Genomic DNA, 461,373 nt, shown 5'->3' with positions numbered 1-461,373 from the left:
AGGCGACCGCCGAGGAAGTCGTCGCGGACGCCCGGGCCGAGGCCGAGAAGATCGTCGCCGAGGCGTCCGAGAAGGCGCGCAGCATCACCGCGGAGGAATCCGCCTCCCAGCTCGCCAAGACGGCGAAGACCGCCGAGGACGTCCTCAACAAGGCGTCGGAGGACGCCAGGAACACCACCAAGGCGGCCTCCGAGGAGGCCGAGCGGATCCGCCGGGAGGCCGAGACCGAGGCGGACCGGCTGCGGTCCGAGGCGCTCGACCTCGCCGAGCAGCTCAAGGGCGCGGCGAAGGACGACACCGAGGAGTACCGCGCCAAGACGGTCGAGTTGCAGGAGGAGGCACGTCGGCTGCGCGGCGAGGCCGAGCAGCTGCGGGCCGACGGGGTCGCCGAGGGCGAGCGCATCCGCGCCGAGGCCCGCCGCGAGGCCGTCCAGCAGATCGAGGAAGCGGCCAGGACCGCCGAAGAGCTGCTCGCCAAGGCGAAGGCGGACGCGGACGAGCTGCGGGCGTCGGCGACGACGGACAGCGAGAAGGTCCGTACGGAGGCCATCGAGCGCGCCTCGACGCTGCGCCGCCAGGCCGAGGACACCCTGGACCGGACCCGCAAGGAGGCCGAGCGGCACCGTGCCGAGGCCGTCGAGCAGTCCGAGGCCACCAAGGAGGAGGCCGAGCGCGCGGCCCGTGAGCTGCGTGAGGAGACCGAGCGGGCGGTCGCGTCCCGCGAGGCGGAGGCCGCCGACGAGCTGAGCCGGCTGCACTCCGAGGCCGAACAGCGGCTCACATCGGCGGAGCAGGCGCTCAGCGACGCCCGCGCGGAGGCGGAGCGGATCCGCCGTGAGGCCGCCGAGGAGATCGACCGGCTCCGTTCCGAGGCCGCCGAGCGGATTCGTACGCTCCAGGCGCAGGCCGAGGCCGAGGCCGAGCGGGTGCGCGACGAGGCCGCCTCCGACGCGTCCGCGTCCCGGGCCGAGGGCGAGAGCATCGCCGTACGCCTGCGGTCGGAGGCCGCGGCCGAGGCGGAGCGGCTGAAGTCGGAGGCGCAGGACACCGCCGACCGGGTACGGGCCGAGGCGCTGGCCGCGGCCGAGCGGCTGGCGACCGAGAGCGCCGAGGCGCTGGCCGCCGCACAGGAGGAGGCCGCCCGGCGCCGCCGCGAGGCGGAGGAACTCCTCGGCGCCGCCCGGCAGGAGGCCGACCAGGAGCGCGAGCGGGCCCGTGAGCAGAGCGAGGAGCTGCTGGCCTCGGCGCGCAAGCGCGTGGAGGAGGCCGAGGCCGAGGCGCTGCGGCTGATCGAGGAGGCCGACCGGCGCGCCACCGAGATGGTGTCGGCCGCCGAGCAGCACGCCCAGCAGGTGCGTGACTCCGTGGTCGGGCTGCACGAGCAGGCCCAGGAGGAGATCGCCGGGCTGCGCAACGCCGCCGAGCATGTGGCGGACCGTATGCGGCGGGAGGCCGAGGAGGAGTCGGACCGGGTCCGCGGCGACGCGTACGCCGAGCGGGAGCGGGCCAGCGAGGACGCGGCCCGGATCCGGCGCGAGGCGGCGGCGGAGTCGGATGCCGCCAAGTCGCTCGCGGACCGCACGGTTTCGGAGGCGATCGCGGAGGCCGAGCGGCTGCGCGCCGACGCGGCCGAGCACGCCCAGCGCGTACGCACCGAGGCGTCGGACACCATCGCGGCCGCCGAGCAGGAGGCTTCACGCGCCCGGGCGGAGGCCCGCGAGGACGCGAACCGGATCCGCTCGGACGCGGCCACCCAGGCCGACACGCTCATCACCGAGGTGACGGCCGAGGCGGAGCGGCTCACCAACGAGACGGCCGCGGAGGTCGAGCGGCGGCGCGCCGAGTCCGTCGCCAAGGCCGACAAGCTCCTCTCGGACGCGACCGGCGAGGCCGAGCGGCTGCGTGCCGAGGCGGCCGAGACGGTCGGTTCCGCGCAGCAGCACGCCGAGCGTGTGCGCGCCGAGGCCGAGCGCGTCAGGGCCGACGCGGAGGCCGAGGCCGAGCGGCTCACCACGGCCGGACGCGATGAGGCCGACCGGCTGCTGGACGAGACCCGCAGGGACGCCAACAAGCGGCGTTCCGAGGCGGCCGAGCAGGTCGACAAGCTGATCACGGAGACGGCCGCCGAGGCCGACAAGCTGATCTCCGAGGCGCAGGCGACCGCGCACAAGACCACCGCGGACGCCGAGGCGCAGGCCGACACCATGGTCGGCGCGGCGCGTACGGAGGCCGAACGCCTGGTCTCGCAGGCGACCCGGGAGGGCAACTCGCGGGTGGAGCGGGCCCGTACGGACGCGGACGAACTGCTGGTGGGCGCGCGCCGGGACGCCACCGCGATAAGAGAGCGCGCGGAGGAACTGCGCGACCGCATCACGGGCGAGATCGAGGCACTGCACGAGCGGGCCCGCCGCGAGTCGGCCGAGACGATGAGGACTGCGGGCGACCGGTGCGACGCGCTCATCAAGGCCGCCGAGGAGCAGTTGGAGAAGGCCCGGGCGAAGGCCAAGGAACTGGTCTCGGAGGCCAACTCCGAGGCGGGCAAGGTGCGGATCGCCGCCGTCAAGAAGGCCGAGGGGCTCCTGAAGGAGGCCGAGCAGAAGAAGAACACGCTCGTCCGGGAGGCCGAGGAGCTCAAGGCCGAGGCGATCCGCGAGGCGCGGGCCACCGTCGAGGAGGGCAAGCGCGAGCTGGAGGTCCTGGTGCGGCGCCGCGAGGACATCAATGCGGAGATCTCCCGTGTCCAGGACGTCCTGGAGGCGTTGGAGTCTTTTGAGGCCCCGTCGAGCGGCAAGGACGGCGGCGTCAAGGCAGGCGCCGCGGTGGGCGCACCCCGATCGGGTGGCAAGGTGTCAGACAACTAGCCAGAGGCGCCGATCCGTGCTTGTCGGAGCGTGCCGGAGCCCTCTACGCAGGGTCTCTGGTGAGTAATCTGCTGGTTCGCCACTCAAAAGGGGTGTCATTCTCCAGATCAAACGGTGCATCTGCTCGATGACACGCCGCTTCGCCCCCTAGGATTCCACCTATCACCTCACCGGTCTCATTCGACAGGAACCCCATGAGCGACACTTCCCCCTACGGCTTCGAGCTTGTGCGGCGTGGGTACGACCGCGCTCAGGTGGACGAACGCATCTCTAAGCTCGTCTCCGACCGCGACAGCGCTCTGGCTCGCATCACAGCTCTGGAAAAGCGCATCGAGGAACTGCACCTCGAAACGCAGAACGCCCAGGCCCAGGTCACCGACGCCGAGCCGTCGTACGCCGGTCTCGGCGCGCGCGTCGAGAAGATCCTCCGTCTCGCCGAGGAAGAGGCGAAGGACCTGCGCGAGGAGGCCCGCCGCGCCGCCGAGCAGCACCGCGAGCTCGCCGAGTCGGCGGCCCAGCAGGTGCGCAACGACGCAGAATCGTTCGCTGCGGAGCGCAAGGCCAAGGCCGAGGACGAGGGCGTCCGGATCGTCGAGAAGGCCAAGGGCGAGGCCTCCCAGCTGCGGTCCGAGGCGCAGAAGGACGCGCAGTCCAAGCGTGAGGAGGCGGACGCCCTCTTCGAGGAGACGCGCGCCAAGGCCGCTCAGGCCGCCGCGGACTTCGAGACGAACCTCGCCAAGCGCCGCGAGCAGTCCGAGCGCGACCTGGCCTCCCGTCAGGCCAAGGCCGAGAAGCGCCTCGCCGAGATCGAGCACCGCGCCGAGCAGCTCCGTCTGGAGGCCGAGAAGCTGCGCACGGACGCCGAGCGCCGCGCCCGCCAGACGGTGGAGACGGCCCAGCGCCAGGCCGAGGACATCGTGGCCGACGCCAACGCCAAGGCCGACCGCATCCGTTCGGAATCCGAGCGCGAGCTGGCCGCCCTCACCAACCGCCGCGACAGCATCAACGCCCAGCTGACGAACGTCCGCGAGATGCTCGCGACGCTCACGGGCGCCGCGGTGGCCGCCGCCGGTTCGCCGGCCGAGGACGAGCCGATCACCCGTGGGGTTCCGGCGCAGCAGTCCCGGTAACCAGTAGCGACAGCACAGGCCCGCACCGTCCCCGGACGGTGCGGGCCTGTGGCGTTGTGCGGCGTCCTGTGGCATGCGCGTGCTGCTGCCCGCCGGCAACGGATTCAAGTGGCGGCCCCCGGACCGCCGTCTTAGCGTGAGCCCATGATCGAGCTTGAGGCGCTGACCAAGCGCTACGGCGAGAAAGTCGCGGTCAACAACCTCACCTTCACCGTCCGGCCCGGCATCGTGACCGGGTTCCTCGGGCCGAACGGGGCCGGCAAGTCGACGACGATGCGGATGATGCTCGGGCTCGACCGGCCGACCGTGGGTGACGTGCGGATCGACGGCAAGCGCTACGACCAGCTCAAGGACCCGCTGACGTACATCGGCGCGCTCCTCGACGCGAAGGCCGTGCACGGCGGCCGCAGTGCCTACAACCACCTCCTGTGCCTCGCACAGAGCAACGGCATCCCCAGGAGCCGCGTGGGCGAGGTCCTCGACGCCGTCGGCCTCACGGCGGTGGCCCGGAAGAAGGCCAAGGGATTCTCGTACGGCATGGGGCAGCGGCTCGGTATCGCGGGCGCGCTCCTCGGCGATCCCCGGATCCTGATGTTCGACGAGCCGGTCAACGGGCTCGACCCCGAGGGCATCCACTGGATCCGCACCCTGATGAAATCCCTCGCCTCCCAGGGCCGTACCGTCTTCGTCTCCTCACACCTGATGAGCGAGATGGCGCTGACCGCCGACCATCTCGTCGTCATCGGTCAGGGCAGGCTGCTCGCCGACACCTCCATGGCGGACTTCATCGAGCGGAACTCCCGGTCGTACGTCCGCATCCGTACCCCGCAACGCGAGCGGTTGCTGGACGTGCTGGGCGGGGCGGGGATCACGGCGGTCGAGGCGGACGGCGGGGCGCTGGAGGTGGACGGCGGCAAGGCCGAATGGATCGGTGAGCTGGCCGCACAGCACGAGGTCGTGCTGCATGAGCTGAGCCCGCAGCAGGCCTCCTTGGAGGAGGCGTTCATGCGGCTGACGGCGGAGTCGGTGGAGTACCACGCGCACACGGGCGCCGTCCCGGCCTCCGGCGAGGCGCTGTCGGCGTCCGCGCGGCAGGCGTGGGGCAGCGACTGGCAGAAGAAGGGGGCCTGAACGTGGCGTCGGTACAGGTCGTCCGTTCCGAGTGGACCAAGATCCGTTCGGTGGCGTCCACGGTGTGGACACTCGGAATCGCCGCGGTCGTCACGATCGCGCTCGGCATGCTGATCTCGGCGCTGCTGAGCCGCGACTGGGACCACCTGCCCGCGGAGGAGAGGGTCGCCTTCGACCCGACGTACGTGAGCTTCGCGGGGATGAGTCTCGGTCAGCTCGCGATGATCGTGTTCGGTGTGCTGGTGGTGTCGAACGAGTACAGCACCGGCATGATCCGCACCTCGCTGGCCGCCGTCCCGCAGCGCGGCACACTCCTCTTCAGCAAGATCACGGTGGCGACCGTGCTCGCCTTCGCCGTCGGCCTCGCGACCAGCTTCGTCGCCTTCCTCCTCGGGCAGTCGATGCTCGGCGAGCACCGTACGTCGCTCGACGAGCCCGGCGTCCTGCGCGCGGTCGTCGGGGGCGGGCTCTACATGACGCTCATCGCCGTGTTCTCCATGGGCGTGGCCGCGATGCTGCGCAGCCCGATGCCGGCGCTGGGCGTCCTGATGCCGTTCTTCTTCCTGGTGTCCAACATCCTCAGCAATGTGTCGGCGACCAAGAAGGTCGCCCGCTACCTCCCCGACCAGGCCGGGAGCAAGATCATGCAGGTCGTCCCACGGGCCGGCGAGGCCGCGCCGTACGGGCCGTGGGGTGGCCTGGGGATCATGGTGCTGTGGGTGCTCGCGGCGCTGGCGGGCGGGTATGTGCTGCTTCGGCGACGCGATGCGTGAGCGCTGCGCCGGCTGGGTGGGGGCGCGTCTGCCGGGTTCTGCCGGTGGCCTTGTGCGGGTTGTATGTGGCTTGTCGCGCAGTTCCCCGCGCCCCTTGAAAGCGCAGGGTGCGCCCGAGGCTTTTAGGGGCGCGGGGAACTGCGCGATCAACCACGACGGACCCGCAGCCGCTCACGGACAGAACCCGGCAGACGAGACCGACCGGCCACACCCCCCGGGGGGGGACCCGGCAGACGCTGAGCCACTCCACCCCCGGAGGGAACCGTCAGCACCCCGATATGCTTCATAACCCTTACGGGGGGCGTGCGCCCCGACGTCCTGAACCTTGTGATGGGTGCGGAGCATGATCGAGGCAGTCGGCCTGACGAAGCGCTACGGCGACAAGACCGCCGTGTACAACCTTTCCTTCCAGGTGCGGCCGGGTACCGTCACCGGCTTCCTCGGGCCGAACGGCTCGGGCAAGTCGACGACCATGCGGATGATCCTGGGCCTGGACAACCCCACCTCGGGGCAGGTGACGATCGGCGGCCACCCGTACCGGAAGCTGCAGAACGCCGCCCGCCAGGTGGGCGCCCTGCTGGACGCCAAGGCCGTGCACGGCGGGCGCAGTGCCCGCAGTCACCTGCTGTGCCTCGCGCAGCTGTCCGGCATCCCGGCGCGCCGGGTGGACGAGGTGCTGGGCGTCGTGGGTCTGCAGGACGTGGCCAAAAAGCGGTCCAAGGGGTTCTCGCTGGGCATGGGGCAGCGGCTGGGGATCGCCGCCGCGCTGCTCGGTGATCCCCAGGTGCTGCTCTTCGACGAGCCGGTCAACGGGCTCGACCCCGAGGGCATCCTGTGGGTGCGGAACCTGATGAAGTCGCTCGCGGCGGAGGGACGGACCGTCTTCGTCTCGTCCCACCTCATGAGCGAGATGGCGCTGACCGCCGAGCACCTGATCGTGATCGGGCGCGGCCAGCTGCTCTCGGACATGAGCGTCAAGGACTTCATCGCGCAGAACTCGGCCGGCTTCGCACGGGTCCGCACGCCCGACACCGAGCCGCAGCAGCGGGAGAAACTGACGGCCGCCCTGACCGAGGCGGGCGGCCAGGTGCTGCCCGAGGCGGACGGTGGGCTGCGCGTGACCGGCCTGCCGCTGCCGCGCATCAGCGATCTCGCGCACGGCGCCGACGTACGGCTGTGGGAGCTGTCACCGCACCAGGCCTCGCTGGAGGAGGCGTACATGCGGATGACGCAGGGCGCCGTCGACTACCGGTCGACCATCGACCAGAAGGAAGGGCTGATGCAGCCGCTGCCGCCCGGTGCGCAGCCGCCGGCGCCGGTGCCGGGTCAGGGCCAGCCGGGGTGGTACGCCCCGCCGCCGCCCCAGCAGGGCGGCCAGCCGTTCGCGATGCCGCCGGGCATGCCCCAGGGGCAGCCGCCCGCAGGGCCGTACGGTGCCCCGCCCGCGCCCGGTGCGCCGGCCCCGGGACAGCCCAACCCGTACGCCACCGGGGCCCCCGCGGGCCCGCAGCCGCCCGCACAGCCCTCCGCGCCCGCACACGCCCCCGCCCCCTCCCCGCCGACCCGAACAAGCCCGAGGACGCCCGATGAGCACGCCCCAGCCTCCCGCGCCCCAGCAGCCCGCTCCGCACTGGCAGGGGGCGCCCGGAGTGTCGTACACATCGCCGATCCCCGTCGTGCGCACCCACCTCGGGCACGCGCTCGCCTCCGAGTGGACGAAGATCAAGTCGGTGCGCTCGACGATGTGGACGCTGGGCATCTTCCTGCTGCTCGTCGTCGGCATCGGCTTCCTGGTGGCGACGCAGACGGAGGACGAGGCCTTCACGGACGTCCCGTTCACCGTCCCGGCCTTCTTCGGTCTGGTGCTGGGGCAGATCTGCCTCATCACACTGGGCGTGCTGGTGGTCTCGTCGGAGTACGGCACGGGCATGGTCCGTACGACGTTCACAGCCTCGCCGCAGCGGCACCGGGTGCTCACCGCCAAGCTGCTGATCTTCTTCGCGGTGGCGTTCGTCGTGTCGGCCGTCGCCATCGGGGCGGTCGGCCTGTTCACGCAGAGCCTGCACGGCGACTCCACGGGCAACGAGTGGGGCGGTACGGTCCTCAAGGGCGCCCTGTACGTCTCGCTGCTGGGCGTCCTCTCGCTCGCGGTGGGCTCGATGCTGCGGCACTCCGCGGGTGCGATCACCGCGATGCTCGGCGTCGTGCTGGTGCCCGCGATCCTGCCCGCGTTCCTGCTGTTCTCCGACAGCATGCGCAAGATCGGCGAGAAGATGCTGGACTACAACGCCCCCAACGCCCTCGCCAAGATCTTCGGGCTGGACAACGAGGCGGGCGGAGGCAACGCCCAACTGGGCCTCCTCGTGGGTGTGACGGCGGCCGCGATCGTGGGAGCGTACGTGCTGCTGGAGCGGCGGGACGTCTAACCGCGGCGATGTACCGGTGAAGTACCGAGGAAACGCACCGGACTTCGCCGGACCGCCCTAGAAGCGTGGCGCGTTACGGGACCGCTGCACCCTTGAGGTGCGGCGGTCCTTCGCGTTCCAGCAGGCCTTGTGCCAGTGGCGGCGATCGTCGACGCCGGCGTGCTGCGGCCAGGCCACCACGTGCGGGACTCCGGAGGAGATCATCTGGTCGCAGCCCGGGCAGCGGTACGTCTTTCCCTCGGAGCTCGCCCCGGCCACATGGCGCACGCTCCAGTCCTCGCCCTGCCAGTTCTCGCTCGACTGCCAGCCGCCGTAACGGTCGGCCCGGTCCTCGTCGGCGCTCCGGCCGGACGAGCCGGCACCCTTGGGTCGATTGCGACGCGGGGACACAGAACACCTCACGGGGCTATACAAGGGGGACGGGGTCGCGTCCAGCCTACGCGCGCCGACCACGGGTACGCGTACTCCACGAACCGTCACAGACTCCCCTCCGCACGACGCATTCTGCAGACAATCCGCAAATCTCGCCGACAAGCCGTGTCCTCGTCACGTGTCAGGGGGTTATGCCGGGTGGGGGAGCTCCGGGTCGGAGCGCCGAGAAAGCAGGAAACGCGATGCACGTTGGGACATTTGTACTTGCGGCCCAGTTCCCTGGACAGGGCCAGGGGGAGGCGCTCCACCGCGCCGTCCGGACGGCCGAGGTGACCGAGGAGGCCGGCCTCGACGCGGTCTGGCTGGCCGAACACCACTTCGTGCCGTACGGGACGTGTCCGTCGGCGGTCACGTTCGCCGCGCTCCTGCTCGGGCGCACCCGGCGGATCCGCGTCGGCACAGCGGTCAGCGTGCTCCCCACCGTCCACCCGGTGGCCCTCGGCGAGCAGGCCGCGCTGCTACACGTGACGTCCGGCGGCCGCTTCTCGCTGGGGGTGGGACGCGGGGGGCCGTGGGTGGACCTGGAGGTCTTCGGGGCGGGGATCGAGGCGTACGAGAAGGGGTTCCCCGAATCACTCGATCTGCTGGTGCGCTGGCTGCGCCACCCCTCGGTGGAGGCATCGGGGGAACGATTCGCCTTCCGTGAGGTCCCGGTCGTCCCCAGGCCCTCGGAGGTGCTGAGCGGCGTCCCGGGCCCGGAGGTCGTCGTCGCCTGCACCTCACCGTCGAGCGTCCGGCTCGCGGCCGAGCACGGCCTGCCGATGCTCCTCGGGATGCACGTAGGGGACGAGGAGAAGGCGGAGATGGTCGCACTGTGGCGCAATTACGCGCGTGCGGCGGGCCGTTCGGCGGACGAGATCGCCGTTGCCGGCCACGTGTCGGCCGGTGTCTGCCAGATCGCGGACCGGCGGACGGACGCCGTAGAGGCGCTCACGAAGGCGATGCCGGGCTGGCTGAAGCACGGCCTGGACGCCCATGTGACGGTGGACGGCCGCGCCCGCGCGATGCGCGACCCCCTGGCGTACACCGAACTGCTCTGCGGGCTGCACCCGGTGGGCACCCCGCGCCTGTGCGCGGACCGGCTTGCCGCGACGTCGGAGCGGACGGGCATCTCGCGCTTCGCGCTGCTCGTCGAGGGTTCGGGCGACCTGGCGGCCACCGAGGAGACCGTCCGGCGGCTGGGCGCCGAGGTGCTCCCCCACCTCGGCTGAGCGGACGCGCTGGGGCCTGTTCTGAGTTCCCCGTCGTCCGCGCGAAGCGCGGGCGCAGCGCCCGCGGCGGAGCCGCTGACGTCCGCAGCCGGTGCGTGCCCTCGGCGTGTGGCGTCGCAGGTCATGTGGCGGAGCCAGCTGTCCTGTGGCGTCGTGCGGTGAGTGGGGGTACCTCCCACGCCCTTGAGGCAGTGGGGGAGCGTGCCGGTTGTCGGGGCGCAGGCGGGGAACTCAGAACAGGCCCTAGGGCCGCGTCTGGCGGGGAGCTTGCCGCCCCGGTACGAATGCACCTCCCGCGTACGGAGCGGCAAGCAGTGCGGCAAGCCCGCCTCAGCAGTCCCGGAGCTCCGGTGACTGGTTCAGCAGCTGGTTGCGCACGGAGGTGAAGCGAGCCAGCGTGTCGTCCACTGAGGGGTCCAGCGGAAACACGGCCACCCGGTGGCAGTTCTGGAAGGCCAATCGCACACCGAAGTGCCGTTGCAGCGCGCCGCGTATCGCGTCGCTCGCGAGCGCACGCAGCAGCTGGCCACGTGCCTGCTCGTCCGGCGGGGGCGTCTGGTTGTCGGCGAACTCGCCGCCGTCGACCTTCAGCTGGGCCACCAGGGAACTGATCATCTCCCATGCGTAGGGCAGGGAGGTCCGGACGCAGTCGACGAAGGCGGCTTCGTCGACCTCGCCTCGCTCGGCCTGTTCGAGTAGGGCCGGTGAGACGTCGAGCGACATGGGTTCTCCTCTCGCACCCCCGCCGGGCGGGGGTTGACGGACAGGGAGGGAGTTCGCGATATCAAACACGCTGCGTACACGCACCGCGACCTCCCGTTTATACGTTAAGCACCGGGCGGTGGCCGCACCAGGAGAATGGGGATACGGGGAACTCCCACTACGACCACAATCAGCCATTGCCGCAAACGTGTTGCCTCTGGCACATGCCGATCGACGGCACGCTCCGGGCGCGGGAGGCGCACGCCGGGCGGCATGGGGGTTGACCTGCACTTCCCCGGGGTCACTCAGGTCACTCAAGCGGCTCTGAGGAGGCCGAATCGCGTACGGCGGCGGATGTCGAGTAGCGTTTCCGACCATGCGTCTCGTCATTGCCCGCTGCTCCGTGGACTACGCCGGGCGGCTCACGGCCCATCTCCCCTCAGCCCCCCGTCTGATCCTGGTGAAGGCGGACGGCAGCGTCTCGATCCACGCGGACGACCGGGCCTACAAGCCCCTCAACTGGATGTCCCCGCCCTGCGCGCTGAAGGAGGGCGAGGGAGACGGTGAAGGCAAGGCGGGCGTCTGGACCGTCACCAACAAGGCGGGCGAGAAGCTCATCATCACCATGGAGGAGGTCCTCCACGACTCCTCGCACGATCTGGGCGTGGACCCGGGCCTGATCAAGGACGGCGTGGAAGCGCACCTCCAGGAGCTGCTCGCCGACCGTATCGAGACCCTGGGCGAGGGCTACACGCTCATCCGCCGCGAGTACATGACCGCCATCGGCCCCGTCGACATCCTGTGCCGGGACGCCGACGGGCAGACCGTGGCCGTGGAGATCAAGCGGCGCGGCGAGATCGACGGCGTGGAGCAACTCACGCGGTACCTGGAGCTGTTGAACCGCGACCCGCATCTCGCTCCCGTACGCGGCATCTTCGCGGCCCAGGAGATCAAGCCCCAGGCCCGGGTCCTCGCCACCGACCGCGGCATCGGCTGCACGGTCCTGGACTACAACGCGCTCCGCGGCATCGAGGACGACAAGCTGCGGCTGTTCTGAGCGGCGACGCACCTCGGGGCCTTCTGACGGGTCTCCGTGGAAGAAGGAGCGGCGTTCGGTGCGTGCTCTCGGCGTGCGGCGCCGAGGGTCATGTGGCGAAGCCACCCGTCCCTGCGCGCCGTGCGGCGAATGGGGGTACCTCCCACGCCCTCAAGGCAGTGGGGGAGCGTGCCGGGCGTCGCGACGCCGCGGAGATCCGTCAGAAGCCCCCGAGGGCCGGGTCCGCTGTCGGACCCGGCCCTCGGTCGTTCGTCAGATCACCGACGCGTCGCTCTCCGTTCCGCCCGGCGAGCCGGGGGCGCTGCTGTCCGGGGCGCTCGCGGAGCTGCTGGTCTCCGCCGGCCGGCTGGACGCGGGGCCGCTGGCCGAGGTGCTGGTCTGCGGCGGGGGGTCCGACGACTCCGACTGGCTGGGCGTCGGGCCCGGTGACGTCGGAGAGCCGCTGGGCGACTCCGACTCCGGCTCCGATTCGGACGGCGTGGGCGACGGCGGCTTGGTCGGCGACTTCGTGGGCGACTTGGACGGGGACTTCGTCGGCTTGTCCGGCCCGCCCGTCTCACTCGGTTCGTCCGACGGCGAGCCGCTCCGCGTGGGCGTCGGGTCGTCCGCTGTGCCGAGGGTCCCGTCCGGGCCCGGGTCCGTGGGCTCGGACACGGCGCCCGGGTCGTCGCCCGAACCCTTCCTCACGCGGTCCGCGCCCAGCTCGCCGTCGTCGACGCCGGTGCCGGCCGACGGGTTGACGCCGACCTGCTCGGCCGGGGGATCGTCGCTGTTGCCGGAGGTCGCCCCCAGGGTCACCACCGTGCCGAGCACGGCCGCGAGCAGCGCGCCCGCGCCGGCGGCCACCAGGTTGCGCCGGGCACCGCTGACCAGGCGGCCCTTGACGCCGCCCTTGCCGGCGGGACCGGCTCCCGCCTGGTTCGTGACCAGTGTCGAGGTGTCGCCGGGTGTCCGGGGCGGGCCGCCGTACCCGGAGACGAAGCCGGAGGGCACGCCGCCAGGAGGCGCCGCCGACTCCTCGTGCCGGGCGTCCGGCACCTCCTCCCCCGCCGCCGTACGCCCCCCGGGCGGGGTCGCCCCGGAGCGGTCGGCGACCAGCGCCAGCGCGCGCCGGCCTGCGACCGTGCCGCGCTTGTCGGCGAGGGCACCGCGCAGCCCGATGGACGCCTCCAGCTCGGCGCGGGCCCGGTCGAGCTGCCCGGAGCAGAGCGCGAGGACGCCCAACTCATGGTGGAAGTAGGCCTGATCGCCGACCTCGCCGGTGAGCCGGGCCGCCTCGGCGCCAGACCGCAGCGCCCGCTCCCAGACGCCCCACTGCAAGGCGGCGGCGAACGCGGGCGCGGCCTGCCGGGCCAGCCGTACGGCGGCGCTCTCCTCGTCCTCGCCGGGGGGTGAGGTCGAGAGCCGCGGGGAGAGCGGTACGACGGCGGTCAGCGCGGCGAGCACGGCGTCCGCCTCTGCCGCGACCCGCTCGGGCGTGACCGAGGGGTGCCCGGCCCACCAGGCGTAGTGCTGGGCGGCGGTCTCGGCCCGCTCACCCGCGTCGTCCGCGTACCCGGCGACCTCCAGCTGGGTCTGCACCCCGGCCGCGAGCCGGTAGCGCGAGCCGACCGGGGTCACCAGGGCGCAGCCCACCAGTTCGGCGAGGGCGGCGTCCGCGTGGGTGTCCCCCACCAGCGCGGGCAGATGGGCCTGGTGCGGCACCTCGCCGCCGAGCGCGACCGCGAACCGCAGCGTGGCGCGCGCCGACTCGCTCAGCCGGGACGCGAGCAGAGCGGCGGGTGCGGCGCCCTCGGCGAGGGACGGCAGCGGTACGTCGTGGCCGTCCCCGGCGTCGAAGGGCGCGTCGACCGGGGCCTCCTGGAAGACACCGAACTCGTCGAAGGCGTCCGCGTCGCCGCGCAGCCGGTCCCGCTGCCGCAGCAGCGCACCGGACTGCATGAACCGCAGCGGCAGGCCCTCGGACTCGAACCAGAGGTCGCCCGCCCAGTTCGACTCCTCCTCGGTGAGGACGCGGCCGACGGCGCGCTCCAGCAGCTCCAGGCCGCCGGCACGGTCGAGCCCGCCCAGGAACATCTCTTCGAGGGGTGAGTCGGCGGACGGCGCGGGGACGTCGGGAGTGACGGCGAGCAGGAAGGCGCACTCGGGGGTCGCGTCGAGCAGCTCGTCGAGCGCGCTGCCGCCGAACTCCAGGTCGTCGAGGACGACGACCGCGCCGATCTCCCGGACGAGGTCCAGGAGTTGCTCCTGGTCCGGGCGGTGCAGCGGCGCCTTGTAGACGGTGGTGAACAGGTCGTGGAGCAGCTCGCCGCTCGTGCGCCGGTATCCGGAGAGGCGGACGACACCGTCCGGGGCGAGGTCCCCGCAGTCCTCGGCGACGAGGTCGAGGAGCGCCGTGCGGCCCGAACCGGAGTGACCGGTGAGGCGGACGGACCGGCCGCGTGCGAGGAGCCGTACGAGCCGTTCACGCTCGGTGTCGCGCTCCAGGAGCGGCGGCCGGGGCGGTGGGGGTCCCCGCTCGTGGGGGGACCCCCGCTCGAGCGAAGTCGAGAGTGGGGGAGAAGCCGAGAGTGGGGGAGGGTCCCGGCGGGACGGGCGGCCGTGCGGCGCGATCGATCTCGGCCCGCTCGGCCGCCGGGTGCTTCTCGGGCCGGCCGGGGCGCTCCCGCGGCGGGCAGTTCTCCACCTCGCTGCCGTCGATGGGATTGACGGTGAGCAGACAGTCGCCCGAGACGAGCTGGACGGTGCGGGCGAGCGCCGGAGCAGGCTGGCCGAAATCCGGCGTCAGGGAGTCGCGTGGCGGCCGCGGACGCGGCGCCCGGTCTCCGTCGTCATGGCGGTGCTCTTCGGGTCCCCGGTTCATCGGGTCCATCGGTCTTTGCCCCCCAAGAAGCGTGGTGTGCCTGGGTCCTGTCCCCGGACTCCCGCGCACCGCGCTGTCGCTTCTGGTCCGGTGCCCGCTCCGGGGTCGTCAGGGCGGCGGGCAGCCGAACCCTAAACCTTTGCACAGTATCCACGGAATGCCAGGGTCCCGTGCTGTCCGAGACGTCACAGTCTCGTGAGGATTGCGCGTGTGGCGCCTTTCGCCCCGGGGACGTCCGGGTGCTGCCCGTCCACCGGGTCACACATGAGTCCGTACGCGCATTCCCGCACGTCCGTTCACTTCCGAGCCGTCCTGTTCAGTGGCGTACCGATTCGCCCCGGTCGTGGTCCGGTGTCACACGCGGGGCAGCGACTCCACTCCGATGCCGCCCTCGATGGCCAGGATCCGGTGCAGCCGGGTGGCCACCAGCAGGCGTTGCATTTGCGGAGGCACCTCACGCAGCACCAGCCGCCGTCCACACCGCCCCGCGCGCCGGTGGACCCCCATGATCACGCCGAGTCCCGTGGCGTCCCACGAGTCCAGCCCTGACAGGTCGAGCACCAGATCACCGACTCCGTCGTCGATGGCCGAGTGCAGGACCGTACGGGCGTCCGCCGCGCTGCGTACGTCGAGGCGGCCCCCGACGACCAGCTCGGCGTGGTCGCCCCTGATGTACATATGCGCTCCCCGAGAGTGCGTCTTTCGTACGCCGGTCGTTTCTGATTGATGCAACTTCTGACGGTTCGGGAACCCCGGAAGTTGCCGTCTGTAAGCGAACCGATACCGAATTCACCCCAACGGGTGATACCCGTGGGGCTCGTGCGGTTCCCGTGACGTCAGTGTGTGTAGAACCCCTGCCCGCTCTTCCGGCCGATGTCACCCGCGTCAACCATCCGGCGCATCAACTCGGGCGGAGCGAACTTCTCGTCCTGGGACTCGGTGTAGATGTTGCTGGTCGCGTGCAGCAGGATGTCGACTCCGGTGAGGTCGGCCGTGGCGAGGGGTCCCATCGCGTGGCCGAAGCCCAACTTGCAGGCGAGGTCGATGTCCTCGGCGGTGGCCACGCCCGACTCGTACAGCTTCGCGGCCTCGACGACGAGGGCCGAGATGAGCCGGGTGGTGACAAAACCGGCCACGTCGCGGTTGACGACGATGCACGTCTTGCCGACGGACTCGGCGAACTCCCGTGCGGTGGCGAGGGTCTCGTCGCTGGTCTTGTAGCCGCGGACGAGTTCGCAGAGCTGCATCATCGGGACCGGCGAGAAGAAGTGCGCACCGACGACCCGTTCGGGGCGCTCGGTCACCGCCGCGATCTTGGTGATCGGGATGGCGGAGGTGTTGGAGGCGAGCACGGCCCCGTCACGCACGAGCTTGTCGAGCGCGCGGAAGATCTCGTGCTTGACCTCCAGCTTCTCGAAGACGGCCTCGACGACGATGTCGGCGTCACCGACGGCGTCCAGGTCGGTGGTCGCGGTGATACGGCCCAGGGCGGCCTCGGCGTCCGCGGCGTCCAGCTTCCCCTTGCTCACGAACTTGTCGTACGACGCCTTGATGCCGTCGGTGCCACGGGTGAGCGCCTCGTCGGTGACGTCACGCAGGACGACGTCCCAGCCCGCCTGGGCGGAGACCTGGGCGATACCGGACCCCATGAGACCGGCTCCGATGACGGCGAGCTTCCGTGTCACTGCGCGACTCCCCTGCTGACCCTGACTGACACGCTTTTATGTTTGCCTCTCGGGCGGACACTAGCGCTCGTGAGGCGCTGTGTGACCGGTTAGTAACGCGTGTCACTGTCTCAGGGGGTGAGATGGCTGTCACGATTCGGCCGACGGGTCCCGCCGAGGCGGCCCGAGTGCCGATTCCTCCCGAATTCAGGGCCAGTCGAGGGCCGTACGGCGTCGGCGAACGCCATAGGGTCACCCCGCGCCCCGTACCGCATAGTTGAGCACCTTCTCGCTCAACAGGCCCTCCATGTCGTCCGGAAGCCCGAGCACCTCGCGGGACACTTCGTCCGGTTTGCGCCCCGTGCCGTGACCATCTCGCCTGCGGTACTCGCCGGCGATGGTGGTCGCCGCACCCCAGCAGTTCGGTGCGACGATCAATGCCGTCGCCATGCCGTCCGTGCTCCTGCGACGCGGGACGCGTACGTGGGCCCGTACACGACGGCGTCCATGCTGTACGGGGTGCCGGTCGCCCTGGGGCTCACGGCGCCGGCCGTGACGGTGGGGACACGGGTGTTCCGGACGGCCGGGCCTGATTAGGCTGGTCACATGGTCAATCTGACGCGCATCTACACGAGGACCGGCGACCAGGGCACCACGAACCTCGGTGACATGAGCCGGGTGCCCAAGACCGACCTGCGCATCGCCGCCTACGCCGACGCCAACGAGGCGAACGCGGCGATCGGCACGGCGATCGCGCTGGGCGGCCTGGCCGAGGAGGTCGTCAAGGTCCTGACCCGCGTGCAGAACGATCTCTTCGACGTCGGTGCCGACCTGTCCACCCCCGTCGCCGAGAACCCGAAGTTTCCGCCGCTGCGGGTCGAGCAGTTCTACATCGACAAGCTGGAGGCGGACTGCGACCGCTTCCTCGCCGAGCTGGAGAAGCTCCGCTCCTTCATCCTCCCCGGCGGCACACCCGGCGCGGCCCTGCTGCACCAGGCGTGCACGGTGGTACGGCGGGCCGAGCGCTCGACGTGGGCGGCGCTGGAGGTTCACGGGGACACCATGAACCCGCTCACCGCGACCTACCTCAACCGCCTCTCGGACCTGCTGTTCATCCTGGCCAGGACGGCGAACAAGGAGGTCGGGGACGTGCTGTGGGTGCCGGGCGGGGAGCGCTGAGGCGCTAACGGCCCCCGGCAGGCGCGCGCACCGACTGGTACAGGCCCATCACCACCTGCGCGCCCCCGACGCACATCATCACCACTCCGACCTTCGTCAAGGTGACGACCGGAACCTCCACGTCCTCCGTGAACAGCCACAGCGCCAAACCGACGACGCCGGTGACGACCCCCTCCAGCAGGTTCTTCGACGCCCTGGTCATGAACGGGCACTCTCCTTTTCCGCCGTGAGCCGGTGCGCCTCGCCGGTCCCGCCCCCCGGGTCCTTCCTCGGCCAGATCGTGTACGACAGGGCGATCAGTCCATAGATGACGACCGTGCGTACCGCCACCCCCTGGAAGGCGCGCAGCGAGCTGACGTCGCCGGAGTCGCCGACGTACCAGACGGCGAGTTCGAGGAGCGCCAGCGCCACCGCGCCCCCGAGCACCGCCCTCAGCCACAGCTTCGCCTCGTGGCGGGCGCGGGCACGGCCGTAGCGCGGCGGCTTGGGCGGGGGCGGGCCGCCGCCCAGGCGATGGGCCGCGTGGCCGTCGAGCCAGCGGATCGTGTAGTGGCCGAACGCCACCGTGTAGCCGATGTAGAGCGCCGCCAGGCCGTGCTCCCAGCTCGGCTCGGCACCGTTCTTCAGGTCGATCGCCGTCGCGACGAACAGGACCAGCTCCAGCACGGGCTCGCACAACAGCAACACCACGCTCGTACGGCGCCACTTCAGCAGATAGCGCACGGCCAGGCCCAGGGCCAGCAGCGCCCAGAAGCCCACCTCGCAGGCGATGATCAACGCGACGACCACGGTTCGCTCCCTCCTGTCTCCCTTCAAGGCTCCCGGCGGGCCGCGCGGCATTCGTCGTCGGCGATGAGGAAGTCGCGGTACATCGAAAGATGCAGCCCGGGACCCTCCCCCGGGGTCAGGCGCCGGGTCCGTACGCCGTGTTGGATGGGGCCATGGCCGTACGACTCCCCCGCCCGCACCGCTTCGACGTGTACATCGCGGTGTCCGGTCTGCTCGGCGGACTCGCGCTGCTGGCGATCGGACTGGCCATCCGGACGGCCCAGGACCCGGTCGTGCAGTGGGCGGGACCCTGGCCCATCCTGGTACCGCTCGTCGTCATGGCGGGCTGCGAGGTGCTGCGCCGGGCCGCCCCGCGTACGGCGCTGCTGACCGGCACGGCCGCGATCACCCTGGACGCCCTCACCCAGGGCAGCCTGGTCACGGTCCTGATGTTCACCGACCTCATGTACGCGGCCGTCCTGTACGGTCCGCCCGCCTCGGCCCGCCGTATCCCGCGGATCACGGGGCTGCTCGCCGTGATCGGCACCGTGATGCCGTTCGCGATGTGGCGGGTCCCTGAGGCCCTGCTGATCGGCGTGGTCATCGGCATCGTGTCGTTCAGTCCCGCTGCCACCGGCCTGATCGTCCGCAACCACCGTGACGCCGCCGAGGCCGCCCGGCTGCGCGCCGAGCAGACCGCGCTGCTCGCCGAACTGGACCGCGGCCAGGCCGTGGCCTCCGAACGGGCCCGCATGGCACGGGAGTTGCACGACATGGTGGCCAACCACCTGTCCGCGATCGCCATCCACTCCACGGCCGCGCTCTCCCTCGACGACCCGGACACCTCCCGGCAGGCCCTCGGCGTCATCCGCGAGAACAGCGTCGCGGGCCTCGCGGAGATGCGGCGGCTGATCGGGATCCTGCGGGACTCCAGCGGCGACACCGAGCCCTCCGCCGCGCCCACGCTCGACGGGCTCGGCGCGCTCGTCGAGGGCGCCCGTGTCAACGGGCTCGACGTCACGCTCGACGCCGCCCCCGCCCAGGTCCCCGCCCCGGTGGAACTCGCGGCGTACCGCATCGTCCAGGAGTCCCTGACCAACGCCCTCAAACACGCCTGCCCCGGCCGGGTCACCGTGACGCTGGCCCGGTTGGACGGTTCCCTCACCGTCGCGGTCACCAGCCCCTTCGGCGACCGCGACAGCCCCCGCGCCCCCGGATCGGGCGCCGGACTGGTCGGCATGCGGGAGCGGACCGCTCTGCTGGGCGGCACCTTCGAGGCCGGCCCCGAGGACTCCCCCGACGGCAAGATCTGGGCCGTGCGGGCCACACTCCCCGTGACCGAAGGAGACCCCCCATGATCCGCGTGCTCGTCGCCGAGGACCAGTCCGCCGTACGTGCCGGGCTCGTGCTCATCCTGCGCAGCGCGTCCGACATCGAGGTGGTCGGCGAGGCCGCCGACGGCGAGCGTGCGGTGGCGCTCGCCCGTGAACTCCGGCCGGATCTGGTGCTGATGGACGTGCAGATGCCGCGCCTCGACGGGGTGTCCGCGACCCGGCAGGTCGTCGCGGAGGGGCTGGCCGACGTGCTCGTGCTGACCACCTTCGACCTCGACGAGTACGTGTTCGGGGCGCTGCGGGCCGGGGCGTCCGGGTTCCTGCTCAAGAACACGGAGGCGAGGGACCTGCTGGAGGCGGTCCGGGCGGTGGGCCGGGGTGAGGGGCTGATCGCCCCGGCGGTCACCCGGCGCCTGATCGCCGAGTTCGCCGCCAAGCCGGTACGGGAGCCCGCGGCCGATCCGTCCGTCCTGAACACGCTCACCCGCCGCGAACGCGAGGTCCTCTCCTGCCTCGGGGAAGGGCTGTCGAACGCCGAGGCGGCGGTACGGCTCGGCATGGCGGAAGCCACCGTGAAAACCCACGTCAGCCGACTGCTCGGGAAGCTGAACCTGCGCAGCCGGGTGCAAGCGGCCGTGCTGGCACAGGAGTTGGGCGTTTAGGGCCCAGGGGCACATCGAGCGGCATACTGGTCCAGACCTCTTGACCGCTGGTCCAGACCTTTCTATTCTCACCGCACTGCGCCACGTCATGCACATGCCCGAAACACCCCACACCCCACACCCCAAGGGGCGCGACGTGACGAGACCGCGAGTGCGCTGAGGCCCGAAGGGTCGAACGCGGTCGCGGTCCCGGCACCGGCTCGGGCGCCCCGCCCACAGGACAAGGAGGCGCGCATGCGCTTCAGGCACAGAGTTGCGGCCGGCTTCGCCACCCTGCTGCTCCCCCTCGCGGGTCTGGTCGGCCTCGCCGCACCGGCCCACGCGGCGGGCGAGGCCACCGCCGGCTACACCAAGACCCAGGACTGGGGCACCGGCTTCGAAGGCAAGTGGACCGTCAAGAACACCGGTACGACCACGATCAGCTCCTGGACCGTCGAGTGGGACTTCCCCTCCGGTACGTCCGTGACCTCGGCCTGGGACGCCGATGTCACCTCCTCCGGCACTCACTGGACCGCCAAGAACAAGTCCTGGAACGGCACCCTCGCTCCAGGCGCCGCCGTCTCCTTCGGTTTCAACGGGAGCGGCTCAGGCTCCCCGGCCAACTGCAAGCTGAACACCGGCAGTTGTGACGGCGGCGGCAGCGTCCCCGGTGACGCGGGACCCTCCGCGCCCGGCACCCCCACCGCCTCGGACGTCACCAACACCTCGGTCAAGCTGTCCTGGTCGGCCGCCACCGACGACAACGGCATCAAGAACTACGACGTCCTGCGCGGCGGCACCAAGGTCGCGACCGTGACCACGACCTCGTACACGGACACCGGCCTCACCGCCGGCACCGACTACTCGTACACCGTGCAGGCCCGCGACACCGCCGACCAGACCGGCCCGGTGAGCGGCGCCGTCGCCGTACGGACCACCGGCGGCACCGATCCCGGCCCCGGCGCCGGCTCGAAGGTCAACCTCGGCTACTTCACCGAGTGGGGCGTCTACGGGCGCAACTACCACGTCAAGAACCTGGTGACCTCGGGCTCCGCCTCGAAGATCACACACATCAACTACGCGTTCGGCAACGTCAAGAACGGCCAGTGCGTCGTCGACGACACCTTCGCCGCCTACGAGAAGGCCTACACCGCCGACCAGTCCGTCAGCGGCACGGCGGACACCTGGGACCAGCCGCTGCGCGGCAACTTCAACCAGCTGCGCCAGTTGAAGGCCAAGTACCCGCACATCAAGGTGCTGTACTCGTTCGGCGGCTGGACCTACTCGGGTGGCTTCGGGCAGGCCGCGCAGAACCCGGCCGCGTTCGCCAAGTCCTGCAAGGCCGTCGTCGAGGACCCGCGCTGGGCCGACGTCTTCGACGGCATCGACATCGACTGGGAGTACCCGAACGCCTGCGGTCTCACCTGCGACACCTCAGGTCCCGCCGCCTTCAAGAACCTCATGCAGGCCCTGCGCACCGAGTTCGGCTCGAACTCCCTGGTCACCGCCGCGATCACCGCGGACGGCTCCTCCGGCGGCAAGATCGACGCGGCCGACTACGGCGGCGCGTCACAGCACCTCGACTGGTACAACGTGATGACGTACGACTACTTCGGCGCCTGGGCGAACACGGGCCCGACCGCCCCGCACTCGCCGCTCACCTCGTACTCCGGCATCCCGACCGTCGGCTTCAACTCCGCCGACGCGATCGCCAAGCTGAAGTCGAAGGGCGTCCCCGCGGCCAAGCTGCTGCTCGGCATCGGCTTCTACGGCCGCGGCTGGACCGGCGTCACCCAGTCCGCGCCCGGCGGCACGGCGACCGGCGCGGCCACAGGAACGTACGAGGCGGGCATCGAGGACTACAAGGTGCTCAAGAACTCCTGCCCGGCCACCGGCACCATCGCGGGCACGGCCTACGCCCACTGCGGCAGCAACTGGTGGAGCTACGACACCCCCGCCACCATCGGCACGAAGATGACCTGGGCCAAGAACCAGGGCCTGGGCGGCGCCTTCTTCTGGGAGTTCAGCGGAGACACCAGCAACGGAGAGCTGGTGAGCGCCATCAACAATGGCCTGAAGTAGTGACCGTAGAGATCACGCAACGTTGACGCTCCCCCGGACTTCGTCCGGGGGAACCCCCACCCAACGAGTCACTGTGGCTTTTCAAGCCACATTGACTCGTTGTCCGGGCGGGGCCGCTTCCAGCCACGCGAGGAAACCGGTCAGCGCGTCCTCGCTCATCGCCAGCTCGAGCCTGGCCCCCCGGTGAAGGCAGGCGAGGATCACGGCGTCGGAGAGCAGAGCGAGTTCCTCCTCGCCCTCGGGAGTGCGGCGCCCGGCCACCTCGATCGCCGAGCGCTCCAGCGTGCGGCGCGGGCGCGGGGAGTACGAGAAGACACGGAACCACTCGATGCGGTCGCCGTTGTAGCGGGCGATGCCGTAGCCCCAGCCCTTGCCGTTCTCCTCGCCCTTCTCGGGTTTCTCCGGAGCGTCCCACCGCAGGCTGCAGTCGAAGGTGCCGCCGGAGCGCTGGATCAGCCGTCGCCTCAGACCGAAGACGAACAGCCCCACCACCACGATCGCGACCACCAGCCCGCACACAGTCAGAGCGAGGACCATCGGCACCGACCTCCTCGTCTCCTAGGTAACGGAACGGAAAAAACTCCCACATTCGCCTCAGCCGCGGCTGGGTCCGGATTGGATGAATCCGGTCCCAGCCGCGGCTGAGGTACAGCATCACATGCGGCGCTTGATCAGCGCGCACCCACCGCACGCAGTCGGACGTCCGCAGCGCGCTCGGCGGAGGTGTCGCCCTCCGCCTTCGCACGCTCGAGCTCCCGCTCCACGTGCTGGACGTCGATCTCGTCCGACAGCTCGGCGATCTCGGCCAGCAGCGACAACTTGTTGTCCGCGTACGAGATGAAACCGCCGTGCACCGCGGCGACGACCGTTCCACCATCACTCGTACGGATGGTCACCGGGCCCGACTCCAGCACACCGAGCAGCGGCTGGTGACCGGGCATGACGCCGATGTCGCCGGACGTGGTGCGCGCGACGACCAGGGTGGCCTCGCCGGACCAGACCTCTCGGTCGGCCGCGACCATCGCGACGTGCAGCTCAGCAGCCAAGGTGGCTCCTCGGGTCACCACCCGGCGGTTCTGCCGGGTGTTGGGTCAATTCTAGATGGCGTACGGAGGGGGACGGGACGCACCCCATGAGGTACGGTCCGTCCCCCTCACGCACAGAGGTACTGCTCGTCGGAGCCCGGCGTCAGGAAACGCCGAGTTCCTTCGCGTTCTTCTTCAGGTCCTCGATACCACCGCACATGAAGAACGCCTGCTCCGGGAAGTGGTCGTACTCACCGTCGATGATCGCGTTGAACGCGGTGATCGACTCGTCCAGCGGCACGTCCGACCCGTCGACGCCGGTGAACTGCTTGGCGACGTGGGTGTTCTGGGACAGGAAGCGCTCCACGCGACGGGCACGGTGGACGACGAGCTTGTCCTCCTCGCCGAGCTCGTCGATACCGAGGATCGCGATGATGTCCTGCAGGTCCTTGTACTTCTGCAGGACGTTCTTCACGCGCATCGCGGCGTTGTAGTGGTCCGCCGCGATGTACCGCGGGTCGAGGATGCGGGACGTCGAGTCCAGCGGGTCCACGGCCGGGTAGATGCCCTTCTCGGAGATCGGACGGGACAGCACCGTCGTCGCGTCGAGGTGGGCGAAGGTGGTGGCCGGGGCCGGGTCGGTCAGGTCGTCCGCGGGGACGTAGATCGCCTGCATCGAGGTGATCGAGTGACCACGGGTCGAGGTGATGCGCTCCTGGAGGAGACCCATCTCGTCGGCCAGGTTCGGCTGGTAGCCCACCGCGGAGGGCATACGGCCGAGCAGGGTCGACACCTCGGAACCGGCCTGGGTGAAGCGGAAGATGTTGTCGATGAAGAACAGCACGTCCTGCTTCTGCACATCGCGGAAGTACTCCGCCATGGTCAGACCGGCGAGGGCGACGCGCAGACGGGTGCCCGGCGGCTCGTCCATCTGACCGAAGACCAGCGCGGTCTTGTCGATGACGCCGGACTCGCTCATCTCGTCGATGAGGTCGTTGCCCTCACGGGTGCGCTCACCGACACCGGCGAACACCGACACACCGTCGTGGTTGTTGGCGACGCGGTAGATCATCTCCTGGATGAGCACCGTCTTGCCGACGCCGGCGCCGCCGAACAGACCGATCTTGCCGCCCTTGACGTACGGGGTCAGCAGGTCGATGACCTTGACGCCGGTCTCGAACATCTCGGTCTTCGACTCGAGCTCGTCGAAGTTCGGGGCCTTGCGGTGGATGGTCCAGCGCTCGCCCTCGTAGGTCTCGTCGACGTTCAGTACCTCACCGAGGGTGTTGAACACCTTGCCCTTGGTGAAGTCGCCGACCGGGACGGTGATGCCCGTACCGGTGTCGACGACCGGGGCCTGGCGGACCAGACCGTCGGTGGGCTGCATGGAGATCGTGCGGACCAGGCCGTCACCCAGGTGCTGGGCGACCTCCAGGGTCAGCGTCTTCTTCGCACCGTCCTGCGCCGGGTCGTTGACCTCGACGTGCAGGGCGTTGTAGATGTCGGGCATCGCGTCGACGGGGAACTCCACGTCGACGACCGGGCCGATGACCCGGGCGACGCGGCCCGTAGCCGTGGCCGTCTCAACTGTGGTCGTCATTACTTGTCACTCCCCGCGGTCGCGTCGGCCAGGGCTGCGGAGCCTCCGACGATCTCGCTGATTTCCTGGGTGATTTCGGCCTGGCGGGCCGCGTTGGCAAGGCGGGAGAGCGTGTTGATCAGCTCGCCCGCGTTGTCGGTGGCCGACTTCATCGCACGACGGGTGGCGGCGTGCTTGGAAGCGGCCGACTGCAGCAGCGCGTTGTAGATCCGGCTCTCGACGTAGCGCGGCAGCAGGGCGTCGAGGACGTCCTCCGCCGACGGCTCGAAGTCGTACAGCGGCAGGATCTCGCCCTTGGCGGTCGACTCCTGCGCGACCTCGTCGAGGCTGAGCGGAAGCAGTCGGGCCTCGACCGCGTTCTGCGTCATCATCGAGACGAACTCGGTGTAGACGATGTGGAGTTCGTCCACGCCGCCGTCCGCCGTCTCCTGCTCGATGGCCTCGATCAGCGGCGCCGCGACCTTCTTGGCGTCCGCGTACGCAGGCTCGTCGGTGAAGCCGGTCCACTGGTCCGTGATCTTGCGCTCACGGAAGTTGTAGTGGGCCACACCACGCCGGCCGACGATGTACACGTCGACCTGCTTGCCCTCGGCCTCCAGGCGCGCCGTCAGCTTCTCCGCCGCCTTGATGGCGTTGGAGTTGAAGGCGCCGGCCAGGCCGCGGTCGCTCGTCAGGAGCAGCACCGCGGACCGGGTGACCGTCTCGGCCTGGGTGGTCAGCGGGTGCTTGGTGTTCGAACCGGTGCCGACCGCCGTGACCGCGCGGGTCAGTTCCTGCGCGTACGGGGTGGAGGCCGCCACCTTGCGCTGCGCCTTGACGACGCGCGAGGCGGCGATCATCTCCATCGCCTTGGTGATCTTCTTGGTCGCGGTGACGGATCGGATGCGACGCTTGTAGACCCGGAGCTGGGCTCCCATGAGTCAGGTCCTTCCTTACGTCACTTGGCGGCGGCCGGGGCGTCCTCGCCGAGCAGCTTGCCGTCCGAGGTCTCGAACTGCTTCTTGAACTCGACGATCGCGTCGCCGACAGCGGTGAGGGTGTCGTCCGACATCTTGCCGCCCTCCTTGATGGAGGTCATGAGTCCCTGCTCCTTGCGGTGCAGGAACTCCAGCAGCTCCTTCTCGAAGCGGCGGATGTCGGCGACCGGCACCTCGTCCATCTTGCCGGTGGTGCCGGCCCACACGGAGACGACCTGGTCCTCGGTGGCCATCGGCTCGTACTGGTTCTGCTTCAGCAGCTCGACCATGCGCTGACCGCGCTCCAGCTGCGCCTTGGACGCGGCGTCCAGGTCGGAACCGAAGGCGGCGAACGCCTCCAGCTCACGGAACTGGGCGAGGTCCACGCGCAGACGGCCGGAGACCTGCTTCATCGCCTTGTGCTGGGCGGAACCACCGACTCGGGAGACGGAGATACCGACGTTCAGCGCGGGACGCTGACCGGCGTTGAAGAGGTCCGACTCCAGGAAGCACTGGCCGTCGGTGATGGAGATGACGTTGGTCGGGATGAACGCCGAGACGTCGTTGGCCTTGGTCTCGACGATCGGCAGACCCGTCATCGAGCCCTTGCCCATGTCGTCGGAGAGCTTCGCGCAGCGCTCCAGCAGCCGGGAGTGCAGGTAGAAGACGTCACCGGGGTAGGCCTCGCGGCCCGGCGGGCGGCGCAGCAGCAGGGACACGGCGCGGTAGGCGTCGGCCTGCTTCGAGAGGTCGTCGAAGATGATGAGGACGTGCTTGCCCTCGTACATCCACTGCTGGCCGATGGCCGAGCCGGTGTACGGCGCGAGGTACTTGAAGCCGGCCGGGTCGGACGCCGGGGCGGCGACGATGGTCGTGTACTCCAGCGCGCCGTTCTCCTCCAGCGCGCGGCGGACCGACGCGATGGTCGAGCCCTTCTGGCCGACGGCGACGTAGATGCAGCGGACCTGCTTGTTCACGTCGCCCGAGCGCCAGTTGTCGCGCTGGTTGATGATCGTGTCGACGGCCAGGGCGGTCTTGCCGGTCTGACGGTCACCGATGATCAGCTGGCGCTGACCACGGCCGATCGGGGTCATCGCGTCGACGGCCTTGTAGCCGGTCTCCATCGGCTCGTGCACCGACTTGCGCTGCATGACCGTGGGGGCCTGCAGCTCAAGGGCGCGACGGCCGGTGGTCTCGATCTCGCCGAGGCCGTCGATCGCGTTGCCGAGGGGGTCGACCACGCGGCCGAGGTAGCCGTCGCCGACCGGGACGGACAGCACCTCGCCGGTACGGGAGACCGGCTGCCCCTCCTCGATGCCGCTGAACTCACCGAGGACGATGGCGCCGATCTCGCGCTCTTCCAGGTTCAGCGCGAGGCCGAGGGTGCCGTCCTCGAACTTCAGCAGTTCGTTGGCCATGGCCGAGGGAAGACCCTCGACCTTCGCGATGCCGTCGCCGGCAAGGGTGACCGTACCGACCTCCTCGCGCGAGGCCGCGTCCGGCTTGTACGACTGGACGAAGTTCTCCAGCGCGTCCCGGATCTCCTCCGGCCGGATCGTGAGCTCCGCCATCTGGGTTCCCTGCTCTCCTTGTTGGGCCCGAAGTTTCACTTTGGGGGTCTGGGGGCGACCCCCAGGATTCTTCTGCACGGCCCAACCAGGGCCGTAATAAGTACGTACTGCTCTTGAGTTGCCGCGTTGCCGCTAGCTCGCCATGCGGCGGCCGGCGTCATCCAGCCGGTCCGCGATGGAGCCGTTGATGACCTCGTCACCGACCTGCACCCGGATTCCGCCGAGGACCTCGGGGTCCACGTCGATGTTCAGGTGCATCTGGCGGCCGTAGAGCTTCGCGAGGGCGGCGCCCAGGCGCTGCTTCTGCGGGTCGCTCAGCGGAACCGCGGAGGTGACGGTGGCCACCAGTCGGTCCCGGCGCTCGGCGGCGAGCTTGGACAGGGATTCGAGTCCCGCCTCCAGGCTACGTCCACGCGGAGCGGTCACCAGGCGCGTCACCAGACGCTCGGTCGCCACGTTGGCGCGACCACCGAGCAGGCTGCGCAGCAGCTCGCTCTTGGCCTGAGCGTTCGCGGACCGGTTGGTCAGGGCGGCCCGCAGCTCGGTGCTCGAAGAGACGATCCGGCCGAACCGGAACAGCTCGTCCTCGACATCGTCGAGCGCGCCCGCCTTCTGGGCCGCGGTGAGATCGGCCGTGTCGGCCAGCTCCTCCAGCGCGTCCACCAGGTCACGCGACTGCGACCAGCGGGAGCGCACGGTGCCGGCCACCAGGTCGGACGTGGCGCCGCTGACCTGACCGCTGAAGATGCGTCCGGACAGGTCGGCCTTGGCGTCAGCGGCCTGCGCCGGGTCGGTGAGGACCCGACGCAAGCTGACCTCGCGGTCGAGCAGCGCGGTGACGGCGGCCAGCTCGTCGGCGAGCTGCGCCGCGTCCACGGACGTGGAGTCCGTCAGCGCGTCGAGACGCTCACGTGCGGCTGCCAGTGCCTCGCGGCTCGCTCCGTTCATCGCGCGGCCTCGGCCTTCGAAGCGGCGTCGTCCAGCCCGTCGAGGAAGCGGTCGATCACACGGCTCTGCCGGGCGTGGTCCTCAAGGGACTCGCCGACGAGCTTGCCGGCCAGTTCGGTGGCGAGCTTGCCGACGTCCTGGCGCAGCGCGGACGCGGCGGCCTTGCGGTCGGCCTCGATCTGGGAGTGGCCGGCGGCGATGATCTCCTCACGCTGCCGCTGGCCTTCCGCGCGCATCTCGGCGATGAGCGTGGCGCCCTGCTCCTGCGCCTCCTGGCGCAGACGCGCGGCCTCGTGCCGGGCCTCGGCGAGCTGAGCCTTGTACTGCTCAAGCACGCTCTGGGCCTCGACCTTCATGGCGTCGGCCTCTTCGATACCGCCCTCGATCGCCGCGCGGCGCTCTTCCAGAACCTTGTTGATGTTCGGGAGCAGCTTCTTCCAGAAGAAGAAGAACACGATGGCGAAGGCGATGGTGCCCACGAGCAGCTCGGGGCCCGGCGGGACAAGCGGGTTCTGCTTCTCCTCGGCCGCCAGCTGTACCAGGTTGGCGATCACATCAGTGCCTTCCGTTGAAAGGTTCGCTCATCACTGTCCGTAGACGAACGGCATGACGATGCCGATGAGGGCGAGCGCCTCACAGAACGCGAAGCCCAGGATCTGGTTGGCGCGGATCAGACCGGCGGCCTCGGGCTGGCGGGCCAGGGCCTGGGTGCCGTTACCGAAGATGATGCCGACGCCGACGCCGGGGCCGATGGCGGCGAGGCCGTAGCCGATGGAGCCGAGCGAGCCGGAGACGGCGGCGAGGGTCTCAGTGGCAGCCATGCTGAATCTTCCTTCTCTTTACGGACCGGTGGGAGTTGGCCACCGGACGATCAGGGGGTGGGTGGGGTGCTCAGTGGTGCTCGGCGAGAGCGCCCTGAATGTACGAGCAGGCGAGGAGCACGAAGACGTACGCCTGGACGGCCTGCACGAAAAGCTCGAAGACGATCATGACCATGGTCATGATGAAGGAGACACCGGCGGCCGGGATCAGCCAGCTGTTCAGCAGGTACCAGGAGGCGACCGTGAACATCACCAGCATCAGGTGACCGGCGAACATGTTCGCGAAGAGCCGGACCGCGTGCGTGAAGGGGCGGACCAGCAGGTTCGAGAAGAACTCGATGAACATCACGAGCGGGAGAACCCCGCCGAGTTCCTTGTCGTAGCCGGTGACGTTCTTGAAGAAGCCGACGAAACCGTGCCGCTTGAAGGTCACCGTGACCCACACCACGTACACGATGCCGGCCAGCACAAACGGGTACGCGATGATCGAGGACACCGGGAACTGGGCCAGCGGGATCACGGACCAGATGTTCATGATCCAGATGAAGAAGAACAGCGAGACCATCAGGGGGACGAACTTCTCGCCCTCCTTCTTGCCGAGGGTCTCGTAGACGATGCCGCGGCGTACGAAGTCGTAGCCGGCCTCGCCGATCATCTGGAGCTTGCCCGGCACCACCTTCGCCTTGCCGAAGGCGAGGGTGAAGAAGGTGACCACCAGGAGGGTCGTGATGAGCGCGAGCAGCATCACCTTGTTGAACTCGAAGCCACCGACTGTGGCGATCGGCTTGAAGAGGAACGAGTGCAGGCCCGGAGCCGGGAAGCCGCAGCCGTTGTCGGACATGACCCGGCAGCTCCAGTCAAAGGCGAGCTGGGTCTGGTCAGCACTCACCGCGGACTCCTTCGACGTGACGCATGGGTACGGCAACCTCGTTGTGTCGGCGCGGCGCGCAGCCGCGGATCGGCACCGGACTGGTGTTACGGATGTGGGGGCGGCTGGGGGGCATCAAGCCTCGCGATTGAGCAGGCGTCAGCTCAGATGCCCGCGCCCGCGATGCCGCAGTTGGCACCGGACGATAGCAGGACTTCGCACACACACTTATACCGGCCCTACCTCTCACGACGAGTGCCCCGATTTTTCGGGCTTGCTGCCCGCGGAGGAATCGGGTTCGACGTAGAGGATCTTGGCCTTCATATGAGCCCGCGTCTGGGCGGCGATCCACACGAGGGTGGTGCCGATGAGCGTGAACGCGAAGGCCCTGGGATGGAACAGCGTGGTGTTCTTGAACACCGACAGGAAAATGAACAGCAGCAGGATCTGGGCCGCGTAGAGCATCAGACCCATCATCTGGAACAGCTGCGGAAGCGATTTGGCAGTGCGCTGCAGAACGTAGAGCCCGATTCCCATGAAGAGCATCGTGAGCACCGCCGCCACGACGGCCCCGATCGCGCCCTTGCCGCCGACGACCACACCGCTGACGACGGCAGCGATCGCGCCCGCGGCAGCCGTGGGTACGGCGGCCTGCAGCAGGATCCGGACGTCATTGGACGGCATGGCGGCAACTCCGCTCAGTAAAGGGGGGCAGGTGTCGTCATGGACGAGCGTAGTCCCGGGGCGAGAGGGAGAATCCCCCGCCTGGGACCGTCGCACTGCGGCCCCGCGGCTGTGTCCCCGGTTCTCGTGAACCGTATCACAAACTATTTGATGAGGTCTTTACCTGGTGGGTGGGCCAGCTGTCACACATGAGAGTGAAGCTGCGCGTCTGTGCAAAAACCGCGCCCACTTGTCTGGTATTAGGGCGCTTTGCGCCCAGGGCGCTGAGTCAAGAGTTAGTCAGATTCTTACCTTCGCGTCAGCGCGAGGTTTGAGCCTTACCTCGGTCCAGCAGGCGCGAACGAGCGCCGAGTGCGGTGGCACCGTTGACGCCGGAGACGCCCACGGCCACCGGAGTGCGCTGGTCGGCCGCCTCCGCGGAGTCCGCGGCCGCGCCGTACGCGGCACTCGACGCGGCCGGTGCCACCGCCGCGGCCTCCTCAGGGCGCCGGCGGCGGTACCGCGGAGGCACGAAGGCCTCGGCCCAGCGCGGGGCGCGCGGCGTGAAGCGGGGCAGCAGGAGCAGCACCAGCCCGACGAAGCTGAGCGCGACCACGCCGAGGACGATCCACATCGAGGCCGAGTTCACCGAGTACGCCAGCGCGCCGAAGGCGATCAGCGCGGACCAGAAGTACATGATCAGCACGGCCCGGCTGTGCGAGTGGCCGATCTCCAGGAGGCGGTGGTGCAGGTGGCCGCGGTCGGCGGCGAACGGGGACTGGCCGCGCCAGGTGCGCCGCACGATCGCCAGCACCAGGTCGGCGGCGGGGATCGCGATGATCGTCAGGGGCAGCAGCAGCGGGATGTAGACGGGGACCGTCTGGTGGACCGTCTCGCGCTCCGAACCCGAGAACAGGTTCATGGCGTCGGGGTCGATCTGCCCGGTGACGGAGATGGCACCCGCGGCCAGGACGAGCCCGATGAGCATGGAGCCGGAGTCGCCCATGAAGATCCGCGCGGGATGCATGTTGTGCGGGAGGAAGCCCAGACACATGCCCATGAGGATGGCCGCGAAGAGGGTGGCCGGGGCGGCGGCCTCGATGCCGTAGCTGTACCAGATGCGGTACGCGTACATGAAGAACGCCGCGGACGCGATGCACACCATGCCCGCGGCGAGCCCGTCGAGGCCGTCCACGAAGTTCACGGCGTTGATCGTGATGACGACGAGGGCGACCGTGAGCAGAGTGCTCTGCCACTGGGTCAGCGCGACGTTGCCGACGCCGGGGATGGGCAGCCACAGGATCGTCAGACCCTGCATGACCATGACGCCAGCGGCGATCATCTGGCCACCCAGTTTGATCAGCGCGTCGATCTCGAACTTGTCGTCCAGGACGCCGATGAGCCAGATCAGCGCGGCACCGGAGAGCAGGGCGCGCGGTTCGTTCGAGTTGGAGAAGACCTCGCTGAGGTTGGTCAGGTGGTCGGCGACCAGCAGGCCCGCGCACAGCCCGAAGAACATGGCGATACCGCCGAGCCGGGGCGTGGGTTCTCGGTGGACGTCGCGCGCGCGGATCTCCGGCATGGCACCCGCCACGATCGCGAACTTCCGTACCGGCCCTGTCAGCAGGTACGTCACCGCGGCCGTGATGCAGAGTGTCAGCAGGTATTCACGCACAGGCTTCCCCACAGGTCTCGCTGGCCATGTCAGCCCCACACCCTAGCGACGCATGCATATGGTTGGGGACTTCCGGGTAGCGACGATGGTTGCACGTGTGGCTGTCCACGGTGGTGCGCCTACCCCACCTCGGCCGGTATACGAGGGGGACCTTTCAGGACATACCGGCCCCTCTCGTGCGCATTCTCACTCGGGGTACGGCGGAAATCTCCCGGTCAGCTCCCGCACTTCTTCACGCGCCTGCCTGCCGGCGGTGCCCTCGCGGTCCTCGCGCAGCACCGCCGCGAACAGAACGGCGATCCGGGCCATCTCCGCCTCGCCCATGCCCTGCGTGGTCAGTGCCGCCGTGCCGAGCCGCAGACCACGGGCGTCGCCGTGGGGCAGAGCACACGTGTCGAGGACCATACCGGCCGCGGCCAGCCGCCCCCGTGCGGTGCGCCCGTCGATGCCGAGCGGCGCGGGATCGGCGATCACCATGTGGGTGTCGGTGCCGCCGGTGGTGACGACGAGCCCCGCGTCGGCCAGCCCCTGGGCGAGCACCCTGGCGTTGGCGACGACCTGATGGGCGTACGCCGCGAAACCCGGCGTCGCCGCCTCACCGAACGCGACGGCCTTGGCGGCGATGGTGTGCATCTGAGCGCCGCCCTGCGTGAACGGGAAGACCGCCCGGTCGACGCGCTCCGCGAGATCGCTGCCGCAAAGGATCATGCCGCCGCGCGGGCCGCGCAGCACCTTGTGCGTGGTGGCGCAGACAATGTCGGCGTACGGCACCGGGGAGGGAGCCGCTCCCCCGGCGACGAGTCCCATGGGGTGGGCGGCGTCGGCGATGAGATACGCGCCGGTCTCGTCGGCGACCTCGCGGAAGAAGGCGTAGTCCATGTGGCGCGGATAGGAGATGGACCCGCACACGATGGCCTTGGGGCGGTGGGTACGGGCCAGGGTGCGCACCTGGTCGTGGTCGATGAGCCCCGACTCGGCCTCGACGCCGTACCCGACGAAGTCGAACCAGCGCCCGGAGAAGTTGGCAGGGGACCCGTGCGTCAGATGCCCCCCGAAGGGCAGCCCCATGGCGAGAACGGTGTCCCCGGGCCGCAGCAGCGCCGCGTACGCGGCGAGGACGGCCGACGATCCCGAGTGCGACTGCACATTGGCGTGCTCGGCACCGAACAGTGCCTTCGCGCGCTCGACGGCGATCCGCTCGGCCACGTCGACGATCTCGCACCCGCCGTGATAGCGCGCCCCCGGATAGCCCTCCGCGTACTTGTTGGCGAGCGGCGACCCGAGGGCCGCGAGCACGGCCGGCGAGGTGAAGTTCTCGGCGGCGATGAGTTGCAGCGTCGTCGACTGCCGGGTCAGTTCGCCGAGCAGGATCTCGGCGAGTTCCGGGTCCTGACGGCGCAGGACGTCCGCTTCGAGCGTGGGTGTGACCGACATGGTGGACTCCGGGCGTCAGCGCTCCACTGGGTACGGCACCGGCCTTCGACAGGGCCGCTGAGAACCAATGTAGAGCTGTGAGCCCTGGGGCGCCCGGTGCCACGTCCAACCAGATACACCCGCGGACGGCGGCCTCAGGCCCGCGCGGGGACCCCCGTCAGCGCCGTCACCACCGGATCGAGCGCCTGGTGTATCTCGTCCCCCACCGACTGGAAGAACGGCAACGGCGCCCCGTACGGGTCGTACACCTCGTCCGCCTCCGCCGTCGGCGCGAGCAGCCACCCGCGTAGAGCCGCACCGGCCCGCACCAGCGCCCGCGCACGCGCGACCAGGCCGTCCTCCAGCGGGGGCAGCGTGGCGGGGTCTATCGCGCGGACGAGGCGGGTGAACTCCTTCAGGGTGAAGGTACGCAGGCCCGCCGAGTGGCCCATGGAGATGACCTGGGCGCGGTGGTCCCGGGTCGCGGTGAGGACCAGGTCGGCGCGGATGACGTGCTCGTCCAGGAGCTCGCGGCCCACGAAGCCGGTGGCGTCCGCACCGAAGTCCGCGAGGACCGCCTCGGCGTTGGCCTCCATGGGAGCGCCCTCGTGGCCCCAGGTGCCGGCGCTCTCGACGATCAGCGCGCCGCCCAGGACGCCGAGCCGCTGGCTCACGTAATGGCGGGTCAGCCGCTCGGTGATCGGCGAGCGGCACACGTTGCCGGTGCTGACGTGGAGGATGCGGAAGCGGTCACGCGGAAGCCCGACAAATGTCGTCGTGATCTCCGCCGCACGTTCCCCGTTCCATATGCCACGCCCCGCGTCAGGGGCCGCCGTCAATTCGCCACCTCAAGGTCGGGTACGACCTTGCGCAGTTCGTCCGCCGACAGTGCGCCCGCACGCAGCAGCACCGGCACCTTGCCCGTGACGTCGACGATCGAGGACGGCACGTTGCCCGGGGTCGGGCCGCCGTCCAGGTAGACGGAGATGGAGTCGCCGAGCATCTCCTGCGCGGCGTCACAGTCCTCCGGTGCCGGATGCCCGGTCAGGTTCGCCGAGGACACCGCCATGGGGCCGACCTCCGTCAGCAGCTCGATCGCGACCGGGTGCAGTGGCATGCGTACGGCGACCGTGCCACGGGTGTCCCCGAGGTCCCACTGGAGCGACGGCTGGTGCTTGGCGACCAGCGTGAGCGCGCCCGGCCAGAAGGCGTCGACGAGCTCCCAGGCCATCTCGGAGAAGTCCGTGACGAGGCCGTGCAGCGTGTTCGGGGAGCCGATGAGGACGGGGGTGGGCATGTTGCGGCCGCGCCCCTTGGCCTCCAGCAGATCGGCCACGGCCTCCGAGGAGAACGCGTCGGCGCCCACGCCGTACACGGTGTCGGTGGGGAGGACCACCAGCTCGCCACGGCGGACTGCGGAGGCGGCCTCGCGCAGACCCGTCGCGCGGTCGGTCGCATCGTTGGTGTCGTATCGCCGTGCCATCTAGCGAGCCTCCTCGTACACGTACTGCTGGACTGAAGTCGGTGGCGTGCTCACGGCATCGCCTTGCGTGCGGTCGCGAAGCGCGGCCGGTTGTTGAGGTCGGGGTGGTCGGCCGCGTCGGCCCAGCCCCGCTCCTCGGTGAAGATCCACGGCACCTGGCCGCCCTGGGTGTCCGCGTGCTCGATCACGACGACACCGCCGGGACGCAGCAGGCGGTGTGCGGTGCGCTCGATGCCCCGGATCAGATCCAGGCCGTCCTCACCGGAGAACAGGGCGAGCTGAGGATCGTAGTCCCGCGCCTCCGGAGCGACGTACTCCCATTCCGTCAGCGGGATGTACGGCGGATTGGAGATGACCAGGTCGACCTGGCCGTCGAGGTCGCGGAAGGCGTCCAGGGCGTTGCCCTGACGCAGGTCGACCCTTGATCCGGTCATGTTCTTGCGGGTCCACACCAGGGCGTCCTCGGACAGCTCCACGGCGTGCACCCGGGAACGCGGCACCTCCTGCGCGAGCGCCAGCGCGATGGCGCCGGAGCCGGTGCACAGGTCGACGATGCACGGCTCGACGACATCCATGGCCCGTACGGCGTCTATCGCCCAGCCGACCACGGACTCGGTCTCGGGGCGAGGCACGAACACACCTGGCCCGACCTGGAGTTCCAGGTACCGGAAGAAGGCCCGCCCGGTGATGTGCTGCAAGGGCTCCCGCTGCTCACGGCGCGCGATGACCTCCCAGTACCGGGCGTCGAAGTCCGAGTCCTTCACGGAGTGCAACGCGCCCCGCTTCACGCCGTGTACGAACGCGGCGAGTTCCTCCGCGTCGGTGCGCGGCGAGGGCACGCCGGCGTCGGCCAGCCGCTGGGTGGCCTGGGCCACCTCTGCGAGCAGCAGGTTCACGCAAGTCCTCCGTCTGGTACTCGTACGTGCCTTAAGGGGTCCTTACGCCGCTGCCAGCTTCGCGGCCGAGTCCGCGTCCACGCACGCCTGGATCACCGCGTCGAGGTCGCCGTCCAGGACCTGGTCCAGGTTGTACGCCTTGAAGCCGACGCGGTGGTCCGAGATGCGGTTCTCCGGGAAGTTGTACGTGCGGATCTTCTCGGAGCGGTCGACGGTACGGACCTGGCTGCGGCGGGCGTCGGCGGCTTCCTTCTCCGCTTCCTCCTGCGCCGCTGCGAGCAGCCTGGAGCGCAGGATACGCATCGCCTGCTCCTTGTTCTGCAGCTGGCTCTTCTCGTTCTGGCAGGAGGCGACGACTCCGGTGGGAAGGTGCGTGATGCGCACCGCGGAGTCGGTCGTGTTGACGGACTGTCCGCCGGGGCCGGAGGACCGGTAGACGTCGATCCGAAGGTCGTTCGGGTTGATCTCGACGTCGATCTCCTCCGCCTCGGGCGTGACCAGCACACCGGCCGCGGAGGTGTGGATACGGCCCTGGGACTCGGTCGCCGGCACCCGCTGCACACGGTGCACCCCGCCCTCGTACTTCAGCCGGGCCCACACGCCCTGTCCGGGCTCGGGGGTCTGGCCGCCCTTGGTCTTCACGGCGACCTGGACGTCCTTGTAGCCGCCGAGTTCGGACTCGGTGGAGTCGATGATCTCGGTCTTCCAGCCGGCGCGCTCGGCGTACCGCAGGTACATGCGCAGCAGATCACCGGCGAACAGGGCCGACTCGTCGCCGCCCGCGCCCGCCTTGATCTCCAGGATGACGTCCTTGTCGTCGCTGGGGTCGCGCGGGATCAGCAGGAAGCGCAGCTTGTCCGTCAGCTCCTCGCGCAGCTTCTCCAGCTCCTTGACCTCGGAGATGAAGTCCGGGTCGTCGGCGGCGAGTTCGCGGGCCGTGTCGATGTCGCCGTTGGTCGACTTCCAGAAGCGGTACGTGGCGATGATCGGGCTCAGCTCGGCGTAACGCTTGTTCAGCTTGCGCGCGGTCGCCTGGTCCGCGTGGACCGACGGATCGGCGAGCTTCTTCTCCAGGTCGGCGTGCTCGCCGACCAGTTCCTCGACCGCCTCGAACATCTCCGGCTCCCTGGACTGTCCCCCGCTCCCATCTTGAGCCCGGGGACGTGCGTACGACGAATAGGTGGGCTGCTGTTACCGCAAAACGCCGGTCCCGGAGCCCCCGGAGGGGCACCAAGGACCGGCGCTGTGAGGTCGCTACTTCTTGGCAGCGGCAGCCTTGCCGAAGCGGGCCTCGAAGCGGGCCACGCGGCCACCGGTGTCGAGGATCTTCTGCTTGCCCGTGTAGAACGGGTGGCACTCGGAGCAGACGTCCGCACGGATGGTGCCGGCGGGGATCGTGCTACGGGTGGTGAACGACGCGCCACAGGTGCAGCTGACCTGCGTCTCGACGTACTCGGGGTGGATGTCGCGCTTCAAGGGTGTCTCCTAGTTCAGGGAGGGCGCCGGGTCGCCGCCGCGGGATGCGGGAGCGTGAACCGGAGCCGACGGTCCAGTCTGCCAGGACTGGGTCCATACGCCCAAACCGGGGGTTGCCGTGGTCTATTCCCCTGCGCCCTGTAGGGGGCGCCTCAGGGGGTGCCACGTTGTCACCGTGGGCGTGTGCGGGTCGTATGTGGCTGGTCGCGCCCACGCGGCGGAGCCGCAAATCGACACAGCCCCGCGCCCCTGAAAAGCCCGGGCGCGCCCTACAAGCCGGGGCGCACGCTCTCAGGACGACTCCACCACTCCGCTCGCCCCGCCGTGGGCCGTGCCCTCGGTTGCCGACTTCGGGATCGGCTGGTCGGCCTTCAGGGCCTTCCATACGAGGTCGGCCTTGGTCTTGGCCATCAGGACGCGGTTGGGGTCCGCGGGGTCGTACTGGACCGGCATCGTGACCATGGTCATCTGCGACGCGCTGATGCCCTTGAGGCCGCTCGCGAAGGACGCCAGGCCCGTGACGGAGCCGAGCTCGGAGTCGGTGGTGACGGTCCTGGTGGCGGTGTCGGCGAGGTCGTACAGCCGCTTCGGGCTGGACAGGACGCCGATGTCCTGGACCTGCTTGACCAGGGCCTTGATGAACGCCTGCTGGAGCTGGATGCGGCCGAGGTCCGAGCCGTCGCCGACGCCGTGCCGGGTGCGTACGAGGCCGAGGGCCTGCTTGCCGTTCAGCGTGTGCGTGCCGGCGTTCAGGTTCAGGCGGCTGTTCGGGTCCTCGATGTTCTGGGTCGTGGTGACCTCGACACCGCCGAGCTCGTCGATGAGCTTCTGGAAGCCGGCGAAGTCGACCTCGATGTAGTGGTCCATACGGATGCCGGTCATGGACTCGACGGTCTTCACCGCGCAGGCCGCGCCGCCGGTCGAGTACGCGGAGTTGAACATGACGTTCTTGGCGGCCGGATACGCCGTGCCGCGGGTGTCGGTGCACTCGGGGCGCTCGACCAGGGTGTCACGCGGTATGGAGACCACGCCGGCCTTCTTGTGGCCCTCGTATATGTGCACGATCATCGCCGTGTCCGAGCGGGCGCTGCCGTCGTCGACGCCGCCGCCCAGCTTCTCGTTGCCGCCCGAGCGGCTGTCGGAGCCGAGGACGAGGATGTCCTGCGAGCCGTTGTCGACGTTCTGGGGCCGGTCGGTGCCGAGGGCCTGGTTGATGTCGACGCTCTTGATGTTGCCGTTGAGCTTGAAGTACACGTAGCCGAAGCCGGTGCCACCGAGTACGACGATGCCCGCGGCGGTCCAGGCGGCGGCCCGGAGCGCCTTGCTCCCCTTGCTCCTGGGCCCGCGGTGGCCGCCCTCGCCGCGGCGGCGGGCGCCCGTGGTGCCGGTCGTGCCTGGGGTGCCGGGTTCCGGCGTGCTCTCGGCGGACATGTGCTCCTCGGTCCTCTTGCGGGTCGGTTGCCCCCTGCTGTCTGGCTCGGGCCTGGTCCGTACCGTCAGACGGCAGACCGGGAGAAAGGGTTGCACATGGCACTGTGGCCACCGGGTGGACGAACCGGCACAGTGTGTGATCGGCCGTTCCGGTGAGGGCGGGTTCACCTGCGGTTTCACCCGAACAGGTCGTACTGGTCGTAACCGGTGCCGATCGAGATCCCTGTGGCAAAGGTCTCGCGCACAACGCCGCTGGGGGCGCCCTCGTGGCGAGGGCACCCCCAGTGGTTCGGTCCGCGAAGCGATCAGTCGCCGTTGCCCGGCATCGGCGTCGTCTTCTGGATCTGGAGCAGGAACTCGGCGTTCGACTTGGTCTGCTTCATCTTGTCGAGCAGCAGCTCGATCGCCTGCTGCTGGTCGAGCGCGTGCAGCACCCGGCGCAGCTTCCAGACGATGGCGAGCTCCTCGTTGCCGAGCAGGATCTCTTCCTTACGGGTACCGGACGCGTCGACGTCCACCGCCGGGAAGATGCGCTTGTCGGCAAGCTTGCGGTCGAGCTTGAGCTCGGCGTTACCCGTGCCCTTGAACTCCTCGAAGATCACCTCGTCCATACGGGACCCGGTGTCCACCAGGGCGGTGGCGAGGATGGTGAGCGAGCCGCCGTCCTCGATGTTCCGCGCCGCACCGAAGAAGCGCTTCGGCGGGTACAGCGCGGTCGAGTCGACACCACCGGACAGGATGCGGCCGGAGGCGGGCGCGGCCAGGTTGTACGCACGGCCCAGACGGGTGATCGAGTCGAGCAGGACGACGACGTCGTGGCCCAGCTCCACCAGACGCTTGGCGCGCTCGATTGCGAGCTCGGCGACCGTGGTGTGGTCCTCGGCCGGGCGGTCGAAGGTCGAGGAGATGACCTCGCCCTTGACCGACCGCTGCATGTCGGTGACCTCTTCCGGACGCTCGTCGACGAGGACGACCATCAGGTGGCACTCGGGGTTGTTGTGCGTGATGGCGTTGGCGATCGCCTGCATGATCATGGTCTTGCCGGTCTTCGGCGGGGCCACGATCAGACCGCGCTGGCCCTTGCCGATGGGCGCGACGAGGTCGATGATGCGGGTGGTCAGGACGCCGGGGTCCGTCTCCAGGCGGAGGCGATCCTGCGGGTAAAGGGGCGTCAGCTTGGTGAACTCCGGGCGGCCACGGCCGTGTTCGGGCGCCATGCCGTTGACGGAGTCCAGGCGGACCAGCGCGTTGAACTTCTCGCGGCGCTCGCCGTCCTTCGGCTGACGGACCGCACCGGTGACGTGGTCGCCCTTGCGCAGGCCGTTCTTGCGGACCTGGGCGAGAGAGACGTACACGTCGTTCGGGCCCGGCAGGTAGCCCGAGGTACGGATGAAGGCGTAGTTGTCGAGGATGTCCAGGATGCCCGCGACCGGGATCAGGACGTCGTCCTCGGCGACCTGCGGCTCGGCGATGTCGTCGCGGCCACGGCGGCCACGGCGGTCGCGGTAGCGCCCGCGACGGCCCCGGCGGCCGTCGAAGTCGTCCCCGTCCTCGTCGCCGCGCTGCTGACGGCCGCCGCCCTGCTGGCCCTGCTGCTGGCCGCGCTGCTGCTGGCCGCCCTGCTGGTCGTCGCCCTTGCCACGGCGGTCCCGGTCGCGGTCCCTGCCGCGCTCGCGGCGGTCACGGCGGCCCTGACGACCGTCGCCGCCCTGGTCACCGGCGTCGCCCCTGGCCTCGCCCTGCGGCTGGGCCGGGGTCTCGGCCTTCGGCTCGCTCTTGGCCTCGGCGGCGATGCCGGTCCCCGGATCGGGGCTGCCGGCCTCGGCGGTGGCGCGACGGCGGCGGCGCTCGGTGGGCGCGTCCTCGCTCGTCGGCTGCGGCTGGCCGGGGATCTCGATCTGCTGCTGGGCCACGGCCTGCTCGGCGGGCGCCTCGGCCGTGGCGGCCTTCGTGGCCTTGACGGCCTTCTTGTCGGCGGGAGCCTCGACATCGGCGGAGGCGGTCTCGCCCGTACGCGTCTTCGAGGTGGCGCGGCGCTTCGGCTTGGTCTCGGTGGCTGCGTCGGCCTTCGCCGGGGCGCCCCCGGCCGCCTGCGCCTCCTTGATGACCTCGATCAGCTGGCTCTTGCGCATACGCGCGGTGCCCCTGATGCCGAGGCCGGATGCGACCTGCTGCAGCTCGGCCAGCACCATGCCCTCAAGGCCGGTACCGCGGCGCCGCCGGGAGCCGGCACCGCTGGCAGGCGCGGAGGCGTCCGTGGCGGGCGCGGCAGCGGTCTCCTCGACACGTGCGCCCATCAGATCGGTGGTGTCGCTCACGAAGGGTCCTTCCCTGGAGCGGACGTCGGCCTGTCTGGCTCGGCGACCGGTTGTGCTGTCCGGCTTCGGTCCTTGCTGTGTGGACCGTGCCGGGGCGGTGGTCCGCCAAAGGCGGCGGAGGTGATCTCTGATGATTCGGCGCTTCCCTGAGCCATGGCACGGGGTGTCTGTGTCACATGGCTTGGTCACGCCGATTCCGGAGCGTGCTCAGCAGATCGCTCAGTGCCTGCGTACGACATACTGCGTGACGGACGAGACACGGTGCGATTTGGGAAGCTCCCGGAAGAAAAGTCGTCCCGGACGGGGACACGAAGCACCTCGCCATGGTGGGGTCGGGTGCAGACTTGAGGTTAACACTACCGGATCCAACAAACATTCCCCCTCTCGAAATCCGGCAACCGTGTGTCAGGTGGCAAGCGGAAGCACGCTCGCTCCCTGTGCGTCGAGCTCCAGCCGGTTGGCGGCCCAGCCCGCGCCGGCCAGGTGTGCCACCTTGTCGGCGCTGTCACCGTCGGCCAGCGCGAGGACCGTGGGTCCGGCGCCGGAGATCACCGCGGGTACTCCGTCGGCGCGCAGCCGCTCCACGAGTGCGGCGCTGTCCGGCATGGCCGGGGCGCGGTACTCCTGGTGCAGCCTGTCCTCGGTAGCGGGCAACAGCAACTCGGGGCGCCTTGTCAGCGCCTCGACGAGCAGTGCCGCACGGCCCGCGTTGGTGGCGGCGTCGACGTGCGGGACGGTGCGCGGGAGCAGTCCGCGGGCCGTCTCCGTCAGTACCGGCTTCCCCGGTACGAAAACCACCGGAACGATGGAATCGGCGGGCTCCATCCTGATGGCCCGCGCGGCGCCGCCCTCCATCCAGGAGAGCGTGAAGCCGCCCAGCAGACAGGCCGCGACGTTGTCCGGGTGCCCCTCGATCTCGGTGGCCAGTTCGAGCAGCGCGGTGTCGTCGAGCCGGGAGTCGCCGCCTATCGTCACGGCGCGCGCGGCGACGATGCCGGCGCAGATGGCCGCCGAGGAGGAACCGAGGCCGCGTCCGTGCGGAATGCGGTTGGCGCAGACGATTTCGAGGCCGCGGGGCTGTCCGCCGAGCAGGTCGAAGGCGGTACGCAGGGAACGGACGAGGAGGTGACCCTCGTCACGCGGGAGGGTCTCGCTGCCCTCACCCGCGATGTCGATGTGCAGGCCGGAGTCGGCCACCCGGACGACCACGTCGTCGTAGAGGCCCAGCGACAGGCCGAGGGCGTCGAAGCCCGGGCCGAGGTTGGCGCTGGTGGCGGGGACGCGCACCCGGACGGCGGCGGCGCGGAACGCTGGACCGGCCATCGCTCGATGACTCTCCTTGAGCTTGAGCTGCGACTTTGTCGAAGGTCGAAGACATTCGATGCGTACGGAAGACCCTTGAGGCCACTGTCGACGGGATCCGGGGATCACTGTCGACGACGCGGCACCGCGGCATATGCGGCGGGCGGGTTCAGTACAGCCTATCGAAGGAAGGTTCTGTGGCGACATAGGGCGCACGGGAGGCGCACGATGCGTGTCGTAAGCCCCCTGTGCCCCCCTTGTCGGGTGCCATGCGGGGTTATCCCCCGGGAGTGCCCTCCTTACGCCAGAGCGTGGTGTCCTGCGCGGTTCTGCGCGGCGCGCATGGGCACCATGCGCGCCGCGCAGGGCCGACGCCCTCCCGGGGCCCGGCGTCCTACGCGAGACCGAGGCGCTCGGCCGCCGTAGCCGCGTCCACGGGGACCGTGACCGGCTGGGGGGCGCCGGCGACGGCCCAGTCGGGGTCCTTGAGGCCGTTCCCGGTGACCGTGCACACGATGGTCTGGCCGGGGTCGACCTTGCCCTGCTCGGCGGCCTTCAGCAGACCGGCCACCGACGCGGCGGACGCGGGCTCGACGAAGACGCCCTCCTGCGCGGCCAACAGCCGGTAGGCGCGCAGGATCTCACGGTCCGTCACCTCGTCGATGAAGCCGCCCGACTCGTCCCTCGCCGCCAGCGCGTACTGCCAGGAGGCGGGGTTGCCGATGCGGATCGCGGTGGCGATGGTCGACGGGTCCTTGACGACCTCGCCGCGCACGATCGGGGCGGAGCCGGAGGCCTGGAAGCCCCACATGCGCGGGGTCCGCCCGGCGATCCCGTCGGCCGCGTACTCCGTGTAGCCCTTCCAGTAGGCCGTGATGTTGCCCGCGTTGCCCACCGGCAGCACATGGATGTCGGGGGCGTCGCCGAGCATGTCCACGATCTCGAACGCGGCCGTCTTCTGGCCCTCGATACGCACTGGGTTGACCGAATTGACCAGTGCCACCGGGTAGTTGTCGGACAGCTCACGCGCGAGGGTGAGGCAGTCGTCGAAGTTGCCGTCGACCTGGAGGATCTTCGCGCCGTGCACGAGGGCCTGGCCCATCTTGCCGAGCGCGATCTTGCCCTGCGGCACGAGCACGGCGGACACCATCTGGGCCCGTACTGCATACGCGGCGGCGGAGGCGGAGGTGTTGCCGGTCGACGCGCAGATGACGGCCTTCGCACCCTCCTCCTTGGCCCGGGTGATGGCCATCGTCATCCCGCGGTCCTTGAAGGAACCCGTCGGGTTCGCGCCCTCCACCTTGAGATGAACGTCACAGCCCGTGCGCTCGGAGAGCACCTGTGCGGGCACGAGAGGCGTACCGCCCTCGCGGAGCGTCACGACCTGCGTGGTGTCCGAGACCGGCAGCCTGTCCCGGTACTCCTCGATGATTCCGCGCCACTGGTGGGTCATTGCTGGTTACTCTCCTTCAACCCGCATGATGCTGGCGACACCCCGCACGGTGTCGAGCTTGCGCAGCGCCTCGACGGTTCCGCTCAGGGCGGCGTCGGACGCGCGGTGGGTGACGACGACGAGAGAGGCCTCGCCGTCCTTTCCCTGCTGGCGAACCGTATCGATAGAGACACCGTGCTCAGCGAAAACGGTGGCGACCTGGGCGAGAACGCCCGGTTTGTCGGCGACGTCGAGGCTGATGTGGTACCGCGTGACGACGTCACCCATGCCCGACACCGGCAGGGCGGCGTACGCCGACTCACCGGGTCCGGTGGCACCGTTCAGCCGGTTGCGGCACACGGCGACCAGGTCACCGAGGACGGCGGACGCGGTGGGGGCGCCGCCCGCGCCCGGTCCGTAGAACATGAGCTGCCCGGAGGCGTCCGACTCGACGAACACGGCGTTGTACGCGCCGCGCACGGAGGCGAGCGGGTGGGTGAGCGGAATCATCGCGGGGTGCACACGGGCGGTCACGGAGGCACCGTCCTCGGCCCGCTCACAGATGGCGAGCAGCTTGATGGTGCAGCCCATCTCCTTGGCGGAGGCGAAGTCGGCGGCGGTGACCTCGGTCATGCCCTCGCGGTAGACGTCGTCGAGCCGTACGCGCGTGTGGAAGGCGATCCCGGCCAGGATGGCGGCCTTGGCGGCGGCGTCGAACCCCTCGACGTCGGCGGTGGGGTCGGCTTCCGCGTACCCGAGCGCGGTGGCCTCGTCGAGGGCCTCCTGATAGCCGGCCCCGGTCGAGTCCATCTTGTCGAGGATGAAGTTCGTCGTCCCGTTGACGATGCCGAGCACGCGGTTGACCTTGTCGCCGGCGAGCGACTCGCGCAGCGGGCGGATCAGCGGGATGGCACCGGCGACGGCGGCCTCGTAGTAGAGGTCCGCGTCGTGGTCCTCGGCGGCGGCGTGCAGCGCGGCACCGTCCTGGGCGAGCAGCGCCTTGTTGGCGGACACGACGGAGGCGCCGTACTCGAAGGCGGTGGTGATGAGGGAGCGCGCGGGCTCGATGCCGCCGATCACCTCGACGACGACGTCGATGTCCCCGCGTTTGACGAGCGCGGTGGCGTCGGTGGTGACGAGCTCGGCGGGAATGCCCTCACGCACCTTGGAGGGCCGCCGTACCGCCACCCCGGCGAGCTCCACCGGGGCGCCGATCCTGGCGGCGAGGTCGTCGGCGTGCGTCGTCATGATGCGCGCCACCTCTGAGCCGACAACCCCACAGCCCAGCAGCGCCACCTTCAGCGGACGCGTACGCATCATCCGACCTCGTTTCCTCACATACCGAATACGGTGGAACCAGTCTCACGCACCGGACGGGAGTTTCTGTCTCCCGTCCGGATCGTGAGACATTGATTTCATTTTCTTGGCGGGGGAAGACAGGAGATCTTCCACCCGGTCACGGCGCAGGTCGTGCAGCTAGTTCAGCTTCGTTCAGCTCGCTCAGCCGACATCGAGGCGCAGGAGGTCCTCCTCCGTCTCGCGGCGGACGATCACCCGGGCCTCGCCCTCGTTGACGGCGACGACGGGCGGGCGGAGCGCGTGGTTGTAGTTGCTGGCCATGGAACGGCAGTACGCACCGGTCGCGGGCACGGCGATGAGGTCACCCGGTGCCAGGTCGGCGGGCAGGAACGCGTCCTTCACCACGATGTCCCCGCTCTCGCAGTGCTTGCCGACGACGCGGACGAGCATGGGGTCGGCGTCACTTGTGCGGGAGACCAGGGCGACGCTGTACTCGGCGTCGTAGAGCGCGGTCCGGATGTTGTCGGACATGCCGCCGTCGACGGAGACGTACGTACGGAGCCCGTCGAGCGGCTTGATGGTGCCGACCTCGTAGAGCGTGAAGGCGGTCGGCCCGACGATGGCGCGCCCCGGCTCGACGGAGATACGGGGAGTGCGCAACTGGGCCCGCTCGCACTCGCGGCCGACGATCTCGGTCAGCGCCTTGGCGATCTCGTGCGGCTCACGGGGATCGTCGTCACTCGTGTACGCGATGCCGAGCCCGCCGCCGAGGTCGATCTCGGGAAGCTCGACGCCGCGCTCGTCCCGTACCGCCTTCAGCAGCCCGACGACGCGGTGGGCGGCCACCTCGAACCCGGACGTGTCGAAGATCTGCGACCCGATGTGGCTGTGGATGCCGATGAGTTCGAGCCCGTCGAGCTGCAGGGCGCGCCGTACGGCCTCGGCGGCCTGCCCCCCGGCGAGCGGAATGCCGAACTTCTGGTCCTCGTGGGCGGTGGCGATGAACTCGTGCGTGTGCGCCTCCACTCCGACCGTGACGCGGATCTGCACCCGCTGCCGCGTCCCGAGCTCCTGGGCCACATGCGCGACCCGCACGATCTCCTGGAAGGAGTCGAGCACGATCCGCCCGACACCGGCCTCGATGGCCGTACGGATCTCGGCCGTGGACTTGTTGTTGCCGTGGAAGGCGATGCGGTCGGCGGGCATGCCGGCGGAGAGTGCGGTGGCGAGCTCGCCGCCGGAACAGACGTCGAGGTTGAGCCCCTCTTCGTGCAACCAGCGCACGACGGCGCGGGAGAGGAAGGCCTTGCCGGCGTAGAAGACATCGGCGTCGTGCCCGAAGGCGGTACGCCAGGCCCGTGCCCGGGCCCGGAAGTCGGCCTCGTCGACGAAGTAGGCGGGCGTGCCGAACTCCTCGGCCAGCGTCTTCACATCGATCCCGCCGACGCTGACGACGCCTTCGGGGGTACGGGTCACGGTCTGTGCCCACACCTTGGGGTCGAGGGTGTTGAGGTCGGCGGGCGGGGCGGAGTAATGGCCATCGGGGAGGACGTCGGCGTGACGGGGCCCTGCGGGGTGTGCGGAACGGCTCATGACGTGTCGGGCTCTCTTGGCTCTCTGGACTCTCTGAGCCCTCTGGACTCTCTGAACCCTCTTGGCTCTCGAGTCCTCTTGGCTCTCTGGGGCTCTCTGAGTTCTCTGTGGGCGTTCTCAGAGGTGGTCGGGTGCGTCGATGCCGAGCAGGGACAGGCCGCCGGCCAGCACCGTCCCGGCGGCTTCGGCGAGGGCCAGCCGGGCACGGTGGGCGGCCGAGGGTTTCTCCTCACCGCGTGGGAGCACCGTGTGCTGGAAGGCGAGCAGGGCGTCGGCGACGGCGACGAGGTGCCGGGCCAGCCGGTCGGGGGCGCGGTGTGCGGCTGCGTGGGCGAGGGCGTGGGGGTATTCGGCCAGGGCGGTGACGAGGGGGTGTCCTCGCGGGGGTTCTCTGAGGGGTGGTGGTGCACGTCTCGTATGTCACCTGGGGTGCTGGTGAAGCCGAGGGCAGTGGCGTTGCGGTGGAGGGCTCGGGCGCGGGCGTGGGCGTAACGGACCCGGAAGAGGGGGTTGCTCGCGCGCTGCACGAGGTGATCGGCGGTGATCCGGGGCCGGTCGTGGGCGGCGGGGTACAGCAACGCCCACCGGGCGGCGTCTGGCCCGAGCGGTGCGGGGTCCTCCGGCGCCGGGACGGGCCGCAGATTCACGGGCTCGGTGTGCTCGACCTCGACGCGGCCGCCCTGACTGCCGATGATCCGCACGAGGGCGTCGGCGACGACTTCGGCGCGGATGTCGTACGGGATGCGCAGGGCGATGACTTCTCCGCGCAGGTCGTCACTGTGCCCGTACGCCCCCTGGAACTCTTGCTGGGCGCCTTGCTGAGCCCCGTGCTGGGTGCGTTGCTGGATGCTGCGGACCAGTGCCGTGGTCGCGGCCCCGTCGAGATGGATGTTGAGGAAACCGGGCCCGGTGATCTCGACGTCGGAGACGCCTTCCGTACGGCTGATGTGGGGGCGCAGGATCTCTGCGACCTGCCGGGGTGGCCGGCCGGCGGGCCGGGCCAGCTGCAACGCGATGTTCGTCGCGTAGTCCCCCCGCCCACCGGGCCCCGGCGGCGTCACGACGGCCCGTTCCGGCACCGCCACGCTCAGTTCCCCGTCATCCACAGCACGACGCACCGCGCGCAGCACGGTACGGGAGAGCTCGACGGGGGTCACGGGACAAGCGTATGGGAGGAGGGGGTGGGTAGGCGAGCCGGTTTGGCGGAGGTCCGGCATATGGACGGGGGAGGGAAGCACTCCGCGTACGCCGCCGGTCCCGCTGACGATCCCGCCGACGATCCGACGGTCAGGCCAGGTACGGCATCGCACCCGGCTCACCGAAGTGCCGGCTCAGCCCGCGGACCCGCCGACGGACGTGGTCGTACCACCACCGAGGCCGAACTGGGAGTCGTCGTCCTGCCCGCCCACGTCCCCGGCGCCACCACTCGCCTCGCCCCGCTTGCCTCGGGCACGCCGCTCGATCAACTCCCGCACGATCCGCACGAGTTCAACGGGCTCGAACGGCTTCGCGAGAAAGACGTCGACACCGACATCGAGCCCGGCCTCGACCTCGTACTGGCTACAGGCGCTGACGATGGCGATGGGCAGGTTCCGGGTGCGGGGGTCGCTGCGGAGCCGAGCGGCGGTACGCAAGCCGTCGAGCCGTGGCATGACCACATCGAGGGTGATGACATCCGGCCGAACCTGGTGAACGACATCCAGACACTCGGCACCATCGGCCGCGGTCACCACCTCAAGCCCCTCAAGCTCAAGATTGACCCTGATCAGCTGCCGGATGACCTTGTTGTCGTCCACAACAAGCACTCGGCCGAACGCGCCTGGCACAACTTGAGAGTAGGTCGACACCCACCGCCGCGTCCGGGTTTTCCCCACTTCCACCCCGTCCGTGCGCCCTCCCCCAGGTCAGCCCCACCCTCCACCGGAAACCCGTTCCTGACCTCCCCTCCGAAGCTGGTAGGGTTCTACCCGTCGCCGCGCACACCGCGCCACCGACACCGCCCCCGTAGCTCAGGGGATAGAGCAACGGCCTCCGGAGCCGTGTGCGCAGGTTCGAATCCTGCCGGGGGCACCGGAAATTTAGGCCCTGAACTGCAGAAACGCAGTTCAGGGCCTTTCTTGTGCACGCCAGAACGCACACGATTGCCCCGGCGACGACTGCTCAGCCCCAACAGGGCTGCGACCTGCGATTTTACGGTGCTGAACGAACGAAATCCCAAATGTCCGATCCCGCGAAGTCGCCGCACGCGGGACATACGCGGGACGGGAAAGGGCACAAGGCGGAGTCGTCACCCTAGGACACCTGCCGTGAACTGCGCGTTTGCCAACACCGACGGTCCGGAAACACACGGAGAAACAGGCCGTTTCATTTCGCGGTCAGGTCCGCGCACCGGCGCGGCGAGCGACGCCTCCTGCGGTACCACCCAGTCGGCCGCCACGGCCGCGTCCCGCGCCGCCGACCGGGTCTCGCCCGCCGCGCAGTGGAGTGCCACCGGATCGCCCAGGACCTCGCCCTCGAAAGGGAGCGGGTCAGCCGCAGCGTGGCACTGCGGACAAAAAAGGGCGTTAAGCTGAGCCTACGCCAACCTTGTACAGGTCAACCTGAACAGAACGGTAAGGCCATGGATGAACAGATCGAGAAGCCGGGGCGACTGCTGGACCGTGATCACGAGTGGTCCCTCCTGAACGATTTTCTCGCCGATCCGGCCACCGAGCTTCGGCTGGCGATCGTCTCGGGGCGTCGGCGCAACGGGAAGTCGTTCCTGTTGGAGGCGCTGACGGAGGCCGTCGGCGGGCTGTATCTGACCGCGGTGCAGGAGGAGGGTCGGGTGCCCGCGCTGCACCGGTTCACCGAGGCGGTCGCCGCGCACGCGGGGGTGCGGCCCGGGGCGATGCGGCTGGACGACTGGCGGGATGTGCTCACGGCCGCGCTGGAGGTGGTGAACCGGGCTTCGGGGGCACCGCTGATCGTCATCGACGAGCTGCCCTATCTGATGCAGCACTCCCCTGAGATTCCCGGGTTCCTGCAACTGCTGTACGACCAGTCGCAGTCCGGCAAGGCACCCGGCGGCCGAATCGTACTGTGCGGCTCCGCGATGAGCGTGATGTCCGAACTGCTGTCCGGCACCAAGCCACTGCGCGGCCGAGCCGTGCTGGACCTGCGCCTGCCGGCCTTCGACTACCGCACCGCCCGTACCCACTGGGGGATCGAGGACCCGGCGGTGGCGCTGCAGGTCGACGCCGTGCTGGGTGGTGCGCCCGGCTACCGGCCGCTGGCCGCTGGGCCGACGCCGCAGAGCGGGAGGGAGTTCGGTCCCTGGGTGGAACGCACCCTGCTGGACCCGGGACGGGCCCTGTACTCCAGGGTGGAGGCGGAGTTCCTGCTGCGCGAGGACCCACGGATCACCCACCGCACGCTGTACTACGACGTGCTGTCCGCGGTCGCCCGGGGCGCCTCGACCCCGGCGAAGGTCGGCTCGATGCTGGAACGGTCCCGCTCCGCCATGGTCGCCCCGCTGGAGGTGCTCGAATCCACCGGCTACGTCCGCAAGGAGCAGGACTTGCTCAAGGCGCGGCACCCGGCCATCAGCGTGGCGGACCCGGTGATCCGATTCAACCAGCTGATCACACTGCCCATGGTGGACCTGGTGGAACGGCGGCGCGGCGCCCAGGTGTGGCAGTCGTCCCGACCGACATACCACTCGAAGATCCTTGGCCCGCATTTCGAGGAGACCGCGCGCGAATGGGCCCGCTCCTTCGCCATCGACGAGACGGGGCTGGCGCTCGGCGCGGTGGGCACGGCGGAGATCGCCGACCCTACCGCCAGGACCAAGCACGAGGTCGACCTACTCGCCATGGCCCCCGGCGAGCGCCCTCAGAACCCGCGAGCCGCCATCGCACTTATCGGTGAGGCCAAGGCCACCGTCCAACCACGGGGACTCAAGGACCTCGAGCGCCTCGAGCACATCCGGACCCTCCTCGCCGGCCAGGGGCACCGGCCCGATGACGCGACCCTGGCCCTGTTCTCCCTGCACGGTTTCCATCCCGATGTGATCGACGCGGCCGGACACCGCCGCGATGTCCTCCTGGTCGACATCGCCGCACTGTACGGCGACGGGCCCGTCCACGGCCTGACATGACATGAGCCAGGGTTGCGCGACTCACGGGAGCACCATGGGTCCAGCCCTCGAGGCCGACCGGGGCGGGGATGGGCACCAGTCGGCACGCGAAGGCTCGCCTGCCGTTCCAACTGGGACATATCATTGCTGCGGGACATGCGCGGGACGGCGGGACCAACAGTCCGTCAGGTAGCCCGTCGGCCTGCAAAAAACGTTTGCGAACCGGCCGGCCTCCGGAGCCGCGTGCGCAGGTTCGAATCCTGCCGAGGGCACCGGAATCAAGGCTCTGAACTGCAGAAACGCAGTTCAGAGCCTTTCTTGTGCATGCCAAAACGCACACCCGGCTCTGCGAAGACCGGTGCAGCAGCGTCTCGTTCGGCCGCCGCGGCACCGGGTACGGCTTCACACGGCGAACGCGGCCGACGCCTCGCTCCGCTCACGCCGGGTCGGGGCAAACCGACCGACCCAGTGCGTCTGCGCAGAGTTCACGACGAGGGCGTACCAGCTGATTCACCTGCTTCCGGGACCCGCAGCGAGATCAACACCCCGGATCGGGATGATCCGGGCGGCCCGCACACCCGCACCGCCTACTCGCCGTCCCGCGGCACGCCGGTCTGCCTGCTCTCCGACCCTCCAATCCTTCGGCCCGCTGGTCCGTCCGTCGGTCACAGGGCCGGGCCGACAATCCGCGCCGCCTCGCCGCGGAGGTCCTCGATTGCCGTCAGCGCCGCCTCACGCTCGGCGTTGATCCTCGCACCCCGCTCCGTGAGACCGCCGAGCGACTGCTCCACCAGGGCGATCCACGCGCTCAGGTACCGCGTGCCGGCGTCGGTGAGGGCCTCCCGCTGTGTGCGTGCCTGCTCGGCGAAGTGGTCCCTGATCTCCTGCCGCCGCTTGTTGACCGCCATCCACTCGCCCTGCTCCTGCGCGATGCCCGCCAGGTCCGTCAGCGGCCCCATGACCGCCAGCGCCCACTGCACCTTGCCCGCCGCACCCGCCACCCTTCCGGCCGCCTTGGTCTTGCCCCACGGCTTGAACTTCCCCGCCCCGTCGGTGACTTTGCCACCGGCGTCGAGGATCTTCCGTCCCACCCCATGCTTGCTGAGCTTGTCCACGACGGCGGCGGCCGCGCTTCCCGGCCCGTGGCCGCCGTCCTTGACCTTGCCGAGCCACTCCCCCGCCTTCGCGGCGCCCGCCTTCGCGCCCTTCCTGGCCGCCTCCTTGACCCCCTGAGCCAGCGGGGACGCTTCCTTCGGCGCCGCGACGGGCGTCGTCCCGAGAGCTTCGAGGTCGTTCGCCCAGAGATCCGGCTCCGGCACATGGGTTCCGTACTCGGCGACCAGCGCGTCGAACGCCGTCCGCACCGACGAGGAGAACCTCGCGTCGAAATCTCCTCCCGTGTCCTCCAGTTCGTCCCGCACGGCACGGGCGACGCGGTCGGGGACGGCGCCGTCCTTGTCCGAGACCCCGGCGGCGGCCCTGCCTCCGGCCGCCGTGATCCTGTCGGCGACGACGCCGCTCTCCCTGTCCAGGGCGCTCAGCACGAGCTCTCTGGCGGCGGTGACCGCTTCCCCGGCCTTTCGCGCGGTCCGCGCGGCATCGAGATCCTCACCGTCCAGCTCCCACCGCCGCTCGGCGTCCGCCAGCACACGGAGGAGTTCGAACGCCTGGGCCCGGGGGCGGACACCGCCGACGCCGGGCGCGACGACGCGCCTCAGTTCGGCCGCGAGGGCGTCGATGCCGCTTTCGGTGACGAGTGCCGCACGGTCGGCCGCCGACAGGGATGGGTCGTTGACGGCGTCGACATAGTCGCGTGCGTCGGTCGGGACGATCGGGACGCGGTCGGCGAAGGGCCCGAGCCGTGCCCGGATCTCGTCGAGGACGACGTCGCGGTCGCTGTTCTCCGCGTTCATCTTGTTGACGACGACGACACTCCGGTCGGCGAACCCGTCGGGGCCGAGCGCCTCCAGCATCGCCGCGGTCTCCGCCTCGCCGGGCAGTTCGCTCGTCGTCACGATCATGAGCGCGTCCGCGCCGCGTACGCCGCGCCGGGCCGCCTCGGAGTGTTCTTCGTCGCCCGACAGAGTCCCGGGCAGGTCGACGAGGGTCGCTCCGTCCCACTCGTACGGCGTCGCCTCATGCGTCTTGGGAGCCGCGTCGACGAGTGCGCCGACATCGGCCGCGGGAAGCCGGAGGAGCGCCGCGACGAGCGTGGACTTCCCCGCGCTGTACGGGCCCAGCAGGGCGATGCGCAGCGGGCTCGCGTCCGCACGGGGCAGGTCCGCGGATAGCGGGCGGGTGCGCGGGTGGGCGTCCAGGACGTCCTCCGCTCGGGCACACAGCGCGAGCACCCGCGCGCTCGGGCGGTCCTCGCTCCCGGAGGTGTCGACCAGTGCCGTGTCAGTCCTCATGCGGTCCCTCGTCCCTCTCGTCCCGGTCGCCATGTGGCACCTCGCCCTTCTCGTCCATGGAGTCCGGGCGGATCTCGATCCGCTCGGTGAGTACGTCCACGGAGCAATCACGCAGGCGCGCCCGTACGTCGTCGGTGCGGGACGGGTCGGTCCAGAGCCGGAGTTCGGCCCCAGGCGTCCGGCGTGCCCGGCGGACGGCCGCCGGGGCACCGCCCGCGAGGGCGAGGAGCCGGCGTGCCAGGACGAGGTCGATCCCGTCGAGGGCGGACCGCAGGGCCGGCCGCAGTCGGTCGAGCCGTTCGCGCCTCTCCCGCGCGGCGGCGATGTCCGCGGACCGCGCTTCGAACCGGGCCTCGGCCTGGTCCGTCACCGCCTCCGTGAACCGATCCGACCACGCCGTCAGCTCGTCGAACAGCTCGTCGAGGCGGGCCGCGGCCTCGGTCGTGCTCGCGCCCGCCCACCGGTCCTGCGCCCGCCGTACCCGGAGGATCTCGCCGCTCACCGCCTTCGCCGCTCCGGCCAGTGCCCCCGCCGCGTGAACCACCGCCGTCGCGGGAGGGGGAAGGGCGGACTTGGGGACTCCCTTGGTGACCACGGACCCCAGGAGGGCCGTCGCCGCCCCCTTGGCAGCCGCCGTGCCGAGAGTCGCGGCCTGCGTCTTGAGGTCGGGACGCGGCCGTACCCGCGGTCGCGCGGCGTCTGCGTGATCCGGGACGTCCGCCGCCGTGCGCAGGAGGACGCCCCGTTTCAGCGCCTCCCGCTCACACGCGTCGGCGAGGCCGGAGAGGAGTTCCTCCAGTTCCAGGCCGGTGAGGAAGTCGCTCCACGTGCGCGCGGCGTCCGCGCCGCCCAGGCCCCCGACCACGTCCGGCAACCGCTCCCTGGCTCGGTGCCGCGCGGCTTCGAGCCGGTCGCGCGTGTCCCAGCCCGCCGCCCGGAAGACCGTGAACACCGCGGTCCGGTCGTCGTCCGTCGAGCGTTCGAGCGCGTCGAGCGCGAGACCGATCCCCCGGAGTTCACGGGCGAGCCGGTCGTGGAGAGCGGCGACCGGTGCCCGGACCGCGTCGGCCAGCCGGACGGCGCGCAGCGGAAGCGCCCGCTCGGCCAGCAGCCGGGTGAGGGACTGCTCCAGCTCGGGCAGCCGGCTGGCCCGAAGGGCCCGGTCGCCCAACTCACGGTCCGGCGTGGACAGCGCTTCGTGCGCGGCGCCGGAGTGGACCGGGAGAGCGGCGGGCGGGGCGGACCCGGCGGCACGGCAGACCTGCTCGATCCGGGCGGTGTGCCCCGCGACCTGCTCGAACTCCCTGGCCGGGTCGTCGGCGAAACGCCTCAGGCGGTGCGGTTCGACGACCCGGCTCTTCACGTTGACGACGACGAGCAGCGGTTTCCCCGAGCGGAGCAGCCGCAGGAGTTCGGCGGACTCCTCGTCGCGCAGAGTGTCGGCGTAGTTCCATATGACCGCGTCGGCGTCGTCGCAGGCGGCCCGGGCGCGCGTGGCGTCGTGGTCGTCGTCCTTGGCCGCGACACCGGGCGTGTCGAGGTACGTGACGCAACCGACCCGGAACGCGGCGGTCTCCCGCGTGGTGCGGTGTGCTCCTCGCCCGATGCCGTCCCGGTCCGTGTCGCGGATCAGGGCCTTGCGGAGCGTGGTCTTCCCGGACTTGGTCCGTCCGGCGACGGCGACCCGCAGCCTGCCTCCGGCGGCGGGCATGACCCGTACGGCGTCGCGCAGTGCGCGTTCGAGTGCTCCGACGCGGCGCATCACCTCCACGAGTCTCCCGCTCTCGACGGCGTGCGGTGAGTACGGCGTCGGCGGCGAAGCACCCCCGGCCTCGGCCCCTGCCCCGGCCCGCAGGGCAGCCTGGATGTCGCGGTAGGCAGGCCGGCTCGGGTCCACCGCCCCGGACGACGACGCGAGCCGGGCGACCAGGGGCGCGAGGGCCTCGCGGAGAGCCGGTTCGGTCCGCCACAGGTCCATGGCCGCGGCGACGCGGTCGAAGGACGCGAGGTTCCTCGTGTACCAGGACTCGAAGGCGCGCAGCTCGTCGATGCCGGTCCGGGAGGCGGATGCCAGGAGCCCTTCCGTGATCCGCGCGGCCGAAGCCGAGCCGGGCGCCGCCCACCCCGAGCCGGGCGCCGCCCACCCCGCGCCGGGCGCGGCCCACCCCGGGCCGGGCGCGGCCGAACCCGGGGCAGGCGCGGTCGAACCCGGGGCAGGGGCGGTCGGATCGGCGGCCCGGCTCACCGACGCCGCGGCTGGCCCGCGCCCGAGCACCGCCCGCACGTCGGCGTCCGCGAGCATGTCCAGGGCGCTCGCGGAGACGGCGCCGGTGTCCCGGGCCTCGATGGCCCAGCGCAGGGCGTCACACCGCTCCGTGTCGAATCCGGTGCGCGCGTCCGGCGCGAGCCAGCGCCACCACCGCGGCCGTCCCGACAGGAGCGTCTCGTACGCCTCCTCCGCCACGACCAGGTCGCGCACCTTCTCCAGGAGTGGCACCAGTTCCCGGTTGCGCAGCTCCCGGAGTGTGGCGGCACCGTGCCCCAGCACCAACTCGCGTGCCCTGGCCGCCCGTCGGCTGCCCCGTGGCAGGCTCAGCTCGGCCGTCGCGGACTCGACGTCGATCTCACGGATCGAGGGCCAGACCTCCGCTGGCCACTCCCGCTCCGCGCGACGGCACGGCTCCAGTGCTCCGGGCAGCTCCCGTTCCGCGACCGCCAGTGCCGCGACGTCCGCCCGGAGTGCCTCCACCGGCACGCCCTCCAGGGCCGGCAGACGGCTCCGCAGTCCGTCGAGCCGTCTCAGCTCCCCGAGGTGTCCGTCGCCGTCCGGCGCCGGGATCCGTCCCCGGGCCGTCGTCAGGCGGATCAGTTCGTGTGCCTCGGCGCAGGTCGCCACCGCGTCGGACACCGGTGGGAGAGTGCTCCCGGACGCCGGCAGATCTGGGCACCCCCACGCCTGGGCAACCGCGGCCACGTCCTCGGCGAAGCGCTGGAGTGCGGCCGGGCCCGCCACGGCGTCCACCCCCAGCGGTTCGAGCAGGAGGGCCAGCGTCCCGGCTCTGAGACCCGTTCCGTCGTGCACTGTCCTGCCGTTCGCCGCACCGTCGTTCGGCACGTCGTCTTTCAGCATGCCGCTGTTCACCGTCCCGTCGTTCCCCTTCCGCGCTTCCCCGCGCTCGCCCGCGCCTCGTGCGGTCCCTCGTCCTTCGTGGGAGCCGTACGCGCACGCCACCGGGCGGGTGCCGACGGCGCGGTCACGGCCTCCTCCGCCGGGCGGCGGTCTTCTTGGCCCTTCTGGCCGGCCCGGTCCCGGTCGCGGACCCGGAGTCCGTCGGCTCCGCGTCCAGGACCTGGGAGGCGAGCGCGAGCCAGGCCCGGGCATCCGCGCCGTCGAGGTCGTCGGTCCACATCAGGGTGCCGTTGGGACCGCCGCCCTTGTGCCATGGCTCGATGCCGTTCCTCGCGTACCACTCCTTCTTGCGCTCCCACTTGCGCGCGTAGTCGGGGAGGTCGAGCATGCCGGCGTGTTCCCAGAAAACCGTGCGACCGTCCTCGGCGGTGACGGTGAAGTCGGGGCGGACGACGCGGCCGTCGGCGCCCGTGAGCGGCTCCTCGTAGAGCCATCGTCCCGGCGCCAGGCGATCGAGGAGACCTGCGATGATGACCTCGTTCTTCGAGGCCATCGGCGTCCCGTCGGCGGACACGTGCATCAGCTTGCGGTCGAAGCGGCGGGTCTGCCCCCGTACGTCGAGGGCGAACGGCTGTGGTGCCTCGAAGAGGTCGGTCAGCCTGCGGGCGGTCTCGGAGTTACTCGGGTGGGCGAAGGCGCGCAGGTCCGCCAGGGTGCCCTCGTGGAGGATGACGACTCTGTCCTTCTGCCGGGTCAGCGCCGTGTACAGGAGTTCCCTGGGCAGGTTGGCCCTGGCGGGCAGGACCAGGAACGTCGTGCCGAACTCGGAGCCCTGCGCCTTGTGCACGGTGACGGCCCAGGCCAGCTCCAGTGGGGCATCGTCCCTGTCAGACGGCTGGTAGCTGTACGCGTGGCCGGGCTGGGAGGAGAACTCCACACCGAGCTTCAGGGTGTGCTTCTTCCGCTTGGCGGAGGGCGTGGGCCAGGCGAGGGCGACACCGATCTCCCCGTTGGCGACGTAGTCCATCGCGTTCTCGCGCGGCCACGCCTTCATGCGTTTGTTGGTCGTCTGCATGACCTTGTCGCCGCGCACGATCTCCTCGGGCCCGATCGGGAAGGGGATGTTCGCACCCCGGTACCGTTTCGCCCACTCGGTGTCGGCGGCCCGGTACACGCGTTTGATGTGGCGGTTCAGCTCGACCGTCCCGAAGGCACGGGACCGGGTGGGCGAGAGGATCTGCCACGCCTCCGCGCGGATACCGGCGCCGCGCTGCCAGTTGAGGTAGTCGCCGTTGACGCTGCCGCCGTAGGTGAGGGCGAACGCCCGCACGGGATCCTCCGCATCACCGAGACCGAGGACCTGGCCGAGGGCGTCGGTGAGGGCCTGCACGGCGGTGCGCCCGCCCCAGGGGACGTACTGGAGCGTGGGAAGGTCGGGGTTGGTCGCCAGTTCGTCCCAGATGGCCTCGTCGCCGGCGCCGCGCGTGCCCCCGCCGAACCAGGCGGCGAGTTCGAGGTCGTGGCGGGTGCCGTGGCTGCCGTCCGGCAACTGGCGCCGGGGCACCTGCAACTCGACGTATCCGGCGGCGACCCGCACCGCGGTCGGGAAGTCGTCCGGGCGCAGTTTGTCCACCAGGTCGACAAACGGCCGTCCGGCTCCGATCGGGGGCAGTTGGCGGGGGTCGCCCACCAGGATCAGCCGTTTGACGCCGGTGAACGAGTCCAGGGTCGCGGCGAGCATCTCCTCCGTCAGCATGGACGCCTCGTCGATCACGACGAGGCCGTAGCCGCGCCGGGGGCGGTCGGCGCCCCGCACCAGGTACCGGCCGCTCTCGGCGTCGTAGCGGCCGGTGGCGCTCAGGTGGGAGGCGAGGGTCTTCGCCGGGCGCCCGACCTTGGTCTCCAGCTGCACCTTCGCCTTGCCCGTGGGAGCGAGGAGCAGGACGTCCCCCGCGGCCACGCCGGGGTAGTCGACGAGGGCCCGCAGCAGCGTCGTCTTGCCGGTGCCCGCCGGTCCGACCAGGACGGACAGGCGTGCGTCGTGCAGGGCGGCGAGCCCCGCGGCCTTCTCCGTGCGGGCCCGCTCCTCCAACTCGGCGGCGTGCACGGCGTCCCCGGCGCCGTCCCGGTCCCGGTCACTGTCCTGGTCCCGGTCGAGTACGGCGTCGAGTACGGCGCGGGCGTCACCGATCCCGCCCAGCGGCGGGCGCGCCTGCTGCGCCGCCACCCAGTCCCGGACGACGTTCGCCGTCTCCTCCAGCCTGTCGAGTTTGTAGGCGGGCGTGCCGTCGGCAAGGCGGACGGTGGTCAGCGGCGACCAGTCCGGGCAGTCGACGACCCCGTCGTGGTCCAGGCCGAGCCCTGTGAGGATGTCGTGGTTCAGGGCCGGGAGTCCCGTGGGTGTCATGAGCCGGATGTACTCCAGGGCCTCGCCGACGGGGATCAGGGTGTCTCCCTGGTCGCACTGCCGCTCCAGCACCTCGGTGAGGAGTGCCTCGACCCGCCGGCGGTCCAGGGGGTCGCCGAGGCCCACCTCGTCCGGGACCGGCGGTCGCCAGGTGACGTGCGCCGGGGGGAACACCGCGCGGTCGACGGCGGTGAACGGGACGTGGAGGGGTTGGCCGTACGTGCAGGTCGCGGCGTAGTACGGGTTCTCCAGGAGTTCCTCGGCGGTCATCTCGACCTCGGTGTCGCCGTCGAGCAGCATGCGCACCTGGTCCGGGCCGATGTCGAACCCGGACAGCAGGCGCAGAACCGCCCGGCGCTCGGCCGGGATCCTGTTCCAGACCCGTGCCTGGATGGGGCCGACATGAGCCCGCAGGGCCCGCGGGGCGCGCGCGGGATCGGCGAAGACGCCGTGCAGCAGGTCCCACGGGTCGGTGGCCTCACCGGCCTCCGTGAGCACCGCTCGCGCGGCCACGTGGGGCTGCTGGACCCCGATGAGGGCGAGGACGCCGGGCAGGCCGGGGACCGGACCGCGCAGCTGCCAGAGCCGTTCGGTCTGCTCGGTCAGCCAGGTCGTGGCGGACTCGGGGACGTCGAGGCCCAGTTCACGCATGCCCTCGGCGGCCGACATCAGTGAGGCCAGGGACTCGATGGCAGCGTCGTCGGAGAGGTGTTCCGTGACGTAGGAGAACTCGACGTCACGGCCCTCGGGCGCCCAGGCCAGTGCCCTGTCGATGTCGGTGCCCCCGTCCAGGAGCGGCACGAGCTCCTGGTAGGGCAGCAGCGCGCCCTCGGTCATGCCGGGGCGCAGGGAGTGCTGCACGATCGTCTCCCACATGGAGGAGTCGAACGGCGGTTTCCCGGCCTGGTTCCACATCGGCGGCCGGGTCAGGCCCGTGACGTGTGCGGCGCCCACCAGGAGGCGGTCGGTGCGCTGCTCCTGGAGCGGGGAGTGCTTGAGGTAGACGAACACCAGGCTGTCACGTGGCGCGACCGGCTCGAAGAAGGCATCGATGACCGCCTGTTGGTTGCCGCCGTCCATCACCCAGGCGGCACGGGAGTTCAGGACGCGGTCGGTGCGGTCCTCGGCGAGCTGTTCGAAGGCGGGCACCCTTGAGTGACCGATCTCGTCGTTCAGGGAGGCCCGGTTCAGCCAGCGGAAGGGGATGGCCTCGAACGCGTACCCGGGAACGCTGAGGGACGTGGGGAGCAGACTGCCGCGCAGCGCCTGGTTGTGGCTGTAGGGGTGCTCCTTGACGACGGTGTATCCGACGGGCGACATGAAGGTGGCCCGCTCGCTCAGGCAGGGGAGCCTGTCAGGGTCCAGGCTGCCGACGGGGGCGCCCGCGTGTTCCGCCTCGAACTCGTCGTCGCGGCCCTTGCCGATCGCCGCGAGCAGGGTGCACGACGAGTTGCCCTTCGGGTCGTCGCAGAGGAACTGGTCCCAGGGGCGGTCCCGCCACGGGATCCTCATCGACAGATGCTTCACGCCGCTCATGCTGATGTCCTGTCGGCCGGGTTCGTACGGTTTCGGGTCGCGGAGTTCTCCGCGTGCGGTCGTGCCGGGTGGCCGCCGCCGGTCCGAGGCGCCGTCACGTGTCGCCCGTCCAGCCGGTCTGCCTCAGCGTCGGCATGAGGCGGGTGAGCACGTAGGCGACGACGGGTGTCTCCCGGTCCTCGTCCTCGAACACGATCGCGTGCTGGAAGCGCTCGGTGTCCTGCGGGTCAGCAGGATCGAAGGACGGGCTGAGTGACACGCCGGGGCGGGCCACCAGCCGGCACAGGAGCGGCGCCCCACAGCCCTGTGCCAACTGCGCCGTGGTCAGGGCCCGCTTCTGCTTCGGCCGTCCGTCCGGCTGGGGCAGGGAGAGGAAGGCCGTGATCCGTCGGCGCTCCTCGGACACCTCGGTGATCCCGGCCCGGTGCCGGCCATGCAGGTTGGCCAGTCCGGCCGGCATCTCCGGTAACAGTGCGCCCTGTTGCAGGACCACATCCCGTTCGCCGCCGTCCCACCGCGTGTCGTGGATCGTCAGCCGCGGACGGCCGGTGGCCTCCAGGTGCCATTCGGTGGCGAACCCCGTGTCCTGGGCACCGGAGGTCGTGGTGCCCTGCTTGGGGACGTAGTCGCGGGCGTGTTTCAGGGTGAGGGTGGAGCCGAGTGCGGTCAAAGTGCCTTCTCCTGTGCGGAACCGAGGACCTGGGGACATCGCGGACCTGAGGACGTTCAAGGGATGTGACGCTCGGAGTCTGTGATGCGCAATGCCCTGGGCCCCCGCCTTCGGGACGGAGTGACCGGTGACCACATCCGTTCATCCTGCATCGGATATAGCACCTGATGCACGGAGTTGGCGGGGGAAGTGATGATCCCGTCGACGAAGCGTGACACGGTCAGGGTGGTGTGCCGTCGACGTGTGCGGCTCGACGAGGTGCGGCGCGGGGCCGGCCGTACGGTGCGGGGACGAAGGTACGGCGACTCGCCATGACCGTTACGGAACGCCCTACGCGGCGATGCCGGTCGGTATCCCGTCGCGGGACGCCGCCAGGCAGTTGGCCGTCACCCTGGCAGATGAGCGGTACGGCATCCACGCCTGCGAGATCGGCCGGGACATCCCGGCAGGGGTTGACGCCGTACGCTTCGGCACGCTGCACGGCTTCAAGGGTCTGGAGTTCCAACGGGTTTTCCTCGCCGAGGTGAGCGAGGGCCTAATTCCGCATCAGTGGCTCGAAACCTACCGGCACGAACAAGTGGAACGCTACCGGCAGGAAGAACAGCGGTCCCGTTCGCTGCCCTTCGTGGCGGCCACGCGGGCCCGCGACGAACTGGTGGGCCGGGACGCCTTCGCCACCCACTGCAGCACCAGCCGGTCCTCCGTCGGCATCTCCCCCTGCCCCGGCCCGGGCACGACGAACGCCCAGTGCCGCAGGGCACGGCGCAGCAGCTTGCCGTTCGGCCGGCCTGGAAGGTCCCACAGCATCGCCACCGTGACGGTAGTCAGCGCCTCGCTGACCTCGTCCCGCGTCTTCGCCGCCCGCCCGGGCCAGTGCGCCCGCGCGTACTCGGCCGCGAAGGCATACCAGCTCAGCTGCGACGGCCCCCGCGCCCCGTGACCGGAGCTGCTCCCCTCGGCCAGGCCCACGCGAATGGCCCGCACCAGCTCCGCACCGAACTCGCCCGCCAAGCCCGCGAGCGCGCTGCCGCCGCCGTCCGTCCGCCCATCACCATGCGGCTGCGCCGGGGATCGGTCCGCAGGCTGCTCGGACTCCGGTGCGGCGCCGTGGTGCTCGTTCGGGTCCATACCCGCCTCCTTCTGATCGGCGGGAGCATGACTGCCCGGCGCATCCACTCCAACATCTCCCCGCAGGAGGGCACTAGCGCGGCGCCCGGTTGACGAGCGCGGATTGTCGGATGTCCGGTTCGGCTTCTATCGCCACTGGTCATACTCGGTCCCGGTGTGGCCAGTTGTAGTCCTTGGCGCACCATGCGCACTTGCACGCGCCCCAATGTCCCGAACTACCGTTCCCGGCCAGCCAGAGCACGCGGACCGTGGGGCATGCATGGCGAGAACCGCGCGACAGATCCTGAACGCACTCAGCCCCTCGACAAACGTTCACGTCCACTCGACGACAGAACTGGCAGCGCACGTGGACTCCGCCGCGGCAACCATCGACAAGAAGCGCCGAGAAAAGGGCCAGGAAGCAGCACGCAGGAAGCCCGACCTGCGGCCGGTCCCGCTGGCCGAGCACGGCCGGTCCATCGACCTGGCGCCGTGGCAGGTCCTGCACGCCGTCGCACGCGGCTACGTGCTGGCCGGCCAGGGAATGGGGCGCGGATTGGCGGAACACTGGCTCAGCCTGAAGTTCTGCGAGGCACTGGACGGCAACCGCGCCGGTTCCATGGATCTCACCGACAAGGGCCGCTCTTCCGAGAGCTGGTACAAGGGCATGCAGGCCCGAGAGCTGGCCGTCGGCTTCGGGCTCGCCATGGCGGAACACATCGTGCAGCAGCGCTACCCCGACCACATCGTGTCGGTCGTGGACACGAACACGGTGCTGCGAGCTGGCTGGCCCCTGAGCGTCTCTCAACGGAACAAGGGCTCACGCCCCCGGCCCGACTACACTTGGCGTAGCGGCTCAGCAGGACTTCGACGCTGTTGCCAGCGCATTCGGCGACGTCGGTCGGGCTGTTGCCGCGGGCATCGGGGTCGCCAGGTGGAGCGCGCCACTGTACGAACGACCTGGTGGCGGCGGACTGGAAGGTGTCCCGGCCCACGGCTGCGCGGTCGTTGGAGGCTGTCCGGACGCGGTCGACACCGTCAGGCGATCGGCCTCCTCGACCTACCGCTGCCCGAACCCGCGCCTGAGGGGTGGGCCTGGGTGGAGGCCTGCCGTACTGGGCATCCTGAGCCACGTACCCCATGCCTCACCGTCTCTCCGCTACTGCCAGGCGCGGACCAGGTCTTCAGGCCCCCAGTGGGCCGCAAGCGGCAGGCTGCCGACGACACCGCTGCGGGACACGGCGACCAGCGGGGTGTCCCGCCCGGCACCGGGCACCGCGACCAGGTCCCGAGCCAGGGCGTCGTATTCGCGCCGGCCGAACGGCTGGGACTCCAGCCACTTGATGGAGCCGACAAAGTGCACCGCGCCCGCCACGGGTTCACGGTCGGTGCCGACCAGGTCGATCTCGGGGTTGTTCTGCCGGTTCCACCAGCCGCCGACAGCCTCTGTCTCCGGCCATCGCTCGTCGGGCAGCAGCCGCAGCAGCGACTCGCGGACGAGCGGCTCGACCGCACGCCCCCGCCAGGTGGTCCAGGACCGCTCGATCCGCTCCAGGGCAAGATCGCCCCGGCCGCGCTCGATGAGCGGGATACCCCGCTGCAGGAAGGCCAGCCAGAACCGGAGATACGGATCCGCGATGCGGTAGCGCTTGTTCTTGGTGTCGGCCTTCGCGGAGAGCGGCAGGTCGGCCGCCAGAACCCGCTTGGCCTGCAGGGTGTTCAGCAGCGGGGACAGCGTGCCCGATGGCAGGGCACCTGTTCCCCCGGCCTGTGCCGCGATGGTGGAGAAGGTCCGCTCGCCGCTGCCCACCGCCTCCAGCACCGCCCGCGAGTGCGACGCCTCGGGGAACTCCCCCAGCAGCGACAGCTCGCCCGCCACCAGCAGCGGAGACAGCGGATTCGCCACCGCCTCGCGCAGGAAGTCCGCCCGGCCCACCCTTGGCCGCCACGACTGAACGATTTCCGGAAAGCCTCCCGTGATCAGCAGCGCGTCCACCGCGTCCGCCGCATCCAGCCCGGTCATGGCCTGCACATCGCCCAGGTGCAGCGGCCGTACGGTCATCTTCGCCGCCCGCCCGAAGAACGGGCGGCCATACGACTGCAACGCGTCCATCACCGACATGTCGCTGCCGACCAGGATGAGCAGGACCGGCTTGGCGGACAGGTGACGGTCCCAGACGGTCTGCAGAGCCCCCTCGAACTCCGCGTCCTGCTCAACCAGCCACGGCACCTCGTCGATCACCGCGATGCTCGGGGCGTCGTCCGGAACCGCGACGGCCAGTGAGCGCAGCGCCTGATTCCAGTCCGCGGCCTGCAGCCCGGCCACCAGCTCCGCCCCTGGCAGGGCGGACTGGGCGAGCGCCCCGGTGAAGTCCGCCCGCTCGGCCACGGCGTTGCGGCCCCGGGTCGCCTGGAAGACCACGTACGGAACCCGGGACCGGTCACAGAACTCCTGGACCAGGCGAGACTTCCCCACCCGGCGCCGCCCGGTCATGATCACGGCCCGCCCACGGGTGGCGCCCGCGCCCTCGATCACCAGGCCCAGCTGTCGAGCCAGCAGATCCAGGTCAGCCGCCCTCCCTTTGAATTCCACAGGCGGCTCCTCTCGGCCAAAACGCAGTTTCGATATTACGTAGATTGAATCTTACTTAGATGTTAGCTCGCTTCCTGTGCCGGCGTGGACCCGTTGGAAGCATGGACGGGCGCGCCACGCGCCACACCATTTCGGGCTGGGGCAGATGGCCTCAGCTGCCCGCCCTCGCCCAGCGGCTCACCCGGCCCCGCCCTCTCTCGTTGCCTCTCGGCGGCCCGCGGAAGGCAGGTCACTTCCCCGTTGACTGGGCGTAGAACTCCGCGGGGTCCGCCGCGAGCGAAGCCTTCACGTAGCGGCTCGCGTCGTCGACCAGTACCTCGATCGCGCCGGACTCCACGCCGTCGAGGCTGGCTCGGGCGACGTCCGCCGGGTCGATCTTCGGGACGTCGTGGCCGGCCATGATGTCGGTGTCGGCTGCTCCGAGGTGCACGCCCTGCACCAGGGTCTTCTGGTCGGCGAGTTCGAGGCGGAGGCCGTTCGTCATGTTCCACTCGGCGGCCTTGGCCACGGAGTAGGCACCCGCTTCGTCGGAGGCGAACCAGGACAGGACCGAGAGGATGTTCACGATCCCTCCCCCGCCGTTCGACGCGAGAACCGGTGCGAACGCGCGGATCACGCCGAGGGTTCCGAAGAAGTGGGTGTCCAACTCCAGGCGGATCGTGTCGAGATCGCCGGTCAGGAGGTTCGCGCGCGTGGCGATACCGGCGTTGTTGACGAGCAGGGTGACATCGGGGGCTGCGGCAGCCGCGTCCGTTACCGACTGCGCGTCGAGGAGGTCCAGGCGCAGCACCTCGACCCGCGGGTCGGAGACCTCTATCAGCTCGGGGCGGCGGGCCGTGGCGTAGACCTTGGCGGCGCCGCGTGCGAGCAGTTCGTCGACGAAGCGACGGCCTATGCCGCGGTTCGCTCCGGTGACGAGTGCGATCGAGCCAGTTACATCCATGGTGATTCCTCTTGATTCATTACATAAGCGGTCACAACCGCCCTTCGTTGGCTACGGTAGAACTTGACGTTGACGTCAGAGGCAAATCGTGTGCGCCGACGGCCGCCGGTGATCGGGACGAAAGTGGAGTAGGCACACCATGCGAATCGGTGAACTGGCCAGCAGGGCCAAGGTGAGCACGCGCGCCCTCCGCTACTACGAGGAGCAGGGCATCCTCAGCTCCGAGCGCACGCCGAGTGGCCAGCGGCACTACCCGGAGTCAGCGGTCGACCGGGTGCGGCTCATCCAGCAGCTCTACGCCGCCGGGCTCGGCAGCCGCATGATCGCGTCCTTCCTGCCCTGCATCGACGCCAAGCAGGCGGGGCCCGAGATGATCGAGCGCTTGCGCGCCGAACGTGCTCGCATCACCGCGAGTGCTGCCGAGCTTGAGGAGGCGGGGCGGAAGCTGGATCTGTTGATTGAGCTCGCCGCGCATCCAGGGAAGAGGCACTGCCCTGCATCGCTCGACGCGCAGTCGGCTGGCGGAGACGTTGCACCGGCGTGAGTGGGTGCTGTCTGGCGGGGGACGTGGCTTTACCGGAGCAGGAGGTCCGGCCTCCTTGCAGTGGTCGCTGCGTGATCTCGCTCCACGCCGTCACGTCGCTCCCGGCTGCCCGGAGCGCCGCTTCGCGGTGATCGGTGCGGCGAGCATCCCGAGGAAGGCCGCCGCCCACACCACCAGCGCCGCCCACGCCTCGTCGGCGCCGACCGAGGTCATCCAGCCCCACCCTGCTGCCTCTCCCAGTGCCCGGGACGCCACCCCGTACATGGCCACGGGGAAGACCAGGCTCCACAAGCTCGTCTCGTACCGCAGCGGAACGCGGCGCAACACGTGCCGCCACACACCCAGCGCGAGCAGGAGCGGGATCAGCCAGGTGGAGAACATCCACAGCACTACGGACGCACCCGCCACGAACGTCCCGGGCACAAGCGCGCCTCCGTACGGGAGCTGAAGGAGCCGCACGCCGGCCAGCACGCTGATCGCGGGGGCACCCATGAACACCCAGTAGGGCGGGGTCATATCCGCCGGCTCGACGGGTTCCAGCAGGAGCCGGCCCAGTACCAGCGCGGCCACCAGCAGGAACTGCAGCAGTCCGATGGCCCAGCAGGCCGAGGCCAGGTCGCCCAGGGCCCGGCTTCCGGTGTGCTGGGCGAGGTCTGCGGTGGCGACCGCGAGGGACTGCGTGGCCAGCGCCCAGATCAACCACGTACCGTTGGCCGCACGCAGTGACAGTGTGTGACCGGAGCAGATCAAGAAGAGCGGCACACCGTAACCGAGCACCAGCCACCCGGCCGCGCCAATGACGGCCAGCGTGATGGCGGCGCCGTAGTGCTGGTCGAGGGCCAGCCGGGCGGCCAGCACCTCGGACGCGGCGACGACGGTGAGGAAGGCGAAGCCGCGCGGACCTGCGAGTTCGGCGCGGAAACGCTGCCACCGGTACGCCAGGCGCCACAGGTAGCCCACCCACAACACCACGTATCCCACGATCGCGATCCACAGCAGGATCGCCGAGCCGGCCGTCGCACCGCCTTCGGCCAGCAGGGTGGACACCGCGGCCGTAGCCATGACGAACGCGAACGCCCCCGGATTGAGGTCCTCCGCCACGCCGACCACCGCACGCCGCGTGCTGGGTGGCCCGGCGGGCACCGCGGCATTCGTCACAGCCTTCACCTCCGCCTTCACCGGGCTTCACCGGGACGGCAGGTCACACACGCCGGACGTCGTCATCGACCAGCGCGCCAGGCCCACCATGGGTCCTTAGGCGAGGTCTCCTCGTGGACTCGCCGGTACGTGATCTGTTTCGCCATTGCGGCACCTTCCAGATCCGTCGGTCACCTCGGAGCCCGCTGAGGGCTGTGCGGTCCGCCGCGTAGCAGGCGCGTCCGAGGGTGTCCGATTTTCGCCCATTTTATCGGTGGACGGTCACGTGAGCCGCTCAAGCACCTGTCGGGAGCCTCCCGCGACCGCTCGGTACGTCCGACACGTCACACTTGGTCTCACGGTCGGCTCGCCCTCGGCGGGGCGTCGCCATCAGTCCTCGGCGAGGCGTCGCCATCAGTCCTCGTCCGGGACGGCCTCCGCGCCGTTCCGGCCGTGCATGCGGACGAAGGCCGGGTTGGCCGCCGCGGTGGCCGTGTTCAGGGTCTCGGCCTCCTCGGTGCGGCCGTCGGACCGTAGGGTGCGGACGAGGTCGTGGACCACGGCCGCCTCGTTCCACTCGTAGTCACCCGACCGGTAGACGGTGAGGGCCGCTTCGAAGTCTGCGTACGCCTCCGGGTAGTGGCCGAGGTCGCGGTGGGCGACTCCGCGCAAGTGGTGGGCCATGGCGCCGGCGTAGGCGTCTCCCGCGCGGCCGGTCACGTCGACGGCGTGGGTCAGCGGTTCGAGGGCTTCGGCGGGCCTGCCCGCCTTCAGGTGCAGCCAGCCCACGTCCCGCTGGGTGTGGGCGGACCACATCTCGTCGCCGAGCTGCTGGAAGATACCGAGCGCCGTACTCGCCGTGGCGGCGGCCTCGTCCAGGTTGCCCATGCCGGCCAGGACACGGATCTTCGCGTTGGTGACCCGCCCGACCCAGTGGCGCTCACCCATCGGTCCGAAGATCTCCTCCGCCCGCCGGTAGCAGTCGAGAGCGTCGTCACGGCGGCCGAGGAGACGGTAGATCTTGCCGAGGGCGTAGAAGCAGGCGCCTTCCCATCTGCGGTCGTTCAGTACCCGGAAGTCGTGGACGGCCGATTCCAGCAGCGGCGCCGCCTCCTCGGGTCGGCGCAGGTAGCCGAGGGTTTCGGCCAAGGTCCGCTGAAGCCGGGCCCGTGCTCGGAGGTCACCGGCGTGCTCGGCCAGCCGCAGCGCCTCCCGCTGGCTCTGTTCGGCGAGCTCCGGCTTGCCCCGCCATCTCTGGAACTCGCCCAGTTTTTCGAGGGAGTTGAGGACGTGCCAGGAGTCCTGGCCGGTCCGCAGTCGGTCCATCGCCGCGGTCATGTGGCGCAGGGCCTCCCGGAAGTCGTTCTTCGCGGCGTGAGCGCGGGCGACGACCATCTCGTCCCTCGCCCGGTCGACCGGGTCCGTCACCGTCGTCTCCGGGGCGTCTGATTCGCCTGTTGCCAGCAGCGTCAGTGCCCTGTCCGGCGCGCCCTCGGCCAGCGCCGCCGCCGCGCGGGCGCGGCGCAGGCTGCCCCGTACCCGCGGCCTTGCCCCGGACGGCGTGCTGAACAGCCAGTCCGCGGCGCCGGCCGGGAGGGTGATGTCGTCGAGGAAGTAGGAAAGGGCCTCGCCGATCTCGGCCGCCTCCGTGTCCATGCCGAGGCTCCGGCCCCGGGCGATGGCCCACTGGAGCCGCTCCTGCTCGTCCGAGACCCAGGCGGCGGCCGACAACCGGTCCAGGTCGTCGACCTGATCCGGGGACACCTCCGCCGCGAGTTCCGGGGCACGCTGTGCGGCCAGATGGACGACGGCGTTCCGGAAGGCCCGCACCAGACGGGCTTCCCACCGCTGCTGCTCGTCGGGCGGCAGGTGCGCGTACTGCTCGGCCGCGTAGACGCGGATCAGGTCGTGGACGTGGTAGCGGGTGTCCGCTCCGTCGTCGTCCTGGGCCTCCATCAGGCTGACCTCGATCAGCTCGTCGCAGGCCGCGACCCCTGCTCGCCGGGCTCCCACGACGGATGCGAAGTGCCAGTCCGTGAGCCGTCCGACCGGCAGCGTCGCGATCAGTCCGAAGGCCGTACGGGTGGACTCCTCCAACTCCCGGTGGGTGAAGCCCAGGCAGGCCTCCAGGCTCTTGTCGTCGTGGACGAGTTCTCGCAGCCGATGCCGCTCGTCCTCCAGGCGTGCCTGCATCCGCGCCAGGCTCAGGTCCGGCCGGTGCTTCAGCTTGGAGCCGACGATGCGCAGCGCCAGGGGAAGCCGGCCGCAGAACCGGGTGATCTGCAAGGCGACGGCCGGGTCGGCGGCGATACGGTCCTGGCCGGCGTAGTGCGCGAGGACGTCCAGCGCCTCGTTCTCGTCCGGAAGGAAGACCTGCACAGGGGGGCGCGTGACGTCTCCGGCGGAGAGCGCCTTGCGGCTGGTGATCAGCACCGCGCACCCCGAACCCACCGGGAGCAGCGGCCGTACCTGTTCGGTGCTGTGCGCGTTGTCGAGCACGAACAGCAGCCGCCGGTCGTTGGTCACGGTGCGCAGCAGCGCGGCTCGGTCCTCGACGTCGGCCGGGATGTCCTCGCGTGCGACATCGAGTCGCAGCAGGAGCCGCTCCAGGGCATCGGCGCTGGTCCGGGGCTCGTCGCCGTCGCCCCGCAGTTCGAGGTACAACTGGCCGTCGGGGTATTCGTCCCCACCCGGTGCGCCGCGTTGAGGGCGAGCGTGGTCTTTCCCGTCCCCGGTGCCCCGTGGACGACGAAGATCTTCGACTGGCTGTCCATGGGACGGACGGCCAGTGCCCCGCCTGTCGGTGCCGGAACGTCCCGGAGCAGGGCGAGTAACCCGTCGAGCAGGACCTCTCGCCCCACCCAGGGCTCGGCGCCCGGCAGATCGTGCCGCGGCACGCTCCGCGGAGCTGCGGCTGCGGCTGCGGGTGCGGCTGCGGCTGCGGGTGCGACCGTCTGTTGCTGGGTGCGCACCATGAGGTACCAGGCGAGGCCGCCTACCAGTACGGCCACCCCGCCGCACACGGCGATGGCCGTCGGGCCGTTGAAGACGTTGAAAATGATGTCACCGGTCATGCTCAGCGCGGCCACCGTGCCGCTGACGGCGCCGGCACCGGCGACCCAGTACGGCGCGCGACGTGAACTGACCTGCTCCGCCATGGAATTCCCCCGTGAAGTCAGCGTGGCGTGAGCCGATGATGCCACGACCACGCGGCCTGCGGACAGCGGGCTTCACCCGGCCTCCGCGCTCGGGGGTGTGCGCCCACGACCGCGTTCAGCAGCGTCAGCACGATGAGCACAACAGCCGTACCCCCCTGGGCGATCAGCAGCGACACCACCACGGCCGCGACCAGGACGATCTGCATGTAGCTGCGGTACTGGCGCAGGAACCACCGCCATGCCGGCTCCGGTTTCTCCTCCGGCAGGGCGTTCGGCCCTTTCCCGGCCAGCAGTTCCGCGGCCAGGACCGCGGAGAGGCCGGCCGCCGGGTCGACCCCGGGAGCGGTCGCGACCTGCTCCGGGGAGCGTGCGTACCAGGCGCCGGGGCCGAGGGACCGTTCCGCCTCGTGATTCCACTCTGCCGTCATGGCCGGACCCGCGGATGCGCGCCTACCTGCCGCGCTTCCCCACGTGTGGATGCGCGGCCGCATAGGGGTCGGCGGCGGCGCCCTTGGGGGCCTCGGCCTCCAGGTCGCGCCGTGTCGCCTGGAGGGCCTTGCGGGCCTCCTTGCTCACCGTCGGGTACTGGGGGTCGATGTCCATCAGCACGTGTGCCAGCACGGCGGCGGTACAGATGCGAGCGAACCATTTCCGGTCGGCGGGCACGACGTACCAGGGTGCCCAGGCCGTACTGGTCGCCGAGAGCATCTCGGAGAACGCGCGCTGGTAGTCGTCCCAGTACCGGCGCTCGCGGGCGTCGGCGGCGGAGAACTTCCAGTTCTTCTCCGGCCGGTCGATGCGCTTCATGAAGCGCACGCGCTGCTCCTCCTTGGAGAGGTTCAGGAAGACCTTCACCACCTTGAACCCGTTGTCCGTGAGATAGCGCTCCCAGTCGTTGATCTCCCGGTACCGGCGGTCCCAGATGTCGGGGCCGCGTGAGTGCTCCGGCAGTTTCTGTCGTTCGAGGTTCTCCGGGTGGACGCGTACGACCAGGACCTCCTCGTAGTGGGAGCGGTTGAAGATGGCGATCTCACCGCGCGAGGGCAGCCGGGCGGCATAGCGCCACAGGTAGTCGTGGTCCAGTTCCTCGGCGGAGGGCACCTTGAAGCTGCTCACCTTCACGCCCTGCGGATTCACCCCGCTCATGACGTGCCGGATCGTGCCGTCCTTGCCCCCGGCGTCGAGTCCCTGAAGACAGAGCAGGACGCCGTAGGTGTCCTGGGCCGCGAGCCGTTCCTGGTACTCGGCGAGCAACTCCACGCCCGTGCCCAGCAGATCGACTCCGCGGCTCTTCTTCAGGCCGCCCTTGTAGCGCGGGGCGAAGTCCCCGCTCAGGTCCACCCGCGATCCGGGTGTCACCCGCAGCGGCTCGATCAGGCTTGCGATCCGCTGGGCCCTCGGGTCCGCCATCTCACGCCCGCCCTTCCTGCTCCCGACCCTTTCCCGGGCCTGTGGCCTCCGGCGCACGTCGTGTCCGGTGTTTGTGGGCGCGGTGTTCGCGGTGTTCGACCGGGAGCCGCCAGGCTCCTCCTCAAGGATCACCCCGGGAACGCCGCCCCGCCACAGCGGGCCGCGGGGCCGCGTCGCCCGCGGAGAGCGGTCGGCGCAGCCAGGTCGCCCGCGGAGAGCGGTCGGCGCAGCCAGGTCGCCCGCGGAGAGCGGTCGGCGCAGCCAGGTCGCCCGCGGAGAGCGGTCGGCGGGCGGTTGTCAGTGGCGGGTGCCACGCTGGGCACACACGTGATGGCACACAGAGGATCCACGGAAGGACATGATCAGCATGATCACCACGGACTTCGTCCCCGGCTCCCCCTGTTGGCTCGACCTCGGCGCTCCCGACGTCCGCGCCGCGGCGGCCTTCTACAGCGCCGTGCTCGGGTGGGACTACGAATCCATGGGTGAGGGAGAGGACATGGAGGGCGGCATGTTCCGGAAGGACGGCAAGATCGTCGCCGGGCTCGGCAAACTCACCGAGGAAGGCGCCCGTCCGGCTTGGATGATCTACTACAGCGTCACCGACGCGGACGCCACGACCCAGGCCGTGGAGCGCGCCGGCGGCACCGTACGGGTGGCCCCGGCGGACCTCGGCGACTGGGGCCGGATGGCGCAGTACAGCGACCCGCTTCAAGGTCAGTTCGCCGTCTGGCAGCCGGGCACGGACAAGGGTGTCGAGCTGGTGGACAAGCCCGGCTCGCTGTGCTGGACCGAGTTGTACACCACCGACGCAGCGGCCGCGAAGGAGTTCTACGGCGGTATCTTCGGCTGGCAGTTCAGCGATACGGAGCTGCCCGGTGGCGGGGGCACGTACTCCCTCATCACCCCCGCCGGGCTTCCCCCGGAGCGCATGCACGGCGGCCTCATGGAGCTCCCCAAGGAGCACCTCGCCCTGGCGAACGGGCGGCCTTACTGGCACCCGGTCTTCGCCGTCACCGACTGCGACGCCACGGTCGCCAAGGTCACCGAGAACGGCGGCAGCGTGCAGATGGGGCCCGTGGACGCGGAGGGCGTCGGCCGGCTCGCCGTCTGCCTCGACCCGTCGAACGCGGACTTCGTGGTGCTCACCTCGGCCGAGAGCTGAACCCCGACGCGGAGGCGGTTCTCGGGCTCCAAGTGCCAATGGGCCAGATCCTCTGCCCGCCCTCGAGTCGTGGCTGTTATCGCGTCGGCCAGTCCGGTCGGCCGACGTCCTGTCCTGTCAGCAGTTCCGCCGCCTGGTGCTGGGTGTGTTCTGCCGCGACCCGGGCTTCCGCTACGACGTCTCCACGTTCGCGTACCAGGTCTTCATAGATCGGCAGGTGATCGCTTTCAGCGTGCATGCCTGAGATCGTTTCCGCGAGCTCGCTCCTGTTATGCCGTCAGACCCGGTTGAGCCGAGCGGCGATCCCGTGACCGATCAGCAAATACACACCGGCCGGAAGACCATAATTAAGGGCAACGCGTAGACCTTCTGTGTCCATCGTGAAGATGTCCCGTGCCCACCCGGACAGCCAGTCCGCCGTTCCGTGCACGAAATCGACGAATGCATTCGCCTGGTTCGCGTCAAGCAGGTAGAGCACGATCCACAGACCCAGCAAGCCGGCCGCGACGTCGGCGATCGTGCAGATCGCGAGAGCTGTCCGCCGTGCGGCGACCTGATTGCGCATGGACCGATCGGGCGTGGAGGAGTGGTCGTACGTCTGGTATCCAGGAGCCGGGTCGATGTTGCTCACAAGAAATCCAATCCGAGGCGCTGTTGTGTCGAAAGGTCGCCCGGTGCCGAGATTTCAGCCCCGCGAGCAACCCACTTCTTTCTGCCTCAGCGTCACGCGTGCGCGACCGTGTTACACCCCGTCCGTTATGGCCCAAATATGGTTTCCTATTCTGGCACTTACCAAAATGTTTACGCGGGAGGGCATATTGCGGGTATGTCAGTCCGTGCCGAGTTCCATCGCGGCGCGGTCGAGGAGTTCGTCGTCACCGGAGACCTCGCCGCGGGAGGCGATGGCCTCGGCGCCGCCCTCCGGGAGGGTGCCGATCAGGCCGGTCGCGGCCGCCTGGGCGGCGCCGATGGCGGGGCTCCCGGTACCGATCAGGCCGAGCCCGGCGTACTGCTCCAGCTTGGCGCGCGAGTCGGCGATGTCGAGGTTGCGCATGGTGAGCTGGCCGATCCGGTCCACCGGGCCGAACGCCGAGTCCTCGGTGCGCTCCATGGACAGCTTGTCCGGGTGGTAGCTGAACGCCGGGCCCGTGGTGTCGAGGATCGAGTAGTCCTCACCGCGCCGCAGCCGCAGCGTGACCTCGCCGGTGACCGCCGAGCCGACCCAGCGCTGCAGCGACTCGCGGATCATCAGCGACTGCGGGTCGAGCCAGCGACCCTCGTACATCAGCCGGCCGAGGCGCCGCCCCTCGGTGTGGTACTGGGCGAGGGTGTCCTCGTTGTGGATCGCGTTGACCAGGCGCTCGTACGCCGCGTGCAGCAGGGCCATGCCGGGGGCCTCGTAGATGCCGCGGCTCTTGGCCTCGATGATCCGGTTCTCGATCTGGTCCGACATGCCGAGGCCGTGGCGGCCGCCGATGGCGTTGGCCTCCATGACCAGGTCGACCGGGGAGACGAACTCCTTGCCGTTGATCTTCACCGGGCGGCCCTGGTCGAAGCCGATCGTCACGTCCTCGGTGAGGATCTCGACCTCGGGGTCCCAGAACCGCACGCCCATGATGGGCTCCACGGTCTCCACGCCGGTGTCCAGGTGCTCCAGGGTCTTGGCCTCGTGCGTGGCGCCCCAGATGTTGGCGTCGGTGGAGTACGCCTTCTCCGTGCTGTCCCGGTAGGGCAGGTCGTGGGCGAGCAGCCACTCCGACATTTCCTTGCGGCCGCCCAGCTCGGTCACGAAGTCCGCGTCCAGCCAGGGCTTGTAGATCCGCAGGTGGGGGTTGGCGAGCAGGCCGTACCGGTAGAACCGCTCGATGTCGTTGCCCTTGAAGGTCGAGCCGTCGCCCCAGATCTGCACGTCGTCCTCAAGCATCGCCCTGACCAGGAGCGTGCCGGTGACGGCGCGGCCCAGCGGCGTGGTGTTGAAGTAGGCACGCCCGCCCGAGCGGATGTGGAACGCCCCGCAGGTGAGCGCGGCCAGCCCCTCCTCGACCAGCGCCGCGCGACAGTCGACCAGGCGCGCGATCTCGGCGCCGTAGGTCTTCGCGCGGCCGGGCACCGAGGCGATGTCGGGCTCGTCGTACTGGCCGATGTCGGCGGTGTAGGTGCACGGGACGGCGCCCTTGTCGCGCATCCACGCGACCGCGACCGAGGTGTCGAGGCCGCCCGAGAAGGCGATGCCGACGCGCTCGCCGGTGGGAAGGGAGGTGAGGACCTTGGACATGGGAAGAGTATGCATGCTTTCGCATGATCATGCAAAGCCCGAGTTCCTGGCTCTGCACCCGGATCCAGGGCCCTGGGCTCAGGGCTCTGGACTCTGGGCTCTGGACTCCGGCATCGGCCGACGCGGCACTACGGGCCACGCGCGCACCAAGGGTGCCAACAGATCCACGACGAAACCGCGCCACACCTCCACCGTTGATCCGTTATCGTTTCGTGATCGGTTCGGTCTGATCCGATCACTTCCTCATCACACTCTGAAAGAACATGAGCGCGCACAACACCAAGCCTTCCAACGCCCGCCGCCGTCAGAGCGGTCGCGTGTACGCCTCCAGGCGCCGAGGGAACCGGGGAAACCGAGGAAACCCAAGGAAGGGCCCCTGGTTGGGAGGCCTGGCGGTGGTGGCCGTGCTCGGGGCCGCCGGATTCGCCGCCATGGGGTGGGCATCGGGAGGCACGGGAGAGTTACCGGACAACGCCGGGTCCACCGAGCAAGCCAGGCCCACGTCCGGCCCGTCCCGGCCCGCCCCCGGCCCCAACGGCACCAGCAGCCCCTCAGCCTCGACGAGTCCGTCCCCCAGTAGCTCCCCCAGCACGTCGTCCAGCCCCTCCCCGATCGACATCCCCTCCACCGGGCCGGGCACGTTCACCACGGCCTCCGGTGGAAGCGACAAGGTGGGCAAGGGCAGCACCCTGCGCTACCGGGTCGACGTCGAGAAAGGCATAACGCTGTCCGCCGAGGACGTCGCCGAAGAGGTGGAACGCATCCTCGGCGACGCTCGCGGCTGGACGGCGGACGGGCGGTCGGCGTTCCAGCGGGTCTCCGGGGGCGCCACCGACTTCGTCGTCCGGGTCGCGACTCCCGGCACCGTCGACACCATCTGCGGCAGGTCCGGGCTGAACACGAGGGGTGAGGTCAACTGCCGCGTCGGCGACGACGTCATGGTCAACCTCAAGCGCTGGCAACTGGCAACACCCGTGTACGCCAAGGACGTCACTGCCTATCGCGCACTCATAATCAACCACGAGGTCGGTCACTTCCTCGGCCACGGCCATGTCGGCTGCCCGGGCCGGGGCAAACCGGCACCGGCGATGATGCAGCAGATCAAGGGCATGAACGGCTGCGTTCCGAACGTCTGGCCGTACGACGAGGAAGGGCAGCTCGTCACCGGGCCCGCCGTCCCCTGAGCCGGAGCGCATCGGGGCGCGGTTCGCGGTTCGGCCGCGCGGGCTTCGATGCGCGAATGTCGAATGCCGACTTCGGCATGCCGCATGCCGCAGTCGAGCATCGAAAGTCGACATTTTGCCCGCCGGGGAGATGGTTAACATTGCGACAAGGGACGTAGGCAGGGTGCCAAGGCAGCAGGGCAAGCAGGGCACAAGCAGGGCAGGAGTCATGAGCGACCAAGGCAAGGTGGCCCCCGCGCGTCGCCGGGGACTGGCCGACGAGGTGGCCGACAGCATCCGGGAGGCCATCTTCAGCGGGGCCTACGCCCCCGGCGCACAGTTGCGCGAGGTCGAGCTCTCCGGCGCCCTGGACGTCAGCCGCGGCCCGGTGCGCGAGGCGCTGCTGAAGCTGGAGCGCGAGGGCCTGGTACGCAGTGCGTGGCACCGCGGGGCCACCGTGACGACACTGTCCCCCGACGACGTGGCCGAGTTGGACAGCCTGCGGGGCGTGCTGGAACAACTCGCCGTACGGGAGGTCGTCGCCCGTGCCTCGGACGAGGACATCGCGGCCGTCGAGAAGGTGGTCGACACCATGGACCGTGCGGCGGACGAGCACGAGATGGTGCGCTGCGACATCGCCTTCCACGACGCCGTCTACGCGGCCGCCCGGCACCGTCGCCTCGAAGAGGCGTGGCAGGCCATCCGCTGCCAGGTCCACCTCTTCCTGCTCACCCGGATCGGCCGCAGCACGGACGGCTACCTCACCCACATCCCGGCCGAACACCGCGAACTCGCCGCCGCCCTGCGGGCCCGCGACGCGGAGGCCGCCCTGGCCCTCTTCGCCGCACACCGCCGCGACGCCTTCACTGTGCTCACCGGCACGACGGACGCGGACTGACCCACCCCACGCGCCACCGGCCCGCCCCCGACTCCTCAGCCTTACCGGTCCCGGTGAGGAGCGGCCTAGCCGGACGGGTTCAGGCGGATCAGGGTGATGCCGTACGTGACGATCCAGACGACCCAGGCCAGCCGGCCGACGAGGCCGAGCAGTCCCAAGGGTCCCTCCTCGGCGATGACCATCGGGGCGAGGGTGGCGGAACCGAACATCAGCGCCGCCGCCAGCAACCCCAGCGCCCCGTGCCAGGGCCGGATAAGACCGGCGCGCAGACCTCCGACGGACAGCCCGGTGAGCGCGGTGGCCAGAAAGGTGCCGTTGAGAGTGAACAGCGCGTCGTGCACGCCCACAGCCCCGCGGTCGCCGAGGTGTCGTGGGCGGCCGTCGTGGCCGTGAGCGGGGCGACGAGACCCGGGTACGGGTGTTCTCCTCCTGGCCCGCGGACGTCCTGAGGGAGGGTCTGGACGTGCGGACCGCCGTCGACGTCTACGCCGCCCTCTGCACCGTCGACGTCTACGCCGCGCTCACCACGGAACGCGGCTGGTCACCCGAGCAGGTCGAACGGTGGTGGAGCGAGGCGCCGGCCCGCGAGCTCCTGAGGTGACCCGTCCTCCTGAGGTGCCCCGTCCGCGCGGGACCGACCCGGCTGACCAGGGCGCACGGCACGGCTCACCGGACTGCACGGCACGGATCGCCGCCGCCCGGTCCGGTGAAGCCGGGCGGCGGGTCCCGCGCGGCTCGTCAGGCCGCGGTCGCTGCCACAGTCACGGCCACCAGTCGGGGCTCTTCCGTCTCGTACAGCGACTCGATCAGTGAGCGGCGTGCGCGGGCCACGCGGGAACGGACCGTGCCCACCGGGCAGCCACTGACGAGCGCCGCCTCCGCATAGGGCAGGCCCAGCAGTTGGGTCAGCACGAACGCCTCACGGCGGTCGTCGGGCAGCGCGGCCAGCAGTTCCGCGAGCGCGATGCCGTCGTCGAAGCCCGGCAGACCGCGCGGCTGGGCGCGTTCGGCCGCCGACTGCCAGTCGTCGGTGTCCGACAGGCGGGGCCGGGCGGCGGCGTACCGGATGCTGTCGATCACCGCACGACGCGCGATGGACAGCAGCCAACTGCGCGCCGAGGAGCGGCCTTCGAAGCGGTGCAGGCTGCCGAGGGCCCGCAGGAAGGTGTCCTGGGTCAGGTCGTCGGCGGACTGCGGGTCGGCGCCGAGGTAGGTGACGTAGCGGCTGACGTCCCGGTGCAGGGCGCGGACGAACTTCTCCACGGCGTCGGCGTCGCCGCCGCGCGCGGCGAGCGCCCAGGCGGTTATCGACTCGTCGCGCGACGTGGGCGGGGCAGTCGGCAGGGCAGCCGACCGGGCTGTCGGCGCTGCACCGGGCAAGGCAGCGGGCAGGGCAGTGGGCAGGGCAGGAGTGAACACCTGGTGTCCTTCTCGGGAGTCCGGGAACCGGACCGGCGCAACGGGCACGGCGGTTCCGGTGGTTGATGACGTACGGCCGCGCGGACGTGCGCGACCGATGCCCGAGGCAGGAGCGGAGTGTCGGCGAAGAGGGAAAAGACGGAGGAGTCGGCGACACCTCCGGGTACGGCCCCGGGGAACCGGCTGTCGTCAGAGGACAGCGGTCCCGGCGGGCGGACCCCGAGAGGTGATGGCGTGGACGAGAAGGAGCCGGCGCGGGGTGCGGTCCGAGTAACCCCGACGGGCGCGGACGCGTGGGCGGTGCGGCGGCGCGGGCAGCCGCAGCAACAGGCGCAGGGGGGCGACGAGCCATCCGGCGAGAGCCCGCAGGATACGGAAGGCGGCGCGTTCGCCATGGGCGAGCCACAGGCCGCCCAGCAGGGCGGCGATCAGGTGGACCGTGAGCATGCCCGTCGAGGACATGCCGCCCATGGCATGGCCCGCGGGACCCACCATGTCGATGCCGCCCGCGCCGTCCATGCCGCTCACCGGGATCACCGACCCCGACGCATCCAGGAGCGACGCATCCATGCCCAACGCGTCCTCATGGCTCATGGAGTGCGCGAGCGTCGTCGCGGCGCCCGAACCCCCGTCGGCCTCCGGCGGTGAGCACAGCACATATCGCACCCACCGCTGGGCGAGGGACGCCCCGCCGGGTTCCGGCCGCTCGACCGCCTGCGCGAGCGCGAACAACGAGTGGAGCACCACCTGGGTGGCGACCGCGACGGAACCGACCGCTAGAAGTCCGCGTTCGCGGTGGGCGAGGCACCACACCGTCCCGCCCGTCGCCAGAGCTCCGGCGACCAGTGCCCACCAGGGCACCTCGACACCGGACGTCATCACGTGTCCCTGCACGGCGAACAGCACGCAGACGGCCGCGAACACCGCAGCCCTCAGCGCGCGAGAACACCGTCCAGCAGTCATGGCGGTTCATCCTTGCACCGGCACCTCGGCTGTCACAGCTTGGTACGGAAATCCACCGGGTAAACCGCTCAGTCCCGCAAGCGTGATCCACACCACAACAATGTGTCGTAAACCGAGGGAGGTTCGGGCCGCGCCGATCACGAACTCGCGATGGCCGCCGCACTCCCGCCGTATGCGCCCCGCCTAATGCACCCCCCCCACCGCGTACACCCTCACCGCGCTAGCGCCCCGACACCGCACTGCCCTGCTCGGCATGGGCCGCTCCCTGTCCCGAAACGCACTCCTTCGGAGCGCTGCGTCCAGGCAGTCGTCGTAGCGCCCCAAGGCCGAGTCCCCGGCCCCTGAAGAGCTCGCGCGGCGTCCGGCCTCCGGCCAGGCACCACAGGGCGATGACCGGGTCGCAGATCGCGCAGCCGAGCGAGGAGTCGGCGAAGAAGGGGATGATCGGGTTGCCCTTGATGTGGTGGACGACGTCCCAGGCGGTGTGCAGCAGCCAGCCGATGCCGATGAAGGTCCACGACTCCAGCCCGCGGTAGGCGACGTACGTGACGACCGCGGCGAAGGCGAACTCCCAGCCGCCCAGGCCGCCGCCGCTCAGGTACGCGGCGCCCGCTCCGGCGACCATGACCGCGTTGAAGGGCCTGCGGTGCGGTTCGCGGATGAGGGACATCAGCAGTGCGTAAAGGATGCCGATGACGACGGGCATGACGTACTGCATGGAGGCGCCTTTTCCTGGGGCGGGTGCGGGAACGGTTCACGACCGTACGTCCGCGCCAGTACGCCCCCCAGAGGCATAATCGACAGGTTCCAACGGGTTACCGCCACGCCGGTGTCACCGCCACACCGGTGTTGACGCCCTCGATTCCTTAGCCGTCCCCCAGATGACCCCGAGCCATCCCTGATTCATCCCTGAGCCATCCCCGAGCTATCCCCCAGATGTGTCAGAAATCTTTGACAGGTGTGCGGGGCGGCCGTCAGCCTTTTCTGACAGGTACGACGGAAAGGGCTCGCGATGCCCGAGGTCCCGCCTCCGGCACCGACCGGTGACGAGTTGCTGAAGGTGCTCTCCGCTCTCGGCAATCCGCACCGCATGCGGATCATCGCGGCGCTCACGGAGAACCGGAACTACGTCAGCGCGCTGGCTCGCGAGATCGGCATGGGCCGCCCGCTGCTGCACATGCATCTGCAGCGGCTGGAGGCAGCCGGACTCGTCGTCGGCACGCTTGAGCTCGCGGAGGACGGCAAGACGATGAAGTACTTCGAAGTCTCCCCCTTCTTCTACGAGTTGACGCCCCACATCATCACCCGGGCGGCCGCGACGATCACCGAGAAGGCTGATCCCGCCGAGGAAACCGACCGGACCGCGAGAGAGGAGGCGAAGTGAATCAGGAACAGGTGACGCTCGCCGCCGGAGCCGACGAGCTGGGAGTTCTGGTCGGCGCCGTCGGCGCGGCCGGCTTCTTCAGCCTGCTGATCGTGATCGTCTGGCAGGTCGCCGCCACCTGGCGGGCCCGGATGCTGGCCGCGCGCGAGCAGCAGTACAAGGAGTTGGCGGCGAGGTACGCACAACTCCTGGAGGACACCGTGGAGTTGCAGCGCCGCACGGTCGAGGAGCAACGGCAGACCCTCGACGAGCTGACGCAGACACGGCTCGCGGTCGGCTCGATGGAGAAGATGATGCGCGAGATCGAATAGGTCAGGACAGGACAGGACAGGAGTCGCAGGGCCTGCGGCGCGACCCCAGGGGATGCGCGCCCCTCAGTCCGCCGCGTCCCGCCTCACCGTCCTCTCAGGACGTCGTCCGGGCGAAACGGAGGGACGCCGTGACCGTGGTGCGGCCGCGCATCATGCCCAACTGGTTCCAGTCCATGCCGAACTGCTCCCGGTCCACGCTGAACTCCGCCGTCAGCGTGACCGCGTCGGCGCTCACCTCCGCGAGGCGTGCGGTGAGGGACTGCGGACGGCTGATGCCGCGCACGCTCAGCTGACCGGCGACCTGAACGGCCCCGTCACTCGCGGGCGCCGCGCTGCGCACGACGAAGGTGAGCTCGGGGTGCCGGTCCGCGTCGAAGAAGTCGGCGGACCGCAGGTGCGTGTCGCGCTTGGCGTTCTTGGTGTCCAGGGACGTGGCATCCAGGGTGATCGAACCGGTGGCGGCCCCGTCGGCCCCCACCTCGCCCTCGCCCGTGAGCCCGGTGAAGGTGCCCTTCACGGTGACCAGCCCCCACATCGTCTTGTGCTGGACACCGACGGTGGAACGGGTGGGGTCGAGCTGCCAGGTCCCGGTTTCGACTGCGACGGACATGAGGTTCTCCTGAGAAGGGCGGGGTGGAGGTGGACACGACGACTCAGCGACGAACGACCCGCCAGTCGTCCAAATTTGGATGACCTCAGGCTAGTCGATGCTCCAAATTTGGACAACAGATAGACTGGGACCTCATGGCCGACTCCCCGCCCCCGCCGACCCGCCCGGACACGACCCGACCGGCGGGGCCGCCCTGCTGCCCCCGAACTACGGGCCTGGATGGGACTGCTGGCCGCCGCGGGCGCGATCGAGCAGCAACTTCGCCCCCTGGTGAAGGAGACGCTCGACATCTCCCACGACGAGTTCCTGGTGCTGTGCCTGCTCGCCGACGGCCCCGCCACCGGCCTGCGCATGACGCAGATCGCCGAGCGTCTCGGCCGCCCCAAGACCCGGCTCACCTATCAGGTCGCCTGCCTCCAGCACGCCGGACTGATCACCCGCAACACCGCGTGCGGCGACCGGCGCGGCATCCAGGTGGCGCTCACCGACAAGGCGCGCCGGCTCCTGAGCGAGGCCTCCGCCTCACTCGCCGGCGCCGTCACCCGGGCGGTCGAGGGCCTGGAGGGGCAGCACGACTGCACGGTGATGCGCGCCCTGCTGCCCAAGCCGGCGGACACCGAGAACGACATGTAGGCCTCCCGGGACCCCGAGGTCCCAGAAGGCCTACATGACCGGAGCGGACTCGGCCCTCAACGGGCCTGTGGAAACGAAGGACCCCGCCCGGCAAGACTCGCGGCAAGACCCGCCGCAAGCCCGTGGCAGGACCCTCAAGCCGACGCAGAAGCCCCTCCCCCGCCTCAGAACCCGGGGAAGACCCTCCGCAGATCGTCCAGCGTCAGGACGTCCCCGGTGAGGGTCACGCTCGCCGGCGTGTACGCGGGCGCGTGGCGGCCGGTCGTGAGGCGCAGCCACCACTCGGCGGGTGCGCCCAGGACCGCGTCGGGCTCGGCCGGTTCGTCGCCGAGTCCGACCGCCTCGCCGAGGTCGAGACCGAAGGACCGCTCGGGCGCGGTGGTGCGTACCGCGAGACGGACCGCGCGACTCTCCAGGGCATCGGCCTTGCCGAGGAAGCCGATGAGCATCCCGGCCTGGTCGAGCAGCGGTCCGGTCGCGTCGGACGCCAGGACGGCCGCCGGATCGAAGGCGACCTCGACGTCCCAGGTGTGGAAGGTGAACTCGCTGAGCCGCAGGCCCGCCGCCGTGGCCACGTCCACGGGCGTCGGCAGGAAACCGAGGTTGATCCTCAGATCCTCGCGCGCCCGCGCGTCCAGGCTCTCGTAGCGTGCGACCAGCGCCTCGTTGGCGGGCACGAAGGCCTCGGCCCGCTCGCCGGGGGACATCGCGTCCCAGCGCGCCCATACCGACTTGTTGAAGTCCGCGTCCTTGGGCCCAGTGCCCTCCAGGGCGCCTTCGAGGGTGGCCAGGCCGATCTCCGCACCGCTGCCCAGGTGGCTGAGCACCTGCGACACGTCCCACTCCGCCGCCCCGGACGCCCGGGTGAGGTCGTCGGCGCCCCAGCCGCCCGCCAGTGAGGCGAGGTGGTCGTGTCCGCTGCGCAGGGCGGCGATGATCCGGTCGGCGCGTTCACTCATGAATGTCTCCAAAAACGGTAGGCGGTTTCCAGCGGTCACGGTCACGGTCGTCCTCGTGCCCGGGGTGGATCTCATGTCCGCGCTCGCCCCTGGTGACTTGACGCTTCAACCGCAACCTAAAACAGCTTCACTTGAACAGTCAATCAAATCCTTCGTCCCGTAAGTGGCCGGAAACACGCGGTTCCTCGACGTTCCGCGCCCGCGCAGAGAGGGGAGCTTGAACGAGGAACCCATCACGCCACAGGGGACTGGGCCGACCCACGGGAGTCGCCGGATTGGGGCACGAGATGAGTCGTACGCCGCACACCGTCACCGTCGCCGAACTCGTCCCCGGGGATCTGCTCGCCCTCTCGGCGCGGGACGCCGACGTGGACCGCTGGTACGTCGTGATGCACACCCTTCCGGTGCGTCCCGAGGCGATCCGGGTGACGCTGCGGCCGCCGCTCGGCGGCGCCGACCGCGACGAGGAGCTCGACCGGACCCGGACCGTGACCGTCGGCGACCACCGCGTGGACACCGCCGGGATTCCTCTCCTCACCTCCGCCAACCTGAGAGCCGTGGACTTCCGGGACGGCGACCGCGTCGACTTCCTGCGCACGGTCGATCCGCACGCGGTCGAGGACACGTACGTACGGCGACGGGGCGGCTGGAGCCACGACACACCGGGCGACCGCGCGGACAGCCGCGCAGACCACCGTGCGGGAAACCATGCGGACCACCGTCCCGAACCACCGCTCTCGGACGCGGAGTTGAGGAAGCGGGCGGCCGAGGCCGTCGACCACGTCGTACGGCACCACCCGCGCCGCGCCCGGCCGGCGACGAGCCGGACCGGCGGACCGCGACGGGTGGTGGTCACCGGGCTGGGCGCCGTGACCCCACTCGGTGTCGGCGTCGACGAGCTGTGGGCGGGGCTGCTCGAAGGGCGCTGCGGGATACGGGAACTCGACGGGGAGGAGTTCGCCGGCCTGCCCGTACGCATCGCGGGGACCGTACCCGTGGACCCGGCCGCGCTGCTGCCCCGGCCGCAGGCCCGGCGGATGAACCGGGCCGCCCAGTTCGCGGTGCTGGCCGCACGGGAGGCGTGGCAGGACGCCGGGTTCGACCCCGCGGGCACGGCCGAGAGCGGGCCGGCCCCCGAGCGGGTCGGGGTCTCGGCGGGGGCCATCCTCGGCGACGCGTCCGTCCTCGTCGGCGGTGACCGGCGGCTGCGAGAGAAGGGCCCCAGGGGCGTGTCCCCTCTGACCACCCCCATGACCGTGCCCTCGCAGGCCGCGTCCCAGGTGTCCCTGGCGCTGCGGATCACCGGCGAGGCCCGCACGGTGACCAGCGCGTGCGCCTCCGGCACCGAGGCGATCGGAGAAGCCGTGGACCGCATACGGTACGGGCGGATCGACGTGGCCCTCGCCGGCGGGGCCGAAGCCGTCGTCACCCCGGCGATCATGGCGTCCTTCGCTGCCATGCGGGCGCTGTCGACCCACGGGCTCGGGGACGGTGAGAGCCCCTCGCGCCCCTTCGCCAGGGACCGCGACGGGTTCGTGAACGGGGAGGGCGCCGGGTTCCTGTTGCTGGAGGCGGAGGAGCACGCACGGGCCCGTGGCGCGCGGATCTACTGCGAGGCCGCGGGCTGGGGACTCTCCGCCGACGCCCACCACATGGCCGCGCCCGACCCGACCGGCACGGGGGTCGCGCTCGCGCTGCGGCGGGCGCTGGCCGACGCGGGGGCCGAGGCCGCGGACGTCGTACACGTCAACGCCCACGCCACGGCCACCGCCGACGGCGACCTCGCCGAGGCGCGGGCGCTGAAGTCCGTACTGGGGGGCTGCCGGGTGCCGGTCACCGCGCTCAAGGGGCACCTCGGGCATCTGCAGGGTGCGGCGGGCGGAGTCGAGGCCGTCGCCACGGTCCTCACCCTCCATCACGGGATCGTCCCGCCCACGATCGGTTGCGCCGAGCAGGACCCCGCGATCGAGCTGGACGTGGTGACCAAGGCCCCGCGGCCACTGCCCGCGCGGGGGGACGTGGCGTTGAGCAACTCGTTCGGGTTCGGGGGCCACAACGCGGTGCTCGCGCTGCGGCGGGTGCGGGGGTGAGGGGGCGGTTGCTGTCGGCCCCGTTGCGCTCGGTGCCCTCAGCGGGCGCCCGTGCCGAGCCGTGGCGGCTCAGGCCGACGCGCGCTTCTTCGTCGTCTTCTTGGCCGCCGTCTTCTTCGCACCTGTCGTGGACTTGGCGGCAGTCTTCTTCGTCGCCGCCGTCGACGTGGCCGCGGACGTGGACGTGGACCTCTTCGCCGTTGATGTCGACTTCCTCGCCCCCGTCGTGGTCCGGGTGGTCTTCTTCGCCGCCGCCGTCTTCTTCGCACCCGCCGTGGACTTCTTGCCGGCCCTCTCCTTGGAGGCAGCGCCGGACGGCCTGCGCGAGGGCGTCTTGCCCTTGAGGGGGGTCACCTCGGCGACCTCCTCGCCGCGGGACTCCTTGGCCGCGCGGACGCTGCTCTCCAGGGCGGACATGAGGTCGAGGACCTTGCCGGCCCGCGGCTCGGCGGGGGCGACCGGTGGTGCCTCGCCGGAGGCCTTCGCGGCGATGAGTTCCTCGACGGCCTCGCGGTAGTCGTCGTGGAGGTCGGCGAGGTCGACCTCGCCAAGGGTGTCCATGAGGGCGTCGGCGAGGTCGAGTTCCTTCTCCTGCACGGTGACGTTCGTGTCGGGGGCGACCTCGTCGGTCGCGCGGATCTCGTCCGGCCACAGCAGTCCGTGCATGGCGATCACGTCGTCCACGACACGGAGCATGCCGAGCCGTTCCCGCCCGCGCAGCGCGAACTTGCAGATGGCGACCTTCTGGCTGCGTCTGAGCGCCTCTCTGAGCAGCGCGTACGGCTTCGCGGCGGGCACGCCGTTCGCGGAGAGGTAGTACGCCGCGTCCATCTGGAGCGGATCGATGCGGTCGGCCGGGACGAACGCCTCGATCTCGATGGTCTTGGCGGTGGGGATCGGCAGCGAGGCCAGGTCCTCGTCGGTGATGGGGATGATCGAGCCGTCCGCGGCCTCGTACCCCTTGCTGATCTCGTCCTGCGTCAGCTCGCGGTCCTCGAGCTCGCAGATCTTGCGGTAGCGGACTCGGCCGCCGTCCTTCAGATGGATCTGGCGGAAGGAGATCGAGTGGCTCTCGGTGGCGTTCACCAGCTTGATCGGGATGCTGACCAGGCCGAAGGAGATGGCCCCGTTCCAAATGGATCGCACGAACCTCACGCTATCCCCGACCGGCTGGGAGCGCCTGCCGAGCGCGTGGGCACTGCCGCCTTCGCGTGCGCTGGGCCTGCGCGTGCGCTGGGCCTGCGTGGGCACGCAGGCCCAGCGATCGGCACACTCGGCGAAGTTTGCCCGCTTTTCTTGGTATTTTCATGGGATTCTCGTCGTATGACGCCGATCACGGAGGTGGAGGGCCGGAGGGTGGCCCTCTCCAACCTGGAGAAGGTCCTGTATCCCGCGACCGGCTTCACCAAGGCCGAGGTGCTGCACTACTACGCGACGACCGCGGAGCCGCTGCTGGCGCACCTCCGGGACCGGCCACTGTCGTTCCTGCGCTACCCGGACGGGCCCGACGGCCAGCTCTTCTTCGCCAAGAACGTGCCACCGGGCACGCCCGACTGGGTCACGACCGCCGAGGTGCCGCGCTCCGAGGGGCCGGCCCGGATGGTGCTCGTGCAGGACCTGGCGAGCCTGATGTGGGCGGCGAACCTGGTGACCGAGTTCCACACTCCCCAGTGGCTCATCGGCGCGCCGGGCGAGGCCGACCGCCTGGTCTTCGATCTCGATCCCGGCCCGCCCGCGACGATCGTCGAGTGCTGCCGGGTCGCACTGTGGCTGCGGGACCGGCTCGCGGCGGACGGGATCAAGGCGCACGCGAAGACGTCCGGGGCGAAGGGGCTGCACCTGCTGGCGGCTGTGCGGCCGACTCCCTCCCGGCGGGTGACGGAGTACGCCAAGGAGCTGGCCGTGGGGGCGGAGAGGGCGATGCCTCGGCTCGTCGTGCACCGGATGACGCGGAGCCTGCGGCCCAGGAAGGTGTTCGTCGACTGGAGCCAGAACGCCGCGCGCAAGACCACGGCGGCTCCGTACACCTTGCGGGCGCGGCCCGAGCCGAGCGTGTCCACGCCGGTGACCTGGGAAGAAGTCGCGGACTGCACGGATCCGGGGCAGCTCGTCTTCTGCGCGCCCGATCTTGAGTCCCGGCTGCAGGCGTACGGGGATCTTCTGGCGCCGTTGCTGGATCCCGCGGGGGCCGGGGCGTTGCCTTGAGCGGGGGCGGTCCGGGGTGCGCCGGGCTTTCCTCGCCCTCGCCGCCCCTACCCGTCCCATCACCAGGGGCTCTGCCCTTCAACCCCGCCAGGGGGCTCCGCCCCCTTCAACCCCCGCTCCTCAACCCCCGCTCCTCAAACGCCGGAGGGGCTGGATCGAAACGCCGGAGGGGCTGGATCGGCCGGCTCACACCCTCGACCACGTGTGCCGGTCCCGCGCCATCGCGTGGAGTGCCTCCACGTCCGCCGGTTTGAGGATTCCGCCCGAGCGGGCGAGCTCCGCGAGGTCCGTGTCCCGCAGGACGCGGGCCTCGCGCAGGGCTGCGATCACCTCGACGCCGGACGGACCGACGGGGGCCAGCACCGGGTACACCTCCGCCGTGAGCGCGTACGAGGCGCGGGCCGCGTCCGCGCGGACCTGCCGGAGCAGCGGGCTCGGCTCGCGGCGGCCGACCGTGACCATGGGGTCGGCGACCAGCACGCGCTGTTTACGGGCGTACAGGGCGCGGACGCAGAACAGACCTCCCGGCCCGATCACCAGGTGATGGATACGGTCGCCGCCCGGCAGCGGGATCGAGTGCAGGGTGCGCCAGCCCGCGCCCTCCAGGAGGTCCAGGGCCTCGCCGACCGTCTGCTCCGCGGTCAGGGCCCGGCGACGCGGGTCCGGGCGCAGGCGCCGGGACGGGCCCGGATCGCGGTCGAGAGCGATCAGGAGCGCCTCACCCGGGCGGTTCGGGGCCAGGTCGTCGTCCGGCGGCAGGGTGAGCCGGGCGAGCTCCGCGGGGGTCGGCACCGGGGGCGGGCCCACCGTGACCGGGCCGGTCAGGAAGGGGCCGAGCACGTGCAGCACGTCCTCCCGCCGGTCCTCACCGAGCAGGTTGACCCGGCCCGTCTCCCTGTCGTACCAGGCGATGTTCCGCCCGTCCGTGAGGCAGACGTAGAGCCGGTCCTGTCCGTGCCGCCGGCTCGGTACGACCCGCAGTCCGCTCATGCGGCATCACCCCCGACCATGGGAACAGGCGGGGTGCTCCAGGGGCAAGGACCCGGTTACCTTTGGGATGAGTTGGGGGAGGTGCCGTTGCGGACCAGCAGGATGCAACCCGATGTCCCGGCCCCGGACCGCCCGTGGAGCGAGATCGTGCCCGGCCTGTGGATGGGCGGTCACGAGTTCGCCGGGCGTTCCGGCGAGCGGGAGTTCGCCGTCGTGCACGACGAGTTCGATCTTGTCCTGACCCTGCTGAGGCTCCCGGGACACGGGCCGGACGACGGCGTCGAGCACCATGTGTGGCCCATCCCGGACGGGCCGCTGGACGGGACCCAGCTCGCGGGCGTGATGCGGCTCGCGCAGACCGCGTCCGAGGCGCTGCAGGAGGGGCGCAGCGTGCTCGTGCGCTGTTACCACGGGTACAACCGCTCCGGGCTCGTCGTGGCCCAGTCCCTGATCCGGGAGGGCCGCTCCCCCGACGACGCGATCCACCTCATCCGCTCGCGCCGCTCACCGTGGGCCCTGCACAACGAACTGTTCGTGGACTACCTGCGCACCGGCCTGGCCACGGCACGCCTCCTGGAGGAGCTGGCGGAGGAGGTCGCCGAGTAGCGTGAGCTCGGGGTCCCGCGTGATCTTCCGCATGATCTCGCCTGCTCATGACGCCCGACAGGCCGGTCACCAAGTGCACAATTATGGCTGACTGTCACGACATAACGGGACATCAGCCATCTCGCTTGCTACGTTCCGGGCATGACCAAGGCCGGAACGACCGTGGCGGCGGACCCGTCCCCTCCGGCGCTACGCCTGCCCCGGCGCCGTGGCGTGGAACTCGCCCTCATCGTCGTCGCCGTCCTGCTCTCCGTGTACGGCTACTGCGCTGTCGGTCTCGCGCACAGCGGCACCGTCCCGCCCGGCGCCGCCCGTTACGGAGCCGGGCTCGGCGTACTCGCCCTGCTCGCGCACTGCGCGGTGCGGTTCCGGGCGCCGTACGCCGATCCGCTGCTGCTGCCGATCGCCGTCCTGCTCAACGGCCTGGGCCTGGTACTGATCTACCGTCTCGACCTGGAGACCCCGCACGACCAGGCGGCGCCCGCGCAGCTCAACTGGTCCACGCTGGGTGTCGCGCTGTTCATCGCGGCCGTGGTGCGGTTGCGGGACCACCGGGTGCTCCAGCGCTACGCGTACGTGTCCGTCGCCGGTGCGCTGGGCCTGCTGGCACTGCCGATCCTCTTCCCCGCGGTGAACGGCGCCCGCATCTGGATCAGGGTCTTCGGATTCTCCATCCAGCCGGGCGAGTTCGCGAAGGTGCTGCTGGCCGTCTTCTTCGCCAGCTATCTGGCGGCGAACAGGAACGCGCTCGCGTACAGCGGCCGCCGTGTCTGGCGGTTCCACCGGCTCCAGCTGCCCACCGGGCGGATCCTCGGCCCGGTCGTCGCCGTCTGGCTGCTCAGTGTGGGCGTCCTGGTCCTGGAGCGGGACCTGGGGACGTCGCTGCTGTTCTTCGGGCTGTTCGTGATCCTGCTGTACGTCGCCACCGGCCGCACCGGCTGGATCGCGGTGGGGCTGCTGCTGGCGGTCGTGGGCGCCGTCGCGGTGGGCCGGCTGGAGCCGCATGTGCACAGCAGGGTCGAGGACTGGCTGCACCCCTTCGCGTCGATCGAGGCGGGCCTGGGGCCCAACCAGCTTGCCCAGGCCCTCTTCTCGTTCGCCGCGGGCGGTGTGCTCGGCACCGGCCTCGGTCTCGGCCACTCGATCCTGATCGGGTTCGCGGCCAAGTCGGACTTCATCCTGGCGACGGCGGGCGAGGAGCTCGGCCTCGCGGGTCTGTCGGCGATCTTCCTGCTGTACGCGCTGCTGGTGGAGCGCGGCTACCGGGCGGGCCTCGCCCTGCGGGACCCCTTCGGCAGGCTCCTGGCGATCGGCCTCGCCTCGATCGTCGCCCTGCAGGTGTTCGTCATCGCGGGCGGGGTGACCGGGCTGATCCCGCTGACCGGCATGGCGATGCCGTTCCTCGCGCAGGGCGGCTCCTCGGTCATCACCAACTGGCTCATCGTGGCGCTGCTGATCCGGATCAGCGACTCGGCCCGCAGTCAGTACGACGGGAGAGGGGCGCCGTGAGCGGCACAGGTCCCAGGCGCACGGGAGGTCCGCTCATGGCGAAGTACATCCGCCGGGCCGCCTTTCTCTCCGCGTTCCTCTTCCTCGCCCTCCTCGTGAACGCCGCCCGCGTCCAGGTCTTCCAGGCAGGCACGTACGACGACAACCCCGCCAACCGCCGGACGGCGATCGCCCGCTGGAGCAAGCCGCGCGGGGACATCGTCGTCGGTGACCACGCGGTCACCGGCTCCCGCGACACCGGCGAGCAGCTCCGCCACGAGCGGACGTACCGCGACGGCCCGCTGTACGCGCACGTCACCGGCTTCGCCTCGCAGTTGTACGGGTCGAGTCTCCTGGAGGACGCGGAGGACGGCGTGCTGGCGGGCACCGATCCGATGCTGTCCCTGCTGCCGGTCTGGAACGACGTGACGCGGTCCCGGACCCCGGGCGGTCGGGTCGTCACGACCATCGACCCGGCGGCACAGCGGGCGGCCTTCGACGGGCTGAAGAACCGGCGGGGCGCGGTCGCGGCGCTCGAACCGGCCACCGGACGCGTCCTGGCGCTGGTGTCCACACCGTCGTACGACCCGGGAGAGCTGTCCGGGAACGGCCCAGCGGTGGCGGGGGCATGGGCGCGGCTGAACGGGGACCCGGCCAAGCCGATGCTCAACCGGGCGATCCGGCAGACCTATCCGCCGGGTTCGACGTTCAAGGTGGTGACGGCGGCGGCGGCGCTGGACTCGGGAGTGATCACGGACGTGGACGCGCCGACGGGGTCCCCGGACCCGTTCACCCTGCCCGGCACGCGGACCTCGCTGTCGAACGAGGCCGAAGGCTGCGAGGACGCGTCCCTGCGCCGTGCCTTCGAGTGGTCGTGCAACACGGTCTTCGCCAAGCTGGGCACGGACGTGGGGCTGAGCCGGATGACGAGCACGGCACGGAACTTCGGTTTCAACGACCGCAGGCTGCAGATCCCGTTCGCGGTCGCGCCGAGCAGTTTCGACACCACGATGGACTCGGCCCAGCTCGCGCTCTCCTCCATCGGGCAGTACAACACGCGGGCCACCCCGCTGCAGATGGCCATGGTCACGGCGGCCGTCGCGAACGGCGGCTCGGTCATGGCGCCCCATCTGGTGGAACGCACGACCACGAGCATCGGGGCCACGCTCAAGGCGAGGGGCCCGCATACGCGGCGTCTGGCGATGAACCCGGCGACGGCCGCGGAGCTGCGCGAGCTGATGACCGGCGTGGTGAAGGAGGGCACCGGCGCGAACGCCGCGATCCCCGGCGCGACGGTCGGCGGGAAGACCGGCACCGCCCAGCACGGCATCGGCAACTCCGGCACCCCGTACGCCTGGTTCATCTCCTGGGCCCGCGCGGACGACGCGATCGACCCGGCCGTCGCGGTCGCCGTCGTCGTCGAGGACGCGAACGCCGACCGCAGCGACATCAGCGGTGGCGGCGACGCGGCCCCCATCGCCCGCGCGGTGATGGAGGCCGTACTGAAGACGGCGGCAGCGGACCAGCCGGGGAAGTGGGCGGGGCGGGGCCACAGGTGACCCGAAGGCCTGGGACACCCCGTCCAGTTGGACGGCTCGTCAACAAGTGGTGTCCCAAGCATTGACGGGCTTGCTGACAAGCGGTCTCATAACCGGTGACCGCCGGCAGCCCTAGGGGGACAGCGACGATGACGACGGTGACCGAGGCCGAGGTGCTGCGCGACGCGCTCGGTCTGCTCAAGGACCGGGAGCAGGTGGCCGAGCGGCTCCTCGCCTCCTCCGCCAAACACTCCTTCGACCCGGACGAGGAACTCGACTGGGACGCCCCCTTCGAGGACGGCAAGTGGTTCTGGCCTCCGGAGCTGGTCTCCCTGTACGGCACGCCGATGTGGCGGCGGATGGGCGAGGAGCAGCGGATCCTGCTGTCGCAGCACGAGGCGGCGGCGCTCGCCTCGCTCGGGATCTGGTTCGAGATCATCCTGATGCAGCTGCTGGTGCGGCACATCTACGACAAAGCGGCGACGAGCGCGCACGTCCGCTACGCGCTGACCGAGATCGAGGACGAGTGCCGGCACTCGAAGATGTTCGCGCGCCTGATCGCGCGGGGCGGCACACCCTGGTACCCGGTGAGCCGGGTCCACCGGAACATGGGCCGCCTCTTCAAGACGGTCTCCACGACTCCGGGCTCCTTCACCGCGACGCTGCTGGGTGAGGAGGTGCTGGACTGGATGCAGCGCCTGACGTTCCCCGACGAACGCGTCCAGCCCCTCATCCGCGGCGTGACCCGCATCCACGTGGTGGAGGAGGCCCGCCACGTCCGGTACGCCCGTGAGGAACTCCGCCGCCAGATGCTGACGGCCCCGCGCTGGTCCCAGGAGTTCACCCGCGTCACGTCGGGCGAGTTCGCTCGGATCTTCTCGGTGGCCTTCGTCAACCCCGAGGTCTACACGAACACGGGCCTGGACCGAGGCGAGGCCGTGGCCCAGGTGAGGGCCAGCGCCCACCGCCGGGAGGTCATGCAGACCGGAGCGAAGCGGCTGACGGACTTCCTGGACGACATCGGGGTGCTGCGGGGAGTGGGGCGCCGGCTGTGGCGGTCGTCAGGGCTGCTGGCGTAAGAACATCCGCCGGCAGAAGCCCGACAGAAGCCCGACAGAGGCCCGGCAGCAGCCCGGCGGAGGCAACGGACCGGCCGCACCATTACGCTGCGAGGTCATGACCCCCCAGGCCCCCACCCCCGCCTACCGGCGCCTCAGCGTCGAGCAGCGGCGCAGCCAGTTGCTGAAGGCGGCCCTCGAACTGTTCGCCCACCGGGCACCCGAGGAGGTCTCCCTCGACGACGTGGCGGAGGCGGCCGGTGTGTCACGGCCGCTGGTCTACCGCTACTTCCCCGGCGGCAAGCAGCAGTTGTACGAGGCCGCCCTGCGTTCCGCCGCCGAGGAGCTGGAGCAGTGCTTCGACGAGCCAGCGGAGGGCCCGCTCACCCAGCGGCTGTCGCACGCGCTCGACCGCTACCTCGCCTTCGTCGACGAGCACGACGCCGGGTTCAGCGCACTGTTGCGGGGCGGCAGCGTCGTGGAGACCTCCCGGACCACCGCCATCGTGGACGGCGTACGGCGGGCCGCCGCCGAACACGTCCTCGGCCATCTGCGGGTCACGGAACCCGGCGCCCGGCTCCGTATGACCGTGCGGATGTGGATCGGGTCCGTCGAGGCCACGTCGCTGATCTGGCTGGACGAGGGCAAGGAGCCGCCGGTGGACGAGCTGCGGGACTGGCTCGTCGAGCAGTTCGTGGCATGTCTCGTGACCACCGCGGGGCGCGATCCGCAGACGGCCGACGTGGTGCGTGCCGCGCTCGCGACGGAGCGTGCTGAGGGGGCCGTCGGCGGGCTCGTACGGCGGGTGCTGCCCGTGGTCGGCGACGCCGGGCATCTGTGGTGACGCATCTGTGGTGACACTGGTGCCGTGAAGAGCGAAGACACCCCCTTCGTGGGCGGCCCCCTGGACGGGCGTGTCCTGCCCGTGCTGCTGGGCATCACCGGACATCCGCCCAAGACGTACCGGGTCCCGGTCCCGGACGCCGCCGGCGGACCCCCGACCGTGCTGGTCTACCGGCGTGTGCCGAGGCCGCACGGCGGACGGTTCGCCCTCGGCCACAAGTGGCAGTACGAGTTCGACCCCCAGGGCCGTGCGGGCGGGCCCCACTGGCCGTGGTCCAGGCCCGCCCCGAAGCCGGACGCCGCGCCGGGCGGGAAGGACGAGACCACGGACGGGTGACGTGGTTGGGCCGATCCGACCTCTCGGGATGCGGCCCCGCCGTACTCGTCTCAACCTGCCGGTGCGCGGGTGGAGGGTCCACCCCCGCAGCGGAGGTGATGACGTGTCAGGAAGGCTGCTGCGCCTGGTCTGTACGGCGGCGGTCGCGGCCGGCGCGGCCCTCGGGCCCGCCCCGGCACTCGCCGCACCCGAGCCGGTGGGGCCGCCCGCCGCCAACGAGCGCTCCGTCGCCGAACTGCTCACGGATCTCCAGCGCCTGTACCGCGAGGCCGAGAAGGCCACCGAGGCCTACAACGCCACCGAGGAGAAGCTGAGGAAGCTGCGGACCGTGGCCGAGCGGATCGAGTGGCGGCTGGCGCGGGCCCGGCTGTCCCTGAACGACAGCCGGGGTGCCGTCGGCCGGCTCGCGCGGCAGGAGTACCAGAGCCGCACCGACATCTCCCCGTACGTACGGCTGCTGCTGGCCCGCGATCCGCAGCGCGCCCTGGACCAGAGCCATGTGATCCGGCAGGTGGCGCTGGAGCGGGCGGAGACGGTGGAGCGGCTGGCGGGGAACGAGCTGCAGGCCGACGCCCTGGCGCGGAAGGCACGGGGAGCCCTCGACGAGCAGCTCTCGCTCGCCGAGCGCCGGAAGAAGGAGCGGGACGACGTCCAGGGCCGCCTCAAGGAGGTCGAAGCACTGCTCGCCTCCCTCACGTCCCAACAGCTCGGCGACATCAGCGCGTTGGAGCGGGAGAAGGAGGCCGGGGCGCAGAAGGAGTTCGTGGCCTCGGGGGCGCTGAGCAGCGTACGGCCGCCGACCGAGGAGGGTGAGCGGGCGCTGAGGTACGCCGTCGAGCAGCTCGGCAAACCGTACGAGTGGGGAGCCGAGGGGCCCGAGTCGTACGACTGCTCGGGGCTCACCTCTCAGGCCTGGGCGCACGCGGGGCTGCCGATCCCCCGGACCAGTCAGGAGCAGTGGGCCGAGCTCGAACGGGTGCCCATGGAGCGGCTGCGGCCCGGGGATCTCGTCGTGTACTTCCCGGAGGCCACGCACGTCGCCCTCTACCTGGGGAACGGTCTGGTCGTGCAGGCGCCGCGGCCCGGGTCGCGGGTCAAGGTGTCGCCCATCGCTGCGAACCCGGTGCTGGGGGCCGTGCGGCCCGACCCCCTCGGGGAGCCCCTGGCGCGGTACACGCCGCCGGAGCTCCCCGACGGGGCGTCGGACGGGTCCGACGAGGGTTACGCGTCGACAGTGGCGCCGGTGACGGAGGCGAGATAGGCCTCGGTCTTCGCCGGGTCGTAGAAGAAGTGCTCGAAGTCGGCCGGGTCGTCGAAGCCATTGGCGAAACGGTTCGCCACCGAGGGCAGGGCGCCCGCGGCGCCGATCAGGTTGAGGACGTGCTCCGGCGGCACGCCGAGCATGGCGTTCGTCCACTTGGTGACGTGCCGGCCCGTGGCCCAGTAGCGGTCGAAGGCCGACCGCATCCAGGTTTCGTCGAACTCCTTCTCACCGTGCTCCAGGATCGCGTCCAGGTAGGCGGCCGCGCACTTCGACGCCGAGTTGGAGCCCTGGCCCGTGATCGGGTCGTTCGCGACGACCACGTCGGCCACGCCCAGGGCCAGGCCGCCGCCGGGGAGGTGGGCGACGGGGTTGCGCACGGTGGGGGTGTAGCGGCCGCTCAGCGTGCCGCCCGCGTCGGTCAGTTCGACCTCGGCGGTCCGTGCGTGCTCCCAGGGCGTGAACCGCTCCATGAGATCCAGGGTCAGGGAGAGGTGCTTCGCCGGGTCCTTGATGCCGTCGAAGGCGTCGAGCGGGCCGCCGGGTATGCCCTCCCAGAACAGGATGTCGGCGGGACCGGAGGTGGTGAGGGTCGGCATGACGAAGAGTTCGCCGACGCCGGGGACGAGGTTGCAGCGGACCGCGTGGTAGTCCGGGTGCTCGGGGCGCGGGGCCAGACCGTGGACGTACGCGACGGCGAGGGCGCGCTGCGGCTCGGTGAAGGTCGAGCGGGAGGCGTCGCGGCCGAACATCGACACCAGCTCGCCCTTGCCGGCCGAGACGAGGACGAGGTCGTAGAGGCGGGAGAAGTAGTCGAGGTCGGAGACCGCGGCGCCGTGGATGACCAGCTGGCCGCCGCGCTGCGCGAAGGTGTCCATCCAGCCGGCCATCTTCACCCGCTGGTCCACGGACTGGGCGTACCCGTCGAGCCTGCCCACCCAGTCGATCACGCGCTCCGACTCCGGTCCGGCGACGGAGACGCCGAGCCCTTCGATCTTCGGGGCCTGGGACTCCCAGAAGTTCAGTTTGAGATCGCGCTCGTGCTGCAGTGCCGTGTGGAACATGCACTGTGTCGACATGACCCGCCCGGTGCGGATCTCGTCCGCCGTCCGGTTGGACATCAGGGTGACCTCGTACCCGTGGGACTGAAGCCCGAGGGCGAGCTGGAGTCCGGACTGGCCGGCTCCGACGACGAGTATCTTCCGCATGCGGGGGCTGTCTCTCCTGGTCGTGCTAGTCGGGCAGAACGGATATCGCGTGGGCGCACAGCGCCAGCAGGGTCTCGGTCACCGACAGCCGGTCCCGCGCGTCCATGATCATGACAGGTACGTGTGCGGGGACGGTGAGGGCCTCACGCACGTCGTCGGGTTCGAACTGCTCGCTGCCGTCGAAGTGGTTGACCGCGACGACGTACGGCACATCGCAGCTCTCGAAGTAGTCGAGGGCGGCGAAGCAGTCGGTCAGACGGCGGGTGTCGGCGAGGACGACCGCGCCGATCGCGCCGCGCGCCAGGTCGTCCCACATGAACCAGAACCGCTGCTGGCCGGGCGTGCCGAACAGGTAGAGCACCAAGTCGTCGTCGAGCGTGATGCGGCCGTAGTCCATGGCCACCGTGGTGGTGGCCTTTTCCGGGGTGGACGTCAGGTCGTCGGTGCCCACGCTGGCCTCGGTCATCAGCGCCTCCGTCTGGAGGGGCGTGATCTCCGAGACGGCGCCGACGAGCGTGGTCTTGCCGACGCCGAATCCGCCCGCGATCACGATCTTCGTCGCGATGGGGGCGCGGGTGACGTCCTTCTGCCAGGGTTTCAGCTCTTCTTCGGGCTCGACGGCCGGGACGAGCCCCCGGGAGCCACGAGGAGAGACAGGATTGTGCGTGACACCCCGCACGGCGGGGTCTCGGGTGACGCCGACCAAGGCGTCGGTGCCGCCGACGGACGCGGCAGCGGGGGTGACGCCCGGGGAGGAGGCGTCAGAGGCGACGGAGTCCACTCAGCACCCTTTCCAGCAGGGCGCGGTCCGGCTGGCCCGGTCCGTGCCCTGTTCCGTACACACGGATCTTTCCCTGGTCCGCGAGATCGCTGAGGAGGACACGGACCACACCGAGCGGCATTCTCAGCAGCGCGGCGATCTCCGCCACCGTTCGCATGCGGCGGCAGAGCTCGACGATGGCCCGCAGCTCGGGCATCAGCTTGGTGCTGAGTGAGCCATTCGTCAATTCCGGTCGCTCATCGGGGGCTTCGAGAGCGGCGGGACTGCTCACGACGAACGTCTCGACGAGCAGGACATGGCCGAAGCGGGTGCGGCCGCCGGTGAGGGAGTACGGCCGGACCCGGGCGGGTTTGCGGTCCCCGCCGCGGACCGGAAGCTTCGTCCTGGTGCTCGGCTCGGGCATGTCCCGCCCGGCGGAGGCACGCTGTTCGGGCATCGACGCCTTCGAATCGCTCACCGCGCGCTCCCGGCCGTCTCCGTCTCCAGTGACTTTCGTAGTTCACTGCGGAGTTCGGGGGTCAGGACGTGTCCGGCGCGGCCGACGAAGAGCGCCATGTGGTACGCGACCACGCTCATGTCGCAGTCCGGGGAGCCGTGCACACCGAGCAGCGAGCCGTCGCTGATCGACATGACGAAGAGGCTGCCCTCGGCCATCGCGACCATCGTCTGTTTGACCCTGCCGTAGTCCATCAGCTTGGCGGCGCCGATGGTGAGGCTGCCGATGCCGGAGATGATGGTGGCCAGGTCGGCGGACGATCCCCGGGGGCCGGCGGATCCAGCGGTGTCCGCCTCCCGTGCCTCGGCGTTCCTCCCGGGGTCGGAGGAGAGCAGGAGCAGGCCGTCGGAGGAGACCACCGCGACCGACAGCAGGCCCGGCACCTCCTCGACGAGGTTGGTGAGCAGCCAGTGCAGGTTGCGGGCTTCGTTGCTCAGTCCGAACTTACTGGGGCCGGTCAACTGCTTGCCTCCTCGGATGTGCCCCCCGATGTGTCGACTGCGTCGTGCTCGTCGTGCCGTCGCCCCGCGGGCGCCTTGGTCTCCCCCGTCTTCTCGGTCTTCTCGGCGATCTCCGCCGCGACGTCGCGGTGGCCGTCCTTGGCCCCCTGGTGGAACCCTCCCAGCCGGCGGCGCAGTTCCTCGGCGTTCACGCCCCCGGCGCGGGGCCTGGGGGCCGCCGTGGGCGCGGTGATCCTGGGCGTGCGCTTGGGAAGGCCCTTGTCGGTGAGCCTCGGGGCCTCGCTCTGCGCGGTGGCGGAGGTGTGGGGGTCCTCCTCCGGGTGCGCCGCTCCTCCCTCGTCGGCGGCACGCTCGTGCGCATCGGGCCCGATGGCGTACGGGTCGGTGGTGGGCGCGGGGTCCGGGTCCGTCGGCGGTACCGGGGCGAACAGCTCCATCGTGGTCTCGGAGACCGTCTCGGGCGCCGGTTCGGCCTCGGCGGGTTCGTCCGCCCGTACGGCGTCGTCGCCCCGTACGGGCTCGTCCTGTACGGGCTCGTCCTGTACGGGTTCGTCCCGGCCGGTGTCCTCGGCGGTCTCGCGGTCCCTCAGTACGCGCTCGGCCGCTTCGATCAGCGGGTCGTTGTCGCCGTCCGGCTCGTGGACGACGACGGCCGAACGGCCGGGCAGGACATTGGAGTTGGCCTCGGCGTCGGCACCCGGCAGGGAGGTGGCGCCGGCCGTCGGCCCCGGCGTGGCGGCGGCCGTGGACGTGGTGGCCAGCACCGGCTTCGGGACGACCACGACGGCCGCGATGCCGCCCTCCTTCTGCTCGCGCAGCCGGACGCGGATACCGTGCCGGTGCGCGAGGCGGGCCACCACGTACAGGCCGAGCCCGAGCCCGTCGCCGTCCTCCTGGTCGTACGGCTCTTCCGGGTCGAACTTCTTGAGGCGGGTGTTGAGCCGCTCCAGCCGGTCGGCCGTGATGCCGAGGCCGTCGTCCTGCACGGAGAGCATGACCTCGCCGCTCTCCAGCAGCCAGGCGGAGATCTCGACGGACAGCTCCGGCGGGGTGGCCGAGGTGGCGTTCTCCAGGAGTTCGGCGATCAGATGACTGAGGTCGTCGGCGGCGAACCCGGCGATGTGCTCGTGCGGCGGCAGAGCGGCGATGCGGACGCGGTCGTAGCGCTCGATCTCGCTGACGGCGGCCCGGACGACGTCGACGAGCGGGACCGGGCTCGCGTGCTGCTGGCCGTGCTCGGCGCCGGCGAGGACGAGGAGGTTCTCGCTGTGGCGGCGCATGACGGTCGCGAAGTGGTCGAGCTTGAAGAGCGTGGCGAGCCGGTCGGGGTCCTGCTCGCGCTCCTCCATGCCCTCGATGACGGCGAGCTGCCGCTCGACGAGGCCGAGGGTGCGCAGCGCGAGGTTGACGAAGGTGCCGTGGATGCTGTGCCGGACCTGCTCCAGGTGGCCGGAGGCGTCGGCGAGTTCGGCGCGCAGCCGGTCGCGTTCGTCGGCCATCGTCTGGCGCTGGCCGATGAGGTGCTTGCGGTCGCCCTCCAGCGGCGAGAGCCGCTCGTGGAGCGCGAGGGCGTGCGCGTGGAGCGCGTTGACGGAGCGGACGACCTGGGCGAACTCGTCGTTGCGGCCGGTGAACTTGACCGGTTCCTCGGCCGCCGGGTCGGCGGCGACGCGGGCCGAGCCGATGCGCAGCACGGCCAGCGGGCGGGTGAGGGTGCGGGCCATGGCGGTGGCGATACCGATGGCGACGAGGATGAGGGCGCCGAGGACCGCGATACGGATCTCCAGCGCGGTGACGTCGTCGTCGCGGAGCTGGGCGAGGTCCTTGGTGCGCTGGTCGTTGAGGGAGGCCTCGACGCCGCGCATCAGCTCGACGCGGGCGGACAGCGCCGCGTTCAGCTTCGTTGTGCTGGTGCTCAGCTCGGAGTTGGTCAGCGTGGGCTGGTCGGTGAGCCGGTTGAGGTGGCCGTCGGCGGAGGTGACCTCGGGGCCGGTGACCGTGGAGTCGTAGGAGGTGCGGGCGCTCGCGGGTGCCGTTTCGCGGAAGTCGGCGAGGGCCGCGTCGGAGCGGACGCGGGCCAGCTGGGCGGCGGCGGTGAGCTCGTCGCGCTGCTTCTTGTCCGCGGCCGAGCCGGGGGGCGTGGTCGGCAGCCCGGTCACCGGGTCGATGATCGTCTGCGTGGACCTCGGCACGCTCAGCGCGGCGAGCAGCAGTCCGCGGGCGGCGGCCGACTGCTGGACGGCGGTGTCGAGATCGGCGAGCGCGTGCGAGCCGCCGCCCGCGCGGGGCGGCAGCTTCTCGGCCAGCTCCTCGGCGAGGGCGTGCAGGTCGGCGATGGTCGCGGAGTAGGCCTCGTGGGCTTCGAGAGCGGTGCTCTTGCCGGTGAGCGCCGCTCGCCGGACGGAGGCGATCTCGTTCAGATCCCCGCCGAGACCCGCGGGCGGATCGGCCTTGAGCTCATCGACCCGCCGGTCGACGCGGGCGCTGCGCTCCTCGCTGGGGGCCCGGGACTCGGGGCGCCCGGCGGCGACGTACGCGGTGACCTCGTCCCGCTCGTCGGCCAGGGCATGGGCGAGGGTGAGCGCGTGCTGGGTCTGCTCGGCGAGCGTCACCAGGTTCTGCGCGTCGTTCAGCTGACCGGACGCGGCGAGAATCGAGGGCGTGCCGGCGCCGGCGATGGCGGCGGCGACCACGGCGACGGCGCCGATGAGCCGGTTGCGGACGTGCGCCCGGCGTCCGGTGCCGACCGCGGGCTCGTCCCCCGTCTGCCCGCCCGGGTTCGGAGCGGCCTTGGAGGCCGTCTGCTTGCCTGTGCGCCGAGGCCGCTTCTTCTGCACCGGTGCTCGCATTCCTGACTCGTTATTCCCCTATGGGCCCGGGTGACGTTCCGTCAACCTGTGCGTCTTCCCGGTACGGCTCCCGACCCTCCCAGTGCCGGTGGACGGTGATCCCGCATCATCAGACCCACCACCCGAAGGAGTGAACCCCGGACGGGAGTTGGCGGGCAAGTTCCACTGGCGTACGCGAGGCACCTGCACGGCGGGCCCATTGGACGTGGACGGCGGCCTTTGACAGTATTCGCCACCACGCTCCACCGGACCCGATCATTCCACGCCAAAACCGGCGCCTGACCTGCCGCGTCAAGGGAGTCCGGCAACCAATGCCAGCCTTTCGTGGCCCTCGTGAAGGGCTCGTGCAGACTGGCCGAATGCGTACGGAACTCGTCTCGGAGCCCGGTGACCCGGCCCGCCCCAACGAGGACTTCGCCGCGGTCGCGCTTCCCGCTTCGGGACAGGGCGGTTCGCTGGTCGTCCTGGACGGCGTGACGCCGCCGCGGGGTGAATACGGCTGTCGACATTCGGTCGCCTGGTTCTCCTCCCGCCTCGGCGGCGCCCTGACCGAACTGTCCGTTTCAGAACGGCATTGGGCGTTGTCCGAAGTTCTCGCGCAGGCCATCTCTCGTACCGCCGCGTCCCACGATCAAACCTGTGACCTTTCTCACCCGCGTACCCCGCAGGCCACAGTGGTCCTCGCCCGCTGGTCCGCCGACACCGTCGAGTACCTGGTGCTGTCGGACTCGGCGCTCCTGCTCACGGCCCCGGACGGCGCGGTGACGCCGGTCCTCGACGACCGTCTGTCCCGCGTTCCGCGCGCCACTCTCACCTCGGTCGCGCTCACCGACGCCACGCTGCGGAACAGGGAGGGCGGCTTCTTCACCGCCGCGGCCGACCCGTCGGTCGCGTCCCGCGCCGTGACCGGGACGCTCCCCCGCTCCTCGGTCCACAGCCTCGCCGCCCTGACGGACGGCGCCACCCGCTGGGTGGAGAAGTTCCACGAGGGCGACTGGACCGAACTGCTCTCCGTCGTACGGAAGGAGGGGGCGGGGGCGCTGGTGGAGCGGGTACGGGCCCTGGAGGCGGCCGACACCGAGCGGACGTACCTGGGGCGGAGCAAACGGCACGACGACGCGACGGTGGTGTACGCCGAGTTGTGACCGGTCCCCCGACGGGGGTCACCGGCGGGGAACCCCCGTCAGCTTTCGCTGGTCTGGTTCAGGTGATGGAGCAGACGGGCGAGTTCGGCGACCTCCTCACGGTCCCAGCCGGTCATCTGCCGTACGTACCGCTCCCGCCGCGCGTCGCGTACCTGGCGGAACCGGGACCGGCCCTCGTCCGTGAGGTGGACGAGCCAGGCGCGGCCGTCGGCGGGGTCGGGTTCGCGGGCCACGAGACCGAGGTGTTCCAGGGCGCGGAGCTGGCGGGACATCGTGGCCTTGCCGACGCCGATGTAGGCGGCGAGGTCCGTGGCACGCAGCGGGCCCGTCTCGTCCAGACGGGCCAGCAGCCCGTACGCGGCGGACTCCAGATCGGGGTGGACGGCACGGGCCATCTCGCCGGACTTGGCGCGGGCGCGCCGCAGGAAGACGGTCAGTTCGCGCTCCAGCTCCAGGAAGGCGTGGTCCATGCCTGCCTGGGGCACGCCGGATTCGACCCGATGCCCCTCACCGTTTCCGCCCTCGTGCACGTCAGCGCTCCTGATCCCGTCTCGCGTTACCTGGCCTCAGGTATTTTCCTCATCGTCCCGCAAGGGATCGATTGGGGCTGGACCGCAACCCTCGGGTTGGAAGCCCCCCTCCTTCAGGTGGGGGAGCGGCGTCACTGCCGCAGCTCCGTCAGGCAGCGGCGTTCCGTGCTCGGCGCACGGACTCCCCCATGGGCCGCAGGACTCCCCATGGGCGTACGGAAGGCCCGGGTCCCTTCCGGGAACCCGGGCCTCCTTCACCGGTCGCGTCCCTCACAGCGCGACCGGAACCGGCCGGAGCCGCTCCGAGCGACCGGGACCGTCGGGACCGGTCCGGGTCAGGCTGCGGCCGGGAGCTTCACCTCCGCCGGGGAGAGGGCCAGTTCGAGGACCTGACGGACGTCCGTGACGGCGTGGACGTCGAGCTTGTCCAGGACCTCGGAGGGCACGTCGTCCAGGTCGGGCTCGTTGCGCTTCGGGATGATCACCGTGGTGACCCCGGCCCGGTGCGCGGCGAGCAGCTTCTGCTTGACGCCGCCGATGGGCAGGACCCGGCCGGTCAGCGAGACCTCGCCGGTCATCGCCACATCCGTACGGACCAGCCGGCCGGACAGCAGCGAGGCAAGCGCCGTCGTCATGGTGACGCCCGCGCTCGGACCGTCCTTGGGCACGGCCCCCGCCGGGAAGTGGATGTGCGCACCCCGGTCCTTGAGGTCGCCCACGGGCAGCTCCAGTTCGGCGCCGTGCGAACGGAGGAAGCTGAGTGCGATCTGCGCGGACTCCTTCATGACGTCCCCGAGCTGACCGGTGAGGGTCAGTCCGGCCGCGCCCGTCTCCGGGTCGGCCAGTGACGCCTCCACGTACAGCACGTCGCCGCCCGCGCCGGTCACGGCGAGACCGGTCGCGACCCCGGGCACGGCCGTGCGCCGCTCCGCCGGGTCCTGGGCCGACTCGGGCACGTGGTGCGGCCGCCCGATCAGCCCGCGCAGGTCCTCCTCGGTGACCGTGAACGGCAGCTCCCGCTCACCGAGTTCGTGCTGGGCCGCGACCTTGCGCAGCAGCCGGGCGATGGACCGCTCCAGGTTCCGTACGCCGGCCTCGCGCGTGTACTCACCGGCGAGCTTGCGCAACGCGCCCTCGTCCAGGGTGACTTCATCGCTCGCCAGCCCGGCCCGCTCCAACTGCCGCGGCAGCAGGTGGTCCCGGGCGATGACGACCTTCTCGTCCTCGGTGTACCCGTCGAGCCGGACCAGCTCCATACGGTCGAGCAGCGCCTCCGGGATGGCCTCCAGCACGTTCGCGGTGGCCAGGAAGACGACGTCCGACAGGTCCAGCTCCACCTCCAGGTAGTGGTCCCGGAAGGTGTGGTTCTGCGCCGGGTCGAGGACTTCGAGCAGCGCGGCGGCGGGGTCGCCCCGGAAGTCGGAGCCGACCTTGTCGATCTCGTCGAGCAGCACGACCGGGTTCATGGACCCGGCTTCCTTGATGGCACGGACGACACGGCCGGGCAGGGCGCCCACGTAGGTCCGCCGGTGGCCGCGGATCTCGGCCTCGTCCCGCACACCGCCGAGCGCGACGCGCACGAACTTCCGCCCCATGGCGTGCGCCACGGACTCGCCGAGGCTGGTCTTGCCGACACCGGGCGGGCCTACGAGTGCGAGCACGGCACCGCCGCGCCGTCCGCCGACGACACCCAGTCCCCGGTCGGAGCGCCGCTTGCGCACCGCGAGGTACTCGGTGATGCGCTCCTTCACGTCGTCGAGCCCGGAGTGCTCGGCGTCCAGCACGGCCCTGGCGCCCCGGATGTCGTACTCGTCCTCGGTCCGCTCGTTCCAGGGCAGCTCCAGCACGGTGTCCAGCCAGGTCCGGATCCAGGACCCTTCCGGTGACTGGTCACTGGACCGCTCCAGCTTGTCGACCTCCTTCAGCGCGGCCTCCCGCACCTTCTCGGGGAGGTCGGCGGCCTCGACGCGCGCACGGTAGTCGTCGGACTCCTCGCCGTCCTTCTCGCCGTTCAGCTCGCGCAGTTCCTTGCGGACGGCTTCGAGCTGGCGCCGCAGCAGGAACTCGCGCTGCTGCTTGTCGACGCCTTCCTGCACGTCCTTGGCGATGGACTCGGCGACGTCCTGCTCGGCGAGGTGCTCACGCAGTTGCTCGGTAGCGAGCTTCAGCCGGACGACGGGGTCGGCCGTCTCCAGCAGTTCCACCTTCTGATCGGTGGAGAGGAAGGGCGAGTACCCGGAGTTGTCGGCGAGCGCGGAGACGTCGTCGATCTGCTGCACCCGGTCCACGACCTGCCAGGCACCGCGCTTCCTCAGCCAGCTGGTGGCGAGCGCCTTGTACTCCTTCACGAGTTCGGCGACCTGCCCGGGCAGCGGCTCGGGCACGGTTTCGTCCACCCGGGTCCCCTCGACCCACAGCGCGGCACCCGGCCCGGTGGTCCCGGCGCCGATCTTCACGCGCCCGCGCCCGCGGATGAGCGCCCCGGGGTCTCCGTCGGCCAGCCGTCCCACCTGCTCGACGGTCCCGAGCACACCCGTACGGGCGTACGTCCCGTCGATGCGGGGCACGAGCAGCACTCTCGGCTTCCCCGGCTCCGAGCGCGCGGCGGCCTGCGCGGCCTCCACCGCGGCCCGTACATCGGCGTCGTTCAGATCCAGCGGCACCACCATCCCCGGCAGCACGACCTCGTCGTCGAGCGGCAGCACGGGCAGGGTGAGCGGTGTGGACGTCGACGTCATGATCTCTCCCTAGGCAGTCAAGTTGAGCTATGCCGACTCAATGCATATGAGCCTGCAAATGTTCCCCGAGCAACGTTCGCTGTGAGCGATCAGGTGGCTGACCTGGGAGGGTGGGACGGAAGGGTGGGTGGGGCGAGTGAATGTGATCAGCCCCCGGCTTCGAAGACCCGCGGGGTCCGGGGCGTCCGGGGCGACCGGGGTTCGACCGGGGCGTCCGGGGTTCGACCGGGGCGTCCGGCGTTATACGGCGGTATCCGGCCGCCGCCGTACCGGGCGCCGTACCAGCGGCCACGCCGCGACTCCGATCACGAGCGCCAGCAGATGGCCCCAGTTCGTCAGCGGGTCCGTGAACTCGATCAGTTCGGCGACGAGCACCCCGCCGAACGCGAGCAGAACCGTCCACCGGAACCACGACGGCAGCAGCCCCGCCAACGCACCCACGCTCGCCGCCACGCCGAAGCTGATGCCGTAGTCGAGGCGGTGGAGCGAGCTCTCGGGGAGGTGTCCGGCCAGGACGGAGAGGCCGACCGGGATCTCGGTGCCCAGGGTGGCGACCACATGGCCCAGCAGGAACACACCTGCCGTTCGCATGCCGCCGACACGGCGCTCCAGCGCGGTCAGCGCCAGCAGGAAACCGATCCCGTACGGCGACATCACACCGCCCACGACCCAGAGCGCACTCGCGACCAGCGCCAGCACCGGGTTCTGCACGAGGTGTGCCACGTCCGTGCTGGAGCTCTGGTGGAGGGCGTGGACGAGGGACGGGTCGGCGTGATCGGCGATCAACGAGGTGACCAGCAGGACGGTCACGTACGAGAACGTGAAAGGGGTGCCCGTGGGGGTGGGGAGCAGCCGCCAGGGGTGCCAGGCCCGCCAGGACTGCCAAGGCTGCGAGGACTGCCAGGATCGCCAGGGCGGCCAAGGCTGCGAGGTAGCCGTGGTGCCCGGCCGTCGGGTCGGCTCCGTCGTCGCTCCCCGCTGCTGCGGGATCCCGTCCGGGAGGGCCTCGCCACTCGCCCCACCACTCACGCCGGCGCGCGCGCCGGTCTCCGCCGGCTCGCCTGTCGGCGCAGCCGCCGTCGCGGTCCGGTCCACGGTCGTGTCCACGGTGAGGCGCTCCTTCCGTTCCCTCCACCTTGGACATATCGGGCGGCGCTGTCTATGACCGCCGCCACGCAGCCATGTGGGTGCGCAGCCGCGCGGGTCCGCCTTTCGCCGTGAACGGTCCGGCGCCGTAATTCGCTCGGGGCCGTCCCGGAGAACTGCCAGGATGGGCCCATGAGCACCTCGTACGACATCCCGGAAGTCATCGATCGCCGCGAGGGTCCGTACGGCGAGGTCGTGTTGCGACGCCACGGGGAGCTGCTCCAGATCATCGCGAACGGGTGCTTCCTGATGGACACGTCCGACGGGCGCTCGGAGCGGCTGCTCGTCGACGCGGCCCTCGACGCCCTGGACGAACGGCCGGACCCGAGCGTGCTGATCGGCGGCCTGGGCGTCGGGTTCTCGCTCGCACACGCGGCGGCGAACCCGCGGTGGGGGCGCATCACCGTGGTGGAACGCGAGCCGGCCATCATCGAGTGGCACCGGCGCGGACCGCTCGCCGAACTGTCCTCCGATGCGCTCGCGGACCCCCGTACGCGGATCGCGGAAGCCGATCTCGTCGAATTCGTCAATGAGATCTCCGACACGTACGACGCTCTGTGCCTGGACATCGACAACGGACCCGACTGGACTGTCACCGAGGACAACGACAGCCTGTATTCACCACCCGGACTCGCAAGCTGTGCAAGGGTGTTGAGGCCGGGCGGGGTACTCGCGGTGTGGTCGGCCCAGCCGTCTGCGGAATTCGAGGAAACCTTGGCGAATGCCGGTTTCCGACAGGTGCGTACCGAAGAGATCCCGGTTGCCCGAGGCGTTCCGGACGTCGTGCACCTCGGGATCCGCCCTGGATAGCCGCGGCACGGTAACTGCCCGTACGCTGCTCCTCTGGCGCCGATCATTCATGCGGCAACCGCAGTCATGCGCAGTCAAGGGATCACCCCACGGATTCCGGAAAGCAATACAGGGGCGGGCGATGGAGCAGACACACACCTCCCACAACGGCACGGCGGCGACGCCGGGCGCGCAGCGCCGGGTGCTGGTGGTCGAGGACGACCCGACGATCGTCGACGCCATCGCGACCCGACTGCGTGCCGAAGGGTTCCTCGTGCAGACCGCGGGCGACGGTCCGGCCGCTGTCGACACCGCCGAGGCCTGGCAGCCCGACCTGCTGATCCTCGACATCATGCTGCCGGGCTTCGACGGCCTGGAAGTGTGCCGGCGGGTGCAGGCGCAGCGGCCGGTTCCGGTGCTGATGCTCACCGCGCGGGACGACGAGACGGACATGCTGGTCGGGCTCGGCGTGGGCGCCGACGACTACATGACGAAGCCCTTCTCCATGCGGGAGCTGGCCGCGCGCGTGCACGTCCTGCTGCGCCGGGTGGAGCGCGCCGCGCTGGCCGCCTCGACGCCGCGCTCGGGCATCCTGCGCCTCGGCGAACTGGAGATCGACCACGCGCAGCGGCGGGTGCGGGTGCGCAGCGAGGACGTGCACCTCACGCCGACCGAGTTCGACCTGCTGGTGTGCCTCGCGAACACCCCGCGTGCCGTACTCTCGCGCGAGCAGCTGCTCGCCGAGGTGTGGGACTGGGCGGACGCGTCCGGGACGCGGACCGTGGACAGCCACATCAAGGCGCTGCGGCGGAAGATCGGGGCGGAGCGGATCCGCACCGTGCACGGTGTGGGGTACGCGCTGGAGACCCCGACACCCTGAGCCGGTGATTCCGGTGATCCCGTGATTCGGTGATCATCCGGTGAGCCGATGGTCGTGTGTAGGGGGCTGATGGCGGTATGAGCGGTCTCGGTGAGTCACGCAAGGATGAGGAGCCCTGGGGCAGGGTTCGCCCGTTCTCGGTCAAGACGAAACTGGGGACGCTCGTCGTCGTTTCGGTCCTGATCACCACGGGTCTGTCGATGATCGCGGTGCACACCAAGACCGAGCTGCGGTTCATCACGGTGTTCTCGATGATCGCCACGCTTCTCATCACGCAGTTCGTGGCGCACTCCCTCACCTCACCGCTGGACGAGATGAACGCGGTGGCCCGGCACATCTCGCTCGGCGACTACACGCGCCGGGTGAACGACAGCCGGCGGGACGAGCTGGGCGACCTGGCCCACACGATCAACCTCATGGCCGACGAGCTGGAGGCCCAGGACCGCCAGCGCAAGGAGCTCGTGGCGAACGTCTCGCACGAGTTGCGCACACCCATCGCGGGCCTGCGCGCGGTCCTGGAGAACGTGGTGGACGGCGTCTCCGCCGCCGACACCGAAACGATGCGCACGGCCCTGAGGCAGACGGAACGCCTCGGCCGCCTGGTGGAGACCCTGCTGGACCTCTCCCGTCTGGACAACGGTGTCGTCCCCCTCCGTACGCGCCGCTTCGAGGTGTGGCCGTACCTGTCGGGTGTCCTCAAGGAGGCCAACATGGTCGCCTCCGCGCGCGGCGGCATCGCCTCGGACTCCGGCAAGCACACACGCAAGGACGTCCATCTGCACCTGGACGTGCATCCTCCGGAGCTCACGGCCCACGCCGACCCGGAGCGCATCCACCAGGTCGTGGCCAACCTGATCGACAACGCGGTCAAGCACAGCCCGCCGCACGGCCGCGTGACGGTGAAGGCGCGGCGCGGCAGCACACCCGAGTCCCTGGACCTGGAGGTGCTGGACGAGGGGCCGGGCATCCCCGAATCCGAACGGCACCGTGTCTTCGAACGCTTCAACCGGGGCGCCGTCAGCTCCCCCCACGGCCCCGGCAGCGACGGCGGCACCGGCCTGGGCCTCGCCATCGCCCGCTGGGCCGTCGACCTCCACGGCGGCCGCATCGGCGTGGCCGAGTCCCAGCGAGGCTGCCGCATCCAGGTCGGCCTCCCTGGCCTCCCCGGCCAACGCACAGCCCAGTAGACGGCCCAGTACACGGCCCAGTAGCCGGACCGGTCACCGGACCAGTCGCCGGACCAGTCGCCGGTTGCCGCGCGGCTTTCCCACCATGGTGGCCGGCGCCCGCCACGTCGCCCTCCCGGGCCTCCCCAGGCCGCCGCACGGCCCAGCAGCCGGTACCGGCCGCCGCGCGGCTTTCCCACCATGGTGGCTCGGGCGCCCGCGGTTTCGTCGTGGGTCGGGGGCGCGCCGGGAGGTCTCCGTCCTCGGTCCGGCGGGTCTGTGGGGAAGTCAGGTGCTCGGCGGCGGACGCCGGCCGCTGCGGGCGGACACCTCCCGGCACACCCCCTTACGTGCGTACGCGGCTGCCGGGCGCGTCGGGGTGCGGGCTCGGCTGGCAGCGCGCGGACGGGTACTGGCCGCCGGTGCGGGTGGTGCGGTGCGGTGGGGCCGGAGTATGAGTGGTGCTGGCGTGGCTGCCGGTGCGTGGCCGGTGCGGTCGAGGTGCGCCGCGGGTTCGGGCTCGGGTGCGCCCGTGCTTTTAGGGGCGCGGGGCTGTGCTGAATATGCGGCTCCGCCGCGTGTGCGCGACCAGCCACATACGACCCGCAGCCGCCCACCAACAGAAACCCGGCAGACGAGCCACCCCCACCCGACCGCCGGAGGCACGCGGCTGGAACCGAGTCACTCTTCCGGGACTTCCATCTTTGCCAAGTTGACGTAAAGTTCAACGTGGAGCCACAAGATCCGTGTGCGTCCGCACTGGCGGACACGTGTGATCAGGCCGCCGTCAGGCACAGGGCCGCGCGCACAGCGCCACAGGCCCCCGCCGCGGCATGCATTCCAAACCGGAACCTCGCTTGTTTCCCGCCATTTCCAGCCCCGAAACACGCTTTCCGATGTGACTTACACGACGATGGACCAGCCCGACCTGACCTTCCCGGCCACGGAGGCGTAGCCTTTATTCCCGCTGTCCATCACCTTGTGAAGCGGAAGAGGGCGGTTGCCGCCGTGTCGCCACAGTCCCCCAGTAACTCCAGCATCTCGACCGACGCCGACCGGGCGGGCGAGAACCCCGCCGCGGCCTTCGGGCCCAACGAGTGGCTCGTCGACGAGATCTATCAGCAGTACCTCCAGGACCCGAATTCGGTAGACCGTGCCTGGTGGGACTTCTTCGCCGACTACAAGCCAGGGGCGGCCGCCGCCCCGGCTCCGGCGGGTACCGCGGCCGCGGGGCCGCGGGCACCACCACCCCGCAGGCTCCGGCCGCTCCCGCCGCCCCGGCCACGCCGGCGGCCCCCGCGGCTCCGGCCCGCGCCGCCGCGCCGGCGCCCGCGGCCCCGAAGCCCGCCGCCGCCCCGGCCGCTCCCAAGCCCGCCGCTGCCGCCCCCGCGAAGCCGGCGAAGAAGGCCGAGCCCGCAGCCGCGCCCGCCGAGGGCCCCGAGCTGGTGACGCTGCGCGGCCCGTCCGCCGCCGTCGCGAAGAACATGAACGCCTCCCTGGAGCTGCCCACGGCCACGTCCGTGCGCGCGGTCCCGGTGAAGCTGCTGTTCGACAACCGCATCGTCATCAACAACCACCTCAAGCGCGCCCGGGGCGGGAAGATCTCCTTCACGCACCTCATCGGGTACGCGATGGTGCAGGCCATCAAGGCCATGCCGTCGATGAACTGGTCGTTCGGCGAGAAGGACGGCAAGCCGACCCTCGTCAAGCCGGCACACGTCAACCTCGGCCTGGCCATCGACCTGGTGAAGCCGAACGGCGACCGCCAGCTGGTCGTCGCGGCCATCAAGAAGGCCGAGACGCTGAACTTCTTCGAGTTCTGGCAGGCCTACGAGGACATCGTCCGTCGCGCCCGCGACAACAAGCTGACGATGGACGACTTCACCGGTGTCACCGTCTCGCTGACCAACCCCGGCGGACTCGGCACCGTCCACTCGGTCCCGCGTCTGATGCCCGGCCAGTCGGTGATCATGGGCGTCGGCTCCATGGACTACCCCGCGGAGTTCCAGGGGACCAGCCAGGACACCCTCAACAAGCTCGGCATCTCCAAGGTCATGACGCTCACGTCGACGTATGACCACCGGGTGATCCAGGGCGCGGCCTCCGGCGAGTTCCTGCGCGCCGTCGCGAACCTGCTCCTCGGCGAGAGCGGCTTCTACGACGAGATCTTCGAGGCGCTGCGCATCCCCTACGAGCCGGTCCGCTGGCTCAAGGACATCGACGCCTCGCACGACGACGACGTCACGAAGGCCGCCCGCGTCTTCGAGCTGATCCACTCCTACCGGGTCCGCGGCCACGTCATGGCCGACACCGACCCGCTGGAGTACCGCCAGCGCAAGCACCCCGACCTGGACATCACCGAGCACGGCCTCACCCTGTGGGACCTGGAGCGCGAGTTCGCGGTCGGCGGCTTCTCCGGCAAGTCGATGATGAAGCTGCGCGACATCCTCGGCGTGCTGCGCGACTCGTACTGCCGCACCACCGGCGTCGAGTTCATGCACATCCAGGACCCGAAGCAGCGCAAGTGGATCCAGGACCGCATCGAGCGCGGGCACACCAAGCCTGAGCGCGAGGAGCAGTTGCGCATCCTGCGCCGCCTGAACGCCGCGGAGGCCTTCGAGACCTTCCTGCAGACGAAGTACGTCGGCCAGAAGCGCTTCTCCCTGGAGGGCGGCGAGTCCGTCATCCCGCTGCTCGACGCGGTGCTGGACAGCGCGGCGGAGTCCCGCCTGGACGAGGTCGTCATCGGCATGGCCCACCGCGGCCGTCTGAACGTCCTGGCGAACATCGTCGGCAAGTCGTACGCGCAGATCTTCCGCGAGTTCGAGGGCAACCTCGACCCCAAGTCGATGCACGGCTCCGGCGACGTGAAGTACCACCTGGGCGCCCAGGGCACCTTCACCGGTCTCGACGGCGAGCAGATCACGGTCTCGCTGGCCGCCAACCCCTCCCACCTGGAGGCGGTCGACCCGGTCCTGGAGGGCATCGCCCGCGCCAAGCAGGACATCATCAACAAGGGCGGCACGGACTTCACCGTCCTGCCGGTGGCCCTGCACGGCGACGCGGCCTTCGCCGGCCAGGGCGTGGTGGCCGAGACCCTGAACATGTCGCAGCTGCGCGGCTACCGCACCGGCGGCACGGTCCACGTGGTCATCAACAACCAGGTCGGCTTCACCGCCGCCCCGGAGTCCTCCCGCTCGTCCATGTACGCCACCGACGTGGCCCGCATGATCGAGGCCCCGATCTTCCACGTGAACGGCGACGACCCGGAGGCTGTCGTCCGCGTCGCCCGTCTGGCCTTCGAGTTCCGCCAGGCGTTCAACAAGGACGTGGTGATCGACCTCATCTGCTACCGCCGCCGCGGTCACAACGAGTCGGACAACCCGGCCTTCACCCAGCCGCTGATGTACGACCTGATCGACAAGAAGCGCTCGGTGCGCAAGCTGTACACCGAGTCCCTGATCGGTCGCGGCGACATCACCCTGGAAGAGGCCGAGCAGGCCCTCCAGGACTACCAGGGCCAGCTGGAGAAGGTCTTCACGGAGGTCCGCGAGGCCACCTCGCAGGCGGTGTCGACGGAGTCCCACGACCCGCAGGACGGCTTCCCGGTCGCGGTGAACACGGCCGTCTCCGCCGAGGTCGTCAAGCGCATCGCCGAGTCCCAGGTCAACATCCCCGACCACATCACCGTCCACCCGCGTCTGCTCCCGCAGCTGCAGCGCCGGGCGGCGATGATCGAGGACGGCTCGATCGACTGGGGCATGGGCGAGACGCTGGCGATCGGCTCCCTGCTCCTGGAGGGCACCCCGGTGCGCCTCTCGGGCCAGGACTCCCGCCGTGGCACGTTCGGCCAGCGCCACGCCGTCCTGATCGACCGCGAGACGGGCGAGGACTTCACCCCGCTGCTGTACCTGTCGGACGACCAGGCCCGCTACAACGTCTACGACTCCCTCCTCTCCGAGTACGCGGCCATGGGCTTCGAGTACGGCTACTCGCTCGCCCGGCCGGAGTCCCTGGTCATGTGGGAGGCCCAGTTCGGCGACTTCGTCAACGGTGCCCAGACGGTCGTGGACGAGTTCATCTCGTCGGCGGAGCAGAAGTGGGGCCAGACGTCCGGCGTCACCCTCCTGCTGCCCCACGGCTACGAGGGCCAGGGCCCGGACCACTCCTCGGCCCGCCCGGAGCGGTTCCTCCAGATCTGCGCCCAGAACAACATGACGGTCGCGATGCCGACCCTGCCGTCGAACTACTTCCACCTCCTGCGCTGGCAGGTGCACAACCCGCACCACAAGCCGCTCGTCGTCTTCACTCCGAAGTCGATGCTGCGTCTGAAGGCGGCGGCGTCGAAGGCGGACGAGTTCACCTCGGGCCAGTTCCGCCCGGTCATCGGCGACAGCTCGGTGGACCCGGCGGCGGTCAAGAAGGTCGTCTTCACCGCGGGCAAGGTGTTCTACGACCTCGACGCCGAGCGGAGGAAGCGCGGTGTCACGGACACCGCGATCATCCGCCTGGAGCGGCTGTACCCGCTCCCGGGTGCCGAGGTCCAGGCGGAGATCGCCAAGTACCCGAACGCCGAGAAGTACCTGTGGGCCCAGGAGGAGCCGGCCAACCAGGGCGCCTGGCCGTTCATCGCCCTGAACCTGATCGACCACCTGGACCTGGCGGTCGGCGCGGACGTACCGCACGGCGAGCGCCTGCGCCGCATCTCCCGCCCGCACAGCTCGTCCCCCGCGGTGGGCTCCGCCAAGCGCCACCAGGCCGAGCAGGAGCAGCTGGTACGCGAGGTGTTCGAGGCGTGAGCCGCTGAGCCCGTCGAGTTGACGAAAGGGCCCGGTCCCGGAGAGTTTCCGGGGCCGGGCCCTTCGGCGTTTCCCGCCGCATTCGGACTCGACGGGGCTCTCTCACGTCGTCTGTGGCTCGAAGTCCCAGGAGGGTCGGGTGCGGGAACGGGCGGAGACGGTGTGGAAGTGCTGGGACCCCAGGGTCATGGCAAGAGCCTGCACGGCCTCCTCCTCCACCACGTCCGCCTCTCGGCGTTCCCCCAGCACACGCAGGTCGGCGGCCAGGGCGACACGGGCGGACAGGGTCAGCGGATGGGTGGCGCCGACTGCCACGGCGGCCCGGGCTGCCGTGTCCCGGCTGAGGGCGACGGCGGACTCCGGGTCACCGACGAGGTCGCGCAGGGCCGAGGCGTTGATGGCGCAGCCGAGGGTCCAGGGGTGGTCGGGTCCGACCGCTCGGGTCATGCCGGTGAGGGACTGCTCCGCGAGGGCGTACGCCTGTCGTCGCTCGCCGACGTCGCGCAGGATGAGGGCGTGGTTGGTACGGGCCCCGGCGGTGTAGGGGTGTGCCGGGCCGAGCAACTGTTCGTAGCGCGCGATGACGGATTCGCTGAGCTCACGTGCCTCGTCTATGTCTCCGTACGCCCGGGCGAAGCAGCTTCTGCTCGCCGCGAGTATCAGCGTGAGCGGGTCCGCCTCGCCGAGAACGCGCTCGCAGCGTTCCAGAGCGCGGCCGAAGAGAGGGACGGCCCTGTCGCGGTGGCCCGAGCGGTAGAGGCACAGCGCGAGGTTGTGCTCGGCGCGCAGCGTCTGCGGATGGTGGGCGCCCACCACGTTGAGATGCTCGCGCGCGCTGCGTTCCTGGAGGGAGGCCGCTTCGGCGTAGTGGCCCAGGAGGCGGAGGTCGGTGGCGCGGAAGATCTCCGAGTAGAGGGTCCACACGTCACCGGCCCCCAGGAATCGCCGACGGTCGTCGAGCGTCCGCCGGTCGACGTCCAGGGCGTCCTGGTAGCGGCCGAGCAGCCGCAGCGAGACGGCCATGTTGTTGCGCGCCGCCAGGGTGCGGGGGTTCGCCTCCCCCAGCCGTTCCCGGTAGCCGTCGTAGACCTCCTGGGAGAGGAACAGGGCCTCGTCGTAGCGGGCCAGCGCCCTCAGGTCCGCGGCGAGACCGCCGACGGCACGCAGATACCCGGTACTGCGGTTCCCGCCCGCGGCACGGTACTGCTCGACGGCCGCACGGCTCACTGCCTCGCTGTGTCGGTACTCACCGCACGCACGGAGCAGGTTCGCGTAGTGGTGGCCGAGGTCCCACAGCAGGTCGTCAGGTCTGCCCGGACGGTCCTGCCATGCGGGCAGCACCTGTTCGGCCAGCCGTACGCCGGCGCCGTACTCGCCGGAGAGATAGAGGAAGCGCAGGCAGTGGAGAACCAGCGCGTGGACGGCCGGATCTGTGTCGCGCAGGGTGTCCGCGTACTCCAGGTGCGGGACGATCTCGGCGTAGCGGGGCCACGTGTCCGTGTCGGCGGGTCTTCCCGGGTCGGCGGCGATGAGCGCCCGGCGGACCACGCCCGCGAGCTCCTGGCGGTCCTCGTCGGACATGTCGTTGCGGACGATCTGGTGCACCATGCGGTGGAGATAGACGTATCCCCTCGACGCGTTGTCCCCGCCGGACTCCGGACGGACCACGGAGTACTGGCGCAGCTGGTCGATCGCCCTGTGCCACACTTGCGGGTCGTTCAGCAGCCGGGCCACGCGCTCCGGCAGCTCTTCGGCCGCGGTCTCCCTGAGGAGGTGCACGGGAACGAAGCCGGGCGCGAAGAAGGTGCACATCCTCAGCAGGTCGACGGATTCCGAGGAGCTCTCGCGCAGCTTGTTCAGCAGGACCGACCAGGCCGTGCGGAACGCGAGCGGGAATTCGGACGGCACTGTGACGGAGGTCTGGTCTCCGCGCAGGAGTTCCAGGTACTCCTCGACGGAGGTGCCGGAATCGTTGAGCCAGCCCGCCATCTGGTCCAGCAGCAGCGGCAGGTCCTCCAGCGCCTCCGCCAGCCGGTCCGCCTCCGCGTCCGTCAGCCGCGGTGCGCGGCGCCGGATGAGCGCCACCGACTCGTGGCGGTCGTAGACGGGCACCTCCAGCAGCGTGCTGTTGTGCGCGGCCCGTGCGGAGTTGCGCGTGGTGATCAGGAGGTGGCCCGGCCCTGTGGGCAGGAGGTCGGTGATCTGGTCCGGCTCGTCGGCGCCGTCCAGGATCAGCAGCCAGCGCGCGTACGGATCGCCGTGGTGCAGCGAGTCCTGTACCGCGCGCAGCCGTTCTCCGTACTCGGCGCCTGTGGACAGCTCCAGCCGTGGGGCGAGTTCGGCCAGTCCCTGCCGGAACGTCGTCCGTTTGCCGGCGTTGACCCACCACACCACGTCGTATTCGGACCCGAACCGGTGCGCGTATTCGGCCGCGAGCTGTGTCTTGCCCACCCCCGGCATGCCGTACAGAGTGACCACGCCTGCGTCCAGCAACTGTTCGTAGACGGTGCTGAGCAGCTGCTCACGCCCCGTGAATCGGGTGTTCCGCCGTGGTATCCCGCCCCATACGCGCGGGGCGTCGCTCGGGAAACGAGAAGCGCTCAGCACACGCTCCTCGGACTCCGCCACGGGGGCGGCAGGAAGACCTAGCCGGGCCATGAGGAGGCGCTCGGCCTCGGTCGCGTCCACGCCGGTCAGGTCGGCCGGGGCGAGCACCGCCATCGTGGTGGGCAGCGCGGACGTCGTGACGGAAACGGCGGCGAAGCGGTCCTGGTGGGGGGTGACGACCTCACGCAGCGCGTTGTCCCACTCGTCGCGGCTGCGCGGTCCCAGCTGGAGGTACGAGTCGCTGATGACGAGCAGGACCGGGCCCGGCGCCAGCAGGAGATCGCGCAGTGACTCGTCCAGACGGGCACCGGGCAGCGGATTCCATCGCTGGTACACGACCCGATGGCCGTGCTGCTCCAGTCGGCCCGCGATCCAAGCCGCCCAGGCCCGGTTGAATCCGGCGAAGCTGATCGTGACGGTCTGTCGTCCGGCGCGGGCCGCAGGGCTTTCCGCTGCCGGTTCCAGGCTGCTGGTCCGCCGGGTGTCCGCGGTGCGGCCCGACGGCCGTTCCCAGGGTCTCGGGACGCGGGCGGGGCGCTCAGGCGCCCGGGGCGTGGGCAGCACCGCCGAGGCGGACGCCCGCTCCCGCACCACCTCCGCCAGCTTCGCCGCCGGCGTCCGTCCCGGCTCCAGTCGCCGGATCTCCGACCGGAGTTCCGCCTTGCGGACGGGCACACCCCACTGGTTGCTGACCGTCAGCCAGAGGGAGGCGTCCCCCGTCTCCCTGCCGGTCGACACGCGAAAGCGCGCCGCCCCGTACGTTCCGCCGAAGCGGTGGAGGACGACGCTCGGTTCGTCGAGCGCCGTGCAGACGAAGAACGGGGAGCCGTCGAGTGCGATGGTGAAGATGAACTCCTCGTCCGGGTAGGGCCAGGCTGCCGGGGCGCCGTCCTGGGCCGGAAGCGGACCCCGCAGATCGACGGTGACGAGGTAGTCGCACTCCGTCTCGGCCTGTCTCGGCCAGGCGACGACGGGTTCGATGACAAGGGGGTGCTCGTCACCGCTCACCACCCATCCCCTCCTCCGACGCTCCGCTCGTCGCCTGCGGCGAGGCGCAGGGTGGTGAGCGGGTGCCCGTAGTAGTGGAACATGAAGGCGTACAGGAGCCGTAGGACTCGTTTCTGGCCAACCCGGTCGACCTGCCCGTCATCGTTGCGCGTTGTCGGGATGACCGCCAGGGAGCCGAACTCCTCGACCGCGCGTGCGCGGAAGGCCCGCAGGGTCTCGGTGACGGGACGCTCCGGATGGGCTGCGACCTCGCCGACGAGGCGTCGTACCAGAGCGCGGGCCTCCTGGTCCCCGACCTTGCCGGCGGTGACGATGCATCCGCCCGCGCCCTTGCGCAGGAAGAGTTCGGCGAAGCCCCGCAGCACGTGCTCCCCCTGCGCGCTGTTGTCGACGAAGCGGCCCGAGTGACAGGCGTTGAGGCAGACCAGGGACCGGTCCGTGCGCAGTCCGTGCATGGTCTCCGCGTTGAACTCGGCCCAGGTGCGGTCGCCGAGCGAAAGGCGGGGGACGGTGTCGCCGTAGGTGCCGTGGCAGCCCATGTAGACCAGGCCGGTGCGGTCGGCCGGGTTGTCCAGCGCCTGGAGGAAGGGCGTCATCTCCAGGTGCAGTTGGTGCTCGTACGGCGCGAAGACCCGGCTGTCGTCGGCCATGTCCTTGTGGAGGTAGCCGAGGATCCGGCCCCGGCAGTCGCCCGTCTCGCGCGGCAGGTCCTGGCCGACGTCGTGCACGGTCGTCCAGCGGGTCGTGACGATGAGGGCGCCCAACAGGCCGCCTTCCAGGCCGTCTTGAGGGTCCGGGGGTACCCAGAAGAGTTCCCATGGGAGCTCGTATCCGGTGTCGTCCCACACGATGAGACGGAGTGCGCCGCCGTGCCGGGCGCGGATCTGGTTGATCCAGTGGGCGAGTTCGGTCTGGTTGACGGACCAGAGGCGGGTGCCGCGCAGGATCTCTGACGGGTACTCCCCCTCACCGCTGGCGTTTCCCAGGCTGACGGCGGGTGCGGCGAGCCGGGTCGGTCCGGCCGAACAGGTCACGGTGAGGTCGCCGCACCAGCCGTGCAGCCGATAGGCGTCCTGGCTGCCGGGCCCCTCGGCCCGGACGGCCCGGAGCACAGCGACTCCCTCGTCCAGGCGGGCGTAGGGCAGGGCAGCCGATCCGCCCAGTCCGAAAGGGCGTCCGTGCGTGGGGCGCAGTTGCCGTACGGGGGCGGGTTCCCGGCGGATCGCGGCCTTCAGACCGGGCACGGTCGCGCGGCGCATCATGGTGCCGGCCCCAGTCAGCCAGCGGGCGCCGCGCTGCGGCTCACCGCTCAACGGTTCCTCCTTCCCCGTTCGGCCCTCGACCGCGCGCGGCACGCCCCTCGACCACGGAGCCACCGAGCCGGTCGGCGAGCGCGAACGGCAGGTCCCCGTACGGCTCCCGGGCCGCGTCGACGACGGTGACATGCAGCCTCGTCCGGTCCATGGCGCTGATGCGGGCCGCTGCCTTGAACGCGTCCTCGACGCCCTCTGCGGCCACCGGGCCGCTCACACGGCCGGTGTGGCTGACGCGCAGGGGTACGTTGCCGCGGCCGTCGGTGACGACGACCAGCCACGCCTCCGCCAGGCCGTTCCCCTGCTGCCGGAAGGCACGGCGCAAGGCCTGTGCCGCCTGCTCGATGCCGTGAGCGAGGGGGGTGGCATGCCCCGCCGGGCGGTACAGCGCGGCGAGAACACGCGGGTCGAGGACACTGCGAGCGGCGAACGACTCCGCCCGCAACTCGTCCGCCGGCTCCGCGACACCGACCTCGACCACCTGCGTCGCGGCCCGGCCGGTGTACGCCCACTGCAGGAACGGTGTGAGGGCGTCCTGCCAGTCCCAGTCATCGCCCCGGCACGTGTGGTCCAGGACCAGCACGAGCATGCGCTCGGGGGCGCTGGCCCGGACATGGCTGTGCAGATCGACGGGCGAGATCGTGAACCGCTCGGTGCGGCGGAGGCGTTGGTGCACAGCCGCCTCTCGGACCGTACGCACGTACGCGAGGTCGTGGAGGTCCCGTGCCCGCCGGGTGCCGATCACGACGCCACGTGCCGCGGCGGGGCCAGCCGTGCGCTGCCAGGGACTGCTCAGGGGCGCGAAGTCGCGCAGTACCGCCGCACCGTCCTCGGGGAACGGGCCGGCGAGGGCTTCGGGGGCTCCGCCGGGGAAGGTCCCGATTCCCTCGGCGGGCTCGGTCTCCAGCAGTGGCTCACCGGGTTCGCGGCGGGGTCGCGCGTCCTCGTCGGCGCGGCCGCCTCGGTCCCTGTGGCCGTCATCCGGGAGCGGGCCGCGGCGCGGCAGCAGTGGCGGTGAGGTCTCGGGGCCGACAGCTGTCTCGGCGGGCTGCGCCGACTCGGCCACGGCCAGGCCGATGAGCCGGGCCGCCGCGTCGCAGTGGCGGCCCGTGGCCGTACCCTCGCCGTCCAGCGCGGCGAGGGTACGGGCGAGCCGTGCCAGTGCGAGTTCCCTGCGGATGCCCGGGGCGCTCGTATCGCGGCCAAGAAGTTCCTGCACGCGCTCAAGGGCGTCGTCGGTGACGGTCGCGACGGGGACGCCCTGAGTGGCAGCCGTGAGCCAGGCCGGTGGCAGCCTGCCGAGCAGCCGGTGGGCCGGCGGGAGGTTCAGACCGGCGGCCGACAGCCGTACGGCGAACCGGTCCAGCAGATGCGGGCTGAGCCGGCCCGCGTCGGACGAGCGGCAGGCGGCCAGCCAGCGCGTCCGGGGCCTGGCAGCATGGCTCAGCCCGGTGTGCTCGACCACGACGAGGTCGGCGCCCACGAGTTGCACGGCCGCGCGCATCCCGGCAACGCTCAGTCGGGTCAGGTCCGGGACAACAGCCAGGGGCGGCGCTCCGGGGCGGCCGTCGGCCCGGATGAGCGGGCCGGGCTCGATCCGGAACGACAGGCCGTCCGGCCCCTGCCGGAGGCGGGGCCGGGTCCACAGGTCTTCGTCGCGGCTGGTGGCTCCCAGCACGAGCGGGGTGTCGGCCGGCTGCCCCTCGCCGGTCAGGATGCCGGCGAACAGACGCGCCACCGGATCGATCAGCCGGGGTTCCAGGTCGAAGAGCAGGACGCCGCCCAGGGCGGGTTCGACGGCCGCGCAGACCAGGGCGCGGACCAGTCGCAGCGCGAGGTCGTCCGGCTCCTCGGGCACGGTGCCCACGGCGGACGTATCGGAGCCACTCGCCGGGTCGGCGGGCACGATGCCACTCATACGGTGTCGAAGAGGTCCTTGACCCGGGCCTCGTCGTCCGGCCCCCAGTCGAACATGCCGCCGTGGGCCGTCTCCGGTCGACGGTGCCGAAGGGCCATGGGCAGCACCCGCAGCAGGTGCTCGGGCTGAACCTGGTCCGCCCCCTCAAGGGCGGCCAGCGCCCGAGCCGCCAGTGTGGCGACGATCTCGCCGCGCTGTCCGACGGCGTCCACCCGCTCGGCCGCCTCGGCGCACAACCGAACGATCCCGTCGGGGACCTGGGTCTCCGGCACCCGTCTCCGGGCGGTGTCCAGTCGGCTGCGGTTCGCCACGTCGTCGCGATCGGCGGCGGCCAGCCAGTCGGAGTGCTCCTTGCCGAGTTCCTCCTCGAAGTCCAGAACCGTACGGATCATACGGTGACGGGCCCCGACATCCAGCTGTGCCGTGGTGACCATCAGCCCGAACCGGTCGAGCAACTGCGGCCGCAGCCCGCCCTCTTCGGGATTCATGGTGCCGACGAGCCCGAAGGAGATGTGCTTGGCGGCGGCGAGGCCCTCCCGCTGCACGGACAGGACGCCTGTCGAGACGACGTCGAGGATGATGTTGACGAGGTGGTCGTCGAGGAGGTTCACCTCGTCTATGTAGAGCAGTCCCTTTTCGTCCGCCTCCTCCAGGAGGCCGGGCTGCGGTCGGGCCTCGCCTCGGATCAGGGCGTCGAGTTCCCAGCCGCCGAGGACCCGGTCGTCGGTGGCGTTGATGGGGAGGGTGACAGGCAGCTCGGCGTGGGCCATGAGGGCGAAGGCCCGCACGAGGGTCGACTTGGCGGTGCCCCGTGCCCCTGCCATCAGCACCCCGCCGATGCGGGGCACCACGTGGTTGAGCTCCAGCGCCAGCTTCAGGTCGTCCTGCTCCACGACTCGGCTGTAGGGCAGGATGCGTACGTCCCCCGTTGTCCGGTTCACGAGGCGGCTCCCTCCGGGGACTCGGCCGGCTCGCCCCGCGTGGTGGCCGTCTGCCAGCGGAACGTGATCTGAAGCTGCGCCTCGGCCCCGCTCTTCACCAAGGCCGCCACCCCGGCGTCGACCTTGATGGAGAGCTGCATCTCTATCTCGTCGGGCCGGACGCCCTCATTGAGTTCCGCGAACCGCCGCACCGCCTGTGCCGCGCACCGACGGGCCAGGTCCAGCCCGTCGGTATAGGCGTCACGGGCGACCTGCACGACACGCTGGGCGGCTCCGTCCCGGGTGTCCTCGTCGCCGTAGACGAGGTCGAGGCCGTCCGCGGCGGCCGGCTGGAGGACGGTCTCGACTTCGATGGGAATGGGCCCGTCCGCTCCCGCCGGGACAGGCCCAACCAAGATCACCACACAGGGCCCCCGTTCAACTCCCGTGTATTTCAGGCAAGTTAAGAGACCTGGGTCATTCCCCGGTGCGCGAAGGGTTATGCGCACCGGTGCCCCCAGCCTGTCAGCTCGCCTGTGGTTCGAAGTCCCAGTACGGCCGGTTGCGGGCACGGGCCGAGATGGTGTGGACGTGCTGCTTGCCCAGCGTCGCGGCGAGATCCGACAAGGCTTCCTGTTCGATCTTCTCGGCCTGCTGCCGGTCCCTCAGGCCGCGCAAATCGGCCGCGAGGGCGACGCGGGCGGACAGGGTCATGGGGTGGGTGCGCCCGAGTGACTCGGTGGCCCTGGTGACCGTGTCCCTGCTGAGCGAGGCCGCCGACTCCGGATCGCCCACCAGGTTGCGCAGGGCGGCCGCGTTGATAGCACAACCCAAGGTCCACGGGTGGTTCTCGCCCACCGCAGGGCCCATCTCTGCCAGCGACTGCTCGATCAGCGCGTAGGCGTGCTCCCGTTCACCCACGCTTCGCAGAATCAGTGCATGGTTGGCGCGGGCTCCGGCGATGAACGGGTGACCTTCGGCGAGCATCACTTCGTAGCGGGCGATGATGGATTCACTGATCTCGCGTGCCTGGTCGATATCGCCGTGCTCACGTGCGAAACAGCTCTGGCTGACGGCGAACATCAGCGTGTCCGGATCCGTTTCGCCGCTCACTCGCTCTCCGCGCTCCAACACGCGGGCAAAGAGGGGTCCGGCCTTGTCCCGGTCGCCACTTCGGTACTGGCACAGTGCGAGATTGTGCTCGGCACGCAGGGTCCGCGGATTGTCGGCGCCCATCACGATGCGGTACTCCCGCACGTTCTTCGCCTGCACCGACTCCGCCTCGGCGTAACGGCCCAGCAGGCGCAGATCGATCGCGTAGGAGGTCTCGGAGAAGAGGGTCCATGGATGCCGGCCCCTCAGCAGCATCCGACGCGCCTCAAGCGTGCGCCGGTCGATGTCCAGGGTCTCCTCGTAGCGGCCGAGCAGTCGGAGCGAGAATCCCAGGTTATTCAGCGCATTGAGGGTCCGCGAGTCCTGTTCGCCAAGCTGGTCGCGGTAGGTGGCGTGCAGCCGCTGGGACAGCTCCAGCGCCTCCTCGTAGCGGCCGAGCCCGCGCAGGTCCCCGGCGAGACCGCTGGCCATGCGCAGGTAGTCCAGGTCCTGCTCGCCGTGCTCCTCCCGCAGATGTTCCGCGGCGGCCCGGTCGATGGTCTCCGTGCTCTGGTAGTCACCGGCAGAGCGCAGCGAGTTGGCGTAGTGGTAGGTCAGCTCCCAGATCTGAGGATGGGTCTCGCCGAGCAGGGACCGCCAGGCCTCCAGGGCACGCTCGCCCAGTCTGATGCCCGACGTGTACTCGCCGGTGAACCACATGTAGCGAAGGCAGTTGAGGACAAGTCGCTGCACGTCCCGGTCCTTGCTCTGCAGGGCGTCCGCGTACTCCAGGTGCGGGACGATCTCCGCGTACCGGTCCCACAGGCGGGTGTCGGTGGGCCGTCCGGGATCCGCGGCTGCCAGCGCCCGCCGCACCACGTCGATGAACTCGCGCCGGTCATCCTCCGGCATGTCCTTGCGCACGATCTGGTGCACCATCCGGTGCAGGTACAGCGATTCCCCGGCGGAGGCAGCCTCGTCGGTGGCGGCCTCATGGGACTCCAGGCGGACCACGGAGTACTGGCGCAGCTGGTTGACCGCCTTGTTCCACAGCAGCGGGTCGTTGAGCAGCCCGGCGATCTGCTCGGGCAGCTCGTCGAGCGGCATCTCCTTGAGCAGCCGTACAGGGACGGAGCCCGGGGCGAAGAAGGTGCACAGCCTGAGCAGGGCGACGGACTCCGGGACGGTCTCGCGGAGCTTGTTCAGCAGTATCGACCAGGCCGTCTGGAACGCGAGCGGGAAGTCCGCGGAGACCTTGACCACGTCCTGGTCGATGCCGCCGTCCAGCAGCTGGAGGTACTCCTCGACGGACAGGTCGGAGTCGTTGAGCCAGCCCGCCGTCTGGTCGAGCAGGAGTGGCAGGTCCTCCAGCGCCTCGGCCAACTGGTCGGCCTCCGTCTCCGTCAGCCGCGGCGCGCGGCGCCGGATGAACGCCACCGATTCGTCCCGGTCGTACACCGGCACCTCCAGGAGTTGGCTGTTGTGCTCACTCCACTCCGGATTGCGGGTGGTGATCAGGACGTGGCCGGGGCCTGTGGGCACCAGGTCCCAGATCTGCTTCGGTTCGTCGGCGCCGTCCAGGATCAGCAGCCAGCGCGCGTACGGATCGCCCCGGCGCAGCGAGTCCCGTACGGCGCGCAGTCGCTCGCCGTACTCCGGGCCCGTGGACAGGTCCAGTCTCGGGGCGAGTTCGGCGAGGAAGCGCCGATAGGTGACACGACTCTCGGCGTTGACCCACCACACCACGTCGTACTCGGACCCGAACCGGTACACGTACTCTGCGGCAAGCTGTGTCTTGCCCACTCCCGACATGCCGTGCAGGGCCACCACGCCGGCGCCCCGTTCGGCGCCCTGCAACTGGTGGTAGGCCTCGTTGAGCAGCCTCTCGCGGCCCGTGAAGCGGGTGTTGCGGCGCGGCACCCCGCCCCAGACCTCGGGCATGGCCGCGGGGAAGCGCGGCCCGCGTCGCTCACCGTCCGCGGAGTCCGGCAACGGATCGCCCGGCAGGTCGAGCCTGTCCAGCAGGCGCCGCTCGGCCTCGTCGGCGCCCATGTTGGTCAGGTCGGTCGGTGCCAGCACCGCCGTGGCCGTGGGGACCGGGGCCGTGGTGACCGAGACGGCCGCGAAGTGCGAGGGGTCGGGCGCCACGACCTCGCGCAGGGCCGCGTTCCACTCCTCATGGGTACGGGGACCCAGCTGGAAGTACCGCTCGCTGACGACGATGAGGATCCGGCCCTCGGCGAGCTTCAGATCACGCAGCAGGTCCACCAGGGGAATCTCCGCCGGGGAGTCGTACCGCAGGTACACGACACGCAGACCGCGCCGCTCCAGTCGGTCTCCGATCCAGACCGCCCAAGCTCGGTTGAACCCGGCGAAGCTGATGGTGACGGTCTGCTTCGCGGCCCCCCTCCCGGTTGGCCTGACAGGCGTGCGAGCTTCAGACATGCAAGCGGCCTCCCCGTTCGTAAATTCCTGATTCTAGAACTGCGACGCCGCGATGGGATAGCCGCTGACGACAGCCAAGGCGGCACTTCCGATCGCCTCCCGTGGCGACGATCTTCGCGTACGACACCGCCGACCACCAGGACCCCCCTCTCACTTGAACCCATTCTGTCGACTTCGATCTACTCCAATCGCACTATCGCTTAAACGATCTGAATTGATCACACTCGATCACAAGTGCAAGAGAGCATCACGGACGAGTGGGAGCGTGACGCTGCGTCCACAGGGCGCGGGTGGCCTCCACATAGGCCCGCGCACGCGCGACATGGCCTCGGGGCGGGCGGTGCTCCGTCATCCGCTCGTACACGGCGACCATCTGATCGACGAACCGGCGCCCCCGCGCGGTGAGGTCGGGCGAACCGACCAGGGCCGGCAGCGCCGCCCCCACCTGCTCGCGATAGCGCGCGTGCTGCGCCCACGCGGGCTCCCGGTGTGCCGGGTGTGGGGTGTCGAGCGCACAGCGCTGGAAGAAGTCCGCGAGCGCCAAGTGGGAGTAGGCACCCTGCAGCAACCCGTCGTACGGCCGTGGGTCGGGCCGCCATGGCGCGAAGTACCGTTCGCTCGGACCGGCCCGGTGGAGCGTCACGGCCTCACTGAGCGCCGACAGCTTGGTGTGCTGCAGTTCGTGGACGAGCGTCGCCGCGAACACCGCCGACGTGGGCGGTGTACTGCTCAGCAACGCCCCGAACGCCTCCCGCCGGGTCCCGCTGCAACTGCCGCTGCCATGTCCGTCCGCTCCGGGCGGTGTCGCCAGCGGGACCAGGCACCGCAGCAGAGCCACGGCCTCCGCGACCCGGTGCTCCCCGCCGAGCCGCAGCGCCGCCGCCGTCCCCGACCACGCCTGGAGCCACCGCTTGCGCTCGGCGTCGTCGAGGGTGACGGGGCCGCTCAGGTCCTCGTACCGGGGGCCGCCGCGGACGGTGCGGTACGGGTCGAGGTCGTCCAGCGGCATCGGCGCGGAACCGGGCAGCAGGCCGGGCAGCGCGTGGGCGGGCGACCAGGCGGGGGCGGGGGACCAGGCACCGAAGCCGGTCTCCAGGTGCACTGTGACGTCGTCGGCCCCACGCTGACGCAGCGTCAAGTGACCCTGCCGGTGCACTGCCTCGACTTCGGCATCCCCGGTCTCGGCCGTGTGCAGTGCTCCCAGCGAGGGCAGTGTGAGCACCCCGTCCCAGGCGGTGAGCCGTACCGTGAAGGAGATTCCCGCACGGGCGGCGGCCACGGCCGCCAGGGCGCTGAAGTGGGACAGGTCGTGCCTGAGGTCTCGTATCCCTTGCTCCGTACATCCGCCGGACACCGGGTCCAGGGCGCGCAGACAGCGCCGGGCCCATGGGCCGATCAACGGGGAGAGGAGCAGTGCGCGGGCGGGTGAAAGCGGCTTCACGGACGGCAATGCGTCTGCCATTCCGGCAGGAACAGACGGCATTGTGGCGGCCGTTCCGGCAAGAGGGGCCGTGCGGACCCCATCCGCCTCCTCCAGAAGCGCCCAGTCCTCCCGCACCCGCCTCCGCACCCTCACGGAGCAGACCGCCGCATCGGCCCCCTCCACGGCGTCCAGTACCGCCCGCAGCATCAGCAACCGCCGCGTGTCCTGGTCGCGGATCAGGAGCGCGAGCGTGTCGGGGCCGCCCTCGGTGCGGCCAAGTTCTAGGAGGGCCCGGTCCGGGACCGCCGGGAGTATCACGGGGTGCCCCCTTCGCACGAGGCGGACGACGTTGCGGACGGCATTGCGGGTGACGGGCCGGGGGCCGCGGCGGCCGGGGCCGTGTCCTCGGCCAGTCGCCGCGCCACGTGGCGGATGAAGCGCTGGAGGTCCGCGCAGTAGACCGACGGGTTGGCGAAGCCGTGTCCGGCCCGGTAGCGGTGGGCGTAGTGGCCGCCGCCGCAGACGGAGAGCAGCGGGCACGACCGGCACTCCTCCGCCAGCGCGGACACGCCTGCCTGGCGCGCCGCCACGCCCGGGTGGTGGAGCGCCGCGTCGAAGCCGTGATGGAAGACGTCCAGGCCCGTCTCCGCCGCCCCCTCGTAGCAGGACTTCAGGGAGTCGACCTGCTCGATGGAGCCGTCCGTCTCCACGACGAGCGCGTCGAAAGGCGCGAGGCCCAGGGACTCCGTGGCCGCCGGCAGGCCCAGCAGCAGCGCGACGCACTCCTCGAAGAGCCGTACCCGGGTCTCCCGCCGCCCGGCCCGCCACCAGCGGTCGAAGACGGCGCACAGCCACGCCCCGTGGGCGGCGTCCGCCAGGTGGGGTGGCGGGGCCGACCAGTTGCCGTGGGGCAGCAGGAGGTCCAGGGCGGGTGGGCGCAGGGCGAGGAGCGAGTCGTATGTGTCGATCGGGTCCAGGGTCGGGTCCACGACCGTGAGGATTCCGGCGTACGACGACGGGAAGCGGTCCGCGAGCAGGCGGGCCCCGCGCACGGCCGCCGGCCAGGACGGGCGCCCGGCGTGGTCGACGCGCCGTGCGTTGTGGGCGGGCAGGCCGCCGTCGAGGCTGATGCCGACGCGGATACCGTGGTCGGCCAGAACCGCCACCCGCTGCTCGGTGAGGAGCGTGGCGTTGGTCTGGACGGTGGCGTGCACCGTGCAGTCGGGCGGGACCCGGTCGCGTACGAGACCGGTGAAGCGGGCAAGCGTGTCCGCGCCCGCCAGCAGGGGTTCGCCGCCGTGCAGCACGAGCGACAGCGCCCTCAGGGCGTGGGCCCGCGCGTGTTCCGCGATACGGGTCGCCGTGCGGTCCAGTACGGCCGGCGGGGCGGCCGCGGGGCGGGTGCGCCAGGAGTGGTCGGGGCCCTCGTAGAGGTAGCAGTAGCGACAGGCGAGGTTGCAGCGGCCGTGCATCTTGACGATGAACTGCCTGAACGGGGTGGGGTTTTGGGATGCCGGGTGGGGAGCGACCTGTGCAGACACTCCGGCACCCCCATGCTGTACGGCCCGCACCAGCGCGCCACGGCCCCCTACCCGTGCCCGGGCGTATTCCCTGACCGGGAACCGACAAACGCCGGCCGACTCCCGGCTGGCCGGATGGGCGAATATTTCGACCTGAAGTGACGCCTTGTGAGGTGCGCGTCCCGGTCCCTCCCGCCTTCAGAACGCGTTGTTGAACCCCCACAGCATCTCGCTCGGCCGCGCCGCCCGCTCCCGCAGATCCTCCAGCACCTCACGCAGCACCGGATGCTGGATCGTCCTCAGCTCCGCCAGGTCCAGCTCCAGCAGGTCCGGGAGCGGAGCCTGCGGCCGGCCCGGGTCCGTGGCCTCGGCGGACAGCTGCTCCTCCGGCTCAGGTGCGGGCTCGTCCCGTACGTCCATCCTCAGCCCCTCTTCCCTCTCCCCCGTCACTCCAGCTCCGCCAGCCGCTGTGCCGTCTGCCGTGCCGTCGGCTCGCTGGTGCTCACCATGTCGTCCGGCAGTCGCGCCCACTCCGCACGGGCGGACCGATAGGCATCCCTGGCCGCGCGTGGGCGGGCGGCCGCCTCGAAGGACATACCCCGCCAGTGGTGTGCCTGCGCACCCAGCTCCACGGCTTCCTGGCGCCGCCGGTCGATCTCGGCCATCTCCTCCGCCTCACGGGCCGACTCCGCGGCGCTGCGGAACGCGTCCACCGCCTCGTCGAGGCGGGCCGGACGGTCCAGGCTCTGGTACGCCTCGAACTGGGCCTGGCCCAGTTCGAGCCAGCAGCGGGCCGCCAGTAGCGCATCGGCCGCGTCGGCCGCCGCGAGCCCGAAGAGGTACTCGGCCTCGCGCAGGTCGACACGGTCGCCCCGGCCGCGGTACCGGAGCATCAGGGCGCGGCCGAGCTGGAGGATGCGGTGGGCCAGCCGGTCACTGCCCACCGGGGTCTCCGTGCGGCAGTCGCGCAGGACGCGGATCGCGCGGGACAGGTGGTCCTGGGAGCGGGCGCCGGTCTCCAGCTGCGCCCGGCGCAGCAGCACGTCGCCCCATTCGGCGAGCACATCGGCGTGGGCGGGGGCGTCCCGTGGCATGCGGTGGGCGGCATCGCCGAAGCGGGCGGCCGCGTCCTGGAGTTCGAGCGGGTCGCCCGAGTCGGCGTACCGGGCCACGTGGATGCGCCCGGCGCGCACCAGGAGCGCGGCGCGCAGGCCCTGTTCACGGGTGACGGCGAGCGCCTCGTCGACGCGGGACGCGACGTCGTCCAGATCGCCGCCCGCCCTGAGGAGCGCGTCGACCAGGTCGAGGAGGATACGGACGCGTTCGCGTGCCGTCTCCGGGGCGGCCGTTCCGTCCTCCGGGGCGGCCTCCAGCGCCGCGCGCAGCGACTGGGCGCTCTGTTCCGCGTACCCGCGGGCCTGCTCGGGGTCGGTCGTGGCGCCGGACAGGCGGAGCAGGATCCGGCCGTGGGCGAGCGGGAGCTCGGGCGGACGCTCACCGCGGTCGGGCCAGGCGTCGGCGAACGCCTCCAGCATGCCGACCGCGCTCTGGAGCAGCGCGCTGTCCCCGCCGAGGCACGCCTGGGTCTCCAGGGCGCCGACTCGTTCGAGGGTGAGCCGCAGCGCCTCCTTGTCGTCGTCCAGGTGGGGATCGGCGCAGGCCACCGCGTACTCCCGGTCGGCGCGCCGCAGCAGGTCGAGCGCGCCCCGCCGGTCGCCGTGGCGCCTGCGGTCGGCGGCGGCCGAGCGCAGCACCCTGGCCAGGACGGCTCGTTCGCGTACGGCGCCGGGGTGCGCCACGGCCCGTTCGGCCGCCGACTCCGCCTCACGCAGCAGGTCGGTGCCGCCCTGCACCTCCCACAGCCGCAGCAGGCAGTGGGCGTACTCGGCCCACAGTTCGGGGTCCCGGTCCGTGGGCTGCTCATGTTCGGTGGCGCCGCGCAGGAACTGCACCGCGTCGATCAGGTCCTGCACCATGCCCTCGCGGTCGAAGCGGGAGAGCAGGTCGCGGGCCCGGTTCACCGCCTGGTGCGTGGGCCGCTCCTCGGCCGGTCCGGTGCGCTCCCGGCTGCCGTACAGGGCCAGCTGCCGGGGCAACGGCATGAAGCGCTCCAGGACTCGCGCGGCCACCTCCGCGAAGGGCTGAGGGACCAGGTTCGCCGCGCCGTTGAACCCGTTCTCGCCGGTCCCGCCGGGGTAGCCGGCTCCGGGCCCGTACGGGCGTCCGGCGGCCTCGCTCCGGTCGCCGCCGCCGTCGCCGCCGCCGAGCTGGGCGAGGGCGAGGGCCGGGAAGTTGGGCCCGCCCTTGCCGAAGCGCTGTTCGATGTACTCCGAGCAGTGCTTGAGGACCAGCATGGCCTCGTCCCGGCCCAACGGGGACAGCAGCGACTCCTGCACGCCCGGCGCGAACTCGTACCACTGGGCGCCGTCCGTGCCGTACTCCTGCCTGGCGCGGGTGAGCAGGCCGCTGAGCAGGACCTCTGCGAGTTCGGACGGGCCGGAGCCGGGCAGCATCGTGCGTTGCACGAGCTGCATCACCGGCAGGCAGAGCGGGGCAGCCGCCAGGTAGACGGCGAGGCGGCCCGCGGCCGGGGAGGCGGTGGCGCGGAACCGGCTGACCAGTTCGAGCGGGGAGGGGCGGCGCCCGGCGCGCGCCGCCGGGGCGGGCGGCTGGTCCGCGCGCACCCAGCCGACCGCACCGGCCACCGGACCCGCGCCGGCCCCGGACAGCAGCCGCGCCCACGCGCCTAGCGCCACCGGCTCGGGCGGCAGCACGGGCACGGGGAGCGCGCCCTTGCGGTTCTCCGCAGTCCGTCCGGTGGCCGTGCGCACGCGCAGCGCGGCGGCACCGCCGAGCGCCTCGCCCCGGGTCAGCTCGCCGTAGGTGACGGGCAGCCGGGTGCGGTTCCACATGCGTTGCGGCAGCGGCTGGAGTACGGCGGCGGGGGCCTGCCGGGACAGCTGGTGCAGCAGCCGGTGGGCCTGGCCGCTGTGCCAGAGCGGGCCCGCGCAGTCGCTGACGAGGAGAGTGATCCGGCGTCCGGTGGGGTCGCTCAGCCGGTCCGTGGAGTGCAGTGGCGCCGCGTACGCCTCCGGGCTGCGGCTGACGGCCGGCGCGCCGTCCGGACCCTGGTGGAGATGACTGACCTGGATGTCCCAGAAGGCGCCCAACTGGCCGAACACCTGCTCCAGTTCGGCGAACATCCGGCCCCATACGCGCATCGACGACGAGGCGTCCATGACGAGTTGCAGCCGTGCGTCGGCGCGGGTCACCGCCCGGTGGACCGGCAGGATCAGCCCTCCGGCCCGCGCGCTCAGCTCGGCCGTGGCGGTCTCGTCGAGCACCTTGCGCAGGGGCGGCGCGGCACTCCGGTAACCCTGCAAGGGCCTCAGTGCGCGCTGGAGTTCGAGTGTGGCGGGGAAGGCGGGGGCCGCCGGCACCCCCACCGGCAGCGCCGTCGCCCGGCCCGACCCGCCGGTACGGGTCGCACCGTGCTGCGGCACCGGGTCCGCCATGAACAGCGCCACGCGCCGGTCACCCTCACCGTCGTACGGCTGGGGCCGCACGGGCGCGGGAGGGGGCGGGATGTCCGGTTCACCGGAGGTCGTGACGGGGCCGCCGGGCGTCGGCGTACCGCGCGACACGGGCCCCACGCCCGGGTGGGCGGGCGGCTCGGTCTGCTCGTGGCTGTTCGCAGGCCGCGTCCAGCGGGCGAGCCACACGGCGTCGCACAGCGCCTCGGCGTCGGGGTCGAGGCCGATCTCCCTGAGTCGGGCGATGAGTTCGGCGATCGGGTCGCCGCCGGGCGTGGCGGATGCTCCGCCGTTCCCGGGCACGTCGGACGCTCCGTCGTCCCCAGGCATGACGGATGCTCCATCGCTACCGGGCACGTCGGACGCTCCGCCGTTCCCGGGCACATCGGACGCTCCATCGCCCCCGGACACATCGGACGCTCCACCGCCCCCAGGCACGACGGACGCTCCATCGCCCCCGGACACATCGGACGCTCCACCGCCCCCAGGCACGACGGACGCTCCATCGCCCCCGGACACATCGGACGCTCCACCGCCCCCAGGCACGACGGACGCTCCATCGCCCCCGGGGATGGCGGACGGTCCATCGCCTACAGGCATGACGGAGTGTCCGGCGTCGGGGCCCTCGCCGGGTGTCCCGGCGGAGGAACCCGGGCCGTGGGGCGCCGCAGCGTCGGGCATCAGCGCCTCACCTCGGGCGGTCGAGTCGCTGGATGAGCAGGTCGGCGAGTCGGTCGCGGCTGGTCGGGGCGGCCGCGTCGGTGAGGTAGATCGCGTTCAGCAGCTGGTCGGTGGCGAGGAGTTCGCTGCGGGAACGTTCCAGGAAATGGGCGATCAGATCGTCGCCGCGGCGTGCGGCCTCGTCGCCCAGGTGGGCGCGTACGAAGGTGGCGAGCCGTTTGTGGTCCGGCCGGCCGAGCTCCAGGTGGATGCAGCGGCGCATCAGGGGGGCCGGGAAGTCGCGCTCCCCGTTGCTGGTGAGGACCACGAAGGGGAAGGCGCGGCAGCGCACCCGGCCGTCGCGCACCCGCACCTTGGCGCCGTCGGCGGTGAGCACCTCGGCCTCCCCGTCCGGCAGCCGGTCGGCGACACGCTCCAGTTCGGGGATGGCGAACTCGCCTTCCTCCAGCACGTTGAGCAGGTCGTTCGGCAGGTCGATGTCGCTCTTGTCGAGCTCGTCGATGAGCAGTACGCGCGGTGTGTCGGACGGCAGCAGGGCGGTACCGAGGGGCCCGAGGCGGATGTAGCTGCCGATTCCCTCAACGGCTCCCGGGCTGCCGGGCGCGCTTCCGAACCCTCCCTGCGCGGCGATCTGCACGTCCTGGAGCCGGGCGATGGCGTCGTAGTGGTAGAGGCCGTCCTGAAGCGTGGAGCGGCTGACGACGGACCACTTGAGGACATTGCCCAGGCCGAGTTCGTACGCGACGGAGTGGGCCAGCGTGCTCTTGCCGGCTCCGGGGCTGCCGGTGACCAGGAGGGGGCGGCGCAGATAGAGCGCCGCATTGATCATCTCCAGTTCCTCGGCGCCGGGGCGGTGCAGTTCGGCGAGGTGCCGGTGCGCGCCGAGACGGCGGTTCTGGGAGCCGCCCGCACCGGGTCCGGCGGTCTCCCGGCTCGCGAAGTCGCGCCACGGCGGGGGTGGGGGCAGCCGGTCCATGCCCTCGTGGGGTTCCCCGGCGCCTCGGTAGATGAGCCACTCGCTGGATTCGGTCCTGGATTCGGTCATGGTCCGGTCCTCGTCGTCACTCGTCCGCCCCTGGCAGCCGTCGAACATGCGTTGCGGTCCGTAGAACGTGCATCACCGTATCGATACACAGGAAGCCTGGTAAGTGTCCGGCGGACTCCGGGACTTGGCCGGATCATGGGGCCTCCAGCAGGTCACCACCAGTACCGGGCAGGGGCTGGTGCGGATCGTCGTAGAGCAGCGCGATACCGTCCGCCCAGAACGTCTCCGTGCGCCCCGCGCGTACGCCGGCGCGCAGCGTGCGCACCAGCTCCGGGAGCCGGTCGGCGCCGCCCGCGACCGCGACGGTGTCGCCCGCTCTCCGGTGGAACTCACCGCACACGGCGTCCCGTCCGCCACTCCAGCGCCGCCACAGGGCCACGCCGAAGCCGCCGTGCACGATCCGGGCGAGGGCCATCGTGTCGTCCTCGAAGCGCTGGTCGCCGTGGCGGCACAGCACCGGCACGGCGCCGGGATGCAGGCCACGCAGTCGGTTCACGGTCGGTACGGGTATCCGTAATCCGTCGTCGCAGTCCAGGACTTCCGCCTTGGCGGCTTGCGCGTGCACCCAGCGCCAGCGGGACTCGCGCTCGTCGTGGGTGTGACTGGTGTGAGGGGTGTGAGGCGGGTCGTGGGGGGCAAGTGTGTCGTGCGTGACATGTGGGGCATGTGGGGCACGTGTGCGGCGCGCAGCGTATGCGTCGTGTTCGGTGTGTGTGCCAGGCGCATCACGTGGGTCGTGCGCGTCGCCTGCGCCGTAGGCCCGGTCGCGCTCGAAGGGCCAGAGCTCTCCCTCGTCGAACGGCTGCTCGCGGTCGGCACTGCGTACCACGACGGGACGGTACGTGCCCAGCGGGGGCTCGCCGGGTGCCAACTGCCAGTCGTCCACGGCGACTCCGAGCAGCGCGTGCGGCAGCGCCACCTGGAGGACGGCGGGCCGTTCGTCCTCGTCGCACTGGCGGAACGCCTCGTCCAGAGCTCCGGCGAGGTGTTCGGGGAGCCTGTCCAAGGGGGCCTGTTCGGCCTCGTCGAGGCGCTCGATCTCCCCGCCGGGGTGCATCACGGAGACCCTCCAGTCGCAGTGGTCACGCTGCCAGCCGCGCTCCAGGAGTTCGAGCAGCGCGGTCCGGCGCAGCGCACCGCCGGCGGGCGCCTCCTCGTGCTCCACGCGCGCCGGGTCGGGAACCTCCACCGGTTGCCCGGGCTGCCCGTGCCGCCGTCCTGAGGACGGCGGCCCCGGAGCCTGCGATCGCTGCTGGATCCATTCCGTCCGCAGCCGCGCGAACCTGCTCCGGTGCTTCGAGGAGAGGCCCAGCGCGGCCTGGTGCACCCATTCCCACAGGGCACGCTCGGCGTCCTGGGTACCGGGCGTGGAGAACGGGCGCTCGGCGAACAGGACCCCCACCACGTAGTCGAGGAGGAGCTTCAACGCACCGTCCTGGCGCGCATTCGCGTACAGCGCGCCGAGACCGTCACGCCAGCCGCGCGGCGCCGGTGCCGGAACCGCGGCCTCGTGGTCCGGAAGGGAGTCGAGGATGTCGAGCAGGCTGCGGGTACTGACCGGAGGCGGGAGATCCGCGAGCCGGCCGAGCAGCTCGACGCGCTCGACCGGGCTGAGAGTGCGCCCGGGGCGCGCGCGGAGCTGGCCCTGCGCGTCGGCCCAGGTGGGGCGGACGGAGTCGGCGTGCCGCTGCCTGTCCCGGTGGTAGCGGTCATGGGCGTGCAGGACCGCCTGGTACAGATCGTCGTGCTCGGCGCGCATCTCGCCCCGCGGCACGGGCAGCGTCCGTAACTGCTCGACCCCCATGGAGGTGCCCCCGCTGCCACGGTCCGACCGCGACTTCAATATGCCGACGACCTCGCCGCGCTCCGGGTCGACCACCGGTCCTCCGGAGACACCGAGGGGCAGGTCGTTGTCGCCCAGCCGCATCTGCACCCCCGCCGACGCTCCGCGCACGCCGCCGTGCACCGAGAGCGGCCCGTCCAGGAGCACCAGCTGCCCGCCCAGCACGGTCCAGCCGGCGTAGAACACCTTGCTCTCGCTGTAATAAGCGGCGGGCCGCTCGGAGAGGTACACGCACTCGTGGTCGACGGGCTCGCGGAGCCGTACGAGGGCGAGGTCCGGAGCCGGCCAGGCGCCCTGTGAGGGAAGCCCGGCGTACTCCGGGAGGGTGGCCGCCACTTCCCCGGCGACAGCGGTCGCACCGCGGCCCGGATCGGTCTCATAGACCACGGTGACCTCGCCCCCCTTCCCGCTCCTCGGCACGTGCGCGCAGGTCAGAACCCAGTTCGGCGCGACGAAGAAGCCGCTTCCGAGGAACGTCCCGGGCTCGTCGAGGGCATACCCGAACCCCGCCCGATGGATGCGCACTGTCGCGGCCATGACGAGTTCACGGAGCGCACTGTGGGCGTCACCGAACCCGTCCGATGCGCCCGGGGCGTACCCGCCCATCACGCCCCGCTCCTGGTGACCGGGTCGCCCGCGCCTCCATGCACCGAAGCGCCGGGAGACGCGCCCGCGCGCGCATCACCGGGCCGGCCCTCCTGGCCCGAGCGGGGAGCGGCTGGATCATGAGGAGACAAGCCGTGGGCAGAGGAGCCCTGAACGGACGAGCCTCGAATGGATGGGTCGTGATCGGACGAGCCGGACGCGGCTGGGGCGAGACCGGACGTGTCAGACGCGGACGAGTCCGGATCGGGCGGCCCGCCGTTCCAGGTCAGCGTGACCTTGATGCCCGCCTTGGCCTCCCCGTCCGCGAGCAGACCGACGACCTTTCCCGCCTTCGCCGTCAGCTCGATCCCGAACTCGACGCTGACCTCGTCCGGGCGGACCGCGCGCAGCGGTGCGGCCAGCGAGCGCGCGACGCTCGTGACGACCGACTGCAGGCTCTCGACCTGCGCCTCCACCCGGTCGGTGAACCCGGTGTCCGTGTACGACAACTCCCCGGACGGCACGGCCAGCTCCTCGGCCCCCGATATCCGTGCCCACACGGGCGTCCCGTCCGGCATCTCGATGCGCGCGACGCGCGTCACGTCCCCCATGGCATCCCCGTTCCCCCGTTCCCCTGAACCCCCCATGATCCCGCCTGCCCGGTGCGCAGGCTAGTGGCGTGGGGCCGGCCCGCGAGGGCCCCTCAAGCGCCCCACTGAGCCGCCTATCCTTTTCCTTGGCTTCCCTCCCAGGAAGTCCTCGCCCTTTCTTCCCGTAAGGGAAGAGTTCTTCCCGCGAGGGAGGATTCCCACCCCTCACAGAACCAACGGAGCACCATCCATGTACTTCACCGACCGCGGTATCGAGGAGCTGGAGAAGCGGCGCGGCGAGGAAGAGGTCACCTTCGAGTGGCTCGCCGAGCAACTGCGGACGTTCGTCGACCTGAACCCGGACTTCGAGGTTCCGGTGGAGCGCCTCGCGACGTGGCTGGCCCGGCTGGACGACGAGGACGACGAGGAGTAGAACGGCGCTTCCTGGGCGCCGACAGCAGGGGGCTTTGCCGTTCGCCCCCCTTAACAGGCGGTGTGGCCGCAGCGCGGGCAGCGCTGCGAGGCGCTGCCCGCGCTCACCTCAAGGAAGCCCCCGCCGGGCCGCCACGGGCGACGGGCTCACCCTCCGCCCGGCAGAGCAAGAGCGCGCCGGGAACAGAGAGGGACCGGGAGCCTCGGCCTCCGGGAGCTTGCCCTGACGCACTCCCGCATCAGGGCATTTTGCCCGCATACATCCCCACGGGATCACCGGAACGGGCGCCTTGACTTTCCGTGACCGCGATATATCGTGAATAGCGGAAGACGCGATATGGCGCGTTGCGTCCGGTCGAGGAGGTCGACACCATGCCCGAGTGGTCAGTCACCGAGCCACGGAACCTCACGTTCAACGACCCCGTGACGGCACTCCATGTGCGCATCGTCAATGGAACGGTGAACGTCGTGGGCACGGACGAGGGTTCCCCGCGCCTGGAGGTGTCCGACATCGAGGGGCCGCCTCTGACGGTGACACAGGAGGACGGCACGCTGACGGTGGCGTACGACGACCTCCCCTGGAAGGGCTTCCTGAAGTGGCTCGACCGCAAGGGATGGCGCAGAAATGCGCTGATCTCCCTGACGGTTCCGGCCCGGACACGCGTCGAGGTGGGCGTCATAGGCGCGACGGCCGTCGTCTCCGGCCTCGACGGACGTACGGAGGTAAAGGGCGTCTCGGGCGACGCGACCCTGGTCGGCCTGTCGGGCCCGGTGCGCGCAACGACAGTCTCCGGGAACGTGGAGGCCCAAGCCGTCACCGGCGACCTCCGGTTGAACTCCGTCTCCGGTGACCTCACGGTCATCGAGGGCTCCTGCCCGGCCGTGAAGGCCGACTCGGTGAGCGGCTCGATCATCCTCGACCTCGACCCCACGAGCAGCCCCACAGACGTCGGCCTCACCAGCGTCTCCGGCGAGATCGCGATCCGGCTCCCCCACCCCGCGGACGCGGAGGTCGAGGCGAACACGGCGAGCGGCACGATCGCCAACGCCTTCGACGACCTCCGGGTCAGCGGCCCCTGGGGCGCCCACAAGATCACGGGCCGTCTGGGCGAGGGCAAGGGCAAGTTGAGGGCGACCACGATCTCGGGCTCGATCGCCCTGCTCCGCAGGCCCCCGTCGGAGGACGATTCGCCGACCACCCCGACTTCTGCGACCTCCGCGAACTCCCCAACCTTCCAGGCCGCTGCGAATTCCCCGACCCCTTCACCCTCTTCAACCCCTTCGCCCCCTTCAACCCCTTCGAACTCGTCGAACCTCCCGGAACCGGAGGATCCGAAACCGGCCGGCACCGGATCCGACGAGAATGCGTCCGACGGCACGACTGACAAGAAGGTTCTCTGACATGCCCCCCGTCTTCGCTCACGGACGCCTCCGCCTCTACCTGCTGAAGCTGCTGGACGAGGCCCCGCGCCACGGCTACGAGGTGATCCGCCTCCTGGAGGAGCGCTTCCAGGGCCTCTACGCGCCTTCGGCGGGCACGGTCTACCCGCGCCTGGCCAAGCTGGAGGCCGAGGGCCTGGTCACGCACACCACCGAGGGCGGCCGCAAGGTGTACGCGATCACGGACGCGGGCCGTGCCGAACTGGCCGACCGCCGAGGCGAGTTGGCCGACCTGGAGCTGGAGATCCGCGAGTCGGTGGCGGAGCTGGCCGCGGAGATCCGTGCCGACGTCCGGGGCGCGGCCGGTGACCTGCGCCGCGAGATGCGCGCGGCGGCCTCCGAGGCACGCAAGGGCACCAGGAGCGGGGCCCGGGAGCAGGGCCCGCTCGGCGACTTCGGTGACTACACCGACAAGGAGGCCTGGCGCGCCGCGAAGGAGGAGATGCGCCGCGTCAAGCAGGAGTGGAAGGAGCAGGCCCGCCGCGCGAAGGACGAGAGCCGCCGGGCCCGCGAGGAGGCCCAGCGAGCCCGCCGCCAGGCCAAGGAGGCCCAGGAGCACGCCCATACGCAGGCGCAGGAGGAGTTCCAGCGCCTCGCCAAGCGCGTTCAGGAACAGGTCCAGGACCACTTCGCGCGGGGCGACTGGCCGACCGGGGTACGTGAGGGCCTCTCCGAACTGGCAAAGGAATTCGGCGATTTCGGAAAGGACTGGGGCAAGGACTTCGGCTTCGGCCGCCCGGGAGCGACGCCCGACAAGGGCACGGATACGGACACGGGGACGGGGACAGGCCCGGGCACGGGCACGAGGACGTCGGGGACATCCAACACCGCCACACCCTCCCCGGAGCACACGACCTCCCCGGACTACACGACCACTCCGGACGAGTTCCCCGCCGAGTACGAGCCTGTCTGGGCCCACGAGGCCTCCACGGGCAATGCCGCCCGCGACCTCGACCGACTCCTCGACCGCTTCCGTGACGGCATCCGCGACGCGGCCCGCGACCACGGCGTCACAGAGGACCAACTCCGCGAGGCCCGCCGCCACTTGTCCACGGCGGCGGCCCACATCGGAGCGACGTTGCGGACGCCCAAGGGGTGAGGTGAAGCGGGTGGCGTGCCGGGTGGTATGCGGACGGTGACGTGTTGCGGGTGCCGACGAGGCGGCGAGCGTCAGGCCCTCATCCGGCCTTCGCCTGTCCCTGGCCACCCCACAGCACACGCTCCACCGCCGCATACGTCACTCCGTGATCCGCGAGGACCTCGGCGGCGACCCCCGGGCGGGCCGTGAGGGCCAGGAGGAGGTGCTCGTCTCCGATGTGACGGTCGCGATGAGCCAGGGCGACCCGGAGGGACTGAGTGAGCAGTTCCTTGGCGCCGGAGGCGAAGGGTCGACGACCGGCCCACCGGCCACCCCTCCCCTTCTTCCCATTCCCGTTCCCGTCCTCCCTCCCGTTCTTCCTTCTGGACTCCAAAGCCCCCACCCCATGGGCCTCTTCGACGCGGGAAACGATCTCCGTCAGGTCGATACCGAGCCCGGAGAGAGCATCCGCGTCGGCGCGGGACAGGCCGCCACGGCGGCGGGCCTCGGCGAGCGCGCGCTCCACGGAGCTCCGCCGCTCGGCCAGCCCCAGGGCGTCCAGGGCGAACGCGGCGCGGCTGGCCTCCCGGTCGAGCAGCGCGAGCAGCGCGAGCAGCAGGTGCTCCTCGTCGACCATGGCCGCGCGTGACCGTTCGGCGTGGTCGACCGCGCCGAGGACGACAGCGCGGGCGTCCTTCGTGAACCGTTCGAACATCACTGCCTCCCGTACTTCTTGTGCACGGCCTGCCTGCTCACCCCGAGTTCCGCGGCGATCTCCTGCCACGACCACCCCTGATTGCGCGCACTGCGCACCTGAACCGCTTCCAGCTGCTCCAGCAGCCTCCGCAGCGCGGCGACCGCCCGCAATCCGACCCGCGGATCACGGTCACCCGCACGCGCTGCGAGATCCGTTGCTTCGGTCATAGCGTCAACCTACATTGACACCCTGACGACGTCAACCCCGGTTGACATGACACGGACCCCCGGCCCCTCAGGGGACCGTCAGTACGACCTTCCCGAACAGATCACCGGCCTCCAGCCGCTCGAACCCTTCCCGCGCACGGTCGAGCGGCAGTACCTCGTCAATCACGGGCCGCACACCGGTCGCCGCACAGAAGGACAGCAGATCCTCCAACTCGTCCTTCGTGCCCATCGTGGAGCCGACCACCTTCAGCTCCAAGAAGAAGATGCGGGTCAGTTCGGCGTGGGAGGGCCGGTCGCCGCTGGTGGCACCGGAGATGACGAGCGTGCCACCGGGCTTCAGGGACTTCACGGAGTGGGACCAGGTCGCGGCGCCCACGGTCTCGATGACGGCGTCGACGCGCTCCGGCAGCCGCGCCCCCGACTCCAGCGCCTCCACCGCGCCCAGCTCCACGGCCCGCTTGCGCTTCGACTCGTGCCGGCTGGTGGCGAACACCCGCAGGCCGGCGGCCTTGCCCAGCACGATGGCCGCAGTGGCGACACCGCCACCCGCGCCCTGGACAAGGACCGAGTCACCCGGCCGCACTCCGGCGTTCGTGAAGAGCATGCGATACGCCGTCAGCCACGCCGTGGGCAGACAGGCGGCTTCCTCGAACGACAGTTCCTTGGGCTTCGGCAGAACGTTCCACGTGGGTACGGCGACAAGTTCGGCGAACGTCCCCTGGTAGCGCTCAGTGAGGATGGAGCGGGGCTCGTCGGGTCCCACCCCATGACCGCTCTGTCCGATCACCGAGTGCAGTACGACCTCATTGCCGTCCTCGTCCACACCCGCCGCGTCACACCCGAGGATCATCGGCAGCTTGTCCTCGCCCAGCCCGACGCCCTTCAGGGACCACAGGTCATGGTGGTTCAGCGAGGCCGCCTTCACCCTCACGGTCGTCCAGCCCGGCCTCGGTTCGGGAGCCGGGCGCTCCCCCAACTCCAGCCCGTGAAGGGGCTGGTCACGGTCAATCCGAGCAGCGTAAGCAGCGAACATGGCCCCGACCCTAGGGCTCCGCCCCGACCGAGGGAACCAACCCCGCCTGTGACATGCCCCTCCGGGACACATCCGGATGCGTCCCGTCTGCCGGGTTCTTGTCGGTGAGCGGCTGCGGGTTCATCGTGGCTGGTCGCGCCCACGCGGCGGAGCCGCTAATTCAACACAGTCCCGCGCCCCTTGAAAGCACGGGCGCACCCGCCGCCACAACACACCGCGAGTTCCGTACGCATCGCCGCAACGCACCGTGCGTTCCGTACGCATCGCCGCGCCAAACACGACATGGACAGCGCCCGCACCCCCGACGCGCCCGGCAGCCGCGTACGCACGTAAGGGGGCGTGCCGGGAGGTGTCCGCCCGCAGCGGCCGGCGTCCGCCGCCGAGCACATCGCACCCCCACAGACCCGCCGGACCGAGGACGGAGACCTCCCGGCGCGCCCCCGACCCACGACGAAACCGCAGGCGCCCAAGCCACGACGGCGGGAAAGCCCCGCAACACCCGGCCTCAAATCATGCACCGGCCCAACGCATTGGGCTCCGCCCAACCGGACGGAGCCCAATCCCAAAAACGAACCCGACCCCGAACCCGCAGAACGACCCCGCAGAACGACCCCGACCCCGCGGAGCGTCCCCACGCCTAGCGGCGTGCAACCCCCTCCGCCCGAGCCGCCGCAGCAACCGCCGCGGTGACCGCCGGCGCGACCCGCTCGTCGAAGGGCGACGGGATGACGTAGTCGGGCGCGAGATCGTCACCGACGACCGAGGCCAGCGCCTCCGCCGCCGCGATCTTCATACCCTCGGTGATCCGGGAGGCCCGCACCTGCAGCGCCCCGGCGAAGATGCCGGGGAACGCCAGCACGTTGTTGATCTGGTTCGGGAAGTCGGACCGCCCGGTGGCGACCACCGCCGCGTACTTGTGGGCGACGTCCGGGTGCACCTCGGGGTTCGGGTTGGCCATGGCGAACACGAACGCCCCCTCGGCCATCGACGCCACGGCCGGCTCCGGCACCGTACCGCCGGACACCCCGATGAACACGTCCGCACCCGCCAGCGCCGCCTCCAGCGACCCCGACAGCCCGGACTTGTTCGTGATCTCCGCGAGCTCCCGCTTGACCGGAGTCAGGTCGTCCCGGTCCGAGGAGACAACGCCCTTGCGGTCCGCGACCGAGACGTCCCCGATCCCGGCCCCCAGGAGCATCTTCGCGATGGCGACCCCGGCCGCACCCGCGCCCGAGATCACAGCCCGCAGATCACCCAGCTCCCGCCCCGACAGCCGCGCGGCGTTCCGCAGGGCCGCCAGTGTCACGACCGCCGTGCCGTGCTGATCGTCGTGGAAGACCGGAATGTCCAGCCGCTCCTCCAGCCGCCGCTCGATCTCGAAGCACCGCGGCGCCGAGATGTCCTCCAGGTTCACGCCGCCGAACGAGGGAGCGAGCCGGACCACGGTCTCGACGATCTCGTCCACATCCGTGCAGTCCAGCGCGATCGGCACGGCGTCGACGCCCCCGAACTGCTTGAACAGGATCGCCTTGCCCTCCATCACGGGGAGGGAGGCCTCGGGCCCGATGTCCCCGAGCCCCAGCACGGCCGTACCGTCGGTCACCACGGCGACCACGGACGACTTCCACGTGTACTCGTGGACGAGGGCCGGCTGCTCGGCGATGGCGGTGCACACGCGGGCGACGCCGGGTGTGTAGGCGAGGGACAGGTCGTCCTTGTCACGGACCGGCACGGTGGCCTGCACGGCCATCTTGCCGCCGCGGTGCAGTGCGAAAGCGGGGTCGAAGGAATCGAGGGGCTCGCCTCCGCCTTCCTGGTCCGCACTGCCGCCGTTGCTCTCAGTAGGAGGATTCACGATCTCCGCTGCCACTTCTTTTACCCCTTAAGTCTTCTTTGCCTGAGGGTTGTCCACTCCCGGTCGGGGGGTGGGTGGGCACCACGCACGGTCCCGATGGGCCATACGCACGGACGGATGGCCGAATGGCCGATACGTACGGGCGGATGGCCGGATACGCACGGGCAATGCGTGACGGACGCGCCGCACACGCGCCCTGGGCCCCGGATGAGGGGTGTAAGGAACCTTCTTACCCGACCCACGGCTTCGGCGACGAGTCCATCACGTGTAGGTCACACACCGGAGACGTGACATACAGGTGGATTCATTCAGCCGCCGACCGCGCCCGTGACATGTCACACAGCTGCTCGCACAGCCGCCGCCGGCCGCCGCACACATACGAAGTCCGTGTCCGACCGCACCCTGAGATGCACCGAAGATCTTCCGGCCGGAGGGAGAGATTCCCGCACAGCATCCGGCCCTGGCGGACCGTCCCACGGCGGTTCGGGGGTCACCCGTTATCCGATTTTGACATATCGAGTCACCTGAGTGCCCAAGTCCGAATGGCAAGATGCCGTAATCACACGAGGTCGCCACACCCAATGACGTGTGTTGTCGTCGACCCAACGGCACAACCGTTGCATCTCTCATCCACCCCCGCCGGAGGACACCACCATGACCGCAGGCAAGACCCGTCGCACCACCGCCCTGCGCACCCGGACTACCGCGGTCGGCGCGATCGCGGTAGCGGGCGCCCTGCTGCTCACCGGCTGCGGTGACCAGACCAAGGACAACGGCAGCGGTAGCGGCAACGACTCGGACAAGACGAACACGAACTCCGCGCCCCTGGCCGACAAGCTGCCCGCGGACATCCGCAAGGCGGGTGTCATCAAGGTCGGCTCGGACATCTCGTACGCGCCGGTCGAGTTCAAGGACGACTCCGGCAAGACGGTCGGAATCGACCCCGACCTGGCCGACGCGATGGGCAAGCAGCTCGGAGTGAAGTTCGAGTTCGAGAACGGCACCTTCGACACGCTGCTCGGCGGTCTGCGCTCCAAGCGCTACGACATAGCCATGTCGGCCATGACGGACACCAAGGCCCGCCAGGAAGGTATCGACTCCGACACCGGCAAGAAGGTCGGCGAGGGCGTCGACTTCGTCGACTACTTCACCGCGGGTGTGTCGATCTACACCAAGAAGGGCGACACCCAGAACATCACGACCTGGTCCGACCTGTGCGGCAAGAAGCTGGCCGTCCAGCGCGGCACGGTCTCGCACGACCTGGCCAAGGCCGAGGCGAAGAAGTGTCCCAAGGACAAGACGATGTCCATCGAGGCCTTCGACAACGACCAGCAGGCCCAGACCCGGCTGCGCTCCGGCGGCGCGGACGCCGGATCCTCCGACTTCCCGGTCGCCGCGTACGCGGTGGCGAAATCGGGCGGCGGCAAGGACTTCGAGCTCGTCGGCGAGCAGGTCGAGGCGGCGCCGTACGGTATCGCGATCGCCAAGTCGAACACCGAGCTGCGCGACGCGGTCAAGGCGGCGCTGGACGCGGTCATCGCGAACGGCGAGTACGGCAAGATCATCGAGAAGTGGGGCGTCACGGACGGCGCGGTCAAGGAAGCCACCATCAACGGCGGCAAGTGAGCGCGTTCCCGTCATCGCGTCGCTGAAAGGCAACATCCGTGACTGACATCAAGAAGACGGACAGGCCGGCGGAGACCCCGCCGGCCGGGCCGGAGGCCATCAGGGCCGTCCCGGTCCGGCACTACGGACGGTACGTCGCCGCGGTCGTGGCCCTCGGCATCCTGGGACTGCTGATCTGGGCTTTCGCAGGCGGCGACATCAACTGGGGTGCCATCCCCGACTACTTCTTCAACGACCGCATCCTCACGGGGGTCCGCGAGACCCTGCTGCTGACGGTCCTGTCGATGCTCATCGGCATCGTCGGCGGCGTCGTCCTCGCCGTGATGCGGCTGTCGAAGAACCCGGTGACCTCGTCGATCGCCTGGTTCTACATCTGGTTCTTCCGCGGTACCCCGGTCCTGGTCCAGCTGTTCGTCTGGTTCAACCTCGGCTTCGTCTTCGAGTACATCAACCTCGGGCCGATCTACAAGGACGAGTGGTCCGACTTCATGACGCCGTTCCTGACGGCGCTGCTCGGCCTCGGCCTGAACGAGGCCGCGTACATGGCGGAGATCTGCCGCGCCGGTCTGCTGGCCGTCGACGAGGGCCAGACCGAGGCCGCGCACGCGCTCGGCATGAGCCACTCCAAGACGCTGCGCCGGATCGTCATCCCGCAGGCCATGCGTGTGATCGTGCCGCCCACGGGCAACGAGGTCATCAACATGCTGAAGACGACCTCGCTGGTGGCCGCGGTCCAGTACTACGAGCTGCTGCGGTTCGCGCAGGACATCGGCACGACGTCCGGCGCCACGGTCGAGATGCTCTTCCTGGCCGCCGCCTGGTACCTGATCCTCACGTCGATCCTGAGCGTGGGCCAGTACTACATCGAGCGGTACTACGCACGCGGCTCCAGCCGCCAGCTGCCGCCGACTCCGTGGCAGCGGGTCCGGACCCACCTCACGTCCCTCTCCAGCCGAAAGGGGGTCGCGGCATGACGACCGCCATGGTGAAGGCCGAGGCCGTCCACAAGTCGTTCGGCCATGTGCAGGTCCTCAAGGGGATCGACCTGGAGGTGAAGTCCGGCGAGGTGTTCTGCCTCATCGGACCCTCGGGCTCCGGCAAGTCGACCTTCCTGCGGTGCATCAACCACCTGGAGAAGGTCAACGCCGGCCGCCTGTACGTGGACGGGGAGCTGGTCGGCTACCGCCAGAAGGGCGACAAGCTGTACGAGCTCAAGGACAGCGAGGTCGCCCTGAAGCGCCGTGACATCGGCATGGTCTTCCAGCGCTTCAACCTGTTCCCGCACATGACGGCCCTGGAGAACGTCATCGAGGCGCCCGTCCAGGTCAAGGGCGTCAGCAAGGCCCAGGCCAGGGAGCGGGCGATGCAGCTGCTGGACCGCGTCGGCCTCGCCGACAAGGCGGGCAGCTACCCGTCCCAGCTCTCCGGCGGCCAGCAGCAGCGCGTGGCCATCGCCCGGGCGCTGGCGATGGACCCGAAGCTGATGCTCTTCGACGAGCCGACCTCGGCGCTCGACCCCGAGCTGGTCGGTGACGTGCTCGACGTCATGCGCGACCTCGCCGAGTCCGGGATGACGATGGTCGTCGTGACCCACGAGATGGGTTTCGCCCGCGAGGTCGGCGACAGCCTCGTCTTCATGGACGGCGGTGTGGTCGTCGAGTCCGGCAACCCCCGTGAGGTCCTGACGAACCCGCAGCACGAGCGCACCCAGTCGTTCCTGTCGAAGGTGCTCTGACCCGTCGAAGGTGCTCTGACGCTCCGCTGAGAGCGAGTGCGAGAAGGGCGGTACGCGTCGGCGTACCGCCCTTCTCCCATTGCGTTCTCCCGTGCCCCGGCCCGTGTCACCTGAGCGCCAGCACCAGCGCGTCCGACGGCGAACGCCACACGGGCCGAACCTCCGCGAAGCCGCTCTCCCGCAGCGTCCGCGTGTGCCACTCGACGGACGGGGTGTCACCCTCGGCGTGCTCGCCGTAGATCTCGAAGCGGCGGGCGGTGGGCTCGGCGAGGACGGGGTCCTGGGCGGCCAGCTGCCACCATTCGGACCAGTCGACCGCGCCGTTCTCCTTGGCCTGATCCATGTGGGCGTGCCGGTGTGCGCGCTCGGCCGCGTTGATCCTGGGCGTGCTCTCGTCGATCATGTGATCCGCGTTCATGAAGACACCGCCGTCGCGGACGAGCTCCGCGACCTGACCGTAGAGGGCCGCGAGGGGTTCGGTGGGCAGCCAGTGCAGGGCGGTGGCCGTCAGCACGGCGTCGAAGGTGCCGTACGGCAGCCGCGTCACCCATTCGGGGTCTTTCAGGTCGGCCGTCACGAGCGTGACCCGGTCGTCGCCGGCGAAGGTGCCCTCGGCGATGGCGAGGAGGGCCGGGTCGAGGTCGACGCCGACGCTGGTGGCCTCCGGGAACCGGGTGAGCAGCCTGGCCGTGATACTTCCCGTGCCGCAGGCGAGATCCAGAACGCGGGGTGCCGGGCCGACGAGAGCCTCGACCATGTCCAGCATCACGCGGAACCGCTCCTCACGGTCCGGCATGTACCACTCCTGCTGCCGGTCCCAGCTCTCCTGCCAGGCGTGCCAGTCGGTTCCGGTGGTGGTGGTCATGGGAGCCCCTTTCAGCACTGCGTCTCCGCCGCACGTAATACCCTGAAAGCACAGTCAGTCATTACTTCTCCGCCCGTACGACAATAGAGCGCCCCCGTAAGGACTACAAGTGGAACTGGCCTATTACTCGGATTACGCGGTCCGCCTCGTCAACACGGAGGAGCCGGTCCGGGGCACGGACACCCTGACCTCGGTGGAGGCCGTCCGCGACCTCTTCGAGGTCAACCAGTCGGCGGCCCGTCGCGCCACCGACGCCGACGTGACCCGCTTCCGCTCGGTCCGCTCCCGGCTGCGCGCGGTCTTCGAGGCGGCGGACGGCGGCGACGAGACGCTCGCCGTGGACCTGCTGAACTCACTCCTCCTGGAGTTCCCCGTGAGCCCGCAGATCTCCGGCCACGACTTCCGGGACGACGACGGACGCCCCCTGTGGCACATGCACCTGGCGGACCACCCCTCGAACGCGACCGCGGGCTACGCCGCCATCGCCGCGATGGGCCTGGCCTTCCACCTCACCGAGTACGGCGTGGACCGCCTCGGCCTGTGCGAGGCGGCACCGTGCCGCAACGCCTACCTCGACACGTCCACCAACCGCTCCCGGCGCTACTGCTCGGACCGCTGTGCGACCCGCGCCAACGTGGCCGCCTACCGGGCCCGCAAACGCCTGGAGGCGGACCGGTCGGCGAGCACCGGCCGGGCCGCGACCAGCACCCAGCGGACGAGCGCCAACAGCGAGCGCTGACCCTCGGGCCGGGGCCGGTACCGGAACCGCACCTTGCCGAGCACGAGCTCGTCGGGCACGGTCCCGTAGTCCGTGCTGTCCCCGCCGGCGTACGGGTTGTCGCCGAGCACCCACCAGCCGCCCTCGCGCCGTTCGGCGGCCCGCTTCACCACGAGCAGGTCCTGCTGGAAGGGATGCCGCAGAACGACCACGTCACCGGCCCTCAGCCGCGCTCCGTAGTGCACGACCAGCCGGTCCCCGTGCCGGAGTGTGGGCACCATCGACGGTCCCGTCACCTCGGCTCCCCCGAACGGCAGCACGGCCCTCCCCCGTTCGGTCTCCTGCGACAGCTCCGGCATCACCGGCACCTCCCCGGTCGGATCCTCCACCACTCCCAGTCCCAGTCTCACCCCGGACTTTTGTCCTAAGCCCATGGGGGCACTCGCGAAAACCCGTCTCCTACGGAGTAATGTCCCACCTGAGAAGACGATCACGAGGAAGGATTGCTCCATGCTTTCCCGCCTGTTTGCCCCCAAGGTCAAGGTCAGCGCGCACTGCGACCTGCCCTGCGGCGTGTACGACCCGGCCCAGGCCCGCATCGAGGCGGAGTCGGTGAAGGCCGTGCAGGAGAAGATGGCCGCCAACGACGACCCGCACTTCCAGGCTCGCGCGACCGTCATCAAGGAGCAGCGCGCCGAGCTCGCCAAGCACCACGTCTCCGTTCTCTGGAGCGACTACTTCAAGCCGCCGCACTTCGAGAAGTACCCGGAGCTGCACCAGCTGGTCAACGACGCCCTCAAGGCCCTCTCGGCCGCCAAGGCGTCCACCGACCCGGCCACGGGCCAGAAGGCGCTCGACTACATCGCCCAGATCGACAAGATCTTCTGGGAGACCAAGAAGGCCTGATCTTGAATCATGCCCTCTGACCTGCGATTACTTTCGTTGCAGCGTCTCCTTGCCCGCACCCGGCCCGCAGGCCGCCGAACACGGCGTTCCTGACGGTCCGGGTGCGGTCTTTTGTGCCCGGGGGACGCGCAGCCTGGTGTGCTGAACAATGTGCGTTCGCTGTGCGTACTGATGGCGAGGCGGCCTGTTCGCGGGCCTCGCCTTCGTGCCGCTGGTGGGATGATTCGGCCGCGTCGCACACCAAGGGCTCCCCTGCATCCGGTACGGCGCGGCCCCGGAGAGACGGGTCGCATGGGCGTACAGGTACTCCTCATCGAGGACGACGAGACCATCGCCGAGCCGCTGGCCGAGGGGGTGGGACGGTTCGGTGTCTCGGTGGACTGGGTGGCCACGGGAGCGGACGGCCTGAAGGGCCCGTACGGGGACGCCGTACTGCTCGATCTCGGGCTGCCGGACATGGACGGTCTCGACGTGTGCCGCGGCATCCGCCGGGTTTCGGACGTCCCGATCATCATTCTCAGTGCGCGTGGCGAGGAAACCGATCGCATTCTGGGCCTGGACATGGGGGCCGACGACTACTTGGCGAAGCCGTTCAGCGTGCGGGAGCTCGTCGCGCGCATCCGGGCCGTCTCGCGTCGGTTGCAGCGTGTGCAAAGCGCCGATACCCCGGCAGGGGGCGACGGGCCCGTTCCGACGGTCGGCTTCGGAGGGTTAGGGGCGACGGCGCAGGCCTTCTCGTTCGCGTTGCGGGCGGAACACGATCACGGAGGTGCGGCGCCCGTACCGCCCGGCGATGCCCCGCTCGGCGATGCCCCGCTCGGTTCGCTGGTCGTGGATCGCAGGACCCGCCAGGTGTGGGTGGAGGGGAACTCCGTCGCGCTGACGCCCAAGGAGTTCGACTTGCTGGCGCTGCTGTACGAGGACCCGGGCGCGGTCTACGCGCGCCGGGAGATCCTCGACCGGGTCTGGGATCCGCACTACCGGGGTCCGACCAAGACGCTGGACGCGCACGTGGCCGCTCTGCGCCGCAAGCTCGGTCACCCGGAGTGGATTCAGACACTGCGGACCGTGGGGTTCAGGCTGGCCCTCGACGGCACGGCGGGGGAAGCGGGCACCGGCCACGGCGACACCGCGGAGGGCGGCGTCCGATGACCCGCCGATTGCTGCTGGGCAATCTGAGCATCGCCGTGCTGGTGCTGCTCTGTCTGGAGATCCCGTTGGCCTTCGTCTACTCCCGGGCCGAGAAGGAACGCACCGTCACCGCCACGCATGACGAGGCCGACTCGGTGTCCGCGTTCGCCGAGTTGTCCCTGGCGGCCGGCCGGGAGAAACGGGAACTGGCCCATCGGCTCGTCGAGTGCGCGCGGCGCATCGGTGGGCAGGTGGTCGTGGTCGGCCGGTCCGGGGAGGTGATCGCCTCCTCCCATCGGATGTCCGCAGGGCAGACCGGTGGGCTGCCCGCACTTCCCGAGGTCGCCGCCGCGCTGAGCGGGCGCGGTCCCTTCCACGCGCGCACCTCCACGATCGACGGCGCGCCCCATCTGTCCGTCGCGGTCCCGGTGGGCCACGACAGCCCGCCGGCCGCCGCCGTGCACATCACCGTGCCCACCGATGCGGTCCACAGCCGGGTGAACCAGGTGTGGCTGCTGCTGGCCCTGGCCGGGCTCGCGGTGCTCGCCGCCGTCACCGGAGTGGCGTTCGCCTTCGCCCGCTGGGCCGCACGGCCCATCCGGGAACTGGAGCACGCCACCGCCGGTCTGGCCGACGGCCGGCTCGACAGCCCGGTCCTCGTGACCGCCGGGCCGCCTGAAGTACGCAGCCTGGCGGAAACGTTCAACCGGACCGCCGCCCGGCTGGAACAACTCCTGGCCTCGCAGCGCGCCTTCGCCGGTGAGGCCTCGCACCAGCTCAAGACGCCGCTCGCCGCCCTGCGGCTGCGCCTGGACAACCTGGAACCGGCGGTCGCCGTGCAGGCCCGGGGCAGCCTGAACGCCGCGCTGACCGAGACGGACCGGCTGGCCAACCTGGTGGAGGGGCTGCTGGCGATGGCCCGCCTGGAGGACAAGGCCGCCGCCGTCGAGGCGATCGACGCGGGGGCCGTCTGCGCCGAACGTCACCGCACCTGGTCCGCGCTCTTCCAGGAGCACGACGTGGACCTCGTGTTCCAGGACGGGGGAGTCGATGCGGTGCTCGCGCTGCCGGGGGCCGTCGAGCAGATCCTCGACAACCTGCTCTCCAACGCCCTGCGTGTCTCACCTCCCGGCAGTACGGTCCGCCTCGAACTGCGTCACCGTGCTCCGGGCCGACGCCGCTCGGCCGCGGGCGACCGTGGCCTCCTGGCCGAACTGCACGTCATCGACGAGGGTCCGGGTATGCCCCCGGAGCAGCGGCGCCGCGCCTTCGACCGGTTCTGGCGCGCTCCCGGCGCCCCCAAGGGCGGGACCGGTCTGGGCCTGTCCCTGGTCCAGCGGCTCGCGCAGCTCAGCGGTGGCGAAGCCGTCCTGCGAGAGGGGCCCATGGGCGGCCTCGATGCCTTCGTCCGGCTGCCGTGCCCCGGCCCCGCCTCCGGCCGGCCGTCTGCCGGCCACCGTTCGCAACGGCCGGCTTCCCGGGTCTGACGGGTTCCGCGTCCGGGCGCCTCACCGGCGGGCCGACGGCTCGTTCCACCGCCACCGCCGGCAACACGCGGGCGCCCCGCCGCACCAGGGGGAACTGGTGCCACGGGGCGCACACGAGAGGGGATGGCCAGGCTCAGTCGTCGTCGAAACCGTCACCGCGGTCGTCGTCGCCCCCGGAGTCCTCGAAGTCCCCTGAGTCACCCGCGTCCTCGCCCACGATCTCTCCCGTGAAGGCGTCGACAAGGGCCTCGATCGAGCCGCCCCCCAGTTGCGCCTCGACCTCCCAGACCGCCCGGCCCCCCTCCTCGTCCAGTTCCACCTTGACCACGCGCGCACCCGGTTCGGCGGCGGTGACGGTCTCGGCAGCGTCGACGGCGTTGACGGGACGCGGCCCGAACCGTGCGTCCAACTCCGGGTCGATCTCGATCTCGAAGCTCGGTGCGGCGGCGGTGCGGACCGCCTCCCGCGAGGGCGAGTCGGTCTCGCCGGCCGTGGCGAACGCGGCGCCCACCGTGCCGGAGAGCAGAAGCCCGCCGCCGATAATGCTCAGCACCTTCATCTTGCCCATGGTTGTCCTCCTGGGAATGCGACCTGCCCGGCCGCCGGACCGCCGGGAGAGAGTCGCGGTCAACAGACCTCACCCGGGGGAACCGGCACCACCAGTGCATGCAGGAGGACGCTAGCGACCGGCGCCCAGCGCAAGGTTAAGGAAAGGAAGGGCGCAGGTCAGGCAGGGCGCACGAGGCAGGCCGCCGCTCTACGGTCACCTGAGTGGGTCAGCCACGGTCGACCGGCGCACACGGCCCCCCCTGGTCAACGGCCCCTGCCGCCACACCGACAGCATGAACTGATCCGAACCATACGAGAGCGAGCGGCGCGCATGACCGGAACGATCCGATGGGCTTACGCCTTTGTGGACAGGCCGATGGCCCGGTTCGCCCAGGCGTGTGACTTCTGGACGGCGGTCACCGCCACCGGGCTGTCCGAACCCCGGGGCGAGCGGGACGAGTTCGTCACGCTGCTGCCCGAGGCCGCCGACGCCTGTGTGAAGGCGCAGGGGGTCGTGGAGGGGGACGCGGGCGCTCATGTCGACCTCGCCGTCGAGGACGCACCGGCCCTGGTCGACACGGCGGTCCGGCTGGGTGCCGAGGTCGTCGCCCCGCTCCACGTGGGGAGCGTGCTCCGCTCCCCCGGCGGCCAGTTGTTCTGCGCGGTGCAGTGGCACGGTGAGTCCGTACGGCCACCGGTGGTCGAGGGAAGCCGCCTGGACCAGGTGTGCATCGACGTGGCCCCGGCCGCGTTCACCACCGAGGTCGCCTTCTGGACCAACCTCACGGGCTGGGACTCGCGACCGGGCTCACTTCCTGAGTTCCACGTACTGACGCCGCCCGCCGGCCTCCCCCTGCGCATCCTCCTCCAACGCCTCGGCACCGACCGCCCCGTCTCTGCCCATCTCGACCTCGCGTGCGCCGACATCGACGCGGTCCGGGCCCGCCACGAGGACCTCGGCGCCACGTTCGTCGCCGCCGGCGCCCACTGGACGGTGATGCGGGACCCGGCGGGCGGCACGTACTGCCTGACGAGCCGCGACCCGGAGACGGGCGGCCTGCCAGTCGCCCGTCTCGCGTAAGAACTACGGCTTCAGAGCTACGGTTTCAGAGCCACGGCTTGAGTGCTACGGCTTCGGCCTGGCGGGCCCCACGGCACTCCGGGCTACTTCGTGGCCTCCTTCGGCGGCACGCTCGCGGTGCCCTCCTCAGCCTCCTCGACATACGCCCCGCACTGGGGGTTCCGGCACGGTCCGGGGCCCCAGACGGGCACCCAGGCGCCGAGCGTCTTGTGCCGCCGTACCACGGTGGCCACGGGCTGTCCGCAGACCGGACAGACACGCTCATCCCTGTCCATGCCCTCAGGGTATGGCGGGACGGGGCCCCGCGCTCCCCCTCCGCAGAGCCGGCGCTTCCGGGTGACGAAATCCGCACGGCGGTCCACACGGCGGTCCGCTCGCCGGGGAACGGGCAGGAGCCGGGCAGGGTGACGGCGAGACGGGTGGGCCCCGCGCACCGTGGGGATGCGCGGGACCCGCCCTGACCGGAGCCACCGATGCTGTAAGGGTCAGTTCAGCACGGGACCGGCAGCTCCGGGGCCTTCACCTTCAGGGTCTCTACTCTGAGCAGCCGCGCCACTCTGAGTAGCCGCGCCGCTCAGTTGCTGCGCCGCGTCACGAACTCCGCCAGCGCGAGGAGGCCACCCGCCGCCTCCGGGTCCGGGACCGCCCGGGACAGCTCGTGCATCGCCCGTGACATACGGTCGGCCGCCTGGCACTGGGCCCAGTCACGGCCACCTGCCCGCTCCACCGCGAGGACCGTGCGCTCCAGCTCCCCCGCTTCGTACGGCAGTCCGTACAGCTCGGCGAGTTCGGCCGCCGCCGGGGTGCCGGACGCGAGGGCGGCGACGACGGGCAGCGACTTCTTGCGGGCCATGAGGTCCGCCCCGGCCGGCTTGCCGGTGCGCCTCGGGTCACCCCAGATGCCGATCACATCGTCGATGAGCTGGAAGGCGAGCCCGGCCTCACGTCCGAACGCGTCCAGCGCCTCCACGCCTTCCTCGCTCGCCCCCGCATACAGCCCTCCCAGCGCACAGGCGCATCCGAGCAGCGCGCCCGTCTTGGCCTCGGCCATGGCGAGCACCTCGTCGAGAGTGACCTCGTCGGGGCTGCGCTTCTCCATGGCCGTGTCCGCGTGCTGGCCCTCGCACAGCTCGATGACACAGGCCGCGAGCCGGGCGGCGGCCGCCGAGGACGCCGGGTGCGGGTCCTCGGCGAGCAGCCGCTGGGCCAGCGCCTGGAGGGCGTCCCCCGCGAGGATCGCGCCTGCGTCGCCGAACACGGCCCACGCGGTGGGCCGGTGCCTGCGGGTGGCGTCCCGGTCCATGACGTCGTCATGGAGCAGCGTGAAGTTGTGCACCAGCTCCACCGCCGCCGCTGCCGACACGGCGACGGACTGCGACCCACCGAGTGCCGAGGCCGCGGCCAGCACGAGTGCAGGGCGTATGGCCTTGCCCGCGTTGCCCATCGCCGGGGTGCCGTCCGCGTGTTCCCAGCCGAAGTGGTAGCGCGCGATCCGGCGCATCGAGCCCGGCAACGACTCGACGGCCCGGCGCAGCTCGGGGTCCACCGACGCCCGCGTCCGCTCCAGGATTCCCGCCGCCTCCTGCGCGTCGAGGGGGCTCGACGAGCCCTGCCGTCCGATCGTCCCCGCGATGCCCGCCGGACCGGCGGTTCTCACCTCACCGACGGGGTGAATCGGACGTGCGGGACCCGCCGAGCCAGCCGAACCGGCGCCCCCTGCGGAGCTGCCCGGAGGTGCCGGAGCATCCGGGAACGCCGAAGCAACCGGGTATACCGACCCCCCTGGATCATCTGTCGAGCCTGTCGGCCCCATGGAACTCGCGATGGGGCTCAGCCTTTCCAGGATCTCGGTCGGGCTCTGTGTCGCGTGTGTCGCATGTGTCGTCTCCGTCATGAACTCACCCGTGGGGCCGCCTTGGAGAGTCCCCGGACGGTGGCGTTTCGGCTTCCCTCGGGCGCCTCCCCAGCGGTGTGACCGGGAGGCGTACCCGACATGGCGAACACGGACACGGGGTGCGGGAGGGGTCGGTCACGACCAACGACCGATCTCGACGTTCTCCAGGACGCCGAGCGCGTCCGGGACCAGGACCGCCGCCGAGTAGTAGGCCGTCACCAGGTACTTGATGATCGCCTGTTCGTTGATGCCCATGAACCGAACGGACAGGCTCGGCTCGATCTCGTCCGGGATGCCCGACTGCCGGAGCCCGATGACACCCTGCTCCTCCTCTCCGGTACGCATACAGATGATGGACGTCGTCCTGGCGTCGCTGACCGGGATCTTGTTGCACGGGAAGATCGGCACTCCGCGCCAGGTGGGGATGCGGTTGCCCGCGATCTCGACGCTCTCCGGCACGAGCCCGCGCTTGTTGCACTCGCGGCCGAACGCGGCGATCGCACGCGGGTGGGCGAGGAACAGCTTGGATCCGCGCCGACGGCTGAGCAGCTCGTCCAGGTCGTTGGGGCTGGGCACGCCGTCGTGCGGTTGCAGCCGCTGGTCGTACTCGCAGTTGTGGAGCAGCCCGAACTCGCGGTTGTTGATGAGCTCGTGCTCCTGGCGTTCCTTCAACGCCTCGACCGTCAGCCGGAGTTGCTGCTCCGTCTGGTTCATCGGCTGGTTGTAGAGGTCCGCCACGCGCGTGTGGACGCGCAGGACGGTCTGGGCGACGCTCAGTTCGTACTCGCGCGGCGCGGCCTCGTAGTCCACGAACGTGTGCGGGATGTCCGGCTCGCCGGTGTGGCCGGCGGCGAGCTCGATCTCCTTCTCGCCATATTTGTTGGTGCGCTGCGAAGGGATGGAGCGCAGCTGCTGGAGGTGCTCACGCAGGGAGTCGGAGCGCTCGGCGATCTGGTCGAGGGCCTGACGGGGGAGAGCGAGGACGGTGCACGCGGTGACCGCGCGCGCCGTGTACTCCCAGATCGGGTCCGGGTCGAGGAGCGCCTGGTCGCCGAAGTACGCCCCGTCGGCGAGGACCCCGAGGACCGCGTCGTCCCCGTAGGGGCCCGTGCCGATCTTCTCCACCTTGCCGTGGGCGAGCAGGAGCACCTCGTCGGCCGGGCTGCCGAACTCCGCGAGCACCGTGCCGGGCTGGAACTCCCGCTGCTGACAGCGCCGGGCGAGCTCGCCCAGGACGTCGTCGTCCTCGTACGACCGCAGGGCCGGCAGTTCGCACAGCTCCGCGGGGATGACCGTGACCTGGTCGCCGGTCTTCACGAAGGTGATTCGGCCGTCGCCCACCGCGTAGCTGAGCCGCCGGTTCACCCGGTATGTGCCACCCTGCACGTTCGCCCACGGCAGCATCCGCAGCAGCCAGCGGGAGCTGATCTCCTGCATCTGGGGTGCGGACTTGGTGGTCGTGGCCAGGTTCCGCGCGGCCGCGGTGCCGAGACTCTGCTGCGGCTTCTCCTGCGCGTGAACCTCTTCGCCTACCGACATAAAGGAATGCCCTCCCGGTCGTGCCCTGATCTCGCGGTCATGCGCCGATCTCGCGGACAAGCCTTCCAGTGAGGAGCGTGATGGTGCTATTACCCGAAAGAGCGGGAATGGATCTTCGCCGGGCTGGGCACACTGAGGGCCTTTGTCGAGGGACACCGACGGCGAGGGAACGAGATGGCATGGGAACGCGGTGGCGGTGGGGCGGGAACTTCAAGATCCGGCCGCCCGTTTGATGCCATGACGGGCCCTTCGGCCAAATCGACCCACCGTCCATCCTCGAACCGCTCGACATTCATCCTCAAGCCACTCAGACCGTTCAAACCACTTGAACCACTCGACGACGGGAGACGTCATGGCAGGCTTCCTCGACCGTGCCAAGGAGCAGGCGCAGCGCGGCCTTGTTCAGGGCAAGCAGAAGCTCGACGAGGTGCAGAACCAGCGGGCCGGCGGCGATCTGCTGAAGAAGCTGGGCGCGGCGTACTACGCAGAGCGGCGCGGCACTGGTTCCCCGGCCGCCACGCAGCAGGCACTCCAGGCGCTGGAGGCCCACATCGCCACGCACGGGGACAGCTTCCTGCGCTCCTGAGGCGGGGGCGGCCCCTCGCGGTGCCACGCCTGCCCCGCTGCACAACCCGCTCGGCCCGCTCGACCCGCCCCTCCGGATCACGGGACGACCGTGGCGAGCAGTCCGACCATCACTCCGGACAAGCCCCGACGGCCCGGCAGCCGCCTGACCGGATCGGCTCGCACACCGTGCGAGCGACGGGTCGCGGCCGCCGGGTCGGGGGTACAGCAGCGGTACGAGGCGGCCGCGACAGGTGGCCGTTGCCCAGTGCGAAGGAGGCGGTCATGGCCTCACCCATGTCCGCGGGCACGTTTCTCACCATCCTCAAGGACGAGGGCGTCACGGTCGTCGAGGTCGGTGACTGGGAGCACCACAACCGCAACCACAAGGGCCCATGGGGTCCGGTCCACGGCGTGATGATCCACCACACGGTGACGTCGGGCAGCGAGAGAACCGTACAGATCTGCCGCGACGGCTACTCGGGCCTGCCCGGCCCGCTGTGCCACGGCGTCATCACCAAGGACGGCCACGTCCACCTCGTCGGCTACGGCCGGGCCAATCACGCGGGACTGGGTGACGACGACGTCCTGCGGGCGGTGATCGCCGAGACGGCCCTCCCGCCGGACAACGAGGCGAACACGGACGGCAACCGCCACTTCTACGGCTTCGAGTGCGAGAACCTCGGCGACGGCGAGGATCCCTGGCCCGAGGCCCAGTTGGACGCCATCGAGCGCGTCTCCGCGGCGGTCTGCCGCCACCACGGCTGGACGGCCCCCTCGGTGATCGGCCACCTTGAGTGGCAGCCGGGCAAGGTGGACCCCCGCGGCTTCACGATGGCGTCGATGAGGGAGCGCATCCAAAACCGGCTGGCGTGACCCGCACCTCCGGCTGAGGGCGGGGCGGGCCTGTCGGCCACCGCCCCGCGGAGACGCGGGCCTCGCCACGCGCCCTGTCCGGCCTGCGGCCGGGACACCCGCGCCCCGCCAAGGCCCCCAGGCACCCGCGCTCCACCACCTCACCCCACCACCGCACCTCGCCGATCCCCCGACCACCCCACCCCCACTCGCCCCCGCTCCCCCTGTCCGACAATGGGCAGGTGACCAGCCTCGCCGCCCTGCGACCGGACCTGCCGTCCCCCGTGCAGCACATCGACGACGAGCGGTTCGGGCGGCGCGGGGTGCGGCTGGTGCTGAAGCGGGACGATCTGATCCACCCGGAGCTGGTCGGGAACAAGTGGCGCAAGCTCGCCCCGAACCTGCGGGCCGCGGCGGGCCGCCCTGTGGTCACCTTCGGCGGGGCGTACTCGAATCATCTGCGGGCCACGGCCGCCGCGGGCCGCCTGCTGGGTGTGCCCACCGCGGGGGTGGTACGGGGCGAGGAGCTGGCAGACCGCCCCCTCAACCCGTCGCTGGCCCGGTGCTCGGCCGACGGAATGCGGCTGCACTTCGTCGCACGGTCGGCGTACCGCCGCAAGAGCGACCCGGCGACGCTGGCCGAGATTCTCCGTACCGTGGGCGCCGAGGACGCGTACGTCGTCCCCGAGGGCGGCAGCAACTCCCTCGCCGTGCGTGGCTGTCAGGAGCTCGGCGAGGAGCTGCGCGGCCGGGCCGATGTCGTGGCGTTGGCCTGTGGCACGGGCGGTACTCTCGCCGGGCTGGCCGCGGGTCTCACGTCCGGACAGCGCGCCCTGGGTGTGCCCGTCCTGCGGGGCGGTTTCCTGGAGGCCGAGATACGTATCCTCCAGCAGCGCGCCTTCGGCGGCCCCCGCGGCGACTGGTCCCTCGACGACCGCTTCCACTTCGGTGGCTACGCCCGCACCACCCCCGAACTCGACGCCTTCGCCGAGGCGTTCGAGCAGCGCCACGGACTGCCGGTCGAGCGGCTCTATGTGGCCAAGATGCTGTACGGGCTCGTCACCCTCGCCGAGGAGGGCGCCTTCCCCCGGGGGACCACCCTCGCGGCGGTGATCACCGGAGCGCCGTTCGCCACCTGAGCGGACCGAGCCGTTCCGGACGGAACCCGACCCCAGGGGCACACCCGGATTGACCGCACGCGCCCGTTCTCACTCCTCCGACTCCCGGTAGGCCGCAGCCTCCTCCAGGTCCAGTCTGCGCAGCAGGGTCCGAAGCATCTCGTCGTCGATGTACCGGCCGTCCCGGAGCCTCACGAAGACGGCTCGCTCGGCGCCGATCATCTCCCGCGAGAGGCGGCTGTAGGTGTCCGCTGCGGTCTCGCCGGTCAGCGGGTTCACCGAGCCCAGCCGCTCCCACACGGCGTTGCGGCGCCGTTCCAGGACCGAGCGGAGCCGGTCGGCCAGCGGCGGCGGCAGCGCGTTGCGCTCGTCGGCGAGCAGCTCGTCGAGGCGTGCGTCGGCGGCCCGGGAGGCCTGGGCCTGGGCGTTGGCCTCGGCGAGAGTCTCGGCATGGGAGTCACGCCCGGGCAGACGCAGCAGGCGGATCAGCGGGGGCAGGGTGAGCCCCTGGAGGACCAGGGTGCCGATGACCGTGGTGAAGGTCAGGAACAGCAGCAGGTTGCGCTCGGGGAAGGGCCCGCCACCGTTCACCGTCACGGGGATCGAGAAGGCGATGGCCAGCGACACCACGCCCCGCATTCCGGCCCAGCCCACGATGAAGGGAGCCTTCCAGGTGGGATTCTCCTCCCGTTCCCTGATCCGTCGCGAGAGCAACCGTGGCAGGAAGGTCGCCGGGTACACCCACACGAAGCGGGCGGCGACCACCACGGCGAAGAGGACTGCCGCGTACCAGGCGGCGCGTGTCCCCTCGTTCTCGCCGAGCCCCGTGACGACGACCTGCAATTGCAGTCCGATCAGTGCGAACACCGCCGACTCCAGCAGGAAGCCGACCATCTTCCAGACCGCCTCCTCCTGGAGCCGGGTCGCGAAGTCGACCTGCCAGTTGCGGAACCCCAGGTAGAGGCCGACAACGACCACGGCGAGCACTCCGGAGGCGTGCACCCACTCGGCGAGCCCGTACGCGACGAACGGGATCAGCAAGGAGAGGGTGTTCTGCAAAAGCGCCTCCTTCAAGTGGGTCCGCAGCCATTGGATCGGCACCATCAGCAGCAGCCCCACCGCGATCCCGCCGAACGCCGCCAGCACGAACTCGCCGATCGCGCCCGCCCAGGTCGCGCCCTCGCCGACGGCGGCCGCCAGGGCCACCCGGTACGCGGTGATCGCGGTGGCGTCGTTCACCAGGGACTCGCCCTGGAGGATCGTGGTGATCCGCGACGGCAGCCCCACCCTGCGCGCGACCGCCGTCGCCGCGACCGCGTCCGGCGGCGCCACCACCGCCCCGAGCACCAGTGCGGCGGTCAGCGGCAGCCCCGGCACGATCAGGTACGCGGCCCAGCCGACGACGAGCGTCGCGAACAGCACGTATCCGACGGACAGCAGCGCCACCGGCCGCAGTTGGGCCCGCAGGTCGAGGTACGAGCTCTCGGTGGCCGCCGTGTAGAGCAGCGGCGGCAGGATCAGCGGCAGCACGACATGCGGGTCGAGCGTGTACTCGGGCACCCCGGGCACGTACGAGACGGCCAGGCCGGCCGCGACGAGCAGCAGCGGCGGCGGCACCGGTGTGCGACGGGCGGCACCGGCGACGGCGGCACTGCCCGCGACCAGCAACAGCAGTGGCAACACGTCCATGATCCTCGCCGTCCTCTTTTCCGCGCCGCGTTCCGCGCGACCGTCGTAACCTGGCAATCATGAAACAGTGCACGCACGTCGACGCGCTGCCGGGTCCGGAGCCGGCGCCGCTGAGCGACACCTGCCCCGAGTGTCTGGCCGCCGGTACGCACCCGGTGCAACTGCGGCTGTGTCTGGCGTGCGGGTACGTCGGCTGCTGCGACACCTCGCCCGGCCGGCACGCGACCGAGCACTACAAGGAGAGCGGCCACCCCATCATGCGGACCTTCGAACCTGGCGAGAGCTGGCGATGGTGCTTTGTCGACCACGTACTCGTGTGACGCGCGTCCACCGGGCACGCGACCAAAGAACCGTAATGCGCATGACACAGGCGCCGCGATGGCGTAGTCATGTGACACGGTTCGACGGTCTGACGTGTGGGTACGTCAATGCGGCGCGCGCTCTTCCTATTTGAGGCCCGCAGACCCCTAGCCACCGAGCGTGTTCATGTGCTTACTATGAGTGACAGCACGAGACGGGGTCACCGGGACACGGAACGTGGGAGCGCGGTAGCGTCACCGCTGAACCACATAGCGCGTTACCCCGGGGGGCGACCCTCGGACCCCGAAACAGCTTGTACCACCTTGGAGGTGAGGGTGTCCCAGATCGCAGGCGAGCCCGCGACCCAGGACTTCGTGGAAGTCCGGCTGCCGGCTGCGGGTGCCTACCTGTCGGTGCTGCGTACGGCCACGGCCGGCCTCGCGGCCCGTTTGGACTTCACCCTCGACGAGATCGAGGACCTGCGCATCGCGGTAGACGAGGCCTGCGCGATCCTGCTTCAGCAGGCCGTGCCGGGCTCGGTGCTCAGTTGCGTCTTCCGACTCGTCGACGACTCGCTCGAGGTGACGGTCTCCGCCCCGACCACGGACGGCCACGCCCCCTCGCGGGACACCTTCGCCTGGACCGTCCTGTCGGCCCTCGCGGGCAAGGTGTCGTCCGCCGTCGACGACGACAAAACCGTTTCGATCAGCCTCTACAAACAGCGCGGCGCGGGACCCGGGCCGGCGTGAAGAACGGGGAAGGGCCGGTGCGGGACGAAGAGCGCGGCACACGGGAACTTCCCGCCGGGGGCACGGATGGCCCGGGCGGGCCGCGGCACTGGGCGGACGGCGTCGACGGCATCCCCGAGCAGGCCCGGCCGCACCCCGAGGACGATTCCTCGGCGGCGGTCGGCGCGCCCCAACGGGCGGAGCCGACCGACGACCAGGAGCACGGGGAGCTCTCCGACGGGCGAAGGAATCCGGAGGGTGCCGTACGGAGCACCACGTCCTCGGAAGGGCGGCGTCGGGTGACGGCGGGCGGGACTATGAGCGAGCACGAGCGGAACGGTGAGCAGAGCGTGCAGGGCACGCAGCACGACCCCCACGACCGCAGCGGGGCGCGGGCGATGTTCGTCGAGCTGCGCGCGCTGAAGGAGGGCAGCGCCGAGTACGCGGAGCTGCGCAACCAGCTGGTCCGGATGCACCTGCCGCTCGTCGAGCACCTCGCGCGCCGCTTCCGCAACCGCGGCGAGCCGCTGGACGACCTCACCCAGGTCGCCACCATCGGCCTGATCAAGTCGGTGGACCGCTTCGACCCGGACCGGGGAGTCGAGTTCTCGACCTACGCCACGCCCACCGTGGTCGGCGAGATCAAGCGCCACTTCCGCGACAAGGGCTGGGCGGTCCGCGTCCCCCGCCGGCTCCAGGAGCTGCGCCTGGCGCTCACCACGGCCACGGCGGAGCTCTCCCAGCAGCACGGCCGCTCCCCCACCGTCCACGAGCTGGCCGAGAAGCTGTCCATCTCGGAGGAAGAGGTCCTGGAGGGCCTGGAGTCGGCGAACGCCTACTCGACCCTCTCCCTGGACGTCCCCGACACGGACGACGAGTCACCCGCGGTGGCGGACACCCTGGGCGCGGAGGACGAGGCGCTGGAGGGCGTCGAGTACCGCGAGTCGCTCAAGCCGCTCCTGGAGGATCTCCCCCCACGGGAGAAGCGAATCCTCCTGCTCCGCTTCTTCGGCAACATGACCCAGTCGCAGATCGCCCAGGAAGTCGGCATCTCCCAGATGCACGTCTCCCGTCTGCTGGCCCGCACCCTGGCCCAGCTCCGGGAGAAACTCCTGGTCGAGGAGTAGCCCCTCGCGGCGCCCACCGCTCCGCCAGGGCGTACCGCTCCGCGGGGGCGCTCCTCGCTACTTCTGGTCCTGCACGTCCCCCGGCCCTCGGATGCCGAGAGCCCGGGTCGTCGCCGGGTTCACCAGGAGAACGAGCGCGGTGACCGCGACGACCGCGAGGACGATCCCACCCGGGATGGCCAAGCTGTCGGCCTGGAGGAGGTTGTACGCCACCGGGAGCGCCATGATCTGTGTGATGACCGCCGGCCCCCGGCTCCAGCTGCGCCGCAGGAACAGTCCCCGCGCGGCGAGCAGGGGCAGCAACGCGAGCACGATCAGGGTGACTCCCCCGGTGACGGCCTGCTGACGATCGTCCGGGTCACCGGCCAGCCCCAGCACGAGCATGGCTCCACCCCCCACGGCGAGGGCCAGCCCCTCCAGCGCGGCCAGCGCTGCCGCGGCGGTCAGCCGTCCGGGGCGGGTCTCGGCGTCGGAGTTCTCGGGGTTGCGGTTCTGCTCAGAGCTCACGCGAGGAAGCGTATCCCTCCGGGGGTGCAGGCTGACGGTCCCGTCTGCCGGGGTCTGCGGACAGGCACCAACGCAGCGGACGAACCGGGCCGACAGGCACCAAAAAGCCCATCACTCCACGTTCTCCCACCCACCCCCTACCTCGAAGTGGGCCGAGTACCACCCTGTGGGTACGCTGCATCGCATGCGTGCACTTCTCGTGGTCAATCCGGCGGCAACCACCACAAGCGCACGTACGCGCGATGTCCTGATCCACGCCCTCGCGAGCGAGATGAAGCTCGACGCGGTCACGACGGAGTACCGCGGGCACGCACGCGACCTCGGCCGGCAGGCGGCGGACGAGGATACCGACCTGGTCATCACGCTCGGCGGCGACGGCACGATCAACGAGGTCGTGAACGGCCTCCTCCACGAGGGCCCCGACCCCGACCGCCTCCCGCGCCTCGCCGTGGTCCCCGGCGGGTCCACCAATGTCTTCGCCCGCGCCCTGGGCCTTCCCAACGACGCGGTGGAAGCGACCGGCGCCCTCCTGGACGCCCTGCGTCAGGGCAGCGAGCGCACGGTGGGCCTGGGTCTCGCCGCCGGGACCCCGGGCAGCGAGGACGAGGGCGTCCCCGCCCGCTGGTTCACCTTCAACGCCGGCCTGGGCTTCGACGCCGGCGTGGTCGGCCGCGTCGAACAGCACCGCGAACGCGGCAAGCGCTCCACGCACTCCCTCTATCTGCGCCAGGCGATACGCCAGTTCCTCGGGGAACCCCACCGCCGCCAGGGAACCATCACACTGGAGCGCCCCGGCGCCGACCCGGTGACCGATTTGGTGCTGTCGATAGTCTGCAACACCTCTCCGTGGACGTATCTGGGCAATCGCCCGGTGTACGCGTCACCTAAGGCCTCGTTCGATAAGGGACTCGACGTACTCGGCCTCAGCCGCATGTCGACGGTCGCGGTTGCCCGGTATGGCACCCAGTTGCTCACTTCGTCCCCCGAGCGGGGACCTCACGGCAGGCATGCGACATCCCTCCATGACCTGACCGACTTCACCTTGCATTCGAAGGTGCCACTCCCGCTTCAGATGGACGGCGACCACCTCGGGCTGCGTACGAGCGTGACGTTCACAGGCGTACGCCGTGCACTGCGTGTGATTGTGTGAGCGGAACACGCAAAAGTCCTTCCACTCGAACGTTTAGCCCAGGGTCCACCCCATGGAAGTACGGCTGTGACCTAGTCGACACCGAGGAATCAAAAAAAACTTTCCGGAAGGGGTTGTATCCGCCGCTGAGGTTTGCGAGTCTCTACGTGGCGCTCGGGACAGCCCGCAACATCGGCCCCACAGAGCACCGGAACCCCTCCTCAAACCCAAGGACCACACCAGTCCGTCTGGTGATCGGCCCTTCACTTGTTGAGGGATTCGTGAAAGCGTTCACATTCACAAGCAACGTGCAAGTAACACCAAGAGAGGTAGCAGCCATGGACTGGCGTCACAACGCCGTTTGCCGCGAGGAAGACCCCGAGCTGTTCTTCCCCATCGGCAACACCGGTCCTGCGCTGCTGCAGATCGAGGAAGCCAAGGCTGTCTGCCGTCGCTGCCCGGTGATCGAGCAGTGTCTGCAGTGGGCGCTTGAGTCCGGTCAGGACTCCGGCGTCTGGGGTGGTCTCAGCGAGGACGAGCGCCGCGCCATGAAGCGCCGCGCCGCCCGCAACCGGGCCCGTCAGGCCTCCGCCTGACATCCCACCCAGCAATAGCCTGAGCTTGGCGGCGCGTACAGCGAGTATGCATCTCCCGCCCCCGAGCCGCAGCGCGCAGTGCCCCCGATGCGCATGATTCAGAGCATCTGAGCCCCGGACCGATTCCTGGTCCGGGGCTCATCGCTTTTTTGACGCTGCTTCTGCACGCCGCTTCTGTACGCCTGTTTTGCAGGTGTGTTCTGCAGGTGTGTTCCGTAGGTGTGTTCTGTACGCGTGTTCCGTACGCCACCCGCAGTCGCGGAGCCGTTCGCGTGCGCAATGAATGTGAACGTCCTGCGTACGCCTACTTCTGCGCCCGCTACTTCTGCGCCCGCACCGGAACGTCGAGGAGCACCCGCGTCCCCCGCTCCGGCGCCGGCACCATGTCGAACGTGCCGCCCAACTCCCCCTCCACCAGCGTCCGTACGATCTGCAGGCCGAGATTGCCCGAGCTGTGCGGGTCGAAGCCCTCGGGGAGGCCGACGCCGTCGTCCTGGACGGTGACGAGAAGGCGGGCTTCCTTCGTCGTGCCGCCGCGCACCACCGAGACCTCCACGGTGCCGGTCTCGCCCTCACGGAAGCCGTGCTCGAGGGCGTTCTGCAGGATTTCCGTGAGGACCATGGAGAGCGGGGTCGCCACCTCCGCGTCCAGGATTCCGAACCGGCCGCTGCGCCGGCCCGTGACCTTGCCCGGAGAGATCTCCGCGACCATGGCGAGGACGCGGTCGGCGATCTCGTCGAACTCCACTCGCTCGTCCAGGTTCTGCGACAGCGTCTCGTGCACGATCGCGATGGACCCGACCCGCCGTACGGCCTCTTCGAGGGCCGCACGACCGCGCTCCGACTCGATGCGCCGGGCCTGGAGACGCAGGAGCGCGGCCACCGTCTGGAGGTTGTTCTTGACGCGGTGGTGGATCTCCCGGATCGTCGCGTCCTTCGTCATCAACTCACGCTCGCGGCGGCGCAGTTCGGTGACGTCCCTGAGGAGGACCAGTGAGCCGATACGGGTGCCCTTGGGCTTGAGCGGGATCGCGCGGAACTGGATGACCCCGTCGCGGGCCTCGATCTCGAACTCGCGTGGCGCCCAGCCGCTGGCCACCTTGGCGAGGGCCTCGTCCACCGGGCCCCGGGACGGGGCGAGTTCGGCGGTCGTCAGGCCGAGGTGGTGACCCACCAGGTCGGCGGCGAGACCGAGGCGGTGGTAGGCGGAGAGGGCGTTCGGGGAGGCGTACTGGACGAGGCCGTCGGCGTCCAGCCGGATCAGTCCGTCGCCCACGCGCGGCGACGCGTCCATCTCGACCTGCTGGTTCGGGAACGGAAACGATCCGGCAGCGATCATCTGGGCGAGGTCGGACGCGCTCTGGAGATACGTCAGTTCGAGGCGGCTCGGGGTGCGCACGGTCAGCAGGTTGGTGTTGCGCGCGATGACACCGAGGACGCGGCCCTCCCGCCGCACGGGGATGGACTCGACCCGCACGGGGACCTCCTCGCGCCACTCCGGGTCGCCCTCGCGCACGATCCTGCCCTCGTCCAGGGCCGCGTCCAGGAGGGGTCTGCGGCCGCGCGGGACGAGGTGGCCGACCATGTCGTCCTGGTACGAGGTGGGGCCCGTGTTGGGGCGCATCTGGGCGACGGAGACGTAGCGGGTGCCGTCGTGGGTGGGGACCCAGAGGACGAGGTCGGCGAAGGAGAGGTCCGAGAGCAGCTGCCACTCCGACACCAGCAGGTGCAGCCACTCCAGGTCGGAGTCGCTGAGGGCGGTGTGCTGGCGTACGAGTTCGTTCATGGAGGGCACGTGTGCGAGCGTACCTGGCGGTTCGGACAGGGCCGCCAAGCCGTGGGAGCACCCTCTGGCACGGCCCCGGAAACACCCGCGGGCCGCGGCGCCTGAGAGGGACCCTCAACCCTCCCGGCACCGCAGCCCGGAGCAGCATCGGCCGCGGGGTGTGCGGTCCCGGTCGGCCGAAGGATGAGGAGCCGGAGCAGTCAGGGCAGAGAGCGCCGGTTCCTCGGTCCGCCTTCCTGTGCGGGGAAGACGGAGGCTTGTGGTTCGCATGCTTGGTGGTTACACGCTCTACCTAGGCATTGTGGACTAGACCACCACGTGTGTCCATGCGTTGACGGATGTTTGTTGTTGTCGCATTGTCCAACATCCGCCGATGCCCTCCACGCAGAGTAGCCCTCTTCGGTTCATGCGGGGGACCCGATCGAGACACTCGCCAGAAGGCGCTTCTGCTAGATTGGTCTAAACCACATCGTGCCCTTCCGGGTCCCAGTTGAGTCCCTCTCCAGATCGGCAGGCCCAGCGTGGAAGTTGTCATCGTCCCGGACGTGAAGGCGGGCGGCGAACTCATCGCCGAGGCCATGGCCCAGCTGCTCCGGCGCAGGCCCGACGCCCTGCTCGGCGTGGCCACCGGCTCCACACCACTGCCCGTCTATCAGGCACTGGCGGCACGCGTGGGCTCCGGCGCGGTGGACGTATCGCGAGCCCGCATAGCCCAGCTCGACGAGTACGTGGGGCTGCCGGCCGAGCACCCCGAGTCGTACCGTTCCGTGCTCCGGCGCGAGGTGCTGCAGCCGCTCGGTATCGGCATGGACGCGTTCATGGGGCCCGACGGCACCGCCGAGGACGTGCAGGGGGCGTGCGAGGCGTACGACAAGGCGCTCGCCGCAGCCGGAGGGGTGGACCTCCAGCTGCTCGGGATCGGGACCGACGGGCACATCGGGTTCAACGAGCCGTGCTCCTCGCTCACCTCCCGGACGCGGATCAAGACACTCACCGAGCAGACCCGGATCGACAACGCGCGGTTCTTCGGCGGCGACATCGAGCAGGTGCCGCACCACGTCATCACCCAGGGCATCGGGACGATCCTGGAGGCGCGGCACCTGGTGCTGCTCGCGACGGGGGAGGGCAAGGCGGACGCGGTGGCGGCGACGGTGGAAGGGCCCGTCGCCGCGGTGTGTCCGGCCTCGGCACTGCAGCTCCACCGGCACGCCACGGTCGTCGTGGACGAGGCCGCGGCGTCCGAGCTGAAGCTCGCGGACTACTTCCGGCACACGTATGCGAACAAGCCGGAGTGGCAGGGGATCTGAACGTGGCGCTGCGCTTGCAGCGTGGACATGCCGATCAGATCACGGGACTGACGAGAGTTGCGGTCTGCGGGTCGTACGTGGCTGGTCGCGCCCACGCGGCGGAGCCTCATATTCAGCACAGCCCCGCGCCCCTTCGGGGCGCGGCCGCGCCCTTCCCCACCGGCCGGCCCGCCGTCACTCCCCCGCGATGACCTCCGCCGCCGCGCGTCCGCACACCCGGGCCGCGCCGTGGGTGGCGATGTGGAGGGCGCCGCGGGGCGGGGACTGGGGGACGCCCATCTCGACCACGATCGTGTCGGGGCGGGTGGCCAGGAGCGTGTCGAGGGCCGCGTCCATCCACGCGTGGCGGTGCGCGTCGCGGACCACGGCCACGATCCGCCGGGCGCCCGCGGAGGCCAGGGCCGCCTGTGCCGCCCCTTCCCCCGCGAAGCTCGCCGTCTCCGTGCCGGGCAGCAGGCGCGCGAGTTCCGCCGCGACTCCCCACGGGGTGTCGTCACCGACGGCGATGTTGGCGACCGGGGTGAAGGCCGCGACGAAGGGCGGCTCGCTCACGGGCTCGTACGTCGTGGAGCGTGTCACCGTCAGCGCACGGCGGGCGGCCGTGAGGCCGACGTCGTCGGTACGCGTGCCACCGCTCCCGGCGGTACGTGTGCCCGCCCAGGACGCCAGCTCCCGTACCCGGGCCGCCGCGTCGGCCAGGCGCTCCTCGGGCAGTTCGCCGGAGCGAACCGCCGAGACGAGGGCGTCGCGCAGGCGGCGTACCGTCTCGTCGTCCGAGAGGCCTCCGCCGACACAGATCGCGTCCGCGCCCGCGGCGATGGCGAGGACGCTGCCGCGCTCGATGCCGTAGGTGGAGGCGATGGCCTTCATCTCCATGCCGTCGGTGACGATGAGGCCGTCGTGGCCGAGGTCCTCGCGCAGGAGGTCCGTCAGGACGCGCCGGGAGAGGGTCGCCGGGTGCTCCCCGTCCAGGGCCGGGACCAGGATGTGCGCACTCATGATCGCCTTGGTGCCGGCGGCGATCGCGGCCCGGAAGGGGGCCACGTCACGGGCCTGGAGCAGCGACCGATCCGCGTCGATGCGGGGCAGCGCGTGGTGGGAGTCCACCGCCGTGTCGCCGTGCCCGGGGAAGTGCTTCGTGCAGGCCGCGACTCCGGCGGCCTGGAGCCCCGAGACGTAGGCGGCCGTGTGCCGGGCCACGAGGTCGGGGTCCGCGCCGAAGGAGCGCACTCCGATCACGGGGTTGGACGGGTTGGCGTTGACGTCCGCGGAGGGGGCCCAGTTCAGGTTGACCCCGCACTCCGCGAGGCGGCGGCCCAGCTCGTGGGCCACCTCGCGGGTGAGGTCCACGTCGTCCACGGCGCCCAGCGCGTGGTTGCCCGGGAAGGAGGAGCCGGTGCGCACCTCCAGGCGCGTCACGTCACCGCCCTCCTCGTCGATCGCGACCAGGACGTCCTCGCGTTCGGCACGCAACTGGTCGGTCAGGGCCGCGAGCTGCTCGGGCGAGGCGACGTTGCGGCCGAACAGGCCCACCGAGGCGAGGCCCTCGCCCAGGCGGCGCAGCAGCCAGTCGGGGGCGGTGGTGCCCGGGAAGCCGGGCTGGAGGACGGTCAAGGCGTCCCGTGTCAGGGTGTCCTGTCCGGAACCGGGCACGGTGGTGCCACCGGCGATCGTCGTCATGGGTGCGTTATCCCTTCACGGCGCCCGCGGTGAGGCCCGCGGCCATCTTGCGCTGGACGAGGAGGAAGAGGACGACGATCGGCACCGCCATCATCGTGGCGCCGGCCATCATCGGGGCGTATTCCGTGCCGTTCTTGGTGCTGAAGTTGCCGAGCCAGACCGTCGCCGTCTGGTTCTGCTGGCTCATCAGCATCAGGGCGTACAGGTACTCGTTCCACGCCTGGATGAAGCCGTACACCGAGGTGGCCACCAGACCTGGCGCGAGCAGCGGGAAGACCACCCGGACGAACGCACCCGTGCGTGAGCAGCCGTCGACCATGGCCGCCTCCTCCAGCTCGCGCGGGATGTTGACGATGAAGCCGCGCAGCGTCCACACCGTGAACGGGAGGATGAACGTGAGGTACGTGATGATCAGGCCGGACAGCCTGTCGTACTGGTTCAGGTCGTTCAACAGCAGGAAGACCGGGATGATCATCGCGACCAGCGGGACCATCTGCACCGCCAGGACGCCGACGATCACCACCTTCCGGCCGCGGAAGGCGAAGCGTGAGATGGCCAGGGCCGCCAGCATGCCGACCACGACGCCGATCACGACCACCGTGAGGGACACGACGAGGCTGCGGCCGACCGGGCCCCAGAAGTCGGCGACGTCCAGCGCCCGCTTGAAGTTGGCGACGGTGAGTCCGGTCGGCAACAGGCTCGGATCCGGGTCGATGGCGTCCTTCGCCGGTTTGAACGCCGTGTTCAGCATCCAGTAGACGGGGAAGCCCGCGGTGACGAAGACCAGCAGGCCGAGCAGGTTCCAGCCGAGCCTGGACTTCCGCGGCCCAGCGGGGGCGGGGGTGCTCATGCCCGTCGGGCCGCTGGTACCGGTCGCGCCGGTTGTGGCAGTCATGCCGCTCATGCCGCTCATTCGACGTCTCCGATCTTCAGCATCTGCCGCATGTAGACGGCGACGACGCCGAGCAGCAACAGCACGGTGAGCAGGGCGATCGCCGAGCCCTGGGCGTAGTCGTTCACGACGAACGCCTTGTCGTAGGAGTAGGTGGTGAGCAACTGGAACTCGGCCTCCGGGTGGCCGTTCCGCATCACGAACACCTGGGGGAAGACGCCCATGTCCCAGATGACCGAGAGGGTCGTCAGCATCACGATGATCGGCTTGAGGATCGGCAGGGTGACGTAGCGGAACACGCCCCAGGCGCCCGCGCCGTCAAGGCGGGCCGCCTCCTGCAGTTCCTTCGGCACCTGGGTGAGGCCCGCGCTGAGCGTGATCACCACGAACGGCACCGCGCCCCACACCACCAGCAGCATGATCACGGCCAGGCCCTGCGGTCCGCTCGCGAACCAGTTGTGGCCGATCATGTCGACGCCCGGCAGCTTGCTGAGCAGCGCGTTGAAGATGCCGTAGTCGGAGTCGAAGAGCCACTTGAAGACCGTGGTGGCCACGATGATGGGCATGCCCCAGCTCGCCACCAGCGCGATGTTGATCAGCGTCTTCACCCAGCCGGAGACCTGCTGGAGGAGCAGCGCGATCAGCATGCCGATGACCATCGTGAAGACGACCGCTCCGGCCGTGAAGACGACGGTCCGTACGACGACCGCCCAGAACTCGCCGTCGCCCAGCACGTCGGTGAAGTTCGCGAAGCCGACGGACTCGGCCGGCTGGAAGCCCCACAGCTGGGACTGGCCGAACTTCTGGAAGGACAGGGTGACCAGCCGGACCAGCGGATAGCCGAGGACGAGCACGAGGATCAGCAGGCAGGGCGCGAGCAGCGCCCAGGGCACGGCGGCCCCGCCCGGGGTGCGCCGCGCGCGTGGTGTCTCCGTGGCGGCCGGGGACGGTGTCGGCGGTGCCTGCCGCGGGGGCGGCACCTTGGCGGGGGTGGTCGTGTCTGCGGCACTCATCGCGCGCTCCTCAGCGGTCCCTCAGGTCGTACGGGCAGCCAGGTCGTACGGGCAGCGGGACTCCGCCGGTGACGGAGCCCCGCTCGCGGGTCACTTGGTGTTGATGACCTTGTCGATCGCGGCGTCCGCCTCCTTGGCCGCCGCCTCGACCGACTGCTTGCCGGTGCCGATGTTCTGCAGCATGGTCTGCAGGATCTGGGCCTTCTCGACCTGGCCCCAGCCCGGCGCCATCGGGACGAACCAGTTGGACTCGGCCGCGGTGGCCGGGACGGCCGTCGCCGGGTCGCTCTTCAGGGTCGCGAGGTCCGTCTTGTTGTTGGGCAGGTTGCCCTTGGCCATCAGACCCTTCTGGCCGGAGGGGCCGGTGAAGGCGTTGATCCACTCGGCGGCGACGGCCTGCGCGTCGGACTTCACCGGGACGGCGAGGTCGGAGCCGCCCAGGAAGACGGGCATGTTCTTGCCGGACGGGCCCGGCATGACGAAGTTCTCCAGGTTGTCCTTGAGCTTGCCGGTCTTGTCGTTCTTCGGGTCCGCGGCGGTCGCGCCCTCCCAGGCGGCGGCGAAGATCATGGCGGACTTGCCCTGGCCGTAGACGATGTAGCGGTCCGACTCGTCCTTGGTCTTGTCACCGTTCATGTACGTGTCGATGACGTTCTTGAACTCCTCCAGGCCCTTGACGGACTCGGGCGAGGACAGGGTGGCCTTCCACTGGCCGCCCTCCTCCTTGGCGATGGCGCCGCCGGCGTCGTACACGAAGGACATGGCCGCGTACCAGTCACGGGTGGGCTGGTACCAGGCGTTGAACTTGCCGCCCTGCTCCTTCTGGATCTTGTCGAGGGCGGTGGTGAGCTCGTCGTACGTCGTGGGCGGGGACGTGATGCCGGACTGCTTCGCGATGTCCTTGCGCCAGTTGGCGACACGGCCGCCCGCGTAGTACGGGACGCCGTACGTCTTGCCGTCGTACGTCACGGAGGCCTTGAGGCCGTCGAGCCAGGCGTCCGCGTTGTCGAACTCGGACGCCTCCAGGGGCGCGAAGGCTCCCTTGACCATGTAGCCGAGCATCTCGGTGTTGCCCATCTCGACCACGTCGGGCGCCTTGTCGGTGGCGAGGACGGCGTCGAGCTTGGTGTTCTTGTCGGGCCAGCCGTAGTACTCGTGCTTGATCGTGATGCCCGGGCGCTTCTTCTTGACGGCCGCGTCGGCGGCCTTCACCAGCTCCGGCCAGTTGTTCTGCGCGTCCACCGTGAGCCAGACCGTCAGCTCCTTGGCATCCGCCCCCTGGCCGGACTCCTCGGCCTTGCTGCCGCCCCCACACGCAGCGACGGAAACCATCATGCCCGCGATACCGATCGCGGCTGTCAGCTTGCGCTTCACGCCACCCTCCTCAGGGATGCCACGTACCCCCCTGCCCACCGCGGTGACATACGACGAGGTACTGCCCGTGGGGCCGGGACACTGGACCAATGGTGTAGACCAGTGCGCCGAGCTTGGCCCAGACCAATAGGTGTGTCAAGGGTGTGGGAGTGCGCCCTCACCAGCCGTTATGGGACCTACATATGCAGGGACCTTTAAGTAAGAAGCCGACGAAACCAGCGAGCCCCGCGCGCACAATCGAGTAGACCACTGCGCCGCGGTGGACTAGACCAGCAAGGGGCGTGAAGGTATACAGAGGGATCACGCAGCGTGCGGGGAACACCCGCACCCGAAGCCGTGCCACGATGTGAGCCGTGACCGAGATCCGTCGGGTCGCGTCGGCACCGGGAGCCGGGAAGGCGGAGCATGAGCACCGACGTCAGCAGTGCGGAGAACGAGAACGGGACCACCGTCCGTACCGCGCGCGTGCCCAAGTACTACCGTCTGAAAAAGCACCTCCTCGACATGACGGAGACGCTGCCGCCGGGCACCCCCGTGCCGCCGGAGCGCACGCTGGCCACCGAGTTCGACACCTCGCGCACGACCGTGCGGCAGGCCCTGCAGGAACTGGTCGTCGAGGGCCGTCTGGAGCGCATCCAGGGCAAGGGCACGTTCGTCGCCAAGCCGAAGGTGTCGCAGGCCCTCCAGCTCACCTCGTACACCGAGGACATGCGCGCCCAGGGCCTCGAACCCACCTCGCAGCTCCTCGACATCGGCTACATCACCGCCGACGGCACGCTCGCCGGGCTGCTCGACATCACCGCCGGCAGCCGGGTGCTGCGCATCGAGCGGCTGCGCATGGCGAACGGCGAGCCGATGGCGATCGAGACGACCCACCTGTCCGCCAAGCGCTTCCCCGCGCTGCGCCGGTCCCTGGTCAAGTACACGTCCCTCTACACGGCGCTCGCCGAGGTGTACGACGTCCACCTCGCCGAGGCCGAGGAGACCATCGAGACGTCCCTGGCCACCCCCCGCGAGGCCGGCCTCCTCGGCACGGACGTCGGCCTGCCGATGCTGATGCTCTCCCGTCACTCCCTGGACAAGGAGGGCAAGCCGGTGGAGTGGGTGCGGTCCGTTTACCGAGGTGACCGGTACAAGTTCGTGGCACGACTGAAGCGCCCCGCGGAGTAGAGCTCAACCCACCGCGGAAACGAGCCACTTGAACTCGTGCACGCGGTGTGGCGCAAGCCCTCTTCCTGCTCTACGTTCCTGCCGTCTCCGTATGGACGGGAGGACTACCCGGTGCGCACCGAGAACGCTCAGAACAGTCCCCGTACAAGCCGTCGTACGACCCCACGAACGCGAACCATCGTCGTCTGGACCGTCGTCGCCCTCGTCGGCGCATCCGGCTGGGCCGTGCTCGCGCTGGCCCGTGGCGAGAACGTGTCGGCCGCCTGGATGGTCGCGGCGGCCCTCGGTTCGTACGCCATCGGCTACCGCTTCTACGCCAAGTTCATCGCGTACAAGGTGCTCAAGGTCGACCGGAACCGGGCCACCCCGGCGGAGCGCCTCAACAACGGCATCGACTTCCACCCCACCGACCGCCGTGTGCTGCTCGGCCACCACTTCGCGGCGATCGCGGGCGCGGGCCCGCTCGTCGGTCCGGTGCTCGCGGCGCAGATGGGGTACCTGCCGGGCACGATCTGGATCGTCGCCGGCGTCATCTTCGCGGGCGCCGTGCAGGACATGGTGGTGCTGTTCTTCTCGACGCGCCGGGACGGACGCTCCCTCGGGCAGATGGCCCGTGAGGAGATCGGCCCGTTCGGCGGGGCCGCCGCGCTGCTCGCCGCGTTCGCCATCATGATCATCCTGCTCGGGGTGCTCGCGCTGGTCGTGGTCAACGCCCTCGCGGAGTCGCCCTGGGGCACCTTCTCCATCGCGATGACGGTCCCGATCGCCCTGCTGATGGGCTTCTACCTGCGGGTGCTGCGGCCGGGACGGGTCACCGAGGTCTCGCTGATCGGCGTCGCGCTGCTGCTGCTCGCGCTGGTCGCGGGCCGCTGGGTCGCCGAGTCGTCGTGGGCCGACACCTTCACGCTCGCGCCGTCCACGCTGGTCGTCTGGCTGGTGGCGTACGGCTTCATCGCCTCGATCCTGCCGGTGTGGATGCTGCTCGCGCCCCGCGACTACCTCTCCACCTTCATGAAGATCGGCACGATCCTGCTGCTCGCGCTGGGCGTCGTGTTCGCGCTGCCCACGCTGAAGATGGACGCGGTCACGGACTTCGCGACCCGGGGCGACGGCCCGGTCTTCGCGGGCTCGCTCTTCCCGTTCGTGTTCATCACCATCGCCTGCGGCGCGCTGTCCGGCTTCCACGCGCTCATATCGAGCGGTACGACGCCCAAGATGATCCAGAAGGAGACCCAGGTCCGGCTGATCGGCTACGGCTCGATGCTCATGGAGTCCTCCGTGGCCGTGATGGCGCTGGTGGCGGCCTCCGTCATCGACCCCGGGCTGTACTTCGCGATGAACGCGCCCGCCGGGGTCATCGGCGACACCGTGCAGAACGCCTCACAGGTGGTGGGGAGCTGGGGCTACCAGATCTCGCCGCAGGCCCTGGCGGAGGCGGCACGGCAGGTCGAGGAGTCGTCGCTGCTGTCCCGCACCGGCGGCGCCCCCACGCTCGCGGTCGGCGTCTCGGAGATCTTCGCCCAGGTCACCGGGGACGGGATGCGCGCCTTCTGGTACCACTTCGCGATCATGTTCGAGGCGCTGTTCATCCTGACCGCGCTCGACGCCGGCACGCGCGTTGGCCGCTTCATGCTCCAGGACACGCTGGGCAACGTCTACAAGCCGTTCAGGAACGTCAGCTGGAAGCCCGGCCTGGTCATCACCAGCGGCATCGTCTGCGGGCTGTGGGGCTACTTCCTGTGGGTGGGCGTCCACGAACCTCTCGGCGGCATCAACCAGCTGTTCCCCATCTTCGGCATCTCCAACCAGCTGCTGGCGGCGGTCGCCCTCGCCGTGTGCACCACGCTGCTGGTGAAGTCCGGGCGCCTGAAGTGGGCCTGGATCACGGGGGTTCCGCTCGCCTGGGACGCCACGGTGACGCTCACCGCGAGCTGGCAGAAGGTGTTCTCCAGCGACCCGCGCGTGGGCTTCTTCCAGCAGCGCGAGGTCTACCAGGACGGCATCGACGCAGGGAAGGTGCTCCCGCCCGCCAAGAGCATGGACGACATGCACACCATCGTCACCAACTCCACGGTGGACGGCGTCCTTTCGGCGGTCCTCGCGCTCCTCGTCGTCGTCGTGATCGTGGACGCGGCCCGTGTCTGCGTCCGCCACGTACGCCGCCCGGCGCTCTCCACACTGAGCGAGGCCAGGTACGTGGAGTCGAAGATCGTCGCCCCGGCGGGACTGTTCCCGACGCGTGAGGAGAAGGAGGAGGCCCGCGATGCGATCGGTGCTGGGCAGGGCGGTTGAGGCGGCCAGGGGCCTGCGCTGGTACGTACGGGAGTTGACCGACGAGTCGGCGTACGACCGTTACGTGGCGTACCTGCGCGCGGGGCACCCGGACGCGCCGGTGCCGTCCCGGCGGGAGTTCGAGCGCATGCGGACCGACCGGCAGGAGTCGGATACCCGACAGGGTTTCCGCTGCTGCTGAGTTCGCCCCGGGTGCCGCATGTGTGCCGAGTTCGTGCCGAGTGTTGTGCCGAGCACACAACCTCCGCATCCGATATCCGGACGGGGGGTTCCGTACGGCGTGAACGTCCCTTACATTTCCTGCGCGTTGCACAGGTGATCAGTGAGGGGACGGAGCCGGAACATGTCGGATGCGCCTGAAGTGAAACCGCCGGTGGTGACACCGGTGAGAGTGGTCATCGCCCTCTGTCTGTTCGCCCCGTTCGTGGCGATGCTCTGGGTCGGCTCGTACGCCAAGACCGACCCCACGCTCATCGGCATCCCGTTCTTCTACTGGTACCAGATGGCCTGGGTGCTCATCTCCACGGCCCTCACCGCGATCGCGTACAAGCTGTGGCAGCGTGACCAGCGCGAACAGCGTGCCCGTGCCGCCTCGAAGGGTGGTGCGGACGCGTGAAGGACGGCGTGAACGGCGTCGCGCTCGCCGTCTTCATCTTCTTCTTCCTGGCCGTCACGGTCATGGGCTTCCTGGCCGCCCGCTGGCGCAAGGCCGAGAACGAGCAGAGCCTCGACGAATGGGGCCTGGGCGGACGGTCGTTCGGCACCTGGGTCACCTGGTTCCTGCTCGGCGGCGACCTGTACACCGCCTACACCTTCGTGGCGGTACCGGCGGCGATCTACGCGGCGGGTGCGGCCGGCTTCTTCGCCGTGCCCTACACGATCCTGATCTACCCGCTGATCTTCACGTTCCTGCCCCGCCTGTGGTCGGTGTCCCACAAGCACGGGTACGTCACGACGTCGGACTTCGTGCGCGGCCGGTTCGGCTCGAAGAGCCTGTCGCTGGCGGTGGCCCTCACCGGCATCCTGGCGACGATGCCGTACATCGCGCTCCAACTGGTCGGCATCCAGGCCGTGCTGGACGTGATGGGCGTCGGTGGCGGCGAGAACACCCACTGGTTCATCAAGGACCTGCCGCTGCTGATCGCCTTCGGTGTGCTGGCCGCGTACACGTACTCCTCGGGTCTGCGTGCCCCGGCGCTGATCGCGTTCGTGAAGGACACGCTGATCTACCTCGTCATCGCGGTGGCGATCATCTACATCCCGATCAAGCTGGGCGGCTTCGACGAGATCTTCGCCAAGGCAGGGGAGGCGTACGCGCAGGTCAACCCGGCGACGGACAAGCCACGCGGTGCCGTCGTCCCTCCGGAGGCCTCCCAGTGGACGTACGCGACCCTGGCCCTCGGCTCGGCGCTCGCGCTCTTCATGTACCCGCACTCGATCACAGCGACGCTGTCCTCGAAGAGCCGTGAGGTGATCCGCCGCAACACCACGATCCTGCCGCTGTACTCCCTGATGCTGGGCCTGCTCGCGCTGCTGGGCTTCATGGCGATCGCGGCCGGCGTCAACGTCAGCAACGGGCAGCTGGCCATTCCGCAGCTGTTCGAGGACATGTTCCCGGACTGGTTCGCGGGCGTGGCCTTCGCGGCGATCGGCATCGGCGCGCTCGTTCCGGCGGCCATCATGTCCATCGCGGCCGCGAACCTCTTCACCCGCAACATCTACAAGGACTTCATCAAGCCGGACGCGACGGCCGAGCAGGAGACCAAGGTCTCGAAGCTGGTGTCACTGCTGGTGAAGGTGGGCGCCCTGGCGTTCGTCCTCACGATGGACAAGACGGTCGCCATCAACTTCCAGCTGCTGGGCGGCATCTGGATCCTGCAGACCTTCCCGGCCCTGGTCGGCGGACTGTTCACGCGCTGGTTCCACCGCTGGGCGCTGCTCGCGGGCTGGGCGGTCGGCATGGTGTACGGCACGGTGGCCGCGTACGGCGTCGCCTCCCCGACCCAGCAGCACTTCGGCGGCTCCAACGCGGAGATTCCGGGTCTCGGCGAGATCGGCTACATCGGTCTGACGGCGTTCGTGCTCAATGTGATCGTCACGGTCGTCCTCACCTTCGTCCTGAAGGCGGCCAAGGCCCCCGAGGGCATCGACGAGACGAAGCCGGAGGACTACACGGCGGACGCGGGCGACGCGGGTGTGCAGGTGGAACTGCCTCCGGCCACGGCCGGCTCGGCCCACTAGCCGCGGGTAGGGGCGAGCAGGGTTTTTCTCCGCCCCCGCCGCCCTACCCGTCCCATCCCGGGGCTCCGCCCCGGACCCCGCTCCTCAAACGCCGGACGGGCTGATTGTCAGCCCGTCCGGCGTTTGAGGACGAGGCCGTTCAGGCCGACAGAGGGGTCCGGGGCGCAGCCCCAGGGATGGGTATGGGTAGGGGCGGCGGGGGCGAGAAACATCCGTGAGCCGGAGACGCCGCTGCAGCAGACGACGCGGCCTCATCCGCCACCCCCAGGAGGTGCCCCATGACGCCCCGCCCCCGATCGTCCTCGACAGCGATCCCGGCATCGACGACGCCCTGGCCCTGCAGTACCTGCTCGGCACGGGACGATGGGACCTGAAGGCCTACACCTCCGTCGGCGGCAACCTCCCCGCCGAGCAGACGTACCTGAACGCCCGCGCCCTCACCAGAGCCTTCGGCATCGACACCGACGTACCGGTCCACCGCGGCACCGGCCGCCCCCTCACCCGCCTCCCGTACACGGCCGCGACCGCCTTCCACGGCCCCGCGGGCCTCGGCAACGAGACGCTGCCCGACTCCACGGCCGCCCACCTGCCGGAATCCTCCGCGCAGGCCCTGCTCAGGCTGTCCCGGGAGTACGAGGGCGAGCTCACCGTGTGCGCCACGGGCCCGCTCACCAACGTGGCGATCGCGCTCCTGGAGGACCCGGGCTTCGCCCACCGTGTCAGGAAGTTCGTGTTCATGGGCGGCGCCGCACAGGTGCCGGGGAACATCACACCGGTCGCCGAGTTCAACATCTGGGCCGACCCGGACGCCGCCGAGGTGGTCCTCTCCTCCGGCATCCCGTTCACCATGGTCGACCTGGACGCCTCGCACCACTGGCTGGTCCGCCCCGCCGACCTGGCCGTCCTGGAGGCGGCGGGCCCGGGCACGGCGCTGGCCGCCCGCCTGCTGCGGGCCTACATGGACGCCTACCAGCGCCACGGCGGAGACGACGCCTGCCCGCTGCACGATCCGCTCGCCGTGGGCGCGTGCGCGGACGAGTCGTACCTCACCACCGAGGAGGGCGCCGTCATCGTCGAGTCCACGAGCGAACTCACCCGCGGCAAGACGGTGTTCGTCCCCTCGGCCGCCTCACGCGTCTTCTACGCCGGCTCCCCCGCCCTCACCGCCCGCATGGCCCTCACGGGCCGCGTCGCCCTGGGCCCGGGCCCGCGCGACTTCTCGAAGGACTTCGTCGCGACGTTGCCGCGGTGGCCTGGGGTGGGCTGAGCCCACATCCGTCGGCACCACATCCGTCGGCACCACGTCCGTCGGCACCCACGCGAAATCCGCAGGCCGCTGTCGCACCCGTCCGGCACACTCCCCACCATGGACATCACGATCAGGCAGGCGCGACCCGACGAGTACGAGGCCATCGGGGAGATCACCGCACAGGCGTACCTGGGCGACGGTCTGCTCGACTTCGGAGAGAGCGACGAGTACCTCGGCGAGCTGCGGGACGTGGCCAAGCGGGCCGCCGCGGCCGAGGTGTTCGTCGCCGTCGGGGACGGCCGGGTGCTCGGCGCGGTGACCTTCGTACCGGCCGGCGGGCCCATGGCCGACATCGCGCGGCCCGGGGAGGCGGAGATACGGATGCTCGCGGTGGCCGGTGAGGCCCGGGGCCGGGGTGCCGGGGAGGCGCTCGTCCGTACCTGCGTCGAGCGGGCGCGGGCCACGCCCGGCTGCGTCCGCATGGTCCTGTCCACGCAGCGCTCCATGCACGCGGCCCACCGGATCTACGAACGCCTGGGTTTCACCCGCACCCCCGACCGCGACTGGAACCCGCTCCCGCACCTCGACATCGCTCTCCTGACCTATGAATTGACGTTCTGACACCGCCACGACACAACATGTGGGGGTGCTTCAGCAGCCCGGCACAAGATGTATGCTCGTGCTCGCTGTCGCCGCAGGGGAATCCGGTGCGAATCCGGAACTGTCCCGCAACGGTGTACTTGCGTGTGTTCGCACGCATGGTCAGTCCGAGGACCTGCCGACAGTGCACCCGGCCGTCCGGTCCGGGTGCCCGACGTCCGGGCCTCGTGGAATGGGCCGGTGGACGCGACGCCGTGTGCGCTCGTGAGCTGCCCCCTGCCCTCCGCAAGGCCCCGTGCCGAGCGAGGGAGTGCCCCCACGTGACCATCGCGCCAGCCGACCCGGTTTCAGCGACCGAGGTAGCCGAGGAAGCCGAGTCGACCGCGGCAAGCAGGGTGATCGCGGCAACCGAGGTGATCGAGGCGACCACGGCGGAGTCCGACGGCCCCGGAACCGCGTTGCTGCGGACCCTGACCGAGCTGACCGCAGACCTCCCCGACGCCGACCCCGGACGGGTCGCCGCCGCCGCGCTGCGCGGCCGGTCCGCGCACGCCGACGAGACGGAGCTGCGCGGGCTGGCCACCGAGGCGGCGGCCGGTCTCATCTCGGAGGACCCGGCGTACTCGAAGCTGGCCGCCCGGCTGCTGACGATCGGTATCGCGGCCGAGGCAGCCTCGCAGGGCGTCACGTCGTTCTCCGGGTCCGTCGCCGTGGGCCACCGCGAGGGTCTCATCGCGGACCGCACCGCCGCGTTCGTAAGGCTGCACACGGCCCGCCTCGACGCGCTCGTCGACCCGGCCGCCGACGACCGCTTCGGCTACTTCGGGCTGCGTACGCTGCACAGCCGGTACCTGCTCCGGCACCCGATCACCCGCAAGGTCGTCGAGACGCCCCAGTACTTCATGCTGCGCGTCGCCGCCGGTCTCGCCGAGGACGACACCCCCCGGTCCGTGGACGAGGTCGCCGCGCTCTACGGGCTCATGAGCCGTCTCGACTACCTGCCGTCCTCCCCCACGCTCTTCAACTCCGGTACCCGGCACGCACAGATGTCGTCCTGCTACCTCCTCGACTCCCCGAAGGACGAGCTGGACTCCATCTACGACCGCTACCAGCAGGTCGCCCGGCTGTCGAAGCACGCGGGCGGCATCGGCATCGCGTACTCCCGCATCCGTTCCCGCGGTTCACTGATCCGCGGCACGAACGGGCACTCCAACGGCATCGTCCCGTTCCTGAAGACCCTCGACGCCTCGGTCGCCGCCGTGAACCAGGGCGGCCGGCGCAAGGGCGCGGCCGCGGTCTACCTGGAGACCTGGCACTCGGACATCGAGGAGTTCCTGGAGCTGCGGGACAACACGGGCGAGGACGCCCGCCGCACCCACAACCTGAACCTCGCGCACTGGATCCCGGACGAGTTCATGCGCCGGGTGAACGAGGACGGCGTCTGGTCCCTGTTCTCCCCCGCCGACGTGCCCGAGCTCGTGGACCTGTGGGGCGAGGAGTTCGACGCCGCGTACCGGAAGGCGGAGGCGGCTGGGCTCGCCAGGAAGACCATTCCGGCCCGCGACCTGTACGGCCGGATGATGCGCACCCTCGCTCAGACCGGCAACGGCTGGATGACCTTCAAGGACGCCGCCAACCGCACGGCCAACCAGACGGCCGAGCCCGGCCACGTCGTCCACTCCTCGAACCTGTGCACCGAGATCCTGGAGGTCACGGACGACGGGGAGACGGCGGTCTGCAACCTGGGGTCCGTCAACCTCGGTGCGTTCGTCGACCGGACGACCGGCGACATCGACTGGGAGCGGCTCGACGCCACCGTCCGCACGGCAGTCACCTTCCTCGACCGCGTCGTCGACATCAACTTCTACCCGACCGAGCAGGCGGCCCGCTCGAACGCCAGGTGGCGGCCCGTCGGCCTGGGCGCGATGGGCCTCCAGGACGTCTTCTTCCAACTGCGCCTGCCCTTCGACTCGCCCGAGGCCAAGGCCCTGTCCACCCGTATCGCCGAGCGCATCATGCTCGCCGCGTACGAGACCTCCGCCGACCTCGCCGAACGCAGCGGTTCGCTGCCCGCCTGGGAGAAGACGCGCACCGCCCGGGGCGTCCTGCACCCCGACCACTATGACGTGCGACTGACCTGGCCGGACCGCTGGTCGGCGCTGCGCGAGCGGATCGCGGCGACGGGCCTGCGCAACTCCCTCCTCCTCGCGATCGCCCCCACCGCCACCATCGCCTCGATCGCGGGCGTGTACGAGTGCATCGAGCCGCAGGTCTCCAACCTGTTCAAGCGCGAGACGCTGTCGGGCGAATTCCTCCAGGTCAACTCGTACCTGGTGAACGACCTGAAGCAGTTCGGCGTCTGGGACGACCGCACCCGCGAGGCGCTGCGCGAGTCGGGCGGCTCGGTGCAGGACTTCGGCTGGATCCCGGACGACGTACGCGCCCTGTACCGCACGGCCTGGGAGATCCCGCAGCGCGGCCTGATCGACATGGCCGCCGCCCGCACCCCGTTCCTGGATCAGTCCCAGTCCCTGAACCTGTTCTTGGAGACACCGACCATCGGCAAGCTCTCCTCGATGTACGCCTACGCCTGGAAGTCGGGCCTGAAAACCACGTACTACCTGCGCTCCCGCCCGGCGACCCGCATCGCCCGCGCCGCCCAAGCCACCGTTCCCGTGCAGCAGGCGACCTCCCAGGAGGCCGTCGCCTGCTCCCTGGAAAACCCCGAGTCCTGCGAGGCCTGCCAGTAATGACGACCACCCGTAACGCCAATCTCCTCGACCCGGGCTTCGAGCTGACCCTGCGCCCCATGCGCTATCCCGACTTCTACGAGCGCTACCGGGACGCCATCAAGAACACCTGGACGGTGGAGGAGGTCGACCTTCACTCGGACGTGGCCGATCTCGCGAAGCTCACGCCCGCCGAGCAGCACCTCATCGGCCGTCTGGTGGCCTTCTTCGCGACGGGCGACTCGATCGTGGCGAACAACCTGGTGCTGACGCTGTACAAGCACATCAACTCGCCCGAGGCACGCCTGTATCTGAGCAGGCAGCTGTTCGAGGAGGCCGTCCACGTCCAGTTCTATCTGACGCTGCTGGACACCTATCTGCCGGACCCGGAGGACCGCGCGGCGGCCTTCGCGGCCGTCGAGAACATCCCGTCCATCCGGGAGAAGGCCGAGTTCTGCTTCACGTGGATGGACTCGGTGGAGAAGCTCGATCAGCTTCAGAGCAAGGCCGACCGGCGCCGGTTCCTGCTCAATCTGATCTGCTTCGCCGCGTGTATCGAGGGACTGTTCTTCTACGGGGCGTTCGCATACGTCTACTGGTTCCGCAGCCGGGGTCTGCTGCACGGACTGGCCACCGGCACCAACTGGGTGTTCCGGGACGAGACGATGCACATGAGCTTCGCCTTCGATGTCGTGGACACCGTCCGCAAGGAGGAGCCGGACCTCTTCGACGACGAGCTTCAGCAGCAGGTGACGGACATGCTGCGGGGGGCCGTCGAGGCCGAGCTGCAGTTCGCGCGCGACCTGTGCGGTGACGGCCTCCCGGGGATGAACACCGACTCGATGCGGCAGTATCTGGAGTGCGTGGCCGACCAGCGTCTGACGCGCCTCGGCTTCGCTCCGGTGTACGGCTCCGAGAACCCCTTCTCGTTCATGGAGCTTCAGGGAGTCCAGGAGCTGACCAACTTCTTCGAGCGGCGGCCCTCGGCGTACCAGGTCGCGGTGGAGGGTTCGGTCGGCTTCGACGAGGACTTCTGATCCTCGGCCGGCTCCGCACGCCGGTTCTCCTGCTCGGCCTCCCTGAGCTGACGGTCGATGCGCCGCTCGCGCACGATTCCGATCGCCGAGGGGAGGACGAGCAGGACGAACATTCCGAGGACGGTCAGCATTCCGGTGAGGGCTTCCGCGTGTGTCGTATCCATGGACACCACTGTGGCGCCGGATACTCCTTACCGTGAGTGGCAGGACTGCCGCACACCCTCGAATTCCTGCCACGCCTGCGGCACACTGGCAGCATGCTGAAGAACGTGGCCGTCGTCCTGCTCGACGGGGTGCATCCCTTCGAACTCGGTGTGGTGAGCGAGGTGTTCGGCCTCGACCGCAGTGACGAGGGGCTGCCGGTGTACGACTTCGCGGTGGCCTCGGCGGAGGGGCCGACGCTCCGCACGCCCGCCGGGTTCACGATCGGTACGTCGTACGGGCTGGAGCGGCTGGAGGCGGCCGACCTGATCGCCGTACCCGCCGGGGAGGGCTATGTACGGCGGGACTATCCGGCCGAGCTCCTCGACGCGCTGCGGCGCGCCACGGACCGTGGGGCGCGGGTGCTGAGCGTGTGCTCCGGAGTCTTCATGCTGGGCGCGGCGGGGCTGCTGGACGGGCGCCGCTGCGCGGTGCACTGGCGGCACGCGGAGGAACTGGCCCGGCAGTACCCGCGGGCGATCGTCGAGCCGGATGTGCTGTACGTGGACGCGGACCCGGTGATCACCTCGGCCGGCACCGCCGCCGGGATCGACGCCTGTCTCCATCTGGTCCGCAAGGAGCAGGGCCCTCAGGTCGCCAACGCCATCGCCCGCCGCATGGTGGTGCCCCCGCACCGGGACGGCGGTCAGGCCCAGTACGTCGACCGGCCGCTGCCGCGGTCGCGGTGCGACACGGTGGGCGAGGTGCTGGTGTGGATGGAGGAGCACCTCGACGAGGAGGTGACCGTGGAGCAGCTCGCCGCCCGCGCCCATATGTCGCCGCGCACCTTCGCCCGCCGCTTCCAGCAGGAGACCGGCACCACGCCGTACCGCTGGATGCTGCGCCAACGGGTGCTGCAGGCCCAGCGGTTGCTGGAGGCGACGGACGAGACGATGGACGCGATCGCGGACCGCACCGGCTTCGGCACGGCGGCCGCGCTGCGGCATCAGTTCGTACGGTCCCTGGGGACGACCCCGCAGGCGTACCGGCGCACGTTCAGAGGGCCGGAGGCCGCCTGAGCGTGCGCCGAGGGTGTCTCAGTCGTTCGGGACGACCGGGTACCGCGGCTCGTTCTCGGCCATCTGCCGCAGCGCGTCCTTGCGCTCGCGCTTGGAGAGCCGGTCGATGTAGAGGTAGCCGTACAGGTGGTCCGTCTCGTGCTGGAGGCAGCGCGCGAAGTAGCCGGTGCCGCGCACCTTGATCGGGTTGCCCTTCTCGTCCTGCCCGGTGACCTCGGCGTAGTCGGGGCGGGCGAGCGGCGCGTACGCGGTCGGCACGGACAGGCAGCCCTCGTTGCTGTCGTCCAGCCGGCGCTTCTCGGCGGGCAGGTCGACGAGCTTGGGGTTGCAGACCACGCCGACGTGCCGGGCGCCCTCGTCGTCCATGCAGTCGTACACGAAGACCTTCAGGTCGACGCCGATCTGGTTGGCGGCCAGGCCCACGCCCTCGGCGGTGCGCTGGCTGGTGAACATGTCGTCGACCAGCCCCGCGAGCTCGTCGTCGAACTCGGTGACGTCCTTGCACTCCTTGTGCAGCACCGGGTTCCCGACGACGGTGATCGGACGCGAGGTGCCGCGCTCGCGGTACGCCTGCTCGCGCTCCTCGCAGTCCTCCGTGTCGATGACGAAGCCCTCGTCGTCCACGGGGAGCACGCCCGCGTGCTGCTGATCGGTGTCCTGCTGCGCCATGACCGACGTAAGCCTTCCTGGGTTCTCAAGAAAAGGTGCGGGTACAGCGTACGGGGACCGCGCCCCGTCAGGGGCGCGGCCCTTAGGGGCGCGGGACCTTGACATCTTGCGGCTCCGCCGCGTGGGCGCGACCAGCCACACACGACCCGCACTTAAAAACGACCGAAGTCACAACGGCGCTCAGCAAACCTCTTCCAGGTCCCGCCAGTCCCGAGAATCCGGACTGTCCGCAACCCACCCGTCCAGCAACCCCCGCACCAACGAAGCCGGCGCAGCAACCCCGCACTCGCGCTCGGGCGCCCACAGCTGCCCGTCCGTGCGGTGGCCCAGCGGGCCGGGGTGGCCGGGCTCGCTGTGATCGTGCGGGTCGAGATGGTCGCCGTCGCCCTCGTCGGACGGCATGCGCGACTCCGAGCACAGCCGGCACAGCAGCCGCACGGAGGACGACCAGTCCTCCGCGGCGAAGCCGGCGTCGGCGGCGAGCTGCTCCAGGGCGTCCCGGTCGTCCTCGGTCGCGGCCTCCAGGAGCACCACCCATGTGGGCACCGGTGAGGGCGCCCACAGCTCGATCTCGTCGAACACCGGGTACGCGTGCCCGGCGGCGGTGGTCCGCTCGCCGTGCGGCACCCCGTCGTGCAGGACGACCTCGCCCCAGCGGCGGCCGGAGGACGGCAGTGGAATGGAGAGGACCTCGATCCGGGCGGGGTCCAGCCGGCGCCCCCACACGACCTCGGCCTCGCCCTCCGGCGACAGCCGCACCGCGGCGCTGCCCAGCTCCATGCCGACGGGCTCACTGGAGGCGCCGGGGCCACCGGGCACCCGCAGCCCGTACGCCTGCCAGGCCCGGCGGGCCAGCGGCCAGTCCTGCAGGGCGGTGGCGGCAATCCCGACGTTCCACCAGTCGGGCGCCCCGGTTTCCCGGTCGAGCAGCGCGACGGCCCTGAGGCCCGCGGCCCGTGCCTGCTCCCAGTCGTGCCGGAACTTGTGCAGCAGCGCGAGGTTGAACCAGGACTCGGACAGCCACGGCTCCAGGTCCGCGGCCCGCGTCAACAGCGCGCCCGCGTCCTCGTACCGCCCGTCACCGATCAGCGTGAACGCGCGGTCGGTGGCCTGCCGCCAGGAGGCGGAGGGCCGGTGCCGTCCCTTGCCGAAGATCCTCACGATTCCCGCCTGCCAGTTCCGTCCCGTTCGGTGGAGTGGGCTGGCTCTGTGCCCCCGGACACCCTCTCCCTCGCATCCAACCACGTACGGCTGGAAGGACGCTCATTACCCATGGGTTACCCAGCGCTGGCCTGGGTATGACCGCCCATCCCTCTCTCCTCACCCTCGCACCGTTTCTTCCTCTCCGAGGCGTTCGATCGGGTCCTCCGAGTGCTCAGGCCGGTAGCGCGCCCTAGGGGGCTTCTGACAGATCTCCGTGGAAGAAGGAGCGGCGTTCGGTGCGTGCTCTCGGCGTGCGGCGTGGAGGGTCATGTGGCGGAGCCACCTGTCCCTTCGCGCCGTGCGGCGAGAGCACGTGCGGGGCGTCGCGACGCCGCGGAGATCCGTCAGAAGCCCCCTAGGCGCCCCAGGGCGCCGCCGCGCTGCCCCGCTGGTTCAGCAGTACCCGGGCCAGTGACTCGACCACCTCGGGCTGGTAGTCGCGGGCGGTTGCCAGCCGCAGTTCCTCCAGCGCCCGCAGCGGTCCGCCCGGTCCGGCGTCGCGCGTCTTCTCCTCGTAGGCGTTCACGGCCCGTACGATCCGCGCGCTGACCGGCTGGTCCCGGTACGGGTCCGCCTGGCGCTCGACGACCACCGCGACCTCGGCGTCCACCCCGGTCTGCCGGACGACGGCACCGCCGAGCAGCGCGATCCGCCGCTGCTCCTCGGCGGGCAGGACGGCGGTGGCCCCGGCGGGGACGGGGTCGACCAGGGAGAGCTGCCCGATGTCGTGCATCAGGGCCGCGTGCTCCAGCACGGTCAGCTCCGGCCCGGACAGCCCGAGCTCCCGGCCCACGGCCCGGCTGAGCGCGGCCACGCGCCGGGCGTGGCCCGCGGGGGTGTACCCGGCGATCTCGGTGGCCCGCGCGAGGGAGGCGATGGTCTGCCGGTAGGTGGCGCGCACGCCCGCGTACCGCCGGAAGGAGAGCTGGGTGAGCAACAGCGGCAGCGAGAACACGGGCAGCGCCCACAGTCCGACGACGGCCACCGCGAGGGACATCACCACGCCGGTGGCGCACACGGCGGACCCGATGCCGAGCAGCGCCCGCAGCTCGTCGCGCAGCAGCGGGCTGAGCGGCCAGCCGGTGCGCGAGCGGGCCAGCACCGCGGCGAGCACGGCGTCGCACAGCACGGTGAGGACCAGCAGCGCGACGACGAGCAGCACATATGCGGGGCCGCTCCACTCCCGTAACGCTCCCCGGCTGCACAGGGGTTGGAAGCAGACGGCGGCGAAGGCGACCGTGAGGACGCGCCGGGCGAGGTGGTCGGCCGTCGGCCCCTGCCCCCGGGCGACATGCGGCACGCACCCGGCGAGCGCGGCCGCGACGACCACGGCGACGACCTGTGCCGTGCCGTGTTGTGTGGGTTCCCCGCCGTTCACCCCGAACAGCGCGTACGCGAGCGCCCCGGCGGCTCCGAGCGGTGCCGACTCCCGCCCTTCGGTACCGCGCCACCGGGAGAGCTCGCCCACGGCGACGAGCAGCCCGAAGGCGAGGGCCGCTCCGGGTTCTTCGAGCCCCTGCCAGAGGGTGCGGGCGAGGCCGGTGACGGCGACGAGGGCGGCGGTTCCGTGGACGAGGACGACGATCGGGTGTCTCACGAGCCGGCCTCCGCACGCAGGGGCTCGCTCTGTGGCGGGACGTTTCCGCGCTGATCGTCGCCGTCCGCGGTGACCGCCGGACGCCAGCCGTGCCGCCCGAGTGCCCGTACGAGCGCCTCGACCATCTCCGGATCGAACTGCGTCCCCGCGCACCGCTCCAGCTCCTCCAGCGCGTCCGCGACCGGGCGGGCCCGCCGGTAGCACCGGGTCGACGTCATCGCGTCGAAGGCGTCGGCGACCGCCACCACCCGTGCGCATTCAGGGATCTGAGTGCCCGTCAGGCCGTACGGGTACCCGCTGCCGTCCAGTCGTTCGTGGTGGTGCAGGATCGCCGACCGGGCCTCTCCGAGGAACCCGATCCCCCGCACCATCTCGTGCCCGTACTCGGGATGCAGTTCGATGACCCGCCGTTCCTCGGGGGTCAGTGGCCCGTTCTTGCGCAACAGCCGGGTGGGGACGCCGAGTTTGCCCACGTCGTGCAGGATCCCGGCGAAGCGGAGCACCTCGACCCGTGCGTCGTCCATGCCGAGTTCACAGGCGATCATCATGGACGCCTGGCCGACCCGTTCACTGTGGCCGCGCGTGTACCCGTCCTTGATGTCGACGGCCTGCACCAGGGCGCGGATGGTGGCCTGGTGGGCCGCCCGCTCCCGGTGGTACTGCTCGAACACCCAGCAGGACACGTGCATCGGCAGCAGCACGAGCAGCGCGGCGACCGGCCCGTAGTGACTGCGCCACAGCACCGCCATCATCAGCCCGGCGAGACCGTGCACGGCGACGGGAGCGAGGGACCGCAGGAAGAGCCCGCGCCAGGCGTTCCGTACGGGCACCCGCTCGGCCAGGGCCAGGATCCCGCCGTCGAGGGCGGTCAGGACCGCGCAGAACACCAGGACGGCGGCGCCCACGGGCACCAGCGCGTCCGGGAAGTCGGGCTGGGCGACCGCGTCCCGGCCGGCCAGCGCCCAGTGCACCCGGGACGCCGCCCAGACGGCGAGGCCGAGCCGGGCCGCCCGCCACACGCGCCTCAGCCCTCGCGGCCGCTGCTCGACCCGCGCGAGGAGCGCACCCGGAACCGCCACGAGCGCGGCGGCCGCGGGCGGCAACAGGAAGGCCCCGGCCAGCAGGACGGGGAAGAACGTACCCATGCCCCTGGGCGCGTGGCGCCCGAGAAGACGACACCGGGCGAGTTGCTCGCACCCGGCGTACAGCGCCGCGAGCAGCCCCACGGCCCACCACGGAACGTGAACGTCCGGCACGGGAGTGAGGCAGACCAGAGCACCTGCGACGACACAGGCGACGTACACACGTGCCCATGCCGGAACCGACCCCATCGTGCTCCTCCCCTTTTCCGGCTCCGGAGCCTAGGGCGGGGCGGGGCACATGGGGGCGGCTATGGCCGGAATCGGCGGGTACACGCGACGCGCATTACCCCGTCCGGGTGATCGGACGCTCCGATGCTCGTACGTACGTCCGGGGTGGGAACGGTGGTTCAGTGGGCGACGTCGGAGGCGAGCACCTTGTTGAGCTGCTCCACCGTGGCCGGCGACTCGCGCTGGAACGCGGCCAGGTCGAGGCCGTCGTCGCCCTTGACGGTGAGCAGGGCACGGTCACCGACGGCCACGACGATGACGTGGCCCGAGCCGCAGCGGGCGACCACCTCACGGAGCGCGCCGACGCCGGTGGTGTCGGCCATACGGCGGCTGACGCCGAGGGTCGCGGCGGCGAGGGCGGCGACGGACTCCGGGTGGACCGTGTCGGAGTCCGCGACGACCAGGAGGCCGTCCACTGTGGACAGGACGCTCTCGGAGACCCCCATCACCCGTTCACGCAGCGAGGTCAGAATGCCGTTCAGGGATTCGGGCGGTGGGATTTCGGACATTTAAGGTGCTCCTTGTTCCCGGCATATGCCGGTACTGGTATGGTCCAAACGGAACTCGACGGAGTCAGTCGGACTCCGGGAGGGCCCGCAGCGCCGCACGGACACGTTGCAGCGTTTCGACAGGTGGTTGGTCGGCTGCCAGCTCTTCGGCCGACAGCATCGAAAAAAGGGCATGCGCGGGTAGGGGCACCGGCGCAGCCGGGGTCTTGGCCTCCGGCCGAGGGCTCCCGGGAGCCGGTACAGCACGGCGGCGGGGCAGCGGTCGGCGTACCGGTAACGCTGTCCGTGCGGGTAAGGAACCGAGGTCGGCGTCCGGCGTGGGGGGTGCGTCCGTCGACGCTTCTTCTTGGTTCTGTTCTTCTTCGTTCTGTGGTGGCGCGGCTTCTTTGGTCCGTGGTGGCGCGACTTCGTTGTTCTGTGGCGTCGCGGCTTCTTTTTGGTCCTGCGCGGCTTGGTCCTGTGCGAATTGGTCCTGCGCCGCTTGGTCTTGTGCGACCTGGTTCTGTCCGGCTCGGTCCTGCGCGGCCCCGGCCTCTTCCCGGTCCTTGGGGGCCTTGGCCTCTCTGCGTTTGCGTGTGGGTGCTCGCTGGGATCGGGCGCCCGTGGTGCGCTGCCGGGCCTTCGCCGCCCGGTCGTCGTCTGGACTCAACTCCCACCCCTCGGTCCGGCGTCGTGCCCGGGGGATCCGCCCCGGGGCCTGCGTTTCGGCAGGGGCACCACCTTCGGCGCCGGGGCGTCGGTGGGCGGGGGCGTCCGTGATGTGCGGGGGCGGTGCTCGGCCGGCTGTCGGGGGCGGCCCTGGTGTCCCACCGGACGAGGTGGAGCGCCTCCAGGCGGATGAGGTCCAGCATGACGGCGTACAGTCCGCGCCCCAGCGCGAAGGCCAGGTCCCGTGGTGTACGGCGCCCGTTGACGTGGTCGAGGACGTCCTGGTGCCGGCGCGTGAGCCGGACGCCGGGCCGGCGGGGGCCCGAACCCGTCACAGCCACGGGACGTACACGAGTCAATTCACCCGGGGCACCCCAGGAACGGGACAGCAGCGCCACACGCCGGGAGGTCTCCTCGGTCAGTTGCTGCGGCTCGACGCCCGGCTCGGTGACGAGCGCGGGCTCGCGATCGCTCAACTCCCAGCTTCCCGGGGGACTCAGGGCCATGGCGAACGCGCCGTCGAACACGGCCGCGGCGCAGACGACCTCCAGTTCGGCGGCACCGATCAGCCCGGCCGCCACGAGGTGTCCGCCCAACCGGTCCACGTCCGGTTCCGTGGCGCACGCGGCCAGCCAGGCCTCGTCATCGATCCGGCCCGAGGTGAGCAGCGCCGACGTGACGGTCGGTGCGCCCGGCGTCTCGATCGCGCCCACCAGCCCGTTCCGCAGGTGGATCGTTCCTCCCGGGTGGCCCGAGACACGTACCGTTCCGCTGAAGCCCTCGTCGCGGAGCCCCAGCAGAAGCGCGGGCACATTGCGTGCCGCGTGCGCCGTCACGCCAGCACCTCTCCGACCCGGTCGCCCAGACTCCGCAGCGCCAGCGCCACATTGACCCGGTCCCGGTCGAGTCCCGCCGACAGCAGCAGAGGATCACCCGTCGGCCGCACCACGGTGAAGAGCACCTGCTGGCGCTTCGTGCTGGTCGTGACCACGCTCTCCAACTCCCCCTCGGCCCCCGCCGCCCCCAGTCGTTCGGCGATGAGCGTGGCGAGTTCGGAGGCATCCGTCCCGTCCCCCGCCTCGGCGATGTCCCCCGCGACGCCGTAGGTCAGGCCGGTGACCGCGTCGACGAGAGCGACGCCGGTGACCCCGGGGGAATCGAGGAGCCGGTCCAGGGAAGCGTGGAGTGCCGTCGTCATTTCCCCCATTCCCCCTCCAACTTTCTTCGTCGCACAGTACTTTGAGCGTCACCTTCCACAACTTCACCAAAGTTGACGCGTTTTGACCCCAGGGTCGCACACATTCGATCGTAGATGGCCGGACAGTCACCGGTCAGCAGCACTGAGGAATTGAGGCAAGATCATGAACATCGAGACCGCGCTCAAGGAAGCCATGGCCCTGGAGGGAGCGCTCGGCATCGCCCTCGTCGACTACGAAAGCGGCATGTCGCTGGGCACGCTCGGTGGTGGCCCGGGTCTCGACCTGGAACTCGCGGCGGCGGGAAACACCGAGGTCGTGCGCTCCAAAATGCGCACGCTGGCCTCGCTGGACATGAACGACGTCATTGAGGACATCCTGATCACGCTGGGCCAGCAGTACCACCTGATCCGGCCGCTCACCAGCAGCAAGGGAACGCTCTTCCTCTACCTGGCGCTCGACCGGTCCCGCAGCAACCTGGCCCTGGCCCGGCACGGCCTGAAGCGGATCGAGACCAGCCTGGACGTCTGACCGGGCGCGCCCGGCCCCGGACACACATCGTCGTCCACGGGGATCACCCCGGAACCACACGGGGATCACGCGAAGATCAGTAGGCCCGGAGTCCGGGAAGCCGGGACTCCGGGCCGGACGTTCACGACTCCTGCGGAGTCGCCGTCACGTCGTGTTCGGGCACGGCCTGCCCGGAACGGATCATGTCGATCCGCCCCATGACCTTGGCACGCAGATCGGTCGGCACGTCGTCCTGCCCGCAGCACCGCTTGACCAGCTTCTTCACGGCCTGCTCCAGCCCGTACTTCTCCAGGCACGGCGAGCATTCCTCGAAGTGGTGCTCGAACTTGGTGCAGTCGGCGTCGGGCATCTCACGGTCGAGGAACTCGTAGAGATGATCGAGGATCTCGCTGCAATCCGTCTCGTGCGGCTCTCCGCAGCTCATGAGCCCGAGCCTTTCGCTTCGTTCGACTCCCCGGCGCCGGCCGGGACCAGACCACGGTCACGGGCGTAGTCCTCCAGCATGCCGCGCAGTTGACGGCGGCCCCGGTGGAGGCGGGACATCACCGTACCGATGGGTGTCCCCATGATGTCCGCGATCTCCTTGTACGCAAAGCCCTCAACGTCCGCGAGGTAGACGGCGATGCGGAATTCCTCGGGGATCGCCTGCAGCGCTTCCTTGACGTCCGAGTCGGGCAGGTGGTCGAGCGCCTGCGACTCGGCGGAGCGCAGACCGGTCGACATGTGCGACTCGGCGCGCGCCAGCTGCCAGTCCTCGATCTCCTCGGCCGCGCTGCGCTGGGGTTCGCGCTGCTTCTTGCGGTACGAGTTGATGAAGGTGTTGGTCAGGATCCGGTACAGCCACGCCTTCAGGTTGGTGCCCTCACGGAACTGGTGGAAGGACGCGTACGCCTTCGCGTACGTCTCCTGCACCAGGTCCTCGGCGTCGGCGGGGTTGCGCGTCATGCGCAGCGCGGCCGAATACATCTGGTCGAGGAAGTCGAGCGCGTCCCGCTCGAAGCGCGCGCTGCGCTCGGCGGTCGTCTCCGTGCCGCCACCCCGGCCCTCGGGCTGCTCCGCCTGGCCGTTTTCGGTCCCTGCGTCGGTCCCAGTGACCGGACCCACCTCCTCCAGAGTCTGGGCAGGACCGAAACCGATCCCACTCGAATCGGAGAATAGACGACCTTCGGCCGGGACTGCTTGCACTTCCGTTCCACCTGCCGCCCGAACAGGGGTGGTCTTGGCCGCGTACAGCACCGTCCAGTCCAGGTCACTGGCGCTGCGACGGCTCGGGCAGATGGTCGAACCCATGCGGCGGACTCCCTCTCGTACGAACGGGTCAGCGCGTTTCCGCGCTGTCTGATCCGCACAACAGTCACCCGGGACCCGGCATTCCCGCCCGCCCTCACCGGAGTGACGCACTCCACTGTGTGACGGCGTCGGTGACGATCTCCAGCGCCCGGTCCTGACCCAGGGGCGCCCGCTTCGGCACGGCGAAGCCGTGATCGCCGTACGGCACCTCCACGAGCTGGTACGCGCCCTCGGGGAACTCCTCCGGCCGGCCGAACGGGTCGTTGCCGCCCTGCACCACCAGGGTGGGCACCCCGGCGCCGAGCAGTTCGTCGGCACGGGACTTCTCGGGCCTGCCCGGCGGGTGCAGCGGGAAGCTCAGCGCGAGGACGGCCGCGGCGCCGAGTTCCGTCGCCGTACGGCAGGCCACGCGGGCGCCGGCGCTCCGGCCGCCCGCGATCACGGGAAGCCCGGGCCCCGCCAGCGCGGGCCACAGGCCCCGCCAGCCCGTGTCCAGGGTCTTCGGGGCGGGCGCGACCTTCTTGCCCGCCACCCGCCAGGGCTGCTCGACGAGGGCGACGGTCACGCCGTGGCCGGGGAGGGTCCGGGCGAGTGCCTGGAGGTCGCGGGCCTCGATGCCGCCGCCGGCGCCGTGGCTGACGGCGAGGACGAGCCGTGCCTTCCCCGCCGTGCGCCAGGTGACCCGGGCCGTCCCGGCGTCCGTCTCGATCGTCTCGATGATCTCGGTCACATCAGAAGTCGCGTGGGAACTCACGTCAGAAGTCACCTCAGAAGTCACGTCAGAAAAGTGTGCCCTCCTCGGGCCCCTCCAGCTCCTTCAGCAGCTCCGGGCCGTTGTTGCGGACGTTGCTGACGGCGGTGGTCACGGGGTACGCCCGCATCATTCCGGCGGGCGGCGGGGTGAGCAGCTCGCGCACGTCGTCGAGGCCGGTGCGGGCCGGGTCCAGCCAGGCGTCCCAGCGGTCCGGGGTGAGCATCAGCGGCATCCGGGGGTGGATGTCGGCCAGGGCGTACGGGCCGTCGGCGGGCGCGACGGCGAGCGGGGTGCTCTCCGCCTCGGTCGTGATCACCGAGCAGGTGACCCACCACGCCTGCGGGTGCTCGTCCGGGAGCGTCCGGTCCCGCCAGAACTCGTACAGCCCGGCCATCGCGAACACCGAGCCGTCGGCGGGGAGCACGAAGTACGGCTGCTTGCGGGGCCGCTTCTTCTTGCCCTCGACCTCCAGGTCGCGCTCCTGCTTGCTGGTGACCCACTCGTAGTAGCCGTCGGCGGGCAGGATGCAGCGCCGGGCGGCGAAGGCACGGCGGTACGAGGGCTTCTCGTGGACGGTCTCGGCGCGGGCGTTGATCATGCGGGCGCCGCCCTCGGGCGTCTTGGACCAGGAGGGGACGAGGCCCCATTTCAGCCTGCGGAGCTGGCGGACCGGCCGCTTGTCCTCGACGTCCTTGAGAGGGCGGTCGAGGACCGCGTAGACCTCCTTGGTGGGAGCCACGTTGTAGTCGGGCGCCAGCGTCTCCTCGGGCTCCCACTTCTCGACCTCGAAGATTCCTGCGAGATCCTCTGGCCTACGGCTCGCCGAATACCGTCCGCACATCTCCAACCACCCCTCCGATCTGCGAGAACGCTAGATCATGCCGCATCGGCCGGCACCAAGTCGTCAAGTCTGGGGTGACGTGCCCGTACGTGTCCGCCGTTTTCTCGATGCCCTCGTGCCCGAGTAACCGGGACACGTTCAAGGGTGGCAGACCGCGGGAAGTCCCCGTCCCGCGAGCCGAGCATCCTGGAGGCGCCGTCGCGGAGCATCGCGAACAGGATACCGACGCGGTGGCGGGCCGGGCGGAGCGGAGCCCGGATGTGGGTCGTGCCGCGGGCACGGCACTTGTCGTGGTGGGGGCGGGAGACGGGGTCGCGCGACCGGGGTAAATCGCCGCATAGCTTCCACAAACCTTCGGCCAGTCCGTTACGAGAGCGTGACCAGCACCCCACTTGCCAGCCTTTCGCCGCGTGCCACAAGGTTCTGTATGCGCTTACAGACAGCGCATACATTCGGCCATGCTCAAGGAGGAGCACCCATGCACCGCGCCGCCAGAACCACCTCGCTCGCCCTTGTGGTGGCGTCCGCTCTCACCCTCACCGCGTGCGGTGGCTCGGGGAAGACGGACGTGGGTGCCGACGACAAGCAGACCCTGACCGTCTGGGCCATGGGCACGGAGGGCGAGAAGCTCGCCGACGTGGCCAAGGTGTACGAAAAGGCCCACCCCAGCATCACCGTCAAGGTGACCCCGGTCGGCTGGGACGTGGCGCACCAGAAGCTGGTCGCCGCGGCCGCCGCGCGCAAGCTCCCCGATGTGATGCAGATGGGTTCGACCTACCTGGGCGAGTTCGCCGACATGGGCGCTCTGGAGCCGGTCGACACCAAGGTCTTCAAGGAGGGTGACTTCTTCCCGGCCGCCTGGGATCAGGGGATCTACGACGGCAAGTCCTATGGAGTGCCCTGGTACGTCGACACCCGCGTCCTGTACTACCGCACCGACCTGGCGAAGAAGGCCGGTCTGGGCGGCGCCCCGGGCACCATGGCGGACCTGCAGAAAGCGGCCGGGGCCTATGGCGACAAGGCCGGCGCCAAGTGGGGGCTGTCGATCCAGCCGAGCGGGCTGGACGCCGTGCAGAGCTTCTACCCCTTCCTGTTCTCGGCGGGCGGCGCCGTCCTCGACGACAGCGGCAAGCCCGTCGTCAACAGCACCGCCGCCGTCAAGGCACTGGAGAACTACGGCAGTTACTACAGCAAGGGACTCAGCGACAAGACGTTCCGGCCCGGCTACGACGTCACCAAGGACTTCAACACCGGAGCCGTGCCGATGTTCTTCAGCGGACCGTGGATAGTGGGCCTGCTCAACGACAACTACCCCGACATCAAGGGCAAGTGGGCCGTCGCCCCCGTACCGGCGGACAAGGCATCGGTCTCGTTCGCTGGCGGATCCAGCCTCGCGATCTCCGCGGACAGTCCGCACAAGGCCGCCGCCGAGAACTTCATCACCTACCTCACCGACGCCAAGGGCCAGGCCGACTGGTACGAGCGCACCAAGGACCTGCCCGCCAACACCCAGGCATGGGACGGCGGTGAGCTCGCCACCGACGCGAACCTGGCGGTGTTCCGGAAGCAGATGGAAACCGCCAAGGCACTGCCCACCCACCCCAAGCTCACCGAGATCACCTCCAAGCTCGACGAGGCCATCGGGTCGGTCACCCAGGGCAAGTCCTCCGCGAAGGCGGCCCTGGACAAGGCGCAGTCCTCGATCGAGAGCCTGGCGGGATAGTCCGGATGCCTCTCTTGAACCCTCCCCCAGCTGAAGCAGGGGGATTCCTGGCTCAGGAAGCCCCACAGACCAGCGGCCTGAAAGGTCTTACTCCCTCAACACCAGCCGGGACGGAACCTGCCCGGTTTGTTGAACAAAGCCCGGCAGTGCCGTCTTGGTTCTCGATCGGCACAGTATGCGCGCTTGGTTCTCGCAACGCACGAAAGGCACCTTACCCGATCGTATGGCGGTCTTTCGCCCTGGAGGCGAAACTCCGTTCCCTGCCCTGCTACGCAGGAGTTCGATTCCTCCCCCGCCTCCCGGCGGAGGCCTCCTCGAAGGAGACCAGGTGATCGGATCGGCCGCGGGTGACGCTGCCGTCTCGAAGACCCGGCGGTCCGGCGGTGCACAGCCGCCGGCCGCGGGATCGCGGCGGCACGGCCGACGTCGTTCGCGGGGCCGACACACGCTGCACGGGTGGCTGTTCTCCACCCCCTTCCTGGTGCTGTTCGGCGTGTTCATGCTCTTCCCGATCGTGGCGACGCTCTGGATGAGCTTCACCGACTTCGGGGTACGCGACGTCAGGCAGCCCCTGGAGGCACAGTTCGTCGGCCTGGACAACTACACCAAGCTGTTCGACGACGACACCTTCCACACGGCCCTGTTCAACACCGCCTACTTCGTCGTGGTCGGCGTACCGCTGACCATCGTGCTCGGCCTGCTGGTGGCGCTGTTGCTGAACAACGGCATCGACCGGGCCCGCACCTTCTTCCGGGTCGGCTTCTACGCTCCCGTCGTCACCTCCATCGTGGCGGTCGCCGTCGTCTGGCGGTTCGTGCTCAACCCGACGGACGGCCTGATCGCCGGCCTGGCCACCGAGCTCGGCACGAAGGCGCCGGACTTCCTCGGCTCCGAGACCTGGGCCATGCCGTCGCTGATCCTGCTCGCCGTCTGGCGCAACCTGGGCACCGTCATGGTGCTGTTCATCGCCGGCCTGCAGGCGATCCCCACCGACGTGCGGGAGGCCGCGCGGCTGGACGGCGCCGGCGGCTGGCAGGAGCTGTGGCGCATCACCGTGCCGCTGCTGCGGCCGACCATGCTGTACGCCACCGTCATCACCACCATCGGCTACCTCAACGTCTTCGAGGAGCCCTTCGTGATGACCCAGGGCGGCCCCGACAACGCCACCTTGACGGTGTCCCTGGACATGTACCGGGAGGGCTTCAACCTCTTCCACATGGGCTATGCGAGCGCCATGGCGTACGTCCTGTTCGTGGTGATCATGGGCATCACGGTGCTCCAGCTCCGACTGCTGAAGGACAACACCCGATGAGCGCCCCGACCGCCTCCGCACCGACCGGCCGACGCCGCGAGGGCCGCGTACGCCGACCCGTGCTGTACGTTCTCGCGTCGCTGGGCCTGCTGGTGATGGCGACGCCGTTCCTGTGGATGGCGCTGTCCGCCTTCAAGTCCAAGCAGGACCTGACGGCCAGCCCACCGGTGTGGATCCCGTCGAGCTGGACGCTGAGCAACTTCAGCGCGCTGCTGGACCAGCTGGACATGCCGCGCTACTTCGTGAACTCGCTGATCGTGGCCGTCATGGTGACCGTCTGCAATCTGCTGTTCTGCTCGATGCTCGGGTACGCGCTGGCGAAACTCGACTTCGCGGGCCGCTCCAAGGTCTTCGGCATCGTGCTCGCCGCGCTGATGGTGCCGGGCAACCTGCTGATCCTGCCGCTGTACGTGCTGATGAGCGGGCTGAACCTCATCGACACCTACGCCGGGCTCGTCCTGCCGTTCGCCGCGGGTGCCTTCGGTGTCTTCCTGATGCGGCAGTTCATGCAGACGGTGCCGGACGAACTGCTGGAGGCAGCCAGGATCGACGGCGCCGGCGAGTGGTACATCTTCTGGCGCATCGTGTTGCCCCTGGTCAGACCCGCCCTCGCCACATTGACGATCTTCACGTTCCTCGGCTCGTGGAACAACTTCGTCTGGCCGCTGGTCGCCACCAACGACCCGGGCAAGTACACGCTGCCGGTGGCACTCGCGACCTTCGCCAACGACCCCAACCGCACCGTCGCCGGCGGCAACGGCATGCTCATGGCCGGCTCCCTGCTGGTGGTACTGCCCGTCCTGGGCGTCTTCGCCCTTCTGCAACGCCACTTCACCCAGGGCATCGCCACCGCCGGCCTGAAGTAGCCCTTACGGCGCTGTCCTTGAGCGAACAGGCCGACCGTGCCACGCCCGCGCGTCCGGCCCGCCTCCACGATCACAACGACAGACGGCCCGCCCTCCACCATCACAAAGACAGAAACGGACGATGACCCACACCTCCCTCCCCTTCCCCGACGGCTTCCTGTGGGGCGCCTCCACCGCCGCCCACCAGATCGAGGGCAACAACGTCAACAGCGACTGGTGGCGCAAGGAACACGACCCGGCGGCCAAGATCGCGGAACCGAGCCTGGACGCCTGCGACAGCTACCACCGCTGGGAGCAGGACATGGATCTGCTCGCCCGCCTCGGCTTCACCGACTACCGCTTCAGCGTCGAGTGGGCACGCATCGAACCGGCCCCCGGCGCCTTCTCCCGCGCCGAGATCGCGCACTACCGCCGCATGGTGGAGGGCGCCCTGGCCCGCGGGCTGCGCCCCATGGTGACCCTGCACCACTTCACCGTGCCGCAGTGGTTCGAGGACCGCGGCGGCTGGACCGCCGACGGCGCCGTGGAGCTGTTCGCCCGGTACGTCGAGAACTGCGCGCCGATCATCGCCGACGGTGTCCGCCATGTGTGCACCATCAACGAGCCCAACATGATCGCCGTGATGGCGGGCCTCGCCAAGCGGGGCGAGCAGGGCTTCCCGCCCGCCGGACTGCCGTTCCCGGACGAGGAGACCACTGACGCGGTGATCGCCGCGCACCACGCCGCGGTCAAGGCGGTCCGGGCGGCCCACCCGGACATCCAGGTCGGCTGGACCATCGCCAACCAGGTCTACCAGGCCCTTCCCGGAGCCGAGGAAGCCACCGCCGCCTACCGCCGCCCCCGCGAGGACGTCTTCATCGAGGCCGCCCGTGGCGACGACTTCATCGGCGTCCAGTCCTACACCCGCACCAAGATCGGACCCGACGGCCCGATCCCTGCCCCCCAGGACGCCGAGCGCACGCTGACGCAGTGGGAGTACTACCCCGCCGCCGTGGGCCACGCCCTGCGCCACACCGCTGACATCATCGGCCCCGACATGCCGCTGATCGTCACCGAGAACGGCATCGCCACCGGCGACGACAGCCGCCGTGTCGACTACTACACCGGAGCACTCGCCGCGGTCGCCGCCGCCATCGAGGACGGCCTCGACGTCCGGGGCTACCTCGCCTGGAGCGCCCTCGACAACTACGAGTGGGGCTCTTTCGCCGCCACCTTCGGTCTCATCGCGGTCGACCGGGTCACCTTCGAGCGCACGCCCAGGCCGTCCGCCGTATGGCTCGGCGGCCTCGGCCGCACCCGCGAACTGCCGCGCACCGCCTCCTGAGACCCCCCGCCACCTCCCCGTCCCCCGTATGCGCGGGAGCCGGTGGGCCCTGACACCCACCGGCTCCCGCCCCGCCTCCTCCCCTCCCCTCCCTCCCCTCAGAGGAGTTGATCCCGTATGAACCGCCGTCGTTTCCTCACGGCTGCCACCGCGGCGGCAGCGGCCGCCGGCGTCACCGGTCCCCCCGCTTTCGCCGACACGGCCTCCCGTGCCACCTCCCGTGCCGCCTCGGACACCGAGACGCTGCTCACCTGGTTCGAAGCCACCTACCGCTCGATGACGGCCATGACCACGGACTTCGGCCTGACCGCGGACAAGATCGACGTCAGCGGCACCGGCACGCCCGTCCCCTCGACGCAGACCTCGCCGACCAACATCGGCTGCGGGCTGTGGGCCACGGTGGCCGCGGCCGGCCTCGGCGTCATCTCCCCCTCGGTCATGCACGACCGCCTCGTCCGCACGATCACGGCCGTGGAGCGGCTCGAACGCGCCCACGGCTTCTGGTTCAACTGGTACGACGCCCACGACGGCTCGGTCCTCACGACATGGCCGGAGAGCGGAGGCACCGTCCGCCCGTTCCTGTCCACCGTCGACAACGCCTGGCTGGTCACCGGCCTGAAGATCGCCGCCGACGCCGATCCGGCGCTGCGTCCACGCGTAGCCCGGCTCCTCGACGGAGCAGACTGGTCGTACTACTACACCCCCTTCGACCCGGCGGACCCGTTCGCCGGCCCCGGCCAGATGCGCGGCGGCTACTGGCCCGACAAGCCCGGCAAGGGCGAACCCACCGGCCACCACTACGGAGCCCTCAACACCGAGCCGCGCATGGCCAGTTACCTCGGCATCGCCGACGGCTCGCTGCCCACCGACCACTACTGGCACATGTACCGCACCCTGCTGCCGGAGTGGGGACAGGAACAGCAGCCCGGGGGCTCCTACGTCACCATCGACGGCGTACGCGTCTGGCAGGGCCACTACACCTACCGGGGCCGCAAGCTCGTTCCCACCTGGGGCGGATCGATGTTCGAGGCCCTGATGGTGCCCCTGTTCGTGCCCGAGGCGGAGTGGTCACCGCACTCCTGGGGCACCACCCACCAGCGCTATGTGCGCAGCCAGATCGAACACGGCCTGATCGAGGAGAAGTACGGCTACTGGGGCTTCTCGCCCGCCAACATCCCCGAGGGCGGATACCGCGAGTACGGCGTCGACGCGATCGGCATGCAGGAGGACGGTTACAACAGCCTCGGCGTCGTCACTCCCCACGCCTCCTTCCTGGCCCTGCCCCAGGCACCCGAAGAGGCCATCGCCAACCTCCAGGCCCTGGCCCGGGACCTCGGCGCGTACGACGACCGCTACGGCTTCCGCGACTCCGTCAACGTCACGACGGGCCGCGTCAGCGACTTCGTTCTCGCCCTGGACCAGGGAATGATCGCTGCCGCCCTGGCCCAGCACCTGCGCCCCGGCCTCCTGCAACGCCCCTTCCGCACAGGCGGCTTCCAGTCCCGGGTGCGGCCCACGCTGGCCAAGGAACGCTTCAGCATCTGAGCTCTCGGTCGGGCTGCGCCTCGCCCCGGGCGGGGCGCAGCCCGCCACAGCGTCGTCCCGCCACAGCACCGCCCCGCCAGAGCATCGCCCCACCGCAGCGTCGCCCCGACCCCGGCCGAGCCACGTATCGCTTGCCCGCTGATTAGACGAGATCTAGGATGAATGCGCTTACAATCGTATGCGCGCGCATACCCGTCGCCTCGGGAGTCCCTTTTCGTGAGCTCTGCCCCAACGGTGTACGACGTCGCCGCACGGTCCGGGGTGTCCATCGCAACCGTGTCCCGGGTGTACCGCAATCCGGACTCCGTCCGCGCCGAGACGCGTGAACGCGTACTGACGGCGGCCCGTGCACTCGGTTACGTACCCAGCGGCAACGCCCGTGGGCTCGCCAGCCGCTCCACCGGCATCCTCGGCCTCTGCTTTCCGGACTACTCCGACCCGGACACGGAGGCGACCGAGGCGGAGGACGAGGACGCGGCCATGCTCTACTCCGACCAGATCATCCGGGGCATGGAACGGGCAGCACGCCGCCACGGTTACGCGTTGCTGATCGCCGCATCCCTCAAAGGAGGGCCGGAGAGCCTGGTGGCCAAGGTCGCCGGTCGCGTCGACGGGTTCGCGGCGCTCGCCCGTACCGTGCCCACGGAGGACCTGGAGGTCATCTCCCGCCGTCAGCCCGTGGTGATGCTGGCCGGCCCCCGTGAAGGCACCGATCACCTGGACCACCTGGACCACATCGAGGTCGCCAACTTCGACGGCCAGAAGGAGCTGACCCGGCACCTCATCGAGGACCACGGCCTGCGCCGCCTCGCGTACATCGGCTCCGCGGAGGAGTCACCGGACGTGGAGGCCCGTTTCCGCGGGTACCTCGAAGCGTGCCGGGACGGCGGGCTGAGCATGGGGCCCGAGCCCGATCTGCGGGTGCGGATGATGAGACAGGCGGACGGCGCACGCGCCGTGGACGCCCTGTGCGCCCCGGACCGTGAGCGCCCCGAGGCCCTGGTGTTCGCGAACGACCAGATGGCCGTCGGTGCCCTGCACGCGCTGGAGAAGCGGGGTCTGCGGGTTCCGGAAGACATGGTCGTCACGGGCTTCGACGGCATTCCGCTCAGCCGCCTGGTACGCCCGGCACTGACCACCGTGCATCAGCCGATGCTGCGCATGGGCGAGGAGGCGGTGGAACTGCTGGTGAAGCGGCTGAGCGGCGCACGCGATACCGAGCCGGTGTCACTGATGCTCCCCGTGACGGTCGTACGGCGAGACAGTTGCGGGTGCGACAAGGGAGAGGTCGCGCACACGGACATTCCGTGACGCCTCCGCGCCGCGGCCGTCCGATCAGCCGGCTCAGCACCGCGCCCGCCTGGGACGCGAACGCGTACGTGCTGCCGCCGCCGCGTTCCTGCGCACCACCGACCCGGCGCGGGACGGGACGGCTTTCCCGAGGTGATCTCAGGTGCCTCCAGCCCGGCACACAGCCGGCACACAGTCAGCACCGGTAGAGAGCACGAGCCCCTGATCACTCCGGCATCCAACGCTGTGGCCTGCGCATTTGCCGTCAGGAACGATCTCGGCCGACTCAGCGTCTCAGATACCGTCCGCGCAGACGTGCCACACTGCCAGGCCACCCGTCACCCGACCGCCCCTCTATCGATGCGACCAAGGGAGCCAACCCCCACATGGACACCACCTCGCTGGCCGACCTCTGGGACGAGGTGTTCGGAACCCAGCCCGACCCCGGCCTGTGGGTAGTGATCGCCACCGCGGTCGTCGCGCTCGCCGCGATCGTCCCGCAGGGCGTCTGGCGGCTCTCACGCAACGCCATCACCATCGCCCACGAGGGAGGCCACGGACTGGTCGCACTCCTCACCGGCCGTACCCTCACCGGCATACGTCTGCATTCGGACACCAGCGGTCTCACGGTCAGCCGGGGCAAGCCGACCGGGCTCGGCATGATCCTCACGGCGGCCGCGGGCTACACCGCTCCCCCGCTACTCGGCCTCGGCGGTGCCGCACTGCTCGCCGCCGGGCACATCACCGCGCTGCTGTGGCTGGCGACCCTGCTGCTCGTGGCGCTGCTGGTGATGATCCGCAACGCGTACGGGGCGGTCACGGTGCTGGTGACCGGCGGCACGTTCGTGCTGGTGTCCTGGCTGGCCGGGACCCAGGTGCAGGCGGCGTTCGCGTACGTGGTGGTGTGGTTCCTGCTGCTGGGCGGCGTACGGCCGGCCTTCGAACTCCAGGCCAAGCGTCGCCGGGGTGGCGCGGGCGACTCGGACGCGGACCAGCTGGCCCGGCTGACGCACGCACCGGCGGCGATGTGGCTGTTCTTCTTCCACGCGGTGTCGCTGTGCTCGCTGCTGGGCGGCGGTCGGTGGCTGCTGGAGGTGTGAGGCAGCACCTCCGAAGTGGAGGCTGCGGCCCGTAAGACGCGCAGGGCTGTAGGCGCGCGGGGCTGTGTCGATGTGCGGCTCCGTCGATGTGCGGCTCCGTCGCGACGGGGGTCCCCCTGTTCGACCGAAGCCGAGAACTTGGGGGAGCGACCAGCGACGACGGCGTCGCACCCGAAAGAGAGCCGACCACTAAAGTGGGGCCCATGGCCCCGAACAACGCACACACCGCCCTCTGGCCCGCCCCGCACGCGAGCGGAGCCGTCGACGCGACGGTCCACGTGCCCGGGTCCAAGTCGGTCACCAACCGCGCACTGGTGCTGTCCGCCCTCGCCTCCGAGCCCGGCTGGCTGCGCCGCCCGCTGCGGTCCCGCGACACGCTGCTGATGGCGGCCGCGCTGCGCGCGATGGGTGTGGAGATCGAGGAGACGGTGTCGTCCAGCTCCTCCGCCGCGGGCGGCCCGGACGGCGCCGGAGAGGCCTGGCGTGTGCTGCCCACGGGTCTGCAGGGTCCCGCCACGGTCGACGTCGGGAACGCGGGCACGGTGATGCGTTTCCTGCCCCCGGTGGCCGCCCTCGCCGACGGCCCCATCCGCTTCGACGGCGACCCCCGTTCGTACGAGCGCCCTCTGAACGGCGTGATCGACGCCCTGCGCGTCCTCGGTGCCCGTATCGACGACGACGGCCGGGGAGCACTCCCGCTGACGGTCCACGGCAGCGGCGCACTGGACGGCGGCCGGGTCGAGATCGACGCGTCGTCGTCCTCCCAGTTCGTGTCGGCCCTGCTGCTGTCCGGGCCGCGCTTCAACCAGGGCGTCGAGGTGCGCCACACCGGCTCGACGCTGCCCTCCCTCCCTCACATCCGTATGACGGTGGACATGCTGCGCGCGGTCGGCGCCCAGGTGGACACCCCCGAGTCGGGCGGCGAGCCGAACGTCTGGCGGGTGACGCCGGGCGCGCTGCTGGGCCGCGATCTGACCATCGAACCGGACCTGTCGAACGCCCAGCCGTTCCTGGCCGCGGCCCTGGTGACCGGTGGCAGGGTCATCGTCCCGGACTGGCCCGCCCGCACCACCCAGCCGGGCGACCAACTGCGCGAGATCTTCTCCGAGATGGGCGGCACCTGCGAACTCACCGAGTACGGGCTGGAGTTCACCGGCTCGGGCGCGGTCCACGGCATCGACGTGGACCTGGGCGAGGTCGGCGAACTGACTCCCGGCATCGCCGCGGTCGCGGCCCTCGCCGACTCCCCCTCGACGCTGCGCGGAGTGGCCCACCTGCGCCTGCACGAGACGGACCGGCTGGCCGCGCTCACCAAGGAGATCAACGAGCTCGGCGGTGATGTCACGGAGACCGCCGACGGCCTGCACATCCGCCCGCGCCCGCTGCACGGCGGTGTCTTCCACACGTACGACGACCACCGCATGGCCACCGCTGGTGCGATCATCGGCCTCGCGGTGAAGGACGTGCAGATCGAGAACGTGGCGACGACGGCCAAGACCCTGCCGGACTTCCCCGACCTGTGGACCGGGATGCTCGGGAACTGACGGGCGGATCGGGATCATGCGCCGCTACGGCAAGCACACCGACGAGGACGACGTCAGGGTCCGCCCCAGCCGCAAGGGCAACCGTCCCCGTTCGAGCATCCGCCCCAAGCACGAGGACGCGGCCGACGGGATGGTCCTCACCGTCGACCGCGGTCGGCTGACCTGCCTCGTCGAGGACCGCGTGGTCATGGCGATGAAGGCCCGCGAGCTGGGCCGCAAGGCCGCGGTGGTCGGTGACCGCGTGGCCCTCGTCGGCGACCTCTCCGGCAGGAAGGACACGCTCGCCCGCATCGTCCGCATCGCCGACCGCACCTCGGTGCTGCGGCGCACGGCCGACGACGACGATCCGTACGAGCGTGTCGTCGTCGCCAACGCCGACCAGCTCGCCATCGTCACCGCCCTCGCCGACCCCGAGCCCCGCCCTCGCCTCATCGACCGGTGCCTGGTCGCGGCGTACGACGGCCGACTGGAGCCTCTGCTGGTGCTGACGAAGTCGGACCTGGCCCCGCCCGACAAACTCCTGGAGCTGTACGGCGACCTGGACATCCCCTACGTCGTCACCAGCCGCGAGGAGCTGGAGAACGGCGGCGCGGCGGACCGGGTACGGGAACAACTCGACGGCAAGATCACGGCGTTCGTCGGCCACTCCGGCGTGGGCAAGACGACGCTGGTCAACGCGCTCGTACCCGAGGAGCGGCGCCGCAGCACCGGACACGTCAACGCGGTGACCGGCCGCGGCCGCCACACGACGACGTCGGCGCTGGCGCTGCCCCTGACGGAGTCGGACGGCTGGGTGGTCGACACTCCGGGCGTACGGTCCTTCGGTCTGGCGCACATCGATCCGTCGCGCGTGATCCACGCCTTCCCCGACCTGGAACTGGGAACCGAGGGCTGTCCCCGTGCGTGCAGTCATGACGAACCGGACTGCGCGCTGGACGAGTGGGTGGCGACGGGTCATGCGGACCCGGCCCGCCTGTACTCCCTGCGCCGGCTGCTGGCGACACGGGAGCGGCGCGAAGGTGACTGACAGAGAGGCCGCCGACAGGGGAGGCGACTGACGGGAAGGCGGCTGACCTCCGCGTTGTTTGCTTTCATACCTGGCCGGTAAGTGCATAATCGCACCGAGCCGATCCAAGTCAGACGAAGCGGTCACGGAACGTGGGGACGCGGGAGGACGAGACATGGCGTGGCTGCTGGTCATCGTTGCGGGGATACTGGAGACCGGCTTCGCCGTCTGCCTGAAGCTGTCGCACGGCTTCACCAGACTCTGGCCGACCGTCGCGTTCTGCGCCTTCGCCCTCGGCAGTTTCGGCCTGCTGACCCTCTCGCTGAAGAAACTCGACGTGGGCCCCGCCTACGCCGTGTGGACGGGCATCGGGGCGGCCGGCACCGCGATCTACGGCATGGTCTTCCTCGGCGACATCGTGTCCACGCTGAAGCTCGTCTCGATCACGCTGGTGATCGTGGGAGTCATCGGGCTCCAACTGTCGGGATCGGCACACTAGTCGAGAACTCGTTGAGAACTGATTGAGCACTGATTGAGCACTGGTCGAGGACCCGTTGAGCTCACCCCGAGCGCGTCGGGTGCCGTGGCAGGACGGTGCGCACCAGTGCCGTGACACCGCCCTCGCCCGGGGGCGCGGACACGCAGGACAGGGCCAGGCGGACGACGAGTTCGCAGGAACGGGCCGACTCCGCCGCGTCGGCCTTCGGGATGCCGGGGCCGGAGAGGACGGCGACCGCACGGTCACGGGCCAGGGCCACTAAGTCGGCGGGGGAGGGCAGAGGGCCGTCGGCGCGGCGCTGTGCGGGCACCGCGGACGACGAGGGCACCGCGGTGAGCGTGGGCGCGGGCAGACGTTCGCTCCAGCAGCCGGTGAGCATGGCCTTGATGAGAGCGTTGCCGCGTGCGGCCGAGACGGTCCACTCGGCAACGGCGGCCAGGCGCTCGCGGGGATCGGCGGGCGTGGCCAGCGCCCGGTCGACACCGGCGAGATAGGCATCGGCCTCCCGACGCACCAGGGCGCGCGCGAGCCCCTCCTTGCTGCCGAACTCGTTGTAGAGCGTCTGCCGGGACACTCCGGCCACGGCGGCGACGTCGACCATGCGCACGGCGGGCCACGGGCGGCGCGCGAGCGCCGTGTAGGCGGCGTCCAACAGGGATTCCCGCGCTGCAGGCATCATCGCCTCCCTCTGCCGAGCGGCGGCTCTGGACCTCAGATTTGACGCGCACCGAGGCACTGTCAAGGGCTCTCGGCAAGGCCGAGGGGCTTGTGCTCGGCCAACATGCGCGGTGGCGAGGGAGGGTGCGGGGGCGCGTGGTGGCATTTGGCGAAGGCCTCGGGAAGAGTCTCGGGGAGGACCTCGGGGATGCCTGCCCACACCGACTCGCCGCCCTGGGAACCTCACCCCTCCCACCGATCCCACCCCTCCCACTGATTCCACCCGCCCCGCTCCACGCCCACTCGGGGCCCGCTCCGCGCCCCTCACGCGGAGGTCCCGTAGCGATCCCCGAGGCCGTGTGGCCGGATCGATGACCTGGCGGATACGGTTCGCTCATGCCCGACTATCTCGATGACCTGCGGCTCGCCCATGTCCTCGCGGACGCGGCCGACGCCGCGACCATGGACCGGTTCAAGGCGCTCGACCTCAAGGTCGAGACGAAGCCGGACATGACTCCGGTGAGCGAGGCCGACAAGGCCGCCGAGGAGCTGATCCGCGGCCAGCTCCAGCGCGCCCGGCCGCGCGACGCGATCCTCGGCGAGGAGTACGGCATCGAGGGCACGGGCCCGCGCCGCTGGGTCGTCGACCCCATCGACGGCACCAAGAACTACGTCCGCGGAGTCCCGGTGTGGGCCACGCTGATCTCCTTGATGGAAGCGGGCGAGGGCGGCTACCAGCCGGTCGTCGGCGTCGTCTCCGCCCCCGCGCTCGGCCGCCGCTGGTGGGCGGCGAAGGGCCACGGCGCGTTCTCCGGCCGCAGCCTGGCCTCCGCCTCCCGCCTCCGCGTCTCGCAGGTCAGCAGGCTGTCCGACGCCTCCTTCGCGTACTCCTCCCTGAGCGGCTGGGAGGAGCAGGGTCGGCTGGACGGCTTCCTGGACCTCACCCGCGAGGTGTGGCGCACGCGCGCGTACGGCGACTTCTGGCCGTACATGATGGTCGCCGAGGGGTCCGTGGACATCTGCGCCGAACCCGAGTTGTCCCTCTGGGACATGGCGGCCACCGCGATCGTCGTCACCGAGGCGGGCGGCACCTTCACGGGTCTTGACGGCCGCCCCGGCCCGCACAGCGGCGACGCGGCGGCGTCGAACGGGCTGCTCCATGGCGAGTTGCTGGGGTATCTCAACCAGCAGTACTGAGGTAACTCGGGGCTTGACCTGCGCGTTTCCCCTCGGTTTAGGCACCCTGAGCCGTCGTTGGGCCGCCATAGGTGGCCGGGCCGCCTTCCAAGGCCCGGTTGACGGCCTCTGGACAACGGATCGGTACCCGCACCGAACCCACCACCTGCCTCGCACGTCGAAGGGTCATGAAGCGGACGACAAGAGTGAAGTACGCCGCCGCGGCTCTGGCCGGCACAGCGGTGCTGGCCGCCTGCGGCACGGAGTCCGACGGCGGGAGCATCTCGGTCGGAGACGGGAGCATCACGGACATCGCCGACATCCGCTGGGTGCCGCAGAAGGTGACCGTGGACGGCAATGACTACGTCCTCCCCAAGGGCGACCAGTTCCGGGTCGACGAGGCCCACGTGACGTTCAAGCCCGGCGCCGCCGAGCCGGACGTCGCCGGAGGGGACTCCGGCGGCACCGTGGGCTGCAACAGCTTCGGCGCCGACGTCGAGATCGACGGCGATACCGTGAAGGTCTCCGACCTCGCTTCGACGAAGATGGGCTGCCCCGGTCCGGTCCAGGAGTTCGAGGAGCGGTTCATCAGCGTCTTCAGGGGCACGCTCAAGGCCGCGGTCGAGGAGCGCGACGGCACCAAGACCCTCAGGCTGACCAGCAGTGAGGGCGACAGCATCACCCTCCGCGAGGGGAACGAGGAGACGGCCCGCCCCTGACGGGCACCCGGTCGACGATCGACACCCTGACGTCACAGATCCAGTAAGCGGGGCCGGTGGCCGAACGCTCGCCGGGTGGCGGTGGGTTGGGTCATGCCGGGGAATCTCCGGTACTGAGTCGCACGGGGCACAAGTGATCCGCGAGTGATCCACGAGCGCCCCCAACTGGCCACGCGCGCCCTCTTGTTGACTTCCTCTTTGCCTGGGACTCTGAGAGCCCCCACTTGTGAATTTGTGAATCCCTGAACCAACCCTCACCGGGATTCTCTAGGAGGTGGCTGAGCTCCATGCTCGTCCGCGACGCCATGACCACGGTGGTCCTCACCATCGGCCCCGACCACACCCTCCGCCAGGCCGCCGCCCTGATGTCCGCCCGCAGGATCGGCGCGGCCGTGGTGTTCGACCCGGACGCCGGCGGACTCGGCATCCTGACCGAGCGCGACATCCTCAACTCCGTCGGCCTGGGCGAGAGCCCGGACACCGAGCGGGCGCACGCCCACACCACCACCGACGTCGTGTTCGCCACGCCGTCCTGGACCCTGGAGGACGCCGCCCGAGCCATGACCCACGGCGGCTTCCGCCACCTCGTCGTTCTCGACGGCGACGAACCGGTCGGCATCGTCTCGGTCCGCGACATCATCCGCTGCTGGGCCCCGGCACGGCAGCCCGCACCCGCCTGACCGGTAAAGAACGGCGTACGTCAACGGGCCGGAACTCCCATGGAGTTCCGGCCCGTCTCCTTCGACAAGCGGTCCAACCCCGGTCAGCCGCTCAGGGCCTGGACAGCGGCTTCCAGGCGCTTGCCGAAGTCTCCGTCAGCCTGACGGAAGCTGTTGATCACACTCTCCACGCCGCTCCACGGGCTCCGCTCGCAGCCCTTCACGTCACACCCCCGACACTACAATAGACAATGTCTAAGTCAAGGGTGGTTCCAATTTCACACCCGTTCGGAATCTGGTCCTCATGCTGTTAGGCTGGTTTTATGAGTGACCTTCTGGAACGGCTGCGCGGACGCGGTTGGCGCATGACCGCGCAGCGGCGCGTCGTGGCCGAGGTCCTCGACGGCGATCACGTCCACCTGACGGCCGACGAGGTGCACGCGCGGGCCGTGGCCAAGCTGCCCGAGATCTCCCGGGCGACCGTCTACAACACTCTGGGTGAGCTGGTCTCCCTCGGCGAGGTGCTTGAGGTGACCACGGACAGGCGCGCCAAGCGATACGACCCGAACGCGCACCGTCCGCACCACCACCTGGTCTGCGCCCAGTGCGGCGCGATCCGTGACGTCCACCCGACGGGCAACCCGCTCGCCGACCTCCCCGACTCGGAGCGCTTCGGCTTCACGGTGTCGGATGTCGAGGTGACGTACCGGGGCGTGTGCCCCAACTGTGCGGCAGCGTAGGAGCGCTACTTGCGCCTGAGTGGTCACTGCCAACTGTCAGCCGGCAGTGACCGCTGTTACAACTGCCGCCACTGCCGACACCGCCGCCGACTATAAATCGACATATCGGCTCACAGTCACTCGCACAACACTGAGGGGTCGGAACTCTTACGAGCTCCGACCCCTCAGGATCAGTAGCGGGGACAGGATTTGAACCTGCGACCTCTGGGTTATGAGCCCAGCGAGCTACCGAGCTGCTCCACCCCGCGTCGATGAATGGAACACTACGTCAGCAACGCGGGCCCGTGCAAATCCGTTCCGGAGGCAGGCACCAAGCCGAGGCCCCTGCCCTCCCCGGACCACACACGCCCCTACGCCGACAGCTCCTCCCGCAGCGCATCCCGCAGCCGCGCCGCCCGCTCCACAACCTCCGCCGGCCCGAGCGACACCGCACGATCAGCCCACCGCTGCCCTTCCGCCAGCTCACCCCGGCGCGCGTAGACGAGGGCCAGCCTCAACGCCGCCCGCCCGTGCCCGGCGTCGGCCGCCCGGGTCCACCACAGCGCGGCCTCCGGCTCGCTCCCTTCCCGCGCCAGCAGCAGCCCGAGGTTGAAGGCCCCGTTCCGGGACCCGGCCTCCGCCGCCTCCCGGTACCAGCGCGCCGCCTCGACGACGTCACCACGGGCCGCCGCGAGCATGCCGACCCGCACCTGGGCCCGCCGGTGCCCCTGGGACGCGGCGCGCTCGTACCACTCCTCGCACTCGCCCTTCTCGCGCGCGGGCTCACCCAGCTCGTGCGCGGGCACGGGCGGGCGCCGGGCGTCCAGTACGGCAGCGAGCCGGTACGCGGCCTCGGCGCTGCCACCGCCCGCCGCCTGCCGCAGATGCCGCTCGGCCGCCCGCTCGTCGCCCTCGCGAAGCCGCGCGATGGCGACCTGGAGCGCGGCCTCGGTGTGCCCGGCGGCGGCCGCCCGCTCGTACCAGACCAGCGCGTCCGCGGCATCCTTCTCGGCGCCCCGCCCGGCGTACAGGATGCCGAGGTTGAAGGCGGCGTCCACGCTGCCTGCCTCCGCCGCCTTGGAGAACCACGGCTCGGCCCCGGCGGCGTCCCCGACCTGCAGCAACAGGATCGCGAGCGCGTTCGCGGCCTCGCGGTGCCCGGCGTACGCGGCCCGCCGGTACCACTGCTCGGCCTGCGCGGTCCGCCCCTGCTCGGCGCAGAGCAGCCCGAGGTTGTACGCGCCGTTCACGTCGCCGGCGTCCATCGCGGCCCGGTACCACCGCTCGGCCGTCTGGGTCTCCCCGCGCTCGGCGTGCAGCGCACCCAATGCGTTCGCCGCGTTGCCGTCGCCGTCCTGGGCGGCCCGCAGCCACCACACCGCAGCGCTCTCGGTGTCCCCCGCGTCCCGCAGCAGGAACCCGAGCGCACACGCGGCCCGCGCCTCGCCGTCCTTCGCCGAGGTCAGGTACCAGCGCCCAGCCTCCTTGAGCTCCCCGCGCCGCTCCAGGATCGCCCCGAGGTGCAGCGCGGCTCTGCGGTGCCCGCGTGCCGCAGCCTGCCGGTACCACTGCTCCGCCTCCTCGGCGGCGAACCCCGCGACACCGTTGTCAGCGCCCGTCTTCCCCACCCGTACGACCTTGTCGTCGTCACGCATGGCTGAACGGCCGTCTCGCGCGGCCCGGGGGTCCTCCCGTACGGCCAGGGGCCCCTCGGCCATCGCCTGCCGGTCCAGCGCCCGGGCCAGCCGATACGCGGCCTCCCGGTGCCCGCGCTCGGCGGCGGCCCGCATCCACTGCTCGGCCCCGGGGCCGCCTCGGTGCTCCAGCAGGTCGGCGAGCGCGTACGCGCCCAGGGTGTGCGCCTGCTCGGCGGACTGCCGCAGCCAGTACTCGGCGGCCGGCTCGTCGCCGCGCTCACGGTGATACCGCCCGAGCGCGTGTGCGGCGGCCGCGGAACCGGCGACGGCGGCGATCCGCCACCAGCCGGCGGCCTCGTCGGCGTACCCGCGCTGGTGCAGGAGGACACCCAGGTTGTTGGCGGCGGCGCGGTCGCCCGCGGCGGTGGCAGCGCGCAACTGCGGCTCGGCTCCGTCGAGATCACCGCGGCGCAGCAGCATGGCCCCGAGGACGCTCATCGCCTCGACGTCGCCGGCCTCGGCCGCGAGCCGCTGACGCGCCTCCTCCACGGCCTCACCCGTTTCGTCCCGGTCCGTCGACTGCGGAAATTCCGCAGGCTGCGCAAACCGCCCGTTCTCCAACAGAGTTGCCTTGTCCCCCATAACGTCCATCGTCGCACCACCTGCAACCTGGGTACACCTGGTATACCGCAGCCAGTGAGGTCACTTCAGCGTTTTGTCGACATGCCCACAGAGAGACAAGTCAAACACAGTTTTCTCAACTCGCTCCGTATGACGCGGCACTTCGCGCGATTCGTCGCCTCACCACTCAGGACGCACCCGAACCACTCCCCGGCTCCCGTCCTGGTGACCGGATGTTCAGGGGTGCTCGTCGCTTGGATTCGACAGGTGGCTGCGCACACGTCGAAGGCCCGGATCCTTGGAGGATCCGGGCCTTGGACTTCAGTAGCGGGGACAGGATTTGAACCTGCGACCTCTGGGTTATGAGCCCAGCGAGCTACCGAGCTGCTCCACCCCGCGCCGTTGCTCGGCAACCGTATCACGGCGCGGGACGGAGCCCTGAATCAGCTGCTTCCCGAACTCCCGTCGCTGTTCTTGCCGCTGTCCTGCTCGCTGTTCTGCTCGTTCTTCTGTCCGGCGCCACTCGCCGAGTCGGCCTTGGACTGTGCCTCGTCGGCCTTCTTCAGCGCGTCCTCAAGGTCCTGCTGAGCCCGTCCGTACGCGTCCCAGTCGCCCTTCTTGAGGGCTGCCTGGCCCTCGTCGAAGGCCTTCTGGGCATCGGTCAGGGCTTCCTGGACCGTCGGGTTGTCCGACGTGGGCGGCTTGGTGGTGTCGCCGCTCTCGTCCGGCGGCTGGGTGGTCGTGCCCTCCGCCCCGAACACCTTGTTGAGCGCCTCGTCGAGGGTGTCCTCGAAGGCGGTGGCGCCTCCGTAGGTCACCAGCACCTTCTTCAGCAGCGGGTACTTGAGGTCGCCACCGCGCACGTAGACGGGCTCCACGTACAACAGCCCGCCGTCCAGCGGCACGGTCAGCAGGTTGCCGTACTCGACTTCCGAGTCACCACCTCTCAGCAGCCGGATCGACTCGGCGATGGACGGTTCGGAGTTGAACTGGCTCTGCACCCGTTTGGGACCGTCGACCGTCTTGCCGGTCGGCAGTTTCAGAATGGTGATCTTGCCGTAGTCCTTGGCGCCGGCCTCGGCGTTGACGGACATGAACGCGCTCAGGTTGTCCCGGCCGTTCGGCGTGAACGTCGTCGTCAGCGAGAACGCCTGGGCGTCCTGCTCCGGCAGCTTCATGCTCAGGTAGTACGGCGGCACGGCGTCCCCGGACCGGTTGGTCGGGTCGTCCGGCACCTGCCACACCTCGCTGCCGCTGAGGAACGTGTCCGCGTCCTTCACGTGGTAGCGGGACAGCAGCTCACGCTGGACCTTGAAGAGGTCCTGCGGGTACCGCAGATGGTCCATGAGCGACGGCGAGATGTCGGACTTCGGCTTCACCGTGTTCGGGAACGCCTTCATCCAGGTCTTCAGGACCGGATCCTGCGTGTCCCACTGATAGAGCTTGACCTCGCCGGTGTACGCGTCGACGGTCGCCTTCACCGAGTTGCGGATGTAGTTGACCTGGTTCTGCTGGGCCACCACAGCGCGCTGGTTGTCGGCGGCGGTCAACGAGTCGGCCGTCGTGTCGCCGAGGGTCGTACGGGAGGCGTACGGGTAGCCGTTCGTCGTCGTGTAGGCGTCGACGATCCACTCGATCTTGCCGTTGACGACAGCCGGGTAGGCGTCGCCGTCGATCGTCAGCCAGGGGGCGACGGCCTCGACGCGCTCCTTGGGCGTGCGGTTGTACAGGATCCGCGAACCCTCACCTATGGCGCCGGAGTAGAGGATCTGCGGCTCGCTGAACGCCACCGCGTACGCGGCCCGGTTGACCGGGTTGGAGAGGTTGACCCCGCTCTTGCCCTTGTAGCTGGTGGTCTTCTCACCGCTGTCGTCGGAGTAGTCGATCTCCTTCTGGGGACCGCCGACGATCGAGTACTGGCTGGTCTTCTCGCCGTAGTAGATCCGCTGCTCGTACGCGCCGAAGTCGCCCCCGTTGGAGTTCTTCGAGGGCAGGTCGGACGCGGTGAAGACCGGGCGTCCGTCCTCGTCGGCGTCGGTTCCCTTGGCGGCGACCACACCGAACCCGTGGGTGTACCGGAAGTGGTCGTTGATCCAGTTGTTCTTCGGGATGCCGCCCAGGTTCAGCTCGCGCAGGCCGATGACCGTGTCCTGGACGTTGCCGTCCTTGTCCTTGTAGCGGTCGACGTCCAGATTGGCCGGAAATGCGTAGTAGTTCCGGATCTGTTGGAGCTGCTGGTACGTGGGCGAGACGATGTTCGGGTCGAGCAGGCGGATGCTCGCCGTCTTGTCCACGTCGTCGCGCAGCTTCGTCACATCGTCGGTGTTGCGCTCGCCCGAGTACTCGTCCACCTTGGCGCCGTCGATGCCGTACGCCTTGCGCGTGGCTTCCAGGTTCTTCTCGACGTACGGCGCTTCCTTGGCCTGCTCGTTCGGCTGGACCTGGAACTTCTGGACGATCGCCGGGTACAGCCCGCCGATGAGGATCGCCGAGAGCACCATCAGGCCGAAGCCGATGACGGGCAGCTGCCAGGTGCGCCGCCACAAGGTGGCGAAGAACAGCAGGGCGCAGATGACGGCGATGCAGAACAGGATCGTCTTCGCGGGCAGGTAGGCGTTCGCGTCGACGTACCTCAAACCCGTCCAGTTGCCCGTCGCCTTGAAGTCACTGGACTTCACCGCGAGCCCGTACCGGTCGAGCCAGTACGCGACCGCCTTCAGGGCGACGAAGATGCCGAGCAGTACCGAAAGGTGCCCGGTGGCCGCAGCTGTGGCCCGCGCGCCCGGAGAGGTGATCCTCAAACCGCCGTACAGGTAGTGCGTGAGCGCGGCGGCGATCAGCGAGAGGATCGTGGCGGCGAAGCCGAAGCCGACCAGGAAGCGGTACCAGGGCAGGTCGAAGGCGTAGAAGGCGACGTCCAGGCCGAACTGGGGGTCCTTCTGTCCGAAGGGGACGCCGTTCACCCACATCAGCCACGTGCGCCACTGGCCCGAGGCGGAGGCGCCCGCGATCAGGCCCACCAGGGACGTGAGCGCGAGGAGCAGCCACTTCTTGTAGGGCGCGATGCCCATGCGGTACCGGTCGAGGCTCTGTTGCTCCATCGACATGGCGCTCAGCGGCGGGCGCAGCCGGTGGGCCAGCCAGACGTTGAAACCGACCGCGGCCGCCATCAGCAGACCGAAGACGAAGAAGAGTCCGATCTTGGTCCACAGGGCGGTCGTGAAGACCGATGAGTACTTCACGGACCGGTACCAGAGCCAGTCCGTCCAGAACCCCGCGAACATGACGAACGCCATGAGCAGTACGGCCAGAACGCCCAGTGTCATGAGCAGGGTCCGGACACGCCGGGACGGTCGGCCCACTCTGATCCGTGGCCCCGTCGGGCCTCCGCCGCGGTCCGGCATCTGGAATGCCAAGGTTCGCACCTCGAAGTCGCTGTTGATCCGTCAGGCCCCCGGGAAACGCGGACCATCTTTCAGGCCCCGTGATCGTCGAGATCGTAGGGGCCTCACCTATGCAACTTACTCACGCTTTACTCGGTTCCCGGTTCGGGTAACGAACGAGGCAGGATTGTGACCATGTCCAACACACCTCCCATGACGGCGAGCCCCCTCACCCGGGCCGTCCTTGAGATCGACGAGTACGCCTCAGGCCTCGGCTGGGACCAGCCCGCCCGCCTCTTCGCCCTGGTCGACACCGCACGACTGCGGGCCGAACAACCCTCGCTCGCGGACCGGCTGGGCCTGCGTGACGAGTCCGCCAGCTCCGGTCTCACACCGATCGAGCAGGACGAGATCCCGGCGGGCAAACCGCTGGACGAGTTCCTGGGCACGATCGCCTGGCCCGACGCCGTGGTCGGCTGCGCCCTCACCGTGGAGCGGCTGATGCTGCCGCCGTCCGCGGAGGCGTCCGTCCCGGACGGTCTCGACGAAGCCCGTCTCGCCAAGTGGGTCGCGGAGCACCCTGACCGCCAGGAGGTCCGCATGACGGTCGCGGTCCTGCGGGACGGGGCGCGTGAGTCGGCGCTGCGGCTGCGCGAGAAGGACACGGCGACCGAGGTGCTGACCGGGTCGGACCTGGTGCCGGGCCTGGCGGAGGCACTGACGGCGACGTTCGCGGACTGACATCGCGGCGTTCGCGGACTGACGTCCCGGTGTACGTGGCTGGGGGCGCCCGTGTGCGGCTCGGGCGCGCGGCAGGAAGCGGGTCACCCCGGGCGCTGGGCCCTCGGTACCGTCGACGACGTTCGGGCGGGCGGCGCCGTCAGCCCTTGGTGGTGCATTGCGGCAGGTCGGCGGTGTCGCCGGAGCGGATGTCCTTGAGGGCGCCGAGCGCGTCGCCGATGGTGTCGACCTTGACGAGGGTGAGTCCCCCGGGGGTGTCCCTGGCGGCGGTGGCGCAGTTGTCCTTGGGCGTCAGGAAGTACTTGGCGCCCTTGTCGCGCGCGGCGACGGTCTTCATCTCGATGCCGCCGATGGGCCCGACCTTGCCCGTGTCGTCGATGGTGCCGGTGCCGGCCACGAACGTGCCGCCGGTGAGGGAGCCCGGGGTCAGCTTGTCGTAGATGCCGAGGGCGAACATCAGGCCGGCGCTGGGTCCGCCGACGTCGGCGAGCTTGATGTCGATGGTGAACGGGAACGTGTGGTCCGTCCCGGCCGAGATCCCGACGATCGCGCGGTCCTCGCCGCCGTCTTCGGACTTCGTGGTGGTGATCGTGACGGTCTGCTGCTCGGTAGCCGTCCGGTTCTCCTTCTCGGCGGCGGCCTGCGCCTTGGCCGGGACGATCGTGAAGCTGACCTTCTCGCCGGGCTTGTGCTTGGTGACCAGCTTCGCGACGTCCTCGGGCGCCTTGATGGCCGTACCGTCGACGGACTTGATCACATCGCCCGCGTGCAGCCTGCCCTCGGCCGGCGAGTCCTTGAGGACGGTGGAGACGATCACCCAGGACTTCACGGGGACGTCCAGCGCCTTCAGGGCCGCGACCTTGGCGCTCTCCTGGGACTGGCTGAACTCCTCCGCGTTCTCCTGGGTCGACTGCTCCTCGGTCTGGCCGTCCGGGTAGAGCGTGTCGTGCGGCACCACCTTGTTGTCGTGCGCCAGCCACCCGTACACGGCCTCGACGAGGTTCATCCTGTAGTCGGCGCTGGTAACGCGGACCGTGGTCATGTTGAGGTGCCCGGACGTCGGGTAGGTCTTGCGTCCCTCGATGTGCAGCACCGGCTCGCCGTCGTGGTCCCCGAGCGTGTTCACCGTCGGCCCCGGCGACATCTCCGAGTACGGCACGGGGATGAACACTCCCGCGCACAGGAGCGCGATCAGCATCAGGGTGGAGGCGAGCATCGTCGCGGTGCGGCGTGGCATGGAACGACAGTACGGGACGGGTCTGTCAGGGCACTGTCGGGGCCGTCCGTCCGGGGCCCGCTCCGGGATCTCAGCTGCGCGAGCGGGATCTCTCCATGGCCTCGCGGAAACGGGTGTAGCCCGCGAGCTCGGTGCCGTCCTCGACGCTCTTGCGGCTACGGCTCGCCCAACCGCCCCATACCCCGGCACCGACAGCGGCGAAAAGCGGAATCAACAACCAGGCGAGCGCCGCCATGCCGACCTCCCAACCCCATGAGCGACCGCAACTGACTGATCAGCAGATTAACCATCTGCTCCGTCAACGCTCACGCCGGGGGTGGGGTTACGCAACCGGAGACAGTGCGCGCTAGCAGGCGCCGACCCACTCCTCCGTACCGTCGGAGAACCTCTGGTGCTTCCAGATGGGAACCTCGTGCTTCAGGTCGTCGATCAGCTTGCGACAGGCCTCGAACGCCTCACCGCGGTGCGGGCAGGACACGGCCACGACGACAGCCAGGTCCCCGACCCTGAGATCCCCCACCCGGTGGACGGCGGCAAGGGCCCGGACCGGGAAATCGGCGACGACCTTCTCGGCGATCCTCCGCATCTCGGCCTCGGCGCTGGGATGGCACGAGTACCCCAGCTCGTCCACGTCGGCGCCCCCGTCGTGGTTCCGCACAGTGCCCACGAACAGCGCCGTCCCACCTGCCGCTTCGTCCCCGACGGCTCGGAACACCTCGTCCACGGACAGCGGGGTCTCCCGTATGCCGATCAGCTTGATCGGTTGCTGCGCCGCCTGCTCACCGGGGTGATCGTTGTTGGGTGCCATGCGCTCCATCGTGCCCCACACCACTGACAACCCGGAACAGACGCTCCTGGCGATCAGCCCCTCCGCCGTGCCTTCCGGGCCCTTCGTACCAGCGCGGCCGTACCCAGCAGCGCGACCGTCGCGCCCGCGGCGCCCGCCGCCGTCGCGTCCTTGCGGCCCAGCCGGCGCCCAGCCACGGTGTGCCGCCCGGAGACCTCCTCCAGGAGTTCGGCGAGGACCTCCTCGTTGGTCCACTGGGGCCGCCAGCCGGCGTCGTGGAGGCGGCTGCCGCTGACCACCCAGGGGTACATCGTGTACGCCAGGTCACCGGCCGGGGACGGGGTGAGCCCGATGCGGTGCAGCCGCGCCGCCGCGCCCAGCGCCACCGCGGACGGCAGCTCCATCCGGCGGATCCCGCTGAGCTCCTCGACCTCCTCCTGCTCCAGCCACCCGTCACACCCGACGGCCAGCTCGCCCTCGGCCTTCTCCAGGACGGCGTACTCCAGAGCACCGCACAGGTCCTCGACGTGACAGAACTGCCAGGCGGGTCGCGACCCGGCCACCACGAGCAGCCGGGGCGACTCGAAGTACCTGGTCAGCGCCGTGTCGGTGCCTCCTACGAGCACTGCGGGGCGCACGACGGTGACGTTGAGGCCCGGATGGGCGCGCGGCGCCCGGCGCGCGAGCCGCTCGATCTCCAGCAGGTCCCCGACCCCGGTCGCCTCGGCGGTCGCCCGCAACTCGGCGTCCTCGGAGAGCGGCAGCTCGTTGTCCGGCAGCGCCCCGTACACCATCGCTGACGTGCACAGGACGACCCGGTGGACCCCGGCCGCGGCCGCCGCCGTCAGCACCGTCTGCGTCCCCCGGACGTTGTAGGCGGTCCGTGCCGCCGTGTCGGTGCCCAGGTCCAGGTCGACCGCGAGGTGAACCACGGCGTCGGCCCCGCGCAGTTTGTCCGCGATCGCCGGGTCCCGTACGTCCAGGATGTGCCACTGGGCCGCCGCGCACTCACCGCGCCGCTCGTCGATGGCGATGACCTGCTTGATCTCGTCGGATGCGACGAGCCGCTCGGTGAGCAGCGCGCCGATACCGGACGCGGCTCCGGTGACCGCGACGACTGGCCCGCGCACGGCCGGGCTGGTTGAGTGGTTTCGCGTTGCGCGAACCTGCGGATCTGGGGAACTCACCGGGCGTCTCCAGCGGTTGTCTTCAGTACGCAAGCGTGTGACGCGCACGTACCAGGTGGCATCCATCCTGCCGCAGCCCAGCAGTCGGCGACGCATCGAGGCCCGAACCGGCCCGTGGTGTCTACGCTGGGTGGTGTTGTCGGGCAGCCGTGCCGTCGGAGAGAACCGGCGGCCTTACCAGCCGAGGAATCCCGTGAGTGACACCCCATTCGGATTCGGCCTTCCGCCGGAGGAGCCGGAGAACGGCGACGAGGGCAAGAAGAAGGACCAGCAGAGCGGTGGTGGTCAGGGACCGGGCAACCCGTTCGGTTTCGGGCTGCCCGGTACCGGAGGACCTGGCGCCGACAATCCGCTCGCCGCGATGTTCGGTTCCATGAACCCCACCGACCTGGGCGCCGCCTTCCAGCAGCTGGGCCAGATGCTCTCGTACGAGGGCGGCCCGGTGAACTGGGACATGGCCAAGCAGATCGCCCGCCAGACGGTCTCCCAGGGCACCGCCGGCGGCGTGAAGGACTCCAGCGTGGGCCCCGCCGAGCGCTCCGCGGTCGAGGAGGCCGTGCGCCTGGCCGACTTGTGGCTGGACGACGCGACGTCCCTGCCGTCGGGCGCCGGCTCCGCCCTGGCGTGGAGTCGCGCGGAGTGGGTCGAGGCGACCCTGCCGGTGTGGCAGGAGCTCGTCGACCCGGTCGCCGAGCGCGTTGGCGCGGCCATGGGCGACGTCCTGCCCGAGGAGATGCAGGCCATGGCGGGCCCGCTCATCGGCATGATGCGCTCCATGGGCGGCGCCATGTTCGGTACGCAGATCGGGCAGGCCGTCGGCGTGCTCGCGGGCGAGGTCGTCGGCTCCACGGACATCGGCCTGCCGCTCGGGCCGTCCGGCCGGGCCGCGCTGCTGCCGGTGAACGTGGAGGCGTTCGGCAAGGACCTGGGCGTGCCGAGGGACGAGGTGCGGCTCTACCTGGCCCTGCGCGAGGCCGCCCACCAGCGACTCTTCGCGCACGTGCCGTGGCTGCGCTCGCACCTGTTCGGCGCGGTCGAGGGCTACGCGCGCGGGATCAAGGTCGACACCGCCAAGCTGGAGGACGTGGTCGGCCAGTTCGACCCGCAGAACCCGGAGGAGATCCAGCAGGCACTCCAGCAGGGCATGTTCCAGCCGGAGGACACCCCGGAGCAGAAGACGGCCCTGGCCCGGCTGGAGACCGCTCTGGCCCTCGTCGAGGGCTGGGTGGACGCGGTCGTCCACGCCGCCGCGAAGCCTCGTCTGTCGTCCGCGGACGCGCTCCGTGAGACGCTGCGCCGTCGCCGTGCCACAGGCGGCCCGGCCGAGCAGACGTTCGCCACGCTGATCGGTCTGGAGCTGCGCCCGCGCCGGCTGCGCGACGCCTCCCGCCTGTGGGCCTCGCTCACGGACGCGCACGGTGTCGACGGCCGGGACGCCCTGTGGGCCCACCCGGACATGCTCCCCACCGCGTCCGACCTGGACGACCCGGACGGCTTCGTGCACCGCGAGCAGCTGGACTTCTCCGAGCTGGACAAGATGCTCGGCGAGGCGGCGGACGGCGGTTCCTCCGAGCAGCCGAACCTGAAGAAGGACCAGGACGGCAAGGGCGACGGCACCGAGTGAGCGTCTACGACGACGCGATCCTCGTCCTGAAGGGGTACGAGGGCCAGGAGGAGCTGCGCCAGTCGTATCTCGACCATCTGGAGGCGCACCCGGACGGCATGTGGAAGTCGTGCCACACCGGGCATATCACCGCGAGCGCCCTCGTGGTCGATCCCGAGGAGGGCCGGGTTCTCCTCACGCTCCACAAGAAGCTGCGGATGTGGCTCCAGATGGGCGGCCACTGCGAGCCCGAGGACGCCACGCTGGCGGCCGCTGCCCTGCGCGAGGCCTCGGAGGAGTCGGGCGTCGCGGGCCTCACGCTGCTCCCGGGCGGGCCGGTGCGTCTCGACCGGCATCCGATCCCGCCGCCGTGCCACTTCCACTTCGACGTCCAGTACGCGGTCGTGGCACCCGCGGGTGCGGTGCAGGAGATCAGCGACGAGTCGCTGGACCTGCGCTGGTTCGGCTACGACGAGGTGAAGGACGTGGCGGACGACTCGGTCGTACGGCTGCTGGACGCGGCGCGGGCCCGGCTCTGATCCAGTTACTGAGCGGGCAGAGCTCTGAACCAGTAAGGAGTGGCCCAAGTAACCCGAGTAAGGGGTGACCACCTGGCGGGCACCCCTTACCGACTGCTCGCGTTACCGGCTGCTCACGCGAGCTCAGCTCCAGACGTTGCCCTGGTTCTGTCCCCGCGCACCCTGCTGGCCCATGCCGTACTGGGCGGCCAGGCCCGAGCCGATCTGGGCGTTCTGCGGCGGGAGCAGCTCGCTGGGCTGGACGAGGATGAAGCCCTGGCCCATGAAGCTGAGCTCCCAGCCCTCGCCCGTGTTGCCACGGCGCCGCCACACTCCGGAGGAGTGCGTCTGGGCCTGCATCTGCACGCGCAGCGATGTGGACCAGGCCACGATGGCGTCGGCGTCGCAGTTGACGTACTTGTCCGATGTGACCTGCATCATCAAGGGCATGCCCGAGGTCATCAGGGCGACCTGGCCGCGGCCCGTGATGTTGAGCTGGTACTTCCCGGAGCCGGAGATGCCGTAGAGGCTGTCCACGGCGATCACCTCGTGATGCAGCGAGGAGTCCATGGCCAGGACGTAGCTGCTGTCGACGGTGAGGCCGTCCTGATCGACGTCCATCATGTGCACGTGCTGGGCGAGGTTGGCGAAGTAGACCGTCCCCTGCCCGTGGCAGCGCATGAGGTCGAGGCCTTCGCCGGTGTGCGCCCTGGAGCGCCGCTGGTTGTTGTTCTGGTACTCGGCGTCGAACTCGACCAGCCCCTGGTAGGCGACCATCGTGCCCTTGCGCGCGAGGACGTCCTCGCGGCCGTCCAGGGCGACACGCAGCATCTGCTTGTTCTGCAGGCTCCAGCGCTCCTGGGTCTGCTGCTCGTTGTAGCCGAAAATCGGGCTCTGCATGGTGTGTCGCTCCCCCTCAGCCCCGGACTCGGAGGCGGTCGGTGCTGTCCTCGCTGGGCTGGACGACGACGATGCCCTCCCCCGAGAACGCCATCTGGTACGCCTCGCCGCTGCCGCGTCCGATCAGCGACTGCGCCTTGAAACTGCGCTTGCCCTTCACCTTGAGGTTCGGGGACCAGGCGACGAGTGCGTCCGGGTCGACGTACGTCTCGTTCTCACCCCCGCCGCAGTCGACGACGATCGGCTTGCCCCGGGAAGTCAGCGCGACCCAGCCCTGTCCGGAGATCCGGGTGTTCCACAGGCCCTGCCCGGCGAACTTGGCGAGTCCCTTGACCCGCTCGACGCCCCAGGTGAGGTGCGCGTCGAAGGCGAGCAGGTTCGTGGCGTTGACGGAGATCCCGTCCCCGTCGAGGTTGATCACGACGACGTTCGCCCCGTAGTCGGCGAGGTACAGCAGACCGTCACCGGAGCACTTCATCAGGGGCGCGCCCTCGCCGGTGACCCAGTCCTTCGCGATCTGGCGTACGGCGGGCGGGTTGGGCTCGTACTGGACGAACCCTTCGTAGGCGACCATCGAGCCCACGCGCGCGAGGAGGTCGTTTCCGGTCTGCATGGCGACCTTGAGCATGTGGTCGCCGTGGTTCTCCATGCGGGCGGTCACTGGAGCGGGTGCGAAGCCCGCGAGCGGCTGGTTCATGACGGGCTCCCTCAGACCTCGTACGGCTGGACGACGATGAAATTGCCGGGCGCGCCGCGGAACTGGAGGTTCACGCTCTCGCCGGTGTCCCCGGCATAGGCGTTCCGGCGCATCCGCACCTGGCTGGAGACGACCACCTGGGCGGCCGCGGACCAGGCGACCACGGCGTTGCAGTCGGCGAACGTGGTCGGCGTCACAGGCAGGACGACGGGAGCGCCGTGCGTCTTGACGACGATCGTGCCGGTGCCCTGGAACTGCATCGTGTAGAGCGCGCCTCCGGGGATGCCGTGTCCCTCGATCCTGCGCACCTCGTAGTGGAGAGTCTCGTCGAAGGCGAGGACGTTCTCCGCGGACACACAGATCGCGTCACCCTGGAGCTCGATGGGGTGCAGCATCGTGGCCTCCTCGGCGAGGAACACCTGTCCCTTGCCGGAACAGCGCATCAGCTGCATCTCCTGACCCGTCGCGTTGCCCACGATCCGGCCCGCGAAGCCCGCGCCCTTGTAGCTGAAGTCGACCTTGCCCTGGTAGAGCACCATGCTGCCCTGACGCGCGAGCACGGGCTGGTCGCCGCCGATACCGAGGTCGACCCGGACGAGCTTCTTGTTCTGCTGGGTCCACCGCTGCCCTGTGGGCGCCTCCTTGAACTTCTGGAGCGCGGCGGTCACACCGGCACCGCCCTGCGGTGCGCCCTGGGGTACGCCGTACTGCGACGGGGCCCCGGGGGCACCGGGCTGGCCCGGGATCTGGCCGTATGGCGGCTGCTGACCGTATCCGGGGGGCGCCGCCGGGGGCTGCTGGCCGTAGCCCGGAGGCGGTGCGGGTGCCTGAGGGGCCTGGGGGCGTGCGGCTGGGCGTAGCCGGGCGGCAGCGGCGCACTCGGGGCGGCGGGCTGCTGGCCGTAGCCGGGTGGGCCGGGCTGGGCGTACGGCGCGGGTGGGGGCGGAGGCGGGGCTGAACAGCGCTGCCCGGAGGGACGTTCACGGGCGCGATGATGGTGGGCTGCGCGTGCACCGAGGGCGCGGGAGCGGGGGCCGGGGGCGCAGGGGCGGGGGCGTGGGCGGCGTGAAGCCCGGCGCGGGCTGAGGTGCGGGGGCCGGTGCCGGGACGTGCGCCGGAGCACCGGCCGGGGCTGCGAACGCGGGCGGTGCGGCAGCCTGGGACGGCGGGGCGAAGCCCGGTGCGGCGCCGGACTGCGGCTGCTGCGGGGCGGCGGGCTCCTCCTCGGCGACCTCACCGCCGAAGTTCTGCAGCAGCGCGTCCAGGCCGCCGTCGAAGCCCTGCCCGACAGCGGCGAAGCGCCAGACGTCCTTCACGTAGAAGTCGCCCAGCATCACGGCGCGTTCGGTGGAGAACTCGGCCCCGTTGAACGAGTACCGGGCCACCTCCTCGCCGCCCGCGACGATGCGGATGTAGCCAGGGGCGATCTGCGACATCTGCCCGGCGCCGTCGATGGTCGCCGTGAACGACAGCTTCTGGATCTGCTGCGGGATCTTGTCGAGCGTGACGCGGAAGGACTCTGTGTCCCCCGCCTGGGGCCCCAGGAGCTGGATAGCCTCCTCCGGGGACTTCGGCTGGTTGAAGAAGACGAAGTACCGGTCGTCCGAAAGCCGTTCGTCGGCGTCCAGTCCGAAGCAGCTGATGTCGAAGGTCAGTCCGGGCGCCGAGATCTGTACCCCCACGTACAGATCCGTCCCCGCCGTGAGGTCACTGATCCTGGCCTTGTGGCCGCGTTGGAATTCCCTGGCCATGCGTAACGACCGTCCCCCATCCCGATGGTGAGTGCGTCGCGCCAGGCTAACGGCAAAATCCGGCAGCGAACGAAGCCGGTACAGACCCGGTACACAACGCCCGCTTGCGGGCCCCTTCCGAGCCCCTTCCGGCCCGTTTCCGACGCGGGCACGCGCACGCGTGGTGGCCCGTTCTCGTCAGTGGGTCACTCGTCGCGCTCGGCGGGCAGACGCGGCAGCCGGTCGGCGGCGACCACTCCTTCGAGGTAGCCGCGGGCGCGCTCCGTCCGCGGATAGGCCTCCAGCAGCCGCCAGAAACGGGGGCCGTGGCCGGGCACGAGCAGGTGGGCGAGTTCGTGGACGAGGACGTAGTCGACGACGTACTCGGGCATTCCCTGCAACCGGTGCGAAAGGCGGATACTGCCCTCGGACGGGGTGCACGAGCCCCAGCGCGTGTTCTGATTGGTGACCCAGCGGACCGATGCGGGCCGGGCACGGCCGTCGAAGTACTCGAGCGACAGGCGCTCGGCACGCTCGGCCAACTCGGTGTCCCCGATGAGCCGCTTGTTCTCCTGCGCGGCGAGCTTGTCGAGCATGACGGTCACCCAGCGCTGCTCCTCCGCCTCGGACATGCGGGCGGGGATGAGCACGATGGTGCGATCGCCCTCGCGGTACGCGGACACCGTTCTGCGCCTGCGGGCACTCCTGCGGACCTCGATCGCGCTCGCCCCCGAGCCGCTTGGCGGCTGGCTCGTCGTGCTGCGCTCTGGCATTCCGGCACGGTGCAGTGGGTCGGCGGGCACGCCACGACGTTACCCGCTGCACACGTGGGAAGTCCCGACTCCGGGACGGTTCGATACCGATCCGCGCTCCCGGCACTGGGTTTGTACGACTAATACAGCGGCCTGTGGACAACTCCCGACGCCTGGCCGCGGAACCCCGGCATCCTGGCATTCGACGGCGGACCGGACACGACAGCGCGACTGAGGCTGTGGCGTCCGCACCCCGCCGGCACACGGGGACTTACTACGGCTACGGGGGCCGATCATGCATCCGATGGTGAAGCCCGCGCTGCGGCGCGGCTGGCGGGACCTCAACACCGTGCAGTTCGGGATGGCACCCGCGCACGCGCTGGTGCTGGGGCCGATGGACACGGCGACGGGCAGTTTCCTCGCCCTGCTGGACGGGACGCGCGGCCTGCCGCTCCTGCGCGACGAAGGACGCCGGATGGGGTTGCCCGAGGGGCATGTCGACGGGCTGGTGGAGCGGCTCGCCCAGTCGGGCCTGCTGGACGACGCAACGGGAGGCGGCCCGGCCGCGGACGCCCTGCGGCAGAAGGACGGGGTCGTGGACCGTCTGCGCCCCGACCTCGCGGCGCTGTCCCTCGTCTCCCCCGAGCCGGGCGGCGCGATGGGCCGCCTCGCCGCCCGCCGCTCCCTGCGGGTGCAGGTGCGCGGCGCCGGACGGGTGGGCGTGACCCTGGCCACACTCCTGGCGGGCGCGGGCGTGGGCAGCGTCGACGTGCGCGACGTCGGCCGGGTCGAGCCATGGGACGTGGCACCAGGTGGACTGCCGGCCGACGCGATCGGCGAGCGCAGGGACGAGGCGGCACGCCGGGCGGCACGAAGAGCGGCGCCTGATCGTCGCCCACGGGCAACCACGTCCGGAGAGGACCCCGGCTTCTCCCTGGTGATCCTCGCCCCGAGAGGTGGCGTCGACGTCCACGCACCCGACCCGGTCGCCGCCGAACCGCTCATCGCCTCGGGAACGCCGCACCTCTATGCGGGGGTCGTCGAGGGAACGGGCGTGGTCGGCCCGCTGGTCCTGCCCGGCGAGACGGGCTGCGCGGGCTGTCTGGACCAGGATCGCGCCGACCGGGACGCGTGCTGGCCGCGCCTGGTCACACAGTGGCGCTCGGGCAGACCGCGCCAGGTGGAGGCCTGCGACCTGGCCCTGGCCTCGGCGGTGGCCGGACTGGCGGCAGGGCACACGCTCGCCTTCCTGGACGGTCAGGTACCGTCCAGCGCGGGGGCGCGTTGGGAGGTGTCCCTTCCGGGGTTCGACTGGCACTCCAGGCCGGTGTGGGCACATCCCGCATGCCCGTGCGCGGCCACGGAGAAAGGTAATGGGGAACACACCTCGGAGGACGGGGACCCACACGAGACAATGGCGGGGCAACAGCGGTCAACGAGCTTGTCCCGCACAGCACACTCCGCACGGCGGTCTGGGACTTGGAGGGCGCATGTCTGATCTTCCCCGGAAGGCGGTCACCCGTACCGCCAAGCTCGCCGCGCTCCCGCTCGGCTTCGCCGGGCGGGCGACCTGGGGGCTCGGCAAAAGGATCGGCGGGAAGTCGGCGGAGATCGTGGGCCGTGAGCTGCAACAGCGCACGGCGGAGCAACTGTTCAAGGTGCTCGGCGAGCTCAAGGGCGGCGCGATGAAGTTCGGGCAGGCACTGTCCGTCTTCGAGTCGGCGCTGCCGGAGGAGATCGCGGGGCCGTACCGCGCGGCCCTGACCAAACTCCAGGAAGCGGCACCCCCGATGCCCACACACACGGTGCACTCGGTGCTGGCGGAGCGGCTCGGCGAGGACTGGCAGGAGCTGTTCCTGGAGTTCGAGGACAAACCGGCCGCCGCGGCCTCGATCGGCCAGGTGCACCACGCGACCTGGCACGACGGCCGCGAGGTCGCGGTCAAGGTGCAGTATCCGGGCGCGGGCGAGGCTCTCCTGTCCGATCTGAAGCAACTCGGCCACTTTGCCCGCCTTCTGGGGCCTTTGATCCCGGGGATGGATGTCAAGCCGCTGATCGCGGAGCTGCGCGACCGCGTGTCCGAGGAACTCGACTACGGCTTGGAGGCTCAGGCTCAGGAGGCGCACGCGGCGGAGTTCGCGGACGACCCGGACGTCCTGGTTCCGGCCGTCGTCCACCAGTCCGAGCAGGTCCTGGTGACCGAGTGGATCGACGGCACGCCACTGTCGGATGTGATAGCGGACGGTACTCAGGAGCAGCGCGACCGCGCCGGTCAGCTGCTCGCCCGGTTCCTCTTCTCGGGCCCTGCCCGCACCGGCCTCCTGCACGCGGACCCGCACCCGGGCAACTTCCGCCTGGTGCCCGACGAGAAGACCGGCTGGCGCCTGGGTGTCCTCGACTTCGGCACGGTGGACCGCCTCCCGGACGGCCTGCCCGCACCGATCGGAAACTCCCTGCGGATGACGCTCGACGGCCAGGCCGAGGCGGTCTACGAGCTGCTCTGCGCGGAGGGCTTCGTCAAGGAGTCCGTGGAGCTGGACCCCGACTCCGTCCTCGACTATCTGCTGCCGATCATCGAACCGGCCCAGGCCGACGAGTTCACCTTCACCCGGGGCTGGATGCGCACCCAGGCGGCCCGTATAGCCGACCCGCGCTCCCCCGCCCACCAGCTCGGCAAACAGCTCAACCTGCCCCCGTCGTACCTGCTGATCCACCGGGTGACGCTGAGCACGATCGGGGTGCTGTGCCAACTGGGCGCCACGGTCCGTCTGCGGGACGAGCTGGAGGAGTGGCTGCCGGGGTTCCTGCCGGAGGAGCAGCAAGCCGCGGAGGCGTGATCGCCGGGAGCTGCGGCACGAGACCGCGCGGCACGCAGGGACGAACCGTGGTGCGACGCCGGGCACTTCCCAAGCTCGACGGGGCCGACCCGGTTCGTACCGACCACCACGCATTCCTGCCGACCAGCGCACGTTCCTGCCGACCACCGTATGCTCCCGCCGGCCACCGCGTGTTCCTGGAGTGATCAACTGCCTCACCACCAGGCCGAGTCCAGGCGTCTCTCGATGGCCCTGATGTTCGCTCGGGCGCAGTTGTCGCAGAAGTAGTGCCGGATGCCGTTCTCCACGGAGCACGTCCAGGTGGGCTGAGGGTCTTCGGCCGGGGTGCCGCACTGGGCGCAGACGAGGTGGGGCGCTTCCGTGGCGTCGGGGCACCGCGCGGAGCCGCTGTGGTCGCAGTCCCCGGGATGAATCGTCACTTGGCGACGATATCGCCGCGTCTGACGGTTCGGTGGGCGCAGCACACAGCGGGGGCCGGTCCGTTCGGACCGGCCCCCGCTCAGCTACTGCTTCTGTTGGTGCCCGTGTGTCTGGCTGCGGCTACTGCATCACGGCCATGGCGAGCGCGCGGCGAGCCCGCATCGAGGCGCGCTCGGCGCGGCGCTGCATCCGCCGGGCCATCGCCAGGCGCATCGCCCGGCGCTCCTGCTCCGCCTCCCGCAGTCGGTCGTGCATATGCGCACGGGCCAGGGCTTCTGGAATGAGTTGCATCTCTCGGGTCCTGTTCTGACGCGAGCCGGTCGCACCGGCGGTGGTGAAGTCTGGAATCGCGGAGCCTGCGGGCTCATGGGTGGACGGCTTCATCGGGGCCTGCTTCTTGGGGTCGTGCGTGAGGGGGCGGTCGATCGTTCCTAGCGTGTTCATGCCGTGACCGGGTTCTTGCGCGGGCGACCACGCGGCCGCTTGCGGGCCACAACGACACCCTGGACGAACAGCTCGCCACCCCAGACACCCCAGGGCTCACGCCGCTCCTTGGCGCCGGCGAGGCAGGCCTCGATCAGCGGGCAGGTGCGGCAGAGGGACTTGGCGTACTCGACGTCCGCCGGCGACTCGGCGAAGAAGACCTCCGGGTCGTAGGAGCGGCAGGGGACGGGCACGCCAAGGTTCTCGATGGCGTCGTCGAGCGCGGTGAGCGCAGTGAGCGGGGTCAAGGTGGAGTCCTCCGTGAGGCCGGGCGGGGAGATCGTTTCGGAAGGCGGTACGGACGGGGCGTGCGCTTCGAGTTGCACGGTTCGTCTTCCTCGTCTGGTCGTTCCGGCCGGTTGGCCGGTGGCGGCTGGTACCGGGTTCTTTCTTGTCCCGAGGCCCCTTCGCTCTGTCATCCCCGGTGAGGGACAAACAGAAGGGCCGCGGATCCCGGATGGGGTTCCGCGGCCCTGAAGGCGCCGGCCTGATCGGCGATCAGGCTGGATCACTCCAGGGATCTGGCCCACGGAAGGCCCACATCGTGTGGTGCTGCGTCGTCTGCTTCGGGGATCCGGCACCGGCGGCCGCCACAAAGGCATAGGCCTGCGCCTGTGCCACTGCTGCTGCTTCCAGTGCCTTGGTCGGTCGCTCGTTGCGCTCACGGACGGGAAGACCCGCGAGAGACACAGGGGACGCCGGCCGGACGGCACGGATGCCGGACAGACCGGTGCCCAGGTTCGAGACGCCGAGCATGCACAGGGAGACGGCCGAGCGATCGGTCAGTTTGACGGTGCTGACGGTGCTGGTGTTGATGCTGATCACTGGAATCGCCTCCTCTCGGCGTCTAGGGGGATCGGGGTGAGCCGATCCAGCGGTTATTAAGTACAGCACGAAACCGGGGCCTGGGAGAAGGCCGCCGTTCCCGTGCCTAAGAACCTATGGGGATTGCTGGCGCATGCGCAAACTATTTTTTCGACGAGTTGGCGTCAGTCGCTCCCATCGCCTACCGCAACCTCCTGACCTGCGCAGATGGTCAGGACGTCGGCCCCGTAGCGCTGCAGTTTACGCGCGATGACCCCTGGGATGCGCGCGAGTTCAGCCGGAGTGGTCGGTACCGCTTCGGTGATGGCCATCAGGGTCCTGTCGGTGAAGACGCAGAAGTCCGGCTGGCCGCTGCTCCGTGCCTGCGCCGCCCGCCACTCGCGCAACCGCTCGTAGAGGGCCTCGTCCATGTCGGATGGGCAGTCCTCACACCGCATCAGTTTCATCTCGCCGGCGTCCCTCAAGGTGCGGCCGCAGACACGGCAACGGGCCGGGGTCCGGCTGGTGGGCCGCGGGGCCACAGCAGCCGCGCTGCCCGGGAAACCACGCTCGATGCCACCGGCTCTCCCCGCACCACCCCTGCCCGCGGTGGCGGTGGATCCGGGGCGCAGGCCGTCGAGGAAGCGGCTGGGGCGGCGGTTCGGGCGCCCGCCGGGCGAACGGGACAGGGCCCAGGAGACGTGCAGGCGTTCCCGCGCGCGCGTGATGCCGACATAGAGCAGGCGCCTCTCCTCCTCGACCTGCTCATCGGTCTTGGCGTAGGTGATCGGCATCATGCCCTCGGCGACTCCGACCAGGAAGACGACGTCCCACTCCAGGCCCTTGGCGGAGTGCAGCGAGGCGAGGGTGACGCCCTGCACGGTGGGTGCGTGCTGTGCATTCGCCCGCTCGTCGAGCTCCGCGACGAGGTCACCGAGGGTGGCGTCGGGCTTGGCCGCGGCGAAGTCCTGTGCGAGGTTCACCAGCGCGGCCAGCGATTCCCAGCGCTCTCTGACGGCGCCCGAGCCCGCCGGGGGCTTGCTGGTCCACCCCTCCCCCGACAGCACGGCCCGCACCTGTGACGGCAGGTCGACGGTGTCGTCGAGGAGGACGTCGTTGGCGCCGAAGCGGGCCGCTCCGCGCAGGGCGACACCCGCCTTGCGCACCTCGGGCCGGTCGAAGAACCGCTCGGCGCCTCGGAGTTGGTAGGGCACCCCAGCGTCGGCGAGCGCCTGTTCGTAGGTCTCCGACTGGGCGTTCGTACGGAACAGGACGGCGATCTCGCTCGCGGGGACGCCCGTGGCGATGAGGTCACGGATGCGGCGGGCGGCACCCTCGGCCTCGGCGGGCTCGTCCGCGTACTCGGTGTAGACGGGCTCGGGGCCGGGGCCACGCTGGGAGATCAGCTCCAGGCGGTGCTCGGCGGCGCGGCCCCGGGCCTGGGCGAGCAGGCCGTTGGCGAGGTGGACGACCTGGGGCGAGGAGCGGTAGTCGCGGACCAGCTTGACGACCGTGGCTCCGGGGTGGCGGATACGGAAGTCGAGGAGATGGTCCGGGGTTGCACCCGTGAACGAGTAGATCGTCTGGCTGGCGTCGCCGACGACGCACAGGTCGTCCCGCTCGCCGAGCCACAGTTCCAGCAGGCGCTGCTGGAGCGGGCTGACGTCCTGGTACTCGTCGACCACGAAGTGCTGGTACTGGCGGCGGACCTGCTCCGCGATGTCGCGCCGGTCCTGCAGGATGCCTACTGTGAGCAGCAGGACGTCCTCGAAGTCGATGACGGCACGGTCACGCTTGAGATCCTCGTACGCCGCGTAGAGCTGGGCGATCTCGGCGGGGTCGCGAGGGGCCTCGCGACCGTGCTTGTCCGCCACGGCGGCGTAGTCGGCGGGGACGGTCCGGGTGACCTTGGACCACTCGATCTCGCCGGCGACATCCCGCAGTTCGTTGCGATCGAGACGAATGCGGCAGGCGGCCGCAGCGTCGGCGACGATCTGGATCTTGCGGTCGATGATCCTCGGCATGGAGCCGCCGACGGCCTTCGGCCAGAAGTACTGGAGTTGGCGAAGTGCTGCCGAGTGGAACGTACGGGCCTGGACGCCGGAGGCACCGAGCTGGCGCAGGCGGCCGCGCATCTCACCGGCAGCGCGGTTGGTGAACGTGACGGCCAGCACACTGGAGGGGTGCAGTATGCCGGCGCGCACCCCATAGGCGATGCGGTGGGTGATCGCCCGCGTCTTGCCCGTGCCGGCCCCCGCCAGCACGCACACCGGACCGTGCAGGGCGGTCGCCACCTCGCGCTGCTCGGGGTCGAGCCCTTCGAGCACCGCGTCGGGGGTGTCCGGGACCTGTGGGAACAGGGTGGAGTGCGTTGCTGCTGTCACCCCGCCATGCTGCCAGGTCCCCGGTGACGGGTGGGCAAGTTGTCCACAGGCCCGGCCCTGCAGTCGTACCAATGCGGCAGGTGCCTCGGGACGTGACCTGTGTCCCCGCCGTGTGAGCACAGGGGAACCGCCTGTGCACGGGAATGGCGGACCACACCCGTGCGTTCACCTCACAGCCACTCCACCCCCGAGCCGTGAAGGAGCGCCAGAGACATGCTGGGCACTGTGACGATGTACAGCACCACGTGGTGCGGCTACTGCCGTCGGCTGAAGAGCCAGATGGACCGCGAGGGCATCGCGTACACCGAGATCAACATCGAGCAGGACCCCGAGTCCGCGGCGTTCGTGGAGAAGGCGAACGGCGGCAACCAGACGGTTCCCACGGTGCGGGTGGTTCCCACCGCGGGTGGCACCGAGGTCGTGATGACCAACCCGAGCCTTGCCCAGGTGAAGCAAGCCCTCAGCGCCTGACCCTCGCACCGCACGACCCCCGACGACCTCAGTGGCCGATCGGGGGTTTTTGCGCTCCGCACCCCCGCCGCTTCCCGTTCCCGTGAGTCATCCGCCTGCGGCAGGAGTTGTCCGCCCGACCGATACAACCCGCAATCACGCCACTTATGCCGCCATCGATACTTTGGCATATTTTATTAGCCTGTATACGGGAATACTCATCCGGGGACGTTGATCCGGGACATGGGACATGTTGCTTCGCCTACGCCCAGGACATGCAGATCACCGACAGGCAACCCATGACGGCACACAAAACGCACCACGAAAGTCGGACGTCGCGGTGGTCCCAGGAGGAGCGCCTGCGGGCTCTCGCGGCGTTCGGTGAGGACGTCACGGGAACCGAGGCCTTGAACTGCGCTTTGCACCACGCGGTCGCCGAGCTCGGAGGTCTGGGCGGGATGGCGCATCTCACGGGCCCCTGGATGGGGTCAGGGCTGCGTCTCCTCGCTGTCGACGGTCTGCCCGCAGCGCATGCGCGGCAGTGGCAGGACCACGTGGTCGGGCAGCTGATGAGCCCGGTCGACCGCATGCTGGACGGAAAGTGCCGATGGCACCCGGCACCGCACCGGGGAGACAGCCTCGGACCCGCCCCGGCTCCTCTTCCGGACCCCCCGGGCGGTGCAGCCGTGGCCGGTGTCGTCGTCGTCCCGATGGTGTCGCAGGAGCGCGTGCTCGGCACTCTGTCCATCATCTGTCTGGACGAACGGCCGACGGTCGCACAGTGTGCCTTCCTGGAGGAGGCCGCTCGCCGCGTCACCGACCACCTGGGCCGCTCTCTCGGCGCCTCCCACAGCAGATCCCCCGAATGGTGGTTCGAGCCGGACAGCGACTCGCGACTGAGCGAGGCCGCCAAGGCGGTCAGTGTGGGGTCCTGGGACTGGAACATCCGCACGGGCGAGCTCTTCTACGACGAGCAGTCCATGAGGGTGCTGGGCATCGATCCCGACACCTTCGACCAGCGGATCGAGACCTGGGTGGACATGGTCCACCCCGACGACCTGCCATGGGTGATGGCGGACACCGAGGACGCGATCCGGACCCGCAGCATTTACGGAGTCGAGTACCGCATCCGGCGCCCGGACGGGACCTCGGGCTGGGCGCAGGCCCGCGCCCGGGTGATCACGGATGCGGACGGGGAGCCCACGCACATGGTCGGCACGGTGTGGGACACCACCCGCACCCGGGCCGCCAGGGACGCCGTCGATCACGCCCTGCGACACATGACGGACGGATTCGCCGCCGTGGACGCCGACTGGCAGGTGACGTTCGTCAACGCCGAGGCAGAGCGGGCACTCGGCCCGGTCCCCGCCACCGGGGACCGCTCCCTGTGGAACATCGCCGCCGCACGGACGCCCGGGTTCGAGGAGATGTGCAGACGCACCGTCTCGGAAAGCCGGCCGATGGGCGCCGAACTGAACTCGCCCGCCAACCAGCGCTGGTACCACCTGCGCCTGGTACCGGTTCCGCAGGGACTGGCCATCTACTCGACCGATGTGACCGACCGGAGGATCAGAGAGGCGGAACGGGAAGCCGCGGAACGCAGCGCAGCGGAACGCTCCGCACACACCGCACGGCTGACCGAGGCGCTCGCCGAGGCGATCACCATGCGGGACGTCGTGAAAGCGACGGCAGAGCACGTCCTCGCACCGTTCGGAGCCAGCAGGCTCGCTGTCCTGACCCTGGAGGACGGCTTCCCCTGTGTCGTCGGCTCCATCGGGTACGGCGAGACCCAACTGGACGCCTTCCAGGTTCGCAGCCCACGCCTCGGCACCCCCGTGGCGGATGTCCTCACCACCCGAGTGCCGCTGTTCATCGAGTCCGTGCACGAGCACAGGGAGCGCTACCCGCATGCCGCCGCTGGCGTCGTCACCGGCGAGGACCAGTCCTGGGCCTACCTGCCGCTGATCGTCACCGGTCGGGTGACCGGATGCTGCGTGATCGCCTTCAAGCAGCCACAACCGTTCAGCGGCGAAGAGCGGACTCTGCTCATCGCACTCAGCGGACTCATCGCCCAGGCGCTGGAGCGCTCCAGGCTCTACGACTCGGAGCACAACCGCGCCCAGGAACTGCAGCGCGGGCTGCTGCCCCAGAAGCTTCCCGCGCTCCTCGCCATCAGCGCCGCGGCACGCTATCTGCCGGCTGACCGCCGCCTCGACGTCGGCGGCGACTGGTACGACCTCATCCCGTTGTCCGCCGAACGCGCCGCGCTCGTCATCGGCGACGTCATGGGCCACGGCCTGTCGGAAGCGGCCACCATGGGGCGCCTGCGCACAGCCGTACGCACCCTCACCGAACTCGAACTCCCACCCGACGAAATCCTCGCCCACCTCAACGAGCTCGTGAGTGATCTCGGCGACAGCTTCTACGCCACGTGTCTGTACGCCGTCTACGACCCCACGACACGTCTGTGCGAGTTCGCCTCCGCCGGTCACCTCCCACCGGTCGTCATCCACCCCGATCACACGACGCACCTGCCGAAGATCCCCACGAACTCGCCCCTGGGCGCCGCCACCCCGCCGTTCGATGTCATCCAAATGGAAGTACCGGACGACAGCCTGGTGGCACTGTTCACCGACGGCTTGGTGGAGTCACCCGGCCAGGACATCGACGAGTGCATCCACCGGTTCACCGGGATCCTGGCCTCGGCCGCGGCCGAGGAGGACCGGCCGGGCCTGGAGAAGCTGTGCGACACCGTCGTGTCCGCCCTGCTGCCGACCCAGAAGACCGGCAGGGACGACGCAGCGCTGTTCATCGCACGCACCCATGCGCTGGCGCCCGATAAAGTCGCCGCCTGGCCCCTGACCACGGATCCCACCGCGGCACGCCAGGCACGTGAACTGGTCCGTGGGCAGCTCGGCCTCTGGGATCTGGACGATCTCGTGATGAGCACCGAACTCGTCGTCAGCGAACTCGTCGGGAACGTGGTGCGGCACGCGCGAGGACCCGTTGACCTGCGTCTGCTGCGCGGGCACAACCTGGTCTGCGAGGTCTCCGACGGGAGCCTCACCACGCCCCACGTCCGACGGGCCTCCGACACCGACGAGAGCGGTCGCGGACTTCAGCTCATCGGGGCGCTCACCCACCGCTGGGGCGTGAGATACGGCGCTTCCGGCAAGACCATCTGGACCGAACAGATGCTCCACCCACTGTCCATGGCCTGACTGCCCACTGGTCTGACTGCACACTGTCCGTGGTCTGACAGCCTGTCGGCGCCCACACCGCCGACCGTCAGAGGGCGCTGCCCGGCCTGGGCAGGGGCTTGCCGTACCAGAGCTCGATCAGGCGGGCCGCGATCGAGATGCCGTAGGGCGGCAGCACCTCCCCCGACTCGAAAGCGGCCCGTAGCTCCTCGCGCGAGAACCAGCGTGCCTCGTGGATCTCGTCGCCGTCGACGTTGATGTCGGTGGAGGTCGCGTGCGCCAGGAAGCCCAGCATGAGGCTGGAGGGGAAGGGCCAGGGCTGGCTGGCGATGTACTCGACGGGGCCGACGGTGATGCCCGCCTCCTCGAAGACCTCGCGCCGCACGGACTGCTCGATGGACTCACCGGGCTCGACGAAGCCGGCGAGGGTCGAAAAGCGGCCCTCGGGCCAGTGCACCTGCCGGCCCAGCAGGATCCGGTCCTCGTCGTCCGTGACCGCCATGATCACCGCCGGGTCGGTACGCGGGTAGTGCTCGGCGCCGCAGGCCGGGCAGCGGCGGATGTGGCCGGCCGCCGCGATGACGGTGCGCTCGCCGCAGCGCGAGCAGAAGCGGTGGGTCCGCTGCCAGTTCTCCAGGCCGACCGCGTGCACCATGAGGCCCGCGTCGCGTGGCGACAGCAGCAGACCCGCCTCCCGCAGCCCCGCCGGGCGCGCGGACTGGTCCATACGGCCCGGGAGCCCGTCCTTCTGGAGTGCGAAATAGGCCACACCCTCGTCGTCGATGCCCAGGAAGTAGCGGTGGGCCTCGGTGAGCGGGGCCTCGAACGACGGGGTCATGACGAGTTCGGTGGTGCCGTCCTCCGTCTCGTCGATGAGGACCTGGCCGCCGGACACCACGAAACAGCGTGTCGTCGGGTGGCTCCACGCCGCCGCGAGCCAGGCCTCGTCGAGCCGGTGGTGGGCGGCCCGGTCGATGCCGCTCGGGGCGGTGAGGGAGATGGGGCGGTCGGCGGTGTGGTCGGTCCAGGTGGTCACAGGTGCTTCCAACTCCCCCAGGGGAACGGTTGTTTCAGCGGGCGGTTCGGCAGGGTGTGCGGCGGGCGGGTGGGGGCGGGCTGGTGGGCTCGGCGTCGGGGGCCTCTTTCAGTGTGTCTCTTGTCCGTTTCCGGCCAGGTCGCCCCACAGGTGGGCGCTGGTTTCGACACCTTTGAGGAGGAGGTCGAGCTCGACCTTCTCGTTCGGGGCGTGCCATCCGTCCGAGGGGACCGAGATGCCCAGGAAGAGCACGGGTGCGCCGAGGACGTCCTGGAGGTCGGCGGCGGGACCGGAGCCGCCTACGCGCGTGAAGCGGACGGGCTGCTCGAAGGCGCGGCCCATGGCGCGTACGAGGGACTGCAGTGCGGGGTGGTCCAGGGGCGTCAGACAAGGGCGGGTGGCCGGGCCGAAGGTGATCTCGCAGCGGATCCCTGCGGGCACCTGGTCGGCGGCCCACACGCGGACGGCCTTCTCGATCCGGTCCGGGTCCTGGCCCTCGACCAGCCGGAAGGAGAGCTTCACCAGGGCCGAGGACGGGATGATCGTCTTGCTGCCGGGGCCCTGGTATCCGCCCCCGATGCCGTTGACCTCGGCGGTGGGGCGGGCCCAGAGGCGCTCCAGGGTGGTGTATCCGGCCTCTCCGCAGGTGGCCGCGGACTTGGCCGTGCGCAGCCAGCTCTCCTCGTCGAAGGGGAGCTCCGCGAAGAGTTCGCGCTCGCGGTCGGTGAGGTCGACGACACCGTCGTAGAAGCCCGGGACCGTCACGCGCGCGTGCTCGTCGTGGAGGGCGGCGACCAGTCGGGCCGCGGCGGTGGCCGGGTTGGGCACGGCGCCGCCGAAGGCGCCGGAGTGGAGGTCCTGGTCGGGGCCGTGAAGCTCGATCTCGCACTCGGCGAGGCCGCGCATGCCGGTGCACACGGTGGGGGTGTCCTCGTCCCACATGCTGGTGTCGGAGACGATGACGGCGTCGGCGGCGAGCCGGTCGGCGTGCTCCTCGACAAGGGCGCGGAAGTGCGGGGACCCGGACTCCTCCTCGCCCTCGACCAGCATCTTCAGGTGGACGGCCGGCGTGGTGCGACCGGTGGCGGCGAGGTGGGCGCGGACGCCGAGTGTGTGGAAGAACACCTGGCCCTTGTCGTCGGCGGCCCCGCGCGCGTGAAGGCGGTTTCCGCGGATGACCGGCTCGAAGGGGTCCGTGTCCCAGCCGTCCGCACGGGCGGCGGGCTGCACGTCATGGTGCCCGTAGACGAGGACCGTGGGTGCCCCGGGGTCGTCGGAGGGCCACTCGGCGAACACGGCCGGGGCTCCGGGCGTCTCCCAGACCTCGGCAGTGGGGAAGCCGGTCTCCCTGAGCTTGTCGGCGAGCCAGTCGGCACTGCGCCGCACGTCCGCGGCGTGCTCGGGCTGGGCGGACACCGACGGGATGCGCAGCCATTCCACGAGGTCGTCGAGGAAGGCGGCGCGGTGGTCCTCGATGTACGTACGGACGGCGCTGACGGCACTGTCAACGGGCTGGCTCATGCTCACGAGCCTATCGGCCCGCGCCGACATGCTCGTCCGGCGGTTCGTCCGCTGCCTGCGCCCGTGGGTCCGAGCCGGGTTCTCCCAGGAGGAGACGTTCCAGTGCGGCCCGGTCGGGCAGGTCGTCGGGGCGTACGACCTCACCGGTGCGCACGTACAGGAACGCGGCCCCGACGGACTCCAGGGGCACGCCCTGCTGCTCGGCCCAGGCGAGGCGGTAGAGCGCGAGCTGGAGGGGGTCTGCGGTACGGGTGCGACTCGTCTTCCAGTCGACGATCTCGTACGTGGTGCCGTCCCCCTCCGGGCCGGAGCCGTCACCCTCCTTGTAGACGGCGTCGATGCGGCCGCGGACGACACGTCCGGCGATCGTGAGCTGGAAGGGAGCCTCGATGCGGTACGGCGTCCGGTGCGCGTACGGGGTGCGCTCGAAGGCGTCCTTGAGGACTTCCAGATCGCGTTCGTCGGCGATCTCGGCCTCGGTGCCGGGCAGGTCCTCGGGTTCCAGCATGGGCAGCCGGAGCTCCTCGAAACGAGCCTCGACCCAGGCGTGGAAGCGGGTGCCCCGGCGCGCGGCGGGCTGCGGGGGGCGCGGCATGGGCCGTGCGAGCTCCTGGGCGAAGCCGTCCGGGTCGGCCGCCAGGCGCAGCAGCTGGGACGCGGTGAGCGACGCGGGCAGGGCGACGTCGGTGACGCCCTGGCGGGCGCGCAGCAGCTCTCCGGTGAGGGCGTCCAGGTCACGGTCCCAGGACGCGATGGTGCGGGCCTCCTCCGGGGTGAGGGGCGCCGGGTCGACAGGGTGTGGAAGGGCTTCGGGGGACGGCGCCTGGTGCGGAATCGCGGGGCGGGCCTTCGGCCACGAGTCCCAGTCGGGGTCACCGTCGAGGTCGTCGTCGGGGTTGTCGTCATGGACGTCGCCGGGGTCCCCTTCGGGGAGGTCCTCCGGGAGGTCGTCCTCCCCGTAAGGGGGTTCGGCTGGGAAACCGTCGTCCCCGTAAGGGGGTTCGGCCGGGAAGTCGCCGTCTCCGTAGAGGTCTTCTTCGTCCTCGGGCGGGGGCGGCCAGTCCGGGTCGTCGTAGGCACTCGGGTCGTGGGTGGCCGCGGGGTGGGTGTCCTCGCGGGAGACGCCCCTCTCCAGGTGGGCCAGGACGGTCTCCGCGGCCGCGCGGCGGAGAGCGAGGGCCGCGTCGTCCAGCGGGAGCGGCCATGCGTGGTCGGCGGCCGCCTCGTGCAGCGCGGGGTTCTCCTCGTCCTCCTCGGGTGCGTCGGCCCAGGCCTCGACCTCGCCGTACCCGGCGGCGGAGTGCTCGTACAGGGCGAGCAGGAAGTCGGACGGTCCGCGCGGGCGCTTCTGGGATGGACCCCACCAATGGCCGGAGCCGAGGAGCAGGGAGCGGGGGCGGGTGAACGTGACGTAGCCGAGGCGGAGTTCCTCGGTGTGCTGGTGGTCCTTCATGGCCTCGTGGAAGGCCTTCATGCCGCGGGAGTCCCATGCCTCGATGTCGGGCAGCGTGTCGGCGTCGCCGCGCAGCTCGTGCGGGAGAACCTTGCTCTGGGCGGTCCATTTCTCCCGGCCCCGGTCGCTGGGGAAGGTCCCGGTGACCAGGCCGGGGACCACCACCACGTCCCACTCAAGGCCCTTGGACTTGTGCGCGGTGAGCACCTTGACGGTGTTCTCGCCGCCCGGGAGGGCGTTGTCGAGGCCCTTCTCGTACTGGGCCGCGGTGCGCAGGAAGCCCAGGAAGGCCAGCAGGGTGGCCTCGGCGTCGTTGGCGGCGAAGGACGCGGCGATGTCGAGGAAGTTGGACAGCGTTTCGCGGCGGCGGGCGGCCAGGGCGTGCGGGGACGCGGAGAGCTCGACCTCCAGGCCGGTGACGGCGAGCACCCGGTGCAGAACGTCCATCAGCGGGTCGGCGAGCGAGCGGCGCAGGTCGCGCAGTTCGGCGGCGAGGCGCGCGAACCGGACGCGCGCGTCCGGTGAGAAGGGCAGGCCGTCGTCCTCCCGCTCGGCCTCGAACGGCAGTTCCAGGAATGTGTCGAGCGCGTCCGCGAGAGAGATCACCTCGGCCGGATCGACTCCTTCGACGGCCGCGGCGAGCCGCCTGTCGGGGTCGTCATCGGCACCCACGCGCGCGTGGGGCACGAGAAGCCGGGCCCGCCGTCCCAGGAGGGCCAGGTCGCGGGCTCCGATGCGCCAGCGCGGACCGGTGAGCAGGCGGACCAGGGAGGCGTTGGCGCCGGGGTCCTGGAGGACCTCGCAGACGGCGACGAGGTCGGCCACCTCGGGGAGGTGCAGCAGCCCGGACAGGCCCACCACCTCCACGGGGATGTCGCGGGCGACAAGGGCGCCCTGGACCTCCGCGAAGTCGGTCGCCGTACGGCACAGGACCGCGATCTCGCCGGGCTCCTTGCCGGTGCGCACGAGGTGGGCGATCGAGTCGGCGATCCAGTCGATCTCCTCGGCGTGGGTGCGCAGGAGGGCACAGTGGACCGTGCCGTCGCGTTCGGCGCCGGGGGCGGGGCGGAGGGCCTCCACGCCCGCGTGCATGGCGCGCAGGGGCTCCGCCAGGTCGTTGGCGAGGTCGAGGAGGCGGCCGCCGCTGCGGCGGTTCTCGCTGAGCGCCTGACGGGTCGCGGGGCGGCCGTCGGCGTGTGCGAAGTGCTCGGGGAAGTCGTCGAGGTTTGCCACGGAGGCGCCACGCCAGCCGTAGATGGCCTGGCAGGGGTCACCGACGGCGGTCACGGGGTGGCCGGTGCCGCCGCCGAACAGCCCGGCGAGCAGGACGCGTTGCGCGACCGAAGTGTCCTGGTACTCGTCGAGGAGCACCACCCGGAACTCGTCCCGCAGGACGCGGCCCACTTCGGGGAGCCCGGCGAGCTGGGCCGACAGCGCGATCTGGTCGCCGAAGTCGAGGAGGTCGCGCTCGCGCTTGGCCGCCCGGTAACGCCCCACCAGTTCCGCGAGTTCGCGGCGGGCGGCGGCCGTGTCGGGGACCTTGCGGAGGTCGGCGTTGGTGAGTTTGGCGTTCTCCAGGGTCCGCAGCAGCTCGGTGTCGTACGCGCGCAGGTCCTCGGGGCGTACGAGGTGTTCGGCGAGTTCGGAGTCGAGGACCAGGAGGTCGCTGACGAGGTCCGCGAAGGAGCGGGTGAGCGCCGGGTAGGGGCCGGGGGCCTCACGGAGCACACGTGCGGCGAGTTGGTAGCGAGTGGCGTCGGCGAGGAGGCGGGAGGTGGGTTCCAGTCCGATGCGCAGGCCGTGGTCGGTCAGCAGGCGGCCCGCGAAGGCGTGGTACGTGGAGATGACCGGCTCGCCCGGCGGGTTGTCGGGATCGATGACGTCCGGGTCGGTGACGCCCGCCTTGATGAGTGCCTTCCGTACGCGCTCGGCGAGTTCACCGGCCGCCTTGTTGGTGAAGGTCAGGCCGAGCACCTGCTCGGGGGCGACCTGTCCGGTGCCGACGAGCCACACCACGCGCGCGGCCATCACCGTGGTCTTGCCGGACCCGGCTCCGGCCACGATCACCTGCGGGGCGGGGGGTGCGGTGATGCAGGCCGTCTGCTCCGGGGTGAACGGGATACCGAGGAGCTCCTTGAGCTGCTCGGGATCGGTGATACGGGCGGACATCCAAGAGAGGCTAGCGGTGGCCACTGACAGTGGGTGCCGGATCGTCCCGTAGGCGGGGAGATGCGCTGGTCAGCCCGTGTGGTGCGGTGCGTCACGTGCGCTACTCGACGACGTGTCGTCCCTCCGGCCGGGCCGTGCACGATGCCCGGAACGCGCAGTGTGCACAGTGTTGTCCCGTGGTCGGTGAGAACCGTTCGTCGAGGACCTTGCCCGCCGCGTTGGCCAGCAACTCGCCGACCCACTCGCCCTCCAGGGGCTGCTGGGCCTGGACCTTCGGTACGGCATCGCCGCCGTCCTTCTTCGGTGCCCCCTGGCGCAGTTGGACGAGTTCGGCGCCGCCCGGCTCGGGGCGCACGCCGTCGAAGGCCTCGTCGACGGCGCCCTCGCGGACGGCGAGCTGGTAGACGGCGAGCTGGGGGTGGCGCGCCACCTCGGCGGCGCTCGGCGTCTGCTTGCCGGTCTTGAAGTCGACGACGTAGGCACGGCCTTCGCCGTCGGTCTCGACGCGGTCCATGGAGCCGCGGATGCGCACCTCGTAGTCGCCGGCACCCAGGGTCACGTCGAAGTCGTGCTCGCTGGCCACCGCCGTGCGTCCGGTGCGGTCCATGACGTGCCATTGCAGGAAGCGTTCGAGCGCTACGCGCGCGTGCTCCTTCTCCTGGGTGGACTTCCAGGGCGCGTCGAAGGCGAGCGCGTTCCACACGGAGTCGAGGCGCTCCATGAGGACGGCCAGGTCGGCGGGGGTGCGGCCGGAGGCGACCTCGTCGGCGAGGACGTGGACGACGTTGCCGAAGCCCTGAGCCGCGGTCGAGGGCGCGTCGGCCTTCACCTCACGGCCCAGGAACCACTGCAGGGCACAGGTGTTGGCGAGCTGGTCGAGGGCGCTGCCGGAGAGCACGACCGGCTGGTCACGGTTCCTCAACGGGACCTTGCTCTCCGTGGGTTCGAACATGCCCCACCAGCGGTACGGGTGCGCCGAGGGCACCAGGGGACGGCCGTCCTCGTCGGCGAGCGCGGCGAGCCGGGCCAGACGGCGGGCGGCGGCCTCCCTGAGGGCGTCCGACACACGCGGGTCCACGGTTGTGGCGCGCAGTTCGGCGACGAGTGCCGCGACGGACAGCGGGCGGCGAGGGCGGCCGGTGACGTCCTTGGGCTCGACGCCGAGTTCGGTGAGAAAGCGGGAGGGCTGGTCCCCGTCGTCGGCGGGGGCCTTCACGGCGGTGACCACGAGGCGTTCACGCGCGCGCGTGGCGGCCACGTAGAACAGGCGCCGCTCCTCCGCCAGGAGCGCGCCCGCGGTGAGCGGTTCGGCCAGTCCGTCGCGTCCGATGCGGTCGGCCTCCAGGAGAGAGCCGCGGCGTCGCAGGTCGGGCCACAGTCCCTCCTGGACGCCCGCGACGACCACCAGTCGCCACTGAAGGCCCTTGGAACGGTGTGCGGTCATCAGGCGTACGGCGTCGGGGCGTACCGCCCTCCTGGCGAGCGTGTCGGCGGCGATGTCCTCGGCCTCTATCTCCTCCAGGAAGTTGAGGGTGCCGCGCCCGCCGGTGCGCTCCTCCGCACGCGCCGCGGTAGCGAACAGCGCGCACACGGCGTCGAGGTCTCGGTCCGCGTTGCGGCCGGCCGCGCCGCCGCGCCGAGCGGCCCATGCGAGCCGCTTGGGCCACGGTGTGCCGTCCCACAGCTCCCAGAGCGCTTCTTCGGCCGTGCCGCCGTCCGCGAGGCGCTCCCGGGCCCGGCGCAGCAGTTCGCCGAGCCGCTGGGCGCCCCGCGCGTACGCCGGGTCGTGCGCGACCAGGCGCTCCGGCTCGGCCAGTGCCCGCGCCAGCAACTCGTCCGAGGGCGGCGGCAAGGCGTTGCCTGCGGCCCGTTCCTCCTCGCGCAGGGCTCGGCCGAGGCGTCGCAGGTCGGCGGTGTCCATGCCGGCGAGGGGGGAGGCGAGGAGGTCGAGAGCCGTCTCGGTGTCGAGCCAGGGGGGCTGCTGTCCGGGCTCGTCGGGCTCGTCGGGGCCTCGGTGCTCGCCGCTCCGTTCGGGCTCTTCCGGCCCTCCCTGCTCCCCGGGGGCCGTCTCACCGGTCTCGCCCAGTTCGGCTCGCGCCACCGCCCGCAGCGCTGCCAGCAGGGGTGCCACCGCCGGTTCGTGCCGCAGCGGGAGGTCGTCTCCGTCGATCTCCAGGGGTACGCCCGCCGCGGTGAGCGCCCGCCGGACCGACGGGATCGCGCGGGAGCCCGCCCGCACCAGGACCGCCATGTCGCTCCATGGGACGCCGTCCTCCAGGTGGGCCCGGCGCAGAATGTCGGCGACGTTGTCCAGCTCGGTCCCCGGCGTCGGGTACGTGTACACCTCGACGCGCCCCCCGTCCCGTACCGGCTTCAGCTCGCGGTGGGCCCGTGCCTTCTCCGCCGGGAGACGGGTCAGCGGCATGCGCTGGGTGAGCAGTCGCGTGGCCGTGAGCAGGGCGGCTCCCGAGCGGCGGGACGTCCTGAGAACCTCCACCGGAGCCGGACGGCCGTCAGCGCGGGGGAAGGCGACCGGGAAGTCCAGGATGCCGTTCACGTCGGCACCCCGGAACGTGTAGATCGACTGGTCGGGGTCGCCGAAGGCGACGAGTGTGCGGCCGTCGCCCGCGAGGGCCTGGAGCAGCCGTACCTGTGCGGGGTCGGTGTCCTGGTACTCGTCCACGTAGACGGCGTCGTACTGCGCTGCGAGGTGCTTCGCGACTTCGGGGCGGCGGGCAAGGAGCACCGCGCGGTGGACCAGTTCGGCGTAGTCGAGGACACCCTGCAGGTCGAGGACGTCGAGGTATTCGGCGAGGAAGGCGGAGGCCGCGAGCCAGTCCGGGCGGCCGATACGGGCGGCGAAGCGCCGCAGGTCGGCGGGCCCCAGCCCCAGCTCGCGGCTGCGGGCCAGCACCGCGCGGACCTCGTCGGCGAAGCCGCGTGTGGTCAGGCAGGCGCGCAGCTCGTCCGGCCAGCGGACGTGCGCCAGGCCGAGGCGCTCCAGGTCGGGCTGGCCGACGAGGAGTCCGCGGACGGCCACGTCCTGTTCGGGACCGGAGAGCAGTCGCATGGGTTCGACGAACAGGTCGCTGTCCTGATGGGCGCGGACCAGGGCGTAGCAGAAGGAGTGGAACGTGGTCGCCTGGGGCGCGTGTGCGGCCCCGATGCGCTGGGCCATGCGGTCGCGCAGTTCCACGGCCGCCTTGCGGCTGAACGTCAGGACGAGCACGCGCTCGGGGTCCGCACCGCGCGCGACGCGGGCCCCCACGGACTCGACGAGCGTGGTGGTCTTACCGGTGCCCGGACCGGCGAGAACGAGCAGTGGGCCGGTCCCGTGGTCAACCACGGCACGCTGGCCTGCGTCAAGACGAGGGGGGTCCACCCTGGCCGGCGGGGTACGAACCAGTCGGTAGGCGCCACGGCTCCCCTGGCGCACCTGAGGGTGCGACGGGCGTGTGGTGGAGGAAGAGGAGCTCACGTGGTTCGCCGGTCCTGGAGGGTGTACTCGGGTTGCGCGTGGAGGGCGGTGGCCGCGGGGTGAGGGGGACAAGCGATGCCGACGCTACGCCGACGCATGGTGCGGAAGCAGGGCTTCCTTGTGTTCCCTCCCGGCCCGCGCGGCACGCGCGTCCCTCGTCCCACGAACGTACGCCATGCCACGGACGTGCCCCGCTTCCCCCGTACGAGTCACAGGTCACCGCTTCGCCCGCCCGGTGCCGGAAGCTGTCAGATGTGATCCTGGCCGCGTTCACCGCCGCCCCATCGCGCCCGCTTCATGTCAACCCGCGGCATATGCCCCTCGGAGGCGCGGCTCGCCTCGCGCAGGGGGGTGCCCTCGGCGCGGTAGTGCCCCAGGGCGTCCAGCTCGTGGCCCGGCAGCAGCACGCCGTCCGCGCGTATGACCCGCCACCACGGAACCGCGCCCCCGTACAGAGCCATCACACGTCCCACCTGGCGTGGGCCGCCCTCCTCCAGCCACTCGGCGACATCGCCATACGTCATGACGCGCCCGGCCGGGATCATTTCGGCGACCTCAAGGACCCGCTCCGCGTAGTCCGGCAGGGCGTCCGATGGAAGGCTCTCCTCACTCATCCGACCCATACTGCCCGACCCCACCGACAATGGGGCGGAGTGGCGGCCGGGCTCAACCCTCGCCCCCGCGGTGCGCTTGGGGCAGACTGTTCGCCCCCGTATTGCACCCTGATGCCCGAGTGTGTCGACGGGGCATGCCACCATCGTGCGGGCGGTGACCGGTGATACGAGACCAAGAAGAGACCATGAGGCAGCAGAGCGTGCACCCAGAAGACGCTGCGGGCACCTCTGAGGCATCGTCGCGTCCGGACACCGCCGACGAGGGCACGACAACCGACACGTCCCCCGCCCGGGAGACGACCGGTAAAGCACCCTCCCAGAAGACATACGAAAACGAGAAACACCAGGTCGAGCGGGACGCGGAGGTCGTGGACGAGGCATACGCCGACGAGGTCGAGGGCGACGAACCGCTGCTCCCCGCGCGCGTGCACCGTCCGTCGGACCTGATGCGGCTCCTGGTGGGCGTGCTCGCGGTCGTGGTGCTCCTGGCGATCGCCGCGTTCGCGCACGGCACCACGTCCGGGCTTGAGCAGGACATCAACAAGGGCACCGGTCAGGCGCCCGATCTGCTGATCAAGCTCGCGGGCCTGGCGTCGAGCATCGCGATCCTCCTGGTCCCGGTCGCCTTCGCCATCGAGCGGCTGATCAAGCGCGACGGGCTGCGCATCGCCGACGGTGTGCTCGCGGCGGTCCTCGCGCACGGGGTGACGCTCGCCACAGACCTGTGGGTCGCCAGAGCGGCCCCGGAGTCGATCCAGGAAGCGCTCACCCAGCCCTCGCCCGGCGACATCCACGCCCTCACCGACCCGGTGCACGGCTATCTCGCACCCGTCATCGCGTACATGACCGCAGTCGGCATGTCCCGCAGACCCCGCTGGCGCGCGGTGCTGTGGATCGTGCTGCTGCTCGACGCGTTCTCCATGCTGGTCACCGGGTACACGACACCGTTCTCGATCATCCTGACGGTGCTGATCGGCTGGACCGTGGCCTACGGGACGCTGTACGCGGTCGGCTCGCCGAACGTGCGCCCCACCGGGCGGACCCTGATGGCCGGCCTGCGGCACGTCGGCTTCAAACCCGTGAGCGCGTCCCGCGAGGAGGTCCCGGACACGGCCGAGAGCGGTGACCGGGGCCGCAGGTACTTCGTGACGCTGGAGGACGGCTCGCCACTGGACGTCACGGTGGTCGACCGGGAACAGCAGGCGCAGGGCTTCTTCTACCGCGCCTGGCGCAACCTGACGCTGCGCGGACTCGCGACGCGCCGCAGCCTGCAGTCCCTGCGTCAGGCCCTGGAACAGGAGGCCCTGCTCGCCTACGCGGCCATCGCGGCCGGCGCGAACGCACCGAAGCTGATCGCGACCTCGGAACTCGGCCCGGACGCCGTGATGCTCGTCTACGAGCACACCGGCGGGCGCACCCTGGACTCCCTGTCGGACGAGGAGATCACCGACGATCTGCTGCACGACACCTGGGACCAGGTGAAGGCGCTGCAGTCACGGCGCATCGCGCACCGCAGGCTCGTGGGCGACGCGATTCTGGTGGATGGTTCCGGCACGGTGATCCTCACCGATCTGCGCGTCGGCGAGATCGCCGCCGGTGACCTGCTGCTGCGCATGGACGTGTCCCAGCTGCTGACGACGCTCGGCCTGCGGGTGGGCGCCGAGCGCGCCGTGAGCTCGGCCGTGAGCGTCCTGGGCCCCGACGCGGTGGCCGACTGCCTGCCGCTGTTGCAGCCCATCGCACTGTCTCGTTCCACGCTCGCGACGCTGCGCAGGCTGGCCCGGGAGCGGGCCGAGCGCGAGCGTGAGGCGGTCCTGGAGGCGTCCCAGCTCGCCAAACAGGCCCGCGTGGAGGAATCCCAGGCACTCGCGGCCGGCAAGTCCGCCAAGAAGGCCGTACGGGCCGAGCAGCGGGCCGAGAAGCGCGCGATCGACGAGGCCATGGAGGAGGCGCGGGAGGAGGACCTGCTCACCCAGATCCGCCACCAGGTGCTGCTGATCAGGCCGCAGGCTCCAGTCGAACCGGCCCGCCTGGAGCGGGTCAGGCCGCGCACGCTGATGAGTTTCATCGCCGGCGCGATCGGCGCGTACTTCCTGCTGACGCAGCTCGCCCACATCGAGTTCGGGCCGCTCATCGAGAACGCCGAGTGGGGCTGGGTCGCCGCGGCCGCCGCGTTCTCCGCGCTGAGCTATGTCGCGGCGGCGATGAGCCTGCTGGGCTTCGTGCCCGAGCGGGTGCCGTTCCTGCGGACCGTCGCGGCGCAGGTCGCCGGATCGTTCGTGAAGATCGTGGCGCCCGCCGCGGTGGGCGGCGTCGCTCTCAACGCGCGGTTCCTGCAGCGCTCGGGGGTACGACCGGGGCTCGCGGTGGCCAGTGTCGGCGCGTCGCAGCTGTTCGGACTGGGCTGCCACATCCTGATGCTGCTGTCCTTCGGCTACCTGACGGGTATCGAGAAGACACCCTCCCTGTCGCCGTCCCGCACGGTCATCGCGGGCCTGCTGACGGTCGCGGTCCTCGTGCTCGTGGTGACGTCGGTGCCGTGGTTGCGGAAGTTCGCCGTCACGCGCGTGAGGTCACTGTTCGCGGGTGTCGTGCCGCGCATGCTCGACGTGCTGCAGCGGCCGCAGAAGCTGGTCACGGGCATCGGCGGCATGCTGTTGCTCACGGGCTGCTTCGTGATGTGTCTGGACGCGTCGATCCGGGCGTTCGGCAGCGAGAACATGCCCTCATTGAGCATCGCCAGCGTGGCGGTGGTCTTCCTCGCCGGCAACGCGCTCGGGTCCGCGGCGCCGACCCCGGGCGGTGTGGGCGCGGTCGAGGCCACCCTCACCGTCGGCCTGATCGCGGTGGGCCTCCCCAAGGAGGTCGCGGCGCCCGCGGTGCTCCTGTACCGGCTGCTCACGCTGTGGCTGCCCGTGCTGCCGGGCTGGCTGGCCTTCAACCACCTGTCACGCAGGGGCTCGCTGTAGGCACGCGCGCGTGGACGTCCGAAAACGGGTACTCACCCGCCCGGCCCTCGCCCCGAGCGCACCGGACGGAGCGCGGCCAGGATGGGAGGCATGCCCATCCCGCCCCGGCTAAGCGCCGCCGCCCTGATCGCCACAGCCGTCCTGCTGTGCCCGCTGCTGGCGGGCTGTGGTGGCGACGACCCCAAGGACAACAACCTGACGGGCCAGAAGCTGAGCTGGAAGGACTGCCCGGCACCGTCCGCGTCCGAGGGCGGAGGGGCGGCACCCTCACCGCTGCCGAACGGTGGCACGTGGCAGTGCGCCACCATGAAGGCACCACGCAACTGGAGCGAACCCAAGGGCGACACGATCGATATCGCGCTCATCCGGGTCAGGACGAGCGGTACCAAGAGCCAGCGCATCGGCTCCCTCATCTTCAACTTCGGCGGCCCCGGCGGATCCGGTGTCACCGGTCTGCCCGCCTTCGCCGACGACTTCGCGGAGCTGCGCACCCGGTACGACCTGGTGAGTTTCGACCCGCGAGGGGTCGGCCGCAGCGCGGGCATCGAGTGCAAGGACGCCCGGCAGCTCGACAAATTCCTCCAGCAGGACATGACGCCCGACGACACCACCGAGGAGAGGAAACTCCTCGACAGCACCGAATCGTTCAATGCGGCCTGTGAGAAGAAGTCCCGCGCGATGCTCCCGCACGTCCGCACCACGGACGCGGCCCGCGACATGGATCTGATGCGCCAGGTCCTCGGCGACCGCAAGTTGTACTACTTCGGCATCTCGTACGGCACCGAACTCGGCGGCGTGTACGCCCACCTGTTCCCCAAAAACGTGGGGCGGGCCGTCTTCGACGCGGTCGTCGACCCGACGCAGAACTCGGAGCAGGGCGCTCTCGGGCAGGCCAAGGGCTTTCAGCTCGCGCTCGACAACTACGCGCGGAACTGCGTCTCGATGAAGGGGGGCTGCCCAGTCGGGGACACCCCGCAGGATGTGAAGAACCGGATCGCCGAATTGCTGAAGGCTCTCGACGCCAAGCCGATCCCCGGCGTCCTCTCACGCCAGCTGACCCAGTCGCTCGCGACGGACGGGATCCTCCAGGCCCTTTACTCCCAGGAGCTCTGGAAGTACCTGACGCAGGGCCTGTACCAGGCGTACCAGGGTGACGGAAAGGTGCTGATGCTGCTGGCCGACTCCCTGAACGGACGCAACGAGAACGGCGAGTTCAGCAATCTCATCCCGGCGAACGTCGCCATCAACTGCGCGGACGACAAACCCCGCTACACCGTCAAGGACGTGACGGCGAAACTGCCCGAGTTCCGGGCCGCCTCCCCTCTCTTCGGCGACTCCCTGGCCTGGGAGATGCTCAGCTGCAGCGACTGGGCCGTGCCCGGCGCCGCCAACCACCCCAACGTGAGTGCGCCCGGGGCGGCTCCGATCCTCGTAATCGGCAACACCGGCGACCCGGCCACACCGTACGAGGGCGCGAGCAGGATGGTGAAGGCGCTGGGCAAGGGGGTCGGGGTCGAGCTCACGTACAAAGGGCAGGGGCACGGCGCGTACATCAGCGGGAACACGTGCGTGCGGAATGCGGTGGACGCCTACCTGCTGCAGGGGAAGGTGCCCGCGCCGGGGACCGTCTGCTCGTGAAGCAGGTCACCCGGGCCGCGAACCCACAAAAGCACAGGTCACAGAGTTATCCACAGGCTGCCGCACCGCTCGTGGTGATACGCCTACCATGGCATGACTGTCATCCGGGACATCAGGCGGACGACGAAGCGAGGGGGGATTGCTCATGGCGCGATTCGGACGGTGGACGGCTCTGGCCGCCGCCGCGGTGTTGATGGCCGGCTGCAGCGGCGGCTCGGACGACGGGAAGAGCGACGCGGGAGCGTCGTCGGCCACGTCGCCATCGGGTACGTCATCGGGTACGTCATCGGAGCTGCCCGCCTCGCTCACCTCCCAGAAGCTCGACTGGGGCCGCTGCAAGGCGACATCGGACGGCCCCGCACCCGGCGGCGACTGGCAGTGCGCCACATTGAAGACACCCCTCGACTGGAACAAACCGGACGGGGAGACGATAGGGCTCGCGTTGATCCGGTCGAAGTCGACCGGCGGCCAGGGCGAACGCATCGGCTCGCTCCTGTTCAACTTCGGCGGTCCCGGTGGCTCGGGCGTCTCCATGATGCCCTCGTACGCCGACATCGCGAGCAGCCTCCACGAGCGGTACGACCTGGTGAGCTGGGACCCGCGCGGGGTCGGCGCGAGCGAGGGCGTGCGCTGCCGCAGCGACAAGGACATCCAGGCCGCGGAGTCGGTGGACGCCACGCCGGACGACGCGGCCGAGGAGAGTGCGTACCTCAGGGACGCGGCCGACTTCGGGGCAGGCTGTGAGAAGGCAGCGGCCAAGCTGCTGGCGCACGTCTCGACGACCGACACGGCCCGCGATATGGACCTGATGCGCCAGAACCTCGGCGACAAGAAGACCCACTACTTCGGCATCTCGTACGGCACCCAGCTCGGCGGCGTCTATGCCCATCTGTTCCCCAAGAACGTGGGCCGTCTGGTGCTGGACGCGGTCGTCGACCCGAGCGCCGACGCAGTGGGCCACGCCAAGAACCAAGCCCGCGGCTTCCAGCGCGCCCTCGACAACTACCTGAAGTCGACGGGCCAGGACCCGAAGGAGGGCACGCAGAAGATCGTGGACCTCCTGAAGCGGATCGACGCGAAGCCGCTGCCGGCGTCGTCCGGCCGCGATCTCACCCAGACGCTGGCCATCACCGGCATCGTCCTGCCGCTCTACAGCGAACAGAGCTGGCCGACGCTGACCAGCGCGCTCGACGCGGCCGAGGGCGGCGACGGCTCCGAGTTGCTGGCGCTCGCCGACGGTTACAACGAGCGTGACCCTTCCGGCCGCTACGGCACGACGACGCACTCACAGCGGGTCATATCGTGCCTGGACCAGAAGCAGCGGCCGACCGCCGAGGAGACGAAGAAGCTGCTGCCCGAATTCCGCAGGATCTCGCCGGTCTTCGGGGACTACCTGGGCTGGGACACGGCGGGCTGGTGTCACAACTGGCCGGTGGAGGGCCAGTACGACACAACCGAGGTGAGCGCTCCGGGAGCCGAGCCCGTGCTGGTCGTGGGCAACACCGGGGACCCGGCGACGCCGTACGAGGGCGCGAAGAAGATGGCGGACGAGCTGGGCGACGACGTCGGTGTGGAGCTCACCTGGAAGGGCGAGGGCCATGGGGCGTACGGAAGCGGGAGCGACTGCGTCGACTCGACGATCAACGCGTATCTGCTGAAGGGCACGGTGCCCGACGACGGCAAGGTCTGCTCGTAGCACGAACGGAGGGCGGGTGCCTCGCGCCCGCGCCGCCGTTGCCCGCACGGGCAGCGGAAAGGGGCCCGGCACACGCGGTGCCGAGCCCCTCCGTGGAAGGTGTGCGCCTAGTAGACCGGCTTGTTCGGCTCGATCTGGTTGATCCAGCCGATCACGCCGCCGCCGACGTGGACCGCGTCGGCGAAGCCGGCCGACTTGAGGACGGCGAGGACTTCCGCACTGCGGACACCCGTCTTGCAGTGCAAGACGATCTTCTTGTCCTGCGGGAGGCTCTCCAGGGCGGAGCCCATGAGGAACTCGTTCTTGGGGATCAGACGGGCGCCGGGGATCGAGACGATCTCGTACTCGTTGATCTCGCGCACATCGATGATGTCGATGTTCTCGCCGTCGTCGATCCACTCCTTGAGCTGCTTGGGAGTGATCGTCGAGCCGGCGGCCGCCTCCTGGGCCTCCTCGGAGACGACACCGCAGAAGGCCTCGTAGTCGATGAGCTCGGTGACGGTGGGGTTCTCGCCGCAGACCGCGCAGTTCGGGTCCTTGCGGACCTTGACCTGGCGGTACTGCATCTCCAGGGCGTCGTAGATCATCAGGCGGCCGACCAGCGGCTCACCCGTGCCGGTGAGGACCTTGATGGCCTCGGTGACCTGGATGGAACCGATGGACGCGCACAGCACGCCCAGGACGCCGCCCTCGGCGCAGGAGGGGACCATGCCGGGCGGCGGGGGCTCCGGGTAGAGGCAGCGGTAGCAGGGGCCGTGCTCGGACCAGAAGACCGAGGCCTGGCCGTCGAAGCGGTAGATCGAGCCCCACACGTACGGCTTGTTCAGCAGCACGCACGCGTCGTTGACCAGGTAGCGGGTCGCGAAGTTGTCGGTTCCGTCGACGATCAGGTCGTACTGGCTGAAGATGTCCATCACGTTGTCGGCCTCAAGCCGCTCCTCGTGAAGGATCACGTTCACGTACGGGTTGATGCCCTTGACCGAGTCACGCGCGGACTCGGCCTTCGAGCGGCCGATGTCGGCCTGGCTGTGGATGATCTGGCGCTGCAGGTTCGACTCGTCGACCTCGTCGAACTCCACGATGCCGAGCGTGCCGACGCCGGCCGCGGCCAGGTACATCAGCGCCGGCGAGCCCAGGCCGCCGGCGCCCACGCAGAGCACCTTGGCGTTCTTCAGCCGCTTCTGCCCGTCCATCCCGACGTCGGGGATGATCAGGTGGCGGGAGTACCTGCGGACCTCGTCTACGGTGAGCTCAGAAGCGGGCTCGACCAGGGGTGGCAGCGACACGGGGACTCCGTTGGTCGGTCAATCACTACAGTTGTTCTCTCCGTAACACTGCCACGCCCTTTTTCATTCCGAGACACCTGGTCCAACCAGCGAGACGATGTCGTCCCAGTAGCCGGGCATGGTCTCCCAGGGGTCGGTGCGGCCGCCGCGGTCCGTGCGGTCGGTGAAGTAGATCGTGGCCGCGCCCTGCCATCGGGCGATGCGGAGGGCCTCGTCGAGGTGGCCGCGGGGCACGCCGTGCACGAAGTGGCAGAAGCGTTCGGGCGGATGGTCGGCGGTCCACTCGGCCACCTGCGACCAGCGGTAGTCGCTCCAGGGCCCGGAGAAGGTCACCAGTTGATCGACGTGCTCCACATATCCGGGGTAGGGGTGGCTGCCGTGGCCGAGGACGATGTGTCCTCCATCGAGCAGTTCCCGGAGCGCGGTGACCGTGCGGCGGACCTCGGGGAGCGCTGTGCGCTCTGTGGGGCAGCGGTTCAGGACGAAGCCGTCGACCCGGTACCAGCGGAGATACCGGTAGGCGTCGGAGAGCAGTTCGCCCAGCGTGCGTGCGCCGTACGTCGTATCCAGATGCCCGAGGACGCGGACACCCGAGTTGCGCAGCCGGCCGGCCGCCTCCAGGCACAGCGGGTCGGGTCGCGTGCCCGGCCCACGGCTCACGTTGAGGACGACCCAGTGCAGAGGGGTGCCGGGGCGGGTGAGTCCGCCCCACTCCGCCGGTGCGAGAAGGGGGTGCGCGTAGCCGGGAATGCCGAGGCCGAGGACCGCGCCGGTGCTCGCGGTGCCGACGGCTGTGCCGGTCAGATACGGCATGCCGCCTCCATCCAGATGTCGGCGAGGGACTCTTCGAGGTTGATGCGGGGTCGCCAGCCGAGCCGGTCGCGGGCCGTGCGTACGTCGGCCTGTTGCCAGCTGCCGCAGCCGTCGGGGTAGGGGTAGGCGACGGGGCCGGCGTGGTCCGGTTCGGGGCGGGGGTGCCCGATGGACGGCCTGATGTGCCCGGGTGGTCCGTCGAGTTCGTGCAGGGCGCCGCCGTAGCCGGCCACGCGGGCGAGGACGGCGGCGGCGTCGCGCAGGCGCACGGCGCGACCGGAGCCGATGTTGATCACGCCCTGGGCCGCGGAGAGCGAGGCGGCGTGGACGGCTCGGGCGATGTCGCGGACGTCGATGAAGTCGCGCTGGACGCCGAGGCCGCCGAGTTTGAGTTCGCCGTCGCCGGACTGCATGGCGCGGCGCATGGCCTCGGCGAGGCGGCCGAGCGGGGACCCGGCGGGGGTGCCGGGACCCGCGGGCGAGAACACGCGCAGCACGACGGCGTCCAGGCCGGAGCCGAGGACCAGTTCGGTGGCGGCGAGCTTGCTCACGCCGTACGGGCCGCCGGGGCGGGGCACGGCGTCCTCGGCGGTGGAGGAGCCGGGCTGGCTGGGGCCGTACTCGGCGGCGCAGCCGATCTGGACGAGGCGCGCTCCGCAGCCGCTGCGGCGGAGCGCCTCGCAGACGGTGGCGACGGCGACGGTGTTGTGCCGGATGAGTTCGCGGGCACCGCCACGGGTGGCTCCGGCGCAGTTGACGACGACTCCGGGGTGGACGGCGTCCAGGAAGCGGGTGAGCGCGCCCGGGCTGCCGGTGGCGAGGTCGAACCGTACGTCGGCGTCGTCGCCGCGGCCGAGCGCGGTGAGTTGCACGGCCGGGTCGGCGAGCAGGCGGTCGGCGACGAAGCGGCCGAGGTATCCGTTGGCTCCGATCAGCAGGACCCTCATCGGGCGGCTCCCGGGGCGGATCGTCCGGTTCGGGAGGTGATCATCTGGCGTTCTCCTTGTGGGCTTGCCGTGGATCGGGCGAAGGCCCGCGGTGTGGGACCCGCGGGAGGAATGTGCTGAGCACTCATCACTGGTCTCCGGGTGGGTCGGTCACGGCTCGAAGTTCCTCCGGTGGTGTGCCTGGGGCCGGGCGCGGTTCACGAGCGCGGCGGGGCCGGGCGGCGGGCCGGGGTTCACGGTGCTCCGGAGGGCGCGGCGTGGGCCGAGGCCCGGGTCAGGGTGCGGATGGAGTGGATCAGGAGGGCCAGGGCGGCGAGGCCGCACGCCAGACCCGGGACGGCTCCCGGCCCCGAGGCGTCGACGACGGTGCCGACGGGGACGGCCAGGATGGAGCAGCCGGGCAGGCGGCCGGCGAAGACCGTGGCGAGGGCGATCACTTCGATGGCTCCCGCCGCACCGAGGGCGAGGGCGGGAGCGCGGGTGAAACCGTGCGCGGTGAGAAGGCGGGCGAGCAGGAGCAGCGCGCCGAGTGAACCAGCCGCGGCGTATGCGGCGGGCTCGTCCAGCGCCGCGCCGCACAGGGCGAGCAGCACGGCGAGCGCGCACAGGAAGAGGGTGGGCACCGTGAGGAGCACGGGGCGTACGGAGTCGGCGAAGTCGGCCAGGCCGCGGCTCGCGGCCAGATTGCGGCGGGCGCGTACAGCGAGGAGGTGGGCGCACCAGGCGGCCGGCGCGTAGGCGAGGGCGAGGGCCAGGGCGGATGCGGTGGCCAGGGGCCAGGGGCCGTGCGGGCCGCCGTCGAGGCCGGCGTTCAGCAGGCCGTCCCCGAGGACGGCGTACGCCAGCAGCCACCCTGTCCAGGCGCGCGTGCCGCTCGTCGGGTCCGAGGCGGTACGCAGCGGGCCCCGGCGCAGCGCCAGACGCAGGCCCAGGAACACGGTGAGGGCGCCGACAGTGGCGATCAGGAGGCGGGGGCGGCCCTCGGTGAGGCGTACGCCGACGACTACCGCCGTGCACAGGGCGCCCGGCAGCAGGGCGAGGGCGGCCCAACCGGCGTGCGCGCCGGGCGCGTCGGGCCCGGCGGTCGCCGCGTTTTCCGTGGACCGGGTCTCCTCGTCCCGGGGGACGCGCGCGTACAACTCCTCGGCGAGGGAGAACACGTCGCGGTGGCGGAAGCGGGCGGCGGTGCGGTCGGTCACGCCGTGTGCCTCCAGCCCGGCGGCGATCTCAAGCGGGTCGACGGCTCGCTCGCAGAGCGCGCGATGGCGGTGCATCAGCGCTTTGACCGGGTCGGCGCCACCTCTCCGGGCGAGCGGCTTGCGGCTTGCCGTCGGGGGCGAGGGGGTGGCCGGGTGGGAGGAGGATTCGTGGGAGGCGTGGGAGGAGGGTTCGCAGGAGGGCTCCCCAAGCTCGCTCGGCTCGCTCAAGGTGCCTCTCGGCTCGCCAAATGTGTCTCTCAGCTCGCTCATCGCGCCGCCTCCCCCGCCGGGACCGGTTCCCCGGACTGCGCCGCACCCGAAGCCGGGATCGGAGCCGCAGTCGAAGCCGCCCCGGCCGGAGCCACCCCGACAGGAGCCGTCGCCCGCACAGGAACCCCGGGCCCGCGGCACGGGCGGCCCCCGGACTCCGGTCGGGCCTCAGCCGCCGATCGGGCCTCAGTTACTGGTCGGGCCTCAGCCGTCGATCGGACCTCAGTTACTGGTCGGGCCTCAGCCGTCAGTCGAACCTCAGCAGCCGGCCGGACCTCGGTCCACCGTCCCGCGATGTGGGCCTCGGCCGGAACGCCGAAGGGCAGCGGGTCGCCCATGTCGTCCACGAGCAGCCTCCGCACCGGGGACTGGGAGACGATCTCAAGGTAGATGCCACGAAACGCCTGGACGTTCTGCTCGACGGTGAACAGTTCGAGTGCTCGGGCGCGGGCGGCCGCGCCGAGGCGTGCACCGCGCTCCGGGTCGCGCAGCAGCGCCACGCACGCCTCCGCGAGCGCCCGCGGATTGCGCGGCGGGACGACGAGCCCCGTACCGCCGATGACCTCCACCACCGCCCCCACGTCGGTCGACACGGTCGCGCGTCCGCAGAACATGGCTTCGACGAGGCTGATCGGGAACCCCTCCACGACGCTCGACAGGACGATGACCGCCCCGGCCGCGTACGCCTCCGCCAGATCCGGCACTTCCGGGCCGCCGATCTCCTCGAACGACACCGGGTTGTCGCCGACCGCGTGAGCGCCCTCGGCCTCGTCGGGGAAGAGCTGTGCGGCCAGCACACGGCAGTGGCCGAGGTAGGCCGCGCCCTCCGGCCCCTCGGCGGGGGCACCGACGATCCGCAGTCGCGCCCTCGGCTCGCTCCGGCGGATCTCCGAGAAGGCGTGCAGCAGGGAGATCAGGTCCTTGGCGGGTTCGATGCGGCCGATCCAGACGAGCGTGTACGGGTCGGCGTTCTCCGCGGACTCGCCCACGTCCGCGAAACGGGACGCATCCATGCCGGGATAGACCGTACGGAGCTTGGCCCGGTCGGCGCCGCAGCGCTCCTGCCAGCGGCGGGCGTGGGTGTTGCCGGGCGTGATACAGGCGGCCTGCCGGTACACCTCGGCGGCGAGCCGCCGGTGGAAGGCCGAGAGCAGCGCGCGGACCGGCGCGTCGCCGGAGACCGCGAGGTAGTGCGCCCGCAACTGCACGCCGTACTCCGTGACCAGCAGCGGCACGTCCGAGAAGTGCCGGGCCAGCAGCCCGGGCAGTGCGGCCGAGCCACCGGCCGCCGCGTGGCACAGGTCGACCGAGCCGAGGCCGTCGCCGTCGTACCAGTCGAGCGAGAGGGGGCGCAGGGCGCGTTCGAGGTGTGCGGCGACGGTGAGCAGATCGGGTACGCGCGCCTCGCGCGCCACACGCAGTGCGCCAGGTGCGCGACAGGCGCGTTCCAGAATGCGTACGGCGGCTTCCGAGCGCAGGGCGCCGACCAGTCCGCCCTCGTCGCGAGCGAGTTCGGCGAGCCCGTACAGCGCACTGCCGAAACGGTCCGCCTCGACGTCGGGGACATCCACGGAGTTCTCGGCGCCCCTCGCCTCCCGCCCAGCGCCCCCGGCTCCCCCGAGTCCAGCTCCTCCGGCTGCCCCGGGTCCGGCTGTACTGGCTCCCCCGATCCCGGCCGCCCCGGCTCCTACGCTTCCGACCGCCCCGACAGCGCCAGCCCCGCACACCGCCGCCACCAACTCCCCGTACGCCTCCGCGAACCGTCTCCGGGCCCGGCGGCCGTACACGACGCCGTCGGCCTCCGCGCTCCACAGCGGAGCAGTCCGTACGCGGCTGACCTGTGGCGGCAGTGGAATCCAGCCCTCGTCCTCCTGTTGCTCACTGCGGCTGAGCGCGTAGATGTCGAACTCGTGCTGCCCGAGTCCGCGTACGAGCCGGTCGCACCAGAGCCTGGCGTCACCGCTCACATACGGATAGCCACCCTCCGTAAGCAGTCCGATGCGCACGTGTGCACCCCCGATCTCCCGTTTGGGAGCCGCCATGGAACCGGCGGCTCGCAGCGGAACGAACGTATGCGGACATGACGGTGGCGCGACGGACGGTTGTCCGTCGCGCCACCAAAAGGGGTGAACGGCCGTGACTTTCGCGCGTGGGTAGCGTTTTGTCGCGCTAAGGAATCAAGCCGCCGTGTTTCGCCAGGTCATGGGCAAAGGCGAATGACCAATGACCAACTCCCGCCGAGGAGCGCGACGCCGGATCGGCGGGTCCGCCTGCCGGAGATCAACTTCCCGGGAACGGCCAGGGGTTGGCCCGGCAGCTGATCCCGCCATGGTCCAGGAACTTCGTCTGCTGCTGCATGACGGGGGCGAGTTCGCCGTCCTTGTCGCAGGTCACATGGCCGTAGCCGAGGCGGTGGCCGACCTCGTGATTGATCAGCATCTGCCGGTACGCGAACATCTTGTCGCCGTACGTCTTGGAGCCCTGGGCCCAGCGGTAGGCGTTGATCATCACACGGTCGGTGGCGGCGGAGTCGCAGGACACGTTGTCCACGGTCGTGTCGAGGCCCGACTTTGCGCACCAGTCGGCGGTGGTGCCCGGACTGGCCAGCGTGATCACGAAGTCCGGCTTCCCTGAGGAGATCCGCTCGAAGGTGCGGCCTCCGCCCTGGGCCCAACTCCGGTCGTCGTTCAGGGTCTTCTGCACGGCGTCCGCGAACAGCTCCGCGTCGAGGCCGAGTCCCTCCTCGACGTCGACGCGGTACCGGTGCTTCTGCCCCGTGCCCGGCGCCCGGTCGAAGCCCATGACCGCCTGGAACTTCCCGCTCCCCTCGAGGTCGGCGGCGAGCGGGTACCGCTTGCCCATCTTCTCGTCGTACGTCAGCGGGGTCGCGCTCGGCGTCACGGACTGACGAGGCCGGTCGTCGCTCCGCGAGGCGGAGTCGGCGGAGTCGACGGAGTCGCGGTCACTGCCCTCGTCGGCCTGCGACTGCAAGGACACACCGTCACGACCGACGGTGACCTGTCCGGCCACGACGACGGCCAGCACGGTGGTGACCGCGGCGGCCGCGATGCCAGTGAACGTCCGCCCCTTGCCCCCCTTGCCCTTCCCGCTTCCCGGCGCCTCGCCCGGCAGCCCCTCCTCGGCCTCGTCGGCCCCCTCGAAGGCGTCGAGGTAGGCCTGCCGCGGACCGGGCCCAGGACCGGGAGCGCCGGACCGCCCCTCACCGGACTCCGGCCTGTGGCCGGGGACGGGCTGCTGTCGCTGTCGCGGTATACGCGGGTCCGCGTACCCGGTCGGCGCCTCCTGCTGCATGGCCTGCGCGGGGCCCGCGGCGGCGAACTTCCCCAGCCCCCACCCTGTTCACGCTGCTCGGGGTGCCCGCCCCTCACCTGGGGTGTGCCCTGCGCCGGCGTGCCGTCGGGGAAACGCGGCGGACGCGGGACACCACGCGCCGGCGTACCGTCCGGCAGACGTGGAACCCCCTGCGCCGACGTACCGCCAGGAGCATTAGGCGTACCAGGAGCTCCGGGAAAGCGTGGGACGCCCTGTGCGGGCGTCCCGTCGTACATGCGCGGCGCCCCACGCGAGGGGGCGCCGTCGGCGAATCGGGGCACTCCCTGTGGGGGTGTGCCGTCCGGGTGGCGCGGTGTCCCGCGCACGGGCGTGCCGGTCGCCCCGGGCACCGGCGGCGCCGGGGCCACTGGTGTCTCGGTTGTCCCGCCCTTGGCGGGCCGCCCCTTGCGGCTGTGCCGTCCCACGCCGCGCCTCAACCTCCCGCGCCCGGGACGCCTGAACCGGGTTCGCCCGTACCGGACCTGTCCGTCCTGGACCTGTCCGTCCTGGACCTGTCCGTCCTGGACCTGTCCGTACCTGACCTGTCCGTCCCGGAAGCCGAGCCGGACGCGCCGAAGGCCGGACGCTCCGCACCGGAGGCCGCCCCGCTCTCGTCCGACGAACCGCTCAACTCCGCCGTCTCCGCGAGCAGTTCACGGAACATTGTGGCCACCGCCTCCGGATACTCCATCATCGCCACATGCCCCGCGTCCGGCAAGGACAGCAGGCGGGAGTCGCGGAAGGTGCGGGCGGCCCGCTGGGCCATCCGATAGGAGACGAGTTGGTCACGGCCGCCGTAGACGAGGAGCGTGGGTGCGAGGACGCGCTCGGCCTGGCGCCAGAGGTTGTGCTGGCCGCCCAGGGTGTACGCGTTCACGATCCCGCGCGCCGACCGCGCCATCGCGTCCCAGAAGTACGGCAGCTGCAGCCGCCGCTCCATCTCCTCGACCGCGTTGCGGAGCCCCTCCGGCGTCACGCGCCCGGGGTCGCCGTAGCACAGTTCCGTGACTCCCCGTACGCGCTGCTCGGCGGTCCAGCCCCGGGTGAAGCGGGTGAACAGCCGGGCCACCCCGGGCAGGGCCAGCAGCGCCGTGGGCACCGCGGTCCGCTGCACGCGGATCTCGGGCAGCGCGGGCGAGACCAGCGTCAGGGTGCGGACCAGATCGGGGCGTACGGCCGCGACCCGGGTCGTGATCGCACCGCCCATCGAGTTCCCGAAGAGGTGCACGGGCCCGCGCCCGGCCGCGTCGAGATAACGGATCACCGTGCGCGCGTGCCCGGTGACCGAGTAGTCGCCGTCGTCCGGCGGCGGGGAGTCCCCGAAGCCGGGCAGATCGATGGCCTCGCTGTCGACCAGGCCGTCGACGAGCGGCATCAGCGCCGACCAGTTCTGCGAGGAACCGCCCAGGCCGTGCACATACAGGGCGGGCGGCAGTCCTTCCCGCGCCGGTGGTCGCGACCGTACGGTCAGCGTGACCCCCGGCAGCCCGACCGACCGCAGCCGCTCACCGACCGCGACCCGCACCGGGCTCGCCTTCGGTGTGACGGTGGCGGCCAGCGCGGACGGCAACTCGGTCGAAGACATGCGGCAATGTTACGAGACGATCACGCAGTGGCTCATGTGTTCGCCGTCACAGACACCCGTTGCCGGTACGGAAGTTAGCCCTCATGGCACGTCGGGGAGCCGTACGGTGGCCATTCGGACCCCACAAAACCGCAGGCGGATCACATAGCGCCGCCATCGCGTGTCTCCTAGGCTCGTACGCAGGGTACCCGCACATGACCCCTGCTTCTCCAGGGAAGCTCAGGGGTTTTCCGGGAAGGGAGCCCAGCATGACCGTCGACCCCACCGACCCCGAGACCCTCGGCGAGCCGAACACCACCGAGTTCGACGTCGAGGCACCCGAGGCCGACGCCGCCGAGCAGCACGCGGACCTCGCCCCGCACCGCGACGACCCGCTGACCGGCGTGGACCCGGACAGCGCCAACGAGGCCGACCGCGTCGAGCAGGCGCGGGTCGTCGAACTGGACGAGGACGATTACCGGTGACGGGGCAACGGCCGGCAGGAAAACGGCCCGCAGCAGGAGGACGGGCCGCGGTAGACAGACGGCCCGCCGGCGAGGGGACGACCCCCGGGGACCTCGGGGCCATGGGGGACACCGGCGACCACACTCGGCCCCACCCCGGCGAAAGAGACCCCGGCCGAGTCCACCCGGCAACAAGGCCGGGAAGCGAACCGGCAGGGCGGACGGCCGACCCGGGAGGCACTCATGACGGGAATCCGGAACGCGAGGAAGGCCGGGCGGTGCGCCCGTCTACCCGCCTCACCCCTGTTTGATGCGCTCCGCGCCATTTCCTCCCGCGTACGGTCCATGAAATTCTGCGCTGGCACCGCGCACACCAGGGTTACCGAAAAGTACGATGGCGGCGCGGCGCACACCGCATGTGGACGATTTTGGGAGGCGGCGTGACAGCCATCGAGCAGACAGAGGCGGCACGCCCGCGGGGCACTCGCCTGCCGCGCCGAGCCCGACGCAATCAGCTCCTGGGCGCCGCCCAGGAGGTCTTCGTGGCCCAGGGCTACCACGCGGCCGCGATGGACGACATCGCCGAACGCGCCGGCGTCAGCAAGCCGGTGCTCTACCAGCACTTCCCGGGCAAGCTCGACCTGTACCTGGCCCTGCTGGACCAGCACTGCGAGGCACTGATCCAGGCGGTCCGCGGGGCACTGGAGTCGACGACCGACAACAAGCAGCGCGTACGGGCCACGATGGACGCGTACTTCGCGTACGTCGAGGACGAGGGCGGCGCCTTCCGGCTGGTCTTCGAGTCGGACCTGACGAACGAGCCCGCCGTGCGCGAGCGCGTCGACAAGGTCTCGAACGAGTGCGCCGAGGCCATCTGCGACGTCATCGCCGAGGACACGGGCCTGTCGCGGGCGGAATCGATGCTCCTCGCCTCGGGCCTCGGTGGTCTCGCCCAGGTGGTGGCGCGCTCCTGGCTGCACAGCGACCGCAGCGTGCCACGCGAGCAGGCGGTCCAACTGCTGGCCTCGCTGGCCTGGCGGGGCATCGCCGGGTTCCCTCTGCACGGCAGCGAGCACCACTGACACTCGCCACGTGCGGGGCCGTACGGTTCTTTGTTCCCGTCCCCTGTTCGCTCCTGGCGTTCTTGGTCGGCCGATGCACGTCCCCTCACCGGGCTAATGTGTGCTGGGTACGGCGCGGACGGCCGCGCACTTCACTGACCGTCGGAGGGACATAGCCGTGGAGGTCAAGATCGGCGTGCAGCACGCGCCCCGCGAGATCGTTCTGGAGAGCGGTCAGAGTGCCGAGGAGGTCGAGCACGCGGTGTCCGAGGCGCTGTCCGGCAAGTCGCCGCTGCTGAGCCTCGTGGACGACCACGGCCGCAAGGTCCTGGTTCCGGCCGACCGCCTCGCGTACGTGGAGATCGGCGAGCCCACCGCGCGCAAGGTGGGCTTCAGCGCGCTCTAGGCACGCGGGAGCGCCGGCGGTACGCACGCGTACGCGGCAAGCAGGGAAAGGGGCCCGGTGGCGACGACTCGCCACCGGGCCCCTTCGCTGCGCGCCCCCTCGCTCGTGGGCCTCTGACTCATGGGCCCCTTCGCTGCCCCACCTCTTCACTGATCCGCCCCCTCAGTGCTCCGTCCGGGCCTGAACTGCACAGATGGAGCACATCTCCCCCACAGACGATGATTGCCCCGGGCAGGCCAGGGGTAAGACGGGCTACGACCGATGATCTGCTCATGGCCGTGCGGGAGGGAACCCATCATGTTCTTGGAAGCGCTCGGCTCCGCGCTCCTCGGTCTCGCCCTTGCATGGGCGGCCCTGCACCGACTGCCGCACCGCCTGCCGTCCCGCACCCTGGTCCTGCCGACCGGTGTCGCCGGGGCGCTCTTCGGTGCGTTCCTCATGCACACTGCGCTGGGAGCCGGACATCTCCTGGTCATCCTCACCGGCGCGCTGATCGTCTCCGTGGCCTCGCTGTCCCTGCTGCTCCGCCCCGCAGAGAGATTTCGGCGAAGGTCGGCGACGGCATAAGGCCGACCGCCGACCACGGCACCGGGGGTCCTGAGGGCGCACCTCTGCTTTTCCGGGATGCGGGGACCCACTGCGCCCCGACGAACCGCCCCCGCCCAAGGGCCCGCCCCCGCCCCCAGGGCCTGACTGGACCCTAGGCCGCGAGGCCCAGCGCGGCCATCCGCTTCGTGTGCGCCTCAGTGATCCGCGAGAACATCTTGCCGACCTCGGCGAGGTCGAACCCGTCCGCGACCCCGCCGACGAGCATGGTCGACAGCGCGTCCCGGTCGGCGACCACCCGCTGGGACTGCGACAGCGCCTCACCCATCAGCCGCCGCGCCCACAGCGCGAGCCGGCCGCCCACCCGCGGGTCGGCGTCGATCGCGGCGCGCACCTTCTCGACGGCGAAGCCGCCGTGCCCCGTGTCGTCGAGCACGGCGAGTACGAGCCCGCGCGTGTCCGAGTCGAGGCGGGCGGCGACCTCACGGTAGAAGTCGCTGGCGATCGAGTCGCCGACGTAGGCCTTGACCAGGCCCTCCAGCCAGTCCGAGGGCGCCGTCTGCCGGTGGAAGCCGTCGAGCGCGGCGACGAACGGCTCCATCGCCTGCGTCGGCTCCTCGCCGATCTCGGTGAGCCGGTCCCTCAGCTGCTCGAAGTGGTGGAACTCCGCCGACGCCATCTTGGCCAGCTCGGCCTTGTCCGCCAGCGTCGGAGCCAGCTTGGCGTCCTCCGCGAGCCGCTCGAACGCCGCCAACTCCCCGTACGCGAGCGCTCCGAGCAGATCCACGACCGCGGCGCAGTACTGCGGGTCGGTGGAGGCCTGCTCCCAGTTCTGGGCGGCGACCCCGGTGTGCTGGGGGGCCCCGGCGGAGGTCTCGGCAGAGGTCTCTGCGGCAGTGTCGGCGGCGCGGTCAGGCTTGTCAGACGTCGTCATGCAGCGCACAATAGCCCGCTCGACCAGTGGCGTATGTCCCTGATCAATCACTGTGACGACCACTACGTGACCAAATCGGCCATCGCGTGTGCGCGATTCCGGGGTATGGTGGTAAAGCGCCCGCCGAATATCCGACGGGCCGCACGAATGAGGATGCCCGGTCGGTGGCCCGATCGGCTCCGACCCGACAGCCCTCCCGGGTCGTACGGCACTGTGAGTACGGAGTCCGGAGGGACCCTCAGCGGTTCGAGCGCTAGAGCGTCGGCAGTGGTCCCGTGCCCCACGGCCAGCCCGTGAGGCGGCCGACGTCCCCGGCACGGTCCGACACGACCCCCGCGCTCGCCTCGCACCGCCCACACAGAAGAGGCAGCGCCCTGACTACGACGTTCCGAGAACTCGGGATCCTTCCCGAGACCGCCGAGGCCCTGGAAGCCGTCGGCATCACCACACCCTTCCCCATCCAGGAGATGACGCTCCCGGTCGCCCTCTCCGGCACCGACGTCATCGGCCAGGCCAAGACCGGCACCGGCAAGACGCTGGGCTTCGGCCTCCCGCTCCTTGAGCGCGTCACCGTCCCCGCCGACGTCGAGGCCGGCCGCGCCAAGCCCGAGGAACTCACCGACGCCCCGCAGGCACTCGTCGTCGTCCCCACGCGCGAGCTCTGCACCCAGGTCACGAACGACCTGCTGACCGCGGGCAAGGTCCGTAACGTACGCGTCACGGCGATCTACGGCGGCCGCGCGTACGAGCCCCAGGTCGAGGCGCTCAAGCGGGGCGTCGACGTGGTCGTCGGCACTCCGGGCCGGCTGCTGGACCTCGCCGGCCAGAAGAAGCTCAACCTGAAGCACGTACGGTGCCTGGTGCTCGACGAGGCCGACGAGATGCTCGACCTGGGCTTCCTGCCCGACGTCGAGAAGATCATCAACATGCTTCCGGCCAAGCGCCAGACCATGCTCTTCTCGGCCACCATGCCGGGCGCGGTCATCGGTCTGGCCCGTCGCTACATGTCGCAGCCCACGCACATCCGGGCCACGGCTCCGGACGACCAGGGCGCGACGGTCGCGAACACGGCGCAGCACGTCTACCGCGCGCACTCCATGGACAAGCCGGAGATGGTCGCCCGCATATTGCAGGCCGATGGCCGCGGCCTGGCGATGGTCTTCTGCCGCACCAAGCGCACGGCCGCGGACATCGCCGAGCAGCTCCAGCGCCGCGGGTTCGCCTCCGGCGCGGTGCACGGCGACCTCGGCCAGGGCGCCCGCGAGCAGGCCCTGCGGGCCTTCCGCAACGGCAAGGTGGACGTCCTCGTCTGCACGGACGTGGCGGCCCGCGGCATCGACGTCGAAGGCGTCACGCACGTCGTCAACTACCAGTCCCCCGAGGACGAGAAGACCTACCTCCACCGCATCGGCCGCACGGGCCGCGCGGGAGCGTCGGGCACCGCCATCACCCTGGTCGACTGGGACGACATCCCGCGCTGGCAGCTGATCAACAAAGCGCTGGAGCTCAGCTTCAACGACCCGCCGGAGACCTACTCCACCTCCCCGCACCTGTTCGCGGACCTCGGCATCCCCGAGGGCACCAAGGGCGTCCTCCCCCGTGCCGAGCGCACCCGCGCGGGCCTGGAGGCCGAGGAGCTGGAGGACCTGGGCGAGACGGGCGCCCGCGGCCCGCGCGGCCGGAGCCCCCGCCCTGCCGAGGACCGCCCGGCCCGTACGCCCCGACGCCGCCGCCGTACGCGCGCCGGCGCCCCGCTGGAGTCCCCTGCCTCCGGGACCCCCACGGAGTCCACGGACTCCACGGACGTCGCAGACTCCACGGAGCTCACGGAACCCCGCACCCCGCGTCGCCGTCGCCGCACCCGCGCCGGCGTCCCCGCGGAGCAGCCGGCCGTCCAGGAACCGACCGCCCCGGTGACCACCGAGGCGATTCCTGCGGCGGAGCCGGGCGAGGCCGTGGAGGAGGCCCCGACGAAGCCCCGGCGCCGCACCCGCAAGGCGGCAGCCACCGCCGAGGCAGCGGTGGACACGGCCGAAGCCACCGAGACGGCCCTGGCTCCCTCCGAACCCACGGAGACCAAGCCCCGCCGCCGCACCCGGAAGACCGCGGCCACCACCGCCGAAGCCCCGGCCGAAACCGCCGCCGAAGCCGCCCTGAACACGGCCGAAGCCACGGAGACCAAGCCTCGCCACCGGACCCGCAAGGCGGTGGCCACGGCCGAGGCCGAGATCCCGGCGCAGACGGCCGAGGCCACCGAGGTCGGCGAGGTCACCGAGGCCAAGCCCCGGCGGCGCACCCGCAAGACCACGGCTGCGGCTGCGGCCGAGTCGGCGGTGGCCACGGTGGAGGAGGCCACGGAGACGAAGCCCCGGCGACGTACACGGAAGGCTGCCGAGCCGGCGGTGGACACCGTAGGGGAGGCCACGGAGGCCAAACCGCGGCGCCGTACGCGAAAGGCCGCCGCTGAGCCGGCGGTCCCGGCCCAGGCAGGCGACGAGGCTGCCGAGGCGAAGCCCCGGCGACGTACGCGGAAGGCCGCGGCCGCCGCGGAGGTCACAGAGGTCACGGACTCGTGACCACAGCGGCCTGACAGCTGCCGACTGATGGCCCGGTCCCCTTACGGGAGCCGGGCCATCAGCCAAATTCTCGACTTCGCGCGCCCCCATCAGGGGCGCACTCCGATGCCAACGCCGTCCCCACGCCTATAACCTCCCCCATGAGCCGTCCCGCCACCTTTGCCCCGCCCCCCGGCGCGCGAGCGCATCGTCTCCGTACCCCCCGTGGGGAATTCGCCGTGATAGAGGCGGGTACGGCCGAGAAGGGCACCGCCCTGCTCCTTCCGGGGTTCACCGGCAGCAAGGAGGACTTCATCGCCCTCCACCAGCCCCTCGCGGCCGCCGGTTACCGGACCGTCGCCGTGGACGGCCGCGGCCAGTACGAGACCCCCGGGCCCAGGGACGACGAATCCCCGTACGCCCAGGCCGAATTGGCGCAGGACGTCCTCGCCCAGGTCGCCACGGTCAGCGACACCCCCGTACACCTCGTGGGCCACTCCCTCGGCGGTCAGATCGCCCGTGCCGCCGTACTCCTCGATCCGGCCCCCTTCGCCTCTCTCACCCTCATTTCCTCGGGTCCGGCCCAGATCTCGGCCTCGCAGCAGCAGCGCGTGAAGCTGCTGCGAGACGTCCTCGCCGTGATGGACATGGCGCAGGTGTGGGACGCCATCCAGGCCATGGAACCCCCCGAGGACACCGATACGCCCGCTCTCGACAACGGGCTGGAGGACCGGGCCGCCCTGCGCCACCGCTGGCTCGGCAACAGCCCGGCCCAGCTCATCACCACGGGCCGCCAGCTCTGCACGGAACCCGACCGCGTCGCCGAGCTGGCCGCGCTCCGGCTCCCGGTCCATGTCCTCTCCGGCGAACGCGACGACACCTGGCCGCTCCCCCTCCTCGACGACATGGCCGTACGGCTCCACGCCCACCGCACCGTCATCCACGGAGCCGAACACTCCCCCAACGCGGACCAGCCGGAGGCAACAGCCCGGGCCTGCGTCGAGTTCTGGGACGGCATCACGGCCGACGCCTAGCGGCTCAGCTCTCAGGGGCGCACGAACTGCTCACGAGCTCGGGGGCTCCGCGGCTCAGAAACTCAGGAGCTCCGCGGCTCAGAAACTCAAGGGCTCCGCGGCTCAGTACTGAGCCTGCAAGTGCTCCCAGAAGCCGTCCCGCAGCGCCCGCCGCAGATCGGCCTGCCCCCGTAGCGAGTACTGCAACAACCCCTCCGCCTCGACCAGCAGGTCCTGGTCCACGGACCCCGGCAGATAGGGATGCCCGGGCAGCAGCTCCCCCACCGTCTCCCGGCCCCGCGCCGCCAGCCACTTCGCCGCGATCTGGGCGCCCACGAAGCGGACGTCCTCACGGGTCGGCCGGGCGGCGGTCGTGGCGTCGTACGTGGGGGCGGTCCGCCGTGACACGTACGGCTTGAAGAAGTCGAGGTCGAGCGTCCGCTGGCTGTCGACCTCCCAGAGCAGCGGCTCCGCCTGGTTGCGGCCCTCGGGCGCCTCGATGCCCCAGAGGTGAACCCGCGCCCCGTAGCCCTGGGCCGCCTCGACCGCCGACACCAGGTCCTCGTCCCCGCCGAGGAGCGCCGCGTCACTGATGGCCCGGTGGCGGGCCAGGGACTCGAGGTCGGTACGGATCAGGGAGTCGACGCCCTTCTGCTGGTTGTTCGCGTTCAGGTTGCCGAGCCGGACCTTCACGTCCGGCAGCTCCGCGATCGACTGCTGCTCCGCCGTGTGGATGCGGCGTCTCGCTCCGTCGTACCAGTACACCCGCAGCAGCCGGCTGTCGGCGAAGATCGTGCGCGCCCGGTCGATGAGCGCGTCGATCAGCCCCTCGGCGTCCAGGTCGAAGGACCGCCGGTCCTCCGTTCCGGCGACGAGCCGCCCCGCGGCCGCGTAGAGGTAGCCCGCGTCGACGAAGATCGCATGCGTCGAGGGCGTCTTCGCCACCTCGGCGAGCATGCGCTGGAGCAGCTCGTTCGTTCGGTCGATGCGGGCGCCGAGCGCCGTGAGGTTGTCGTCGTTCATATGCATCCATTGTCCCGGCGGTCACGCTGCGAACACAACCGGTCCCGGTCAGTCTTCTTCACCTGACGGAGATTCGCTCTGGGACAGCACGCTCACGGGTGAGTAATTAGGTACCCGAAAAATTTCCTTAGCGTAGGGAATGTTTGCAGGGGGCATCTCGTTGACCCCATTAGGAACGCAGGTCACGGAAAGCCCTGCGCTCCACCATCAGCAGTTCTCCTCAGGAGGATGACCAGACGAAGGGAGAAGCCATGCGCTTCGAAATCATGCGACTCGACGATGTCGACGGTACGCCCGTGGACAGCACCGTTGTGGACGCCGCCTCCGTCAACCGGATCGTTCAGCAGGCCGCCGCCACCGGGCAGCGACTCTGGATCCGCCCGGCCGAAACGACCGCTTCGTAACGCGGATCTTCACAGGCTTCAGAGCCCCGTACGGCATCGGCGCCGTGCGGGGCTCTGTTCGTCCGCGTGGCCGACCCGAAGGAGCAGGAGCGGAGTGGCCAGGAGGAGGACACCCGCGATCCCCACCGCCGTCCGGGTGCCGACGAGGCCGGCCAGCAGGCCCCACAGGGCTGTCAGAGCCGCGATGCCGGCCTTGCTGGTGACCGACCACGCGGTCAGGGTGCGGGCGACGCGTTCCGTCGGCGTCCGTTCGAGCCGGCAGGTGGCGAACACCGGGTTGAACACACCCACGCAGGTGATCAGCCCCAGCTCGACAGCCATGACGAGGACGAGACCCGTGGTGCCGGGCCCGACGAAGGCCAGCCCGAGCGACCAGCACGCGCGCAGTGTTCCGGCGGTGAGCATGACCCTGTGCCGCCCGAACCGCGTGACGAGCCGAGGGGCCAGTCGTGAGCCGATGAGCCCGCCCACGCAGGGCACGGAGAAGGCGAGTGCGTACTGCCAGGGCGCGAACCCCAGGTGGCCGAGCATGAGAACGGCGAGCAGCGGCGCGGTCGCCATGATCAGGCCGCTGACCAGGACGGTGTTGAGGAACAGCGGGCGCAGCACGGGGTCGCCCAGGATGTACCGCCAGCCGTCGAGGAGCTCACCGACGCGTGAACGCGACGCCTCCTTCTCGGCAGGTGGCCGCGCCGGTTCACCGGGCGGCAGCCGTGACGGCTCCTCGGCACGCAGCCGCGACGATGCGTCGGCCCGCGACCGCCCTGCCGCCGTGCCGGCACGTACGGGTAGCGGCTCCCCGCCCCCGATCGCACGGATGCCCACCGCCGAGAGCAGATAGCTCAGCGCGTCGGCCACCACGGTCACCACCGGGCCGAACACCCCGATCATGGTCCCGCCGAGCGGCGGTCCGAGCATGGTGGTGGTCCAGGTCGTGGCCTCGAACCTCCCGTTCGCGACGAGCAGGTCCTCCGGCCGTACCAGTGCCTTCAGGTACGCGCCGGCGGCCGCGTTGAAAGTGATGTCGGCCGCGGCGACCACGACCGACACGACCACGAGCTGGACGAAGCTCAATAGGCCGAGCGCGAACGCGGCGGGGACGCTCAGCAACGCCGCGAACCGGACCAGGTCCATCGCGATCATCACCGGCCGCTTGCGGTGCGACTCCACCCACGGGCCGAGCGACACCGCCACCACGGCCCCCACCGCCAACCCCGCGGCGGCGAGCGCCGACACCTCCATGGGCCCGGCGTGCAGCACCAGGACCGCGATCAGGGGAAACGCGTCGAAGGCGAGCCGGGTGCCGAACGCACTGACCCCGTACGCCGCCCACAGCCACCCGAACCGCCGCCCCAGCGACCGCCTGGCCCCCATGCCCAGCACAACCCCCAGCCGCCGCACCCGAACGAAACCTCACATCGACCAGCGACAGCAAAGCGCCCGGCGCGCCACCTGATCAAACAACCATCCGGCCAACAGTCACAACCAGAGGTTGTGCACCCGGCCCGACCTCGCCCCCCAGCCCCGCCCCGGGACTCACCGGGGACTCAGCCGCCCCGCACCACCTGCGTCACCCCGTTGATGATCTGCTGCACGGCGATCGCGGAGAGCATCATGCCCGCGAGCCGGGTCACCAGCACCACCCCGCCGTCCTTGATGACGCGGATGATCAGCAGCGAGTACCGCATCGTCAGCCACAGCACGACGTGGATCGCGAGTATGGCGGCCCACACCGACACCTGGGACGCCACTCCGTCGGCCTTCTGGACGGCGAGGATCACGGACACGATCGCGCCGGGCCCCGCGAGCAGCGGCATGCCCAGCGGTACGAGGGCGACGTTCACGTCCTTGGTCTGCTTCGGCTCGTCGGTCTTGCCGGTCAGCAGGTCCAGCGCGATCAGCAGGAGCAGCAGTCCGCCCGCGATCATCAGCGCGGGGACGGAGACATGCAGGTAGCTCAGGATCTGCTGTCCCAGGAGCCCGAAGACCGTGATGACCCCGCCGGCCACGCAGACGGCCTGGAACGCCATCCGCTTCTGCGTCCTGACCGGACGGCCGGCGGTGAGCGCCAGGAAGATCGGGGTGATCCCCGGCGGATCCATGATCACGAACAGGGTGAGGAAGAGCGAACCGAAGACGGCGACGTCGAACACAGTGGTGCCTTGCGAGGGAGGGAGAGGGAAGAGGGAGAAGCGAACGAGGTGGTGGCCCACGGAGGGGAGGCTGTGCGGCTCGGGAGCCCGGCAGACATGCCGCCGGAACCGGCGGAGAGCCACCAGCCGAGAGCTCAGCCGGAGTGGAAGAGATCAGGCAGGACCGAGCAGAACCACGTCCGGCCCGGACAGAACCAGGACCGGAATCACGACCGGAGTCAGGACAGAACCAGGACCGGAATCAGGACGGAATCAAAGGGGCATGGGCATCCGAAGCGCCCCGGATGATCGGCTGTTTCACCCGGCGCCGCGGCCCCCGCCGGTCCCCGGCACGGGGAAGGCCCCGGTCGCCCGTCGCGTGATCTCGCCGTACACCTCGGGATCGGTCGTGTACTCGCCGAGCACGCAGGTCTTGCGGCTGCCGTGGTAGTCCGAGGAGCCCGTGGTGAGCAGCCCCAGCTCGCCCGCCAGTCCGCGCAACCGCGCCCGGGTCTCGGGCTCGTGGTCCATGTGGTCGACCTCGATGCCGTCGAGCCCGGCGGCGGCCATCTTGGCGATCGCGGACTCCGGCACGGTACGGCCTCGCTTGGCGGCGCCGGGGTGCGCGAAGACGGTGACACCGCCCGCGCCCTTGATCAGCCGGATCGCCTCGAAGGGGTCGGTCTCGTGCTTCTCGACGAAGGCCCGGCCGCCGTCGGCCAGCCAGTCGGCGGTGAAGGCGTCGCCCACGGTCGGTACGACGCCGAGCTCGACAAGGGCGGTGGCGACGTGGGGGCGTCCGACCGACCCGTCTCCGGCGATCCGGGAGACCTGCTCCCAGGTCACGGGCACGCCCAGCTCGTTCAGCTTGGCGATCATGCCGTGGGCCCGCGGCACCCGGTCGTCCCGGACGAGCTCGCGCTCGGCGAGCAGCTCGGGCTCCTCGGGGTCGAAGAGGTACGCCAGCATGTGCATGCTCACACCGTCGAGGCGGCAGGAGAGCTCGGCACCGGTGACCAGCGTGAGTCCCTCAGGCACCGCAGCGATCGCCTCGGCGTACCCACGGGTCGTGTCGTGATCGGTCAGCGCTACGACGTCCAGCCCGGCGGCGGCCGCGTTCCGCACCAGCTCGGCCGGGGTGTCCGTACCGTCGGAAGCCGTGGAGTGACAGTGCAGGTCAATACGCACGACACAAACTCCAGGCGACGACGAAGCGGAAGGGACGCTCTAGGGTAACCGGCCCTCGGGCCACCCCGGCACCGCCGGGCACGGGCACGCAAGCGGCGCGGGGCTGCGACAGTGTGCGGCTCCGCCGCGTGGGCGCGAGCAACCCACAACACCCCGCACACGAAAACCGCCCCCAGAAACCCACGAACCCCACCGCCCAACCCAGCGGAGCGCTACGGCTCAAGGATCCGCGGCGACAACGCCCCGCACGGCAGCAGATCGACCTCCGCCCCCGCGTCCCGCAGATCGGTCAGCACCAGTTCGTCGTACATCAGCAGCCCCGTCGTCTCGGGCCAGACGACCGCCCACAGCCACAAACCTCGTGCCTCGCCCGCGAAGACGGCCCGGTCGTCGGGGGTACCGGATACATGCCAAAGCGGGGTCGGGCGGCCGGCGGCCAGGACCTTGGCCTGGGGCGGCTTCTCGACGTTCATGTACGGGCCGGGGTCGGGTCCGTCGATGCCCGCGTACCGCGCGCCGAGCCCGACACCGAGTTCCTCGGCGACGAGCACCAGTTCGCCCACGCCGCCGAGCGGTCCCGGCCCGGAGCAGGCCACGACGGTCCCGCGACCGCCACTGCGCTCGTCCCCCGCGAAGGCCGCCCCGGTGAACAGCCAGCCGACCGGCAGCGGCCACGGCATCCAGACCGGCACCCGGGCACGGTGCACCACGACGCTGAGGGCCTCGACGCTGGGCGGGATCACGGGCTGCAGCGGATGCACGGTTCCGTGCACGTCACACTGCCACGAGTCGGAAAAGAGTCCGGGAGCCCTGACCCGGCCACCGCACTTCGGGCAACTGGGTTCGCCCCTCATAGGGCTCAACGGTCCTACCCGTCCCCTCTCGCGTCAAGGACGATCACCCGTCCGCAGCGGCCCGATCACCAGAAGAAAGTAGATGTAGCTTGCATTAATTAGGCAATCTAACTTATTATGTGTATACAGCACTGATCCCCGTGGCGATGAAGGAGCAGACATGAGTACAGGAGATCCCGCCAGGCCGGAGGCGTTCGACGCCGGAGGGGGCGGGCTGCTGTGGCAGCCGAAGGCCGTCTGGGCGACCGCCGGGGCGTCCGTCGTCGCCTTCATGGGCATCGGGCTCGTCGACCCGATCCTGCCGTCCATCGCCAAGGGCCTCGACGCGACAGCGGGTCAGGTCTCGCTGCTCTTCACCTCGTACTTCCTGATCACCGCCGTCGCGATGCTGGTGACCGGCTTCGTCTCCAGCCGCATCGGCGGCCGGAAGACCCTGCTGCTCGGTCTCGCGCTCGTGGTGGTCTTCGCGGGCCTGTCCGGCACGTCCGGGTCGGTCGGTGAACTGGTGGGCTTCCGCGCCGGATGGGGGCTCGGCAACGCGCTGTTCGTGTCGACGGCGCTCGCGGTCATCGTCGGCGCGGCGGCCGGGGGCAGCGCCGCCGCGATCCTGCTGTACGAGTCGGCCCTGGGCCTCGGCATGGCGTGCGGGCCGCTGCTGGGCGCGCTGCTCGGGGACGCGAGCTGGCGGTACCCGTTCTTCGGCACCGCGTTCCTGATGGCGGTCGGGTTCCTGTGCATCATGGCGTTCCTGAAGGAACAGCCGCGGCCCGCACGGAAGACGGGACTGCTGGACCCGGTCAAGGCGCTCGGCCACGGAGGTCTCGCCTCGGCGGCCGTCTCGGCGTTCTTCTACAACTACACGTTCTTCACCGTGCTGGCCTTCACGCCGTTCGTGCTCGACATGAGCCCGTACCGGTCGGGCGCGGTGTTCTTCTGCTGGGGCGTGCTGCTCGCGGTCTTCTCGGTGATCGTGGCGCCGCGGCTCCAGGCGCGGTTCGGTTCGCTGAGGGTGCTGGGCGGTTCGCTGGTGCTGCTGGCCGCGGACGTGCTGGTCCTCGGGTACGGCGACCACGCCACCGCCGTCGTCTGCACGATTCTGTCGGGGGCGGCCATCGGCGTGAACAACACCGTTTACACGGAGCTGGCGTTGGGCGTCTCGGACGCGCCGCGGCCCGTGGCGAGCGCCGGGTACAACTTCGTGCGGTGGTTCGCGGCGGCCGCCGCCCCCTTCTTCGCGCCGAAGATCGAGGAGTGGACCGACGTCCATGTTCCCTTCGTGGTCGCCGCGGTGACGGCGGTGGCGGGCGCCCTCGTCGTCCTCGTACGGCGGAAGGCGCTCACGACGGAAGCGGAGGAGCACCGGCCGCAGCACGCCCAGGAGGACGGCGTCGCCGTCTTCGCCGGCTGACACGACTGACACTGCGGACACGGCGGACCCGGGCACTCCCCGGCTCTGCCGGCCAACCGTCAGCGGTCAACGGCCAACTGACCGACGGAGGGGCCGTTTTCGGCCACATGACAGGCTCAGCCCAGGGACACGGACCCACGGGACGGATCACGCAGGTCCGTCCCGCCGGCGAGCCAGCGCTCCTGGAGGGCCTGGGCTCCGTGGACGCGCTTCCAGGCTGCCTCGTTCGGAGTCATCGGCAGCAGCGGCAGGAAGCGCACGGGCTCGGCCGGCGGGTCCAGTTCCAGGTCCTCCACCAGGCCACCGGACTCGGCCACCAGGACGGACATGAACGGGGCTCCGGGCCACAGCGGCTCACCCACGTCGAGCGAGGCGCCGGGGGCCACCACCACACCCTCCACCTGCGGAGACGCGGCGAGCACGGCGAGCGGGCGGAGCACCTTGTCGGTGTCGGCGCCGGCGCCGCGCCGGACCGTGAGGACCAGCTCGGCGCGCGGTCCCTTGACCGGGTCGGCGACAACGGCGTTCGGATCGGCCATCGGCTGGGCGGACATGCCCAGCGTGGCGTAGCGGACGATGTCGTCCTCTGTGAAGCGGAGCACCTCGATGCGATCCGCACCCAGGAAGGTCACCGCGGCGCGCGCGTCGGGTTCGCCCAGCGCAGAGCGCAAACGGGCCTCCACCAAAGGAAGAACATCGGCCATGAGCCGAGCATAGAACTCGTCAGCAAAGGGCAAAGCGGCGCCTTGACTCCAAGGGCGGCTGTTACTCTTGAGCCCCGGTCGGGGCAGCACGCCGAAGCGTCGCTGTCAAGCCTCGACCCGCTGAAACTCCCCTACGGGGACCGGGGCCCCGAGGGGCCCGGGATTGGATCGTCCCTCACGGGGGACCGGCCGGAGGAGGTGAGGCTGCAATGGACCGAAGTCGACCGTGCAGTACCACCCGCTCTTCCGGTCACCGCGTTCCGTAGTTCCGGTTCTGGCTGTCGCTCCGTCGGCCGCCGCCTCCCGCACCCGCGTCACATCCGCTGCCGTGTCGCCGGTGCACAACGGAAGAGCACTTCGTTCCACCTGATCCGGCCGATCGACCGGACGCCGTCGATCCAGCTCGAAACCGAACCCGAGCCAGATCTCGTCGTTCCATTCGATCCGTCCGATCTGCCTTGATCTTTCTTGATCTGTCTTGATCTGAATCAAGCGAAGCTGCCACCGCGACGGTGCGGTGCTCCCCGCTTTGTGGACGTGCCAAACATCCTTCCCTGCCTCACAGGCGGGGAGACGCCTTGTCAGGACGTCCCCATTCCGGGCAGTTCCAACCGCCGCCGGCGGCCTTTCGTTGCGAAGGAGCCAGCCATGTCGATGATCCGTGACCTGCGTGCCGCGGTCCGCCCCCGTCCGTCGCTGCGCAAGAACGGCACGGCGTACGACACCGCGCACGCGGCCGAGAACAACTCGGCCGTCGTGGACTGCGCCGTCTACCGCGGCGGCGAACGCGTCACCGCCGACCGGAACCTGACGCCGCATGAGGCGATTCGTCAGGTGCGCCGGGACGGAGGGTTCGTGTGGATCGGCCTGCACGAGCCGACCGAGGCCGAGTTCGCCGACATCGCGGCCGAGTTCGGGCTGCACCCGCTGGCCGTGGAGGACGCGGTCCACGCCCACCAGCGACCGAAGCTGGAGCGGTACGACGACACGCTGTTCACGGTCTTCAAGACCGTCCACTACGTGGAGCACGACGAGCTGACCGCGTCCAGCGAGGTCGTCGAGACCGGCGAGGTCATGTGCTTCACCGGACGGGACTTCTTCATCACCGTGCGGCACGGCGGGAAGGGCTCCCTGCGGGCGCTGCGGCACCGGCTGCAGGAGGACCGGGAGCTGCTCGCCAAGGGCCCGTCGGCGGTGCTGCACGCCATCGCGGACCACGTCGTGGACGGGTACATCGCGGTCGCGGAGGCCATGCAGGACGACATCGACGAGGTGGAGACGGAGGTCTTCTCCCCGGGCCGCAAGGGCACCCCTCGCGGTACCGACGCGAGCCGGATCTACCAGCTCAAGCGCGAGGTGCTGGAGTTCAAGCGCGCGGTGTCGCCCCTGGTGCGGCCGATGCAGCTGCTGAGCGAGCGCCCGATGCGACTGATCGACCCGGACATCCAGAAGTACTTCCGGGACGTGGCCGACCACCTCACCCAGGTCCAGGAGCAGGTCCTCGGCTTCGACGAGTTGCTCAACTCGATCCTCCAGGCCAACCTGGCGCAGGCCTCGGTGGCGCAGAACGAGGACATGCGCAAGATCACGTCGTGGGCCGCGATCATCGCCGTACCGACGATGGTGTGCGGGGTGTACGGCATGAACTTCGACTACATGCCGGAGCTGCGGTGGAAGTTCGGCTACCCGATGGTGCTGACCGTCATCGTGGCCCTCTGCTTCGGCATCCACCGCACGCTGAAGCGCAACGGCTGGCTGTGAGCGGGGGCCCCACGCTGTCGGTGGCGCTCGTTAGGCTTGCCCCCATGACCGTCACCGACACGCTGCTCGACCGGGCCTTGGTCGAGGAGGCCACCAAGAAGTCCGGGCTCATCTGGGTCCAGGGCACCGGCGCGCCGTCCCGGGCCCTGTGGCACGTCTGGCACGAGGGCGCGGCGTGCGTGGTCGGCGACGGGCCCGGTGAGCAGCCGCTGCCGGGGCTGGTGGACGGCGCCGAGGCGGCCGTGACCGTCCGCAGCAAGGACAAGGGCGGCCGCCTGACCACATGGACGGCGAAGGTCACCGAGCTCGCCCCGGGGTCCGCCGCCTGGGAGGCCACGGTCGCCGAGCTGAAGGGCAAGCGGCTGAACGCCCCCGACGGTGAGGCCATGCCCGACCGCTGGTCCCGCGAGTGCCGGGTGCTCCGCCTGGAGCCGACGGGAGCGACGGTGCCGCTGCCCGACTCCTCGCTGGCTGCGACGCCGCCGGCCACTCCGGCCACCACGCGTCGCCCGATACCGGCCGGGCTCCCCCGCCTCCTGTTCAGGAAGCGCAAGGGCCAGCGCTCCGCTGAGTAGGGGAGCGGTGCGCCCTACGACGTCGGCAGCTGCTGGCCGTAGTCCACGACTTCCTTCTCCGTCGGCTCCTCCAGGGAGAAGGGCTTGCCCCAGTCGCTGAGGCGGATGGTGCCCGCGTCGCCGGCCCGGACGAGGCGGAGGGGGTACGGGGTGCCCTCCAGGGACACGTCGAGGGTGCCGCCGGAGCCCTCGTCGCCGGTGATGCGGATCGTGCGGATACCGGCCTGCTCGTGGCGGCCGGCCGTCGAGAGGTCGCCGTGCAGCGTCAGCAGGCCGGCCAGCAGGACGTCCTTGTCCGTGAAGCCGCTGAAGCGCTGGTACGACGGGTCGCCCGTCGGCACCTTCACGTACATCCCGTTCAGCTTGTCCGCGGCCGCCCTGTCCGACTCGCTGTCGCCGCCCTTGTCGTCCTCGTGCTCCCAGAACGCCTTGTCGGCCTTCAGGAACAGGTGCTCTCCGACCCGCAGCAGCCGGAACGTGGAGCCCTCCGACGTCACCGAGCCCGTACCGCCGTTCTCGGCGAGACGCATGTCCAGCTTGTACGTGCGGCCCTTGCTCACCACGGTCCCGGACAGCCGCACGGTGTCCGCCGACTTCGCCGCCGACGCCGTCCGGCTCTGGATCTTCGCGGCCGACAGCTTCCCGACCCCGTTCGTGCCCTCGTCGGGGTCGTCCTTGGCGCACCCTGTCAACCCGGACCCGGCCACCACCAGCGCACAGATCGCGCTGACCATCGCGCCCCTTCGGGTACGGGGAATCACAGTCACAGGGGGGACACCTCTCGTACGGGAGGACTCAACGGCGTACCGCAGCGTACCGGGGCCCCGCGCGCCCCTCGGAGGCAGTCCGTCCGCCCCGCTCACCAGGGCGTATCCGACCGGGACGGGCTAGCCTGAAGCCCATCTAGGTGGACAATCCCGCATGAAACGGAGGCCTGACACATGGCGGCCGGCGTGCCCCGGATCTTCGTCTCCCACCTCTCCGGAATCGCCGTCTTCGACCCCAACGGAGACCAGGTGGGCCGTGTCCGCGACCTCGTCGCCATGCTCCGCGTCGGCCGTAAACCCCCGCGACTGCTGGGGCTGGTCGTGGAGCTGACGACCCGGCGCCGCATCTTCCTGCCCATGACCAGGGTCACCAGCATCGAGTCGGGGCAGGTCATCACCACAGGAGTGCTGAACGTCCGCCGGTTCGAACAGCGGCCCACCGAGCGGCTGGTCCTCGGTGAGCTCCTCGACCGGCGGGTACGGCTCGTGGAGACCGGGGAGGAGGTGACGGTCCTCGACGTCTCCGTGCAGCAGCTGCCCGCCCGCCGGGAGTGGGAGATCGATCGTGTCTTCGTACGGAAGGGGAAGGGCGGCACGTTCCGGCGCAGCAAGGGAGAGACGCTCACCGTCGAGTGGTCCGCCGTCACGGGGTTCTCACTGGAGGAGCACGGGCAGGGTGCGGAAAGCCTGCTGGCCACCTTCGAGCAGCTGAGACCCGCCGACCTCGCCAACGTGCTCCACCATCTGTCCGCCAAGCGCCGCGTAGAGGTGGCCTCGGCCCTCGACGACGACCGCCTCGCCGACGTGCTGGAGGAGCTGCCGGAGGACGACCAGATCGAGATCCTCGGCAAGCTCAAGGAGGAGCGGGCCGCGGACGTCCTGGAGGCCATGGATCCGGATGACGCCGCCGACCTGCTCTCCGAGCTCCCGGAGGAGGACAAGGAGCGGCTGCTGACGCTGATGGAGCCGTCCGAGGCCGCCGACGTACGCAGGCTCATGGCGTACGAGGAGAAGACCGCCGGCGGGCTGATGACCACCGAGCCCATCGTGCTGCGGCCCGACGCGACGGTCGCCGACGCGCTCGCCCGCGTCCGCAACCCCGACCTCTCCCCCGCGCTCGCCGCCCAGGTGTACGTGTGCCGCCCGCCGGACGAGACCCCGACCGGGAAGTATCTGGGCACCATCCACTTCCAGCGGCTGCTGCGGGACCCGCCGTACACCCTGGTCAGCGCGCTCCTCGACGACTCCCTCCAGACGCTCGGCCCCGAGGCCCCGCTGCCCGTCGTGGCCGGGTTCTTCGCGACGTACGACATGGTCGCGGCGCCCGTCGTGGACGAGAGCGGCTCGCTGCTGGGCGCGGTGACCGTGGACGACGTGCTCGACCACATGCTGCCGGAGGACTGGCGGGAGACGGAGTTCCATCTGAACGAGGGGGCGAACACGCATGCCTCCTGAGCGCCAGGGGCGCGAGCGCGCCCACGCTGCCGGTGAGCGCACGCCCGCCGGTGCCACGGCCAGCGCCCGCGCCCGCCTCGACCAACCGCTCCCGCGTCGCCGGAGGCTGGTGCCGGAGTGGGACGCGGAGGCCTTCGGGAAGCTGTCCGAGCAGATCGCGCGGTTCATCGGCACCGGACGGTTCATCGTCTGGATGACCGTCGTCGTCGTCCTGTGGGTGGGGTGGAACGTGGCCATGCCCGTCCACCTGCGTTTCGACAAGTACCCGTTCATCCTTCTGACCCTGGCGCTGTCGCTCCAGGCCTCGTACGCCGCACCCCTGATCCTCCTCGCGCAGAACCGCCAGGCCGACCGCGACCGGGTCAACCTCGAACAGGACCGCCAGCAGAACGAGCGGTCGATCGCGGGCACGGAGTACCTGACGCGGGAGGTCGCCGCCCTGCGGATGGGCCTCGGCGAGGTCGCCACACGCGACTGGATCCGCTCCGAACTCCAGGACCTCGCCAGGGATCTGGACGGTCACCGGGCGAACGGCCACGGCGACGAACGCGGCCACGGCCCCGGTGACGGGCGCCACCGCGAATTCCCGGCCGAGCCCGACGGCGGACGTGACATGGACGACCGGTGACGGGCTCCCAGGGCTCCCAGGGCCCCCGCGGGTCGCCGTACCATCGTCCTATGGTTACGGAAGACGCGGTCCGCGAAGCACTGGCGACGGTGAACGACCCCGAGATCAACCGCCCCATCACCGAACTCGGGATGGTCAAATCGGTGGAGATCGGCTCGGACGGAGCGGTCGCGGTCACCGTGTACCTGACGGTCTCCGGCTGCCCGATGCGCGACACGATCACGCAGCGCGTGACAGACGCGGTCTCGGGGGTCGACGGCGTCACACGCGTCGGCGTCACGCTGGACGTCATGAGCGACGAGCAGCGCAAGGAACTGGCGTCCTCGCTGCGCGGCGGCCAGGCCGAGCGCGAGGTCCCGTTCGCCAAGCCGGGCTCGCTGACCCGCGTGTACGCGGTGGCCTCCGGCAAGGGCGGCGTCGGCAAGTCCTCGGTGACCGTGAACCTGGCGGCGGCGATGGCGGCGGACGGCCTGAAGGTCGGCGTCGTGGACGCCGACATCTACGGCCACTCCGTGCCGCGCATGCTGGGCGCCGACGGACGCCCCACCCAGGTCGAGAACATGATCATGCCGCCGTCCGCGAACGGCGTGAAGGTCATCTCGATCGGCATGTTCACCCCGGGCAACACGCCGGTCGTGTGGCGCGGCCCGATGCTCCACCGCGCGCTCCAGCAGTTCCTGGCGGACGTGTACTGGGGCGACCTGGACGTCCTGCTCCTGGACCTGCCCCCGGGCACGGGCGACATCGCCATCTCGGTCGCCCAGCTGGTCCCGAACGCCGAGATCCTCGTCGTGACGACGCCTCAGCAGGCGGCGGCCGAGGTCGCGGAACGGGCCGGTTCCATCGCGGTGCAGACCCACCAGAAGATCGTCGGCGTGGTCGAGAACATGTCGGGCCTGCCCTGCCCGCACTGCGGCGAGATGGTCGACGTCTTCGGCACGGGCGGCGGCCAGGTGGTGGCCGACGGGCTGACGCGTACGACGGGCGCGACGGTCCCGGTGCTCGGCAACATCCCCATCGACGTCCGCCTCCGCGAGGGCGGCGACGAGGGCAGGCCGGTCGTCCTCACGGACCCCGAGTCCCCGGCGGGCTCGGCCCTGCGTGCGATCGCGGGGAAGCTGGGCGGCAGGCAGCGCGGGCTGTCGGGCATGTCGCTGGGGATCACGCCCAAGAACAAGTTCTAGAGGGGTCGTACGCCCGTTAAGGGGGGTCGTACGCCCGTTAAGGGGGGTCGTACGCCCGTTAAGGGGGGTCGTACGCCCGTAAGGGCTGCGTTGGATATAGGGCTGCGTTGGATATGCGGCTCCGCCGCGTGGGCGCGAGCAGTCCAAGAGCACCCGCACCAGAAAGGGGCGCCGTACCAGGGCGGCGCCCCCTCGGCTGCGCGCCGCAGGTTACTCGTACGCCCCGATGTCCTTGATCACGGCGAAGCCCAGCCCGTACGCACTCATCCCCCTGCCGTACGCACCCACATGGACGCCCTCCGGCGTCGAGCCCGCGAGGACCCAGCCGAACTCGGACTCCCGGTAGTGGAAGGGCGTGGGGACGCCGTCCACGGGGAGGGAGAGCGTGGTCCAGTCGGGGCCGTCCAGATCGTCCGCGAGGACCCAGGCCGTCTCGGTCTGCTGGTCCAGCCAGTCGTCCCGCAGGGTGTGGTCGATCTGGCCGGGCCAGGTGAACGACAGCAGCCCCACACCGGCCAGCCAGGCCGCCGAGGAGACCGTGGTGGCCTCCATGACCCCCGTGCCGTCGGCGCTCCGCCGTACGGGGTTCGCGGCGACCGTGACCACGATCGCGAAGCGCTCCCTGCCGTCCTCGCCGGAGCCCTCGTTGCGGATCGAGGGTTCGTCACCGTGCCCGATCGATCCGTACTCCACGGCGCCGTCGGCCGCCGTACCCACCTGCACCAGCCGGCGCGGCCCCGTGAAGGCCTCGTCGAGGCCGTACCACGGGAAGGGCGCCCGCAGGTAGCTGTCGACCGTGCGCCGGGCGGAGGGACCCGGTTGTCCGTCCTCCGCGACCGGCGCCTGCGCGCCTACCCTCGTCGTCTCCATGTGCCCCGACGCCTCCTCGCTCTCGGCGGACCGGAGCGGCCCGCCCCCCTCGGGCGTCGTCGCTCACACGCATACGGTCCGCACATCAACTGGGCAGCATAGCCACAGCGCTGCGAGCAGCAGGGAAAGCGCCCGGCGCGCGAGGCGCGCACGGGGCTGGTTCACGCCGTACGAGGGGCTGTGCGCGTATGACTCGCGTCACGTCGGAGGGGGTGTACGGCCCCTCGTACGGCCCCGTGTGCGGCTCTTCCTGCGACCCGGGTACCGCTCGTGTCCAACTCGGGTGGCGTACGGCTCAGGTGGCGTCCATGTCGAAGGGCGGGCGCTCGACCGGCTGGGTCGTCTGGGGCTTCTTGGTCAGGTCGACGGTGCCGCCGCTGCCGCCGGACGACCCGACGGAGGCGTCCGCGGACGCCTCGGCCTCACGGCCGTTCACCGCGTCCGTGATCTCGGCCATTTCCTTCTTCAGGTCGAAGCCGTTCCGGATCTCCTTGATGCCCAGCTCGTCGTTGTCCAGCTGCTTGCGGATGAACGTCTTGGGGTTGAGGTCCTCGAACTCGAAGTCCTTGAACTCGGGGCCGAGCTCCTGCCGGATGTCCTGTTTCGCACTCTCGGAGAAGTCGCGGATCTTGCGGATGGTACGCGTGACATCCTGGATCATCTTCGGGAGCTTCTCCGGGCCGAAAACGAGCACGGCGAGGACGACGATCGTCACCAGCTCTAGCGGTCCTATGTCATTGAACACCTGAAGCTCCTTGCGATGTCCTTGGCCCTGTCCGTCGGCCCTCGGGGTCGTTCCGTGGTGTCTTCCGTGGTCCGGGCCGGGTCCACGGTACCCGGCGTTCCTGTCCGTCCGGTACTGTCGCGGCGCTCCGGGATGCGTGTACAGGGCCGGTTTTGCGCGAAGTTCACCGTTCAGAGGTGGTTCGAGGTGTGTGCTGTGAAGCTGCTGTCCATCGTGCCCGCCCCGCTCAGCCGCCGGAGGAGCCGAGAGTCAGGGTGACATTCCTGGCCCGGCCGTCGCGCTGAAGGGTGAGTTCCAGCCGGTTGCCGGGGCGGTGGGCGCGGATCTTGACGATGAGTTCCTCGCCCGAGTGGATGCGCTGTCCGCCGACCTCGGTGATGACGTCGCCCGCCTTGATGCCGGCCTTGTGCCCGGGGCCGCCGACGTTGACCGGGGGCCCGCCGTCGTTGTTCTCGGTGCCTACCCGCGCGCCGTCCCCCGCGTAGTCCATGTCGAGGGTGACGCCGATGACGGGGTGGGTCGCCCTGCCCGTGTTGATCAGTTCCTCGGCGACGCGCTTGCCCTGGTTGATGGGGATGGCGAAGCCGAGTCCTATCGAACCGGCCTGCCCGCCCTCCGGGTCGGAGCCGGTGCCGGCGGAGCGGATCGCGCTGTTGATGCCGATCACGCGGGCGCTCGCGTCGACGAGGGGGCCACCGGAGTTGCCCGGGTTGATCGGGGCGTCGGTCTGCAGCGCGTCCACGTAACTGACGTCGCTGCCGTCGCCCTTCTCTCCGCCCGCCGTGATGGGCCGCTCCTTGGCGCTGATGATGCCCGAGGTGACGGTGTTGGACAGCTCGAAGGGGGCCCCGATGGCGACGACGGGGTCGCCGACCTGAACGTTGTCGGAGTTGCCGAGGGGCAGCGGCTTGAGTCCGCTCACGCCCGTGACTTTGACCACAGCGAGGTCGTAGCCGGTGTCCCGGCCGACGACGGTGGCCTTGGCGGTCTCGCCGCCACTGAAGGTCACGGAGATCTGGCCGTCGCCGCCGGCGGGTTCCACGACGTGGTTGTTGGTGAGGATGTGCCCTCGCTTGTCGAGCACGAAGCCGGTGCCGGTGCCCTGCGCGTCCGCGCCGCTCACGTGCAGGGTGACCACGCTGGGCAGCGCGCTGGCCGCGATCCCGGCGACGCTGTCGGGCGCGCGGCCCTTGGCGTCGTCCCCGCCCTGGGGCAGCTCCACGTTCCCGATCCCGCCGTTCCGCTCCAGATAGGAGCCGACGGCTCCGCCGATCCCGCCTGCCCCGAGCGCGAGCACCAGGGCGCCCAGGACGAGGACCTTTCGCGCCCGCTTGCGCCGCTGGTCCTTGCTCTGGACCGCGGCACCGTTCTGCTGGAGCGGCCCGGAGGCGGCCGCCCAGGGGTCGTAGTTCTGCCAGGGGTCGCGGGGCGGGGGCGCGGTGTGGGCCGCGGGCGGCTGGGGGAGCCCCGGGGTGCGTGGCCTCCTGGGCGGGGGCCGGAGCGGGGGCCGCCACCCCTGGGCCTTGCGCCGGGGCCGGTGTGCCGCTGGTGACGGGGGTACCTCCCTGCTCGGGCGGGGCCGGGGGCTGAGGGGAAGGGGGCGGCATGGTCGCGCCATGGGCCGCGCTGACGGCCGGGCCGGGCACCACGGGCGCCGGAGGCTGCGCCGCAGCGGCGGACACTCCGTGGGGCGGGGCCATCCGCGGAACGGCCGTGCCGTGCGCGGGAGTTCCCGGGTGCTGAACCGGCGGCGCGGGCGCCCACGGCCCCGGCTCGCCGTAGGGCGGGGTGCTGTAGGGATCGGGGTCGTGCAGCGGCTTGGGCCGCTCTCCGAAGACGCCTGCGGGGGCGTCCGCACGGGCGCCTTCCTCGCTGCCCCGGGGTAGGTCGGCTTCGGGTATGGGGCGGGAGGTCGCGTCGCCGGCGGGCGCTGCGCTCGCCGGTACGGCATCGGTGGGTACGGGCCGGCCCGCGGCCTCGGCCACGCTGCTCGCCTCGGTCACCGCACCGGACACGGACTCGGGCCTGGAATCGGGCACAGGCAGGGACGCGGGCTCGGAACCGGGCGCGGGCAAAGGTGCTGGTACGGACGCGGGCATAGGCTCAGACGCACGCGTCACGGCAGCAACCGGCCGTTCGAGCTCGAAGTCGCCCTCACCGCCTCGCTCTTCACGCACCACCGCAGCACGGCTCTCGCCCCGCACAGCCCTGCCCTCGGGCCGGGCCAGCTCGAAGTCGCCGTCGGTCGCCGCAGCGTCGTCGGGAGCCGCCTCGTCCGGGCGCCGCAACTCGAAGTCGCCACCATCGTCGCCGCCGCCGGCGTCAGTTGCTCCCGCCCTCACCGTCACCGCCGCACTCGCCTCCGCCGGACCGGCCACGCCGTCCTGAACCGCCGCCGAACTCGCCGCCGCCTCACCCTGGCCGGCCAAGGAACCCTCTGTCGGGCCCTCGTTGCCGCCCCTGAGGCCCGCCTCCGCACCCCGGCCGTCTTCCGGCCCCGACGGGGCTCTCACCGCAGTCATGTGCTCCGGCGTCAGGTCGGCCCCCGTGCCCTGGGCTCGGGGGCGGCTCCACCACTTCGCCTTCGTGGGCTTCCCCTGGTTCATGCTCTCCCCACACCTGGCCCGCGGCACGACTCGCCGGCGGTCATCACGGATCGTCGACTCCGCGTCCGGGGTCACCCCGGCGGACGCGGCCCAGCATGGATTCAACCAGGTTCACGGGCCGCGGCGCAGTGGACGGGGGTCAGGGGACCGCGGGAGGGATGGGTGTGGGGGACGTGATCGCGGCGGGGGCGGTCAGCAGGCCCGGGGTGGTGAGCCCCGGTGTCGTCGGCCACTCTGCGGACAGCACCTGTGGGTGCACCGGGAGCGGCCGTATGAGCGGGGACATCGCGGCCGCGCCGGCCACCACGGGTGCGGTCGGCGGATGCGCGGCCTGCTGGCCCTGGCCGGCCGGAGCGGGGACTCCGGGCAGCAGGGGTGCGGACACCTCGGTGGGCGCCATGGGGACGTCTCGCATCGACCCCTGGCCCTGTCCCAGCAACGGTGCCACGGATCCCCGACGGCGCTGTGACTCGGGGACGGTGGTGGTGCCCGAACCGGGCGCCCGCATCGGCGTCACATTGCTCCCCGAACCGGAACCGCCGCGTGCCTCCGCGGTGTCGGCGGGCCCGCCGGCGGACACACCGCCCAGCGCGATGGCGGCCAGCGACACCGCCCCGGCCGCGACGAAGGCGAAACGCAGGCCCCGCGAGGCCTGCCGCTCGGCGTCGTGACGCCCGACGTGGTGGATGCGGAAGCCACGCTGTCCGTTGTCGCCTTCGTCGGCAACGGGTCCGATGGTCTGCGCGCCCCGGGCGTGCCCGCTCCCGTCGGTTCCGGCGAGCTCGGGCAGGACCGGGCCCCGATCGTCCAGGAAACTCCGCCCACCGGAGGGGCTCCGGTCACCGAAGAAACTCCGTCCCCCGGTGAGCCCGCGGCCACCGAACAGGCCGCGCTCCTCCGACGGCGACAGCACACCGGCGTGCGGCCCCGACGGGACGTATCCGAAGGAGTCGCCGCTCACCCCGAACACACCGGGGCCTCCGGCGACCCTGGGGTCGCCGGGGAGCCCCGCGCGTCCGCCCGAGCCCGGAAGTCTTCCGCCGAAGCCTCCCCCGCCCAGCGGCGAGCCACGGCCGTCGAGGTCGCCTCCGCCGGGAAGCCCCTGGAGGCGGGCCAGGAAGCTCTCGGAGGGCGGTGGAGGGGCTGCCTCCGCGAACACGTTCTTCAGCTGGCGCTGGGCGTCCGCCTCGGCCTTGCACTTCGCACAGGTGGCGAGGTGAGCCAGGACACGCTCACGCGAGTCATGACCGAGCTCTCCGTCCACCAGGGCGGAGAGTCGGTCCCCAAGATGCTGGTCGGCGACGCACCGTTCGCCGGGATTCGGTCGTGATCCACTCACGCGGTCGCGCCCCCTCCTCCCAGCGCGGGCACTCCGACCACGAATCCCCGGCGCTCCGCACGGGCCTCCGGCGAACGGTGCGCCAGGGCCTTGCGCAGCTGGGAGCGGCCGCGGTGGATCCGGGAACGGACCGTGCCGAGCTTGACGCCGAGGGTCGCGGCGATCTCCTCGTACGACAGTCCTTCGATGTCGCAGAGCACCACGGCGGCGCGGAACTCGGGCGCGAGGGTGTCGAGGGCCTGCTGGACGTCCGCGTCGAAGTGCGAGTCGTTGAAGACCTGCTGCGGGGACGGCTCACGGCTGGGCAGCCGCTCGGCAGCGTCCTCGCCGAGCGCGTCGAAGCGGATGCGCTGCTTGCGGCGCACCATGTCCAGGAAGAGGTTCGTGGTGATGCGGTGCAGCCAGCCTTCGAAGGTACCCGGCGTGTAGGTGGACAGGGAGCGGAAGACGCGGACGAAGACCTCCTGCGTGAGGTCCTCCGCGTCGTGCTGGTTTCCAGTCAGGCGGTACGCCAGTCGGTAGACGCGGCCGCTGTGCGTGCTGACGATCTCCTCCCAGGTGGGCGGAGTCCACGCCTGCCCGTCCGCGTCGGTGGAGAAGGTCGCGGTCTGGGTGAAGTCAGCGGCGTGGTTGCGGTCAGCGGTGTCGTTCACGGATTTCGGCCTGCCTGCCGATCCGAGGAAGCGCCGCAGCACTCCTCTCCGATCTCCAGGCGCAGCCGCACCTCCCCTGTCGGCTCTGGTGGTGTCCAGTGGAGCCCCTACCATAGCCACCTCGCCCGTTAGCTCCGGATAAGCGGTTTTCCGAGATTTTGATACACGCTGACATGGCTGATGGGCCTGCGTCTGCACTTGCTCGGCGTCCTGATCCATCCAGTACCCCCCGCTGTCTTTCCCACCCCCTCTAAACGACCGGTCCCATCTGCGGGTTCCCGACGCCAACGGATACAGTCACGCCGAGGCAACCACGGGGACAGGAGAGGGTCATTACCGGCAACCGGCAGACGAGCTGGGCGTTCGCCGACGCCTTTGTCGCCGAGGACGAAGCGCTGCACTGGGCCCGTGACCGGGCCCGCGAGGCAGGGCTGCGCTCGGTGTCGCCCAGCACGGGCGCCGCGCTGCGGTTGCTTGCCGCCACCGTGGACGCGAAGGCCGTGGCGGAGATCGGGACCGGGACCGGCGTCTCCGGGATCCATCTCCTGCACGGTATGCGGCCGGACGGGGTGCTGACCACCGTGGATCCGGAGCCGGAGCACCAGCAGTTCGCACGGCAGGCCTTCCGCGCGTGCGGCTTCGCCAGCAACCGGGCCCGTTTCATCCCGGGCCGGGCCCTGGACGTACTCCCCCGGCTCGCCGACGCCGGCTACGACCTCGTCTTCTGTGACGGTGACCGGCTGGAGTACATGGAGTACCTCGCTGAATCGTTGCGCCTGCTCCGCCCCGGAGGCCTGGTGGTCTTCGAGGGTGTCTTCGCCAACGGCCGGACCGTCGACTCGGGCCCTCAGCCCACGGAGGTCATACGCATCCGCGAGCTGCTGCGCACGGTCCGCGAGAGCCAGGACCTGCTGCCGTCGCTGCTGCCCGTGGGTGACGGGCTGCTGTGCGCGGTCAAGCGGTGACCACAGGTCGACAACTGACCGTGTAGCGGGCGGCGTCGGGGGCGGCGTCACGTGCCACGGGCGGAACCGGCCCCCGGAACAGTCACTCCGGAGAACGCTCCGGACAAACAACTGCCCCGGCACCGCGCGTTCGGTACCGGGGCAGTTGAAAGGGTATGGTCGCTTCCCAGCGTCAGCCGACGACCTTCTTGAGGGCGTCGCCCAGGGCATCGGCCTCGTCAGGGGTCAGCTCGACGACGAGCCGACCGCCGCCTTCGAGCGGAACGCGCATGACGATGCCCCGCCCCTCCTTGGTCACCTCGAGCGGGCCGTCGCCCGTCCGCGGCTTCATGGCCGCCATGCTCGTTCCCCTTCCTGAAACCAGCTCACCGTCAGCCGACGGCCCCTTGAAGGGCACGCGCGCTCTTTACTCGGACACGCGACACCGGCATCGAACACATTGCTTCCAAGCCATTATCCCGCATCTCAGGACCCGATGACCAACATCAGTCGGCATCGCTTGGGCAACGCACGCGAGCAAAACCACTCAATTCGGCGATGTGACTGCGATACTGCGCGACCGCAGGGAGATCTTCCGGAGTTCCACCGGCCGGAATTCTTTGACGCAGGTCACATGTCGTGCCCGCGCCACCGCCGGTGATCTCCGCCATGCTGTGCGATGACACAGGGGCGTACCGCTCGGTACGCCGGAGCCGCGACACGGAGGGGAACCGACATGGCCGACACCGTGCTCTACGAAGTGAGTGACGGACTGGCGACGATCACGCTGAACCGCCCGGAGGCGATGAACGCGCTGAACGTCGAGACCAAGGTCGCCCTCCGGGAGGCCGTGCGGTCCGCCGCCGCCGACGACGCCGTACGGGCCGTGCTGCTGACGGCCGCCGGGGACCGTGCGTTCTGTGTGGGGCAGGACCTCAAGGAGCACATCGGGCTGCTGACGGCGGACCGCGAGACCGGCTCCGGCCAGACCATGAGCACCGTACGCGAGCACTACAACCCGATCGTGCGGGCGCTGGCCGGGATGGCGAAGCCCGTGGTGGCCGCGGTGAACGGGGTCGCGGCCGGGGCGGGCTTCGGTTTCGCGCTCGCCGCGGACTACCGGGTCGTCGCGGACACGGCGTCCTTCAACACGTCGTTCGCCGGGGTCGCGCTGACCGCCGACTCCGGTGTCTCGTGGACCCTGCCGCGGGTCGTCGGCCCGGGGCGCGCCACCGACCTGCTGCTCTTCCCGCGCAGTATCAAGGCCCAGGAGGCGTACGAGCTGGGCATCGCGGGACGGGTCGTCCCGGCGGCCGAGCTGCGGGCCGAGGCGGGGAAGGTGGCCCGGGCGCTGGCCGAGGGCCCGACGCTGGCGTACGCGGCGCTGAAGGAAGCCGTCGCGTACGGGCAGTCGCACTCGCTGGAGGAGGCGCTGGAGAAGGAGGACGAGCTGCAGACGCGGGCGGGCTCCTCGGAGGACCACGGGATCGCGGTGCAGGCGTTCGTCAACAAGGAGAAGCCGAAGTACCTGGGACGGTGAGGGCCGGGGAGGGGGTCGGGCGCGGGGCGACCCCGGGGCTCCGGCCCGGTTGCTCCGCCCCGGCACGGCACGGCTCAGGCCGGACCGCGCCGCGCCGGGGCGACAGCTCAGCGTCCTCTTGCCGTGCAGTCCGCCAAGTGGTCGTCGACCAGGCCGCACGCCTGCATCAGCGCGTATGCCGTCGTGGGGCCCACGAAGCGCAGGCCCCGCTTCTTGAGGGCCTTCGACAGGGCCGTCGACTCGTCCGTGATGGCCGGGACGTCGGTGAGTGTCCTCGGGGCTGGTCGGGTCGCATCGGGGGTGTGGGACCAGATCAACTCGTCCAGCTCGCCCGGGGACCACTCGGCCAGCACGCGCGCGTTGGCGAGGGTCGCGTCGACCTTGGCGCGGTTGCGGATGATGCCGGCGTCGGCGAGAAGGCGGGCACGGTCGTCGTCGGTGAACGTCGCCACCGAGGCGATCTTGAAGTCGGCGAAGGCGGCCCGGAAGCCGGGGCGGCGGCGGAGGATGGTGATCCAGGAGAGCCCGGACTGGAAGGCCTCCAGGGAGAGCCGCTCGAACAGGGCGTCGTCGCCGTGGACCGGACGGCCCCACTCCTCGTCGTGGTACGCCACGTAGTCCTCGGTCGACAGGGCCCACGGGCAGCGCAGCCTGCCGTCGGGACCCGCGGTCGCGCCGCCGCTCACTGGTGCTCCCCCTCCTCCGGCTTGTGCAGCGAGGTGGAGGGCGGGCCCGTCGTCGCGTGGGCGGCGGCGAGGGCGGCCTCCAGTTCGGCGATCCTGCTGTCCCGCTCGGAGAGCTCGGCGCCGAGGCGGCCGAGGGCGTCGTCCACGTCCGCCATGCGGTAGCCGCGCACGCCGACGGGAAAGCGGAGCGTCTCCACGTCCGCGCGGTTCACCGGGCGGCCCTGCGGCAGGGGGTCCTCGAACCGCTCGGGCCCGGCCTCGGGGAGCGTGGCGCTCTCGCCGCCGCCCACCACGGCGAGCGTCACCGCGCCGACCACGACGGCCAGCGCGACGACCAGGAACAGGAACATGAACATCGCTGAGGTGCCCCTTCTATCGTGCCGCGCCGCCGCGCCTGTCGGGGCGCCTCGGCCGGTGCCGAGTGGGCGACGCGCTGTGCGCCGGCACGGAAGTCGAAGTCGAATGTGTCCGGCTCCGATCGTGCCATGCGAGTCTGACAGTTAAGGTCACAGGCGGCTAAGCAGCGGGACGTACTGGAAGAGGTCACAGGGGATGCTCAGGCTGGGCAGGCGTGAATTCGGCACGCACGAGCCGGTGATCATGGCGATCGTGAACCGGACCCCCGACTCCTTCTACGACCAGGGGGCCACCTTCCAGGACGAGCCCGCACTCGCGCGCGTGGAGCAGGCGGTGGCCGAGGGCGCCGCGATCATCGACATCGGCGGGGTCAAGGCCGGGCCCGGCGAAGAGGTGACGGCCGAGGAGGAGGCCAGGCGCACCGTGGGCTTCGTCGCGGAGGTCCGGCGTCGGTTCCCCGATGTCGTCATCAGCGTCGACACATGGCGGCACGACGTGGGTGAGGCGGTCTGCGAGGCGGGGGCGGATCTGCTCAACGACGCGTGGGGCGGGGTGGACCCCCGGCTGGCGGAGGTCGCGGCGCGGTACGGGGCGGGACTGGTGTGTACCCACGCGGGCGGTGCCCAGCCGCGTACGCGCCCTCATCGCGTCGCCTACGACGACATCATGGCCGACATCCTGCGGGTGACCGTGGGGCTGGCCGAGCGTGCGGTGGCCCTCGGGGTGCCCCGGGAGGCGGTGCTCATCGATCCCGGGCACGACTTCGGCAAGAACACGCGGCACAGTCTGGAGGCGACCCGGCGGCTGGGCGAGATGGTCGCCACGGGGTGGCCGGTGCTCGTGTCCCTGTCCAACAAGGACTTCGTCGGGGAGACGCTGGACAAGCCGGTGAAGGAGCGGGTGGTCGGGACGCTGGCGACCACGGCGGTGTCGGCGTGGCTGGGGGCGCAGGTGTACCGGGTGCACGAGGTCGCGGAGACCCGTCAGGTGCTGGACATGGTGGCGACGATCGCCGGGCACCGCGCCCCGGCCGTTGCCCGGCGAGGGCTGGCGTAGGTCGGCGGGCGGTTTCCTCGCCCCCGCCGCCCCTACCCGTCCCATCCCCAGGGGGCTCCGCCCCTTCGGCCCCGGCCCAGGGGGCTCCGCCCCCTGACCCCCGCTCCTCAAACGCCGGAGGGGCTGGAAAACCAGCCCCTCCGGCGTGTGAACGATCCCCGGTCTCCTACCGGCCCGCCTCCTTCGACACCAGGGCCACCGCCTCGTCCACGTCGTCGGTCAGGTGGAACAGGAGCAGGTCCTTCTCCGAGGCCTTGCCCTGGGCGACGAGGGTGTTCCGGAGCCAGTCGACGAGGCCGCCCCAGTACGCGGTGCCGAAGAGGACGATGGGGAAGCGCGTGACCTTCTGGGTCTGGACCAGGGTCAGGGCCTCGAAGAGCTCGTCGAGGGTGCCGAGCCCGCCCGGCAGGACCACGAATCCCTGCGCGTACTTGACGAACATCATCTTCCGGACGAAGAAGTAGCGGAAGTTGAGGCCGATGTCGACGTAGGGGTTCAGTCCCTGTTCGAAGGGGAGCTCGATGCCGAGGCCGACCGAGATGCCCCTGGCCTCGACGGCCCCCTTGTTGGCCGCCTCCATGGCGCCCGGACCGCCACCGGTGATGACGGCGAAGCCCGCGTCGACCAGGCCTCGCCCGAGGGCGACTCCCGCCTCGTACTCGGGAGAGTCCGCCGGAGTCCGCGCCGAGCCGAACACGCTGATCGCGGGTGGGAGCTCCGCCAGTGTGCCGAAGCCCTCGATGAACTCCGACTGGATGCGCAGGACCCGCCAGGGATCGGTGTGGACCCAGTCGGAGGGTCCGCCCGCGTCCAGCAGCCGCTGGTCCGTCGTGCTCGCCTGCACCTGACCGCGCCTGCGCAGCACGGGACCCAATCGCTGCTCCTCCGGTGGCTGCTTCTTGCCCTCCGGGTTACCGGTAGCCATGTGCGCTCCCTCCGCCGTGCTGGTCGTTCCGCCTCAGCGTAGATCCACGCGGGTTAAGGACGGGGGACGTGGGCATGTCCGCCACGAACCGCCGCGGCCCACGGACGGCGGCGGACCCGTACGTGGAGGCCTGAGCGGGTCGTACAGGGAGTCCGTCGGACGGTCGTGCGAGGAGACCACCGGAGGAGCGTCAGGACGTCAGCCACTCCCTCAGGCGCTCCTCCCCCGCGAGGATCTTCGCCGTCTCGACCCGCTCGTCGCGCTTGTGGGCCAGGTGCGGGTTGCCCGGGCCGTAGTTCACGGCGGGGACGCCGAGCGCGCTGAAGCGGGACACGTCCGTCCAGCCGTACTTGGGCTGCGGGGTGCCGCCGACCGACTCGATGAAGGCGGCGGCCGCCGGGTGGGACAGACCGGGCAGCGCCGCACCGCTGTGGTCGTCCACCACGAACTCCTCCACCCCGCAGTCCGCGAAGACCTCGCGGACATGGGCCAGCGCCTCGGCCTCCGTACGGTCCGGCGCGTAGCGGAAGTTGACCGTGACCACGCACTCGTCGGGGATCACGTTGCCGGCCACACCACCCGAGATGCCGACCGCGTTCAGGCCCTCCCGGTACTCCAGGCCGTCGATCACCGGGTGGCGCGGCTCGTACGCCGCCAGCCGCGCCAGGATCGGGGCCGCCGCGTGGATGGCGTTGGAACCCATCCAGCCGCGCGCCGAGTGCGCTCGCTCGCCCTTCGTCTTCAGCAGCACCCTCAGGGTGCCCTGGCAACCGCCCTCGACCTGGCCGTCCGAGGGTTCCAGGAGGACCGCGAAATCGCCCTCCAGCCACTCCGGGTGGGCTTCCGCCACATGCTTCAGGCCGTTCAGATGTGCGGCGACCTCTTCGTTGTCGTAGAAGACGAAGGTCACATCGCGGTTCGGCTCCGGGACCGTGGCGGCGATCCGCAACTGGACCGCCACCCCCGACTTCATGTCGCACGTGCCGCAGCCCCACAGCACACCGTCCTCGTCCAGCAGTGACGGCACGTTGTCCGCGATGGGGACCGTGTCGATGTGTCCGGCGAGGATCACGCGCTCGGCACGGCCCAGGTGCGTGCGGGCCACGACGTTGTTGCCGTACCGGTCGACCGTCAGGTGCGGCAGGGCGCGCAGCGCGCCCTCGATCGCGTCCGCGAGCGGCTTCTCGCTGCCGCTCTCGGAGGGGAAGTCGACGAGCTGCGCGGTCAGCCGCGCGGCGTCGAGCGTGAGGTCAAGCGGGGTGTCGGCCATGCCGACGACCCTAACGCCACCCGGGACCCGCGCCGACCGCCCACCGGAATACGCCCTTCCGCGGCCGGATCTCGCCACCCGCGCCCCTCTGATCACAGAGGCACCAGTGGCCCACAAGCGTCTCCGATAAATTCGGAGGCGTGTCAGAACCGTCCCCCTCTTCTCGTCGTCGCCGTGGCCGCCTCCTGCGTCGCGGGGCGGCCCTCGTCGTCCTTGTCTCCGTCGCGGGATACCTGGCGGTGCAGTACGTCACCGGCGGCACCGGTGCCCCGCGGTGCGAGGTGGTGTCGGGGAAGGGCGACGGCGCGTCGTACGAGTTCACGCCGGAGCAGGCCACGAACGCCGCGACGATCTCGGCCGTGGGCACCTCGCGCGGGATGCCCGAGCGGGCCGTGGCCATCGCCCTCGCGACCGCGCTGCAGGAGTCGGCGCTGCGCAACATCACCCACGGCGACCGGGATTCGCTGGGCCTGTTCCAGCAGCGCCCGTCACAGGGCTGGGGCACCGAGAAACAGATCATGGACCCGACGTACTCGGCGGGCGAGTTCTACGAGCACCTCGCCAAGGTGCCCGACTACACGCGGCTGCCGCTGACCGTCGCCGCCCAGCGCGTGCAGCGCAGCGGCTTCCCGGACGCGTACGCGAAGCACGAGCCGGACGCCACGCTGCTGGCCGCCGCGCTGACCGGCCGCGCCGCGGCCACCCTCACCTGCGAGGGGCGCCCCGGCGCGACCCCGAACGGCGGCCCGGACGCGGTGCGGGCCGCGCTCGTACGGGACTTCGGCCGCGGCGTGCTCCAGTCGGCCGCGACGGAGATGCGGTCCAGGGATTCCGCCGGCGCCACCGAGTCCACGAGCACCGCCGGGTCCGCCTCCGAGTCCGCGAACGCCTCCGGTACCGCCGCCGCTCCGTCGCCCACGGCCCCCACCGCCGACACCGTCACCATCCCCGTGCGGTCCGACGCCGGCTCCGGCGCCGCCTCCGAGGCCTCGGTCCGCCGCCGCGGCTGGGAGCTCGCGCACTGGGCCGTGGCCAACTCCTCGGAGCTGCACATCGAGCGCGTCGCGTACGCGGGCCGGGAGTGGGTCGCCGGCGGCCGGGCGGGCGCGTGGCGCACACCGGCGGACGGCGGCGCGGGCGGCGACGCAGGCAGCGGGCGGGCAGGTCTCTCGGAAGTTCGAATCGTCACTGGACAGTAGTGGCCGACCGTCACCCTCCGGGGGTATGTCCGGCGCGCACGGTGGACGATGTGCGCAAATTTCCGCCCCCTCACCCGGGCCGGCGAGAGAAGCCCTGCGAACCCGTGAGAACCCTTGGGAACAAAGGGCTCTGAGGATTCCCCCGACTTTCGCGCGGGATTCTCTTTGCCCGTTTTCATCCGCATCCGATAATGCGACACATTGCCAATTCTTTACGTGGCGCAGCCGCAACCTTCAGGGCCTTCGAGCGGTAGTCACTGCGTCCGAGCCCGGACGATCAAGGGTCGATCGGCGAGTCAGCCGCTCAGCCCCTGGGAACGGGCGGACACGTCAACGTTCCCTCCCGTCAAAGGAGCACCATGTCCCTCCCCCTGACCCACCGGATCGCCCGTGCCGCGCTGCTCACCGCAGCGGGAGCGGCCTCCGTGGTCGGTGCGGCCGGCTCCGCGAGCGCGGCGCCCGAACTCCCGGCCACCCCGAACCTCGGCGGACTGTCCACCCTTGACGGGGCGAGCGTCGGCAACACCGCCGACGACGCGGCGCAGAACGTCACCAAGCTCGCGGGCAAGACCGGAGGCAAGGCCGTGAACAAGGCCGTGCCGGCCGCCGGCAAGACCGGTGGCAAGGTGGCCAAGACCGTGGCGCCCGCCGCCCAGAAGACGGCCGGGGTCGCGGCGGGCGAGGCCGGCGGCCTCCTCGGCGAAACCGCGAAGGCGGCGGGCAGCAGCCTGCCCACCGGCCCCGTCGGCAAGGGCAACACCCTGCCGACCAAGGCCACGCCCCTGAAGGGCGGCCTGCCGCTCGGCTGACGGGCGGCCGCGGACCGGTACCGAGGTGAGGAGGGGCCGGGGAACGTTTCGTTCCCCGGCCCCTCCTTCGCTGTCCGGTTCCTGCGTGCGGTGGCCAGTGGGCGTTCAGTCCGCGTTCAGCGGAGCCGCTCCACCGCCGCCGCCACCCGCTCGTCCGTCGCCGTCAGCGCCACACGGACGAACCGGTCGCCCGCAGGACCGTAGAAGTCGCCGGGCGCGACCAGGATCCCGCGCTCCGCGAGGTGGGCCACCGTGTCCCAGCAGGACTCGTCGCGGGTCGCCCACAGGTAGAGGCTGGCCTCGCTGTGCTCGATACGGAAGCCGTGCTTCAGCAGGGCGTCGCGGAGGAGGACGCGGCGGGCCGCGTACCGCTCCCGCTGCTCGCGGACATGTGCGTCGTCGCCGAGGGCCGCGACCACGGCGGCCTGGGTCGGCGCGGCCGTCATCATGCCGCCGTGCTTGCGGATCTCCAGCAGCGGGCCGAGGACCGCGGGGTCACCGGCCAGGAAGGCCGCGCGGTAGCCCGCCAGGTTCGACCGCTTGGAGAGGGAGTGGACCGAGACGATGCCCTCGTACGAGCCGCCGCAGACGTCCGGGTGCAGGACGCTGACGGGGTCGGCCTCCCAGCCCAGCTCGATGTAGCACTCGTCGGAGAAGACGAGGATGCCGTGCTCACGGGCCCAGGCGACGATGCGGGTCAGCTCGTCCTTGCCGAGCACCCGGCCCGTGGGGTTCGAGGGCGAGTTCAGCCACAGCAGCTTGAGGCCGGCCGGGTCCAGCTCGGTCGGGTCGTCGTACGCGACGTAGTCGGCGCGGGCGAGGCGGGCGCCCACCTCGTACGTCGGGTAGGCCAGCCGCGGGTAGGCGACCCGGTCGCCCGGGCCGAGGCCCAGCTGCGTGGGCAGCCAGGCGACGAGTTCCTTCGAGCCGACGATCGGGAGGACGTGGCGGTGGGTGATCTCGCGGGCGCCGAGGCGGCGCTCCACCCAGCCCGTGATCGCGTTCCGCAGCTCGGGGGTGCCCCAGACGGTGGGGTAACCAGGGGAGTCGGCCGCGGCGACCAACGCCTTCTGGATCAGGTCGGGTACCGGATCCACGGGGGTGCCGACGGAGAGGTCGACGATGCCGCCCGGGTGAGCTTTGGCCGTCGCCTTGTACGGCTCCAGCTTGTCCCAGGGGAAGGTGGGGAGGCGGTCGGAGACTGCGGACACGGGATCTGGCTCACTTTCTCGTACGTACGCCTCGGTCCCGTACGGCGATCAGGGCGATCGGGCCGTACGGGACCGAGGTTGCGCGGGTGAGGCCGCTCAGTTCTCTTCCTGGTTCATCGGGGGCAGGCCCGCGATGAAGGGGTGGTCACGCTCGATCAGCCCCAGCTTGCTCGCGCCACCGGGGGAACCCAGCTCGTCGAAGAACTCGACGTTCGCCTTGTAGTAGTCCTTCCACTCCTCCGGGGTGTCATCCTCGTAGAAGATCGCCTCAACCGGGCAGACCGGTTCGCAGGCACCACAGTCGACGCATTCGTCCGGGTGGATGTAGAGGGACCGCTGCCCCTCATAGATGCAGTCGACCGGGCACTCCTCGATGCACGCCTTGTCCTTGACGTCGACACAAGGCTCTGCGATGACGTAGGTCACGCTGTCGTTCCTCCTCGATAGGGCGCTGGCGGGCCTCTTCAGGCTCCGCCGCCTGGCGCGCGGGAGCGCGGCGTCGTCGATGCCCGCACCTAGTATCTCCGTTCTGGGGCATGATCCGAACAGGAGGGGTGGACCGACCCGTGGAATTCTCTGCCGGCGGACGGCTCGAAGTCCGTGTCACCACTGCTGACGTGGGTAAACGCGTCTCGGTGCGGCAACTTGACGAAGATGCACCCAAGGGTGAGAAGTTCACCGACACGGTGGGCGTTCTCACATCATGGGACGACGGCGTGCTGGTGATCAGGCGCCGGACCGGTGAGCGGGTGCGGATCGCGGCGTCGTCGCTGGTGGCGGGCAAGGTCGTCCCCGCTGCTCGGGCGCGTCGGCGGGGGCCCGCGGCCTCGTACACGGAACTGGCGCGGGTGGCCGCGCGGGGCTGGCAGCCGGTGGAGCGGGAGCGGCTCGGCGAGTGGGAGCTGCGGGCCGCCTCCGGATTCACGCGGCGCGCCAACTCCGTGCTCCCGATGGGCGATCCAGGCCTGCCGCTGGACGAGGCACTGGCGTACATACGGTCCTGGTACGCGGCCCGTGGGCTCCCCGCCTACCTGCAGCTCGCCACCGGCGCCGAGGGCACGCACGAGCCGCTGTGCGCGGAGCTGGAGCGGCGGGGCTGGACGCGGGAGGTGACGGCCGAGCTGTGGATGGGGTCCCTGGCGCCCGTCGCCGACCATGATCTGCCCGGCGGGGTCGTGCTGTCGCCGGTGGCGGACGAGGCGTGGCTGAGCCGCTACCAGCGCAAAGGGGTGAGCGAGGTCGCGCTGGCGGTACTGGGGAGTGGGCCCTCGGTGTGGTTCGCGACAGTGCCGGGGCCGGCGGGCGCGCCTCCGGCGGCCATCGGGCGGTGCGTGGTGGACGGCCGCTGGGCGGGTTTCTCGGCGGTGGAGGTCGATCCGTCCCGTCGCCGTCAGGGCCTCGCCACCGCCGTCATGACCGCCCTCGCCCGCCAGGCCCTGGACGAGGGCGCCTCGGCCGGCTGGCTCCAGGTGGAGACGGACAACGTGGGGGCACGGACGCTGTACGCCGCGATGGGCTTCGGGGCGCACCACGCGTACCACCACTATCGGGAGCCGGACGTGCCCGGTGCCGGAACCGGCGGTCCCGCCGACGAGTCGTACCGATCGCCGTGACCGGGCACGAGTCAGACATGGGTGCTCCACGGCCTCCGGAACCGGAGCGGGCCGCTGAGGTGCGGCGTCGGTTCGGGGAGGAGGCGCGGGCCGAGCGGCCGGATCTCGCGGCGCTGTGCCTGCTGGTGGGGGCGGCCGGTGACGGAACGTTGGACGAGGCCGGGGAGGACGCGGCGCAGATCGAGCTGGACCGGCTGGCCGGTCAGGTGCCGTTCCGTCCCGGTGGCGCCGCTTCCTGGGCTCAGTCGCTGGCCGAACTGCTCGGCGGGCGCCACGGGTTCCACGGCTCGCCCGGCGACTACCGGCGGCTGGAGTCCTCGTTCCTGCACGAGGTGCTGCGGCGGCGGCGCGGGCTGCCCATCCTGCTCTCGGTGGTGTGGATGGAGGTCGCACGGCGAGCGGGCGCGCCGGTCTACGGAATCGCCCTGCCGGGACACTTCGTCGTGGGTTTCGGTCCGCCCGGTGATTCCTCCCGGGAACAGGTGCTCGCCGATCCGTTCAACGCAGGGCGCGTCCTGACCGGTGGGGACGCGGAGATGCTGGTCCAGGGGACCACGGGGGCGACACTCGATCCGTCGATGCTGGAGCCCGCCGCCCCGCTCGACGTGGTGCAGCGCGTCCTCAACAACATCCGCGCCTGGGCCGCCGCCCGCCCCGAACGGACGGACGTCTCGCTGTGGGCCGTGGAGCTCTCCCTGCTCCTGCCCTCCCACTCCGCCCGTCTGCGCCACGAGCACGCCCAGCTCCTCGTCCGGCGCGGCGACTACCTGCGGGGCGCCGCCGAACTCGACGCGTACGCCGATGTCGTCTCGGCCGTCGACGAGCCGGCCGCCGACCGGGTACGCGGGCAGGCACGGGCGGCGCGGGCGATGCTCAACTGAGCGGACGCAACGAGGGCACGTCACTGGCGGGCACCCGGTCGGAACCGGGTACCCGCCAGTGACGTGACGATCAGGCGGTCAGCTCGGGTTCGTCTCGATCACGGCCGTGCGCTCCGCCGGCGTCTTGCCGAGGAGGGCCGGACGCAGGGCGCCGATCACGTCCTCGGGCGTCACCGGGGTCTTCTGGCCGTTGCCTCGCGTGATCAGTACGCCGTCGAAGGTTCCGCCGTACAGTTCCTTCAGCGCGGGCCTGTCGTAGAACTCGACGAGCTTTCCGTCCTGGGCCTTCACTCCGAGGAACTTCCACAGCGAGTTCTCCGGGCTAAACCTGACCTCCGCCGCACCCGCCTTGACCGTGACTATGCCGGACATCGCGGGCTGCGCGAACTCCGTCATCATCCGGTCGACCTCGGCCTTGGGGACCGACGGCTCCCTGGTGGCGGTGGGGAGTGTCACAGGGGGGGTCGTGCCGGCCTCGACCTGTGTGCGGTACGCCTTCTCGACGGCCCGCGTGGCCTGGTCGACGGCGATGCCCTTGCCCGCCTTGCCGTACACGGGGACGGCCCTGCCGGACTCGAACTTGATCGTGCCGTCGCCGGACGAGGCGGAGCCGCCCGCGGCCCGTTCCAGGGCGGCCCGCAGCTTCTCCCCGTCGACGGGCATGACGGGCTCGATGACCCGCTCCTGGCCGAACAGCGAGCCGATCACCGACACCGGGTTGTAGTCGCTCTTCGCGGCGGCGCCGACCGTGGCGTCGGCGTCGAGCTGGAGGCCCGCCTGGTCCGGCCTGAGCGACACGGTGTCGCCGTCGACGGACAGCCTGAGCGCCTTGTCCGTGCGGTCCCCGAGGACCTTGTCGAGCTTCTTGACGGCGTCGTCGCGGGTGCCGCCGCCGATGTCGACGCCGAGCACGGTGGTGCCCTTGGGTACGTCGGAGTGGTTCATGAGCAGCCCGGCGCCGTACACACCGGCCGCCACGAACACGAGCCCGCCGCCCAGCAGCACCAGCTTGTTACGGCCCTTCTTCTTGGGCTTCGAAGAGCCGGCCGTGGTCGACTGGGCGGGCTCCGGCAGCTTCGGCGGGGTGTGCGGCCCCGACTGCTCGTCGGCGGCGCCCGGTCCGAAGCGCGAGTCCTGGGCACCGGGCGGGACCACCGGAATGCCGCTGGTCAGGGTGTCCCCGGAGACGTTCTCCCGGGGGCCGCCGGGGCCGTGGGCGCCCGGACCGGGCGCCGGGCGCTGAGGCGTGAGGATCGCGGTGTCGTCGCTGAGGCCGCCGCCGGGAGCGGAGAAGTCCTGGCCGGGACCGCCGAAGGGAGCCCCGCCGCCCGGACGTCCGGCGCCCGTGCCGGGCCCGCCGGGGGCGACGCCCAGGGCCCCGCCGGGGCCGGGGCCGGAACCGGGGGGCGGTGCCATTGCCCCGACGCCGGTGACCGGGCCGCCGGTGGGACCGCTCGGCCCGCCCGTGGGCCCGCGCCCGTCGTCCCGGCCCGTCGTGCCGCCGTCCGAGAAGTACGGCAGGCCGTCGCGCCCTCCCGTGCCGCCGTCGGGCTTGGCTCCGGGGCGCGAGCCGGCCGTCAGCGCGGCCGACACGTCGAAGGAGCCGGTGCCGCCGCCGTGGCCGGGCGCCACGGGTCCGGCGCCGGTGGCACCGGGGAGCCCGGCACCGTTCGCGCGCGGGCCCGTGCCGCCCGGACCGTTCGGACCGCCCGGGGCACCCGCGCCGGATCCGTTCGCCGAGCCGCCCTGAGTACCCGTCGGCCCCGCGCTCCAACCCGTCGGAAGACCGGCCCCGTTGGTGGCGCCGCCACCCGAACCGGCCTTGGCGGCGCCGGGCCTGCGTGGCGCAAACCAGTCGCTGGTCTTCCCGTCGGCAGGCGCGGCGGGCTCCGGTGAGGGCGCAGGGGTGTCCGTGAACACGGGCATGCTCGTGGTGCCCGTGGTCTCCGACTCGCTGACCGTCTCGTCCTGCGCGGGTTCGGCCTCCGCCACCGGGGTGCGGACGACGACCGGCGGGATGGGGCGCGATCCGGGGATGTTGATGCGAACACGCGTGGTCAGCGTGGTCTGCGTGGTCTCGTTCTTGCGATCCTCCGGCCGCGTGCCCGCCGTCGAACGGCCCGGGTCACCGGCGCCGTCGGAAGCCATGGGGGTCCCGTACGGCGGGGTCCCCGACGGGTACGCGGCTCCTCCGTGCCCGTTGGGCCCGGAGGACGAAGTGTCAGTTTCACGACTCAAGGCAGGTTCTCCCGATCGGCTTCGCCGCCCGCGACGACCTCACACGTCGGGCAGCTCGGCGGCGCGCACCACCATACTGGCCACTTCTCGCCCGTATCCCACGACCGCCGGGGAAACCCACACCGGCCCTCCACCGACGCTCAGTGGCGAAGTGGTACGTCACTTGGCAAGTCGGGCACCGGGGTCGTTCGGTTGCCGCCCCGGGCCAAGCGTGGCACACATCACAGCGACCGCCATGCCGCCCAGCAGGAAGAGATACGAGACGACTCCCGCGGCGAAGAGGAAGTCCCCTTCGGGACGGGTGGCGGTGAGGAGGATGACGGAGATCATCCAGCCGGCCGCGGGCGCCACGGCCCCGGCCCGGGTGCCCATCGCGTACGCGCCGCCCCGGAAGAGCCCGACCGCACCCAGCAGCGCGAGCAGCACTCCGGCCGGGACCCAGGCGGACTGCACCAGTGCCCCGGCCGCCCCGACCACGGCACCGAGCAGCAGGAGCCCCACGTAGGCGGCGACCCGCCCGGCCGGGGGCATCGTCAACGGCTCTGCGAGCGCGCTGCCTTGCGCGCCGTGCCCCTGCGGTCCCACCGCCTTCACCACGCACCCGTCTTTCCGGCACCGGCCGAACGGCACGTACGCCACGTGCGCCCCATGCATCCGTCATACCCAGTCGTACGCATCAGAGGGCCGCTCCGTTCTGTTCCGGCGCCGAAACGTTCCCCTCGACGCCTTCGGCACCCCCGAAATCGACACCCTCGAACAAGTCTGTCTCCCGTCCGCCCCCTTCGCGTCTGCCGCGTACCAACTCGTAGTACTCGGTGCTGAAAAGGGGCTGCGCCAGCTCGTTGGAGAGCTCGAAGAAGGGCTCGGCGACCGTGATCTGGGTGGCGTGCGCCCGCATGGCCGCGGCCTTTGCGGCGGCGAAGGCCGCGCCGTCGATCTCGGTGGTGACGATCCAGTCGTCGACGACTCCGGGGACGTCGATGACGGCGGCGGCCTTGGTGAAGGGCAGCCGACCGGGCTCGGCGAGCGCGTCGCGCAGCCGGGCGAAGCCCTCGACGGCCACGGAGCGTGGCACCCGGTTCCAGTAGACCTTGGCGATCTCCCAGGGTTCGCCCAGGTCCGTACGGAAGCCGGGGTCGGCGGCGAGATCGGCGGCGCGCATGGCGACGCGGTGGGTCTGGATGTGGTCGGGGTGGCCGTAGCCACCGTTCGGGTCGTAGGTGACGAGGACCTGGGGGCGGACCTCGCGGATCACCTCGACGAGCAGGGCCGCGGCCTCGTCGACGTCGGCGGCCCAGAAGGCGCTCTCGCGGTCGTTCTGCTCGACACCCATCATCCCGGAGTCGTGGAAACGCCCGGGGCCGCCGAGGAAGCGGTGGTCGGTGACGCCGAGCTGCTTCATGGCCTCGGCCAGCTCGCCCTCGCGGTACGGGCCCAGTGCGTTGTCGCGGTCGGGCGCGAGATGGGCCAGGTGGGGCGGTATGACCTCGCCCTCCTCGCCGCGCGTGCAGGTCACCAGCGTCACCTGGGCACCCTCGGCCGTGTACTTGGCCATGGTGGCGCCGTTGTTGATCGACTCGTCGTCCGGATGTGCGTGCACAAGGAGCAGACGACGGGCGGACAGATCGCTCATGGGCCCACCCTACGAGGCGACGCCCCGCGCCACGGCGGGCCCGGCCCCTTCACAGGGTCGAGGCGGTGGTGGCGCGGGGCGTGCCCGGAGTCAGAACTTGATGCTGCCGATCATGCCGGCGATGTTGGTCGTGAGCTCGCTGATCGTCGGAGCGATGGTGGAAGAGGCGAGGTAGAAGCCGAGGAGGATGCAGACGGCCGCGTGACCGCCCTTCAACCCCGATTTCTTGATCAGTAGGAAGACGATGATCGCCAGCAGCACCACCGCCGAAATCGAGAGTGCCACGGCGGCTCACCTCCTATAGAACAGAGCACCGGAATATGTAAATCGACACAGCAGCCAGCGGGTTCATACCCACATGGCGGTAGTGATCATAACTATCGGTGCGCGCGCATCGATCGGCGCACAGCCGCACAAGGGGGCGCATGGCCAATATGGTCGGGTCATGACGACCGAGCCCGAATCCTTCCCCCGCCGGCAGGCCCGCACCCAGCGTTTCACCCTCGGCGCGCCGCGTGCGTTCGCCATCGCACCCGACGGTTCCCGTGTGGTGTTCCTGCGGTCGGCCTCCGGCACCGACCGCGCGAACAAGCTGTGGGTGTACGACATGACGGACGGCGAGGAACGCATCGCCGCCGATCCGGGCGCCCTCCTGGACGGCGCCTCGGAGGAGCTGCCCGCCGAGGAGCGGGCGCGCCGCGAACGCAGCCGCGAGGGCGGCGCCGGCATCGTCGGCTACGCCACCGACAGGGCCGTCGAGCTGGTCTCTTTTGCCCTGTCAGGGCGGCTTTTCGTGGCCGAGCTGCGCGCCGGGACGGCCCGTGAGCTGGACGTCCCCGGCCCGGTGATCGACCCGCGCCCCTCCCCCGACGGCCGGTACGTCGCGTACGTGGCGCGGGGCGCCCTGCGCGTCGTGGATGCGGAGGGCGGGAACGACCTGGCGCTCACCGAGGAGGGAGCGGAGAACGTCACGCACGGTCTGGCCGAGTTCATCGCGGCCGAGGAGATGGGGCGTTCGCGCGGCTTCTGGTGGTCGCCGGACTCGGACCGGCTGCTCGTGTCGCGCGTGGACGACACGCCGGTGAAGCGCTGGTGGATCTCCGATCCGGCGCATCCGGACCGGGCGCCGCAGGAGGTCGCGTACCCGGCGGCGGGCACGGACAACGCGGACGTACGGCTGTTCGTCGTGGACCTCGCCGGGGTGCGTACGGAGGTGCTCTGGGACCGGAAGCGCTACCCGTATCTGGCGCGTGTTCACTGGTCAGCGGCAGGTGCGCCGCTGATCCTTGTGCAGGCCCGCAACCAGCGCAGCCAGCTGTTCCTGGCCGTGGACCCGGACTCGGGGACGACTCGGATGGTGCACGCGGACGAAGATCTACATTGGCTTGATCTTTTCCCCGGGGTGCCGGCCTGGACGCCCTCCGGGCAGCTCGTCCGCATCGTCGACGAAGGCGGCGCCCGGGTGCTCGCGGTGGGCGACCGGCCGCTCACGAGTGCGGCGCTCCACGTGCGCGCGGTGCTCGACGTGGCGGACGAGGACGTGCTGGTCTCGGCGTCGGCGGGCGAGACGGCCGACGACCCCGAGATCGGCCAGGTGCATGTGTACCGGGTGAACGAGCTGGGTGTGGAGCGCCTGTCGCAGGAGCCCGGTGTGCACTCGGCGGCGCGGGCGGGCGGAGTGACCGTCCTGACCTCGGCGGTACCGGACCAGCCGGGTACCAAGGTGCAGTTGCTGCGGGACGGCAAGCAAGTGGCGACGGTCCCCTCTTATACGGAACATCCCGGTCTGTCCCCGCGCGTGACGCTGACACAAGGGGGCGCACGACGCGTACCGTGCGCCGTACTTATGCCTACGGACTACCCCGGTGACACTCCCCTGCCCGTACTCATGGATCCGTACGGCGGTCCGCACGGTCAGCGGGTCCTCGCCGCGCACAATCCGCATCTGACCTCGCAGTGGTTCGCCGACCAGGGTTTCGCGGTGATCGTCGCGGACGGGCGGGGGACGCCGGGACGTTCTCCCGCGTGGGAGAAGGCGATCAAGGACGACCTCGCGGCGGTCGTGCTCCAGGACCAGGTGGACGCCCTCCAGGCCCTGGCCGCCGACTTCCCGCTCGACCTCACACGGGTCGCCATCCGCGGCTGGTCCTTCGGCGGCTATCTGGCGGGCCTCGCGGTGCTGCGCCGCCCCGATGTCTTCCACGCGGGGATCATCGGGGCACCGGTCACCGATCTGCGCCTGTACGACACCCACTACCAGGAGCGCTACATCGGCCACCCCGGCGAGCAGCCGGAGGTGTACGCGCAGAACTCACTGATCGACGACTCCGGCCTGGTGGGCGCCGCGGAGCCGAACCGGCCCATGATGATCGTCCACGGTCTGGCCGACGACAACGTGGTGGTGGCCCACTCCCTGCGGCTGTCCTCGGCCCTGCTGGCCGCCGGCCGCCCCCACGAGGTCCTCCCGCTCTCCGGAGTCACGCACATGACCCCCCAGGAGGCGGTCGCGGAGAACCTGCTGCTGCTCCAGCTGGACTTCCTGAAGCGTTCACTGGGCCTGGCGTAGATACGGCAACGGGCCGGGGCGACATGGCGCGCCCCGGCCCGTTTCACGGCACCCGCACGGCCGTACGCTGTACAGACTGGCCGGTCCGTATATCGGTGCCGCTTCCGTGAAGTTGCTTGCGTGTTAACGAACTTGGTGCCCATTTGTGCGGCTATTTCGGGCCGTACGCGTGCTCGTCGTGCTTCTCCTCCGCGAAGTGGCAGGCAGAGTCGTGCGCGGCGGGCCCGGCGGTGTACCGGAACCCGGCGGGTACGGCCAGCGGCGGCATCTCCGTCTCGCACCGCTCCCGGGCCTTCCAGCAGCGGGGGCGGAAGCGGCAGCCGGACGGGACGGCGGTCGGGGAGGGCACGTCCCCGGAGAGGATGATCCTCTCGCGGTGCTCCCGCGCCCCGGGGTCCGGCACGGGCACGGCGGAGAGCAGGGCCTGGGTGTAGGGGTGCGTGGGGTGGTCGTAGATCTCGGTGTCCCGGCCGGTCTCCACGATCCGCCCGAGGTACATCACCGCGACCCGGTCGGAGATGTGCCGCACGATCGACAGGTCGTGGGCGATGACGACGTAACTCAGCCCGAACTCGCCCTGCAGGCGCTCCATCAGGTTGACGACCTGCGCCTGCACGGACACGTCGAGCGCCGAGACCGGCTCGTCGGCCACGATGATCTCGGGCCGCAGCGCCAGCCCCCGGGCGATGCCGATGCGCTGGCGCTGGCCGCCGGAGAACTGGTGCGGATACCGGTTGATGTGCTCGGGGTTGAGCCCGACCACGTCCAGCAGTTCCCGCACCCTGCGGCGCCGGTCGCCCTTGGGCGCCGCCTCGGGGTGGATCTCGTACGGCTCCCCGACGATGTCGCCCACCGTCATCCGGGGGTTGAGGGAGGTGTACGGGTCCTGGAAGACCATCTGGATGTTGCGCCGGACGGCCTTGAGGGCCCTGGCGGACAGCTTGGTGAGGTCCTCGCCCCGGTAGGTGATGGTCCCGGCCGTGGGTCGCTCCAGGTTGACCACCAGCCGGGCGAGCGTGGACTTGCCGCAGCCGGACTCGCCGACGATCCCGAGGGTCTCGCCCCTGGCGAGCGTGAAGTCGACCCCGTCGACGGCCCGGACGGCGCCGACCTGTTTCCTGAGGAGGACACCCCGGGTGAGCGGGTAGTGCTTGACGAGGCCGCTGACCTCCAGGATCGGCTCGCCCACGGTGTCAGCCATGCAGGCACTCCCTCCAGAAGTGGCAGGCGCTCCCGCGCTCGCCGGTGACCTCGTGCAGGGGCGGTACGTCGGTGCGGCACAGGTCCCGGGCCGCCGTGCAGCGCGGGTGGAAGGCGCAGCCGGCCGGGATGTCCATGAGGCTGGGCGGCAGGCCCTTGATGGCGTAGAGCTCCCGGCCCTTGTGGTCGAGCCGGGGGATCGAGTCCAGCAGGCCCCTGGTGTACGGATGGGCGGGCGCCTTGTAGAGGTCGTGCACGGGGGCCGACTCGACGATGCGGCCCGCGTACATCACGGCGATCCGGTCGGCGACGTCCGCGACGACGCCGAGGTCGTGGGTGATGAGGACGAGCCCCATGGTGAGCTCGCGCTGGAGCTCGGCGAGGAGGTCCATGACCTGGGCCTGGACGGTGACGTCGAGTGCGGTGGTGGGCTCGTCGGCGATGATCAGCGCGGGTTCGAGGGCCAGCGCCATGGCGATCATGATGCGCTGGCGCATACCGCCGGAGAACTGGTGCGGATAGTCCCGTACGCGTGCGGCGGCACCCGGGATGCGGACGCGGTCCATCAGCTCGACGGCCTTCGCGCGGGCGTCCTTCCTCGACGTCCCGCGGTGCACGACGAACATCTCGCCGAGTTGGTCGCCGACCGGCAGCACCGGGTTCAGCGCGGACAGCGCGTCCTGGAAGATCATCGCCATCTCGGCGCCGCGGATCCTCCGGCGCTCCTCCTCCTTGAGTTTCAGCAGGTCCCGGCCCTGGAAGAGGATCTCGCCGCCGGTGATCCGGCCCGGCGGACTGTCGAGGATGCCCATGATCGCCTGCGCGGTCACCGACTTGCCGGAGCCGGACTCGCCGAGCACGGCGAGCGTCTCGCCCGCGTCCACGCCGTAGCTGACCCCGTTGACGGCCCTGGCCACCCCGTCCCGGGTCCTGAACTCCACGTGCAGGTCACGCACTTCGAGCAGCATGACGACGGCTCACCTCAGCTTCGGGTCGAGGGCGTCGCGCACCCGCGCCGCCGCGCATGATGAACGCAAGCACCGTGACCGCCGACGCTCCCGAAGACCACCGGCAGCCCCACGGACGACACCCGCCCCGATCCCCCACCGGCACCCCGAATCCCACCCGCACATCACGCACTTCCAGCACCATGCCGCGGTCACCTCAGCTTCGGGTCGAGGGCGTCGCGCACCGCGTCGCCCAGCATGATGAAGGCGAGGACGGTGACCGCGAGGGCGCCGGAGGGCCAGAGCAGTGCGTGCGGGGCGTTGCGGATGTACGGGGACGCGGCGGAGATGTCGATGCCCCAGGAGACGCTCGGCGGTTTCAGCCCCACCCCGAGGTACGACAGGGTCGCCTCCAGAGCGATGTACGTACCGAGGGCGATGGTGGCCACGACGATGACGGGCGCGATCGCGTTGGGCGCGATGTGCCGCAGCAGGATGCGCATGTGGGAGGCGCCGAGGGCGCGGGCGGCCTGGACGTAGTCGTTCTGCCGGGCGGTGATGACCGAGCCGCGGGCGATGCGGGAGATCTGCGGCCAGCCGAGCAGCACCATGAACCCGATGACGGGCCAGACGGTCGGGCTGGTCACCACGGAGAGCAGTACGAGACCGCCGAGCACGACCGGGATCGCGAAGAAGACGTCGGTGACACGGGACAGGATCGCGTCCCAGACCCCGCCGAAGAACCCGGCGAGCCCGCCGAGGACCGAGCCCAGGACCGCGACCCCGAGCGTGGCGCAGACTCCGACGGTGACCGAGGTCCGCGCCCCGTGGACGGTGCGCGTGTAGACGTCGCAGCCCTGGCCGTTGAACCCGAAGGGATGGCCGGGCCCGGGGCCCTGCTGGGCCTTGGCGAGGTCGCAGTCGAGGGGGTTGCCGGGGGCGATCAGCTGGGGCCAGAGCGCGATGAGGACGAGGAAGAGGATGACGAGCGCGGAGACGAGGAAGACCGGGTTGCGGCGCAGGTCGTGCCACGCGTCGGACCACAGGCTGCGCACCCGTTCTTCGGCGGCGGCCGCGGGGACGGCCGTGGGGTCCGGGCCCCGCGGACCCCTGCCGCCCGGTCCCGTCCGGAGGACCTCCGCGTCGGCCGGGACGAGCTCCGCGGTCACGCCCGGGACGTACGACGACGGCTCCAGGTGCTGGGGCTCAGGCATAGCGGATCCTCGGGTCGAGTACGGCGTACAGGAGGTCGACGAGCAGGTTGGCGACCAGGAAGACCAGGACGAGGACGGTCACGAAGCCGACGACGGTCTGGGTGCTCTGGCGGAGGATGCCCTGGTACAGCTGGTAGCCGACGCCGTGGATGTTGAAGATCCGCTCGGTGACGATCGCGCCGCCCATGAGGAAGCCGACATCGGCGCCGATGAAGGTGACCACGGGGATGAGGGAGTTGCGCAGCAGGTGCCGGACGATCACCCGGTGCCGGGGCAGCCCCTTGGCGACGGCCGTACGGACGTAGTCGGCGCGGGCGTTCTCGGCGATCGACGTCCTGGTCAGCCGGGTCACGTAGGCGAGCGACACGGACGCCAGCACCAGACCGGGCACGATCAGTTCGTCGAAGCCGGCCTCCCACGACACCGACGGCTTGATCCAGCCCCACTCGACGCCGAGCAGCAGCTGGAGCAGCAGGCCGGTGACGAAGGTCGGGACAGAGATGACGACGAGGGTGACGAGCAGGACGCCGGTGTCGACGGGCCGGCCGCGGCGCAGGCCCATGGCCACGCCCAGGGTGACGCCGATGGCGATCTCGAAGAGGATCGCGACGATCGTCAGCCGCAGGGTGACCGGGAAGGACGTCGCCATCAGCTCGGTGACCTTCTGCCCGTTGAACGCGGTGCCGAAGTCGCCCGTGAAGACGTTGCCCATGTAGGTCAGGTACTGCTGCCAGACGGGCTGGTCGAGGCCGAACTCCTGCTTCAGCCGGGCGGCCGTCGCCGGGTCGCAGCTCCGCTCGCCGCACAGGCCCGCGACGGGGTCGCCCATCACGTTGACCATCAGGAAGATCAGCAGGGTGGCCCCGGCGAAGACGGGCACCATCTGCAGCAGCCGCCGGACGACGTACGGTCCCACGGCCGGTCAGCCGACCTTGATCCGGTCGTAGACCGGGACACTGAACGGGTTCAGCGCCACGTTCGAGAGCCGCTGCGAGTAGCCCGCGTTTCCGTTCTGGTACCAGAGCGGGATGGCGGCCATGTTGGTCCGCAGGACCTCCTCGGCCTGGCGGAACCTCTCGACCGCCCTGGCGGCGTCGGTCTCTGCGTTGGCCCGGTCGACGAGCCTGTCGAAATCGGGGTTGGACCACTTGCCGTCGTTGGAGGAGGCGCCCGTGTAGTACAGCGGCTGGAGGAAGTTCTGGATCAGCGGGTAGTCCATCTGCCAGCCGGCGCGGAAGGGCCCGGTCATCTTCCGGTCGGTGATCCGGTTGCGGTAGTCGGCGAAGGTGCCGATCGGGTTGCCGACGCAGGCTTTGTCGTCGCCGAGGGCGTTGTTGATGGAGTTGCAGACGGCGTCGACCCATTCGCGGTGGGAGCCGGTGTCCGCGTTGTAGGTGATCCTGACCTGTCCGCCGGGAAGGCCGCCGCCCTCCTTGATCAGCCTCTTGGCCGCCGCCGCGTCGTACACGCAGGCGGTGCCGCACGGGCCCGCCCGGTAGCCGCCCTCCTTGCCGAGGACGGGTGAGGTCCAGTCGACGGCCGGGGTGCGGGTGTTCCGGAAGATGGTCCGGGTGATCTGGTCGCGGTTGATCGCCCGGGACAGACCCTCGCGGACCTTCTCCATGCCTTCCCTGCCCCACCGCTTGTCGTAGTACGGGAAGGCGAGGGTCTGGATGATGCCGGCGGGGGCGTTGATGTAGCGGTCGCCGAGGTCGCTGTGGACGTTCTTGAGCTGGGAGGCGGGGACGTCGTCGACGAGATCGAGGTTGCCCGCCATCAGGTCCGTGTAGGCGGTGTTGTTGTCGGTGTACACCTTCAGGTCGACGCCGCCGTTGCGGGCCTTGTCCTCGCCGGGGTAGGCGTCCCATCTGCGCAGGGCGAGCTGGGAGCCCCTGGTGTACGACGCGACCCGGTACGGGCCGTTGCCGACCGGCTTCTTCAGCCAGGCGGCGTGGTCGTCGAAGAACGCCCGGGGCAGCGGGGCGTACGCGTTGTAGCCGAGGGTGTCGGGGAAACTGGAGAACTTCTGCCGGAGCCTGACGGTGAACGTCCTGTCGCCGACGACCTTCAGCCCGGAGAGGGTGTCGGCGCTCTGCTTGCCGCCGTCGGCCGGGTGGGTCTTGTCGTAGCCGTCGATGTACTCGAAGAAGTACGCGTTGCGCTGGTTGTTCTTCAGTGCGGCGCCGTAGTTCCAGGCGTCCACGAAGGAGCGGGCGGTGACCTTCTCGCCGTTGCTGAAGGTCCAGCCCTTCTTGACGGTGATCGTGTAGTTCTTCCCGTCCGTGGTGTCGATCGTCTCGGCGAGCATGTTCTTGGCCTCGCCGGTCTTCGGGTCGTACTGCTTCAGACCACGGAAGATCATCGACAGGACCTTGCCGCCCTGCACCTCGTTGGTGTTGGCCGGCTCCAGCGGGTTCGGCGGGTCGCCCCAGGAGGAGCTGAGCACCGCGCCGGTACCGCTGCCGCCACCGCCGCAGGCCGTCGCCACGAGGGCGACGGCCACCGCGCATACGACCGCTCGGGCGTGCGTCGCTCCGCGCATGGAGTGCCTCCTCGTGAGTGCTGGTGGCGCCGGGCGTTGTTCCGTTACCGGTTCCGTTACCGGTCAATATCCGCCCATCACGCACATGACGCACTTGCACTCCGCCCGTCCGGGGGTGGCTGACCGCCATCCGGACGTACGCACGAGCTCGCACCCCCGCCGCCGGCGTTCTCCGGCGCGGCCCCGACAGTGGAGGCCTCCGCCTTCCGCCACTACGGCGGAGCCGGCACCGGCACCAACTGACGGATCAGCCCAACTCGCCTCGCTCGACGCAGAACTCGTTGCCCTCGGGATCGGCCAGCAGTACCCAGCCGCCGCCATCGGGTCGGGTGTGGTCCGCGACGAGCCGGGCGCCGAGCCCGATCGCCCGCTCGACCTCCTCCGCACGGGTGCGCCCCTGCGGACGCAGGTCGAGGTGCACCCGGTTCTTGACGGACTTGCCCTCTCCCACCCGGACGAACAGCAGGCCAGGACCCCCGGCAGGGTCCTCGATCACGGCCTCCGGGTCACCCGGTTTGTCGTCGTCGGCCAGCGGCCGTCCGAGCAGCTCGCTCCAGAACAGGCCGAGATCGTACGGGTCTCCGGTGCAGTCAAAGGTGATGTTGTGTATCACGGGATTCAACGGGCGCCTCCAATAAGGCCGGTTGTAGTCGCCTGGGCAGCTTTGGCGCGGGAGTTCCAAGGTCCGCTAAAGATGCCTTGATGCCTCCTGCTGAAACTCGCTGACCAATTCTTTAAGCGCAGCACAATCGCGCTTGATCGTTTCCCTCATGTCACCGTCATCATGGAGGCCGTTCGAATGGGCAAAACTCACCCTTGCTTCCAGCGAGGACATTTGCTGGGCCACCTCGCTCGCAGGAGATGAGACGCTGTCAGGCCCCTCCAAAAGGACCCCTATTTCCAGAGACCCGAGGCCGGATACAGCACTCCCAAGGTTCGCCAAGCCGACCGCGATGGCATCCATACGCTCCTCCTTGAACCTCCTCCTCCGCGCCCTTCCCCGCCACCCTCCTCCCCCACCCGCCCCCTCGTCGAGCAGGCTGTAGAACATGAGGTCCTGCAGCTTCGCGACCTGCGCCTCAATTGCGTTCACCTCGGAGAGAAAGGCGTGATAGACCCCGCGGCGCGCCTGAACCTTTTGCGCCTTATTGGCATATATGCCCGATACGTACGCCCCTCCCCCTATAGCCAACGCACCCACCAACGCGCCCATTACAGCAGCTAACCCCTGATCCATTAGACCTCGCTTTAGCGACGGACCCGTTCTGCTCCGGATGTTCCCCCGGCGAACGAGGCGTGACACCCGATCGTCGCGCGCTGGTATGCGTCGCTGGCGGATTCCAGGCAGTCCCAATTTGACCTAGACCGCCTATGATTTCCAAAGGCTCGGAAAAGCCCCGCCCCATGCGCCGCAACTGGCCACCTGGCGGGGCACGCGACCCCCGAGATCATCACCGTCGTGGCGAGCCGAGCCCTGAGCGGCTTCGGCCCGCCGTTCGCACCGTCAGTCCCCCACCTGGGTGGCGTCACCGGTGTGGACCAATGGGCGTGACACCAACGCCCACCTCGCCATATCCGCAGGCCACACGGGGTCCACGCGCCGTTGACGTGCGCAGACGGCGCTGATAGAACCACTCATCAACCCAGCCGACGCCACCCGGCGGACGCCACCCGGTCACGTCCGATCACACCCCGTCAGTCAGTTCAACAAGCCGCCGCTGTACGAGCGATGACGCGAGGTCACGGATTCATGAACACACACGATCAGCACGGCAGAGGGCGCCCGAACCCCGTCAGGGGCCCACGGCTGCGTGGACCCCGGCTCGTCGCCGTCGGCACCGCGGCCCTCGCGCTCTCGGCCGGCCTCGCGTCTCCGCTCGGCCCGGCGCCCCAGCAGGCCGAGGCGAAGGAGAGCGGGAAGGTCCTCACCGTAGCGGTCGCGCAGAGCGTCGACTCGCTGAGCCCGTTCCTGGCGACCCGCCTGGTCAGCACGAGCATGCACCGGCTGACGTACGAGTACCTGACCAACTACGACCCCGGGGACGCCCGCGCGGTCCCGGGTCTCGCCACCAAGTGGTCGTCGTCCCCCGACAAGCTCACGTGGACCTACACGATCCGCTCCGACTCCAGGTGGTCGGACGGCAAGCAGGCCACCGCCGAGGACGCGGCCTGGACGTTCAACAAGATGATGACCGACGACGGCGCGGCCACCGCCAACGGCAGCTTCGTCACCAACTTCCGCAAGGTCACCGCCCCCAGCCCCACCGAGCTCGTCATCGAGCTGAAGAAGCCGCAGGCCACGATGACCGCGCTCGACGTGCCGATCGTGCCCAGGCACATCTGGGAGAAGGTCACGGACTTCTCGGAGTTCAACAACGACAAGAGCTTCCCCGTCGTCGGGAACGGGCCGTTCGTCCTGACCGGCTACAAGGCCGACAGCTACGTCCGTCTCAAGGCCAACAAGGACTTCTGGCGCGGGGCCCCGAAGTTCGACGAGCTGGTCTTCCGGTACTACAAGGACCAGGACGCCGCGGTGGCGGCCCTGCGCAAGGGCGAGGTCTCCTTCGTCGCCGGTTCTCCTTCCCTGACGCCCGCCCAGGCGGCCTCCCTCAAGGGCGAGAAGAACATCCGCGTCAACGACGCCCCCGGCCGCCGCTTCTACGCTCTGGCCACGAACCCGGGCGCTCAGTCCAAGGACGGCGAACGCTTCGGCGACGGAGACCCGTCCCTGCTCGACCAGCGGGTACGGAACGCCCTGTTCCTGGCCGTCGACCGCAGGACCATCATCGACAAGGTCTTCCGGGGCCACGCCGTCGAGGGCGAGGGCTACATCCCCCCGCGCTTCTCGACATACTTCTGGAAACCGTCCCCGAGCCAGGAACTGGCGTACGACCCGACGAAGGCGGCCCGGCTCCTCGACGAGGCCGGCTACCGGAAGAACAGCGACGGCAAGCGCGTCGGCAAGGACGGCAAACCGCTCGACTACCGGATCCTGTGCCACGCGACCGACCCCAACGACAAGGCGGTCGGCAAGTACCTCCAGGAGTGGTGGGGCGAGCTCGGTATCGGCGTGAAGCTCAACTGTCTGGACAACGTGACCGACCCCTGGCTCGCGGGCACGTACGACCTCGCCTTCGACGGCTGGTCCGTCAACCCCGACCCCGACTTCGTGCTGTCCATCCACACCTGCGGGGCGCTCCCGGCGACCCCCGAGGACACCGGCGCCACCGACAACTTCATCTGCGACAAGGAGTACGACGAGCTGTACGCGCGGCAGCTCGCCGAGTACGACCCCGCCAAACGGGCGGACATCGTCAAACAGATGGAGTCGCGGCTCTACGACCTCGGGTACATGAACGTCATGGCGTATCCGAACGCGGTCGAGGCCTACCGGACGGACCAGATCGAGTCGATCACCACGATGCCGCGGAAGGCGGGCAACATCTACGGGCAGGACGGCTACTGGAGCTGGTGGTCGGCGGTTCCGACGGACAGCGGAGACTCCGGGGGCTCCGGCGGCTCCTCCGGCGACGGCGGCTCCACGGGTGTCGTCATCGGCGTCGCCGCGGGCGTCGTCGTCCTCGTGGGCGCCGGGGCGTTCCTCGCGATGCGCCGCCGCGCCACCGCCGATGACCGCGAGTAGCCGATGGACCGACCAGCCACACCAGCCACACCAGCCCGGCAGCTGGATGGCCCCGACCCCGCCGGGGCATCGGTCCGTGCAGCACGGGCGCGGACCAGGACCGCGTACCTGCGCCACGTGGCGGGCAAGCTGGGCGGCGCGGCCGTCTCGCTGCTCGCCGTCCTGGTCACCAGTTTCTTCCTCTTCCGGCTGATTCCCGGTGACCCGGTCAAGTACATGACGGGCGGCCGCCAGGTGTCGGCGGAGCAACTTGCCTCGTATCGCAGGGAGTTCGGGCTCGACCTGCCGCTGTGGCGGCAGTTCACGGACTACTGCGGCAAGGCGCTCACCGGGGACCTCGGCACCTCGTACCAGTTCCGGACGCCCGTCATCGACAAGATCACCGAGGCGCTGCCGAACACGCTGCTGCTCACCGGCACCGCGTTCGTCCTGTACACCGCGCTCGGCATCGTCCTCGGCACCCGCTCGGCGTGGCGCCGCGGCCGGCTCGGCGACCGGCTGAACACCGGTCTGGCGCTGGCCCTCTACTCGGTCCCGTCGTTCTGGCTGGGGCTGCTGCTCATCATCGTGTTCTCCGTGGGCATGGGTCCGATCCCCGGGCTCTTCCCGACCGGCGGCATGGAGTCCGGCGGCGAGGAGGGCTTCGCGTACGTCGTCGACGTCGCCCATCACCTCGTCCTGCCCGTGATCACGCTGGTCGCGGTCGAGTACGGGCAGACGCTGCTGGTCACCCGTTCGGCGCTGCTCGACGAGATGGGCAGCGACTATCTGACCACCGCACGGGCCAAGGGGCTCAGGGACGACCTGGTCCGGCGCCGGCACGCCGTACCGAACGCGATGCTGCCCACCATGACGCTGATCTTCGTCAACCTCGGCCGGACGGTGGCGGGCGTGATCCTCGTCGAGACCGTCTTCTCCTGGCCCGGCCTCGGCGGGCTCTTCTACCAGGCGCTGAGCGTGCCCGATCTCCCACTGGTCCAGGGCCTGTTCTTCGTCTTCGCCTCGGCGGTGATCGTGATGAACACGCTGGCCGACCTGATCTATCCGCTGCTCGACCCCAGGGTGGGCCGATGACGACCGACGCGACACCGCCGTCGCCCTCGCCTGAGATTCCTCCGTCGACTCCGCCCGGTACTCCTCCGTCACCTCCGCCCGGTACTCCTCCGGCGTCTCCCCGGCCCCCGAAGGGCGGTCCCCGCGCCCTCGCCCGGCAGCGGCGCCTCCACTCCGCCGCGCGGTTCTGGAAGCAGTACCGCACCCATCGCGCCGGGCTCCTCGGCCTGGCCGCGCTCGCGTTCTTCGCGCTGACAGCGCTGACCGCGCCGCTGACGGTCGGTTCCGACGTGGCCGGTGTGACCAGCGCGCCGGGCCGGCCGCTGGAGAGTCCGAGCGGGGAGTTCCCCCTGGGCACCGACCAGTTCGGGCGCGATCTGCTGGGTCTGGTCGTCTGGGGGTCGCGGGTCTCGCTCCTCGTCGGACTGCTCGCGGCCGTGCTGTCGGTGGCCATCGGCGCGCTCGTGGGGATCACGGCCGGTCACTTCCGCGGCGCGTACGCCACCGTGATGATGCGGATCACGGACTGGTTCCTGGTGATGCCGGCGCTGGTGCTCGCCGTCGCGCTGGCCACCGTCATGTCGCGCTCGCTCGGCACGATCGTCCTGGCGATCGGCGTGACGTCCTGGCCGACGACGGCCCGCCTGGTGCGAGCACAGACACTGGCGGTGGAGGCGCGGCCGTACATCGAACGCGCGAAGGCGCTCGGCGGCGGCCACTGGCACATCATGTCCCGGCACGTGCTGCCCAACGTGATGCCGCTGGTGCTGGCGCAGACGACGCTGATGATCTCCTCCTCCGTCCTCGCGGAGGCGACGCTGGCCTTCCTGGGCCTGGGCGATCCGACGGTGGTGTCCTGGGGCGGTCTGCTCCAGGACGCGCGCGAGGCCGGCGCGGTCAGCTCCGGCGACTGGTGGTACCTGGTGCCGCCGGGCATCGCGATCGCCCTGGTCGCGCTGGCGTTCACGCTGTGCGGCCGCGCGGTGGAGTCCGTTCTCAACCCCAGGCTGGGGGTGGCCCGTTGACGCTGCTGGAGGTACGGAACCTCGAAGTGACGTACGCGGGCGGGGCGGCCGCGGTGCGGGGTGTGGACCTGTCGCTGGCGGCGGGCCGGAAGCTCGGCCTCGCGGGCGAGTCGGGCTGCGGCAAGTCCACGCTCGCGCTGGCGCTGCTGAGGCTGCTGCCGTCCGGTACCCGGGTCCGCGGGGAGGTCCTGCTGGACGGCGAGGACGTGCTGGCGATGCGGTGGGGCCAGGTGCGGGCGGTGCGCTGGGCGGGCGCGTCGATCGTCTTCCAGGGGGCGATGCACTCCCTGAACCCCGTGCACCGCGTCGGCGACCAGATCGCCGAACCGATCCTGCTGCACCGCAAGGCGACCGCCGCCGCGGCTCGGAAGAGGACCGGCGAACTCCTGGAGCACGTGGGTCTGCCCGCGGCGCGGGCGTCGGCGTATCCGCACGAGCTGTCCGGGGGCCAGCGCCAGCGCGTCATGATCGCCATGGCCCTGGCCTGCGACCCGCGGCTGATCATCGCCGACGAGCCGACCACGGCCCTGGACGTGATGATCCAGGCGCAGATCCTGCGCCTGATCCAGCAGCTCGTCGCCGAACAGGACCTCGGCCTGATCATGATCAGCCACGATCTGGCGGTCCTCGCCGACCTCTGCGACCGGCTCGCGGTGATGTACGCGGGCCGGGTGGTCGAGGAGGGTCCCGCCCGGGAGGTCCACGAGCACGCCCGGCACCCGTACGGCGAGGCCCTGTCGGCGGCGTTCCCGCGCATCGGCGACCCGGCCTCCCGGTTCGCCCCGCGCGGCCTGGCCGGCGACCCTCCCGACCCGTCCGCCCTGCCCTCCGGCTGCGCCTTCCACCCGCGCTGCCCCGTGGCCCTGGACACCTGCGCCGCACAGGACCCGTCGCTGCGGGACGCCGGTCCGGGGCGGCGGGCGGCCTGTGTGCACGTGGAGGCGCCGGTCACGGGCCCGGCCGCCGCGACAAAGGGGGCCACCCCATGAACCACCCCATGACAACGGCACCACCGCCCCTGCTCAGCGCCCAGGGCCTGCACGTGACCTTCCCCGGACGGCACGGCACCGCAACGGCCCGGGCCGTGGACGGCGTCGAACTCGACATCCGGGCCGGGGAGATCGTGGCCTTGGTCGGCGAGTCGGGCTGCGGCAAAACAACACTGGCTCGCTCGCTGCTCGGCCTGGTGCCGCCGGCCTCGGGGCGGGTCAGCTTCGGCGGGAAGCCGCTGGAGTACTCCTCGCGGGCCCTGAAGGCGTACCGCAGGCGCGTCCAGCTGGTGCTCCAGGACCCGAGCGGCTCACTGAACCCACGCCACACGGTGTACGACGCGGTGGCCGAAGGGCTGCGCATCCACGGCTACGCGGGAGACGAGCGGGCAGCGGTAGCGCAGGCCCTGTCCCGCGCAGGCCTCCGCCCACCCGAGCGCTTCTTCCTCCGCTACCCGCACGAGCTGTCCGGAGGCCAGCGCCAGCGCGTGGTGATCGCGGGCGCGCTCGTCCTGGAGCCCGAACTCATCGTCGCCGACGAGCCGGTGGCCTCACTCGACGCCTCCGTGCGCGGCGAGATCCTGGCCCTGCTGCTGCGCCTGCGCACCGAACTGGGGCTGTCCGCGCTGGTGGTGACCCACGATCTGGGCCTGGCCTGGAACATCGCCGACCGGGTGGCGGTGATGTACCTGGGCCGCATCGTGGAAACCGGCGACGTCGAGCAGGTGCTGACGGCACCCCGGCATCCGTACACCCAGGCGTTGCTGTCCGTCCTGCCGGACGCCGCGGGCGACCCTGTGGTCCTGACCGGCGAGCCCCCGGACCCGTCCCGAATCCCCTCTGGCTGCCGCTTCCACGCCCGCTGCCAGATCCTGGCGAGCGGCGAGGCGGAACGGGCGGGCGTGGCGGAGGCGTGCCGCGGCCGGGAGCTGGAAGTGCTGGACGGGGGTGGCGGGGCGCAGGTGGCTTGTCACTGGGCGCGGGCCGCCGTCTGACGGCCGCCGCCTGGACAGCCTCGGGACGGCACCTCGGTCACGCCAACGGACGTGGTGTACGGCGACTGCGAGCAGGCAAGCGAACCCGCAAGTGCAGCACAATTCCCGAATGTGTCGCAGTTCAGCCGGCACACCACCTCCGTGGACACGGCCCCCCGGGGTCAACCTCCGGACGTCGCCTCGCCCTTGGCCCAATCGACCAGTGCCACAAGGGCCGACGGTGCCAGGGTGGCCACGGTGCCGGGAGCGACGCTCTCGCGGAGGCGGAGGCCTATTCGGTCGAGGGCGACCTCAACGCATGTGTCGCCGCCAGGTTCACTGAAGCTCGACTTCTGCCACGTGAGCTGAGACATGCGGTTCCTCCTGGAGCAAGGGGTAGAGGAGGCGCTGGATCAGCCCCAAGGAGTTCTTCACCAGGTACGCCTCGGTGTTGACCTCGGGTGCCAGCGGAGGCAGCGCCGCTTCGCACAGCCTAGCGAACCAGTTGCGGTACCTGGCCAAGGCTTCCGGATCCCCCAGGTACAGCGGCTTCTCGACGTGCTCGACGACCACCGTGCTGAGCTGCGGTACAGCCGGTTCCAGCAGCGTGAAGGATGTTCCAAAGCCCACCCGCCCATCGAACGGGAGCACTTGGAGCGTGACGTTCGGCAACCGCCCCACCTCGATCAGCCGGAGCAACTGGTCACGCATGATCTCGGAGCTCCCCCACGAGACGTGCAGGGCCGCTTCGTGGATCACCGCATGAATCCGTGGCGGCCGTTCCCCCTTGAGCACGCGCTGGCGCTGCATACGGAAGTCGACTTCCTTGCCCTGCTGTTCGCGCGATGACAGGGCGTAGCCGCCCTGGTAGCCGGCTGTCGCGTACGCCAGTGACTGAAACAGGCCGGGGATGAACATGGGCTCGTAGCAGACGATGTTCACCGCCCGATCCTCAAGCTCGGCCAAGTCCAGCAGCGACGGCCGTAGTTGCTCTCGGTACTCGGTCCACCAGCCCTTTCCGGACGCTTGCCCCAGCTCCACAAGCGCATCAGTGCGGGTGGTGTTCTCACCACCATTGGCCGCAGCAAGGGCACGCAGCCGTTCGGGCGACAGGCTCGTCCGGCCCGCCTCAACGTTGCTGATGTGCGACTGCCGCATCCCCATGACACCCGCCGCCTCAGCCGTTGAGAGCCCCGCGCGCTCGCGAATCGCACGCACTTCCGCACCGAACCTCCGCTGGCGGTACGTCGGGTTCGCCCTCAGCCCCATAACTCCTCCTCGCCCAGCCGGAAATATCACCCAACCACACACCAACTTTCAAGGAGGTTGTATATCAATAACTCGCGCCGCCACCTTACGTATGGCACCAGTCACAGCATGCACACAACTGGGAGGCTGCCACATGCGCACGCCCGAAACCCCCCAGCCCCTCTGGGCCTACGGTCTCACCATCCCCCACGACCCTCGCGCCGTACGGGTAGTCCGGGCGACGATCCGCAGCATCCTCGCCGCCGCCAGACTCAACTGCATCGTGGATACCGTGGAGTTGCTGGTCTCCGAGGTCGTCACCAACGCCTACCGCTGCTCCGCCCAGGAGTCCTACGTCAGCATGGAACGCACCTCGGAGGACTTCCGCGTCACAGTGTGGGACCACGGTTCGGGCGCACCGGCACTGCGTACGCCCTCGAACGAGGAGGAGCGCGGACGCGGGCTCGGCATCGTCGAGGCGTGCGCCGATCACTGGGGTGTTCGGGACTACCCGCGCGGCAAGGCCGTGTGGTTCAGCGTCGCACCGAAGGGGAACGGGGACGAGGCGTGAGTTGTCCACAGGCACAGGCCGCGCCGCAGCCTCACAGGTACGCCGGCGCCCAGTGGGCAGCCCACGGTAACGCCCCGAGGAGACCGAGCATGAGCGCCGCCGCACAATCCGGCCCTGGAGACTCCGTCGCCCCCCAGCCGGCCGGCACCCCGGAAGACCTGCGGGCTGCCCTCGCGCAGCTGGCGCCCGACGCCCTGCCCACGTTCGACGCCGAACGGTCCGTGGCTCTCCAGCAAGCACGCGAGCGGGTCAGCGCCGCTCCTATGCGCCGCTTCGTCGGTCAGTGGGCGGTGTACGTCGCGCTGGAACGGCATCCCGAGCGGGCCGCCAGGCTGCGATCCCTGGAATCTCGCACCGCTGCCACCGAGAGCCTTGAGGAGGCCCGGACCATCGCGGCCGAGATCGGCAGGATCCTCGACATGGCGTGTGCCGAAGCCGGGGTCGAGCGGGCCGAGGGCCTGTGACTGCATGGGAGACGAAGAAGCCTGGCGCTGGGAGTACGACCCAGATGCCGAACACGTCGTGGCCGGTTCCCACGGCACATCGTCGACGAGGTCGAGCGGCTGGCGTCGGAACTGGTCGCCCTCGCCGAGGTCGGCGTCGATGTGACGGACATCGGCGAGGGACCCCGAAGAGGCGTTCCTGGCGGCGTACGCCGCATCCCGCTCCTGTCCGACGGCCGGTTCTACACGCTGCCGGTACCCCGGCTGCGTCTTATCGCCATCACCCGGATCATTCCGCCGTTCGACTTTCTCTGAGTACAAGGGCCGGTACGCCGGCCCGTGCACGGGCCGGCGGCGGCATGGGCAGCGGGCAGCGGGCAACGGGCAACGGGCAACGGGCAACCCACGGCAACGCTCGACCGAGAAAGACCGGAACGGCGCATCCGAGATCACCCGAATCCTCGCCCTGGCGCACACGGAAGCCGGAGGCAAGCGGGGCGAGAACGCACGACGAGCCAAAGGTATTCGCCTCGGCATACTTGCCGCATGGGCACCATGATCAACGTCGATTCCAAGACCCCTGACCGCCTCGCCGGTCTTGCCGAGGCACGGGGTACGACCATGCGTGCCCTCGTCGAGGAGTTCGCCGAGAGCACGCTCACCCCGGCCGAAATGAAGGAACACGCTGATCGCACCGCCGCCTACCTGGCCGAGCACCTCGGTGTAACCGTCACGGACGAGAGCAGCGCCGAGATCCTGCGCGGGGTGCGCAGCCAGGTCGTGGCACACCACGCGGCCGAGCCGGTACCGCGTGATCCGGGAGCACTACAAGGCATCGCGGTGCACGTCGGGCAGCTTGGCATCCCGACAGTCGACCTTGATTACCCGGCTGCCCTTTCCTGCTGCCAACTCCACGCCTGCGGCGTTCCGTTCGGCAGGGCGGCGGCAATCGAAGCCGCCCGTCGGATCGCCGGGCGGTGGCGCGTGGGCCGCCGGGGTAATTGGCAGAAATCGGCCACCGGCGGCCCCGGAATGACTTGGCCTCCGACCACCAGAGTTGTCCCAAATCTGCCAATCGTCGGCCAGCGTGACGGCCCCGCGGCTGTGACGTCGCTCGTCGGCCCCGCCAGGGGGTGACGGCCGTTGCACGAACTCGTACGACGGCCTACGACGATGCGGTGCAGGCGCCTACAGAGCAACTTCCAAGGTCACTGACTTGGACACGAAGCCGTTGCGCTCATAGAAACGGACAGCCTCGGTGTTACTCGCGTACGCCGTCACCTCCGCCAGCTCCGCGCCCCTTTCGCGACCCTCACCGGCTTCATCGCGGACGCCTCGGCCACCACTCCGGTGAGATGGCCCACGACCTCGCCGTCCCGATCGGCAACGAGCAGCAGCCGGTCCGGATCGTCGATGCCGGCTGCGAAACGCCGCGGTCCGTGCTCACGCGGCCAGTCCACGTTGATGCTCGGATCACGAGTCCCCGCGTCCTCGGCCAACAGAGCACGGCTGCACGCCACCAGACCGTCCACATCCGCGTGCCGTGCCTTGCGGACAACCACCGCATCCTGTTGATCGCTCATGGGCCGTGACACTACCGACTGCCACTGACACGGCCACCGGACATCCCAATCGGTCCAAGACAGGCCAATCCTCGGGGCCACTCTTGCGCCGGTCTCGCCGTATGGCAGCGTCTCGGGGGCTGGGGCCAAGGGCCATTTTGCCCTCGCTCCCAGCCCCCGAGATCATCACCGTCGCAGGGCGGGCCGCGCCCTGCGCTTCCTGCCCTGTGCGGGCAGGGGCGCCCCCTGTCAGTCCTTCGCGGCCTTCGCCGCAGGCTCGTCCGCCGCGCCGTCCTCCAGTGCCTTCAGCGCCGGGTCCATCACCACGTCCTCGCCTCGGGCCTCCGTGGTCGGCTCCTCCGGGAAGTGGCAGGCCGTCAGGTGGCCCTCGCGGTTGCCGGAGAGCTGGATCAGCGGCGGCTCCTCGGAGGCGCACTTGTCCTGGGCCTTCCAGCAGCGGGTGCGGAAGCGGCAGCCGGACGGCGGGTGGATCGGCGAGGGCACGTCACCGGCGAGACGGATGCGCTCCTTGTCGTCCGCCTCGTCGTCCACCGCGACCTCGGGGACCGCGGAGAGCAGGGCGTGGGTGTACGGGTGGCGGGGCCGGTTGTAGATGGAGTCCCGGTCACCGACCTCGACGACCTTGCCGAGGTACATCACGGCCACGCGCTGGGAGAAGTGCCGGACCACCGCCAGGTCGTGCGCGATGAACAGGAAGGCGATGCCCATCTCCTCCTGGACCTTCTGGAGGAGGTTCACCACCTGCGCCTGGATCGACACGTCCAGCGCGGAGACCGGCTCGTCCGCGACGATCAGCTTGGGGTTCAGTGCCAGGGCGCGGGCGACCCCGATGCGCTGGCGCTGGCCGCCGGAGAACTCGTGCGGGAAGCGGTTGTAGTGCTCCGGGTTGAGGCCGACGAGCTCCAGGAGTTCGCGGACCTTCTTCTCCCGGCCGCCCTCGGGGTTGATCCCGTTGACCTCCATCGGCGACTTGATGATCGTGCCGACTGTTTGCCGCGGGTTCAGCGAGGAGTACGGGTCCTGGAAGATCATCTGGATCTCGGACCGCACGGGGGCCAGCTGCTTGCGCGAGGCGTGCGTGATGTCCTGGCCCGCGTAGCTGATCCTTCCGCCGGTCGGCTCCAGGAGCCGGGTGATCAGCCGGCCGGTGGTCGACTTGCCGCAGCCCGACTCGCCGACCAGACCGACGCTCTCGCCGACGCCCACGGTCAGGTCCACGCCGTCGACGGCCTGTACGGCGCCGACCTTCCGCTTGATCGGGAAGCCGCCGTAGATCGGGAAGTGCTTCGTCAGGCCCTCGACCTCGAGGAGGGTCTCGGCCGACGTGCCGGTGGCGCCCTGCTGTGCGGGGAGGGTGAGGTTGTCGCTCATGTCTCGGATCTCCCTAGCGCAGCCGGGGCTGGATCTTGTCGATGAAGATGGTCTGCTTCTGCTCCGCCGTCAGATGGCACGCGGAGGCGCGTCCCTCGCCGAGCGCAGGCCGTTCCTCGCTGCACCGGTTGCCGGTCACCTCGCCGGTGAAGGCGCAGCGCGGGTGGAAGGGGCAGCCCGACGGCGGGTTGAGCAGGCTGGGCGGGGACCCGGGGATCGGGGTGAGCGCCTGCTCGGTGTCGCCACCGAGCCGGGGCATCGAGCTCAGCAGGCCCCAGGTGTAGGGGTGCTGGGGGTTGCGCAGCACCTCTCGGACGGTGCCGCGCTCCACGGCCCGGCCCGAGTACATCACCAGCAGGTCGTCGGCCATGTCGGAGATGACGCCGAGGTCGTGGGTGATGAAGATGATCGCCGAGCCGAACTCCTGCTGGAGGTCCTTGAGCAGGTCGAGGATCTGCGCCTGGACGGTCACGTCCAGTGCGGTGGTCGGCTCGTCGGCGATCAGCAGGTCGGGGTCGCAGACCAGCGCCATGGCGATCATGGCGCGCTGGCGCATACCGCCGGAGAACTGGTGCGGGTAGTCGTCCACGCGCGTCTGGGGCTGCGGGATGCCGACCTTGGCCAGCATCTCGATCGCCCGCCGCCGTGCCTCCTTCTTGGAGGCACCGGTGTGCTTCATGAACGGCTCGGCGATCTGCCGGCCGACCGTGTAGTAGGGCGAGAGCGCCGTCAGCGGGTCCTGGAAGATCATCGCGGCCTTGTTGCCGCGGATCTTCTCCATCTCCTTCTCCTTGGCGGTGATCAGTTCCTTGCCGTCAAGGACGATCTCGCCGTCGATGCTGGTGGTCATGGTGTTGTGCAGCCCGAGGACCGTCAGGTTGGTGACGGACTTTCCGGAGCCCGACTCGCCGACGATGCCCAGGGTCTTACCGCGCTCGACGTCGAAGGAGAGGCCGTCGACCGCCTTGACGATGCCGTCCTCGGTGGAGAACTGCACCCGCAGATCGCGGACCGAGAGGAAGGCGTCCGACCCTGTCGGGTTCGGCGCGTCTTCGGTCTTGGTCAGTGTGGTCACGGTCGTTCTCCTAGCTGAGGCGCACGCGCGGGTCGATGAACGCGTAGGCGATGTCCACGAGGATGTTCAGGATCAGGATGAAGAAGGCCCCGAACAGCATGGCGCCCATCGTCAGCGGCAGATCCTTGGTCACCGAGGACTCCACGGCGAGCCGTCCGAGGCCTGCCAGGTCGAAGGTGAACTCGGTGACCACACCGCCCGCGAGGAGCGAGCTGAGGTCCATGCCGATGATGGTGACGATCGGGATGAGTGAACCGCGCCAGGCGTAGCGGAAGAACACGTACTTGCGCGACATGCCCTTCGCCCTCGCGGTGCGGACGTGTTCTTCCTGAAGCTGCTCGATCATGGTCGAGCGCGCCATACGCGTGTACTGCGCCGTGAAGATCGTGGCCATCACGACCATGGGAATGAGCAGCCCGATGAACCAGGCGGCCGGATTCTCGGTGAACGGGACGTACTTGGGGTTCTCCATCCAGCCCGTCTGGTAGACGAGGATGCCGAGCACGATCGGGCCGAGCAGGTAGATCTGGAACGAGCTGAGCACGATGGACGCACCGCTGGCGACCTTGTCGACCACGGTGCCGCGCTTCCAGGCGGCCAGCATGCCGGTGCCGAGACCGAACAGAAGGAAGATGATGAGACCGCCGATGGTCAGCGACAGCGTCAGCGGGAAGCGGTCCATGATGGAGTCCCAGACGAAGTCGCCGGTCTTGAAGGAGACACCCAGGCACGGGGCCGAGCAGTGCCCGACGGGGAAGTCCCGGCCGGCCACGATACCGACCATGAAGTCCCAGAACTGTGCGGTGATGGGCTTGTCGAGTCCGAGGTTCTCCCGGATGACGGCGAGGTTCTCCGGCGAGCAGTTCTTGCCGCAGGAGAGGGCGGCGAAGTCCTGGGGAACTGCGTAGAACAGGAAGAACGTGAACGCGCCGATCAAGAACATGATCACGACGGCGCCGATCAACCTGCGGATGAGGAACTGAAGCATGGCGGGCGGCTGCTCTCTTCGGAAGCGGCGGTGCGGTGAGGGGATGGGTGCCCGTGGGGGTGCGCTCCGCCTGGCGCGCACCCCCACGGATCAGCCGTGGCTGTTGCTTACGGCTGCTTCAGGAACAGATCGTCGATGTCGATGTAGCTCGACTCGGTGCTGTACTTGGCACCGCCGATGTTCGAACCGAACAGCTGGATCTGCTTCGAGTAGTACACCGGGGCAGCGGGGTTGATCTCCTCGACGATGCGCTTGTGCGCCTCTTCCCACTTCGCGGCGGCCTCGGTCGGCTCCAGCTTCAGGGCTTCCTTGATCAGCTTGTTGACCTGCGGGTCGTCGATGTGCGAGTAGTTCGGCGAACCGTCGGCGATCTGGTCACCGTCGTAGACCGGGGTCACGACCGTGGACGGGGAAGACCAGTCCTGGCCCCAGCCGGTCATGTAGAGGTCGTACGGGTTGTCGAGCTTGCCGATCTGCTCGTAGAACGTGGCGCGGTCGATCTCCTTGGCCTGGATGTCGAAGCCGATCTTCGCCAGCGCGTCCTTGATGATGACCTGCTGCGCCTGGCCGCGCGGGCTGTTGGAGTACGCGTAGGTGAGCTTGGTGCCCTCCTTGACGCCCGCTTCCTGCAGCAGCTCCTTGGCCTTGGCGATGTCACCGTTGGGCTTCTTGAGCTTGCCGTACGGGTCGTACTTCGGGTCGAAGCCCGGCAGGGTCGGGGCGAACAGACCACCGGCCAGCTCACCGCCGTACTTGCCGCCGTCGGCCTGGATCATGGCCTGGCTCGGGATCGCGTACGTGATGGCGTCGCGGATCTTCTTGTCCTTGATCTTGTCAAGGTTGAAGGTCATCTGCCAGACGTAGGGCTGGTATCCCTTGATGGTGCGCTTGTTGACCGCCGGGGCGGTGACGACGTCCTGGATCTGCGCCGGGTCGACCGAGTCGGTCCACTGGATCGCGTTCTTGGCCTCGCCCTGGTCGGCGATCAGACGCTTGGTCTGGCTGGTCTGGTCGATCGTCGTGGTGAAGTCGTAGCCGTCGACGTACTGGTGGCGTACGGCGTCCGTCTTCGGGTCCCACTGGTCGTTCTTGACCAGCTTCAGCGACTTGCCCGACTTGTACTCGGCGACCTTGTACGGGCCGAGCGCGGCCGGGGCCTTGTCGTACTTCTCCTTCGTGTCCTGCTTCTCGGGCACGATGGAGTAACCGGCCATGGCGAGCGCCTGCGGCAGGTCGGGACGCGGCTGGTCGAAGTGGAAGACGACCGTCTTGTCGTCCGGGGTCTCCAGGACGGAGTCCGGCAGGTGCTTGCCCTTGTACGGACCGTCCGGCAGGGCCTTGCGGTAGCCGGCACCGGAGAGCCAGGTCTGGACGAAGGTCGGACCGTCGAAGATGACCTTCGCGTACTGGCGCTCGATGGTGTGGCGGACGTCCTTGGACGTGATGACGTTGCCGTCCTCGTCCTTGATGCCGTCCTTGAGCTTGTACGTCCAGGTCTTGCCGCCGTCGGAGGACTGGCCGGAGTCGGTGGCGATGTCACCGACGACGGTCAGGTTGCCGTTCTCGTCCTCCTGGTAGTTCGTCAGGCCGCGGTGCACCAGGTTGGCGAACTGTCCGGCGTCGCTGACGTAGATCTGCCCCGGGTCCATGTGGGACATGTCCGACTGCATGTAGGCGTTGATGGTGCCGCCGGACTTGGCTCCGGGAACGGGCGCGGCGGGGCCGGTGGAGGCCTTGGCGTCGCCGTACTCGACGGGCTTGGACTGCGCTGCCGCGTCCTCCTTGGACTTGGACTGGTCCTTGCCCTCCTTGCCGCTGTTGCTGGAGCAGCCGGTGAGCGCGAGCGAGCCGGCCACCGCGGCGATGGCGATGGCTCTCACTGAGCGCGATCGGATGGGCTTCATGATGCGGTTGCACCTACCTGTCGGTCGTTATCCAGAAGTGCTGCCTGGCCATCCGGTTGCCCGGCGTCAGGGGAGGCAGCCACCCCCCTGCTCATGGACGTCACCGTCCGGTCTTCGGGTCGAACGCGTCTCGGACGGAGTCACCGAGAAGGTTGAAGGCGAGGATGAAGATCACCAGAGCCACACCCGGGAAGAACAGGAACGCGGGGTCCTGCTCGTAGATGTCGGCACCGATGGCGAACATCCGGCCCCAGTCGGGAGTCGGCTCGACGAAGCCGACACCGACGAACGAGAGAAACGCGATGTTCAGGATGGAGCTGGGCAGCGTGTACGTGGCCTGCACCAGGATCGGGGTGACCACGTTCGGGAGGATCTCCTTACGGACGATCCGCCACCGCGAGGCCCCCGAGACCTTGGCCGCCTCGACGAACTCCCGCTCACGCAGGGAGAGCACCGAGCCGCGGACGAGCCGGGCCAGGCTCATCCAGCCGAGGAACCACATCACCAGAATGATCGCTGTCGCCCGCAGGTAGGTGGGGGTCTCATCCGTCGGCGACACGAACATCGCGGTGACGATCGGCATGAAGGCGATGAAGAACAGCTGGTTCGGGAACGACAGGAAGAAGTCCGTGACCCGGCCCAGCCAGTAGTCGACCTTGCCACCGAAGTAGCCGCTGACCAGGCCGATGAGGACACCTGTGACGACGCACAGGGTCGTCAGCAGCACGGCCATGTAGAGCGAGTTGCGGATGCCGTAGAGCAGCATCGTGAACACGTCGCGGCCCAGCTTGGGCTCGACGCCGAACCAGAACTCGCCCGACACACCACCGAACGTTCCGGTGGGCATGGCGAAGTCGTCGAGCAGGAAGGGGTAGTCGGGCTCCTGCGCGTACAGCGTGTACGGGTTCTTGCCGTACAGCGACGAGATCACCGGCGCGAGCGCGGAGATCACGAAGAAGAAAATCACTACCCCGGCCGAGATCATGCCGGTACGGTCACGCCTGAAGCGTTGCCACATCAACTGGCCGGGGGAGCGACCCTCAAGCTTCTTCGGCTTGTCGGCCTCGGTGGTCGAGGCCAGTTCGGGGTCCAAGGCGACCGACGGACCCGAGCCCTCGGCCTTGGTTGGACTGGTCATGTGTGTTCTTCCCCCGGGGGATGGAGAGTTGAGCGCAGCACAGATACCGGCGGGTTCTGTGGTTTGGGGGAACTTTCGCCAAGCGAGTCAACGCGCGTCAAGGGCGGAAGACATAGGGATCTCCCTACCGTCCATATTTTGAGCAAAAATTGCAAAGATTGACACCTAAGCGCGCTTGACAGGCTCCACCAAGACTTCGCGAAACGGACATTCGCGGAGGGTTTTTTGTTTACATGTCCGAAACCTGATCGCGGGATCACCGATATCCGAACAGCGCCTCACAGCCCAGTTACAGCAAAGTCGGCCGAATCCTGCCGGTGCGTGGAGCGCGGGTGCGGAACCCTGGGTGAGCGACGATACGCGCACGGCGAGGGCCCGGTCCCCAGAGTGCGGGAACCGGGTCCTCGGAAACGTCCGGTGAGGGGCGTCAGCCGTGCTTGGCGCGGCTCGCGGCGCGGGCGCGCTCGCGGGCGTCCAGGTTGACCTTGCGGATGCGGACCGCCTCGGGGGTGACCTCGACGCACTCGTCGTCGCGGCAGAACTCCAGGGACTGCTCCAGGGAGAGCTTGCGCGGCGGGACGATCGACTCGGCCACGTCGGCCGTCGAGGACCGCATGTTCGTGAGCTTCTTCTCCTTGGTGATGTTCACGTCCATGTCGTCGGAGCGCGAGTTCTCGCCGACGATCATGCCCTCGTACACCTCGGTGCCCGGCTCGACGAAGAGGACGCCGCGCTCCTGGAGGTTCGTCATCGCGAAGGCGGTGACGGCACCGGAGCGGTCGGCCACCAGCGAGCCGTTGTTACGGGTCTGGAGGGTGCCGAACCAGGGCTCGAAGCCCTCGTGGATCGAGTGGCCGATACCCGTACCGCGGGTCTGGGTCAGGAACTCGGTCCGGAACCCGATGAGGCCGCGCGAGGGCACCACGAACTCCATGCGCACCCAGCCCGAGCCGTGGTTGGACATGTTGTCCATACGGCCCTTGCGGACGCCCATGAGCTGTGTGACGGCGCCCATGTGCTCCTCGGGCACGTCGATCGTCATGCGCTCGACCGGCTCGTACACCTTGCCGTCGACGTCCTTGGTGACGACCTGGGGCTTGCCGATGGTCAGCTCGAAGCCCTCCCGGCGCATGGTCTCGACGAGGATCGCGAGGGCCAGCTCACCACGGCCCTGGACCTCCCAGGCGTCCGGCCGGTCGGTCTCCAGCACGCGGAGGCTGACGTTACCGATCAGCTCGCGGTCGAGGCGGTCCTTGACCTGGCGGGCGGTGACCTTGCGGTCCTTCACGGCCGCCTTCGCGTCGGCGCCCTTACCGGTGCCGCCGCGGCCGACCAGCGGCGAGGTGTTGGTGCCGATGGTCATCGAGATCGCGGGCTCGTCGACCGTGATCAGCGGGAGCGCAATCGGGTTCTCGGTGTCCGCGAGGGTCTCGCCGATCATGATGTCCGGGATACCGGCGACGGCACAGATGTCACCGGGGCCGGCCTTCTCGGCGGGCTTGCGGGTGAGCGCCTCGGTCATCATCAGCTCGCTGATGCGGACGTTGCTGATGGAGCCGTCCCGCTTGATCCAGGCCACCGTCTGGCCCTTGCGCAGCTCGCCCTGCTCGACACGGAGCAGCGCGATACGGCCGAGGAAGTTGTCGGCGTCGAGGTTGGTGACGTGGGCCTGGAGCGGGGCGCCCTCCTCGTACGTCGGCGCCGGGATGTGCTCCAGGATCGTGGAGAAGAACGGCTCCAGGCTGGTGGAGTCGGTCGGGACCGTACCGTCCGCCGGCTTCGTCAGCGAGGCGATGCCGTCACGGCCGCACGCGTAGACGATCGGGAACTCGATCTGGTCCTCGTCCGCGTCCAGGTCGAGGAAGAGGTCGTAGGTCTCGTTGACGACCTCGTCGATCCGGGAGTCCGGGCGGTCCGTCTTGTTGATGCACAGGATGACGGGCAGGCGCTGCTGGAGGGCCTTGCGCAGCACGAAGCGGGTCTGCGGCAGCGGGCCCTCGGAGGCGTCGACGAGGAGGACGACCCCGTCGACCATCGACAGACCGCGCTCGACCTCGCCGCCGAAGTCGGCGTGGCCGGGGGTGTCGATGATGTTGATGGTGATCGGGTCCCCGCCGGCCTTCGGGTGGTACTTCACCGCGGTGTTCTTGGCGAGGATCGTGATGCCCTTCTCACGCTCCAGGTCGTTCGAGTCCATCATGCGGTCGTCGACGGAGTCGAGCTGGTGCGCGGCGAAGGCTCCCGCCTGCTTGAGCATGGCGTCGACGATCGTCGTCTTTCCGTGGTCGACGTGGGCGACGATGGCGACATTGCGGATGTCGTGACGCTGGATGGACGCAGGCATGGTGCGGCGTATCTCCCGGGTTTGTGGACGGCCTCGCGGACTCGTTGTCCCGCGGACCCTGCCGGGCTGGACACGCCACGGCCTCACCCCATGGTACGGGGGCGCTGCCGCTGGGCTTGGCCGGGAGGTGTGGGGGGCCTGTTTTGTGAGGAACTCGACGGTGGGGCGGCCTGTGCGGTCTCGTCTGCCGGGTCTGGGCGTTTTGGCGGCTGCGGGTGCGTTGTGGCTGGTCGCGCAGTTCCCCGCGCCCCTGACTACCTTGGGCGCGCCCGGCGTCTCCACGCGCCGCCACTTTCAGCGCATCCGCAGCCGCCTCCCGCTACGAGTGGCTCTGGGCCGGCTTTTCCGACTTCTTCAAGAAGCCCATGTCCTCGTACACCGGGGTCGCGAAACCGAAAGCTCCCACGTTGGCGAGGTTCGTGCGTGCGGCCACCAGCTGGGGGCGCTGGTAGAGGGGGATCGAGCCGGCGGCGGCCCAGATGCGGGCGTCGGCCTTGCGGATCAGGGAGCGGGACTCCTTCTCGTCGAGCGTGGAGATGGCCTGGTCGAAGAGCTGGTCGACCTGGTCGGTACCGACGCGCGTGTAGTTCTGCTCGATGGTCAGGGAGCCGTCCGCGCCCGGGACGGGCTTGGCGTAGATGGGGCGGGCGTCGGTGGCGGGGTAGGCGGAGGCGGGCCAGGAGTACAGCGCGAGGTCGTACTGGCCGTTCGCGATGTGGTCCTTGAAGTAGCTGGTGTCGGGGACCTTGGTGATCTCCGTGCGGATGCCGACGCGCTCCAGCATCCGCGCGATGCGCCTGCCCACGGCCCGCAGGGACTCGGAGCCGGGCCCGGAGGGCAGTACGAAGCGCAGGCTGAGCGCCTTGCCGTCCTTGGCGAGCGGGCCGGGCGCGGCGGTGCCCTCCGGGGCGTACATGCCCGCGGCGCTGTCCGGTTCCAGCTCCGGCTTGTACCGCTTGCTGTCCCCGGCGAGCTGCCGGGGCTCGCCCTCCTCGTTCGTCTTCCCGCCCTCGGCGTCGTGCGACTTGTTGTCCTCGCCGACGACGTACGTCCCGCCGTCGCCGTCCGGGGAGCCGGTCTCGTCGGAGCTCTCCGAGTCGCCGGACCCCTTCTTCTTGCTCTCGGCTCCGGCCGCCTTCTTGTCCTTCTTGACCGGCCCGCCCGGCACCCACCCGGCGTCGGCGAGCAGGGCCTTCGCCTCCTTGGTGTCCTCGCCGCCGAGGGCGCCGCTGTTGTCGGCGTAGGCCGCCTGGCCGGCGAGGGCGACGTGGCTGCCGACGGGGACGGGGGGCAGTCCGAGCGGCTTCAGGACGACGTCGGCGAGCTGCTTGCGGTTCAGGGCGCGGGCCACGGCACGGCGGACCCGCTCGTCGGTGAGGGGGCCGTCGGCGCCGTTGAGGGCGAGCTGGGTGTACGCGGGCTCCAGTGACTTGCGGACCTCGAAGCCGCGCAGGGCGGACTGCTGCAGGGCGTACTCGGAGATCGCCCGGCCCCGCTTCCGGCGGACGCCGGCCTCCTCCTCGGCGGCCTTGTCGTCGGAGCCGTGCGCCACCGCCCAGGAGCGCAGGGCCCTGGCGGAGGTGAGCCCGGTGGCGGGACCGTGGGCGACGGACGCACCCTTGCGGCCCTCGGTCTCCTTGCTGCCCTCCCGTCCGACGCGGTCGATCCGCCGGGCGTCCTCCGCGTCGACCTCCGCGATGTCGACCTTGCCGTCGGCCAGCGCCTCCGCCCGCTCGTCGCGCGGCACGGCACGCAGCACCAGCTCCTTCAGCTTCGCGGGGCGGCCCCACCAGAGCGGGTTGCGGGCGAGGGTGACCTCGCCGTCCTTGCGGTCGACGGACTTGAGGGCGAAGGGTCCTGCGGTGAGCTTCAGCTTGCGCCGGGTGCCGTCGTTGAAGGCGTCCGGGCTGCTCGTGATCTCCTTCGGGTACAGCGGCGTGAACAGCGACTTCCAGTCGGCGTACGGCTTTTTGAAGGTGACGCGCACCTCCAGGTCGTTGGCCCCGCGCTCGATCTTCTCGATCCGGTCGTACCCGGCGTTGCGGGCCGTCCAGTACGTGGAGTTCTTGCCGGACAGGGCGCGCCACTGGGAGGCGAAGTCGGCGGCGCCGATCTCGCGGCCGTCGCTCCAGACGGCCTGCTGGTGGAGCTTGTAGAGCACGACCTGCTTCGGCTCGCGCTTGACGATCTCGGCGGACTCCAGGTAGTCGGCGTTCCGCTCCGGCCGGCCGTTCGCGTCCAGCCGGTACATCGACGGCAGGACGGCGCCGACGACCCGCGTGGTGGCGGCGTCGGCGTCCGCCTGGAAGACGTTGAGCGTCTCGGGCACGGCGTCCACGGCCCAGCGCAGGGTGCCCCCGTCGGCGATCTGTTTGCGTTCGGCGGGCGCGATGTCCTGCCCGGCGAGGGGTTTGCCGGCCGGGTCCTCCTCGCTGCACGCGGTGAGCACCGGCGCCACGAGCACGCCCGCGGCAAGAAACGCGACCGAGCGCAGCACCGCGCGCGGTCCGACTCGGTCGTCGGCCTTCACTGCAACCTCCGGGTGTCGCCGTAACGCTCCGTCGCTGTCGCCACGGAGAGTAAGGTCGTTTTGATCATATTCGGGGTATATTGGGCGATATGGCGCTGATCACATCGATCAGACGGATGGGCCCCACTGAAGGCGAGAGAGCGCGAGTGGACGCGGCGACACGACGAGAGGCGGAGGCAAGGCCACCCAGGCGGCGCAACGGTCCCCTGTCCGCCGGGGCACGACCGGAGCGCGCGACGGCGCGTTCACCGGGTTGCGACTCGCCAATCCGTGCACATGCCTTCACAGGGGCTTGTGTGACGCGCAACACTCTCAGGCGCATGAACGTTGCCACCCAGGGCCCGAGAGCCCCCGGAAGCGAGGTCACGTCATGTCCGTGCACGATGAACTGACATCGGTCCAGCGCTGTCTCGACGACCTGTTCCGGTCCCTGGGCCGCCTGGAGCAGCATGTCGGCAGCGGCGGGCTGGAGATGCGCCGGGTCCGCGCCGACGCCGACCACCTGCGCGAAAGTGTCGCCCTGCTGCGCGACGCTGCGCCCGGGCTCGGGGAGACCCGCCGTCCCGAGCTCGTCACCATCCCCGACACCCCGTACGACAGCACCCTGTGGACGGACTCGGACGACGAGGGACTCGGCGCCCGCGACCGCCACGCGCCCTGACCCCCGACCGCGAGTGAGCCGAAGGGGCGCGACACAGGCTCAGGCGCCCCGGAGGCGACCCGAGCCCTGAAAAAGGGTTTCGCCCGAGCCCCGACAAGAAGGTGCGTCCTAAGTTGGCCACTGGAACGGAACCTCATCTGAACAGCGGCGGTGTACGCACCGGCACACGCGCCGCGATCGCCGCCCCGCACCTGCGGACCGACCGCTGGTGGCTGGCACCCGCCGCCACCGCGGCCGGACTGCTCGCGTTCATCGTCTACTCGACGTGGCGGGCCTTCGCCGACGCGCACTACTACGCCTCGCCCTATGTCTCGCCCTTCTACTCGCCCTGTCTGGCCGAGCGGTGCGAGCCCATGCCCGGCGGGCCCAACTGGGAGATCTTCGGCAGCTGGTGGGGCATCTCCCCCGCCATCATCATCCTGATCTTCCCGCTGGGCTTCCGGCTGACCTGCTACTACTACCGCAAGGCCTACTACCGCGGGTTCTGGGCGTCACCGCCGGCCTGCGCGGTCGCGGAGCCGCACAAGAAGTACACCGGCGAGACCCGTTTCCCGCTGATCCTGCAGAACATCCACCGGTACTTCTTCTACGCCGCGATCCTCGTCGCCGGGATCCTGACGTACGACACCGTGCTCGCCTTCCGCAACGAGCACCACGAGTGGGGCCACATGGGCCTCGGCACCGTCGTGTTCCTCGTCAACATCGCGCTGATCTGGGCGTACACCATCTCCTGCCACTCGTGCCGGCACATCGTCGGCGGCAGGCTCAAGCACTTCTCCAAGCATCCCGTGCGCTACCGGATGTGGACCTGGGTCGGCAAGCTCAACGCCCGGCACATGCAGCTCGCCTGGGCGTCGCTGGTGAGCGTGGCGGTCGCCGACTTCTACGTCTACCTGGTCGCGTCCGGCGCCTTCGACGATCCGCGATTCTTCTAATGAGTGGGGCCTTGTGATGTCCGTGGTCGACCGGCAGGAGTGGGACGTCGTCGTGGTGGGCGCGGGCGGCGCCGGGCTGCGCGCCGCCATCGAGGCACGCGAGCGGGGCGCCCGTACGGCCGTGATCTGCAAGTCCCTGTTCGGCAAGGCGCACACAGTGATGGCCGAGGGCGGCATCGCGGCGGCGATGGCCAACGTCAACGAGCACGACAACTGGCAGGTCCACTTCCGCGACACCATGCGCGGCGGCAAGTTCCTGAACCAGTGGCGCATGGCCGAGCTGCACGCGCAGGAGGCCCCCGACCGGGTGTGGGAGCTGGAGACGTGGGGCGCCCTCTTCGACCGTACGAAGGACGGCCGGATCTCCCAGCGCAACTTCGGCGGGCACGAGTACCCGCGTCTGGCCCACGTCGGCGACCGCACCGGCCTGGAGCTGATCCGCACCCTCCAGCAGAAGATCGTGTCGCTCCAGCAGGAGGACCACCGGGAGACCGGCGACTACGAGTCACGGCTGAAGGTGTACCAGGAGTGCACGGTCACCCGGATCCTGAAGACTGCGCCTGACAGCGGCTCCGCCGCGGGCCGCCGTGTCTCGGGCGTCTTCGCGTACGACCGCGAGTCGGGACGCTTCTTCGTCCTGGGGGCCCCGTCGGTCGTGATCGCGACCGGCGGTATCGGCAAGTCCTTCAAGGTGACGTCGAACTCGTGGGAGTACACGGGTGACGGGCACGCCCTGGCGCTGCTCGCGGGCGCGCCGCTGCTGAACATGGAGTTCGTGCAGTTCCACCCGACGGGCATGGTCTGGCCGCCGTCGGTGAAGGGCATCCTCGTCACGGAGTCGGTGCGCGGCGACGGCGGTGTGCTGCGCAACTCCGAGGGCAAGCGGTTCATGTTCGACTACATCCCCGACGTCTTCAAGGAGAAGTACGCCGAGTCGGAGGAGGAGGGCGACCGCTGGTACGACGACCCGGACCACAACCGGCGGCCCCCGGAGCTGCTCCCCCGTGACGAGGTGGCGCGGGCGATCAACGCCGAGGTGAAGGCGGGCCGCGGCTCCCCGCACGGCGGAGTCTTCCTGGACGTCTCGACCCGTATGCCCGCGGAGGTCATCCGCCGCCGGCTGCCCTCCATGTACCACCAGTTCAAGGAGCTCGCCGACGTCGACATCACCGCCGAGCCGATGGAGGTCGGCCCGACCTGCCACTACGTGATGGGCGGCATCGCGGTCGACTCGGACACGGCGGCGGCACGTGGCGTGCCCGGCCTGTACGCGGCCGGCGAGGTGGCGGGCGGTATGCACGGCTCCAACCGCCTGGGCGGCAATTCACTCTCCGACCTGCTGGTGTTCGGGCGCCGGGCGGGGTGGCACGCAGCCGAGTACGCGGCCGGGCTGGCGGGCGCACGGCCACCGCTGGACGACGTCCAGGTCGACACGGCGGCCGCGGAGGCGCTACGGCCGTTCTCGGCCGAGGGCCCGGAACCCAGCGAGGAGGCGGGGCGGCCGCCGGAGAACCCGTACACCCTCCACCAGGAGCTCCAGCAGACAATGAACGACCTCGTCGGCATCATCCGCCGCGAGACCGAGATGGAGCAGGCCCTGAAGAAGCTCGCCGATCTGCGGGTACGGGCGCGGCGGGCCGGGGTCGAGGGGCACCGCCAGTACAACCCGGGCTGGCACCTCGCCCTGGACCTGCGGAACATGCTCCTGGTCAGCGAGTGCGTGGCGCGGGCGGCACTGGAGCGCACGGAGTCGCGCGGCGGCCACACACGGGAGGACCACCCGACGATGGACCGCGGGTGGCGCAACATCAACCTCCTGTGCGCGCTCACCGACCCGACGGGCGGGCTGGCGGCCACCGACCCGGTCCGCGGCCAGATCGCCCTCACCCGTGAGACCACCGATCCCATCCGTCCCGACCTGCTCGCCCTCTTCGACAAGGAGGAGCTGGTCAAGTACCTCGCTGAAGAGGAGCTGTTCGAGTGACCAGCTATGAGGCCCGCTTCAAGGTGTGGCGCGGGGACGCGGAAGGCGGCGGCCTGGAGGACTTCAAGGTCGAGGTGAACGACGGCGAGGTGGTCCTCGACATCATCCACCGCCTCCAGGCGACCCAGGCCCCCGACCTGGCCGTCCGCTGGAACTGCAAGGCCGGCAAGTGCGGTTCCTGCTCGGCGGAGATCAACGGACGGCCTCGGCTGATGTGCATGACGCGGATGTCGGTGTTCGACCGCGAGGAGACGATCACGGTCACACCGCTGCGCGCGTTCCCGGTGGTCCGCGACCTGGTGACGGACGTCGGCTTCAACTACACCAAGGCGCGCGAGGTGCCGTCCTTCGTCCCTCCGGAGGGTGTCGGTCCCGGCGAGTACCGGATGATGCAGGAGGACGTGGACCGCTCGCAGGAGTTCCGCAAGTGCATCGAGTGCTTCCTGTGCCAGGACACGTGCCACGTGGTGCGCGACCACGAGGAGAACAAGCCGGCGTTCGCGGGCCCGCGCTTCCTCATGCGCGTCGCCGAGCTGGACATGCACCCGCTCGACGCGGCCGCCGAGTCGGGCCTCGACCGCAAGCGCACCGCCCAGGACGAGCACGGCCTCGGCTACTGCAACATCACCAAGTGCTGCACGGAGGTCTGCCCCGAGGGCATCAAGATCACGGACAACGCCCTGATCCCCCTGAAGGAACGCGCGGTGGACCGCAAGTACGACCCGTTGGTGTGGCTGGGGTCGAAGATCCGGAGGCGGTCGACGTAGCGCCGTCGTGAGCGGGGGCGCCTGTGGGCCAAGGGTGGTGGTGACGGTGCGTTGCAGTGCCGGGCGCGCCCATGCTTTTAAGGGGCGCGGGGAACTGCGCGACCACCCGGCAGACGAGACGCACCCGGCCACACCCCCGGAGGACCCCGGTAGCGAGCCCCCGAAAGGGGCCATACGCTCCCAGATGTGACGTCCACCGGGGACCTGGTACCGCCGTTGGTCGCGCTGGTGACCGCGGCGGTGCTCGCCGCGTACTCGTTCGTACGGCGGACGCGGCGGGCCAGGACGCGTACGACACCGGGCGGCGGCGAGCCGGTCGTGGCGTCGGCGGAACTCGACCGGCAGGCGCGGCGGTTCCTCGTCGAGGCCGACGACTGTGTGCGGACGAGCACCGAGGAGCTCGGGTTCGTCGTGGGGTGGCTGGGCGAGGAGGCCGCGCGGCCCTTCACTCAGGCGCTTCAGGACACGCGGGCCGAGCTGGCGGTGGCGTTCCGGCTGCGGCAGCGGCTCGACGACACCGCCGAGCGGGTGCCCGCCGACGAGAGGCGGGAGGTCCTGAAGCAGACCGTGGCGCGGTGCGTGGAGGCCGGGCGGCGGCTGGACACTCAGGCGCCCGCGTTCGACCAGCTGCGGGCGCTGGAACGGGAACCGGCCGGGGCCCTGGAGTTCGCGGAGGCACGCTTCCGGCAGCTGACCGGCCGGGCGACGGGCGCGAAGGCGGCCTTGAGCGAGCTGCGCGAGCGGTACGGCCCCGCCGCCTGCCTGCCTGTCGCGGGCCACGTCGAACAGGCCGAGGACCGGCTGGTGTTCGCCACGGAGCAGCTGGACCGTGCCCGGAAGGCCGCGGACCGGGGCGACCACGGCCCGGCGGCGGTCCACCTGCGGGCGGCGGAGGGAGCCGTCCACCAGGCGGACGTCTTCGTGACCGGTGTGGACCGGCTGGCCGCCGGGCTGGCAGCGGCCGAGGAGCGACTGCCGACGGTGCTCGCGGAGCTGGAGTCGGCCCTCGTCGAGAGCGGTCTCCCCCAGGACCGTGTCACCGCGGCGACCGTGACGCAGGTACGCCGGAAGGCCGCCGCCGGGCCGTACGACCCTCTCGACGCCCTGCGCCGCCTCGCCGGAGCCGCTGCCGCGCCGGGGAGCTCACTGCCCGGCCGGTACGCCGCCGACCTGCTCGACGGGGCCCTGCTGACGGCCCGGAGCGCGGTGACCGCGGCGATCGGCTTCGTCACGACGCACCGGGGGGCCGTGGGCAGCGAGGCACGGATCCTGCTGGCGGACGCGGAACGGCACTTCGCGCTGGCCCAGGAGAACTCCTCCTTCACCGAGGCCCGGCGCGCCGACCTCCAGGCTCACGAGGCCCAGCGACTGGCCCGGCGGGACGTGCGGTCGTACGGCAATCCGTACGGCGGCCCGTTCGGCGGCGGACTGGCCGGGGCGCTGCTGGGCGGCGTCCTCCTCGGGGAGGCGCCCGGCGACCGGGGCGCGCCGCGGGGGCCGGCCTGTTTCGGCGGGCCCGCGACGCGGGGGCGGAGAAGTACGGGCGGGCCGTTCTGAGCAGCCGCTCCCTCGATCGAGCGGCGGGCGCAACAGGCCCTAGAACAGGCTCAGCAACGCCTCCGCCGGGTCCGTCAGTCCGGACTCGCCGTCCGGGAGCGGCAGTTCGAACCAGACCGTCTTGCCGCGCGGCGTCCGGCGCGAGCCCCAGGCCGCGGAGAGCAGGCCGACCAGCTGGAGCCCCCGGCCGCCCTCGTCGGTGTCCCGCGCCCGGCGCCGGCGCGGTTGCACCAGGCCCGCGTCCCACACCTCGCACACCAGCGTCCGGTCCAGCAGCAGCCGCAGCCGGATCTCGCCCTCGCCGTACCGCAGGGCGTTGGTGACGAGCTCGCTGACCAGCAGCTCGGTCGTGTCGACCAGTGGTTCCAGGTCCCATGCCTGGAGCTGTCCGCGCGCGTACTCACGGGCGCGTCCCACGCTGCGGGGTTCGCGGGCCAGGGTCCAGTCGCCCACGGAGTCGGCGGGCAGGCCCTGCACACGGGCCATCAGCAGGGCGATGTCGTCCTCGCCGTGGTGGGTGTCGAGGGTGTTGAGGACGTGGTCGCAGACGTCCTCCAAGGGCTGGGAAGGGTCGGTGAGGGCACCGACGAACGCCTGGAGGCCCTCGTCCAGCGGGTGGTCTCGGCTCTCGACCAGTCCGTCCGTGTAGAGCGCCAGCAGAGCGCCTTCGGGCAGGTCGACCTCCACCTCTTCGAACGGCTCGCCGCCCACGCCGAGCGGCATGCCCGGCGGCACGTCCAGCATGAGCGCGCTCTCGCCGGGCTCGACCAGCACGGGTGGGAGGTGGCCGGCGTTGGCGAAGGTGCACCTTCTCGTCACCGAGTCGTAGACCACGTACACACAGGTCGCGAGGTACACCTCGGAGAGGTCCTTGTCGCGGGGCTGGCGGGCGGCCGTGCGTGAGGCCTGCTGGATGCCGCCCTGGGTGCCGAGGCCGCGGGCGATCTCGTCCAACGCCGAGAGGACCTCGGCGGGTTCGAGGTCGAGCAGGGCCAGGGTACGGACGGCGGTGCGGAGTTCACCCATGGCGACTGCGGCGCGCAGGCCCCGGCCCATGACATCGCCGACGACCAGCGCGGTGCGGTGACCAGGGAGTTCTATGACGTCGAACCAGTCGCCGCCGACCTCGGTGGCCGCGTTGCCGGGCAGATAGCGGCAGGCGATGTCCAGTCCGGAGGCCTCCGGGTCGCCCGGCGGGAGCAGGGACCGCTGCAGTATCAGGGCCCGTTCGTGCTCGCGGCGGTACAGGCGGGCGTTGTCGATGCAGACCGCGGCGCGCGAGGCCAGCTCCATGGCGAGGGCGCGGTCGCGTTCGCCGAACGGCTCGCTGCCCTTGGTGCGCGAGAACTGGACGAGCCCGACGACCGTGTCGTGCGCGACCATCGGGACGGCGAGAGTGGACTGTATGAGGCCGCCGTCCTCGGCGGGGATGTGCTGCGGCCGGGCCATGCGCAGGGCGTCCGCGCAGGGCGAGTTGAAGGGGTAGTGGTGGACCGCGCCGAGGGCGACGGGGGCCGGGCCGCCCACGAAGGGCGCGTCGGAGACCGCGCTGGCGAAGGCCACCCGGCGCAGTTCGGCGCTGCCGTCGGCGAGTCCGGGCGGGGTCTCGTCGCCCACGAGGAGCCCCTGGTAGAGGTCGACGGTGGCGAGGTCGCAGAAGCCGGGGACGACGACGTCGAGCAGTTCGCGGGCGGTGGTCTCCAGGTCGAGGGAGTTGCCGATGCGGGCGCCGGCGTCGTTCAGGAGGGCGAGATTGCGTCGCGCGGCGGCGGCCTCGCGGGCGGCGGCGCGCCGGGCCGTGACGTCCGTTCCGAGCCAGGCGATGCCGATGGGCCGGCCAGTGCCGCTGTGTACGCGGTAGAGGTTGATGGACCAGTGGCGGCGCTCGTCGGAGCCCGGCACAAAGCCGGTGACGTTCATGTCCGTGATGGACTCGCCGGTCTCAAGGACCCGGCGCAGGGTCGCGGAGACACGCTCGGCCTCGGATGGCGGCAGGTAGTCGTGGACGCCGCGCCCGCGGTGCTCGTCGGGGGGCCCGCCGAAGGTGGAGGCGAACCGCTGGTTTGCGCGCCGTACCCGCATGTCGGTGTCGATCAGCAGGAACGCAAACGGAGATTGGCCGAAAATCGACTGCGAAGCGGCGACGTCGGTCTCGATCGAGCGCAGGGTCCGGACGTCCACCACGATGCACACGGCGGCCCGTTCGCCGTCCTTCGTGGTCGTGGGCATCACATAGACCTCGGCGAGTCCCTCGGTGCCCTCGGCGTCGGGCATCCGAACCGGGATGACTCCGGTCCACTCACGGCCGTCGAGGATCTCGGCCATCTTGCGCTGACCACGTTCGTGCAGATCGGGAGCCACGAAAGCGGCGATGGGATCCATACCGAGGGCCCGTTCGGCGGGGATACCGAAGATGCTCTCGGCGCGCAGGCTCCACTGGTCGACGAGACCGTCGGGGCCGATCGAGAACGAGGCCACCTTGACGTAGTCGTAGAGGGAGCCGGGCGGACTGCTCTGCCACATGGAGTCACCGGGCCCATCACTGGACGCGCCCGCACCGAGACCTTCACCGGGCCGGTCGGCCGACACGCCCGCACCGCGACCGTCACGAGGCCGGCCGGCCGACACGCCCGCGCCACGTCCGTCACCAGACCGGGCGGCCGACACACCCGCAGCGATGCCATCACCAGGTCGCGCACCGGACGCGCCCGGGCAGCGGTCACCGACTCCCGCACCCGGGGTACCGGTGCCGAGGCCCTCGCCGGGCCGGTCCGCCGACTTGCCCGCGCCGCGGCCGTCACCGAGTCGCGCGCCGGACGCGCCCGCACCCAAGCGGTCACCGACTCCTGCACCCGGTGCGCCCGCGCCGGCGCTGCGGCCTTCACCGGGCCGATCGGCCGACACACCCGCGCCGAAGCCTTCGCCGGGCCGGGCGCCAGCTGCCGAGCCCGCGCCCGAGCGGTCGCCGGACCGTTGGTCCGGGACGCCCGCGCCCGGCGCCTCACGCCCGTCACCGGCCGACGCGCCGGTCATTCCGTTACTCGTGGCGGTGGACACGCGGTGGGCTCCGCGGGCGGCGGGCGCGCGGCGGTCCGCGTCACCGGGCGCGTCTTCGGTGGTCCCACCGGGCACACTGTTCGCGCCTGCGGTGCCGATGGTTGTGCCATGGGTGGTGCCGTCGGCAGTACGGGCCGTCGCGCGGCCCGTTGTGCGGCGTACGGCCCCGCGTGGCGTGCCGCCCGCGGCGGAACGGCTCGCGGCCTCACGCCTCGCGCCGTCCGACGGGTCCTCCGACTCCGTGGCCTTCGCTGGTATCTCGCTCACGCGAACCGTCCCCTCCAGCTCACCGCGTCCGGCTTCGGTCACCGGGGGCGGCTGCCCGCAGTATCCAGCACTACGGCGCCGCACGACACGGTGTTCACGATCACAGCACGGTCCCGATGCCTTTTGGACCGGCCCGGCCATACTCCCAGTCTTCTAACCCTGCGGCGGCACCTCGAACCAAGGAGTCCGGGCGGCACCACTGGTTTGAACCGCTCTGCGGCCGTGCGCCCCGGGGAGCCTCCCCCCGCGGAACGTGCATCATCCGGGCACGGCCAGTTCGAACCATACGGTTTTCCCTGCCGTTCCGGGCCGGGTGCCCCAGGCCCGGGAGGACGAGGCCACGAGCTGGAGACCCCGGCCGCCCTCGTCGTCGGGGTGAGGTGCGAGCGTGCGGGGCGGGTCCGGGAGGGAGTCGGAGACCTCGACGAGCAGGACACCCAAGGGGGCGGTGGGGCGGCTGAGGCGCACGCCAATGGGCCCGGTGGCGTGTCGCAGCGCGTTGGTCACCAGCTCGCTCACCAGCAGGGCCGTCACATCGGCGAGGGAATCGAGGCCCCAGCCGCGCAGCCGGTCCCTGACGGCGGCGCGAGCGGCCCGCACGGCACCGGGCTCAGCGGGGAAGGTCCACTCGGCGCAGTCGCCTTCGGTGTCGATCACGCCGATCACTTCCCAGACCAGAAGCGGAGGATGTCCGGTTTCTTGGGGTTAATGAGCACATACCCGATATCGGATACCACCTACCGCGCACAGGGGCGCACTGTGGCACGAACAGCGTAGGAGGCGCACACGCCATGAGCCTCATGCTTCCCGCAAGTCCGTGAGGCACATGCCCTGCCAGGGGACAGGGGGACCCGCGGCACTCGATTGCCGGGATACGCACGGCGCACTCTCGGACACACCCCCTCGCACGCACCCCTGGGCCGAACAGAGCCGGTCCGCCGCGCGCGGAGCGTCACCCCAAGCCGGAGGCCCGGAATATGCCGGGATGCCGGGATGCCGGGATGCCGGGTACACCCTGACACTGGCGCACCTGGTGGCTCCGGTTCCGGCATGCCCGATGCACCGTGGTTCTGGTTCGCCCGGTGCGCCCGCTAGCGCACTCCGGACCCGTCCCTTCCCCATGCCATCCGCGCCGCCTCCATGACCGCCGGGACGTCCTGGTCCAGCCAGTCGACGTCCCAGACCTCGTCGGGAGTCAGCCAGCGCAGCTCGTCGTGGTCCTCAAGGGGCCGGGGGTCGCCGGAGAGGAGGTGCGCGGTCCACACGTGCAGCACGTAGTCGGCCCTCAGGGGCCATTCACCGGGGACACGCTCGGCGGGTTCCGCCTCCACGCCGAGTTCTTCGCGCAGTTCACGTACGAGGGCGTCCTCGGGGGTCTCACCGGGCTCGACCTTGCCGCCGGGCAGTTCCCAGCGTCCGGCCAGTTCGGGCGGGGCGCTGCGGCGCGCGGCGAGCAGGCGTCCGCCGCTCAGCAGGGCGGCTCCCACCACCACGATCGGTTCGGTCATGCGCGGGAGCCTACGGGAGTGGGCCAGGACGCCGGGCGGGAGCCCGTCAGTTACCCCCACTTTGACCGTTCTGCCCGATGCGCTCGACCCAGTAGAGCTGCTTGTGTCCGCGACTGTCGAGGCTGTCCGCGATCTTCTGCGCCTCGGCCCTGGTCGCGTACCTGCCCACGCGGTAGCGATTGCCGTTGTCGTCCTGCCGTATGACGAGCCAAGGGAGAGTGATCGTGCCGTCGTTCATCGCGCCCCTCCACTTCCCGCCCTCGGCTCTCGCCACGCCCCGCCTAAGGAAACCGCAATCCGCATATGCCCGAGCGTACGCCTTACCTTTACTCAGCGAATACGTAATTACACAAAGAGGTACGCAACCAGCCATGGCGGAGGGGGCGCTTCCCGTCGAACGCGCCGTCGACCGCCCCATGCGCGCCCCTTAGCGCTCCCGCGAGCAGCGATCGAGCAGGCGAGAGCTGCAACGGGGTGCGCCGGGCGCGCACGACGGCGCCCCTACGAGAACGGCCAGATTCGAACTGCGGCCCGGACGAGGTCACTTGGCCGAGCCGCGGTGCATGTAGGCCGACCAGGGCCGGGTTCCCCATGTCTCCTCGCCCCCGCCGCCCCTACCCGTCCCATCCCAGGGGCTCCGCCCCTTCGACCCCGGCCGCTGGGGCTGCGCCCCTGGACCCCCGGGCTTCCGGGGCACGGCCCCAGTCCCACCTTTCGGGGCTCCGCCCCGGACCCCGCTTCGGGGGCCGGCCCCCGGACTCCCGCTCCTCAAACGCCGGAGGGGCTGAATGTGCGGGGCGGCTGGAATGCGCGGGCGGGCTCGAATGCGCAGGGCGGGACTGGAATGTGCGGGCGGGCTGGAATGCCCGGGCGGGCTGGAATGCGCAGGGCGGGGCTGGGTTTCTGCCGGCCGGGGCCGGGTGTTTGCCAGCCAGGGCCGGGACCTTCCGGCCGGGAGCTGGGACCCTCCGGCCAGGGCCGGGACCTTCCTGCTGGGGGTTTTCAGCCGAGGCCAGGCACCCCCAGCCCGTCCGGCGTTTGAGGACGAGGCCGTTCAGGCCGACAAGCGGGGGTCTGGGGGCGGCAGCCCCCAGGGAAGGGACGGGGACGGGTAGGGGCGGCGGGGGCGAGGGCGGAACACTCCTGGTCCAGCCACCCGCCCCACCCCGTGCGCCTACTTCACCGGCAAGTGATAAGCCACCCGGTACCGATCCGCCGGGACCACCACATCCGCCGTCTCCACCGGTCGCCCGGACGCGAAGTACGTGCGCTGGATGACGAGGACGACATGCCCGGGGACACCTCCGAGGGCGAGGAGTTCCTCGGCGAGGCCGGGCCGCGCACCGACCTCCTCCGTGACGTTGTCGACGATCACATCAATGGCCGCCATGCGCTCGACGACACCCATCCCGCCGAGCGGCCCTTCCTCGGGCAGCATCACGGGCGTACGACCGGTCACGGCGAGCGGCTCCCACGACGTGGAGAGCATCATCGGCTCCCCCGCGTCCCGGAACACGTACTTCGTGCACATCACACGGTCCCCGGGCTGAATGCACAGCCGCTCGGCCACGGCACCACTCGCCTCGACCTGCTCGCTCTTCGACTCCCACGTCCCGCGCCCGGCGGCGTCGGCCTGCTCCTGCCGGAAGGGCGTGGCCCCGCTGGAAGGCCGGAACCCGGAACGGGCGACCCGCCGGGGCACGGGCCTCTCCCGCACATACGTCCCCGACCCGGAGCGGCCCTCGACGAGCCCCTCGGCCATCAGCACCTTGCGGGCCTCCAGCGCCACCGTGTCCGAAACGCCGTACTCCTCGCGGATACGGGCCTGCGAGGGGAGCCGGGTGTGGGGCGGAAGCGAACCGTCGGCGATCTTCCTGCGGAGATCACCCGCGACGCGCAAGTACGCCGGCTGCTCACCGAAAGTCACTGGCCGCTCCCATCAGGTTGTACAGACAGCTACAGCCTGGCAACCCTGGGTTCAGCCATGCAAGCAAAGGCCTGAGAATCACTCGATGTGATGACAAGGGTCACTGGAGGGCTTTACGCAGGCACTTTCTCCCCACCACACCCGCCTTCACACCTCCTTGGCGTTGTCGCCCCCTCCGCCGGCGTCCCCGCCGCTCTCCTCACCGTACGAAGGCGGGGTCGCGGCCAGGCCCAGAGCCTTGCGGGCCGTGACCGCCGTGGCGCCGTCCACAAGTTCGTAGGCCTTGTCATAGTGCTCGTAGAAGATGTCGGCGTCGGCCGCCCTCGCCGCCTTCTCCCACTCCTCACGCGCCCGCTCCAGGGCGTCCGCGTGGTCGGTCACCGGCCGCTCGGCGTCCCCGGACCACCCGTAGGTGCGCAGCATCGTCGCCTGCTCGTCCAGCCCCTCGGCGACCCGGGTGGCCCACTCCTTGTGGCCCGGCAGATCGTCCTCGACGTACTCGGCGGCGGGCGCGGTGTCGAGGGCGTCGGTGTACGGCACCTCGGCCAGGAGGTAGGTGAGCTGGTCACCCGTCAGCATCGAGTCGTCCTTGCGCAGCGACCCCGTCAGCCCGGTGTTCTCGTCCGTGCTCCCGAACATGCACGTCACCACGCGGTCGCCCGCACTCCAACTCTCCCGGGTCGGCGTGAAGTAGTACACGTCGACGTGCTCCGGGAGGGCCCAGGAGTCCATCGCGTACGCGTCGGCGAAGTCGTAGCACTTCTCGTCGGCGGTTTCGGTCAGCTCGTCGTCGCCGGGGTAATCACCCCCCGGTATCTCGAAGTTGGCGAACACCTCCGCGTCGTGCTCACCGTCGCACGGCACCGTGTCGACGTCGTACGCGTAGCCCTCCAGCGAACCGTTCGGCGCGTCGAAGCACTCACCCTTCTCCACCGAGAAGGTGCTGCCGTTCTCGCGGGCCGCCTCCTCGAAGCCCTCCCAGAAGGCGCGCGCACCGCCCGTGGCGAGGGCGACGGCCATCAGCAAGGCACCGATCGTCGAGAGGACGATCCCCGAGACGGCCATCCCCTTGCCGCGCTCCCCCTTCTTGTTGATCTGCACGAGCCCGACGATCCCGAGCACCAGGCCGACGAGCGGCAGGAAACAGAGGAGTCCGAGCACGAGCGCGGCGATCGCGAAGCCGTTGACGGGCGCGGGGTGGTTGTACGGGGAGTACCCCTGCCCCCAGGGCTGGTAGGGGTGGCCGTACTGCTGCCCGGGACCGGCCGCGTACGGCTGCCCGGGATCCGCGTACGGCTGCCCCGGACCCGGCGGCGGTGGGTACTGCCCCGGAGGTCCCGGAGGCGGCGGGGTCTGGCCCTGGGGCGGCGGGTACGGGCCCTGGGGCTCCTGGGGCTGCTGCGGCCCAGGGGGCGGGGGTATCGCCACGGCTACCGTGCCTCTCGTCCGGGATTCGGGGAACTGACGTACGACTTGGCGCATGGTAAGCGGCGGCGGACGTGGCACGGGAGCTGCCCACCCCCTGGGGCACGGCTCGTCCTCGCGGCGGGCCGGGGCACGACCCGGAGCCCGTCCACGAGGACGAGGGTGACATCCGAGGGTTTACACCCGAGGCGGTTGCACCTGAGGTGGTTGCACCCGAGGCGGTTGTAGCGGTTATACCTGAGCGGACATCAGAACTGCAGCGCCCAGGAGTCGATCCGCCCCACATCCCGCGCCGCGTGGTCACTCACCCTGAGCTTCCACACGCCGTCGGCCGTCTCGGAAGAGGCGTTCACCGTGTAGGTGGTGTTGATGTTGCGCGCACTGCCGCCGGAGCCGTACCTCTTCAGGGTGTACGCCGTGCCGTCGGGGGCGATCAGTTGCACCCGAAGGTCGCCGACATATGTGTGAACAATGCTCACAGGCACGCGCAGCGACGACGGCGCCTTCCCGGAAACACCGCTCACAGTGATCGGTGACTCGACCGACGCGTTGTCGGAGATCGCGAAGTCCACGGTGCTCTCGAAGCGCCGGGCGGACGGGGCTGTCGTCCCGCCCCGGCCCACGTTGAGGAGGCGGTTGGGCGAACCCGTGCCGGGGCTGGTGACGACGCCGGTGGTCGCGGAGTTGACGAGGGCCGTCTGGACGGCGGCGGGCGTGGCGGAGCGGTGGCCCGCCAGATAGAGCGCGGCGGCTCCGGCGACGTGCGGGGTCGCCATCGACGTGCCCGAGAGGGTGTTCGTCGCCGTGTCGCTCGTGCGCCAGAGCGAGGTGATGAGGGAGCCCGGGGCGAACAGGTCAAGCACCGTGCCGTAGTTGGAGTATCCGGCCCGGGCGTCGGCGCTGGTGGTGGCGCCGACGGTGATGGCTTCGGTGACGCGGGCGGGCGAAGTGGTGGACGCGTTGGTCGCGGCGTTGCCTGCGGCGACCGCGTAGGTGACGCCGGAGGCGATGGAGTTGCGGACGGCCGCGTCGATCGCGGTGTCGGCGGGGCCGCCGAGGCTCATGTTGGCGACGGCCGGCTTGACGGCGTTACCGGTCACCCAGTCGATGCCCCCGACGACCTGCGCGGTCGTCCCCTCACCGGAGTTGTTCAGGACCCGGACACCGACGATCTTCGCCTTCTTGGCCACGCCGTAGGCCGTGCCGGCGACGGTTCCGGCGACATGCGTGCCGTGACCGTGGCCGTCCTGCGCCGTGTTGTCGTTGTCGACGGCGTCGTAGCCGTTGAAGGCGCGGCCACCGAAGTCGCGGTGCGTGATGCGGACACCGGTGTCGATGACGTAGGCGGTGACGCCCTCTCCGGCGGTGTCGTCGTAGGTGTAGCTCCGGTCGAGCGGGAGCGCCGCCTGGTCGATGCGGTCCAGGCCCCAGGAAGGCGGGTTGGACTGGGTCGCGTCGATCGAGAACGTGCGGTTCTGGACGACGGAGTTGACGGCCGGGTCGGCGGCGAATCGCTTCGCTTTGGCTTCCGTGGCCTTGATCGCGTAGCCGTTGAGGGCCCGCGTGTAGGTGCGCTCGATGGTCGCGCCGTACGTCTTGGCGAGAGCCTTGCCCTGATCGGAGCCGGCCTTCGCGAGGTCATCCTTCAGGATCACGATGTAGCTGTCCTTGATGGCGCCCGACGCGCCCGCGTACTGGATCCGGCCTTCTGGTTCGGGGTCGGCGGCGCTCGCGGCAAGTGCCGGGAGGAGAGCGAGAACGAGTGCCGCCGTGGTCGCACCGGCCAGTCTTCGCCGGGTCTGACGCATCACTGCCATCTGAGGGACCTTCCTCGATCGGTGGTGCGGAACGGCCCGTGCACGCCTGACGCCCGCGCGCCGGAGAGCCAGAAGGGCATGGGCATGCCGATGCAGGATTCGCACGGGCCACTGTTGCATAAATATGGTCATACTTTGCGTATCCGACGCCTCCCCTGTGCGCCAGGAGAAGGATTGACGGAGCCTCAGGAACAGCTCCGGGTCAGCTCGGCAATCGCTCCGGATCAGCTCGGCAATCGCTCGGGAACAGCGCGGGCCTGCGCATGAACCCGACGTCCCCGCCCCGCCTCAGTCATGACTCTCCGTCACCGACCGGCACAACTACGCTGCGGCCATGACACCTCTGCCGGACTGTTACTGCCCTTCCGACGGCACGCGCGTCCCCACGGGCTCGCTCGCCTGGTGCTGCCCGGCCTGCCGCGGCCCGCTGGACCTGGACTTCGCTCCCACGCCCGCCCCGCTCAAGTCGCTGGCCGGACGGGTGAACTCGCTCTGGCGGTACGCGGAGTGCCTGCCCCTGTCGGCCCCCTCGACGTCCCTGGGCGAGGGCCGCACCCCGCTCGTGGAGCTGGGGGACGGCGTCTCGGCCAAGCTGGACTTCCTGATGCCGACGCTGTCGTTCAAGGACCGGGGCGCGGTGGTGCTGGCCGAGCTGGCGCTGCGGCTGCGGCCTCGCCAGGTGCTCGCCGACAGCAGCGGCAACGCGGGCACGGCGATCGCGGCGTACTGCGCACGGGCCGCACTGCCCTGCACGGTGTACGTTCCCGCCGGTACGTCGGCCAAGAAGCTGGAGCAGATCCGGGCGCACGGCGCGCGACTGCACGTGGTGGACGGGGACCGCGAGGCGACCGCGCGGGCGGCCCGGGAGGCGGCGGACGAGGAAGGCGTCTTCTACGCGTCGCACGTCTTCAACCCGTACTTCCTGCACGGCACGAAAACGTACGTCCACGAACTGTGGGAGGACCTCGGCGGCCGCCTCCCCGACGTGATCGTGGTCCCCGTCGGCAACGGCACGCTGCTGCTCGGCGCCTCCCTCGCGGTGACCGAGCTGCACGCGGCGGGGCTGATCGACCGGCGGCCCGCCCTGTACGCCGTCCAGTCGGCGGCGGTCGCCCCGCTGGCCCACGCCTGGACCGAGGGCGCCGACGACCTGGTCGGCCGGACCCCGATGGCGCCCACTCTCGCCGAGGGCATCGCCATCCCGCACCCGCCGCGGGCCCGGCAGATCCTGCGGGCGGTCAAGGAGTCGGGGGGCGGATTCCTGACGGTGACGGAGGACCAGATCCGGCACGCGCAACGGGACCTGGCGTCGCGGGGACTCTACGTCGAGTCCACGGGCGTGGCCTGCTGGGCTGCCGTACGGGAGGGGGCACTCGGGGACCGTACGGCCGTGGTGCCGTTGTGCGGGGCGGGGGTGAAGTCGGGATTGGCGGACGGCTGACCGCCCGCTCCCCGATCCCCGCTCCTCGATCCCGGCAGCCCTCGGGCCTCGGGCCTCGGGCCTTGCGCCTCGGGGCTCAGTCGTCGAAGGCCGTCGCCCTGGTGCGCTGCTCCCAGGGAGCGATGTCCTCGCGCACCTGGTCGAGGTGGCCGAGGACCGCGCTCACGCCGTCGTCCCCGAGCGGCAGCCGGAGCGGAGTCCGCTCGTCCTCCAGCGCGGCCAGGATGAGGGCCGCCGCCTTCGCCGGGTCCCCCGGCTGGGTGCCGTCGCCTCCGGCGACGAACCGCCGCGTCTCCCCGACCTTGGCGTACACGCCACTGTCCGCGCTCACCCCGGCCCGGGCGGTGTCGAACAGGGCAGTGCGGAAGGCGCCCGGCTCGACGATCAGCACCTTGATGCCGAAGTCGCGCACCTCGTCCGCCAGCGCCTCGGACATGCCCTCCAGGGCGAACTTCGTCCCGCTGTACGCGGAGAAGCCCGCGAAGGACATCTGCCCGCCCACGCTGCTCATCTGCACGATCGCGCCCGAGCGCCGTCGCCGCATGTACGGCAGCACGGCCCGCACCAGGGCGGCGGGGCCGAGAACGTGCAGGTCGAAGAGCGCCCGGAGCTCGGCGTCGGTGGTCTCCTCGAAGGCACCCACGTGCGTGCGTCCCGCGTTGTTGACCAGGACGTCGATCTGCCCGTGCCGGGCCACGACGCCCCGTACGGCCGCCTCGACCGCCGCCGTGTCGGTGACGTCCAGGGACAGCGCCTCCACCCGGTCCGGGTGGGCGGCCACCAGGCGGGACAGCGCGTCGGTGCGCCGCGCCGCACCCACGACCACGTCACCGGCTGCGAGCGCCGCCTCGGTGATCGCCCGCCCGAACCCACTGCTCGCGCCCGTCACCAGCCACACCCTGTTCATGACCACTCCTCGTTCATGACCGCTCCCTCGTCCACCGTTCCCTCGCCCGTCGGCTCTGGTCGGCGTCGAAAAAATTTACCCAAAACCTATTGACTCGGGACATATGCCGTGGAGAGTGGTTACTAGGCCACAACACCGAAAGAGTCACAAAGTCGGCAAGGACGTCTAGTCGGCGGAGCGACTTGGACAGGATGTGGTTTAGGCCCCCGGCAAGCCGGCGCGATACCGAGGCGACAGTGACGACTGAAGCTTCAGGACACGTGCAGCACTACCGGGGACTGTTTTTTGCCCTCGGCAGCCAATCAGGAACGGGGTCCGCCCCGTTCCTCGTGCGCCCGGCTTGGTCGCTTGCCCGGCCAGTGATCACGTGCCGGACCAGTGACGCGGCTACCGGGGGCCGACGCCGAAACCACCCAGGCCAAGAACGACCTGATCGCCGACCACCACCTACGCCTCCTGCTACCTGGCGTCGGGCGCTTCCCTACCCAAGAGGCTTCCCAAGCCATCGCTGAGCTATTCCGCACGTCACCCCGCGTGACTGGATTCAGCCGAACATCCCGCGATACGCATGGCTCGGGCTGGACGCCCCCACCAGCGGTTCCGTCACGGTGAACGGCCGGCGCCGCGTCCGGCGCCGGGCGCCGCTGCGGGAGGTCGGCGGCCTGCTGGAGGTCGGCGGCCTTCCCTCGAAGGACACCGCCCCGAGGAACTCCTCGCCGGCATCCGGGCTGTCGCCGACGGCGTCGCCGTGATCGCGCCTGCCGCCGCCGGCCGCCTCCTGCACGAGTTCGTCCACCCCTCGCCGACGACCCCGCCAAGAGCCCCGCGATTCGGCGTCCTCACCTACCGCGAACGCGATATCCCGGGTCGCCATCGGCAAGGACGCGCACAGGCGGAATTCACGCGATGCGCTGGACTTCGAACTGCCCGCCAGAGGGCACCTGTCGCTTTTCGCGCAACTGCCGTACCCGCCGGGGCTTCCTCCCGGAACGCGAGCAAACAGTACTGAGATCTCACCGTTCAGCACTCCAGTGGGCGTTCTGTCGTTGTCGGCTGCGCCGGGGTTCCACAGCACCTGGTGATCGTGCGGGCCCGCACGGTTTCGCCGGCCGGCCACTGTGCTGGAGGGCAGCACCTGGCCGGGTTCCGCTGAATGCCCGGGGTCAGTTCTCCGTTCCCGCGGCCCAGAGCACGGTGTCGCCGGACTTGATCAGAACGTTTCCGTCGGCCTGGAACACGAGGACCGCTCCTGGGTGGCCATTGGTCCGCGAGGCCCACAGGGGCTGCCCGTCGCTGTTGTAGACGACCAGATTGCCGTCCGGCTGGAAGCGGGCGGAGTTGCCCTCGCCCTTGGTCATCGCAGCCCAGCGCGGCTTGCGATCCTGGTCGTAGATCACCAGGTTGCCGTCCTCCTGCATGACCAGGGTCCTGGCCCCGGCCTCCACTGACTCTCCTGTGGCCAGCTCGAACGTGGCCTGTATGACCTTGAGTGCCGCACCCGGCTCCTGCGGCTCCTGGGCCGAGGCAGACGGCGTCCCGCCCGCGGTCGCCGAGGCAGACGGCGTCCCGCCCGCGGTCGCTGAGGCAGACGAGCCCGACGGCCGTCCCTGCGCGGACGGGGAGGACTCGGCCGAGGAACGCTGCGTACCGAAGTGGACGGCGGCCGCCACGGCCGCCACGACCGCGAACGCGGCGATGGCCGTGGTCAGCAGCCAGGCGGGCCGGCGACGCCAGCCGAGCTCAGCCGGGGCGGCGAGTACAGGGTCGGGACTCATCAACGTTGGTGACAGGTCCTGACCAGCGGGGGCCTTGACGGCGTGGTGTTCGAGGTCGACCACGGTGCGCGCCGCATGCTCGGCCTCGGTCAGTCTGCCGGTGAGAGCCGCGGGGCATTCCTCGGGCCAGCGCCCGATCCGGCCGCCGATCTCCGCCAGCCATCCGCGCAGCTGGGCCGCGGTCGGGCGCTCGTCGGGGTCCTTGGCCAGACACTCGGTGAGCAGCGGCACCAGCGACGGGGCGACGCCTGCGAGGTCGGGTTCCTCGTGGACCACTCGGTACAGCAGCGTGGCAGCGGGGACCTCTTCCCCGACGCGCGAGAAGGGGCCGCGCCCGGTTGCGGCGTAGACCAGCAGGGCGGCCAGTGAGAAGACGTCCGCGGGTGCCGCGGCGACACCGCCGACGGCCTGGTCCGGCGCGAGAAATCCGGGGGAGCCCACGGAGACACCGATGTGGGTGTGCCGGCTGTCGTCGGCGGCCCGTGCGACACCGAAGTCGATCAGGCGGGGACGGTCGCGTGCCAGCAGGACGTTCCCGGGCTTGAGGTCCCGGTGTGCGAGGCCGGCCTCGTGCACGGCCTGCATGGCGCCGCACAGTTCGGCGGCGAGTGAGAGCAGCGCGGTGTGCGGCAGCGGACCATGGGCCGTGACCCATTCGCCGAGCGACGGCGCGGGCACATACTCGGTGGCCAGCCACTGCGGGCGCTGGCCCGGGGCACTGTAGTCCACGACGGTCACGGTCCACGGCGAACGGACGCGGTCGCTGTTGCGTATCTCGCGGGCGAACCGCTCCTCGAACCCCGGCTCGGAGGTGAGATCGTCGCGGATCGTCTTCAGCGCGAGCAGCCGACCCGAACCCGTACGGGACAAGAACACCTGCCCCATGCCGCCCGCACCGAGCCGGCCGAGCAACGGATAGCCGCCTATGGACGTCGGGTCCGAAGGCTGAAGGTTATTCATGACGACTGTTCCCCGGAAGTGTGCAGGAGCGCTCGAATTACGCGCTGGGCCTTTACTTGATACTGACGAGCAGGATGGTCCGCGCCCGCAAGTATGCCGGACGCGTTCGCCCTTCGCTTTTCTTTCCGACTGATTGACACCGACAAGTTGCCGCGCCTGGCCGGGAATTCACGGAAAGCTTTCCTGCTGCTGCCTTGGCCTCCGCCGGCGCGAGCGTGGCCCCGGCGGGGAATCCGCCGGGGGGCCTCTGTCTGAGACGCCGAGTTGGAGCGCTGCCGAACTCACCGTACGGCGGCTCACCTGGAAGCACGGCCAAGACCATACTCTGGTCATCACAGCGCGCATGGAACTTGCCGACCTCACTGGGCATAGCGGTGACGTGCGCGGAGCTGCCGAACTGTACGACCGTCTCGGCCGGGACTGCAGCACCTGGTTCGATGGCCTGTGTTCGAGAACCTGAAGTACTGCCCGTCGGGTCCTGGCCTTCCCCTGCGTAAACTCCACTTCGAGCGCCCAGCATCAATCCGGCATGAGAGCGTTAACCCAGTACGGACGGTCCTGCGGTCAGTAGTGATAGCGGGCTACGAGGATCACGATCTCCTTGTCCGTGACCAGGTAGACGAGGCGGTGCTCGTCATCGATCCGCCTCGACCAAACCCCAGGCAAGTGATACTTGAGCGGTTCGGGCTTGCCGATCCCCGTGAAAGGGTCTCGCTTGACGTCCTCGATGAGCTTGTTGATCCGAGCGAGCATCTTGCGGTCGTTCTTGAGCCAGGACGTGTAGTCCTCCCAGCCCTGACCCTCGAAGACGAGCCTCACTCAGCGCCCACAGCAGAGTCCACCGCATCCGGATCAATCAGCTCGCGCTCCGACACGTTGATGTTGCCCAGGGCATTCTCGTACGCCTTGAGCAGTCGCCGCGCGTTCGCAGGCGAGCGCAGCAGGTACGAGCCCTCACGCAGTGCCGCGTAGTCCTCGGCCGAGACGAGCACAGCGTTGCCATGCTTGGACACGATCTCGATGGCCTCGTGATCGTCGTTGACCTTCTTGATCAGCGGAAAGAGAGCCTTACGGGCTTCGCTCGCAGTTATCGACATGGGTTGACTCCCTCCATCGAGTGGTACCGAATAACGTACCACTAATGGCCGCCCGAAGCGGCGTTAAATGAGTGACAACCCGTCAAAAATCCCAGCACCTTCCCGGCACGGGAAGGAGCGAGGGGCTCGACTCCGATGAGTCAAGCCCCTCTGACCTGCGCATTAAACAAAGCCGACGTGGTGGATTTGCGCCTACACGTTGAAGCGGAACTCGACCACGTCCCCGTCCTGCATGACGTAGTCCTTGCCCTCCATGCGGGCCTTGCCCTTGGCGCGGGCCTCGGCGACCGAGCCCGTTTGCACGAGGTCCTCGAAGGAGATGACCTCGGCCTTGATGAAGCCCTTCTGGAAGTCGGTGTGGATGACACCGGCGGCCTCGGGGGCGGTGGCGCCCTTCTTGATGGTCCAGGCGCGGGACTCCTTGGGGCCGGCCGTCAGGTAGGTCTGCAGGCCGAGGGTCCTGAAGCCGACGTGGGCGAGGGTGGCGAGGCCCGGCTCCTCGGCGCCGACCGACTGGAGCAGCTCCAGCGCGTCCTCCTCGTCGAGCTCGGCGAGGTCCGCCTCCAGCTTGGCGTTGAGGAAGATCGCCTCGGCGGGGGCGACCAGGGTGCGCTGCTCGTTCTTGAAGTCCTCGTCGACCAGTTCGTCCTCGTCGACGTTGAAGACGTACAGGAACGGCTTGGTGGTCAGCAGGTGCAGGTCGTGGAGGAGCTCCGCGCGCTCGCTGCCCTGGACGATGCCATGGGCGAACAGCGTGTCGCCGCTGTCCAGGATCTCCTTGGCCTCCTCGACGGCCTTCACCTTCGGGGCGATGTCCTTCTTGATCCGCGACTCCTTCGCCAGGCGCGGAAGGACCTTCTCGATGGTCTGGAGGTCGGCGAGGATCAGCTCGGTGTTGATCGTCTCGATGTCGTCCTTGGGCGAGACCTTGCCGTCGACGTGCACGACGTTCTCGTCCTTGAAGGCGCGGATGACCTGGCAGATCGCGTCCGACTCACGGATGTTCGCCAGGAACTTGTTGCCGAGGCCCTCGCCCTCGCTGGCGCCGCGCACGATGCCCGCGATGTCGACGAAGTCGACGGTCGCCGGGAGGACCCGCTGGGAGCCGAAGATCTCGGCCAGCTTGGTCAGACGGGGGTCGGGAACGCCCACGACGCCGACGTTCGGCTCGATCGTGGCGAACGGGTAGTTGGCCGCCAGCACGTCGTTCTTGGTCAGGGCGTTGAACAGGGTCGACTTGCCGACATTGGGCAGACCGACGATTCCGATCGTGAGCGACACGTTGCGACTTCCCGTACGTGAGGACTGAGCAGCTGACTTGTCGGGCCCGGGTCCTTCTGCGTTCAGCGTGGTGCGTTCCTGGGTGCGCGGGCCGATCCACCAGTCTACGGCGTAGCCGCGCCCGCCCCGGCGGCCGTATCGAACGCTTGGCCAAGCTCTGCTCAACCGCGTGTCAGAGCGGCCGTTCAGCACATAAACCGACCTAAGTTGGTCCGGTGGAGCAACACAGGACGCGTCCCCCTCGGCCCCGACCGCGCCGTGACACGCCCCTTCCGCCCCAGACGGGCAGAGCGGGGGCCGCTCCGGGACGGTCGGGCAGTCCGGGTAGGCCGGGCAGGCCGGGCAGGCCGGGCAGGCCGACGGGGCCGGCAGGGCCGGCGGACGCCCGGTGGCCAGGAGCGGACGCCGCCCGGTTGCCTGAGTGGCCGGCGGCCGACGCCCGCAGTCCGGGCGCGGGCGCGGGCAGAGGGGAACCCGGCACGCACGCGCGCGGGCATGCGGAGGCCGCGCAGGTGCCCGGCGCCGATGTGCCGGGGCGCGCTCCGGGCGTACGGAGGCCGGTGGGTCGGCTCGTGGCCCCTGCGGTCCGAGCCGTACGGCGCATGCCGAACCCCCGGCTCACCAGGCTTGGGGGCGGACTGTTCTGTGGCGCGGCGATGGTCACCGTCGGCTGCCTCGACCGGCTGCTGCTCGGGGCCTCGATGACCGTGTATGGCCTGGTGTTTCTGCTGGTCAGTGCGTTGACCGCAGTCTGGGTGGGGCGGGGTGACCTGGTCACCCCGCCCGTCGTCGTGCCGATCGCCTTCGCCGCCGGGCTGCCTCCCGTCATCGAGAGCGACGGCGGCCTCGCCGGGCACCTGGTGGGCCTGGGCACCGCTCTCGCCACACAGGCGGGCTGGCTGTACGGCGGCACGCTCGTCGCCGGTGCGATCGCGACCGAACGCAAGATCCGCCTGATGAACCGCAGCGGATCCCTCCGTGAATCTCTCCGCGGGTCCCTCGGTAGGTCCCCCGGCAGCGACCCGGGACGCCCCGGCCTCCAGCCGGATACGGGACCTGAAGGTCCGACCCCCGAACCACAACGCCGTCTGGCCCGGGACGCCGTCTGACAGGCATGCCCTCTGGCAGGCACGCCGTCTGGCAGGCACGCTGTACGCAGTCGCGCCGAGCAGAACGCTCCAGCCTTCGGCCGGGGGCTACGCCTTCGCCGCCCGCATCGCCGCTCCCACGATCCCCGCGTTGTTCTGCAGCTGGGCCGGAACGATCTCCGCCCTTATGCCCTCGATCAGCGGCAGGAACTTCTGGGCCTTGCGGCTCACTCCGCCACCGATGATGAAGAGCTCGGGCGAGAAGAGCATCTCGACATGGGCGAGGTATTTCGTGACGCGCCGGGCCCAGTGCTCCCAGGTCAGCTCGTGGTCCTCCTTGGCCTTGGTGGACGCGCGCGTCTCCGCGTCGTGGCCGTTCAGCTCCAGGTGGCCCAGCTCCGTGTTCGGCACGAGGACGCCGTCCACGAACACGGCGCTGCCGATGCCGGTGCCGAAGGTGAGCAGGATGACCGTGCCCCGGCGGTCCCGGCCCGCGCCGAACTCCACCTCGGCGACGCCCGCCGCGTCCGCGTCGTTGACCAGCGTCACCGGCAGTCCGCCGAGGCGCTCGCCGAGCAGGGCACTGGCGTCGAGGTCTATCCATGCCTTGTCGACGTTGGCCGCCGAACGGGTCGTGGTGCCGCCGGTGACCACTCCGGGGAACGTGATCCCGACCGGGCCCCTCCACCCGAAGTGGTCGACGACCTCCTTCACGCCGTCGGCCACCGCGTCGGGCGTCGCCGGGTGCGGGGTCAGCACCTTGAACCGCTCGTGCGCCAGGTCGCCCCGGTCCAGGTCCACGGGAGCACCCTTGATCCCGGATCCACCGATGTCCACGCCGAAGATCTGCATGGCCCTACGTTACGACGTACGACGGACAGTGACGTGCCGACCCCGGGCCCACGTGATGCAACCGCGCAGAACCCTCACTTCTCGACGACGTCCCGGCCCGTGCGCTCCGCCACCAGGCTCGCCGCCTCCGCACGCAGGTCCTTGCGCAGTTCCTTCGGCAGGGAGAAGACGATCGACTCCTCGGCGGCCTTGACGAGCTCGACGTCAGCGAAGCCGCGCTGCGAGAGCCACTCCAGGACCTCCTCGACGAGGATCTCGGGCACCGAGGCGCCCGAGGTGACACCGACCGTGGAGACGCCCTCCAGCCAGGCCTCGTCGATCTCGTCGGCGAAGTCCACGAGGTACGCCTCGCGCGAGCCCGCGAGCTTGGCGACCTCGACGAGCCGCTTGGAGTTGGACGAGTTGCGCGAGCCGACGACGATCACCAGCTCCGCTTCCGCGCCCATCTGCTTCACGGCGAGCTGACGGTTCTGCGTGGCGTAGCAGATGTCGTCGCTCGGCGGCGAGACGAGCAGCGGGAACTTCTCCTTGAGCGCGCCGACCGTCTCCATGGTCTCGTCCACGGAGAGCGTGGTCTGGGAGAGCCACACGACCTTGGACGGGTCGCGGACCTCGACCTTGGCGACGTCCCCGGGGCCGTCGACGAGCGTGATGTGGTCCGGCGCCTCACCGGAGGTGCCGATGACCTCCTCGTGGCCCTCGTGCCCGATCAGGAGGATGTCGAAGTCGTCGCCGGCGTACCGGATGGCTTCCTTGTGGACCTTGGTGACCAGGGGGCAGGTCGCGTCGATGGTGGCGAGGCGGCCGCGCTCGGCCTCCTCGTGGACGGTCGGCGCGACGCCGTGCGCGGAGAACATGACGATGTTGCCCGGGGGAACTTCCTCCGTCTGCTCGACGAAGATCGCGCCCTTCTTCTCCAGCGTCTGCACGACGTACTTGTTGTGGACGATCTCGTGGCGGACGTAGATCGGGGCCCCGTACTGCTCCAGGGCCTTCTCGACGGCGATCACGGCGCGGTCGACACCCGCGCAGTAGCCGCGGGGGGCGGCGAGGAGGACACGGCGGCCAGGCGAAGCAGTCATACGCACCATCGTAAGGCCGCGCCGGGCGGGCCGAAGTTGGCGGGGCAGCGCGGGCGGGAACCTTCTCCTGCGGCTACCGGTTCACGCCCCGGGAGCAGCCGGAATGTCAGTCGCCCCCACTACTCTCGGGCGCATGGCACTGACTACGTCCGCGGACGCCCCGCTGCCCGTCGGCGAGGTGTCGCGGCTCATCGGAGGGTGGATCGACCGGCTCGGCGCGGTGTGGGTCGAGGGGCAGATCACCCAGTTGTCGCGGCGCCCGGGTGCGGGCGTCGTCTTCATGACGCTGCGCGACCCGTCGTACGACATCTCCGTGAGCGTCACCTGCTACCGGCAGGTGTTCGACGCGGTCGCCGACATCGTGAGCGAGGGCGCGCGCGTCGTGGTGCACGCGAAGCCCGAGTGGTACGCGCCGCGCGGGCAGCTGTCCCTGCGCGCCGCGGAGATACGGCCGGTGGGTGTGGGTGAACTCCTGGCGCGGCTGGAGCAGTTGAAGAAGTCCCTTGCCGCGGAAGGGCTGTTCGCGCCCGAGCGCAAGAAGCCGCTGCCCTTCCTGCCGCAGCTCATCGGGCTCGTCTGCGGGCGGGCATCGGCGGCCGAGCGGGACGTGCTCGAGAACGCCCGGCACCGCTGGCCGGCCGTCCGCTTCGAGGTGCGCAACGTCGCGGTGCAGGGCGTGCACGCCGTGCCGCAGGTCGTCCAGGCCGTCAAGGAGCTCGACGCCCTCGACGACGTGGACGTGATCATCGTGGCGCGGGGCGGCGGCAGTGTGGAGGACCTGCTGCCGTTCTCCGACGAGCAGCTCATCAGGGCCGTGGCGTCCTGCCGTACGCCGGTCGTGTCGGCCATCGGGCACGAGCCGGACAACCCGCTGCTGGACCATGTGGCCGACCTGCGCGCGTCCACGCCGACCGACGCCGCCAAGAAGGTCGTGCCGGACGTCGGCGAGGAGTACGAGCGGGTGCGCTGGCTGCGGGACCGCGGGCGGCGCTGCGTCGAGGCGCTCATCGAGCGTGAGGAGCGGGGGCTGGCGCATGCGCTGGCCCGCCCTTCGATGGAGGACCCGCACCGCATGGTCGACGAGCGCGCGGACCAGGTCGCCGCGCTCGCCGACCGGAGCCGCCGCTGCCTCGGCCACCACCTGGACCGCGCCGACTCGGAGCTGGCGCACACCCACGCGCGCGTGGTGGCCCTCTCCCCGGCCGCGACGCTGAAGCGTGGGTACGCGGTGCTGCAGAAGGCGGACGGCCATGTCGTACGCGCCCCGGACGAGGTCACGGACGGCGAGCCGCTGCGGGCCCGGGTGGCCGAGGGCGAGTTCACGGTACGAGTCGACACATAGGGTGAGGGACATGACCAGCAGCAACACGAGCGAGACCAGCGAGGCGCTCGGGTACGAGCAGGCGCGGGACGAGCTGATCGAGGTCGTCCGCCGCCTGGAGGCGGGCGGTACGTCCCTGGAGGAGTCCCTCGCCCTGTGGGAGCGCGGCGAGGAGCTGGCCAAGGTCTGCCGGCACTGGCTGGACGGTGCGCGGCGACGGCTGGACGCGGCGTTGGCCGAGGAGGAAGAGGAGGAAGGTCCGGAGGCGGGCGCGGAGGGCGCGGGCGCCAAGTGACCGGCGCTGTGCGTTTCCGTCCCCCGGGGACCCCGCGCCGGCAGGATCTGCCACTGCCGACGGCGCCGAGCACATCTCCTGGCGGTACACCTGGGACGGCGGCCAGTGGGCCACCGGGTGTCCGTACTGCCCGCCGGAGTCGAACAGCCACTTCCTGACCGGCGCGGGCACCCTGGCCTACGTGAGGTGGGGCGGCGAGTACTGACCTGAACATCCTTGTCGGCCCCCGGTCACGATCGGGGGCCGACGCGCGCGCCCACGCACGTCTCACTCCGTCTTCAGCGCCTCCGCCATCTCCGTCAGACGGGCGAACGGTGCCGACCCCGTGACCACCGTCGTCACCCCCTGGCCCTCCAGGACGAGGGCGTCGTAGCGCTCGCCCTCGTAGCGCCGCCACACCTGGTCGCCGATCTTCTGGGTGGACGTCTCCTCGGCGCGCTGGGTGGCGTCCTCGATGAAGGTGGACGGTTTCTGAGCGGACTGCTCGACGGCCACGTACTGACCATCGGGGTCGTGGAAACCGAGGTGCCAGGCGTCGAAGTTGTCGCCCTGGAAACGGACCGAGGTCGCCTTCCAGCTCTGGGGCAGGCCCTCGGGCGCGGCCACCGGATAGGACGCCGCACGGCGTGCCGTCAGGAGCTCGACGCGGTAGTCGACCCGCTTGAGCTCGGGAGGCGTTTCGTCGTGCGGAACGAAAAGATAGATGACGCCGGCCGCCAGCACACTGACCCCGAGGGAGAGGACCATGTTGCGGACCGTCTGCTTGCCATTCTTGCCTGCCACGCCCTCATCGTCGCAGGTGCACCGGTCTGCTCATCCGTGGGGTCCCCTGCTCGTTTTGTCGGTCTGGCGATAGAGTCGATCCGAACCCTCATACGGCCGTCGTCGTATCAGAAAGGTGCGCTCCGATGACCGAGAACCATCATCTGCCGTCCGAACTCGAGGTCCCGTCCGAGGCCCCCGACCGCAACCTCGCCCTGGAACTGGTGCGCGTCACCGAGGCCGCCGCCATGGCCGCCGGCCGCTGGGTCGGGCGCGGAGACAAGAACGGCGCCGACGGTGCCGCCGTACGCGCCATGCGAAGCCTCGTCTCCACCGTGTCGATGAACGGTGTCGTCGTCATCGGCGAGGGCGAGAAGGACGAGGCCCCGATGCTCTTCAACGGGGAGCGTGTCGGAGACGGGACCGGCCCCGAGTGCGACATCGCCGTGGACCCGATCGACGGTACGACCCTGACGGCGAAGGGCATGACGAACGCCATCGCGGTGCTCGCGGCCGCCGACCGGGGCACCATGTTCGACCCGTCGGCCGTCTTCTACATGGACAAGCTGGTCACCGGGCCGGAGGCCGCCGACTTCGTCGACATCAACGCGCCCGTGTCCGTCAACATCCGGCGGGTCGCCAAGGCCAAGCGGTCCGCGCCCGAGGACGTCACGGTCGTGATCCTCGACCGGCCCCGCCACGAAGGGCTCATCAAGGAGGTCCGGGAGACCGGAGCGCGCATCAAGCTGATCTCCGACGGCGACGTCGCGGGCTCGATCCTGGCGCTGCGCGAGAACACCGGCATCGACCTGCTGCTCGGTATCGGCGGTACACCCGAGGGCATCATCTCGGCCTGCGCGGTCAAGTGCCTCGGCGGCACCATCCAGGGCAAGCTGTGGCCGAAGGACGACGCGGAGCGGCAGCGCGCCGTCGACGCGGGCCACGACCTCGACCGCGTGCTGACGACGGACGACCTGGTCTCCGGTGAGAACGTCTTCTTCGTGGCCACCGGCATCACCGACGGCGAGCTGCTGCGCGGTGTGCGCTACCGCGCGGAGACCGCGACGACCGACTCGATCGTCATGCGGTCGAAGTCCGGCACGGTCCGCCGCATCGACTCCGTGCACCGGCTGAGCAAGCTGCGCGCGTACAGCTCGATCGACTTCGAACGAGCCAAGTAGCTCCGCCGGTTTGGACGTTGGGAACTGCGGACCGTGGGTCACATCGGGTAGTCCGTGGCTGGTCGCGCAGTTCCCCGCGCCCCTTACGGGGCACCCCTGTGCGGAGGGGTGCCCCTTGTTCTGGAGGAGTCCGGAGGAATCCCGAGGAGTCCGGAGGAATTCAGGACGCGGCAGCCACGCGGCTCGCCGAGGCCGCCTTCTTCAGCTCCAGCTCGCGGCGGCGACGCCGGGCCAGAACCACACGGCGCTCGGCGGCGGTGAGGCCGCCCCAGACGCCGTACGGCTCGGGCTGCAGCAGCGCGTGCTCGCGGCACTCGACCATGACGGGACAACGGGCACAGACCCGCTTCGCCGCCTCCTCGCGGGAGAGCCGGGCCGCGGTGGGCTCCTTCGACGGGGCGAAGAACAGTCCGGCCTCATCGCGTCGGCACACCGCCTCCGTGTGCCAGGGGACGTCCTGATCCCTGTCTCGCGCTGGCACCCGCTGGGACGGAACAGCAGCGACCTGCAGGGACGAATGGGACGGTTGCAGCACGGTCTACTCCTGACGACGGCTTCGCGAGCGAGAGACGATGCAGCAAGGCCTACCCGTTGTGCGCGGGCCTAAGCGTGGAGTTCCGAACCGCTGGGTTCCGAGGGCGACATGGAGCGAAAGACAGTGAGTACAGGGCCTTCCGAGGCGAAAGAGATTCGCGAACGTCAACGATCCAGGTGTTTGCGCAAACTGCTGTCGACCTTGCGCGTGACGCGGTCGAGCAGGTCGGCGATCACCTTGCCCCGCTTGGGCCTCGCCTCCACGCTGCCCAGCACGGCCAGCCCGTCCACATAGACCACGGGCGCATCGGGCTCCCCCGAATCCAGCGTGTCCACTTCGAAGCTGCCGAGGACGCCGCCACCGCTGCCCCGCAGCGAGACGTTCTCCGGGACGCGGACCTCCACGCTGCCGAATATCGAGATCGCCTTGATCATCACCTGGCGGTGCTCGAAGAGCGCCTCGCTGAGGTCGATCTCGACGCTGCCGAATATCGCGTACGCGTGGATGCGGCGGCCGGCCCGCCAGCGGCCCCTGCGCAGCGAGGAACTGAAGATCGCCACCAGATGCTCGTCGGGGTCGACCGGAATCGCGCCCGGCGAGGGCCGGCTGGGCGCCGCCGCGTACGCGGCCGCCCTGCCGTTGTGGGCGGCGGGCAGGTCCCGTATGAACACCTCCAGCTCGCCAACCGTCTTGGCGGCGAGCACGCCCTCGACCCGCTCGGCGTGCTCGTCGGCGGTGAGGCGGCCCTCGGCGAGGGCGTCGCGCAGGATGTCGGCGATGCGGTCACGGTCGGCGTCCGAAGCGCGCAGTTCGGAAACGCGCGCTACGGTGACCGGCTGCTGGGCGCTCTTCTGAAGGTCCACGGCAGCAGCGTACCGAAACGCGATAGATCGCGACTACCCCTCGTCCGGGCCTGTGGAAAACCCGTCCTGTTTCCCAGCCTGTGGAAAACCCCGGTTCTCGCACTGAGCCTTACCTCACAGGCTCCCTGTCGGCGGCAGGTTCTACGCTGGTGAGGCCTGCCGGTGTCGGCGGGCGGCCGTCTGCCGAGTGAGGAATGGGCTGAGATGCCGCGTAGTTCCCCCCCATCCAACCCTGAGTTCGCGTACACCGATCTGCTCCCCATGGGAGAGGACACCACCCCGTACCGGCTGGTGACGTCCGAGGGTGTCTCCACTTTCGAGGCCGACGGCCGCACGTTCCTCAAGGTGGAGCCGGAGGCGCTGCGCAAGCTCGCCGAGGCGGCCATCCACGACATCCAGCACTACCTGCGCCCGGCCCACCTCGCGCAGTTGCGCCGCATCATCGACGACCCCGAGGCCTCGGGCAACGACAAGTTCGTGGCGCTGGACCTGCTGAAGAACGCGAACATCGCGGCGGCGGGCGTCCTGCCGATGTGCCAGGACACGGGCACGGCGATCGTGATGGGCAAGCGCGGTCAGAACGTGCTGACCCCGGGCGCCGACGAGGAAGCGCTGAGCCGCGGCATCTTCGACGCGTACACCAGGCTCAACCTGCGCTACTCCCAGATGGCTCCCCTCACCATGTGGGACGAGAAGAACACCGGCTCCAACCTCCCGGCCCAGGTCGAGCTGTACGCGACGGACGGCGGCGCCTACAAGTTCCTCTTCATGGCCAAGGGCGGCGGCTCCGCCAACAAGTCGTTCCTCTACCAGGAGACGAAGGCCGTCCTGAACGAGGCCTCCATGATGAAGTTCCTGGAGGAGAAGATCCGTTCGCTGGGCACGGCCGCCTGCCCGCCGTACCACCTGGCGATCGTCGTCGGCGGCACGAGCGCGGAGTACGCGCTCAAGACCGCGAAGTACGCCTCCGCGCACTACCTGGACGAGATCCCGGCCGAGGGCTCGCCGCTCGGTCACGGCTTCCGGGACAAGGAGCTGGAGGAGAAGGTCTTCGAGCTCACACAGAAGATCGGCATCGGCGCCCAGTTCGGCGGCAAGTACTTCTGCCACGACGTGCGGGTCGTCCGCCTCCCCCGGCACGGCGCGTCCTGCCCCGTCGCCATCGCCGTGTCCTGCTCCGCCGACCGCCAGGCCGTCGCGAAGATCACCGCCGAGGGCGTCTTCCTGGAGCAGCTGGAGACGGACCCGGCGCGCTTCCTGCCGGAGACGACGGACGAGCACCTCGACGAGTCCTCCGACGTGGTGAGGATCGACCTCAACCAGCCGATGGACGCGATCCTCGCCGAGCTGACCAAGTACCCGGTGAAGACCCGTCTCTCGCTCACCGGCCCGCTGGTCGTGGCCCGCGACATCGCGCACGCCAAGATCAAGGAGCGGCTGGACGCGGGCGAGGAGATGCCGCAGTACCTGAAGGACCACCCCGTGTACTACGCGGGCCCGGCCAAGACCCCCGAGGGCTACGCCTCCGGCTCCTTCGGCCCGACGACCGCCGGCCGTATGGACTCCTACGTCGAGCAGTTCCAGGCCGCGGGCGGCTCCAAGGTGATGCTGGCCAAGGGCAACCGCAGCAAGCAGGTCACGGACGCGTGCGGCACGCACGGCGGCTTCTACCTCGGCTCCATCGGCGGCCCGGCCGCCCGTCTCGCCCAGGACTGCATCAAGAAGGTCGAGGTCGTCGAGTACGAGGAGCTCGGCATGGAGGCCGTCTGGAAGATCGAGGTCGAGGACTTCCCGGCGTTCATCGTCGTCGACGACAAGGGCAACGACTTCTTCCAGGACCCGGCGCCGCAGCCGACGTTCACCAGCATCCCGGTGCGTGGTCCCGGCCTGGCGTAGTACGTGGCTCACGCGCCCCTGCTGGCCCGAGGCCGGCGGGGGCGCCTGGCGGTGGCGTGGCCCTCACCGACAAGTGACCGTGGGGGGGCGGTGAGGGCGGTGACGAATGCCGACCAGGCCGGCCTACCGAAGACCAGCGCCGGGCCGTGAGGGGTTTTCGAGTCCCGTACTGGGACGGCGTACGGCTGGTTGTCGAGCACTTCGAGGCAGCTGCCCTCGTCGCCGCCGCTGTAGGACGACTTGCGCCAGCCGTCCAGCACGGAAGCATCGAGGATTATGTGCTGCTCATTCATGGTGGCCGTAATCCTTTGCGATCGACCGCATCAGGGCGAGTGACTCCTTCTGCGGCAGGGAGTCTCCCAGCACGAGATGGTAGGTCGCCTGGAAGCGCTCGACCAGGGCAGGTTCGTCGTGCACCGTGCCCGTGTGCAGTGCTTCGACGTAGACGACGGGCGGCTGGTCTTCGAACCACATCAGCGAGACCATGCTCACCATGAGCGGGTGGCCGCCCAGGCTGAGCGGCACCACGTGCACTCGGACTCGCTCACCCTCCACCAGCCTTACGAGGTGCATGATCTGGTCCGCCATCACCTCCGGGCCGCCCACTGGTCGCCGCAACACTGCCTCGTCGATCAGGGCCCAGACCACAGGGTTAACGGGATCGGTGAGGATCCGCGCCCGATCGAGCCGTGTGGCGACAGCCCTGGCCCGCTCCTCCTTGCCCAGCGGAGGGTACGCCGCGTCCCGCAGCACAGCATCCGCGTACGCCTCCGTCTGAAGGATCCCAGGCACGAACGACAGCGCGAACTCCCGGATCACCGAAGCCTGCTGCTCCAGCGCCAACGCCGCCTCAAAATGCGCCGCCACCGGCCTCCGGTCATTCCCCGGACGAAAACTGCACAGCGCCCCGCGCGTATTGAGCACCTCGTCCAGCCTCCGCGCATCCTCCTTCGACGGCACCCGCCGCCCCGCCTCGATGTGCGCGATGTGCGAGCGCGTCATGATCGCCGCGTCCGCCAGCTGCTGCTGCGTCATCCCCGCAGCCTCCCGCTACTGCCGAAGCCAGTCCCCGTAGGCCGTCGTCCCCATGCGGCACCCCCTGCCATCAGTTCAGACACTCAGCGCATTCATTCACTCACGCTCAGGTAGGCGAAGCCCGGAACATCCCCACCGCCCCGTTTGCTATAGCCGGCATGAGCGAATACCGCATCGAGCACGACTCCATGGGTGAGGTCCGCGTCCCCGCCCACGCCAAGTGGCGGGCCCAGACCCAGCGTGCCGTCGAGAACTTTCCCATCTCCGGCCAGCACATCGAACGCTCCCACATCGAGGCACTCGCCCGGATCAAGGGAGCTGCGGCGAAGGTCAACGCCGGGCTCGGGGTGCTCGACGAGGACGTCGCCGGGGCGATCCAGCAAGCGGCCCAGGAGGTGGCCGAGGGGAAGTGGGACGAGCACTTCCCGGTGGACGTGTTCCAGACGGGGTCCGGCACCTCGTCCAACATGAACACCAACGAGGTCGTCGCCACGCTGGCTAGCGAGCGGCTCGGCAGGAACGTGCATCCGAACGACCACGTCAACGCCTCCCAGTCGTCCAACGACGTCTTCCCATCCTCCGTGCACATCGCCGCCACCGCCGCCGTCACCCGGGACCTGATCCCCGCCCTGGAGCACCTCGCCGGCGCCCTGGAGCGCAAGGCCGAGGAGTTCGCCGACGTCGTCAAGTCGGGGCGCACGCACCTCATGGATGCCACCCCCGTGACGCTCGGGCAGGAGTTCGGGGGATACGCGGCCCAAGTCCGGTACGGCGTCGAGCGGCTCACCGCCTCACTCCCCCGCCTCGCCGAACTGCCCCTCGGCGGCACCGCCGTGGGGACCGGCATCAACACCCCGCCCGGATTCTCCGCCGCCGTCATCGAGGAGGTGGCCCGGGCCACGGGGCTGCCGCTGACCGAGGCGCGGAACCACTTCGAGGCGCAGGGGGCCCGGGACGGGATCGTCGAGACCAGCGGGCAACTGCGGACCATCGCCGTCGGGTTGACAAAGATCTCCAATGACCTGCGGTGGATGGCGTCGGGCCCGCGGACCGGGCTCGCCGAAATCCGGCTCCCCGACCTCCAGCCCGGGTCCTCGATCATGCCCGGCAAGGTCAACCCGGTGATCCCGGAGGCCGTCCTCATGGTCTGCGCTCAGGTCATCGGCAACGACGTGACCATCACCACCGCGGGTGCCTCCGGGAACTTCGAGCTCAACGTGATGCTGCCCGTGATCGCCAAGAACGTGCTGGAGTCCGTCCGCCTGCTCGCGAGCGCCTCGCGGCTGCTCGCCGACCGCACCGTCGACGGGATCACCGCCGACCGCGAACGGGCCCGCGAGTACGCCGAGTCGTCACCGTCCGTCGTCACCCCGCTGAACAGGTACATCGGGTACGAGGAGGCCGCGAAGGTGGCCAAGAGGTCGCTGGCCGAGCGGAAGACGATCCGGGAGGTCGTGCTGGAGAGCGGGTACGTGGAGCGCGGCGACCTCACCGTCGAGCAGTTGGACGAGGCACTGGATGTCCTGCGGATGACGCGGCCGTAACCGATTCCCGCCATGGCGTCACCTTCTCGGCCGTGAACGGCCAGGCTTGTGCACTCGGTCGTTCACACCTCGTCGCGCTCCCGACCGTCCCCTACGACAGGACGGTCACGGGTCGCATCCACCCAGCCCCGGCAGATGTCAGGGGGAGGGTGCGGGTGCGGTGACGAACACCCACGCCGAGCGCGCGCGGTCGCGCACGTTGACCCCGGCGACGACATCGGCAGGGCGTGGGGGCACCTCCCGCTCGAGCGAAGTCGAGAGTGGGGGAGAGCCCGCACCGACGACAGCGGAAGTGATCCCGGGCAGGCCGGTTGGCCCGCTCGGTATGCCCGCAGCGCGGACAACGCTGCGAGGTGCAGGCCGCATCCACTTCCAGAAACGGCACTCCGGTCTTGCATGCCTTGTAAACCAGGTGCTGCCCGAGCTGGTGGAAGGGCCACAAGGAGAGGGTGCCCCGCTGGTCGCGGCGAAGCCGTACCCGCTCACGGATCCCGCCCAGTTCCTCGACGGCGATGCCGCGACCGGTGCTCCCCCACGCTCGGCTTCGCTCGCGCGGGAGGTGCCCCCATCGCGACGGACACAATCTCCTTGCTGATGCGGTGGTTCACGTGGGTGGCATGACGCTTCTCCTTCAGCGCGCGGCGGGCGAGACGGCGGGTGGCCGAGCGGGTCTGCCTGGACTGCAGTTCTGCGCGTTTGCGGGCCTGCCGGCGCCGGTAACGGGACAGGTGGCGGCCCTGGTAGTTGCTTCCGTCGGACGTCGTGGCCAGGTTCACGATGCCCCGGTCCACGCCGATGAAGTCGACCGGCTCATACACCTGCGGGTCGGGGATCTCGCAGGTGGCGATCAGGAACCACTTCCCGCCCCGCTGCACCAGATCGCGCTCTCCCTTGCGGTAGGCCACGAGCGTCTTGAGCTGGTCGGGTGAGCAGGCGAGCCGGATCCCCTTCATCCGCCCGTCCACCGTCCAGATGGAGACGGTCCGCGCGTCGTACTGCCAGGACAGGCAGCGGTCGTCGAACGGCTGCGCCGCATCCGGACGGAAGCTGACGGGCGAGCCGATCGCCCTGCGGTACCGCTTCGAGGTGGATACGCCGAGGTTTCCGGCCCGTAGGTTGGCCTTCAAGGTCGCGTAGGCGTCGACAGCCTTCTTCACCACCCGCACCGCCGGCTACGCGGAGCCCGAAGGCGGCCTTCAAGTCCGTATACACCGCCTTCTGCAGGCCGTTGCGGTCCTTCAGGTCGTCGACGAAGGCGACGGCGGAGGCGTGAGTGGCAGCCCGGTTGCAGGCGCGCAGGGTCGCCACGAGCGCCGACGCCTGCTCCGGCGTCGGCAGCAGCTTGATCTGGACCACCACCTTCATGCCATCGGACCGTAGTACGACAGCCGCACGCACGACCGGCACTTCCTCGACGATCACCAGTCCAGGTGACCCATGGGCCTCTTGTTCGCATTTTCCGGCCTCGCCGGTCAGCCACGCGGGCGCTCCGCGCGCCCCGCAAGCGAGCAGATACGGCGACGCCCCGCGTCGCAGCGACAGGAGGCGATCCCTCCCCGCGTGAACGCCGGTACGTCCTCGTCAAAACCAGGTGAACCTTGACGCCCACAGCGGCGTCGTATGCCAGGGGCACCTAATATCTCTGCATGGCGGATGACGGAGCGGTGAGACGAGTGGACAAGCGCGAGTCTGCGCCCGGGTACTGGGCGCCAGGGAGTCAGATCCTGTGGCGCTACCGGGAGAACGCCGGCGAGCACTTCCACATCGTGCGCCCCGTCACCGTCGTACGGGATGACGCCGAGTTGCTCGCCGTGTGGCTGGCGCCGGGCACCGAGTGCGTCCGGCCCGTGCTCGCCGACGGCACCCCTGTGCACGTCGAGCCGCTGGAGACCCGCTACACCAAGCCGCGGGCCGTACAGCGGGACCGCTGGTTCGGTACGGGTGTGCTGAAGCTGGCCCGGCCCGGCGAGCCGTGGTCCGTGTGGCTGTTCTGGGAGCCGGGCTGGCGGTTCAAGAACTGGTACGTGAACCTGGAGGAGCCGGGGACGCGTTGGGACGGCGGTGTCGACTCCCGGGACCACTTCCTCGACATCTCGGTGCGTCCGGACCGCAGTTGGCTCTGGCACGACGAGGACGAGTTCGCGCAGGCCCAGCGGGACGGGCTGATGGACGCTCAACTGGCCGAGCGGGTACGCGAGGCGGGACGTGCGGCCGTGAAGGTGATCCAGGACTGGGGACCCCCCTTCTCGGAAGGGTGGCAGCACTGGCGCCCGAATCACGAATGGGGCGTACCCTCCCTTCCGGACGACTGGGACCGCACTCCGGCGCACGCGTCGCCATGAGACCCTTGAAACGCCCCCGGTCCACAACCGTAGGATCGTCCTCCGCAAAGGATTTCATGGGGGCAACTCCCGCAGGACGCACAGTGCTTGACCGAACGTCACCGAGGGGCGGCAGGACGTGACCAAGGGGTACGAGGGCTACACCGGTACGGGCCGGAGACGGCCGGTCGGGCCGTCCGTGCGGCCAGTGCTGTGGTCGACCGGGTCGGCCGATACCGCCTGTGGCACAGGAACTGCCTCTGACCACGCGGGAATTCCGTTCCCGGGGCACCTATTCCGGGTATCGGGCTTCCTGCGGGAGGAAACAACGGGTTTGCTGTGTGCCGGACCCCACGCACGGCGCACAGCCCCGCACGGATGGATTCGACACGCGTGACGGAGCACCCCACCTCCCACGAGCGCCCCCAGCCGGGCGCGAGCCCCGCGGATCCCCGCGGGGCGCTCCTGCGTACCCCGGAGGCGCTGCCGATGCCGGCCACCGAACCGCTCCAGATGCCGCCCTCCGCCGCCTTACCCGCTCAGGCGCGCACGGGCGACGCACCCTCCGAACCGGGTACACCCTGCGCGAAGAGCTCCCAGGGCGCCTCCTCCGGCCAGGGCGCCCCCGCGACCGGCGACACCTCCGCGACCAGCGGTCCGGAGCACTCGCAGCCCGCGGCCAGCGAGCCCGACCCGCACCGCCCGCGTCCCGTTCCGGAGGGCATCCCGGCCCAGCCGGGCGCCGAGCAGCTCTCGGGCTCGGCGGACGGCCAGGAGCGGCGCCGGGGCCAGGGGCTGCCGCCGGGCAGTCCCATGCCTATGCGGCGGGACGGGGACCGGCTGCGGTTCGTGGGCGCGGCGACGCGGCGGATCGCCCGGGGCATCGACCTGGACGAGATCGTGATGGGTCTGTGCCGGGCCACCGTGCCGACGTTCTCGGACGCGATCCTGGTCTACCTGCGCGAGCCGCTGCCCGTCGGCGACGAGCGGCCGGTGGGCCCGCTGGTGCTGCGGCTGCGCCGTACCGACCGGATCCCGGCGGAGCGCGACACCGAGAACGGCTTCATGCCCGCGGTCCAGCCGGAGCCCGCCGATCTGTCGGCGGTCACGGCGGAGCTGTGCGAGGTACGGCCCGGTGGCGCGCTCGCCGAGGTGCTCCGCGGGGTACGGCCGGTGTTCGCGGACGCGCCCGCGGCCCGGGACGCCCTGCCCGAACTCATCGGTGAGGACAGCCCGTTCGCGGTGCCCACGGGCCAGCGCGCCATCCTGGCGCCGCTGCGCGGCCGCCGCCGGGTGATCGGTGCGGCGCTGTTCCTGCGCCGCCCGGAGCGCATGGCGTTCGAGCAGGACGACCTGCTGGTCGCCGCCCAGCTCGCCACGCACAGCGCGCTGGGCATCGACAAGGCGGTGCTGTACGGCCGCGAGGCGTACATCGCGGACGAGTTGCAGCGCACGATGCTGCCCGAGACGCTGCCGCGCCCCACCGGGGTACGGCTGGCGCACCGCTATCTGCCGGCCGCCGAGACCGCGCGTGTCGGCGGCGACTGGTACGACGCGATCCCGCTGCCCGGCAGCCGGGTCGCCCTGGTCGTGGGCGACGTCATGGGGCACTCCATGACCTCGGCCGCGATCATGGGCCAGCTGCGGACCACGGCGCAGACCCTGGCCGGGCTCGACCTGCCGCCGCAGGAGGTGCTGCACCACCTCGACGAGCAGGCCCAGCGGCTGGGCACCGACCGCATGGCGACCTGCCTGTACGCGGTGTACGACCCGGTCTCGCACCGGATCACCATCGCCAACGCCGGGCATCCGCCGCCGGTCCTGCTGCATCTGGGCGGCCGCGCCGAGGTGCTGCGGGTGCCGCCGGGCGCGCCGATCGGTGTGGGCGGGGTGGACTTCGAGGCGGTCGAGCTGGACGCGCCCGCCGGGGCCACGCTGCTCCTCTACACCGACGGCCTGGTCGAGTCGCGGCTGCGGGACGTGTGGACCGGGATAGAACAGCTGCGCGAGAAGCTCGCCGCCACCGCGCAGCTCACCGGCCCGGACCATCCGCCGCCGCTGGAGGCGCTGTGCGACGAGGTGCTCGACATGCTCGGCCCGGGCGACCGGGACGACGACATCGCGCTGCTCGCCGCCCGCTTCGACGGCATCGCGCCCAGTGACGTCGCGTACTGGTTCCTGGAACCGGAGGAGATGGCTCCGGGCCGGGCCCGGCGGCTGGCCCGGCACGCGCTGTCCCGCTGGGGTCTGGAGGAGCTGAGCGATTCGGTGGAGCTGCTGATCAGCGAGGTGGTGACCAACGCGGTGCGGTACGCCTCCCGCCCGGTCACCCTCCGCCTGCTGCGCACCGATGTGCTCCGCTGCGAGGTCACCGACGACGTGCCCCAGCTGCCGCGGCTGCGGCAGGCTCGGGCCACGGACGAAGGGGGCCGCGGGCTCTACCTGGTCAACAAGATGGCCCGACGCTGGGGCGCGACCCGCCTGAGCACGGGCAAGGTGGTCTGGTTCGAGCTGAACCGGGCGTGAAGCGCACATGAGACGAGGGGTGTCCCCCTGGGGGCCACCCCTCGTCTCCGTTCGTGGACCGGGTCTTCGCTCCTCCCGCTACGCCGCCGCGCGCTGACGGTCCGCGAGTGTCCGGGCCGCCTTACGGCGCTTGGTGGACGTCACGTCCACGGGCGCACCGGCCCCGGCTCCGGGAGCCTGGCTCCACCTGTGGAGCTTGGCCGCGACCTGCGCGAGGCGCTCGTCGCCGGGCCCCACGTCGATGGAGAACAGCGACTCGTCCGGCTTGCGGTCGTCCCCGCCCCAGCGGACGACCCCGTCGAGCTCGGCGAGAATGTCCCGGATCACCAGCAGTTGCTGGGGGTAGAAGCCGCCGCGGGCACCGCTCGGGTAGTGCCCCGGCCGGATCTGCACGGCCGTGCCGGACGCCTGGTTGGACTCGGCCAGGCCCTTGCGGACCGTGCCCGGGGAGCGCCAGCCGACGACGTCGCCCTTGCGGAGTTCGTCGACCTCGTAGTGGAAACGGCGGACGACGTGTACGAGGACGGTCTCCACGTCTCCCAGGCGTACGGCGATGCCTTCGAGCGGGGTACCGGGGACGGGACGGGTGTAGATGGCACCGTCCTCGTCGGCCACCCGCTCCATCTCCCAGCCGTTGTGGGACGTCTTGCCCGTCAGCACTCGTCTGTTGCGTGCCTGTGCCCGTCGCACGGCCTCCCGCACCCGGGCGGGAGCCGGGTCCTTGTCGGCCGCGTACGCCGGGGAGGCGAGGAACTGGGAGGCGGGAAGGGAGGCCGCGATCGCGACACCGGTGATCGCTGCGGTGCGGCCGAGGAACGTACGGCGTGTGGTGTGGTGAGCGTTCAACTGGAGGTCTCTTTTCTGAGGTCGTGTCTGGCCCGGAGCTCCGATACGAATCCCCCGGAGATCAGGAGCACGACGCCGGTCAGGGCCAGTCCCACCGCGGCGGGGTTGACATAACCAGGGACGGCGGCGGCGTACGTACCGACGCCTTCGACGTGGCAGCCGAGGCGCAACGGGACATAGGAGACGTCGTAGCGGTCGATGTCGGCCGCGTGCTGCTCGCCCACCGCCTCTCTGCACGCGTCGGTCGTCATGGTCTCGTCCAGCAGGAGGTGCACAGCGCCCCAGACGTACATGGCGAGGGCGGCGGCGCCGGCGAGGGCGGCGAGAGAGGGCAGGACGACCTCTGGACCCGAGCCTCGCACGCCGTGCCGGCCGAGCCTGCCGAAGCCGTAGCCGGCGAGGCCGAACGCGGTGATGCCCCCCACCACGATGATCAGGAGCACAATGAGGGGGCTGGGCCCCGCGAAGGGATCGGATGCCGTCATCTCGCCGCCTTGCTCACGGGTTTCTAAGGATGCTGTTGTACTTCTCGAAGATCTGGTAGATGGCCATGCGCTTGCCCGCATGCTCCTCCGCCTCGGTTCCCCACCCCTGATAACGGCGCAGAACCTCGAAAATCTCCGACTCGGTGTAGTCGAGGCGCATGGAGCGCATGACGCTCTCGCCGCCCGGAGGGTTTATACCGCCCGGCTTGCCTCCCGCGTCCCACAGGTGGATCAGCGACACGGTCCGCACGCTGTAGGCGTTGTCCTGGTTGACCCTCTGCCACATCGTCCAGATGTCGGCGTCCTTGGTGGGTTCGAGCTTCGTGCCGGTCGCGTGGCCGTTGTCGATGCAGTAGTTCCAGGCGCGGATGCCGACGTTGCCGCTGATCTGGGCGATGCCGGTGGAGGAGTCCTTGACCGCACCGACGCCGTTGAGGTGGTAGGAGGCGACCTGGTGGTCCACAGCCTGGTCGATCAGGTCGTAGTGGCGCATCTCCCAGTAGGCGGAGGTCTGGATCAGCGCCTTGCGCATGTTGTACGTGTTCGACAGCTGGGTGATCAGCGCGTCGTGCGACATGATCGTCTCGAAGCACTGGGTGTGGGTGAAGAGCCTTGCGTCAGCGCCGGTGCCGCCGTCGTCCGCGTAGCCGATCGACCGCATGTACTTGCTCAGGTCGATACCCAGGGCGTTCAGATAGCTGCTGCCGAAGCCGACGTCCGGCACCTGTGTGCGCGGTTTGTTGAACGAGTTCTGCCCGATGTCACGGCCGGAGGCGATGTTGTTGTCGATCTCGATCGCCCCGTCGCCGGAGCCGACCCACTTGGTGACGATCTGGTCGTAGGCCCAGTCCGCCGGCAGCGGATACCCGAAGTTCCCGGAGAAGCCTGAGGACATGTCGGAGACGAACGAGGCTCCGGAGTGGCCGGCCTCACCGACCCGGGTGCACACGTTGCGCGGCCCGTACACGCCGATCGCGAACCGGATTCCGTCGTCCTCGACGGCGTCCTGGATGCCCTTGAAGTGGGGCAGGACGTTGTTGGTGACGTCCGAGTCCAGGGCGTCGAAGTCGACGGCGAAGAAGATGCGGGTGCCCGGCTTGAAGCCGTGGTCCAGGGCCGCGTTGATCGCGGCCTGCCCGGCCGCACGCCCCTGGGCGTAGCTGAAGTCGCCGGCGTCCCGGCCGAAGGTCTGGTAGATCGGGAAGCAGCGCAGTCCGTTGTCGGCGATGGTCTGCAGCTCACCGGGCTGGATCGCCTTGTGCTTCAGGTCGTCGCTCGGCGTCGGGTCCGGGTTGGTGAGGTAGCGTCCGACGTATTTGATGCCCTCCGCCTTCAGCGCCGCCGCACGCGCCGGGGTGATCAGGGTCACGCCGTCACATGCCTCGCCCTTGCGGGACTGGTCGCCGTAGGAGACGAGCAGAGAGGCCCAGGTCGAGAAGTCCCCCACGCCGGTCACGGGGAGAGCCACGAAGTTCTGGAAGTCCCGCACCGCGGACTGCGTGGCCGTGGTGAAGCCCCCGAACGACACCGGGCGTTTGTTGAGGATCATGCCGGCGGAGAACAGCAGGGCCCAGGTGCCGGCGTCCCCGACCGTCACGGTGTGGCTCTTCAGCCCGCTCTGGGTCCCCGGACCGAACACGCCGTTCGCGGTGCCGTCGGCCATGCCGAGTTCGTACTGGATGGCGTAGAGCATGGACTTGGAGACGTCGCGGGAGTTGTGGCCGTCGCACGGGATGATGAAGAAGTCCTGGCGGTTCACGTAGCGGCCGTTCAGCCACCGCTGCACGCTGCGGATCGCGTCGGATCCCGAGTTGACGGTGACGTAGGCGTCCATGTTGAGCAGGCCCTTGAACACCTTCGGCGTCAGGTCGCTGCCCGGGAACGCGATGTCGACGCCCATGTCGGTCTTCAGCTTGGACATCGCGGCCTGGACGCGGGAGTTGTACGTCCCGTCGATGTCGCCGCCGTCGTAGCCCTTGCAGTACATGGCCGACTGGATGATGCGGCAGAAGTCCGCCGAGGGCACCGTCGACGCGTTGAGCTTGGGGTACTTCGACGTCAGCGTGGAGAGCGTGGTGGGCCCGAAGCTGTTGGAGAGTGTCGTGATGCCCAGCTCCCACTGGAGGGCGCGGGTCAGGGCGTACATGGTGTTCCAGCCGGTCTGACCGTTCTCCGTCACGGTCATGCCGATGCGGCTGCCGTAGACCTGGTTCACGAACTGCTGGGCCCGTCTGACCATTTCATCGGCCACGATGGTGTTCCCCCTTTTTTTGCCCCTTTTTGGGCAGACAGAATTCACCCACCGGCGCCTGCGTGGAATTACCCAGTACAGGCACCGGTGGGCCAGGAATCGTGTTACGCGGTGATGGGGACTACTGCCGGAATACCGGCGACTACCACTTCGTGCTGCACTTCAGCGGGTAGAGATCCGCGTCGAACCGGACACAGATGCGGTAGTAGTACTGCGAGCCGCCGAGCATGTTCGACCAGTCGGACTGGCCATAGGGGGGCGTGTCGACCCGGAGGGACTTCAGGAGGTTCCCGCTGGCGTCGTACTTCTCGATCGTCGCATAGGAGGCGTACTGGGACGGGTTGGCGTTGTTGGTGACGCGCACCCAGCCCGCGGTGCAGTCGGCCGACCAGCGCAGTTCAGCGACACGGCTGTTGTTGTTGACGGACCGCATCGTGGTGACGTCGCCGTCGCAGCCGTAGGTCACCGGGCCCTTGTTGTCGCAGCCCGAGCCGGAACAGCCGGCGGCGTACGAGGTGCCGCCCAGAGGAATCATCGTGAGAGCCACCGCAGCAGCGGAAACCAGCGCAGCCTTGACTGCGTTTTTGCGGACCATGCCGCTCCCCCTTATTAAGGATTCAGACCACCGATCGCGGTGGATCGTGGCTGAGATTAACCCGCCGAGGGACGACCGTCCAGCACTTTTGTGGGAGAAGCAAAAACGCCACAAAGGGCATTTCACCCCGCGATACCCGGAATTCGGGATTCCCCATGGGAGAGGACTCCGAGACCAAGGGCGCGAAAAGGGCGCCCGGCGTGATTCCGGGCGCCCTTTTCTTTCTCTCACTGGCTGTTTCGCGGATTGTCCGGATTTCCGGGCAGCGAGATCTCCGGTGACGAGGTGGTGTCGTCCGGCGTCGGACTCGTCGGTCCTCCCGTCGGTGTCCCCTCGGGAGTCGTCTCCGGAGTGCTCGGCGGAGCAGTCGTCGTCGGCTCCTCCGTGGTCGGCTCGTCCGACGGAGGCGTCGACGGTGTGTTGCTGGGCGTCGGCGGCTGGCTGGGCTCGACCGCCGCCCCCTGGTTGGTCTCCAGGTCGAACTTGGTGACCTCGCCCATCGCGCCGAAGGTGTACGCGGCCCAGATCTGCGCCGGGTAGCCACCGCCGTTGACTCGTCCCTTGCCCGGGAGGAGGCCCGTGGCGCCCTGCAGGCTGACCTGGGCGCTGTTCTTGGGGCTCTCACCGAACAGGCCGACCGAGGTGACCAGGTTCGGGGTGTAGCCGGTGAACCAGGCGGACCTGTTGAAGTCCGAGGTACCGGTCTTGCCGGCGACCTGCTGGCCGTCGCGGTTCGGGTTGTCCCGCACCGACGTACGGGCCGTACCGTCGTCGACCACGCCGGTGAGCACCGAGGTGACGGTGTCGGCGGCCTCGCGGCTGATGACCTGGTCGCCGATCGGGTCCGGGAACTCGACCGTGCGGTCCTTGTGCTTGGCCGAGGCGACGAGGGCGGGGGTGACCTTCTTGCCGTGGTTGTCGAGAGTGGCGTAGACGCCGGCCATCTGCAGCGGGCTCGCGCCCATGGTGCCGAGGGTCTGGGCGGGCACCGCCTGCTCGTTCTCGACGTCCATGCCGAGATCGCCCGCGACCTTCATGACCTCGTCCATGCCGACGTCGACGCCCATCTGCGCGAAGACGGAGTTGATGGACTTGTTCATGGCGGTCTGGACGGTGACGTCGCCGTAGTCGACGTCGTCCTCGTTCGGCGGAGCGAACCCGACCTTGTTGCCGTTGCCGTCCACGACCGGCCGCTTGCTGGTGCCGTCGTAGATCGTCCTCGCGGTGATCGGGTCGCCGTTCTGGTTCTCGGCGCCCTCCGCGACGGCGGCGGCGAGGATCAGCGGCTTGAAGGTGGAGGCGGGCTGGTAGTCGGCGCGCGTGGCGTTGTTCGTGAAGTGCTTGGTGTAGTCCACGCCGCCGTACATCGCGAGGACCTTGCCCGTCTTCGGGTCGACGGACGCGGCACCGGCCTGGACGTCGCCGTCGACGGCCCGCTTCTTCGGGTCCAGCTTGCTGGTGAGGGTGTCCTTGACGGACTTCTCCAGCTGGTCCTGCTTCTTCTTGTCGATGTTCAGCGTGATGGTCCAGCCGCCCGCGTCGACCAGCGCCCTGGCGTCGTCCATGTCGCTGGCCGAGCCGTCTGCGACGAGCTGCTTCGCCAGCGCGGTGTTGGCCGCCTGGACCAGGTACCCGGTCTGGCCGCTCAGCCCGGGCGCGCCCTGGGGCTTCTTCGGCACGGGGAACTTCATGGCGTCGCGCTCGGCGGCGCTCAGCCAGCCTTCCCCGACCATGTTGTTGAGGACGTAGTCCCAGCGCTGCTTGACCAGCCTCCTGCTGGTGTCGCTGGCGACCGCCCAGTCGTACTGGCTGGGGGCCTGGAGCAGTGCGGCGAGGTAGGCGCCCTCGGGGACGGTGAGCTCGCCGGCGTCCTTCTGGTAGTACGCCTGGGCGGCGGCCTGGATGCCGTAGGCGCCGCGGCCGTAGTAGCTGGTGTTGATGTAGCCCGCGAGGATGTAGTCCTTGGACTCCGTACGGTCCACCTTGAGCGAGATCACGAGCTCTTTGAGCTTGCGGGTGATCGTCTGGTCCTGGCTGAGGTAGTAGTTCTTGACGTACTGCTGGGTGATCGTCGAACCACCCTGCTTGCCCTTGCCGGACAGCGTGTTGATCAGACCGCGGGCCGTGCCCCTGAGGTCGACGCCGGCGTCCTTGTAGAAGGACTTGTTCTCGGCGGCGACGAACGTGTACTGGACGCCCTTGGGGACCTGGTCGAGGTCGACGATCTCGCGGTTGACGTCGCCGTCGCGGGCGAGGGTCTTGCCGTCGGAGTACTTGTAGATGTTGCTCTGCTCCTGGGCGAGGGCATTGCCCTTCGGGACGTCGATGACCAGGTAGAGCACGATGAAGGCGCCCATGCCGAGCAGACAGAGGCCGAAGAAGGCGCCGAGGATCTTCTTCCAGGTGAAGAAGCGACGAATGCCGCCCTTCTCGGAGGCCCTGGAGGCGGCCGCCCTCCTGGCCGCTCTCGGCCCCGCGGTGCCGGTACCGACAGGGCCGGAGCCGATCACTCCGGACGAGGGCCTGGGCGCCGCGCGGTGGCCGCCGCGCTGTCGCGCTCGTCTCTCTTCCGCTCGTCCCATGGGCCCGATCCGCTCCGCTTCAGTCTCGTGTTCCTACTCGTACGCCACACGCGTGTGTGCCGCCGGTCGGCCTAGCAAGCTAACACCGCGCGCTATGACAAAGGGCCGCCGATCCCGGCTTTTCGGGACGTGACAATCAGCACGCGTCCCTGGGAATCGACGCGTCAGCAGGCCGGAAGGTTGCCCCAGCAGGCCCGCGAGCACCGACAGGCGCGGTAGCAGAACCGTGACAATCGCCCGTGACCTGCGGCACTGACGCCCCTGATCGTCGGCTATACACAGCGGGTATACGTCGTGTGTATACGCCGCGTGTACAGTGCTCCGCATGTCCATCGGTCACACACTCCTGGGACTCCTGGAGTCCGGGCCCCGACACGGTTACGACCTGAAGCGGGCCTTCGACGAGAAGTTCGGTCACGACCGGCCGCTGCACTACGGCCAGGTCTACTCGACGATGTCGCGGCTGCTGAAGAACGGTCTCGTCGAGGTCGAGGGCGTCGAACCGGGCGACGGCCCCGAGCGGAAGCGGTACGCGATCACCGAGGCCGGCATCACCGATGTCCGGCGGTGGCTCGCGACGCCCGAGAAGCCCGAGCCGTACCTCCAGTCGGTCCTCTACACCAAGGTCGTCCTGGCCCTGCTCACCCACCGGAACGCGGCCGAGATCCTCGACACGCAGCGCTCCGAGCACCTGCGCATGATGCGCATCCTCACCGACCGCAAACGCAAGGGCGATCTGGCGGACCAGTTGATCTGTGACCACGCCCTGTTCCACCTGGAGGCCGACTTGCGCTGGCTCGAACTCACCGCCGCCCGTCTCGACAAGCTCGCCCAGGCGGTGACCCGATGACGCCCACCGGCTCCCTCCTCGTCGCGACCGAGCTGCGCAAGGCCTACGGTCCGACCACGGCCCTCGACGGCGCCGAGTTCTCCATCCACCCCGGCGAGGTCGTCGCCGTGATGGGCCCCTCCGGCTCCGGCAAGTCGACGCTGTTGCACTGCCTCGCCGGGATCGTGACGCCCGACTCCGGGTCGATCATGTACCACGGCCGCGAGATGGCCACCATGAACGACACCGAGCGCAGCGCGCTGCGGCGCAGCGAGTTCGGGTTCGTCTTCCAGTTCGGCCAGCTGGTGCCCGAGCTGACCTGTGTCGAGAACGTCGCCCTGCCGCTGCGGCTGAACGGGACCTCCCGCAAGGAGGCCGAGCGCACCGCCCTGTCGTGGATGGAGCGCCTGGAGGTCGACGACCTCAAGGGCAAGCGGCCCGGTGAGGTCTCCGGCGGTCAGGGGCAGCGGGTCGCCGTGGCCCGCTCGCTGGTGACGAGCCCGCGTGTGCTGTTCGCCGACGAGCCGACCGGCGCGCTCGACTCGCTCAACGGCGAGCGCGTCATGGAACTGCTCACGGACGCCGCCCGGTCCACCAACGCGGCCGTCGTCCTGGTCACGCACGAGGCGCGGGTCGCCGCGTACTCGGACCGGGAGATCGTCGTACGGGACGGGAAGTCCCGGGACATGGAGCGGGCCGTATGAGTGCGGGCCAGTGGATCCGCGACCTGGCGATGGGTGTCAGGTTCGCCTTCACCGGGGGCCGCGAAGGGTGGGTGCGCGCCACGCTCACCGCGGTCGGGGTCGGGCTGGGCGTGGCGCTGCTGCTGCTCACCGCGGCGATACCGAACGCCCTGGCCGCGCGGGACGACCGCGACGACGCCCGGGACGACATCGGCCTCGTCCTCCACGAGGAGACCGCCACCGCCAAGCCGTCGGACAAGAGCCTCGTCGTCGCCAACGCCGACACCGACTACCGCAACCAGGGCGTCCGCGGGCGGCTGCTGGAGCCCGAGGGGCAGCGGGCGCCGCTGCCGCCAGGGGTGGACAAGTTCCCCGCGCAGGGCGAGATGGTCGTCTCCCCCGCGCTCGCCGAGCTGCTGAAGTCGGACGACGGGAAGCTGCTGAAGGACCGGCTGCCGTACCGCGTCGTCGGCACCATCGGCGAGCCCGGGCTGATCGGCTCGCGCGAACTCGCCTACTTCGCGGGCGCCGACGGGCTCGCGGAACGGATCGACGGCTCGTCCGTGGGCCGCATCGAGCGCTTCGGAGCGGTGACGGACCAGTCCGGCGGGGAGGAGATGGACCCGGTCCTGGTGCTGCTCACCCTGGTCGTCCTCGTGGTGCTGCTGATGCCGGTCGCCGTCTTCATCGCCACGGCCGTACGGTTCGGCGGCGAGCGGCGCGACCGCAGGCTCGCGGCGCTCCGGCTGGTCGGAGCCGACGGCGGGATGACGCGCCGGGTCGCGGCGGGCGAGGCGCTCGCGGGGGCCGTCCTGGGGCTTGCGTTCGGCTTTGTGTTCTTCCTGATCGGCCGCGAGATCGCCGGTTCGGTCGAGGTGTTCCGGTTCAGTGTGTTCCCGGGCTATCTGAATCCCTCCCCCGCGCTCGCCGCACTGGTCGCCGTCGCGGTCCCGGCGTCCGCGGTACTCGTCACCCTGTTCGCGCTGCGCGGCGTCGTCATCGAACCGCTCGGCGTGGTCCGCACGGCCAAGCCGCCCCGGCGCAGGCTCTGGTGGCGGCTGCTGCTGCCGCTGGCCGGACTCGCGCTGCTCTACCCGATGGTGGGCCAGGGCTCGGACAACGGGGACTTCAACGAGTACATGGTCACCGGCGGCGTCGTCTTCCTGCTCGTCGGTGTCACCGCCCTGCTGCCGTGGACCGTCGAGGCGGTCGTCGCACGGATGGGCTCCGGCTCCGTGTCCTGGCAACTGGCCGTCCGCAGGCTCCAGTTGAGCAGCGGCTCGGCGGCCCGCATGGTCAACGGCATCGCGGTGGCGGTGGCCGGCGCGATCGCCCTGCAGATGCTGTTCGCCGGCGTCGAGGGCGCGTACACGAGGCCGACGGGCAAGGACACCGGCCGCGCCAATCTGGAGGTCGAGGTGGCGCACGGCGTCCCGGTGGCCGCCATCGGGCAGAAGCTCGACCGGACCGAGGGCGTACGCGACGTCGTGGCGGTCTCCAGGGGCTGGGTCGGCGAGAAGCGCTACGCCCCCGAGATGACGTCGGACGTCACCATCGGCGACTGCGCGGCCCTGCGGGAGATGGCGAAGCTCCCCTCCTGCCGTGACGGCGACATTTTCGTGGTGCCGACCCCGGACGACACGGATTCGGCGAAGCTCGCCGAGCCCGGCCGCACGCTGTACTTCGACCCGTCCTACGACACCAGCCCGGGCAAGGAGATCGCCTGGACGGTACGGGGCGAGGTGAAGAAGGCCCAGACGCGCGAGGATTCACTCCGTGGGGACACGATGTGGGGCCTGCTGATCACGCCGTCCGCCCTGTCCGACGAAGTCGCCCCCGCGCTCACGAGCTCCGCCTACGTGCGCCTCGACCCGTCGGTGCCGGACGCGACCGAACGGGTACGGAACACGGCGGCCGCCCTCGATCCGCTGGCGGACGTCTGGACCTGGACGGCGACCGAGCAGTCCGGCGAGTTCACCTCCATCCGCACGGGCCTGTTCGTCGGTGCGACCTGTGTGCTCTTCCTCATCGGCGCGAGCCTGCTGGTCGCGCAGCTGGAGCAGCTGCGCGAGCGCAAGAAGCTGCTGTCGGCCCTGGTCGCCTTCGGCACCCGGCGCCGCACGCTGAGCCTGTCGGTGCTGTGGCAGACCGCGATCCCCATCGCGCTGGGCCTCACCCTCTCGTGCGCCTTGGGCCTGGTCCTGGGTGCGGTGCTGCTGAAGATGACGGCCACCCCGGTGACCGTGGCCTGGACGAGCGTGCTGTCGATGGCCGGCGTCGGCGCGGGTGTCGTCGTGGTCGTCACGCTGCTCAGCCTGCCGCCGCTGCTGCGGCTGATGCGGCCGGACGGGCTGCGCACGGAGTAGCCGTACACGGCTCCAGCCGTACGACGACGGGCCCCTTCCCTTTCGGAGGGGGCCCGTCGTGCGTGCTCACAGGCTGTGGCTCTGCACCACCCGCCGCGCCTGGGCGAAGAGCATGCCCACGTTCACCGACTTGCGGCAGACGACCACGGCCACGACGTCCTGCTGCTCGTTGATACGGATGAACAGGTGGGTGAGGTTCTCGCTGTTGACGAGGATCTCCTGGAAGAAGTGCTGGTCACCGGTGTCGCCCCGGCGCTCCTTGAACACGTCCTCGATCATCACGACCGTACGGCCCTGGAAGAGGTCGAGGGTGGCGCCGGCGAGCAGGTCGAGCACCTCCGGCGGATGGTTGTCGACCGTCTCGTACGACAGCAGCATCCCTGTCGACATGTCGACCACTCCGGCGGCGACGCAGTCGGGTGCCTCGGAGCGCAGTGCTTTGACCAGGCTCATCACCTGGTCGGAGAAACCGGTCGTCATTCGATTGGTCGCCATCCCCTCACACCGCCCCGACCGCGGGTGCGGGCTCGTGCCCGGCACCGGTCGCCGTCAGGATCGCGTCGATACGGGCAAGGGCCGGACGGGTCGCCTCGTGCAGCCGGTCCATGTCGAGGCCCTCGTCGCCCAGGACCACCAGCAACGCGGTCTCCCCCACCGCGTAGAAGGCGGCGCAGCCCTGGCTGCCGTGGGTCACCGTCTGGCGCAGGGTGCCGAGCCCGGTCGCCTCGGCGGTGCGACGGGCCAGCCCGAGTCCCGCGGCGGCGATCGCGGAGACGCCCTCCGGGTCGATCGGGCCCGCGGTGTCGGCCGCGATGAGCAGTCCGTCGACGGCGGCCACCGCCGTGTCCGTGACGCCGGTGACCTGCTCGCGCAGACCTCGCATCTCCCTGGTCAAAGCCTCGTGATCCATGTCCATGAACTCCCTGACGTGTTCGTGGTTCTCCGTGTGCGGGTCCGTGTCCGTCAGGTGCCGGAGTCCGGACTCCAGAGGCGGTGCCGCAGACGGAAGAACCCTTTCCAGCTCGCATCGCGTTTCGCGGCGAGAGTCTCGGTGATGCCACTGGCCCCCGGCTCGCGCCGGGGAAGCTTCCTGGGCCGCTGGGGTGGCCGGGGCGCCGCGGTGGGTACGGGCTCGTCGAGCCGTACGGCTGCCTCCGGTGGCGCGGGGCGGTCCTGGCGTACGGGGCTCAGGGCGCCCGAGGGCGGTGTGCGGACCGGAACCGGCAGGGCCGCCGGCGTGGTGGTGTCCTCGCAGCGCAGGAGGCCCTCGGCGAGCATGCGGGCGAGTTCGACGGTGACGGGGTAGACGCCGCGGCCGGTGGTGAAGGCGAGGTCCCGGGCGGTGCGGCGGCCGTCGGCGTGGGTGAGGAGCTCCCGCCGGGCGGGCGGCACCCGGGTGTCGTCCGCGTCGGTTCCGGGGGCCGGGAGGGGCCGTTCGCGGTCGGGCAGGACCGGGCAGGGCAGCGCCGCGAGGGCCGTGAGTTTACGGGTCGCCTCCTGGAGCAGCCGCAGCGGACTCTCGCCGATCGCGACCGGCGCGACGGGGCCGGAACCGGACGGCTCGGCGAGGGGTCCGACGCCGTCCACGCGGCCCGCGACGACCGCGAACACCGCGTTCTGCAACGCCATCATGCGGACCACCCGGAGCTGTGCGGCACCGGCGTATCCGTGCGCGACCAGTCCCGTCTCCGGCCAGCGCCCGGCCCCGGGCTCGCGCAGCAGCCCGTCCCACTGCTCGCCGCTGATCCGCCCCGAACGCAGCAGCAGCGCCTCGGGGCCGGGCGCGCCCGGGCTCTCGACGGCGACGACGAGGCCGCCCCGGAGGTGGAAGGCGCCACCGGGGCGGCCGGACACACGGAGTTCCCCGGTGGCCGCGTCCCGCCCGCACTCGGCGAGGGTCCGCGACAGCAGGCCGTACCCGGCACGGTCGAGGGAAATCCGACGGTCCGCCATCACTCCCCTTGACCTGTCGCACACGCGCCTGACGTGTAACTCCGAGGGGTGTAGATCTAGCAGCCGGGGAGCACGGCACGGCGGGACTCTCGCTACCTGCCGTTACCTGACGGAAGATGAAGCGTACGGCGCCCAATGGGTCTTTGTTCGGGTGCTCATTTGACCGAATGCGGGACCGTTTCGTACGCCGGTCCCGCACGCACGTACTGCTGACCGGATGGTGCCCCGACATGTCCCTCGACTCCCTCAAGTCCTCGGTACCGGACTACGCCAGGGACCTGCTCCTGAACCTGGGGTCGGTGATCGACGGCTCCGGCCTCACCACTCAGCAGCTGTGGGGCACGGTGCTGGCGACGGCGATCGCCTCGCGCTCGCCGATCGTCCTGCGTGAGCTGGCGCTGGAAGCCCAGGCGCACTTGTCGCCGGAGGCGTACACGGCGGCCAAGTCCACCGCCGCGACGATGACGATGAACAACGTCTTCCACCGCACGCGTCATCTGCTGTCGGACCCCGAGTACGGCACGTTGCGGGCGGGGCTCCGCTCGAACGTCCTCGGCGACCCCGGTGTCGGCAAGGTCGACGTCGAGCTGTGGTCCTTGGCCGTGTCCGCCATCAACGGCTGCGGTGCGTGCCTCGACTCCCACGAGCGGGTACTCCGCAAGGCCGGTGTCGACCGCGAGAGCATCCAGGAGACCTTCAGGATCGCGTCGGTCGTCCAGGCGGTCGGGGTGATGCTGGAGGCCGAGGCGGTCCTGGGCGAGTAGCGCACGGCCCACGCCTCGGGCACGCGTCGGGGCCGCTGTCGAGCCGGTCCCTCAACACAGCCTTCGCCTCAACTGCTTCTCCAGCCGGGGCCGGACGGCTTCCCTGAAGTGTTCCAGGCGCTCCTCGTCGTCCTCGACGAGTTCGAGGATGTCCAGGGCCGTCCCGGTGTCGCCGTGGAGCGCCTCGTCGTAGTAGAGCCAGAGCCCCTGCCTGGCCTGCTCCCGGCACTCGTCGCCCAGGTCGGGCTGGCCGGCCTCGGTCTCGGAGCGGTGCGAGTCACCTGCCACCAGGTGCCACAGCGCGGTCAGCAGATACCTGTGCCGCCCGCGGGGCAGGTCCTCGCCGAGTGCCGCGACGAGCACCGGCACGGCCTCCGGCGCGGCCCGGAAGAGCAGCCCCGACACCTCCAGGTGGTTCTCCAGGTGTCGGCCCGGCACCGTCTCCGCGGACTCGGCGTCGAGCAACTCGCGGAACGTCTCCTTGAGGTGCTCGGCGGACTCGCCGCAGCCGCACTGGTATCCGGACCAGTCCAGCCGTTCGAGTTCCAGGAGTGCCAAGTTCGTCATTTCGCGTTCCAGGGCCCCTGCGGGTCGAACAACACGCGAGGGGTCACGTCGGGGTCACGTCACTTCTGTCCGCCGGCCGTACCGTCCGGTGGTGCCGACTCCCGTGCCGGGCCCGGGCCCGGGCCCACCACCGTGGCTCCCCGCGGCTGCGGCGCGTACCGGAGGGACGTCTCGCGGGAGTGGGCCCGCAGATAGCCCACGACCGTGTTCGTCACCGCCGCCAGCGGAACCGCGACCACCGCACCGCCGATGCCCGCGACCATGCCGCCGGCCGCGACGGACAGGACGACCGCCAGCGGGTGGACGCGGACCGCCCGGCCGAGGATGAACGGCTGGAGGATGTGGCCCTCGATCTGCTGGACGGCCAGCACGACCACCAGTGTCATGACCGCGGTGAAGACGCCCTGTGTCACCAGCGCCACGACCACCGCCAGCGCGCCGGAGACCACGGCGCCCACCAGCGGGATGAAGGCGAAGAGGAAGATGAAGACGGCCAGCGGGACCGCCATCGGGACGTCGAGGAAGTAGATGCCGAGGCCGATGAAGATGGCGTCGATCAGGGCCACTATCACCGTGCCGCGCACGTAGGCCGTCAGCGTCCGCCAGGCACGCGGGCCCGCTCCGGCCACCCCTGGACGCGCCGCCTCCGGCACCAGTTTCAGGGACCACTGCCAGATCCGCTCGCCGTCGTACAGCAGGAAGAGCGTGGAGAACATCGCCAGGAGGATGCCGGTCAGGGCCTCCACGATGACCGTCACGCCTTCCAGGCCCGCCGACGTGATCTCGTCCGTGTTGGAGCTGACCGCCTCGCGGAGGTTCCTGGCGATGTCGTTGATCTGGTCTTCGGTGACGTGGAAGGGGCTGTTGAGCAGCCAGCGGCGCAACTCGTCGATGCCGTCCTGGATCTGGTCGGAGAGGTTGTCGATGTTCTCCATGACCTGCCAGGTCACGAACCATCCGATCAGGCCCATGATGACGAACCCGAGGATCGCGGTGAGCGCCGTGGCCAGGCCGCGCGGCACGCCGAGGCGGCACAGCCGGGAGACCGTCGGCTGCAGCAGGGCCGTGATGAGGAGTGCCGCGACGAACGCCAGCACCACCAGTTGGACGGCGCTGATGACTCGCATGAGGACCCAGAGGGTGCCCGCGAGGACGAGTAGCCGCCACCCGGCCTCGGCCGCGACCCGCATCCCCCAGGGAACGGCCTCGGCGGGATGGGGGCGGGCGGTGACGGCGGGTGCGTAGGACGGCGGCGCCGGGACGAACCCGGTCGGCTGGGCCTCCGCCATGGTGGGGTTCCCGGGGGATTCGCCGTTCGTGAAGTCCCTGGTGTCCAGCGGGTCGTCGGCGGCGTCCCGGGCCTCGGCCTCCGCGCGCCGGCGCTCCAGTTCCTGTCCCCAGCCGGTCAGTCCGGCGCCGAGCCGGTCGAACCACTCTGGCACTCGCGACATGATCCGCCCTCTTCCCCCGTTCCTCTTCCGCACCACCGCTCCCCCTCCAGTGGTCGACGTCGACCGTACATGGCCAAAGCCCCTCACCAAAGGACGGTGAGGGGCTCGTGGAGGTTGAGCGGCCGACGGGTTGTACCCCGAGGGCTTAAGCGCGGCTCAGTACCAGTTGTTGGCCTGCCAGAACGACCACGCCTCGCAGGGGCTGCCGTAGCGGGAGTCCATGTAGTTGAGGCCCCACTTGATCTGGGTGGCCGGGTTGGTCTGCCAGTCGGAACCGACGGACGACATCTTGGAGCCGGGCAGCGCCTGGAAGAGACCGTAGGCCCCCGAGGAGGGGTTGACGGCCTTGTAGTTCCAGGTGGACTCGTGGGTCACGATGTTGCTGAAGCAGGTCCACTGGTCGGCGGCCACCACCTGCTTGGCCATCGCCTGGACCTCGGCGACGGAGTAGCTCTTGCTCGCGCTGGCCGTGAGGGAGGAGACATCACGGGCCGCGGAACGGCTGGCGGCTTCCTTGGCCTTGCGCTCGGCTTCCGCCTTCGCGGCGGCCTCCTCCGCGGCCTTCTGCTTGGCGATCGCGTCCGCGGCGGCCTTCTTACGGGCCGTCTCCTCGGCGTCCTTCTTGGCGCTGGCGTCCGCGGCGATGGCCTGTGCGTCGGCCTGCTGCGCCAGGGTCGCGGTCTGCACCTGGGCCTGCTGGCCCATCGGAATGTCCGAGAGGAGAGTCGCGTCGCTTGCTGTCGCCTCGGCGTCGTTGGTCTGCGCGACGCTGCCCGAGGCAACGCCGACGACACTTCCGACAGCGGTGACCGCGGTGGCCGAGGCCACTGCGAATCCCCGGACCGAAATCCGGCTCACACGGTTTCCTTCCAGCATCGCCCGCTTCGGTGACCCTGGCGGACGCAATCGTGCCCCTGGCACTGGCCTCCCCACTGCACGGTCACGGGAGGCACGGGCCCGGTGGGCAACTCCCCTGCGGGGAGCGCCGCGTGGTGAACTCGGGCGGCATACGACAACGCTATGGAGTTAACCGTGGTGCTTCTGTTGTGCCGTACCGCTGGGGGTACCGGTGCGTCGTATGCGGGGCCTGACAGGAGTGAGACTCTGCCGTAACCCGGCGCCGCAAGGCAATTCCGCCGTACGTGTGAAAGCTCACACCACCGTTTACCCCAGGTGAATCCAGGAAAGCCGCACAAGCCGAGCGCCGCCCAGCTAGGCTCATGGCCTTTGCTGGACGGCGCCAACCAGCGAGTAACTACCTCAAGTTGAGCACTCCGGTCAGATCTGCCCGTCCTCCAGCATTTCGGTCACAAGGGCCGCGATCTGGGACCGCTCGGACCGGTTCAGCGTGACATGGGCGAAGAGCGGATGCCCCTTCAGCTTCTCGACGACGGCGACCACTCCGTCGTACCGGCCGACCCTCAGATTGTCCCGCTGGGCCACGTCATGGGTGAGAACCACCCGCGAATTCGCGCCGATCCGGGACAGAACGGTCAGCAGGACGTTCCGCTCCAGGGACTGGGCCTCGTCCACGATCACGAACGCGTCATGGAGGGAGCGGCCGCGAATGTGCGTGAGCGGCAGCACCTCCAGCATCCCGCGGGCGGTGACCTCCTCGATGACCTCGCGGGACGTGACCGCCGAGAGCGTGTCGAAGACCGCCTGCGCCCAGGGGCTCATCTTCTCGGCCTCGGTGCCCGGCAGATAGCCCAGCTCCTGCCCGCCCACCGCGTACAGCGGCCGGAAGACCATCACCTTCTGGTGCTGACGGCGCTCCAGCACGGCCTCCAGGCCCGCGCACAGCGCCAGCGCCGACTTGCCGGTGCCGGCCCGGCCGCCCATCGACACGATGCCCACGTCCGGGTCGAGCAGCAGGTCGAGCGCGATCCGCTGCTCGGCGCTGCGGCCCTTGATCCCGAAGGCCTCCCGATCGCCGCGTACGAGGCGGACGTTACCCTCGGGGGTCACCCGGCCGAGCGCCTTGCCGCGCTCGGACTGGATCGTCAGGCCCGTGTGCACGGGGAGTTCGGCGACCTCGGGGACGAATGCGTGCCCCTCCTCGAAGAGGATGTCCACCTGCTCGCCGGCCAGGGTCAGTTCGGACATTCCGGTCCAACCGGAGGAGTCCGTGATGGCCAGTTCCGCGCGGTACTCCTCGGCGAGGAGGCCGACGGAGGACGCCTTGATTCTGAGCGGGAGGTCCTTCGACACGACGGTGACGTCGTACCCCTCGGCCTGCAGATTGCGGGCGACCGCGAGGATGCGGGAGTCATTGTCCCCCAGGCGGTAGCCGGTCGGCAGGACGCTGGGGTCCGAATGGTTGAGCTCGACACGGATCGTTCCGCCGAGGTCCCCGATCGGAATGGGGGCATCGAGACGGCCGTGCCTCACCCGGAACTCGTCCAGCAGACGGAGGGCCTGCCGGGCGAAGTAGCCGAGCTCGGGATGGTGCCGCTTGGCCTCCAGCTCTGTGACCACGACGATGGGGAGCACGACCTCGTGCTCGTCGAAGCGGTTCAGGGCGTTCGGATCGGCCAGGAGGACGCTGGTGTCGAGAACGTAGGTGCGCCGGTCTGGCTTGTGGCGCTTTGTGCTGGTCACCACGGAAGGACGTACCCCCTCGGATGAGGTCGGGGAGCGACGGAGAGGAACTGGACCGGTCGACGGCCGCGATGCACAGGCCGGTGACCGGCCCTCAAGCCTCTTCGTCCGTGCGGTGACCACACGGTCGGGCTGGTGCAAAGGGCCTCCCGGGCGGACGGCCCCGTGCCGCCCGCTGAGATCCGACACCCGTGGTTCGGGTGTCGACCTGACTGGCTTATGCCCTCGAACACGCGCCGCCATGCCATGTGGCACGACGGCGCCCCGGTGAACTCCTCGTTACTTCCGCCCCGCTGGCGGCGTTGCGCACCTCACCCCGGAAGCGGAGGGTCAGCCTCCGTAACGCCGGTGTCGCGCGGCGTAGTCACGCACGGCACGCAGGAAGTCGACCTTGCGGAAGGCCGGCCAGAAGACGTCGCAGAAGTAGTACTCCGAATGGGCGGTCTGCCACAGCATGAATCCCGACAGGCGCTGCTCGCCGCTGGTGCGGATCACGAGGTCCGGGTCGGGCTGGTCGCCGGTGTAGAGGTGCCGGCCGATCATGTCGATGTCGACGGACTCGGCGAGTTCGTCCATCGAGGTGCCCTTGTCCTGGGCGTCGAGAAGCATCGAGCGCACGGCGTCGGCGATCTCCTGACGTCCGCCGTATCCGATGGCGCAGTTGACCATTATCCCGTCGACGTGCGCGGTGGCCTCCTCGGCCTCCTTCAGGGTGGTCTGCATCGGCCCGGGCAGCAGGTCCGGGGTGCCCACGTGGTGCACACGCCAGCGGCCGTCGGCGGCAAGGGAGCGTACGACGTCCTCGATGATCCCGAGAAGCGGGCCGAGCTCCTCCTGCGGGCGGTCGAAGTTGTCCGTGGAGAGCAGCCAGAGGGTGACGACCTTGACGTCCGTCTCGGTGCACCAGCCGAGGAACTCACCGATCTTGTCCGCCCCGGCCCGATGCCCCTGCGCCGCCGTGGAACCGGCTGCCTTCGCCCAGCGCCGGTTGCCGTCCATGATCACGCCGATGTGCTTGGGCACCTGGTCGTGGTCGAGGTGACCTTCAACCCTGCGTGCGTAGACCCTGACCAGCAGGCCACGCAGTTTGTCGCGCAGGTACACGTGTACAGCCCCTCCGTAGCGGATGCGGTCCCCCTCGGCGAAGCCTACCGCTGCCGCGAGGGGCGGGGCCTAGGGGTGTCTGGGGTTGAGGGGTGTGCGGCGGGTGCGTGTGGTGGGTCTGTGCGGGGGTGTGCGGTGGGTCTGCGCGGGGGCATGCGGTGGGTCTGTGCGGGCGGGCGTGGGGGTGTGCGGGTGGGGTGGGGGCTCTGTCCCGTCGGGTTGCGAGGCGTCCATGCGGGGCGGGGTGCGGGGGTACCTCTCGCCGCACAAAAAACGGGCCGGTCCGTGGGGGAGACGGACCGGCCCGAGGGGGGGCTTCCACCATAACCCTTCGTAAGGAATGCTGCATGCATCGGCGCGAAACAACTACTCTCCGGAGTCGGTCGACGACGCGTGGATGGGCGCGGAAGCGTTCATTCAGGGGGTATTCATGGCCGGATCGCAGCGGATTCCAAGGCAATCAGGTGATATCCGAAGGGATACAAGGGGTTTGAGTTCGCTTGTGCGCCACTCGCCGACACATTCCGGCACACCCCCGCACGGGTGAAGGGCGCGAGGTGCGCCCATTTGACGCCATCGTTGATGACACATCCATGATCACGTCCACGACGGCGGAGACGGCCGGTCCCATGCCACTGGAAGCCGTGGAGTCGGCGCGAGTTCGGGGTGCGGGGTGTGGGGCGTGAGGTGCGGCATGCGACCGGTGTCGAGCCGTCGCACGCGGCCGGTGACATGCCGTCAGTCCGGTGGCCACGACACCGCGCAGCCCCCTCCTCCGCGCGGTGCCATGCGCGCAGCTTTGCTCACGCGAATTACCTTGGTCTGAACTTAACGCTCGATGTGCGACTTGAGCGAGCGGCCCCCGATAACGATGTGGACACCGCGCGACTCCGACCGGGACGAATACGGTGAACTCAGGCGGACGTACCGGCACGTACGGGCCAGCCGGTGCGGGTCGCTACCGGCCGGACTTGCGGGCCTCGATGAGATGGCGGGTGCTGTGGGCCACGAACGGGCCCTCCGCCTCGATCCTCTCGTGCAGCGCGAGGAGTCCGGGCCGGTACGCGTCCACGCTGAAACCGGGCACCATCCAGACGACCTTGCGCAGGAAGTGCACGACGGCGCCGATGTCGAGGAACTCGATCCGCAGCCGTTCCGCGCGCAGGTCGACCACCTCCAGCCCTGCGGCCTCCGCATCCGCGCGCTCGCGGTCGGGGTGGCGGTTGCCGCTCTGCTCCTCCGGCTGCGGGCCGAGGAAGTACTCGACGACCTCGAAGACGCTGCGGGGGCCCACGTGCTGGGCGAAGTACGTGCCGCCCTGCTGGAGGACACGGGCGATCTCCGCCCACTGCGGGCTGACCGGGTGCCGGCTCGTCACCAGGTCGAACGCCTCGTCCGCGAACGGCAGCGGCGCGTCCTCGGGGCTGGCGACGACGGCGACGCCGCGCGGGTGGAGGAGGGCGGTGGCCTTGGCGACGTTCGGGGGCCAGCCCTCGGTGGCCACGGTGAGCGGGGCGAACGCCGGGGCGGAAGCCAGGACCTCCCCTCCCCCGGTCTGGAGGTCGAGCGCGGCGGAGGCGCGGGCGATCCGCTCCGCCATCGACCGTGCGTACCCCCACGAGGGTCGCTCCTCCGTGGCCCTGCCCTCGAACCAGGAGAAGTCCCAGCCTTCGGTGGGCGCGGCCTCGGCCTCGGCGACGAGGGCCTCGAAGGTGCGCGAGGTCCGAAGCGTACGAGGGGTGCGAGGGGTCCGGTCAGAGTGGTCGGCGTCGGCGGCGGTCATGGGGGGATCCTCGCAAGGGCGGGATGAAGGACGCGACTGAATTCGGGGTCGGTGACGGGGCCGGCCCGGCCCTCACGCCTCCAGGACCAGCAGGACGTGCTCGTCCTCGCCATGCCGCACAGTGCCGGTGCGGCGGAAGCCATGGCGCTCCAGGAGGCGGACCGAGGCGGTGTTGCCGTGGAACGGGTCGGCGTACAGCGGACGGTTCTGCTCCTCCTGGAGGAAGAGGGCCAGGGCTCTGGTGCCGATGCCCCGGCCCCAGTACCGGCGGCCCAGCCAGTAGCCGACGAAGCGGCGGCCGTCCTCCTCCCACCAGGCCATCAGGTTCCCGGCGGTTTCACCGTCGACCGTGACCGTCCGCACGAGGCCGGTGGGGTTGCCGAGGACGCGCTTCGCCCAGTGGTTCATGAAGGCCTCGCGCTCACGGGCGGGGAACCTCGAACGCCGCACCGCCTCCGCGTCCTGTTCGTAGGCGTGGAAGAGTTCCAGGTCGCTCTCCTGAACGCCCCGCAGCCGAATGATCTCGCCGTCGATCCCACCGTTGTCACTCATGCCCGGGAGTGTGTCAGCGGGCACTGACAACGATCGCTGACCTGCGCTTTCCGAAATCACGGGAGACTCGCGGGAAGTATCACGGGACCAGCGGGCGCACCTCGGTCGCCACGAACCGTACGAAGCCCTTCGGGTCGGGCTCGTCCGCCGTGGGCTGGAGGATCACCGTGTCCGCTCCCGCCTCCGCGAAGCGGCGCACGGCCTCGGCGACGGTGCCCGCGTCGCCGGCGACCCCCGAGGCCCGCCCCTCCACCGCCTGTTCGGCCTGGACACGGGCGGAGGCGTCCGGGCCGGTCGCCGCGAGGAGGTAGACGATCACCTTGTGGGAATCGGTGCGGCCGGCCGACTTCCGCCCCTCGTCGATGAGCCGGCGGGCGCGGCGTACGTCCTCCGGTGACGTACCGGCGGTCAGGATCGTGCCGTCCGCCGCCTCGCCGGAGAGCCGCAGCGTGCGCGGCCCGGTCGCGCCGGCCAGTAGCTCCACGCCGGGCTCCGGGGGCCAGTCGAGCGCCACGTCGTCCAGCTTCACGTAGCGGCCGCCGGTCGTGATCCGCTCCCCGTCGAGCAGCGCGCGCAGGGCCAGCAGATGCTCACGCAGCAGGGTCAGCGGCGACTCCACCCGCGCTCCGACCTGTCCCATCCAGTTCTGCACGCCGTGTCCGACGGCCAGGGTCGCCCGCCCCGGGAACAGCCGGTGCAGGGTGGCGGTCTCCATCGCGGTGACCGCGACGTTCCGCAACGGCACCGGCAGCAGCCCGACCCCCACCCGTACGCGTTCCGTCCAGGCGAGGGCGGCGGACGCGGCCGAGATGCCCCCTTCCAGAAAACAGTCCTCCCACAGCCACAGCTGCTCCAGACCGGTCTCGTCGGCAAGGCGCGCGATCGCACGCAGTCGCTCGGGCGGCAGTTGGGGCCGGAACACAGCACCGAGTCCAGTCATGATGCCTTCCTACCTACGGCCGGGGACCCGTACAACCGCATTACGCGTCCGCGGAGTCGGCGGGCTCGGCGCGCTCGTACCGCAGCAGCACGACCCCGTTGCCGAAGGTCCGGTTCTCCAGCAGCCGCAGCTTCCGCCGGGTGTCGGACTCCGCGAACAGGGGCTTGCCCCGGCCGAGGACGACCGGGTGGACGTAGATCCGGTACTCGTCGACCAGGTCGTTCCGCATGAACTCGGCGGCGAGTTCGGCGCCCCCGAGGGCCAGGTCGCCGCCGTCCTGCGCCTTGAGCGCCCGGATGTCCTCGACCACGACGTCCCGCACGATCGTCGTGTGCCACTGGGCGTGCTGCAGGGTCCGCGAGAACACGATCTTCGGCATGTTCCGCCAGATCGCCGCGAAGTCGGCCACGGGACCGGTGCTGTCCTTCGCCCGGTCGGCGGTCGGCCAGAAGTCCGCCATCAGCTCGTACGTCACCCGCCCGTCGAGGAAGGCGCCCATGGTCGCGAGCTGCTCGTTGAAGTGCGTGTGCAGTTCGTCGTCGACCATGTGCCAGTCGATCTCGCGGTTCGGCCCCTCGATGTAGCCGTCGAGGGACACGGACATCATCAGGATGATCTTTCTCATGGCGGCTCGCTCCTGGTCCCGCGCGCCGGTGGCGCTCCGACTCGTCGCTTCCGTACGTGCTCACTCCCGTACGTGCTCTCGCGTCTCCAGCATCGCGCGGTCCGGCCCACCGGGCGGGGACGCCGGGCCCGTACGCCGTGTGTGTCCGGACCTCGGCCGAGCCGGCCGTCGGGCGGCTGCGATCGGCCCTCCGGGTCCTCCGGGTCTTCCCGGTCTTCCGGGTCCTCCGGGTCCTCCGGGTCCTCCGGGTCCTCCGGGTCCTCCGGGTCCTCCGGGCGATCGTCCGTCAGCTCAGTTCGCCCCCGGCCCCGCTCGCGGTGCCCTTCCCGTCCTCGCTCGCCGTCGCGCCCCTCGGGAACGACACCTCCACGCGGCGGTTCTTGCGGCGGCCCTCCTCCGAGGAGTTGTCCGCGATGGGGTAGTCCTCGCTGTACCCCCGCACCTCGAAGGTGACGTTCGAGCCGAGGGAGCCGGCCAGCTGGTCGTGGACGATGTCCGCGCGCGCCTTGGACAGGGTCTTACCGTGCGCGTACGAGCCGAGGTTGTCCGTGAAGCCGAAGACACGGACCGTGGTGGGCTTCTGTGCCTTGATCTCGTCGGCGATCGCCTGGATACGCGAGCGTGCCTCCGGGTTCAGCTTCGAGCTGTTCTTGGGGAACAGCACCTCCGCCTGGAGCGCGAACGTCACGTTCTGGTTCGTGTCCTCCCTGCGCTCCTCACCTCCGAGGTCCTCCACGACCGACTTGATGTCCAGCACCTTGGCGGACGCGAGCGTCGCGCCGTCGGCGAGCTTGAGTCCCGGGCTGTTCGCATCCACCTCCGGGGGCGGTGCGCTGGTGACGGTGCCCGGGGGTTCGCTGGGGTCGTCGGCGGCGTACACCGGGGTGAGGGTGAGGGTGGCGAGTACGGCCAGCGCCGTGCAGGTGGTGGCGGTACGGGGCGTGAGTGCGGCCATGGGTCACTCGCCCTGGGAGAGTTCGACGGAGGCGGGGGGCATGGAGCCGACCTGGAAGTCGACCTTTGTGGTGCCGTCGGGTGGGGCGGGGAACTGGGCGTACCACTGGGAGGTGGCACCGTCGCGGACGCCGCCGCCGGTAAACTGCGTGCACAGGCAGCGCCCTGCGGTGTCACGCAGGATGAGGTACTTCTTCTTACCTTCCTGGTCAATGAGGCTGGCGCCGGAAATCGATCCGCCGTTCTTGGCCAACTCCGTTTCGTCGCTCCGCCAGTCCGCCGCAACCCAGACGGCGCCCGTGTTGTTCGTCACGGTCCCCTCGACTGTCACGAAGCCCCCGCCGTCACGCTTGGCGGAGGTGATTGCGAGCGTCAAGCCGTTCTGCCCCTTGACCTCGGCGAGCACCGTATCCGACTGCGGTTCCTGCGACTCCTGCTTGCCGTCGTCGCTGCCCTTCTTGGCGGGAGCCGAGGAAGAGGCGCTGTTCTCCGACTTGTCGTCGTCACCTCCACCGCAACCGGCTACCGTGAGGAGCAGTCCGCCGGCGATCGTCACCGCGGTCACCGCCCTGCGGACCTTCATGGTGCGCCGAAAGTTCATCGGTACGGCTTCCTCTCACTCGGCCAGATGCACTGAGAACATCACGGACGCGTCGGGAAGGTCGTCCGGATCGAAATCTTCGGGGTCGATGTTCACGGGTTCGTCGTCACAGACGAGATCCAGGGGCTTCGTCGGATCCGCGTCCGCATCGAACTCGCAGCGCGGCTTGATGACGGCGGTGGCTTCGGCCTCTGCCTGCATGTTCTCCGTGCCGGGGATGATCGAGTCGCCGACTGTGTAGTTCGTCTGGACGGCGACGTGGAACCTGAGATAGCCGTCCACGACCTCAGCGTCAGCTCCGCCCAAGACCGTCGCGTCGTTGTCGGCGGCCAGCGCCTGAGCCGCAGCTGTAGGCCCGTCGTTAGGGATGGCCACGTCACCCGGCAGGTGCAGCCAGTCCAGCCAGTTGTCATCTGTGCCGACGGCGTCCCCCAGGCCAAGCAATAACTCGTCCCGGGCTTCCTGCGCCGCCGCCAACGCAGCAGCGTCCGCCGCGGATTGAGCACCATTGCGGGCGAACGCTGCCTGGGCGAACGCGAAGAAGGCCAACGCGGCGAAGAGCAGAATCACCGTCAGCCAGATGTAGATCGGGAGAGTCTGCCCTCTGTCGCCGCGCGGATGCCTGAAGGTCAGCCGCCGCCGATCACATTGCCGACTGCGGTCGCGATCGCGCCGGAGATCATTCCATCCAACCCCAACCCATCGATCATCACGAAGATCCCCGCCACGATGATCATGATCCCCGCGTACTCCACGAACCCGGCCCCCGCGTCCCGTCCCTTCCCCCGCATCCGGGAGACAACGGTCCGCTTCCAGTCGCCGAACTTGCTGAACCTGTTCACGACGCCTGCCCTCTCGCCCGATGCCGATGACACTGCCGACCACAGCACCGTACGTGAGATTCCGCCTACTCCGGGTGGGTCCGGAGACCCAACTTCCCCCGCCTCCCCCGGGAACCGGACTCATCAGCTCCACCCCTCCCGAGCAGTCCCGAGCCAGTGAGCAATCGCTTCGCTCCGCGAGGAACTGTGCAGCTTCGCGAAGATGCGGTTGATGTGGTTCTTCACGGTCTTCTCGCTGATGAAGCAGGCGGCGGCGATCTGGCGGTTGTTCATGCCGGACGCGATGAGGTCCATCACCTCCACCTCCCTTGAACTCAGACCGAAGGCCGGACGGTCGGGGACGCGGCGACGGAGTCGTGCCGCGACTGCGGATCGAGCCTTCGACGACTGTGCCACAACCAATTGCAGCTGCGAAGTGGGTTCATGACTTTCGTGTGAAGGTTCGTACGAAACACCGAGCGGAGATGAGACACCGGCGGAGGCGGGGACGTGCGCCGACGGCGAGAGTGTGGGCAAGCCGTTCTTCAAGTCCCTTACCGAGGCGATCAGTTCGGGCGCCGTGAACTCGCCGTGGACCAGGTAGCCGGTGGCGCCCCGGCGCAGTGCCTCGGCCACGACCTCGGGTTCTCGGCTGTACGTCAGCATCATCACGGGGGCCAGCGCGGCGAGTTCGGGCAAGGCGGTCAGGCCGTCCGTGCCGGGCATGCGGACGTCCAGCAGGATCACGTCCGGGCGGCAGCCGGCGGCCCTGCGCACCGCTTCCTCGCCGTTCGTCGCCTCGGCGACGACCTCGATGTCGGGGTGCGCGCCGAGCAGCGCGGCGAGGCCCGCGCGGACGACCGGGTTGTCGTCGGCCACGAGGACGCGGAGGGGCGGGCCGGGAAGTGCCTGGTCAGGCATGGACGGCCTCCTGTCGGGGGGTTGGGGGTGGGCAGCGGGAGGTCGATCGTGATCTCCGTACCTCCCGTCGCGGGTCGCGTCACGTGCAGTCGGGCGCCGATCCTCGCCGCTCGCTCCGTCACGCCCAGCAGCCCGAAGTGGCCGGATCTGGCCGCCTGGTTGACGGTGAAGGCGGGCGGGAGGCCCACTCCGTCGTCCGTGACGCGGAGACGGAGGGCGTCGGCGGAGTGCTCCACCTCGACCACCACCTCCGTCGCCTGCGCGTGGCGGTGCGCGTTCTCCAGGGCCTCCGAGACGATCGCCAGGAGGTCGTGGGTCTTCTCGTACGAGAGCGGAGGGGGCGTGGTCCGCGTATGCCGGAGCCGTGCCGGGAGCGACGTGCGAGAGGTGAAGTCCTCGCTCCGCGACGTCAGTTCGGTCAGCAGGTCCAAGGGCTGCGGCGTCGTCAGGTCCGTGTGGTGGCGCAGGTCCGTCAGGAGGTCGCGGGACTCCGAGGCCGCCCGGCGGGCGGCGGCGGCCACCAGCGTGGCCTGCTGCCCGAGTACCTGGGGGTCGGCCGCCCGGTCCGCCGACGTCGCCAGGGCCTCCGCCGCCAGCGCCAGGCCGTGCAGCGTCTTGGCGACCGAGTCGTGCAGTTCGCGGGCCAGGCGGGCGCGTTCGGACTCCACCGCCTCCGCCACGGCGAGGCGGGACGTGGCCTCGGAGAGCGCCTGGGTGGCTGTTCCGAAGCGGAACATCAGGTTGCGCAGGGTCACGCCGACGATGCCGGCCGCGATGCAGAAGCCCGCGATCAGGAGGGTGCTCGTGCCGGCGCCGGGGCGGTGTTCCCAGGCGCGGTACACGGTGAGCAGGACGGCCAGTTGCAGGCCGGTGAAGACTCCGGCGCCGCGCCAGCCGTAGAGGAGGCCCGACAGGAGCGGGGTGCAGACCGTGGCGTAGGCCAGGGGGGACGCCGGGGACGCCGTCAGGAGCAGGACGGCACCGAAGAGGAGGTCCAGCGCCATGAGGGTGGGGTGCGCGAGGACGCGGGGGCCGAAGCGGTCCCAGTCCCTGAGCATGGCGTACGAGCCCATGGTGCCGAGGACCCCGGCGGTGAGGACGGCGTAGCGCGAAGGGCTGTCCGTGGTGTTGGCCATCGCGAAGGGCGTGCCGATGACGAGCAGGGCGAGGCGGACGGCGAAGGTCTGGCGGCACAAGGCCTGCAGTGCGCTCAGTCGCAGGCGGAGGCTTGCGGGAGCGGGCACGTCGTCGGCCAGGTAGCCGCCGGCGGTTCCTCCCGGCCGGTGCCCGGAACGCGGCTGACGCGGACCGTGGAACGGACGCCTTCTCATCAGCGGCCCAGGATGTCGCCGAAGTTCGTGCCCGAGCCGAGGAACATCCCGGTCGCGATGAGGATCATCGTCGCGGGGAGCATGAAGACCAGGGTCACGAGGGTCGCCTTGGGGATCGTCTTGGCGGCGCGGCGGCGGGCGTTCTGGGCGTCGGTGCGACGCATGTCCGTGGCGAGCTGGATGAGGGTCTCGGCGATCGGTGAGCCGAGTTCCTCGCCCTGCTGGAGCGCCGACACGAACTGGGCGACCTGCTCGGAGGAGTTGCGCTTGCGGAGCTCGTCGAAGGCCTGGCGGCGGCTGACGCCCATGTCCATCTGGCGCAGGGTGATGCGCAGTTCGTCGGCCCAGGGTCCTTCGTATTTCTCCGCCACCCGGTCCAGTGCCTGGCGGAAGCCGAGGCCCGCCGAGACGACGACGGCCAGGACGTCGAGGAAATCGGGGAGTGTGCGGTCGATGACGTCCTTGCGTTCGCGGATGGCCTGCCAGATCAGCGCGTCGGCGGCCAGCACGCCGAAGGCGAAGGTCCCGAGGGCCAGGAAGAGCTGGCCGTTGGTGAGGAAGACCAGGCCCATGAAGAGGCCGAAGATGCCGTAGACGGCGCGGCGGGCCGCGTACCTGTTCAGGGTGAGGCCGCCCGGGTTGCCGGCCATGTCGATGCGGCGGCGTTTCGCATTGACGCGGCGCGGCCCCATCAGACGCAGGACGAGGGGCGCGAAACGCATGCCGATACGGTCGACGGCCGAGCCCGCCTTGGAGACGCGGGTCGCGCCCACCTCCAGGGCGAGGGCCAGGTCGCCGGGCAGCTTCGCCTCCGCGCGGATCATGCGGATACCGAGGAACATGCCCGCGACCGAGACGGCGGTCAGGAGGGCGAGCAGCAGGGGCAGCACCGTAACCTCTCCTCCCCTCTCATCCTTCGAATCTCATATTTCGATTCTCATACTTCGATCTTGCCCAGGCGGCGGATGACGAAGAAACCGACCGTGTAGAGGCCCAGCGCGATCAGGACCAGGGCCTGGCCGAGCGGCGATCCGGTCACACGGGCCAGCGCGCCGTCGTTCGAGGAGTTGATCAGGACCAGGGAGCCCAGGCCCAGGAACGGGACCGTGAAGGCCGTGGCGTTGACCTCGGAGAGCATCGTGCGGACCTCGCGGCGGGTCTCCTTGCGGTCCTCCAGCGTCTGGGTGAGGTTGCGCAGGGAGCTGACCACCGAGCCGCCCGCCCTGTTGGACAGGACGAGGGTGGTGACGAGGACGATCAGCTCGCGGGACGGCAGGCGTTCGGCCAGCTCGCCGAGTGCGTCGTCGATCGAGCGGCCGAGGGTCAACTGGTCGGCGACCCGGGCCAGTTCCTCGCCCGCCGGGGCCTCCAGCTCCTCCGCCGCCAGGGCCAGCGCCGTACGGAGGGCCAGGCCGGCGGCCGTGGCGTTGGCGATGAGCCGTGCCACGTCGGGGAGTTGGTTGATGAACGCCTCGATGCGTTTCTGGCGCTGCCAGTTCAGGAAGATGGCCGCGCTCCAGATGCCGACGAGGGCGGCGATCGGGCCGAAGAAGGGCGCCAGGGTGGCGGCGGCGATCAGCCAGAGGGCGACGACGACCGCGGCGACGTACGTGGCGAACTCGCCCGCCGTCAGGTCGAGTCCGGTGGCGGAAAGGCGCAGGTTGATGGTCCGGCCGAGGCGGGTGCGGCGCAGGCGTCGGTCGATGCTCGTGAAACGGCGGACGCGGCCGCCCAGAGTGCGGGCGGGGGCTGTGCCGGCGAGCCGGTCGACGAGAGCCTGGCGCTGGGCGCGGCCGGAGGCGAACGTGTGCACGCCCGCGACGGCGAGGGTGCAGCACAGGACGGTGGCGCCGAGGGCCAGCAGGGAGGGGTTGTTCATGCCGGGCACCTCTTCGAGGGCTCGTACGTCTTCATCGGTTCGTACAACGGCTGGGGCGTCATCACCGGCTCGCACGTCTCCAACGGCTCGGGCGTCCTCGTCATCCGATGGCCTGCCTCGTGGGAAGTGCGTCGAGGGCCTCGGCCACGCCGAAGGCGGGCGGCAGCGGTTCGTTGGCCACGTACAGCTTCTCCGCGACCTGGCGGGGCAGAGGGAGGTGCTCGAAGTGGCCCTTGACGACGCGGTCCGCCCCGAGGGGCTGCGGGACGAAGCGCGACACCGTGGCGATACGGAACTGTTCGCGGCCGTGCGAGACGAGCAGCGCGACCTCCGTCACCTTGCGGGAGCCGTCCGCGAAACGGGTGAGCTGGACGACCACGTCGACGGCCGAGTTGATCTGGTCCTTGAGGGCCTCGAAGGGGATGAGCACCTCGGACATCGAGCCGAGGGTCTGGAGCCTCATCAGGGCGTCCTCGGCGGAGTTGGCGTGGACGGTGGCGAGGGAGCCGTCGTGACCCGTGGACATCGCCTGGAGCATGTCGAGGGTCTCGCCGCCTCGGACCTCACCGACGATGATGCGGTCGGGGCGCATACGGAGGGAGTTGCGGACCAGGTCGCGGATGGTGATCTGGCCCTTGCCCTCGATGTTCGGCGGGCGGGACTCCAGGGGGATCACGTGCTCCTGCTGGAGCTGGAGTTCGGCGGAGTCCTCGATGGTGATGATGCGCTCGTGGGACGGGATCAGGCCGGAGAGCGCGTTGAGGAGCGTCGTCTTTCCGGTGCCCGTACCACCGCTGACGATCACGTTGAAACGGGCGCGGACGAACGCGGCGAGCAGCATCAGCATCTGCTCGTCGAGCGAGCCGAGGCCGATCAGCTCGGGGAGCGTGTACGCGCGCGGGAAGCGGCGGATGGTGAGGGTCGGGCCCGAGAGTGCGAGCGGCGGGATGATCACGTTGACGCGCTCGCCGGTGGGGAGGCGGGCGTCGACCATGGGGTTCGACTCGTCGACGCGGCGGTTCACGGTCGAGACGATGCGCTCGATGGTCTGCATGAGCTGTTCGGTGGAGGCGAAGCGGAGGGGGAGCTGTTCGACCCGTCCGGCGCGCTCCACGAAGATCGAGTCCGGGCCGTTGACCATGATCTCGGTGATCGAGGCGTCGGCGAGGAGGGGCTCCAGGACGCCGAGGCCGAGCGCCTCGTCCACGACCCTTCGGATCAGCTGGGACCGCTCGGCGGACGAGAGGACCGGCCCCTCCCGGCTGATGATGTGGCCGAGGACGCGCTCCAGGCGGGCCCGGCGTTCGGCTGCCGCCAGGCTCGACATCTCGGCGAGGTCGATCTCTTCGAGGAGCTTGGCGCGGTAGACGGCCACGAGGTGTCCGTCCTCGCGTCCGGCTCCGCCCTCGTCGGGGGTGGCGATACGGGATCGCAGGCTCATCTTCTTCTTCAGCTCCTCTCGGGGGTACGGGGTTCAGACGCCGTCGTTGTCATTGGGCATGGTGACGCTGCGTTCGATCGGCGGGACATCGAACAGGGGGATGACGGAGGGGACATTGACGATGACGGTGGCGGTGACGGTGTCGCCGCCTCCTCCCCCGGGTTCGACAACGGGGTCCAGCCATTGGCTCGCCGCCGCCTGGCCTGCGGCACCGCCTGTGCCGGGGTTCAGGGACTCGGCCCGAGCCGCAGCCCGGGCCGCCGTACCCGCCTGATTGACCCCGTACCCGATGAGCCCGAGCTGGATGGCCGCCATCCCCACGAGGAGGAGGATCGGCAGGAACCCGGCGAACTCCAGGATGGAGGCGCCTCGGTCGTTCCAGCGGCGACGGCTCGGCTGCGCCGGGGAATTTCGCCCCCGCCGCCCCTCCCCTTTCCCATCCCCAGGGGCTCCGCCCCTTCGGCCCCGGACTCGGAGTGGTGAGCGGGAGGCGGACAGCCCGGCCTCGCCGATCGCCACCGCAGCCGCCTCCGGCGGTCGCCCGGTGACGAACGGCCAGGCTTGGACCGTGGAAGGTCCGCCGATATGAGGATGGCGAGGAGACCGACGCCCAAGCTGTCGGGCTGGGGACAGGACGGGGGGTCTGTGACCGCGAGGCGGCCCGGGACGGAGCCGTCGGGCCTCGGAGCGCACGGGGGACCTGAGAGTGCGCGAGCACCCTCGACGCAGCCGTCGGGACTGGGGCGGCGTGTCCGGATCACGGGCCGTCCCCCTCCAGCGCTGCCCCTGCCTCGCCCACGACCGTCCAGCCGGTGTCGAACCCTGGGAAGAACACGGGAACTTGAGCCTCGACACGGGCGGTCATGACGGAGCCCTGCGGGTCGCAATCGATCCCCGCGCCACTCCAGGCCCCCGGCAGATCCTCGCTACCGGCGGCCTGGCACGAAGCCAGGAAATCGCCGTCCAGCGCATACGCCGCCGTAGCCGCCCGCGCCGCCTCATCCGCCGCGTTCCCCGCGAGCGAGTACGTGTAGCCGTACAGCACGCACTGCCACAGGATCGCCATCACCACGAGCAGCAGCGGGAACATCCCGACGAACTCCAGCGTCACCGACCCCCGGTCGCCGCCCTTGCGCCGCAGTACCAGCGAGCCCCGGTCCGAGGCCGGCTTACGGCGGCGGCCGCCTCCGCCCTCGTGGGCCACGACCAGCTCCAGCTCCGCCGCCAGCGACCACAGGGCCTGCTTGACCGTGGACTTGGCGTCGAGGTCCTGCAACCGCCCCGCGTCGACCACCGACTGGAGTTCCTTGAAGGCCGCCGGGACGGTGACCCGTGAGACCCGCGTGCCCGTGACCTTCTCCACCAGCGACGGCTGGATCTCCGTGCCCCGTGAGTGGCGGTTGACGACTGTGAGGGTCTCCTCCGCCTTGCGGATCTGGAGGCGGTCCCAGAGGCGGACCATGCGTTTGGCGGCGCGGACCGCGACGACGTCGGGGGTCACGAGCAGCAGCGCCTGGTCGGCCGTCTCCACCGCCGCCGCGGTCGCCGCGTTCATCTGGGAGCCGCAGTCGACGATCACCACGTCGTGCCGGGCGCGGAGGGCGCCGAGCACCTGGCGGGCCACCCGGTCGGTGACCTCCTCGCCGCGCTCGCCCTCGGCGGGGGCCAGCAGCAGGGCGAGGCCCGTGTCGTGGGCGTAGACCGCCTCCTGGAGGACGCGCGGGTTGATGTCCGTGATGCCGGCCAGGTCGGCGACCGAGCGCCGGAACTGGACGTCGAGGTACGAGGCCACGTCCCCGGACTGGAGGTCCAGGTCGAGCAGTGCCACCGTACGGCCCGACGCGCGTGCCGCCAGGGCCAGTTGGACGGAGGTCAGCGTCGCTCCGACGCCGCCCTTGGCCCCCGTCACCGTGACGAGCGTGCCGCCGGGTCCCGCGTACAGTTCCGGCGCTCCGCTGCCGAGGTGGCGTCGCATGCCGGCCGACCAGGAGGCGGCGGCCTGGACGCGTTCGGCGAGGGCTTCGTAGCCGAGGGGGAGGGTGACGATGCCGCGGGCGCCCGAGTCCATGGCGGCCGTGAGGACACCCGTGCTCGTGTCGGCGGTGATGAGGACCACCCCGACCGCCGGGAAGCGCAGGACCAGGTCGCGGATGAGGTCGAGCGCCGGGACCGGGCCGATCCGTTCGTGGATGAGGACGACCTCGGGCAGTTCGTCCAGGGAATCCGCGGCCAGGCGGGCGAGGGAGTCGAGCAGCGCGGTCGAGTCCGGTACCGGGGCGGCCGGTTCGGCGTCCGCGAGCTGGCTCAGCAGGGTGCTCAGGGCGCGGGCCGAGTCGATGTCCCCGACGGCGGGGAGGATACGGATGGTCATCGGCCGAACCTCACCCGGGCGTACGCCGGGACCCCACGTACTGACCTCATGCGCGGCCTCCTACTTGTCCTCGTCGAGGGTGTACGTACGGTCCGAGGGCGCCACGCTGGTGGTGTCGCCGCCCGCGACCAGGGCGAGCCGGACGTGTTCGGCGAACGACTCGGCGTACGCGACGCGCTGGGCGTCCGCCGTGTCGAGCGCGAAGGTGATGGGGACCGCCTCGGTGGCCGTACGGCGGCGGTCGTTGCCGGACTGGTTGGCGTCGAGCGGGGTGAGCTTGCCGACGTCGAGGACGCGTGCGTCGGCGACGATCAGCTTGGACTGGTCGGCGCCCCTGTCGTTGTCGGCCTCGAAGGTGGCGAAGATGTTCACGCGGGAGCCGGGGTTGATCTTTCCGGCCACACCCGTCGACGCGTCGATCATGATCGCGATCTCCTGCTGCCCCGGATCGAGTTCGGGCCGGTCGACGATCATGTCGGTCTGGAGGAGGGACCCCTTCTCCAGCTTGGTGACGGCTATCTTCCCGCGGATGTCGCCGAGGTCGGTGACGGCCGTGTCCGACAGCCATCGCTCGGGCATCGACACCTTCTCGAACTGGCCGGCCGACAGCTCCTTGTACGGCGCGATGTCGTTCCTCAGGCGGTACGCCGTCACCTCCGGCCCCACCTTGGAGTCCACGTCACGGATCACCGAGAGCACCCCGGCGAACGCGGCGACGGCGCACAGGGCCGAGAGGACCAGCAGGATGACGCCACGGCGCTGGCGTGAGTTCATGACGCGGACAACCTCGATCGGGGGCGGGGGGTGGACGGGGTCAAGCGGCCTTGCTCGCTATGGAAGTTGTCTTGCTGTGGAACTTGTCTGACGTGTCGTGCTGTGGAAGTCGTCTTGCTATGGAGTTGTACGGAGGTGACTCACGTGGCGCCTCGGGGGAGCGCCCGGATGGCCGACCGTTGAACGGCGGGCGAAGAAGTCGTCAGCGGTGCCGCGCAGAATCCGCAACGGTCGCCGATGAGTTCGAGCCCGCACCAGTGGCAGGTCTCCCGGCGTACGGACGAGACGAGCTGGTAGAGCACGGACACGTCGTACAGCCCGGCGGCGAACTCGACGAGCTTCCCCGTCCCCCACCAGCGGGCGGACTCCGCGGGCAGCGGCACGGTGGCCACGCCCTGCACCTGCCAGGCGGGCGCGAGCGTCGAGGTGACCCAGTCGGAGGGCGGCTGCGGCCCGTTGGCCACCAGCAGCCGCGTACCGAACTCCGGTCCGGTGAGCTCCTCCTGGCCGACACGGACGAGCCCGGGCCGCGGATTGGCCAGTACGGCGAACTGGGCCCCCGGCACCCACGACTTGGCGTGGGACTTCAGGGACACCGGCACCCGGTCGAGCCTGGTGACGGAGCCGAGGAGGGCGCCGGCGTAGATGTAGTGGGCGAGGAGGCGCGCGGAGGAGGCCAGCACGCCCGGGCTGAAGTCGCACACGGACAGCTGCCGCAACTGCTGGGACAGCAGGGCGATCCCGAGCGGCGGCAGATCGATCCCGAGCAGAGCGATCCGGTCGCTTTCGAGCACGGAGCGGACGGCGTGCAGCCGCTGGGCGGCGGACCTTCCGGCGGCCCCGGCAGACCCGGCGACCCCGGCCCTCTCGGCGGAGGCCGAGTAGAGGGCGATCACATACCCGTGCTGCTCGATCAGCGCGTGCATCCCGATGAGGGAACTCTCCAGCGTGTCCTGCGGCTGGACGGAGGCGGGCGGGGTCTGCCGGTCGTGCGGCGGGAGCACCAGATCGGAACTGGTGACGGCTATCGCGGTCGGCACGCTCGACACCACCCCGTTCTGACTGCGGCGGGGTGGTCGACCACCGCCTCAGACCGCCCCTGTGACGTCCTGTGACGTCCTTCTGCATCCTCTTGCACAGCACCATATCCACGGCATGGCCCGCTCAACACCGAATCTCCTTGATCAACCCACGGAAAGTACGGCGAGTCCCACACAGAGTGAGACGCATGTGCCCCAACTGTGCACTGGCGTACGGAGTTTGAGGTCTGGCGAGAAACCTTGACAGCTCGATTGGTCTGGACCAAATTATAGGTCCAGCGGTGGCCACCCTGACGGATCCCCACATCCACTCCCCACGGGAGGCATCAGTGCACCGCACATCACGCGTACCAGGCATACCCAGACGCCGTCGGCGGACCTGGGCGGGAGCCCTCGCCGCCGCCCTCGCCGCGTCCGGCCTCGCCCTCACCGGCGCGGGCCAGGCATCGGCCGCGGACGTCAACAACGCCAAGAACGCCGGCTTCGAATCCGGTCTGACCAACTGGACGTGCTCCGCGAACAGCGGTACGACCGTCTCCTCCCCCGTCCGCACCGGCTCATCGGCCCTCAAGGCCACCCCGGCCGGACAGGACAACGCCCGGTGCGTCCAGACGGTCGCGGTGAAGCCCAACTCCACGTACACGCTGAGTGCGTGGGTGCGCGGCGGATACGCGTACCTGGGCGCGAGCGGCACGGGCACGACGGACGCGTCGACGTGGACCCCGGACACCACGGACTGGAAGCAGCTCACGACGACGTTCACCACCGGCGCCTCCACCACCTCGGTCACCCTCTACACGCACGGCTGGTACGGGCAGGCGGCGTACTACGCGGACGACGTGTCGGTGTACGGCCCGGACGGCGGAGGCGGCGGCGACCAGCCGCCCACCATCCCGTCCGCCCCGGCCGGCGTGACGGTGTCGGGCTCGACGTCGTCGTCCGTGTCCCTGGCGTGGAACACGGTGTCGGGCGCCACGGGCTACAACGTCTACCGCAGCGGCACCAAGGTCCAGGCGGTGACGGGCACATCGGCCACGGTGACCGGGCTCGCCGCCTCCACGTCGTACACCTTCCAGGTCACGGCGACGAACGCGGCGGGTGAGTCCGCGAAGTCGGCGACGGTCACGGGCACGACGACCACGAACCCGGGTGGCGGCAGCGCACTCCCCAAGCACGCCGTGACCGGCTACTGGCAGAACTTCAACAACGGCGCGACGGTCCAGCGCCTCTCGGACGTCCAGTCCCAGTACGACATCATCGCGGTGGCCTTCGCCGACGCGACCACGACGCCGGGCGCCGTGACCTTCAACCTGGACTCGGCGGGCCTGGGCGGCTACACGGTCGACCAGTTCAAGGCCGACATCAAGGCCAAGCAGGCGGCCGGCAAGAAGGTCGTCGTCTCGGTCGGCGGCGAACGCGGAACCGTGTCCGTCAACGACGCGGCATCGGCCACGAACTTCGCGAACTCGGTCCACTCCCTGATGCAGACGTACGGCTTCGACGGCGTCGACATCGACCTGGAGAACGGCCTCAACGCGACGTACATGACACAGGCGTTGCGGTCGCTGTCGACGAAGGCGGGCCCGTCGCTCGTCCTCACGATGGCGCCGCAGACCATCGACATGCAGTCGACGTCGAACTCCTACTTCCAGACCGCGCTGAACGTGAAGGACATCCTGACGGTCGTCAACATGCAGTACTACAACAGCGGTTCCATGCTGGGCTGCGACGGCAAGGTCTACAGCCAGGGGTCGGTCGACTTCCTGACGGCCCTGGCCTGCATCCAGCTGGAGGGCGGCCTGGCCCCGTCCCAGGTGGGCCTGGGCCTTCCGGCGTCGACCCGGGGAGCGGGCAGCGGTTACGTGGACCCCTCCGTGGTGAACAACGCACTGGACTGCCTGACCCGGGGAACGAACTGTGGCTCCTTCAAGCCCTCGCGCACGTACCCGGACCTGCGGGGCGCGATGACGTGGTCGACGAACTGGGACGCCACGGCGGGCAACGCCTGGTCGAACGCGGTGGGGCCGAAGGTGCACGGGTTGCCGTAGCGGCAACGGCCGGCAGGGGTGAGCCGGCGACGGCGGCAGCACCCGTGTCCCGTGTCCCAGCCGTGCCCGGTCCACTCGTCGAGTGGGCCGGGCACGCCCGTGCCGTCGGGCAACGGGCACATCAGGCGAACAACACGTGTCGCACATGACCCCCAGATGAATTCGTGTCGGAGGATTCCCGCACGCATGGCAACACGTCACCCCCATTCGTCACCCTGGGCCTCCCTATCAAGTGCATGGCGTATCACGGGGGTTCGGCGATGGACTTTCTCGGGTTCGAGACGTGGGTGGCGTTGCTCAGCATCGCGATCCCGGTGCTGGCGTTCGTTTGGGAGTTCTTCGTCGGCGGACTCAAACGGCTCGGCTACCGGGTGCAGATGGACACCACGGCCACGGACGCGGCCCAGTCCACGGAGGCCGGAGTGTTGCAGCACATGCAGCAGAACGGGGCCGCGCTGACCGACCCGTCGTTCGTCCTGCTGCGGATAGAGAACACCGGCTGGACCCCGATCGTCACGGACGACTACCTGTCGCCCAACGACGATCCCGTGGGCATCAGGATCAGGTTTCCGCACCGCCGCGTCGCGGGCACGGTCGTGACCGAGCTCAGTCAGCCCGGACTGCGCGACTCCTTCAACGGCGTCGGCTTCGGGGTCGACGAGGACAACGGACTCATCAAGCTGCCGAAGGTGAAGCTCAACCCCCGCGCCCACTACAAGGTGCTCGCGGTCCTCGAACGCGAGCCGGGCTACGAGGCCGAGACGTTCCCCGACCCGGAGGTCCGCGCGGGAGTGGTCGGCGGGCGGCGTGGCGGCCGGATCAATATGAGCAAGACCGAGAGCCACGTCTTCGCCTCGAAACCGGCGCGGGCGTTCATGGCTCTCCTGGTGGTGGCGTCCGTCACCCAGGCCGTCCTCACCTTCACCCGGGAGGAGCCCCGGCCCGCTCCGCTGGACTGCGCCGGCGGCACCCTGCGCCTGCACGGCTCCACGGCCTTCGCGCCCGTGGTACTGGAGGCCGCCAAGCGGTACCAGGAGACCTGCGAGGCGAAGGGTGTGAAGATCGTCCCCACCGAGGCGGGTGACTTCGAGGGCAGCGGCGACGGGCTCGAAGCGCTCGCCGCCGCCGGAGGCAAGGTGAAGCTGTCGGGCAGCAAGGGACTCGGCGACCACGTGACCTTCACCGACGGCCGCGTCGGCGGCAACCGCCCCCGGCTGCTGCCGAGACCGGTTGCCCTGTCCCTGTTCACCTTCGTCGTCAACAAGGACACCAACGTCGAGAACCTCACGCGCCAACAGCTCAAGGACATCTACGCCGGAAGGATCACCAACTGGTCCGAGGTCGGCGGCAACGACGTGCCCATCCACCTCGTGAGCCGCCGCACCGGCTCGGGCACCCGCTCCACGCTCATCCAGCGCGTCCTGGACGGCCGGCCGGTGCCGCTGCCCACCGTGGACGACTGCACCGCGCTCGACCCGGACAAGCACGGCCGCTGCGAGGTCGGCGACACCGGCACCCTGCTGGACAAGGTCGCGGCCATCCCCGGCGCCCTGGGCCACAGCGAGGTGGGCCGGACGGGCACCCGCGACGACCTCTTCCAGGTCCGCATCGACGACCAGCAGGCGACGCTGGAGGGCGTCGAGCAGGGCACGTACCCGTTCTGGCAGACCGAGTACGCCTACACCTACGGTGAGCCGCCCGCCGACTCCATCGCCGCGGCCTTCCTCCGCTACCTCGCCAACGAGGTCGGCAAGGACGTCCTGCGCTCCCACGGCAACCGGCCCTGCTCCGAACTGGAGAAGCCGCTGCTGTGCGAGCCGACGTGAGCCGACCGGCCCGAGGCGGTGCCCGTCCTGGGCTCCGGTGCGGGTGTCACTCCGATCCGGAACCGGGCCGTGGGGAACCAGGCCGCTGGCGATACTCGTCGACGACGGCTCGCTTCAGGATGGCGGACTCCCCCAGGACCGTTCCCTTCTTGCCCGTCTGGCTGTCCTTCGTCAGGTAGGTGCGTTCGCCGAGGTAGGCGAGGGTGTCACGGTCGAAGATCCACACGGTGGCCCAGGAGGACCGCTTGTCGACGCGGCGGATACCAACACCGTGCCGGCCCGCCGGATCCACCGCGTCCTCGACCCGCTTCACCCCGGGGATCTTCGCCGCGGCCTCGTACAGCGCGGCAGCGGTCCGCGGCGGCATGACGTTGCCCAGCAGTTCACCGATCTTGTCGAAGACGGCCTGCGCCTTCTCCTGGCCCTCCACCGGCTTCGTCAGACGGTAGAGCTCGTCAAGCAGTTCGTCCGGGTCGGTGGGCAGTGCCGCCAGCCACTTGTACGTGGGGCGGTTGATGCCCGCCGGGGTGCCGGGCGAACCGGGCGGCAGCAGTTCCCTGAGCGGGGAGTAGCCGCCGGCCTCGTAGAACAGCGCCAGCTGTTTCACCGGGCCCGGCTCCTGCGACCACCAGGCCTCCCGCTCGCTCAGCCGCCCGGGCTCGCACGGGCCGTCCTCCTGGCACTCCGCCCCGGCGTCCAGGCTCTTGATGTAGACCAGCTGGTCGTCGCGTACAGGCGTGGCCTCCGTCTTCGCGGCGACGTCGGCGATGCGGTCGAGCAGGACCACGGCCGTCTCACCGTCGGACGGTTCGCCCCCATAGCCGGAGTCGATGTTCGTGACGAGGCCGACGGTCAGTGCCCCGGCCAGCGTGAGGGCCGCGGCGGGCACCCACACCGCCGGGCGCAGCAGGCGGAGGCGGGGCCGCGTCGTGTGCGGGGTCTCGGACTGGGACTGGGACTGAGCAGGCGTACGGCTCTGGTCGTCGTCGATGAGCTGCATCAAACGGTCCTTGTGGTGGGAGTGGCGACCAGGGGGCAGATCCCGTTGCGGCAGGGACGGGAGCAGTCGGGTCAACTCCTCGTACGCCTCGTCCTCACGCTCGGTCCGGAACGGCCCGGAGCCAGCGGCGTTCATCGGGATCCCTCCTGAATCTCCTGGAACGGAAGGGCCGCCAACGCGGCCTCACCCGGTAGCTCTCCGCGACGAGTCGCCGGTTCCGTGTTTTTTGCTCGGGTTTCTTGGGTTTCCGGGATTTCCTCCCGCAGCCGCTGGTCGGTCAGCTTCCACAACCGTGCCCGCGCCCGGGACAGCCGCGAGCGCACGGTTCCCACCGGGACCCCGAGGGCCTGAGCCGCCTGCGCGTAGTCCAGCCCGGACCACACGCACAAGGCCAGCACCTCCCGCTCCCCGCGCCGCAGGCGGTCGTACACCTGCCGTACGGCGGCCAGCCGGCGAGCGTCGTCGAGGCGGCCGGCGCTCTCCTCGGCGAAGTCCGCCACCGGGTCCGGTGCGGGGCGGCGGGCGAGGAAGGCCAGGCGGCGGCCGAGACCCCGGTTGGCGTTGCGGGACTTGTTGGTCGCCATGCCCAGCAGCCACGGCTTCAGCGAGCCGCCGTCCGGCTCCAGTTGCTCCCGGGTGCGCCAGGCGTCGAGGAAGGTGTCCGCCATCACCTCCTCGGCGGTCGACCAGTCGCCGGTCAGCCGGAAGGCGTGGTTGTAGACGGTGCGCGCGTACTCCTCGTAGATCTCCGCGAAGGCCTCCCGGTCACCCGCCCGTATCCGCGCACGCAAGCGATCACTCATGTCCTATGCACCTCATACACCTCACACCCCTGGGCTCTCCGCCGGGCGCGGGCGGTTCCGGTGACGTGCGCCACAGGGGGCGGCGGTGCGCGGCAGCCCTGCGCGTACGCCCGCACCGGCTATGGCCACGCCCGCACCGCCTATGGCGAGGTAGGCATTGCCTTCGGGGTCGGTGCCGAGGCGGAAGCCGCTGGCTCCCGGAGCGGCTCTCTCGCGCCTGTCTCCAAGGATGGTGATTGGCAACTTTGGGACAGCTTTGCCAGCCGTGAAGAGGTCGAGAGTGGCCCAAAGTCGCCAATTACACGACGGGCCCCACCTCGGTGCAGGAGATCAGCTGCTCCCTGACGCGCTGTCCATCCAGTTGGCAGAGGTGACTCGCTTCGGCGCCCTCAGCCCATAGGGCGGTAGTACTGCAGCACAGGGAGCAACTGGGCGAACCATTCCTGGAGCCGGTCGCGGCCCTTGGCGTCGACCACGCACTCGTAGAAGCGGCCGTCGACGTGGGCGACGCCCATGACGAGGCCCTTGTTGTTGGTGCTCGGCTTGTAGTGGACGCTACGGACCTCCGGCCAGGGGAAGTCGACGCTCGCGCCGTGGTCCTCGAAGGAGACTCCGGAGGCGTCGACGACGATGGAGTTGTGGAGGTCCACGGCCAGGAACTCCGGGCCCTGGGGCACGGTCGGCTGGCCGGGCGGAGCAGCAGGCGCCGCCGGGTACGGGGCGGCGTACGGGTTGGGTGGTGGCGCGCCGTAGGCCTGGGGCGGTTGCGCGTACGGCTGCCCCGGTGGTGCGGGCGGTGGCGCGTACGGCTGCCCCGGTGGTGCGGGCGGTGGCGCGTACGGCTGCCCCGGTGGTGGGGTGTTCGGCTGGGCCGGTGGTGCGTACGGCGGGGGCGGAGGGCCGAAGCCGGGGGGCGGCGGTGGGGACGGCTGTGGCGACGGTTGTGGGGCTTCGTCGGGCTGCTGCATCGTCGGGCGTCCCCCTGCGCATCTGTCCTGGTGCCTGGTGTGGTCGGCGTGATCCACGACGCACCGTATCCGTCCCTGCGGGTGAAACATTCCCCGGGGTCCACCGCATTAAAGAAGTCGAGCGGTGCCACGAGCCCACACGAACCAGGGGGAACGCATGAGACACGTCCGCGCGGACGGCTATCCGGAGTTCGCGGCGGCGCGCGCTGGGCACCTCTACCGGTCCGCCTGTCTGCTGACCGGTGGTGACACCCATCTCGCCGAGGATCTCGTGCAGGAGACGCTCGGGCGGCTGTACACGCGGTGGGGGCGGGTGTCACGCGTCGGGAATCCGGCCGGGTACGCGCAGACCGTGCTCACCCGTACGTTCCTCGCCCACCAGCGGCGGCGCAGCAGCACCGAGCGGGCCACCGACGCGTTCCCCGACCTGCCCGACCCGCGCGGTGCCGACACTCCCCTGCGGCTCACCCTCGTCGAGGCGCTGGGCCGACTGCCCGCCAAGGACCGGGCCGTGGTCGTCCTGCGGTACTGGGAGGACCGTTCCATCGAGGAGACCGCCGACGCCATGAACGCCAGCTCGGCCGCCGTACGCACCCGCTGCGTCCGCGCCCTCGCCCGGCTCCGGGAGCTGCTCGGCGAGGACCTCGCCGAGTACGCGACGCCCTGACCCGCCTCGGCACACCCCACCCCACTCCACCCACGCCCCCAACCCGCCCACGTACGCCCCTCCAGAAACGGTGGTTCGCGATGCCCGTCGAACATCACGAGGACCCCTTCGAGCACCGGCTCGGCGACGCCCTGCGTCAGGCCGGCGGAGCCTTCGAGGCCGACGGCGCCGCCCTGGTCGCCGGCGGCGAGGTGCGGGGACGCCGGTTGCTGCGGCGGCGCCGGGCCACCGTCGCGGGAGGTGTCGCCGGCGTCGCGCTCGCGGGGGTCGGCGGGGCCCTGCTCGTGCCCTGGGGCGGGGGTGGCGACGGCGAGTCCGTGGCGGCCGCCGCCCCGACGCCGAAGCCGTCCGCATCCGCATCCGTCTCCGCCTCCCCGACGCCGGCCAGGCAGCCGATGTCGGGCGACGAACTGCTCCGTACGCTCAAGCGTCTGCTCCCCGAGGGGAAGTTCAGCCGCGAGGACTCCCGCGGAACCGGCGCGGAGTTCGGTCCGTACGCGCAGCTCGTCTACGACGACGGCAAGGGGGCGGCCGCGATCGGTATCAGCATGGGCCGGATCGAGCCGGGCAGTCAGCAGGCCCGTCAGGTGACCACATGCCCGGCCGAGGAGCTCATTCCGCACGACGCCTGCTCCACGAGCCGGCTCCCCGACGGCTCGCTGCTCATGCTCTTCCAGGGCTACGAGTATCCGGACCGCCGCGTGGACACCAAGCGGTGGAACGCCGAGCTCGTCTCCCCGGAAGGGCACCACGTCTCACTGACCGAGTGGAACGCCGAGGCCGAGGAGGACGCCCCGGTCACCCGGCCCGACCCGCCCCTCTCCACGGAGCAGCTGAAGAAGGTCGTCACCGCCAAGGACTGGCGTACGGCTGTCGACGCCATCCCGGAGAAACCAGAGGGCCCGAAAGAGCCGACCGCCTCCGCCGAGCCTCCGGCCGCCGACGGCCAGGCGATCCAGAAGACGCTCATCAGCCTGCTGCCCAAGGACGTCAAGGTGGTCTCGAAGGGGGATCAGGAGGGCGAGTACGGCTTTGTCGTCGTCGACGACGGCAAGGGCGCGACGTTCGTGCAGATCAATGTGCAGCCCGGCATGTCCGACGTCGAGAGCGAGCTCTTCGGGCCCGACGCCGAGGTCCTGCCGGACGGCACCAAGGTGACCACACGGCAGGGCCCGGGCGACGACAAGGGCATGGGGCTCGTCATGTGGACCGTCGACACCATCCGCACCGACGGCCTGCGGGTCGTGGTGATGGCCTTCAACTCGCGCTCACAGCTCACCGCCCCGACCCGCGACACCCCCGCCCTCACCATGGGGGACCTCAGGAAGATCGCCACGAGCGAGCAGTGGGAGCAGCTCCTTCAAGCCGACTGATCGACTCATCGGGCTGATCGGGCTGATCGGGCTGATCAGCCCGATCAGAAGAACTCCGCCCACGGCTGGTCCCAGATCTGCTTCACGCACAGCACCACGAACAGCACGCCCGCGACCGCGAGCATCCCGTTGCTCAGCGGCCCGTTGCGCCACTCGCGCGGGGTGCGGTCGGAGTTGAGGAGCCAGATCAGGGTGAGGGCGAGGAACGGGAGGAAGGCCGCGCCCAGGACGCCGTAGATGATGATCAGGCGGAAGGGCTGGCCCTGGAAGAGCAGCGCCATGGGCGGGAAGGTCAGCCACAGCAGGTACGCGCGGAACGGCCACGACCGCTCCCGCTCGCCCGACGCGACCTCCTCGCCCTTCAGCTCCCCGCCGCGCGTGCTGTAACGGGCCACGAAGTCGGCGAACATCAGGCTCACCCCGTGCCAGACGCCGATCAGCGAGGTGTAGGAGGTGGCGAAGAAGCCGATCAGGAAGAACTTCGCGGTGGCCGGGCCGTACTCGTCCTCCAGGATATCGCCGAGCTGGATCAGGCCCTTGTCGCCGCTCGCGATGGCGATGTTCGCGGAGTGCAGCAGCTCCGCGCCCACGAAGAGCATCGCGATCACGAAGATGCCGGTCGTGGCGTACGCGACCCGGTTGTCGAGGCGCATGACCTTCATCCAGCCCGAGTCCGTCCAGCCCTTGGCGTTGACCCAGTAGCCGTACGCGGCAAGCGTGATGGTGCCGCCGACGCCGCCGATCAGGCCGAGGGTGTTGAGGATGGAGTCCTTCTCGTCGGGCAGGACCGGGAGGAGGCCGGCGAAGGCGTCGGGGAGGTTCGGGGTGACGCGGATGGCCAGGTAGACCGTCACCACGAACATGACGCCCACCAGGACCGTCATGACCTTCTCGAAGACGGCGTACTTGTTGAACCAGACGAAGACCAGGCCGAGCAGACCGCAGACGATGCCCCACCACTTGAGGTCCATGACGTCCGGGAACAGCGCCTGCAGCGGCAGCGCGCTCGACGACATCGCGGCCGCGCCGTACACGAAGCCCCAGATCACGGCGTAGACGGCGAAGAACCACATGGTCCAGCGGCCGAGGCTCGCCCAACCGTCGAAGAGGGTGCGGCCGGTGGACAGGTGCCAGCGGCCCGCCGCCTCGGCGAGGGAGATCTTGACGAGACAGCCGATCACCGCGGCCCACAGCAGGGTGTAGCCGAAGTTGCTGCCGGCGATGAGGGTCGCGACGAGGTCACCGGCGCCGACGCCGGTCGCGGCGACGACGATGCCGGGGCCGATGTACTTCCAACTGGACTTTCGAGGGGCTGAAGTGGGCTTTCCTGTCGCTGTGTTGTCCGTGGTGTCCGCCATGCGGATCAAGAAAGCGTAAAGCGGACGACGGCACAAGAGGGCATACGGTGAAGGAAATCGGCCGTCTGGCCGCTTCAGACCGGTCACTCGCCCCGCGAAAGCGCCGGGCTCGCCCCACGAAAAGCACCGGGCTCGCCCCGTGAAGCGCGCCGGAACTCCCGGCTACGGCCGTCGCCCGCCGCAGCCGTCCAACCCGCACGTGGCGAGTTCGAACCAGACGGTCTTGCCCGGCCCGTCCTGATGGCAGCCCCAGCGGCGTGCGAGCGTGTCCACCAGGAACATCCCCCGGCCGTCCTCCGACGTCTCCGTGACCCGGTGCACCCGGGGACGGCGTCCGTCGGCGTCGGACACCTCGCAGCGCAGCACGCCGTGCGCCGCCGACAGGGTCAGCCGCAGGCGGCTGCAGGCGTGCACCACGGCGTTGGTCACGAGTTCGCTGACGAGGAGTTCCGCCGTCTCGCTCTGTTCGGTGAGCCCCCAGCTCTCCAGCTGCCTGCGGACCTCCGCGCGGGCCCGGCCGGCCGCGGAGGGGCAGGGGTCGTACTCGACGCTCCGGTGGCCGGCACCCGGCGGCAGCGGGGAGAGCGTGCCGAACCGGGGGCCGTGGTCGGGGAGTTGTCGTTCGTGTGCCTCGTATCCCACGGAAAGTCGCAGCATGCGTTCAGGGTGCGCTTCCCCGGTGTCCGGCGTCCGGCGCACGGGAGGAATACATGCTTCCGGGTGTACGCGTACCGCCTACGCCCTGACCGTGGTGCCAAGCCCGGCCAATTTCCGAGCAGTTCAGGCCAACAGAGGGTCGTCAAAATCACCCCCACCCTTGACCTGCTCATGCCACCACCGCACGATGAGCGCCACACCCGCACCAGAAGTCGTACGTCGCGCCGAACCACCCCCCGCTCCACACCCCCGGAGAACCTAGGAGACTTCATGCGACTCCGCATACGCGGCAGCGGCAACGGCAACGGCAGACCAGGTCGCCGTTCCGCCGCCCTCATCGGCCTGCTGGCGCTCACCCTCGCGGCCCCCGTCGTCGCGACGGCCTCCACCGACGCCACGGCGACCAGCGCGCAGCGTCCCTCGGCCTCGGCGGACGACATCCGCCAGTACGAGGTCCGCATGCAATCGGACGTCAAGTCCCGCACCGCGCTCCAGCAGGCCGGCGTCACCGTGGACGACGCCGACGACCACAGCGTCTTCATCTCGGGCCGCGCGGACCAGATCAAGAAGCTGAAACAACAGGGTTACGATGTCTCGCCATTGGGCGCGGCCCCCGACCGTTCGGGCGGCGAGGACGACGTAAGGCTCCTCGACTTCCCCTCGGCCGACTCGCGCTACAACAACTACGCCGAGATGAACGCGCAGATCGACCAGCGGATCGCGGCGTACCCGAACATCATGAGCAAGCGCGTGATCGGCAAGTCGTACGAGGGCCGGGACATCATCGCGGTCAAGATCAGCGACAACGTCGCGAGCGACGAGTCCGAGCCCGAGGTACTGTTCACCGCCCAACAGCACGCCCGTGAGCACCTCACCGTCGAGATGGCGTTGTATCTGATCCGTGAGCTGGGCGCGGGCTACGGCTCCGACTCCCGCGTCACGAACATGGTCAACAACCGTGAGATCTGGATCGTCCCGCAACTCAACCCGGACGGCAGCGAGTACGACATCGCCACCGGGTCGTACCGCTCGTGGCGCAAGAACCGCCAGCCCAACAGCGGTTCGTCGGCCGTCGGTACGGACCTGAACCGGAACTGGAACTACCGGTGGGGCTGCTGCGGCGGGTCCTCCGGGTCCACGTCCTCGGAGACCTACCGGGGTCCGTCCGCCGAGTCCGCGCCCGAGGTGAAGGTCGTCGCGGACTTCGTGCGCAGCCGGGTCGTCGGCGGTGTCCAGCAGATCAAGGCGGGCATCGACTTCCACACCTACAGCGAGCTGGTGCTCTGGCCGTTCGGGTACACCACCGCCGACACCACCACCGGGATGACGGCGGACGACCGCAACGCGTTCGCGACCGTCGGCCAGAAGATGGCCGCCAGCAACGGGTACACGCCCGAGCAGTCCAGCGACCTCTACATCACGGACGGCTCGATCGACGACTGGCTGTGGGGCAACCAGAAGATCTTCGGCTACACCTTCGAGATGTATCCGTCGTCGGCCGGCGGAGGCGGTTTCTACCCGCCCGACGAGGTCATCGAGCGGGAGACGTCCCGGAACCGGGACGCGGTGCTGCAGCTGCTGGAGAACGCGGACTGCATGTACCGGTCCATCGGCAAGGAGGCCCAGTACTGCGCCTAGCGCTCCGCTGGGAAAGCCGGTCGACTTGAGGTTGTTGGGGAACTGCGGGTCCGTCGTGGCCGGTCGCGCAGTTCCCCGCGCCCCTGTCTACGGGGCACTCTCCGCCGTCTCGGCCGGCTCGGTCTCGGCCGTCTCCGTTTCCGCCGCGCCCTCCTCGAAGTACGCGTCCAGCACCTCGTCCAGCTGCGACTCCCACTCCTGGAAGCGGCTCCTGGACGTCGCCTCGATCTCGATCGGGTACCAGCGACGGTCGGGGGTGTGCACCGTCACGGTGAACCGCTTCCCGAAGCGCGGGGTCTCGGTCTCCAGGGCGCCGATCTCGTCCCAGCGGAACTCGCACCGCTGGTCGTCCAGAGAGAGACGTACGCCCCTGTGGTCCGCGACGATCTTCGCGCGGCGGTCGGAGGCCTCGAAGACGGGACCGTCGGGGGTTTCCTCCTCTTCGGTCCCCTCGCTCTCTTCGGCCTCCTCGGCATCCTCGGACTTCTCGGCATCGGCCGAGGGCTCCTCGGGTGCCTTGTCCTCGACCGGGGCCGCACCGTCGGTGTCGGCGTCGGTGTCGACGTGTGCGTCTGCGTCGGCCTCGACCGCCTCCTTCGGCTTGGCGTCCTTCGGTTCGCCGGACACGGGTGAGGTGAGCCCGGGGATAAAGGCCGGGTCGAATCCGGCGCCCTCCAGGGGCTGGCTGCTCGAACCTATGCGCTGCTCCACAGCGGGCAGTATGGTCGACGATCCTGTGCCTGGCACAGCCAGCCCCTGGTTCGTTACACGCATTAAATGCGTCACCATGCGTCACACGAAGAAGCTCAGGCCCGCCGCCACCACGAAACCGGCCACCGACAGCACCGTTTCCAGGACCGTCCAGGACTTCAGGGTGTCGCGTTCGCTGATGCCGAAGTACTTGGCGACCATCCAGCTGCATTCATTGGCGCGCTCCGCGCGCGGGCGCCGTCGTTGACGTGCGAGGCGAGGTCGGGTGGACCGGACGTACGGACCCGACCTCGAAGTACTGGTTTTGGAGCTCTCTCCCGCTCAGAGACGTGAGATTCTCCCCTGGATCGCTCCGTGGAGTTTGACAGCACTCATGTCTGCCTGACGACTGCCCTCCCGGCAACCGAGGCGAGTACGAGACCCGCCTGATCGATATTGCGGCTCGCGTTGAAGTCGGCATTTCCGGACCAGCCACACTCAGGGCTCCGGCATACGAACCGTGCTTGTGACTCACGGCTGCCAGGCGTCACGACCCCGCACTCTGAACAACGCAACGATGTTCCGGGCGCGGGCACTCGGATCAGGACGCCGCCCCGGTCGTCGAGCTTGTATGCCAGCAGCTCGACAGTACGTCCCCACGCCTCGCCAGCAATGCCGCGGTTCAGCCCGGCCTTCTGCGCCACCTTGACGCCTGGCAATTCGACGGTTCCTTTGGCGGACTTGACCATGTTCACAATGCTGAGTTGCTCCACCGACACCAGCGCGTACTCCTCTGCGATGGCGGTTGTGGCCTTGTGCTGCCAGTCGAGTACCCGCCGCTTGGCTCTCGCACGCAGGTTCTTGATCTGGTCGTACGCGCCGCGCAGCCTCTTCGAAGCGCGTCCTTGCGGTCCCCCGTACTGCTTCCGGTGCGCTGCTTGCCGTTGAGCACGCAGCATCCGGTCGTCCTCTGCATCAGTCAGCCATGGTCCGTGACCGTAGGCACTGCCGTCAGACAAGGCGAGAGGAACAGTGATGCCCCGATCGATGCCGACATGCGAGCGACCCCAGTCCCTGGGCATTGACGCCTGCTGCATGGTCTCTGTGCGGAACACGATGTGCCAGCCGAGTGCGTCCTTGATCAGCCGTGCTCCCGTGATGCGGCCTGAAGGACTGCTTTTCGTCACCCCGGGCAAGTCCTTCGTCCACCGGAAACGCAATCGTCCGAGCTTCGGAATGTTCACCATCCCCCAGCGACGGTGCACCCGGGTCACCCGCAGGTCCCGTCCCTGCGGAATGTCCACCGCCGGCACCACGCAGGAGCGAGACTTGTAGACTGGCGCCTCCGCCCTGCCTTCCCAGCAGTTCACCCATGCGCGGTGATATGCCTTCAGCACCGCCTGCGCGGCCTGCGCCGGAAGCACCGCGAGCCAGTCAACATTGGCCCGCGCCCAACGGATCTCACCGTCCAGGTAGGCAAGGGGAGGGCGACGGGCTCCGGAGACGGTGAACAGCTCGTGCAGAAGATTCCACAAAGCCCTCGCAGCATGGGCCTGCTGGTCGAGTCGTGATTCCTGCGCAGGCGTCACGGCAAGCCGTACGCGGCAACCACGGTGGCGTGTCGCCCTCTCGTCCATGCTCCCCTCCAACCGTTCCACTGATCAGATCAACGGCACCGCCATGAAAAGGTCACGGGTTCGACTTCCGGTCAGTCAGTCGAGCACGGCCAACGCGTCCATCTCGATCAACAGCCCTTCAGGCAGACCGACGTAGACCGTTGTCCGCGCGGCCGGTGCCTGCCTGAGGGCCTGCCGCTCGAAGTACTGGTCGTAAATCTCGTTCAGCTCGGCGAAGTGACCTGTGTCCGTGAGGTAGACGCGGATCATCATCACGTCGTCCCAGCCGGCGCCGCCCTCTTCGAGGATCGCCTTGACGTTGGCGAGGGTCTGGAGGGTCTGCTCGCGCAGGGTGGGCCCGGCGGGCGTCGGGGGCTTGCCCTCCTCGGCCGGCAGGAAGCCGACCTGTCCGGCGACCTGGAGGATGTTCCCCTTCCTCACTCCGTGCGAGAACTTCGCGGGCGGGGTGGTGTGGGTCTTCGGGGTGAGCGCGATCTTCTCGGTCATGCGGGGTCCTTCGCCTTCGCGGTGGTGGGGTGCTTGGCCTTCACGGTCATGGGGTCGTCCTGCCCGAGTACTCACGGCTGATGGCCTCGGCGGTGCGGCGTACCAGGGGGAGCAGGGTGAGGAGTTCGTCGCCGGTGACGACGACGTTCGGGGCCGAGACCGACATCGCGGCGACGACCCGGCCGTCGGTGCCGCGAACGGGGGCGCCGACGCAGTTGATGGACTCCTCGTGGCCACCGAGGTCGGTGGCCCAGCCCTGTTCGCGCACCCGCTCCAACTCCTTGAGGAACGCGGGGGCGTTGGGCGTCGAACGGGGCGTGTACATGGGGTAGTCGAGCTTGTCGGCGAGGGCGCGGCGCTCGACCTCGGGGAGGTCGGCGAGGAGCAGCTTGGCGACGGCCGCGACGGTGATCGCGACGGGTTTGCCGATCCGGGAGTACATGCGCACCGGGTAGCGGCTCTCCACCTTGTCGATGTAGAGGACCTCGTTCTCCTCGTAGACCGCGAGGTGGACGGTGTGGCCGCACTCCTCGTTGAGGCGTACGAGGTGGGGGTGGGCGATCTCGCGGATGTCGAGGTTCTCGACGGCCTCCTGGGCGAGGGCGAAGAGGCGGGCGCCGAGGCGGTAGCGCTGGTCGGACTGGCGGTAGACGAGGCCGTGCTCGTGGAGTGTGCGGAGGAGGCGCAGGGCTGTCGACTTGTGGACGCCGAGGCGGTCGGCGACCCGGCCCAGGTCGGCGGGGCCCTCGGCCAGCAGCGGCAGGATGCTGAGGGCACGGTCGACGGTCTGGCTCATGGGTGGTGTACCTCCTCCTCGGCCCGCGTGACGGGTGTGGTCGTCCAGCCTGGGCCGAGACGAAGTGTCCCCCACGTCGCGTCGTCCAGAGCGGCCAGGCGGTCGGCGTGGGCGCGGGTCGGGGGTGTGCCGAGGTCGCCGTGCACCGTGAGCGCGGTGGCGGCCATGAGGTGGCCGTGGCGGAGGCGTGCCCGTGCGGGGAGTTCACGCAGCGTGGCCGACAGGAATCCGGCGGCGAAGGCGTCTCCGGCGCCCACGGGAGCGACGACGTCCACGTGGAGGGAGGGGGCGAAGGTGATCGTGTCGTCCGTGGCGGGGTGCGGGTGCTGTGTGTGCTCGAACAGGGTGGCCCCTTGCGTGCCCTGCTTCACCACCAGCACGCGGGGCTCGGGAAGGGCCGCTCGGATGGTCCGGGGGTCGGCGTCGACGCCCCAGGCGGCCGCCGCCTCGTCGGAGCCGACGAACACGAGGTCGGCGCGGCGGGCCAGATCGAGGAGGACGCCTGGGCCGTCGGGGTCGCGCCACAGGCTGGGGCGGAAATTGACGTCGAAGGAGACGAGCGGGCGGCCGGGGCCGGGTGCGGTCAGTTCCCGGAGCAGGGCGAGGCAGTCGTCGGACAGGGCCGCCGTGATCCCGGAGAGATGCAGGACGCGGCCTGCCCTCACCGCCGCGAGGTCGACGTTCCCCACGGCCATCGCGGACGCCGCCGAGCCCGCACGGTAGTACGCCACCTCGTGCCCGTCCCCGTCCCGGTCACTCGCCGTACGGAAGTACACGCCCGTGGGGCGCTGCGGGTCCCGTCGTACGGCCGACACGTCCACGCCGTACCCGCCGATGGTCTCGACGAGGTGGTCACCGAACCCGTCGGCGCCCACGCGGCTCACCCACCGTGCCGCGTGCCCGGCGGCGGCGAGCGCACAGGCGACGTTGGACTCCGCTCCCCCGATGCCCCGCTCGAATGACGGAACGTCGGCGAGGCGGCCCGGCCGGGAGGGAAGGAAAGTCACCATGGACTCGCCGAGCGCCACCACCTCGACAGCACCGCCGCCGGCACCGACGCCGCGGGTGGCGTCGTGGTCCACGAGGGCGGCGGGTCGGTGGGTGGTCACACGGGCTCCTTGTCGGTGCTGGGCGTCGGTACTGGGCCAGCAGATCCCGTTGACCCGGTGTTGGCTGGGATGTTAGACAGCAGTGAGCGACATACGCAATGACCGTTGCAGATATCGCAATTCACCTGATCAGGGAGGCTCCATGGGTGCGGAAGCCAGTACCGATGTACGAACCAGTACCGACGTACGGACCGAAGCCCTGGCAGGCCTGGCCGCCGAGCAGGTCGGCCACCGTTTCAAGGGCCTCCCCCCGGACGCCGCAGGCCTGACCGTCGGCGAGCTCACGGCCGAGCGCCGCAACCTCTTCACCGGTGGCTTCACCACCCCGGTGCTCGCCCTCTCCGCCGAGCGCCTGGAGCACAACCTCGCGCTCATGGAGACGTACACGGCCCGTCACGGCCTCGCGTTCGCACCCCACGGCAAGACGTCCATGGCCCCGCAGCTCTTCTGGCAGCAGATCGACCGGGGCGCGTGGGGCATCACGCTCGCGGTGCCGCATCAGGTGCGGGTGGCACGGGAGTTCGGGATCGAGCGGATCTTCCTCGCGAACGAGGTCGTCGACGAGGCGGCGCTGACCTGGATCGCCGCCGAGCTGAACGCCCACCCCTCCTTCCGGCTCGTCTGTTACGTCGACTCCGTGCGCGGGGTCGAGTTGATGGACGCGGCGCTGCGCGGTGTCGCCTCCCGCCCGCTGGACGTGGTCGTCGAGCTGGCCGCCGGTGAAGGGGCGCGTACCGGGGTGCGGACCGAGGCGGAGTGCGCGGCGGTGGCGGACGCGGTGGCTGCCGTGTCCACGCTGCGGCTGGTGGGGGTGGCCGGTTACGAGGGCGAGGTGCCCGAGGCGGACCCGGAGCGGGTGCGGGCCTGGCTGCGGCGGCTCACCGCGCTGGCGGCGGACTTCGACAAGGCCGGGCGGTTCGCGGGCCTGGACGAGATCGTGGTGAGCGCGGGCGGCAGCGCCTGGTTCGACGCGGTGGCGGACGTGTTCGCCGAGCTTCCCGAACTGTCGCTGCCGGTGCTGAAGTTGCTGCGCTCCGGGGCGTACGTCTCGCACGACGCGGGCCACTACGGGCGCGTGACCCCGTTCAACCGCGTCCCCGAAGAAGGCGCCCTCCACCCCGCCTTCCGCCTCTGGGCGCAGGTGGTGTCCCGCCCCTCCCCCGAGCAGGCCTTCGTCAACGCGGGCAAGCGGGACGCGGCGTACGACCTGGATCTGCCCGCCGCGGAGACGGTCCGCCGTGCCGGGGCCGAGCATCCCGCCACCGGCGTCACGGTCACGTCCCTCTCCGACCAGCACGCGTGGATCGGCACGACCCCCGAGGCGGACCTCCAGGTCGGCGACTGGCTGGCCCTCGGTCTCTCCCACCCCTGCACGTCCTTCGACAAGTGGCAGCTGATCCCCGTGGCCGAGGCCGACGGTACGGTCGTCGACTACGTCCGCACGTTCTTCTAGGAGGCGTTCGTGGAGGACCTCGTCATCCGTGACGCGGACGTGGTGGACGGCACCGGCGGCCCCTCGTACCGGGCCGATGTGGTCGTCGACGGCGGCCGGATCGTCTCGATCGTGCAAGAGGCCGCCGCGGCCGGCTGCCAGCGCCCGCGTGCGACACGGGAGCTGGACGCCGAGGGCCTGGTGCTCTCCCCCGGGTTCGTCGACATGCACGCCCACAGCGACCTGGCCCTGCTGCGGGACCCCGACCACAGCGCGAAGGTCGCGCAGGGGGTCACGCTCGAAGTGATCGGCCAGGACGGCCTGTCGTACGCACCGGTCGACGACCGCACCCTCGCCGAGGTCCGCAGGGCCATCACCGGCTGGAACGGACACGGCGACGACATCGACTTCACCTGGCGGTCCGTCGGCGAGTACCTGGACCGCCTCGACCACGGCTTCGACGGCGAGGGCATCGCGGTCAACGCCGCCTACCTCATCCCCCAGGGCACCGTGCGGATGCTGGCCATGGGCTGGGAGGACCGCGAGCCGACACCCGAAGAGCTCGACCGGATGCGGCAGTCGGTGGCCGACGGGATGCGGGAGGGCGCCGTCGGGATGTCGTCCGGGCTGACGTACACGCCCGGCATGTACGCGAAGGACGCCGAACTCACCGAGCTGTGCCGGGTGGTCGGGGTGCACGGCGGCTACTACTGCCCGCACCACCGGTCGTACGGCGCCGGGGCGCTCCAGGCGTACGAGGAGATGGTCGCCCTCGCGCGGGAGGCGGGCTGTCCGCTCCATCTCGCCCACGCCACCATGAACTTCGGCGTGAACAAGGGCCGGGGAGCCGAGCTGCTGTCCCTGCTGGACGACGCGCTGGCCGACGGCGCCGACATCACCCTCGACACCTACCCCTACACCCCCGGCTGCACGACCCTCGTGGCCATGCTGCCCAGCTGGGCGAGCGAGGGCGGCCCGGAGGCGATCCTCACGCGACTGGAGGACGAGGGGACCGCCGAGCGCATCCGGCACCACATGGAGGTCGTGGGCGCCGACGGCTGCCACGGCGTCCCCATCGAGTGGGACACGATCGAGATCTCGGGAGTGACGGACCCGGCTCTCGCGTCGTACGTCGGCAGGACCGTCCAGCAGTCGGCCGACGAGCGCGGCGAGGCCCCCTGGACCACCGCCCGCCGGCTCCTCCTCACCGACCGGCTCGGCCCGACGATCCTCCAGCACGTGGGCCACGAGGAGAACGTCCGGACGATCATGCGGCACCGCGTCCACACCGGCGGCTCCGACGGCATCCTGCAGGGCGCCAAGCCCCACCCGCGCGCGTACGGGACGTTCCCGCAGTATCTCGGCCGGTACGTACGGGAGTTGGGGGTGCTGTCGCTGGAGGAGTGCGTCGCGCACCTCACCTCCCGGCCCGCGGCCCGGCTCGGGCTCGCCGACCGGGGGCTGGTGCGCGAGGGGTACCGCGCGGATCTGGTGCTGTTCGACCCGGCGACCGTGGCTGCCGGGTCGACGTTCGAGGAGCCGCGGACGCTGCCCGTCGGCATCCCCTACGTGCTCGTCGACGGCCGGTTCGCAATCGAGGACGGCCGCCGGACGGACGTGCTTGCGGGGCGGGCGGTGCGCCGAGCCCAGTGACCAGGGCCCTTCTGATGACCGGTGACCGCTCGCCCCACACGACGGTGTGCGCGCCTCGTGCCTCTACGGCTTGGGCAGGACGCAACCGCTCGCGCTCAGGTCGAGCTTGTTGCCGACGCCGAAGCAGGCGGGTATCTGGTAGGTCTCCTGGGCGTAGTTGATGCCCTGACGGACGGTCACGTTGCCGCTCGCGTCGACCTCACAGGGGTTGTTGAGGGTGCAGCGCTCGCCGTCCTCGTTGCCCGTGTTGTTGACGGCGACCACCTTGCCGGTGGCGTCGTCGACGACGGGCGAGCCGGAGGTGCCGCCGATGGTGTTGCAGGCGGAGGTGTAACGGACCGAGTCCTTCCAGGTCCAGTCGCCCTCCTTCAGGCGGTACGCGAAGCCGTCGACGTTGCAGCTGTAGATCCGCTTCCAGTAGCCGGAGACGACGCTGATGGCGGTGCCGGCGGTGGGACGGGCGTCGTTGAGGGTGAGCGCGTCGATGCCGTACGAGCTCTTGATCTGCGCGTACGTGCTCGTGATCTGGTACAGCGCGACGTCCGTGTCCGTCATCGTGCCGTACGAGATCTTGCTGGCGCGGAGCGTGGCGACACGGGTGCCGGCGGAGTTGAGCAGGCCGAAGGTACGGCTGGACGCCTGGTCGACGATGACCTGGCCGGCCGCCGGGAACCCGGACTCCAGACAGTGACCGTTGGTCATCACGAGCGCCGGGTCGTTGTCCGCGGAGGCGGGCATCCGTACGACGGAGCCGGAGCAGTTGTTGAGCGCGACGGTGCCGGCGAAGTTGACGGCCTGGGCGGACGGCTGGGTGATCCGGCCCACGGTCTCCGTGGCGGACGCGACCAGGTCCGAGACCGTGGACGTGATCGAGTCCGTGCTCGTGCCCGTGTCCGCGATCTTGCCCACGGAGGCCGAGGCCGCCGGGTCGACCGGGTCGGCCGCGGGCGCGCCGGCGGCGACCGCGGGCGCCGCGCCCGCTCCGGCAAGCGCCAGGGCGAAGACTGCGGCGACGAGAGGTTTTCTCATGTGGGGTCCCCTCTTACGACGTGGGTGACGGTGCTGGAAACGGAAGGGTTCCGATCACCGCTGGTTTGTCATGCGCATTGTGAGGGGCGTGGAATGGGCGAGCAAGGAGGTGTTTCCGGACGCGCGACACTCCCAAGGGCCGCACAGCCGACCGCCCATGGATCATGATCGGGGCAACTGACTTACGGATGCCCCCACTTGGGCCCTTCTTGGGCTCCTTGCCGCAAGGACTCCACCGGATCTCCTCATGAGGGTGGATTAGGCAACGGGCAGGGCGGGGTCTCGGCGGGGGGCGGGCGGGGTCGATGGATCGGCCGGCGCGGTAGGGGGACCGGCCGCTCGGAGCGAAGGGGGGACCGGCCGCTCGGAGCGAGGGGGATTCGGCCGCTCGGAGCGAGGAGGAATCGGCCGGGACTACTTCGGTCCCTTGGTCCAGCCCTGTCCACGGCCGGGGTTGTTGCCGGAGTTGCCTCTGCTGGGCCCGGTCGTGGTGGCGGAGGCGGAGGCGGCCGGGGCCGAGGGCGTCCGAGCGGCGGGGGCGGAGGCGCCCGAGTCGGAGCCGTCGGGGGAAGCACTCGACGTACTGTCCGAGGACCTGGTCGACGCGCCGTCCGCCGCACCCGAGGAGACGCCGGACGACGGGGCCGCCGTCGCGCCCGGCGAGCCGCCCGCGCCGGGGATCTCGGCGGCCGGGACGGACCCCGGCGCGGTCGGGGGCTTCCGGTCGCCGTGCTCCGGGGAACCCGAGCCGAAGATCCCGGCGACCGTGGCCGTGACGGTCACAAGGACGGCGCCGACGCCGCCGGTAACCAGGGCCCCGCGCCGCCCGATCCGGCCCCCGGCCGCACCGGCTCGCCGCCCCTTCCGGGGCCGACGACGGCCCTCCCCCTCCTTCCGTCTTCGGCGGCCGCCCCCGCCGACAGGTCCCGTGCCACCTTCGCCCGGCCGCCCGGCAGCACTCTCCCTGCCGTACCCGAGCTCTCCGACCGCTGGCCCGGCCGAGCCGTCCCCGTCCCCGGCCCCGGCCCCGGCCCCGGCCCCGGCGGGATCCACAACAGGATCCATCCGCACCGTTTCGTCGTACGCGTTCTGCCAGCCGTGTGCGGTGGCCGGGTCCGAGTACGCCTCGTAGGCGGGTGCCGCGGCGGCGTCACCGTACGGGTGGTACACGTTCGGGCGACCGTGGAGGTCCGGGTTCTCCCCGGACTGACCCTTCATCCCGTTCGCACCCTTCGCTCCGTTCGCCGCATCCACGCCGTACGTCATGTCATTGCGCTGAGGATGGCTGAACATGGGCGGGGATTGTAGAGACTTCTGGGGTTCGTGTGACAGCGGAGGCGCATATGGGTCCATAGCGGTCGTCTCACGTGGTGGAAAACACGCCGCGGGAAGCGTTACCGGGCCGTAAGCTCACCGACATGCAGGTGATCCAGTCGACCAAGCTCGCCAACGTCTGTTACGAGATCCGGGGCCCGGTGCTCCAGGAGGCGATGCGGCTTGAGGCGGCGGGACACCGCATCCTCAAGCTCAACACCGGGAATCCGGCCGCCTTCGGCTTCGAGTGTCCGCCCGAGATCCTGGAGGACATCCTCCGCAACGTGTCGTCGGCCCACGGGTACGGCGACGCGAAGGGCCTGCTGGCCGCTCGCCGGGCGGTGGTCATGCACAACCAGACGCTGGGCATAGAGACGGACGTCGAGCACGTCTTCATCGGCAACGGCGTGTCCGAGCTGATCGTCATGGCGATGCAGGGCCTGCTGGACGACGGCGACGAGGTCCTCGTACCGGCCCCGGACTACCCGCTGTGGACGGCCGCGGTCTCACTGTCGGGCGGCACGGCGGTGCACTACCGCTGCGACGAGCAGTCCGACTGGATGCCCGACCTCGCCGACGTGGAGCGGAAGGTCACCGACCGCACCAAGGCGATCGTCATCATCAACCCGAACAACCCGACGGGCGCGGTGTACGACGAGACGGTGCTCCGTGGCCTCACGGACATCGCGCGGCGCCACAACCTGCTGGTCTGCTCGGACGAGATCTACGACAAGATCCTGTACGACGGCGTCACGCACCGCGCGACGGCCTCGATCGCGCCCGACCTGCTGACACTCACCTTCAACGGCATGTCGAAGGCGTACCGGGTCGCGGGCTACCGGGTGGGCTGGCTGTCGATCTCCGGCCCGCGGGCGCACGCCGACTCCTACATCGAGGGCCTGACCATCCTGGCGAACATGCGGCTGTGCGCGAACATGCCGGGCCAGCACGGGGTGGTCGCCGCACTGAGCGGCCGCCAGACGATCAACGACCTCGTGCTGCCGGGTGGGCGACTGAAGGAGCAGCGGGACGTGGCGTACGAACTGCTGACGCAGATCCCGGGCGTGACGTGCGTGAAGCCGAAGGGCGCGCTGTATCTCTTCCCGCGCCTGGACCCGAAGGTCTTCAAGATCAAGGACGACCGCCGGATGGTCCTGGACCTGCTGCGCCGCGAGAAGATCATGGTCGTCCAGGGAACGGGCTTCAACTGGACGGAGCCCGATCACTTCCGGGTGGTGACACTGCCGACGGTGGCGGACCTGACGTCGGCGATCACACGGATCGGACACTTTTTGGACGGTTACAGCCAGCCGTAGCGCTGCGCTCGCCGGGCCGGAGACGGGGCCGAGCTCGCTGTTTCCGGACGGCGGGCCCGGCCCCTTGGCGTTCGCATTCCGACACGCATCTGAAGTGGGGCCGGGATCTGCCGTGCTCCTCAGGGTCCAACTGGATAAGGTGGTCGACCGTTTGTGCGATGAGCGCGTGAGGGTCGACAGGGGTGGCCGGGATGGGCGCGGGGGCGTTGCGGGTGCGGTTGACGGACCTGGCCGCGGCCGGTCAGGGCGATCTGCGGGCGGTGCTGGGGGAGTTCCGGCGCGGTGAGGTGCTGGTGCCGGTGGTGGACGACGCCCTGCTGTCGGTGGAGGCGGGTGGTATCCGCTGGTTGCTGGTGTTCACCGATGATGCGGCACTGGCGCGTTTCGCTGAGGCGCGGGGCGAAGCGGTGCCCGATCGGGTGCCGGTGTACGGGGCACGGCTCCTGGATCACGTGATCCCGGAGGTGGGCGGGCCGGTCGGGATCGCGGTGGACGCGGGGAGCGCTGCCGGGATGGTGCTGCCTCCGGTGGCGGGGATCGTTCCGGACTCGGTGGCCCTGGATGCGGAGGGCGCGGGCGCATGACCGGCGGCGGTGGTGGCGGCTACCGGGTCGATGCGGAGGCGCTGGAGCGGATCACGCGGGGCATCAACCTGGCGATGGACGAGCTGAAGGAGCTGGGCTTCGACATCGAGGCGAATCTGGGGCGCGGCTTCAGCGACCTGGAGCTGGCGGGCCTGGAGGTGGGGGACGCGAGCCTGCACCAGGTCTTCGCCGACTTCTGCGAGCGGTGGGGCTGGGGTGTGCGCTCACTGATGCAGGACGCGAATGAGTTCGCGGGGCGGCTGAACCTGTCGGCGGGGCTGTATCACGAGCAGGAGGAGTACGTCTCGAACACCCTGAAGACGGTCTGGACGGCGGCAGCAGGCAACCCCTACCTGTCCCCGGAGGAAGTCGAGCAGCGTTCCTGGTCGGACACGCTCAAGGACAACGCCCTCTCCCATGCCGCGAACGCGGACTACAGCCCTGGGTCCTATCTGGCGGGTCAGGAGGGGGCCCGGCAGGCCTGGGCGCAGGCGGGGCAGGACATATCGAGTTCCACGGTGACCCCGGACGCGCTGTTCGATCCCCGGACGGAGTGGCAGTGGGGCGGGCCGCCACAGCCCGAGGCGGAAGCACCGCAAGCCCCGGCGCCCGGGGAGGGTGAGGGCTGATGGGTGTGGGGGACTGGGTCGACGGGCTCGGCGACGGTGTTGAGGGCGTCGTCGACAGCGCGACGAGGGGGATCGGGGAGGCCGCCAACTGGGGCGCGGACCGAGCGGCGGATGGCCTGTCGGCGGTCGGCGCGGGCGGGCTGGCCGAGGGGGTGCGCGACTTCGGCGAGGGAGTGAACAACCGGCTGGGCGGCGATGTCGCCGAGCGCGAGCTGGGCGAGAGCGAGGACCCCAAGGAGTTGGTCCACGGCAGCCCGGAGGCACTGGAGGCGCGGGCCCGGCACCTGCGGGACTTCTTCCGGGCTTTCGACAACGTCGGCCAGGGCCTGCGGAGTCTGGACTCGGGCGGCTGGCAGGGCGAGGCCGGAGACGCTTTCCGGGCGAAGTTCGACATGCAGCCCAAGCAGTGGCTCGCGGCGGCCGACGCCTGCGAGACGGCGGCCGCCGCGCTGGAGGCGTACGCGGACACGGTGCGCTGGGCTCAGCAGCAGGCGCAGGCGGCGATCGACGCTTTCCGCAACGCACAGGAGGCCTACCGGCAGGCGGCGGACGCCCACAACACCAAGGTCAAGACTTTCAACCAGGCGGCCGAACGGTACAACGCGGCCGCGCTGGCGGGCCGGGACCCCGGCCCGAGGCCCACCGAGCCGGGCACCTTCACCGACCCGTCGGTGGCGGGCAGGCGGGAGGCGGTGGAGATCCTGGAGGAGGCGCGCCGCCAGCGCACCAGCGCCGCCAGGGATGCGCAGCGCCGGTTGGCGGGTGCCCTGGAGCTGGCACCGGCCAAGCCGGATTTCACGGACCGTTTGGGTGCCAACGCGGCGGACGCCTTCGTAGGCGCCCAGCTGAACTCGGTCCACGTCCTGGGCGGTCTGCTCAAGGGCGGCGCGGACGCGGTGAAGCTGGCCCGCACGGTCAACCCGATGGACTCCTACAACATCACCCACCCCGGCGAGTGGCTGCAGAACTCCAACATGCTGCTCGCCGGCCTGGTGGGCACCGCTGCCCACCCCGAGCGCCTGCCCATGTCAGTCCTGGGCACGGGCTGGCGCAGCGACCCCGGCGACGCGATGGGCTATCTGGCCTCGAACCTGATAGGCGGCAAGGGCGCGGGGGCCGCGGGTAGAGGGGCACTACGTGGAGCCGCACGGGAAGCTGCCACAGGAGCCGCGCGCCGGAGTGTCGGCTCTGGGCTGCGGGACTTCGGCCGAGAACTCACCAGGAAGACGTTCGGCGGCGACCCGATCGACATGGCCACCGGCCGCATGGCCCTGCCGCAGACCGACGTGTCCCTACCGGCCCGGCTCCCGCTGGTCTTCTCCCGGTGTTTTGAGTCGTCCTACCGGGCAGGCCGCTGGTTCGGCCCCGCCTGGACCTCCACGGCGGACCAGCGCCTGGAGATCGATGCCGAGGGCGTCGTCTTCATCCGCGAGGACGGCTCCCTGCTGGCCTACCCGCACCCCGCTCCTGGGGTGCCAGTGTTGCCCCTGGACGGCGAGCGCCATCCGCTGACCATCGACGCCTGGGGCGACTACACCGTCACCGCCCCCGAGTCCGGCCGCACCTGGTACTTCGCGGCCCCGGGCGGCGACGGCAACGGCATCGCGCTGCTGGAGCAGATCTCCGACCGCTCGGGATCCCAGTGGCTCACCTTCGAATACGACCCCCAGGGCGCCCCCACCGGCATCGCCCACTCGGCTGGCTACCACCTGAAGATCACCACTGAGGGCGAACGCATCGCCGCCCTGCACTTGGCCGACTCCGACGCCGGCCGTGACATCGAACTCGTCCGCTTCGGCTACGACGGGCACGGCCACCTGACAGCGGTGACCAACTCCTCAGGCATGCCGTCCCGGTTCACCAACGACGACCTGGGTCGGATCACGTCCTGGACCGACACGAACGGCTCGTCGTACCGCTACGTGTACGACGAGCAGGACCGCTGCGCCTTCCAGACGGGCGAGGCGGGCCACCTGCGCAACACCTACACCTATGACGACACCGACCCTGAGACCGGCCACCGGGTCACGACGAAGACCGATTCCCTAGGTCACACGACCCGCTACCTGATCAACAATCATCTGCAGGTGGTGGCGGAGCCCGGACCGGACGGCGCGACGACCCGCACCACCTACGACCGCCACGACCGCCCGGTCACCATCACTGACCCGCTCGGCCGCACCACCAGCTACGCCTATGACAAGACCGGCCGCCCGATCATGGTCGTCCGCCCCGACGGCCGCTACAGCAGCATCGGCTACAACGACCAGGGCCTGCCGGTGGTGATCGCCCACCCGGACGGCAGCCGAACCCTGCAGCAGTACGACGCAGACGGCAACCGCGCCGCAGTGACCGACCCTTCCGGGGCGACCACACGCTTCGCTTACGACGCCATGGGCCACCTGGCGTCGGTCACCAACGCGCTGGGCACGACGACGGAGGTACGGTGCGATGCGGCGGGCCTGCTGCTGGAGATCACCGACCCGCTCGGAGCTGTGACCCGCTACGAACGTGACGCTTTCGGCCGACCTGTCACAATCACGAACCCGTTGGGCTCGATCACCCGCCTGGAATGGACGGTGGAGGGCAAGCCCGCCCGCCGCACCGCCCCGGACGGGAGCACAGAATCGTGGACGTACGACGGCGAGGGCAACTGCACCAGCCACACCGACCCGATGGGCGCGGTTTCCCGCTACGAGTACACCCACTTCGACCTGCTGACCGCCCGCACCGCCCCGGACGGCGCCCGCTACACCTTCGACCACGACACCGAACTGCGCCTCACCCAGGTCACCAACCCCCAGGGTCTGACGTGGACTTACGAGTACGACCCGAGCGGCCGCCTCGTATCCGAGACGGACTTCGACGACCGCACCCTCGCCTACACGCACGACGCAGGCGGCCGCCTGATATCCCGCACGAACGCGCTCGGCCAGACGATCTCCTTCGAACGCAACGCCCTGGGCCAGGTCATACGCAAGAACGCGGCAGGCCGCATTACGACGTACGCGTACGACACGACAGACCAACTCGCCCAGGCGACAGGCCCAGACGACACGACGCTCACACTGCTGCGCGACGAATTCGGACGGCTGACGTCCGAGACGGTCGACGGCAGGACACTGACGTACACCTACGACGAACTGGGTCGCCGAACGAGCCGCACGACCCCCACGGGCGCGATCACGACGTGGAGCTACGACGCCGCCGGGCGCCGCACGGGGATGGTGGCCTCGGGCCGCGCCGTCGACTTCACGTATGACGAGGCGGGCCGGGAACTGACCCGCAGCATCGGCGAACTGATCACCCTGGACCACACCTTCGACCCCACAGGCCGCCTGACCACGCAATCGGTGACAGTCGCGAGCGGCCGTACGGTCCAGCACCGCTCATATACGTATCGCGCGGACGGCAACCTCATCGGCATCGACGACCACCTGAATGGCCACCGCCACTTCGACCTGGACGCCGCGGGCCGCGTGACGGCGGTGCACGCGGCGAACTGGACCGAGACGTACGCCTACGACGAGGCAGGCAACCAGACCTCGGCGGTCTGGCCTTCCAACCACCCGGGCCAGGAGGCCGTGGGCGAGCGTACCTACACGGGCACCCGCATCATCCGCGCGGGCAACGTCCGCTATGAACACGACGCCCTGGGCCGCATCACTCTCCGCCAGAAGACCCGCCTATCCCGCAAACCCGACGCTTGGCGCTACGAATGGGACGTCGAGGACCGCCTCACTCAGGTGATCACGTCGGATGGCACACGCTGGCGCTACACCTACGATCCACACGGCCGCCGCACCGCAAAACTCCGCTTGGCCGACGATGGCGAAACGGTTGTCGAACGCACCATCTTCACCTGGGACGGCACCACGCTGTGCGAACAGACCACCACGTCTCCCAACCTGCCGAACCCAGTCACCCTTACTTGGGACCACCAAGGTCTTCACCCCATAGTCCAGACGGAACGCATCACCGCAGCCGAGGCCTCACAGGAGGAAATCGACACCCGCTTCTTCGCCATCGTCACCGACCTCGTCGGCACACCCAGCGAACTCATCGACGAACACGGCGACATCGCCTGGCACACCCGTAGCACCCTGTGGGGCACAACCGCCTGGGCCACCAACAGCCACACGTACACATCCCTTCGTTTCCCAGGCCAGTACTACGACCCCGAAACCGGCCTCCACTACAACTACTTCCGTCACTACGACCCCGAAACCGCCCGCTATTTCACCCCCGACCCCCTCGGACTCTCACCGGATCCCAACCCCACGACCTACGTCGACAACCCACACGCCTGGACAGATCATGTGGGTCTGTCTCCTTGCCTACGGAATGAAAAAACACGGGCAGCTCCAAACTTTGTGGCTGGCAGCAGCGATGAAATCGTCGATGTCCGCAAGATGGGACGGCCGGATAACCAACTGGTCTTGAGCGGGCATGGCGGGATACGCGCTGGAGACGGTGCTGCGGTGACTGTTCCAGAGGGTACGAGCATCCACATGTACGGCAAGCATGGGGAAACGATCAGTGATGCACTTGGAAACAAGATTGAAACAGGGAGCCCTACCCCAGTCGAAGTTTACGGCCCCGGGGAAAAACTTCCCGATTACTCACTTTTCCCGCCGGATGATTTGAAAATCCTCGGGACGCCACGCAATGTTACAGTGACTGATGAGACATATTTGTCGGATCTGCTTCGCCCCAACATGGGGTCAGTACATTGGGCTGCATGTAGATCCGTGTTCTAAACACCGAGGAAAGCGGCCATGACACACTATGAAGACCTGTCTCCCTACGAATATGTCAGCGACTCCGTCCCGGACGGCGTGACGGCTGTCAATGTAGGATGGCTGGAAGCCGGCAGAGAGTTTCCCCGGGGGAACGTCCCTGAAGAATTCATCGAAACACTGTCCAGCGTGGTTAAGTGCGACCGCCAGATGAAGATGCGCGGTTGGCACAGGTGCCGGATCCCTCATATCAACAACGAGGAAAGGTATCCGGTAACTGCCGAAATTGACGGTCAGAAGATCTCGCTTGGCGGAGCAGAAGTTCGCTTCATTTCGACATCCGGGGAGTGGATGATCGCCCCGGATCTAATTCTTCATTACGTCACGGACCACTCTTATCGACCACCAGCTGAATTCATTGAAGCTGTGATCAGGAAACGCATCGCCCCCTCTTCGTAGACGCCTCAGAGTTACTGGACACAAAACCGGAGACACCAGAGGCGGACCGCATGGATGTGGCGGCCCCAACAGCCGGGCGCTGGGCGGCACCATTCGCTCCTAGATAAAGGCACAGGCCTCCTGTCCGAACGGGAGTTATTTCTATCTCCTGTTCTCCGACGTAGAGGCTTTGCGTGTAGCTGGATGGGGCCCTCCTGCATGCAAGACTTTCAGTCTGGAAGCCCAGACGGGCGACGTAGTCGCGATATCCATCGCCAGCGATGACTGCGATGTTGCGTTTCAAGCCCGGCGCATGTCCCTTACACGCACGCGTGCCTACACGGCAGCGTTCGACTGAGGGGCCCCGCGGGATGCTGCCCCGCGCGCCGCGTGCCCCTTGGCAAGGCCGCGCCGGTGGCGGCGCTGCAGTGGGCCGTGCCACCGCCCGTCGCGAGGCATGGGGGCTTCGAAGTTGAGCGGTGGTCTGCCATGAGCGATTGGCAGATCTGTGCCACCGTCGACCTGGGTCCGGCCTGGCCGGAGCAGTCAAGGCTGGCGCGAATCCGCCAATCGTCGGCTGGCGCGACGGGACACGAACGCAGCTCATGGCAGCACCTGGATGTTCACATTGAGGCGGCACGCCACGGGCCGAAGGTGATCGACCTGTTCGGCCATCACATCAGATGGTCACCGGTCACGGCTGGTCGACTCCGAATTCGTAAGCCACTTCCCAGCGGATGTCCGGAACAACGATGTCCGCGGTCTCCACAGGTCGCCCATCGGTGGCGTAGTAGGTTCGCTCGATCCGCAGTACGAGATCGCCCACGCTGATGCCCAGCAGATTCGCCTGTGCCTGGGTGGCCCGGCCAGGGCGAGGTACCTCGACGGCGGTCTCGACCTTCACCCCGATGGAGCGCATGCGCTCGACCACCCCTGCCCCCGCGAGAGGGCCCATCTCGGGGAGCACGATCGGGGTTCCGTCCGTGATCGACATCGGTTCCCAGGACTCGGAGAGCTGGACGGGCTGCCCGTCCGCCAGGAACTCGTACCGGGTGTTGACGCACAGATCCCCAGGGCTGATGGCGAGTCGCTCGGCGATGGCGGCCGGAGCGGGGACGCGTGCCTGGCTGTGTGACTCCCATGTCCCTGCTCTGCCCTGCTCTCTCATGTCGGCACGGAAGGGCGAGCCATCCCGGCTTTCGCGGTGCCGGGAGCGGACCATACGTACGCGCTCACGCGGCCTGCGGACGTAAGTACCCGACCCCGCGCGCCCTTCGAGCAGCCCTTCGATGATCAGGCGATCCATGGCCCGCTGGGTGACGTTGCGGCCGACACCGTACTCCTCGGCGAGCTGAGCCCTCGACGGCAGCCGTGCGCCGACCCCCCACTCGCCCGCGAGGATCCGGGCACGCAGTGAGTCGGCTACTGCAAGGTATGGCGCCTCTCGGGGCATGGAAGCTCTCCGGTTCTCTGCCGTACGAACTGCGGTCGTCCCAGTCGACATTGACAAGCTACTGCATCAGGTGGATGCTACTGGAGTAGAAATACTCTCCGCATTCGTTCCGTCACGGGGGCTTGTGTGTGCTCTGCCACGCCGCAGGCGGTCGCCCTTGCCGCCGCACTCACCGCGTCGACGGGCTGTGTGGCGCACACCGAAGAGTTCACCGATCGGATTCGTGTCAGGGCCGCGCTTCCCGCACGGCTCAGCGAAGCCCGCCGCCGCGCACTCCTCGTGGCGCTGGCCGATGTCGATCGGTACGGCCATGACGTAACGGCCGACGGCGCCGTCATCTGGGGCGAGATCGACAGGTGCGTGGCCCGAGATTCCAACGACAGTTCAGCAGATGGGAGTTGACCAGTTGTTTCGTTTGATCACTCGCGTACTGGGACGCATCCGCAGCCTCTTCGCCTCGCACGGGAAGCATCGCGCGGGGGCGCAGCCCCTCCGTCTCGTGCCGCCGAGACGGCCCATTTCGCCCGTGGCTCAAGCGGTGCCCCCCTTCGGCATGCCGCGTCCAGCCCTCGCCCCGACCGTCCGCCGCTGGTACGAACCCGTCGACGGCACCTCCACGCCTCTCGTCCGCCCGTACCTCCAGGCGCACGAACGCGAAGAGGAGGCCCGCATCCAGCGCCTGCGCCGCGACTCCCTCCGGTGTGCCACGTACGGCCTCGACCTCGACACCCATGACATCCACTCTCACCTGGGAGCGGCATCGTGAACGACGACACGACCCGCGTACGGCTACTGCCCTGGACCGGTGCCCACGGCCAGCCCTGTCTTCTCCTCACGGACGGAGACGGTCCGGCCTCCCGGCACGCGGATCGGATCGAGAACATGCAACTCGACCTCGCAGACCGGCTCCTCGGGCGTACAGGAGACGCGCTCGCGAGGCGCGGCGCAAGGGCTAATGGGGAACTCGTGGCCCTGGTGGCGCAGTTGGCCGACGCGCTCGCAGACACCCTGCTCATCGCCAGGTCCAGAGGCGCACGGCTCGCTGAAGTGCCGCGAGCCCGCCTGGACGGAACACCGGCGGTCTCCCTCTTGCCGGAGCAGGTCTTCCCGGACGTACCGGTCGGCACCTCGCCCGCACCCCACGCGTACGCCCTGCTCACCCTCCCCGGCCACGACCTCGCCTCCGCGCCCGCCGCCCGGCGCTACGTACGCGACACCGCCCGATCATGGGGCCTCTCGCTCCGTACGACGGACGACCTGGAGACGATCGCCGGAGAACTGGTCGCGAATGCCCTGGAGCACACTGACAGCGGCACCATCACGGTGACCTGCGCCCGCACCGCGGGAACGGTCACGATCAGCGTGATCGACGAGGGACACGGCCCGGCGCCGGTGGCCGCACACAGAACGCCGCCCGACCCGGAGCGGGAGCACGGGCGCGGGCTCCTGATCACGGAGGCGTTGGCCGACCGCTGGGGGACACGGGAAACCGGCGCCGGCCTGATGGTCTGGGCCGAGATCGCCACCGACTGCCGGGCCACACTGCCATGATCCCCGCGATCACTCCGACGCCCCTCATGCCGGATGCGGGAGGCCCCGATGACCCAGCAGACCCTTTACCAGCGGCTCCGCAACCGCCGCGACCGCATCACCCCGCCGCCGGGCTCCACCTGGCCAGAGATCAGTGACGGACAGCTCGTCATGGTGGTGAGCCCGCGGCCCCGCCACCAGTTCACGGCGAAGTGGGTCTCCCGGCAGCTCGACGCGCAGCTTCCGGAGGGATTTTTCGCCTTTGAAGCCACCGACATCGATGACGAGTCGCTCGGCAAGCTGCGTGTTCCGGACATCCTCGTCTGCTCCGGCGAGGCCATGCAGACGGATAATCCTCTCGATCCCCACGAGATCATCTTCGCGGTCGAGATCGTTTCGCCCTCGAACCCCGAGAACGACTACGAGCACAAGACCCGCGACTACCCTGCCATGGGCATCCCCCACTACCTGATCCTCGATCCGCGCGACGGGACATGGACGTACCAGTGGGAGATCGGCCGGGCCGAGGGGCGGCCCGCCTATGAGAACCGCCTGCACCTGTCCTACGGCAAGCCCGTGACCGTTACCACGGACCTGGGCACGTGGACGATCGACACCAGCGACCTGCCCCGCTACAGCGCGAAGGAGATGGGGCTGGAGCCGGAGGAACAGCAGCCGTAGGAAACGGTCGCCCGTCTCACCCCAACGGACACTCGTAAAGCTGTCGGGCACCCGCAAGGCTTTCGGACTGCACTCAACTTTAGACGGAATCTAAGCTAGGCTGGGTGCACGAGAGCTTGGAGGCCGTCCCATGTACGAACCGATCCGCACCAAGTCGGTGCACACGATGGCCGGCACCAGCCCCGACTTCCCCCACCGCTCCCGCGAGGAGGAGTTGGACATCCAGCTCGCGGGCCATCTCGCGGCGCTGCTGACCGTGACGGACGAGCTCCGCGCTCTGGCTCCGTCCGACGACCTGGACGCCGCCGCGGAGCGGCTGACCGGGCAGGTGGCCCGGTTGCGGGGAGGACTCCCGCCCGTGCGGTCGGCGGAGGCCGCCGCCGTCCACGATGCGCATACCGCGGCGCTCCACCGGCGGGCGCACGCCCTCGCGGGCCGCGCCCTGGTGGTCGCCGCCTCCCGCGCCGACACGGCGGCGGCGATCCTCGCGGCCGAGCGCATGGACGCGCACAGCGCGGCGCTGGCCAGCCGGCGTGAGCTGAGCACCACCGGCTGACTCCTCACCGGCTGACTCCTTCCCTGCAGGCAGTTCCCAAGATCGGTCCCGGCCCCGCGTGCACCCGCAGCGACGGGCGGACCGGGTGCCACAGCACTGCGCGCAGCCGGGCGAGAAAAACCGTCGAGCGGAGCCCCGGCGCGCGGGGGTGACTCGGCTGATGCCACCACGCGGTGAAGCGCCGGGGCCCGTCACAACCCCGGCGCTCCATGTCGCAGCGCGTCGCCACCACCCCCAGCACCTGCCCGGCATCAGCCCAGCCGGAAACAGACGGGAAGGGAAACAACAGCCTTACGCCGCCTTCGAGTACCCCACCGAACCCGAAAACAATCGGCCACCGGCCGGAACGCAGCGCTCCGGTTGCATACCGGGATCGGCTCGTCACCCTGCGTTCACCAGGACACACAGGGAACTTTGCCTTCCGCGAGCACTCTCCCCGATGTGAGACGCATCGCAGGAATCGTCCTGGCGGTCCTGTTGCTCGGCGGCGTGGTGGCGGCCGTCGTGGCAGGACGCGAGGAGCAGGACACGGGCACGGCAACGAAGACCGTGCGCATGGTGATCGGATCGGAGAAGGCCGAGTTCTTCGCCGATCCGGACGTGGTGAAGGCCCTCGCCGTCAAGGGCTACACCGTGAAGGCCGAGACCTCCGGGTCCTGGGCCATGGAGGGATTCGACCTCAAGGGGTACGACGCCGCCTTCCCGTCCAGCCAGGTGCCCGCCGCCGAACTCGCGAAGAAGTACGGCGTGAAGCAGACCCTGGCGCGCCCCTTCTACTCGCCCCTCGTCGTCGTGGCCCACCGCAACGCCGCCGAGGTCCTGGCCTCGAACGGGCTCGCCACCCTCGACGAGCACCGCGGCACGCTGAAGATGGGCGCCTACCTCGACGCCGCCCGGGACGACCGGACCTGGCAACAGCTCAAGGGCGCCGAGAAGTACGGGGAGCTGACCGGCACCCTCTACATCTCCAGCACCGACCCGGAGACCTCCAACTCCGGCGCCCTCTACCTCGCCGCAACCTCGTACGTCGCGGCCGGCGGCCGGCTGGTGGCGAGCGACGCCGACGTCGAGCGCGTGGCGCCCCTGATGCGCAAGCTGATCGGCGTCCAGGGCGCCCAGCAGTCCAGTACGGACGCGGTCTTCCGTGACTTCGTCAGCGGTGCCGGCAACCCGCTGGTCCTGGTCTACGAGTCGCAGGTCGCCGCACTCCTCGACGACGGGCAGAGCCCCGGCGACATGGTGGTCCTCTACCCGGACACCACCATCACCAGCGACCACACCGTCGTACCGCTCACCGAGAACGGCCGCGCGCTCGGTGAACTCCTCGGCACCGACCCACAGTTGCGCAAGCTGGCCGTCCGGCACGGCTTCCGGCCGCAGGACGGTGGCGCCGAGTTCGCGTCGGCCGCTGCCGACAGCGGCACATATCTCAACCAGCAACTGAGCGGTGTCCGGCAGGCGCCCGTGCCCACCTCCGCGGTGCTGCACGAGCTGGCGCGCCGGGCCCGCGGATAACGGGGGAACAGCAAGTGACCACAGATAACGACACCAACGACACCTTCATACTCACACCGCCCGAGGCCGTCGCGCCCGTGCCCCGGGAGAAGGCCGGCGGGCTCGTCCCCGTCGACGACGGGGTCCGTACGGACATGGAGCGCAAGGCCGCCGAGTACGTGCGGGGGCTCGCCACTCTCGACGCCCGCTCCCCCGAGTTCGCCGGCAAGGTCGGCGAGATCACCGCCCTCGGCGCCGGCGAGATACGGACCGCGGCGGCTCAGTCCAACCGCATGCTGGAGCGCACCGTCCGCTCCCTGCCGTCCAAGGGCGAGGACGCCCAGTCCCAGGTGGCGGGCTCGCTCGTCGAGCTCCGCCGGGTGGTGGAGGACCTGGACCCGCGTGACCTGCCGGCCGCGAAGGGGCGCAGGTTCCTCTCCCGGCTGCCCGGCGGCAACAAGCTGCGCGATCACGTCGCCAAGTACGCCTCGGCACAGGGCACGTTGAACAAGATCGTGGGCTCGCTGCGCGGCGGGCAGGACGAACTCCGCCGCGACAACGCGGCGCTCCAGACCGAGCGGGTCCGCCTCTGGGAGTCCATGGGCAAGCTCCAGGAGTACGTCGTCCTCACCCAGGCCCTGGACACGGCCGTCGAGCAGCACATCGCGGGCGTGGAGGCGACGGACCCGGTACAGGCCGACGCCCTGCGCGCCGACGTGCTCTTCCCCGTCCGGCAGAAGCACCAGGACCTGCTCACCCAGCTCGCCGTCTGCGCCCAGGGCTATCTGGCCATGGACGTCGTACGGCGCAACAACGACGAGCTGATCAAGGGCGTCGACCGGGCCGCCACCACCACGGTCTCGGCCCTGCGGATCTCCGTCATGCTCGCCTCCGCGCTCGACAACCAGCGCAAGGTCGTCGACCAGGTGAACGCCCTGCGCGGCACGACCGAGGACCTGATCCGCGGGAACGCCGAGATGCTCGCCACCCAGAGCGGCGAGATCCAGCGCATCGCCGCCGACCCGGCCGTGGGCGCGGAGACCCTGCGCTCCGCCTTCCAGCAGATCTATCGCACCCTCGACGCCATCGACACCTACAAGGTCCAGGCCACCGAGACGATGGCCGCCACCGTCGAGTCCCTCACCTCCGAACTCCAGCACGCCACGGCGTACCTGGAGCGCAGCCGCTCCCAGGGCGCGCTGGAGGGAGGGCTCGGATGACGCGCGGAACACAGCCGAGAACACGGCAAAGCGGACGTACGAAAGGACGTACGGCAGCGCTCGCCGTCACTCTCGCCTCGGCGGCGGCCCTGCTCACCGCCTGCACGGCCGACGGCGACCCGGGCAAGTCCGTTCAGACCCCCGGCAACCCGGGCAAGCCCGTCCCCGGCACCCTCCGCGTGCTCGCCTCCAGCGAACTCGCCGACATGACAGTGGTGTTCGAGCAGGTGGAGAAGGACACCGGCATCAAAGTCCGCCCCACCTACACGGGCACCCTCGACGCGGTCGACCTGCTCGCCGAGGGCAGGGCCAAGGAGAGGTACGACGCTCTCTGGCTCTCCTCCAACGACTATCTGCGCCTGCGTCCGGAGGCCGCGAAGCAGATCGTGTCCGAGACACCGGTGATGTCCAGCCCGGTCGCGATCGGCGTGAAGCCGGGGACCGTACGGGAGCTGGGGTGGAAGCCGGACGACGTCACCTGGTCGGACATCGACGAGGCGGTCGCGGACGGCAAGCTGACCTACGGCATGACGGACCCCTCCCGCTCCAACTCCGGTTTCTCCACCCTCATCTCGGTGGCTTCGGGCCTGTCCGGAGCCCAGTCCGCGCTCACCGACGCGGACGTGGAGAAGGCCACACCGAAGTTGAAGGAGTTCTTCAAGGGGCAGCAGCTGACGTCGGGGTCGTCGGGCTGGCTTGCTCAGGCGTACGACCGGCGCGGTGACGTCGACGCGCTGCTCAACTACGAGTCGGTGCTGAAGGCCCGCAAGGACCTGACGGTGATCCGCCCGCGTGACGGGGTGGTCACCGCCGACTACCCGCTCTCCTCGCTCGCGTCCACGGGCCAGGAGGTCCGCGACGACGTCCGCCGTCTCACCGAGGCCCTGCGCACCCCGGAGATCCAACGGCTCATCACCGACCGCACCCTGCGCCGCCCGGTCGTCGCCTCCGTGCCGCTCGGGCCGGGGCTCGACAGCGGCAGACGGCGCGAACTGCCCTTCCCGGGCAGCCGTTCCGTCGCCGACGGGCTCCTCGACGCGTACGACAACGAGCTGCGCCGGCCCTCCCGCACCGTGTACGTCCTGGACACCTCGGGCTCCATGGAGGGCGAGCGCCTCGACCGGCTGAAGACCGCGCTCACCGAGCTGACCAGCGAGTTCCGGGACCGGGAGGAGGTGACGCTGATGCCGTTCGGGTCGGAGGTGAAGTCCGTGCGCACCCATGTCGTACGGCCCGAGGACCCGCGGGCCGGGCTCGACGGCATCCGTACGGACACCCGCCGGGTCAGTGCCTCCGGCGACACAGCGATCTACACCTCGCTGGAGAAGGCGTACGAGCGCCTCGGCGCCGCCGACCGGGACACGTTCACGTCGGTCGTGCTGATGACGGACGGCGAGAACACGGCGGGCGCGGGCCCGGAGGAGTTCGACGACTTCTACGCCCGGCTCACCGGCCACCAGCGGGACATCCCCGTCTTCCCCATCCTCTTCGGCGACTCCGACCGGGCGGAACTGGAGCACATCGCCGACCTGACCGGCGGCCGCCTCTTCGACGCCCAGCAGGGCTCGCTGGACGGCGCCTTCGAGGAGATCCGTGGCTACCAGTAAGTTCCTCGGGTACGTCGAGTCCCGCAAGAACCTCACCGGCAGCGCCCTCGGGCTCGTCGGGCTCGCGCTGACCTTCACCGGAGTCGCGGGCGTGTACTGGCCGGTCGTGGTCGTCGGCCTGTACGGCGCGGGCGCCCTGATCGCCCCGCCCGAACGCCCGCCCCTGCCGGACTTCCCGGACCCGTCCGCGCAGCTCGACGAGGTGCGCGCCGACTTCGGCCGGCTCCGCGACTATCTGGCGGACGTCGAACTGCCGCCCGCCGCCTCCGGCCGTCTCACCGAGCTGACCGAGCTGCTCACGGCCCTCCTCGACCCCGGCTGGGTCGCCGAGGTCCTCGCGCACGACCCGGAGGGCATGCACGCCCTGTCCAGGGCCGTGCGGCAGGACGTACCCGAGGCGGTCGACACCTTCGTACGGACCCGGTGGTGGACCCGGCTGTCGCCGGGGACGGATCCGCCCGAGCATCACCTGGAGCGCCAGCTCTCCGCACTCCAGGAGGAGCTCACGAGGCTGGCGGCCGCCCTGCGGGACACCGAGGCCCGGCGACAGGAGTCGCACACGCGTTATCTGGAGGGCCGGTCCGGGTAGCACCGCCGCCGTTTCGGCCGCAGCCCTCAGACCGGCAGCCGACCGGCAGCCGACGGGCGGCCTGAGGGCTGCCGCCTGAAGGCGGCGGGAGCGAAAAAACCCCGGGGCTCGCACGCCTTTGTGCGAGCCCCGGGTTTCCCAGTGTTGCGTCACCGCGACCGGCCAAGGTGACATCGCAGGTCAGGGCGGGTCATGGCCGGCCACGGAGCGAGGGGGCGTCAGCCCAGGCGCTGCACCAGGGCGTGGTACTCGTCCCACAGTTCCTTGGGCGTGTGATCGCCGAAGGTGTTGAGGTGGTCGGGAACCAGCCCGGCCTCCTCACGCCACACCTCCTTGTCGACGGTGAGGAGGAAGGCCAGGTCCGAGTCGGACAGGTCGAGTCCGTTCGTGTCGAGGGCCTCCTTCGTCGGCAGGATGCCGATCGGGGTCTCGACGCCCTCGGCCCGGCCGGCCAGCCGGTCCACGATCCACTTCAGGACGCGGCTGTTCTCACCGAAGCCCGGCCAGACGAACTTGCCCTCGTCGTTCTTCCGGAACCAGTTGACGTAGTAGATCTTCGGCAGCGCGGCCGGGTCCTTGCCCTTGGCGACGTCGACCCAGTGGCCCATGTAGTCGCCCATGTTGTAGCCGCAGAAGGGGAGCATCGCGAAGGGGTCGCGACGCAGCTCGCCGACCTTGCCCTCGGCCGCCGCGGTCTTCTCCGACGCCACGTTCGCGCCGAGGAACACACCGTGGTTCCAGTCGAAGGACTCCGTCACCAGGGGCACCGCCGAGGCGCGACGGCCGCCGAACAGGATCGCCGAGATCGGCACGCCCTTCGGGTCCTCCCACTCGGGCGCGATGATCGGGCACTGCGAGGCCGGTACGGTGAAGCGGGCGTTGGGGTGGGCCGCCGGGGTGTCCGAGGACGGCGTCCAGTCGTTGCCCTTCCAGTCCGTGAGGTGTGCCGGGGTCTCCTCCGTCATGCCCTCCCACCAGATGTCGTTGTCATCGGTGAGCGCGACGTTCGTGAAGACCGAGTTGCCCCACAGCGTCTTCATCGCGTTGGCGTTGGTGTGCTCGCCCGTGCCGGGCGCGACCCCGAAGAAGCCCGCCTCGGGGTTGATGGCGTACAGACGCCCGTCCTCGCCGAACCGCATCCAGGCGATGTCGTCGCCGATCGTCTCGACCGTCCAGCCGGAGATCGTCGGCTCCAGCATGGCGAGGTTCGTCTTGCCGCACGCCGAGGGGAAGGCCGCGGCCACGTACTTCGACTCGCCGCTGGGCGGGGTGAGCTTGAGGATCAGCATGTGCTCGGCCAGCCAGCCCTCGTCCCGCGCCATCACGGACGCGATGCGCAGGGCGTAGCACTTCTTGCCGAGCAGCGCGTTGCCGCCGTAGCCGGAGCCGTACGACCAGATCTCGCGGGTCTCGGGGAAGTGCGAGATGTACTTGGTGCTGTTGCACGGCCACGGCACGTCCGCCTGGCCCGGCTCCAGCGGCGCCCCGAGCGTGTGCACGGCACGCACGAAGAAGCCCTCGGAGCCCAGCTCGTCCAGCACCGGCTGTCCCATACGGGTCATGGTGCGCATGGACACCGCCACATACGCGGAGTCGGTGATCTCGACGCCGATCGCGGAGAGCGGCGAACCCAGCGGGCCCATGCAGAACGGCACGACGTACATCGTCCGCCCCCGCATCGAACCCCGGAAGATACCGCCGTCCCCGTCCGTGCCCTGGAAGATCTCCCGCATCTCGGCGGGAGCCTTCCAGTGGTTGGTCGGGCCGGCGTCCTCCTCCCGCTCGGAGCAGATGAACGTACGGTCCTCGACCCGGGCGACATCGGTCGGGTCGGAGGCCGCGTAGTAGGAGTTGGGGCGCTTGATCGGGTCGAGCCTCTTGAAGGTGCCCTTTTCGACGAGCTCCGCACAGAGCCGGTCGTACTCGGCTTCGGATCCGTCACACCAGACCACGTTGTCCGGCTGCGTCAGTTCGGCTATCTCGTCCACCCACGCGACCAGTTCCTGATGGCTGGTGGGGACGGTATTCGGGGGAGCCGCGATGTCGCGCGCCACGATTGCTCCTAAAACGAGGGATTTTTTGTTGGGTGCCCCTTGGGGGCCGCGACCCGGATGCTTCACGGTCTGGACCGCTTGGCGCTCATCCGGTGCCGACCGCACTCATTTGATCATCCGACGCATCTGCGCATATGTCCAGTGGGCCTCACACCTGAGCGGCGTGAGCATCACCACTTGGTAGAATTCGCCCACCTGGTTTCGACGCGTCACGGGCGCTTCACCACGGGTATCCCGAATTCGGGCCCGCCATGAGAACATCGCCACTCCTGGGCGCCCAACCGGTCAGACTGATACATCACTTACGGCTGCGTAGGTACGATGCCGGACATGACTGCGTCCGCCTCCGACGCGCACACGGACACGCCGGTCGCCGACCGCGGTCCTGCCGCGCTCTCCCCGTCGCATCCGGTCAAGCCGAGACTCCGAGGCTGGCTGCACGCGGGCATGTTCCCGGCCGTGATCGTCGCGGGCCTGGTGCTCACCGCGCTCGCGAGCTCGCCGCGGGCACGCATCGCCTGCGGTATCTACGTCCTGACGGCCTGCCTGCTCTTCGGAGTCAGCGCGCTCTACCACAGGGGCGACTGGAGCCCGCGCATGGACGCCGTGCTGCGCCGCCTGGACCACGCCAACATCTTCCTGATCATCGCGGGCACCTACACACCGCTGACCCTGCTGCTCCTGCCCGACAGCAAGGGACAGTGGCTGCTGTGGGGCATCTGGGGTGCCGCGCTGGCGGGCATCGTCTTCCGCGTGTTCTGGATCGGGGCCCCACGCTGGCTCTACACCCCCTGCTACATCGCGATGGGCTGGGCCGCCGTCTTCTTCCTCCCCGACTTCCTGCGCACCGGCGGGATCGCCGTCCTCGTCCTGGTGATCGTCGGCGGCCTCCTCTACAGCGCGGGTGGCGTGATCTACGGGATGAAGCGCCCGAACCCGTCACCACGCTGGTTCGGCTTCCATGAGGTCTTCCACTCCTTCACCCTCGCTGCGTTCGTCGTGCACTACGTCGGCATCTCACTGGTGGCCTATCAGCACGCCTGACCTCCCGACCCTTCCGGACAGCTCCTCTTCAATGGCCGCGGCTTCGAAGCCGCGGCCATTTCGCATGCCAGGGCACCCAAGATTGACACTCACTACCTTTTGAGAGTTACTCTCATTTCATGGCTACTGTCACGCACGCACAGGACCAGCGCCGTGATCCCCGCCGCTGGTGGGCCCTCGGCGCACTGGTCGCCAGCATGCTCGTGCTCGGCTTCGACATGACGATCCTGAACGTCGCGCTCCCGACGATGGCCGGGCAGCTGGGAGCGAGCACCGGCGAACTCCAGTGGATCGTGGACGCGTACATCGTGGTGTTCGCGGCGCTGATGCTGCCCGCCGGACTGCTCGGCGACCGCTTCGGGCGGCGCAGGATGCTGATCGCGGGACTCGGCGTGTTCCTCGTCGGCGCCCTGTTCGGCACCCTCGTCGACACACCCGGGCCGGTCATCGCCGCCCGCGCGGTGATGGGTGTGGGCGCCGCGCTGGTGATCCCGCTCGGACTGTCCGTACTGCCGTCGATGTTCGGCCCCGAGGAACGCAGCAAGGCCGTCGCCGCCGTCACCGCCTCGATGGCCGCGGGCATGCCCCTCGGACCCCTCGTCGGCGGAGTCCTGCTCGACCACTACTGGTGGGGCTCGATCTTCCTGATCAACGTGCCGATGGTCGCGATCGGCATCGCCGCCTGCGTCCTCCTGCTCCCCGAGTCCCGCGACCCCTCCTCGCCCAAGGTCGACGTACTGTCCACCGCGTACAGCGCCCTCGGCCTCGGCGCACTGGTCTTCGGCATCATCGAGGCACCCGGGCGTGGCTGGGGCAGCCCCGAGGTCATCGGCTCGTTCACGCTGTCCGCACTGCTGCTCACCGCCCTCGTCGTACGGGAACGGCGCGCCGTACGGCCGATGCTCGACATCCGGCTCCTCCGGCATCGGGGCTTCCTGTTCAACACCCTGGCCGCGACACTCGGCACGTTCGTCTTCTCCGGTCTGCTGTTCATGCTGCCGACCTACCTCCAGGAGGTCGGCGGCACCGACGCGTTCGGCACCGGGCTGCGGCTGCTGCCGATGATGGGCGGCCTGATGGTCTCCGCGCGGCTGAGCACACTCCTGGTGGGGCGCGCGGGTCCCCGCCCGGTCGTCACCGCGGGCCTGGCGGTGCTGTGCTTCGCCGCGCTGCTCGGCTCGCGCACCGAGACCGGCGGCGGCTACGGGTTCACCGCGCTGTGGCTGACGGTCGCGGGCATGGGCTTCGGTCTCGCGATGGTGCCCGCGATGGACGCCGCACTCGGCGGTATTCCCGCCGAGGAGGCGGGCAGCGGTTCCGGTCTGCTGATGACGCTGCGCCAGGTGGGTGGCGCGATCGGCATCGCGCTGCTCGGCAGCCTGGTCGCCGGGACCTACGGCGACCGCGTCGACACCGCCCGCCTCCCGGCCGAAGCGGCCGACGCCGCGCGCGCCTCACTGACCGGCGCCCACACGGTCGCCGAACAGCTCGGACTGCCGGTCCTCGCCCGCTCCGCCGACTCCGCGTACGTGGACGGCATGTCCACGGTCCTCGTCGTCTGCGGCATCGCGGCCCTGGTGGCCGCACTCCTGACGGCGGTACTGCTGCCGAACCAGCGACCGGGCGAAGCCCCCGAACCGGCCCCGGCGTCGGACGGCGAAACTCCGGATCTGGCTCCCCGGTAGGCCCATGGCCGACA

Annotated in this window: 392 protein-coding genes, 4 tRNA genes, 12 pseudogenes and 1 riboswitch (1 of these 409 cut by a window edge); of the genes and pseudogenes, 165 read left to right on the top strand and 243 right to left on the bottom strand. The window is 70.3% G+C overall.

What is annotated here, in order from left to right:
- The 6 genes and pseudogenes from scy to E0500_RS16860 all read left to right on the top strand — a co-directional run.
- Positions 1–2,861, top strand: the 3' portion of a protein-coding gene (gene scy, locus E0500_RS16885; RefSeq protein ID WP_131570374.1) for a polarized growth protein Scy. The gene continues 988 nt to the left of window position 1, outside the view; 2,861 of the gene's 3,849 nt are visible here — the last part of the coding sequence; its start codon lies beyond the left edge, outside the window; the stop codon is at positions 2,859–2,861.
- Positions 2,862–3,055: 194 nt separating this feature from the next.
- A complete protein-coding gene (locus E0500_RS16880) occupies positions 3,056–3,991 on the top strand; it encodes a cellulose-binding protein (RefSeq protein ID WP_131570376.1) in 936 nt (311 codons plus the stop codon).
- Positions 3,992–4,135: 144 nt separating this feature from the next.
- Positions 4,136–5,122, top strand: coding sequence for an ATP-binding cassette domain-containing protein (locus tag E0500_RS16875; protein ID WP_258572808.1), 987 nt, complete (start codon positions 4,136–4,138; stop codon positions 5,120–5,122).
- Between the two features lie 2 nt (positions 5,123–5,124).
- Positions 5,125–5,895, top strand: a complete 771-nt coding sequence (locus E0500_RS16870; RefSeq protein ID WP_131570378.1) for an ABC transporter permease — start codon at positions 5,125–5,127, stop codon at positions 5,893–5,895.
- A gap of 343 nt (positions 5,896–6,238) precedes the next feature.
- A pseudogene (locus E0500_RS16865) lies at positions 6,239–7,510 on the top strand (ABC transporter ATP-binding protein); the annotation flags it as partial.
- Positions 7,482–8,321: an ABC transporter permease subunit gene (locus E0500_RS16860; protein ID WP_131559068.1), complete on the top strand. Its 840-nt coding sequence runs from the start codon at positions 7,482–7,484 to the stop codon at positions 8,319–8,321. The pseudogene E0500_RS16865 and the gene E0500_RS16860, both read left to right, overlap by 29 nt.
- Before the next feature lie 57 nt (positions 8,322–8,378).
- Here E0500_RS16860 and E0500_RS16855 read toward each other — a convergent pair whose 3' ends face one another.
- Positions 8,379–8,711 (bottom strand): ATP/GTP-binding protein, encoded by a 333-nt coding sequence (locus tag E0500_RS16855; protein ID WP_131559066.1) that lies wholly within the window; start codon positions 8,709–8,711, stop codon positions 8,379–8,381.
- A 224-nt stretch (positions 8,712–8,935) separates the two neighbouring features.
- On the opposite strand from E0500_RS16855, the gene E0500_RS16850 reads away from it, so the two are divergent.
- Positions 8,936–9,964: an LLM class flavin-dependent oxidoreductase gene (locus E0500_RS16850; protein ID WP_131559064.1), complete on the top strand. Its 1,029-nt coding sequence runs from the start codon at positions 8,936–8,938 to the stop codon at positions 9,962–9,964.
- Positions 9,965–10,294: 330 nt separating this feature from the next.
- On the opposite strand, the gene E0500_RS16845 is transcribed toward E0500_RS16850, so the two are convergent.
- Positions 10,295–10,687, bottom strand: coding sequence for an SCO5389 family protein (locus E0500_RS16845; RefSeq protein WP_131559062.1), 393 nt, complete (start codon positions 10,685–10,687; stop codon positions 10,295–10,297).
- Positions 10,688–11,042: 355 nt separating this feature from the next.
- Between E0500_RS16845 and nucS the strand changes: the two genes are divergently transcribed.
- Positions 11,043–11,723, top strand: a complete 681-nt coding sequence (nucS, locus tag E0500_RS16840; RefSeq protein WP_131559060.1) for an endonuclease NucS — start codon at positions 11,043–11,045, stop codon at positions 11,721–11,723.
- A gap of 252 nt (positions 11,724–11,975) precedes the next feature.
- On the opposite strand, the pseudogene E0500_RS16835 reads toward nucS, so the two are convergent.
- The 4 genes and pseudogenes from E0500_RS16835 to E0500_RS16820 form a co-directional block, all read right to left on the bottom strand.
- Positions 11,976–14,595 (bottom strand): annotated as a pseudogene (locus tag E0500_RS16835) (tetratricopeptide repeat protein).
- Between the two features lie 345 nt (positions 14,596–14,940).
- Positions 14,941–15,264 (bottom strand): STAS domain-containing protein, encoded by a 324-nt coding sequence (locus E0500_RS16830; RefSeq protein WP_131559056.1) that lies wholly within the window; start codon positions 15,262–15,264, stop codon positions 14,941–14,943.
- 158 nt (positions 15,265–15,422) lie between these two features.
- Positions 15,423–16,271 carry a 3-hydroxyacyl-CoA dehydrogenase family protein gene (locus E0500_RS16825; protein WP_131559054.1) on the bottom strand — a complete coding sequence of 283 codons (849 nt, stop codon included), beginning with the start codon at positions 16,269–16,271 and terminating at the stop codon, positions 15,423–15,425.
- Positions 16,272–16,502: 231 nt separating this feature from the next.
- Positions 16,503–16,610: pseudogene (locus E0500_RS16820) on the bottom strand (TetR/AcrR family transcriptional regulator); the annotation flags it as partial.
- A 19-nt stretch (positions 16,611–16,629) separates the two neighbouring features.
- Here E0500_RS16820 and E0500_RS45420 point away from each other — a divergent pair.
- Positions 16,630–16,847 (top strand): annotated as a pseudogene (locus E0500_RS45420) (ABC transporter permease); the annotation flags it as partial.
- A 9-nt stretch (positions 16,848–16,856) separates the two neighbouring features.
- Complete coding sequence (locus tag E0500_RS16815; RefSeq protein ID WP_131559052.1) at positions 16,857–17,429, top strand: cob(I)yrinic acid a,c-diamide adenosyltransferase; 573 nt, start codon at positions 16,857–16,859, stop codon at positions 17,427–17,429.
- Between the two features lie 4 nt (positions 17,430–17,433).
- On the opposite strand, the gene E0500_RS16810 is transcribed toward E0500_RS16815, so the two are convergent.
- Together E0500_RS16810 and E0500_RS16805 are read right to left on the bottom strand one after the other, a co-directional pair.
- Positions 17,434–17,631, bottom strand: a complete 198-nt coding sequence (locus tag E0500_RS16810) for a DUF5708 family protein (RefSeq protein ID WP_131559050.1) — start codon at positions 17,629–17,631, stop codon at positions 17,434–17,436.
- Positions 17,628–18,218, bottom strand: a complete 591-nt coding sequence (locus E0500_RS16805; protein ID WP_131559048.1) for a hypothetical protein — start codon at positions 18,216–18,218, stop codon at positions 17,628–17,630. Before E0500_RS16805 ends, E0500_RS16810 begins: the two co-directional genes overlap by 4 nt.
- 152 nt (positions 18,219–18,370) lie before the next feature.
- Here E0500_RS16805 and E0500_RS16800 point away from each other — a divergent pair, with 152 nt between their 5' ends.
- From E0500_RS16800 to E0500_RS16790, 3 genes are all read left to right on the top strand, one after another.
- On the top strand, positions 18,371–19,555 hold the full coding sequence (locus tag E0500_RS16800) for a sensor histidine kinase (RefSeq protein WP_131559046.1): 1,185 nt from the start codon (positions 18,371–18,373) through the stop codon (positions 19,553–19,555).
- A complete protein-coding gene (locus E0500_RS16795) occupies positions 19,552–20,193 on the top strand; it encodes a response regulator transcription factor (protein WP_131559044.1) in 642 nt (213 codons plus the stop codon). The genes E0500_RS16800 and E0500_RS16795 overlap by 4 nt, the downstream gene beginning before the upstream one ends.
- 234 nt (positions 20,194–20,427) lie before the next feature.
- A complete protein-coding gene (locus E0500_RS16790) occupies positions 20,428–22,254 on the top strand; it encodes a glycoside hydrolase family 18 chitinase (RefSeq protein ID WP_131559043.1) in 1,827 nt (608 codons plus the stop codon).
- 81 nt (positions 22,255–22,335) lie between these two features.
- Here E0500_RS16790 and E0500_RS16785 read toward each other — a convergent pair whose 3' ends face one another.
- From E0500_RS16785 to E0500_RS16665, 25 genes and pseudogenes are all read right to left on the bottom strand, one after another.
- Complete coding sequence (locus E0500_RS16785) at positions 22,336–22,791, bottom strand: DUF2550 domain-containing protein (RefSeq protein ID WP_131559041.1); 456 nt, start codon at positions 22,789–22,791, stop codon at positions 22,336–22,338.
- Positions 22,792–22,925: 134 nt separating this feature from the next.
- Positions 22,926–23,300, bottom strand: coding sequence for a F0F1 ATP synthase subunit epsilon (locus E0500_RS16780; RefSeq protein ID WP_131559039.1), 375 nt, complete (start codon positions 23,298–23,300; stop codon positions 22,926–22,928).
- 142 nt (positions 23,301–23,442) lie between these two features.
- Complete coding sequence (gene atpD, locus E0500_RS16775; RefSeq protein WP_131559037.1) at positions 23,443–24,879, bottom strand: F0F1 ATP synthase subunit beta; 1,437 nt, start codon at positions 24,877–24,879, stop codon at positions 23,443–23,445.
- Positions 24,879–25,796, bottom strand: a complete 918-nt coding sequence (locus E0500_RS16770; protein WP_131559035.1) for a F0F1 ATP synthase subunit gamma — start codon at positions 25,794–25,796, stop codon at positions 24,879–24,881. The genes atpD and E0500_RS16770 overlap by 1 nt, the downstream gene beginning before the upstream one ends.
- A 20-nt stretch (positions 25,797–25,816) precedes the next feature.
- Entirely contained in the window at positions 25,817–27,406 is a 1,590-nt protein-coding gene (gene atpA, locus E0500_RS16765) for a F0F1 ATP synthase subunit alpha (RefSeq protein ID WP_131559033.1), read from the bottom strand.
- 132 nt (positions 27,407–27,538) lie between these two features.
- Positions 27,539–28,354, bottom strand: a complete 816-nt coding sequence (locus E0500_RS16760; protein WP_131559032.1) for a F0F1 ATP synthase subunit delta — start codon at positions 28,352–28,354, stop codon at positions 27,539–27,541.
- Positions 28,351–28,908: a F0F1 ATP synthase subunit B gene (locus E0500_RS16755; RefSeq protein ID WP_131559030.1), complete on the bottom strand. Its 558-nt coding sequence runs from the start codon at positions 28,906–28,908 to the stop codon at positions 28,351–28,353. The genes E0500_RS16760 and E0500_RS16755 overlap by 4 nt, the downstream gene beginning before the upstream one ends.
- 30 nt (positions 28,909–28,938) lie before the next feature.
- Positions 28,939–29,175: an ATP synthase F0 subunit C gene (gene atpE, locus E0500_RS16750; protein WP_131559028.1), complete on the bottom strand. Its 237-nt coding sequence runs from the start codon at positions 29,173–29,175 to the stop codon at positions 28,939–28,941.
- 70 nt (positions 29,176–29,245) lie between these two features.
- Positions 29,246–30,016 carry a F0F1 ATP synthase subunit A gene (atpB, locus tag E0500_RS16745; protein ID WP_131559074.1) on the bottom strand — a complete coding sequence of 257 codons (771 nt, stop codon included), beginning with the start codon at positions 30,014–30,016 and terminating at the stop codon, positions 29,246–29,248.
- A 273-nt stretch (positions 30,017–30,289) separates the two neighbouring features.
- Positions 30,290–30,727, bottom strand: a complete 438-nt coding sequence (locus E0500_RS16740; protein WP_131559026.1) for a hypothetical protein — start codon at positions 30,725–30,727, stop codon at positions 30,290–30,292.
- Positions 30,728–31,025: 298 nt separating this feature from the next.
- Complete coding sequence (locus E0500_RS16735) at positions 31,026–32,381, bottom strand: MraY family glycosyltransferase (protein WP_131559025.1); 1,356 nt, start codon at positions 32,379–32,381, stop codon at positions 31,026–31,028.
- A gap of 186 nt (positions 32,382–32,567) precedes the next feature.
- Entirely contained in the window at positions 32,568–33,815 is a 1,248-nt protein-coding gene (gene glyA / locus E0500_RS16730; RefSeq protein ID WP_131559023.1) for a serine hydroxymethyltransferase, read from the bottom strand.
- Positions 33,816–33,949: 134 nt separating this feature from the next.
- The gene (locus E0500_RS16725) at positions 33,950–34,633 is read right to left on the bottom strand and encodes a protein-tyrosine-phosphatase (RefSeq protein WP_131559021.1); all 684 of its coding nucleotides are present in this window, start codon (positions 34,631–34,633) and stop codon (positions 33,950–33,952) included.
- Positions 34,630–35,277, bottom strand: coding sequence for an L-threonylcarbamoyladenylate synthase (locus E0500_RS16720; RefSeq protein ID WP_131559019.1), 648 nt, complete (start codon positions 35,275–35,277; stop codon positions 34,630–34,632). Before E0500_RS16720 ends, E0500_RS16725 begins: the two co-directional genes overlap by 4 nt.
- Before the next feature lie 50 nt (positions 35,278–35,327).
- On the bottom strand, positions 35,328–36,173 hold the full coding sequence (gene prmC / locus E0500_RS16715) for a peptide chain release factor N(5)-glutamine methyltransferase (RefSeq protein WP_131559017.1): 846 nt from the start codon (positions 36,171–36,173) through the stop codon (positions 35,328–35,330).
- A 42-nt stretch (positions 36,174–36,215) separates the two neighbouring features.
- Positions 36,216–37,289, bottom strand: coding sequence for a peptide chain release factor 1 (gene prfA / locus E0500_RS16710; protein ID WP_131559015.1), 1,074 nt, complete (start codon positions 37,287–37,289; stop codon positions 36,216–36,218).
- Between the two features lie 138 nt (positions 37,290–37,427).
- A complete protein-coding gene (gene rpmE, locus E0500_RS16705) occupies positions 37,428–37,649 on the bottom strand; it encodes a 50S ribosomal protein L31 (protein ID WP_131559013.1) in 222 nt (73 codons plus the stop codon).
- 291 nt (positions 37,650–37,940) lie between these two features.
- Positions 37,941–39,080 (bottom strand): LCP family protein, encoded by a 1,140-nt coding sequence (locus E0500_RS16700; protein ID WP_131559011.1) that lies wholly within the window; start codon positions 39,078–39,080, stop codon positions 37,941–37,943.
- 305 nt (positions 39,081–39,385) lie between these two features.
- Positions 39,386–41,398 (bottom strand): transcription termination factor Rho, encoded by a 2,013-nt coding sequence (rho, locus tag E0500_RS16695; RefSeq protein ID WP_131559009.1) that lies wholly within the window; start codon positions 41,396–41,398, stop codon positions 39,386–39,388.
- Between the two features lie 405 nt (positions 41,399–41,803).
- On the bottom strand, positions 41,804–42,721 hold the full coding sequence (gene thrB / locus E0500_RS16690) for a homoserine kinase (protein WP_131559007.1): 918 nt from the start codon (positions 42,719–42,721) through the stop codon (positions 41,804–41,806).
- Positions 42,722–43,094: 373 nt separating this feature from the next.
- Positions 43,095–44,153 (bottom strand): threonine synthase, encoded by a 1,059-nt coding sequence (gene thrC, locus E0500_RS16685; protein ID WP_131559005.1) that lies wholly within the window; start codon positions 44,151–44,153, stop codon positions 43,095–43,097.
- Between the two features lie 6 nt (positions 44,154–44,159).
- Positions 44,160–45,452, bottom strand: a complete 1,293-nt coding sequence (locus tag E0500_RS16680; protein WP_131559003.1) for a homoserine dehydrogenase — start codon at positions 45,450–45,452, stop codon at positions 44,160–44,162.
- Between the two features lie 180 nt (positions 45,453–45,632).
- Complete coding sequence (lysA, locus tag E0500_RS16675; protein ID WP_131559001.1) at positions 45,633–47,024, bottom strand: diaminopimelate decarboxylase; 1,392 nt, start codon at positions 47,022–47,024, stop codon at positions 45,633–45,635.
- Positions 47,025–47,141: 117 nt separating this feature from the next.
- A pseudogene (gene nrtL / locus E0500_RS16670) lies at positions 47,142–48,181 on the bottom strand (ArgS-related anticodon-binding protein NrtL).
- Positions 48,182–48,355: 174 nt separating this feature from the next.
- On the bottom strand, positions 48,356–48,820 hold the full coding sequence (locus E0500_RS16665) for a response regulator (RefSeq protein WP_399119319.1): 465 nt from the start codon (positions 48,818–48,820) through the stop codon (positions 48,356–48,358).
- A 202-nt stretch (positions 48,821–49,022) separates the two neighbouring features.
- Here E0500_RS16665 and E0500_RS16660 point away from each other — a divergent pair.
- The 3 genes from E0500_RS16660 to E0500_RS16650 all read left to right on the top strand — a co-directional run bounded on the left by E0500_RS16660 (position 49,023) and on the right by E0500_RS16650 (position 51,413).
- A tRNA-Arg gene (locus E0500_RS16660) sits at positions 49,023–49,094 on the top strand.
- A gap of 550 nt (positions 49,095–49,644) precedes the next feature.
- Entirely contained in the window at positions 49,645–51,162 is a 1,518-nt protein-coding gene (locus tag E0500_RS16655; protein WP_131558995.1) for an ATP-binding protein, read from the top strand.
- Positions 51,163–51,333: 171 nt separating this feature from the next.
- Positions 51,334–51,413: transfer RNA gene (locus E0500_RS16650), tRNA-Arg, on the top strand.
- A 393-nt stretch (positions 51,414–51,806) separates the two neighbouring features.
- Here E0500_RS16650 and E0500_RS16645 read toward each other — a convergent pair.
- The 4 genes from E0500_RS16645 to E0500_RS16630 form a co-directional block, all read right to left on the bottom strand.
- Entirely contained in the window at positions 51,807–53,552 is a 1,746-nt protein-coding gene (locus E0500_RS16645) for a GTPase (protein ID WP_165934853.1), read from the bottom strand.
- Positions 53,542–56,682: a GTPase domain-containing protein gene (locus E0500_RS16640; protein WP_131558991.1), complete on the bottom strand. Its 3,141-nt coding sequence runs from the start codon at positions 56,680–56,682 to the stop codon at positions 53,542–53,544. Before E0500_RS16640 ends, E0500_RS16645 begins: the two co-directional genes overlap by 11 nt.
- A gap of 124 nt (positions 56,683–56,806) precedes the next feature.
- Positions 56,807–60,625, bottom strand: coding sequence for an ATP-dependent RecD-like DNA helicase (locus E0500_RS16635; RefSeq protein ID WP_131558989.1), 3,819 nt, complete (start codon positions 60,623–60,625; stop codon positions 56,807–56,809).
- Between the two features lie 94 nt (positions 60,626–60,719).
- The gene (locus E0500_RS16630; protein WP_131558987.1) at positions 60,720–61,295 is read right to left on the bottom strand and encodes a hypothetical protein; all 576 of its coding nucleotides are present in this window, start codon (positions 61,293–61,295) and stop codon (positions 60,720–60,722) included.
- Between the two features lie 391 nt (positions 61,296–61,686).
- Here E0500_RS16630 and E0500_RS45415 point away from each other — a divergent pair, with 391 nt between their 5' ends.
- Entirely contained in the window at positions 61,687–62,235 is a 549-nt protein-coding gene (locus E0500_RS45415; protein ID WP_399120212.1) for a 3'-5' exonuclease, read from the top strand.
- Complete coding sequence (locus E0500_RS45410; RefSeq protein ID WP_131558985.1) at positions 62,232–62,516, top strand: hypothetical protein; 285 nt, start codon at positions 62,232–62,234, stop codon at positions 62,514–62,516. Before E0500_RS45415 ends, E0500_RS45410 begins: the two co-directional genes overlap by 4 nt.
- Before the next feature lie 1,045 nt (positions 62,517–63,561).
- Here the strand turns inward: E0500_RS45410 and E0500_RS16615 are convergent.
- Positions 63,562–64,995 (bottom strand): DUF234 domain-containing protein, encoded by a 1,434-nt coding sequence (locus tag E0500_RS16615; protein ID WP_131558983.1) that lies wholly within the window; start codon positions 64,993–64,995, stop codon positions 63,562–63,564.
- Between the two features lie 229 nt (positions 64,996–65,224).
- Entirely contained in the window at positions 65,225–65,938 is a 714-nt protein-coding gene (locus E0500_RS16610) for an SDR family oxidoreductase (RefSeq protein WP_131558981.1), read from the bottom strand.
- Between the two features lie 139 nt (positions 65,939–66,077).
- On the opposite strand from E0500_RS16610, the gene E0500_RS16605 reads away from it, so the two are divergent.
- Positions 66,078–66,482, top strand: coding sequence for a MerR family transcriptional regulator (locus E0500_RS16605; protein ID WP_131558979.1), 405 nt, complete (start codon positions 66,078–66,080; stop codon positions 66,480–66,482).
- 90 nt (positions 66,483–66,572) lie between these two features.
- Here the strand turns inward: E0500_RS16605 and E0500_RS16600 are convergent, their stop codons facing one another.
- The 5 genes from E0500_RS16600 to E0500_RS16585 all read right to left on the bottom strand — a co-directional run bounded on the left by E0500_RS16600 (position 66,573) and on the right by E0500_RS16585 (position 72,187).
- On the bottom strand, positions 66,573–67,640 hold the full coding sequence (locus E0500_RS16600; protein ID WP_309505079.1) for a tellurite resistance/C4-dicarboxylate transporter family protein: 1,068 nt from the start codon (positions 67,638–67,640) through the stop codon (positions 66,573–66,575).
- Between the two features lie 393 nt (positions 67,641–68,033).
- Positions 68,034–70,145 carry a tetratricopeptide repeat protein gene (locus tag E0500_RS16595; RefSeq protein WP_309505227.1) on the bottom strand — a complete coding sequence of 704 codons (2,112 nt, stop codon included), beginning with the start codon at positions 70,143–70,145 and terminating at the stop codon, positions 68,034–68,036.
- Positions 70,142–70,777 carry a DNA/RNA helicase domain-containing protein gene (locus tag E0500_RS43870; RefSeq protein ID WP_258572804.1) on the bottom strand — a complete coding sequence of 212 codons (636 nt, stop codon included), beginning with the start codon at positions 70,775–70,777 and terminating at the stop codon, positions 70,142–70,144. Before E0500_RS43870 ends, E0500_RS16595 begins: the two co-directional genes overlap by 4 nt.
- Before the next feature lie 17 nt (positions 70,778–70,794).
- Entirely contained in the window at positions 70,795–71,205 is a 411-nt protein-coding gene (locus tag E0500_RS16590; RefSeq protein ID WP_131558975.1) for a cation-transporting P-type ATPase, read from the bottom strand.
- Positions 71,206–71,227: 22 nt separating this feature from the next.
- The gene (locus E0500_RS16585) at positions 71,228–72,187 is read right to left on the bottom strand and encodes a polyphosphate kinase 2 family protein (RefSeq protein WP_131558974.1); all 960 of its coding nucleotides are present in this window, start codon (positions 72,185–72,187) and stop codon (positions 71,228–71,230) included.
- Positions 72,188–72,554: 367 nt separating this feature from the next.
- Between E0500_RS16585 and E0500_RS16580 the strand changes: the two genes are divergently transcribed.
- Entirely contained in the window at positions 72,555–73,352 is a 798-nt protein-coding gene (locus tag E0500_RS16580) for a VOC family protein (RefSeq protein ID WP_131559070.1), read from the top strand.
- A 277-nt stretch (positions 73,353–73,629) separates the two neighbouring features.
- Here E0500_RS16580 and E0500_RS16575 read toward each other — a convergent pair whose 3' ends face one another.
- Positions 73,630–73,983, bottom strand: coding sequence for a hypothetical protein (locus E0500_RS16575; protein WP_131558972.1), 354 nt, complete (start codon positions 73,981–73,983; stop codon positions 73,630–73,632).
- Positions 73,984–74,181: 198 nt separating this feature from the next.
- Entirely contained in the window at positions 74,182–75,627 is a 1,446-nt protein-coding gene (gene argG, locus E0500_RS16570; protein WP_131558970.1) for an argininosuccinate synthase, read from the bottom strand.
- A gap of 398 nt (positions 75,628–76,025) precedes the next feature.
- Here argG and E0500_RS16565 point away from each other — a divergent pair, with 398 nt between their 5' ends.
- Positions 76,026–76,811, top strand: coding sequence for a DUF3152 domain-containing protein (locus tag E0500_RS16565; RefSeq protein WP_309505226.1), 786 nt, complete (start codon positions 76,026–76,028; stop codon positions 76,809–76,811).
- Between the two features lie 208 nt (positions 76,812–77,019).
- A complete protein-coding gene (locus tag E0500_RS16560) occupies positions 77,020–77,688 on the top strand; it encodes a GntR family transcriptional regulator (RefSeq protein WP_131570239.1) in 669 nt (222 codons plus the stop codon).
- A 65-nt stretch (positions 77,689–77,753) separates the two neighbouring features.
- Here E0500_RS16560 and E0500_RS16555 read toward each other — a convergent pair whose 3' ends face one another.
- A complete protein-coding gene (locus tag E0500_RS16555) occupies positions 77,754–78,035 on the bottom strand; it encodes a hypothetical protein (RefSeq protein ID WP_309505078.1) in 282 nt (93 codons plus the stop codon).
- 23 nt (positions 78,036–78,058) lie between these two features.
- Between E0500_RS16555 and E0500_RS16550 the strand changes: the two genes are divergently transcribed.
- Complete coding sequence (locus E0500_RS16550; RefSeq protein ID WP_258572803.1) at positions 78,059–78,289, top strand: hypothetical protein; 231 nt, start codon at positions 78,059–78,061, stop codon at positions 78,287–78,289.
- A 137-nt stretch (positions 78,290–78,426) separates the two neighbouring features.
- On the opposite strand, the gene E0500_RS16545 is transcribed toward E0500_RS16550, so the two are convergent.
- From E0500_RS16545 to E0500_RS16535, 3 genes are all read right to left on the bottom strand, one after another.
- Entirely contained in the window at positions 78,427–79,107 is a 681-nt protein-coding gene (locus tag E0500_RS16545) for a sigma-70 family RNA polymerase sigma factor (RefSeq protein WP_399119311.1), read from the bottom strand.
- A gap of 189 nt (positions 79,108–79,296) precedes the next feature.
- On the bottom strand, positions 79,297–80,070 hold the full coding sequence (locus E0500_RS16540; protein WP_131570237.1) for a hypothetical protein: 774 nt from the start codon (positions 80,068–80,070) through the stop codon (positions 79,297–79,299).
- A 220-nt stretch (positions 80,071–80,290) separates the two neighbouring features.
- Positions 80,291–80,788: a DUF6010 family protein gene (locus E0500_RS16535; protein ID WP_220140524.1), complete on the bottom strand. Its 498-nt coding sequence runs from the start codon at positions 80,786–80,788 to the stop codon at positions 80,291–80,293.
- 294 nt (positions 80,789–81,082) lie between these two features.
- Between E0500_RS16535 and E0500_RS16530 the strand changes: the two genes are divergently transcribed.
- Both E0500_RS16530 and E0500_RS16525 read left to right on the top strand, forming a co-directional pair.
- Entirely contained in the window at positions 81,083–81,454 is a 372-nt protein-coding gene (locus E0500_RS16530; protein ID WP_131570235.1) for a winged helix-turn-helix domain-containing protein, read from the top strand.
- Complete coding sequence (locus E0500_RS16525) at positions 81,451–81,765, top strand: hypothetical protein (RefSeq protein WP_165935196.1); 315 nt, start codon at positions 81,451–81,453, stop codon at positions 81,763–81,765. Before E0500_RS16530 ends, E0500_RS16525 begins: the two co-directional genes overlap by 4 nt.
- Positions 81,766–81,859: 94 nt before the next feature.
- On the opposite strand, the gene E0500_RS16520 is transcribed toward E0500_RS16525, so the two are convergent.
- Entirely contained in the window at positions 81,860–82,375 is a 516-nt protein-coding gene (locus tag E0500_RS16520) for a YceI family protein (RefSeq protein WP_131570234.1), read from the bottom strand.
- A gap of 219 nt (positions 82,376–82,594) precedes the next feature.
- Between E0500_RS16520 and E0500_RS16515 the strand changes: the two genes are divergently transcribed.
- Complete coding sequence (locus E0500_RS16515) at positions 82,595–83,008, top strand: MarR family transcriptional regulator (RefSeq protein ID WP_181587028.1); 414 nt, start codon at positions 82,595–82,597, stop codon at positions 83,006–83,008.
- Positions 83,009–83,172: 164 nt separating this feature from the next.
- Here the strand turns inward: E0500_RS16515 and E0500_RS16510 are convergent, their stop codons facing one another.
- Entirely contained in the window at positions 83,173–83,967 is a 795-nt protein-coding gene (locus E0500_RS16510) for a maleylpyruvate isomerase family mycothiol-dependent enzyme (RefSeq protein WP_131570231.1), read from the bottom strand.
- Positions 83,968–84,254: 287 nt separating this feature from the next.
- On the opposite strand from E0500_RS16510, the gene E0500_RS16505 reads away from it, so the two are divergent.
- Complete coding sequence (locus E0500_RS16505; RefSeq protein WP_131570229.1) at positions 84,255–86,057, top strand: beta-ketoacyl synthase; 1,803 nt, start codon at positions 84,255–84,257, stop codon at positions 86,055–86,057.
- A 69-nt stretch (positions 86,058–86,126) separates the two neighbouring features.
- On the opposite strand, the gene E0500_RS16500 is transcribed toward E0500_RS16505, so the two are convergent.
- Positions 86,127–87,212 (bottom strand): Ku protein, encoded by a 1,086-nt coding sequence (locus E0500_RS16500; RefSeq protein WP_131570228.1) that lies wholly within the window; start codon positions 87,210–87,212, stop codon positions 86,127–86,129.
- A 168-nt stretch (positions 87,213–87,380) separates the two neighbouring features.
- Between E0500_RS16500 and ligD the strand changes: the two genes are divergently transcribed.
- Positions 87,381–88,262: a non-homologous end-joining DNA ligase gene (ligD, locus tag E0500_RS16495; protein WP_131570226.1), complete on the top strand. Its 882-nt coding sequence runs from the start codon at positions 87,381–87,383 to the stop codon at positions 88,260–88,262.
- 186 nt (positions 88,263–88,448) lie between these two features.
- Here the strand turns inward: ligD and E0500_RS16490 are convergent, their stop codons facing one another.
- Positions 88,449–89,252 carry a nuclease-related domain-containing protein gene (locus tag E0500_RS16490; RefSeq protein WP_131563126.1) on the bottom strand — a complete coding sequence of 268 codons (804 nt, stop codon included), beginning with the start codon at positions 89,250–89,252 and terminating at the stop codon, positions 88,449–88,451.
- Positions 89,253–89,339: 87 nt separating this feature from the next.
- Here E0500_RS16490 and E0500_RS16485 point away from each other — a divergent pair, with 87 nt between their 5' ends.
- From E0500_RS16485 to E0500_RS16455, 7 genes are all read left to right on the top strand, one after another.
- Positions 89,340–89,858 carry a dual specificity protein phosphatase family protein gene (locus E0500_RS16485; protein ID WP_131563124.1) on the top strand — a complete coding sequence of 173 codons (519 nt, stop codon included), beginning with the start codon at positions 89,340–89,342 and terminating at the stop codon, positions 89,856–89,858.
- A 141-nt stretch (positions 89,859–89,999) separates the two neighbouring features.
- Positions 90,000–91,367 (top strand): FtsW/RodA/SpoVE family cell cycle protein, encoded by a 1,368-nt coding sequence (locus E0500_RS16480; RefSeq protein WP_131563122.1) that lies wholly within the window; start codon positions 90,000–90,002, stop codon positions 91,365–91,367.
- A gap of 35 nt (positions 91,368–91,402) precedes the next feature.
- Positions 91,403–92,905, top strand: coding sequence for a penicillin-binding protein 2 (locus E0500_RS16475; RefSeq protein ID WP_131563120.1), 1,503 nt, complete (start codon positions 91,403–91,405; stop codon positions 92,903–92,905).
- Positions 92,906–93,033: 128 nt separating this feature from the next.
- Positions 93,034–93,963: a diiron oxygenase gene (locus tag E0500_RS16470; RefSeq protein WP_131563118.1), complete on the top strand. Its 930-nt coding sequence runs from the start codon at positions 93,034–93,036 to the stop codon at positions 93,961–93,963.
- A 97-nt stretch (positions 93,964–94,060) separates the two neighbouring features.
- Positions 94,061–94,786, top strand: coding sequence for a TetR/AcrR family transcriptional regulator (locus E0500_RS16465; RefSeq protein ID WP_131563116.1), 726 nt, complete (start codon positions 94,061–94,063; stop codon positions 94,784–94,786).
- 24 nt (positions 94,787–94,810) lie between these two features.
- Complete coding sequence (locus E0500_RS16460; protein ID WP_131563113.1) at positions 94,811–95,122, top strand: hypothetical protein; 312 nt, start codon at positions 94,811–94,813, stop codon at positions 95,120–95,122.
- 103 nt (positions 95,123–95,225) lie between these two features.
- On the top strand, positions 95,226–96,383 hold the full coding sequence (locus E0500_RS16455; RefSeq protein WP_131563110.1) for a C40 family peptidase: 1,158 nt from the start codon (positions 95,226–95,228) through the stop codon (positions 96,381–96,383).
- Here E0500_RS16455 and E0500_RS16450 read toward each other — a convergent pair.
- The 5 genes from E0500_RS16450 to E0500_RS16430 form a co-directional block, all read right to left on the bottom strand.
- Positions 96,344–97,591, bottom strand: coding sequence for a styrene monooxygenase/indole monooxygenase family protein (locus E0500_RS16450; RefSeq protein WP_131563108.1), 1,248 nt, complete (start codon positions 97,589–97,591; stop codon positions 96,344–96,346). The genes E0500_RS16455 and E0500_RS16450 overlap by 40 nt on opposite strands.
- Before the next feature lie 25 nt (positions 97,592–97,616).
- On the bottom strand, positions 97,617–98,192 hold the full coding sequence (locus E0500_RS16445; protein ID WP_258573335.1) for an ATP/GTP-binding protein: 576 nt from the start codon (positions 98,190–98,192) through the stop codon (positions 97,617–97,619).
- A 160-nt stretch (positions 98,193–98,352) separates the two neighbouring features.
- Positions 98,353–98,775 carry a DUF742 domain-containing protein gene (locus E0500_RS16440; RefSeq protein ID WP_131563139.1) on the bottom strand — a complete coding sequence of 141 codons (423 nt, stop codon included), beginning with the start codon at positions 98,773–98,775 and terminating at the stop codon, positions 98,353–98,355.
- A gap of 50 nt (positions 98,776–98,825) precedes the next feature.
- On the bottom strand, positions 98,826–99,329 hold the full coding sequence (locus E0500_RS16435; protein ID WP_131563106.1) for a roadblock/LC7 domain-containing protein: 504 nt from the start codon (positions 99,327–99,329) through the stop codon (positions 98,826–98,828).
- The gene (locus E0500_RS16430; RefSeq protein WP_181587026.1) at positions 99,326–102,178 is read right to left on the bottom strand and encodes a nitrate- and nitrite sensing domain-containing protein; all 2,853 of its coding nucleotides are present in this window, start codon (positions 102,176–102,178) and stop codon (positions 99,326–99,328) included. The genes E0500_RS16435 and E0500_RS16430 overlap by 4 nt, the downstream gene beginning before the upstream one ends.
- 359 nt (positions 102,179–102,537) lie before the next feature.
- On the opposite strand from E0500_RS16430, the gene E0500_RS16425 reads away from it, so the two are divergent.
- Positions 102,538–103,323, top strand: coding sequence for a protein phosphatase 2C domain-containing protein (locus tag E0500_RS16425; RefSeq protein WP_131563104.1), 786 nt, complete (start codon positions 102,538–102,540; stop codon positions 103,321–103,323).
- A gap of 38 nt (positions 103,324–103,361) precedes the next feature.
- On the opposite strand, the gene E0500_RS16420 is transcribed toward E0500_RS16425, so the two are convergent.
- The 3 genes from E0500_RS16420 to E0500_RS16410 all read right to left on the bottom strand — a co-directional run bounded on the left by E0500_RS16420 (position 103,362) and on the right by E0500_RS16410 (position 107,698).
- Positions 103,362–103,853 carry a MarR family winged helix-turn-helix transcriptional regulator gene (locus tag E0500_RS16420; RefSeq protein ID WP_131563102.1) on the bottom strand — a complete coding sequence of 164 codons (492 nt, stop codon included), beginning with the start codon at positions 103,851–103,853 and terminating at the stop codon, positions 103,362–103,364.
- 335 nt (positions 103,854–104,188) lie between these two features.
- A complete protein-coding gene (gene lon / locus E0500_RS16415; protein ID WP_131563099.1) occupies positions 104,189–106,591 on the bottom strand; it encodes an endopeptidase La in 2,403 nt (800 codons plus the stop codon).
- A 240-nt stretch (positions 106,592–106,831) separates the two neighbouring features.
- Entirely contained in the window at positions 106,832–107,698 is an 867-nt protein-coding gene (locus E0500_RS16410) for a rhomboid-like protein (protein ID WP_309505076.1), read from the bottom strand.
- Between the two features lie 171 nt (positions 107,699–107,869).
- Between E0500_RS16410 and E0500_RS16405 the strand changes: the two genes are divergently transcribed.
- The 4 genes and pseudogenes from E0500_RS16405 (at position 107,870) to E0500_RS16390 (ending at position 115,371) form a co-directional block, all read left to right on the top strand.
- On the top strand, positions 107,870–108,547 hold the full coding sequence (locus E0500_RS16405) for a spermidine synthase (protein WP_131563097.1): 678 nt from the start codon (positions 107,870–107,872) through the stop codon (positions 108,545–108,547).
- 121 nt (positions 108,548–108,668) lie between these two features.
- On the top strand, positions 108,669–109,406 hold the full coding sequence (locus E0500_RS16400; protein WP_131563095.1) for a response regulator transcription factor: 738 nt from the start codon (positions 108,669–108,671) through the stop codon (positions 109,404–109,406).
- A gap of 77 nt (positions 109,407–109,483) precedes the next feature.
- Positions 109,484–110,593: a HAMP domain-containing sensor histidine kinase gene (locus E0500_RS16395; protein WP_131563093.1), complete on the top strand. Its 1,110-nt coding sequence runs from the start codon at positions 109,484–109,486 to the stop codon at positions 110,591–110,593.
- Positions 110,594–111,580: 987 nt separating this feature from the next.
- Positions 111,581–115,371 (top strand): annotated as a pseudogene (locus tag E0500_RS16390) (multifunctional oxoglutarate decarboxylase/oxoglutarate dehydrogenase thiamine pyrophosphate-binding subunit/dihydrolipoyllysine-residue succinyltransferase subunit).
- A gap of 102 nt (positions 115,372–115,473) precedes the next feature.
- Here the strand turns inward: E0500_RS16390 and fxsT (E0500_RS16385) are convergent.
- The 13 genes from fxsT (E0500_RS16385) to E0500_RS16325 form a co-directional block, all read right to left on the bottom strand.
- Positions 115,474–118,443: an FxSxx-COOH system tetratricopeptide repeat protein gene (fxsT, locus tag E0500_RS16385; RefSeq protein ID WP_258573333.1), complete on the bottom strand. Its 2,970-nt coding sequence runs from the start codon at positions 118,441–118,443 to the stop codon at positions 115,474–115,476.
- 539 nt (positions 118,444–118,982) lie between these two features.
- Complete coding sequence (locus tag E0500_RS16380) at positions 118,983–120,299, bottom strand: CHAT domain-containing protein (RefSeq protein WP_258572801.1); 1,317 nt, start codon at positions 120,297–120,299, stop codon at positions 118,983–118,985.
- Positions 120,289–122,217 (bottom strand): magnesium chelatase, encoded by a 1,929-nt coding sequence (locus E0500_RS16375; RefSeq protein WP_258572799.1) that lies wholly within the window; start codon positions 122,215–122,217, stop codon positions 120,289–120,291. The genes E0500_RS16380 and E0500_RS16375 overlap by 11 nt, the downstream gene beginning before the upstream one ends.
- Positions 122,214–123,158, bottom strand: coding sequence for an AAA family ATPase (locus E0500_RS16370; protein WP_131563089.1), 945 nt, complete (start codon positions 123,156–123,158; stop codon positions 122,214–122,216). Before E0500_RS16370 ends, E0500_RS16375 begins: the two co-directional genes overlap by 4 nt.
- Positions 123,155–123,562: a CU044_2847 family protein gene (locus E0500_RS16365; protein WP_309505075.1), complete on the bottom strand. Its 408-nt coding sequence runs from the start codon at positions 123,560–123,562 to the stop codon at positions 123,155–123,157. Before E0500_RS16365 ends, E0500_RS16370 begins: the two co-directional genes overlap by 4 nt.
- Positions 123,563–123,662: 100 nt before the next feature.
- Positions 123,663–126,674: an FxSxx-COOH system tetratricopeptide repeat protein gene (gene fxsT / locus E0500_RS16360; protein WP_131563086.1), complete on the bottom strand. Its 3,012-nt coding sequence runs from the start codon at positions 126,672–126,674 to the stop codon at positions 123,663–123,665.
- Between the two features lie 247 nt (positions 126,675–126,921).
- A complete protein-coding gene (locus tag E0500_RS16355) occupies positions 126,922–128,412 on the bottom strand; it encodes an aKG-HExxH-type peptide beta-hydroxylase (RefSeq protein ID WP_131563128.1) in 1,491 nt (496 codons plus the stop codon).
- Entirely contained in the window at positions 128,412–129,569 is a 1,158-nt protein-coding gene (locus E0500_RS16350; RefSeq protein WP_181587245.1) for an FxsB family cyclophane-forming radical SAM/SPASM peptide maturase, read from the bottom strand. The genes E0500_RS16355 and E0500_RS16350 overlap by 1 nt, the downstream gene beginning before the upstream one ends.
- Before the next feature lie 246 nt (positions 129,570–129,815).
- A complete protein-coding gene (gene fxsA, locus E0500_RS16345) occupies positions 129,816–130,067 on the bottom strand; it encodes an FxSxx-COOH cyclophane-containing RiPP peptide (protein ID WP_399119298.1) in 252 nt (83 codons plus the stop codon).
- Positions 130,064–133,480, bottom strand: coding sequence for an SAV_2336 N-terminal domain-related protein (locus tag E0500_RS16340; RefSeq protein ID WP_258572797.1), 3,417 nt, complete (start codon positions 133,478–133,480; stop codon positions 130,064–130,066). The genes fxsA and E0500_RS16340 overlap by 4 nt, the downstream gene beginning before the upstream one ends.
- A 358-nt stretch (positions 133,481–133,838) precedes the next feature.
- Entirely contained in the window at positions 133,839–134,876 is a 1,038-nt protein-coding gene (locus E0500_RS16335) for a MoxR family ATPase (RefSeq protein WP_131565543.1), read from the bottom strand.
- 133 nt (positions 134,877–135,009) lie between these two features.
- Positions 135,010–137,325 (bottom strand): serine protease, encoded by a 2,316-nt coding sequence (locus E0500_RS16330; RefSeq protein ID WP_258572796.1) that lies wholly within the window; start codon positions 137,323–137,325, stop codon positions 135,010–135,012.
- Positions 137,325–137,915, bottom strand: coding sequence for a CU044_2847 family protein (locus tag E0500_RS16325; RefSeq protein ID WP_131565545.1), 591 nt, complete (start codon positions 137,913–137,915; stop codon positions 137,325–137,327). The genes E0500_RS16330 and E0500_RS16325 overlap by 1 nt, the downstream gene beginning before the upstream one ends.
- Positions 137,916–138,144: 229 nt before the next feature.
- Here E0500_RS16325 and E0500_RS16320 point away from each other — a divergent pair, with 229 nt between their 5' ends.
- From E0500_RS16320 to E0500_RS16310, 3 genes are all read left to right on the top strand, one after another.
- Positions 138,145–138,327 carry a DUF6104 family protein gene (locus E0500_RS16320; protein WP_005312030.1) on the top strand — a complete coding sequence of 61 codons (183 nt, stop codon included), beginning with the start codon at positions 138,145–138,147 and terminating at the stop codon, positions 138,325–138,327.
- Positions 138,328–138,698: 371 nt separating this feature from the next.
- Positions 138,699–139,727: a DUF4097 family beta strand repeat-containing protein gene (locus tag E0500_RS16315; RefSeq protein WP_131565547.1), complete on the top strand. Its 1,029-nt coding sequence runs from the start codon at positions 138,699–138,701 to the stop codon at positions 139,725–139,727.
- A 1-nt stretch (position 139,728) separates the two neighbouring features.
- Positions 139,729–140,865, top strand: coding sequence for a PadR family transcriptional regulator (locus E0500_RS16310; protein ID WP_131565550.1), 1,137 nt, complete (start codon positions 139,729–139,731; stop codon positions 140,863–140,865).
- Positions 140,866–140,944: 79 nt separating this feature from the next.
- On the opposite strand, the gene E0500_RS16305 is transcribed toward E0500_RS16310, so the two are convergent.
- The 4 genes from E0500_RS16305 to E0500_RS16290 all read right to left on the bottom strand — a co-directional run bounded on the left by E0500_RS16305 (position 140,945) and on the right by E0500_RS16290 (position 144,671).
- Positions 140,945–141,559 (bottom strand): Clp protease N-terminal domain-containing protein, encoded by a 615-nt coding sequence (locus E0500_RS16305; protein WP_131565553.1) that lies wholly within the window; start codon positions 141,557–141,559, stop codon positions 140,945–140,947.
- Positions 141,559–141,768, bottom strand: coding sequence for a helix-turn-helix domain-containing protein (locus E0500_RS16300; protein ID WP_093780812.1), 210 nt, complete (start codon positions 141,766–141,768; stop codon positions 141,559–141,561). The genes E0500_RS16305 and E0500_RS16300 overlap by 1 nt, the downstream gene beginning before the upstream one ends.
- A 67-nt stretch (positions 141,769–141,835) precedes the next feature.
- Complete coding sequence (locus E0500_RS16295) at positions 141,836–142,801, bottom strand: zinc-binding dehydrogenase (protein WP_131565555.1); 966 nt, start codon at positions 142,799–142,801, stop codon at positions 141,836–141,838.
- A 637-nt stretch (positions 142,802–143,438) separates the two neighbouring features.
- Positions 143,439–144,671 carry an NADP-dependent malic enzyme gene (locus E0500_RS16290; protein ID WP_131565557.1) on the bottom strand — a complete coding sequence of 411 codons (1,233 nt, stop codon included), beginning with the start codon at positions 144,669–144,671 and terminating at the stop codon, positions 143,439–143,441.
- 639 nt (positions 144,672–145,310) lie between these two features.
- Here E0500_RS16290 and E0500_RS16285 point away from each other — a divergent pair.
- From E0500_RS16285 to E0500_RS16275, 3 genes are read left to right on the top strand one after another with little or no spacing between them, the layout of a single operon-like run.
- Positions 145,311–146,282: an ABC transporter substrate-binding protein gene (locus E0500_RS16285; protein ID WP_131565559.1), complete on the top strand. Its 972-nt coding sequence runs from the start codon at positions 145,311–145,313 to the stop codon at positions 146,280–146,282.
- Positions 146,283–146,320: 38 nt separating this feature from the next.
- On the top strand, positions 146,321–147,256 hold the full coding sequence (locus tag E0500_RS16280; protein ID WP_131565561.1) for an amino acid ABC transporter permease: 936 nt from the start codon (positions 146,321–146,323) through the stop codon (positions 147,254–147,256).
- The gene (locus E0500_RS16275; RefSeq protein WP_131565563.1) at positions 147,253–148,017 is read left to right on the top strand and encodes an amino acid ABC transporter ATP-binding protein; all 765 of its coding nucleotides are present in this window, start codon (positions 147,253–147,255) and stop codon (positions 148,015–148,017) included. The genes E0500_RS16280 and E0500_RS16275 overlap by 4 nt, the downstream gene beginning before the upstream one ends.
- A gap of 106 nt (positions 148,018–148,123) precedes the next feature.
- Here the strand turns inward: E0500_RS16275 and E0500_RS16270 are convergent, their stop codons facing one another.
- Positions 148,124–148,882: a trans-aconitate 2-methyltransferase gene (locus tag E0500_RS16270; protein ID WP_131565565.1), complete on the bottom strand. Its 759-nt coding sequence runs from the start codon at positions 148,880–148,882 to the stop codon at positions 148,124–148,126.
- 109 nt (positions 148,883–148,991) lie between these two features.
- Here E0500_RS16270 and E0500_RS16265 point away from each other — a divergent pair, with 109 nt between their 5' ends.
- The gene (locus E0500_RS16265) at positions 148,992–149,621 is read left to right on the top strand and encodes an ABATE domain-containing protein (protein ID WP_131565567.1); all 630 of its coding nucleotides are present in this window, start codon (positions 148,992–148,994) and stop codon (positions 149,619–149,621) included.
- Here the strand turns inward: E0500_RS16265 and sodX are convergent.
- Positions 149,525–149,959 (bottom strand): nickel-type superoxide dismutase maturation protease, encoded by a 435-nt coding sequence (gene sodX, locus E0500_RS16260; RefSeq protein WP_131565592.1) that lies wholly within the window; start codon positions 149,957–149,959, stop codon positions 149,525–149,527. The two genes, E0500_RS16265 and sodX, sit on opposite strands and share 97 nt — an antisense overlap.
- 151 nt (positions 149,960–150,110) lie before the next feature.
- On the opposite strand from sodX, the gene sodN reads away from it, so the two are divergent.
- From sodN to E0500_RS16245, 3 genes are all read left to right on the top strand, one after another.
- A complete protein-coding gene (gene sodN, locus E0500_RS16255; RefSeq protein WP_020123534.1) occupies positions 150,111–150,506 on the top strand; it encodes a superoxide dismutase, Ni in 396 nt (131 codons plus the stop codon).
- A gap of 291 nt (positions 150,507–150,797) precedes the next feature.
- Positions 150,798–151,658 carry a response regulator transcription factor gene (locus tag E0500_RS16250; RefSeq protein ID WP_131565572.1) on the top strand — a complete coding sequence of 287 codons (861 nt, stop codon included), beginning with the start codon at positions 150,798–150,800 and terminating at the stop codon, positions 151,656–151,658.
- The gene (locus tag E0500_RS16245) at positions 151,655–153,124 is read left to right on the top strand and encodes a HAMP domain-containing sensor histidine kinase (protein ID WP_131565575.1); all 1,470 of its coding nucleotides are present in this window, start codon (positions 151,655–151,657) and stop codon (positions 153,122–153,124) included. Before E0500_RS16250 ends, E0500_RS16245 begins: the two co-directional genes overlap by 4 nt.
- Before the next feature lie 133 nt (positions 153,125–153,257).
- Here the strand turns inward: E0500_RS16245 and E0500_RS16240 are convergent, their stop codons facing one another.
- Complete coding sequence (locus tag E0500_RS16240) at positions 153,258–153,692, bottom strand: PepSY domain-containing protein (protein ID WP_131565577.1); 435 nt, start codon at positions 153,690–153,692, stop codon at positions 153,258–153,260.
- A gap of 312 nt (positions 153,693–154,004) precedes the next feature.
- On the opposite strand from E0500_RS16240, the gene E0500_RS16235 reads away from it, so the two are divergent.
- Positions 154,005–154,754: a VOC family protein gene (locus E0500_RS16235; RefSeq protein WP_131565579.1), complete on the top strand. Its 750-nt coding sequence runs from the start codon at positions 154,005–154,007 to the stop codon at positions 154,752–154,754.
- Positions 154,755–154,837: 83 nt separating this feature from the next.
- Here E0500_RS16235 and E0500_RS16230 read toward each other — a convergent pair whose 3' ends face one another.
- The 3 genes from E0500_RS16230 to E0500_RS16220 form a co-directional block, all read right to left on the bottom strand.
- Positions 154,838–155,029 (bottom strand): hypothetical protein, encoded by a 192-nt coding sequence (locus E0500_RS16230; protein WP_131565581.1) that lies wholly within the window; start codon positions 155,027–155,029, stop codon positions 154,838–154,840.
- A 299-nt stretch (positions 155,030–155,328) separates the two neighbouring features.
- Positions 155,329–156,411 carry a family 2 encapsulin nanocompartment cargo protein polyprenyl transferase gene (locus E0500_RS16225; protein ID WP_399119289.1) on the bottom strand — a complete coding sequence of 361 codons (1,083 nt, stop codon included), beginning with the start codon at positions 156,409–156,411 and terminating at the stop codon, positions 155,329–155,331.
- A gap of 372 nt (positions 156,412–156,783) precedes the next feature.
- Positions 156,784–158,187, bottom strand: a complete 1,404-nt coding sequence (locus E0500_RS16220) for a family 2B encapsulin nanocompartment shell protein (protein ID WP_131565583.1) — start codon at positions 158,185–158,187, stop codon at positions 156,784–156,786.
- A 352-nt stretch (positions 158,188–158,539) separates the two neighbouring features.
- Between E0500_RS16220 and E0500_RS16215 the strand changes: the two genes are divergently transcribed.
- The 3 genes from E0500_RS16215 to E0500_RS16205 all read left to right on the top strand — a co-directional run bounded on the left by E0500_RS16215 (position 158,540) and on the right by E0500_RS16205 (position 160,745).
- The gene (locus tag E0500_RS16215) at positions 158,540–158,773 is read left to right on the top strand and encodes a hypothetical protein (RefSeq protein WP_131565585.1); all 234 of its coding nucleotides are present in this window, start codon (positions 158,540–158,542) and stop codon (positions 158,771–158,773) included.
- A 263-nt stretch (positions 158,774–159,036) separates the two neighbouring features.
- Positions 159,037–159,627: an N-acetylmuramoyl-L-alanine amidase gene (locus E0500_RS16210; protein WP_131565588.1), complete on the top strand. Its 591-nt coding sequence runs from the start codon at positions 159,037–159,039 to the stop codon at positions 159,625–159,627.
- Between the two features lie 221 nt (positions 159,628–159,848).
- Positions 159,849–160,745 (top strand): 1-aminocyclopropane-1-carboxylate deaminase/D-cysteine desulfhydrase, encoded by an 897-nt coding sequence (locus tag E0500_RS16205; RefSeq protein ID WP_181587025.1) that lies wholly within the window; start codon positions 159,849–159,851, stop codon positions 160,743–160,745.
- 69 nt (positions 160,746–160,814) lie between these two features.
- Here E0500_RS16205 and E0500_RS16200 read toward each other — a convergent pair whose 3' ends face one another.
- Positions 160,815–162,413 (bottom strand): Na+/H+ antiporter, encoded by a 1,599-nt coding sequence (locus E0500_RS16200; RefSeq protein ID WP_131564603.1) that lies wholly within the window; start codon positions 162,411–162,413, stop codon positions 160,815–160,817.
- A 59-nt stretch (positions 162,414–162,472) separates the two neighbouring features.
- Here E0500_RS16200 and E0500_RS16195 point away from each other — a divergent pair, with 59 nt between their 5' ends.
- The 3 genes from E0500_RS16195 (at position 162,473) to E0500_RS16185 (ending at position 164,568) form a co-directional block, all read left to right on the top strand.
- Complete coding sequence (locus tag E0500_RS16195) at positions 162,473–162,733, top strand: UBP-type zinc finger domain-containing protein (RefSeq protein ID WP_131564605.1); 261 nt, start codon at positions 162,473–162,475, stop codon at positions 162,731–162,733.
- Positions 162,734–163,048: 315 nt separating this feature from the next.
- A complete protein-coding gene (locus E0500_RS16190) occupies positions 163,049–163,462 on the top strand; it encodes an anti-sigma factor (protein ID WP_015657891.1) in 414 nt (137 codons plus the stop codon).
- 17 nt (positions 163,463–163,479) lie between these two features.
- On the top strand, positions 163,480–164,568 hold the full coding sequence (locus E0500_RS16185) for an RNA polymerase sigma factor SigF (protein WP_399119285.1): 1,089 nt from the start codon (positions 163,480–163,482) through the stop codon (positions 164,566–164,568).
- Positions 164,569–164,625: 57 nt separating this feature from the next.
- On the opposite strand, the gene E0500_RS16180 is transcribed toward E0500_RS16185, so the two are convergent.
- Positions 164,626–165,075: a hypothetical protein gene (locus tag E0500_RS16180; protein ID WP_131564609.1), complete on the bottom strand. Its 450-nt coding sequence runs from the start codon at positions 165,073–165,075 to the stop codon at positions 164,626–164,628.
- 184 nt (positions 165,076–165,259) lie between these two features.
- Here E0500_RS16180 and E0500_RS16175 point away from each other — a divergent pair, with 184 nt between their 5' ends.
- Positions 165,260–166,225: a diacylglycerol kinase family protein gene (locus tag E0500_RS16175; RefSeq protein ID WP_131564611.1), complete on the top strand. Its 966-nt coding sequence runs from the start codon at positions 165,260–165,262 to the stop codon at positions 166,223–166,225.
- A gap of 317 nt (positions 166,226–166,542) precedes the next feature.
- Positions 166,543–166,800 carry a WhiB family transcriptional regulator gene (locus E0500_RS16170; RefSeq protein WP_003992873.1) on the top strand — a complete coding sequence of 86 codons (258 nt, stop codon included), beginning with the start codon at positions 166,543–166,545 and terminating at the stop codon, positions 166,798–166,800.
- A 319-nt stretch (positions 166,801–167,119) separates the two neighbouring features.
- On the opposite strand, the gene E0500_RS16165 is transcribed toward E0500_RS16170, so the two are convergent.
- Positions 167,120–168,595, bottom strand: a complete 1,476-nt coding sequence (locus tag E0500_RS16165) for a sensor histidine kinase (RefSeq protein WP_131564613.1) — start codon at positions 168,593–168,595, stop codon at positions 167,120–167,122.
- Between the two features lie 512 nt (positions 168,596–169,107).
- On the opposite strand from E0500_RS16165, the gene nagB reads away from it, so the two are divergent.
- Entirely contained in the window at positions 169,108–169,893 is a 786-nt protein-coding gene (gene nagB / locus E0500_RS16160) for a glucosamine-6-phosphate deaminase (RefSeq protein WP_131564615.1), read from the top strand.
- 174 nt (positions 169,894–170,067) lie between these two features.
- Here nagB and E0500_RS16155 read toward each other — a convergent pair whose 3' ends face one another.
- The 4 genes from E0500_RS16155 to E0500_RS16140 all read right to left on the bottom strand — a co-directional run bounded on the left by E0500_RS16155 (position 170,068) and on the right by E0500_RS16140 (position 174,852).
- Positions 170,068–171,573, bottom strand: a complete 1,506-nt coding sequence (locus tag E0500_RS16155; RefSeq protein WP_131564617.1) for a glycoside hydrolase family 3 protein — start codon at positions 171,571–171,573, stop codon at positions 170,068–170,070.
- Positions 171,574–171,580: 7 nt separating this feature from the next.
- Entirely contained in the window at positions 171,581–172,423 is an 843-nt protein-coding gene (locus tag E0500_RS16150) for a carbohydrate ABC transporter permease (protein ID WP_131564670.1), read from the bottom strand.
- Between the two features lie 59 nt (positions 172,424–172,482).
- A complete protein-coding gene (locus tag E0500_RS16145; RefSeq protein WP_131564619.1) occupies positions 172,483–173,478 on the bottom strand; it encodes a carbohydrate ABC transporter permease in 996 nt (331 codons plus the stop codon).
- A 90-nt stretch (positions 173,479–173,568) separates the two neighbouring features.
- Positions 173,569–174,852: an extracellular solute-binding protein gene (locus tag E0500_RS16140; protein ID WP_131564621.1), complete on the bottom strand. Its 1,284-nt coding sequence runs from the start codon at positions 174,850–174,852 to the stop codon at positions 173,569–173,571.
- A gap of 405 nt (positions 174,853–175,257) precedes the next feature.
- Here E0500_RS16140 and E0500_RS16135 point away from each other — a divergent pair, with 405 nt between their 5' ends.
- The 9 genes from E0500_RS16135 (at position 175,258) to E0500_RS16095 (ending at position 186,170) form a co-directional block, all read left to right on the top strand.
- Positions 175,258–176,022: a GntR family transcriptional regulator gene (locus tag E0500_RS16135; RefSeq protein WP_131564623.1), complete on the top strand. Its 765-nt coding sequence runs from the start codon at positions 175,258–175,260 to the stop codon at positions 176,020–176,022.
- Positions 176,023–176,133: 111 nt separating this feature from the next.
- Positions 176,134–178,314, top strand: coding sequence for a carbon starvation CstA family protein (locus E0500_RS16130; protein WP_309505073.1), 2,181 nt, complete (start codon positions 176,134–176,136; stop codon positions 178,312–178,314).
- Entirely contained in the window at positions 178,286–178,495 is a 210-nt protein-coding gene (locus tag E0500_RS16125) for a YbdD/YjiX family protein (protein WP_131564625.1), read from the top strand. Before E0500_RS16130 ends, E0500_RS16125 begins: the two co-directional genes overlap by 29 nt.
- Before the next feature lie 162 nt (positions 178,496–178,657).
- Positions 178,658–178,930, top strand: coding sequence for a DUF3311 domain-containing protein (locus tag E0500_RS16120; RefSeq protein ID WP_131564628.1), 273 nt, complete (start codon positions 178,658–178,660; stop codon positions 178,928–178,930).
- Entirely contained in the window at positions 178,927–180,555 is a 1,629-nt protein-coding gene (gene mctP / locus E0500_RS16115; protein WP_181587024.1) for a monocarboxylate uptake permease MctP, read from the top strand. The genes E0500_RS16120 and mctP overlap by 4 nt, the downstream gene beginning before the upstream one ends.
- 214 nt (positions 180,556–180,769) lie before the next feature.
- Entirely contained in the window at positions 180,770–181,822 is a 1,053-nt protein-coding gene (locus tag E0500_RS16110) for a nucleoside hydrolase (protein WP_309505072.1), read from the top strand.
- A gap of 99 nt (positions 181,823–181,921) precedes the next feature.
- A complete protein-coding gene (locus tag E0500_RS16105; protein ID WP_131564633.1) occupies positions 181,922–182,425 on the top strand; it encodes a GNAT family N-acetyltransferase in 504 nt (167 codons plus the stop codon).
- Between the two features lie 35 nt (positions 182,426–182,460).
- A riboswitch (cobalamin riboswitch) is annotated at positions 182,461–182,602 on the top strand.
- Positions 182,603–182,799: 197 nt separating this feature from the next.
- Positions 182,800–185,154: a ribonucleoside-diphosphate reductase subunit alpha gene (locus tag E0500_RS16100; protein ID WP_399120207.1), complete on the top strand. Its 2,355-nt coding sequence runs from the start codon at positions 182,800–182,802 to the stop codon at positions 185,152–185,154.
- Positions 185,154–186,170: a ribonucleotide-diphosphate reductase subunit beta gene (locus tag E0500_RS16095; RefSeq protein ID WP_131564637.1), complete on the top strand. Its 1,017-nt coding sequence runs from the start codon at positions 185,154–185,156 to the stop codon at positions 186,168–186,170. The genes E0500_RS16100 and E0500_RS16095 overlap by 1 nt, the downstream gene beginning before the upstream one ends.
- Here E0500_RS16095 and E0500_RS16090 read toward each other — a convergent pair.
- The gene (locus E0500_RS16090) at positions 186,074–186,334 is read right to left on the bottom strand and encodes a hypothetical protein (RefSeq protein ID WP_131564639.1); all 261 of its coding nucleotides are present in this window, start codon (positions 186,332–186,334) and stop codon (positions 186,074–186,076) included. The genes E0500_RS16095 and E0500_RS16090 overlap by 97 nt on opposite strands.
- 93 nt (positions 186,335–186,427) lie before the next feature.
- Between E0500_RS16090 and E0500_RS16085 the strand changes: the two genes are divergently transcribed.
- Positions 186,428–187,390 carry a GlxA family transcriptional regulator gene (locus E0500_RS16085; protein ID WP_131564641.1) on the top strand — a complete coding sequence of 321 codons (963 nt, stop codon included), beginning with the start codon at positions 186,428–186,430 and terminating at the stop codon, positions 187,388–187,390.
- 18 nt (positions 187,391–187,408) lie between these two features.
- Here the strand turns inward: E0500_RS16085 and def are convergent, their stop codons facing one another.
- The 6 genes from def to E0500_RS16055 all read right to left on the bottom strand — a co-directional run bounded on the left by def (position 187,409) and on the right by E0500_RS16055 (position 194,584).
- The gene (def, locus tag E0500_RS16080; protein ID WP_131564643.1) at positions 187,409–188,059 is read right to left on the bottom strand and encodes a peptide deformylase; all 651 of its coding nucleotides are present in this window, start codon (positions 188,057–188,059) and stop codon (positions 187,409–187,411) included.
- Positions 188,060–188,239: 180 nt separating this feature from the next.
- Positions 188,240–189,220, bottom strand: a complete 981-nt coding sequence (locus E0500_RS16075; RefSeq protein ID WP_131564645.1) for a hypothetical protein — start codon at positions 189,218–189,220, stop codon at positions 188,240–188,242.
- 397 nt (positions 189,221–189,617) lie between these two features.
- Positions 189,618–190,859, bottom strand: a complete 1,242-nt coding sequence (locus tag E0500_RS16070) for an HD domain-containing protein (RefSeq protein WP_309505071.1) — start codon at positions 190,857–190,859, stop codon at positions 189,618–189,620.
- Positions 190,856–192,190, bottom strand: coding sequence for an HD-GYP domain-containing protein (locus E0500_RS16065; protein ID WP_131564647.1), 1,335 nt, complete (start codon positions 192,188–192,190; stop codon positions 190,856–190,858). Before E0500_RS16065 ends, E0500_RS16070 begins: the two co-directional genes overlap by 4 nt.
- Positions 192,191–192,348: 158 nt before the next feature.
- Positions 192,349–192,738: a roadblock/LC7 domain-containing protein gene (locus E0500_RS16060; RefSeq protein ID WP_131564649.1), complete on the bottom strand. Its 390-nt coding sequence runs from the start codon at positions 192,736–192,738 to the stop codon at positions 192,349–192,351.
- A 1,480-nt stretch (positions 192,739–194,218) separates the two neighbouring features.
- Positions 194,219–194,584, bottom strand: a complete 366-nt coding sequence (locus tag E0500_RS16055; RefSeq protein ID WP_399119276.1) for a hypothetical protein — start codon at positions 194,582–194,584, stop codon at positions 194,219–194,221.
- A gap of 163 nt (positions 194,585–194,747) precedes the next feature.
- Between E0500_RS16055 and E0500_RS16050 the strand changes: the two genes are divergently transcribed.
- Positions 194,748–195,113, top strand: a complete 366-nt coding sequence (locus E0500_RS16050; RefSeq protein ID WP_131564653.1) for a hypothetical protein — start codon at positions 194,748–194,750, stop codon at positions 195,111–195,113.
- A gap of 121 nt (positions 195,114–195,234) precedes the next feature.
- Here the strand turns inward: E0500_RS16050 and rsrA are convergent, their stop codons facing one another.
- From rsrA to E0500_RS43865, 5 genes and pseudogenes are all read right to left on the bottom strand, one after another.
- Complete coding sequence (gene rsrA / locus E0500_RS16045; RefSeq protein ID WP_131564655.1) at positions 195,235–195,537, bottom strand: mycothiol system anti-sigma-R factor; 303 nt, start codon at positions 195,535–195,537, stop codon at positions 195,235–195,237.
- Positions 195,534–196,217 carry an RNA polymerase sigma factor SigR gene (gene sigR, locus E0500_RS16040; RefSeq protein ID WP_309505070.1) on the bottom strand — a complete coding sequence of 228 codons (684 nt, stop codon included), beginning with the start codon at positions 196,215–196,217 and terminating at the stop codon, positions 195,534–195,536. The genes rsrA and sigR overlap by 4 nt, the downstream gene beginning before the upstream one ends.
- Positions 196,218–196,497: 280 nt before the next feature.
- A complete protein-coding gene (locus E0500_RS16035) occupies positions 196,498–197,157 on the bottom strand; it encodes an alpha/beta family hydrolase (RefSeq protein ID WP_309505069.1) in 660 nt (219 codons plus the stop codon).
- Between the two features lie 25 nt (positions 197,158–197,182).
- Positions 197,183–197,998 (bottom strand): SOS response-associated peptidase, encoded by an 816-nt coding sequence (locus E0500_RS16030; RefSeq protein WP_131564659.1) that lies wholly within the window; start codon positions 197,996–197,998, stop codon positions 197,183–197,185.
- Positions 197,999–198,033: 35 nt separating this feature from the next.
- Positions 198,034–198,312: pseudogene (locus E0500_RS43865) on the bottom strand (hypothetical protein); the annotation flags it as partial.
- Positions 198,313–198,476: 164 nt separating this feature from the next.
- Here E0500_RS43865 and E0500_RS16025 point away from each other — a divergent pair.
- The 10 genes from E0500_RS16025 to E0500_RS15980 all read left to right on the top strand — a co-directional run bounded on the left by E0500_RS16025 (position 198,477) and on the right by E0500_RS15980 (position 210,207).
- Positions 198,477–199,721 (top strand): sugar ABC transporter substrate-binding protein, encoded by a 1,245-nt coding sequence (locus tag E0500_RS16025; protein WP_131564660.1) that lies wholly within the window; start codon positions 198,477–198,479, stop codon positions 199,719–199,721.
- 328 nt (positions 199,722–200,049) lie between these two features.
- Positions 200,050–201,033: a sugar ABC transporter permease gene (locus E0500_RS16020; RefSeq protein ID WP_309505068.1), complete on the top strand. Its 984-nt coding sequence runs from the start codon at positions 200,050–200,052 to the stop codon at positions 201,031–201,033.
- On the top strand, positions 201,030–201,899 hold the full coding sequence (locus E0500_RS16015; protein WP_131564664.1) for a carbohydrate ABC transporter permease: 870 nt from the start codon (positions 201,030–201,032) through the stop codon (positions 201,897–201,899). The genes E0500_RS16020 and E0500_RS16015 overlap by 4 nt, the downstream gene beginning before the upstream one ends.
- A gap of 121 nt (positions 201,900–202,020) precedes the next feature.
- Positions 202,021–203,223, top strand: coding sequence for a glycoside hydrolase family 1 protein (locus E0500_RS16010; protein WP_131564666.1), 1,203 nt, complete (start codon positions 202,021–202,023; stop codon positions 203,221–203,223).
- Positions 203,224–203,340: 117 nt separating this feature from the next.
- On the top strand, positions 203,341–204,768 hold the full coding sequence (locus tag E0500_RS16005) for a glucoamylase family protein (protein ID WP_131571570.1): 1,428 nt from the start codon (positions 203,341–203,343) through the stop codon (positions 204,766–204,768).
- 162 nt (positions 204,769–204,930) lie between these two features.
- A complete protein-coding gene (locus E0500_RS16000; protein WP_181587022.1) occupies positions 204,931–206,079 on the top strand; it encodes a LacI family DNA-binding transcriptional regulator in 1,149 nt (382 codons plus the stop codon).
- A 365-nt stretch (positions 206,080–206,444) separates the two neighbouring features.
- Entirely contained in the window at positions 206,445–207,158 is a 714-nt protein-coding gene (locus E0500_RS15995) for a M50 family metallopeptidase (RefSeq protein WP_131571575.1), read from the top strand.
- Positions 207,159–207,361: 203 nt separating this feature from the next.
- Positions 207,362–208,702: a 3-phosphoshikimate 1-carboxyvinyltransferase gene (gene aroA / locus E0500_RS15990; RefSeq protein WP_131571577.1), complete on the top strand. Its 1,341-nt coding sequence runs from the start codon at positions 207,362–207,364 to the stop codon at positions 208,700–208,702.
- 16 nt (positions 208,703–208,718) lie between these two features.
- Positions 208,719–209,729, top strand: a complete 1,011-nt coding sequence (gene rsgA, locus E0500_RS15985) for a ribosome small subunit-dependent GTPase A (protein WP_131571580.1) — start codon at positions 208,719–208,721, stop codon at positions 209,727–209,729.
- A gap of 154 nt (positions 209,730–209,883) precedes the next feature.
- Complete coding sequence (locus E0500_RS15980) at positions 209,884–210,207, top strand: multidrug efflux SMR transporter (RefSeq protein ID WP_131571583.1); 324 nt, start codon at positions 209,884–209,886, stop codon at positions 210,205–210,207.
- A gap of 61 nt (positions 210,208–210,268) precedes the next feature.
- Here the strand turns inward: E0500_RS15980 and E0500_RS15975 are convergent, their stop codons facing one another.
- Positions 210,269–210,883 carry a TetR/AcrR family transcriptional regulator gene (locus tag E0500_RS15975; RefSeq protein ID WP_131571586.1) on the bottom strand — a complete coding sequence of 205 codons (615 nt, stop codon included), beginning with the start codon at positions 210,881–210,883 and terminating at the stop codon, positions 210,269–210,271.
- A gap of 377 nt (positions 210,884–211,260) precedes the next feature.
- On the opposite strand from E0500_RS15975, the gene hisN reads away from it, so the two are divergent.
- From hisN to E0500_RS15955, 4 genes are all read left to right on the top strand, one after another.
- The gene (gene hisN, locus E0500_RS15970) at positions 211,261–212,061 is read left to right on the top strand and encodes a histidinol-phosphatase (protein ID WP_131568920.1); all 801 of its coding nucleotides are present in this window, start codon (positions 211,261–211,263) and stop codon (positions 212,059–212,061) included.
- 167 nt (positions 212,062–212,228) lie between these two features.
- Entirely contained in the window at positions 212,229–212,759 is a 531-nt protein-coding gene (locus E0500_RS15965; RefSeq protein WP_131568921.1) for an META domain-containing protein, read from the top strand.
- A 287-nt stretch (positions 212,760–213,046) separates the two neighbouring features.
- On the top strand, positions 213,047–213,439 hold the full coding sequence (locus E0500_RS15960; RefSeq protein WP_131568923.1) for a cyclic nucleotide-binding/CBS domain-containing protein: 393 nt from the start codon (positions 213,047–213,049) through the stop codon (positions 213,437–213,439).
- 302 nt (positions 213,440–213,741) lie between these two features.
- Positions 213,742–214,158 carry a Fur family transcriptional regulator gene (locus tag E0500_RS15955; RefSeq protein ID WP_131568925.1) on the top strand — a complete coding sequence of 139 codons (417 nt, stop codon included), beginning with the start codon at positions 213,742–213,744 and terminating at the stop codon, positions 214,156–214,158.
- A 174-nt stretch (positions 214,159–214,332) separates the two neighbouring features.
- Here the strand turns inward: E0500_RS15955 and E0500_RS15950 are convergent.
- The 4 genes from E0500_RS15950 to E0500_RS15935 all read right to left on the bottom strand — a co-directional run bounded on the left by E0500_RS15950 (position 214,333) and on the right by E0500_RS15935 (position 219,799).
- A tRNA-Met gene (locus tag E0500_RS15950) sits at positions 214,333–214,406 on the bottom strand.
- Positions 214,407–214,508: 102 nt separating this feature from the next.
- Entirely contained in the window at positions 214,509–216,425 is a 1,917-nt protein-coding gene (locus E0500_RS15945) for an SEL1-like repeat protein (RefSeq protein ID WP_181587021.1), read from the bottom strand.
- 295 nt (positions 216,426–216,720) lie between these two features.
- Positions 216,721–216,794 (bottom strand) — tRNA-Met (locus tag E0500_RS15940).
- 44 nt (positions 216,795–216,838) lie between these two features.
- Entirely contained in the window at positions 216,839–219,799 is a 2,961-nt protein-coding gene (locus E0500_RS15935; RefSeq protein ID WP_131568945.1) for a UPF0182 family protein, read from the bottom strand.
- Positions 219,800–219,973: 174 nt separating this feature from the next.
- On the opposite strand from E0500_RS15935, the gene E0500_RS15930 reads away from it, so the two are divergent.
- On the top strand, positions 219,974–220,519 hold the full coding sequence (locus E0500_RS15930) for a PPA1309 family protein (protein ID WP_131568929.1): 546 nt from the start codon (positions 219,974–219,976) through the stop codon (positions 220,517–220,519).
- A gap of 139 nt (positions 220,520–220,658) precedes the next feature.
- On the opposite strand, the gene E0500_RS15925 is transcribed toward E0500_RS15930, so the two are convergent.
- The 4 genes from E0500_RS15925 to E0500_RS15910 form a co-directional block, all read right to left on the bottom strand.
- Complete coding sequence (locus E0500_RS15925; RefSeq protein WP_131568931.1) at positions 220,659–221,756, bottom strand: PDZ domain-containing protein; 1,098 nt, start codon at positions 221,754–221,756, stop codon at positions 220,659–220,661.
- A 70-nt stretch (positions 221,757–221,826) separates the two neighbouring features.
- On the bottom strand, positions 221,827–221,991 hold the full coding sequence (locus E0500_RS15920; protein ID WP_165935156.1) for a hypothetical protein: 165 nt from the start codon (positions 221,989–221,991) through the stop codon (positions 221,827–221,829).
- Between the two features lie 111 nt (positions 221,992–222,102).
- Positions 222,103–222,564, bottom strand: a complete 462-nt coding sequence (locus E0500_RS15915; RefSeq protein WP_131568933.1) for a molybdenum cofactor biosynthesis protein MoaE — start codon at positions 222,562–222,564, stop codon at positions 222,103–222,105.
- Between the two features lie 53 nt (positions 222,565–222,617).
- Positions 222,618–223,730 (bottom strand): SDR family oxidoreductase, encoded by a 1,113-nt coding sequence (locus E0500_RS15910; protein WP_131568935.1) that lies wholly within the window; start codon positions 223,728–223,730, stop codon positions 222,618–222,620.
- A gap of 193 nt (positions 223,731–223,923) precedes the next feature.
- Between E0500_RS15910 and E0500_RS15905 the strand changes: the two genes are divergently transcribed.
- Both E0500_RS15905 and E0500_RS15900 read left to right on the top strand, forming a co-directional pair.
- Positions 223,924–225,354, top strand: coding sequence for a zinc-dependent metalloprotease (locus tag E0500_RS15905; RefSeq protein ID WP_131568937.1), 1,431 nt, complete (start codon positions 223,924–223,926; stop codon positions 225,352–225,354).
- Entirely contained in the window at positions 225,351–225,872 is a 522-nt protein-coding gene (locus E0500_RS15900) for an NUDIX hydrolase (protein ID WP_131568939.1), read from the top strand. Before E0500_RS15905 ends, E0500_RS15900 begins: the two co-directional genes overlap by 4 nt.
- Before the next feature lie 123 nt (positions 225,873–225,995).
- Here the strand turns inward: E0500_RS15900 and E0500_RS15895 are convergent, their stop codons facing one another.
- The 4 genes and pseudogenes from E0500_RS15895 to E0500_RS15880 form a co-directional block, all read right to left on the bottom strand.
- Positions 225,996–226,751: an AIM24 family protein gene (locus tag E0500_RS15895; protein ID WP_131568940.1), complete on the bottom strand. Its 756-nt coding sequence runs from the start codon at positions 226,749–226,751 to the stop codon at positions 225,996–225,998.
- Between the two features lie 16 nt (positions 226,752–226,767).
- Positions 226,768–227,448 carry an AIM24 family protein gene (locus E0500_RS15890; protein ID WP_131568942.1) on the bottom strand — a complete coding sequence of 227 codons (681 nt, stop codon included), beginning with the start codon at positions 227,446–227,448 and terminating at the stop codon, positions 226,768–226,770.
- A gap of 11 nt (positions 227,449–227,459) precedes the next feature.
- Positions 227,460–229,199, bottom strand: a pseudogene (locus E0500_RS15885) (TerD family protein).
- Positions 229,200–229,384: 185 nt separating this feature from the next.
- Positions 229,385–229,981 (bottom strand): M48 family metallopeptidase, encoded by a 597-nt coding sequence (locus tag E0500_RS15880; RefSeq protein WP_131569930.1) that lies wholly within the window; start codon positions 229,979–229,981, stop codon positions 229,385–229,387.
- Between the two features lie 244 nt (positions 229,982–230,225).
- Between E0500_RS15880 and E0500_RS15875 the strand changes: the two genes are divergently transcribed.
- Positions 230,226–231,428, top strand: a complete 1,203-nt coding sequence (locus E0500_RS15875; protein WP_131569931.1) for a TOMM precursor leader peptide-binding protein — start codon at positions 230,226–230,228, stop codon at positions 231,426–231,428.
- Positions 231,421–232,767: an AarF/ABC1/UbiB kinase family protein gene (locus E0500_RS15870; RefSeq protein ID WP_131569933.1), complete on the top strand. Its 1,347-nt coding sequence runs from the start codon at positions 231,421–231,423 to the stop codon at positions 232,765–232,767. The genes E0500_RS15875 and E0500_RS15870 overlap by 8 nt, the downstream gene beginning before the upstream one ends.
- A gap of 194 nt (positions 232,768–232,961) precedes the next feature.
- Here the strand turns inward: E0500_RS15870 and E0500_RS15865 are convergent, their stop codons facing one another.
- The 5 genes from E0500_RS15865 to E0500_RS15845 all read right to left on the bottom strand — a co-directional run bounded on the left by E0500_RS15865 (position 232,962) and on the right by E0500_RS15845 (position 236,858).
- A complete protein-coding gene (locus E0500_RS15865) occupies positions 232,962–233,186 on the bottom strand; it encodes a hypothetical protein (RefSeq protein WP_220141414.1) in 225 nt (74 codons plus the stop codon).
- Between the two features lie 121 nt (positions 233,187–233,307).
- Entirely contained in the window at positions 233,308–233,631 is a 324-nt protein-coding gene (locus tag E0500_RS15860; RefSeq protein WP_131569935.1) for a hypothetical protein, read from the bottom strand.
- Positions 233,628–233,996 carry a WhiB family transcriptional regulator gene (locus E0500_RS15855; protein ID WP_131569937.1) on the bottom strand — a complete coding sequence of 123 codons (369 nt, stop codon included), beginning with the start codon at positions 233,994–233,996 and terminating at the stop codon, positions 233,628–233,630. The genes E0500_RS15860 and E0500_RS15855 overlap by 4 nt, the downstream gene beginning before the upstream one ends.
- A 172-nt stretch (positions 233,997–234,168) precedes the next feature.
- Positions 234,169–234,495 (bottom strand): hypothetical protein, encoded by a 327-nt coding sequence (locus E0500_RS15850; protein ID WP_165935186.1) that lies wholly within the window; start codon positions 234,493–234,495, stop codon positions 234,169–234,171.
- 164 nt (positions 234,496–234,659) lie between these two features.
- Entirely contained in the window at positions 234,660–236,858 is a 2,199-nt protein-coding gene (locus E0500_RS15845) for an ATP-dependent DNA helicase UvrD2 (protein WP_309505067.1), read from the bottom strand.
- Positions 236,859–237,071: 213 nt separating this feature from the next.
- On the opposite strand from E0500_RS15845, the gene E0500_RS15840 reads away from it, so the two are divergent.
- Both E0500_RS15840 and E0500_RS15835 read left to right on the top strand, forming a co-directional pair.
- The gene (locus tag E0500_RS15840; RefSeq protein ID WP_131569941.1) at positions 237,072–237,329 is read left to right on the top strand and encodes a mycoredoxin; all 258 of its coding nucleotides are present in this window, start codon (positions 237,072–237,074) and stop codon (positions 237,327–237,329) included.
- Positions 237,330–237,766: 437 nt separating this feature from the next.
- A complete protein-coding gene (locus E0500_RS15835; protein WP_258572793.1) occupies positions 237,767–240,529 on the top strand; it encodes a SpoIIE family protein phosphatase in 2,763 nt (920 codons plus the stop codon).
- Between the two features lie 67 nt (positions 240,530–240,596).
- On the opposite strand, the gene nudC is transcribed toward E0500_RS15835, so the two are convergent.
- The 5 genes from nudC to E0500_RS15810 form a co-directional block, all read right to left on the bottom strand.
- On the bottom strand, positions 240,597–241,544 hold the full coding sequence (gene nudC / locus E0500_RS15830) for an NAD(+) diphosphatase (protein WP_165935187.1): 948 nt from the start codon (positions 241,542–241,544) through the stop codon (positions 240,597–240,599).
- 108 nt (positions 241,545–241,652) lie between these two features.
- Positions 241,653–243,065, bottom strand: coding sequence for a dipeptidase (locus tag E0500_RS15825; protein WP_131565219.1), 1,413 nt, complete (start codon positions 243,063–243,065; stop codon positions 241,653–241,655).
- 10 nt (positions 243,066–243,075) lie between these two features.
- Positions 243,076–246,687: an ATP-dependent DNA helicase gene (locus E0500_RS15820; RefSeq protein WP_131565221.1), complete on the bottom strand. Its 3,612-nt coding sequence runs from the start codon at positions 246,685–246,687 to the stop codon at positions 243,076–243,078.
- 100 nt (positions 246,688–246,787) lie between these two features.
- Entirely contained in the window at positions 246,788–250,165 is a 3,378-nt protein-coding gene (locus E0500_RS15815) for an ATP-dependent DNA helicase (protein WP_131565223.1), read from the bottom strand.
- 248 nt (positions 250,166–250,413) lie between these two features.
- Entirely contained in the window at positions 250,414–250,779 is a 366-nt protein-coding gene (locus tag E0500_RS15810; protein ID WP_309505066.1) for an MGMT family protein, read from the bottom strand.
- A gap of 185 nt (positions 250,780–250,964) precedes the next feature.
- Between E0500_RS15810 and E0500_RS15805 the strand changes: the two genes are divergently transcribed.
- From E0500_RS15805 to E0500_RS15795, 3 genes are all read left to right on the top strand, one after another.
- Positions 250,965–253,748: a lysylphosphatidylglycerol synthase transmembrane domain-containing protein gene (locus E0500_RS15805; RefSeq protein ID WP_131565228.1), complete on the top strand. Its 2,784-nt coding sequence runs from the start codon at positions 250,965–250,967 to the stop codon at positions 253,746–253,748.
- Between the two features lie 90 nt (positions 253,749–253,838).
- Positions 253,839–255,386 (top strand): alpha/beta hydrolase, encoded by a 1,548-nt coding sequence (locus E0500_RS15800; RefSeq protein WP_131565230.1) that lies wholly within the window; start codon positions 253,839–253,841, stop codon positions 255,384–255,386.
- A gap of 145 nt (positions 255,387–255,531) precedes the next feature.
- Positions 255,532–257,082, top strand: a complete 1,551-nt coding sequence (locus tag E0500_RS15795; protein WP_131565233.1) for an alpha/beta hydrolase — start codon at positions 255,532–255,534, stop codon at positions 257,080–257,082.
- A gap of 107 nt (positions 257,083–257,189) precedes the next feature.
- Here the strand turns inward: E0500_RS15795 and moeZ are convergent, their stop codons facing one another.
- The 7 genes from moeZ to E0500_RS15760 form a co-directional block, all read right to left on the bottom strand.
- Complete coding sequence (gene moeZ / locus E0500_RS15790) at positions 257,190–258,368, bottom strand: adenylyltransferase/sulfurtransferase MoeZ (protein WP_131565235.1); 1,179 nt, start codon at positions 258,366–258,368, stop codon at positions 257,190–257,192.
- Positions 258,369–258,431: 63 nt separating this feature from the next.
- Positions 258,432–259,181: a spherulation-specific family 4 protein gene (locus E0500_RS15785; RefSeq protein ID WP_131565237.1), complete on the bottom strand. Its 750-nt coding sequence runs from the start codon at positions 259,179–259,181 to the stop codon at positions 258,432–258,434.
- Entirely contained in the window at positions 259,169–260,128 is a 960-nt protein-coding gene (locus tag E0500_RS15780; protein WP_131565239.1) for an NAD(P)-dependent oxidoreductase, read from the bottom strand. The genes E0500_RS15785 and E0500_RS15780 overlap by 13 nt, the downstream gene beginning before the upstream one ends.
- Before the next feature lie 233 nt (positions 260,129–260,361).
- Positions 260,362–261,402: a hypothetical protein gene (locus E0500_RS15775; RefSeq protein WP_131565251.1), complete on the bottom strand. Its 1,041-nt coding sequence runs from the start codon at positions 261,400–261,402 to the stop codon at positions 260,362–260,364.
- Between the two features lie 191 nt (positions 261,403–261,593).
- Complete coding sequence (locus E0500_RS15770; RefSeq protein WP_131565241.1) at positions 261,594–263,603, bottom strand: DUF3492 domain-containing protein; 2,010 nt, start codon at positions 263,601–263,603, stop codon at positions 261,594–261,596.
- Positions 263,604–263,877: 274 nt separating this feature from the next.
- Positions 263,878–264,909 (bottom strand): DUF3152 domain-containing protein, encoded by a 1,032-nt coding sequence (locus E0500_RS15765; protein ID WP_181587020.1) that lies wholly within the window; start codon positions 264,907–264,909, stop codon positions 263,878–263,880.
- A 454-nt stretch (positions 264,910–265,363) separates the two neighbouring features.
- Entirely contained in the window at positions 265,364–266,515 is a 1,152-nt protein-coding gene (locus E0500_RS15760; protein ID WP_258572792.1) for an alpha/beta fold hydrolase, read from the bottom strand.
- A gap of 248 nt (positions 266,516–266,763) precedes the next feature.
- Here E0500_RS15760 and E0500_RS15755 point away from each other — a divergent pair, with 248 nt between their 5' ends.
- The 4 genes from E0500_RS15755 to E0500_RS15740 all read left to right on the top strand — a co-directional run bounded on the left by E0500_RS15755 (position 266,764) and on the right by E0500_RS15740 (position 268,992).
- Positions 266,764–266,979 (top strand): hypothetical protein, encoded by a 216-nt coding sequence (locus E0500_RS15755; RefSeq protein WP_131565243.1) that lies wholly within the window; start codon positions 266,764–266,766, stop codon positions 266,977–266,979.
- Between the two features lie 419 nt (positions 266,980–267,398).
- Positions 267,399–268,040: a TetR/AcrR family transcriptional regulator gene (locus tag E0500_RS15750; RefSeq protein ID WP_131565245.1), complete on the top strand. Its 642-nt coding sequence runs from the start codon at positions 267,399–267,401 to the stop codon at positions 268,038–268,040.
- Positions 268,041–268,197: 157 nt separating this feature from the next.
- Positions 268,198–268,425: a DUF3107 domain-containing protein gene (locus tag E0500_RS15745; protein WP_181587019.1), complete on the top strand. Its 228-nt coding sequence runs from the start codon at positions 268,198–268,200 to the stop codon at positions 268,423–268,425.
- Positions 268,426–268,722: 297 nt separating this feature from the next.
- Entirely contained in the window at positions 268,723–268,992 is a 270-nt protein-coding gene (locus E0500_RS15740; RefSeq protein ID WP_131565248.1) for a hypothetical protein, read from the top strand.
- Positions 268,993–269,125: 133 nt separating this feature from the next.
- On the opposite strand, the gene E0500_RS15735 is transcribed toward E0500_RS15740, so the two are convergent.
- Positions 269,126–269,905, bottom strand: coding sequence for a ferritin-like fold-containing protein (locus tag E0500_RS15735; protein WP_181587018.1), 780 nt, complete (start codon positions 269,903–269,905; stop codon positions 269,126–269,128).
- 293 nt (positions 269,906–270,198) lie between these two features.
- Here E0500_RS15735 and E0500_RS15730 point away from each other — a divergent pair, with 293 nt between their 5' ends.
- Both E0500_RS15730 and E0500_RS15725 read left to right on the top strand, forming a co-directional pair.
- Positions 270,199–272,481 carry a DEAD/DEAH box helicase gene (locus E0500_RS15730; RefSeq protein WP_131571784.1) on the top strand — a complete coding sequence of 761 codons (2,283 nt, stop codon included), beginning with the start codon at positions 270,199–270,201 and terminating at the stop codon, positions 272,479–272,481.
- Positions 272,482–272,621: 140 nt separating this feature from the next.
- Positions 272,622–273,494, top strand: a complete 873-nt coding sequence (locus E0500_RS15725; RefSeq protein WP_131571787.1) for an alpha/beta fold hydrolase — start codon at positions 272,622–272,624, stop codon at positions 273,492–273,494.
- 102 nt (positions 273,495–273,596) lie between these two features.
- On the opposite strand, the gene E0500_RS15720 is transcribed toward E0500_RS15725, so the two are convergent.
- Positions 273,597–274,496 (bottom strand): NYN domain-containing protein, encoded by a 900-nt coding sequence (locus E0500_RS15720; RefSeq protein ID WP_131571790.1) that lies wholly within the window; start codon positions 274,494–274,496, stop codon positions 273,597–273,599.
- Between the two features lie 251 nt (positions 274,497–274,747).
- Here E0500_RS15720 and E0500_RS15715 point away from each other — a divergent pair, with 251 nt between their 5' ends.
- The gene (locus E0500_RS15715; RefSeq protein ID WP_131571793.1) at positions 274,748–274,900 is read left to right on the top strand and encodes a hypothetical protein; all 153 of its coding nucleotides are present in this window, start codon (positions 274,748–274,750) and stop codon (positions 274,898–274,900) included.
- Positions 274,901–274,918: 18 nt separating this feature from the next.
- On the opposite strand, the gene E0500_RS15710 is transcribed toward E0500_RS15715, so the two are convergent.
- The 4 genes from E0500_RS15710 to E0500_RS15695 all read right to left on the bottom strand — a co-directional run bounded on the left by E0500_RS15710 (position 274,919) and on the right by E0500_RS15695 (position 279,074).
- Positions 274,919–276,274 (bottom strand): MFS transporter, encoded by a 1,356-nt coding sequence (locus E0500_RS15710; protein WP_181587017.1) that lies wholly within the window; start codon positions 276,272–276,274, stop codon positions 274,919–274,921.
- Between the two features lie 173 nt (positions 276,275–276,447).
- A complete protein-coding gene (locus E0500_RS15705) occupies positions 276,448–277,053 on the bottom strand; it encodes a MarC family protein (RefSeq protein ID WP_131569673.1) in 606 nt (201 codons plus the stop codon).
- Positions 277,054–277,350: 297 nt separating this feature from the next.
- On the bottom strand, positions 277,351–278,220 hold the full coding sequence (locus tag E0500_RS15700; RefSeq protein WP_131569675.1) for a PHP domain-containing protein: 870 nt from the start codon (positions 278,218–278,220) through the stop codon (positions 277,351–277,353).
- A gap of 212 nt (positions 278,221–278,432) precedes the next feature.
- Positions 278,433–279,074 carry a DUF6758 family protein gene (locus E0500_RS15695; protein WP_131569677.1) on the bottom strand — a complete coding sequence of 214 codons (642 nt, stop codon included), beginning with the start codon at positions 279,072–279,074 and terminating at the stop codon, positions 278,433–278,435.
- A 160-nt stretch (positions 279,075–279,234) separates the two neighbouring features.
- Between E0500_RS15695 and E0500_RS15690 the strand changes: the two genes are divergently transcribed.
- Positions 279,235–280,482, top strand: a complete 1,248-nt coding sequence (locus E0500_RS15690; protein ID WP_131569679.1) for an MFS transporter — start codon at positions 279,235–279,237, stop codon at positions 280,480–280,482.
- Positions 280,483–280,598: 116 nt separating this feature from the next.
- On the opposite strand, the gene E0500_RS15685 is transcribed toward E0500_RS15690, so the two are convergent.
- Positions 280,599–281,186 (bottom strand): suppressor of fused domain protein, encoded by a 588-nt coding sequence (locus E0500_RS15685; RefSeq protein WP_131569681.1) that lies wholly within the window; start codon positions 281,184–281,186, stop codon positions 280,599–280,601.
- A gap of 648 nt (positions 281,187–281,834) precedes the next feature.
- On the opposite strand from E0500_RS15685, the gene E0500_RS15680 reads away from it, so the two are divergent.
- A complete protein-coding gene (locus E0500_RS15680) occupies positions 281,835–282,947 on the top strand; it encodes a magnesium and cobalt transport protein CorA (protein ID WP_131569683.1) in 1,113 nt (370 codons plus the stop codon).
- Positions 282,948–282,991: 44 nt separating this feature from the next.
- Entirely contained in the window at positions 282,992–283,522 is a 531-nt protein-coding gene (locus E0500_RS15675) for a hypothetical protein (RefSeq protein WP_131569685.1), read from the top strand.
- Positions 283,523–283,536: 14 nt separating this feature from the next.
- Here E0500_RS15675 and E0500_RS15670 read toward each other — a convergent pair whose 3' ends face one another.
- On the bottom strand, positions 283,537–284,256 hold the full coding sequence (locus E0500_RS15670) for a hypothetical protein (RefSeq protein ID WP_220140518.1): 720 nt from the start codon (positions 284,254–284,256) through the stop codon (positions 283,537–283,539).
- 207 nt (positions 284,257–284,463) lie between these two features.
- Here E0500_RS15670 and E0500_RS15665 point away from each other — a divergent pair, with 207 nt between their 5' ends.
- The 3 genes from E0500_RS15665 to E0500_RS15655 are packed head-to-tail and all read left to right on the top strand — an operon-like array spanning position 284,464 to position 287,556.
- Complete coding sequence (locus tag E0500_RS15665) at positions 284,464–285,744, top strand: magnesium transporter MgtE N-terminal domain-containing protein (protein ID WP_131569689.1); 1,281 nt, start codon at positions 284,464–284,466, stop codon at positions 285,742–285,744.
- On the top strand, positions 285,734–286,372 hold the full coding sequence (locus E0500_RS15660; RefSeq protein ID WP_131569691.1) for a DUF1003 domain-containing protein: 639 nt from the start codon (positions 285,734–285,736) through the stop codon (positions 286,370–286,372). The genes E0500_RS15665 and E0500_RS15660 overlap by 11 nt, the downstream gene beginning before the upstream one ends.
- A 50-nt stretch (positions 286,373–286,422) precedes the next feature.
- Positions 286,423–287,556: an Mrp/NBP35 family ATP-binding protein gene (locus E0500_RS15655; RefSeq protein WP_131569693.1), complete on the top strand. Its 1,134-nt coding sequence runs from the start codon at positions 286,423–286,425 to the stop codon at positions 287,554–287,556.
- 210 nt (positions 287,557–287,766) lie between these two features.
- Here the strand turns inward: E0500_RS15655 and E0500_RS15650 are convergent, their stop codons facing one another.
- The 5 genes and pseudogenes from E0500_RS15650 to sigE all read right to left on the bottom strand — a co-directional run bounded on the left by E0500_RS15650 (position 287,767) and on the right by sigE (position 293,811).
- A complete protein-coding gene (locus E0500_RS15650) occupies positions 287,767–288,426 on the bottom strand; it encodes a hypothetical protein (RefSeq protein ID WP_131569695.1) in 660 nt (219 codons plus the stop codon).
- Positions 288,427–288,721: 295 nt separating this feature from the next.
- On the bottom strand, positions 288,722–289,171 hold the full coding sequence (locus E0500_RS15645; protein ID WP_131569697.1) for a sec-independent translocase: 450 nt from the start codon (positions 289,169–289,171) through the stop codon (positions 288,722–288,724).
- Positions 289,172–289,397: 226 nt separating this feature from the next.
- A pseudogene (locus E0500_RS15640) lies at positions 289,398–291,270 on the bottom strand (trypsin-like peptidase domain-containing protein).
- A 646-nt stretch (positions 291,271–291,916) separates the two neighbouring features.
- Complete coding sequence (locus E0500_RS15635) at positions 291,917–293,116, bottom strand: zf-HC2 domain-containing protein (RefSeq protein ID WP_181587016.1); 1,200 nt, start codon at positions 293,114–293,116, stop codon at positions 291,917–291,919.
- Complete coding sequence (sigE, locus tag E0500_RS15630; RefSeq protein WP_131571918.1) at positions 293,113–293,811, bottom strand: RNA polymerase sigma factor SigE; 699 nt, start codon at positions 293,809–293,811, stop codon at positions 293,113–293,115. The genes E0500_RS15635 and sigE overlap by 4 nt, the downstream gene beginning before the upstream one ends.
- Before the next feature lie 224 nt (positions 293,812–294,035).
- Here sigE and E0500_RS15625 point away from each other — a divergent pair, with 224 nt between their 5' ends.
- Positions 294,036–294,734 (top strand): O-methyltransferase, encoded by a 699-nt coding sequence (locus E0500_RS15625; RefSeq protein ID WP_131571917.1) that lies wholly within the window; start codon positions 294,036–294,038, stop codon positions 294,732–294,734.
- A 172-nt stretch (positions 294,735–294,906) separates the two neighbouring features.
- On the opposite strand, the gene E0500_RS15620 is transcribed toward E0500_RS15625, so the two are convergent.
- Positions 294,907–295,074, bottom strand: coding sequence for a DUF3117 domain-containing protein (locus E0500_RS15620; RefSeq protein ID WP_003966491.1), 168 nt, complete (start codon positions 295,072–295,074; stop codon positions 294,907–294,909).
- A 145-nt stretch (positions 295,075–295,219) separates the two neighbouring features.
- Positions 295,220–295,384 carry a hypothetical protein gene (locus E0500_RS15615; protein ID WP_165935253.1) on the bottom strand — a complete coding sequence of 55 codons (165 nt, stop codon included), beginning with the start codon at positions 295,382–295,384 and terminating at the stop codon, positions 295,220–295,222.
- 65 nt (positions 295,385–295,449) lie between these two features.
- On the opposite strand from E0500_RS15615, the gene E0500_RS15610 reads away from it, so the two are divergent.
- Positions 295,450–296,253: an enoyl-CoA hydratase/isomerase family protein gene (locus E0500_RS15610; protein ID WP_131571916.1), complete on the top strand. Its 804-nt coding sequence runs from the start codon at positions 295,450–295,452 to the stop codon at positions 296,251–296,253.
- A gap of 107 nt (positions 296,254–296,360) precedes the next feature.
- On the opposite strand, the gene E0500_RS15605 is transcribed toward E0500_RS15610, so the two are convergent.
- Positions 296,361–296,939, bottom strand: coding sequence for a DNA-3-methyladenine glycosylase I (locus E0500_RS15605; RefSeq protein ID WP_131571915.1), 579 nt, complete (start codon positions 296,937–296,939; stop codon positions 296,361–296,363).
- A complete protein-coding gene (locus E0500_RS15600; RefSeq protein ID WP_131571914.1) occupies positions 296,936–297,295 on the bottom strand; it encodes a DivIVA domain-containing protein in 360 nt (119 codons plus the stop codon). Before E0500_RS15600 ends, E0500_RS15605 begins: the two co-directional genes overlap by 4 nt.
- A 196-nt stretch (positions 297,296–297,491) precedes the next feature.
- Between E0500_RS15600 and folP the strand changes: the two genes are divergently transcribed.
- Positions 297,492–298,352: a dihydropteroate synthase gene (gene folP, locus E0500_RS15595; protein ID WP_131571913.1), complete on the top strand. Its 861-nt coding sequence runs from the start codon at positions 297,492–297,494 to the stop codon at positions 298,350–298,352.
- Positions 298,353–298,518: 166 nt separating this feature from the next.
- Here folP and E0500_RS15590 read toward each other — a convergent pair whose 3' ends face one another.
- Positions 298,519–299,277, bottom strand: coding sequence for a TIGR00730 family Rossman fold protein (locus tag E0500_RS15590; protein ID WP_131569198.1), 759 nt, complete (start codon positions 299,275–299,277; stop codon positions 298,519–298,521).
- A 190-nt stretch (positions 299,278–299,467) separates the two neighbouring features.
- The gene (gene dapE, locus E0500_RS15585) at positions 299,468–300,547 is read right to left on the bottom strand and encodes a succinyl-diaminopimelate desuccinylase (RefSeq protein WP_131569196.1); all 1,080 of its coding nucleotides are present in this window, start codon (positions 300,545–300,547) and stop codon (positions 299,468–299,470) included.
- 140 nt (positions 300,548–300,687) lie between these two features.
- Between dapE and E0500_RS15580 the strand changes: the two genes are divergently transcribed.
- Positions 300,688–301,746, top strand: a complete 1,059-nt coding sequence (locus tag E0500_RS15580; RefSeq protein WP_131569195.1) for a heavy metal transporter — start codon at positions 300,688–300,690, stop codon at positions 301,744–301,746.
- 359 nt (positions 301,747–302,105) lie between these two features.
- Positions 302,106–302,555 carry an ATP-binding protein gene (locus tag E0500_RS15575; protein ID WP_131569193.1) on the top strand — a complete coding sequence of 150 codons (450 nt, stop codon included), beginning with the start codon at positions 302,106–302,108 and terminating at the stop codon, positions 302,553–302,555.
- 116 nt (positions 302,556–302,671) lie between these two features.
- Here E0500_RS15575 and E0500_RS15570 read toward each other — a convergent pair whose 3' ends face one another.
- Both E0500_RS15570 and fdxA read right to left on the bottom strand, forming a co-directional pair.
- Positions 302,672–303,766, bottom strand: coding sequence for a bifunctional succinyldiaminopimelate transaminase/glutamate-prephenate aminotransferase (locus tag E0500_RS15570; protein WP_131569191.1), 1,095 nt, complete (start codon positions 303,764–303,766; stop codon positions 302,672–302,674).
- Between the two features lie 96 nt (positions 303,767–303,862).
- On the bottom strand, positions 303,863–304,192 hold the full coding sequence (gene fdxA / locus E0500_RS15565) for a ferredoxin (protein WP_131569189.1): 330 nt from the start codon (positions 304,190–304,192) through the stop codon (positions 303,863–303,865).
- A 140-nt stretch (positions 304,193–304,332) separates the two neighbouring features.
- Between fdxA and E0500_RS15560 the strand changes: the two genes are divergently transcribed.
- Both E0500_RS15560 and E0500_RS15555 read left to right on the top strand, forming a co-directional pair.
- The gene (locus E0500_RS15560; protein WP_131569187.1) at positions 304,333–305,379 is read left to right on the top strand and encodes a GNAT family N-acetyltransferase; all 1,047 of its coding nucleotides are present in this window, start codon (positions 304,333–304,335) and stop codon (positions 305,377–305,379) included.
- A gap of 17 nt (positions 305,380–305,396) precedes the next feature.
- Positions 305,397–306,260: a transglutaminase-like domain-containing protein gene (locus E0500_RS15555; protein ID WP_181587015.1), complete on the top strand. Its 864-nt coding sequence runs from the start codon at positions 305,397–305,399 to the stop codon at positions 306,258–306,260.
- 78 nt (positions 306,261–306,338) lie between these two features.
- On the opposite strand, the gene E0500_RS15550 is transcribed toward E0500_RS15555, so the two are convergent.
- The 4 genes from E0500_RS15550 to E0500_RS15535 form a co-directional block, all read right to left on the bottom strand.
- A complete protein-coding gene (locus tag E0500_RS15550) occupies positions 306,339–308,408 on the bottom strand; it encodes a hypothetical protein (protein ID WP_220141413.1) in 2,070 nt (689 codons plus the stop codon).
- Positions 308,409–308,657: 249 nt separating this feature from the next.
- A complete protein-coding gene (locus E0500_RS15545) occupies positions 308,658–309,095 on the bottom strand; it encodes a DUF6113 family protein (RefSeq protein WP_309505065.1) in 438 nt (145 codons plus the stop codon).
- A 79-nt stretch (positions 309,096–309,174) separates the two neighbouring features.
- Positions 309,175–310,131 carry an N-acetyl-1-D-myo-inositol-2-amino-2-deoxy-alpha-D-glucopyranoside deacetylase gene (mshB, locus tag E0500_RS15540; protein ID WP_131569179.1) on the bottom strand — a complete coding sequence of 319 codons (957 nt, stop codon included), beginning with the start codon at positions 310,129–310,131 and terminating at the stop codon, positions 309,175–309,177.
- 90 nt (positions 310,132–310,221) lie between these two features.
- Positions 310,222–310,416 carry a hypothetical protein gene (locus E0500_RS15535; RefSeq protein WP_131569177.1) on the bottom strand — a complete coding sequence of 65 codons (195 nt, stop codon included), beginning with the start codon at positions 310,414–310,416 and terminating at the stop codon, positions 310,222–310,224.
- 160 nt (positions 310,417–310,576) lie between these two features.
- On the opposite strand from E0500_RS15535, the gene E0500_RS15530 reads away from it, so the two are divergent.
- The gene (locus E0500_RS15530; RefSeq protein WP_131569175.1) at positions 310,577–312,697 is read left to right on the top strand and encodes a S9 family peptidase; all 2,121 of its coding nucleotides are present in this window, start codon (positions 310,577–310,579) and stop codon (positions 312,695–312,697) included.
- Positions 312,698–312,848: 151 nt separating this feature from the next.
- Here E0500_RS15530 and E0500_RS15525 read toward each other — a convergent pair whose 3' ends face one another.
- The 7 genes from E0500_RS15525 to E0500_RS15495 all read right to left on the bottom strand — a co-directional run bounded on the left by E0500_RS15525 (position 312,849) and on the right by E0500_RS15495 (position 319,813).
- Positions 312,849–313,898 carry an ABC transporter ATP-binding protein gene (locus tag E0500_RS15525; protein WP_131569173.1) on the bottom strand — a complete coding sequence of 350 codons (1,050 nt, stop codon included), beginning with the start codon at positions 313,896–313,898 and terminating at the stop codon, positions 312,849–312,851.
- Complete coding sequence (locus E0500_RS15520) at positions 313,891–314,865, bottom strand: ABC transporter ATP-binding protein (protein WP_131569171.1); 975 nt, start codon at positions 314,863–314,865, stop codon at positions 313,891–313,893. The genes E0500_RS15525 and E0500_RS15520 overlap by 8 nt, the downstream gene beginning before the upstream one ends.
- Before the next feature lie 191 nt (positions 314,866–315,056).
- Positions 315,057–316,058, bottom strand: coding sequence for an ABC transporter permease (locus E0500_RS15515; protein WP_258572790.1), 1,002 nt, complete (start codon positions 316,056–316,058; stop codon positions 315,057–315,059).
- Positions 316,051–316,974 carry an ABC transporter permease gene (locus tag E0500_RS15510; protein ID WP_131572128.1) on the bottom strand — a complete coding sequence of 308 codons (924 nt, stop codon included), beginning with the start codon at positions 316,972–316,974 and terminating at the stop codon, positions 316,051–316,053. The genes E0500_RS15515 and E0500_RS15510 overlap by 8 nt, the downstream gene beginning before the upstream one ends.
- Before the next feature lie 6 nt (positions 316,975–316,980).
- A complete protein-coding gene (locus tag E0500_RS15505; protein ID WP_131572127.1) occupies positions 316,981–318,600 on the bottom strand; it encodes an ABC transporter substrate-binding protein in 1,620 nt (539 codons plus the stop codon).
- A gap of 247 nt (positions 318,601–318,847) precedes the next feature.
- Positions 318,848–319,222: a VOC family protein gene (locus E0500_RS15500; protein WP_131572126.1), complete on the bottom strand. Its 375-nt coding sequence runs from the start codon at positions 319,220–319,222 to the stop codon at positions 318,848–318,850.
- A 66-nt stretch (positions 319,223–319,288) separates the two neighbouring features.
- A complete protein-coding gene (locus tag E0500_RS15495; protein WP_181587014.1) occupies positions 319,289–319,813 on the bottom strand; it encodes a hypothetical protein in 525 nt (174 codons plus the stop codon).
- Positions 319,814–320,350: 537 nt separating this feature from the next.
- Between E0500_RS15495 and E0500_RS15490 the strand changes: the two genes are divergently transcribed.
- Genes E0500_RS15490 through E0500_RS15470 form a run of 5 tightly spaced genes read left to right on the top strand, consistent with a single transcriptional unit; the run spans position 320,351 to position 326,305 of the window.
- Positions 320,351–322,243 (top strand): ABC transporter substrate-binding protein, encoded by a 1,893-nt coding sequence (locus tag E0500_RS15490; protein WP_131563955.1) that lies wholly within the window; start codon positions 320,351–320,353, stop codon positions 322,241–322,243.
- Positions 322,244–322,246: 3 nt separating this feature from the next.
- A complete protein-coding gene (locus tag E0500_RS15485; RefSeq protein ID WP_258572788.1) occupies positions 322,247–323,317 on the top strand; it encodes an ABC transporter permease in 1,071 nt (356 codons plus the stop codon).
- On the top strand, positions 323,314–324,321 hold the full coding sequence (locus tag E0500_RS15480) for an ABC transporter permease (protein WP_131563956.1): 1,008 nt from the start codon (positions 323,314–323,316) through the stop codon (positions 324,319–324,321). The genes E0500_RS15485 and E0500_RS15480 overlap by 4 nt, the downstream gene beginning before the upstream one ends.
- The gene (locus tag E0500_RS15475) at positions 324,318–325,310 is read left to right on the top strand and encodes an ABC transporter ATP-binding protein (RefSeq protein WP_131563957.1); all 993 of its coding nucleotides are present in this window, start codon (positions 324,318–324,320) and stop codon (positions 325,308–325,310) included. The genes E0500_RS15480 and E0500_RS15475 overlap by 4 nt, the downstream gene beginning before the upstream one ends.
- Before the next feature lie 8 nt (positions 325,311–325,318).
- A complete protein-coding gene (locus E0500_RS15470) occupies positions 325,319–326,305 on the top strand; it encodes an ABC transporter ATP-binding protein (protein WP_131563977.1) in 987 nt (328 codons plus the stop codon).
- Positions 326,306–326,466: 161 nt separating this feature from the next.
- Here the strand turns inward: E0500_RS15470 and E0500_RS15465 are convergent, their stop codons facing one another.
- Both E0500_RS15465 and E0500_RS15460 read right to left on the bottom strand, forming a co-directional pair.
- Complete coding sequence (locus tag E0500_RS15465; RefSeq protein WP_131563958.1) at positions 326,467–326,658, bottom strand: DUF397 domain-containing protein; 192 nt, start codon at positions 326,656–326,658, stop codon at positions 326,467–326,469.
- Positions 326,621–327,553 (bottom strand): helix-turn-helix transcriptional regulator, encoded by a 933-nt coding sequence (locus tag E0500_RS15460; RefSeq protein WP_131563959.1) that lies wholly within the window; start codon positions 327,551–327,553, stop codon positions 326,621–326,623. Before E0500_RS15460 ends, E0500_RS15465 begins: the two co-directional genes overlap by 38 nt.
- Positions 327,554–327,686: 133 nt before the next feature.
- Here E0500_RS15460 and E0500_RS15455 point away from each other — a divergent pair, with 133 nt between their 5' ends.
- The 3 genes from E0500_RS15455 (at position 327,687) to E0500_RS15445 (ending at position 329,683) form a co-directional block, all read left to right on the top strand.
- Positions 327,687–328,103 carry an ATP-binding protein gene (locus tag E0500_RS15455; protein WP_131563960.1) on the top strand — a complete coding sequence of 139 codons (417 nt, stop codon included), beginning with the start codon at positions 327,687–327,689 and terminating at the stop codon, positions 328,101–328,103.
- 89 nt (positions 328,104–328,192) lie between these two features.
- Positions 328,193–328,567: a DUF6247 family protein gene (locus E0500_RS15450; RefSeq protein WP_258572786.1), complete on the top strand. Its 375-nt coding sequence runs from the start codon at positions 328,193–328,195 to the stop codon at positions 328,565–328,567.
- A 525-nt stretch (positions 328,568–329,092) separates the two neighbouring features.
- Positions 329,093–329,683 (top strand): hypothetical protein, encoded by a 591-nt coding sequence (locus E0500_RS15445; RefSeq protein ID WP_181587013.1) that lies wholly within the window; start codon positions 329,093–329,095, stop codon positions 329,681–329,683.
- Between the two features lie 140 nt (positions 329,684–329,823).
- Here E0500_RS15445 and E0500_RS15440 read toward each other — a convergent pair whose 3' ends face one another.
- The 8 genes from E0500_RS15440 to E0500_RS15405 form a co-directional block, all read right to left on the bottom strand.
- Positions 329,824–330,129, bottom strand: coding sequence for a hypothetical protein (locus E0500_RS15440; RefSeq protein WP_258572785.1), 306 nt, complete (start codon positions 330,127–330,129; stop codon positions 329,824–329,826).
- Positions 330,130–330,357: 228 nt separating this feature from the next.
- Positions 330,358–331,500: an ABC transporter ATP-binding protein gene (locus tag E0500_RS15435; protein WP_131563961.1), complete on the bottom strand. Its 1,143-nt coding sequence runs from the start codon at positions 331,498–331,500 to the stop codon at positions 330,358–330,360.
- A gap of 13 nt (positions 331,501–331,513) precedes the next feature.
- Complete coding sequence (locus E0500_RS15430) at positions 331,514–332,575, bottom strand: ABC transporter ATP-binding protein (protein WP_131563962.1); 1,062 nt, start codon at positions 332,573–332,575, stop codon at positions 331,514–331,516.
- A 10-nt stretch (positions 332,576–332,585) separates the two neighbouring features.
- On the bottom strand, positions 332,586–333,563 hold the full coding sequence (locus E0500_RS15425; RefSeq protein ID WP_131563963.1) for an ABC transporter permease: 978 nt from the start codon (positions 333,561–333,563) through the stop codon (positions 332,586–332,588).
- A gap of 107 nt (positions 333,564–333,670) precedes the next feature.
- Positions 333,671–335,467, bottom strand: a complete 1,797-nt coding sequence (locus E0500_RS15420; RefSeq protein WP_131563964.1) for an ABC transporter substrate-binding protein — start codon at positions 335,465–335,467, stop codon at positions 333,671–333,673.
- Positions 335,468–335,567: 100 nt separating this feature from the next.
- Complete coding sequence (locus tag E0500_RS15415) at positions 335,568–336,605, bottom strand: ABC transporter permease (RefSeq protein ID WP_131563965.1); 1,038 nt, start codon at positions 336,603–336,605, stop codon at positions 335,568–335,570.
- A gap of 427 nt (positions 336,606–337,032) precedes the next feature.
- A complete protein-coding gene (typA, locus tag E0500_RS15410; protein WP_131563966.1) occupies positions 337,033–338,949 on the bottom strand; it encodes a translational GTPase TypA in 1,917 nt (638 codons plus the stop codon).
- Positions 338,950–339,268: 319 nt separating this feature from the next.
- Positions 339,269–341,479 carry an ABC transporter family substrate-binding protein gene (locus tag E0500_RS15405; RefSeq protein ID WP_181587012.1) on the bottom strand — a complete coding sequence of 737 codons (2,211 nt, stop codon included), beginning with the start codon at positions 341,477–341,479 and terminating at the stop codon, positions 339,269–339,271.
- A gap of 370 nt (positions 341,480–341,849) precedes the next feature.
- On the opposite strand from E0500_RS15405, the gene E0500_RS15400 reads away from it, so the two are divergent.
- The 5 genes from E0500_RS15400 (at position 341,850) to E0500_RS15380 (ending at position 347,383) form a co-directional block, all read left to right on the top strand.
- Positions 341,850–342,140, top strand: a complete 291-nt coding sequence (locus E0500_RS15400) for a hypothetical protein (protein WP_131563968.1) — start codon at positions 341,850–341,852, stop codon at positions 342,138–342,140.
- Positions 342,141–342,253: 113 nt separating this feature from the next.
- Positions 342,254–343,075, top strand: a complete 822-nt coding sequence (locus E0500_RS15395; RefSeq protein ID WP_131563969.1) for a hypothetical protein — start codon at positions 342,254–342,256, stop codon at positions 343,073–343,075.
- A gap of 16 nt (positions 343,076–343,091) precedes the next feature.
- Positions 343,092–345,059, top strand: a complete 1,968-nt coding sequence (locus E0500_RS15390; protein ID WP_131563970.1) for a fumarate reductase/succinate dehydrogenase flavoprotein subunit — start codon at positions 343,092–343,094, stop codon at positions 345,057–345,059.
- Entirely contained in the window at positions 345,056–345,826 is a 771-nt protein-coding gene (locus tag E0500_RS15385; protein WP_131563971.1) for a succinate dehydrogenase/fumarate reductase iron-sulfur subunit, read from the top strand. Before E0500_RS15390 ends, E0500_RS15385 begins: the two co-directional genes overlap by 4 nt.
- Positions 345,827–346,012: 186 nt before the next feature.
- Entirely contained in the window at positions 346,013–347,383 is a 1,371-nt protein-coding gene (locus E0500_RS15380) for a hypothetical protein (protein ID WP_131563972.1), read from the top strand.
- Between the two features lie 39 nt (positions 347,384–347,422).
- Here the strand turns inward: E0500_RS15380 and E0500_RS15375 are convergent, their stop codons facing one another.
- The 7 genes from E0500_RS15375 to E0500_RS15345 form a co-directional block, all read right to left on the bottom strand.
- The gene (locus E0500_RS15375) at positions 347,423–349,972 is read right to left on the bottom strand and encodes a SpoIIE family protein phosphatase (RefSeq protein ID WP_399120204.1); all 2,550 of its coding nucleotides are present in this window, start codon (positions 349,970–349,972) and stop codon (positions 347,423–347,425) included.
- 993 nt (positions 349,973–350,965) lie between these two features.
- Positions 350,966–351,373 carry an ATP-binding protein gene (locus E0500_RS15370; protein WP_131563973.1) on the bottom strand — a complete coding sequence of 136 codons (408 nt, stop codon included), beginning with the start codon at positions 351,371–351,373 and terminating at the stop codon, positions 350,966–350,968.
- Between the two features lie 425 nt (positions 351,374–351,798).
- Positions 351,799–352,215, bottom strand: coding sequence for a (deoxy)nucleoside triphosphate pyrophosphohydrolase (locus E0500_RS15365; protein WP_131563974.1), 417 nt, complete (start codon positions 352,213–352,215; stop codon positions 351,799–351,801).
- Positions 352,216–352,261: 46 nt separating this feature from the next.
- On the bottom strand, positions 352,262–352,453 hold the full coding sequence (locus E0500_RS15360) for an SPOR domain-containing protein (RefSeq protein WP_131563975.1): 192 nt from the start codon (positions 352,451–352,453) through the stop codon (positions 352,262–352,264).
- Positions 352,454–353,389: 936 nt separating this feature from the next.
- Complete coding sequence (locus E0500_RS15355; RefSeq protein ID WP_131561634.1) at positions 353,390–354,142, bottom strand: GntR family transcriptional regulator; 753 nt, start codon at positions 354,140–354,142, stop codon at positions 353,390–353,392.
- Between the two features lie 147 nt (positions 354,143–354,289).
- Positions 354,290–355,570: a DUF4190 domain-containing protein gene (locus tag E0500_RS15350; RefSeq protein ID WP_181587011.1), complete on the bottom strand. Its 1,281-nt coding sequence runs from the start codon at positions 355,568–355,570 to the stop codon at positions 354,290–354,292.
- Positions 355,571–355,815: 245 nt separating this feature from the next.
- On the bottom strand, positions 355,816–357,384 hold the full coding sequence (locus E0500_RS15345) for a S8 family peptidase (protein WP_131561638.1): 1,569 nt from the start codon (positions 357,382–357,384) through the stop codon (positions 355,816–355,818).
- Positions 357,385–357,718: 334 nt separating this feature from the next.
- On the opposite strand from E0500_RS15345, the gene E0500_RS15340 reads away from it, so the two are divergent.
- Complete coding sequence (locus E0500_RS15340; RefSeq protein WP_131561640.1) at positions 357,719–358,825, top strand: threonine synthase; 1,107 nt, start codon at positions 357,719–357,721, stop codon at positions 358,823–358,825.
- Between the two features lie 76 nt (positions 358,826–358,901).
- On the opposite strand, the gene E0500_RS15335 is transcribed toward E0500_RS15340, so the two are convergent.
- Positions 358,902–359,732, bottom strand: coding sequence for an oxidoreductase (locus E0500_RS15335; RefSeq protein WP_131561642.1), 831 nt, complete (start codon positions 359,730–359,732; stop codon positions 358,902–358,904).
- 572 nt (positions 359,733–360,304) lie between these two features.
- Here E0500_RS15335 and E0500_RS43860 point away from each other — a divergent pair.
- Positions 360,305–360,403, top strand: a pseudogene (locus E0500_RS43860) (ABC transporter ATP-binding protein); the annotation flags it as partial.
- Between the two features lie 492 nt (positions 360,404–360,895).
- On the opposite strand, the gene E0500_RS15325 reads toward E0500_RS43860, so the two are convergent.
- The 4 genes from E0500_RS15325 to ychF all read right to left on the bottom strand — a co-directional run bounded on the left by E0500_RS15325 (position 360,896) and on the right by ychF (position 364,845).
- Positions 360,896–362,467, bottom strand: a complete 1,572-nt coding sequence (locus E0500_RS15325) for a protein kinase domain-containing protein (RefSeq protein ID WP_131561644.1) — start codon at positions 362,465–362,467, stop codon at positions 360,896–360,898.
- A gap of 564 nt (positions 362,468–363,031) precedes the next feature.
- The gene (locus E0500_RS15320) at positions 363,032–363,286 is read right to left on the bottom strand and encodes a Txe/YoeB family addiction module toxin (RefSeq protein WP_131561646.1); all 255 of its coding nucleotides are present in this window, start codon (positions 363,284–363,286) and stop codon (positions 363,032–363,034) included.
- Complete coding sequence (locus E0500_RS15315) at positions 363,283–363,564, bottom strand: type II toxin-antitoxin system Phd/YefM family antitoxin (protein ID WP_131561649.1); 282 nt, start codon at positions 363,562–363,564, stop codon at positions 363,283–363,285. Before E0500_RS15315 ends, E0500_RS15320 begins: the two co-directional genes overlap by 4 nt.
- 192 nt (positions 363,565–363,756) lie before the next feature.
- On the bottom strand, positions 363,757–364,845 hold the full coding sequence (gene ychF / locus E0500_RS15310; RefSeq protein WP_131561651.1) for a redox-regulated ATPase YchF: 1,089 nt from the start codon (positions 364,843–364,845) through the stop codon (positions 363,757–363,759).
- Between the two features lie 413 nt (positions 364,846–365,258).
- Here ychF and E0500_RS15305 point away from each other — a divergent pair, with 413 nt between their 5' ends.
- Positions 365,259–365,954, top strand: coding sequence for a DUF6542 domain-containing protein (locus E0500_RS15305; RefSeq protein ID WP_399119227.1), 696 nt, complete (start codon positions 365,259–365,261; stop codon positions 365,952–365,954).
- An 87-nt stretch (positions 365,955–366,041) separates the two neighbouring features.
- Here the strand turns inward: E0500_RS15305 and ppgK are convergent, their stop codons facing one another.
- Positions 366,042–366,785: a polyphosphate--glucose phosphotransferase gene (gene ppgK, locus E0500_RS15300; RefSeq protein WP_131561653.1), complete on the bottom strand. Its 744-nt coding sequence runs from the start codon at positions 366,783–366,785 to the stop codon at positions 366,042–366,044.
- Between the two features lie 74 nt (positions 366,786–366,859).
- A complete protein-coding gene (locus tag E0500_RS15295) occupies positions 366,860–367,876 on the bottom strand; it encodes a 4-hydroxy-3-methylbut-2-enyl diphosphate reductase (RefSeq protein WP_181587010.1) in 1,017 nt (338 codons plus the stop codon).
- Positions 367,877–368,000: 124 nt separating this feature from the next.
- Here E0500_RS15295 and xseA point away from each other — a divergent pair, with 124 nt between their 5' ends.
- Both xseA and E0500_RS15285 read left to right on the top strand, forming a co-directional pair.
- Complete coding sequence (xseA, locus tag E0500_RS15290; RefSeq protein WP_131561655.1) at positions 368,001–369,209, top strand: exodeoxyribonuclease VII large subunit; 1,209 nt, start codon at positions 368,001–368,003, stop codon at positions 369,207–369,209.
- 10 nt (positions 369,210–369,219) lie between these two features.
- Positions 369,220–369,483, top strand: coding sequence for an exodeoxyribonuclease VII small subunit (locus E0500_RS15285; RefSeq protein ID WP_131561656.1), 264 nt, complete (start codon positions 369,220–369,222; stop codon positions 369,481–369,483).
- A 267-nt stretch (positions 369,484–369,750) separates the two neighbouring features.
- On the opposite strand, the gene E0500_RS15280 is transcribed toward E0500_RS15285, so the two are convergent.
- Positions 369,751–370,266 (bottom strand): DUF4245 domain-containing protein, encoded by a 516-nt coding sequence (locus E0500_RS15280; RefSeq protein ID WP_131561657.1) that lies wholly within the window; start codon positions 370,264–370,266, stop codon positions 369,751–369,753.
- A gap of 125 nt (positions 370,267–370,391) precedes the next feature.
- Between E0500_RS15280 and glpX the strand changes: the two genes are divergently transcribed.
- On the top strand, positions 370,392–371,426 hold the full coding sequence (gene glpX, locus E0500_RS15275; protein WP_131561658.1) for a class II fructose-bisphosphatase: 1,035 nt from the start codon (positions 370,392–370,394) through the stop codon (positions 371,424–371,426).
- Positions 371,427–371,586: 160 nt separating this feature from the next.
- Here the strand turns inward: glpX and E0500_RS15270 are convergent, their stop codons facing one another.
- Both E0500_RS15270 and E0500_RS15265 read right to left on the bottom strand, forming a co-directional pair.
- Positions 371,587–371,961: a WhiB family transcriptional regulator gene (locus E0500_RS15270; protein ID WP_131561659.1), complete on the bottom strand. Its 375-nt coding sequence runs from the start codon at positions 371,959–371,961 to the stop codon at positions 371,587–371,589.
- Positions 371,962–372,125: 164 nt separating this feature from the next.
- Positions 372,126–372,824, bottom strand: coding sequence for a DUF1707 domain-containing protein (locus tag E0500_RS15265; protein ID WP_131561661.1), 699 nt, complete (start codon positions 372,822–372,824; stop codon positions 372,126–372,128).
- Between the two features lie 204 nt (positions 372,825–373,028).
- Between E0500_RS15265 and E0500_RS15260 the strand changes: the two genes are divergently transcribed.
- Positions 373,029–374,720 (top strand): fumarate hydratase, encoded by a 1,692-nt coding sequence (locus E0500_RS15260; protein ID WP_131561663.1) that lies wholly within the window; start codon positions 373,029–373,031, stop codon positions 374,718–374,720.
- An 8-nt stretch (positions 374,721–374,728) separates the two neighbouring features.
- Here the strand turns inward: E0500_RS15260 and E0500_RS15255 are convergent, their stop codons facing one another.
- The 3 genes and pseudogenes from E0500_RS15255 to E0500_RS44975 all read right to left on the bottom strand — a co-directional run.
- Positions 374,729–375,013, bottom strand: coding sequence for a DUF397 domain-containing protein (locus tag E0500_RS15255; protein ID WP_131561665.1), 285 nt, complete (start codon positions 375,011–375,013; stop codon positions 374,729–374,731).
- Entirely contained in the window at positions 375,006–375,587 is a 582-nt protein-coding gene (locus E0500_RS15250; protein ID WP_309505224.1) for a DUF5753 domain-containing protein, read from the bottom strand. Before E0500_RS15250 ends, E0500_RS15255 begins: the two co-directional genes overlap by 8 nt.
- A gap of 48 nt (positions 375,588–375,635) precedes the next feature.
- A pseudogene (locus tag E0500_RS44975) lies at positions 375,636–375,758 on the bottom strand (helix-turn-helix domain-containing protein); the annotation flags it as partial.
- 155 nt (positions 375,759–375,913) lie between these two features.
- Here E0500_RS44975 and E0500_RS15245 point away from each other — a divergent pair.
- Positions 375,914–377,299 (top strand): aspartate ammonia-lyase, encoded by a 1,386-nt coding sequence (locus tag E0500_RS15245; RefSeq protein WP_131561667.1) that lies wholly within the window; start codon positions 375,914–375,916, stop codon positions 377,297–377,299.
- Positions 377,300–377,390: 91 nt separating this feature from the next.
- Here E0500_RS15245 and E0500_RS43850 read toward each other — a convergent pair whose 3' ends face one another.
- The gene (locus E0500_RS43850) at positions 377,391–377,684 is read right to left on the bottom strand and encodes a zinc ribbon domain-containing protein (protein ID WP_309505064.1); all 294 of its coding nucleotides are present in this window, start codon (positions 377,682–377,684) and stop codon (positions 377,391–377,393) included.
- 97 nt (positions 377,685–377,781) lie between these two features.
- On the bottom strand, positions 377,782–378,456 hold the full coding sequence (locus E0500_RS43845; RefSeq protein ID WP_309505063.1) for a transposase: 675 nt from the start codon (positions 378,454–378,456) through the stop codon (positions 377,782–377,784).
- A 489-nt stretch (positions 378,457–378,945) separates the two neighbouring features.
- Between E0500_RS43845 and E0500_RS15235 the strand changes: the two genes are divergently transcribed.
- The gene (locus tag E0500_RS15235) at positions 378,946–379,641 is read left to right on the top strand and encodes a DUF402 domain-containing protein (RefSeq protein ID WP_131561669.1); all 696 of its coding nucleotides are present in this window, start codon (positions 378,946–378,948) and stop codon (positions 379,639–379,641) included.
- A 357-nt stretch (positions 379,642–379,998) separates the two neighbouring features.
- Positions 379,999–382,146 carry an ATP-binding SpoIIE family protein phosphatase gene (locus tag E0500_RS15230; protein WP_181587009.1) on the top strand — a complete coding sequence of 716 codons (2,148 nt, stop codon included), beginning with the start codon at positions 379,999–380,001 and terminating at the stop codon, positions 382,144–382,146.
- A gap of 78 nt (positions 382,147–382,224) precedes the next feature.
- On the opposite strand, the gene E0500_RS15225 is transcribed toward E0500_RS15230, so the two are convergent.
- The 5 genes from E0500_RS15225 to E0500_RS15205 all read right to left on the bottom strand — a co-directional run bounded on the left by E0500_RS15225 (position 382,225) and on the right by E0500_RS15205 (position 388,905).
- Positions 382,225–382,992, bottom strand: coding sequence for a twin-arginine translocation signal domain-containing protein (locus E0500_RS15225; RefSeq protein ID WP_131561673.1), 768 nt, complete (start codon positions 382,990–382,992; stop codon positions 382,225–382,227).
- Positions 382,989–383,477 carry a hypothetical protein gene (locus E0500_RS15220; RefSeq protein ID WP_131561675.1) on the bottom strand — a complete coding sequence of 163 codons (489 nt, stop codon included), beginning with the start codon at positions 383,475–383,477 and terminating at the stop codon, positions 382,989–382,991. Before E0500_RS15220 ends, E0500_RS15225 begins: the two co-directional genes overlap by 4 nt.
- A 13-nt stretch (positions 383,478–383,490) precedes the next feature.
- Positions 383,491–385,728: a glycoside hydrolase domain-containing protein gene (locus tag E0500_RS15215; RefSeq protein WP_131561677.1), complete on the bottom strand. Its 2,238-nt coding sequence runs from the start codon at positions 385,726–385,728 to the stop codon at positions 383,491–383,493.
- Between the two features lie 142 nt (positions 385,729–385,870).
- The gene (locus E0500_RS15210) at positions 385,871–386,275 is read right to left on the bottom strand and encodes a DUF2690 domain-containing protein (RefSeq protein ID WP_165934937.1); all 405 of its coding nucleotides are present in this window, start codon (positions 386,273–386,275) and stop codon (positions 385,871–385,873) included.
- 275 nt (positions 386,276–386,550) lie between these two features.
- A complete protein-coding gene (locus tag E0500_RS15205) occupies positions 386,551–388,905 on the bottom strand; it encodes a transglycosylase domain-containing protein (RefSeq protein WP_131561681.1) in 2,355 nt (784 codons plus the stop codon).
- A gap of 325 nt (positions 388,906–389,230) precedes the next feature.
- Between E0500_RS15205 and E0500_RS15200 the strand changes: the two genes are divergently transcribed.
- Genes E0500_RS15200 through E0500_RS15190 form a run of 3 tightly spaced genes read left to right on the top strand, consistent with a single transcriptional unit; the run spans position 389,231 to position 392,783 of the window.
- Positions 389,231–389,755: a PadR family transcriptional regulator gene (locus E0500_RS15200; protein ID WP_131561683.1), complete on the top strand. Its 525-nt coding sequence runs from the start codon at positions 389,231–389,233 to the stop codon at positions 389,753–389,755.
- Positions 389,752–390,438, top strand: coding sequence for an ABC transporter ATP-binding protein (locus E0500_RS15195; protein ID WP_131561685.1), 687 nt, complete (start codon positions 389,752–389,754; stop codon positions 390,436–390,438). The genes E0500_RS15200 and E0500_RS15195 overlap by 4 nt, the downstream gene beginning before the upstream one ends.
- Positions 390,435–392,783 (top strand): ABC transporter permease, encoded by a 2,349-nt coding sequence (locus E0500_RS15190; protein WP_131561686.1) that lies wholly within the window; start codon positions 390,435–390,437, stop codon positions 392,781–392,783. The genes E0500_RS15195 and E0500_RS15190 overlap by 4 nt, the downstream gene beginning before the upstream one ends.
- Positions 392,784–392,849: 66 nt before the next feature.
- On the opposite strand, the gene E0500_RS15185 is transcribed toward E0500_RS15190, so the two are convergent.
- Genes E0500_RS15185 through E0500_RS15175 form a run of 3 tightly spaced genes read right to left on the bottom strand, consistent with a single transcriptional unit; the run spans position 392,850 to position 394,736 of the window.
- Positions 392,850–393,278, bottom strand: a complete 429-nt coding sequence (locus E0500_RS15185; RefSeq protein WP_131561688.1) for a hypothetical protein — start codon at positions 393,276–393,278, stop codon at positions 392,850–392,852.
- A gap of 4 nt (positions 393,279–393,282) precedes the next feature.
- Positions 393,283–393,693: a roadblock/LC7 domain-containing protein gene (locus E0500_RS15180; protein ID WP_181587008.1), complete on the bottom strand. Its 411-nt coding sequence runs from the start codon at positions 393,691–393,693 to the stop codon at positions 393,283–393,285.
- Positions 393,694–393,746: 53 nt separating this feature from the next.
- Positions 393,747–394,736 carry a MarR family transcriptional regulator gene (locus E0500_RS15175; RefSeq protein ID WP_131561690.1) on the bottom strand — a complete coding sequence of 330 codons (990 nt, stop codon included), beginning with the start codon at positions 394,734–394,736 and terminating at the stop codon, positions 393,747–393,749.
- A gap of 230 nt (positions 394,737–394,966) precedes the next feature.
- Between E0500_RS15175 and E0500_RS15170 the strand changes: the two genes are divergently transcribed.
- A complete protein-coding gene (locus E0500_RS15170) occupies positions 394,967–395,500 on the top strand; it encodes an alkyl hydroperoxide reductase (RefSeq protein WP_131561691.1) in 534 nt (177 codons plus the stop codon).
- A 51-nt stretch (positions 395,501–395,551) separates the two neighbouring features.
- On the opposite strand, the gene E0500_RS15165 is transcribed toward E0500_RS15170, so the two are convergent.
- The 22 genes from E0500_RS15165 to E0500_RS15060 all read right to left on the bottom strand — a co-directional run bounded on the left by E0500_RS15165 (position 395,552) and on the right by E0500_RS15060 (position 417,256).
- Positions 395,552–396,067 (bottom strand): hypothetical protein, encoded by a 516-nt coding sequence (locus tag E0500_RS15165; protein WP_131561693.1) that lies wholly within the window; start codon positions 396,065–396,067, stop codon positions 395,552–395,554.
- A gap of 59 nt (positions 396,068–396,126) precedes the next feature.
- The gene (locus E0500_RS15160; protein WP_131561695.1) at positions 396,127–397,518 is read right to left on the bottom strand and encodes an AI-2E family transporter; all 1,392 of its coding nucleotides are present in this window, start codon (positions 397,516–397,518) and stop codon (positions 396,127–396,129) included.
- A 156-nt stretch (positions 397,519–397,674) separates the two neighbouring features.
- Positions 397,675–398,394, bottom strand: coding sequence for a transglycosylase SLT domain-containing protein (locus E0500_RS15155; protein ID WP_131561697.1), 720 nt, complete (start codon positions 398,392–398,394; stop codon positions 397,675–397,677).
- 402 nt (positions 398,395–398,796) lie between these two features.
- Positions 398,797–400,122 carry a PhoH family protein gene (locus E0500_RS15150; RefSeq protein WP_131561699.1) on the bottom strand — a complete coding sequence of 442 codons (1,326 nt, stop codon included), beginning with the start codon at positions 400,120–400,122 and terminating at the stop codon, positions 398,797–398,799.
- 327 nt (positions 400,123–400,449) lie between these two features.
- Positions 400,450–401,223: an isoprenyl transferase gene (locus E0500_RS15145; protein WP_131561700.1), complete on the bottom strand. Its 774-nt coding sequence runs from the start codon at positions 401,221–401,223 to the stop codon at positions 400,450–400,452.
- A 958-nt stretch (positions 401,224–402,181) separates the two neighbouring features.
- Positions 402,182–403,006 carry a class I SAM-dependent methyltransferase gene (locus E0500_RS15140; protein WP_131567236.1) on the bottom strand — a complete coding sequence of 275 codons (825 nt, stop codon included), beginning with the start codon at positions 403,004–403,006 and terminating at the stop codon, positions 402,182–402,184.
- Between the two features lie 72 nt (positions 403,007–403,078).
- Positions 403,079–403,558: a GNAT family N-acetyltransferase gene (locus E0500_RS15135; RefSeq protein ID WP_131567240.1), complete on the bottom strand. Its 480-nt coding sequence runs from the start codon at positions 403,556–403,558 to the stop codon at positions 403,079–403,081.
- 79 nt (positions 403,559–403,637) lie between these two features.
- The gene (locus E0500_RS15130) at positions 403,638–404,498 is read right to left on the bottom strand and encodes an LLM class flavin-dependent oxidoreductase (RefSeq protein WP_131567242.1); all 861 of its coding nucleotides are present in this window, start codon (positions 404,496–404,498) and stop codon (positions 403,638–403,640) included.
- A 40-nt stretch (positions 404,499–404,538) separates the two neighbouring features.
- Positions 404,539–405,123 (bottom strand): dihydrofolate reductase family protein, encoded by a 585-nt coding sequence (locus E0500_RS15125; protein WP_131567245.1) that lies wholly within the window; start codon positions 405,121–405,123, stop codon positions 404,539–404,541.
- Between the two features lie 286 nt (positions 405,124–405,409).
- Positions 405,410–406,078, bottom strand: a complete 669-nt coding sequence (locus E0500_RS15120; RefSeq protein WP_131567247.1) for an OmpA family protein — start codon at positions 406,076–406,078, stop codon at positions 405,410–405,412.
- 3 nt (positions 406,079–406,081) lie between these two features.
- A complete protein-coding gene (locus E0500_RS15115) occupies positions 406,082–406,678 on the bottom strand; it encodes a hypothetical protein (RefSeq protein ID WP_131567250.1) in 597 nt (198 codons plus the stop codon).
- 15 nt (positions 406,679–406,693) lie between these two features.
- Positions 406,694–407,311 carry a pilus assembly protein TadG-related protein gene (locus tag E0500_RS15110; protein ID WP_181587237.1) on the bottom strand — a complete coding sequence of 206 codons (618 nt, stop codon included), beginning with the start codon at positions 407,309–407,311 and terminating at the stop codon, positions 406,694–406,696.
- Positions 407,308–407,520, bottom strand: a complete 213-nt coding sequence (locus E0500_RS15105) for a hypothetical protein (protein WP_165935103.1) — start codon at positions 407,518–407,520, stop codon at positions 407,308–407,310. Before E0500_RS15105 ends, E0500_RS15110 begins: the two co-directional genes overlap by 4 nt.
- Positions 407,521–407,643: 123 nt before the next feature.
- Positions 407,644–408,336, bottom strand: coding sequence for a LuxR C-terminal-related transcriptional regulator (locus tag E0500_RS15100; protein ID WP_399120201.1), 693 nt, complete (start codon positions 408,334–408,336; stop codon positions 407,644–407,646).
- Entirely contained in the window at positions 408,243–409,751 is a 1,509-nt protein-coding gene (locus tag E0500_RS45405; RefSeq protein ID WP_399119211.1) for a sensor histidine kinase, read from the bottom strand. The genes E0500_RS15100 and E0500_RS45405 overlap by 94 nt, the downstream gene beginning before the upstream one ends.
- Positions 409,751–410,641 carry a DUF5936 domain-containing protein gene (locus tag E0500_RS15090; protein WP_181587007.1) on the bottom strand — a complete coding sequence of 297 codons (891 nt, stop codon included), beginning with the start codon at positions 410,639–410,641 and terminating at the stop codon, positions 409,751–409,753. Before E0500_RS15090 ends, E0500_RS45405 begins: the two co-directional genes overlap by 1 nt.
- Positions 410,642–410,688: 47 nt before the next feature.
- Positions 410,689–411,630, bottom strand: a complete 942-nt coding sequence (locus tag E0500_RS15085) for a type II secretion system F family protein (RefSeq protein ID WP_131567256.1) — start codon at positions 411,628–411,630, stop codon at positions 410,689–410,691.
- A 100-nt stretch (positions 411,631–411,730) separates the two neighbouring features.
- Complete coding sequence (locus E0500_RS15080) at positions 411,731–413,071, bottom strand: CpaF family protein (RefSeq protein WP_131567258.1); 1,341 nt, start codon at positions 413,069–413,071, stop codon at positions 411,731–411,733.
- A 33-nt stretch (positions 413,072–413,104) separates the two neighbouring features.
- Positions 413,105–413,428, bottom strand: coding sequence for a TadE/TadG family type IV pilus assembly protein (locus tag E0500_RS15075; RefSeq protein ID WP_220141038.1), 324 nt, complete (start codon positions 413,426–413,428; stop codon positions 413,105–413,107).
- A gap of 400 nt (positions 413,429–413,828) precedes the next feature.
- Positions 413,829–415,442 (bottom strand): AAA family ATPase, encoded by a 1,614-nt coding sequence (locus E0500_RS15070; protein ID WP_131567262.1) that lies wholly within the window; start codon positions 415,440–415,442, stop codon positions 413,829–413,831.
- A gap of 60 nt (positions 415,443–415,502) precedes the next feature.
- Positions 415,503–416,216, bottom strand: coding sequence for a Flp pilus assembly protein CpaB (gene cpaB, locus E0500_RS15065; protein WP_131567264.1), 714 nt, complete (start codon positions 416,214–416,216; stop codon positions 415,503–415,505).
- A gap of 140 nt (positions 416,217–416,356) precedes the next feature.
- On the bottom strand, positions 416,357–417,256 hold the full coding sequence (locus E0500_RS15060) for a hypothetical protein (RefSeq protein ID WP_309505062.1): 900 nt from the start codon (positions 417,254–417,256) through the stop codon (positions 416,357–416,359).
- Between the two features lie 329 nt (positions 417,257–417,585).
- Between E0500_RS15060 and E0500_RS15055 the strand changes: the two genes are divergently transcribed.
- A complete protein-coding gene (locus tag E0500_RS15055; protein WP_131567268.1) occupies positions 417,586–419,304 on the top strand; it encodes a chitinase in 1,719 nt (572 codons plus the stop codon).
- 236 nt (positions 419,305–419,540) lie between these two features.
- Positions 419,541–421,130: a substrate-binding domain-containing protein gene (locus E0500_RS15050; protein WP_258572782.1), complete on the top strand. Its 1,590-nt coding sequence runs from the start codon at positions 419,541–419,543 to the stop codon at positions 421,128–421,130.
- A 46-nt stretch (positions 421,131–421,176) separates the two neighbouring features.
- Here the strand turns inward: E0500_RS15050 and E0500_RS15045 are convergent, their stop codons facing one another.
- From E0500_RS15045 to E0500_RS15035, 3 genes are all read right to left on the bottom strand, one after another.
- Entirely contained in the window at positions 421,177–422,265 is a 1,089-nt protein-coding gene (locus E0500_RS15045) for a CU044_5270 family protein (protein WP_131567270.1), read from the bottom strand.
- The gene (locus tag E0500_RS15040) at positions 422,262–422,933 is read right to left on the bottom strand and encodes an RNA polymerase sigma factor (protein ID WP_131567272.1); all 672 of its coding nucleotides are present in this window, start codon (positions 422,931–422,933) and stop codon (positions 422,262–422,264) included. Before E0500_RS15040 ends, E0500_RS15045 begins: the two co-directional genes overlap by 4 nt.
- A gap of 389 nt (positions 422,934–423,322) precedes the next feature.
- Complete coding sequence (locus E0500_RS15035; RefSeq protein WP_181587006.1) at positions 423,323–423,901, bottom strand: hypothetical protein; 579 nt, start codon at positions 423,899–423,901, stop codon at positions 423,323–423,325.
- A 157-nt stretch (positions 423,902–424,058) separates the two neighbouring features.
- On the opposite strand from E0500_RS15035, the gene E0500_RS15030 reads away from it, so the two are divergent.
- Positions 424,059–424,568, top strand: coding sequence for a SigE family RNA polymerase sigma factor (locus tag E0500_RS15030; RefSeq protein ID WP_131572360.1), 510 nt, complete (start codon positions 424,059–424,061; stop codon positions 424,566–424,568).
- A gap of 80 nt (positions 424,569–424,648) precedes the next feature.
- A complete protein-coding gene (locus tag E0500_RS15025; protein WP_131569701.1) occupies positions 424,649–425,941 on the top strand; it encodes a hypothetical protein in 1,293 nt (430 codons plus the stop codon).
- A gap of 44 nt (positions 425,942–425,985) precedes the next feature.
- Here E0500_RS15025 and E0500_RS15020 read toward each other — a convergent pair whose 3' ends face one another.
- Positions 425,986–427,299 carry an Nramp family divalent metal transporter gene (locus tag E0500_RS15020; RefSeq protein WP_131569703.1) on the bottom strand — a complete coding sequence of 438 codons (1,314 nt, stop codon included), beginning with the start codon at positions 427,297–427,299 and terminating at the stop codon, positions 425,986–425,988.
- A gap of 162 nt (positions 427,300–427,461) precedes the next feature.
- The gene (locus tag E0500_RS15015; RefSeq protein ID WP_131569705.1) at positions 427,462–427,956 is read right to left on the bottom strand and encodes an ATP-binding protein; all 495 of its coding nucleotides are present in this window, start codon (positions 427,954–427,956) and stop codon (positions 427,462–427,464) included.
- A 270-nt stretch (positions 427,957–428,226) separates the two neighbouring features.
- Between E0500_RS15015 and E0500_RS15010 the strand changes: the two genes are divergently transcribed.
- Complete coding sequence (locus E0500_RS15010) at positions 428,227–429,594, top strand: M14 family metallopeptidase (RefSeq protein WP_131569707.1); 1,368 nt, start codon at positions 428,227–428,229, stop codon at positions 429,592–429,594.
- Positions 429,595–429,681: 87 nt separating this feature from the next.
- Here E0500_RS15010 and E0500_RS15005 read toward each other — a convergent pair whose 3' ends face one another.
- The 6 genes and pseudogenes from E0500_RS15005 to E0500_RS14980 form a co-directional block, all read right to left on the bottom strand.
- Positions 429,682–430,305 (bottom strand): hypothetical protein, encoded by a 624-nt coding sequence (locus tag E0500_RS15005; RefSeq protein ID WP_131569709.1) that lies wholly within the window; start codon positions 430,303–430,305, stop codon positions 429,682–429,684.
- Positions 430,306–430,386: 81 nt separating this feature from the next.
- Positions 430,387–430,509 (bottom strand): annotated as a pseudogene (locus tag E0500_RS15000) (hypothetical protein); the annotation flags it as partial.
- Positions 430,510–430,676: 167 nt separating this feature from the next.
- On the bottom strand, positions 430,677–431,921 hold the full coding sequence (locus E0500_RS14995; RefSeq protein ID WP_131569711.1) for an RNA-guided endonuclease TnpB family protein: 1,245 nt from the start codon (positions 431,919–431,921) through the stop codon (positions 430,677–430,679).
- Between the two features lie 75 nt (positions 431,922–431,996).
- Positions 431,997–432,407 (bottom strand): RidA family protein, encoded by a 411-nt coding sequence (locus E0500_RS14990; protein WP_131569713.1) that lies wholly within the window; start codon positions 432,405–432,407, stop codon positions 431,997–431,999.
- Between the two features lie 46 nt (positions 432,408–432,453).
- Positions 432,454–433,203: an IclR family transcriptional regulator gene (locus E0500_RS14985; protein ID WP_131569715.1), complete on the bottom strand. Its 750-nt coding sequence runs from the start codon at positions 433,201–433,203 to the stop codon at positions 432,454–432,456.
- The gene (locus tag E0500_RS14980) at positions 433,200–434,213 is read right to left on the bottom strand and encodes a sugar kinase (protein ID WP_131569722.1); all 1,014 of its coding nucleotides are present in this window, start codon (positions 434,211–434,213) and stop codon (positions 433,200–433,202) included. The genes E0500_RS14985 and E0500_RS14980 overlap by 4 nt, the downstream gene beginning before the upstream one ends.
- Before the next feature lie 241 nt (positions 434,214–434,454).
- Here E0500_RS14980 and E0500_RS14975 point away from each other — a divergent pair, with 241 nt between their 5' ends.
- The gene (locus E0500_RS14975; RefSeq protein WP_131569717.1) at positions 434,455–435,765 is read left to right on the top strand and encodes an alanine racemase; all 1,311 of its coding nucleotides are present in this window, start codon (positions 434,455–434,457) and stop codon (positions 435,763–435,765) included.
- A 9-nt stretch (positions 435,766–435,774) separates the two neighbouring features.
- Positions 435,775–437,397: an amidohydrolase family protein gene (locus tag E0500_RS14970; RefSeq protein WP_131569718.1), complete on the top strand. Its 1,623-nt coding sequence runs from the start codon at positions 435,775–435,777 to the stop codon at positions 437,395–437,397.
- A 63-nt stretch (positions 437,398–437,460) separates the two neighbouring features.
- Here the strand turns inward: E0500_RS14970 and E0500_RS14965 are convergent, their stop codons facing one another.
- Positions 437,461–438,426, bottom strand: coding sequence for a serine protease (locus tag E0500_RS14965; protein ID WP_131569720.1), 966 nt, complete (start codon positions 438,424–438,426; stop codon positions 437,461–437,463).
- A 414-nt stretch (positions 438,427–438,840) separates the two neighbouring features.
- Positions 438,841–439,719 carry a hypothetical protein gene (locus E0500_RS14960; RefSeq protein WP_181587005.1) on the bottom strand — a complete coding sequence of 293 codons (879 nt, stop codon included), beginning with the start codon at positions 439,717–439,719 and terminating at the stop codon, positions 438,841–438,843.
- Between the two features lie 125 nt (positions 439,720–439,844).
- Here E0500_RS14960 and E0500_RS14955 point away from each other — a divergent pair, with 125 nt between their 5' ends.
- The 5 genes from E0500_RS14955 (at position 439,845) to E0500_RS14935 (ending at position 447,467) form a co-directional block, all read left to right on the top strand.
- On the top strand, positions 439,845–441,056 hold the full coding sequence (locus E0500_RS14955) for a pyridoxal phosphate-dependent aminotransferase (protein ID WP_131560532.1): 1,212 nt from the start codon (positions 439,845–439,847) through the stop codon (positions 441,054–441,056).
- Between the two features lie 191 nt (positions 441,057–441,247).
- The gene (locus tag E0500_RS14950; protein ID WP_131560602.1) at positions 441,248–441,640 is read left to right on the top strand and encodes an SseB family protein; all 393 of its coding nucleotides are present in this window, start codon (positions 441,248–441,250) and stop codon (positions 441,638–441,640) included.
- A complete protein-coding gene (locus tag E0500_RS14945) occupies positions 441,637–442,269 on the top strand; it encodes a hypothetical protein (RefSeq protein WP_131560533.1) in 633 nt (210 codons plus the stop codon). Before E0500_RS14950 ends, E0500_RS14945 begins: the two co-directional genes overlap by 4 nt.
- The gene (locus E0500_RS14940; protein WP_131560535.1) at positions 442,269–447,029 is read left to right on the top strand and encodes a putative T7SS-secreted protein; all 4,761 of its coding nucleotides are present in this window, start codon (positions 442,269–442,271) and stop codon (positions 447,027–447,029) included. The genes E0500_RS14945 and E0500_RS14940 overlap by 1 nt, the downstream gene beginning before the upstream one ends.
- Before the next feature lie 18 nt (positions 447,030–447,047).
- Positions 447,048–447,467, top strand: a complete 420-nt coding sequence (locus tag E0500_RS14935) for a hypothetical protein (RefSeq protein WP_131560537.1) — start codon at positions 447,048–447,050, stop codon at positions 447,465–447,467.
- Positions 447,468–448,140: 673 nt separating this feature from the next.
- On the opposite strand, the gene E0500_RS14930 is transcribed toward E0500_RS14935, so the two are convergent.
- Positions 448,141–448,899, bottom strand: a complete 759-nt coding sequence (locus E0500_RS14930; protein ID WP_131560539.1) for a GntR family transcriptional regulator — start codon at positions 448,897–448,899, stop codon at positions 448,141–448,143.
- A gap of 553 nt (positions 448,900–449,452) precedes the next feature.
- On the opposite strand from E0500_RS14930, the gene E0500_RS14925 reads away from it, so the two are divergent.
- The 8 genes from E0500_RS14925 (at position 449,453) to E0500_RS14890 (ending at position 456,576) form a co-directional block, all read left to right on the top strand.
- Positions 449,453–449,665 carry a hypothetical protein gene (locus E0500_RS14925; protein ID WP_131560541.1) on the top strand — a complete coding sequence of 71 codons (213 nt, stop codon included), beginning with the start codon at positions 449,453–449,455 and terminating at the stop codon, positions 449,663–449,665.
- On the top strand, positions 449,662–450,450 hold the full coding sequence (locus E0500_RS43100) for an ATP-binding protein (RefSeq protein WP_220140515.1): 789 nt from the start codon (positions 449,662–449,664) through the stop codon (positions 450,448–450,450). Before E0500_RS14925 ends, E0500_RS43100 begins: the two co-directional genes overlap by 4 nt.
- A 48-nt stretch (positions 450,451–450,498) precedes the next feature.
- Positions 450,499–451,110, top strand: coding sequence for a Uma2 family endonuclease (locus E0500_RS14915; RefSeq protein WP_131560543.1), 612 nt, complete (start codon positions 450,499–450,501; stop codon positions 451,108–451,110).
- A gap of 130 nt (positions 451,111–451,240) precedes the next feature.
- Positions 451,241–451,666, top strand: a complete 426-nt coding sequence (locus E0500_RS14910; protein ID WP_131560545.1) for a hypothetical protein — start codon at positions 451,241–451,243, stop codon at positions 451,664–451,666.
- 441 nt (positions 451,667–452,107) lie between these two features.
- Positions 452,108–453,181, top strand: a complete 1,074-nt coding sequence (locus E0500_RS14905; RefSeq protein WP_131560547.1) for a hypothetical protein — start codon at positions 452,108–452,110, stop codon at positions 453,179–453,181.
- 14 nt (positions 453,182–453,195) lie between these two features.
- Positions 453,196–454,380 carry a toxic anion resistance protein gene (locus E0500_RS14900; protein ID WP_131560549.1) on the top strand — a complete coding sequence of 395 codons (1,185 nt, stop codon included), beginning with the start codon at positions 453,196–453,198 and terminating at the stop codon, positions 454,378–454,380.
- On the top strand, positions 454,377–455,987 hold the full coding sequence (locus E0500_RS14895) for a VWA domain-containing protein (RefSeq protein ID WP_131560550.1): 1,611 nt from the start codon (positions 454,377–454,379) through the stop codon (positions 455,985–455,987). The genes E0500_RS14900 and E0500_RS14895 overlap by 4 nt, the downstream gene beginning before the upstream one ends.
- A complete protein-coding gene (locus E0500_RS14890; protein ID WP_131560552.1) occupies positions 455,974–456,576 on the top strand; it encodes a hypothetical protein in 603 nt (200 codons plus the stop codon). The genes E0500_RS14895 and E0500_RS14890 overlap by 14 nt, the downstream gene beginning before the upstream one ends.
- Positions 456,577–456,794: 218 nt before the next feature.
- Here the strand turns inward: E0500_RS14890 and E0500_RS14885 are convergent, their stop codons facing one another.
- Positions 456,795–458,630 carry a phosphoenolpyruvate carboxykinase (GTP) gene (locus E0500_RS14885; RefSeq protein ID WP_131560554.1) on the bottom strand — a complete coding sequence of 612 codons (1,836 nt, stop codon included), beginning with the start codon at positions 458,628–458,630 and terminating at the stop codon, positions 456,795–456,797.
- Positions 458,631–458,960: 330 nt separating this feature from the next.
- On the opposite strand from E0500_RS14885, the gene E0500_RS14880 reads away from it, so the two are divergent.
- The gene (locus E0500_RS14880; RefSeq protein ID WP_131560556.1) at positions 458,961–459,674 is read left to right on the top strand and encodes a hemolysin III family protein; all 714 of its coding nucleotides are present in this window, start codon (positions 458,961–458,963) and stop codon (positions 459,672–459,674) included.
- A 119-nt stretch (positions 459,675–459,793) separates the two neighbouring features.
- Positions 459,794–461,359 carry an MFS transporter gene (locus E0500_RS14875; RefSeq protein WP_131560558.1) on the top strand — a complete coding sequence of 522 codons (1,566 nt, stop codon included), beginning with the start codon at positions 459,794–459,796 and terminating at the stop codon, positions 461,357–461,359.
- Positions 461,360–461,373 lie beyond the last annotated feature (14 nt).

Source organism: Streptomyces sp. KM273126 (assembly GCF_004337435.2).
Taxonomy (GTDB): domain Bacteria; phylum Actinomycetota; class Actinomycetes; order Streptomycetales; family Streptomycetaceae; genus Streptomyces; species Streptomyces acidicola.
The sequence above is the reverse complement of the archived record's forward strand: the minus strand, read 5'-3'. Positions and strand labels throughout refer to the sequence as shown.

Bases quoted from the DNA above. Each gene is read 5' to 3' on its own strand.
- E0500_RS16880 (WP_131570376.1), top strand. From the start codon at position 3,056: ATGAGCGACACTTCCCCCTACGGCTTCGAGCTTGTGCGGCGTGGGTAC.
- E0500_RS16875 (WP_258572808.1), top strand. From the start codon at position 4,136: ATGATCGAGCTTGAGGCGCTGACCAAGCGCTACGGCGAGAAAGTCGCG.
- E0500_RS16860 (WP_131559068.1), top strand. From the start codon at position 7,482: ATGAGCACGCCCCAGCCTCCCGCGCCCCAGCAGCCCGCTCCGCACTGG.
- E0500_RS16850 (WP_131559064.1), top strand. From the start codon at position 8,936: ATGCACGTTGGGACATTTGTACTTGCGGCCCAGTTCCCTGGACAGGGC.
- E0500_RS16845 (WP_131559062.1), bottom strand. From the start codon at position 10,687: ATGTCGCTCGACGTCTCACCGGCCCTACTCGAACAGGCCGAGCGAGGC.
- nucS (WP_131559060.1), top strand. From the start codon at position 11,043: ATGCGTCTCGTCATTGCCCGCTGCTCCGTGGACTACGCCGGGCGGCTC.
- E0500_RS16830 (WP_131559056.1), bottom strand. From the start codon at position 15,264: ATGTACATCAGGGGCGACCACGCCGAGCTGGTCGTCGGGGGCCGCCTC.
- E0500_RS16815 (WP_131559052.1), top strand. From the start codon at position 16,857: ATGGTCAATCTGACGCGCATCTACACGAGGACCGGCGACCAGGGCACC.
- E0500_RS16810 (WP_131559050.1), bottom strand. From the start codon at position 17,631: ATGACCAGGGCGTCGAAGAACCTGCTGGAGGGGGTCGTCACCGGCGTC.
- E0500_RS16800 (WP_131559046.1), top strand. From the start codon at position 18,371: ATGGCCGTACGACTCCCCCGCCCGCACCGCTTCGACGTGTACATCGCG.
- E0500_RS16795 (WP_131559044.1), top strand. From the start codon at position 19,552: ATGATCCGCGTGCTCGTCGCCGAGGACCAGTCCGCCGTACGTGCCGGG.
- E0500_RS16790 (WP_131559043.1), top strand. From the start codon at position 20,428: ATGCGCTTCAGGCACAGAGTTGCGGCCGGCTTCGCCACCCTGCTGCTC.
- E0500_RS16785 (WP_131559041.1), bottom strand. From the start codon at position 22,791: ATGGTCCTCGCTCTGACTGTGTGCGGGCTGGTGGTCGCGATCGTGGTG.
- atpD (WP_131559037.1), bottom strand. From the start codon at position 24,879: ATGACGACCACAGTTGAGACGGCCACGGCTACGGGCCGCGTCGCCCGG.
- E0500_RS16770 (WP_131559035.1), bottom strand. From the start codon at position 25,796: ATGGGAGCCCAGCTCCGGGTCTACAAGCGTCGCATCCGATCCGTCACC.
- atpA (WP_131559033.1), bottom strand. From the start codon at position 27,406: ATGGCGGAGCTCACGATCCGGCCGGAGGAGATCCGGGACGCGCTGGAG.
- E0500_RS16760 (WP_131559032.1), bottom strand. From the start codon at position 28,354: ATGAACGGAGCGAGCCGCGAGGCACTGGCAGCCGCACGTGAGCGTCTC.
- atpE (WP_131559028.1), bottom strand. From the start codon at position 29,175: ATGGCTGCCACTGAGACCCTCGCCGCCGTCTCCGGCTCGCTCGGCTCC.
- atpB (WP_131559074.1), bottom strand. From the start codon at position 30,016: ATGTCCGACAACGGCTGCGGCTTCCCGGCTCCGGGCCTGCACTCGTTC.
- E0500_RS16740 (WP_131559026.1), bottom strand. From the start codon at position 30,727: ATGCCGTCCAATGACGTCCGGATCCTGCTGCAGGCCGCCGTACCCACG.
- glyA (WP_131559023.1), bottom strand. From the start codon at position 33,815: ATGTCGGTCACACCCACGCTCGAAGCGGACGTCCTGCGCCGTCAGGAC.
- E0500_RS16720 (WP_131559019.1), bottom strand. From the start codon at position 35,277: ATGGCACGGCGATACGACACCAACGATGCGACCGACCGCGCGACGGGT.
- prfA (WP_131559015.1), bottom strand. From the start codon at position 37,289: ATGTTCGAGGCGGTCGAGGAACTGGTCGGCGAGCACGCCGACCTGGAG.
- E0500_RS16700 (WP_131559011.1), bottom strand. From the start codon at position 39,080: ATGTCCGCCGAGAGCACGCCGGAACCCGGCACCCCAGGCACGACCGGC.
- thrB (WP_131559007.1), bottom strand. From the start codon at position 42,721: ATGGCCGGTCCAGCGTTCCGCGCCGCCGCCGTCCGGGTGCGCGTCCCC.
- thrC (WP_131559005.1), bottom strand. From the start codon at position 44,153: ATGACCCACCAGTGGCGCGGAATCATCGAGGAGTACCGGGACAGGCTG.
- E0500_RS16680 (WP_131559003.1), bottom strand. From the start codon at position 45,452: ATGATGCGTACGCGTCCGCTGAAGGTGGCGCTGCTGGGCTGTGGGGTT.
- lysA (WP_131559001.1), bottom strand. From the start codon at position 47,024: ATGAGCCGTTCCGCACACCCCGCAGGGCCCCGTCACGCCGACGTCCTC.
- E0500_RS16655 (WP_131558995.1), top strand. From the start codon at position 49,645: ATGGATGAACAGATCGAGAAGCCGGGGCGACTGCTGGACCGTGATCAC.
- E0500_RS16645 (WP_165934853.1), bottom strand. From the start codon at position 53,552: ATGAGGACTGACACGGCACTGGTCGACACCTCCGGGAGCGAGGACCGC.
- E0500_RS16640 (WP_131558991.1), bottom strand. From the start codon at position 56,682: ATGCTGAAAGACGACGTGCCGAACGACGGTGCGGCGAACGGCAGGACA.
- E0500_RS16635 (WP_131558989.1), bottom strand. From the start codon at position 60,625: ATGAGCGGCGTGAAGCATCTGTCGATGAGGATCCCGTGGCGGGACCGC.
- E0500_RS16610 (WP_131558981.1), bottom strand. From the start codon at position 65,938: ATGGATGTAACTGGCTCGATCGCACTCGTCACCGGAGCGAACCGCGGC.
- E0500_RS16605 (WP_131558979.1), top strand. From the start codon at position 66,078: ATGCGAATCGGTGAACTGGCCAGCAGGGCCAAGGTGAGCACGCGCGCC.
- E0500_RS43870 (WP_258572804.1), bottom strand. From the start codon at position 70,777: ATGGCGGAGCAGGTCAGTTCACGTCGCGCGCCGTACTGGGTCGCCGGT.
- E0500_RS16590 (WP_131558975.1), bottom strand. From the start codon at position 71,205: ATGACGGCAGAGTGGAATCACGAGGCGGAACGGTCCCTCGGCCCCGGC.
- E0500_RS16585 (WP_131558974.1), bottom strand. From the start codon at position 72,187: ATGGCGGACCCGAGGGCCCAGCGGATCGCAAGCCTGATCGAGCCGCTG.
- E0500_RS16580 (WP_131559070.1), top strand. From the start codon at position 72,555: ATGATCACCACGGACTTCGTCCCCGGCTCCCCCTGTTGGCTCGACCTC.
- argG (WP_131558970.1), bottom strand. From the start codon at position 75,627: ATGTCCAAGGTCCTCACCTCCCTTCCCACCGGCGAGCGCGTCGGCATC.
- E0500_RS16560 (WP_131570239.1), top strand. From the start codon at position 77,020: ATGAGCGACCAAGGCAAGGTGGCCCCCGCGCGTCGCCGGGGACTGGCC.
- E0500_RS16540 (WP_131570237.1), bottom strand. From the start codon at position 80,070: ATGACTGCTGGACGGTGTTCTCGCGCGCTGAGGGCTGCGGTGTTCGCG.
- E0500_RS16535 (WP_220140524.1), bottom strand. From the start codon at position 80,788: ATGCAGTACGTCATGCCCGTCGTCATCGGCATCCTTTACGCACTGCTG.
- E0500_RS16530 (WP_131570235.1), top strand. From the start codon at position 81,083: ATGCCCGAGGTCCCGCCTCCGGCACCGACCGGTGACGAGTTGCTGAAG.
- E0500_RS16520 (WP_131570234.1), bottom strand. From the start codon at position 82,375: ATGTCCGTCGCAGTCGAAACCGGGACCTGGCAGCTCGACCCCACCCGT.
- E0500_RS16515 (WP_181587028.1), top strand. From the start codon at position 82,595: ATGGGACTGCTGGCCGCCGCGGGCGCGATCGAGCAGCAACTTCGCCCC.
- E0500_RS16510 (WP_131570231.1), bottom strand. From the start codon at position 83,967: ATGAGTGAACGCGCCGACCGGATCATCGCCGCCCTGCGCAGCGGACAC.
- E0500_RS16505 (WP_131570229.1), top strand. From the start codon at position 84,255: ATGAGTCGTACGCCGCACACCGTCACCGTCGCCGAACTCGTCCCCGGG.
- ligD (WP_131570226.1), top strand. From the start codon at position 87,381: ATGACGCCGATCACGGAGGTGGAGGGCCGGAGGGTGGCCCTCTCCAAC.
- E0500_RS16490 (WP_131563126.1), bottom strand. From the start codon at position 89,252: ATGAGCGGACTGCGGGTCGTACCGAGCCGGCGGCACGGACAGGACCGG.
- E0500_RS16480 (WP_131563122.1), top strand. From the start codon at position 90,000: ATGACCAAGGCCGGAACGACCGTGGCGGCGGACCCGTCCCCTCCGGCG.
- E0500_RS16475 (WP_131563120.1), top strand. From the start codon at position 91,403: ATGGCGAAGTACATCCGCCGGGCCGCCTTTCTCTCCGCGTTCCTCTTC.
- E0500_RS16470 (WP_131563118.1), top strand. From the start codon at position 93,034: ATGACGACGGTGACCGAGGCCGAGGTGCTGCGCGACGCGCTCGGTCTG.
- E0500_RS16465 (WP_131563116.1), top strand. From the start codon at position 94,061: ATGACCCCCCAGGCCCCCACCCCCGCCTACCGGCGCCTCAGCGTCGAG.
- E0500_RS16450 (WP_131563108.1), bottom strand. From the start codon at position 97,591: ATGCGGAAGATACTCGTCGTCGGAGCCGGCCAGTCCGGACTCCAGCTC.
- E0500_RS16440 (WP_131563139.1), bottom strand. From the start codon at position 98,775: ATGCCCGAGCCGAGCACCAGGACGAAGCTTCCGGTCCGCGGCGGGGAC.
- E0500_RS16430 (WP_181587026.1), bottom strand. From the start codon at position 102,178: ATGCGAGCACCGGTGCAGAAGAAGCGGCCTCGGCGCACAGGCAAGCAG.
- E0500_RS16425 (WP_131563104.1), top strand. From the start codon at position 102,538: ATGCGTACGGAACTCGTCTCGGAGCCCGGTGACCCGGCCCGCCCCAAC.
- lon (WP_131563099.1), bottom strand. From the start codon at position 106,591: ATGACGTCGACGTCCACACCGCTCACCCTGCCCGTGCTGCCGCTCGAC.
- E0500_RS16405 (WP_131563097.1), top strand. From the start codon at position 107,870: ATGAGCACCTCGTACGACATCCCGGAAGTCATCGATCGCCGCGAGGGT.
- E0500_RS16400 (WP_131563095.1), top strand. From the start codon at position 108,669: ATGGAGCAGACACACACCTCCCACAACGGCACGGCGGCGACGCCGGGC.
- E0500_RS16395 (WP_131563093.1), top strand. From the start codon at position 109,484: ATGAGCGGTCTCGGTGAGTCACGCAAGGATGAGGAGCCCTGGGGCAGG.
- E0500_RS16375 (WP_258572799.1), bottom strand. From the start codon at position 122,217: ATGAGTGGCATCGTGCCCGCCGACCCGGCGAGTGGCTCCGATACGTCC.
- fxsT (WP_131563086.1), bottom strand. From the start codon at position 126,674: ATGTCTGAAGCTCGCACGCCTGTCAGGCCAACCGGGAGGGGGGCCGCG.
- E0500_RS16350 (WP_181587245.1), bottom strand. From the start codon at position 129,569: ATGCACGGCCGCTGCAACCTCGCCTGTCGCTACTGCTACCTCTACGAG.
- E0500_RS16340 (WP_258572797.1), bottom strand. From the start codon at position 133,480: ATGCCTGGGGACGACGGAGCGTCCGACGTGCCCGGGAACGGCGGAGCA.
- E0500_RS16335 (WP_131565543.1), bottom strand. From the start codon at position 134,876: ATGACCGAATCCAGGACCGAATCCAGCGAGTGGCTCATCTACCGAGGC.
- E0500_RS16330 (WP_258572796.1), bottom strand. From the start codon at position 137,325: ATGGGCGGGTACGCCCCGGGCGCATCGGACGGGTTCGGTGACGCCCAC.
- E0500_RS16325 (WP_131565545.1), bottom strand. From the start codon at position 137,915: ATGGGGGACGTGACGCGCGTCGCGCGCATCGAGATGCCGGACGGGACG.
- E0500_RS16320 (WP_005312030.1), top strand. From the start codon at position 138,145: ATGTACTTCACCGACCGCGGTATCGAGGAGCTGGAGAAGCGGCGCGGC.
- E0500_RS16315 (WP_131565547.1), top strand. From the start codon at position 138,699: ATGCCCGAGTGGTCAGTCACCGAGCCACGGAACCTCACGTTCAACGAC.
- E0500_RS16310 (WP_131565550.1), top strand. From the start codon at position 139,729: ATGCCCCCCGTCTTCGCTCACGGACGCCTCCGCCTCTACCTGCTGAAG.
- E0500_RS16305 (WP_131565553.1), bottom strand. From the start codon at position 141,559: ATGTTCGAACGGTTCACGAAGGACGCCCGCGCTGTCGTCCTCGGCGCG.
- E0500_RS16300 (WP_093780812.1), bottom strand. From the start codon at position 141,768: ATGACCGAAGCAACGGATCTCGCAGCGCGTGCGGGTGACCGTGATCCG.
- E0500_RS16295 (WP_131565555.1), bottom strand. From the start codon at position 142,801: ATGTTCGCTGCTTACGCTGCTCGGATTGACCGTGACCAGCCCCTTCAC.
- E0500_RS16285 (WP_131565559.1), top strand. From the start codon at position 145,311: ATGACCGCAGGCAAGACCCGTCGCACCACCGCCCTGCGCACCCGGACT.
- E0500_RS16275 (WP_131565563.1), top strand. From the start codon at position 147,253: ATGACGACCGCCATGGTGAAGGCCGAGGCCGTCCACAAGTCGTTCGGC.
- E0500_RS16270 (WP_131565565.1), bottom strand. From the start codon at position 148,882: ATGACCACCACCACCGGAACCGACTGGCACGCCTGGCAGGAGAGCTGG.
- sodX (WP_131565592.1), bottom strand. From the start codon at position 149,959: ATGCCGGAGCTGTCGCAGGAGACCGAACGGGGGAGGGCCGTGCTGCCG.
- sodN (WP_020123534.1), top strand. From the start codon at position 150,111: ATGCTTTCCCGCCTGTTTGCCCCCAAGGTCAAGGTCAGCGCGCACTGC.
- E0500_RS16250 (WP_131565572.1), top strand. From the start codon at position 150,798: ATGGGCGTACAGGTACTCCTCATCGAGGACGACGAGACCATCGCCGAG.
- E0500_RS16245 (WP_131565575.1), top strand. From the start codon at position 151,655: ATGACCCGCCGATTGCTGCTGGGCAATCTGAGCATCGCCGTGCTGGTG.
- E0500_RS16240 (WP_131565577.1), bottom strand. From the start codon at position 153,692: ATGGGCAAGATGAAGGTGCTGAGCATTATCGGCGGCGGGCTTCTGCTC.
- E0500_RS16235 (WP_131565579.1), top strand. From the start codon at position 154,005: ATGACCGGAACGATCCGATGGGCTTACGCCTTTGTGGACAGGCCGATG.
- E0500_RS16230 (WP_131565581.1), bottom strand. From the start codon at position 155,029: ATGGACAGGGATGAGCGTGTCTGTCCGGTCTGCGGACAGCCCGTGGCC.
- E0500_RS16220 (WP_131565583.1), bottom strand. From the start codon at position 158,187: ATGTCGGTAGGCGAAGAGGTTCACGCGCAGGAGAAGCCGCAGCAGAGT.
- E0500_RS16215 (WP_131565585.1), top strand. From the start codon at position 158,540: ATGGCAGGCTTCCTCGACCGTGCCAAGGAGCAGGCGCAGCGCGGCCTT.
- E0500_RS16210 (WP_131565588.1), top strand. From the start codon at position 159,037: ATGGCCTCACCCATGTCCGCGGGCACGTTTCTCACCATCCTCAAGGAC.
- E0500_RS16200 (WP_131564603.1), bottom strand. From the start codon at position 162,413: ATGGACGTGTTGCCACTGCTGTTGCTGGTCGCGGGCAGTGCCGCCGTC.
- E0500_RS16195 (WP_131564605.1), top strand. From the start codon at position 162,473: ATGAAACAGTGCACGCACGTCGACGCGCTGCCGGGTCCGGAGCCGGCG.
- E0500_RS16175 (WP_131564611.1), top strand. From the start codon at position 165,260: ATGCGTGCACTTCTCGTGGTCAATCCGGCGGCAACCACCACAAGCGCA.
- E0500_RS16170 (WP_003992873.1), top strand. From the start codon at position 166,543: ATGGACTGGCGTCACAACGCCGTTTGCCGCGAGGAAGACCCCGAGCTG.
- E0500_RS16155 (WP_131564617.1), bottom strand. From the start codon at position 171,573: ATGACGACGATCGCCGGTGGCACCACCGTGCCCGGTTCCGGACAGGAC.
- E0500_RS16150 (WP_131564670.1), bottom strand. From the start codon at position 172,423: ATGAGCACCCCCGCCCCCGCTGGGCCGCGGAAGTCCAGGCTCGGCTGG.
- E0500_RS16145 (WP_131564619.1), bottom strand. From the start codon at position 173,478: ATGAGTGCCGCAGACACGACCACCCCCGCCAAGGTGCCGCCCCCGCGG.
- E0500_RS16135 (WP_131564623.1), top strand. From the start codon at position 175,258: ATGAGCACCGACGTCAGCAGTGCGGAGAACGAGAACGGGACCACCGTC.
- E0500_RS16125 (WP_131564625.1), top strand. From the start codon at position 178,286: ATGCGATCGGTGCTGGGCAGGGCGGTTGAGGCGGCCAGGGGCCTGCGC.
- E0500_RS16120 (WP_131564628.1), top strand. From the start codon at position 178,658: ATGTCGGATGCGCCTGAAGTGAAACCGCCGGTGGTGACACCGGTGAGA.
- E0500_RS16105 (WP_131564633.1), top strand. From the start codon at position 181,922: ATGGACATCACGATCAGGCAGGCGCGACCCGACGAGTACGAGGCCATC.
- E0500_RS16095 (WP_131564637.1), top strand. From the start codon at position 185,154: ATGACGACCACCCGTAACGCCAATCTCCTCGACCCGGGCTTCGAGCTG.
- E0500_RS16090 (WP_131564639.1), bottom strand. From the start codon at position 186,334: ATGGATACGACACACGCGGAAGCCCTCACCGGAATGCTGACCGTCCTC.
- E0500_RS16085 (WP_131564641.1), top strand. From the start codon at position 186,428: ATGCTGAAGAACGTGGCCGTCGTCCTGCTCGACGGGGTGCATCCCTTC.
- def (WP_131564643.1), bottom strand. From the start codon at position 188,059: ATGGCGCAGCAGGACACCGATCAGCAGCACGCGGGCGTGCTCCCCGTG.
- E0500_RS16065 (WP_131564647.1), bottom strand. From the start codon at position 192,190: ATGGGGTCGGTTCCGGCATGGGCACGTGTGTACGTCGCCTGTGTCGTC.
- E0500_RS16060 (WP_131564649.1), bottom strand. From the start codon at position 192,738: ATGTCCGAAATCCCACCGCCCGAATCCCTGAACGGCATTCTGACCTCG.
- E0500_RS16055 (WP_399119276.1), bottom strand. From the start codon at position 194,584: ATGACGACGGCACTCCACGCTTCCCTGGACCGGCTCCTCGATTCCCCC.
- E0500_RS16050 (WP_131564653.1), top strand. From the start codon at position 194,748: ATGAACATCGAGACCGCGCTCAAGGAAGCCATGGCCCTGGAGGGAGCG.
- rsrA (WP_131564655.1), bottom strand. From the start codon at position 195,537: ATGAGCTGCGGAGAGCCGCACGAGACGGATTGCAGCGAGATCCTCGAT.
- E0500_RS16030 (WP_131564659.1), bottom strand. From the start codon at position 197,998: ATGTGCGGACGGTATTCGGCGAGCCGTAGGCCAGAGGATCTCGCAGGA.
- E0500_RS16025 (WP_131564660.1), top strand. From the start codon at position 198,477: ATGCACCGCGCCGCCAGAACCACCTCGCTCGCCCTTGTGGTGGCGTCC.
- E0500_RS16015 (WP_131564664.1), top strand. From the start codon at position 201,030: ATGAGCGCCCCGACCGCCTCCGCACCGACCGGCCGACGCCGCGAGGGC.
- E0500_RS16010 (WP_131564666.1), top strand. From the start codon at position 202,021: ATGACCCACACCTCCCTCCCCTTCCCCGACGGCTTCCTGTGGGGCGCC.
- E0500_RS16005 (WP_131571570.1), top strand. From the start codon at position 203,341: ATGAACCGCCGTCGTTTCCTCACGGCTGCCACCGCGGCGGCAGCGGCC.
- E0500_RS16000 (WP_181587022.1), top strand. From the start codon at position 204,931: ATGCGCTTACAATCGTATGCGCGCGCATACCCGTCGCCTCGGGAGTCC.
- E0500_RS15995 (WP_131571575.1), top strand. From the start codon at position 206,445: ATGGACACCACCTCGCTGGCCGACCTCTGGGACGAGGTGTTCGGAACC.
- aroA (WP_131571577.1), top strand. From the start codon at position 207,362: ATGGCCCCGAACAACGCACACACCGCCCTCTGGCCCGCCCCGCACGCG.
- rsgA (WP_131571580.1), top strand. From the start codon at position 208,719: ATGCGCCGCTACGGCAAGCACACCGACGAGGACGACGTCAGGGTCCGC.
- E0500_RS15980 (WP_131571583.1), top strand. From the start codon at position 209,884: ATGGCGTGGCTGCTGGTCATCGTTGCGGGGATACTGGAGACCGGCTTC.
- E0500_RS15975 (WP_131571586.1), bottom strand. From the start codon at position 210,883: ATGCCTGCAGCGCGGGAATCCCTGTTGGACGCCGCCTACACGGCGCTC.
- hisN (WP_131568920.1), top strand. From the start codon at position 211,261: ATGCCCGACTATCTCGATGACCTGCGGCTCGCCCATGTCCTCGCGGAC.
- E0500_RS15965 (WP_131568921.1), top strand. From the start codon at position 212,229: ATGAAGCGGACGACAAGAGTGAAGTACGCCGCCGCGGCTCTGGCCGGC.
- E0500_RS15960 (WP_131568923.1), top strand. From the start codon at position 213,047: ATGCTCGTCCGCGACGCCATGACCACGGTGGTCCTCACCATCGGCCCC.
- E0500_RS15955 (WP_131568925.1), top strand. From the start codon at position 213,742: ATGAGTGACCTTCTGGAACGGCTGCGCGGACGCGGTTGGCGCATGACC.
- E0500_RS15945 (WP_181587021.1), bottom strand. From the start codon at position 216,425: ATGGACGTTATGGGGGACAAGGCAACTCTGTTGGAGAACGGGCGGTTT.
- E0500_RS15935 (WP_131568945.1), bottom strand. From the start codon at position 219,799: ATGCCGGACCGCGGCGGAGGCCCGACGGGGCCACGGATCAGAGTGGGC.
- E0500_RS15930 (WP_131568929.1), top strand. From the start codon at position 219,974: ATGTCCAACACACCTCCCATGACGGCGAGCCCCCTCACCCGGGCCGTC.
- E0500_RS15925 (WP_131568931.1), bottom strand. From the start codon at position 221,756: ATGCCACGCCGCACCGCGACGATGCTCGCCTCCACCCTGATGCTGATC.
- E0500_RS15920 (WP_165935156.1), bottom strand. From the start codon at position 221,991: ATGGCGGCGCTCGCCTGGTTGTTGATTCCGCTTTTCGCCGCTGTCGGT.
- E0500_RS15915 (WP_131568933.1), bottom strand. From the start codon at position 222,564: ATGGCACCCAACAACGATCACCCCGGTGAGCAGGCGGCGCAGCAACCG.
- E0500_RS15895 (WP_131568940.1), bottom strand. From the start codon at position 226,751: ATGCAGAGCCCGATTTTCGGCTACAACGAGCAGCAGACCCAGGAGCGC.
- E0500_RS15890 (WP_131568942.1), bottom strand. From the start codon at position 227,448: ATGAACCAGCCGCTCGCGGGCTTCGCACCCGCTCCAGTGACCGCCCGC.
- E0500_RS15875 (WP_131569931.1), top strand. From the start codon at position 230,226: ATGCATCCGATGGTGAAGCCCGCGCTGCGGCGCGGCTGGCGGGACCTC.
- E0500_RS15870 (WP_131569933.1), top strand. From the start codon at position 231,421: ATGTCTGATCTTCCCCGGAAGGCGGTCACCCGTACCGCCAAGCTCGCC.
- E0500_RS15860 (WP_131569935.1), bottom strand. From the start codon at position 233,631: ATGAACACGCTAGGAACGATCGACCGCCCCCTCACGCACGACCCCAAG.
- E0500_RS15840 (WP_131569941.1), top strand. From the start codon at position 237,072: ATGCTGGGCACTGTGACGATGTACAGCACCACGTGGTGCGGCTACTGC.
- E0500_RS15835 (WP_258572793.1), top strand. From the start codon at position 237,767: ATGGCGCATCTCACGGGCCCCTGGATGGGGTCAGGGCTGCGTCTCCTC.
- E0500_RS15825 (WP_131565219.1), bottom strand. From the start codon at position 243,065: ATGAGCCAGCCCGTTGACAGTGCCGTCAGCGCCGTCCGTACGTACATC.
- E0500_RS15820 (WP_131565221.1), bottom strand. From the start codon at position 246,687: ATGTCCGCCCGTATCACCGATCCCGAGCAGCTCAAGGAGCTCCTCGGT.
- E0500_RS15810 (WP_309505066.1), bottom strand. From the start codon at position 250,779: ATGAGTGAGGAGAGCCTTCCATCGGACGCCCTGCCGGACTACGCGGAG.
- E0500_RS15805 (WP_131565228.1), top strand. From the start codon at position 250,965: ATGAGGCAGCAGAGCGTGCACCCAGAAGACGCTGCGGGCACCTCTGAG.
- E0500_RS15800 (WP_131565230.1), top strand. From the start codon at position 253,839: ATGCCCATCCCGCCCCGGCTAAGCGCCGCCGCCCTGATCGCCACAGCC.
- E0500_RS15795 (WP_131565233.1), top strand. From the start codon at position 255,532: ATGGCGCGATTCGGACGGTGGACGGCTCTGGCCGCCGCCGCGGTGTTG.
- E0500_RS15785 (WP_131565237.1), bottom strand. From the start codon at position 259,181: ATGCCGTATCTGACCGGCACAGCCGTCGGCACCGCGAGCACCGGCGCG.
- E0500_RS15780 (WP_131565239.1), bottom strand. From the start codon at position 260,128: ATGAGGGTCCTGCTGATCGGAGCCAACGGATACCTCGGCCGCTTCGTC.
- E0500_RS15775 (WP_131565251.1), bottom strand. From the start codon at position 261,402: ATGCACCGCCATCGCGCGCTCTGCGAGCGAGCCGTCGACCCGCTTGAG.
- E0500_RS15765 (WP_181587020.1), bottom strand. From the start codon at position 264,909: ATGCAGCAGGAGGCGCCGACCGGGTACGCGGACCCGCGTATACCGCGA.
- E0500_RS15760 (WP_258572792.1), bottom strand. From the start codon at position 266,515: ATGTCTTCGACCGAGTTGCCGTCCGCGCTGGCCGCCACCGTCACACCG.
- E0500_RS15755 (WP_131565243.1), top strand. From the start codon at position 266,764: ATGACCGTCGACCCCACCGACCCCGAGACCCTCGGCGAGCCGAACACC.
- E0500_RS15740 (WP_131565248.1), top strand. From the start codon at position 268,723: ATGTTCTTGGAAGCGCTCGGCTCCGCGCTCCTCGGTCTCGCCCTTGCA.
- E0500_RS15735 (WP_181587018.1), bottom strand. From the start codon at position 269,905: ATGACGACGTCTGACAAGCCTGACCGCGCCGCCGACACTGCCGCAGAG.
- E0500_RS15725 (WP_131571787.1), top strand. From the start codon at position 272,622: ATGAGCCGTCCCGCCACCTTTGCCCCGCCCCCCGGCGCGCGAGCGCAT.
- E0500_RS15720 (WP_131571790.1), bottom strand. From the start codon at position 274,496: ATGAACGACGACAACCTCACGGCGCTCGGCGCCCGCATCGACCGAACG.
- E0500_RS15715 (WP_131571793.1), top strand. From the start codon at position 274,748: ATGCGCTTCGAAATCATGCGACTCGACGATGTCGACGGTACGCCCGTG.
- E0500_RS15710 (WP_181587017.1), bottom strand. From the start codon at position 276,274: ATGGGGGCCAGGCGGTCGCTGGGGCGGCGGTTCGGGTGGCTGTGGGCG.
- E0500_RS15695 (WP_131569677.1), bottom strand. From the start codon at position 279,074: ATGAGGGGCGAACCCAGTTGCCCGAAGTGCGGTGGCCGGGTCAGGGCT.
- E0500_RS15690 (WP_131569679.1), top strand. From the start codon at position 279,235: ATGAGTACAGGAGATCCCGCCAGGCCGGAGGCGTTCGACGCCGGAGGG.
- E0500_RS15685 (WP_131569681.1), bottom strand. From the start codon at position 281,186: ATGGCCGATGTTCTTCCTTTGGTGGAGGCCCGTTTGCGCTCTGCGCTG.
- E0500_RS15680 (WP_131569683.1), top strand. From the start codon at position 281,835: ATGTCGATGATCCGTGACCTGCGTGCCGCGGTCCGCCCCCGTCCGTCG.
- E0500_RS15675 (WP_131569685.1), top strand. From the start codon at position 282,992: ATGACCGTCACCGACACGCTGCTCGACCGGGCCTTGGTCGAGGAGGCC.
- E0500_RS15670 (WP_220140518.1), bottom strand. From the start codon at position 284,256: ATGGTCAGCGCGATCTGTGCGCTGGTGGTGGCCGGGTCCGGGTTGACA.
- E0500_RS15665 (WP_131569689.1), top strand. From the start codon at position 284,464: ATGGCGGCCGGCGTGCCCCGGATCTTCGTCTCCCACCTCTCCGGAATC.
- E0500_RS15660 (WP_131569691.1), top strand. From the start codon at position 285,734: ATGCCTCCTGAGCGCCAGGGGCGCGAGCGCGCCCACGCTGCCGGTGAG.
- E0500_RS15655 (WP_131569693.1), top strand. From the start codon at position 286,423: ATGGTTACGGAAGACGCGGTCCGCGAAGCACTGGCGACGGTGAACGAC.
- E0500_RS15650 (WP_131569695.1), bottom strand. From the start codon at position 288,426: ATGGAGACGACGAGGGTAGGCGCGCAGGCGCCGGTCGCGGAGGACGGA.
- E0500_RS15620 (WP_003966491.1), bottom strand. From the start codon at position 295,074: ATGGCGGCCATGAAGCCGCGGACGGGCGACGGCCCGCTCGAGGTGACC.
- E0500_RS15615 (WP_165935253.1), bottom strand. From the start codon at position 295,384: ATGGCGGAGATCACCGGCGGTGGCGCGGGCACGACATGTGACCTGCGT.
- E0500_RS15610 (WP_131571916.1), top strand. From the start codon at position 295,450: ATGGCCGACACCGTGCTCTACGAAGTGAGTGACGGACTGGCGACGATC.
- E0500_RS15600 (WP_131571914.1), bottom strand. From the start codon at position 297,295: ATGTTCATGTTCCTGTTCCTGGTCGTCGCGCTGGCCGTCGTGGTCGGC.
- folP (WP_131571913.1), top strand. From the start codon at position 297,492: ATGCTCAGGCTGGGCAGGCGTGAATTCGGCACGCACGAGCCGGTGATC.
- E0500_RS15590 (WP_131569198.1), bottom strand. From the start codon at position 299,277: ATGGCTACCGGTAACCCGGAGGGCAAGAAGCAGCCACCGGAGGAGCAG.
- dapE (WP_131569196.1), bottom strand. From the start codon at position 300,547: ATGGCCGACACCCCGCTTGACCTCACGCTCGACGCCGCGCGGCTGACC.
- E0500_RS15575 (WP_131569193.1), top strand. From the start codon at position 302,106: ATGTCCCTCCCCCTGACCCACCGGATCGCCCGTGCCGCGCTGCTCACC.
- E0500_RS15555 (WP_181587015.1), top strand. From the start codon at position 305,397: ATGGGTGCTCCACGGCCTCCGGAACCGGAGCGGGCCGCTGAGGTGCGG.
- E0500_RS15550 (WP_220141413.1), bottom strand. From the start codon at position 308,408: ATGGCTTCCGACGGCGCCGGTGACCCGGGCCGTTCGACGGCGGGCACG.
- mshB (WP_131569179.1), bottom strand. From the start codon at position 310,131: ATGAGCGATCTGTCCGCCCGTCGTCTGCTCCTTGTGCACGCACATCCG.
- E0500_RS15530 (WP_131569175.1), top strand. From the start codon at position 310,577: ATGACGACCGAGCCCGAATCCTTCCCCCGCCGGCAGGCCCGCACCCAG.
- E0500_RS15525 (WP_131569173.1), bottom strand. From the start codon at position 313,898: ATGGCTGACACCGTGGGCGAGCCGATCCTGGAGGTCAGCGGCCTCGTC.
- E0500_RS15520 (WP_131569171.1), bottom strand. From the start codon at position 314,865: ATGCTGCTCGAAGTGCGTGACCTGCACGTGGAGTTCAGGACCCGGGAC.
- E0500_RS15515 (WP_258572790.1), bottom strand. From the start codon at position 316,058: ATGCCTGAGCCCCAGCACCTGGAGCCGTCGTCGTACGTCCCGGGCGTG.
- E0500_RS15505 (WP_131572127.1), bottom strand. From the start codon at position 318,600: ATGCGCGGAGCGACGCACGCCCGAGCGGTCGTATGCGCGGTGGCCGTC.
- E0500_RS15495 (WP_181587014.1), bottom strand. From the start codon at position 319,813: ATGGGCGCGTTGGTGGGTGCGTTGGCTATAGGGGGAGGGGCGTACGTA.
- E0500_RS15490 (WP_131563955.1), top strand. From the start codon at position 320,351: ATGAACACACACGATCAGCACGGCAGAGGGCGCCCGAACCCCGTCAGG.
- E0500_RS15485 (WP_258572788.1), top strand. From the start codon at position 322,247: ATGGACCGACCAGCCACACCAGCCACACCAGCCCGGCAGCTGGATGGC.
- E0500_RS15480 (WP_131563956.1), top strand. From the start codon at position 323,314: ATGACGACCGACGCGACACCGCCGTCGCCCTCGCCTGAGATTCCTCCG.
- E0500_RS15470 (WP_131563977.1), top strand. From the start codon at position 325,319: ATGACAACGGCACCACCGCCCCTGCTCAGCGCCCAGGGCCTGCACGTG.
- E0500_RS15465 (WP_131563958.1), bottom strand. From the start codon at position 326,658: ATGTCTCAGCTCACGTGGCAGAAGTCGAGCTTCAGTGAACCTGGCGGC.
- E0500_RS15460 (WP_131563959.1), bottom strand. From the start codon at position 327,553: ATGGGGCTGAGGGCGAACCCGACGTACCGCCAGCGGAGGTTCGGTGCG.
- E0500_RS15455 (WP_131563960.1), top strand. From the start codon at position 327,687: ATGCGCACGCCCGAAACCCCCCAGCCCCTCTGGGCCTACGGTCTCACC.
- E0500_RS15450 (WP_258572786.1), top strand. From the start codon at position 328,193: ATGAGCGCCGCCGCACAATCCGGCCCTGGAGACTCCGTCGCCCCCCAG.
- E0500_RS15445 (WP_181587013.1), top strand. From the start codon at position 329,093: ATGGGCACCATGATCAACGTCGATTCCAAGACCCCTGACCGCCTCGCC.
- E0500_RS15440 (WP_258572785.1), bottom strand. From the start codon at position 330,129: ATGAGCGATCAACAGGATGCGGTGGTTGTCCGCAAGGCACGGCACGCG.
- E0500_RS15435 (WP_131563961.1), bottom strand. From the start codon at position 331,500: ATGAGCGACAACCTCACCCTCCCCGCACAGCAGGGCGCCACCGGCACG.
- E0500_RS15425 (WP_131563963.1), bottom strand. From the start codon at position 333,563: ATGCTTCAGTTCCTCATCCGCAGGTTGATCGGCGCCGTCGTGATCATG.
- E0500_RS15420 (WP_131563964.1), bottom strand. From the start codon at position 335,467: ATGAAGCCCATCCGATCGCGCTCAGTGAGAGCCATCGCCATCGCCGCG.
- E0500_RS15415 (WP_131563965.1), bottom strand. From the start codon at position 336,605: ATGACCAGTCCAACCAAGGCCGAGGGCTCGGGTCCGTCGGTCGCCTTG.
- typA (WP_131563966.1), bottom strand. From the start codon at position 338,949: ATGCCTGCGTCCATCCAGCGTCACGACATCCGCAATGTCGCCATCGTC.
- E0500_RS15400 (WP_131563968.1), top strand. From the start codon at position 341,850: ATGTCCGTGCACGATGAACTGACATCGGTCCAGCGCTGTCTCGACGAC.
- E0500_RS15390 (WP_131563970.1), top strand. From the start codon at position 343,092: ATGTCCGTGGTCGACCGGCAGGAGTGGGACGTCGTCGTGGTGGGCGCG.
- E0500_RS15365 (WP_131563974.1), bottom strand. From the start codon at position 352,215: ATGACCGAACCGATCGTGGTGGTGGGAGCCGCCCTGCTGAGCGGCGGA.
- E0500_RS15360 (WP_131563975.1), bottom strand. From the start codon at position 352,453: ATGAACGACGGCACGATCACTCTCCCTTGGCTCGTCATACGGCAGGAC.
- E0500_RS15345 (WP_131561638.1), bottom strand. From the start codon at position 357,384: ATGGCAGTGATGCGTCAGACCCGGCGAAGACTGGCCGGTGCGACCACG.
- E0500_RS15340 (WP_131561640.1), top strand. From the start codon at position 357,719: ATGACACCTCTGCCGGACTGTTACTGCCCTTCCGACGGCACGCGCGTC.
- E0500_RS15335 (WP_131561642.1), bottom strand. From the start codon at position 359,732: ATGAACAGGGTGTGGCTGGTGACGGGCGCGAGCAGTGGGTTCGGGCGG.
- E0500_RS15325 (WP_131561644.1), bottom strand. From the start codon at position 362,467: ATGAATAACCTTCAGCCTTCGGACCCGACGTCCATAGGCGGCTATCCG.
- E0500_RS15315 (WP_131561649.1), bottom strand. From the start codon at position 363,564: ATGTCGATAACTGCGAGCGAAGCCCGTAAGGCTCTCTTTCCGCTGATC.
- ppgK (WP_131561653.1), bottom strand. From the start codon at position 366,785: ATGCAGATCTTCGGCGTGGACATCGGTGGATCCGGGATCAAGGGTGCT.
- E0500_RS15295 (WP_181587010.1), bottom strand. From the start codon at position 367,876: ATGGTGCGTATGACTGCTTCGCCTGGCCGCCGTGTCCTCCTCGCCGCC.
- xseA (WP_131561655.1), top strand. From the start codon at position 368,001: ATGGCACTGACTACGTCCGCGGACGCCCCGCTGCCCGTCGGCGAGGTG.
- E0500_RS15285 (WP_131561656.1), top strand. From the start codon at position 369,220: ATGACCAGCAGCAACACGAGCGAGACCAGCGAGGCGCTCGGGTACGAG.
- glpX (WP_131561658.1), top strand. From the start codon at position 370,392: ATGACCGAGAACCATCATCTGCCGTCCGAACTCGAGGTCCCGTCCGAG.
- E0500_RS15260 (WP_131561663.1), top strand. From the start codon at position 373,029: ATGCCGCGTAGTTCCCCCCCATCCAACCCTGAGTTCGCGTACACCGAT.
- E0500_RS15255 (WP_131561665.1), bottom strand. From the start codon at position 375,013: ATGAATGAGCAGCACATAATCCTCGATGCTTCCGTGCTGGACGGCTGG.
- E0500_RS15245 (WP_131561667.1), top strand. From the start codon at position 375,914: ATGAGCGAATACCGCATCGAGCACGACTCCATGGGTGAGGTCCGCGTC.
- E0500_RS15235 (WP_131561669.1), top strand. From the start codon at position 378,946: ATGGCGGATGACGGAGCGGTGAGACGAGTGGACAAGCGCGAGTCTGCG.
- E0500_RS15230 (WP_181587009.1), top strand. From the start codon at position 379,999: ATGGATTCGACACGCGTGACGGAGCACCCCACCTCCCACGAGCGCCCC.
- E0500_RS15220 (WP_131561675.1), bottom strand. From the start codon at position 383,477: ATGACGGCATCCGATCCCTTCGCGGGGCCCAGCCCCCTCATTGTGCTC.
- E0500_RS15205 (WP_131561681.1), bottom strand. From the start codon at position 388,905: ATGGGACGAGCGGAAGAGAGACGAGCGCGACAGCGCGGCGGCCACCGC.
- E0500_RS15200 (WP_131561683.1), top strand. From the start codon at position 389,231: ATGTCCATCGGTCACACACTCCTGGGACTCCTGGAGTCCGGGCCCCGA.
- E0500_RS15195 (WP_131561685.1), top strand. From the start codon at position 389,752: ATGACGCCCACCGGCTCCCTCCTCGTCGCGACCGAGCTGCGCAAGGCC.
- E0500_RS15190 (WP_131561686.1), top strand. From the start codon at position 390,435: ATGAGTGCGGGCCAGTGGATCCGCGACCTGGCGATGGGTGTCAGGTTC.
- E0500_RS15185 (WP_131561688.1), bottom strand. From the start codon at position 393,278: ATGGCGACCAATCGAATGACGACCGGTTTCTCCGACCAGGTGATGAGC.
- E0500_RS15180 (WP_181587008.1), bottom strand. From the start codon at position 393,693: ATGGATCACGAGGCTTTGACCAGGGAGATGCGAGGTCTGCGCGAGCAG.
- E0500_RS15175 (WP_131561690.1), bottom strand. From the start codon at position 394,736: ATGGCGGACCGTCGGATTTCCCTCGACCGTGCCGGGTACGGCCTGCTG.
- E0500_RS15170 (WP_131561691.1), top strand. From the start codon at position 394,967: ATGTCCCTCGACTCCCTCAAGTCCTCGGTACCGGACTACGCCAGGGAC.
- E0500_RS15165 (WP_131561693.1), bottom strand. From the start codon at position 396,067: ATGACGAACTTGGCACTCCTGGAACTCGAACGGCTGGACTGGTCCGGA.
- E0500_RS15160 (WP_131561695.1), bottom strand. From the start codon at position 397,518: ATGTCGCGAGTGCCAGAGTGGTTCGACCGGCTCGGCGCCGGACTGACC.
- E0500_RS15155 (WP_131561697.1), bottom strand. From the start codon at position 398,394: ATGCTGGAAGGAAACCGTGTGAGCCGGATTTCGGTCCGGGGATTCGCA.
- E0500_RS15140 (WP_131567236.1), bottom strand. From the start codon at position 403,006: ATGACCGCCGCCGACGCCGACCACTCTGACCGGACCCCTCGCACCCCT.
- E0500_RS15135 (WP_131567240.1), bottom strand. From the start codon at position 403,558: ATGAGTGACAACGGTGGGATCGACGGCGAGATCATTCGGCTGCGGGGC.
- E0500_RS15130 (WP_131567242.1), bottom strand. From the start codon at position 404,498: ATGACTGGACTCGGTGCTGTGTTCCGGCCCCAACTGCCGCCCGAGCGA.
- E0500_RS15125 (WP_131567245.1), bottom strand. From the start codon at position 405,123: ATGAGAAAGATCATCCTGATGATGTCCGTGTCCCTCGACGGCTACATC.
- E0500_RS15120 (WP_131567247.1), bottom strand. From the start codon at position 406,078: ATGGCCGCACTCACGCCCCGTACCGCCACCACCTGCACGGCGCTGGCC.
- E0500_RS15115 (WP_131567250.1), bottom strand. From the start codon at position 406,678: ATGAACTTTCGGCGCACCATGAAGGTCCGCAGGGCGGTGACCGCGGTG.
- E0500_RS45405 (WP_399119211.1), bottom strand. From the start codon at position 409,751: ATGAGAAGGCGTCCGTTCCACGGTCCGCGTCAGCCGCGTTCCGGGCAC.
- E0500_RS15085 (WP_131567256.1), bottom strand. From the start codon at position 411,630: ATGAACAACCCCTCCCTGCTGGCCCTCGGCGCCACCGTCCTGTGCTGC.
- E0500_RS15080 (WP_131567258.1), bottom strand. From the start codon at position 413,071: ATGAGCCTGCGATCCCGTATCGCCACCCCCGACGAGGGCGGAGCCGGA.
- E0500_RS15070 (WP_131567262.1), bottom strand. From the start codon at position 415,442: ATGACCATCCGTATCCTCCCCGCCGTCGGGGACATCGACTCGGCCCGC.
- cpaB (WP_131567264.1), bottom strand. From the start codon at position 416,216: ATGAACTCACGCCAGCGCCGTGGCGTCATCCTGCTGGTCCTCTCGGCC.
- E0500_RS15050 (WP_258572782.1), top strand. From the start codon at position 419,541: ATGGCGTATCACGGGGGTTCGGCGATGGACTTTCTCGGGTTCGAGACG.
- E0500_RS15045 (WP_131567270.1), bottom strand. From the start codon at position 422,265: ATGAACGCCGCTGGCTCCGGGCCGTTCCGGACCGAGCGTGAGGACGAG.
- E0500_RS15040 (WP_131567272.1), bottom strand. From the start codon at position 422,933: ATGAGTGATCGCTTGCGTGCGCGGATACGGGCGGGTGACCGGGAGGCC.
- E0500_RS15035 (WP_181587006.1), bottom strand. From the start codon at position 423,901: ATGCAGCAGCCCGACGAAGCCCCACAACCGTCGCCACAGCCGTCCCCA.
- E0500_RS15030 (WP_131572360.1), top strand. From the start codon at position 424,059: ATGAGACACGTCCGCGCGGACGGCTATCCGGAGTTCGCGGCGGCGCGC.
- E0500_RS15025 (WP_131569701.1), top strand. From the start codon at position 424,649: ATGCCCGTCGAACATCACGAGGACCCCTTCGAGCACCGGCTCGGCGAC.
- E0500_RS15020 (WP_131569703.1), bottom strand. From the start codon at position 427,299: ATGGCGGACACCACGGACAACACAGCGACAGGAAAGCCCACTTCAGCC.
- E0500_RS15015 (WP_131569705.1), bottom strand. From the start codon at position 427,956: ATGCTGCGACTTTCCGTGGGATACGAGGCACACGAACGACAACTCCCC.
- E0500_RS15010 (WP_131569707.1), top strand. From the start codon at position 428,227: ATGCGACTCCGCATACGCGGCAGCGGCAACGGCAACGGCAGACCAGGT.
- E0500_RS14995 (WP_131569711.1), bottom strand. From the start codon at position 431,921: ATGGACGAGAGGGCGACACGCCACCGTGGTTGCCGCGTACGGCTTGCC.
- E0500_RS14990 (WP_131569713.1), bottom strand. From the start codon at position 432,407: ATGACCGAGAAGATCGCGCTCACCCCGAAGACCCACACCACCCCGCCC.
- E0500_RS14985 (WP_131569715.1), bottom strand. From the start codon at position 433,203: ATGAGCCAGACCGTCGACCGTGCCCTCAGCATCCTGCCGCTGCTGGCC.
- E0500_RS14980 (WP_131569722.1), bottom strand. From the start codon at position 434,213: ATGGTGACTTTCCTTCCCTCCCGGCCGGGCCGCCTCGCCGACGTTCCG.
- E0500_RS14975 (WP_131569717.1), top strand. From the start codon at position 434,455: ATGGGTGCGGAAGCCAGTACCGATGTACGAACCAGTACCGACGTACGG.
- E0500_RS14965 (WP_131569720.1), bottom strand. From the start codon at position 438,426: ATGAGAAAACCTCTCGTCGCCGCAGTCTTCGCCCTGGCGCTTGCCGGA.
- E0500_RS14960 (WP_181587005.1), bottom strand. From the start codon at position 439,719: ATGTTCAGCCATCCTCAGCGCAATGACATGACGTACGGCGTGGATGCG.
- E0500_RS14955 (WP_131560532.1), top strand. From the start codon at position 439,845: ATGCAGGTGATCCAGTCGACCAAGCTCGCCAACGTCTGTTACGAGATC.
- E0500_RS14950 (WP_131560602.1), top strand. From the start codon at position 441,248: ATGGGCGCGGGGGCGTTGCGGGTGCGGTTGACGGACCTGGCCGCGGCC.
- E0500_RS14945 (WP_131560533.1), top strand. From the start codon at position 441,637: ATGACCGGCGGCGGTGGTGGCGGCTACCGGGTCGATGCGGAGGCGCTG.
- E0500_RS14940 (WP_131560535.1), top strand. From the start codon at position 442,269: ATGGGTGTGGGGGACTGGGTCGACGGGCTCGGCGACGGTGTTGAGGGC.
- E0500_RS14935 (WP_131560537.1), top strand. From the start codon at position 447,048: ATGACACACTATGAAGACCTGTCTCCCTACGAATATGTCAGCGACTCC.
- E0500_RS14930 (WP_131560539.1), bottom strand. From the start codon at position 448,899: ATGCCCCGAGAGGCGCCATACCTTGCAGTAGCCGACTCACTGCGTGCC.
- E0500_RS14925 (WP_131560541.1), top strand. From the start codon at position 449,453: ATGCCGCGTCCAGCCCTCGCCCCGACCGTCCGCCGCTGGTACGAACCC.
- E0500_RS14915 (WP_131560543.1), top strand. From the start codon at position 450,499: ATGACCCAGCAGACCCTTTACCAGCGGCTCCGCAACCGCCGCGACCGC.
- E0500_RS14910 (WP_131560545.1), top strand. From the start codon at position 451,241: ATGTACGAACCGATCCGCACCAAGTCGGTGCACACGATGGCCGGCACC.
- E0500_RS14895 (WP_131560550.1), top strand. From the start codon at position 454,377: ATGACGCGCGGAACACAGCCGAGAACACGGCAAAGCGGACGTACGAAA.
- E0500_RS14880 (WP_131560556.1), top strand. From the start codon at position 458,961: ATGACTGCGTCCGCCTCCGACGCGCACACGGACACGCCGGTCGCCGAC.
- E0500_RS14875 (WP_131560558.1), top strand. From the start codon at position 459,794: ATGGCTACTGTCACGCACGCACAGGACCAGCGCCGTGATCCCCGCCGC.